Origin of the sequence: Paenibacillus ihbetae (assembly GCF_002741055.1) — a bacterium.
Lineage (GTDB): Bacteria > Bacillota > Bacilli > Paenibacillales > Paenibacillaceae > Paenibacillus_AQ > Paenibacillus_AQ ihbetae.
Genome location: NZ_CP016809.1, coordinates 1,572,501 through 2,033,873, shown reverse-complemented (window position 1 = coordinate 2,033,873; position 461,373 = coordinate 1,572,501). Strand labels below are relative to the sequence as shown.

The following is a 461,373-nucleotide window of genomic DNA, read 5'->3' as shown; positions in this document are numbered from 1 at the left end:
GACCGCTTGGGTGGAATTTTTCGTGAAGGAATCCGGCTACGTGGAAGATTCGGGCTTCATGCCGATTATCAAGACGGCCGAGTCCACCATTCCGCAGCTGGCAGAATTCCAGTCGTTTAATCCGACCCTCATCGAGAGTGAGGCGACCGATCCGAAGTTTAACGAGATTGCGAATAAAGCGCAGATCGGCATCGGCACCGGTGATTACGTGCAGGAATATGTCGTGGCCGAGGATCTGCAGGCAGCGTTCGACAAGCTGAACGCGAAGTGGAAGGAAGCGAAAACCGCGCTCGGTTACTAACGGGTCAAGCATCGAAGCCGAAGCAGTCTCCGTCATAGGGGCTGGCTTCGGTTTTCTTTATATAACATAACCAAGGCTCCAAGCTCCTAAATGGAGTATGTAAATCATGGGAAGGGATAAGTTTTTACAAATTTGTTACTTCTTACTTGCATAAAATGAAATATTATAGAATAATAAAATAGAGCGCGGCTTTCCACGAAGCAACCCGCGTTTTTTTTGCTATTCGCCCCGGCCATTCGTCTCTGAGCGTACAAGAACTGCCCTGTTAGGAGAGGAATCTGGGGAGGATCGGGAAGCCTGCATGAGCATTTTACAGGCAGAGGTGCGCTTTTCGAGCTTTTCCATGTATAATAGAAGAAATCATCTAAATAGGAGCTAGGAAATGAAAAAGCTAGGAAGAAACGATCTATGTCACTGCGGAAGCGGAAATAAGTACAAAAGATGTTGTCTTGAGAAGGATCAACGCACGATCCAAGGTAAGGTCATTCCGTTCCCTGGTACCCGAGCAGCATCCGTACCACAGCAAAAGGCTGACCAGCTGCGCCAGATGATTCACGATAGGCTGGATTGGATGGATTGGAATGCGGACGAGCACCGTGAGCTCGCCGAGTCGTTATTTCCGCAGATTTGCCGGGATTACGAGCTTAAGAGCGAGGAGGAGCTGTTTCAAGTATTCAGCCTGCTGATCGTCTGGAATAACTTCTCCAGGGAAGCCAATCCGAAGTACCGCAAGCCAGGCGGATACGCCAGTGCATTAGAATATATTGCGACTTCACTGCTTAACATCTCCGTGACGAAGTCCGACATTGCGAAGAAGCATGAGGTTGCCGTAGCAACCCTGACCCGCAACAGCGGACAGATTCAAGATTTTATGGATGGGATAGCAGCATCCGGTGACCAGCTGGACTCCGAGGATGCAGAAGAAAGTCATGAGGACAATCAGGATTTGTCCGTAGGGCGTTAATCCAGTCTTACGGAAATTATAGAGAAGCCGTCCCGGTTCGGGGCGGCTTATTCGCGTTGCTTACTCCAATCGCATGCGTGCCCGGCACCCACCAGTAGCCTCCCCAATGCAGCCCCATACAGCAAGTGGCCGGATAGCCACAGCAGGAGGGAGACCGGGTCGGTAAGCTCCGGCGTACGATCAGACAGCGCCGTTGTCGGGTACAACAGAAGGCCCACACCAGTGCAGGCGGCTGCGACAAAGGTGAAGGCCCGGCCATGCGGCCAGGCTTTCTTGCGCAGAATCACGCCCAATACGGCGCTAAGCAGGACAGAGATGGCAAGGTGGAGCAGAAACTCAGCCCCTTCCGACAGCTCCAGATGCTTCAGGCCGGGGATATAATCCACGTTCAGCAGCAGCGTATACACGTTGAATGAAGTGAAATGCTCGATGAGCTTAAGGTATATCCCAAGAAGGCTGCCGGCGGCAAGGCCTGCTCCGAGCATCCGGGCCGGCGTGATGAGAAGCTTCTTCAACCTATACGCCACCTTTGTATATTTTAAAATGGATGATGTGTGATATTTCTATAAAGAAGGGCTGTTTCCCTTCACCTTCACGACTTCGGTGAGGAATACAGCCCCGTGCATTCGGTTGCTATGCGGTTGTCAGCTCTCGGAGCCGTTCCGTCTCCTCTGGAGAGGACGAGGCGGCTTGCGTCCGGCGGAGGCCCTTTCCATGCGGAACGCACATCGGCGTCCCGTACAGCGGGTCTGGAATAATCTCGCACGGCAGCTGGAACACCGTCTGCATCAGCTCGGAGCAGATAATATCCTCCGGTCTTCCCATCGCCTTGATGCTGCCGTCCCGGATGGCGACAATGTGATCGGCGTAACGGCAGGCCAGGTTGATATCATGCAGGACCATGACGATGGTTCGCTGTTCCTGCACGTTCAATTCGTACAACAGATCCAGCACTTCGATCTGGTGCGTCAGGTCCAAATACGTCGTAGGCTCATCCAGCAGAATCAGCGGCGTCTCCTGCGCGAGCGTCATCGCGATCCAGGCCCGCTGACGCTGCCCTCCGGATAGCGAATCCACCGTACGATCGGCAAGGCCGGTTAGCCCGGTCGATTCGAGAGCTGCCATGACGGCCTTCTCGTCTTCAGGCGACCATTGGCGCAGCCAGCTCTGGTAAGGGTAGCGTCCCTGCTTGACAAGCTGCAGGACCGTCAGCCCTTCCGGAGCCGTCGGCCCCTGGGGCAAGATGGCCAGCTTGCGGGCCACATCCTTGGTCGACATGCCAGCGATATCTGCGCCGTCGAGCACAACCGCGCCGCGCTGCGGCTTCAGCAGCCGGGCCATGGAGCGCAGCAGCGTCGATTTGCCGCAGCCGTTGCTGCCGATGAACACGGTGATTTTACCTACCGGCACGGTCAAATCCAAATTTTCAAAGATGTAGTCGCCCCCATAGGAGAGGCTCAATCCCTTCGCTTCGAGTGCACTCATCATGTCAGCTCCTTTTTTTTCGTATTAAAACCGATTCCGATTGCGATACAGCAAATAGAGGAAGAACGGCGCCCCGATGGCGGCGGTGAATACGCCGGCCGGAACGTCGCGCGGCAGAAACGCCGTCCGTGCCACCAGATCGGCTGCAAGCAGCAAGATCGCGCCGATCAAGGCGCTTACGGGCAGCAGGCTGCCGAATGAAGGCCCGACCAGCCTGCGGGCCATATGCGGGGCCATCAAGCCGATGAAGGCGATCGCACCGCCGATGGAGACAGCCGCCCCGGCAAGCGCCACGCTTAAGCCGATCAGCAGCAGGCGCTGCTTCTGGACACGGGCGCCCGCGCTGCTGGCGACATCGTCCCCGAGTGCCTGGATGTTCACATTGCGGGCCTGCAGCCAGGTCACCGGGAGAAGAACCGCTACCCATGGCAGCAGCGTCATGACGTCCTTATCCCAGGACATGCCGTATATGCTGCCTGCCATGAAGGTTAGAGAACGATCGGCCAGCTGAAGCGGGCCGGAGATAATCAACATATATGAGATCGATTTGACCGCTGCGGATACCCCGATGCCGATCAGTACGAGACGGAGCGGCGAGACGCCCCCTTTCCAGGCCAGCACGTACAGCAGCCCGGTAATGAGGAAGGCTCCGAGGATTGCGAAGAGCGGCATCCAGTGAATCGATACGGTTCCGGTGAACAGGAAGATGAACAGCACCGCGCCGAGCGATGCGCCTTCCGTCATGCCGATCACGTCAGGGGAGGCGAGCGGATTGCGGATCACGCCCTGCAGGATGGCGCCGGCTACGGCCAGTGCCGCCCCGATCAGCACGGCAATGATCACCCGCGGCAGCCGGAGCTTCATCACGATGACCTGTTCCATCGGAGGGGCTTTACCCGCCAGTGCTTTGATGACGTTCAGCGGCGATATGGGCTGGCTCCCCATGCCCGTGCTAACCACAATGACGATGAAGCAAACGGCAAGCAGGATGAGGGACACCCAGACCGTTCTTCGCTCCAGCATGAATGAAATGCCGGCCCTTCCTGCGCGGAGGATGCGGTGCTTGCTCATGATGTTCGCCTTCCTTTCCTGGCAATGTACACGAAGAACGGCACGCCGATGATTGCCGTCATGACGCCGACAGGAACTTCCTTCGGCATCGCGATGTACCTGGAGCCCAGATCGGCCGTTACCAGCAGGACGGCGCCGAGTACGGCGCTGTAGGGCAAGATCCATCTGTAGTCATTTCCTATAAAATAGCGCACGATATGCGGAATAATAATGCCCACGAAGGCAATCGGTCCGGCGGCGGCAACGGATCCGCCGGCCAGCAGAATGACCGCGGCCGCAGCAAGCAGCTTGATGAGCGCGGTCTTCTGTCCAAGGCTTTGCGCAATATCATCGCCCATGGAGAGCGCGTTCAGATGCCGCCCGAGCAGGAGGGCGATCAGCATGCCTGCCGCCATGTAAGGCCAGACGGCATTCAATTGGTTCAAGTCCCGCCCGGCAACCGATCCGACGAGCCAGATGAGCACCTGGTCGAACATTTTACCGTCGGAGAGCATCAGTCCTTGAGTCAAGGAATGGAAGAATGCGGCCATAGAGGCCCCAGCCAGCGTAATCTTGACCGGAGTCATGCCGTCCCGGCCGATGCTGCCGAGCATGAATACGATACCCCCGCTGACGGCGGCGCCGATCAGGGCCACCAAGGTAAATGCCTGCAGCCCGTCAACCCCGAGCCAGCCTGCGGCCATAATAATGAAGAAGGCTGCACCGGCATTCACGCCTAGCGTACTGGGCGATGCAATGGGGTTGCGCGTGATGACCTGCATCAACGCGCCTGCCACTGCGAGGCTCGCCCCCACGGCTGCTGCGATGAGGGCCCGGGGAACCCTTGCGGTCAGGATGATGAGATGCTCGTTGCCGCCATTATAGTGAGCGAACGAGTTCCATACTTCCGTTAGCGGAATGTTCGTTACGCCGAACGCGATGCTGCCCATCATCGCGGCGGCAAGCGCCAGCAGCGATATCAATAGTCCGAGTAAGCGCATATATACTCACTTTCTTAATTTCATGGATTATTAAGTTCATATGAATTTTAGGTGAAAGGGAGCCGATCTGTCAATGAACTTGATAATCATTCTCAAAAAATATATTGATATTTTTGCTGGAAACCGTTATAGTTTTGAATCGGTAAGTGATAATGATTTTCAATAAAGCGGAAATGATATGAGGGGGATTACGATAGGAATGGGACAAGGAACAGCTAAGAAACCGGGCCGAGGGCTGAAATGGAGCTTGCTGGCGCTTATTATGGTTGTCATACTCGCAGGCTGCGGATCGAATGGAACGCAGAATAATGCAAGCCAGCCATCGAACGGAGAAAGCGGAACGGCTCCTGCGAATAACGGCTCCGGTGCATCCGGCGATTCGTACGAAGTAGTGCATGCGATGGGAACCGAGACGATCAAGGGCGCGCCGCAAAAAGTGGTCGTCCTCACGAACGAAGGAACGGAAGCCTTGCTCGCGCTGGGCGTGAAGCCGGTAGGCGCCGTTAAGTCCTGGACAGGCGACCCATGGTATCCGCATATTAAAGACCAGATGGAAGGCGTTACCGTGGTCGGCGAGGAGAGCCAGCCTAACATTGAACTGATTGCCGGACTGCAGCCGGACCTGATCATCGGCAACAAAATGCGTCAGGAGAAAGTGTATGAGCAGCTGAAAGCGATCGCGCCGACGGTATTTGCGGAGGATCTTCGCGGAGAATGGCAGAACAACTTCAAGCTCTACGCACAGGCAGTGAACAAGGTAAGCGAAGGGGAAGAGCTTCTCTCAGCGTACGACCAGCGTATTCAGGATTTCAAGGAGAAAGCCGGAAGCAAGCTGGATGAGACCGTCTCTGTGGTGCGTTTCATGGCCGGCAAGACGCGCGTTTACCATACGAACACCTTCTCGGGGGTTATTTTCGATCAGATCGGCATCGCACGTAACGAGATGACGAAGAACGCGAAGGACAATTTCGTGGACGAGATCACGAAGGAGCGGCTTCCTGAGGTGGATGCCGACAGACTGTTCTACTTCACGTACGAAACCGGCGACGGCGGCGCCAACCAGACCGAGCAGGAATGGGTCAACGATCCGTTGTGGAAAAACCTGAACGTCGTTAAGAACGGTCAAGCCCATAAGGTCGATGACGCCATTTGGAACACGGCCGGCGGGATTCTGGCGGCAAATCTGATGATTGACCAGCTGTATGAATTTTACGGCCTGGAGAAATAAAACCGTATCCTGACCCCATTTCAAATAGAGAGTATGATGATGGGATACCAATAAAAGCAGCCTGTTGAGTTGAACTGTGACCCATAAGATGGACACTTTGAAAAAAGTGACTTCTTGTGGGTCATTTGTGTTTTAATCAAGGTATGTGACGAGGAGTGATACGAGAATGGGGAAGTTGAAACGGGTGCTCTTTACCGAGGAGCAAATGAGGAAGCTGGAGGAGAATCCAAACGTACACCATGTGACCGAGGCGGCCATTACATACACACCTGCATTCAAGCTGGAGGCGCTGAAAGCCTACAAGCAGGGGCAGACACCTTCAGAAATCTTTATTCGTGCCGGCTTCGACCTGGACGTTATTGGTCATAAGAAGCCCAAGGACAGCTTAAAACGGTGGCGTGAAACCTTCGAACTGTACGGTGAGGAAGGTTTGGCTACAGAGCGGCGCGGTAAGGGCAGTACAGGGCGCAAGCCAGCTGGTCAGTTGTCAGCCGAAGAAGAATTGAAACGGGCTAAGGCCCAGATCAAACTGCTTGAAGCTCAAGTGGACATGCTAAAAAAGCTCGAAGCGCTCGATCGGCAGAAGAAGAAACGCTGACGCCCTCCGAGCGCTATGAGATCATAAATCGCACCATTCGGGCATATGGCCTGAAACGAATGACACGCTATCTATGCGAGCTCGTGGAAGTAAGTCCAAGCGGCTATTACAGGTGGCTGGGGACGGAAGAAGATCGTCAACTTCGTGCTGCCGCCGACGAGCAGGACATCCTTCTCATCAAGCAGCACTTTGACGCGCTCCGTGGCAAAGCAGGTGCGCTTGTGATTAAGATGCGGCTGGAACAGATAAGCGGCGTTGTCATGAACCACAAGAAGATTCGCCGGCTTATGAAAAAGGCAGGCTTGGTGGCCGTAATCCGTCAGGCGAACCCCTACCGCAAGATGGCTAAGGCAACTCAAGAGCACAAGACGTGTCCGAACCTGCTGGAGCGAAAGTTTAACCAAGGCGAACCTGAGAAAGTGTTTCTCACTGACATCACTTATTTGCGCTATGGAAGCGGACACTGGGCATACCTTTCCTGCGTGAAGGACGGGGCGACCAGGCAGATCCTTGCCGACAGCGTGGCAGCAACACTCGAGCTTCCAATTGTCGAGCGGACGCTACAGCGTCTTTTAGAGCGATTAGATGGAAACATTCATCCAGAAGCGATTCTGCACTCCGACCAAGGGATGCACTACACGCATCCTAAAACCCGTCTTCTCATTGCTAAGGCAGGATTTAAGCAGTCGATGTCGCGCAAAGGCAATTGCTGGGACAACGCCCCGATGGAATCATTCTTCGGTCACTTGAAAGACGACGTTGATTTTAGCGATTGCCAAACTATTGATGAAGTGAGGGTGCGAGTGAAGGAGTACATAAGCTACTACAACTCAGAACGATACCAGTGGACATTAAAAAAGATGACCCCCGATGAATTCAGAGGTCATCTGCTTGCTAGCTAAGCTCTAGGCGGTTTATTTCAAACTGTCCACAAATCGGGTCACAGTTCAAGTCAGCTCAACAGGCTGTTTTCTTGTCCAGTTTTATTGAGTTTATCAATTGAAAGCTGCAATTCGAAGTTCTTTTGTGAAGACAATTTCAAGTTTTCTTCCACGCAATTCGTTTTTCGTTAATCACTTGTGAATCCTTTTGAGCATGCTGCCATTGTTGTCCAAACTATATGCTGCCTCCATTGAGCTTCCAGCTTTGGTTACATACACTAGAATCTGGCCTTGCCGGTATATGGCGCCGAATCGTTGCCTGGAGATTTCAATTTGGTCCTGAAATTGACGAAATGCATGGTTTACTTCCGCGACTGCATAAGACGTAATGCTCAGCGTCAGCTGAATCGCATTATTGCTTGCGCCCGATTGATGGCCAATTCCCGGTAATGACGAGTATTAAGCAAACACGGAAACGTTTGACACCACCGCCAAACCTATGTACAGTAATAGTCAATAGAATAGGAAGTCCACTAGGGGAGCCGTCAGCGGCTGAGACAAGAGCGTATCTTGGACCCTTTGAACCTGATCTAGTTCGTACTAGCGTAGGAAAGTGGAGCCTTCACGGATAGAGTCCTTTTTGCGCCTGCTCCTGCCGGGCAAGAGGACTATTGCTGAAGCCGCTCCGTTTTTCGGGGCGGCTTTGTTTGTCATGCCCCGAAAAACGTAATTTCCTGCATTTTCGTCGCGCAGCACGTTAACGCACGGTACGAGCTCGCAGCATGCAAGAGTTACCGGGTATGCAAATCTAGCCGTGTACATAAAGGGTTGCCGGATATACACATGTAGCCGGGTACAACGGCTGCCGGATCTGCAAAGTTTCCCGGATGGAACCGTTGCTGATATGAAAAGGATGCACGGTGTGCGTAGGTTGGTTTACGGGACATGCAACGGATGCTTGGCTGCCATTGTCAGGATTGCTCGGATTACCGGGATTGCCGGGTCGCTAGGAGGACTTCCTGCTCTTCATTTCAAGATGGAGGTGGGGATAACAATGACGTTTACCCAAGAGCTTCGCCAGCAGGCGGACGGAATTTTCGAGGCGATCGTAAACCATCCCTTCGTGCGGGGAATTGCCGCCGGGAAGCTGGGCAGCGAACAGCTGATTCACTATGTGAAGCAGGACTTCGAGTATTTGAATGCCTACATTCGCATCTATGGCATCGCCATATCCAAGAGCACGAGCCGGGAGGACATGGCGGCGTTCAACGAACAGATTGCGTTTATCCTCAACAGCGAGGTGCATCCGCATCAAAATTTCTGCTCGGTCGCGGGAGTGAACTATGAGCATCTCCAGGGCTACCCTCTTGCTCCGTCTGCGCACCATTATATCCGTCACATGCTGACCGTTGCGCATGAGGGAACCCTCGGCGAAATTATGGCGGTCCTGCTTCCTTGTCCGTGGACGTATTATGAGATCGGCCGCAGATTGCTGGACGAAGTTACGCCGGATCGCACCCATCCGTTCTATGAATGGATTCATTTTTACGGGGATCGCGGTGAGGATGCGGCAGGGAAGTTCCTCAGCCGTGTGGATGCATGGGCGGAAGGAGCGACGATAAAGGAGCGGGAGCGGATGCGCGAGCATTTCATGCTGAGCTGCCAGCTGGAGTATATGTTCTGGGACATGGCTTACAAGCAGGAGGAATGGCCGGTGCCGTTCCAGTCGCTGGTGGATGCCGGATAACGAAATGTCATCTGCTCTGGATGAATCAGTGTACGTGTTGAGATGGGATTCATGCGAATTTATAGGTCATATACGAAGCCAAGAAAAGGAAAGGATGATGGCAATGAGCGGAAATACATGGGATTCGGGGCTTGCGGAGCTTTTAACGAAGGTGCAGCAGCAGAAGCCCCTTGTCCATAACATGACCAATGTGGTGGTTACGAACTTTACGGCCAACGGCCTGTATGCGCTGGGCGCGTCGCCGGTAATGGCATATTCCCCCGACGAGGTGGCGGATATGGCCCAAATTGCCGGAGCGCTCGTGCTCAACATCGGCACGCTGTCCCGCGAACAAGTGGATGCGATGATCATTGCCGGGCAATCCGCCAATACGCATGGCGTCCCGGTTCTCCTCGATCCGGTAGGAGCGGGGGCCACGCCGTTTCGGACCGATTCGGCCCTGCGGATCCTGCGTGAAGTGAAGGTTTCCCTGGTGCGGGGCAATGCGGCCGAGGTTGCCAATCTGATCGGCGAAGTCCGGGTGATCAAGGGGGTCGATGCGGACGACTCTGCGTCCGGCGGGAACTTAGAGCTGGCGCTGCGGGCTGCACAGCGGCTAAATACGGTGGTGGCCATTACGGGAGAGGAGGACGTGATCAGCGATGGTGTTTCGGCGCGAATCATTCGCGGCGGGCATGTGATGCTGACGAAAGTAACCGGGGCGGGCTGCCTGCTCACTTCCGTGCTTGGGGCTTTCGCCGCTGTAGAGCCGGATTTGCTGCTCGCGGGAACGGCTGGCCTTGCCTTCTATGGGGCAGCAGCCGCCCGCGCGGCTGAGCAAACGGCCGGACTCGGGCCGGGCAGCTTCCAGATCGTCTTCCTGGATGAGCTTGCAAAGCTCCACTCCGGTTCGCTCGAAGGGTACGCATCGGTCTGCGAAGCGGATATCCTGGCGGAAGGGAGCGTATCCCGATGACAGACGCACGGATTCCGAGAGCGCTGACGATTGCCGGTTCCGACAGCGGGGGCGGCGCCGGCATTCAGGCGGACCTGAAGACGTTCCAGGAGCTTGGCGTGTACGGCATGTCGGCATTGACTGCGGTAACGGTGCAGAACACGCTTGGCGTCCATGGCGTCTACCCGCTGCCGCCAGAAGCGGCGACGGAGCAGATCGAGGCGGTGGGCGGCGATATCGGCGTGGACGCTTTAAAGACGGGCATGCTATTTAACGCCGAGATCATCCGCCTGGTCGCTGACCGGATCCGGGTGTTTGGCTGGGAGAGAGTCGTTGTCGATCCCGTAATGATCGCCAAGGGTGGTGCCGAGCTGCTGCGTACTGAAGCCGTTGACGCACTAAAGCGGGAGCTGCTTCCCTTGGCGATGGTGGTGACGCCTAATATTCCGGAGGCGGAGGTGCTGGCCGGAATGGGGATCCGCACGAGGCATGACTGCCGGGAAGCGGCTCGCCGCATCGGCGGGCTCGGTCCGCGGATCGTCATCATCAAGGGCGGTCATGGCAGCTTCGAGGAGGATGGAGATCAGGTGGTGGATCTGGTATATGACGGCACCGGCTTTACGGAACTCAGCGCCAAGCGCGTGAATACCGTTCATACACATGGGACCGGCTGCACGTTCTCGGCAGCCATTACGGCAGGTCTGGCCCAGGGCCTGAGCGCCTTCGATGCGATTCAGAGCGGGCGCTTATTCATTCAAGCGGCCATTGAGGACGGATTGAACCTGGGGCAGGGACAGGGCCCGACCAATCATTGGGCATACAATCGCCGCCGTCAGGAGGTGCTGCAATGACGGGCAGAGTGGCACCCGAGATGATGAGGCGGCATCTGCGAATGTACCTCGTGCTCGGCAGCGTGAACTGCAGCGTCGAGCCAAGCTTGGTCGTGCAGGAGGCGTTGGCTGGAGGCGCAACCATGGTCCAATTTCGTGAGAAGGGACAAGGAGCACTCACCGGGGAGCCGATGATCCGGCTGGCTCGCCGGATCCAGGAGCAGTGCCGGCAAGCACGCGTACCCTTCATCGTCAATGACGATGTAGAGCTGGCACTGAAGCTGGACGCCGACGGCGTGCATATCGGCCAGGACGATGAATCCGCGGCTTCGGTACGTGAACGGATCGGCAACCGGATGCTGGGCGTCTCCGCCCATACGGTGGAGGAAGCCCGGCGCGCAATCCTCCATGGTGCCGATTATCTTGGCATCGGACCGATCTACCCGACCCGCTCAAAGGATGATGCCAAGGCTGCGCAAGGCCCGGCAATTCTTCGTGAGCTGCGCGAAGCTGGAATCCGTTTGCCGATCGTTGGGATTGGCGGGATTACCGTGGATCGCGTGGAGGAAGTGATTGGAGCGGGTGCGGATGGCATCGCGGTGATATCCGCCGTGACGGGAGCGGCGTCGGCGCAGGAGGCTGTGGAGACTTTTATGGGAAAGATACGCCGAGGAGCCGAGGGGATTTCTTAAGTTGTAAGAGGATTATAAGCGGATCAAGAACAAGGGTGCCTACTTCTGAGGCACCCTTGTTTGGTTTACCGTATTCTGTCAGAAGCCCTTCAATTGATCCATTCCCGCGTATCGTCCCCGTTCAGATTGCCATAGCGACCCGGATATGATATACGTAGGACGATGTACCTGCTCTACGATGCGTGAGCTCTCCCAATAAGCTGAATAGGAGACCGGAATGAATAACAGGCAAAAAGAGATTTTTCGCAATTTGTTAATGGAACCGAACCGCCAGTGGCTCGTCCAGGATCTTGCGGATCAGACCGAATGCTCGGAGAAGACGATCCGTAACGATCTGAAGGTGATTGAAGAATATATCGATAAGCACTCCAGTGGCCGTTTGGTGAAAAGGCCGGGACTTGGCGTCTATCTGGAGATCGAAGAAGCGGATCGGGCTGATTTGTTCCAACGTTTGTACTCCAACGATCGTACCGCCGAGGATGAATCGGATGAGGAAAGGGTGCTGCACCTGGCATACCGCCTCTTGATGAACGCGAAGCCCGTAACCCTGCAGAACCTGGCTTCACCTTTTTACGTGAACAAGGCGATTATCCGGCGGGATATGGAAAAGATTGAGGGCTGGCTGCGGAGCTTTGATCTGAGCTTAATGACGAAACCGCGCGTAGGCTTCATGATTGAGGGAACGGAGAAGAATAAACGGATGGCGCTGGCGCGGTTAAACCAATTGATCAACCGTCCGGAGTTGACGGGACAAATGATGCGTAACCAGTTTGAACCGCACGAGATTGCAGCCGTGTCCCATGAGTTGAAGGCGCTGCAAAAGCATCATCAGCTCCGCTTCACCGATGAAACCTTCGAAAGCCTGATGCTGCATATTCTGCTCATGGTCAAACGGACCAAGCTGGGTCAGCCGATTTCGCTCTCTGATCAGGACCTGGCCTTTTTGGAGAACAAAACGGAATTTGCATGGGCGACGGACTTTTTGAAGCAGCTGCAAAAACTGTTTGCCGTCCCTTTCTCCAAGGAAGAAACCGCTTATCTAACCCTGCACCTGCTTGGCGGGAAGATCCGATACACGCAGGAGGATGAGAGCGTTGGACGCAGCGAACTGGCAGACAGCCACCCCCTCCTGCCCCGACTGGTTGAGCAGCTGACCCGGCGGATGTCGGAGCTGAATATGATCCCTTTCTCCAAGGACTCCATATTGCTGAACGGGTTAAAATTGCATTTGTACACGACCATGAACCGTCTTCATTATGGTCTGGCGGTGTCCAATCCGATGCTGGCAGAGATCAAAAAGATGTACCCGTATATGTTCGATCGGGTCATTATGGCACTGGAAGAGGTGGGGGAAGCGTTCCAGCTGTATTTTCCTGAAGAGGAGGCCGCGTATTTGACGCTGCATTTTCAGGCATCCGTGGAGCGGATTCACCAGAATGAAAGCCACCCGCAAAAGGTCATTATCGTGTGTCATATGGGGGTAGGGATGTCCCAACTCCTTCTCGCGAAGGTGGAGCGGAGATTCCCGTCCGTTCATGTAGAAACAACGATGTCCAAAGCGGAAGTTGAGGATTATCTGGCCGATCATGAGGTGGATCTTGTCATAACGACCGTTGAACTGCCCAAGCTAAAAATACCTCATATCCTCGTTTCCCCTCTGCTCGAGGCCAGTGACGAGCGGAAGCTGGAGCAAGCGATTCGTCGGCTCGATGAGCCGGACGGCAGGGCGGCTGAGGAATCGGTCTTTTTGAAATATACGACACCTTTTCTCATCTTTCCTCAGCAGGAGCTGGCGCGTCCCGAACAGTTAATCTCCAAGTTTGCGCAGATGCTGGAGGACAAAGGGTATGTCCAGGCCGGGTATACGGAAAGTGTGCTGGATCGTGAGAAAATGTCTGCTACGACGATAGGAGGAGGCATTGCCATCCCTCACGGCGGTTCGGAGTGGGTTACACAGTCCTGCATCGTTGTCGTTACTTTGAAGCAGCCGATTACCTGGGGGACCGAGAAGGTTGAGCTTGTGTTCTTGCTTGCGATCAAGCATGATGAGCGAACAGAGATGCGGCAGCTGTTCAAGGAATTGTCGCGTATCAGTGAGCAGCCGGCACTGGTCAGTGCGTTGTCTAAAGAGACGGACGCGATACGGTTGCTGAATAGGTTAAAGGGGTAACATAAATAGTAAAAACGATGAAGCAGGACGGTATGCGTCCTGCTTTTTACATTTTCAGGATGTTGCAAAGCGTTTGGAATAAGCATCGTGGCATAGGCCCGCTTTGAGGGATATTTTGATTGCGAAATAAATCCGTGTTTTCCGGAAGTTCCGGTAAAAAGTTCATCCGATAACAGCGCTTTCAGCGTGTACACTATAAATGTAAGCGGGAACATGACAGCAAAGGAGAATAACGAGCATGAAAATACTAGCGATTACTTCATGTCCTAACGGAATTGCACATACGTATATGGCCGCTGAGAATCTGCAGAAGGCAGGCGCGAAGCTTGGCGTTGAGTTAAAGGTTGAGACCCAAGGCTCCATTGGTGTAGAGAATCCATTCACGGAGCAGGATATCCGTGAAGCCGACGGTATTATTATCGCGGCGGATAAAACGGTGGTGAAGGACCGGTTTGTGGGTAAAAAACTGCTTGTCGTTGGGGTGCAGGATGGTATCCGCCGTCCGGAAGAGCTGATCCAACGGATGATCAAAGGGGATGTGCCCGTCTATCAGGCACAGTCCAAGTCAGCTGAAGCTATGACAGGAGAAAATAAACCTAAACAAAATCCGATTTACCGTCACTTGATGAACGGCGTATCCTATATGGTGCCGTTTATCGTGATCGGCGGGCTGCTCATCGCCATCGCACTGACAATGGGCGGCGTGAAGACGCCGGGCGGTTTGGTTATACCGGATGATTCGATCTGGAAAACGATTGAAAGTATCGGCTCGGCTGCGTTTACCTTCATGGTTCCGATCCTTGCCGGATTTATCGCCATGAGTATTGCGGACAGGCCGGGGCTTGCGCCAGGTATGGTCGGCGGGTTCATTGCCGCGAACGGCAGCTTTTATGGAAGTGAAGCGGGGGCTGGATTTATCGGGGGAATTATTGCCGGTTTCCTGGCGGGTTATGCTGCACTCGCGATTAAACGGCTCAAGGTTCCTCGGTCGCTGCAGCCGATTATGCCCATTATCGTTATCCCGGTACTGGCTTCATTAGTTGTAGGGTTAATCTTCGTCTTTGTGATCGGCGCTCCGGTTGCGGATCTGTTTGAAGCGTTAACCGCCTGGCTCGCGGGAATGCAGGGAACAAGTTCGATTCTGCTTGCGCTTATTCTGGGCGCGATGATTTCTTTCGACATGGGGGGGCCTGTGAATAAGGTTGCATTCCTGTTCGGCTCGGCCATGATCGGTGAAGGAAACTATGAGATTATGGGCCAAATTGCCGTTGCCATCTGTGTTCCTCCGATTGCAATGGGACTGGCAGCAATGATAAACAAAAGAAAGTTTACACCTTCGGAACGTGAAGCCGGAAAGGCAACATTTACGATGGGACTGTTCGGTATTACCGAAGGAGCGATTCCATTTGCGGCGCAAGATCCTTTACGCGTCATTCCGAGTATCATGGTCGGTTCCATGACGGGTTCGGTGATTGCCATGTTGGGCAATGTCGGTGACAGCGTAGCCCATGGCGGTCCGATTGTAGCCGTGCTCGGTGCCGTTGATCAAGTGCTGATGTTCTTCTTAGCAGTCATAGTCGGCGCAGCCGTGTCGGTGATCATGGTGAGCCTGCTTAAGAAAAATGTTGCGGCTGTGACTCCGGCAGTTGTTGGAGAAGGAGCAGACGCAGTAGCAAAGCCAGCCCGAGCCGAAGCGACCCCAGCTGCAGCCGTGGCCGCGGACGCAACCGAAGCGGCTTCAGCCGAGAACAGTAACGGTACAACGACGGAAGCAACACCTATCCGCGTTGAGAAATTGACGGATATCGTAACACCGGATCTCATTAACTTGAATCTGGCCGGTACGACACAGGATGCTGTTATCGACGAAATGATCGCCGCATTGGAGCGGAATGGGGCGGTCAGAGCTGACGGTGATTTTAAACAGGCCATATTAGCCCGGGAACAAGAAAGCTCCACAGGCATCGGCATGAATATTGCCATTCCTCACGGCAAATCGGATGCTGTCCTGAAACCAAGCGTGGTCTTTGGTATTCAGCGGGATGGTGTCGACTGGAAGAGTCTCGACGGCAGCGAAGCCAAATTGATCTTTATGATTGCCGTGCCGCGCAATAGTAAACAGAACGCGCATTTGAAAGTGCTGCAGATGCTGTCCCGCAAGCTGATGGACGATGATTTCAGAGAAGCGCTTTTGGCGGTGACAACGAAGGAAGAAGCCTATCAATTGCTTGATCAGGTGCAATAATCCAAGAAGCTAAAGTGACGTCACCTGGCCATTGGTTGGGGGGGCAGCAGCAGCCCAAGGAGCTTGATTTAAGCAGAAGGATAATGTCTGTCGTTAGACAGCGAGAGAACGAGCCGGCCGTCTGTGAAAGATGGGCCGGTTTTTCATTGATTAGTTCGTACGGTCGTACTAAAATATAACCATGAGTACTAAAAATAAAGCAAATGATCCCAAGGACTTGTCGTTTACCGAAAAAGCCCGCCGTGCTCAAATCGTCCAATGCGCGATCGAGACGATTGCCGAAGTCGGCTATGCCCAAGCTTCCATCGGCCAAATCGCCAAGCGCGCCAATGTGAGCAAAGGGGTGATTACCTATCATTTTGCCAGTAAGGATGATCTGCTGGAAGAGGTAGTGGCGGCTTACGCGATCGCGGCCGAGGCTTTTATCCGTCCAGTTGTAGCTAACGCAGTCGGACCCAAAGAACGGCTTAGGAAGTATATGGAGGCGAATCTGGCGTTTATTGCGGAGCACCGGAAAATGGTGTTTGCCGTCGTGGAAATCGCGGCAGGCATGCGGACAAAGGAAGGGAAGCTTCGGTTCTCGGCGGATGCGGACGAGAGCATCTATCAGCCTATTGAGGAGATTCTATACGCGGGTGCGGAGGCAGGATGCTTCCGGGCATTTACCCCGTTGTCGGCACGGGTCACGGCGCTAGCCATTCGCCATGCCATTGATGGATTCAGCCTTGAGCTGATGCGTACTCCGGATCTTAGCGTGAAGGAGTACACGGAGGAGCTGATCAGCATCTTTGAGCGGGCCGTAAGTAACGTAGATTACGAATGAGGAGGGGGCGGGGCATGCTGTTCTACGAGGTGGAATGCTTCTGCTGCAAGAAGAAATTCCGGCTTTACGAAGGAAGCGCGGGTTACGCTAATTTTAAGGAAAACAATCAACGCGGGAAGTATACCTGCGAGTCATGCAGCCATACGATCCGACTGGAGGCGATTTTCAACCTGCTGCGAAAATGATGAATACTAACGCAACCAAACATGCGGGATCGCTGAGAAAAGGAAAGGATCCATACTTGCCTCAAACGATCCCTCCCTATACCCCAACAACAAGCCTATAAGGTATAATCATTTTAAAAGGAATTGAAAGCGCTTTATTTAATCCCTGGAACGGCGACTTGAACAGCACGATTCTCTACAGGTTCCGGCATGCAATATACAATATTTCGGACCAAGGGGGATAGGGATGATGCCTCAGCTGAGAACCTGGATCGATTCGATTGGAAGAATAAAAAGGCGTAAGTTCTTCTTAAAGTTAATCGTCACGACCGTGTTGATTACCGTGCTTCCGAGCCTGGTGTCCAATATCTTCGCTTATTACAGAGTATCTGACATTGTCGAGGAAGAGACAGGAAACAATAAGCTGCAGTATTTGAACCAAACGATCAACACGCTTGAGATTCTACTGAACCGGATTAAGGAAAATTCGAATTTGCTTGCGCTTAACCGTTCTTTTATCAGCTTCGAGAATTTCCCGAACGGTGCTTATTACGAGAGCCTTCAAGGGGAGATCCCGAAGGAGGATCTGCCTGCGCTGTATGCTTATTTGGAGGCTAAAAAGAACACCTTCCTCACGATGAACTCATTTAAACTTTCGGATCAATTCGTGGATTCCGTATATTTTTACGACAGCAGCAAAAACCTGGTGATTACCTCGGACAATGACCGCTCGAACCGCCAGTTCCGCCTAGAGGACTTTTATGATCAAGGCTGGTATGAAGCCGTACAAAACATGCAGATGAACCCCGTTTTCCTGGACACCCGAGTCGCCAAGCAATACCCTCAAGGCGAGAAGGAGCTCCTGTCTGTAATCTACAAGTCCAAGAAAGCCAGCAACGCGATTATCGTCAACCTCGATGCATCCATGATTTATGCGGATATTATCAGCAAACTGAACGCGAATGACGACATGTATGTCGTGTCCTCCAGCGGAAATATCGTGTTCCGCAGCCAAGCTTCCGGTAAGGACGGATTTCCGCGGACCGGATTATCCGAAGCGCTCCAACATACAGGCGGGGCCGGATCTTATTCCATTGAGCTGGACGGCGGCAAGAAGCTGGTCAGCTACTCCTCCTCGAAACTGCTGGATTGGACGTTTGTCAACGTCTCCGATATGGGGGTATATACCCAGGGCACGATTGATATCAAACAGACGATAACCTACACAGCCGGCGCCTTAATCCTCCTTTCGCTGCTGCTTTCCTATTTTTCGTCCAGAAGCTTGTATAAGCCCATTTCCCGCTTGAATGCGCTGGCGAAAGGCAGGGAGGACGATGATATCCGCCCGGATCGTGGAAAGGGTAACGATCATCAGGATTTCAGGCACCGTAAAGGGAGTGTTCACGTTCCGGAACATACGCATAAGGGGGCGAATGATGAACTCAGCGTCATCGGCAGCTTTGTCAGCTCGACCATCGATGAGCGCAATTATTATAAAGAACGGCTGGAGGAAAGCCTGCCCTTCCAATTGGAGCGGTTTAAACAGTCATTACTGCAGCGGCATGCGATGAGCCTTGAAGAGATTGAAGCCAAGAAGGATTATCTTGGGCTCGATATCAGCCTTGATGATCTGTCCGTATTCTTGCTGTCTATTGATGAGGAGCTGGCCTCGAATGGCGAGGATATGCTGGCTCAGGATCTGTGCAAGATCAAAATCATGGATGCCCTGCGGGACAGCAGGGTTTTAGGGCAGGAGACCGCATTTTTCGTCGTCAATGTGGAAAAGGACAAGGTCGCTGTTGTTTTTAATTTTCCCGGGAAGGGACGCCAGCCATTATTCCACCTGGCGCAGCAGCTGCTCGATGAAGTCAATGCCCGATTGGGAGCTCAATGCTCCCTCGGCGTTGGAAGCATCTGCAAGGGGATCGGAGAGCTGCCGCTTGCGTATGAAGAAGCGGCGGAGGCGCTGAAATATCGCATTCTGTACGGCAAAGGCTATGTTATATCCATGGACGATATCCGTGCCGACAACGGGCAGACCTTTATTTATCCAAGCCAGCTTGAGGAGAAGCTCAATAACTACATCCGGACCGCCTGCTTGGAGGAAGCACTCTCGACGTTCGGAGCCTTTGTGGCCGAAATCGAAGCCTGTAAGAATAAGCTGCATTACAACCAGATCCAGCCGATCTTCATTCAATTGCTTACATCGATACGGCATTCTTTCAGCTCGTTCGGGACAGATATCGAGATCTTGTTCGGGAACGGAACAGATCCCTATCGGGAGCTGCTCGATCTGGAATCGATGGATCACATTGTCCTCTGGTTTCAATCGCTTATAACTCGAGGAATTGAATGCATCCGTCAAGAAATTCATGCCAGGGGCAATCAGCATATCGCCAAAATCATCGAGATCCTGGAGAACGAGTACGATAAAGATATTTCGCTATCGTGGGTAGCCGAGCAGTTGAACCTGAACCCGGCTTATATCAGCAGATTGTTTAAGCAAAGCACCGGTCAGCCGTTCATTGATTATTTGAAGCAGGTTCGGATCGATAAGAGCAAGCTTCTGCTCGCGGAAGGCAGGCTTAAAATCAATGAGATCGGCAGACAGGTCGGATTCGGCAGCGCCCACTATTTTATTAAAGTGTTCAAGGAAATCACCGGACTCACCCCCGGCGAGTACAAGAAAATATATTCTTAGCATCGATCCCGGCTCCTTACTCCAGTCCAAGGAGTACCGGGATTTTTAGCTTCCATAACAAATATTTGATAAGTAGAAATGTTGTTATAAATGTACGGCGTTTTACATTTAAAGCGTTTACAATCCGTGATAAGGTGTCACCTGACAGAAGGTCCCGGCCATGTTGGAATCGTGGACCCGCAAAGTAGAAGGAGGGATTATGATGAAAAAATTCGCACAGACCACGCTGACGGCCATGCTCGTCCTGGCGATCGCGGCATGTGGAGGAGGAGGAAGCGGGGGCGATGGAGCTTCAACCGGATCAAAGAGTGCTGATGGAGGTTCGGGCAAGGGTTCCGGGGAAATGCCCAAAATTTACATTTACCAGAATACCGGAGCGTTGAATCAGAAGCCGGAAGGCAGCGTACCGGACGCGTTGGAGGAAATAAAACAGATGTATATGGAAGAGCTCGGCATTGAGCCGATCGCCATTGTGCCTCCGAAAGGCTCCGAGGGCGAAAAGCTGAATTTGCTGCTCGGGTCCAAGGATCAAGTGGATGTATTTCAGGGGGATTGGGATCAATATGCTTCGAAGGGGGCCATCATTCCGCTGAACGATTTGCTGGAGGAGCACGGCCAGGACATTTTGAAGGCATGGCCGCAGGAAGCTTGGGATTATATGACCGATAAAGACGGGACGATCTGGGGGATTCCCCGCGGGTTGCCTTCCGTTCATTATCCGGTATGGATCCGCACAGATTGGCTGGAGAAGCTTGGTTTGGAAATGCCGAAAACGATCGATGAGCTCGAGGCGGTGATGAAGGCGTTCCAGGAGGGCGATCCTGACGGCAACGGCAAGGCGGATACCATTCCCATGATGACCGATATCAATGGAATCAATAATGCGCTCATGGGCGGCTTCGTTGAAGGCGGCAACAGCAACTGGCTCGACCCGGCGGATAATAAAATCAAACCGGTCGAGCTGGCGCCGGGCTACCGGGATTTCTTGGCCAAGATGGCGGACTGGTACCAGAAGGGCTACATCTACAAGGAGGCTTTTGCCAAATTTGACCCGCTCGAGCTGCTGAAGACCAACCGGGTGGGCATGTCTTCCATGTGGTATTCAAGAATTACGCTGCTGTTCCCGCAGATCAAGCCAAACCTTCCCGAAGGCGCGGACTATGCGATTGCGAGGGAGCTTACGGGTCCTGCCGGCAAGCTGATGACGGCGTCACGCGGAAATACAACGGGCATGCTGGTTACGAAAAAGGCCAAAAATCCCGAGGCTGTAATCAAGTTTATCAATTATCAATACAAGGACTTGCCGACTAATACCCTGAACGCAGCCTTCGGCAAGAATTGGAAATACTTAGATGACCAGAAGTTCGAGATCGAGCTGCTTAGTCCCGAGCTTCGGTATGCCGGCGAATATATGCTCTCTTTGGGCCTTGCCACGGAGAACAAATACGCCTTCCGCGATCCGGTAAAGAAGATGCACGCCGATTACTTAAATCATGAAATTACGAATATAGGCGCCGCCAAAATGCCGCTGGATGCGACCGTCGTCTACGACAAGGAGCGGCTGAAGCAGAATGTTCCCATGCTGGAGGATCTGGATCGTTTGCGGAGCGAGGAGCTCGTAAAGTTTGTAACCGGCGTAAGACCACTGAGCGAATTCGATCAATACATTGAACAGCTGAATAAGGCGGGGCTGCAGATGTGGATTGATGAATACACGAAGCAATATCACGAGCTGAAAAAATAAAACGGGAGGCGCGCTAATCATGGAGCTTAAAGCTGCGACGATTCCCCCGCCGGTGCCCAAGAACAAAAGCCGATGGACTGCAGTTAAAAAGCATCGGTTCTACTATTACTTAATTCTGCCCGGCCTGCTGTACTTTCTTATTTTTGACTACGTGCCCATGTTTGGCGTCATCATTTCATTCAAAAACATTTCACCGTTTGAAGGAGTACAAGGGATTATGACGGGGGAATGGGTGGGCTTCGATCATTTTGTCCGTTTCTTTCAATCCTATTATTTCTGGAACGTTCTCCGCAATACGTTTCTGATCAGCTTCTACAATCTGTTGTTTGGTTTCCCGGCTGCAATCGTATTGGCACTCTTGATGAATGAACTGAAGAACGGACTATTCAAGCGGTTCGTGCAAACCGTTTCGTATTTACCGCATTTCATCTCGACGGTCGTGGTTGCAGGTCTCATCATGATGATGCTGTCCACGGACAATGGATTGCTTAATGCGATCATCGTGTTTTTCGGCGGAGAGCCGATTCTGTTCCTAGGGGAGCCCAAGTATTTCCGGTCCATCCTCGTTGTATCCCATGTGTGGCAGACCGTCGGATGGGGAACGATCTTGTATTTGGCAGCCATGGCCGGGATTGACCCGGGACTGTACGAAGCCGCAAAAATCGACGGCGCCAACCGGTTTCGTCAAGCATGGCACATCACGCTTCCAGGCATCTCGCATGTCATTGTCATCATGCTCATCCTGTCGATCGGGGGATTGCTGAACGCGGGGTTCGAGAAGGTGCTGCTGCTATATTCGCCTGCGGTATACGAGGTGGCTGACATCATCGACACGTATGTGTATAGAGAGGGTCTGACATCGCTTAACTATTCATTTGCCACGGCTGTCGGTTTATTCAAAAATCTTCTGGCCATGACGCTCATCTTGGGCGCGAATTATTTCGCGAAGCGGATGAACCAAACGGGAATCTGGTAAGGAGGGATACGGTGGGTGGAATAAAGCCGACGAGAAGCGAACGTATTTTTGATGCTGCCAACATTGTTTTCCTGATCTTTTTGTCCCTCATGTTTGTCATCCCGTTTCTGGCGGTGCTGTCAACGTCGTTCATCAGCGCAGAGGAATCCATGCGCCGGGGGGCATTCGTGCTGATTCCGGAAAGGCTCGATTTTACGGCCTATGACGTGCTTCTTAACCGGGGGAAGATCATTTTGAATGCTTATCAGGTTACGCTTTTCAGGGTCATCGTAGGCACGTTCCTCAATTTGCTGTTCACGTCCATGCTGGCATACGGCTTGGCGCGCCGGAGCTTGCCGGGCCGAAACGGGCTGGTGCTGTTCATCTTTCTGACCATGATATTCCAAGGCGGATTGATTCCTAATTATATGCTGATGGATACGCTGGGACTTAAGGATTCGCTGTGGGTGCTTATTTTTCCAAGCCTGGTCAGCGCGTGGAATTTGTTTATTCTCCGGAATTTCTTCATGGGACTGCCGGAGGAGCTGGAGGAATCCGCCGTCATTGACGGAGCCACGCCTCTGCTGATTCTGTTCAAAATCGTCATTCCTCTCTCCATGCCGGCGATGGCCACGATTGGCTTGTTCTATGCGGTGCATCATTGGAATGATTGGTTCGGGGCATCGATCTATATCAATGACATTAACAAGATGCCGATCCAGGTCATCATGCGCAATATTTTGCTGACGGGGATTACGCAAAACGAGGCACAGCTGGAATACGTGCGGAATCCGCCGCCGGCCGCCACTTTGAAGTCAGCGGTTATTATCATCAGCACGCTTCCCATCTTGTTTGTGTATCCGTTTCTGCAGAAGTACTTCGTTAAAGGGGTTATGGTCGGCTCCATTAAAGGTTAGGAGGGTTCGTTTGTGATGAGGCCGCTTCGCAAGGCGTTTATTGGCTGGATGGTGTTTATTGTTATTGCTGCCTGCTTCCCTCATGGCCCCGTTAGCTTGAGTAAAGCTGCCGAAGCTGAGGCCGCGGCCGACGGGGAAGCGCAGTTTCGCAATATCGATTTGTTCGTGGCAGGAACGGAAGGGTATCATACGTTTCGCATTCCGACCGTGTTGACGACCATGGACGGAACCCTGCTGGCGTTCGCCGAGGGGCGGAAAAACAGCGCTTCCGATACGGGAGACATCGACCTTGTGCTAAAGCGCAGTATGGACGGCGGCACGACATGGGGGCCGCTCCAAAAGGTCTGCGATATGGGCACGGATACCTGCGGCAATCCAACAGCGGTACAAGATGAGAGCAATGGCCGCATATGGTTATTTATGAACCATAATTATGGCGACGACACGATCGAGGAGATCAACAATGGAACGAGCAGGGGCGTTCGCACGATTTGGAGCGCATACAGCGACGATGACGGAGCTTCCTGGTCGGAGCCGGTTAATCGGTTTGAGGAGGTGCAGCCGCCTGATATAAGGTGGGATGCAACAGGGCCTGCAAGCGGCATTCAGCTTCGGCATGGACCTAACCAAGGGCGGCTGGTGATTCCGGCGATTGGCCGGAACATCCAGAGCGACGATCATGGCATAACCTGGTATCAGAGCGGCTATATTCAAGCGGATACGAACGAGGCCACCGTGGTGGAATTGACGGACGGCACTTTGATGCGGAACGACCGCTTGTCCGCCAACAAAGAACGGAAACGGAGGGCAATCTCGACAAGCAGAGACCAAGGAGCGACTTGGTCACCTGTGCACTATGCGCCTGAGCTGATTGATCCGGTTGTGCAAGCGAGCATTGTGCGTTATTTGCCGGCCGATAATGATCTTGGCAGCAAGCTGCTGATTTTCGCCAATCCGGCCAGCGAGAACGTCAGGGAAAATATGACGGTCCGCCTAAGCCATGACGACGGAGCCACCTGGCCGGTAGCGAAAACGGTATACAGCGGACATTCCGCCTACTCCTCGCTCACCGTGCTGCCGGACGGAACGATAGGTCTGTTGTTTGAAGGCGGGGGTTATACGCCTTATGACAAAATCATGTTTGCAACCTTCAATCTGGCTTGGTTCGAAACGGAGGATGCGCAGCTGGACGACCTGGTGTTCTCGGAAGGCTCGCTGTCCCCCGTGTTTAGGAGCGATATCGAGCATTACCGCCTTACATTGTATGAAGGAACCGAAGCGGTGACGGTTACGCCGATCGCTTCGAAAGATGGCGTCGAAGTTGAAATAGCGGGCGAGCCGGCAGCGCCAGGAGTGCCAAGAACGATCCGGCTTGGCGAACTTGATAAGCTTCTCGTTACGGCCAGGCTTGGGCACCGCACGCGCACCTATACGATTGAGGTGGATAGGTCCAGACCGCGTCCGGAGCTGCTGCTGCACTGGGACTTCGAGCAGGTAAGCGTTGGAGGCGTGACGGATGTGACAGGCAGAGGACATACCGGCTTGTTGAAGAACGGCGCGGTAATCCAGCCGGGGGCGGTGCGTTCCGATGGACAGGGCCATGTTCTGCATCTGGATGCCACGCAGCGTTCGCACGTCGAGATCACGAACGCCGATGGTCTCCATTTTGGAACCGGCGATTTTACCTTCGCGACCTGGGTCAACCCGGCGACGCTTTCCCGGCAGCGGCATCTGTTGATATGGTACGGAACGGCCGGCCGGGGCGTCCCGCAGTGGTGGATGTCGGTTGAACAGAACGGTGCGGTTCGGATGAATCTGAACGGTCTGCCGCTGAACAGGGAGGTTGGCATCGCAACGCCGTCCGGTCTGGTCAAGCCCGGGGAATGGACGCATGTCGCCGGTGTCCGGCAGGGCGGCAATCTTCTGGTGTACGTTAACGGGGAACTGGCTGCAACGTCGGCCCAATTTGACGGTGCTGCTATGAATGTGACGAACGAAGACGCTCCGCCGCTGGTCGGCTTTGATAAAGGCGCAGTTGCCAATCGGGATTGGAACGGCAGTCTGGACGATGTAAGGATATATCACCATGCTTTGGATCCATCCGACATCAGGAAGCTGTATCAGCTTCCGTTCGACGCAGCCGCACCGGTTACGAAGGCTGTCATTACGCCGAATGAGCCGGACGGAATGAATGGCTGGTATACGTCCGATGTGACGGTGGAGTTTACGGCAGCGGATCAAGACTCCAAGGTGACTGACACGGAATATCGGCTGAACGGCGGGGAATGGACGAATTATACAGGAGCTGTCTCGGTCTCTGCGGAAGGAATCACCACAATGGAGTACCGGAGCCGGGACGGAGCCGGCAATGTGGAAGAGACCCGGTCCTTAGTGATTCCCATCGACAAGACGGAGCCGGAGCTTACGGTCAATCCGAACCTGGACGCCCTCTGGCCGCCAAATCGCAAATGGGTGCCGATCGAGATGACGCTCGACACCAAGGATGAATCATCCGGAATCGCTTCGATTGCATTGGTGTCTGTCACAACCGAAGGCACGCCGGACCGTCTTGAAGGGATTCGGGATGCGGACATCGGAACAGCGGATACGTCCTTTCAGCTGTTGGCCGCAAACCATCGGCGCGGAGCGAAGCGGGCGTACATCATTACCTATGAAGCAAGGGATAAGGCCGGGCATTCAACCACGAAGACAATAACTGTGGAAGTGACGAGAACAGTTAAGGAGGATGAACGTTAATGGCGATTGAAAGGTTTGCGATCAGCAGAGACGAGGAATGGTATGAGGCATGGCCCGATGTCACGCTTACTGCAGCAGGCAAGCTGGTATGCGTATTTTCCCAATGCACGCATCACGGCGACCGGTCGGCTACGCGGCTGATGCTGACTGAAAGTACGGATAAAGGAAGAACCTGGAGTGATAAAAAGCCGTTCACGGCATGGACGAAAGGACTTCCCTATTGGAATTGCGCCCGGATTTCGAGGCTGCGGGATGACCGGCTCGTTATCGTCGCAGATGAGATTAGGGAGAAGAAGGAGAACGGGGGACGGAATTATATATGGATTGGAGATGCCGAAGGGAACCGCTGGTCCGGGCCAATCGAGACGCCGGTTACCGGTATCGTGCCGGATAAGCTGTGCGAGCTTGCATCCGGGCGGTGGCTGCTGTCCGCCCATGAGCGAAATGCGGAGACAGGCGTCAGCGAGCAGCGTCTATGGTACTCGGATAACCAAGGCGAAGATTGGTACGGACCGGTTACTGTGGCCTCGCATCCGGATCTGAAGCTGTGCGAAGGAAGCATACTCCCGCTTCCGGATGGAACCCTGGTCGCCTTCCTGCGGGAGAACTCCGGACAGGGGCTCGATTGTTACAAATCGATTTCCTATGACCAAGGCGAGACCTGGAGCGGACCCTACCGCGTCCCCATCCCCGGTTGTCATCGTCCGGTTGCGGGGATGCTGCAGAGCGGAAACATTATGATCGCATACCGTTTCATGCAAGGCGGCAAAGGCTGGCTCGGCACCTGGACGCAGAACTTCTTTGTCGCACTGACGGATCAGGAATCGGCAAAGGCGGCCGAGCGGCGGGAGCAGTGGACGAGAATCATGCCCATCGATTATGACCGCAGCCCGGCAGCCGATCTCGGTTATTCGGGATGGGTGCAATTTGAAGATGGGGAGATCTATGTTGTCCAATATATTGCCGACGATGCGCCGAAAGCGCAAATCCGCGGGTACAGCTTTTATGAGGATGATTTTCTGTTAAGACCTAATCCATAAGGAGGGAACTCCCCTTGAACCTGGTAACTGGAGAACGAAGCAAGTTTAAAGGCATATTTACCGCATTATTGACCCCTATGCACGAGGACGGATCCATCGATTTCGAGTCGTTATCGCGTTTGGTGGAGCATCAGATCTCGCTGGGAATTACGGGCTTCTATGTTGGAGGAAGCACCGGAGAAGCGTTTATTTTGACGACGGAAGAACGGAAGCAGGTGCTTGAGTCCGTCGTCAAGACGGTGAACGGCCGGGTGATCGTGATCGCGCATATCGGCTGCATCAGCACCATGGAATCGGTTAAGCTTGCCCGCCACGCGGAAGAGCTTGGCGTAGATGCCGTATCGGCCGTCGTCCCGTTCTATTATAAAGTAACGACGAAAGAGATCCGGGAGCATTATGAAACGATCATGTCCGCCGTGCCGCTGCCCATGCTGGTCTATCATTACCCGGGTGCTACCAGCGTGAGTCTGACGATGGATTTTTACACGGACATGAGCAGTCATTCCCAATGTATCGGCGTGAAATTTACGTCCATGAACCTGTTTGAGATGCAGCAAATCCGCGCCTTATGCCATGAGCGGTTCATGATCTTTAACGGGCATGACGAGGTATATTTAAGCGGGGCTTGTGCCGGAGCCGACGGCGCGATCGGGAGCACCTTCAATATGATGCCGGGACCATTCATTCAAATGCACGATCATATCAGCACTGCCCAAAGGCCTGATATGAGCCTCCTACAGTCTTTGCAGACGGAGGCCAATGCGGTGATCTCGCACATGATCCAATACGAAGTTATTGCGTATGAAAAGTATATTTTATACCTCCAAGGGGTACTGCGCTCCCCGAAGATACGCCTGCCTTTGAAGCAGCTGACGGATGGGGAAAGGCGGGGGATTGATGATTTCTATCGGAATTGCGCCCTGCTGCAGGACCACCGTGTCAACGCTTAATAATGCAACGAATGACCCCAATTGCTTAAAATTATCCTAATTGTACCGCCCTTCTGCATACATATGTTGTGTAGAGGAGCGTGAGATGGGATGGATGTGAAGTTGCGAAGATACTATCAGCTCAAGCAAAAGCAAAAAGAGCTGGAGCAGGAATTATCGGAGCTGCGCGGGCAAATCATAGAGCATTGCCAGGAGCAGGGGGTTCAGGAGCTGGAAGCGGGAACGTATCGGGCCAAGCTGGTCCTTCAGGACCGGAAGGAGTTCGATGAGCAAAAGCTTTACGAAGCGCTGCCGGATCCGGATGTATGGCGGCTGCTCTCCAAGCCGGATGCGTCCAAGATTGCCGGACTTATCAAATTGAACGTGATTTCCGAAGACGCCATCAAGGATACCTATGCGGCAAAGCGCATTACGATACTGCAAGTGGAAAAAAAGTAAGCAGCACAAAGCAAGGCACAAGCCCCGCGAGTTGGCGGGGTTTGTGCATTCCTGGCAAGGTGCGTCCAGACAGAGCTTCGGCTTGATCCACTATGATTTTCAATTAGATAACGTATTCTATCGAGCGGATCAGCGCTTGTTCCAAGTTATCGATTTTGACGACTCGATGTATCATTGGTATGCCATGGATATCGCATCTGCGCTGGCGGACACGGATTGCCGGATCCAGCAGGAGGCGTTTCTTGAAGGCTATCGCTCCATCCGGAGCCTGGAGCCGGAGACCGAAGAGGAGCTGCCGAGGTTTCGACGGTTTGGACGCTTGTATAGCTTTGCCAGAATTCTGCGTTCCTTGGGGCATAGCGATCTCGTTCTTGACGATGCGCCCTTTTGGTATAAGGGGCTTCGAGATAAACGGATTGCCTATTGCGACGACGATCGCCGCAGCTTCAGTGAACCATGGTAAATCGAGGCTCTGTTTTGCCCTGCTTCTCCTGTCGTGCGCTGTAATGCTAACTGCTGCACGATGATCAGCGTCAACCTCGAATTGCAATCATGGGGAAGTGAAGAGCCCAATCAGGGTGAAGTGAAGGGCACGACGGGGCGATAATACTGAAGTGGAAAGCCGAGACTTGTTTTTAAAGACAGGTCTTGGCTTTGTTCATTCATAAGGGATAATACATAATAATAACCGTTTGCTTCAAATTTCCGGAATCCAAATAACGTTTGACTCTCCTCTTAGAGGAGGCCTTAGACTGATAGCTGAAAGGAGGTTAACCGCATGCTGTACACGGTAAAGGAGGTGTCGACGCTGTCGGGCGTGACCGTCAAGGCACTGCACCATTACCATAAAATCGGCCTTTTAATGCCCGCCGAAATCAGCGACGCCGGCTACCGATTGTACGGGAAGCGCGAGCTCGAACGATTGCAGGAAATTTTATTCTACCGGGAGCTCGACATTCCGCTGGATAAAATCAAAGAGCTGCTGGAAGGCTCGCAGAACCGCCGAACCATCCTGTCGGAGCAGGAGGAGCTGCTTGCAGCCCGCCTGGACCGGCTAGGTGCGGTATTGGGCACGCTCAGGAAATCCATGAACGAACTGGAGGGAGGACAGCCGATGAGGCCGGAAGAAATGTTCAAAGGCTTTGATAGCGATGAAGCCTGGAAGGAAGCGTTAAAGGAACAAAATGATTACTTGAAGGACGCCTATGACGTCGATTTGCTTCAGGATGGGCAGACACAGGTCAATGCTGCGGATCTGAACGAGCAAGCGGCAGAGGCCTCCGCATTCATGACAGCGATGGCCGAGTCGTTAACATCCGGGATCAAGCATGACGATGAGCGCGTTCAGCGCCTGATCGGCAAGCATTTGGCATTCTTGAACGCCCACGGACATTCAGTAACGCCCGCGGATTTTGCGGCGCAGACGAAATTTTTTCTTCAGGATGACTTCCACCTTCGGATGCTGGAGGAGCAGCAGACCGGTCTTGCTTATTATCTTCATGCAGCGGGAGAGCAATATGCCGCCCTTGCCTAACGAAGCGTATCGCAAAACAGCTGAAGAATCGCGAAAACAAGCGGCAGAAATGCCGTTTGTTTTTCTATTCCGGATGGTTAGGTTGGTGCGGTAAGCGGATCATGAATGAGCGGGGGAATAGGCTGCTCACGAGCTTTCTGCTTTCTTGACCGGGAACAACCTTTTCGCTCCCAAATACATAGAAACAAGCGGCAATACCCAAAATAAATGGGGATTTGTACATTTAACGGCATCGCGGCCGCAACCGATTCCTTTCTCCAGCGTAATAAAAGGAAACCAATACGAAAGAAGGAACATGTAATGATAATTTCAACGACATCTACCCTTGAAGGTTACCCGGTTCAACGTTATGTCGGCGTCGTGACAGGCGAAGTGATTATGGGCGCTAACGTGGTGAGGGATTTTCTCGCCTCGATCACCGACATTGTCGGAGGGCGTTCGGGTGCATATGAGAACAAGCTGCAGGAAGCAAGGGACGCAGCCATGGCCGAAATGAAACAGCAAGCCGACCATATGGGGGCCAATGCGATTTTGGCTGTCGACATCGATTACGAGGTCATTCGTGAAGGCATGCTGATGGTCGCCGTCAGCGGAACAGCCGTGGTTGTCTAACCGTGAGGATCAGGGCCGTGGTTCCATACGGATAATCCGGTTCATTCCGGTCTGTCTGCGGCCAATCATCAACATTTGGTTCGGGGCAGCCCCTGGGACAGGAGTTGCGTCTATAATACAAAAGGGTTAGGCAGAGGGCATAAAGCTCGACTGTCTAACCCTTTTTTTATCGTAAACGATCCTAATCCGACGTTCCCAAGCCCGGAATATGGGGGCTTTTTACATCATTTGTTCTTATTTCTCTAGATTGATGCTTATCTTGAATGGGCAAACGGCACCGTTCAACCGCGAAAGGTCAAAATATTAAACTTGCAGCACCTTAATCAGATTCGTGTTGCCGGATTGGCCGATCGGCACGCCGGCGGACAATACAATAATATCGCCTTTTTCGATGTAGCCTGTCTTAATGGCATTGCGGGTCGCGGATTCGAACATTTCATCCGTTGTCGTGACCTTGTCGCCTTTTACCGGGATGACGCCGGAGAGGAGGCAGATTTTGGCCAGCACTTCTTCATGCTGCGTGACGGCGATGATCGGGGCTTTTGGCCGGTACTTCGATATCATCCGTGCAGTAAATCCGCTCTCCGTCGCCGTAATAATGGCTTTCGCATTCAAGACAAGGGAAGAGCTGACCGCTCCCTGGCTGATGACTTCCGTAATGTTGGCCACTTGCTGCCTGGATTTGAAGGCGAATTGATCTTTGTAATCGATCATCGTCTCGGCGCGGCTGGCGACGGCGGCCATTGTGCGCACGGATTCCACCGGATATTTGCCCGCGGCGGATTCCCCGGACAGCATGACGACGTCTGCGCCTTGAATGACCGCGTTAGCAACGTCACTCACCTCGGAGCGGGTTGGGCGGGGATTGACCTGCATGGATTCAAGCATGTGCGTGGCCACGATAACCGGTTTGCCGGCGAGGTTGCATTTATCGATCATTTCTTTTTGCATCATAGGCACTTCTTCAACCGGCACTTCGACGCCAAGGTCTCCCCGGGCCACCATGATGCCGTCGGATGCTTCAATGATGTCATCCAGGTTCTGCATGCCCTCTTCATTCTCGATCTTGGCGATGATCTGCACATGGTCTGCGCCGCGTTCTTTAAGGATGCGGCGAATCTCGCGAATGTTGTCGCCATGGCGTACGAAAGAGGCGGCAATGATCTCAATGCCGTTCTCCAGACCGAAGCCGATATGCTTCACGTCCCGTTCGGTGACCCCGGGAAGCGTCGTTGTTATGCCCGGCAAATTGACGCCTTTGCGCGGTTTGAGCACGCCGCCGCTAATGATTTTGCAATGGATGTCCTTCCCGTCGATATGGAGAACGTTCAGGTCTACGAGACCATCATCGATGAGAATGCGGTCTCCCGGTTTAACGACTTGGTGAAGCTCTGCATAGTTGACCGAGATGCGGCGGGCATCGCCTAGAATCTCCTCCGTCGTCAAGATGAGCTCCTGACCCGGCTCCAGCAGGCAGGAAGGCTCTTTCAGCTTCCCGATCCGAACTTCCGGTCCTTTAATGTCCATCATGATAGGCACATACTTGTTTAATTCGGACGCGGCCTGACGAACATTCCGGATCCGGGCCACGTGATCTTCCAGCTCCCCGTGGGCCATATTCAAACGGGCAACGGTCATTCCCTCTTGAATCATAGCTTTCAACACCTCGATGGAATCGCACGCAGGTCCCATCGTACAAATGATTTTTGTTTTGAGCATGGTATGGGTTCCTCCTTAGTATTTGTACTATTTTGTACCCTTCAGTCTGTTTCCGTTATACAAGTTCAATTCAAACTTTCTTAATGATGCCATTGTAGCCTGTCTTGTCGAATCGTAATAGGAACTATAGTACAATGATTAGATTATAGTATTGCGAAGAGGTGGATTATGGGCACTCCGATAGATGTAAGGCAAATTCGCGGCGCCGATTGGTATGAGGAAGCGGATCTAACGAAGAGAGCATGGCGGTTAAGCCTTATGACATATGGAACATGCGTTTATTGGATGAATGGAGACAAGCAGATCATGAAGAAGGGGGAGCTTCTGCTTATTCCGGCAGGCGTTCCGTTTTATGCCAAAAGCATCCCGACCGTAACGCATACGCAGCTCGTCGTTGAATGGACGGAAGACGCGCCCCAGACTTTATCCGTGCTCGGACGGGAAGAGGTTCTGAAGCATAAGCCGGGCTGTTACGAACTGCTCTTGGAGCGCATGAATTGGATCCATCAGCAATGGCAGGAGCGCCCATCGTATTATGCCATGATGATAGAAGCATTATTGACAGAAGTATTGATTTATATCAGCCGCGAGCTCGACAAGGGCGTCATTCCGCCTGAAAAGCACTTGCATGCCGAACGGATGAAGTCCTATATCGAGCGGCATTACCGGGAAAAAATAACAAAAGAGGAGCTGGGCGATGTCATTGGCAAAACCCCCAATTACGCGGCGACGCTCTTTAAGCGCGTAACGGGGCAGACGATCAGCCAATACGTGCACGCGCAGCGGATGAAACGGGCAGCGTATTTGTTAACGGAATCGCAGCTGACGGTACAGGAGATTGCCGTATTTCTAGGATATCAGGACCTCTCCTACTTCTATCGAATCCATAAGCGTATCACGGGCAGCGCTCCGTCGGATTTATTGCATGAGCGTCCGCGGACGGTATAATGACATCAATCATACCGGCTAATCATTCAAGACCGCATTTCGCGGTCTATTTTGTTATGTCTAGTATGTAACATTACGAGATGGAATTCCATATGATGACTGGGAAACAGGTAGTGGGAGGTGCTAGGAATGGTAACAATCAGCTTGTGCTTAATTGTAAAAAATGAGGAGCAAGTGCTGGAGCGGTGCTTGCATTCGGTAAAGGAGGTTGTTGACGAAATTATCATCGTCGATACGGGGTCAACGGACCATACGCTCGAAATTGCAGCCAGATATACGGATCGAATCTATCACTTTGATTGGATTGATGATTTTTCAGCTGCAAGAAACTATTCATTTTCTCATGCCACGAAGGAGTATATTTTATGGCTGGATGCTGACGACTGGCTGCAGCCGGCCGATCTGGAAAAGTTCAAGGCACTCAAACAAAATTTGGATCCAACGGTGGACTCCATATGCATGGATTACTATATTTCCTTCGATCCCCTGGGTAAGCCTACGACAGTTGTTAAAAGAAACCGGCTGGTCAAGCGATCCAAACATTTTCAATGGCGTGACCCGGTTCATGAGGTTTTGGAGGTTACGGGAAATATTGTATTATCGGACATTGCCGTCAGCCATGACCGCGTACATGCGGATTCCGGGCGGAACTTGCGTATTTATGAGAACCTTTTTGCCAAAGGAGTTACCCTTTCCAGACGCCAATTACTGCATTATGCAATGGAATTGTCGGCGAACGGCTACTATAAGAAGGCCATCGAAATCTATGAAACGATGATTTGTGATACGACCGGATATTATGAGGAAAAATTGGATGCTTGTGATCGCATGGCGCATTGTTACCACGAGCTCGGGCAAAAAGAACAAGAGCTGCAATCCCTGTTAAGGACGTTACATTTCGACGTTCCGCGGGCCGAATATGTGTGCCGGATCGCGTACTATTTCCAAGAACTCAACGATTTTGAAAAAGCGGTCCATTGGTACGAGCTGGCGCTCAAGCTGGATAAGCCGGGCAATCGATTATACAGCGTTAATCAGGCGGCCTGGACATGGTTTCCCCATCTGCAGCTGACGTTTTGTTATGGAAAACTCGGGCAGCTGGAGAAAGCTTATGAACATAATGAGAGGGCGCTGGCGTACGCTCCGGATGATCCGGACATTTTGTACAATAAACAATTGCTGGAGGAGAAGCTCGGCCGGAAAAAGCAGCGGTAGCACTAGCGCCATCACCTGTCACGTTTAGCAGCGGGCGATTGCCTTTTTTAGGTTATTTGAGGCATATACCGTTTCTACTAACTCTATCAATCATATACTGCTATGAAACCAGAATTGATAGAAAGACAGGAGGGGATTGAATTGACAGTGAACCGTTCATGGTCCAGAAAGCTTGTCTGCAAAAAAACGATCTGTAAGCATACCATATCCAAGAAGACTTCCGGGAAGAAGCGTGTCGGCAAGAAGGTTAGAAAATCCGCGTTTAAAGCGGTTTCGGGTATCGACCAGCTCATCAGCGACGGCGTGTTCAGCAAAGTTCAATATCAGGTTGAAGAATTGGATCTTAACAATGAATACAATTCATCTACCTCGACCTTCACACCCAAGCAAAGAGGCATCTATTCCCTGGTGGCCAGTGTTTCCTTTACAACCATTACGCTTACGCCTGTTCGAATGGACTTGGAGATTCGGGTCAACGGCGTACCGAGAATTTCGGACGAAGAAAATTTCGAGCCGAGAACGGGAAAAATTGATGCTGCCGGTATCATCCAGCTAATGGCCCGCGATCGAGTGGAGGTATTCGCAAGAGCTACCGGTGAAAACGGTACGATTCTCAGCGGATTAGCTACCCGGTTTGAAGGGATCCGTATAAATTGAAACGCATAAGCTTTGCCATTTAGCCGCGAGGTCGCGGCTTTTTATCATTAACATGGTACATAGGAGCTTTTTGAACAACATCATATCGACATCTGTTTAATATCGACGGGTCCGGGTAAGAAATAATCGATCGATCCATATCAATCCAACCCTGAAGGAGGACGACTCGATGTTTATTCACATGAAAGAACTTCAATACCGCGCAAAACCGGAAAGACCGGATCCGGTGTTTGCCCGAAAGCTTCAGGAAGTGCTGGGTGGACAGTATGGCGAGATGTCCGTCATGATGCAGTACCTCTTCCAAGGTTTCAACTGCCGTGCGGAGCAAAAATATCGGGACATGCTGCTTGATATCGGGACGGAGGAGATCGCGCACGTCGAAATGCTGAGCACGATGATCGCTCAGCTGCTGGACGGTGCACCGGCGGATCAAGTCGACGAAGCGGCCAAGGATCCGGCGATCGCTGCCGCGCTCGGCGGTATGAATCCGCAGCATGCGATCGTGTCGGGACTTGGCGCAATGCCGACCGACAGCAACGGCTATCCGTGGAACAGCAAGTATATTATCGCGAGCGGCAACCTGCTGGCGGATTTCCGGGCCAACCTGAATGCGGAATCCCAGGGGCTGCTTCAAGTTGTGCGACTGTACGAACAGACGACGGATCCTGGCGTTCGGGATATGCTGTCGTTCATGATTGCGCGTGATATTATGCACCAGAATCAATGGCTGGCGGCCATCGAGGAGATCGAAGCAATCGACGGACCGATCGCACCGGCGTCATTCCCTCGGGAGCGTACGGTTACGGAGGCGACACGGCAATTCATGAACTTCTCCGTAGGGGAGGAGAGCAGTATGGGGCGCTGGGCGAACGGGCCGCTGCCGGACGGTACGGGCAACTTCGAGTATGTGGCGAACCCGACGGCCTACGGGGAAGCGCCTGTTCTGAAGCCGGCTGCCAAGCATCAGCATTCGACGCTTGGAACCGGGCCATACGTCGTGAACGAAACCGTGAAGAATTAAGCAGGAAAACGAAGGATATCGGATGTTTCACCCCATGGAGAATGGTTAAATATGAGACATAGCAGTAACCAATAAAACGACTAGGAGTGATGAAACATGGCTAACAACGATAACAAAATGAGCAGGGAAGAAGCAGGACGCAAAGGCGGCGAAGCAACAGCCAGAAATCACGACAAGGAGTTTTATCAGGAGATCGGCCGCAAGGGCGGCGAGGCCACGTCTAAATCGCATGACAAGGAATTCTATGAGGAAATCGGCCGTAAGGGCGGAGAATCCCGCGGCAACAATAACGATTAATGATCTCCTGCTCCGCTAAGGAGGCATGGAATCACGAATGATGAAGCGATAGAAGTAGATGATAACAATGCAGTATAAATAATCAGCGACCGTTCCCGATCCGGGGACGGTCGCTGTTTTATGTTCTCTTGCATGTGATTCGTTGAGGCATACTTTGTGCCTTAAGCTGGTTACGCTGAATGCATGGCTCCTAGCCGAGACTTCTCAATCGAGCCGGTATGTCGCAAACGGCTTGCCATGAACGAACCTTTCGCTGATTTCATCCAGACTGCGTGCAAGCGAATCGTCCATCTTAATGTCCAGGCTCTTCAAATTATCATCAAGCTGCTGGGTTTTCGTGGCGCCGACAATGACCGTGGAAACCGCAGGGCGATGGATCAGCCATGCCAGGGACAAAGCGCTCGCGGAGTGCCCATGCTCGGCGGCGAGCTGGGAGACCTGGTTGCCGAGCTTGATATTGTGATCCTCAAGAAAACGCTGGAAATTCGGGTCCGTATCGGCCCGGGAACCGGACGGCACCCGGTTGTCCTGGCTATATTTTCCGGTAAGAATCCCGCCTGCCAGCGGAAAATACGGGATAATGCCGACACCTTGATCCAGGCACAGCGGTACAAGCTCCCGCTCAGGCGTGCGGTCGGCCAGCGAATAGCTTACTTGAGCGGATATATACCGGACATACCCCTTAAGCTCACTGATGCCGAGGGCCTTCATCATCTCCCAAGCCGCGTAATTGGAGGCGCCGATGTAGCGGACCTTGCCTGCAGAAACCATATCGTCCAAGGCGCGCAGCGTTTCGTCCAGCGGCGTGTGCGGATCGAACGTATGGATCTGGTAAAGATCGACATACTCGGTCTGGAGCCGCTTTAAGCTGTTGTCCAGCTCCTGCTGGAGATGATAGCGGGAGGAGCCGCGTTCGTTCGGGCCAGAACCCTTTACCAACCCCGCTTTAGTGGCCAGCACGACATTATGCCGCTTCCCGGCCAGCGCTTGTCCGATCATTCGCTCCGACTCGGTACCCGCGTAGATGTTGGCTGTATCGATAAAGTTAATGCCGTGGTCGAGAGCGTGTTCGATAATGCGGATCGAGGTCTTCTCGTCGGCTCGTTTGCCGAACGCATTCGTTCCCAGGCCAAGCTCCGACACCTTAAGGCCGCTGCTGCCAAGACGACGGTAGTTCATCATGATCGACTCCTTTATGTACGTAATCGTATCGCTTTTCACTAGTATAAACAGTTTCGCCGAACGGGTTCAAATCATCGGGAGGGCCATGGGACTGAGGGGTTACCCAAAAAACATTCTTTTTTAGCGGCATAGGAAAAAATATAGATTAACTTCCATGTCATGAAATGGTAATATAGTCATAGGATAAAAGAAGTGGTTTTGTCTATCGGATTCCTACCTAAGAACTGCACGAGAATATGAGAGACTGCTGCTTTTTTCACTATGAATCATGGGATGTGAAATGGTGAAGATTTATTTAAAGAATGATGCGGGGGTCACCAAACGAGTGAAGCTGGGGTTTAGCTGGACTACCCTATTCTTCGCGTTTCTTCCGGCTTTATTCCGCGGGGATTTGAAATGGGCAGTGATTATGTTTATTATTTCTGCAGTTTTTGGTTCATTTACGCTCGGGCTCGGGGCATGGATTAGCGGAATCGTATTTTCCTTCGTCTACAACAAGATTTATATCAAGGAGCTGTTGGAAAAAGGTTACCGCCCTGCTGATGATTCAGCCCGTACCGCTTTGGAACGCAGCCAAATCATCGCAAGAACGGCGGCGTAGTTATAGTAGAGCAATAAAGCTTGTATTACCCCTCAAGAAAGAAGGGATACAAGCTTTTTATTTTCGATATCGACTGACTGAAATGTATCTCCCCTCACGGGAACACGCCTATTCTTGCGAACTCTATGGAATTTCGATAGGATAGTTACATACGATTAGAAAGGAGATATCAGATGATGAATGAAGCATTGCTGAATCAGCTGGATTTTGCCAGAGCATCGACCCTTGCAGTAGCGAAGGATGTAACGGAGCAGGAGGCCGACATCGTGCCGGAAGGATTCGCGAACAGCATTCGCTGGAATCTTGGGCATATTTACACGGTTCATGAACAGTTTGCTTTCGCAACGGCAGGCGAGCAGCCGCATTTGCCGGAGGGATTCGAGGCTTGGTTTGCGACAGGGACCAAACCGGCCGATTGGACCGCCAAGGCCCCTTCACTCTCCGAACTGATCGAGCTTCTGGAAGGCCAAATCAAGCGGATTCGGGATACCTTCCAAGGCCGCATGGACCAATCCTCGGCGCATCCGGTCACCATTGGTCCGCTCACGCTTCAAACGGTTGGCGAGTTTCTTTCGTTCAGCTTGTTTCATGAAGGAATGCATACCCAGAACATTAAAGCTTACAAGAAGCTGATTCGTAAGTAACCTATTCGAGAGCGATAGTAGGGCTGCCTGACCGCAGTTTCCAACTATCGTTTTTTAATTGTAGCTTAGCCCTTTCGTCTTTATAATTGAGAAACGATAGCAAGAGTTTAACGAATGGAGGCAACAGGAGATATGGCGGTTGAAATCGAACGGAAATACCTGCTGGACGAATATCCTGCAGCTTTCATCGAGAAGGGGACGCTTGTCGTCGAGAAGGAGCAGCAGATCGAGCAGACCTATTTGGCCCTGGACGGCGATCAAGAGCTGCGCGTACGCAGAATCGTCGACATGCAGACCGGAGCGGTGGATTTCACGCATACCTTTAAGAAAGGGTGGGGACTGTCCAGGGAAGAAGTCGAATATTCCATATCGGAAGGACTGTATGAACAGGTTGTGAAGGCGCACGGGGCGATCCCGCTGACCAAGCGGAGAGTCACTGCACGCTGGGGAGAGCGGATCATCGAAATCGATGATTACAACCAAATCGACCTGATGGTGCTCGAAGTGGAGTTTCCTTCGCTGGAAGACGCGGAAGCGTTCGTGCCGCCGGCATGGTTCGGCAAGGACATCAGCACGGAGAAACAGTATAGTAATAAAAAGGTGTGGCGGGATCTCCAGGCACGCTCCCAAGCCTGATACCGGCAAGGACGATGCGGACTGTTGGAGCGGAGAATCGCTGCTCTTTCCGCTTGGTATATCCGGTCAGCATCCGGCAAAGCCTCTTCAACAGGTCAGTAATGACCGGCGGGAAGGGGCTTTCTTTGCGCTTGGCTGATCCAAGGGAGTGGCGTCTCGCAAGCGGGTGCCGTTCATGTGGATCGGTTAGAGTTCATTTCGTATGGCATCACGCCATTTCTTGATGTTGTCGATTGCCATCGCTTCCCCGCCGATATAAACATCATTGATCGTGCGTGTCCAGCTTCTCGGGATACGAGATCTCTCATTGCTTGGAATAGGATTCGCTATTTTGCCAACGGTTTGAATCCGTTCGCGGTTTTCCCGTAATATCGTTGCCGCATCCCAATCGTGGTCATAAGCAACTCGAAATAGGTCGACTAACTGGTCGTAGCCTGCATCGGTATAATTGGAAGGGTGCTGGATCATATAACAGGAGACAAGCCAGAAATGAAGGGCGTATAATTCCGGATTCTGCTGCTCCCAGGCAAGAGGAAAGCCGAACTGCTCGTAGCAAGAATATTGATCAAGCTCCTGTGCCCCGCATTCCATACACCGTCCATTCCTCATTATCGTCGTATGGTCAACCATGTCTTATCTCTCTCCCATAACTGTTTTCATGAATATGTATTAACAGGATAAACGATAACGTAACGTTAATGTCCAGAGCGAAAATGAATTTTCCATCATAAAAAAACGTGTGGGTGATCAAGTCTTGGTTAACTCGCTTCACGGTAACCGCTTAGGTAACCGCTTAGGTAACCGCTTATATAAGCGGACAAACGGCCGGGCACAATGCCTGGCCGTTGTTCGTATGCCCCACCGATTATAAAAGTCTTTCCGCTATTTATATCGGCCGTACTGCTTACCATAAGAAATAACGCGGTAATACAGGCTCTTGTCCTTCAGCGTCAGAAGCGGGTATACCTGCGGTCTCGTGTTAACCTCGAGAATCCATGGCCGCCCGCTGGAGTCCAGCGCAACGTCGAGTCCGAGCTCCTTGAAGCCTTTGTAGTGACGGTCAAAATTATGGCCTGTCGCTACGCCGACCCGTTTCAGCTCGGCCTCCATCTGGGAGATGAAGGCGGCGTTGAAGCCGGCGCCCTCCATCGTATGCCGGAACGTGCCGATCTTCCCTCCCTGATTGTAGTTGGTGGCGACTTTACCGGGACTGCCGACCTTTGTAAACAAGGCGGTGCCGACCCAGCTTCCCTGCTTGGTCTTCTGGACCATCACCCGGATATCGAACGGCTTGCCGTTGCTCTTTGCGAGGCGAATGCCTTTCTGAAGCAAGTAGGAACGATTGCCGGCAAAACGCTGCAGCTCCTGGTACAGCTGATCGATGCCGGAAAAATACGTTTTTTTCGTTTTGAGCTGCTTTTGATAGCCTCCATCCGTTTTGCGGATCCGAATAATGTTCTTGCCGCCGGACCCGTCGGTCGGCTTAAAGAAGACGGTGGTATAGTCGTTCAGCATGGAGGTCAGATTTTTTTTGCTAAAGGGCAAGGTGTGCGGGACGTAACGCCGAAAATAGGCGTCCTCTAACAGCCACTTCGTTTTCTTCCATTTGCTTTTGATGGTGCTGCTCTTATATGGCATATTCTTAGAGGCTCACCCCTCTTTTTTTGTTCAGCATATGCTGAGAAAGATGAGCAAGCCTCCACGTTGGCCTTGAGCCAAGCTATGAGATTGAGAATAATTTTTTATCGGATGATGGCAAGATGATAAATAATGTCATGGGGGATGAGCAGGAATTTCAGCGGGAATGAAGAGCTTAACCATGCGGGAAGCGATCGAACAGGATTGAACAGGGGGAATCCACGAACAAATCATGGACAAGACCGGAAAGGAAAATTATGATGTAAGGTAGTTTCGTGAATCTATCGATTCGCATGATTTGATAATGTGCCTATGAGCCTATTTTAACAGAGGAGAGTGGCGGCTTGAGAGATCCGATTATGGCTTACTGCCTTTCGAAGAAGGGAGCTCTGGAGGATTATCCGTTCGGTCCGCTTCCGGTCGTAATGAAGGTCGGCGGTAAAATGTTCGCTCTGTTATCGATGGAGGACCACAAGGTCAGCCATATTTCCTTGAAATGCGATCCGGTGATTGCTGCGAACTTGCGGGAACAGCATGAAGCGGTCCAGCCCGGATACCATCTGAACAAAAAGCATTGGAATACGGTCACCCTCGACGGTTCCTTGAGCGAAGCCGATCTGCACGACATGATTGATCATTCTTACGACCTGGTGCTCAATACGCTGCCGAAGGCAAAGCGACTGGCGATTACGCAGCGCTTGGTGTCATCGGATGGACAGGCTACGTAAACGGTAATCTGCATAGGCATCGCGCCTGTCGATCGCGCAGCGATTGGATTATAGGACAGCAAGGTAGTTTACGACGGAAGGCTGCATCAGGCACCCTGCCCGTCGATCGTGCAGGGGGTGGCATTATCGGATGCAAGCCTGCGCACGATGGTAATCTGCAACAAGCACCGCCGATCCGAAGATCGAGGTGCTTGTCCGGGTATTATCCCGTCAATGGAGAAGAGGGTTAGAAAGGCTTCATGCCGAGCGTATCCACCTTTTCGCCCGTAATATCGACGCCCATCCGGGCGGTAATATCGCGGTAGTGCCCTGCCCGCCGCTGGACCGGACTTCCTTCGGTTTCACCTAAGTTTGCTTCCAGACCGTTCAAGACGATAATCGTTGTGCCGAAGCCCGGGTCGCCGAGGCCTCTAAATTTATCGAGTGCGGAAGGCTTCCATTTGCCGACCATGACGTCATGGGCCGAAGGCTTCGGATTCTGAGGTGTCATCCAGAATAGAATCGCGGTCATATACCCGATTTTTCCGTCGGCTGCGACAATCTCCGGCTGGTCAAGGAGCACGCTTTTGTCCCCGTAAATGATGGAGCTGAACAGGCCGTAGTTGAAATTCCAGCTGAGCATGATCGGTCCGCGGCCGTAATAACGCTTGCCGGGCGTTCCCGGGTATAGCTCGGCAGACGCAGGATCGACGAAGGCATCCGGATTGGCCCCGGTCCGGCCCGCAATATTCTCATTCCAGAACAGTCCCCAGCGCAGCGGGCCTCCGGGGGCCGTGGCCCAACCGCCGCCCGTCTCATGCGACAGGTTGGCGAGGAAGGCGGCCAGCTCGCGTTTGCGGTCCTTCCGGAAGCCTTCCTTCAGAAACGTACCGCCGTCGATGATAACGGTTTCGATCGGTTTGCTGCGATGCTCCGGAGCGTTGAAGTCCGCCGAACGCAGCACAAGCGACTCGATCCGGGCTTCCTTGTCCAAACGGTGAATTTCCTGGGCTGAAGGGACTCCTTGTCTTGTGCTGATTTTGATCTTCAGATTCGAAACGTCCTCCACCGCAGAAATGAGATTGTCATATGAAAAATAATCCGTTTGGTCAGCCTTATAATATTCTTTCCCTTTGGCGACCTGAAACCACGCTTCCGAGCCGAGTCGGTAAGGAAACAGCTGCTCGAAATCTTCCTCCGAAAGCAATGATTGAACAGCGTCGACGGCCTTCTCCGGTGCATATTCCGGGTCCAGATCATCCCATTCCCGCACGATTTCCTTACGGCTTAGAAAACGGTGTTCACCAACATCCAGCAGGCTGCCTTCATACACTGATTCCTTCCCGGAAGGGGCAACCGTATTGGTATTTTCGGACGGGCTGGACGGCGAAGCTGGGGCATCCGGCACGGAATTGGCAGCGAAAGCTTCAAGCGGAGAGATGAGAAGCGCCGTTCCCAGCACGGCAATCATACTGCGTTGAATCATCTTGGTGGATAACGGATATTTCCACACGGTCATACACATTCTCCTTCGTTCCATAATTTGGATTGATAATCCATTGCCATCATATCTACGGTATGTTGGTTTGTACATAGTCTGTTGCGACTACGAAAGCCAACCGGAGCGCTGCCTCATCCATAGGTAGATTCATATCCTTGCCGATTGCTATGACGTATGGCAGGGAGCATGCTGTGGAATCGGGAGGGATGCCGTCGAAGACGGACAGCTGCCATTCGCAGTCCCCTCCGTCTTCGCGACTAGTTTTTTACCGCAAAAACATTATAATGTTATTATGTCCGCTCCAAATCTATGAATCTATCGCCATGTTTGCGTCACCAGTTTCGATCTCGATTGTTCTTTTCATTTTCCGCAATTCATATATATTTAAGGAATGATAGACATCTTATAGACGAAGAAGGTTAGCTGACATGAGTTTATTTGTGCGCGAGAGCGGGTTTTACCGGCGATTTTTCTGGCTGACGCTTGTGATCGGGATGCAGAACCTGATATCGGTAGGCGTGAATTTATCCGATAATATGATGCTTGGCGGCTACAGTGAAACGGCTTTGTCCGGGGTCGCATTGGCTAACCAGATTCAATTCCTGCTGCATATGCTTGTGATGGGAGCCTGCGAGGGGCTCGTTATTATGTCCTCCCGGTTCTGGGGAGCAAAGCAGATCGATTCGATTAAACAAGCCGCAAGCATCGGCATGCGGATGTCGATCGCACTCGGTCTCATCATGTGGCTGGTGGTATTCTTCTTCCCGCAAGAGGTACTGTCCCTGTTCACGAAGGATGCGAACGTGATCGCCTCCGGTGTCGAGTATTTGGGGATCATGTGCTTCTCCTACATCTTCTTTGCCGTGACCAGCTCGCTGCTTGCCTCGCTGCGGAGCGTGGAGACGGTGAAGATCGGCTTTATCGTGTCGTTATCCACGCTGGTGATTAATATCGTGCTGAATTATATTTTGATCTACGGTCATCTGGGCTTTCCCGAATTGGGCGTTCAGGGGTCGGCCATCGCCACGCTAACGGCGCGAATTCTGGAATGCATCATCGTCTGTTTCTATATCAAGCGGTTTGACCGCAAAATCAGGCTCGCGCTGCGGGATTTCCTGCATATCGACCGGGAGCTGTTCAAGCAGTATATCCGGGTCGGCTCCCCGATTCTGATGTCTAATGCGATCTGGGGGCTGGCCATGGCCGTACAAACCGCAATTCTGGGGCATATGGGGGAATCCGCGATCGCGGCCAATTCCATTGCGAACACGATCTTCCAGATGGTTACGGTCATCATCTACGCTTCAGCCAGCGCGACCGCGGTGCTCATCGGGAAGACGATCGGCGAGGGCATGATGGATAAAATCATTGCTTATGCCAAAACGCTGCAGATTCTGTATGTGTTTCTTGGCCTCGCGACCGGCGTGGTCCTGTTCCTCCTGAAAGGACCCGTCCTTGGCTTCTACTCCATCTCTGAAGAAGCAAAGACGCTTGCCGGACATTTCATGACCGTGCTGTCGATAACGGTCGTCGGCACCGCCTATCAGATGCCGGCCCTGACAGGGATCGTCCGCAGCGGAGGAGACACGCGCTTCGTGCTGTACAACGACTTCATCTTTATGTGGCTCATCGTGCTGCCGTCGTCGGCGCTGTGCGCTTTCGCGTTCGGCATGTCGCCGCTGATTGTATTCATTTGCCTGAAATCGGATCAGATTTTGAAGTGCTTCGTGGCGATCGTGAAGGTCAACCGGTTTAAATGGATACGATCCTTCAGCTCATGATGGATAGAAGGAAACTCTAAGAAAATCAATAAAGCAAAAGGAACCCCGGGTCATAATGGACGACCGACAGAGGTTCCTTTTTTTTAGATGCTGCGTTCACTCCTCCAGCAGGTTTAACGACTGGGCTTTAACCAAGGCCTGCGTTCGGGTCGTCACAACCGAGCTTGCCGTACAGTCTGGATAAATACAAACGGATAATGATCTAATGCTTCACTAAAGACCTTATCTTTTCACTCCGCTCAGCTTCGTCAAGGATTTGGGTTGGTTTTCTATTAAACAATACTTCATCGATGCCCTGCTGGATAATATGGATCGATCCAAAACTCAACATTCACAACACATCGGATTTCTGAGTTTCCAGTGCCTGAGCGTTAAATATCGTTTTTGGTACATCTGGGTCTGAATTTATCTCTGAGGTGTGGTTGAATGCCGGCTATTTAGAAATTAATGCGTTTTCATCCTGCTCCCATGGTAAAAGAGCCTGATCAAATGTTGTCATTTTCCGAACATTATCGACAGTTTTATTGGGCAATGTTCTGTGATATATACAGTTTTCGACCAAAATTTTGCTAAAAAACACATTAAACTACATAAAACGCTAAAATTTTTGCTTTGACATCTGCTTGTCTATACCCTAGGATAATAGTATAAAACGTGCTCACTTAGGAGGATAAGCTCACGACATGAAGAAGACATGGTCCATTCTATTAACACTCATACTCTCCGTTGGACTGCTGGCAGGCTGCGGCAGCAATGATAAGTCAACCGACAAAGGGGCTGCAGCTGGCGGTGCTGAAGGGTCTAAAGATAAGAAACGCATTGCGCTCGTTCTTCCTGAGAAGATCGGCGTGAATCCATTCTTTTCCTTGATGGACGAAGGCTTGAAGAAAGCGGCTGCCGATTTCGACGTGGAAGTGAAGACGATCGAATCGACCGACCCGGCCTCGATCGAGCAAAATCTGCGCACAGCCGTGGCAGAGAAATATGACTTGATCATCACAACCACATTCCAGATGGAGGATGCGCTGAAGAAGGTTGCGCCGGAGAATCCGGACGTACCGTTCGCGATCATTGATACCGTTGTCGACTTACCGAACGTTCGCAGCGTCGGATTCCGCGAGCATGAGGCGGCTTACCTCCTTGGAGCGGCTGCCGGATTGGCAACGAAAACGAACAAGGTCGGCAATGTCGTGGCAGACGATATTCCGATTATGCATAAGTATATCAAGGGGTTTGAGGAAGGCGCGAAATCCGTCAACCCGAATGTCGAAATCTTCGTTAACTTCGTCGGCGGATTTGACGATCCGGCGAAAGCGAAAGAGCTTGCGCTCCTGCAAAATTCCAAAGGCGCGGATTTCGTAGCAGGCATGTCCGCCGTCGGCGACCTGGGTGTATTTGAAGCTGCGAAAGAGAAGGGCTTCTACACGTCCGGCCAAGATACGGACAACACCGGCACCGATCCCGAGCATGTTGTCTTGGCTCAGCTGAAGGGAACGGACGCCGTTGCATACGAGACGGTCAAAGACTTTGTGGAAGGCAAATTTTCCTTTGATGTTCGCGAGTATGGCTTGAAGGAAGGCGGCGTAGGCCTCACTTATGTAACGCATGAGAGCAAAACTCCGCTGAACCCGTTCATTGGACAAGACATTGTAGACCAGCTCAAGGTGATTTCTGACGATATAATCGCTGGGAAAATTAAAGTAACAAACGCATTGGAACAAAACTAGTTCTCACCTGGACCGGCTGCGCATAGGGCAGTCGGTCTTTTATTCAGAAGCGAAAGGAAGGCATAACCGACATGCTACTCCAGATGGACAGTATTACGAAAAAGTATGGCGAGTTTAGCGCAAACCGCGGCATTGATTTTTCGCTGCGCGCAGGTGAAGTTCATGCGATTGTCGGAGAGAATGGTGCAGGTAAAACAACGCTGATGCGGATTTTGTACGGGATGGAGCAGCCGACCTCGGGTACGATTCGTCTGAACGGCAAGGAAGTGTCCTTTGCCAGTCCCCTGGATGCCATACAGAGCGGAATCGGCATGGTGCATCAGCACTTCATGCTGTTTCCTTCCTTTACGATCGCGGAGAACATTGTCATCGGCAACGAACCGGGCGCAGGGGCCGTCTTTGACCGGAAGCAGGCCGTGAAGACGGTGGAAGAGCTATGCGAAACATTCGGGATGAAGGTGGATCCGCAGGCGATCGTAAGCAGCACCGCACCCGGCGTGCAGCAGCGGGTCGAAATTTTAAAGGTACTCTATCAAGGGGCTGACATCATTATCCTGGACGAACCGACGGGGGTTCTCACACCGCTGGAGGTTCAGGAGCTCTTGGAGGCTATCAAACAGCTGTCGAAGCAGGGCAAAAGCTTTATTCTGATCAGTCACAAGCTGAATGAAGTGCTTGATGTCGCCGACCGCATTACCGTCCTTCGGGACGGAGCGGTGACAGGCGTGGTGGATAAGCATGCTACCGACGCGCATGAAATCTCCCGGCTGATGGTCGGACGTGAGCTGCTGGAGCTGGATCGCAAGCCGCTTACGCCTGGCGATAAGGTGCTGGAGGTAACAGACCTTTCGCTGCGCGGCACGAAGGGCAAGCCGGTGCTGGATGCGGTTAGCCTTAGCGTTCGCGCAGGCGAGATCGTAGGAGTAGCGGGCATATCCGGCAACGGACAATCCGAGCTGCTTCAGCTCATCTCGGGTCTGGCCCAGCCGGACGGAGGCCGGATCTCCGTCGCCGGCAAGGACGTTACAGGCAAGGCGCCCAGAGAGATTCGGGAGAGCGGCCTTGCGCACATCCCGGAAGACCGTTACGTGTGGGGGGCCAACCGGACGGCCACGGTGATGGATACCGGACTGATGGGTCACCATCGCCGGCTGCAGAAGAGCGGCTTCCTCAAGCTGAAGGACATCCGTGCCCTCGTTTCGGGATGGGTGCAGAAATTCTCGATTAAGACGGGCTCGCTGGAGACGAGCACGCAGTATTTGTCCGGGGGCAATCTGCAGAAGCTGATTGTCGCCCGCGAGCTGGAGCAGGGCACGCCGTTTCTGATCGCGGCAGAGCCAACGCGCGGCGTCGACATCGGCGCCATGGAGACGATTCACGGCGAGCTGTTGAAACGGCGCGAAGAGGGGACGGGAATTTTGCTCGTGTCCTCCGAGCTGACCGAGATCTTGAAGCTCTCTGACCGGATTCTGGTTATGTATGAAGGCCGAATTGCAGGCGAGCTGTCGGCGAAGGAAGCGACGGAGGAAAAACTGGGACTGCTGATGGCGGGAGGAACATTGCAATGAACAAATGGACAAAATTAACGCTTCCGCTGCTTCAGCCGGTCGCAGCCATTATCGTGGGTCTATTGGCTGGAGCGATTGCAATTATTATTGCCGGAGGCGACATTTTAGAGACGTATGCGGAAATGTGGAAAGGCGCGTTCGGAGGAATGTATTTCTTCACGAATACCCTCTCGCGGGCGACGCCGATCATTCTGATCGGATTAGGCGCGGCGCTTGCCTTCCGCGCGGGCTTCTTTAACCTTGGAGCGGAAGGTCAGATGGTGTTCGGGGCGCTCTGCGCCGCATTGGTCGGATTGTATATGCCTGGACCGGGCTGGCTCGTGTGCATTGCCGCTCTGCTCGCCGGCGTTATCGCAGGCGGATTATGGTCGGTCATGGCCGGATACTTCGATTCGAGATTCGGCGTGAACCTGCTGATCTCAACGCTGCTGCTCAACTATGTGGCCGTATTGTTTGCCGGCTATTTGGTTGCCTACCCGCTGAAGGACCGCTCAGGCTCGGCGGCGATGGCCCAGTCGGAGATGCTTGACAACAGCGTTTGGCTGCCGAAGCTGATCTCGGGCATGCCGCTCCACGTCGGGTTTGTGCTGGCCGTCCTCGCGGCTTTGATCATTTTTGTGGTGCTGAAGCGTACGGTGGTCGGTTATGAAATCCGGATGCTCGGCGGGAACCCGCTGTTCGCCTTGTTCGGCGGGGTGAAGCGCGGGCCGATGATGATCGGCGCCATGTTTGCAAGCGGCGGTCTTGCGGGTCTCGGCGGTGCTGTCGAGATTTTGGGCTCCCAGTATCGTTATATCGACGGCGCATTATCCACGGCGGATTATGCATGGACAGGCATTATGGCAGCGCTGCTGGCCGGATCGAATCCGATCGGCACGCTGATTGCGGCGATCTTTCTGGCCGCGCTGCAGACCGGCGGCATGGGCGTCGAGCGGAATACGGAAGTGCCGCTTGAGGTGGGAGATATCATCCAAGCCGTTCTGATCTTGTTTATTTCCGCCCGATTCACATATAGCTTCCTGAAGCGCAGAAAGGAGAACAAATCCGATGGAACAGCTGTTTGACCTTGCCCTGATTAACTCGGCGCTCCGGGTGCTGACGCCGATTCTGCTCGCAGCCCTCGGCGGCGCCCTCTGCTCGCGCGTCGGATTGTTCAATGTCGGCCTGGAAGGCTTTATGCTGCTGGGTGCGTTCTCCGCAGTGGTTGGGAACTACTACTTCGGCAACGTGTTTTACGCGATATTGTTTGCGATTGCGATTGTATCGATCTTTTCGTTGATATTTGCCTATTTGAGCATAAACCTGCGGGCGAACGTCATCGTCGTCGGGATTGCCATGAATGCGCTGGCGGCCGGGCTTACCACGTTCAGCCTGCGGGCGATTTTCGATGTTAAGGGCGCCTTTTACGACAACACGATGGTCGGGCTGCCGAAATGGAATATCCCCGTCATTGAGGATATTCCCGTGATTGGACCGATTCTGGCGGGATTGACGCCGCTTGTGTACTTGTCATTTTTGATTGCAGGCTTGATGTGGTACTATTTTTATCGCACGAAGAGCGGATTCCGCTTCCTGGCTGCAGGTGAAAATCCGCTGGCGGCCAAGAGCGTTGGGATTCGGGTAGCCCGTTATCAATACGGCGCCGTACTGGCTAGCGGCGTGCTGTGCGCGCTTGCGGGTGCGCAGCTGTCGCTTGGACAAGTGACGATGTTTACGGAAGGCATGACCGCCGGTCGCGGCTTCATCGCCCTGGTTGCCACAATGCTGGGCCAATCCGGTCCGCTTGGCGTAACGGCGGCAAGTCTGCTGTTCGGGTTCATGGATGCGCTCAGCATCCGGTTCCAGGGACTGGCGCTGCCGACGCATTTCACGCAAATGCTGCCGTATGTCGTTACGATCCTGGCGATGTTCTTCTTCAAGGATAAGAGCTTCCAGAAGGATGCGCTGAAGCAGGGCTCGAGCTCGCGATAAGCCCGGTGCCCCGGTAATCTTTCGGAAGTGGACCCGAGACTTTGCATAAGGAGATGAACGAAAAGGTGCACAAGAAAGCGGAACGTTTGAAAAAAATGAAGCCGGTCGCGGCCGGCAACCTGACCGAGGAGCAGCGAGCCAAGCTGCCTCCCGGACAGACGCTGACCGAGAAGTTCCCCATTTTGCATGAAGGGGAGGTACCGGTTTATGACATGTCTGCATGGACGCTGCGGGTATTCGGCGAAGTCGAGGAGGAGCGGACATTTTCGTATGAGGATATTATGGCGATGAAGACGGTAACGCTCCAAACCGATATTCACTGCGTCACGCGCTGGTCGAAATTCGATACGGTGTGGGAAGGGGTGCTGTTTCGGGATTTCCTGAAGGAGCTGAAGGTCAAGCCGGAAGCCAAGTACGTAATGTTCCATGCGGATCCGGACTATGACACGAACGTGCCGATCGAGGATCTGCTCCGGGACGATGTGCTGCTTGCATACCGCTTCAACGGGGAGCCCCTGACGGACAAGCATGGCTGGCCGCTGCGCACGGTCGTGCCGCATCGGTATTTCTGGAAGAGCGCAAAGTGGCTGCGCGGCATTGAGTTTATGGCGGAGGACCGGCCGGGCTTTTGGGAACGCAACGGCTTTCATAATGAAGCCGATCCGTTCAAGGAGCAGCGGTTTAGCGGCGAAGCGCTGGATATACCGGAAGACGAATGGACACGTAAGGAGTTTGATTGATATGTTGATGCCGATATTGCAAGTGAACTCGGAGGATATTCCCGAATTCGTCGTGGTCTGCGGCGATCCGAAGCGCGCGGAAGTCATCTCCCGCAAGCTGGAAGGCGCGCGCGAGCTGGCGTTCAGCCGCGAGTACCGGACCTTCGTAGGGACGTACGAAGGCGTGGAGCTGGCCGTGACGAGCCACGGCGTCGGCTGCCCGGGGGCGGCCGTCTGCTTCGAGGAGCTGATTCGCGCCGGTGCGAAGACGCTGATCCGCGTTGGCACCGCCGGCTCCTACCGGGCGGATACGCCGGCGGGGAGCCTGGTCGTCAGCACTGCGGCGATCCGCACGGACGGGCTGACGAAGCAGCTGGTGCCGGAAGGCTTCCCGGCTGTGGCGGATAGTGCGGTCGCGGAGGCGCTGTACGAATCCGCGCTCTCGTTAGGCGAGGGCGTCGTCCGCAAAGGGATGACGGTGACGCTGGATGTATTCTTTAACGGGGTGGAGGAATTCCCCCATCCGAAATATAAGGCGGCCGGCGCGCTCGGCGTAGAGATGGAAATCTCGGCGCTTTATGTAGTGGCCGCCCTCCGCGGCGTCCGCGCCGGTGCGATCGTGGCGATCGACGGCTTCGCGGACGCGGATCTCGCGGCGGAGTATGATCCGAACACGAATGTCGTGTCGGATGCCGTGGAGCGCGAGATTCACGCGGCCTTGATGGCCGTTGCGAAGCTGGCCAAGCAAGGGTGATGGATAAAAGCCGGTTATTCCCGAGACGTGGGAATAACCGGCTTTTTGGCGGGGCGCGAGAGCGCTTTGCGGCGCCCCCGCGGGGCCTGACAAGTCCCGAAAAGGGACTTGCAGCCCGGAAAAGGGCGCCCGCGAGGCCAACAAAAGGGACTTGCAGCCATCAACCCAGGACACCACCTTGCCAGCCCTGGCCGCTTTTCTAGATTCACACCTTATGCTCTAGGCGGTTGAACAATGAAAAACGGTATCTTTTCAATGCCGACCGATCTGGCGTAAGTAAACAGTTGTCCCTTGTGGTGGATCTCATGATCGACCATGTTGCCAAGCCAGACGGAGCCGGGGGCCACGAAGCCGTTAAAATCCAGCGGCTGCTCCAAGTGGGCTTCCGTCAGCTCGGCAAAGCCTTGTTCCGTAGCCTTGGTTGAGGCTTGAACGATCTTCCGGATATCACCGATCGATTCGAAGGCTGTCGGGAACGTTGGCGGGGAGAAGGCCCCGTGCTTGATCGATTGCAGGAACATATCGGAAGACGCGGCCATGTGGACAATCAATTTTCCTAATGTCATAGCATTCGGCCAAGGCTTATATTCCAGCTGCTCGTCCCGTACTTCTTCAAGCAGCTGTTGCAGCACACCCCGATGACGGAGCCATCGCTTTAACTGTTGTTCGGTTTCCAAGTACATTTCAAAAGTTCCTCCTCATTTGTCATAGTAATGATTCGAGCTGCTACTGTTATCCCACCTTTGTTCCGCAACTGTCTGTCTAAGGAGCATTGGGGTTTAAGCATTGCGTAATAGTAAGTAACATTCGATAGCGCGCATGAATTTCCTTTATTTAGGTGTGGTTACATAGCAAATTTAAAAGTGAAATATTTGAGTAGCGATTCCCCTTGCTTGGATCTCGTTCTCAAGCTGCAACCTTACCCAATGGAAAATCATGAAAAATAACTGTTGCAATTGGAGGTTCATTCGCATATACTGATTTCAGTTAGTAATTGGTCAATTAATAATAATTAACTTCTGAAAGGAGTGATCCGTATGCCGCGCGAAGCCTCCGCGAACCGACGTCAGGATATTGTTGCAGCAGCAATCGAGGTGTTTGCAGAGATCGGCTATTATCGTGCGACAACCGCACAGGTTGCCGAACGTGCAGCCATATCGCAGCCCTACGTGTACCGTTTTTTCACCAAGGAATCGCTGCTGGTCGAAGCGCTGGCCGTATCTTGGAAGCGGATTGTTCAGGCCTTCCGACAGGTCATTGATTCGGCGCCGCCCCAGGAGCTCGAAGAGGGATTGATCCGTGCTTACGAGGAGATCATGCTTGCTCATCGAAGTGAAATCTTACTGCAGATGCAGGCACAAACGATCTCGGATGCGCCTGTTCGAGCAGCGATGCAGCAGGGAATGGGCGAGGTAAAGGAGCTGGTGGAGAATGCCTTCATCCATGCCGGATTTCAGGATGCGGAAGTGAGAGTCTCCAATTTCCTTGCAAGGGGAATGCTCTGCAATGCCGCAATGGCCATGGACATGCCGAGCATCATGCCGAAGCGTTAGGATTGCCGATGGCACCGGGAAAGGGTAAAGGTGAGTGCAGCCCCAGCGCTTTGCACCATGGAGGCATCAAAAGCGTCGAGCCGCAAGGTCTGACATAATTGCGTGAGAGCAAGCTACGTTCACCGCGAATGCGCTCCTGTACAGTGGGAGCACCAAGTTAGGTTCACCCGGAATGCGCGCCCCGTACAGTGAGAGCAAGCTACGTTCACCGCGATGCGCACCCTGCACAGTAGGAGTACCAAACTCATTCGTCGTTAATGCACACCCTGTACAGCGAGAGTCCTAAGCTTGCCTCGCCGCGAATGCCTTCCCCTTATCGGGAGGGGCGCCCCCGGATTGCAGCAACAGCTTTATCGGAGAGCACAGCGAACCGCAGGTCACGTCTGCCCAACTATAGTGTAAGAGCACTGTTTTTTCAGTCATTTGGAGTTCGGCATTATTTTTTTGAACATTAGTAATTGGTCAATCAATAACAACACGACAAAGGAGATGTTTGATTATGAAAAAAGCGATTGTTCTGGGTGCAACGGGCGGAGTAGGAAATCCACTGACAGCCGAATTGGTCAAAAGAGGAATCGAAACGATTGCCTTCGGCAGATCGATGACCAAGTTGAATGCGCTCGCCGAGGAGCTCGGCCGCTCCCCATTATTGAAGCTTCGCACAGGGGATGCCTTTAATTCGGAGGACATCATTCAGGCGGCCGAAGGCGCGGATGTCATTTTTCACAGCGCGAATATTCCGTATCACGAGATGGAATCGAGGCTGCTTCCACTTGGGGAATCCGTGATGAAGGCTGCGCAGCGGATGAATGCAAGAGTGGTGGTCGTGGACGGTATTTATCCCTATGGGCGACGCAGGATGGAAAGAGCGACGGAGGAGCATCCGAAGCGGCCGCATACCCGAAAAGGCAAAACAAGGCTCGCTTATGAGGAGCTTTTGTTTTCGGCACGTTGGAAACCGCGTACCCGCCCTTTGATCGCCCGGTTACCGGATTATTACGGACCCTCCGCGCAAGCTTCTTATCTATCCGTGACGATGGAGGCTATCGCAGCAGGCAAACCTACGGCCTTCATCGGGAATATGACGGTTCCCCGCGAATATGTCTACTTGCCGGATGCGGCCCGGATGATTTTGGATATCGCCGTTCAGGAGGAGGCTTACGGGCAAAACTGGCACATTCCCGGTCCTGGTGTCATTTCAGGCCGCGAACTGGTATGCATCGCTCAGGAGGCGAGCGGAAGCCGCAAAGCCGTCATACCGCTGGGACGCATCGGGTTATCCCTGATCGGCCTGTTCAATCCCGTAATGAAGGAGGTCGTGGAGATGCTGTATCTTACGGAAGAGCCGCTCGTGCTGAGCGGGGAAAAATACGAGCGCTTCATCGGACCTTTATCTTGGACGCCGCATGAAAAAGCGATTAAGGAGACCATTCAGCGGCTGATGCAGAAGCAGGGAGAGTGAACGCATTGTACGAATAATATGCATTGTACGCATTGTACGAATAGCAAGCTTATAGCATACGCGTAATGTATACCCATTTTTATTTTCATTAATAGTAATTGATCAATCAATAATACTAAGGATAATGAACTTATGAACTTATGAACTTTATGCGCTTAGCCTGTTCACCTATTCACTTATTCACCTACTACTTGACTCTAAAAAGGAGGTGATGCGAATGGCCAAACTTCAATTGAAGTTTGTGGACGGCGTACTGGCCGCCATCATTCTGCTGTCAATGCTTAGCTGGTGGGATTAAGACGCTACAAAGGCAGCAGTCTATTACAAATCATTGAAAAGGAGGCTTGGATCTATGAATGAAGATTTACGTTCCGCCTGGGCATCGAAGCATACGCTTTGGCTCGGAATTGCCGCTATCTTGTTGGTACTGTTCTCTATCTGGGATTAGTGTGAAAAAATGCTTGCGCGCTGGCCGAAGGGCTGGCGTGTTTTTTTTTCAAAAAAATATTTAAAATCCATCCATCAGTTGCAGTCGCTCAAACGTTATATTAACAAGAAAGACGAAAACGGAAGATATGAGGTCGGCTATGGACGTAAATGAGCTGTACGAAAATTTGAAGGAGGATGTCCGGCGCTATGCCCGGTCGGTCGCAAAGCACGCGTACGAAGCTGACGATCTGGTGCAGGACGCCTTCATCAAGGCGATGAAGGAGCCGCAGCTGGCACAGTGGCCGCTCCACAAGCAGAAGGCTTGGTTTTTCAGGGTCATCAAGAATCGTCTGATCGACATTACCCGCCGGGAAAAACGGCTGCTTCCCTGGGATGATGATCTGGATGCCACATTGCTGTCCGTGCCGAACCTTGATATGGAGACCACGGAATGGCTGGGCCGCCTGCCGCAGTCCCAAAGCGATATTGTGTTTAAGCGCTACTGGCTCGGCATGTCCAGTCAAGAGATCGGTGACCAGCTTGGGCTGCCAGCCGCCACGGTCCGTTACAAGCTGCAGGCTGCCATCAAGAAATTAAGAACCTATTGGGAGGAAGATATGAAATGAGCAGAATTATTGGCAATGTGGGTATGCTGGATCTTACGGAGGCAACTGAGGAAAGCGTGAAAAACATTGAACGGATCGACAATGTGGGCATGGTGCTGTACCGGGCAGAGACCGCCCATCTGCTGGCACTGCTCACGAACGCCGGCAATATCGGCAAAACGCTGGAGATTCCCAGAGGCTACCGCTTTTTTAAAGGCACTTTGAGACTGAACGCCGAGTATTTTAAGCACAAGCAGCCGGAGAACGTATTTACTTATGGCACGGTGATCATTGATCGGGATGTCAGCCTTGAAGCTTTTGAGCATAGCGGGCTGCATATGGCAGTTAGGGGCGAGGTGTATGTTCCGAAGCATTTGGAGGGAGCCGTCACCGCATCGCTGCTCAAAATGGATGGAGCGGAAGCGAGCATTCAAGCTTATCAATCCGAGCTGCGGTTCGAGTCCGGGAAATTCCGGCTGACCAACGCTTATTTGTCTTCGCTTAAGGAGCCCAGGTATCTGGTCGTAAACGGCGTCCTTGAATTAGAGAAGGATTTGGACATGGAACAATTCGCCGCCCGGCTTGAAACGCTCCATGTGAACGGCATGGCGATGATCCATGAGGAGCAGAGCCCCTATTTCTATGACAAAATGAAGTCGATCAACGGCCAGGTAAAAGTAATTCCTGCAGGGTTCGAGCATGTCACGAAAACGCTGAGACTGAACGCCCGAACGATTCGCCGATTCGCGGACCGTAAATTATATACCAAGCATCCCATCGTGCTTGATGCCGACGTGACAAGGGAGGCGTTCAGCCGCGCGATCGCCGGAATTCAATCGTCCTCGATCGTGATTTGCAGCGAAGATATCGAGGATCTGGTCTGGGAACGCTGTCCGGATGTGAATACGGAAATCGTCAGCTATGAGCAGGCGTTCGTATTCGTAGAAGGAGAGGAAGTCTGGTCGAAGGAGCAATTGCTTGCCTTAAAGGAGCCGGCCAGCTTCATCGTAGAAGGAACGCTGATCCTGGAAGACGACGTTACGGAGGATGTATTGGAGGCTAAGCTTCATTCCCTGGATCTGTTCGGGAAAGTGATGATCGCGGAAAAAAGAATTAAAGGTGTTTTATACCCTTACCTTCGGAGCATGAGTGGCAGTATTATAGTGAAGGGGACGGAGGAGAAGTTTGCAGGTATCGGTAATGTCGGAATGTTGTCGCTATAAAAGAAATGAGGAAGATAAAATGAATATCAATAATGAAGATATTGCCATCCAGCATGTGAACGATCTCCGCCAGGAACTCGAACGATGCAGGTTGGCTCAACAAACGAAAGCCAGCCGTAGTGAAGCTGCAGCGGCTGCCGCAGGCAGCGCGAAGACTGCAGGCAAATGGAAGGCTTTGCTGGATACCATCATGATGATGGGAAGACGATTACTATAATTAAAGTGCGTGTTCAAAAAGTCGGTTTTTCAGCACCGAGAAGGTTGGATGAAGGTAGGGACTGAGGAGCGGAGCGTACGTTTTGGGTACGTGAGCACCGGAAGGCCCGGCTGAATTCAAGATTCGATGCCGAGTTACTTCTTGACGCACTTCGTGATCAAAAGACGATTTTTTGAACAACCTCTTAAAGTCATCCATTGGATGGATCGCCGGTGCCAAGAAAGTGGCACCGGCGATTTTTAATTTGAGCGAGGCTGCCGTGTCAACAGGCAGTGGCAAAGTGACGGCGAGAGCATAGCCGTGTCAACAGGCAGTGGCAAAGTAACGGCACAAGCATTGGCCTTGGACAGCCGGTGCACCTACGATTCAGGCGTTGCGCCCATTCATTCGTTCATAGAGGAAATCAACCACATGCTTGACCTCCATCGTTTCGCTGCAGCCGTGCTGTTCCACGCCCAGCTTCATCTGCAGCAGACACCCCGGATTGCTGGTCAGCAGGTATCTGGCTCCGGTGGCGTTCACGTTCTCCATCTTATGCTCCAGAATTTGGCCCGCCATTTCCGGCTGCGTCACATTGTATATGCCTGCCGAGCCGCAGCAGCGGTCTGCTTCCCTCATCTCTTGGAAGCTGACGTTGGCCACCTGGCTTATGAGCTGTCTTGGTGCCGTCCCGCTGCGCATCACATTCCGTAAATGGCAGGAGTCCTGATAGGTCACAACGACCGGCTCGGTGGATGACGCCGCAGATTCGCTGAATGCAGGCAGTCTGCCATGCTCCACGAGCAGCTTGCTGATGTCCACCACCCGGCTCGCGAACCAGGCGGCTTGTTCCTTCCAAGCCTCATCCTCATGAAGCAGATGGTCATACTCCACCAACAGGGCGCCGCAGCCGCCCGCATTGGATACGATGTAATCCACATCCAGCTCTTTGAACACCCTCACGTTGATTCGTGCCATATCCCTTGCCAGCTCCATTTCTCCGCTGTGGGCATGGAGTGCGCCGCAGCAAACCTGCTCCGGCGGTATAACCACTTCGAAGCCGGCCTCCGACAGCAGCTTAACGGTATTAACGTTGGTGCCGGCGAACATGACATCCATGATGCAGCCCCTGAAAAGGGCGACGCGGGCGATCGGAGTGCCTTTAGCCGGATACACGGTTCCCAGCTGTTCGACGACGCCATCTCCGGTTGCGTCCGGCAAGATCCGCTCCATGTCCCGCAGATGCTTGGGGAAGAGGCGCATGACGCCGGTTCCTCTCGCCACGCGCTGCAAGCCGGATTTTTGGTAAAATTTCAGCGTTCTTCCCAGCGTCTTCAGACGTTTGCGGTGCGGGAAAACGCCCTTGAAGAACAGCTTGCGCACTCCCTTCACAGGAATGGAATGGACCGGATGGTCCTCGATCGCGTCCCGGGCCTGCTCAATCAGTTGACCGTACTTCACGTCTGCCGGACATACCGGCTCACAGGCCCGGCAGCCCAGGCAATGGTCCATCTGATCGCGGAAGCGATCATCCGGCTCCATCAGCCCGTCGGCGACGGCCTTCATTAAGGCAATGCGCCCGCGGGGAGATTCGGGCTCTACGCCCGTTTCCCTGAACGTGGGGCAGGCAGGGAGGCAAAACCCGCAGCGCATGCAGTTGGTCAGTTGATCGTAATCGAGCTTTTCGAACAAGGTACGGGCCAGGGGATTGGTGTGGTTGATCTGGGGCTTCTTCCCGATATTCGCTTGGCTAGTCATGATGAATTACCACCCTTTTTCGTGATTCTTTGGCAAACACCTTGCCTGGATTCAACAAATTATCAGGATCGAATACGTGCTTGATCCCTTTCATGAGCGAAACGCCGGAAGCGCCGATCTTCCACTCAAGGAACGGGGCCTTCACCATGCCCACGCCGTGCTCGCCGGTAATGGTGCCGCCAAGCTCAAGGGCCGCCGCGAAAATCTCCTCGAAGGCCTGCTCCACCCGGTGAATTTCCTCCGCATCCCGGGCATCGGTCGTCGCCGTAGGATGCAGGTTGCCGTCGCCGGCATGGCCGAAGGTAGCGATCGTCACATTGTATTTGGCCGAAATGTCATTGATTCTGCGGACCATATCGGCGATTTTGGACCGGGGAACGGTCGCGTCCTCCAGAATCGTGGTCGGACGAAGCCGTGCCAGCGCCGTAAAGGCGCTTCTCCGCGCTGTCAACAGCCGCTCCGCCTCTTCCCGGGTGGCTGCCACCTGAATGCTGTCGGCTTGCTCGCGCATGCAAATCTGGCGAATCTGCTCAATATCCCTGGTTACGGTCTCGGGATCGCCGTCCTGCTCGATCAACAGGATCGCCTCCATATCCAGCGGAAGACCAAGCTTGGCAAAATCGTCGACGACGCGGATCGTCGGGTTATCCATGAATTCCAGCGTGGCCGGAATGATCTTGGATTCGATAATGGCGGACACCGTGCGTGCCGCTCCATACAGATCGCGGTACATGGCCAGCATCGTCATTTTGCTCTTCGGCGGGGGAATCAGCTTCAAGGTCGCTTCGGTAATAACCGCAAGCGTGCCCTCCGATCCGACCAGCAGCTTGGTCAAATCATATCCGGCCACATCCTTCATCAGCTTTCCGCCGGTACGGATAATTTCGCCGCTGGCGAGCACGGCCTCGAGCCCGATCACATAGTCCTTCGTCGTGCCGTATTTCAAACCGCGCAGACCGCCCGAGCACTCGGCGATATTGCCGCCGATCGTCGAGATGCGCATACTGCTTGGGTCCGGAGGATAGAACAAGCCTAGGGATTCAATATGATGAATGAAGTCGGCCGTAATGATTCCGGGCTGAACGGTGGCCGTCAAATTTTCCAGATCCAGCTCTAGAATCCGGTTCATCCGGTGCATCACCATCACGACGCCGCCTTGGACAGGAACGGTTCCGCCGCATAGATTGGAGCCGGAGCCTCTGGATACGAGCGGGACTTTATAGGCTGATAACGCCTTCATAATGGCGGAGACCTGCTCCGTACTGGCAGGATAGATTACAGCGTCAGGCAAAGCCTGCAGCATCGGAGTGCCGTCATAGGAATGCGCGATAAGCGCCTCTTGGTCATCCCGGAAGTAGGCATCGCCAACGATGGTGCGAAGCTGGGCGGCGAGAGACGGGTGTAACATAATCAAGTTCCCTCCTAATTGATCAGGTCATCTGATGACTTTTGTTTTATTATATGACATGATTATAGTAATGAATAGTACAAAAAATGAGCAGGAGGCAAACGGACCATGCGAACGATCAAAGTGGAGAACCAGAAGGGGCATGAAATTGTGGGAGAGCATCTGCTTCAGCAGATCCGGGAGGGGCATCTCAAGCCGGGCCAGAAGCTCCCCTCCGTCGTTGAATTGGCGGCTGCATATGGCGTTGGAAGATCCACGATCCGCGAGGCGGTCAGCGCCCTCAAGGCCATGGGATGGGTCGATGTGCGTCAGGGGGGCGGAACGTATGTGAAGACGGTTCTTCCGAGCGAGCCCCGAAGCGGCGCCGACTTATTGTTCCAAGGGGCTGAATCTCTTATTGAGCTGCTTGAAGTCCGCAAGGTGCTGGAGTCCGGTACCGCCTCTTTGGCTGCGGAACGAAGAACGGAGCAGGATCTTGACCGAATGCGCGAGGCCCTTTCGCAGATGGAGCATGGGCTGAAGGTGAACGATACGGGGGAAGGCGAGCGCGCGGATGTCGCATTTCATATGGCAATTGCGGCTGCGTCCGGCAACTCGCTGCTGATTCAGCTGATGGAGTCGCTATCCGACCGTTTAACGGATACCATACAGAAGTCCAGGGAGCTGTGGTTCTACAAGGAACAATCAACCGCCGCCCGGTTATTGACGGAGCATCAAATGATATTTGATGCGATTGAACGGCAGGATAATGAGCAGGCCGGTGCGAGAATCGCGGCTCATCTGACCAAGGTGGAGCAGGTGCTTCGATCGGGGCTGGAGTCGGAAAGCGGCAGCCTGCCGGAATAACGCGTACATGGTGCTTTCATATTATGCGATAGGTCAGGCTACTCATCCCGCCCCGATCAATCAAAAGAACCCCTTCCATCTGACAAAAAGACACCCTACACCGCTCTCGCAAACAATTTTCCCTCTTGAGATAAGACATCCGGCGGTCCTCTCCTTCGAAGAGAAGCTTTACAATGAAAGCGATACCTCACTCGAAGGAGATGTCTTATGAATTTTGATCTGAATATCGTGCCTTTCAGCCGCAGAGAGTCCTTCTTGGCGATCTCCCTTCTGCCTGCGGCTAAGGAACGGAGGCAGGGACTTTACCTGCGTACGGTCCGCGGAGGAGATGACAAGTTTGGCGAGGCCTTTCTGATTGAACTGCTGGACCGGAACAACGAGCCGGTTTCATTTGACCCTATGGCCTCCCCCGAAACAATCAGGCTGAATATCGATGGCTCGGAGGGCCGCGCCGATATTTGCATATCCGACTCCCGGACCGTCAGGTTCCGGTCGAAAGGATGCGGCATACGCCTCACCTTTTTTCCCGCCGCATATGATTACGCTTATGAGACGGATCCGGACCGCTGGGAAGTGAACAGCTTCACACATGGCTGCCGCTTTATGCTGACAAGGCTTGCGGGACGCATGAGCATGGAGGTTGCGTGGGACGAGATCAAGAGCTCGCGGGTAACCGCCGTATTTTCAGCGGATGAGGAGACCGACACGGCGGAATTTGCCGTGGAAGAGTTTATGACGGTGTTATCGCCGCGCTCCGAATGGGAGAGCTTCGAGGAGGCGGTTCGGCTCGTTCATGAGGATTACGGCAGCTGGCTAAACCGCACCCTAACGGTCCCGGAGCGTTGGCAGGAAGCCAGAGAGCTCGCCGCCTATATCACCTGGTCCTGCCTGGTTCCCGCCGAAGGCTGCCTGACCCGCCCGGCGATGTATATGTCAAAGAACTGGATGACCAACATTTGGAGCTGGGACAACTGCTTTAATGCAATGGCCTTGGTGCGCCATAATCCGAAGCTGGCTTGGGACCAGTTTATGATCTTTTTCGACCGGCAGGATGAGAGCGGGCTGATTCCGGATTTCGTGAATGATAAATACGAGCTCTGGAACTGCAACAAGCCGCCGATTCACGGCTGGACGCTGTCGTGGATGATGCGGCGCACCGATTTTATACAAGAGGAGCAGCTGCGCGAGGTGTACGGACCGCTCTCCAAATGGACGCAGTGGTGGTTCACGTACCGGGATCATGACGGTGACGGCATTCCCCAGTACAACCACGGCAACGATTCGGGCTGGGATAACAGCACGGCGTTCAATAACGGCATCCCTGTGGAAAGTCCCGACCTCTCCTCCTACCTGATCATTCAGATGGAGGTGCTGGCCGATATTGCCGTCCGTCTGGGGTTGCCGGAGGATGCCGCTGCATGGAGACTGAAAGCGGACGATACCCTTGAGCGCATGCTCCGCCATTTCTGGAAGGACGGAAGATTCACGGCCTGCCGTTCAGGCACGCATGAGGAGTCGGAAGGCGACAGCCTGCTGCTGTTCGTGCCCATCCTGCTCGGCAAGCGGCTGCCGGAGCATATCCGTGCCGCGCTGCTTGCGGGACTTCGGGATGAGACCCGGTTCCTGACCTGGAACGGCTGGGCGACGGAGAGCGTCAGCAGCCGTTATTATAAGCCGGATGGATACTGGCGCGGGCCGATCTGGGCTCCCTCGACGATGCTGCTTGTCGAAGGCGTTGCGGCAGCCGGTGATCAGGAGCTGGCGGCGGAGGTGGCGCAGCGGTTCTGCCGAATGCTGAGCAGCAGCGGCATGGCAGAGAATTTTGACGCCCTGACCGGAGCGGGGCTGAGAGACCGGGCGTTTACCTGGACCTCCAGCGTATTTTTGATACTTGGACATGAATACACGCGTTGACCGACCTTAGAGAAACACTTCTTCCCGGGCATTTTTTGCCTTGGGGGGAGGTGCTTTTTCCGTTTCCCCTGAGTTTTCCAGTTGGCGCCTAATTACAAGCCCTAGGTTGGGGTTTATAATGAAAGCGGTATCAAGGCTGTCAGGGCCGTAAATGGCCTTTAGGCTCGAAGCTTATTTTTGAAAAAACGACGAAAAGACAGCGGGGAGATCATAATGGGCTTTCAACGGACCAAAAAGGTAGCCGGGCGCATGTTCGCCGGCGCCTACCATAGCATACGAGCCAAGCTGCTCTCGTGGTTTTTAATCGTCACCCTGATCCCGTTGTTTTCGCTTGGCGCGTTGTCCTACTACCAGTCGGCCCGGATCATCAACTCCCAATTCGGAAAGTACGGAGATAATGCCGTCGCCCAGCTGGAACAGCAAACCAGCTCAACCTTGAGCCGGATGAAGCAGACGGCGGAAACAATCTACTCCTATCTGCTGGATCCGAGCCGGATGGGGATTGGAAACCAGGCACCTACCACCTACCGCGACATTTTGGAGAAGAATGATTTTGAATCCTTGCTGAAATCCCTTCGGACCCAGCTAACGGCCGGCATCTACATTATTACGACCTCGGGTTATTACTACGGGGAGAACAATCTGGACGTAGCCAAGCTTGACCGTATTCCCTTATGGCGGTCGAAGCCGAAGGCGTATGCCGGAACCTATTGGCTCGGCTTTTATCCGCAGGATCATTTCATCAAGAGCAGCGATAGCGGCAACCGAAGCGTCATCGGACTGGCGGTTCCGATCCATCATCCGGACAAATCCCAGGACGGCAGCATCATTCTCATCGAAGAGTATGCGGAAGAGCTGCTGCAGATGTTCCGCCAATTCGAGAAGGATACCCATGCTCATCTGCAGATCAGCTCGCCGGACGGCACGGTCATCTACGAGACGGATGCCGCCTACTCGCCCAAAGACAGCGACGTAACCTGGTCCCGGACGCTCGCCGTCAATCAATGGACGCTCGAGGCCCGGATTCCGGCGAAAGCCTTCTATCAATCCTCAGGCATCATCCGGGCGAACACGATGAAGGTTGCCATCTTGTCCTGCCTGCTCGCTTTCAGCATCGCGTACCTGTTCTCCTCGCGCTTCACCTCGAGGATCAGGACATTGAAGGATTCGATGCAGAAGGTAAGCTTCGGCAAGCTGGACACCCGGACGCCGATCGATGGCAGAGACGAGCTGGGCAGCCTGGATATGAGCTTCAACCGCATGGTTACGGGGATTCAGGAATTGATCGGCGAAGTGGAAAGAAGCGAGCGGCTGAAAAAGGAGGCCGAGCTGCGGGCATTTCACTATCAGATCAACCCCCATCTGCTGTTCAACACACTCAATTCGATCCAATGGAAAGCCAGGCTCGAAGGCGCCGAGGACATCCGCCTGATGCTGTATCATCTGACGATGGTGCTCGAGGGAAATCTTGATATCTCCCAGGAGCTGGTCACGCTCCGCAGGGAGCTGCGCATGATCGAGCATTTTCTGAAGGTCCAGGAAATCCGGTACGGGGAAGTGTTTCGTTATCGCCTGGACTGTGACGAGTCGCTGCTGCCGTATTTGATTCCGCGGATGACGCTGCAGCCGTTATTCGAAAATATATTCTTCCACGCCTTCACGGACGGCAAAGGGGAGATCGACATGAAGATCAGGGTAGACGGCGATGATCTGGTGCTTACGCTCCGGGATAACGGAGCAGGCATGAAGGAGGAGCAGCTGGCGAGGCTATTCTCGCCTGAGGTGAAACGCAAAGGACGGGGCGGGCTCGGCCTACGCAACGCCGATCAAAAATTCAAGCTGCATTTTGGCCCGCTGTACGGGCTCACGGTGCATTCCGTGAAGGGAGAAGGAACGGCGATCACCATACGCTGGCCGAAAAAGGAGGAGTCTGACGATGTTGGAAACAGACAAAATTAAGGTGCTGATTGCCGATGACGAGAGTATCGTGCGCAAGGGACTCCGCACAACGGTGGCATGGGGCCGCTTCGGGATGGAGGTGGTGGCGGACAGCCCTAACGGTCAGGCAGCCTGGGAAGCTTTCCTGGAGCATCGGCCCCAGGTTGTCGTCACGGATATCGTCATGCCGGAGATGGACGGGATCGAGCTGTCCCGCAAGGTCAAGGAAGCAGCGCCGGAGACCAGAATCATTCTGCTCAGCTGCCATCGGGACTTCGAATATGCCCAAGAGGGGATGCGGCTCGGAGCCTCGGCCTATTTGTTGAAGACCGCCTTCGAGGATGAAGAGCTCGAAGCCCTGCTGGGCAAATTTCAGCGGGAGCTGTCTGAGACGGCAACCTCTTCGCAGGATCAGGACGATCAGCTGTCCACGCATCTGTATGCTTGGCTTAATGGGCATAACGACAAATTCCTGGGGGTGCTGCGGAAGCTTTGGGGCGGCAGCTGGCGCATGAAAGGACAGCCTGCGGCGCTGTATTTGGTCAAGACGGCCGGCTGTGACAGCACATGGGAGAGCCTGCTTCAGGAGCATGAAGCCGATAAGACGGATATGCACGGAGGCAAGCGGATTCCCTACGGTGTGGACAGCTGCTATTGGGTCATGCCGGACGGGCTGAAAGACGCCGCTGAGAGCCTGCTGATCGAGATGAAGAGCCGGTGCGGCAAGCTGACGTGGGATTCGCGGAGAGGCCTTGCAGAGCTGGAGGATGTGCAGGAAGCCTTTCAATCGCTGCATAAGGAAGCCGAATTGGAGCGGGCATACGGACTGAGCGCGGAGCATTGGCCCGAGCCGATTCTGCAAGCCGTTCATCTGCTGCACGCGTTTCCGTCGGCCGAATGGTCGGCGGCGGAGCTGGCCCAGAAGGTGGGATTAAGCCGCAGCCATTTTTCGATTTTGTTCAAAAAAACGGTTGGCGACAGTTTCATCGCGTTCCAATATAAGCGCAAGCTCCGTCTCGCTTACGGATTGCTGCGCGAAACCTCCTTAACCATGCAGGAAATCGCCGAGCGGACAGGTCTTGGGGACAGCAAATATTTTAGCAAATGGTTCAAGCGCTGCACCGGGAAGACGCCAAGCCAATACCGTACCGAACAAAAAGGGGAATCATCGTAAACAAACGAACACCGACAAAGACCATTTCGAACAAAAACACGGTAAACTGCAAATCAGCGCACGTTTTGAACCGCTCTTCATCAGGTTATGATGAAAGCGGTTTAATTCATATTACCTCAACTCTTTCTAGGGGGAATCGACATGATGAGAAGAAGGTCATGGATGGCTATGGTATCCGTGATGGCGTTAATGGCATTCATGCTGGCCGCTTGCGGAGGCGGAGGCACCGGTACGGCGAAGGAGCCGGACAATGGCTCGCAAGCCGGGGTTACAACGCTTCGGTTCGCGACTTGGGATACCGGCGATGCGCTGAAGATTGAACAGGATATCGCCAAAAAATTCGAGGAATCGCATCCCGGAACGAAGGTCCAGGTAGAGGCCTATGCCGACGGGTTCGATCAAAAGCTGGCAGCCGGCTTCGGCGCTGCAAACACGCCGGATGTGATGTATATGTGGGATTTCCCGACGTATCATCAGTCGCTGGAGCCGCTGGACGATTACGCGTCCAAGGACAAGGATTTGAACATTGATGATTTTTACCAGGGCCTGTTCAACTACGGCAAAATCGGGGATAAGCTGTACGGAATCCCGGCCGGATTTACGACGCGGGTCGTGTATTACAACAAGAAGCTGTTCGATGAGGCTGGCATTGCCTATCCGGCCGACGGATGGACCTGGACCGACTTTCAGGACATCGCCAAGAGGCTGACGGACCCGTCCAAGAAGCAGTACGGCTTCGGCGTACGCGCCGAGAACGACACGTACGACCTTCAAGGCCTGGTATGGAGCAACGGAGGCTCATTCATATCGGAGGACGGCACGACGATTGAAGGCTACATGAACAGCAAGGAGACGGCGGAAGCCATTCAGATGCTGGGCGACATGCTGAAGAACGGTACCGCCGTGCTTGCCGGAGGCAAGGGACAGCAGAGCGGGGAGGACATCTTCAAGGCTGGAAAGATCGCGATGTGGGAGAGCGGAATATGGCCGCTCGAATCGTTCAGAGAAGCCGGAATCGATGTGGGCACCGTCGAGATGCCGGCCTTCCCCGGCAAGCCGGTCAAGGGAGTTCTTGCCGAATCGGCGCTGTCGATTGCGAAGGACTCCAAGCATAAGGATCTGGCCTGGGAATTCATCAAGTTCTATGTGTCCGATGAGGCGATCAAAATGCGCGTAGCCGATCTTCCGGTCCGGGCAAGCGTCGTCAATGAGCTGAAGAAGGATCAGGATCCGCTCTATAAGCCGTATTACACGATGCTGGAGCGTTCGGACAATACGCCGGCTTTCCTGCTCAACCCGAAATGGAATGAAGTCAACCGCCAGCTGTCGGCAGCCGTGGAGTCCGTCATGTTCGGCAGCGATGCGCAGGAGGCTCTGAACCAAGCGGTGAAGGACAGCGAACGCTATTTGAAATAAACGAAAGAAAGAAGGTTCGCGACTATGGCCCGGATCAATGTGCTTAACCCGCAGCAACAGACAGCGGCCCCGAAGCGGCTTGGACGAAAACGATGGGGTGGGGCAGCGCCCTACCTCTTCATTTTTCCATGGATATTCGGCTTCCTGGTCTTCACGCTGGGCCCGCTGTTGTTTTCCCTTGTTATATCCTTTTTTGACTGGCCGATCGTCGGTCAAGTCACCTTCGTCGGTTTCGACAATTACGTGGAGATGTTCTCGGATGATCCGCTGTTCTGGAAATCCCTGATGATCACGCTGAAATTTGCCGCTTTATTCGTGCCGCTTAATATTATCGTCGCCTTGGGACTGGCGATGCTGCTGAACCAGAAGGTAAAAGGCAGCGCCTTCTTCCGAACCGCCTTCTACCTGCCGTCGGTCATTTCCGGCGTGGCCCTCGCCATGATCTGGTCATGGGTCTACAGCGGGGATTACGGGATCCTGAATTACTTCTTGTCGGTATTCGGCATTGAAGGCCCCGACTGGCTGAACGATACGAAATGGTCCCTGGTCGCGATGGTGATCGCAAGCCTGTGGGGCCAGGGCTCGATGATGCTTATTTTTCTGGCGGGACTCAAGGGCATCCCGAAGGACCTGTACGAATCGGCTTCCATTGATGGAGCCGGCAAGATCAGGCAGTTTTTCAATGTGACCGTTCCGATGATTACGCCGACGCTGCTGTTCAACCTGATCACGTCCATCATCGCCGCCTTCCAGCAGCTGACGCTGGCGCTCCTGTTAACGGGCGGGGGGCCGCTCAAATCCACCTTTTTCTATGCGATGTACATGTACGAGAATGCGTTCAAATACTTCAAGATGGGCTACTCCGCAGCGAATGCGTGGTTCATGTTCCTGATCGTCCTGACGCTTACGTTCCTTGTGTTCAAGTCCTCGGAGGCTTGGGTGTTCTATGAGGGCGAGATGAAGAAGGCGAAACCGAAGCATGTCAAACGCCGGATACCGGCAGAGAGGGGCGTTGACGCATGAGAAAAATAATCACGTACACGCTGCTCGTATTTTGTTCCCTGCTGTTCATTGCGCCCCTGTTCTGGGCTGTAACGACCGCGCTAAAGTCCCCGCAGGAGCTGTATCTGTTTCCACCGAAATGGCTGCCGTCCGTCTGGCGGTTCAGCAATTTCGCGGAGGCCTGGAGCATCCAGCCGTTTAACCTGTTTTTGAAAAATACGGTGATCGTGACGCTGCTGTCCACGCTCGGGCAGCTCATCTCCTGCACGCTGGTGGCGTACGGGTTCGCCCGGTTCCAATTCAAGGGTCGCGATGCGCTGTTCCTGATCGTGCTTGCCACCATGATGATCCCTTGGGAAGTAACCATGATCCCGCAGTATATGGAGTTCAACTATCTGGGGTGGATCAATACGCTCAAGCCGCTGATCGTCCCGTCCTGGTTCGGCTCCGCGTATTTCATCTTCCTGCTGCGGCAGTTCATCATGACCTTGCCGAGAGAGCTTGACGAGGCGGCCACGATTGACGGTGCGGGAAAAATGACGGTTCTGGCCCGGATCATCGTGCCGCTCATGGGACCGTCGCTCATCCTGGTTGCGGTGTTTCATATGATGAGCTGCTGGAATGATTACCTCGGCCCGCTCATCTTCCTGAATGATCAGACCAAATATACGTTGACGCTGGGCCTGTCCCAGTTCAGGGGCATGCATGGCGTCGACATGCAGTCCATCATGGCCATTACATGCCTGATCTCCATTCCGCCGCTTGCCGTATTTTTCTTCGCCCAGCGGTATATCGTCGGCGGAATCGCGACGACGGGGATCAAGGGCTAGATCGGATGACAGCAGCGATGAAGCAATATGGAAAGGATGGAGAAAATAGCATGAAAGTCAGACCGATTGACCGGGATTGGGATAATCTCGGCGTGCTGGAGCGAAACCGCTCCAAGAGCCGGGCCTATTTCATCCCGTTTACGGATGCCGAGGAAGCGCTCCGCTATGACAGGGGCTGCTCGGCTTGGTACAAGTCGCTGAACGGCATGTGGAAGTTTCATTACGCGAAGGAGCCGGAGGCGGCTCCTGAAGATTTTTATTTAACCGAGTATAACGTTACGGATTGGGACGATATTCCCGTGCCGGGACATTGGCAGCTGCAGGGGTACGGCCATCCGCATTACACGGATCTGTATTATCCGATCCCGGTGGATCCGCCGCATGTGCCGAATGCGAACCCGACCGGCAGTTATGTCCGGGAATTTGAGATCCCCGGCGATTGGGACGGCAGGAGGATCAGCGTCAAGTTCGACGGGGTGGACAGTGCGTTTCATGTATGGCTCAACGGGGCGTTTATCGGTTACAGCCAAGGAAGCCGGCTGACCTCCGAGTTCGATCTGACGCCCTATGTAACGAACGGGGTGAACCGGATGGCCGTCCGCGTATACCAGTGGTCCGACGGAAGCTATCTGGAGGATCAGGATATGTGGTGGATGAGCGGCATTTTCAGGGATGTGTACCTGATCGCGGAGCCTGCAGCTCTTCGCATCGCCGATTTCCGCGTGATCACCGAGCTTGATGCGGAGTCCGGGAATGCCAAGCTGAACGTCCGCCTGGAGCTGGAGGGGTCGGAGAACGGCTCGGTCCAGCTGCGACTGTTGAACGGGAGCGGCGCCGAGGTTGGCGCAATCGGGAAGGAGGTCGTCCACTCCTCCTCGGCGGAGCTTGAACTCGAGGTGACAGGCCCGGCCCTGTGGAGTGCGGAGTCCCCGGTTTTATATCATCTGGTCATGACTTTGAAGGATTCGAAAGGACAGTCTCTGGAGACCATCGCGCAGCGCGTCGGCTTCAGGACCGTTGAAGTCAAGGACGGCCGGCTAATGCTGAATGGCCGACCGATCCTGCTCAAGGGGGTCAACCGCCACGACCATCATCCGGATACCGGCCGGACCGTAACGCTGTCAACGATGCTAGAGGACATTCGGCTGATGAAGCAGCACAACATCAATGCCGTGCGGACGGCGCATTATCCGAATGACCCGCGCTTCTACGATCTGTGCGACGAGTACGGACTGTACGTTATGGAGGAAGCTGATCTGGAGACTCACGGCTTCGAGCTGCTCGGCAATATTTCGCGTCTAAGCGATGATCCGGCTTGGAAGGAGGCGTATGTGGACCGTGTCCGCCGGATGGTGGAGCGGGATAAGAACCATCCTTGCGTGCTGTTCTGGTCCCTCGGCAACGAATCCGGCTTCGGCTGCAATTTCCGGGCGATGGCGGACTGGTGCCGTGAGCATGACGCCACGAGGCTGATCCATTATGAGGAGGACCGGGAGGCCGAGGTATGCGACGTGGTGAGCACGATGTATTCCTCCGTTGAGAAGATGGAGGGATTCGGTCAACTGGCGGATCATCCCAAGCCGCATATTCTGTGCGAATATGCCCACGCCATGGGCAACGGGCCCGGCGGACTGCGCCCTTTTTTTGACACCTTTGAAAGGTATCCCCGTCTTGCGGGAGGGTTCGTCTGGGAGTGGATCGACCATGGGTTGACGAGAACGACGGAAGACGGCAGGAAGGATTATGCGTACGGGGGTGATTACGGCGACGTGCCGAATAACGGCAACTTTGTCATCGACGGATTGATGCGTCCGGACCGAACGCCTTCTCCGGGACTTCTCGAATATAAGAAGGTGATTGAACCGGTGCGAGTTACCATGCCGCAGATTGGCACGCTGGTTGTCATGAACCGGTACGATTTCATTACGCTGGAGCATCTGCAGGCCCATTACCGGATCTTGGCCGATGGCGAGCTTGTCCGCAGCGGGATGCTGGAGCTGCCGCGCATCGAAGCGGGCGGGAGCGCGGAGCTGCGTCTTCCCGTCAGGCTCGAGGAATTGGCAGCCGTGGTGAATCCTTACGCGGAGCTGTGGCTTGAGGTCTCCTTCCATCTAGCTGCGGACTGCCGCTGGGCGGAACGGGGGCATGAGGTGGCTTGGTCCCAGTTCCAGCTGCGGGCAGCAACGGTTCCCGAATTCCAGCCGAAGGACGCGAATGGACGGGGGCAGCTGCGGATCATTGAAGAGAAGCGCGAGCTCAAGGTGGCGATGGATGACATCGAGCTGTCGCTGAGCTTCTCCCAGCCGGGGCTTAATAGCTTGTCCGTGAGCGGCAAGCTGCTTACGCTTGACGGTCCGCGGCTGAATTTCTGGCGGCCGCCGATCGACAACGACATGTACGTGCTGGCGGATTGGCGGAAGGCCCATCTGGACCGGCTCACCGAGCGGGTCGACCATTTCGAATGGAAGCGACCGGACTCTGCTTCGATTCAAGCCCGCTGGATCTCCCGCATCGCGCCGTCGGTGTATGATTGGGGGTTCCGCTGCGAAACCGTCTATACGATCACCTCAGGCGGCCTGATCATCATGAATCTCAAGGGCGAGCCGATCGGTACGCCGCCATCCATGCTGCCGAAAATCGGGCTGCAAATGAAGCTCGCGGCAGATATGGAGCACGTCCGCTGGTATGGCCGGGGTCCGGGCGAAGGCTATCCGGACAGCAAGGAGGCGGGGCGTTTCGGTACGTACCGCAGCACGGTGGAAGGCTTGTTTACGCCGTACATCTATCCGCAAGAGAACGGGAATCGTGCGGACGTCCGCTGGATCTCCGTGGCGGATGGCGCCGGACTTGGCCTGCTTGCCGCTTCCGAGTCTGCTCTGAACTTCAGCGCGAGCCGGTATTCCGACGCTCAAATGGAATCGGCCAAGCATGCCAGCGACCTGGTGCCGAGCGAATATATTACGTTCAACCTGGATTACCGCCAGAACGGCCTCGGAAGCAACAGCTGCGGTCCGGCGCAGGCTCCGGAGCATACGGTTAAGCCGGAACCGTTCGAGTTCCGAATTCTGCTGCAGGCATACGCCTCGGAGGATACCGATCCGGGGACGCTCTCCCGGCGGATGCGTTCGGAAGCAAAGCTTTACAGCTGATCCTGGTTTTTGCTCATATTCATATCGTTTCGGATATTCCGACAGAAGGGGAATCACATGTCCTTTTACATCAAAGACCTGCTGCAGCTGTCTATCGGCGTACGCCGATTCCTTATAAGCGAAGCCTTGTACGGCATAGGCATCGGTCTTTATACGCTGGTTCTGAATTTGCATTTGCTCTTCCGGGGGCTGAGGGAGGATCAGATCGGCGCACTGGTGTCGATGGGCATTCTGATCATGGGGATCCTGGCCATTCCGGTCTCTCTGCTCGCGAATCGGATGGGAAGAAAAAAACTGCTGGTTACCGGCGTGTTCTTTATCGCCGCAGGGAATGTGCTGTTTGCCGTCAGCGATCAATTGCTTTGGTTCTATGCCGCCCAGATTCTCGTGTCGACCGGGCTGACGCTCGTCGAAACCACGGAGATCCAGCTTCTCTTCCACTATTGCCGTTCGCGCAAGGAGGAAGCCCGTGCCTTCTCCCTGATGTTTGCCGTGTTTACCGCCTTTACGGGTCTCGGCACGCTGGTTGCCGGGTATATCGCGGAGGGAGCCGAAGGCAGTCGAGGGTATGAAGCCTCCCTTCTGCTAACCGGGCTGGTTCTCGTGATTCATGGAGCCGTTCGGGCGTTCTGGTTGCCGGCCGAGCGTGTGGGCAGGGAGGAGGAAGCGCCGGGCCGTCCGCTTTCCGAAGGGGCATCCAAGCTAAGGGCACCCATCTTTTCCGGGACCTTATGGCTGTTCGCCGTGTTCATGGCACTCTTGGGAGGGTGTATCGCGATGACGGGCTCCTTCCTGAATGTGATCGTGAAATTCCGGCTGGACTGGATGGATGATCAAGTATCGCTCATCTTGGCCGTCGGTGCCATTCTGCTCTTTATCTGCTCCCTAATGACGCCTTACGTCATGGAACGGTTCGGTTATCATACGGCGATCGTTTCGGTATTTATCGTCAATATTCTATTGTTTACGGCATTGTATACGGTACTTCCCGTATGGCTGTTTGTCGCTCTGTTCCTGCTGCGGGGCGGCGGCGTAACGATGCTGTCCAATCTGCTTGACAGCCTGCTGATGTCCGCGTTTAACGAGCAGGAACGGAATCTATATGCCGGCATGCGGTCGGTATTTCGGAGCTTGGGATCTTCCGGGGCAACCTTTGTCTCGGGATTGATTCTGGCCAGGCAGGATTATCAGCTTCCCTTCCTTGCCACGGCCGGAGCGCTGCTGATATGCGGTCTGTATTATGTGTTGTGGATACGTCCGGTCTTGTCGAGGCGATTGGGCGGCAGCATGGAAACGTAAAATCTAACCCCGGTTGCTGGCTGGATTTCAGCGCGACCGGGGTGAGGTTTTATGCGGAGATTTCCGTTGGAGGCTCCGCAGAGTGTCCGTGGAGCCTAGACAGACTATCCGCAGAGTATCTGCAGAGCATCCACAGAGAATCAGCGATGTATCCGCTGTGCATCCACAGCGGATCCGGAGGGAATCCGCAGTATAACGGCAGAATTACACCAGAATAACGTTAAAGACAGCGCTTTTATTTTGGCCTCGAAAAGTCCTCAAATAGGTTGACATGAAAAATTGGAACATGTTTAAATAGAAGAAGTGTTAGCACTCTATGTGATGGAGTGCTAAAATCCTGATTCATAACGGAAAGGGGACCTCTTCTCATGGCGAAAAAACAGTTTAAAGCGGAATCCAAGCGTCTGCTTGAGATGATGATCAATTCCATCTACACGCAGCGCGAAATATTCCTGCGCGAGCTGATCTCGAATGCAAGCGACGCTATCGATAAAATCTACTACAAGGCGCTGACGGACGATCAGCTGGTGTTTAATAAAGACGATTATTTCATTAAGATTACGCCGAACAAAGCGGACCGTACGCTGACCATTACCGATACGGGGATCGGCATGACGAAGGAAGAGCTGGAGAACAACCTCGGCGTCATCGCGAAGAGCGGATCGCTCGCGTTCAAGAACGAAATTGAAGCGAAGGACGGCCATAACATCATCGGCCAGTTCGGTGTCGGTTTCTATTCGGCATTCATGGTCGCCGACGTCGTAACGGTAACCAGCCGGGCGCTTGGCAGCGACGAGGCCTATCAGTGGGAATCCAAAGGCGCGGACGGCTATACGATTACTCCGGCCGAGAAGGATACGGTAGGTACGGAGATTGTGCTCAAGATTAAACCGAACACCGAAGAAGATCAATATGACGAGTTTCTGGAAGAGTACCGCCTGCGGGCGATCATCAAGAAGTATTCCGACTTCATCCGTTATCCGATCAAGATGGACGTCAAGACGCAGCGTCCGAAGGAAGGCGCCGACAACGAATTCGAAGAGGTTCAGGAAGAGCAGACCCTCAACAGCATGGTGCCGATCTGGCGCAAGAACAAGGGCGAGCTGACCGACGCGGACTACGAGAACTTCTATAACGAGAAGCGCTACGGCTTCGACAAGCCGCTGAAGCATATTCATGTGAAGGCGGACGGTGCGGTCGTGTACAATGCGATTCTGTTCATCCCTGAGCATACGCCGTTTGATTATTACACGAAGGAATATGAGAAAGGGCTGGAGCTGTACTCGAACGGCGTGCTTATTATGGAAAAATGCGGCGATCTGCTGCCGGATTACTTCAGCTTCGTGAAGGGGATGGTCGATTCGGAGGACCTCTCGCTCAACATCTCCCGCGAAATGCTGCAGCATGACCGTCAGCTGACGCTCATTGCGAAGAACATCAAGAATAAGATCAAGAGCGCGCTGCAGAGCATGCTCAAGGATGAGCGCGAGAAGTACGAGAAGTTCTATCAGTCATTCGGGCGCGGCCTGAAATTCGGCGTTTATAACGATTACGGCATGCACAAGGACGATCTGCAAGACCTGCTCCTGTTCACCTCCTCGAAAGAGAAGAAGCTGGTTACCCTGGATGAATATGTGTCCAGGATGCCGGAGGATCAGAAGTATATTTACTATGCCGCAGGCGATTCGATTGACCGCCTCGAGAAGCTGCCGCAGACGGAAATGGTGCTGGATAAAGGCTATGAAATTCTGTACTTTACCGACGATGTCGATGAGTTCGCCATCAAGATACTGATGAAGTACAAGGAGAAGGAATTCAAATCCGTGTCGAGCGGTGACCTCGGAATTGAATCGGATGCGGACAAGAAGGAGAACGAAGCGGAGGAGAACGACAACAAAGAGCTGTTCTCCGCGATGGAAGGCATTTTGGCAGGCAAAGTAAAATCCGTCAAGGCCTCCAAACGTCTGAAATCCCATCCGGTCTGCTTGTCCGCGGAGGGTGAAGTGTCCATCGAGATGGAGAAAATCCTTAAGGCGATGCCGAACGGGCAGGACGTGAAAGCCGATAAGGTCCTTGAGATCAACACGGGCCACGAGGTGTTCCAAGCCTTGAAGGCGCATAAGGACGATCAGGATAAGCTGGCGCTTTACACCAACCTCTTGTACAACCAGGCGCTGCTCATCGAAGGGCTGCCGATTGCCGATCCGGTCGAATTTACGAACGACATCTGCAAAATTATGGTGTAACAGCGGCGATCTCCGTTCATGGGGGAAGCTAACAAAAAAATAACGGAAGACCCGATCAGCTGGCGAAAATCGCCGGGCCGGTCGGGTCTTTTTCTTGTTACGAATAATTTTACTTAGACGAGATGCTAGGGCAAGCGCAGCTTTGCTGATCGCAGGCTCATATTCGCCTCTCCTGCTTATTCCCCATGCTTTGCCGGTGTTCCGGCAGAGCTTATTAAGACCGCATCGGTTCTGAGCAATCTTTTCACAAATAGCGCAAAAATGACGAGCGACACCACGACGGAGACGGAGGCGATCGCGAACAGCAGCGGATAACCGGTTTGCTCCGACACCCAGCCGAGGATAATGGCCCCAAGGCCAATGCCAAGATCGAATGCGGTCATAAAGGAGGCGTTGGCTGCGCCCCGCCGGTCCTCGGGAGCAATTCGCAGGGTTGCCGCTTGCAGTGCGGGCTGCGCCGATCCGAATCCGATCCCGTAGAGGATGGCGGCGGCGATCAGGCCGACGAGCCCATCGGAAAGGCTGAGAAGAAGCAGCGACAGCGCCGTAATAACGAGAGACGGCATGATGACGGCAGCTTCGCCGAAGCGGTCCGACAGCTTGCCGGCAAAGGGACGGATCAAGGTCAGCGCGATGGCATAGACCAGAAAAAAGGTTCCCGGATTGACGCTGATGGAAGCAGCGAACAATGGAAGGAAGGTCGTAATTCCCCCATATGCAACGGCGAGAAAAAAGATAGCGACCGTTACGGGCAGAACCGACGGTTCGATTAGCCGAATCCGCCCTGCAGAGGGCTTGGGTTGAAAGGGAACCTTGGTCATAAACGCGAGCACCCATGCAGCTAGGGAAAGCCCGGCTGCAACTAGGAACAGGGTGCGGAAAGAGTCGCCGGAGGCAAGCGCGGTGCCGAGCATCGGACCGATCGCCATCGCAACCGTCATGGCCATGCCGTACCAGCCCATTCCTTCGCCCCGGCGCGAGGGAGGAATCAAATCCGTGATGGCCGTCCCCACGGACGTCGTGGCAAAAGCCCAGCTTACGCCGTGCACCATCCGGAGGAGGAGCAGCAGCAGAATGCCGCCAACCCAGTCATACAAGACCATGGAAATGACGAACAGTAGCAGTCCCCACACATAAAAGGGACGTCTTCCGTGACGGTCGACGAGAGCTCCCACGAACGGGCGGAAAACGACCGCCGACAAGGTGAACAGCCCTGCAGCAAGGCCTACCTGGGATTCCGTGCCTCCCAAATGCTTAATATACAGGGGCATCGTGGGAAGCAACAGGTAAAAGCCCGTAAACAGAAACAGCATGCCAACCGTCATTTGAATAAACGGCTTGGTCCATAAACGCTCCACTCTCAATTCCTCCTCCATCATCTTGAATAGGTAAGCTTATTCCGGTTCCGATACGAGACGCTCGATTTCAGCGCTTACCCATTCGATATCGGCTGATCCGATCCGCTTTCGGTGATCCAGCACGCGCAGGAGCTGCGTCCGCTGCTGCTCGGGCTCTGGTTTATAGAACATCAGCTCTGATTCAAAATCACCGACATGCTTGAGGTTTGTCTCGAGGTATTTCAAATACTGGTTCAGGCAGTCGAGCCGGACCGATTTCGGGACATAGCGGAAGTACACCATCTTGTAATGGAATAGCTCAGTAGTATCCGCTCCGTATTCCAGCGGCTTCTCCATCAGCTCTAAGAACCGAATTCTCCCCGTTTCGGTGATCTGATAGATTTTGCGAGGCCGCTTGCTTGCGGGGACTTCCTCCATGATCAGGTGAATCCAGCCGTTCTCCACCATTCGGGATAACAGCGGGTACAGCGTGCCGGAGCTGATCTGCCGAAAGGGGCCGCCGGCATTTTTAAGAATCTCCTGAAGCATATAGCCATGCTTCTCTCCGGTCATCAGTTCGCCTAACACAAACAGTTCGTACATGAGCACCTCCTATATATGTCGTATCGATATAAATATATATCGATACGACATATTAATCAAGCCGGAACACACCGTCTCGCATGGCATCTATTTATGGACAGGCCCCTATAACGAATACGGAACATGGCGGCAGGGGGAACCCTCACCGTCATGTTCCGGCAATTTACCTGCATGCCTCATCATTTCGCAGCGCTGAACTTGAGTCATTTAGCAGTATGCCTCATCATTTCGCAGCGCTGAACTTGAGTCATTTAGCAGTATGCCTCATCATTTCGCAGCGCTGAACTTGAGTCATTTAGCAGTATGCCTCATCATTTCGCAGCGCTGAACTTGACTCATTTACCTGCATGCCTCATCATTTTGAAGCGCTGAGCTAAAGTCATTCACCTGCATGTCTCATCATTTCGCAGCGCTGAGCTAGAATCATTTAGCTGTATGCCTCTCCATTTTGAAGCGCTGACTAGAGCCGCTTGCATCTTGCGTCACGAGCTGCCGGTGTTCTTCCTGCCCTGCTCCTCTTCGCGGCTGTCCATGCGCCCGGCGTAGTCCAGATGCTGAAATCCCCAACTGCACATGTCCGTAAGCACCGTTCCCAGCGTCCTGCCATGCTCAGAAATCGAGTATTCCACCTTAGGCGGAATCTCGGGATATACCGTGCGCACAACGAGTCCGTCCTGCTCCAGCTCCCGCAGCTGGTTCGTCAGCATGCCCTGGGTGACACCCGGGAGCAGCCGCCGCAGCTCACCGAAGCGCTTGGTTCCGTCTTGAAGCAGAATAAACAGAATCAGCGGCTTCCACTTTCCGCCGATCAACTGCAGGGTTGTCAAGATCCCGGCCGTTTCAGGCGGTCTATGCTCAAATCTGCTCAAATTCCTTCACTCCCTACATTGGTTAACCCCTTCAAATCCTCCCGCGATCATAAGTTGAACCGCGGAGATATCCGTTTAAGCCAGCCCAGTAGCACGCATGCTGACTGCTTAGATACCTTCCGGCGAGCGTCCCGTTTTTTTGAAATGCTGATGATTGTAATGTAGCACAATATCCGGTTTAGACCCAGTACGATTCTAAAATGTACTTAGTACGGTTTATCGTACCATGAGGGAAAAGAAATTGACGAAAATAAACTCGAACCGCTGATGAGCTTAAGCAGGAATATGGCACGGCTGGTTGAATTATTTAAAGTTGGTGGATATTCGAGATCATGGAGCCCCGATTCTCGGCTGCTGCTGTACCCTTTAACCCCAAGACCACCATGAATCAGCTTTGAGGCGAGAGTGTGACACACTACAGCAGCAGGATGCTAAGATGCGAATTCCTCGCTTCTGCTATAACGGGGCTTCAGACATCATAAAACCAGAAAGCGCTATCATTTATCCGCCGATATATAACTTGCGCCTGGAGAAGCTATGGAATCACGGAAGTCTCACAGGGGCGTCATATAAGACAGAATAATCAGCAAGGGGAGAGTAAAATGTGGAAGTTTGCGATTGAGGACGCCCTCGTCAAAATCAAACAAAATATTCAAAAGCACCCTGGAAAGTTGCCTCACATCATCGAAGGGCAGCGCTACGACTGGGGGGATAACGACGACTGGATCGAAGGCTTTTATACCGGCATGATGTGGCTCGCCTATGAGTTTGGACAGGACCCGTTCTATAAAGAAGCAGCCGAATCCTATTTAGCCAGCTTCAAGCATCGTCTGGATCATCATATCGAGCTGGATCATCATGATATCGGATTTTTATACTCATTGTCCGCGGTTGCGCAGTGGCGTGTAACAAGGAGCCGGGCTGCGCGCGAGCTTGCGCTCCAGGCGGCCGATGCTTTATTAGCACGGTGGAGGCCCAAGATCGGGGTTATCCAGGCATGGGGGAAAGAGGATGATCCCGAAAATGGGGGACGGATCATTATCGATTGTCTGCTGAATCTCCCGCTTCTGTTCTGGGCGCATGAGCAGACAGGCGATGCCAAGTATTATGATGTGGCAATGAAGCATGCTCTCAAGAGCCAAAAGTTTCTGGTACGGGGAGACGGGTCTTCCTATCATACCTTCTACTTCGACACCGGCAATGGAAATGCTCTGCGTGGAGGCACCCACCAGGGCTACCGGGACGGATCGACATGGACCCGCGGCCAGGCATGGGGAATTTACGGTTTTGCACTGGCTTATAAATATACGAAGCAAGCCGATTTCTTGGCAACGTCGAAGCGTATGGCCCGTTATTTTATCGATCGTCTGCCTGAGGATGCGGTGGTTTACTGGGATTTCGATGTTCCGGTTGAGGACGGCACACCGCGCGACAGCTCGGCCTCGGCGATTACGGCCTGCGGCCTGCTTGAGCTGCTGGAGTTGATGGGTGACACCGATCCGGATCGGGCCCTGTTTGAAGATGCGCTGAACCGCAGCATGAAATCACTCGTTGAGCGCTATGCCACGATCGATTTGCCGGACGCAGAAGGGCTGCTCAAGCATGGCTCGTACCATGTAAGGGGGGACCGGGCTCCGAATGATTATATGATCTGGGGCGATTATTATTATCTGGAGGCACTTGTCCGCCTTGAGCGTGGAATCAAGGGGTATTGGTATTAGTAATAAACCAGGGATTTTATTTTGAATTTGCATCCAAACGGCGCTTCCAATCGGGGGCGCCGTTTGTGCGGCTAAGTGGCTAAAGGCCGGGACAGTTTTTTAAACGGATGACTGAAATAAGCCGGTCTAAAACCGTGCCAGGTACATAAAAACGGACCATGTACGAAAAAAGAGCGTACTTTTCAAACGTCCCGGTCGCAACCATAATGAGGGTGTCTACAACATCTAACCGGAATGGAGAGAGAACGCATGAATATATTGGTTATTGCTGCTCACCCGAATTTGGAGAATTCCCGTGCGAACCGGGCGCTCCTTGATGCAATCCAAGGACTAGAAAATGTGCATATCCACGATCTGTATAAAGAATATCCGGATTGGCATATTGATGTAAAGCGGGAGCAGGAGCTCCTGCTCGGGTACGAGCGGATCGTATTCCAGTTTCCGTTTTACTGGTACAGCTGCACACCGCTTTTGAAAAAATGGTTCGATGATGTATTGGTACCAGGATGGGCATTCGGCCCTGACGGCAATCATCTGAAGGATAAGGAGTTTATGGTTGCCACAACGGTAGGCGGCTCGGAGAACGGGTACCGTGCAGGCGGGGATAACTGGTTTACGGTCAGCGAGCTGCTGCGGCCGATTCAGGCCACGATGACCCGCTGCAAGGGGAAATTCCTCCCGCCCTATGCTATGTATGATGCGGACCGACTGACGTCTCAGCAGTTTCGGGAGCAGGCCGCCCGGTATGCGGAGCACATCCAGGCAGGGGTCAAGCAGCTGGTGCACTAACGTCCACTTGCCTGCCATAACGCCAATAAGGCATGATAGGGTAATGGGCACCGGGCAGCTTCCTGAGCTGCCTGTCGCCGACATCGTCCGCTTCGGGTCAGCGCCGCACCGAGCGTAGCGACGACAAGCTTGATCGGAGGAATGACGATGCAGATCGATGAACCGGTTCACCTTGAACCGTATGATGAGAGCTGGAATGAACTATACCGTTCGGAGCGGAAGCGCCTGCTGCTTGCCGTCGGCGGGTTGACGAAGGCCATCGAACATTTCGGAAGCACGTCCGTGCCGGGAATGACCGCCAAGCCGATCATCGATATATTGGTGGGTGTAGAGGACCCGTCCGTTGCAGCGGATGAGATCATCCGGCGTCTGAAGGGCATCGGCTATGAGCATTTGGGCGAAGCCGGTATTCCCGGAAGGCGATATTTTCGCCAAAGAGGCCTCCATGATTACAATGTGCACGTCGTTCAATATCGAGGGGAGCTTTGGAACAACAACCTGCTGCTCCGCGATTATTTGAGTGAGCATCCCGAGGAAGCGCAGCGCTACAGCGACATGAAGAAGCACATCCTTGAACGCGGTGCGCAGACCTTGTTATCCTACTCGGATCAGAAGCATGCATTTGTGAGCGGACTGCTGGAGCGGGCAGCAGCATGGGCCGGAGCTTAGTGAAAAATTTATCCTTGTGAATATAGGCCGTTCAGCCGTGCTGCAGCAAGCTTTCGCCGCTGCTGGCTGACCCGGCCGACTCCTCCTATAGCGTTCCATTCGAATGAGCGGCCCTTGGTTCAAATCCCGGTAACGCTCCATCTGAACGAGTCGCCCTCCGAATTTCCGGCCATCTGTGATTTAATCAAACAGTTCCAATCTAAATGGCACCCTGCTTTATCGGGCCGGGTCCTGCGTCATGGTCTTGCTCTGCTTTCGGAATTCCGACGGGGTAAGGCCATGCACCTTTTTAAACGTTTTGCTGAAGTGGACATAGTCCGAGTATCCGACGCGATATGCGGCCTCCTGCGCCGACAAGCCGCCTTGCGCGAGCAGCTCCTTCGCTTTATCCATCCGTACCTGCGTTACATACTTGACGAAATTCATACTGGTCTCGTTCTTGAAAGTCCTGCTTAAGTAGGTCACCGACATCCCGAGCGAGTCGGCCACCTCCTGCAAGGACAGATCCTCAGCCGCATAATTCTCCTCGATATACTGCTTGGCTTTCACGATATTGTGATGCGATCCGAGATTCCGCATGCCTTTTATCCAACAAATGGTCTCGCTTATGCTCTTAAGAAGACGCTGTCGACAGGCTTCCTTGTCATCGTCCTGCGCGATGTCCGGGGTGTGCATGCCGTTCCTAAGCTCCGCGTCCGGCAGCTTTAATCCCCGTTCCTCCAGCAAAAGCAGCAATTCCTGCATAAGCATTCGAGCATAGTGCGGCAGACTGACATCCGCCGGTCCGCCTGTTTCGAAATGGGCGATCATGTCGCCCGCAAGCGCCAAGGCTTCCCGCTCCTGCGCCGACCAGAGCAGGTCGACGAGCTGTGCCTTCGACCGCTGCTGGGCAAGCGTCCAAGCGGTCTGACGGGAGAATCGCTCCACCCGGCGGTCCAGCTCTTCGCAGGCTTTCACCAGCGCCGCATGAAACTGGGCAGGGTCGACCGGCTTCAGCAGAAAGTCGGACACCCCGCTGCGCATTGCCTGCCGGGCATACTCGAAATTGTCGTGACCTGACAGAATCAGGATAAACGTATGCTTGCGGCTCTCCCTAACCCTGCGGATGAACTCGAGTCCGTCCATTTCGGGCATGCAAATATCCGTCACGATAATATCGGGCGAGGTCTCCTCCATCAATTTCATCGCTTCGGCGCCATCCTCCGCTTCAGCCACCACTTCAATCCCAAGACCCGACGCCTCCGTCAGTTTTCTTAGACTCAAATGAATCGCATATTCGTCATCGATGATCATCAATTTGTACATGCCGAAGCCTCCTCGTCAGCAGTATAGGGAAGACGGATTTCGAAGATGGTACCTTCGTCCGGCGCAGAATGGATCAGCTGCAGCCCATATCCGGAACCGAAGGTAAGCGCAAGCCGCTCATGAACGTTCATGAGGCCGATGCCGCTCGTGGCTTCCCCTTGCGGTTCCTCTGCATGCAGATCTCCTCCCGGATACACCGCCGATTGCAGAGCCCGCCGAATCCGGGTCAGCTTCTCCGGCGGCATGCCGCTGCCTTCATCGCGGATGACGATGACGAAGCAGCTGCTCTCGGCCCGCGCGCTGATGCCGATATACCGGGGCTTTCTGCCGCGATATCCGTGAATGAACACATTCTCGACGATCGGCTGAAGCGTCAGCCTGACGGCCTGGACCCGGGTGACGAAGCGTTCATCGACGTCCAGCTCGACTTCAAGCTTGCGGAAACGGGCTTGCTGAAGTTCCAGATAGGCCTGGATATGCGCAAGTTCCTCTCGGAGCAGGACGATGGATCCGGCGTGGCTAATATTGTAACGGAACATATGGGCAAGCGCGCGCGTCATGCGGCTGATCTCCATATGATTGTCCGCGATAGCGTAAGAGTTGATGATTTCCAAGGAATTGTACAGAAAATGCGGGTTGATGTGGGATTGCATCGACCGCAGCGCCGACTCCTTCTGTTTGATGATCAGCTCGCGCTCTTTGAGCTGCGAGGTATGAACCTCCCGGATCAGACGCTTGAGCTCATCCGTCATTCGGTAAAAGCTATGGAAAACCGCGCGCATTTCATTGTTCCGGAATGAATGCGTCTTGGCAGGCAGAACAAAGTCACCCTTTTCCACTCGGGCCATCAGCTTCTGCAGCATCACAAGCGGCCGTGTCAACGACAGGGAGAACCCCCCCACGAGAGCCAGCGAGATGCCGATAAGCACAGCGGCCGCAGCCAAGGAATAATTCCGCTGCATGATCAGATTGCCGATCAGGCTGTTCAGCGGAAGATCGGCAACGACGGTCCAGCCGGCAATCCGCGATTGCTCATGGATCACCATCTTTTCTGCGGGAGAGACGGGATCCTGGTGGCGAAAGAAGGAGGAGGAGCCGCGGCTCTCCAAGCGTCTCAGCAGACTTTCTTCGACCTTGGTTCCGATGAGGCTGGAATCGGGATGATACATGATTTGCCCCTCGCTTCCCATAATCCAGACGTTGAAGCCGCCCAGGGAATCATTGGTGCAGATCGCAGCGATTTGCTGCAGATTGAGATCAACGACCAGCAGGCCCTTGTACAGAAAGGACGAGTTGTCATAGAGCTTCCGGGCAATGGTCAAGGACGGCGTGGGTCCAACCTTGCTCAGTCCCAGGATCTGAAAGTCGCTCAGCTGATCCATCCGGGAGAGATAGGACAGGTTGCGTTTGCGGATCTCCGCCATATCGAGCAATCCGGGAGCCTGTTCGTAATCGGTGATCTGCCGTTGGTGGCCGGCAACCAGCGAGATGCCGATGATATCGGATCGGCCGTAGATCATCTGGGCGAACAGATCGTCTTCGACTTTCTTGGCGAGCTGGAAATACTGGTAGGGAGTTAAGTGCGCAGCGGACAGAAGCTGTTGAATCTGCGGATTATGGATGAAGGGATACGTAGAATTCTCCAGATTGTTGATATAGGAATCCAGCGACACGTTGGTCTGCTCGATAATGCGCTTGTTCGTGTCGACGGCGAATTTCTCGATGGCTTCGGTGGAGGACTGGTACCAGAAGCTGCCGAGCAGAAAGAATGGAAGAGCGATGAATACAATAATCAGTACGAACAGTCGCTGGTTGATGGTCAGATTGCCAAAGGACATCCGCTGCTTGTTCATCTATGGATCCGCCTTCCTTCAGTTATGGAGTGTGGATTGTAAGGAACATTGTAGCAAAAAAACACAAGTTGTAAATAAAAGAACAGCAGCCCGGAGCAAGAATACACAAGTGAGTCAAGAAAGCACATGGGCCGCCGCCGGGATATTCATTACAATGCTAGTAATCCATAACAATATCAAGACAGGGGGTTAATCGATCGTGAAAAAAAGAAAAGGCTTGTACAGCTGGCTTGCCGCTTTGCTGCTTGTAACCGTGTTTGCAAGCGGTTGCAGCGGAGGCGGGCAAAAGGAGGGCGGAGCGGCCTCTCCTCCCAAGGGGGAAGACGGCGGAAAGCAGGTAGAGATTTTGCTGGGCTACTACTCCAGCGACAGCTCCGACGCGAAGATGAAGGAGCTGATCGACCGGTTCGAGGAGCAGCATCCGAATATTAAGGTGAAGACGCAGAGCGCGCCGTACGGCCAGTTCTACCAGAAGCTGGACACCCAGATTGCGGCCGGTCAGGCACCGGACGTATGGCTCTCCGACGGCGTCTACGTGATGAAATACGCGCAGCGCGGCGCGGCCAAGGATCTGACCGACTGGATCGTCCGCGATCTGAAGGCCGAGGATTATTACGGTCTGGATTTCAACAAGGACGCGGAGGGCCGATATTGGGGCGTGCCCCAAGGCATCCAGGTCGGCGTGCTGTTCTACAACAAGGATCTGTTCGATAAGGCAGGCGTCGATTATCCTACCGAGGATTGGACCTGGGAGGATTTGAAGTCGACGGCAGCCAAGCTGACGGTCGATGCCGCAGGGAAAACGGCCGAGGATGCCGGTTTCGATCCGGCAAGCGTCAATCAGTTCGGCCTGACGTTCTTCAGTATTACCGAGGGCTGGTTCTCGGTAATGAAGTCGTACGGCGGTGGAGTTCTTGACGAGAAGGCCGAGAATTCGATCGTCAACACGCCGGAGAACAAGCAGGCTTTCGAATGGATGGTAGACGGCATGCAGCGCGGGATCATTACCGACCCGGTGGATTTGAAGAGCTTCCAGAGCAATACGGCCGTATTCCCGAGCGGATCGGCAGCGATGCGGATCGGCATTTACGCAAGGGTGCAGGCGGCGAACGAGGCAGGGCTGAACTATGACGTGACGCTGCTGCCGAAGGGTCCTGACGGCAAACGGGTATCCCCGGTGATCGCGAACTCCTGGGTCATCAACCAGAAATCGAGTGACAAGAAAGCGGAAGCCGCCTGGGAATGGATCAAATACTGGGCGACCGAGGACGAGGTGCAGAAGCAGTGGACGGAGCTTGGCGAAGCGGTGCCGGTCAAGAAATCCGTTGCGCAGTCGGATGTGTTCCTGAAAGCGGGCGAGCAGCCGGCGAACCGCAAGGCGTTCCTCGACAGCCTGGAATTCGCGCAGACGCTGGACAATAACGCCGTATGGGAGGAATGGGTCGGCAAATTCAACGAGAACGCGGAGCGGGCATTCCTGGGAGATGCGACGATTGATCAGGCATTGAGCGATGCTGATGCGGCGGTTCAAACGGTGCTGGACGATTTTTATAAAAAATAATGCAAGATCTGCTCAAGAAAGGCGGGAGCGACTATGGGCAACACGCTGATCGATAAGACAAAGCCAAAAGCCGAGCTGTTACCGCCCGGCAAACCCGCCCGAAAACGGACCTGGGACCATGAAGGACGATGGGGGCTGCTGATGGCATCCCCCTACATTCTCCATTTTATCGTGTTTGTGGCGGGGCCGCTCGCGGCATCGCTGTACTTCAGCTTCTCCGATTACGACATGCTGAACCCGCCTGAGTGGACGGGGCTCGATAATTTCCGCCGGATGGCGGACGATCCGATGTTCTGGCGTTCACTGTGGAACACGCTTTATTTCACCGGGCTGTTCGTGCCGCTCCAGACCTTCCTCGCGCTGGTGCTGGCGGTTGCTCTGAATCAGCGCCTGAAGGGGCTGAAGTGGTTCCGCATGGCGCATTTTATACCGGTCATCTCCTCCTGGACCGTCATTCTGTATGTCGCGGACGCGATATTCAATCCGCGCTTCGGTCTGGCGAACATGCTGCTGCAGAAGCTGGGCCTTGCCGGTCAAGGCTGGCTGCAGGACCCGAAGCTGGCAATCCCGCTCCTCGTGATGATCGCGGTGTGGAAGGGGATCGGCTATATTATGGTCATTTATTTGGCCGGCCTGCAGAGCGTGCCAGGCGACTTGTATGAGGCGTCCGAGATTGACGGGGCAGGGGCGCTCCGCAAATTCCGGTACATTACGATTCCTTTGATCTCGCCAACCACCTTCCTGGTTTTGATCATGAGCACGATCTCTACCTTCCAGGCATTTGAGCAGATCTACGTCCTGACGGGAAGAGGGGATATCAGCGCGGCCGGAGGACCGAACCATTCCAGTCTGGTGCTCATGCTGTATCTGTACCGCGAAGGCTTCACGTTTATGCGGATGGGCTATGCTTCCGCGATTGCGTGGGTGCTGTTCATGATCCTGTTCCTGCTGACGCTGATCCAGCTGTGGGGCCAGAAGAAGTGGGTGCATTACGAATGACAAAGCAAATCTTGTGTGTCTGTACGGAAGATGCTTCGGCGATCGGTTTGCGGTGGAAGGGTATATTTTACGGAAGGAAAGAGAAGGGTTATGGGGCTTCGAGCCATGGAGTTCCTTGGTTCAGCTTCTTCGGCGAGGATCGTTATGCAGTCAGCTGGTGCAGAAAGGAGGGGCTCGCATGAAGTATAAGCTGCTGGGGCGAGGCATCGCTTACCTGTTGATCGGCATAAGCTCGCTTATCATGCTGGTGCCGTTCGCGACGGCATTGATGAACTCGCTCAAGACCTATCGGGAATACACGACCGTTCCGCCCCGATGGATCCCCGAAGTATTCCAATGGTCGAACTATGCGGCTGTATTCAAGCTCGGAAATATCGGCGGCTATACGGTGAACAGCGTGATCGTGGCGGGCTTGTCGGTTGCGGGGGCGCTGCTGTCGTGCTCGATGGTAGGGTATGCGTTCGCCCGGCTGCGTTTTCCGCTGAAAAGCGCGCTGTTCGTCATGGTGCTCGGCACGATGATGATTCCCGCGGTCGTGATCATCATTCCGCACTTTATGATTTTTAATGAGCTGAACATGCTGGATACGCTGACTCCCTTGTGGGTGATCGAGTGGCTGGCCCAGCCGTTCGGAATATTTCTCATGCGGCAGGCTTTCATGAATATACCTAAAGAGTACGAGGAAGCGGCAAAGATGGAAGGCTGCAATCCGTTTCAGATTTACTGGCGGATTTTTATCCCGATGGCCAGGCCAACGCTGGCGACGCTGGCGATCTTCACCTTCATGGGCAAGTGGAATGAAATTTTGACGCCGGTCATTTACCTGACATCCAATGAGAAATACACGCTGCCGATCGGGATTCTGTCGCTGTCCGGACAGTGGACGGGAAATGAGCAGCTGATGATTGCCGCGGCGCTGGTCAGTCTGGTGCCGATTCTGCTGGTGTTCCTGTTCGCGGAAAAATATTTCGTGCAGAATCACAATATGGCCGGCATCAAATAACGGTCCCGCCAGAGGCATTGCCTTGGGCGGCGGCCGCCGGAAGGGAAGGATCTACAATGAGGATAGCCGCCTTCAGCGGTTCGCTGATCGATTACGATTTGAAGGAAGCGATGGCGGTCAGTGCTTCGCTTGGTTTTGACGGCATCGAAATTGCCTGCCGGGAGCCGCATCTACATCCGGACATGCCGCTTACGCAGGTCCGGGAAATCAAGAACGCCGCCGAGGATCACGGCCTTGCGATCCCGGCCTTGGCAGGCTATATGGGCCACTTTTCCATAGCAGGAGCGGAAGCTTGCGCAGCGGAATACGGCCGCTTCATGGAGCTGCTTGAGCGGTCCGTGCTGCTGGGGGCGGATATGATCCGGGTGTTCCCCGGAGGGCCGAACGCTTTTCTGGCCGAGCCGGAGCACTATGAGAAGGCAGCCTATTGGATCCGCCGCTGTGCAGACGAAGCGAGGAAGGCCGGGAAGCGGATCGTGCTGGAAATCCACAATCTCTCGCTCGTGGAGACGGTAGACGGTGCGCTTCACCTGTCGGATCTGATCGGACGGGACAATGTCGGATTCATTCACGATGCCGGCAATATGTACATTGCGGATACCGGGTACGGCGAGGAATCGGTCAGGCGGCTCGGAAGCCGGCTGTTCCACGTCCATATTAAGGATGAGAAGCGGGTCGCGAGCGCCGGGGCTCCGGGAACGTTTAAAAATTTAACCCGGCATGGAGAGGAAAGCTTTCTGCAGTGCCGTCTCGGCGAAGGCGGGGTCGACCACGGCGGTTTGCTCCGCGGGCTTAAGGAGAGCGGTTATGAGGGCTGGCTTACGCTGGAATGCGCGGCTCCGTACCCGCCGATCGAGCGGCTGGCCTGGGATATGAAGATGCTGCGAACATGGCTTCGGGCTGTGGAGGTGTAAGGAATGACGGATGGAATCAAATATGGCATTATCGGATGTCAGCACGCCCACATCGGCATGTTTATCGAAGAGATGCAGCGGCTCGGGTATCCATGTGCCGGTGTTTACGAACCGGATAACACGAAACTGGCCCGCGAGATGGCAGAAAGGTTCGGCCTTGCGATCACGTCGGATCGGAGGTCTCTGCTGGAAGATGACGATGTTGGCATCATCGGCTGTGCGGCGGTCAACAACGAGAAGATCGACGTGATCGAGCTGTGCGAGAGCTACGGGAAGCATGTAATGATCGACAAGCCGGCGGTAACGAGTCGCGAGGGTCTCCGCCGTCTGCAGGCGGTGATGGAGCGGGGGAGGATTGAGATCGGCATGATGCTCACCGAGCGCTTTCGCGCTTCGATGCATACGGCACTCAAGCTGGTTATGGCCGGGGAGCTGGGGGAGATTGTCCACATTGCGATGCGGAAGCCGCACCGGCTGAACCCCGCTAACCGTCCGGCATGGCATTTTGACAAGGAGAAATCGGGCGGTATTATCAATGACCTCCTCGTTCACGATTTTGATCTGCTGCGCTGGCTGACCGGCAGGGAAGTGGAGGCGGTATCCGGTTATATGGCCAAAAACATTCTGCCGGAGCACCCAAGCTTCTACGACACCGCAGCCGTGCATGTGGTCATGGAGGGCGGCGTCACCGCAGAGCTGTATGCCGATTGGCACACGCCGGCGGGCAGCTGGACCTGGGGGGACGGCCGGATCTTCATCACCGGCACGACCGGCATGGCGGAGATCCGGCTGGAAGGAGATCCGCTGCTGCAGAGCCGGGAAGCGCTGCTCCTAACGGATGCGGATCAGCTTCGGCCGCTCGAGCTGGAGGCTCCGCCGAAGCTGCTGGCACAGGATTTTCTGGACCGCATACGGGGAGGTTCGGGACAGATCTCCCACCGTGATATTTACAAAGCGTCGGAGGGCACGGTTCAAGCAGACGAGGCCGCCCGTGTCATCGTCCGAAGCGCCCTGGAAACCGGGCATAACCAATATCGATAGAGCGGGGTGTATTCGAATGGAACAAAGACCGATACGATTCGGCATCATTGGCTGTGGAATTATTGCGGATATTCATGCGCAATGCATCGAAAGCACGGAAGAAGCGGAGCTGGCCGCCGTGTTCGATACGAAGCCTGAGTCGGCTGCGGCATTCGTGGAGAAGTACGGAGGGGACGTTTGCGGGAGCTTAGAGGAGCTGCTGGCCCGCCCCGACGTGGAAGCGGTATGTATCTGCACGCCGAGCGGCTTGCACGCGGACCAGACGGTGCTCGCCGCGAAGGCGGGCAAGCATGTGCTGGTGGAGAAGCCGATGGCAATCCGGCTGGAGGATGCGGTGCGCATGATCGAGGCTTGCAATGAGGCCGGGGTGCGGCTTGCGACGGTTTTCCCAAGAAGGATGTCCCCGCAGGCGAATTACGCCCGGCAGCTGATCCAGGAAGGACGTCTTGGCAAACTCAGCCTGTGCTCGGCCTATGTGATGCTGTATCGGGACCAGGCTTATTATGACAGCGCTGGTTGGCGCGGGACCTGGGCGATGGACGGCGGCGGTGCGATGATGAATCAGGGCATTCACACGGTGGATCTGCTGCAGTGGCTTGCCGGTCCGGTGACCTCCCTATCGGCCAAAGCCAAGGCGGTACTGCGCAGCATCGAGGTGGAGGATACGGTGACGGCGGCACTGGAATTTGCCAGCGGAGCCCTGGGCATTCTGGAGATTACGACGACGGCCAGGAACGCCAAGGGGCAGCGGCTGGCGATTCGCGGCGAGCGGGGTGAACTGGTAATCGAAGAAGACGATATCGTGTCTCTGCAGATCGATGGCGAGGATGTGACGCTGCCTGAATTTGAGCCTTTCCGCATCATCCCGGACGGGCACCGCATGCAGATCGAAGATCTGGCGAGAGCGATTCGCGAAGGGCGGCAGCCGATCGTGCCGGGAACGGAGGGCATCCATTCGCTGGAGATCATCCTTGGCACTTATGAGGCAGCGCGGCAGCGTAAAGACATCAGCATCGGGGAGAAGGCACCTGCAATATAGAAGAAACGGACCGGATCAACCGGATTATAGCGGAGGATTCAGCATGTCGGGAAATGCATCGGTCAAAGCGAATTCTTGCATGCAGGGTAATTAGCGATAACAGGAGAAGTTCTCCAAAATAGGGAAGTGTACAGATGAAGGAGGTGGGGATATGCACGATCAACCTTTCGGGCTCGTGAATACGCAGGTGAAGGACCGGCTCAAGGTCCGCGTCTATAACAGCCGCGAAGCGATGGGAATGGCGGCGGCGGCCGATATCCGCACTGCGATGCAGGAACTGCTGGCCGCAAAGGAACGCATTCGGATGGTGTTCGCCGCGGCTCCTTCCCAGAATGAATGTCTGGAGGAGCTGGTCCGTTCCGAGGGGGTGGACTGGAGCCGGGTGACGGCTTTTCATATGGATGAATATATCGGGCTTCCGCAAGCTGCACCGCAGCGGTTCGGCACCTTTTTGTCCGAGAAGCTGTTTGACCGGGTTTCCCCTGGAGCCGTGCATCTGCTCGACGGCTTGAATGATGCGGATACGGAGTGCCACCGGTATGGCCGCCTTCTGGCTGAAGCGCCGATCGATATCGTTGTTCTCGGCATCGGCGAGAATGGGCATATTGCCTTTAATGATCCGCCGGTTGCCGATTTTGACGATCCGGCGCTCGTGAAGCCTGTCACACTAGACGAAGCATGCCGCCTGCAGCAGGTGAATGACGGCTGCTTTGCCAGCCTGAATGATGTCCCGAGGCGGGCGCTTACGCTGACGATACCGGCGCTTATGTCGGGGACGCAGCTGTTTTGCATCGTTCCTGGAGCAAGAAAGCGGCATGCCGTGCGGAGAACGTTAACCGGCGATATTCACGAGGCTTGCCCTGCAAGTATTCTAAGGCGTCATCCGGACTGCACGCTGTATCTTGACCGGGATGCCTATGGGGAAGGTCTCCATGACTAGTAAGGCGCTTGTCCGCGAAGGCCTCCATTATGCAACCGGCGAACGGATTCGAATTACCATAGGTAGCGAAGGTCGCATTACAGAGGTATTTACAGAAGATGCCGACAGCCGCATTGCAGAAGTGTCTACAGATAGCATTGGCAGCAAAATTTCAGGGGCAGCGCCTGCTCAAGGTGGCAGCGATGGCGGCGAAGCTTTGATCGCCGATGGCGAGCATTCGGTTCGCGGCGGCGACGCAGAGGTGTGGATCGCGCCGGGACTGATCGACCTTCAGTTGAATGGCGGGTACGGGATTGACCTTAACTCGCTCCCGCTGACAAGCGAATCCATCATTCGACTGACGCGCCGTTTGTGGGAGACGGGGGTAACGACGTATTACCCGACTGTCATTACGAACGGCGACCGGGAGATCGAAGAGCTTGTAAGCGCCATCGATCAAGCCTGCCGGGAGGATGCGCTGACAGGGAAGAGCATCGGCGGTATTCATCTGGAGGGCCCTTTCCTTTCGCCGGAGGAAGGGCCGCGCGGAGCCCATGATGAGCGGTATATCAGGCCGCCCGATTGGGAACTGCTGCAGCGGTGGCAGGATGCCTCCGGCTCCCGGATTCGCATCCTGACCCTGTCGCCGGAGTGGCCGGAAGCACCGGAGGTGATCCGCCGAAGCGTGCAGAGCGGCATCATCGTTTCCATCGGGCATACGGCGGCTACGCCGGAGCAGATTCGCCAGGCCGCACTGGCCGGTGCGAGCATGTCCACCCACTTTGGCAACGGCGCGCATCTGACACTGCCGCGGCACCCGAATTATCTGTGGGAGCAGCTGGCATTGGATGAGCTGTGGTGCGGCTTTATTGCCGACGGTTATCATGTGCCGGACTCGGTCATTAAGGTGCTTCTCCGGGCCAAAGCGGGGAAAGCGCTGCTGGTCAGCGATGCCGTCTATTTAAGCGGCATGGCACCGGGAAGCTACCGAACACATATCGGCGGCGAGGTGGTGCTGACCCCCGAAGGAAGGCTCCATCTGGCACGAAAGCCCGAGCTGCTCGCAGGTTCGGCGATGATGCTGGCCGATGCCGTGCAGCGGCTTGCTGCATCGGGTCTATGCTCATTCGCCGAAGCCTGGGACATGGCTTCCAGCGCGCCGGCCAGAGCAATCGGACGGGAGAAGCTGTACGGGCTTACTGAAGGAGCGCGGGCAGATTTCGTCATGTTCGAGCGGCATGCAGGAAAGATCCGTATCGTCGAGACCGTGCTTGGAGGCGTGCCGTTGTATCAGACGAGCTCCTGAAAGCCCGCTGGCGGCAGCCGCGGTTCCAAGCATGAATGGCTGATATTCTAATACAGGGGAGCCCTTTCGGGATGGAAGGGCTCCCTGCCGTGATTAACGCTTGGGGTCATTTTCGGCTTGCTTGACTGCCTTGCCGATCTGCTCATATAAATCCTCGGCGTGCAGTCCCGAGATTTCATCAATGGTTACACCCTACCCATACTTCTCCGTAAGCTCTCTCAGAATATCTCTTATGCTGTCCACGAGCTCCTTGGGCTCCAGCACGACAGCCTCGTTACCCAGCCCGAGGAAAAACTTCGCGAAATAGCGCATTTCGCTTGTAGGCACTTCCTGCTCGAGCCGGCCGCTTCCATCGGGGTTCACATCGATCCGGGGGACGGGGCATAATTCGGCCTCACAGCGCTGTACGCCCTCTCTCGTCAGTTCGGCAATCATTCGGACATATACGGCTTTTTCCGCCCCGTGTTCTCTCCAGTTTCCCAGATGGATGTGCCGGTGATCCAGCGGCTCAACTCCGCTCTCGTCGAAGGCGGCGGCCTGCATGCGGTCGCAGCGGAACAAGCGAAAGTCCCTGCGCATAAAGCAGTAAGCGGGACAGTACCAGAAGCCGTTGCTGGCATAAATGCCGACAGGCTGGATGCTTCGCGCCGACAGGCCGTGCTTGGTCTCATATTGGATGCTGACGACCCGCTGCTCCACGGCTGCATCCAGCAATATCCCCAGAAATGCCGCCTTCTGTTTCCGGGTATGGGTTAGAAAATCGACCCGGTTCTTCATCTCGTCAATCCGGTCACGCACATCGCCCGGCATGTAATAGTAAAATTTCTGGAGCGCTGCCGACGACTCGGCTTCGAAGGGCAGGAACAAATAATGGCGAAGGGCGTGGCTGGCAAAAAACATCGCGACCGCTTCTTCCTCGCTAAACGCGATCGGCGGAAGGATGCGTTCTCTGAGCACTTGGTAGCCGCCATGCGGACCAACCTCCGAATATAGCGGGACGCCAAGCTCGCTCAGCTCTTGAAGGTCCCGCAGGATCGTTCGTGGCGAAACGCCGAATTGGTCCGCGAGCTCCTTCACCGTAAACTTTCGCATCCGATTGACGGTCATCATCAGTTCGATCAGCCGCTTGGATTTCGACATGGAATCAGCTCCGTTTTTTTGAATGACTATGACAATAGTTGTCACTATTATAGCCTATACTTGTACCATAGCCCTAGTGAGGGCAGAATGGAAACATAATAGCCAGCTGCGCGCCGGCGCTACCAGGCAACGAAGAGTTAACGGCCTGCGCTTGCCGAAAAAAAGTGATGGCTCGGCTCCGCCTTACTGTCGCTGTATCTTTTCCCTTATCATTCAAACTAAAAATAGGAGTGATCGCCTTGAGTCATCTGGTTGAAATGAAGCAATTGCTGTTTGAGGAGCTGGAGCATATCGTGAAAACCTCCTCCAATCTCATCATGAAAATTTCGGACGAGGATTGGGATTACTGCCCTGCCTCCAATATGCGAACGCTCCTCGAGCTCGTGCATCATCTGGTGTCGGTTCCCGGAACCGATCTGTTGATCATGCAGGAGAAGACCGAAGAGGAGGTGCGCCAGCTTGAAGGGGCCATCGCTGCGGACGGCGGCGACAAGGAAAAACTGATCGCATGGATGAACAAGGGGCTGGCCGACTTGAAATCGTACATGAACGGGCTAACGGATGACGACTTTTTGCATAAAAAGACGAAGCCATTCTACTTGGAGCACGGCTCGGCACAAGCCAAATGGCTGATCGAGGTCGTGACGCATGCCCAGCATCACCGTGCTCAAATGTTCAATTACCTCAAAGCCCAAGGCTATGAAGTGAGCATGTTTGATTTGTATTAATAACAGCTGCACTAGTTGTGAAGAGGATTAAGGGACACCGTCCATAGGTTCGGGCGGTGTTCTTTTTCATTGGTTTCAGGACGGGGAGAGGACAAAAATCCCTCAGAATCCGGGAAGCGGTATATGGCACTCTCTTAACCGGACTCTAAGGGATTTCGTGTTGGAATAAGGATATACAAAAATGCCGATTTCTTTTACTCGTCCTGCGACGAAGCTTTGGATGAAGCGGTCGATCTCAGATATTGGGGCGGGTTCACGTCATCGATCAACAATATGCCGTCGTATTGATCCCGGGCGATCAGGCTCTCGGGAATCATGCCCCAGCTGTACGCGAAGCGGGGTTCGAACATCCAGGAGTTACCCGATTCATGGCTGCGATAGCGAAGATCCATGAAGGTATATGGAGCTCCCGATGCCGCTAGAATCGATTCGACCGATCCCGGCTCCGGCGGCAGCACGTCATGGACGGCACCCGTATTGTCAGCGGTTTTGCCGCTCGCCGGATAAAGTCCGAGCACATAGCTGTATTGTTTCATCTCGTCCGACAGCATCTCGCCCATTAGTTTAACCGGGTATGGGGAGCCCATCACTTCGGTTTGGGCCTTGCGGATGTGATCGTTATGTCCCCAGACGATGAATTTTTCCGTAGGGTATGCCTCGGTGGCGAGCCACATGAGATTATCGTGCATTGCTTGATCCCGCCATTCCATCGTCTCCAGGAACGGCATATAATCCCCTTGTTCCAAGGCAGCGGTGGATTCGATGGACAGCTCCACATATTCCTCCGCTACCCGGATTCGGTCGCTTAAAGCTCTCTCCAGAAGGAGGGAAAGCTTCGGATTGTCAGGGTAGAGCTGCTTGATGGCCTGATTCGCCTCGGTTTTCAATGCTTCCTGAGCTTCCTTGTACACGCTGATCAGATGTTTTTTCTCTTTGCGGTACGCGGCTGCGTCCGTTGCTGCCGAATAGTCGGACAGCTTTTTGTCGGCTTCCGCAAGCCGCTTCGCGAGGGCTTTATCCTTCAGCCATCCTCCGTCAAGGAGGGGGAACTGCAGCTGCATGTCGAACCCGGTAAGAACAAGCGGTTGCTCGCTGTTATGCGACGCCTTGATGTAATCGAACAACGGCAGCGTTTCTTTGGACCACCAGACGCCGAAGATCGAATCTTTCATCGTCTGCTCGGCGCTGCGGCCGCTGACTTTTCCGTATGCGATGGAGGCAGGAGCCAGCCCGCTCTCGAATGCCAATACGTTGTACCCCAGCTCCTGATGGAGGAATTGGATCAAACGCGTCTTGGCGAGGTTGAACTCGGCCACGCCGTGGGAGCTCTCTCCAAGGAACACGAAACGCTTGTCCTGCAGGAGCGGCTTTAACATTTCCAAATCCTGAAACGAGTCTGGCTTGCCGTTCGAGCCAACCGGCTGAATCGAATCAAGCTTATAAGCATGATCGGCAGCCCAGGCCTCCCATTCGGCAATTTTCTCCTCATGGGTTCGGGCTGGCCGGACTTCCGTCACCTTCCCCTGAATGGTATCCGGGGCGGCTGCTTGAGCGCTCCTCGCATAAGAGGCTGTGCCTCCAAGCAGGACAGTCGCCAGCATTAGTGCGGTGAAAGCCTTTCTTGTCTTATGTAGTGTCATTTCGAAAGAGTTCACTCCTTGGTATTTGGTTTATTCAAGTCGTTCATTCGATCGACGGTTCAAAGGGCCGAAGCACGGCAGCGGCAGTTTACGGCTTTAATAGACGCGGCATCCCCTCCTTTCAAAAAAACATGAAGTGTCTTGACGAACGTACGGGTTTCTTGATAACTCACTCATCCCAGAAAAGGTCGTCCAGCGTACGGGACAGCGCCTTGCAAATGGCAATGCAGAGGCTGAGTGAAGGGTTGTATTTGCCGAGCTCGATCAATCCGATCGTTTGTCTCGATACCCCGACGATCCGGGCCAATTCTTCTTGCGAGAGATCCTTTTCCACCCGGGCCATTTTCAGCTTGATATTTTTCATGCAAAATCACCTTGTCTCCCTTCTTATGAGTCCAGTTGGTCATTTTGCGATACTTTTCGGCTCACTCGATTTGCGAAATGGTGAATGGCCGTCATCGTTCCGGCAAATAGCGGGATGTAGAAGATTAGCGAAAACAAGAATACGGAAAGGAAATACTTCCAAGCGGTCTGACTGCTGCCATCCCCATACACGACGGCACTTCGTATCCCTAAGAAGAGGGCGAGGATCAAGCCGATGGCCAGTCCGGAAATCGCCGTGCGCCGGCTAAACGACATTTTGTGGTGCTGGTCATGCACTTCCACCTCATCGGAGTAGATCCCCATCGCCACGCTTCGGATGCTAAAGTACAAGCTGCCTCCCAGAATGACCAGCATTTCGGTCAGAACGGATCCGCGGTCCGGTAAAAACCAGGTTTTGATTACGGCCGAAACGCTGCAGATCAGCATGATCAGCATATAGGCTTCTTTATAAATGTTGTTTTTCAGGTTGACGATGCGTTCATCATCGATTGCTTTCTTTTTAAACCAGTTCATGTGTATTGGGCTCCTTTCTAGTGAAAGAACAAGTTGTTTTTATTTCTTACATATCTGCATTTTACAGGTTTAGATGTCATAATGCAATATATATATGTCATTTTGTTAAAGATAATAATCAAACCTGAGCTTGCCGCGCTATGTTACCGCTCATTGGATCCATAACGATGTCATTAGGATAGCAGGAGCGGAGCCCTCACTTTTGATCTGTTTTGCTAATTTGTTGTATAAGTTCTTTCCGATCTTCAATCGTGTTACTATTGGCAATAGGACTAGAATGCTCTATTCCAATCTAGGGAGGCTTCGTTATGATCTATTACATTCGGTTGCGATAATCAGAGGTGCAGATTTAGAGATAGGCGCGGTCCATTTTTTTGAAATTAATGGGACAAGGGTTTATTTTGCTGCACCTTTATTCATCGACTAATCGAATGGAAAGGGTGGAAACGAAATGTCCCGTTATAATCCAGAGGAGGCATTAACCAAAGCGAGTTTGGTTGCTTCCCAAGAGCAGCTGTTCCGTTGTCCGATCTGCAAAAGTCCGATGCGCGTCAACCGGCTGTCCAGCCTGGACTGCAGCAACGGCCATTGTTTCGATATTTCGAAGCATGGATATGTCAATTTGCTGCCGCGTCCTTCGAAGAGCAAGTATGATAAATCATTGTTTGCTTCGCGCAGCATGATCAGTAACAGCGGCTTCTTCGACCCGCTGATCGAATATATATGTAATCTATTGATCCGCAGGCGGGAATCGCATTCCGAGATTCAGACTTTACTGGATGCCGGGTGCGGCGAAGGCTCCCATCTTCGGTCAATTATTAGCAAATTGGAGGAAAGGCCTGGCTGCAAGCGCTATTTAGGAACCGGGATCGATATTGCCAAAGAAGGGATCCTGCTGGCTTCCAAGGCTTCGCCGGACCTGGTATGGTGCGTAGCCGATCTGGCGAACAGTCCGTTCGGTGACCGCCGGTTTAACGCCATTTTGAATATTTTGTCGCCCTCCAACTATGCCGAATTCGGACGCTTGCTGACAGAGGACGGGGTGCTGATAAAGGTCATCTCGGGGAACTCGTATTTGCAGGAGCTTCGTGAGCTGTTATATGGCAGGAAGAGCAGGGAACGCGATTCGAGCGGCCATACGATCGAGCTGTTCAACCGTTACTTTGAGCTCATCGAAACGAAAGAAATTCAGTATCGCAAGAGGCTGAGCCCCGAGGAGAGCTCTCTTCTGGTACAGATGACGCCATTGTCATGGGGGGCTTCCCCGGAGTTAAAAATGTCGGATAATCTTCCGAGGGAACTGGAAGTCACGATGGATTTCACCGTGCTCTATGGCAAATCGAAGCCAGTTCCCGCCGTTGAAGAGAGCATGTAAGCAGGCAGAATGCAGCTAATGTAAACCAAGCTTCGCCCCGTTTCGGGGGAAGCTTGGTTTTTTTGTTGCGGGTATATTCATTATTACGATCATATGTAGATATGAAATGAAGAAGATTTTTCTGCACCATGATATCTCGATCATGAGGGGAGAAAGTCCCAGACGAACAAAAGGAAAAGGAAGTAAATAACATTCGGTTTTCTTGATGCATGGGTGTGTTTGCTAAAACGGCAAGGATTGGGCGATAATGAAAGTCGATACATACATTGAACAAAGGGCAGGTGGATCCATCATGACACTGCGTTTGAATCCGTACATTATCCTGGATGGAAATGCGAAGGAGGCGATCCGTTTTTATGAGCAGGTGCTGGGAGCCGAGACAGTGATGATTCAGACATTTGGCGAAATGCCGGCAAACCCTGACTTTCCGTTGCCTGAAAGCGCCAAGGACCGGATATCCCATGCACTGCTAAAGGTTGGCGGCAGCGAGCTCATGTTCTCGGACACATTCCCGGGCCAGCCGGTACAATCGAGCAATCAGGTTCAGATTTGCATCATGTCGCCATCGGCAGATCGTTCGAGGCAAATTTACGAAGCTTTGCAGGAAGGCGGCAAGGTTGGGATGCCGCTGCAGGAGACGTTCTGGAGCCCGGCATACGGCATATTGACGGACAAGTACGGGGTGACATGGAATATTTCCACGGAATCCTGATTACCGTAACATAATGCTCAGCGTAACCAAGACCCCTGGCGGTAAGCCAAGGGGTCTTGGTTTTGTATTGCATCTTTATTTTTGTTCGGCCGTATCCACCTTGGCCGGAGGAAATGAACTTTTATCCTACTGATTATTTTCTATGCTGCCAAGCGATTCAGGCTGCTGTTAATTAAAGATATAGTTGTAACTGGCTTGCTTCCCGTTCGTTATTAAAGGACCATAGGACGAAGGGGGGGATGATTGGATCTAAGAAGGAAGGAGGGGGCGTGCGGAAGGAAAGCGCGGAGCTGCGACCTGATGAGGAGAAGAGCCAGCCTGCGAGTCATTGTCCGAGAACGCGGCTTTCAAGCATCCTAGTCTGAAAGTCAGTGGGTCGTCATGCCTATTGGAAGGCAACTTTCGGTTAAGGTACAATAGCCTTTGGTATATATTAGGAGAAGGGGCGATTGGGATGAGATTCATGCGGAAATGGCTGCTTATGGTCTGCGGCCTTTTGTTTGCAGTCTCCAGCATGATGCCGCTAACAACGGCGCATGCGGCGGACCAGAAGTGGATTAATCAGGTATGGAATGATTACAAAGCGTACAATAAGAAAACCGTAAATGCTTATAACAATTACCAGAACCAAATGGATAAGCAATATAAGCAGTTTTATGAGGCCTCTCATGCGTCCTTGGATCAATTGGAGAAAACGCTGCTGGATGATCAGAAGCTATGGAACGAGAAGCTGGAGGCGGATCTCGAGCAGTTGAAGGCGAAGTATGAGGGAAATCGGGATATCCAGGATAAGCTTCGTGAGTATGCCCGGGAGATCAATCCCACCTCTATGAGAAGTTCGATGTGGAAGTATGTCTCGGAGACGAAACGACATTATATGAGCAGCACATTGTGGAAGCTGGATAAGGAAATGAGCGATACTTACCTGAACAGCATGATGTGGACCTACAAAAAAACGATTACTCCGACCTATTTGAACAGCGCAGCGTGGAAAATGGCGAAGAATGTCAATGAACATTATCTAAATAGTCCGATGTGGAAGCTGAAGAACGGCTCCAACGCGCATTATCTGAATAGCCCGATATGGAAGTATAAAAAAGGACAGATCAGCAAGTCAGCCGCCAAGAGCCAGTACAGCAAGCTGTTTAAGACACAGACTGCTGCCCTGTCCAAGAGCAACGCAGCTCTGAAGCAGCAGATTACGGCGATGGCAAGCGGCACGGAGAAGAAGCTCGGCGAGCTGTATGCGGATTCGGTGAAATCCTTGGAAGCTCAGCGGGAAGAGACGTTGAGCCGAATTTCGAAGCTCCGTGCCGAAATTACGGGTGAGGGCTTTACTTGGGAGCCGCTGCTGATTAAAGAATAACAAGCGTCGAAACATGATCACCCTATAGTAAACGTACAGCCGCTTCCGGTGAGACTATTAGACAGTCCACCCGGAGCGGCTTTATTTTATTTTTTATCGATTTATCAAAAAGGTCATGTTATAGGCGAAATCACACGTTCATTCATGGAGCCGGATGCATGCTGGTGATGGCCTTTAGTCCTCCCCCTTATAAGTCCCAGGGTATACTTTTTTATGAAAATGAAAACAAGAAAATGCAGGATATACTTTGACTTGCAAGCATTTCTCGAATAGTATTATGATTGTGACCTAACAAAAACTAACACAAATAACACGCAAAACACACATGGGTTGGTACGGATCTACAAATATGCTTAAGTAGGTTGATATGATGAAATCAAAAGTAACCATTCAAGAAATTGCGGATTTTACGGGCGTGTCCAAATTTGCGGTGTCCCGTGCGCTATCCGGCAAGTCGGGCGTCAGCCCGCAAACCAGGGAAATGATACTGAAGGCTGCCGGGCAGCTGGGTTATTTCAAGGATCAGCCCGGACATACGGGCGGTCGTTCCGAGCTTCAGGACCCGGAAAACCGTAAATGGGCCGGGGCTGTTCTCGTCCTTTTCCCTAACGTGCGGTACCAAAATCGGGAGTCTCTGTACTGGGGGCCTGTCTTCGACGGGATCTCCACCCGTTTAAATCAACGGGGCCTTGACATTCTGACACTGACCGAGCCGTCTAATGACCATATGTTCTCGCTGTTGAACCCGCAGGGCCTGCTCGGGATTGTCACCGTAGGCTCCGTGTCCACGCAAAATTTGATGGATATCAAAAAATTGAATATTCCTGTCGTCATGGTGGATCATATGGACCCGGCATTCCAGTCGGATACGATATTCACCGACAATTTGTACGGCATGCGGCAAATGATGACCAAGCTGGTGAGCAGGGGGTACAAGAAGTACCAGTTCATTGGCAACATAAGCGATGCGCCGAGTTTTTACGAGCGGTATCTTGGGTTTACATCCGTGCTGGCCGATTACAAAATTGAGCATCGTCAGATCCCCGAGCTGATCAGTCCCGAGATCGACCAGGATCTGGCGGCAACATTGAGCAAGGCTTTAGCAGGTCAAGAGCTGCCGGAGGTGTTCGTATGCAATAACGACATCACGGCAATGTTTGCGATGGATATTTTGAAGCAGCGGGGAATCGAGGTTCCGGGCGACGTTCAATTCACCGGATTCGATAATACTTATGATCAGCTGCCCATTCTGGCTACGGTCAATATCGATAAGGAATTGCTCGGTATGAGGGCTGTAGATCAATTGTTGTGGCGGATTACCAACCCGGATTCCGGTTACGAGAGGATCCTGATCCAGGCTGACGTCATCGTCAGGGATCTTCAGCAGCCTTCCCGGGGAGAGACCGATTAGATTATAGCCCCATGGGGTGAATACGCATGGCTCCGATGCGGATTGAAGCATCGGGGCCTTTTTGTATTCATAACAAAAAAATAACATTTTGGATAAAACGGATGCTGGATGGTCATGTAGGTGAAAATGAAGTCGATTCCTTGTATTTAAAGGCTTTTGGTGGGGTATCGACATTTTTCAACATACATAATGAGTTGATTATTAATAACTAGAATAGATTATTATCGAAAAATATTAGGTTTATTGTTATTTATAAAATAATAAATATTGACGACTAGAAAAACTGATGTTATATTTTTTGGCAAACATAGATAACGGAATGGAGGGGGCATACCGAGGATCAAGATGTTCCGTTTATCCAGAACCATCGCATCCGGGAACGACATCAAGTTAAATCGTGCTTTTACAAATAAGGGAGGTTTTTAAAGTGAGAAAAATGAAAGGGCTTTCTTTATTGCTTATCTGCTTGATGTTTGTCATCACTGCCTGCAGCGGCGGAGGCGGCGCCCAGACGGAAGCTCCCAAGACCGAGCCCGCACCGGCTGCGGAACAGGCGGGAAGCGAAACGCCGAAGGAAGAAGAGCCGGCACAGCCGGTTGATCTGGGCGGTCGAGTAATCAAGGTTGCGGCCTGGTGGGATTTGACGCCCGCAGGCAATACGGCCGACGAGAAGGCGCGACTTGAGAAGATTGCCGAAGTCGAGAAGAAGTACAATGTCAAAATCGAATTCGTTAACGTGCCCTTCGAGGAGTATATGAACAAGTTTACGACAAGCGTGCTCGCCGGCGAGCCGTTTGCCGATATCGTGCAGCTGGAGTACAAGTCGGCTTTGCCTGCGATCATGAAAGGGCAGCTCCTGCCGATCAGCGAGTTTACGACCGATCATAACAACATTAACAACGAGGCGAATCTGCAGATGAAATACCCTGCCATCGGCGGCGGCGAATACGGGTTCGACAATCCGATCTCCCTCGGGCTCGGGCTGCATTATAACCGCGACCTGTTCAAGAAGCACGGTCTTCCGGACCTGCAGGAGCTGCATGCCAAGGGCGAATGGAATTGGGATAAGTTCATGGAGATTGCCAAACAAGCAACGAAGGATACGAACAATGACGGGAAGACGGACGTGTGGGGCTTCTCGGGCTGGGCGATCGACGCCGTGAAGCATTTTACCGCAGCCAACGGCGGGAAAATCGTCGACGATGCGAACGGCAAAGAAGGCTTGTCCGACCCGAAAACGCTGGAAGCCGCCGAATTCATTAACCGACTCTACAACGTCGAGAAGGTGGTCAAGGTGAAGAGCGGCAACAAGACGAACTGGGAAGAAACGAACACCTTCAAGGACGGTGACGTAGCGATGTTCCCGGCGGCGGAATGGATGCTGGGCGACGTGACCTTCGAAGTCGGCATCGTGCCGATTCCGAACGGACCGCAAGGCTCGCCGGAGGCAACCTACGCGAACACGGCCGCTTCCGCGAAGTTCATTCCGAAGGGCGTTAAAGATCCGGCCATCGTCTACCAAATCTATGAAGAAACGTTCGATATCCAGTCGACAGAGGAATATCCGGGCCAGGATTACCTGGAGGGGATTTACACAAATCAGGAAGACATCGACATGATCCGCGAGCATATTGCGGGAACCGGCGTAATTACCGTTGACGAAGCGTACACGGATTATCCGACTGGCGCATTCATCGAGGACATTATCGTAAACAACCAATCCGTGACGGCGACGGCTGAAAAATACAAACAGCAGGCACAGGCTGCCGTTGACAAAATGGGCAAATAAGACGGATGGACGGGGGGCGAAGAGCGGCAGCCTCAGCCTCCCTTCTCCTGATAAGGGGGATGAACATTGACACGCCAATTGCAGCTAAACAAATGGATGGGCAGACTCCTGACCCTTTTGCTGATCGTCGCGGCCTTGATGCTCTTCTTCAACCGGGGCAAGGATGATCCCGGCGAAATGAAGATCGGCGCCCCGGCGGAATGGAAGCTTGATCGTCCGGCCTCGCTGATCCAGACCGGCGCTCAGGCCGGCAAAGCGATGCCTTATGCCCAGTATTTGTCGAAATATGAAGGTAGCGGTCGACCGGGACAAGAAATCACCATCCCCGCATCCGAGTACAGCCGTGCTGAGGGGGGAGAATTCCGGAAGCTTGACCAATATGAAGGCAGCCCCGGCACATCGCTCTACACCGGCGAGAAGGGCGAGGTGGAGTGGAAGCTTCGAGTAGAGGAAGAGGGCCTTTATAATCTGTCCGTGCTGTATTACCCCGTAGAGGGAAAGAGCTCCTCGATCGAGCGCTCCCTTCGAATCGACGGGAACATTCCTTTTCAGGAAGCTGCTTATTTACAGTTCGACCGGATTTGGGGCAATGCGAAAGACAGCGTGGACCGGGACAATCAGGGTAACGATCTGAGGCCAAGGCAAATAGAGCGTCCGGCGTGGATCGAAACGGTGCTGAAAGATGCGGACGGCTATGAAACCGAGCCGTTTCTATTCCACTTCACGGAGGGCGAGCATACGATCTCGCTAACCGCTGCTCGGGAGCCGATGGTCATCCGGGAGCTGAAGCTGCTGCAGCAGCCGGATCCGCTTCCTTACACCGAAGTCAAGGCGAAATACGAAGCCGAGGGAACGCCGCAAACCGAGGGAATCCTGCTTGAGATCCAAGCGGAAGCGGCAACGGCCAAATCCTCCCCGACGCTGTATCCGCTGAGCGAGCGCGCAAGTCCGAGCGTGCGCCCGTACAGCGCATCCGAGGTACGGATCAATACAATCGGCGGCTATAACTGGCGACTGCCGGGTCAGTGGATCGAGTGGGAGCTGGACGTGCCGGAAACGGGGCTGTACAAAATCGCCTTCAAATCCCAGCAAAATTTTGTAAGAGGGATATATTCCACGCGGAAGCTGACGATTGACGGGAAAGTGCCATTTGACGAGATGAATCGTATTCCGTTCCGCTTCAAGAACGGGTACCGGATGGATGTGCTTGGCGGCGAGGAGCCGTACCTGTTCCATCTTACACGTGGAAAGCATGTGCTGCGCCTTGAAGCGAGCCTCGGCGAATTCGCTCCGCTGATTCACGAAGTGGAGGACAGTTTGCTGAATCTGAATGCGATGTACCGGAAAATTTTAATGATCACCGGCACCAATCCGGATGAGTTCCGGGATTATCGGGTGGAACAGCGCATTCCGGAGCTGATTGAGACTTTGCAGTTTGAGAGCGACCGACTGAAGGCGATCGCCTCCCGCTTGGTAGAGCTGTCGGGACAGTCCGGCGATCAAGAGGCGCTCCTTAAGATCATGGCGCTCCAGCTCGATGAGATGATCGCCAAGCCCGATACGATTCCGCGCCGGCTGGAGGCCTACAAGACCAACACCGGGGGCCTCGGGACATGGCTGCAGCAGGCCAGGGAGCAGCCGCTTGAGCTCGATGCGTTATATATCGCTTCTCCTGACGCCAAGCTGCCGAAAAGCGGGATGGGGGCAGGAGATAAAGTAAAGCACGAGCTGAATACCTTTGCCAGCTCCTTCTTCATTGATTATAACAACATCGGCAATGTGTCGGACGGGAAGGATCAGCGTTCGATTACCGTATGGATCGGCAGCGGCCGGGACCAGGCGAATACCGTAAAGGCCATGATTGACGAAACCTTTACGCCCGAGACTGGGATCAGCGTCAATCTGAAGCTGGTCAACATGGGAACGCTGCTTCCCGCAACGCTGTCCGGTCAAGGACCGGATGTTGCCATGCAGATCGGCAACGACCTGCCGGTGAACTTTGCGATGCGCAATTCGGCGGCGGATCTGGCGCAGTTTGCCGATTTCGATACCGTGGCTGACCGGTTCCGGGACAGTGCGCTGGTACCGTATCAATACCGCGGCGGCGTATACGCCCTGCCGGAGACGCAGACGTTCAACATGATGTTCTACCGGAAGGATGTGCTCGAGGAGCTCGGGCTGGAGGTCCCGGAAACGTGGGACGATGTGGCAAGCATGCTGGCCGTGCTGAACAAGAACCATATGCAGTTCGGGCTTCCGGTCGTGGCGCAGGCGCCCGACCAGTGGACCACGCTGCCGCCGAACTCCATGTTTGCGGCCCTGCTCATGCAATCGGGGGGACAGTTCTACCGCAACCATGACCGGGAGTCGGATCTGGATTCCAAACCCGCGCTCGAAGCCTTTAAGCGATGGACCGAGTATTACACCGACTACAAGCTTGAGCGGGAATATGATTTTGCGAACCGCTTCCGTACCGGTCAGATGCCGATCGGGATTTCCGATTACACGACGTATAATCAGCTGTCCGTCTTTGCACCGGAGATCCGCGGCGAATGGGGATTTGCCCCGATTCCCGGAACCGTGCAAGAGGATGGAACGGTTGACCGCACCGTCCCGAGCGGAGGCAGCGCAGTCATGATGCTTGAAGATGCGAAGGATAAGGAGGCCGCCTGGGAGTTCCTCAAGTGGTGGACCAGCGATGGAACGCAGACGAATTTCGGGCGGGAAATGGAAGGATTGATGGGAGCCGCCGCGCGTTATCCGACCGCGAATATCAAGGCGCTGGACAGCCTGCCATGGCCCGTGGCCGACTATGAAAATTTAAAAGCCCAGTTCGAATGGGTGCGGGGAATTCCGGAGGTGCCGGGGGGCTACTCCACGGGAAGACATCTGTTCAACGCGTTCTACCGAACGGTGATCAGCGGTGTCGAGCCGCGGGAGGCTCTGATGGATTCCGTTCAGTATATTCATGATGAAATTCGGACCAAACAAGAAGAATTCGGCGTGCCGGAGGGATAGGGGGAATCAAAATGCATAATGCCGGCCTTCAAGACCCTGAGACGGCGGCCCCGGCCGCGGTCCGCTCCGTCAAGCCGCAAACCTGGGGAAGCCGGAAGCTGGCGGAAATCAAGGCCAGCAAGCATTCGTATATTTTGCTTGCACCGTACATGATCCTGTTTACGTTGTTTACCGTGCTTCCGGTCGTCATTTCCATGATCCTCAGCTTCACGTACTTTAACATGCTGGAGTTTCCGCGGTTCGTCGGATGGGATAATTACACCCGGCTGTTTCTCGAAGACGATATTTTTCTGATTGCACTTAAAAATACGCTTTTGTTCGCCGCGATCACCGGACCGATCAGCTACTTGGCCTGCTTCCTGTTCGCTTGGGTCATCAATGAGCTCGGGCCGAGGATGCGGGCGTTCATGACGCTGATCTTCTATGCGCCTTCCATCTCGGGGAACGTCTACTTTATCTGGCTTATGATTTTCTCGGGAGACCGCTACGGCATCATGAACGGGATGCTGATCAAGCTCGGGATCATCCTGGAGCCGATTCAATGGCTGAAGACGGAAGCCTTCATCATGCCGATCATCATTCTCGTGCAGCTGTGGCTAAGCCTCGGAACCGGATTTCTGGCCTTCATTGCCGGCCTGCAGACCGTTGACAAGACCTTGTACGAGGCCGGCGCGGTTGACGGGGTCCGCAACCGGTGGCAGGAGCTGTGGTATATTACGCTGCCGTCGATGCGGCCGCAGCTGATGTTCGGCGCGGTGATTCAGCTTACGACCTCATTCGCCGTCGCCGACGTCTCCATTGCGCTTGCCGGGTTCCCGAGCGTGAACTATGCGGCGGAGACGATCGTGACACATCTGATCGATTTCGGCACGACCCGGTTTGAGATGGGGTTTGCCTCGGCCATTGCCACGGTGCTGTTCATCCTGATGGTCGGCACCAATCTGATCGTCCAAAAACTGCTGCGCAAGGTAGGTGAGTAGAACTCGTGAAAGCTGCATATGAACTGCCGAAGAAACGAAGCGGCCGTCTTCCAAGCCTCTCGCTCAAGCGGCGCGGGAAGCGGGTTAACCGTTCTTTCATGGGCACCTTCTCCCTGTTTGCGCTCTTGGCGGTGTTCGGCGCCTTCATGGCGCTGCCGCTCGTGTACGCGATCAACAATGCGTTCAAGCCGCTGGATGAGATCTTTATGTTCCCGCCCACGCTGTTCGTCCGCAATCCGACATGGAACAACTTCTCCGATCTGATCAACCTGCTCGGACAATCGTGGGTGCCTTTCTCCCGATATATCTTCAACACGGTATTCATCACCGGGATCGGCATCGTCGGCCATGTCATTCTGGCATCGGCGGCAGCTTACCCGCTCGCAAAGCATCGATTCCCGGGGAAGACGTTTCTGTTCCAGGTCGTCGTGCTGTCCCTCATGTTCACGCCGGTGGTGACAGCGACGCCGAACTACATGATCCTGTCGTGGCTCGGCATGATCGATACGTATTGGGCGGTCATTATTCCGGCATTCGCTTATTCGCTCGGCCTGTATCTGATGAAGCAGTTTATGGAGCAGATTCCCGATGCCCTGCTCGAAGCCGCGAAGATTGACGGGGCCAGCGAGTACCGGATATTCTGGTCGATCGTCATGCCGAACGTGAAGCCCGCCTGGCTGACGCTCATTATCCTGCTCTTTCAAATTTTGTGGGGGACCGACGGCAACGGCTTCATTTACAGCGAGCAGCTGAAGACGCTGCATTACGCGTCCAATCAGATCATTCTCGGCGGCATTTCCCGGGCCGGAGCAGGCGCCGCCGTGGCGGTCATCCTGATGAGCGTGCCGATCGTGCTCTTCCTGTTCTCGCAGAGCCGGATTATCGAGACGATGGCGACCTCAGGGATGAAGGATTAGGGGGGATAACATGTCAGCGAAACGATGGCTTATTTCGCTTGCGGCGGTCTCCCTGCTGACCGGCCTGATTCCGGGAACAGCCGCCGCCAGCGCTCCGTACGAGAGCTATAACTACAATTATTGGGAGGAAGCGACACCGGCTCCGGCGCCCTATCTTCCGGTTCGCTCGGTTACGGGAACGGATCTTGGCATCGGGGAATTCGCGGATCCCGGCGATATGCATGTGTCCGGCTCCGGCCATGTTTATGTGCTGGACAGCGGCAACGGTCGGATCGTCTGCCTGGATGGCAGCTGGAAGGTGGTCCGCGTGATCGATTCCTTCATCCGGGATGGGAAGAAGGAGACCTTCGCAAATCCATCCGGCCTATTTACGGACGAGAAGGAGCAGATCTACGTTGCGGATACGGATAACCAGCGGATCGTGGTGCTAAGCGCTGAAGGCGAACTGATCCGGGTCATTGAGCAGCCGCAATCCGACGTTCTGCCGCAAGGCTTTCAATTTATTCCGCTGAAGGTGACCGTAGACCAGGCGAACCGGGTGTTCGTCGTTGCCCGCGGAGTTTACGAAGGCATTATGCAGTTCGAGGAGGACGGGACGTTCCTAGGCTATGTCGGAACGATCAAAGTGAAGCGCGATTACGGGGATTATTTCTGGAGGCTTATTTCGACCGATGCCCAGAAAGCGCAGATGCGGCTGTTTATACCGACGGAATTTTCCAATCTGGATATTGACCACAAAGGATTCGTCTACGCCACGAACATCGATGTCGGATCGAAGGAGCCGATCAAGCGCCTGAATCCTTCAGGGGAAGATGTGCTTAAGCGCTTCGGTTATTTCCCGGTGGCCGGCGATATTTACTACCGGAGAGCCGTCGGCCCGTCGAAATTCGTGGATATCAAGGTGCTGGGCGACGGGATGTACAGCGCGCTGGATTCCACGCAGGGACGGATTTTCACCTACGATGATACGGGCAATTTGCTCTATGTGTATGGCGGCATCGGCAATCAGCTTGGCGTATTCAAGACGCCCGCGGCAGTCGAAATGCTCGGGGAGCATCAGCTGGTGCTCGATCGAGGCAAGGGAAGCATCGTGGTGTTTGAACCGACGGCATTCGGACAGAACGTCAATCAAGCGGTTCGCCATCATTACCGCGGGGACGATGTGGAAGCGCAGGCTTATTGGGAGCGGGTGCTCCAGCTTAACGCCAATTACGACATCGCGTACATCGGCATCGGGAAAGCGAAGCTTATGAAGGGGGAGAACAAGGAAGCCCTTCATTACTTCGAGATGGGGATGGACCGCAAAAATTACTCCGTCGCCTTCAAACGATACCGCCGTGAAGTAATGAAGGAGCATTTCGGCACCTTCTTGTCGGCAGCGACAGGCGCTGTGCTGCTGTATGCCGTATATCGGACGGTTCGACATCGAAACAAGAGGAGGGTGAAGCAGGCATGAGGCAGGAGTATTTCAAGTTTCCTCTGCATTTGATCGTTCATCCCTTCGACGGATACTGGGATCTGAAATATGAGAACCGGGGACGCCTCGGCGTCGCCTTCTCCGTGCTGGCCCTTGTCGTCATCGCGAGTATCGTGCAGCGGGAGTATGCCGGTTTCCTCGTGAACTTCAACGATCCCCGGAGGCTCAACAGCTTTGACGAGCTGCTGTACATCGTGCTCCCGTTCTTTCTATGGTGCGTTTCGAATTGGTCCGTGACCACATTGATGGGCGGGGAGGGGAAGTTCAAGGAAATCGTGCTCGCCAGCGCCTATGCGCTCATTCCGATGGTGCTGATTAACCCGCCAATGACGCTTGCAAGCCGGTTCATGGTTCAGGAGGAGACCGTGTTCTATTATCTCCTCACCATGGTCGCGACGATCTGGTTCATCGGACTGCTCTTCGTCGGCTCCATGACGATCCATCAATACTCGGCGGGCAAGACCGTTCTGACGATGTTCCTCAGCGTCATCGTGATGCTCATCATCGTGTTTCTTGGAACGCTTGTCTTCAGCATGATGCAGCAGATCTACACGTTCGTCGTGAACGTCTACCGCGAGATCATATTTAGACAGTAAAGGAGGCCGCAGCCGTGAAATCAAGAAAATGGCTCTACACGGTGCTTGCATGTGTCGTCATCGCCGGCATTGCAACGGGCTTTCTGATCGGCGCGAACCGGGGCGCGCCGGCGGTGGACGTTGCTGCTTATGCTGCAGGAGCATCGGAGCCGGCGCCGGGGAAGGAGCTTTCCGTTCTGCCGGACCGGACCGAGGGCGTACCAGGGATGAGCCTGGTCGCAGAGACTGCCGCGCTTGGCCTGTACTACCATCCGGAGACGACCGAAATCGCGATTCGGGACAAACGAAGCGGCCGCATATGGTACAGCAATCCGGCGGACCGGGCGGAGGATCCGATCGCATCGCCGTTCGAGAAGGAGGCTCTGTCCTCGCAGCTGACGGTGACGTTCCGCGATTCGATCGGCACGCTCGAAACGTATCCGAGCTACACATGGAGCGTAACGAACGGGAATTTCCAAGCCGAAAGCATCGAGAACGGCATCAGGGTTACATACACGCTGGGCGATGTCTCGCTGGGCATCGATGCCCTGCCGAAATATATTACGCCCGAGCGGCTGCAGGAGAAAGTGCTCAGCAAGCTGGATGCCGCGTTGGCTAAATACGTGCAGGCCCGCTACTACCCGATGAAGGATAACCCCGCCGTGCTGGAGCGCCTGGACGAACAGATCAAGAAAGAGCTGGTTCTGAAAAAAATGCTGGGGGCGTTCGAGCAGGCCGGATACACCGCGGATGATCTGGCCATCGACAATGCGTCAGGCGGAGGGGAGGCGGCAAGCGCTGATTCGAAGCCGCGGTTCACCATTCCGGTCGAATATCGCCTCGACGAGGATTCCCTTATGGTGTCGGTGCCGCTTGAACAGGTAACCGAAAGCGACAGCTACCGTCTTCGCAGCATGGAGCTGCTTCGTTATTTCGGGGCGGCGGGGACGAACGAGCAGGGGTATATGTTCGTTCCGGACGGCAGCGGCAGCCTGATTATGCTGAATAACGGGAAGGTGAAGGAAGAGCAATACGTGCAGCGGATATACGGCACCGACCCGAATCATAACAGCGCGAGCCGGGGACAGGTTGCGGAGCCTGCCCGCATGCCGGTATTCGGGATGAAGAGCGGAGACGGCGCATGGCTTGCCATCATTGAGGAAGGGGATGCGATTGCCAGCGTGTCCGCCGATATCAGCGGCAAGCAAAACTCGTACAATCATGTGTTCAGCAGCTTTGCCGTCAGGGGCGAGGATATGCTGGAGCTGTACACCGGAAGCACGGTCCAGGAAATCCAGCTGCTGAGCGACAAAATGTACGACGGCCATCTCTCCGTCAGGTACAGCTTCCTATCGGGCGGAGATGCGACTTACTCGGGAATGGCCCGTCTATACCAGCAGCGGCTGGTTCAGGAGAAGAAGCTGACGCCGCTGGCGGAAAGCGACCGCATCCCGTTCTATCTCGACATGCTGGGAGGTGTGGACAAACAGCGATCGTTCCTTGGCGTGCCGTATCATGCCGTCGTCTCCATGACGACATTTGACCAGGCAGGGGACATTGCCGGGAAGCTTGTGGAAGACGGGGTATCGAATTTGCGCATGCGTTATCTCGGCTGGTTCGGCAAGGGCGTTCATCATAAGCCGCCGGTCAACGCCAAGACGGACGGGGCCGTCGGCAGCGTCTCGGAGCTGAAGGAGCTGGCGGCTGAGCTGCAGGCCGCCGGCGGCGGACTGTATCCGGATGTTGCGTTCCAGCATGTGTATCGGGACGATGGTTCCTTTACACCGGCATCGGATGCCGCCAGGTTCGTCACCAGGGAAACGGCGGAGCTGCATCCTTACGACCGCAGCATGAACCGGATGGATTCGTATTACGGCACCTACTATCTGATGTCCCCGGCGAAGCTTCCGCATTACGTGAGCCGGTTTGCGGACTCCTACGGCCGTTACGGCATCGCTTCATTATCCTTGCGGGATCTGGGCGATGTTCTGAGCTCCGACTACCGGGTACAGCGGGTCGTATTCCGGGAGACGGCCAAGCTGATCGCCCAAGATCAGCTGGAGCGGCTGCGGGAGGCGAGCCCGGATCTGATGGTATCGGGCGGCAATGCGTACAGCTGGCCGTACGCGAAGCATCTGATCGATGTTCCGGCGGCAAGCAGCAAATTTGGCCTTACCGATGCCGAGGTGCCCTTTTACCAGATGGTCATTCACGGCTACATCGATTATGCGGCCGGCGCGTTCAATATCGGCAACGAGCAGAATCCCCGCAAGCAGCTGCTCCGGTCGCTTGAGATGGGCTCGGCTCCTCGCTATCTGTGGTCCTACGAGCAGAGCTCGGAGCTGAAATACACGCGATTCGACGAGATGTATGCAGCCGATTACCGGGACTGGTACGAGGAGGCCGTTGCCCTGTACAAAGAGCTGAACGAGGTGCTCGCTCCGGTCCGAACCGAGCGGTTGGTCGAGCACACGCAGCATGCGGACGGCGTAGTTGAAGTGAAGTATGAGAGCGGCATGTCGATCCTGATCAATTATACCGACAAGCCGGCCTCGGTTCGCGGCATAACGGTTGAGCCGCAATCTTATGCAGTAGGTGGTGACCGGGCATGAAATTAAGACTGTCCTTAACGCAAAAAAGATCCATGCTCGGCTTGCTGTTCATTGCGCCGTGGCTCATCGGCTTTGTCTTTCTGTTCGCGGGGCCGCTGCTTCAGTCCATTTTGTTCAGCTTCAGCAAGCTGGTCATTTCCCCGGGCGGGTATGAGCTGGAGGCCGTCGGCTGGCAGAATTTCAAGGATGCGCTGTTCGTGGACGCGAACTTCAACCGGATTTTGACGGAATCGATTCTGGGGACGGTCGTGGATGTGCCTTTAATCCTGTTCTTCAGCCTGTTCTCGGCTGTTCTCTTGAATCAGAAATTCAGGGGACGCGCACTGGCAAGGGCGATCTTCTTCCTGCCGGTCATTCTCGCTTCCGGAGCAATTTCAGCCGCCGAAACCTCGGGGCTCATCAACCTGGTCGGAAATGCGTCCGTGGCGGAGGAGCTCGGCACGGCGTCCGGGCAGTTCAACGTGCTCTCCATGGTGCGCATATTGACGGAAGCCGGATTCCCGATCACGATCACCGATTACATCGTCGAGGCCGTCATGCGGATCTATGACATCATCAGCAGCTCCGGCGTTCAGATTCTTATCTTCCTGGCCGCGCTGCAGGCTGTGCCGAGCTCGATGTACGAAGTGGCCAAGATCGAAGGCGCGACCGCTTATGAATCGTTCTGGAAAATTACGTTCCCGATGGTGAGTCCGCTTATCCTGACCAACATGATCTACACCATCATCGACTCGTTTACGGACAGCACGGTAACCCGAACGATCTATGAGACGGCCTTCAAGACGCAAAATTTCGGACTCAGCGCGGCGATGGCCTGGCTGTACACGATCGTGGTGAGCCTGCTTCTGGTCATCATGGGCATCATCGTGTCGAGAAGAACCTTTTACCAAAACTAAGGGCTGTCACACATGCGATCAGAAGAAGGAAGAGGAGGAAGGGAGGAGCAACGCATGGCAATTATTCGAGAGCCTTCGAAAGAATCGGCCCAGGCACGCATGAACCGGATCAGGAACAAGACGCTGCCGATCCTATGGTCGGTATTCCGTTATCTGCTGATCATCGGCATTACCTTTATCATTATTTATCCGATCATCTCCAAATTCTCGGTTGCGTTCAAGGATAAGCAGGACATTTATAATCCGACGATATACATGATTTCGGTACACTTCACGCTGGATAATTTCAAAATCGTGCTGGACCTGCTTGATTATTGGCCGCTGCTGCTCAATACGATGATCTATGTGTTTATTACGATGCTGCTTACGACAATGTCGACGGCGCTTGCGGGCTATGGATTTGCACGGTTCACCTTTCCGGGGAACAATCTGCTGTTCGCGCTGGTCGTCCTGACGATCCTGATACCGATGAGCACGCTGATGGTGCCGATGTATTTGCACTTCCGCAGCTTTGACGTGCTCGGGCTGGTCCGGCTGTTCACCGGCCAGGAAGGAATCAATCTGCTTAACAGCTACTGGCCGTCCATCATTACGTCGGCTACGGCGACCGGGCTGAAAGCCGGGCTGTTCGTGTATATTTTTCGCCAGTTCTTCCGCGGCCTGCCGAAGGAGATCGAGGAAGCGGCGCTGATCGACGGAGCGGGCGGGATCAAGACCTTTTTCGCGATTATGCTGCCGAATGCGATCCCGCCGCTCATTACCGTCACGCTGTTTTCGTTCGTATGGCAGTATAACGACACGTTCTATACCTCGCTCTTCATGAGCGAAGGGGCACTTATGCCGCTGAAGATCGCCTCGCTGCCCGCTGATGCGAATCAGTTCCTGCCGTCCATCATGGGGCTCGGCTCGTCGGCCAAGGCGGATCCGAACTATGTTGCCCTGGTGGTGGATACCGGCATTTTGCTGGCGATTTTACCGCTCATCGCCCTGTATCTGTTCGTGCAGCGCCATTTCGTCGAAAGCGTAGAGCGTACGGGGGTTGTAGGCTAAGCGTGAAAAGATGGAGCATATGCGGGTCGTAGGGTGATAGCATGCGAGTCGTAAGCTAAACGCGGCAAGATGGAGGATACACGAGTAGTAAGCTGCTAAGCGAGGAAAGATGGAGCGTCCGGGAGTAGTAGGCTGCGCATGAAAAACGTGGCGTATGGGCGTTGTGGACTAAGCGTGATGTTGTGCAAACAGTGGCATGAATGTAAGGGTGTGCACGGAAAGCGGATAATTGAGGGCCGGTAGCTACTGGCCAAGAATTATTCCATAACGACAGGTCAGGAGAGAAGCCAATGACGAAAGCTAATACTTCCCGATTCGAGGTTGCGCCCGAGCTGATTAATCCAAGGGCCTCCGAGGGTGCGAAGCGGTTGATGCGTTATTTGTGCAGTATTTACGGAAAGCGGATGCTGACCGGTCAGCAGATCGGCGTCGTATCGACGCCTGAATTCGATATGATTCACAGGGTAACGGGAAAGTACCCTGCGGTTGGCGGCTTCGACTTCATGAATTACTCGCCGTCCAGGGTGGAGCGCGGTGCCGAATGCCGCGACACCGATCTTGCGATCGAGTGGTGGAACCGCGGCGGGATCGTCACCTTCTGCTGGCATTGGAATGCCCCGAAGGATCTGATTGATCTGCCGCCGGACCGTACATGGGGGAGCGGGTTTTATACGAAAGCCACAACCTTCGACGTTCAGCGGGCGATGACGGATCAGGGCTCGGAGGAATACCGTCTGCTCATCCGCGATATCGATGCAATCTCCGATCAGCTGAAACGGCTGCAGGACGAAGGGGTGCCGGTGCTGTGGAGGCCGCTGCATGAGGCGTCGGGCGGATGGTTCTGGTGGGGAGCGAAAGGGCCGGAGCCCTGCATCGCTTTATGGAAGCTGATGTACGAGCGGATGACCCATGTTCACGGGCTGAACAACCTGATCTGGGTATGGAACGGCCAGCATAAGGACTGGTATCCCGGGGATGCGTACGTCGATATCATCGGCGAAGATATTTATCCCCCCGCCCAGGATTACGGCTCCCAAGCGGAGCGGTTCCGCATGGCGGAGTCGTATACGGATGCAAGGAAGATCATCGCATTGACCGAGAACGGGGTCGTCCCCGATCCCGACCGGATGCTTGCGGATGACTGCCCTTGGGCATGGAATTGTACCTGGTACGGAAGTTTTGTTTTTACGGGGGAAGGAGACGAGCGGGTCTATTCCGAAGAATATACGGATGCGGAGCAGCTTGTGAAGACCTATACGCATCCCTTTACGGTTACGCTGGATGAGCTCCCCAATTTGAAAGACTAGTTAGTGAAATTTGGGCGGAGATGATTCGGCGCTGCCCATCGAAGGCTGCAAAAGATTTTGAATCCATGTGTGTTTTGGCGCAGCTAGGTCTTTTCGGAGTGGAGAAAACGATGCTGCATTGAAGCCATGCCGCATGCTAAACGATGAGTTCCATACAAAAATATAACAAATAGGGCAAGGTGACTACCATGAATAAAAACATTCTGACATTAACGAAGTGGAATTTTAAGGCTAGCGACGAGACGGAGTGGCTTCCAGCCCAGGTGCCGGGCTGCGTTCACACAGATCTGCTGAGAAACGGCAAGATCCCGGATCCGTTCTACGGAACGAATGAGCATGATCTGCAATGGATTGACAAGAAGGATTGGGAGTACGAAACGGTGGTTGAAATCGATCCGCAGCTGCAGGCTCAAGCCAAGGTTGAGCTGGTATTCGAGGGTTTGGATACATATGCGGATGTGTACTTCAACGGGGTGAAGGTGCTGGAAGCGGATAATATGTTCCGCTCATGGCGCGTCGATGTAAAATCGCTCGTCAAAGCGGCCGGAAACGTCATCCGCATCCGCTTCCGCTCCCCGATCCAGGAGGATTTGCCGAAGCTGGAGAAGCTGGGATACCCGCTGCCGGCGAGCAACGATCAGTCCGAGCTTGGGGGATTGGGCGACCGGAAGGTCAGCATCTTTACGCGGAAGGCGCCGTACCATTACGGCTGGGATTGGGGTCCGCGGTTCGTCACGAGCGGAATCTGGCGGGAGGCCCGCATCGAAGCCTGGTCGGGGGTGCGTCTGGATGATGTGTTCATCCGCCAGGATGAAATTACGGCCGCATCGGCTAAGCTGACTGCCGTGGCATCCATTGAGGCCGAGCAGGCGTGGCAGGGCAAGCTGCGCGTTTCGGCAGCCGGACAGGTATGGGAGAAGGAGGTCCAATTGGCGGAGGGCAGCAACACCGTCGAGCTGGAATTGGCCATTGCCGAGCCAAAGCTGTGGTGGTGCCAGGGATTGGGCGAAGCGCATCTGTATGATTTTCAAGTGGAGCTCGCCCGGGATCAGCACACGGCAGCGTCGTACCAGGTGAGAACCGGACTGCGCAGCGTCCGGCTCGTGCGGGATAAGGACGAGAGAGGCACATCGTTCTATATTGAGCTGAACGGCACGCCGGTTTTCGCCAAGGGCGCAAACCATATCCCGAACGACAGCTTCCTTACGGAAGTGACCGCTGAGCGTTATCGTCACGAGATTGCGTCCGCTGCGGAGTCCAATATGAATATGCTGCGCATTTGGGGCGGCGGCATTTATGAAGAGAAGGTATTCTATGACCTGTGCGATGAGTACGGCTTGATGGTATGGCAGGATTTCATGTTTGCTTGCAGCATGTATCCCGGGGATGAGGCGTTTTTGGAAAATGTACGGCTGGAAGCGGAGGAGAATATCGTCCGGCTGCGGAATCATCCAAGCATCGTGCTCTGGTGCGGCAATAATGAGATTGACTCTGCCTGGGCCCACTATGACGAGAACGCCGGGTGGGGATGGAAGAAGGATTATACGCATGAGCAGCGCGAGCGGATTTGGGCCGACTATGAGGCCATCTTTCACCGGATTTTGCCGGAGGCGGTCGCAAGCTATGCGCCCGGCGCGGAATATTGGCCGTCATCACCGCTCGTATCGCTGAGCGGTGACAAGGATCAGCATGCCAATCCATCCACCACAAGCGGTGACATTCACTACTGGGGCGTTTGGCATAACACCGAGCCGTTCGATAATTACAACGTGTATGTAGGACGCTTTATGAGCGAGTACGGCTTCCAGTCGTTCCCGGAGCCGAAGACGGTCCGCACCTATGCAGAGGAAAGCGACATGGAGCTGGAATCGAAGGTCATGCTGGCGCACCAGAAGAATGGGGCGGGCAACAGGCTCATCAAGAGCTACATGGAGCAGTATTATAATGAGCCGAAGGATTTTGAAGCATTCCTCCATATGAGCCAGATTCAACAGGGCGAAGCAATGAAAATGGCAATCGAGGCCCATCGCCGCAACAAACCGTACTGCATGGGTACCCTGTATTGGCAGATGAACGACTGCTGGCCGGTCGCTTCCTGGGCAGGCATGGACTACCTCGGCAGATGGAAGGCGCTGCAGTACGTGGCTAAACGCAGCTTCAGGGACGTCAGCCTGTCGGTTGATTCCAGGGAGCAGGAGGTCCGCGTTCATCTCGTCTCCGACGTGAACGAGCCGGTTCGCGGAACGCTGCGCGTCCAGCTGTTCGATTTTGACGGTAAGGAGCTGTACGCTTCCGAACATCCGGTCGATGCGGAGGCGCAGGCATCCTTCGTGGCGTTTCGGGCGGCAGAAGACGAGCTTCTGCAAGGCCATGACCCGTCCCGGGTAGTGCTGCTGGCGCAGCTGCTTCAGGAGGATGACGTACTCGACAGCAAAACCCATTACTTCGTGAATGACAAGGCGCTCCGCCTTCAACGCCCGAACATTCGCGTAAGCGAGGTTGATGGCAGCGGGGGTACTGCGTTCGTGTTGGAGAGTGACGTGCTGGCCCGTCATGTGTGGCTGTCCCAGGAGGAGGAAGGCTTCTACAGCGACAACTTCTTCGACCTGATTCCGGGCATTCCGGTGACGGTGTCCTTTAACCGCAGAAATGCTGCCGGCGAAACGCCGTTCGTCACGGGCCGCCCAGGGCAGGTCGAGGTCCGGTCAATGGCGGACTGCATCGATCCGGCGGCGGTCGTGTCGGTATAGTCAGCTGGTTGCTGGTGTCTGGCAAAACGTTAACATGCGGTTACACGGATTACACAGATTAGTTAGCACCATCATTCGTAGTTCATAAGAGTTGGCAGAGCAAACCTTGTTAGGAACTAGTTAGTGCTCGGTATAACCGCTTCTCAAGCCATAAGGGCGAGAGGAGCGGTTTTGTTTTTTCATGCAGGCATTGTTTATTCATTATCGAGACGGGAAAAACCAATGGGACTAAGCAGGGATGCTCATAGGAGCATCGGGAACAGGCAAATGTATGTGTTCTGAACATCAAAATGAAAACGACCCCGAAAAGGGTCCTGGTCTTAGAGCTCGAATATGATATATGATGTCGCAGGTGATGAAAGGGTTATCCAAGAAATGAGTTATTGAATGTCCTTTAAACTATCGGAGCATGGGCACTGTCCACCTTATAGAACAAAAAAGGAGTGGCGTTCATATGAATAAATTCATAATGAAGCTTGCGGAGTGGATAAGTAATCCTAAACATGGGTTCACCGCTGCTTATGAAGGGGAACATTTCGTTTTTGGAGCGCGCCGCCCTGGATTTCCTTTCGCTCGTGTTTCCTCCGTGCTATTGCAAAGGTGGATTGCATTTATGCGGACACAAGGCATAACACGCGTCATTTGTTTATTACCCCCGCGTCAATTGGCTGCTTATGAGGATCTGCTTCGAAGTTATCACCAAGAGTTTGGTAAAGATAATGTGCTTTGGGTTCCCGTTGAAGATTTCCGCCTGGTAGAAGAGGACCAACTTATTTATCGTATTTTACCATTTTTGGCGGAGTCAGAGCAGCTGCAAGCGAAAACGGTCGTTCATTGCTCAGGTGGAGTAGGCCGGACAGGTCATGTTCTCGCTGCCTGGCTCGTGGGGCGTCGGAGAATGTCCAATGAGGAGGCGATTACGGCAGTAAAAAGACAAGGCAGAAATGCACGTGAATCAAGAGACAAAAGGTTGGATGAGCTGCTTGATCGATGCAGGGATTCCTTTTCTTAACGAGGGTAAACGAAACTTAAAGACATCACCATATAATTGTTGAAAAGATGTAAGGCGACAACCATATTGAGGGAAACGATGATTGTATTCCACAAAAATAATTGTTAATATAAGAACATAATGATGAGAGGACTGATGGATGGACGGTGGTTAACTAATCTATATTTTTATTTGAGTTGAATAACTTCCAAATACAAAATATTGGGTTAGTCTATCCATTTCTATAAATCAGTGTACATGTCATGAATTTAATGGCAACTACAAACTTATTTATGAAAATGAACGGCTAATCCTTCCATATCCATTTGGGAGGATTTTTTATTCTCTCATAGGGTAAGCTGTGATGTTTTTTAAATCTAAATATAAAGGGGAGAGAGAAATATGAGTATTTTAGACACGATCGTTACGCATGTAATACTCCGTATAAGTCGTTAATATCCATCAAACTTATGCGGAGTATGAAAATAGATGGATTTACCGACTTTGTATACAGATAGAAGTGCGATATACAAAGGAGGAATTTTCATGTCGATGATAAAAGTTCAAGACTTAACGTTTTCTTATCCAGGCAGCTTTGACCATATTTTCGAAGGGGTAAACTTTCAAATCGATACCAATTGGAAGCTTGGCTTTATTGGAAGAAATGGGCGGGGCAAAACAACGTTCTTTCAGCTGTTATTAGGGAAGTATGAATATAGCGGGAACATCCTTTCTTCGGTCGAATTTAATTATTTCCCTTACCCCGTTTCGGATCCAAACAAGTTAACTTATGAAGTCCTTGAAGAAATTTGCCCCCAAGCAGAGGATTGGGAGTTTCTTCGTGAAATCTCCTATCTAAAAGTAGATGCCGAGGTCATGTACCGACCGTTCAAAACCTTATCCAATGGAGAACAAACCAAGGTGTTGCTTGCCGGACTATTTTTGAATGAAGGCCAGTTTCTATTGATTGATGAGCCGACTAATCATTTAGACACCGATGGACGAAAGATTGTCTCTGATTATTTAAGGAAGAAAAAAGGGTTTATTCTAATCTCACATGATCGAAGCTTCTTAGACGGATGCGTTGACCACATCTTGTCGATCAATCGAGCGAATATCGAGGTTCAAAGCGGAAACTATTCTTCATGGAAGTTAAATTTTGATAGGCAGCAGGAACACGAAGAGGTAATCAATCAGCGTCTGCAAAAAGACATCGGGCGATTAAAGGAGTCCTCGAAGCGTTCAGCAAATTGGTCTAATCAAGTGGAAGCCTCCAAAAACGGGACAACGAATTCGGGTTCTAAACTCGACAAGGGTTTTGTAGGCCATAAAGCGGCAAAGATGATGAAGAGAGCAAAGAGCATTGAGTCAAGGCAGCAAAAGGCGATTGAGGAAAAGTCCAAGCTTCTAAAAAATGTGGAGAAAACTGAGCCATTAAAATTAGAACCATTGGAATTTCAGTCAAAAGAATTGATCGTTTTGGCTGACTTGTCAGTGATGTACGATGACCAAATCATAAATAAACCCGTTAGCTTCACGGTTGAACAAGGTGATCGCATCATACTTGATGGAAAGAATGGAAGCGGCAAAAGCAGTATCCTCAAACTAATATTGTGGAATGAGATACAGCATACAGGCTCGATTAAACGGGGGTCTGGACTTATCATTTCCTATGTCGAACAGGATACTTCTCATTTGAAGGGACAGTTATCGGACTTTATAGAAGAACATGAGATTGATGAACCCTTATTTAAATCCATCTTACGCAAGATGGATTTTGACCGAATCCAATTTGAGAAGGACATCTCCCATTATTCTGGCGGGCAGAAGAAAAAGCTTCTTATAGCCAAAAGTTTATGTGAACGGGCTCATGTCTACATTTGGGATGAACCGTTAAATTTTATTGATCTGTATTCACGCATGCAGCTTGAAGAACTAATTCAACAATTTAACCCCACCATGATCATGGTGGAGCATGATCAGGCATTTCAACAATCAGTTGCAACCAAAATGATATCTGTGTAGTTGAATACGAAGAATGGAAGGACATTGCATGTTTAGCGACAAATATGTAATGTCCTTTTCGTTTTTCAATGTTCCAAGCGGGATAATCATTCCGCCCGAAACTTTTTCCATCGGCCCCCTAAACAGTATCATTTTTTGATATGATTAAAAGTTATTATAAAGTCAACAAAAGCGATGAGACAATTCAAGCGAATCTAAAGAAAAGGAAGGGATTAAAAATGGCAAACTACAGGATTGAGCAAAAAGACAGCTTTACGGTGTTAGGGATCGGAACCGAGCTTCAAAGCGATTATACGGATTATGCCGGTATCAACAAGGAAAAGGCAGATTTCTGGAAGGAAGTACAGCAGGACGGAAGGCTGGACGCATTAAAGGCGGCAGCCGCGAATGAATACTTGTTTGTCGTGAACGAAGCGGTGAATAACAAGATGATGTATTATGCTGGCGTCATGACCGATGCAGCACTACCCGAAGCAACCCGGGTCATTCAATTTCCTAAAGGGGAATATCTCGTTGTAAAAGGGGAAGGGAAGACGGCAGATGAGTTGAGTCATATGCTTACTGGCATTGCTTTCGGGCAAGTCTTGCCGGAGGCAAAGGATATCGCCTATGTTGGCGGACCGAACGCCACGGTTGAGATGGGGGAGCGAAACGGATTGGTATTTGGTGAAATGTGGATTCCTGTTGTTAGGAAGTAATGCTTCCGATGCGAGTTTTGCTCGAAGTCGATTCAAGAAGTACCTCACACAAAACTAAGTCTACGCTCGATGCGAGTTTTGCTCGAAGTCGATTCAAAGAAGTGCCTCACTCACAAAACTTTTAGGAGAGATGAACATGTCCCATATCGTTGATTTCAAAAATGTGTCCACCGCCGGTTTAGAATCTTCGCCCGTAGCCGAAGCGCTCGCTGGTTTACGAGCCAATGAAGCCCGTTATTTTATGAACAAATATAAGCATGAATTTACGGTTGTACCCGCCAGCGAGAGCCAAGAGGCCCTGGATTACGTGAACCATATTCTGAAAAAGGAACGTGATCTTGAGATTGCGGCCAAACCATTGGAAACATCGCGGTTTCAAGTAGAAAATATCCAATTTACCTATGTTTTTTATGAGGATGGGCTTGCGCTCAATGTCATGTATACGGTTGATGACCCTAAGAAGCGTGCCGTTGGTTTTAAGCTTTCTGAGGGGATGGAGGTACCCGAGGTGCTGGAAGGGAAGTTTAAATTTGCAAGGCAGAAATCAAAATTAGCTGGAACGGTTCGTGGCTCGTTTTTTGTAATCAAGAGAGAATATAGCTATGAGGAGGAATCGAAATGAGTAAGCTGATCAGTGCGGAAACAACAATGAAAGGTAATACCCAGCCCCGTGGAAGGATGGTGGCTTATTGGTCTGTCACCATCCTACTCGCAGCAGCTATTACGTTAAGTGGTATCGGCCAGCTGATGCAATTAGGAGGAAATGTCGAATTAGTGACGAAGCTGGGGTACCCATTATACGTAATGACCATTCTCGGGATTTGGAAAGTGCTTGGGGCGGTTGCGCTCGTCGTGCCAGGTTTACCGCGACTTAAAGAATGGGCTCATGCCGGTATCTTCTTTTTAATGACGGGTGCGGCCTTATCGCATGCGTTCGCTAACGACTACGGGGATTACGGGTTTAATTTTATCCTCCCCCTTGCCTATGCTGCATTAAATATCTGCTCGTGGGCGCTGCAGCCATCGAAGAGCCGCTTATCTTAAAGGATGGTAAATATCACGGACGGCTTCCCCTTCGTATCACCAATAGATTTTTAAATCCAAGGAAATCTATTGGTGAAAGGGGGTATAACAGAACAAAACTACGACAATAAGATATGACAGCAGAGCCGCATAACTGCGGCTTTTATGGTTTTAAGCAGCCAAGTTTTTGATCGAACTCATTAGCCAGCGGGCAGGCCATATTCATTTAATCCGGTAACGGACAGGACATCTCCTAGTCGCAGACTAACTTTCCGTCATGGGTCTTGGACCTGTTCGCTAAGGACGTCATAGGTTAGGCCATCAATGTTCAAGTGGCACTTTCAAGTTATATTCAGTAATAGCCTAAGTGCTAATGGATTGGAGTAAAATCTTTTAAGAAGGTATAACCGTTTTGCTTTCCTGTGCAAAAACAGACCGATATCAAATTTGAATCGGTCTGTTTTTATACCATTACCCGGGAAATTGAGGGAGAAGATCACGATTTTCGAGTCAGACTGCCGGTTCTTGTCGAAAAAGTGAGGGGTTAGTGGAAGGCCAAAAGACTTCTAGTGCTGCATTTTTGTCTGCAACCAACGTTTGTGAAGCTCCATGCTTTAGGGTCAACTCATTTCAGCCAAAAAGTAGCTTGTTATACTCAGCAGGAACAATGCAGCTATGATGCAGATAACGATCAGGGTTGATTTTTTCATAGGGGATTCTCCTTGGCAGGTATTAATAAAAGAGACTGGTCGAGCTCATGCCTCCCACAAGATTGCCTACTCTCGCACTTTTATCGAAAGCTAGGGAAGGAATCAGTGCAGTATTTACAGAGCATTTGAGCAAACTCCAATGGAACAGTCCTCATGGAATGAGCTACCATGGAGCCGGCTATCCCCTGACAGAGTCGTCATCGCTCTAGGCTAACCAGTATTTACACATGGAGAAGGCCCCACAAACATCCTCGCTGAAAAAAAGTGCTTAACTGATATTGAGATGACTAAGCTCTCAACGATTTTATTCCCCTCCCCCTATAGAAGAGGGCGAGACTAGCCTTTGCGTTCTCACGGTCCATTGCTGGAAGTGGGGAAAGGGATTTGCACCTTCTCAGCAGTGCTCTCGGGATCCCTGAATAGCCTCAGCGCAGCAGGCGGAAAGTTGCAGGAGAAGCTTCAGCGGAGCAGGCGGAATGTTCCAGAAGAAGCGTCAGCGTTCGCCTCAAAGCTTTCTGGAAGAAAGCTACTTCGGAAGCATCGGCATTCTCCGGATTTCTACGATGGCTATTACAAGTTCAAAGAAATCTGGAGACAAGAGGGATCGGAGGGAACATCCGCATGCGGAGCGATGCAATACTTGAGAATATCCGCATGGATAGCGATGCAATCTAGCAGAAACATCACAGGAGCGATGCCTGCAAGGAATAAGCGTACGAAGCAATGCTAACAACAATCCCCCTTCTAACCCCCAGCACAAAAAAGACGACACCAGCAACAGCTAGTGTCGTCCTTCCCACTTTAAAATTATTTGCTCGCCTTATAAGCAGCCAAGTATTCCTTCACCTTCGCCGGATCCGCTACGAGCTCGTTGCCGGTTTTGACGATCGGGCTCACGGTAGAGTAGGCTTTGATTTTGTTATTGTTGTAGTACGCGAGAATTTCATCCTGGTTGATCGAGTAGAGCACCGCTCTTCTCAGATCTTCGCTGTTAGCCACATCGCGATTCTTCGTATTGAAGAGCAGGTAAGATACCGCGTTGCTCTCGATGGTTTGCAGCTTCAGCTTGCTATCGCCCTTCACAACGTCGTACTTCGTTTCAGGCACGCCGTAGTAGAGGTGAATCTCGCCGCTGCGCAGCGCGGAGAGCGTGCTGTCAGCGTCCTTGATGAAGCGGACTTTCACTTGCTCGATTTTCGGCTCATGCTCCGTACCCTTCATGTAACCAGGGTTTTTGTAGAAGATGGCCTCGTAATCGTTCTTGTAGGACAAGATGTAAGGACCGCTTGCAAACAGCGTATTGTTGTATTTGTCGCCTTCCGTTACCGTGTTTTGGTCACCGTAAGGAATGTCTTTGTTCACATCGAATTTCTCGACGTCATAGGTGTTGATGGATTCAACTTGTTTCTTCGACACAATCCCTGCGGATTGGTGAGCCAGGTAGTTCAGAACTTGCGGGAACGGCTCCGTAGTCGTCAATTTGATGACCTGGTATTTACCGTCCTTGGTGCTGGCCTGGTTTTTGTCGCTGACCAGGGAAGTGATTTTGGTGTCGAGGCCTTTCTCCAGCGCTTCTTTCACGCTTTCGCCGCCACCGGACACCTTCGTGTTCTCCAATACGCTCAGATCCGTGACCGCTTCAACGGTGTTGATATGCTCGTGAAGGGTGTAGGTACGGTGATCCGGCACGGAGTTTTTGTCCTTCGCACGGTTCATCGAGAAGATGACATCGTCCGCGCCAACGCGCTCGCCGGAGTCGACGGCTTTTTTATCCGTGATTTTGGCGAAGTTGATATCGTCGCGAAGAATGAAATAGTATTCCGAGTTGCCTTCCGCAATGGCATGATTATAAGACAGAGAGCCTTCGGACGTGATTTTGTCGTCATCGGTCAGGTTGATCAGACGGACGTTCATGTTGGTGTTGATGATGTTGATAGAACCGTCGTTTCCTTTGATCGGGTCAAGGGAAGTCAATTCGGAAATCGATTGGGACAAAATAAGCGGCTGCGTTGCGCGCTTCGACTGGTCTTTGAAATCAACAGCTTCCCATGGCAGGGAACGGGATTTCGACAGACGGACGGAATTCTCGTCAAGAACGTCCTTGTTGAACGCCTGGCTCTTCAGAGAGATGTAAAGCGGCGCGATATAGGCTTTTTCCGTCACGAGGCGATCCTCGAGTTTTTTATAAGTGGCAACAGCCTCTTCCGGCGTTTGGGTTGCGGCTTCGTCAATCAGCTTGTCCACTTCTTCATCGGACATAATGCTGTAGTCGCCGCCGGTTTTGAACAAGGAACGAACGGCATAGTCCGGGTTACCGGTAACCGTCGTCCAGCTGGACAGCGCGACATCGTAGTTGCCGGCATCCTGCTGGGCTTTGAAGCTGCCGTAATCAGGCTGAAGATTCAGCTTCACGTTGAAGCCGTTTTTGGTCAGCTGGTCACGGATGATATTGACATCGGATTCGTTAGAGCTCATACCGAGCAGCTCAATCGTCACCGCCGAAGCGTCCGTGGACGAATCCGCTGGTTCTTGTTGGTTTTGCTGCTGTGCGTCCTCTTTGGTTTTTACGTTGCATCCTGCCAGTACGATGACGAGCGAGAGGAACAGCAACAGCAAGGAACTCTTTTTCATGGTGATTCCCTCCTGAGTGATGTATATATAAATTTGTTTGAAACCGTTAATTGGGTACTGCTAAGGCCGTCAGGCTAGTCCAGCTTCGGATCGAGCGCATCCCGCAGTCCGTCCCCCAAGAAGTTGAAGGACAGCACGAGGGCAATGATGGCAAGACCCGGATAAATCGCCAGATAGGAGTTGGTCTCCAGATACGTGCTTCCGATTTTGAGGATATTTCCCCATTCCGGAATATGAGGCTCTACCCCAAGGCCCAGGTAACTCAAACTGCTTGTCGAGATGACCGCTGCACCGATGGTCAACGTCGATTTGACGATCATAGGCGCTAGGGAATTCGGAACGATATGCTTGAAAATAATCGAAAAATTGCTGGAGCCGAAGGCTCTGGCCGCATCCACGTATTCGTATGTGGAAACAAGCATGACATTCGCCCGCATCGTTCGGGCATAGGTCGGGATGGCCCCTACGCTGAGCGCAAGAATAAGGTTGACCGTATTCGCGCCGAATGCCGCGATGATCGCGATGGCGAGCAGGATGCCCGGTATCGCATACAGCACGTCAAGCAGCCGCATGATGATGTTGTCCGTCTGACGGCCGTAATAGCCGGATATGGCTCCAAGGATCCCGCCGATAATCACCGGGATGAGGGTGGATGCGAATCCGACGATCAGCGAGATTCGGGCGCCGAACACGATCCGGGAGAATAAGTCCCGCCCGAAGTTGTCGGTGCCGAACGGATACTCCAGGCTTGGCGGCAGCAGGATCGCGCTGTAATTGTTGTCGATCGCAATGCTGTAATCAAAAGTGAATACACTGCATACCGACAGGCAGAACAGAAAGATGACAAAGAACAAACCGGCCATCGCCGTCGAGTTGGCTGTCAGCTTGATCCATACGTCGCTCCAGCGCGTCATCGCCGGATTGCCGTTCTTGCGGATTTTTACCAGCAGGTTAATCCCGAGCACCAGTGCAAAAATGTTGCCGGTTGCCGCTGTAACAATAATCGGCAGCGCGAGCCACACAAGCTTCGGATGCGCATAGTGGCTCGTAACGAACTTAGCAACCAAAAGCAGTCCGATCAGCTGAAGGATTGCAACCACGACGAGGATGAACATCGCCGGTAGAAAAGTGTTCGATACATAAGGCTTGAACAAATTGAGCGCCGAGATGGCGATAACATAGAGCTGGGTTAGCAGCATGTACACCGCAATGGTGTACTCGGGAGGCTTCTGCTGTTTGACGAGATTAAAACCGAACGTAACGGTAAACAGATTCCCGGTTATGATGCTTAGCAGCTGGATGTATCCGAGCAATCGGGTAGATCGCCTGATGTCCCCGGTCCGAAGAAGGTCCCGCCGGATCAGGAGCGTAATAATCATCTGAACGATCGTAAAAAGGGCATACGCAGCAAAGGCGGTGAATACCCAAGGCTTCAAGGCGCCTCCAGCGAAATCAAAGCTGTTCAGCAGCAGGATCACGGACAAAGTCAATGATATAACCCATGTGAAGCTGGCTTGACGGTACTCGGGTGATGATTTCAGCTGGTGTGCAGTGCCTTGCTTAGATTGTAGCTTCTTGATCATGAGTACACCTGCTTTAGTATTGTTTCATCTTGGATCGGATCCGTGGATCGAAGAACGCGTACAAGATATCGATAATGACGTTGACCAGCGATATGGTGATGGCGGTATAAACGACGCCGCCCATGATGGCCGGTATATCAGGGATGAATTGCTTGTCCACGATGTAGCTCCCAATACCGCTAATGTTGAACACTTTTTCCGTAACGGCCGAGCCGCCCATCATGCCCCCGAACTGGAGACCAATAACGGTGATGATCGGAATAATGGCATTGCGGACCGCATGCTTCATGAGAATCGTCTGTTTTCCGAGCCCCTTCGCTCTGGCCGTGATCATATAATCTTCATGGATGACCTCAAGCGTCGAAGAGCGCGTCATTCTGGCCACGGAAGCGGTAAGTCCCGTACCGAGCACAATGACCGGCATCACGATGGACAGCCAATTCTCCGGGTTGAAGGTTGCCGGCAGCCACTGCAGCTTAATCGAGAAATTCAGGATAAGGATTAATCCTTGCCAAAAGTTCGGGATGGACAATCCGATCAGCGCAACGAACATGAACGCATAATCGAAGAACGAGTTCGGTCTGGTTGCCGAAATAATGCCGATCGGCAGCGCGATCGCAATCGCAATAATGAGCGAGATGACGGTCAGCGTCAGCGTGATCGGGAATTTTCGGGCGATGCTGTTCGTAATATCCTCGTTGCCCGAGAACGATTTGCCAAGATCGAAATAGGCAATGCCCTTGATGTTATTCCACAGCTGCGTCAGATAGCCTTGATCGAGACCGTGCATTTTATTGAAGGCCGCGATCTGCTCCGGCGTTGCCGTCTCTCCTAAAATATTGGCCGCAGGATTGAACGGCGACAAGTACAGGATGGTAAATACGAGAACCGCTACCCCGAAGATGACGAGGATCGTCATCGCAAGCCGTTCCACAATATATTTCAGATAAGGGCTGCGATATAAAAATATAAGAATATACATCAGCAGACCCGGGATCAGTGATATAATGAAAAATAACGGATTGGCGATCAGTCGGTCGAACGTATCGGCCATGGTCAAACGCTTCTTGTTATTTAATAGAAGCTCCTTGGTCGTCCGGTCACGGAGCTCCTCTTTAAACCGGGCCTGTGCGATCCGTTCAACTTCCTGCTGGAGCTGCTGCTCGCTGATCTTCTGGTTGAAGAACTCGTGCTTGCGCTTCTGCTGCTGGGCAATCTCGGCCTGGAGGGCTTCCAAATACCCGGATGACAGCATCGCGCTGCGAATGCGGTTCTCAGCGGCTGTATAGTCGTCCTTCCTTCGCTGGACCAAATAAAAGAGGAAGACCACGAGATTAACGGGTGCTCCCAATAATAATAGTAAGTATTTATAAGAAGGATTCAGAAGGATCTTATGATAAGTGGTGCTTATCGAACCTATGAGTCCGCCTCTTCTAGCTGCTTCCGTCCCCCCCATAAGGTGTCTTTCCTCCTTGTTTCTAAATTGCATTATTCCGAGCGATATAGTATATTTTATTTTGAGATATATTAAAAGTCAATAGATTATTAGCGTCTTACGCGATGACATAATGCATATGGCAGGTGAGGAAGTTGGAACCGATTTTACAGGTTAAAAATTTGAGCGTCGCCTTTCAATCCCGGGATACCGAATTCCATGCGGTGCGCGGCGTCAGCTTCGAGGTGCGTAAAGGAGAGACGCTCGGCATCGTTGGGGAGTCCGGAAGCGGCAAAAGCGTGACCGCTCGCTCGATCATGCGTCTGCTGCCGTCCCCGCCTTCTTATATGAAGGATGGGGAAATTCTGTTTCTCGGCCAAAACCTGGCAGAGAAGACGGAGAAGGAAATGGAGAGTATCCGCGGGCGCGATATCGGCATGATTTTTCAGGATCCGATGACCTCGCTCAATCCGACCATTCGAATCGGCGAGCAAATCTCCGAAGGCCTGGTGAAGCATCTGAAGCTGTCCAAGCAGGAAGCGAAGCAGCAAGCGTTGGAGATGCTGAAGCTCGTCGGCATTCCGAACAGCGAAGCCCGGTATAATCAGTACCCGCACGAATTTTCCGGCGGCATGCGCCAGCGGGTCATGATCGCCATTGCTCTGGCGTGCCATCCGGCACTGCTTATTGCCGATGAGCCGACAACGGCGCTCGATGTAACCATCCAGGCACAGATCCTGAATTTGATGAAAAATATGCAGGAGCGTTTCGGCTCCTCGATTATTTTAATTACACATGATCTCGGCGTCGTTGCCGGCATGTGCGACCGCGTGGTTGTCATGAAGGACGGCGTTATTGTCGAGACGGGAACGACGGAGGAGATTTTCGAGAATCCTAAGCATCCCTACACCCTGAAGCTGCTCAACGCGCTGCCGCGTCTGGACGAGAAGAAGAAGCCGAAACCGGCCCCTCTCATCGTTCCCGGTACGGATTACAAGGGACCGCTGCTTGAGGTGAAGTCGCTGAAGCAGTATTTTGACATGGGAAAAGGCAAGGTTTTAAAAGCCGTGAACGATATCAGCTTCCATATCCAGGCCGGTGAAACGCTTGGCGTTGTCGGGGAGTCCGGCAGCGGCAAATCGACGACGGGACGAGCCATCCTGCGTCTTCATCAGCCGACGGGGGGCGAGGTGCTGTACCAGGGCATGTCGGTGAACCGGCTGTCGGCTTCGGAGATGAAGGCGATGCGGCGCCATATGCAGATGATCTTCCAGGATCCGTATGCGTCGCTGAACCCACGGCTTAAGGTTCTCGATATTATCGGCGAGGCGCTCGATGTCCACAAGCTGAGCGGCAGCAAGCAGGAGCGCAAGAAGCGGGTCGAGGAGCTGCTCGATATGGTTGGTCTGGATCCTGCGTTCGCGACGCGGTATCCGCATGAGTTTTCCGGCGGACAGCGTCAGCGGATCGGCATTGCCCGCGCGCTGGCGGTAGAGCCGAAATTCATCGTCTGCGACGAGCCCTTGTCGGCGCTGGATGTGTCGATTCAATCCCAGATCGTGAAGCTGCTGGAAGAGCTCCAGCATCGATTGGGCCTGACATACCTGTTCATTGCCCATGACCTGTCGATGGTGAAGCATATCAGCGACCGCGTCGCGGTGATGTATATGGGGAAAATCGTGGAGCTTGCTGAGAGCGAGGAGCTGTACTCCAACCCGCAGCATGAGTATACGAAGTCATTGCTTGCGGCGATTCCGGTGCCTGATCCGAAGATCGAATCGAAGAAAAAACGGGTAATGCTCGAGGAGCGGACCGGTGAGGATAAATACAATCTGGAGCATTCGGAGCTGGTGGAGGTTTCGGAAGGCCACTGGGTGGCTATGCCAACCGGGGCTTGACGGCCCGTGGAGTTTCCTGATGCGCTCGAGCGCATTGCTCTTGTGAACAGCTTTTGTGAACAGCATTTTGTGAACATATAAATCGTGAACAGCCTCTTCCGGCGGTTTTTGCTGGGAGAGGCTTTTTTGATATATTCTACGTATCTTTTAATACTAAAAATGAAGTGCTGCAGCTGCTCACTGAGCAGACCTATCCGATGAATTTCTTAAATAAACGGTTAAGTGAATCTCTTAAATAAACGGTTAAGGAGGGCCCCTGCGTGGCCAGTCTGTCCTGCGTTATATTAGAGTTGCTTACGAGGGCTCGGCGTTGCTGTGCGGCTGTCTAGGGCTGGTGGGGAATTTGGTAATCGGGAGAAGCGCCGGTGTGGCATTTTCGCGGCCTTTCCCTCGATTTCTTGTGATGCCTGATTGCATTCTTTAGGATTTGGTGTATTGAGATTGTATCTTTAACGGCGACCGCGGAAGGCCTTCGTCGATCGTTGCTCGGTATCACATGAAGGTGGTCTAGAGCTGCTGGGGATGTGGAAAAAAAACTCCTGAGGAGGGCCATAAAATAGAGGAGTTTGCGGACCGCATGACAAATATATAAAACGTAAAGCGTTCTCACCGGCTGTGACAGCCTGCTAGATTTCCCATTGTACGTACAACAGCTTCGCACTTATGAAGGAGGAACATGAAATGAATCGTTTGCAGCAAGGAGATATTGTACTTTTCCAAGGAGACAGCATTACGGATTGCGGACGTGACCGCAATAATCCGAACAGTCTGGGTAACGGGTATCCGCTGCTCGTCGACTCGTGGTTTGGCATGAACTTTCCTGAAATGAACGTGACTTTTCTGAATAGAGGGATCAGCGGGAACCGCGTGGTCGATTTGAATGCGCGTTGGGAAGAGGACTGCCTGGATTTGAAGCCGAATTGGGTATCGATTTACATAGGCATCAATGATTGCTGGCGCCGTTATGATAGCGGGGATCCGACCAGCACGCAGGACTTCAAGGACGGATATCGGAAGCTGATCGAACGGACGAAGTCGGCCCTGGACGCGAAGCTCATTATGGTCGAGCCGTTCGTGCTTCCGCATCCGGAGGATCGGAGAGCATGGCGCGAGGACCTCGATCCGAAGATCCATGCGGTGCGGGACTTGGCTGCGGAATACGGCGCACTGCTGGTGCCGCTGGACGGGTTGTTTGCTGCCGCCGCGGTGCGGCGCGAAGCTTCCTTCTGGGCGCCGGACGGCGTGCATCCGTCTCCTGCGGGCCATGGCCTGATCGCGAAAGCATGGCTTGAAACGATGGGTGTGCATCTTAGCTGATTTAGGGAATGCGCAAGAACTGCGAGGAGCGGGAGTATGGAGAGACAGCGTTTGAGGGTGGGTTTGAGCCTCGCTTTTGCTTTCGGAGTGTGACAAGGCTGCGGGCGATGGGTTATCGTCCGCAGTTTTTATATTTAGGCCTGTCGGAGCTTTGGTTGGCTTTATGTAAAGGTGACCTTAGTTGAACAAGTCCCGTTTAGGTACCTGTGGCGGGGGAATGGAGGTAAAATGTGCGGAACAAGTCCCTTTAAGGTACCTGTGGCTGGGGAATGGCGGTAGATTGGCGGAACAAGTCCCTTTTAAGTACCTATAGCGAAGAATGAGGTACACTGCTGCCGGGCGAAGTTCGCCAAAGCTAGGCGAGCGTAAGCCGTACCTTTTTACTGCTGCCTCCATTGCCCTCCTTTTTTGCCGTCCCACCATTGTTCCATCCCTTTACTGTTCTATCATTCTAGCGCATCATCTTGATGCCCCCCATTTTACTGTCGCACATCCCACTATCCCACCATCTTACTATCCCCCCACCTATTACTCCACCATTTCTGTTTCTGTTCCTCCGTTGTACTAGACTACCACCTTTCTCGCGCCATCTTTTTACCGCCTATTCCTTGTAAAGCTTTAACGCGAAAAAATAATGGTTGACGCTTCTAATTAAATCCTATAGGATTACTTGTATTAAAGTCTTTTTAAGGGGAAACAGGGGGAGAGAGAACATGAGAGGTAGTAAACATGTACGCAGATTTACGGCGCTCGTGCTCGCATTCGTCATCGTCTTGACAGGCTGTGCCGAATCTGGCAGCGGCGGAGGCAGCAATGCCGGCAAGCTTTCGGACAAGGTGGAGAATCTGCCGGCAGGCATCGCCGAGAAGGATCCGGTCAAGCTGATGGTCGTCCGCAAAATCGGTGGCGATGACCACACGGCGCAATTTTTGGCAGGTGCGAAGCAGGAAGGGGAGGCGCTGGGATTCAAGGTCGATACCTTCTCTGCCAACGGAGACTCCGCGAAGTTTCATGATGCGATTGCTCAGGCGATTGACAGCGATTACGACGGCTTCATCATTTCGCATGGCGACGATCCGGCAACCGTTGAAGACGTGAAGAAAATTACCGCGAAGGGCATTCCGGTCGTTACTTTTGACTCCCTTCCGGAACTTAGCGAAATTGAAGGCGTGACCCAGACCTCGCAGGACGACGAGCAGCTGGCGAAGCTGGCGCTGGACAAGCTGGTGGAAGAGCAGGGGCCGGACGCTAACATTGTGTACCTATGGGTCGACGGTTTTCCGCCGATGGTACGCCGAAATGCGGTTTACCAAGAAACGTTGAAGAACAATCCGGGCATCAAGGAGGTGGAGCGTTTCGGTGTTGCAAGCGACCAAACCTCGCTTGAAACGCAGAATGCCGTATCCGCCATCCTGACGAAATATCCGAAGGGCGAGATCGACGCGATTTTCGCGACCTGGGATGCTTTTGCGATCGGAGCCGCGAGAGCGCTGGAGGAAGCAGGCCGCACAGAGATCAAAATTTACGGCATTGACGTTTCGAACGCGGACCTGGAGCTGATCCAAAAAGAGAACAGCCCATGGGTAGCGACGGCGGCGGTGGATCCGAAAATGATCGGAGCCGTGAACGTCAGACTGCTGGCCAAGAAGATTGCCGGCGAGGAAACGCCGGAAACCCATAACCTCGAGCCTGTGCTGATCGAGCGTTCCAGCCTGGAGGGAGCTTCCGAGGCGGTCAATATGGTGAATCTGGCCAATATTATTCCCAACTGGGGCACCAGCACCGAGTTCGAGGAAGATTGGATGAAGGCCCTTAAAGAAGCAAACGGAAAATAAGCTACGGCATACAGGCGCTCTTATCGGTCATTCGATAAGGGCGCTCTATCCTATTTGAAGGGAAGAGGAGATGTGCGAAGCGGTACAGAGGCAACTAGAACTCGTCCGGCTCCGGAGCCTGGAGCGGCGTCTTTACTTCAAATGAAGCGAATATCGATTTCATTTCCGGGCGTTAAGGCGCTTGACGATGTTGATTTTCAGGCGGCCGCCGGAGCGGCGCACGCATTAATCGGTGCGAACGGCGCAGGGAAATCGACGCTTATGAAGGTCCTATCGGGCGCATACAGCCATTATGAGGGGGAGATCTGGCTCGATGGCCGCCAGGTCAATATCAGGTCCCCGAAGGAAGCGAAGGATCTGGGCATCCAGATTGTATACCAAGAGGTGGATACGGCGCTCATTCCGAACCTGTCGGTCGGCGAGAACATTATGCTCGACCGGATGGTCCATGATATGGGGGGCCGGCAGGTTATTCGCTGGAACGGGCTGCATCAAGAGGCGGAGGCTGTGCTGGCGCGGATGAATATCCGCGTTCCGAGCCGGAAGCTCGTCTCGGAGCTGACTTTGGCGGAGAAGCAGATGGTGCTGATCGCCAGAGCGGTGTCCAAGCGGTGCCGGATCCTGGTGCTGGACGAGCCGACGGCGCCGCTCAGCCACAGCGAAACCGAGCAGCTGTTCAAGCTGGTCCGTAAATTGAAGGAAGACGGGGTAGCCATCATTTTCATATCCCACCAGCTTCCGGAGCTGTATGAAATTTGTGACGAGATCACCATCATGCGGGACGGTCGGCATGTCGCAAGCGAACGGATTTCGGACATCGAGCAGCCGAAGGTGGTGGAATACATGCTCGGCGCCAGAATGGAGCAGCAGTTTCCGAGAATCGAACGGGAGATCGGCCCGGTAGCGTTCGAGGCACGCGGCCTCCATGACCCGGGGAAAATCGATCATGTCGATTTCCATATCCGCAAAGGGGAGATCGTCGGCCTGGCGGGCCTCGTCGGCGCCGGAAAAACCGAGCTGTGCCGCGCGGTGTTCGGCGCTTCCAGCACATCGACGGGAGCGATATCCCTGAACGGCAAGCGGCTGCGCATCTCTTCTCCGCACGACGCCGTGCGTCAGGGCATAGCGCTCGTCCCCGAGGAGCGGCGCCGGGAAGGCGTGTTCGTGGAGGAACCGGTATCCGTCAATTTGACGGCTTCGGTGCTGTCACGATTTTCCAGATGGGGCTCGTGGCTCAGCTTCGGCAGAGAGAAGCAGGCTGCGAGGGAGATGATCGACCGGCTTGGAATCAAGACCCCAAGCGAAAAGGCAAGGGTGAAAAACCTGTCCGGCGGCAACCAGCAGAAGGTAGCGATCGGCAAGTGGCTGCTGGCGGATGCGGATGTGTATATATTTGACGAGCCGACGAAGGGCGTTGATGTCGGCGCGAAGCGGGACATTTTTCAGCTGGTGGCCGAGCTTGCGAAGCGCGGCAAATCCGTGCTGTATGCCTCGAGCGAGCTGTCGGAAATCGTCGGTATTACCGATCGGGTGTACATCATGTATGACGGCGCGATTACGAAAGAGCTGGATACGCGGGCATCCACGGAAGAGGAAATTTTGCTTTATTGCACAGGAGGCGGGTTGACATGAATACAGCAAAACCTTTAAAGGAGAAGCCTGCGGCGAGTTTCGCGTTTGATTTTCTATACAAGTACGGCACGCTGATCACGGTCGCGGTGCTCATTCTCGTGTTCGGTACGGTGGCCGACAGTTTCCTTAGCACCAGCAATATCATTAACATCCTCCGTTCGATTTCGATTGTAACGATCATTGCGGTAGGCTTGACGGTCTCTTTGTCGGTCGGCGGCTTCGATCTCTCCGTCGGCTCGACGGCCACCCTTGCCAATGCACTAGTCATCTCCATGTTCGTCTGGCACGGGCAGCAAATCGGCATCGGCATCGGGCTTACCCTTTTGATCTGCTTAGCAGTTGGGTTAATCAATGCGTTCCTGGTCATTAATTTCAAAATCGACGATATGCTGATGACCCTTGCTACGATGTTTATCTTCCAGGGAGTGGCCATGACCTATACCCGGGGGGCGACGATATCGCAAAACATGATCATGCCGAGCGGCGACTTTGCAACCGGAAAAATCCCGGCGGCATTCGAAAAAATCGGACAGGTGCCATGGATCATCGTCATTATGGTGCTCGTGGTTCTGATCGTCCACCTGTTCCTGACCTACACCAAGCATGGACGATACATGTACATGATCGGCGGCAATCGCGAGGCGGCGGCGTTATCCGGCATACCGGTGAGCCGGTACCGGCTGATCGCATATCTCGTGTCCGCACTGTTCGCGACCATCGGCGGCATTATTCTGGGCGCGCGGGTCATGACCGCTGAGGTGAATTCCGGGGGACCGTACTTAATGGACGCGGTGGCAGCCGCATTTATCGGCTATTCCGTCTTCGGGGCAGGAAAACCGAATGCGCTTGGAACATTCGTCGGTGCGGTGCTGATCGGCATTTTGCAAAACGGCCTCATCATGCTGTCCGTGCCGTACTATGCCATGGACATCGTGAAGGGCTCCGTACTGGCGCTTGCGCTGGCCCTGACCTATTACAGAAAGAGAAAGTGACGTCCGAGGCGGCAGCTCCTTTCCTTGAGCGGCCCGCTGCAGCAGGCGAGAAGATCATCAAGACGAAGTTATATATCAAGGAATTAACGATAGAGGCAGCGCGGTATAACCCGTGCTGCCTCTTTGTTTGTTCTGGAGAGAAGCTTGCCGACCTGGAGAAAAGCCGGTAGATTATCTGCCCTGCCGGCTTTCGCGACCACAAGGCAGTTGACGGGTCCGGCGCGCATTCATTATCCTTGTAGAAGGCTGACAGATCAGATGAACAATAGAATGAGATGCAGGCAAGGGAGTAAACGATCCGTAGAAAAGGCAGAGACCGCCTTTGTCAACGGATTTCTTCCCGAATCATCAGATCAAGATATCAAGGAGCACGGCGATTCAAGCGGCATACATTAGGGTCATGCCCACATCCGGTTCAATTGCACCCGCGGTCTCTTTATTACATAGAAGGGGGACTCATCATGAAAAAACCAACCTTTGTACAACCCGATCCGCAAACTTGGATCGATTCATTCCATTTCGAGATTCCAATCAAAATTCGTTACTGCGAGACGGACATGCTGGGCCATGTCAATAATGTCAGCTACTTCATGTATTTTGAACAGGGACGGATTGAATACTTCGAGCATTTGGGCTTAACCGAGGATTTGTTCAGCGAGAAGCATGTATCGGTTGTGGCTGATCTGGAGTGCCAGTACCTGGCGCAGTTGTATTTGAAGGATCCGCTTAAGCTGCGCGTCAAGGTGGCTGAGATCGGGCGTTCCTCCATGGACGTCCACTACGCCGTAGTCGTACGCGGCGAGCTGAGAGCCGCCGGGCGGGGAACGATCGTGCTCATCGATACGGCCACCGGCAAGAGCACGCCGATCCCGGATGGGGCCAAGGAACGGATTCTCGCTTTTGAAGAAACTAGAACCTAGAGGAAGGGAAGGGATCAAGGGATGACTACCCGATTTGCCGTCATCGGCACAAACTGGATAACAGAGCGTTTTCTTCAAGCTGCACTGGAGACGGAGGAGTTTCTGCTCACAGCTGTCTATTCGCGCACGGAGGAGAAGGGACGGGCGTTCGCGGCCAAATATGCAGACCCTGATGTGTACACCGATCTGGATCAAATGCTGCAAACTGCGGATATAGACGCCGTATATATCGCAAGCCCGAACTCATACCATATGGAGCAGGCGATCCGGTGCATGAATCACGGCAAGCATGTGCTGTGCGAGAAGCCGATGGCTTCGAATGCAAGCGAGGTTCAAGCGATGATCGACACCGCCAAAAGAAATAACGTTCTGCTGATGGAGGCGCTGAAATCCACCTTGATGCCGAATTTCCAAACGGTGAAGGACAATCTGTACAAGCTTGGACCGATCCGGCGCTATTTTGCGAGCTACTGCCAATATTCTTCGAGATACGATGCGTTTAAGCAGGGGACCGTATTGAATGCCTTCAATCCCGAATTCTCCAACGGATCGCTGATGGATCTGGGCATCTACTGTCTTTATCCGATGGTTACCCTGTTCGGCAAGCCGGATACCGTGAAGGCTTCGGGCTACATGCTCTCCTCCGGGGTCGACGGGGAAGGCAGCCTGATTCTCTCCTATCCGGAAATGGAAGCCGTCATTATGCACTCGAAAATCAGTGATTCTTACGCGCCGGCGGAAATCCAGGGCGAGATCGGGACAATGATCATCGATAAGATCAACCAGCCGTATGACGTGAAGATTCATTACCGGGACGGAACCATCGAGAACGTGACCCAATTGCAGACCCATGAATCCATGTATTATGAAGTGCAGGAGTTCATCGATCTCCTGAAATGCGGGGAAAGGGAGAGCGCTGTCAACACCCTGGCGAATTCTCTGATCACCGCAGAAATCATGGAGGAGGCTAGAGGGCAGATCGGGCTCGTGTTCCCGGCGGACATGCGGAGCTAAGCGGGAATCGAACCGTCCCTAACGAAGCTTGTAACCAAGCGATATATGATATTTGTCATCCCCTCGAAATGACGTTTATGACTACGGTGCACACCTCCCACTGTCTATAATTAAAGAAGACAAGTGCGTGACCGATGCATTCCTTACGTCCTTGCGCCTTAAAACGAGGAGGAAGACAACGATGGCTAAGCCTGATAACAGATTGTCCAGCTTGAAAAAAAACATGACTCCTTTCGAAGTAATTGATACCAAGGCGAGCATTCGCCAGCTGTTGAATACGCTCATTCCGCTGATACTGCTCTGGTATGCGGCTTACCTGAGCCTTTCGGTATCATATTGGCTAACGCTTCCAATTACGCTGATCGCTTCCGGCTTTGTAGTCCGGACGTTTATTATATTTCATGACTGCTGTCATCAATCATTCTTTAAGAGCCGCCGCGCCAACCGGATTCTCGGTACGATTACCGGCATTCTGACGCTGTGCCCGTACGAGCAATGGAAGAGCACCCATTCGATCCATCATGCAACGAGCAGCAATCTCGATAAACGGGGAATCGGGGATATGTGGGTGCTGACGGTGGAAGAATACCGCAGTGCATCGCTGTGGCAGCGGCTGTCCTACAGAATTTACCGGAATCCGCTCGTGATGTTCGGTCTCGGGCCGATCTGGGTATTCCTCGTCTCCTACCGCTTCAACCGGAAGGGAGCCGGGCGCAAGGAGAAGCTGAACACGTACATTACGAACGGATCGATTCTGGCGCTATACGCCCTGCTGTGCTGGGCTACCGGATGGCAGGCATTCGTGCTGATCCAGGCACCGATTTTCCTTCTTTCGGGCATGCTGGGCATTTGGCTGTTCTACGTGCAGCATCAATTCGAAGACACCTATTATGAGCATGATGAAGAATGGAGCTTCGTCAATGCGGCGGTGGAGGGAAGCTCGTATTACAAGCTGCCGCGCCCGCTGCAGTGGATCACCGGTAATATCGGGTTTCACCACGTCCATCATCTGAGCCCCAAGGTTCCGAATTACAATCTGGAAAAAGCGCATGAGGCTTCACCGCCTCTTCAGAAGGCAACGACCATTACATTAAAAACAAGCTTCAAATCGATCAGCTTTCGATTATGGGATGAAGAGCGGAAGATATTCGTTACCTTCAAGGAGGCGAAGGCGCTGCTGCGCAAGCCGCAAGAGCCGGCTTCGCTTCCGGAAGTCAGCGCGAGCGCGATCAAAGGAAGAACGGTCGTGCAGAGTAAATCATAGCTTGGATTCAGGGTAAGATAAGGATAGAGGAAGTTGAGAGGGCGCAGCGCCCTCTCGGCAGAGGAAGAGTAAACGGAAGATGGAAAAAGACCTATTCGGCGGTAACCAAAAGGTGGGACTTCATGCAAAAATGGTATCAGATTTTTCATAGAAGCACGGGGCTGAGCCCTTATGTATGGGTCGTCTTTTATATTCTGCCGTTCTATTTCATCTTCCGGTCGACCTCCACCTATCAGATCGTCATGGGCATCCTGATGATCGGCATGTTCTTTCTATTCTATGTGCTGTCCTTCTTGTCGAAGGGCTGGCTCGTATACTTCTGGACAAGTCTGCAGATTCTCATATCGATCACGATGTCCCTACTGTTCGGGTACGTGTATTTCTCGCTGTTTCTCGCATTTTTTATCGGGAATATCAAACATAAAGTCGGGTTTATCACGCTGTATTCCATTCATCTGTTGACAACCCTTCTTACCGTGAATTACGGCCTGCTGACGCGAAACCCGCTCTTCATTACGCAGCTGCCGTTCGTGCTCGTGAGCGTCGTCGGGGTTATCCTGCTTCCCGTCACCAATTACAACCGCAACAAGAACGACCGGCTGCAGGGGCAGCTGGAAGATGCAAACAAACGGATCTCCGAGCTGGTGAAGCTGGAGGAACGGCAGCGGATTGCAAGGGATCTGCATGATACGCTGGGGCAGAAGCTGTCCTTAATCGGCTTGAAGAGCGATCTGGCGGGCAGGCTGATCACACAGGATCCGGACAGGGCCAAAGCCGAAATCGACGATGTGCAGCAGACTGCCCGAACCGCTTTAACGGAGGTCCGCGAGATGGTGACCAGGATGAGAGGCACCCGAATTGCGGATGAAATGTTCCGTATTCAGCAGATATTGAAGGCAGCGCAGATTGAACTGACACTTGAAGGTACAACCACGCCGGACAATATCTCGTTAATGAATGAGAATGTCATCAGCATGTGCTTGAAAGAGGCGGTCAACAATATTGTCAAGCACAGCAATGCAACCAACTGCATCATCTCGATGGAGCAGACCGAAACGGAGCTCGTCGTGAGAGTGAAGGATAATGGTACGGGCATTATGGGGCATGCTGTGCATCCCGGCAACGGGCTTCGAGGAATGAGGGAACGCCTGGAATTCGTCAATGGAAGCCTGGAGATTGCGTCGGGCGGAGGGACAACGCTCATTATTCGGGTCCCGAGCGTGCACAGAATGTCGGAAAGGGGGGCGGGGATATGATCCGAATCGTCATCGCCGAGGATCAACGTCTGCTGCTAGGCGCGCTAGCCTCGCTGCTTGATCTTGAACCGGATATGCAGGTGGTCGGAACGGCTGGAACGGGGAAGGAAGCGGTAGAGCTTGTCCGGATCCATAAGCCGGATATATGCATTATGGATATCGAAATGCCGCTCATGAACGGCCTTGAAGCGGCAGAGGCGATTAAGGATACCGGCTGCAAAATCATGATCCTTACGACTTTTGCCAGACCCGGATATTTCGAACGTGCGTTAAAGGCGGGAGCCAACGCCTACTTGCTGAAGGATACGCCAAGCGGAGAGCTGGCCACGTCGATTCGAAGCATTATGGCCGGAAGGCGGATATATGCTTCGGAGCTTGTGGATGAAGCCTATAGCGGTGAGGAGAATCCGCTCACCGAGCGCGAGAAGGAAGTGCTCGGCCTGATCGCCGACGGCAAGAACACGAAGGAGATTGCAAGCCAGCTGTTTATTACGACGGGCACCGTCCGAAATTATATTTCGGTCATTCTGGATAAGCTCGGCGTGAGCAACCGGATCGAAGCCATTACGCGGTTCAAAGAAAAAGGCTGGTTCAAATAAACAACGTAGCGATATTCAAGCGATGCGCTTCCGGACGCCGGGGGGCATCTTTTTTTTTGCATATGAATCCTAAATGCTTGTCTGGTCACGTTCGATCCATACAGATTCCTGCTGCCCGGTTTGTCTTCCCATGCCATTTTGGATATTGCTTCGTTAGTTGGAAATAATGTAGATGCTAAAGACGCTCTGCCGAAAGCAGCTAGAATGGATGGACGATCCGTTATTATGTTCGGGCAGGAGGAAGGAACTACAGCTATGGATCATATCGTATTTGAAGTCGGAACCGCGCTGCTGCTGGTAGCGATTGCTTCCATCATTGCAGGTAAACTGAGGTTTTCCATCATCCCGTTTCTGATTGTGCTTGGAATGCTGGTCGGGCCGCATGCGCCTAAGCTCGGGATTCTGGACCTCCGGTTTATCGAAAGCCAGGAAATCATCCATTTTCTGGGGCAGATGGGGATATTGTTTTTGCTCTTTTATTTGGGTCTCGAGTTTTCCGTTCAAAAACTAATCAAATCCGGCCGCAATATCGTCGTCGGTGGCTCCATCTATGTGCTGCTGAACTTTGTCCTGGGCCTTGCTTACGGCTTTCTGGTTCAAATGTCTTTGTATGAGACGCTCATTATTGCAGGGATGCTGTCGGTGTCCTCCAGTGCGATCGTCGCCAAGGTGCTGGTGGATTTACGCCGGACCGGGAATGCGGAAACCGAGCTGATTCTCGGCATTATCCTGTTTGATGATATTTTCCTGGCGGTATTCTTATCGATTATGTCCGGGCTGCTGCTTGGCGGGTCCACGACGGTCGGCGGGACGATCCTGTCGGTCCTTATATCCATCGGGTACATGCTGCTGTTCTTTGTCATCGCGAGAAAAGGTCCCCCGGTTCTTAATCGGCTGCTTAATATTACGTCGAGTGAGATATTTATTATCGTCGTGTTCTCGGCGATGTTCTTTATTGCCGGATTTTCCGAAACGCTGCATGTGGCCGAAGCGATCGGCGCTTTGCTGTTCGGACTTGCTTTATCGGAGACGGAGCATAGCGAACGCATTGAGCATCTGGTTATCCCGTTTCGCGATTTTTTTGGAGCGGTGTTCTTCTTCAGCTTTGGCCTCAGCATCGATCCGACCACACTGGGAGATGCAATCTGGCTGGCGCTTGGAGCGGTGATATTAACGATTGTCAGCAATATCGTAGCCGGCATGATTGCCGGGCGGAAGGCGGGGCTGCAGCACAAGTCGTCTCTGAACATCGGCCTGACCATTATGGCCCGCGGGGAGTTTACCATAATCGTGGCCAACCTGGGCCTTGCGGGAGGATTGGCGGCGGTGCTTAAGCCTTTTTCCGCGCTGTATGTCCTGATTCTGGCGATTCTGGGTCCGCTGTTTGCAAAAGAATCGAAGCTTATGTACCATGGAATGAATAAAATATTCAAATGGACCGACCCCGTAAAGAAAGAGAAAAAGAAGAATGTCTAAGAAGCTGAACCAAGCCGATTTACTTTCTGACAAGGAGTCTATATAATCAAGAGATTGAATGAACCCAGAACGGAGGATTTACAGATGAGTATTATTCGCGAATCGGACCTGCCGGGTATCGGGAAGAAGTTTGTGATCCAGGCGAGATCAGGGGACAAATTGGTTGTCGTCATTCATGACGACGGGCGCAGAGAGATGTACCATTTTGAAGACGATAACCCCGATGAGACCATCTCCCAAATCACGCTGGAGGACGATGAGGCCCGCCAGATCGCCGGCATTATCGGCGGCATGACCTACAAGCCGAAGGCGCTGGAGACGATCGAGGTTACGCTTGAGGATCTGATTATCGAATGGGCGCGTATCGAGCCGCATTATAAATGCGTCGATAAGACGATCGCTGAGCTGGAGGTTCGCCAAAGGACCGGCGCCAACGTGCTGGCGATTGTGAAGCGGAATGAGCAGAAGATCAATCCGGGGCCGAGCGATGTTTTGACGGCAGGCTCAACGCTGGTTCTGGCCGGCGAGCGGAAGCAGATCAAGCAGCTGAAGGATCTGCTCGTGAACGGCTAGCTAGAAGCAAATACATGCTGCTATATATGAAAAAGTCTGTCTCAGGGCAATGGACCTTGAGGCAGACTTTTTTTGTTATAAATCGTCTATTAAATAGAGGCGAGAACAAAGCGAGGCGCGATTTTGGCGTAATGCTCAAATTCAAATTTACCGCGTTTCTGTAGTAGACATGCTGCCCAGAGCCGCCTCACTTCCTGGCGATGATCATAAAACGGGCGGCGTTCGTCCGAATGCCGCGCGCATCGCGAAACTCATTGATGAACTGCTCAAGAATGCGGTAATCCTGCTCATCCTCCCCGAAGCCCGGAATGATCGGCGTATGCTTCAGCAGAAAGAGCAGATCCTCATCGCGTTCATAATATTCGGCGGCATCGTACTCGGCATATTGTACATCGCGAAAGCCTGCTTCCCGTAACTCCGCGATATAGCGATCCCTTAAGGCGCCGTCTTCCTGGTCTAAGGCTTGCCCTCTGCCGAAGGCCTTCTTCAGGTTCGACTTATCGGATTCTCTCACCTGCTGGGTGAACAACATACCGTCATCGGTTAATACTCTGGCAGCTTCGGCGGCAGAGAATGGTGCATGCCTGCAGGAGACCAGATTGAACAGCCCTGCCGGAAATTCAAGCCGATCGGCATCCATCGGGATAAATCGCGCGTTCGTCACCGAAGCCCGGCTCTGGTTCCGAAGCGCCGTCTCGATCATGGAACGGGAAAGATCGATCCCGATCAGGAAGGCGAGGGAGGATGCGATAGACAATGCATTCTCCCCGCCCCCGGTTCCGATATCCAACAGACAATCGGTTTTGCGGCACGCTTTTCGCACCGTATCGTAGAAGTCCCATGCCGCGCCTTCGCTTATGCATCGGACTTGGCTGAAGTCCCAGCCGTTTATGGCTCCAATTGCATCATAAAAATGCTCGTAAGATTGTGATTTCATGGTTGGCTCCACCTTTCGCCAGGAGAATTTTTTGGACGCTTGCGCTGGGTCACATTCACCTTAGGAGGAGCGGATACCGGGTCATGGCGTGCCAGGCATGAATCGTCCGGCAGGCGGGTGCATGCTGGAAGACTTCTTTTTTAGCAGCGAATAAGGGCATATCCATCAGTCGGGTCATCCGGCTATATAAGAAATAGGCGATGATATGCATGCAAGGCCGGCATTGCTGTTAGCCTTGATTAGGCAGATGCCCTTGACCAGCCCTTGGCTGCCAAGCCCGGTTCTACTCCTGCCCGTGCCGTCTACTTCGAACGTTTGGGATCGACATTCCATTCACCCCGATTTTTAAAAAAGGTTATATTCATTGTACGCCAAGGAATTTGCTGGGAACAAGCCGAAATACATAAGAGGTGCGAACCCAAAATCTTAAGTAATTGTTAAGAACTTGGAAGCCTCGCGTTAAGAACTGTCATGTATACTGTGTGAATCCGAATCGGCCACAGAGAAAAATCCGGATGAAAATGAGAGGTATAGTTATGAACAAAAGCATTGCAACCCAAAGGGAGCGCCTGCCTGAACTGCAGCTCGTGCGCGCATTCGCGATTATCGGCGTGCTGTCCGTCCACTCGACGTCGTATGCGGTATCGGCCATGAAGGAATCCCAGTACTTTTTCCTCTACAATTTCATGAATATCTTCATGAAATACGGGACACCGACATTCATCTTTTTGAGCAGCCTGGTCCTATTCTACAACTACTACAGCCAGCCGATGACCAGGCAGCGGATCGGCGGGTTTTATAAGAAAAGACTGCTGTATATCATCATCCCGTACACGCTGTTCTCCATCTTCTATTTCGGTCTGCTGCACTTTCTGTACTACCCGGACCGATCGCTGGCGGATACGGTTGAAAGCTTCTTCACCAAGCTGGTGACGGGAAAAGCCTACACGCATCTGTATTTCGTATTCATCAGCATTCAGTTCTATGTGCTGTTTCCGCTTGCTTGGTGGCTGTTTAAAAAAGTGCCGCAGCTTACGAAGTGGGCCATCCCGATCGGCCTTGCGATCCAGTGGGCTTTCGTATTCCTGAACAAGTATTACTGGCAAGTGCCGAATAAGGGAAGCTGGGCGCTGACGTATATCGCATACTTCATGCTGGGGGCCTTCGTCGGCATTTATTATCCGAAGCTGAAGGCTTGGCTGGTAGTTAGCCGCTCGAACGCCACGCCGGTCCGCACCGTTTCATGGATCCTGCTGTGGCTGAGCTGGGCGGCTTGCGGGCTTGGGCATGTGTACATTTATTACACGAACCGTTTATACGGGACGGCGTACAATTCGACGCTGTACGAGCTGATGTGGAATGCGCATACGTATTTGGGGGCGATCGTGCTGCTTCAGCTGGCGTCGATCGTGTACCGCATCTTCAAGCGGGGCTTGACCCCTGCGCTGGAGCGGCTGGGCGCGGTATCCTTCGGCATCTATCTGATTCATCCATTTTTCCTGCTGGTCTATCGGAAATTCCCGCTATCCACGGGCAATTCTGTCCTGACCCATGCTTGGTATGCGGGAGGCTTCCTGGCTGCACTGTTCTGCTCGTGGCTTGTCGTGGAGTTGACGGTCCGATATCTTCCGGCTTCGTGGCTCGTATTCGGCAATGTGCCAAAGACAGAGAAAAGCCGGAGACGGCAAGAGCAGCAGGGAGTGCCTTTATCCAGGTAATGCGTGCTGCACGATGATCATCGTCGGCGGTCCCGTGTGCCGAAGCCGGAAGAGGGACCCCTGGGGAAGCGAGACGGCAAGCGCATTGATGTGATAGCATGGTGGCATATAAACAACACTTAGGGCCTGTGCGGGACTGTCCTGAAAGACACGGGGCATAAGGCTGCAGCATTTTTATAGGAGGGGCCATGTCTGGAGTAACCATACTGATGGTCGACGATGAAGTCGAAATTATTAAACTGATGGAAATCTATGTGAAGAATGAAGGCTATACGCTGCTTACCGCCAACAGCGGAATTGAAGCGCTGGAGATTTTGAAGACGCATAAGGTGGATTTGATTATTCTGGACGTCATGATGCCGAAGATGGACGGCATTCAGGCATGCATGAAAATCCGGGAGGAGAACAACACTCCGATCATCATGCTGTCGGCGAAAAGCCAGGAGATCGATAAAATCGCAGGGCTCAGCATCGGGGCGGACGACTATGTCACCAAGCCTTTCAGCCCGCTGGAGCTGATTGCCCGCATCAAATCCCAGCTTCGGAGGTATAAACAGCTGAACAGCAGCACCGCTCGGAACGAGAACGAAATCCAAATCGACGAGCTGATCATCAACGCCGCTTCCCACCGGGTCACGGTGGCGGGGGAAGAGGTCAAGCTGACGCCAAGGGAATTTAATTTGCTGCATATGCTGGCGATCAATCGGGGGCTCGTGCTCAGCATGGACAAGATCTATACGGAAGTATGGAATGAGCCGTTCATGGAATCGAAGAATACCGTCATGGTACATATCCGAAAGCTGCGCGAGAAGATCGAGAAGGACCCGCAGCATCCGCAATATATTAAAACGGTTTGGGGGATCGGGTACAAAATCGAGTAAACTAAAGCAGAGGTGACTGACTTGAGAAGAATACAGCCGGATAACATCCGCATCAAAATGCTGCTTATGCTGCTTGCAAGCATCGGCATAACGGCAGCCCTGCTGGTTACGCTCTATGCTTTAAGTTCCCTGATCCTGACGGTTCCAACGCTGAACGTTCCTTTGGCCTGGGTGGTCAACAATATTGGATCGGAGCCGGTTATGATCGTGGTTGGCATGATCCTGTTCTTCGTCAGCTATTACATGAGCACGAAGTGGTTCGTCCGCGATCTGGCGAAGATCGAAACCGGCCTGCAGGAGGTCGTCAGCGGCCGCTTCGATTATAAAATCGCCCTCTCTTCCCGAGACGAGCTGGGCCGCGTAGCCGAGGGCATCAACCGAATGGCCGACGAATTGAATGTTTACCTCGAAGAAATTACGCGCGGTCTCCGGGAAATCGCCAAGGGCAATTTCGATACCGAAATCCCGGAGCATCCCGGAAGCCAGCTCGGCGAGGTGGCGGCCAGCATCAATCAGATGAGCAAGCAGCTGTATCAATCGATACTGGAGGAGCGCCGTGCTGAGAAGACCAAGAACGATCTGATCACCGGCGTTTCCCATGACCTGCGGACGCCGCTGACGTCGATCCTGGGGTTTCTGGAAGTGATTGAGGAGGACCGCTACCAGGATGAAGTTGAGCTGCGATATTACGTGAATATCGCCTACGAGAAGGCGCAAAACCTGAAGAAGCTGATAGATGATTTATTCGAATATACGCGGATTAACAACGGATTGCCGCTCGAGGTGCAGGAGATCGATATGGCGCAATTCATCCGGCAGCTGATCGAGGAGTCGGTTCCGGCTTTGGAAAAATCGGGGATGGAATGCCGGCTTGAGGCCGAGGAAGGGCTCACGATTATGGCTGACGGCAGCCAGCTCGTTCGCGCTTACGAGAATCTGATGTCCAACGCGATCCGGTACGGGTCCTCCGGCGGAGCGGTTGATATTGCGGTTTGGGAGGTGGACGGCTTCGTCCTGGTCAGCTTCACGAATTACGGCGATCCGATTCCCGAACGGGACTTGCCGTTCATCTTCGACCGCTTCTACCGTGTGGAGAACTCGCGTTCGAAGCAGACAGGCGGAACCGGCCTAGGTCTCGCAATCACGAAAAGCATCGTCGAGGTTCAGGGCGGCGAAATCTCGGTGCGCAGCGATCGCCGTAGCACCACCTTCGCGACACGGTTTCCCAAAGCGAAAGCCAATCAAGAAACAAAAGGGAGATGACAATGATGAAGAACGTATACGAACCGGGGCGGAAGCGGCTGGCAGCAGTCATGCTGGCCGTTCCGCTCTTGACCGCCTCGTCCTGGGGCGGGGTCGCCGGCGCTGAACCGGTTAGCGGGGCAGCAGTCCAGGAGAAGCAGAGCACAGCTTCTGCAGGGGCTGTTGCTCAAGAGGGACAAGGCTCAGCTTCGGCAGGGGCTGTTGCTCAAGAGGGACAAGGCTCAGCTTCGGCTGGGAAGGCAGCCCAAGAGGGGCAAGGTGCAGATTCTGCCGCGAAGGCAGTCCAAGAGGATCCAAGCGCAGCTTCGGTCGGAAAGGCAGCCCAAGAAGGGCAAGGTTCTGTTTCGGCCGGGACAGATGCCTCGAGTGATGCAGTACAACCGGCAGGATCTTCGGCTGGGGCGGAAGCTTTAGCGCAAAGCTCCGAAACGCAAGGCAACAAGCTGGTAATATCTACGGGATCCGCTTCTTATATATTCAATGGGAAGCCTGTAGCCGCGGCGCAGAAGATGATGGTCCGAAAGGGATACAGCTATGTGCCGGTCAGCACGATGGCTAAGCTGTACGGCTGGGGCTTGTCCTATGACGCCAAGACCAAGGAGGCCATTGTAAAGGGAAGCCAAGGAGAGTGGCGGTTCAAGAACGGAAGCTCGTCGGTGCGGAAGGGTGGATCGTCGGTTCGAATGGATGCGCCTGCCATTACATACCGGGGAAGCATGATGGTGCCCGTCCGGAGCTGGGCCACGCTGACGGGAAGCAGTCTTGCGGTGACAGGCGGCAAAGTTGCGTTAACCTGGGGCAAGCGATCGACGGCAGCTTCGCCTCCCGTTGCGGACTTCACGACGGACAAGATAGAATACCGTCTGGGCGAGCCGGTGGTCTACCGGAATACGAGTCATGATCCGAAATATAAGATCGTGAAGGAAACGTGGAAGGGAAATGAGCCGGCATTCTTCACACCCGGCGAGCATGAAGTCACGCTGGAAGTGATAAACAGCGAAGGCGTATCGGCCTCGGTCCGCAAAACGGTGAGCGTGGTGGATGAATGGCTGTACACGAAGGAGCAGTATGATCGTTTATATACCCCCATGGGTAATAAATTCGATATCGACGGCGCATCTGTACTGATGATGGACGAAATTTCTTATTCAGTCACCCCGGACGAAAGCCAGCAGTTTATACGCAGCAACAGCCCAGAGCATTTAACGGAAGAGGGCATTGCTTATGAGGATACGCTAACCGGTAACGTGCGGATTAATATTCATAATCAGAACCGCTCGAAGAAGGACTTGAACGTCTACCTGATCGCTACCAACCCTGGTAACTCCGCTGCTTCGGTCAAGGTAGGCGCGGCCGGGATCGGCGGCCCGGCCCAGTATGTATCCACGAGCGGAAAGGCGGCGGTGACCCGCTATTTGGAAGCCTTGAGCTCCGGCGGAATAACGGATACGGTACGCATTCCCGCCGGTGGATCGGCCGTGCTGCTGCAGGAAGGGACGAAGCTTCCGTTGAAGCCGAGCCAGGTCCGGACCATCTACGCGGATCTGGAGCTCGAGGGCGACATCAAGCTGTCCGTCGTTGCGGTCGACCCATCACGCGATCCGGTGGCCGCGCTGAAAGAGCTGACGGTGCTTCCGCGGGACGGCAAGCATGTACGCGGAACGTTTACCGGCGCAGACCGGGAGGTCCAGGTCGACGGCGTCGTCGGCGAAAGCCCGCAGCGGCTTGTGCTCGGGGATCCTTCGCTCGACGGGTATTTGGAAGGCGTGGATGCCGTTACCGGCGAAGCCGAGAAGAATGTTGGCAACACCGGCGTGCTCTATTCGATGAGCCTGAAAGTAGCGCCGAATACCCTGGTCGCGCTGAATGCGCGTGGCGGGCATTATGCGGGCGCTCTGCTCGTGAACGACGAAGTGGTGCAGATGACAAGCGGCAGCATTTTGAAAAATTCATCCGAAGCCGGCGTCCTGTACCGGACCGGAGCGCAGGAGGAGACGGTTCGAATCGGCTTCATTCCCGCGTCGGGCAGCAACCTGCCGGTGCATATGCTGTTTATGCCGCTGCCTGAGCAACACGATTGATGAAGCTCGTGAACGCCCCCTTGATAGGGGGCTTTTTTTTCGTCGGTTCGGCAGTAAGATGGTCGGACAGAGAGCCTTGACCATCTTTCCCGGGCCGGTGATGAACTTTCTTGTTTCGGGTCTCATTTCAAATTCTGCCCCCTAATGCCCTCCGCAATCCGGAGTCGACTTCGGGCCGCCGTTGTAGGGGAGACAGCGAAACCCGCAACTGCGGTGTCTGTCGGTAATCCTCCATCCTTAACATGATCTTGCCAAGCGGCTCCATTTATTCAGCAACCTTTAAGCGGTTCTTAAGATCTGCAGGCGGCTTCCGTTAAGATGTCTTCCTTATACTGTGTCTCAGATACAGACAAGGAGGCAGTGGAATGAAGAAATCATGGGGTACATTCACGAACAAATTCAAACTAACGAGGATATTGCCAACATTGGTGCTCGCGGCGACCGTCCTTGTGACGGGATGCGGGACGCCGGTACCGGATGAAGTGACGATATCGCTGGACGGGAAAGAGTTCAAAGAGCCTGCTGCGGAGATTTATGAGGGACAGCTGATGGTTCCCGCATCGTTTATACAGCAAGCGTTAGGCAAGCGGGTGGAATGGGAGAAAGAGACCGATAAGAAGGGTGAGGAAGAGAAAGAAAAGGCCAAGGCCGTACACTATTCCGGCAAGGTTGGCGTCCTGATGTATCATGACATCATGGAGCAGCCGGACCGGGACGACATCTTGTCCACCCAGCAGTTCAAGCAGCAGATGGAGCTGCTTCGCAAGGAAGGGTTTGTGCCGATCAGCATGGAGGAGTACTTGGATTTTATCGGGAAGGGGAAGCCGGTTCCGGACAATGCGGTATTGATTACGTTTGATGACGGGTACGAAAGCTTTTACCAACTTGCCTACCCGATTCTCAAAGAATATAAATATCCGGCTGCAAACTTTATCATCGTATCGACCATCGATAAGCCTGCTGCCAGCGGCAGACCGAAGCTGACCTGGGATCAGATGCGGGAGATGACCCAGCATGACATTGGCTTCTATAACCATACCTATGATATGCATCGATACGGGGATACCGATGGGAAGGGCAGAAAGAAGCCGGTCACGACCCGGCAGCTGTATCTGCAGGACAAGAAACGAATCGAGACGGAGGATGAGTATAAACAGCGGGTGAAGGACGATCTGATTCGCGCCGAAGCCAGACTGAAGGAAGAGCTCGGCAATACGCGGAGCGCGGTAGCTCTGCCGTATGGGGCTTACAACGACAAGCTGCTGGCCGTGCTGAATTCCATCGGCGTAGAGGCTTCGTTTATGGTAAAGGAAGGCCGGAACGGAAGCGGTGACCGTAACGGATTCCGAATCAATGGAGGAAGATCCGATCAAAGTCCGGAGGCGGTCATTGCGAAGCTGAAGGGGCAGGATCCGACCAAGCGTAAGCTGGTGACAGGAGAGGGAGCCAAGCTCAAGATTGACGGGGAGGCCGTCCAGTTTTCCAAAATGCTGACCGGAGTGGCGACGGAGGATATCCTTGTTCCGCTGCGAGAGATCTGCAAGAAGTATGAGATCAAGGTGGATTGGAACCATAAAAAGAAACGGGCGGTCATGACCACATCCCAGGCTGCGGATGCGGGCGGTAAAGAGTAGGAATTGCGTAAGCTCCCTTCGAAGGAAGGGAGCATTTTTCGTTTCCAAATGCGAACGCATTGCCTTATAATAGCGTTTACATGGTAAAGGTTTGTATTCGAAAGGGTGATTCCTGTGCGCTCACGTTTATCGATCAAGAAACGGCTAGGCATAGTTCTAGCAGCAGCGATCTGTCTCTCGCTGGTCCCGCTGCCGGTTCAGCCGGTGAAGGAGGCCGGCCCCACGGTATATGCGGACGGTACGGGGAGCTTGAAGCCCGGAAAGGTCACGCTTCGGCAGAAGGTCGTTTTATATGAAAATGCTCCGTCCCGAACCAGAAGTCTGCGCAATCACAGCGCCGCCTATTACGGCCATCCGGGCGAGACGTTCCGGGTTAGCGATGTCAAGGGAGAAATGGCCTTCATTGAATCGGATGAGCTGGGCGATGTGTGGCTCCCGGCCTGGTATTTGTCCAAGGAAGCCGGGCAGGTCCGGAATATCGATCCGCTCTCGCTAAGGCTTCCGGCCAACAGCAGCATCTACGCGGCTCCTGGCAGCTCGGTCCGCTGGCCAGCCTCTCAAGCCGGCGAGATGCCCCTCATTGCCGTATCGAAGTGGCAGGATTGGTACGGCGTCTTGATTGCCCCGGATCCATGGAAGAAGGAGCACACCCTCTATCGTCCGGCGATCATGTGGGTTAAGGCCAAGGATGTGAAGTCTAAGGAGAAGCTCCCTGCCGGGATGCTGGAGCCTTCATCGGAGCTGCCGATCGAAGCTGTGCGGCATTTGACGGATTACCTGGTGGATGAAGGTGACAGCAAGTCCTATGTTAAGCAGCTGCTTGGCGAGCCGCAGGTAAAGGAGCATTCGCGGAATCAGGAGCAGCGCTCGGGCCGGCCGCCGGTGATCGGCGAGACGTGGAGATATGAGGCACGGGAGGCGTTGTTCACGGCGACCTTCTCCCCGGCCGGGAAGCTGACCGCCTGGGAATGGACCTTCCCGAACGCCGCAGCATTTGAGGGGAACTATTATGCGGGCAGCCATGATCCATTCAGCTATCGGTTCTCGGCCATGCCGCTGCTGCGGACCATTGAAGCTGGGCCAGTCTGGAGAAATCAGGGTAACCTGAATTTCACCTTCCTTCTGGAAGCCAGCCGGGACGCCCTGCTCATCAAGGGGGATGACGGCGGATTCAGCGGGATGCATGACAACTCCTCCCTGTATGCGATTGACCGGAGCACGGGGAAGAAGCTGTGGCAGCAGGATGCCGGGTTTGGCTGGTATACGGCTGTCCCGGATCGAAATCGGGAACATATCACGATGTACTCGGCCTATAATCCGGAGAAGAAGGCGTATGAGTCCAGGGTGCGGCATATCCGGTTAACGGACGGGCGCATATTGTGGGAAAGAAAGCATAAAGCGGAATTCGGGCTTACGATGACCGCCGCCTCGGGCGCGATCCTTCTGTTAGAAGGGCTCGACTTGAATGCCAAGAAAAGCATGCTCAGCGTCGTGGATCAGCAGACCGGCAAGCTTCGTTGGAAGAAGACGCTGTCCGGCGAGTATCGGCTGCTCAATCAGGGCCCGGAAGATCCATATGTGCTTATTGAGCAAAGCGGCAAGCTGACGGCGTACGCGCCGATGACCGGGAAGATCGCCTGGACGTACAAATCTGGCAGGAAAGTGATGGATGATCCGGGCTGGGATCCTTACTTCACCGGCGGGTACCGATATGAGCCGTTGTCGCCTGCCGGCACGACCACCAGATGGATGCTGCTCGGAGACAAATGGACCCTGCTCAATATGAAGAGCGGGAAGCGGGAGGGCAGCTATCCGGCAAATGAGATGGAGCGGATCGAGGTGCTGGATGAGCGCTATCTTTTGGTGCAGCGGGCGCTTGATGGGAATTATTTCACAGGGGCTAAATCATATGAGACCGTGCTGTACGATGCGGTGAATCAGCGGGAGCTGTGGACGGTGAAGGGCAGGGCCGCCCGCGGTATTATGGAGGGGGATGTCATTTATCTGACGCTGAACGGGATCCCGGCGGCCGTCGAGAAAGAGACCGGGGAGACGATCTGGAAGATGGAGACCTCTTTAAAGAGCAATGAAGATGTTACGCAGCTTGTCGGCAGCAGCTTCGGCATCCTGGACCGGTATTTGCTTATTAGCTTTGGCGGTGACCTAATCGTCCTGGACAAAGGGAACGGCAGGATCCTTGGCAGGTTATTCGACATCGCCACCGGCAACGTCGATCTGCGCGAGCAGGCGGCAAGAAGCGGCGCACTGAATATTGCCGATGGCGAAGTCTATATAGGTACGGTCAACGGGGCGTTCGTCCGCTATGATGCGGCGGAGTTGAAGGAACGGCTGGATGAGCGGGGGGCGGAGCTAGACGCTGCTGGGGGGCAAAATTAAGAAGTAAAAGAATCGTCCCCGTGGTCGGGTAGAGGCTGCGGGGATGATTTTTGCATAAAAGGCTAGTGCTTGAAAATTGGATATTGTTTCGAATCTATTAAATGGTATAATATTCCTGGTTCGATTGAACTAGAGTGATAATATATTCCAATAAGAGAAGAGGTTCGTGCATGTTTAAGAAGTGGTTCGTTCTGCTGCTCGCGGTATGCCTGATGATTCCGACCGCGGCCGGCGCTGCGTATGGGGAATCCGCCAAGGACAGCGCCAATATTTCCATGCTGCTGCCAGACGGCACTCCATTGATGAAGGATGGGACGGCGTGGATTACCTATACCCGGCTTCCATTTGATAAAATTCCGGTACCGATGGGAGAAGATTTGGAGCAAATTGCCGGCACAAGCGAATATGGCTTCGGTGTAGCCCGAAGCGGCGAGCTCGCCATGTGGGACCAGAAGGGTTATCGTTCCATAGCAGGCCAGAACAACGTCAAGCAGGTGGGGGAAGGCTACTGGCTGACCAAGGAAGGGACAATCTACCATTTGGTTAATGATGCGCCACAAGCTGTTAAAGGCTTTGAGGGGATCGCTGTGTTCGATGGACAGTCCGGAATCGTGGGCGGTATTACGCAATCGGGAACGGTGTTGTACCATAACCGGAGTTATACTCCAGAGCCGGTTACCCTTGGGCAAGTGCCGGATCCTTCGAATATTCGCAAAATGAAGGTTGCCGGCGATTATACGGCCGTCCTTTATCAAGACGGAAGAATCATTCTGTTCAGCACGCTCCGCATCAACGGCAGTACGACGTATTTGTCCCAGACCCTGTTTCAAGACGGGGCGGATATTTCGTTTGGCAAGGAGCAAAAACTGCTGTTCGCCAAAAAGGACGGAACCGTGTGGAGTGCAAAGCTGGATGTGTTTACCCAAACCTTTGAAACGAGCCCGGTATCCGGAATCAACGGGGTTCGACAGATTGTCGGCATCGGGGGCACCAAGAGCTTTTTTGCCCAAATGTCGGACGGCACCTGGATCGAGTATGAAAACGGACAGAAATATGATGTTCCGGTTCCAAGCATTACGGCCGTGACGTTCAAGGTGGCGAACGCCAAACCGAAGGTGGGCAGCACCATTACGCCATCGGTAGAGTTTCAATATGGCAGCGGGGAGAAACACAAAGTTCCTGCAAACCTCGTGACGTTGTCGATCGATAAGCCTCATCTGCTCAAGGCAACGGGGAACGGCACATATAAAGTGCTGGGTGTAGGCGAAATCAATCTGACGATCGAAGCGGCAGGCAAGATGCAATCGGTGAAGGTCGTGTCAGGACTCGGAAAGCCGCTGCAAAATGCAAAGCAGGAAAAGGGCATCACCTACCTCCCGCTGAAGCCGGTTTTTGAAGCGTTGGGAGGTTCGGTTCAATATCAAGCATCGTCCAAAACCTTCAATATTGTTGTAGGGACGACGGAAATTTCCGTGAAGACTGGCAGCAAGCAGGCTAAGATCAACGGCAAGACCGTCAACATGAAAGGGGCTCCGATCCAGAACAAAGGAGAGACGCTCGTCTCGTCTGATTTGTTGGCGTCCGCCCTGGGTGCCAAGCTGAAGTGGGATTCCAAAAAGCAGCAAATGACCGTCACGCTGGGGTCCGCCCAGTTTATCGTAAAGGGCGAGCAGAAGAAGGGTCAGAGCACCAGTTCAGGAGGAAACTCCTCGGGTAAAAGCAAAATGTCTGCCGTTCCCGCAAGCGGAAGCATGGCGGGCTGGAAGCTGCTTAAGGGGCATGAATACGAAAAGTCTCTGCGTATTTATTTTCAATATAAGAACGGGATATTGAAGACCAAAACCGAGGATATCCGCAAGGTGGATTTGAACAAAAAAGTGACTTGGGTCGACGATTACGGGTACAAGCATACCAACACCGTCCGCGAAATCTATACGCTGCTGTTCTCGCTGAGCAATCAGTATACCTCGGATTGGCTGCATAAGAAGTTCGGCAAGTTGTATGAGGACTGGCTCCTCACCTCACTGGTCGATGCAGGACGCATCGTCGAGCAGTATCTTCAAGAAACCGGCCAGATGCCGAGCTATACGCCAAACGTAACGCTGACGCCGGAAGCCGAATTCGAGTATGAATAAGGCAAGACGTAATGAGAAGATGAGGCATCGTTTATCTATGAATGGTGACTTGGTTTAATATAGCTAGCAGTGGATGGCTCCTGAATTGATCAGGGGTCATCTTTTTTTATTGTTTCGCGGAAGTGTAGTGACCTATGGAATCGAGAACGTGAGCCCTTACTTCTTTTATATGACTTTAATAATAAATAATCCATAAAATGTCCTTTCTTGGGTTGCAGTTCAAGCTTTGAGTACGAGCAGATGGCGGGAGGCGCTGCTTGGAAGAAGCCTACCATGGTCGCCGTTAAAATGAACGATACCCAAACTCAAGTAACGAAGATGGAATACGATGATCAGGGGAGCGTTACGAGTTATGTCGTGTCTGAGGGAGCCGGGGCCTCACCACTCGCACAGTCCGAGTATGCGTATGATTCTTACGGAAACCTGACGCTCACCAAAGTAAGGGATACATCTCGTTTTATTGAGCAGACGTATAAATACGAGTCCCCGTACGGGCTTCATCTGCTAACAAACGAATCCATCGTCGTCCGGGATGCTTCCTCTGGAACGTCCGTCATTGCCAGCGACTATTCGTATTGGCCGACAGGCGAACTGAAAAGCAAGAAGGACGGCGACGGCCACGTGCAGTCCTATTCGTATGATTCGTCCGGCCGAATCACGCAAATCGACTACAGCGATGGTACACGCTCTTCCGTGCGATATGACGATACCCTGAATCGTATTACACGGACAGCCCCGGACGGCGTGATTACGACGGAGCAATATGACCCGTTCGGGTTGCTGGTCCAGGAGCAGACTCATCAGGCTTTATTCGAGTATGAATATGACGAAGAAGGCAATATGACGGTTGTGACGGATGCCGAAGGCAATGCCACGACCCAAGTGTATGATGCTTTTGGCAGAAATACAAAAACGGTATTTCCGGACGGCACCAGCAGCAGTACCGATTATCAACTGGTTGATCGGACGATCACTTACACGGATGCAACTGGGAACAAGCAGCGTGAAGTGTACGACCTTCTTGGCAGAACGACGTCGACGGAAGAGTGGAAGAACGGCGCTTACGTGCCTCTGCAACAAATGGAGTACGACTTGCTTGGACAGATTATTGCAACGGTGGACGGCAATCAGCAGCGTACGGAATATGCCTATGATGTGATGGGACGTTTGACGTCGGTGAAGGATCCAAAAGGAGATGTCACCCGCTACGTCTACAGCATGGCCGGGGACCTAGTGCAGGTGGTGTTCCCAGACCAACAAAAGGTTTTAGAATACTTTGTGGCCGGTATTGAATTTGGAACTAGACTTATAGGTGGTACAGCATCTAAAGGATTTACTCGTTTAGGTATAAAGAATCGAAAAGGTCCTGAAATTAAAATTAGTATCCAAAAAATTGATGATAAATACCTGAAAAAGAAAGGAATAGATGCCCACGAGGTTAAAAGGGAGTTCCTGGGGAAGAAAGCTCCCAATAGCAGAGTATGATCTCTATATTGATAAAGGGACGGGACAAGTGTTTATATACAGGAAGAAAGGTAAAGGCGAGCCTATCCCAACAGGGATTTTTATTAAATGATATGGAGGTGCACAAGTGGATTATACAAAGGTAATGGCGGAGTTTAATATCTTAGGAGATAGTTTTCCAGTTGAAGATATTACGCTAAAGTTGTCGATTATACCTACAGAATCATACAATAAAGGTGATTTATCCAAATATAATAACATCAAGAAAGAAACCTGTTGGTGTATAAGTACGGGATACGAGGAGTCAATGGATATAAACGACCAACTTTCGAAGATTATAGGAGAGATTAGAGACAAAAAGGATATTTTGATTCAATTAAAGAATCAATATAATTTAGAATTTCAGTTAATGATCGTTTTGAACATCATTGATAATGACAAGCCTGCAATATATTTGGATAAAGATATCATCCATTTTGTAAGTGAAATTGATGCATCAATTCAGTTTGATTATTATATTTATTCATAGCTATTTTGTGAGGTTGTCCCAAAAGACATCATAGATGACTGAGGGACAACCTCTTTTTTTCATTTGTTAAATAAAATGAAAACTACTCTTCGGTAAAATGGAAGTACCATCAACCATTACCCTTAAAGAGAGGATTCTTTATAACATTCAATATACATGGATCAACTCTGTTCACCAATGGATTTAGAAGAAGATATTCCAGCAAATCACCTCGTTCGCGTCGTCAACGCCGCTGCCAATCGTTTCGACGACGCCATCTTCGACGCGGCTTACCGTGGAGGCGGACGAGACAGCGGGGCAAGACGAAGGGGCAGGCAATTGTCTGCATCATGAGAATGCTGGTTAATATCGTCTACAAGATGATGAAGAACAAGACGGAGTATGTAATACCTGCTATGACAAAGGGTGCTGTATAATAATGGATAAAAAAGCGGTGTAAATCCGCTTTTTTCGTAGAATTGAGCGGATGGGGAATCCGCTAACCTAAAATTTGTATGCCTATGTAGGGAATAATCCGCTTATATATGTGGACCCCAGCGGAAATGTATGGAAATGGGTCAACGACGGATGGAAATGGATTCAGAAAGGGGCCAAATCCGCGATAGACTTTCTGATAATGGATGATTTGCGCGCATTGGTGGATCCAAAGTCCTCCTTCTATGACCGAGCGATGGCAGCGATTGGATTCATTCCTGTAGGGAAAGCCTATAAGGGCGGAAAGGTAATCATAAAATGGGCGAATAAAGACGGTAAAGTGGTGGAAAAGGCCTTAAAAGGTTGTAACTATTTCACTGCTGGAACAATGATCCAAACAGACGAAGGGGAGAAACCTATCCAGGAAATCGAGGTAGGTGATAAGATTCTTTCCAAGTCCGATGAGACTGGAGAAGTGGAGCACTCTTGGAACACTAAATATAAGACACACGGAGAAGCATTCTTGAGTGATATTGGTAAAATAATTGATGGTGGAGAACAGTATCGTTTGTGGGTAAGGGATCTTTGAAAAAAGATGGTGAAGTGTTTAAATATTTATAGAGGGCAATGGCGTGACAGTTGCCACTAAACCAAATGGAGCGTTTGTTACTCTACTAGAATAAAGAGAACATTAAAAAAGCCATAGATCAATTGGCTAAAGGTGGCGCCTTTTGGCTAATGTTTCTGTTTGTTGCAAGTAAAATAAGGGAGCAATCGATATGGTAGGAATTAAGCTTAGAGCACATTTCGGCTCTGGATTTATCCATATATGATAGGATTGCTGTCGGCAAACTCTATAAAGGAACGATCCAGTGTACAATAATAGATTAGAAGAATATATCTGTAAGGGCATGATTGAAGAGGCAATCATATTAGTTAGGTTTGTAGGGGGAACGAAAGATAAAACATATCGGAGTCTATTGCTTAAGCATCTTAAGGCTACAGATAGTAAAATACTAAGAAATGAAATTGCCCTCGCCCTTTCTGATATGGGAAGTAATGAAGCAGTAGACAGTTTGGTTGAAATGTTGATGCATCCGATAACAAAAGGAAGCAGAGGTACATTATTATATGCGCTTAGAGAACTCGATTATATAGATCTTATTTCCAAAATAACAGATTTTATTGGTGTTTCGAGTCTGGAAGTTAGTATGGAAGCATTCTTATTACTCGAGAATGTGTTTGGTAAGTTGTCTGATGAACAAAAACGAAAATGTAAACATATTGTCGTGCAAAGTTGAAGGTTGATGAGAATGAGCATATTCAAGATGCGCTAGATATGTTCAAATAAATGAGAGTAACCGAAACTACTACGGCGAAGAGACCAAACTGATTGCTTTAGCTGGTGTCTCCGGAGGCAAAGCCGTCATTACGTACGCCTATATCTACGACCTGTACGACCAGGGGCAAGGATTTGACAACTTAAAAATGGTAAATATGGGTCAGCTACATTAGAAAAGGATCGGGCAATAAATTCTGGAGCCGGCACTCATGGAGGTAGTTACTATAAACTAAAAATAAGAGGCGAGAGTGGTTATTGGAGTATTACCAAGGAAGGAAAGATACTTAGACGAAAAAAATAAAAGGATGTATGAATATGACAATAGAAAGCGCGACCTGTGAAGATGTTGCATCAATCGAATGTTACTTTAAACGATTGGACATGGAAGAGGAAACTGATCTAGACGACTATACTGTGGGTGTACTTGATGTCTTCCCGTATATTCTTTCAGAGAAAGAAGCTGAGCATCTCTTATCCTCATTCGAGAATCATAATCTGAAATACGAAGTCAGATTTATTGAAACAATTAGAAAAGTATTCTATAAGAACGGGAAGGAGGTTCTGATCTATTGTCCTAACATTAATGAGTACTTTTTAGAGCACACTGAAGAAGAAAGTCTGTTAACGAAAGATATAGTAAGATTGCAATCAGATGTTTTCAAAGTTACGTCAGAAAAGTATTTAGAAGAGTTTATAAAGCTATCGACACGAGAGTTACAATTTTCGAACTTCTATTTTACTAATATTCCTACCGTAATAATAGGAAATTATGACTTGAGCTTTCCTGTATATTGCTTAACAAAAGTTGATTTTGATTGGATATGCAAGCAAGCGAAGCAAGAAGGTTTATTTATACGACAGTAATATTGACGGCGCATGTGAGTGAAGGCACTCCATGCGTTTTTTCTTAGTTTTTGTTTTATTAAAACTGAAATATTGGGATTCGTTAGAAACATTCCATAATAATACATATTAACTTTTCGTTGTTTAGAAAATGTTATTTAGGCTAATTATGCAGACGTGTGAAGTCATAGACCCTCCATTTTCTTCGGTGATTGTACAGTGTGGTAAAGTATTCCAATAAAAAATATGCTAACTGCTACTTTGAGGTTTTTATTGAGGAGGCCCTCGTTACAGTAGGAACATAATTCCTTCGATATTTCGTTCCGATTAATAACCGTTTGTCTTCTTTCCCGACTCTTCAAACAGCGAATATTATACCTCCCATCAAAATATAGTTGAACTGACAGATGGCCAAGCCAAGTGGCGTATAGATGTGTATTTCGGAAAATTTAGGATGGCACGTACCTGCGAAAAGGGAGCTTACGTAGCGTCGAGCGACTAACAAGTCCCTAAAAGGGACTTATGGCGCGGAACCCGGCCACGCGAGGCACAACAAGTCCTAAAGGGACTTGTTGTGGACAAAACGGCCACGCGAGCCCTCACAAGTCCCCAATAGGGACTTGTTTGACGCGCACCCCGGCCGCACCGGCCCCTTCGCTGACGAGCCAGTGCCCGGCGCCTTGCACGCTTGTGCCCGCACGCACCTCGCACCACTGCCGCCCTGGTCCGCGGCCGCGGCACCCAGCCGTCTAACCCCGCAGGCCCTGCCGCCTGCCATTTCAAACCCAAGGGGGATCCCACATGAAGCCAGCTGCGCACAGTCGATCTCCTGAGCAAGGAGCCGTCCCAAACCCAGCGCGGAGGCGCAACCTGTTTTGGCGCCTGTTCGCCAACTATTTTCTGCTCATCCTCATCCCGGTCATTGCCGCCAGCGTCCTTGCACAGGTGCTGGTCGTGCGGATCATCGAGCAGGATGCGGAGCGCCTGAACGACATCGTGATGAGCCGGTTCGCTGAGCAGACGGACGCTTCGCTCCAGGCGCTGAAGACGAATATGATCCAGATCCTGAGCACCTCCAGGCTGCGAAGCGTGCTGATGGGCTCTGCCGACTCCCCGGGAGGCAGGCTGCAGCCGGAGCTGCTTCATTCGCTGCGGGAGCAGCTGCAGCAGCTGGAGTCGGATGAGCTCGTGGAGCGGGCGTATTACATTTTCGTACACGAGGACCTGATCATCGATGCGGAGACGTATACGAACAAAGCCTACTATTTTACCACGCGTTATCCAATGGAGCCCCGAAGCCGCAAACAGCTGGAAGCCGAATTGACCGGCAAAAAGATGATGAATTTCGCCGACCCCGGCAGTTCCCTGACGGCGGTGATGAGCTATCCCTTCAATACAAATGCCCCCGATGTGTATCTCCTGGTTGATCTGAAGACGAACAAGCTCCAGGAGCAGATTCATATTCCGGAAAGCTGGGTCCGCGGGACGGCGATCATCGACGATCGCGGCCGCATGATCTCCGAGAACGGTTTAAGCGAGCGGGACCGGCAGATCCTGCAGCAGCGGATCCATGCCGAAGGCGTATCCCCGCAATTTACGATTTCGGACAAGACCGGACTCTCGCTCATGAAATCGGCATTCGACGAGAAATGGCATTATATCAGCATGATCGAGCTGGGAACATTGATGAAGCCGGTATACGTCACCCGTTTCATAAGCTGGGCGTTCCTCGCATTTTTTCTGGTCGTCGGGGGATGGGTGTCATATTACTTGAGCCGGCGTTTATACCGGCCGATTGCGGAAATCCGGAATGGACTGAAGTCGCACCGCCGCACCGGAGAAAGTCCTGCGCATGAAGGGAATGAGTTTGACGTCATCAAACGCTATTCCCAGTCCATCATGACCGAGAACCGGGAGCTGTCCCACATGGTCCACGGGATGCTGCCGATCGTGCAGGAGCAGTTCGTGACCAAGCTGCTGCTCGGTCAATACCGCGACGCCCTGTCCATTGAATACTACGCCAAGGAGATCGAGTTTGCGTACAACCCCGTAGCGGCCAGAACGGTGCTGACCATTGCGCTTCACGACAATCTCAATCTAGATGTGCCGGAGCATCCGACGGAAACGGGAAAAACCTTTCTGCTGGCCGAGATGAAGGACAAGATCCGTAAGCTGGCCCCGGGCCGAATATGGCTGTGCCAGACCAAGCCGAATCTGCTGGGCTGCATCGTGCAGCATGACAAGGCGATGAGTGATGGCCCCGAGCATATAGCGGAAATGGCGAAGCTCATTTTGCTGCAATACGGCGACTATTTTAAGGCCACCATCGGCATTGGCAAAACCGTTCAAACGATGGAGGAGCTTCACCTTTCCTACGAGCATGCCGTCATCGTGCTCCAGTATCGGGGGCTCAACTCCACCGTTGAAATTTGCGGGAGTCAGCCCGTCCGCGATTTGCAGGGAGGCGATTCCTTCCTGTCCGTGCAGGAGGTCAACCGGATTCTGAACCAGTGCAAAACCAGGGAATACGACAAGCTGCTCCGGTCCATGTTGGATCTGCTGGAGGAAGGGCAGCGCAGAGATGCGGCCGCCGAGCAGATGAAGTATCTGCTGGCGGATGTGCTGAACACGTGGATCCGGGCAGCCGAATCCGAGCATAACGAGCTGAACGTTCCGTATTACTCCCGGTTATTTGAACGCATGAACCGCTGCATGACATGGGGTGAGCTCAGGGCGTGCTTCGAGGAGATTCACGCGTTCCTCTTTCGGCGGCCGGCACCCGGCACGCGCGCTCAGCAGATCGCCGGCATTGTGGCGTACATTCACGAGCATTACGACCAAGAGCTGTCGATCGAGGCTTTTGCCGGCATGATGAACATGTCCATCGGCCACTTCAGCCGCACCTTCAAGGAAGAAGTCGGGGAGAAATATGTGGAGTATATCGCGAAGTACCGGCTCATGAAAGCGAAGCAGCTGCTGCTCGAAACGGATCTGAAGCTGGACGAGATTGCCGAGAGGGTCGGATATTGGGGCCGAAACTCGCTGATTCGGGCCTTCCGCAAATATGAGGGCATTACGCCGGCGAAATACCGGACGCTGCACCAATAGCGTTACAAAGAGAGAGACTGATTTTTTTCGAAAAGTCTCTTTTTTTGCATGGACGAAGCCGCAAACCCTTGCTCCACAAGGGATGCAAGCTTGGCGCCCGCAGGAAAAGATGCGCGCTTTACGCCCCGGGCTTAGGCTCGTATAGTGGGGACAACAGCCGGAGGTGTAGACTACAGAAACGCCAAACAAGGAGGTGGTGGGGATTGGCGCAGCTATCGCGTATCGGATATGTGCTGAAAAAGCACAAAGCATTGTACCTGCTGATGCTGCCGGGCATTCTGTATTACCTGATTTTTAAATACGCGCCGATGTACGGCATCATCATCGCCTTCAAGGATTACTCGATCGGCCGGGGGATATGGGGCAGCAAGTTTGTCGGCCTGAAGCATTTCATTGAGTTCTTCTACGTGACGCCTGATGCGTGGAAGCTGATCCGCAACACGATCATGCTGAACGTGTACGATCTGCTGTTTCACTTTCCGGCGCCCATCATTCTGGCGGTGCTGTTCCATGAGCTGAAGAGCAAATGGTTCAAGCGATTCGTGCAAAACATCAGTTATATGCCGCATTTTCTGTCCACCGTCGTCATTGCCGGTATTCTGGTCACCTTCCTGTCGCCGACGACCGGGGTAATCAACCACCTGCTGGTGAAGCTGTTCGGGATCGAGCCGATTATGTTTCTCGGCATGCCGGAATGGTTCCGGACGGTATATGTGGGCTCGGAAATATGGCAGAAGGTTGGCTGGGGCACGATCCTGTATCTGGCCGCCATTGCCGGCATCGATCCGATGCTGTATGAAGCGGCGAAGATGGATGGCGCGAACCGGTGGCAGCAAATTCGGCATATCACCTTTGTTGGCATGGTGCCGGTCATGATCATTTTGTTCGTGCTGACCCTCGGCAATTTCATGGAAGCCAGCTTCGAGAAAATATTGCTGATCTACAACACGATGAACTACGAAACGTCCGACGTTATCAACACCTTCGTTTACAGGCGGGGCATTCTCGACGCCGACTTCAGCTTCGCCACCGCGGTCGGCCTGTTCCAATCGGCGATCGGATTCATTCTGGTCGTGGCGGCGAACCGCATCGTGCGCAAATATTCGGAGACCAGCTTGTGGTAAAGGAGATGCGCCATGAAACAAAAGGTGAGCCTCGGCTCGAGGCTGTTTGACTTCTTCAACATCACATTCATGATCGTGCTCATCATCGTGATGGCTTATCCCATGGTATACGTATTCTCGGCATCGATCAGCAATAATGCCCTCGTCGCCAGCGGAGCGGTGCTGCTATGGCCGAAAAAGATAACGCTGATCGCATATGAGCAGCTCATCTATAATCCGGATTTGTGGGTCAGCTATTGGAATACGATCCGGTATACGGCGCTGCATACGGTGCTGACCCTCATCGCGACGTCCGCGATGGCTTATCCGCTGGCGAAGCGCTGGCTGCCGGGACGGAGGGTGATCCTGCTGATGGCCGCCTTCACCCTCCTCTTCAGCGGGGGGATGATTCCGACCTTCCTGATCGTCCAGCGGCTTGGATTGCTCGATACGATCTGGGCCATCGTCCTCCCGTCGCTGATCAGCACCTGGTATTTGTTCATCATGCGGACGTTCTTCGAGGGACTGCCGGAAGAGCTGGAGGACGCAGCAGCCATCGATGGGTGCGGCTCCATGCAGATTTTAGTGCGGATCGTGCTGCCGCTGTCGCTTCCCGTGATGGTGACAATCGGCCTTTTTACCGCCGTGAATCAATGGAATTCGTTCTTCAGCGCTTTGATCTATTTGAACGACCGGGAGATGTATCCGCTGCAGATCATGCTGCGCAACATTTTGATTGCCGGCACGAATGTGCAGGGCGAAGGGGATCTGACCCACCTCGAAACGCTGAAGTACGCGATGATTATCATCGCGACGCTGCCGATACTATGCGTCTACCCGTTCATTCAGAAATATTTCGTCCAAGGGACAATGATCGGCGGAATCAAGGGATAACGGTAACGGTAGCGATGGATGCAGGCTCATCCGTTTCTATAAGGCATGCTGTATTTTTTGAAAAAAGGGAGGTTGTGTGCATGACGCGGAAGGGTTTCAGGAAGGCGCTCCTATTGATGCTGCTGTGCGCCCTGCTTGTTACGGGCTGCGGCGGCGGAGGCGGGAAGGATGACGGGACGCTGAGCCCGGACAATCCCGTTACCTTCTCATGGCTCGTGTATGACCGGGTGGAGGGGAAGGTCAGGGACGACTGGGAGATTTTTAAAGAAATCGAGGCAAAGACGGGGGTCAAGGTGGAATTTCAGGTGGTCAGCCAGGAAGGGCTCGAAGAGAAACGGCAGATCATGATCGCCACGAACACCGCTACCGATTTCATCCAGGTGCCTACGCAGGACGGCAGAGAGCATGGACCGGAGAAGGTATTCCTCAACCTCCAGGATTATCTCGACAAGGCGCCGAATCTGAAGGCGTTCTACGAGAAGTACCCGGAAGCCAAAGCGCTGGCAACCGGCACGGACGGCGGGCTGTACACCGTCCCTGTGCTCGAAGGCGATGCGGAGGGGAAGGGCTTTAACTTCATCTGGTATGCACGCAAGGATATTCTGGATCAGCACGGCATTAAGCCGCCGACGACCGTGGATGAGTTCTACCAATTCCTCAAAACGCTGAAGGAAAAATATCCGGACTCCTATCCGCTCATTTCCAACTCGATCGTCGGCGATACCGGTCTCTTCACGACCTTCGGCCGCATTTTCACCGGCATTCACGGCTTCTACAGCCTGGATCCGACGACGGATCAGTATGCCTTCGCGCCATATCATGACAATTACAAGGCGATGCTGGAGTTTCTGAACAAGTTGTACACGGAGAAGCTGCTTGATCCGGAATTTTCGCTGCTGACGCAGGCGCAGTGGGAAGAGCGGATTCTGACGGGCAAATCGCTCGTCACGTATTTCTGGAAGGCGGATCTGGAATCGCTCGTCGCGAAGGCGCGGGATGCAGGGATTCCGGAATACGATTTGGATGCGATCCCGTCGTTTGCGGCTGACGGCATCAAGAACTATCAGTTCTCCCGTCCCGTCGTCGGCACCGTCGGCCGGGCGATCTCGGCCAAAGTGAAGGATAAGGAGCGGGCCGTGCAGTTCCTCGACTATTTGGTCAGCGAGGAGGGAACGAATTATCTCTCGCTCGGCATTGAAGGTAAAACGTATACGATGGAGGACGGCAAGCCGGTCTACAACAAAGATTTTGGCGCCTCCCCGTTCAATACGCTGCGGAAGGACTGGGGCGTCTGGTATGATCTCATCACCTTGAACAACGCGCTGTCACGCGAGGCTTGGGAGCGCGGTCTAAGCGAGAAGAGCAAGGACATCAACGCGCGCTATGCCGAGTATATCATCCCGGCGCCGAAGCAGATCGTCAAGACGGAGGAAGAGCTGGAGCTGGAGAAGTCGAAGCTGAACAACCTGAACAAATTCCTGGAGCAGAAGGTGACGGAATTCGTGACCGGCAAAACGCCAATTAACGACGAGACGTATCAGCAATTTATCGATCAGGCGAAAAAGCTGGGCGCCGACGAGCTTCTGGCCATGTACAATACGGCCTATACGCGCACCTATGGCGGCAAGTAAGGAAGCAGATAGGGAGGAGAGGAGGAATCCGAACGTGGAGACGAAAGTGGAGACCTATAAGATCATCGACGTCGATGTTCATAACGAGCAGGATGACCGTGCCCTGCTCCCTTATCTCGAGGAGCCATGGCGCTCCCGGGTAGCGGCTTCCGGCATCGGTTATGCAGGCTCCGGGTACTATTCGCCGATCGGCGTGATGAAGAAGGATTCGATTCCCCCTGGCGGAGGGAAAGCCGGGTCTGATCCGGATTTCATGATCAAGCAGCTTATCGAAGGCTACGATGTGGAGTATGCCGTGCTGACCGGCGTCGTCTATAACATTTCATCCACGCATGATCCGGACTACGCGGCAGCCATTTGCTCGGCCTACAACGATTATCTGATCAACGAATGGCTCGGCAAACATAAGGCGTTTAAGGGCGCGATGGTCGTGGCGACCCAGGATCCGCTGCTTGCGGCCCGCGAGATTGACCGGGTCGGCGGGCATCCGGACATCGTCGAGGTGATGATCTCCAGCGCGGCGCGTTCCCCGCTCGGACAGCGCCACTATCATCCGATCTATGAAGCGGCCGAGCGGAACGGCCTCCCGGTGGCGATCCATCCGGGAGCCGAGGGCGGCGGCAGCTCAACGGCTCCAACCGCGGCCGGCTACCCGGCCCGGTACATTGAATGGCATACCTGCCTCTCCCAGATGTTCATGGCACATCTGGTGAGCATGGTATGCGAGGGCATCTTCGTGAAATTTCCGAAGCTGAAGGTCGTGCTCGTGGAGGGCGGGGTGGCCTGGCTTCCGGCATTGATGTGGCGCCTGGACAAAAACTACAAGGCGCTCCGCTCCACCGTGCCTTGGCTGAAGAAGATGCCGAGCCAGTATATCCGGGAGCACTGCTACCTGTCGACCCAGCCGATCGAGGAGCCGGACCATCCGCAGCATCTGATCGATCTGTTCAATATGATCGATGCCGAGAACATCCTGCTCTACTCCAGCGACTACCCGCATTGGGACTTCGATTCCCCCCATCACATTTTGCGGGGGCTGAAGCCGGAGGCAAGGCGGAAGATTTTCTACGAAAACGCGAAGCAGCTGTACCGGCTGGATTAATCCGGGGAGGAAGCAGGCGGTACGGCCTGCGAGCATTGCCGGACTCAAGTGACGCGGCAGTCTGGTCACCCGTCATCCTAGCATTCCCGGACCGTGCATCATGCGAAGGTCGCAGTGCGTTACGGTGCACACAACAAGGAGTGGATGTACGAACCAAGACCGCCGCCTCACAGATTAGGTTGCGAGGTGCAATAAATCGTATGCTTTGCGAGTAAAGGAGGGGGATTATGGCTGTACATTACGTACTGACGGAAGATGCGATCCCGGAGGGCGGCCGCGCCGTCGTCGAAATTGACGGCCGCGAGATCGGCATCTACCGCGTGAACGGTGAATATCATGCCATCCTGAACTACTGTCCGCATCAGGGAGCTCCGATCTGCGCCGGACCCGTCTCCGGAACGACGCTTCCTTCGGAAGTGTACAGCTACGAGTACGGCCGTGAGGGAGAGGTCGTCCGGTGCCCTTGGCACGGTTGGGAGTTCGACCTGCGTACAGGCGAATCGCTGTTCAGCGAACGGATTCGGGTGAAGAAGTACAAGGTGGAGGTGCATGAAGGGAAGATCGGGATCGTCTTGCGGAGATAGGTGAGTAGAACAAATAGTAGAAGAAGTAGAATAGAACAAACAGAAGTAGAACAGAAGCAGAAGCAGAAGTAGAAGTAGAAGTAGAAGTAGAAGTAGAAGTAGAAGCGGAAGCAGGCGAAAAATAGAAACGGGGAAAAACGAAATCAGGGAATGAAAGTTATAGAGACCATATGATGCAGGACTTGGGGATGACTCCGGAATGATCGGGAGTCGTCCTTTTTTAGAATTAAGTTATGAAATCATGTATCATGTAGGGAGGGGACAAGCCCTGCCTTACAAGATTGCATAAAGGAATGAGCACTGTGAACAAAAACACGCGAAGAATTGGAATTGCTGCCATGGCTATTATTTTGATCGGCCTGGGGATCTTTTTTGCTTATGATTATTTCAAGGCAGAAAAGCAATGGACGATGCCGGAGCCTAATATTGAGGTTCAAACGAAAACGATTGACGGCATGACCATTGTATTACGAAACGCGGACTACCTTGATGATGAGGTTACGATCGGCTTCGAACTCCAAGGCGGCGGACCAGAGGAAAATGATCTGGGCTACAGGTTTTACAGCAATGGGCAGCTGCTCGCAGATACAGAAAGCGGAGAGCAGCATAAATTGGGGGAGAATCATTATTACTTAACGGCTAAGGCTAAAGGTGTCTCAGCCCAACCCGATCCTTTAAATTTGAGGGTCCATATTTTGGCGACATCCAATATAGAAGCTCAGGATATTTTATTTAACTTTGATTTGACAGTGCAGAGCGATTCTTAGGGAAAGTACAGTGAGGCCCTTCTCGAGTAGATTACCTTTTGCTCCGTATAGAACAGAACTCGTTGCCAATCAACCTAACATTTAGAAAAAGGAAAAGGCATCCCTGTGAAGGAATGCCTTTTCCAGTTGTTCATTTAAACCACCTGCGACAGCACCAGTCCGCCGTAAGCGAACGCCGCTACGATGACGATCGCCGGGTGAATCTTGCGGATATTCATCGCCCAGAAGGCGGCAGCCGCGATGCCTAGGGATTGCAGCAGCCCGATGGAGATGACCGAGCTTTTGCCCATCTGCCAGGTCAAGGTCAGCATCATGATCGCGATGACCGGCTGGACGAGAAGCGTCATGCCTTTGACGACCGGGGACGTGCGGTATTTCTGAAGCAGGTTCAGCAGCCAGATTAAAGCGGCGGCGGACGGGATGACGGTAGCTGCGAGAGCGATCGCCATGCCTATCCAGCCGGAGACGCCATAGCCGACGAAAGCGGCGATTTTGGTGGCAATCGGTCCCGGCAGCGCGTTGCCGAGCGCCAGCATATTCGAGAAATCGGGATCGCTCAGCCACCCGTGATGTGTCACGATTTCCTTATACATGAGCGGGATGGAGGCGGGGCCGCCGCCGTATCCAAGCACGTTGGAGATGAAGAAGCTGATCAATAGCTGAAGCCAGTCTTCCATCAGGCCGATCCCTCCTTATCCCGGCGCTGCTTTTTAAGCTTAGCCACGACTTTGAAATGCACGGTTCCGTAAGCCAGGAACAGGACGATCACGATGGCGGGGTGAAGCTGGACCGTCTCCAGCAGCAGAAACGAGATCACAAACAGGCCAATGCCGACATAAATGCCAAGTCCCTTGACGGCCTTCTCCCCGAATTCGTAAGCCATCGTGCCCAGCATGACGGCAATGACCGGCGTCACGCCGGCAATCATCCCGGCAACAATTTTGGAGCTGCTGAGAAAGGTTACGGCAGAGAGCAGCGCCACCATCGCGACGCAGGTCGGGAGAATATGGGCGAGCACAGCGATAATGGCGCCGAGCACGCCCTTTTCCCGGTAGCCGAGATAGGCTGCCATCTTCGTGGCGATGGGACCGGGGAGCGCGTTGGCAAGGGCCAGCACCTCGCCGAACTCGTCATCGTTCACCCAGTGATACCGGACGACCGCCTCGTGGCGGATGAGCGGGATGACCGAAGGCCCGCCGCCATAACCAAGGATGCCGGTTCGGAACATGCCGAGCGTCAATTCGATGTAGGGATTGCGGTTGTTAGAGCTCACAATATAAGTCCTTTCTTTCGTAAAGATAAACGCACGGCATCAGAGTCTGATGCCCATCCGGCTTTTATAACGCTTGATGAGGATCTGGGTATCTACGCTCGTAATGCCCGGCAGCGGATACAGCTTCTCATTTAAAAACATTTCCATTTGTTTATGGTCCGTAAACAGCCCGTGCATATGCAGCTTGCTCGGTCCAGTCATGTGGTACAGGCTTGTGACATGCGGCTCGTTCTCCAATGCGTCCGCCACCTGCTGCAGATGCTTCGGCTCAACCTCCACATTAAAAAAGGCGGATACCATGATTCCGACCTTCTCCGGATTGATCACCGCCGCAAACCGCTCGATGACGCCGCTGTCCATAAGCGCGCTGACTCTCGCCTGCACCGCGACGCGGGACAGGCCGACCTCCTTGCCCAGATCCGTATAAGAGATTCGGCCGTGCTTTCCCAGGATGGAGATGATTTTGCGGTCCGTTTCGTCGATCGGGAGCGAAGCGTAGGTCCCGTCGGTATGAACATCCATAACCGATCCAGCTCCTTCGTTTTTAATGATTATGTAATGAATGATAGCCATCATGACAACAAAACGAAATCGAATAGATCGTTTTGATTACGACATGTTTAAATATATGAGAAATTGATTTCACTTTCAATATTTCTCTTCTGAATTGAAACTTTTTGCCCGCAAATTCAGTCTAAATCTATGAAATATCATGAACGAATGGCATTCATTGGAGGATTATCGTTCTATTAATTGGATGAATTAATAGAATTACCCTTTTCTATCAATTTATGATAGAATACTCCGGTGAAGAAAATGTTTCATAGGATTTCATAGAAAGGCGGCAGCATAGATGAAGAAATTAATTGCCCTCATTCTGGTATGTGCAATGCTACTCCCTGTTTCCATCGTATCAGCCGCGTCGGCTGGCGGGACCGGGACGGCCACGAGCAAGACGAGTGCAGCAACCAAGACGAATGCTTCCAAGAACGAGCCGATCGATCTCGTTTTTGTCGGGGATATTTTGCTGGACGGATATGTGGGGAACCAGATCGAACGCTTCGGGAATCTGTATCCGTTCAAGAAGGTTGCTCCTATATTGAAAAAAGCGGACATGGCCTTCGCCAATCTTGAAACGCCGGTGTCCGTCCGCGGCAAGGCCGCGAACAAAACCTTTGCTTTCCGCTCCAAGCCGGATACGCTGAAAGGCCTCGTATACGCAGGGATCGATGGTGTAACACTGGCCAATAACCACATTCTGGACTATGGCCAGCAGGCGATGCTGGACACCATCACCCATCTCAAACGTCAGAAGATCGGATATACCGGTGCAGGCCGCAACATTGACGAAGCGTTCAAGCCGTATGTGCAAACGGTCAAAGGGAAAAAGATCGCCGTATTAGGCGTCAGCCGCGTGCTGTCGGACAATTCCTGGATCGCAGGGAAGAACCATCCGGGGGCCGCATCCGCCTATACGATGGAGCCGATGCTCAGCCAGATCAAGAAGTCGGCGAAGGCGAATGACTTTACGATCGTTTATATTCATTGGAACCAGGAATTCGCCGATTACCCTGATGATTACGCACGGAGCATGGCGAAGAAAATGATTGACGCGGGAGCGGACATCATCGTCGGTTCGCACAGCCACACGCTCATGGGGATTGAGTATTACAAGAACAAGCCGATTTACTATTCGCTCGGCAATTTTGTCTTCAACCGCTCCACGCGCGGCGGAGACAAGACGCTCCTGTCCATGATGGTCCATTTTGAAATTCAGGGCTCCAAGATTACGAGCCGGATCACTCCGGTGAAGATTCTCCAGGGCCAGCCGAACCTGATGGACAAGAAGTACAACAAGGAGATCATCGCGAAGCTGAACAAGCTTTCCTATAATGCGAAGATCGATGCCAACGGCAACGTGACGAAGAAGTAACAAGCACTGGGCAACTTTAAGACAACCGCAGCCTCTCGTGGCAGCGGTTGTTTTTTTGTCCGGCTCGGATCGTGTAGAGGAAGGGAGAGGAGGAGCAAAAAGCGTCGAATGACGGCAAACCGCCCCAATCTAATCCTCTCCTGCCATTCTACAATTTACGCGCTTACGGCATGATGGCAGAAATTCCTGCACAAACAATAAAATAATATTTTACAAAATCTATTGTATTTTGAAATTAAATTTCAATATGATTAGAGAAAGAGGATTCCGCTAGCTTGGCGCAAACGCCTCTTTCAAGTTTTTAAGAGAGTTAACTTCAGATTTACAGAGAAAGGAGGTGGACTTAACAAGTCACCGTTATACTTCCGTAAGCAAGCCCGTTATTCGGGCGGTCTTCAAGCATGAGGAAGCACCCCCACAAGAACGAAGGAGGAATTGATGATATGTTTCGAAGCAAGAAAAGAATATCTTCACTGCTGAGCGGTGTGATGTTTCTTTCCCTGCTGTTCCCCGCCGGTACGCTTCAAGCGGCGGGCCCGGCAGCAGCAGCTGCCCCATCCGGCCTTATTGATATGCGGCAAATGGAGATTGGACCGGGGGCTACATATACTTGGTTGAACATGCACAAGGGGAGCGGGGAACAGAAGGTCCATATGGTGGAATTCGATCCGGCGCAAGGGCAGCTTGAGCTCCAGCCCGGACTGACCGACGGCAAGGTCTACGGCATGCAGGGCGTGAGCAAAATGGCAGCCGATGCCGACAAGGAAGGCAACCGGGTGATTGCCGCCGTCAACGGGGATTTCTACGATATGTCGACAGGCATCCCGCTGGGGCTGTTCATGGGAGACGGAGAGCTTCTGACCGACCCGCCGAACGGCAGGAACGCTTTCGGCATCCGGCAGGACGGGACAACCTTGTACGGAAGTCCAAAACTAACGAAGACAGTCCGGATCGGCGGGACCGATACCGGCATAACGTCCATCAACCGTCTGAGAGGGACGGACGCACTTGTGCTGTATACAGAGAAATTCAACAAGACGACGATGACGAACAGCCTGGGCGATGAGGTTGTTCTGGATATCGTCAGCGGACGGGCGGCAAGCGGTGAAACCCTGGTCATGAAGGTCGCATCCGTTCACAAGGACCGGGGAAATTCCCCAATCGGCCCGAATCAGGCCGTTCTGTCGGCTTCGGGCCAGCAGCGGGCCAAACTCGCGAATCTTCAGCCCGGCGATGAAGTGACCGCCCGGTTCGAGTTGGAGGACGCCTGGAAGGACGTGAAGATGGCCATCGGCGGCACGGTGATGCTGGTTAAGGATGGCGTCGTGCAGCAGCATTCGGATCCGGCCATTCACCCGAGAACGGTAGTTGGCACGAAGGCGGACGGCTCGGTCGTTCTGTTCGAGGTGGACGGCCGGCAGCCGGGCTTCAGCGAAGGCGTCAATTACATCCAGCTCGGCGAGATGCTGCAGGAGCTTGGCGTTGTGAACGCGCTCAATCTGGATGGCGGCGGCTCGGCAACCTTCGTCGCCCGCTTGCCGGGAGAGACCGAACGCAAGGTGCTGAATTCCCCTTCGGACGGCGGAGAACGCAAAACCGCGAACGGCATTCTGCTCGTGAACAAGGCGCCGGAAGGACAAGCGGAGAAGCTTGTCGTGTCGCCGAACCTTGCGCGGGTGCTGACGGGATCGTCCGCGGTATTTACGGCAGCCGCTGTTGACGCGAACCTCCATCCCGCCGCGATGCCGGGAACGCCAGTATGGCAGACCGATCCTGCATTCGGGAGTTTCGACGCCAGCGGCAGGTTCACAGCGGGCAGCCAGCCGGGAGAGACGGAAATAGCCGTTCAATCGGGAACGCTCAGGGGGAGTGCGAAGCTGGAAATCGTCGATCAAATAACGGAGCTATCCTTCCGGGATGAGGTAATGACCTTTCCGTCCGGCTCCACGAATACATTAACCGTCACGGCCCTCCGTAACGGTCAGGTCATTCAGGCCGACAACAGCCGCTTTGAGTGGCGCGTCGAAGGGGATATCGGGACCATTGACGGCACCGGCACATTTACGGCTGCCGATAAGCAGAATGTGAGCGGCAAGATCTATGTTAAATACGGCAGTGTGGAGACCTCGATCGATGTGAACGTCGGGCTCCCGCCGGTTATGCTGGAGGATTTCGAGAATGGCCTTGGCCGGTATAAGGAAAGCGCGGGCGCGCAGTTTAAGTCGACCCGGGTATCGGTCGAGACGGATGATACCTATGTCCGATCCGGCAGCGGCGCGTTGAAGCTGGAGTATGATTTTACCGGTATGACGGGGACTTCCGGTGCATATCTGCAGACGAACAGCGCGGCAGACAATATCGAAATTCCGGGCTATCCCGAGAAGATCAGCATGTGGGTGTACGGCGACGGCAACGGGCATTGGCTCCGGGCTCAGCTTCGGGACGCTAAGGGAAATATCCCGTTGAATTTTACCGATGAGAGCGACGGGGTGAATTTTGTCGGCTGGAAGTACCTTGAGGCTGACGTGCCGAAGGGAAGAACGCTTCCGCTCGTCATGGACATGCCGGTCCGTTATATGGAGACCAAGGCGGACAAGAAGAACGCCGGAGCGATCTATGTGGACGAAATCCGGGCATTGTACGGCCCGGCTAACGACGATATTGAACCGCCGATTCTCAAGGGCTTCTCGCCTGCCGACGGCGAAGAGATCACGAAGAACACGCCAACGATCACGGTATATGCCGAGGATGCGGGCTATGATCCTTCGAAGCATCCGGGAACGACGCTGATCGATCCGGACCGGATTCGCTTCTATGTAGACGGCGTGCTTGTGCAGCATACGCTGTATCCGCCGGAAGGAAGAATCCACTATACGCCAAGCGTTCCGCTTGCCGACGGCATCCATCAAGCGAAGGTGACCGTCCGCGACCTCTCCGGGAATCAGACGACCAAGGAGTGGCATTTCACGATCCATACAGGCGCAGACGCAGCAAAGATCGTGTATGATACGCCGGACACCGTCTACTTGGGGAACAGCTATACGCTGGATATCGGCGGCGTCAACACGTCCCGAATCCGCAGCGGACATATTGAGTTCCAGTTTGATCCGATGAAGCTTGAGAATGTGCGGCTCATTCGAGGCGACAAACTGGATTCTTCCCAGGTATGGGCGGATATCGATCAAGCGAAAGGAACGGTTAAGGTGACCTGGAAGGACATCCATACCGCATCTTTAAGCGATGATGAAGTGATTGGACGAATTGGATATGACGTGAAGAAGGATACGGAAGGCACCAGCGTGATCTCGCTGAAATCCGGCGCGCTAATTTTGACGGACACAGGGGATACGGAGTTTACGTTCTTCGGCCTCCCGATCACTTCCAAGATTGCTGCACATTTGGCGCTGAACTGGAATGAAGAGGGAGCCGTCGAAGGTTATGAGACGGTATTCCACGTAACCGACGCCCAAGGTGCCGCGGTTCAAGACGTGCAGATTACGGCGGACGGCGCGCAGATCGGCACGACGGACACGGCGGGCGAGCTGAGGACAAGCGCGTTAACATCGCAGATCAAGACCTATACCGTTCAAGCGGTGAAGGACAATCAGTACAGCCCGGCTTTGGCGTTTAAAGTATCTCCTCTGTTTGGAACCGAGACGCCAACAAACATCAGCGTTGGCATGGGCGCAGATCCGGCGACCTCGCGGATGTTCAACTGGCATACGCACCCGGCGATCGAGCATACGGTGGTCGAGCTGGTGAAGCAATCCGAATTTACCGGGTTTGATGCGCCGAACGTACAGAAAGTCAGCGGGACAAACGAGCTGTACCACACGCTCGATCTGGGGACGGTTCGTGTCCATAAGGCCGAAGCCGGCGGCCTAGAGCCTGGAACGGCGTACGTATATCGCGTAGGGGACGGCCAGGGCCATTACAGTGAACAAGGCTCGTTTGAAACAGTGTCCCTGACGGAGGAATCGACCAAATTCTTGTACTTTGCGGATTCCCAGGCATCCACCGCGAAGGAATTCGAGCTCTGGGGCCAGACGATTGACAAGGCTGCAGGCGAGCATCCCGATGCGGAATTTATGGTGCATGCCGGGGATATGGTCGATAAAGGCTTCTTGGAAGCGCAGTGGAATGACTGGTTCCGGGAAGCGCAGCCGCATTTCCTGAATACGACGCTTGTATCGGTGATCGGGAACCATGAAGTGATGGGATCGAAGGAGAACGGCGATTTTCTAGCCCATTTCAACCAGCCGGGCAATGGCTTGGACAGTCTGAAGGGTACGAACTTCTCGTTCGATTACAAAAACATTCATTTCATCATGCTGAATAGTGAATATGAGCTGGAGGAGCAGAAGAAATGGCTTGAGCAGGACCTTGCGGGCAACAAGAAGGAGTGGACGATCGCGATCTTCCACCGCGGCCCTTACGGAAGCATTTATGATTCCGCTGAGGTGCGCAATCAATGGGCGCCGGTTCTGGAGAAGTATGAAGTGGATCTTGTATTGAACGGTCATGACCACATCTATGTCCGCTCCTATCCGATGAAGAATCTTGCGATTGCTCCGGACGGCAGCGGAACGACATACGTTGTGGCCGGCTCGACCGGGCCGAAGTTTTATTCCCATACCGAACGGGGCTGGCACCAGGTTGTGGATGAAGAGAAAACCCAGATGTACGCCTCCGTGGAAGTGAATGGAGATGAATTGCGGTTTGTTACGAAAACGGTCGGCGGCCGCCTCGTCGATGAATTTACGCTCACCAAATCCGGAACACCGAAGCCGAAGCCGGAGAGCATCGTCGTATCGCCGAAGCAGCTCAAGCTTGCCGTTGGCGACAGCCGCCAGCTGACAGCGGAAGTGAAGCCGGACGGCGCGGAAGCTTCGGTTACGTGGTCAGTGTACAGTGCCGAGCCGCAGCAAGCCGTCAGCGTGTCGGCCGACGGCATCGTGACCGCCAACGAGCTTGGCGAGGCCATCGTTCGGGCGACAAGCACCGTATCGCCGGAAGTCTTTGCGGATGTGCGGATTATGGTCGGTAAGGAATCGGATATCTCCCTCGAATCCATCCGTTTCAAAGGTAAGCCGGTGCTGAAGGTGGGCGACACCGACCAGACCGTGACGGAGGCCGTATATTCGGACGGCAGCCGAATCCCTGTCATTGAGGGCGTGACGTATGAGAGCAGCAAGCCGGAAGTGGCCACCATCGATGAGCGCGGGACCGTCCGGGCGCTGGCTGAAGGAAGCACGGTGATTTCGGCAACCTACGGAGGCTTCAAGTCGGAGTACGGCTTGAAGGTCATCCGGACCGGCGGAAATCCGAATCCGGATCCTTCGCCTCCGGTGGACCCTCCGGGTAAGCCTCCGGTGTTCCCACCGGTAAAGCCGCCGGTGATACCGCCAAAACCGCCGGTTACGCAGCCTCCGGGCAGGATTACCGTAACGGCTGAGGAATTGGCCGACAAACTGGCAAATGGGAAGGCTGTGTTGACGGTGAACGGCGAATTCGAGGAGCTGATCCTGCCGGGCAACGCGGCTGAGCTGGTCAAGGAGGGGTCGATCCGGATTGTGGCTGATCATATGACAATCACGATCCCGGGCGAAGTTCTAGCTCAGCTGCGCAGGCTTGAACAAGGGGATGAACCGGACAAGGGCTCTATCAAGCTCAGCAGCGTGAAGCTGGAGGAGTCGGCTGCTAATCGTCGGATTGCCGATGCTGCGCGTAAAGAAGGGGCGCAGCTGAAACGGATAGGAGCTTTGTACGAGCTCGGCCTGGAATGGGTGTCCGCCAGCGGTGCGGCCAACAGCTTGAAGGAATTCGGCAAGGCCATTACTCTAGAGCTGCCGCTGCCATCAGGCACCGGTGGAAGCAGAGTCTCCATCTACTATGTATCCGACTCTGGAGAACTGGAGTATATTCCGGGGATCTTGAAGGACGGCCGCATGTCGGCACCGATCCAGCACTTCAGCGCATATGGGCTCCTGCAATACGAGAAGACGTTTGCCGATGTGCCGTCCACGTTCTGGGCCGAGGAAGCGATTGGAGACTTAGCGGCCAAACAGCTGGTCAAGGGCGTTTCCGCGGAACGCTTCGCCCCGGCCCAGAAGGTAACCCGGGCTGAATTCGCGGCGATGCTGGTCCGGATCCTGGGCATCCAGGCTGAGGGGCCGGTGCCGTATAGCGACGTCGCCTCCGGCGAGTGGTATGCAGACACGGTTGCTGCCGCAGCCGATGCAGGCATCGTCTATGGGTTGAGTGGCGACCGCTTTGCTCCCGAAGCGCCGATCAAGCGGCAGGAAATGGCGGCCATGCTTGTTCGTGCCTACGGTTACGCGATGAAGCAGCCGAATGGGGCGGACGTGACCCGCAGCGGATTTGCGGATATCGCCGGAGCTCCGGACTGGGTGCAGGAGGCGGTCAATTCGGCATATGCTCTCGGCTTCGTCAAGGGGCATACGCCAAGCCGCTTCGAACCGGAAGGATACGCGACTCGCGCGGAAAGCGCGCAGGTTATGTTCAATTTGTTGAATAAGCTGCAATAATCTCTGATGTTCCGCCCTCCCGACCTGCAACGATGCAAGGATGGGAGGGCGTTCCTTTTGTATGATGTGTACCGTACCTCCTGTAAGGTCCGGTGATCCGTGACCTTGGCGCGGAGGACGCAGCACTGTCGCCGCGAAACGAACCGTAGCCGGCGAACATCATATAACTCCGTAAACAAAGCCTCCCGAGGGCGCGTCAGGCTTTCGAAATCAAGATGCCGGAAAATTTTAGTTATTTTCATACGCCAAACTCCTTTATAATGAAATTCAAGGCGAAGAAGGGCAGCTCAAGAAACTTACTTTGAGTATGCAAGCTGGAAAGGGATCATTTTTTTGACCACAGCAAACATGAGGAGGAGTTAAGATGCAGGAATCGAAGATCAAATGGGGGATTATGGGGACCGGCTGGATCGCCCAGCAATTTGCCTCCGACCTGGCGCTTGTCAGCAACGGAGAGGCGCTGGCGGTCGGGTCGCGTACGGCGGGAAGCGCCGCCGAATTTGCTTCCAAATATGATATTCCGCGGTCATACGGAAGCTACGAGGAGCTTGTTCAGGACCCAGACATCGATGTTATCTACATAGCCACCCCGCATCCGCTTCATCATGAGAACGTCCGTTTATGCCTTGATGCGGGCAAAGCCGTATTATGCGAAAAGCCGTTCACCATCAACAGCCGCGAGCTGGAGGATCTGGTTGCCGCGGCGCGCGAACGCAAGCTGTTCCTCATGGAAGCGATGTGGACGCGGTTCCTGCCGCCGATCGTGAAGGTTCGCGAGTGGCTGAAGGAAGGACGGATCGGCGAAGTCCGTCTGCTGAAAGCCGATTTCGGATTTCGGAGCGGCTGGAACCCCGAAGGACGACTTCTCAATCTTCAGCTTGGCGGGGGTGCGCTCCTGGACGCAGGCATTTATCCGGTATCCTTCGCATCCATGATTTTCGGAGCCGAGCCTGATGGAATATGGAGCACGGCACATATCGGGGAGACGGGCGTAGACGAGCAGTTCTCGGTGATCTTGTCCTATGATTCCGGCAAAACCGCCTCGTTAAACGGGGCCATCCGGCTGGGCCTGAACAATGAAGCCTACATCTACGGCACGAATGGACATATTCATATTCCTTCCTTCTTGAATGCCAAATCGGCAACGCTTCACGTCGACGGTGAAGACACCGTGCATTTTAACGATGACCGCAAGGAGATCGGATATGCTTTCGAGGCTTATGAAGTGGGCCGTTGCCTGGCCGAAGGGCGGCTTGAGAGCGATGTCATCCCCCTGAATGAATCGGTTGCGATTATGAAGCTGCTGGATCAAATCCGGGGCCAATGGGGCTTGAAGTACCCTTCGGAAGGCTGAGCCAGATCAGCTTAGATGGAGCGGAAGGGACAAGGCATTCAATTGGCCGATGGATAGCAGTAAAAAAAGCAGTGCGGAGCAGCCCGCGCTGCTTTTTTTAGCCATTGAGTCCCTCAGTGGCTCAGTAATGTAATTATTTACATAAGTTTTAAAAGGGGATAACAAGGGGACAAACTCCTCTTGCTGTGCTGGCATGGATAGATTGACACTGCGGCATCGACTATTGCCTCCCCTTATATGTCCCAGTATTCTTGTGTGATGCTGTATAGATTATGATGTTCCCAAACACCATTTATTTTAAGATAGTATTCCGAAAAACCGTCATATCGAAATCCGGCTTTCTCTAAAACACGGATAGAGGCCTTGTTTCGAGGCATGGCCCCAGCTTGTACCCTATGTAACCCTCCAGGCCCAAAAGCGAATTGTAGCGCCAAGCGAACAGCTTCCGTGGTAAATCCTTGTCCGTTATATTGCTCATCCAAGAAATAGCCCAGGGTGCAGCTTTCCCACGCCCCACGGACTACATTGCTTAAATTGACTCGTCCAATGAGACTATTATTGTTTTTCAAGAATATCCCAAACCCGTACCCAGAACCGTTACGCCAATTCTGTTGTACTTTCTCCAAAATGCTTCGCTGCCCCTCTACCGTGTAGTGAGAAGCGGGAGTGGATGGTTCAAATGGTTTAAAGAATTCCCTGTTTCGAATTCGTAAATCGAGTAACGAATTCAGGTCATTCCATTCCAATCGACGAATATAAATACGGTCAGTATCTAGTCTCAATCTCTCACCTCAAAATTCACTTCTTAGTCAATTTGCCAAATAGCGTACACCATGCCTTAACATAGCCTTATTTTAAGAGCGTTACACATGATTTACAACGTTCCCTGCGAGCGACTACGACGTCTACGCCATCACGCTTCCAAATTCCTGCTGGTTGTCTAAAATTTTATTTTATAAAAACTATTGAATTTTGAAACAAAATTTCAATATGATAGAGGCAGGATAATCGTTGGTTTTATTTCCCTTCGGTTTTCCATATCACGCGCAGGAGGTGGGCGGCAGCTCTCGATGTAATCGGAAGGTTGTCATTACCAATATTCCACGAGTTTAGTGGCAAGGAGTGAATTAGTGAATATGATCACCTCAAGGAGCGTTCAACGAAGCAAATCCTTTATGTCTTTGGCTTTGGCACTGGCTGTCATGATCAGTTCGGTATCCGTGTGGGGCAGTTCGGGAGCCGCTTACGCAGACGATGTTCCGAAATCGTTTGTAGTCGAGGAGTTTGAAACTGCCGGAAACATAACTGCCTCCGCCGTCAGGGGGAAAGCCCAACTGGGGATGATCAGCCATCCCGATCCGGTATATTACGGGTATCATGCTGCGAGTTTGAGCTATGATTTTGTCGGCAGCGAGTCGGGCACGTCGGCAGCGTATCTCAATTTTAAAGACCTCGACGGCTCGGCGGGCAGAAGCGTTCCGGGCAATCCGAAAGCGCTCGGCTTATGGGTATACGGGGACGGCGGGAATCACTGGCTTCGGGCGCAGCTGCAGGATGCGGCAGGCGGCAAATATGCTGTTGATTTAACCACCACCTCGGGATTCAGCTGGAAAGGCTGGAAATACGTCAAGTTTTCCGTTCCATCCACCATCAAGGCTCCTCTCAAAATCAATCAAATTTATATCACCGAGTTAAAAGATACAAATAAAAACAGCGGCACGGTGTACTTCGACCGATTGACCGCATTCTACACCGATTCCCAGATCTACGGGCTCGATATCGGCGGATTGACGCCGATGGGCGTCGGGGAAGCCATCAAGCCTCAGATCTATGCGACGTATGCCGGCGAGTCCGAACCGGTGCCATTAACCTCAGGCGTGAAGCTGACGAGCAGCGACGAGACGATCGCTACGGTTACAGGAGCTACATACGACACGATTGAAGCGCTTTCACCGGGCGTGGTTACAATTACGGCGGAATACGCCGACGCGCCGAAGGCTCAGCTGGAGCTGCATGTCATGGCAGATGCGCCTTCCCCTGGCCAATTGCTTGTATCCGGTCCGGTTCATCTGGAAACCTCGGTTACCGGCGCCTTGAGAACAAGCGTGGTTTATTCCGTTTACGGTACGGCCATGGAGCCGGTTCTGCTGGCGGAGGGGGTTGCTTATGCCAGTGACCGTCCGGACGTCGTCACCGTGGATAGCAGCGGAAGCCTGCAGGCTGTCGGGAAAGGCACTGCGGTGATTACCGTTTCTTATAAAGGAGCAGCCGCCCAGCACGCGATTACGGTCACCGATCCGGTGCCCGTGCTGCAGAGCATTGCACTGCAAGGATTAACCTCGGTTACGGTTGGGGATTCGTTCGAAACGTCTGTCTCGGCGACCTATTCGTGGATGGAGGAGCCGGTAACGATTACGGAAGGCGTTGCGTTTACCAGCAGCAATCCGGCAGTGGCATCCGTCGATGAGAAGGGAGTTGTTAAAGGCTTGAGCATCGGTTCATCACGCATTACGGCGACTTATGAGGGGAAGACCAGCTCGCTCTATATCATCGTGAACAAGCAGGCTGAGCATCCGAAAGCCGAGATGAGAGCCGCCTGGATCGCCACGGTGGACAATATCGATTGGCCGGCCAAAGGAGTTACCGATCCCGAGCAGCAGAAGCAGCAGTTCATCCGGCTGCTTGACGAGCTGGAGGCCGCCGGGATGAACGCGGTCATCATGCAGATCAAGCCGACGGCGGATGCCTTCTATCCGTCCGAGTACGGTCCATGGTCCGAGTGGCTGACCGGCGTCCAAGGCAAAGACCCGGGCTACGATCCGCTCGCTTTCCTGCTGGAGGAAGTGCATAAACGCAACATGGAGTTCCATGCCTGGTTTAACCCGTATCGGATCAGCCTTCAGGGAGATATCAACAAGCTTGTAGCGGATCATCCCGCTAGGCAGCATCCGGAGTGGGTGGAGGCTTACGGGGGCAAGCTGTACTTCAATCCGGGCATACCGGAGGCCCAGCAGTTTATTCTGGACGGCATTATGGAGGTAGTAAGAAACTACGATATCGATGCCGTGCATTTTGACGACTATTTCTATCCGTATCCCGTTACGGGCGTTGATTTCCCGGACGAGGATACGTATGCCCAGTATAAAGGGTCCTTCACGAACAAGGCGGACTGGAGAAGAAACAATGTGAACCAATTCGTTCAGAAGATCAGCCATGCGATTAAACAGGAGAAGAGCTATGTGAAGTTCGGCATCAGTCCGTTCGGCATTTGGAAGAACAAGTCCAGTGATCCAAGCGGGTCGGAAACGAATGGACTGGAAAGCTACAATGCCATTTACGCCGATTCGAAAAAATGGGTTGAAGAGGAATGGATCGACTATATCACGCCGCAAATCTACTGGAATATCGGCTACTCGGCTGCCGCCTACGACAAGCTGATCGAATGGTGGAGCGATGTGGTCGCCGGTCATAACGTGCATCTGTATAGCGGGCAAGCCGTATATAAAATCGGGACAACGGCCGAGTGGTCCAATCCGGAGGAAATGCCGAATCAGGTGAAGTATAACCGCGGCTTCGAGGAAGTCCGCGGCAGCATGTACTTCAGCTCGAAGTGGTTCGCCGAGAATGCGCTTGGCTTTACGGACCGGTTGAAGACAGATCTGTACCGGTATCCGGCACTGGTGCCGGCCATGCCGTGGCTCGATATGGAGGCTCCGTCCGCGCCGCGGAAGCTTAAGGCCAATAAGGCTCATGGCGTAAACCTGAGCTGGGAGCCAGCCGGGGACGAGACCTACTATGCGATCTACCGGTTCGACGGGGGCAATGCCGGCAGCATAGACGATCCGGCAAACCTGCTGGGCACGTTCAGAAGAACCGGTAACGGGACGCAGCATTTCTCGGACGACACGGTGATCAAGCATCAGACCTATACGTATGTGGTGACTGCCATTGACCGTCTTCATAACGAAAGCGCGGCGACCGCCGTCCTAACGGTGAAAGCCGGGGGAACCGGCAAGCCGCCCGGAAAATCGAAGTAACCGGGAAGCACGGTACCTAAAAGCATGGAGCGACCTGAGTAACTGAGAAAAGAAGTGCCTGAATGAAAAGAGAGAGATCAGCTTTGTCACGAAGCTGATCTCTCTCCTTTTTTGTTTTGGAACCAAGCCCAGACGGCCATGATCTCCCGTTCGTCCATCCCGACCAGGCTCTCGTTAATGTCGCTTAATATCATCTTCACTTGAAGGGACAGCAGCCCCCGTCTTCGCTGTCTTCGTGTGCCGGTAACCTCGATCGCAATGATCTGCGGCCGCCGGATATATTTCGTGGAAAGGGCCAGGAACCTGCTGCGAATCGTAAGCTGCTTGCCGGTAATGTTCAGGCCGGAATCGCGGTGGGCCGCCAATCCCCACCCTATGGCAAACGGGAACAGGAGCAACGAGAGCATGCCGAGCCAGCCGAAGTACCAGATGCATCCGATGCTGACCGCAGCGGCAAAGGCCAGCTTCCACCGAAGATACATCCATTTCGCATGGGGCGGCGGCGAAGCCGTAATGGCCTGAACGTCCAGCTGGGGCGTGACCCGCGCGAGCAGCTCCGGAATGTCCGCGGTTTTTATCAGCGGGTGAAGCATGAAATGCTTCTCCGATTCGGACGTAAGCACGTGCACCTTCACTTCGGCATAACCGAACCAGCGGCGGAAGATGCCTTCTTTTACCGTGGCAGCCAGCACCCGTTCGGGGGAAAACAGCAGCCTCTTTTTCTCGAGCAGACCGTAGCTTACGGAGATTTGCTTGCCGATCCTTTCAACGGTAAACCCAGCGTATTTAATCATATACAGAATGACGGACAGCAGCCAGGCCAGCACGACGGCAAGTATGGCAATGCCTGCCCAGTGTCCCGGGAGAATCCGCCCTGCCGATTGAAACAGGCTTTGGTATATTTGATCCGGAAGCAGGTCATCCGCAAACGATAGGATACCGCCGACGAAGGCCAAAGCCAGGGACAAGTTCGGGGAAGACAGGGCAGCCGTAAGCAGGCGGCGAGACGGCAGCTGAAGCAAAATGCTCCGTTCTTCCGGAGAGACCGATGCAGGCGGGGCAACGTTACCGCGGTCGTTAGGGTAGCCGCCGTCGCTGCCTGCCCCCTGCGTATTTCCGGATGCTTCAGCCGTATCCCGTTCCCATGACACCATGCGTTCATGTGGGGAAGTGCCTTCGATCATCGGCTCCGCACCATCTGCATTGACGATGCCGCCGTCCGCATAGGCTGCCGCATCGTGCGTTTGCGCTGCAGGCCGATCCGGCTGCAAGGCCCGTGTCCGGTCCCGGAGCCAAAGCTGGAGCCGTTCCGCTTCGTGGTCCGTTACGGCGGGGAGCACACCGCCATCCTCCGATTTGCCAGGCGTCTCGATGCGGATCTGCGTCAGCCCGAGCAGCCGCTGCAGCAGCGGCTGCTCGGTATTCATCGTATGAATTCGTCCGGCATAAATGGACAGCTCCTCCCGGAATAACACGCCGCGCTGGATCAGAATTTTGTCTTCTTCCAACGTATAGGCAAACCGTTTCCAGCGCAAGTATCCATACAGGAGCAGAAGGGCTGCAAGGATGACAATGCCGGCAGATAACCAGTACCATGGGACATCGTTAAGGGATTTTCCGTTAAAAAACTTGATCGATACAAAGGCAGCGAGGGGAACAAGCGATTTGACGCTGTTCACAAGCGGAAACAGAATATAAAGGCGGTGGAGCCTGCTAGCTTCATTCATCATGATCCACCACTTTGGCCAGATCGCCGATCTGCTTCTTCAAAGCCTCCGCCTCTTCCAGTTCGAGCGCCTGGATGACGTGCGTCGTTGCGGCGGTAACCACCTTGACTTTGGCAAGTCCGTATTTGCGGAGCAGGGGGCCCCGTTCCAATTCAACGTGCTGCACGCGGGTCATCGGGACGAGCGTATCGCTCAGCCAAATCCAGCCGGATCTAAGCTCCAGCTCCTCTTCACTGACCCGGAAGCCAAACTGCTTATAGGTGAAGGCCGGCACCGACCAGGTAAACCAGGCTCCTGCCGCCAACAACCCAATAGCAATCCAGCCAGGCAGCTGGGTCCAGCCGAAGATGCCCGCCATAACCAGATATGCGACAGCCGCTAATAAAATGACCCCATCCATAATAAAGCCCGTCAGGCGTGAAATGGTGACAGAGTCGGGGTGACACCGGCGCATGGTGTCCATTCGATGATCCATTGTTGGTTCCTCCTCGATGTTTCGGGATCAGGCAGTTCTAACATGAGCTTCTATGTATGTTTTTACGCTTGTGGGGAGTCATCCGTTTCATCCTGCGCCTTAATCCCGTTTATGACCGTACTTCTTGTAATGGTTCATGGTTGTTATTATAGCATCCCGACTTGAATGGCTTGTGAACCTGACTTAACGATTGCATTAACAGACCGCAGTTCCGTTAAGCTCGAATTAAGATTAGACAGCGGCTTGAACGTTTTTTTGTATAATGGAAGGAATCGGACAAGGAAGGACATGAATTAATGAAAATCGATCGTCTATTAGCGATAACCGTGCTGCTCTTGAATCGGGGAAGATGGAGCGCCAGCGAGCTGGCCGAACGCTTTGAAGTATCCGCGAAAACGATATACCGCGATATGGATGCACTATGCCGGGCAGGGCTGCCGATCGTTGCCCATCAGGGCATCGCCGGCGGATTTGAGATGATGGAGCAGTATACCATTGACCGGTATTGGTTGACGGCAGAGGAGATGGGATCCCTCGTGACCGCCGTTAAAGGAATGAGCCGTGCGCTGGATGACCGCGAGCTGGATATGCTGCTTGAGAAAGTGAAGGCGCTGCTTCACAAGGTGAAGCAGGGCTACGGGAAAGGGTATGCATATGAACATGGCGACGTGAAAATCGGACCGGGAAGTGATCGGAGCAGGCCCCCTGTCGTTATGGATTTTCAGCCTTGGGGGCAGCGGGAAGGGCTGAAAGCAACAGTCAGCCTTCTGAAAAAGGCGATCCAGGAAAAACGGGTCGTATCGATGCGTTACATCGATTCATCCGGCACAGCCGAGTGCCGAACGATGGAGCCGATGTCCCTCATTCTGAAGGGGAATGTATGGTATGTGCAAGCCTACTGCTTGGAGCGTGAGGATGCCCGGGTATTCCGGTTGTCGCGGATGCAGGATGTAACGCTAACGAACCGCAATTTCGAGCCGAGGCCGATGCCCTTGATGGAACGGATGGATTGGGAGGATGCCTGGTCGGACGCGCCGGAGCAGGAGGTTGTATTATGGTTTGGGCCGAAGGCTCGCCGGCGGGCAGCGGACGTGTTCCCGGCAGAGCAAATGGAGCTCTTGGAGGACGGCTCCTTCCGCGTGCGGTTAATTCATAAGGTGGACGAATGGTTTTACGGCATGGTTCTCAGCTTTGGCGACCAGGTTATTGTCGAGCATCCCGAGGAAGCTGCACAGGAAGTCAGGAGAAGGGCGGAAAATATGTTGAAGCGCTACAGCAACTTGGACAGGCAGCTGTCCAAGTTCCCCCTTTAGAATAGACCATAGATTCAATTCTTAAAGGAGGGCGTCATCATGAACACAAACATCGGCCGCCAGAAGAAGCCGCGGATCGAATCCAGACCGGCTATGTCCGTACGGGGCGTGGGTGCACGGACGACAAACGAAGCGGAGGCAGGGGCAGACGGCGTGATCCCCCGGTTATGGGAGCACTATTTCCGGAGCGGGATTCAGGGGGCTGCCGCCGGTGATCAAGCCGTCTATGCGGTATATACCGATTATGAAAGCGACGCTTCAGGTGCGTATACACTCGTCATTGGCCATGAAACGGAAGGAACCTTCGGAGATGGGCCAGACAGAGAAGAGGTTGAGCACGTTAGGCGTACGGAAAGCCAGAACGCAGAGAGCATAGGGAGCATAGAGAGCACTGAGAGTGTAGAGAACTTGTATCGTGCAGGGAGCCCAGGCGGCGCTAAGCGCGAAGAGGAAGGGACTATTGTAGAGCGCAGCGTCTTTATACCGGAATCCAGATATTTGGTATTCCCGGCGAAGCCGGGTCCGTTCCAGGAAACGGTGCCGCAGGCCTGGCAGGAAATCTGGAGTTATTTCCAGGATGCCGAGGAAGTACGAGCCTATTCGGGAGACTTTGAACATTATCGTTTCCAGGCGGCTGATCCTGCCCATCCCGTCGTCGAGATCTATATTGCGATTAAATAGTGGGAGAACGTGCCGGCATTGTTTAAAGGCTTTGCTTCCGGGAACACGACACAATCGGGGAATACGCCGTATTAACCTGATGCTGGACTAACTATTAACGGGAAAAGCTCCTAAGCGTCTGCCATGACGCGAAGGAGCTTTTCTGTGCCGGAAACGGCGTTCCCGAAGATTATTTAAACCCGGTTAAGGCGGATCCGGATTTCATGAAGTACTTCTGGCCGAAGAAATAGATCAGAATCATCGGAACCGCCATGATGGTGGAAGCCGCCATCAGCTTTTCCCACTGGGCCCCGTGATCCTGCTGGAAGCTCTGCAGGCCGACGGTGATCGTCCACTTGGCCGAATCGTTCAGATAGATCAGCGGCCCCATGAAATCGACGTAGGACCACACGAAGGAAAACAAAGCGACGGTGGCTAGAGCCGGCTTCAGGATCGGCAGGATAATCCGGGCGTATATCCGCAGCTCCGAGGCGCCGTCGATCTTGGCCGCCTCCGACAGCTCCATCGGCACGCCGAGCAGAAACTGGCGCAGCAGAAAGATGAAGAAGGGAGCTCCGAAGAAAGCGCCGATCGTCAGCGGTACGATGGTATTGACCCAGCCCAGGTTCGTAAAGATGATATACTGCGGGATCATCTGGACCTGAGCCGGCAAAATCATGGTTGCCACCACGATGGTGAAGATGATCTTTCTTCCTTTCCACGGGATCCGCGAGATCGAGTAGGCTACGAGCGGTGCGGACAACAGCTGCCCGATTATGTTCAAGATGCAGATCAGGAACGTGTTCATCATATATTTCGTGAAGGGGATCGCCTCGACCGCCGCTTGGTAGTTCGACCATTGGACCTTCTCTGGGAAGATCGTCGGCGGAAACTTCAGAATCTCCTCCGGCGTCTTGAGCGAGGTCATGACGAGCCATAGGAACGGGAACAGAAATACGTTTGATAGCAGGATAAGCAAGGCGTACGGCAATACGGCTTTTAACCTGGCGGCCACGTTACTCACCTCCATAATAGACCCAACGGCCCGACGTTTTGAGCAGCAGCAGCGTCATCAGCAGCACGATGATAAACAGAATCCAGGCTAGGGCCGATGCGTAGCCCATCTTCAGAAAAACAAAGGCTTCCTGGTACAGATTGACGGCATAGAACAGAAGCGACTGTTCCGGTCCGCCCAAGGAGCCGCCATCCGCTTTGCCGCCAGCCAGAATATACGATTCGGTAAAGATCTGGAATGCACCGATGAGTCCCATGATGAGCTGGAACAGAATGATCGGCGACAGGGCAGGGAGCGTAATCTTCCAGAAACGATGCCATGCGCCCGCCCCATCCACCTGCGCAGCTTCATAGTACTGCTTCGGAACGCCCTGCAGGGCGGCCAGGAAGATCAAGGCTCCGGCCCCTGAGCCCCACAGACTCATCAGAATCAGCGAAGGCTTCGTATAGCGCGGATCCAGCAGCCAGGCAGGATCGGGCAGGCCGAGAGCCCGCAGCGCCATATTGACCAAGCCGAAATCCGGGTTAAGCATCCAGGTCCACAGCAAGGCGCTGGCGACGATCGGAATGACGGAGGGAAGGTAGAAGATCGTCCGGTAATAATTGATCCCCCTTGCCTTGAAGTTCAAGACGACGGCGATCAGCAGCGATGCCACCAGCGTAATCGGTACAGATACGAAAGCCATAAAGAACGTGTTCCCGAGCGAGGTGTAGAAGCGGTCATCCTGCAGGATATGCTCGTAATTTTGCAGTCCCACCCACCTTGGCGTGCTGAACAGATCGTATTCCGTCAGGCTCAAATAGAGCGAACCGAAGAACGGGTACACGGTAAAAGCCAGAAAGCCGACGATCCAAGGCGAGGCGAATGCCAGGCCGAGCCAAAAGTACCGGCGTTCCTTCCTCGACCAGCGGGCTTTAGGTCTTGGTGAATGTACGGGTGCGGAGGCATTCATCTTCGCGTACTCCTTTCATTTCGAAGTCGTGATCCGTGCTTGGGATTATTTGACGAGCGGTTGGATTTTTTCCTTCACGTTCGCAAGCCCATCCTCGATGCTGACCGTGCCGCGGAGAATCGCGTCCACTTGGGCGCTGAATTCCGTCATGTACTCGTTCGTGAAGGAAGTGGCCGGGAAGGATTTCAGATTCTCGCTTGCCGAGTAATCGAGAAATTCCTTAAAGCCGGGCACATTCTCGTAGAGCGGGCTCGCGAACGCCGAGGTCCGGGTCGGCAGGTTGCCGATGGCCGCCGTGAACTCGGCCATTTGCTCCGGCTCCGTCATCCACTTGATGAAGGCCCATGAGGCGTCCGGATGCTTCGCCCCTTTCGGAATGTAGAATACGCTGGTCGTGACATTGCCCGGATTTTTGCGCTCGGGATGATTCTCGTCATATGGAATCGGAGCAATGCCGTAATTCAGATCGGGTGCGAACTGCTTGATGAAGGTCGGCAGCCATTCGCCGTCGACCGTCATGGCGTACTTGCCCGAGAAGAACGGATTCTGCGCCGACATGTATTGTCCGAGTCCCGATGAAAACCGGTCCAGGTTATCCGAGCCGTATTGGTCCCAGATCTCCTTCGACAGCTTGATGGCCGATTGAATGCCTTCATGGTCAGGCGTGACCTGCTTGGCCGCTTCGTCATAGAACGAGCCGCCGTAGGCATAGGAGAACGTGTAGGCGTCCATTCCCGGCCACAAGCCGAGCCGCGACAGTCGGCCGCCGTCTTCGACGATACTGAGCGCCTTAATGTATTCCTTCAGCTCGCCGAGCGTTTCCGGGGGACCGTCATAACCGGCTTCCTTCAGGATATCCTTGTTGTAGAACAGCATGGACACATGCATGGCCGTCGGAATCGCATAGGTGGCGCCTTCATGCTGCGACGTGCTCAGCGCCGCCGGCACGAAGTCGTCTAGATCGACCCCGTCCTTGGCGATATAATCGTCCAGCGGCATCATCGCTCCGCGCAGGCCCCATGGGACGACGTTCTGTCCGAATTGGGAGGCGACGTCCGGCGGATTGCCCCCCGTAATGGCGGTTAGCTGCTTCTGGTAGTCGCTCTGCGAAAGGCCCTTGACCTGGATTTCCGGATGGGCCTCGTTCCATTTGGCGATGAGCTTCTCCAGCGCTTCGGCTTCCGGACCGGTCCAGCCGTACCAGAAGCTCAGCTCCACGGCATCCGCGGCAGCAGGCTGGTCCGGTTCTTCGCCGCTTGTCTTGCCGGGCTCTGCGGTGCCCCCGCTTCCTCCCGAGCAACCGGCGATCATGATCGATAACAGCAAATACCATAAACCAAACCATGTTTTCTTCTTCATCCTTCTTCCTCCCCTTTTTTCGAAGTCCGTTTAAAGATTGTCTGCTTAAAAAATAGATCATTTCCCTCCCAACCCATCAACAAATCCTGGTGCTCCAATAACCGGCCCTGATCCCGTTATTTGTAGGATATCGTAGCATTTCATTTCGCCATTTCATTTCACTATCGTGCGTAAAAATAGGATTATCGTATGATTTGCCAAGCTACTTGATCGCCTGTTTGCGGAACTCCGTCGGGGAGATGCCGGTGTATTTTTTAAAGATCCGGCAGAAGTAGGAGAGCTCGTTGAATCCGGTGGAATAGCATACGTCCGTGACGGACAGGTCGGCCTGCTTGAGCATGACCATAGCCTGGAGAATCCGGAGGTCGGTCAAATAGCGGTTGAACGTTTTGCCTGTCCAATCCTTGAATACTTGGCAGAAGGTGGACCTGGACAGGTTCGAGAGATCGCACAGCGCGTGAAGCTTCAAATCCTCCTGGTAGTGGCGGTGAATGTAATCCACCACCTTGGTCATGATCTCCCGGTACTTCTCGGATTTCTCGAATCCTTCCCGGACGAGCTCACCGTTGACCTGCCGAACCAGAATGGAGAGCAGTACGAGCAGCTGGGCCTTGAGCGTCAATTGAAAGAAGGGGGCGCGCCGCTCATATTCCATCAGCATCTCCTTCATCACGTTACGCACCGCGGTTTCGGTTCCGCCGTCCAGTGAAATCCGGGCCTGGGCATCTGTATCCTCGCGGAGAAACGATCCCAGAAAGGCCATATCGAAGAAGACCTCCTCCTCCGGAAACTCCTCGAACCGCTCATTCACAAACGACGGCATGAACTCGCAGCCGTAGATTTCATAATCCCCGTCCTTGGGGATCGTGACGCTGTGCAGCGTGAACGGCGGGATGACGAAGATGTCGCCCTTGGTCAGCTGATACGTCCGGTTGTTAACGGTGTGCGACAACGCGCCTTTGGCCACGTACCATATTTGAAAATAGTCATGGCAGTGCGTCCACAAGCTCTGCTGATGGATCAATCGATACATTTTGCAAGGAAGTCCTTCCAACATCTCCATCTTTGAGTTAAAATAAACGACACCTGATCCCGTTAGCTTCTCAAGATCAACCAGGCTCCAATAAATACCCATTGCCATTCCCTCCCTGATCATATCCCTGATTTTTAGGAAAACGCTTTCAAAACATAATTCGTCAAGGCTGTTTTCTTCCCCCCGACGATCTCTAAGAAATTTGCAGCGCCCTTCTTCCTCCCCTTTGGAACCATAAGTCGCCGGTTTCGTGTAAGCCGGGTTTCAAAGGGAGCTAAAGACCATGAAAAAAATCGTGTATTTGGATGGCTTGCGGGGGCTTGCGGCCTTTGTAGTCGTGATCGCCCACTTCGTTCAGGTGTTTATGCCTTCCGTGATTGAAGGGCGGGAGGAGATCCGGCATTTCGCATTCGAGGAGGTGCTGGCGGAAACGCCGCTGAACCTGCTGTTTAACGGCAATTTTTCGGTGTGCCTTTTCTTTGCGCTGAGCGGCTATGTGCTGAGCTGGCGCTATTTTCGCAGCGGGGACCGCACGATTCTGTATTCCGCGGCAATAAGAAGGTATTTTCGGCTGGCGGGACCTGCTTTTGCGTCAGTTGTGATCGCCTATGCCTGCATGATCGCCGGCTGGGGCATGTTCGACGATGTCAGGGGATTGACCGGCTCGTCGATGCCGGATCCGTTTGCGGCGGATGCGAGCGTGCTTACGATGGTGAAGGAGGGGCTGTTCCATACGTTTTTCACCTATGGCGCGCAGTATAATCCGGTGCTGTGGACGATGACGTACGAGCTGTTCGGTTCGCTGTTCATTTTTGCGTTTTTGCTTCTTTGCGGCAAGCGCCGTATCCGCTTTGTCCTATACGCCGCCCTTGTCTGCTGGCTGCTCGATTCATATTACCTCGCGTTTGTGATCGGCGTGCTGCTGAGTGACCTTCAGCACAGCGGAAAGGACCGGCTAGCACGGGTCCGGCGCCCCTGGATCAATGCCGTCCTGCTCGTCGCCGGCCTGTTCTTCGGCTCGTATCCGTACATTCATCCAGCCGGCACCCTTTATGCCGTGCTCTTATGGAAGACAAGCAACTTTGACTTCTTTGTCTTCTATCACGTGATCGGGGCAGGGCTGGTGTTGACGGCTGTGCTGAATTCGAGCCGGCTGCAGGCCCTCCTGGGCAGCAAGTGGTGCGCATATTTGGGAAAAATCTCGTTCTCGCTCTATCTCGTTCATTTCACGATCCTATGCACCTTCGGATGCTTCCTGTTCTTGCAGCTGAGCGCCGTTCTGCCTTACGGCATCAATCTTCTGATCACGATCGCGGTAACGCTGGCGTTCATCATGGCAATCGCACACGGGTTCTATCGGCTCGTTGACGCCGTGATCCTTGATGTGTTGTCCCGCTGGAACAAACGGATGTTCATCGGAGCGAAACGGGCGGAGAAGAAAAGGGGGACAAAGCCGGTAGCAGCCGGCGATCAAGCGATGGATTAACCTCCAAATCCGGCCGGTGAGGCACGGAATCGGCGAGTACCGCGAGGCACCGAACATGAGGCACGGCACCGACGGCACGAGAAAGCGCCCGGCCTGATTTCACCATGCCGGGCGGCGGAGCATATACAAAAACAAACCTTCTCTTGGCGGCAGGGCATTCAGCCCCGCCTTGCATAAGAGAAGGTTTGTTTTGTTGTATTCCGTCGATCATCGATCCGATCATCCGCTGCTGGCATGGGTCTGCACGACTTGCTGCCTGCGATAGGCCCCCGGCGTCATGCCGACCGCCTTCTTGAAGGTCCGGTTGAAGGAGGTGATGTTGAGGTAGCCGACGCGCTGGCTGATTTCATTAACGGTCAGGTCGGTACGAGTCAGCAGCTCCTTCGCTTTATCCATGCGGATCCCGAGCAGATGATCGCTGAAGTTGAGGCCGGTTTTCTCTTTGATGTACACCGAGAGATAGGCGCTCGACAGGTTCAGCTTGGCGGAGAGGTAGTCGAGGGACAGGTCCTCCGCATATTGGTTATGAATGATGCTCAGGAACATGGCGATCAGCGGTTCCTCGCCGCTATCCTTCTTCTTCCGTATCAGGGCGCAGGACGCTTCGATCAGCTGGCGGAAGACGTTTTGGTATTCGCGCAGGCAGTGGCATTCCGCCAGCCACGATCCCCACTGCCTCAAGGATTGAAGCTGAGCCCTGTCGATCTGGGCCATTTCCGTATAGCCGATAATTTTGGAGGCGGCGGCATCGGCGAAGAAACGGAACTGGGCAATGCCGGCCTCTTTGCGCTGCAATGCCACAAGCGCCTGCTCAATGATCTGAAGCGCTCGGCTGTCGCTGCCTTCCTGCAGGGCATCCAGCAATCCCTTCTCCTGGGACGGGCTGAGATGGACCGTCGTCGGAAGCGTCCGCGGCTTCGTCACCAGCTGCGATTCCTCCACAAGAGGAGCTTGCTCGGTCAGTGCCTTGACCTGACGGTAGGCTTCATTGAAGCCGGAGGAATCGTGAACCTGCGAGCTCACAGCGATGGTAACGAGGAACAGCTCGGTCTCGTTGTTCAGCATATCTTTCATTTCCTTCAGCAGTTTTTCCAGCTGACCGGCTTCCTCGCGCTTGAAGATCGAGATGATCTCGTTCTTCTCGATCTGGAACGTATGCGAATCCGGGTAGCGCTCCGCCGTAAACAGATGGATATGCTCCAGCATATGGCGGACCGCTTGATCCGTCTGCAGCGGCGGCTCGCCGCTCGGATTCAGGCGGAACCGGATATGGTACAGCACGACGATAAAGCTGCCGTCATCCGACAGGAAATCCTCCCATTCGCTAATATCCGTATTGATGCTTTTCAACTGGCTGATATAGGAGTAGCTGGTCAGCACCGATTTTTGCTTGTTCAGGCGGTCCCGGATCTCCTCCTTCTCCCGCAGCAGGTCCTGGATGCGGCTCTTGATGAGATCGTATTCATTGATGCTGCCTTGATACGGCTGCGGCGCGTGAGTCTTGCGATTGAGCACCGTCGTCAATATCTGCTTCACCGGCTTGTGCAATCTGCGGCTGAAGAAATAGGAGGCCGCCAGAGCTACCCCGAGCGATAGCGAGAAGATGAGGAGCAGCGCCCCGGTCAGCCTGCTCAGCTGAGCAGACACATGACTGTATGGGACGGCCGAGATGTAGGTCAATCCGTCGTCTCCGGCTTCCGCAAAATAGTAAGTTCCGTCCTTGAGCACCGCTTGCTGCCCAGAGGCAAACGTCGGCAGCTCATTGGCGCGAAGGTCTCCCCATGTGTACAGCACATCCCCGTCCGCGTTCAATATCGCAAGCGAGCGGTCGCTTGGCTCCCCGAAGAAGGATTGGGCGGCCTTGTCGATATCGATCAGCGCGATAATCTGGTAACGGCTGTCCAGCTGCTGATAGACGAATGGCATCAGTTTTTTCTCGGACAGATCATTATGGATACGGTAGACGGCAGCCGGAAGCAGGCTGAAGGATTCCCCGCTGCTCTTGTAGCTGTTCCAGAAGGCGTAGGGGTACTGCTTGCTAGTATAAGACCGGTCGAGCATATAAGGAGCATTCCCGCTTCCGGATTTGCTGAGCACAAAATCATGCTCCTTCAGATAGATCAGCGTATCCTCCAGGAAGAAGAGCGGGTTATAGATATCGCCCCGCATCTGGAGCATGACATCACGGGCCTTCAAATAATTGACCTCGTTGCCCGTCTGCTGGCGGAGCTGATTATTGAACCCGATTAAATCGGCATGATTATATATGTCAAATAACAGCACCTGCAGCCGGCTGAACTGGTAGGAGAACCGTTCCGCCGTGTCGTGAACCGCCTGCTGGCTCGTATCGATGATTTCTTTTTGAAGGCTGGATTTAAATAGATGGAAGATCACGGCATAGAATAGGCCGAACAAAACGATGATGGCCAAAAAGCTGAGGAAAATTTTGAAGAACAGGCTTCTGCTCTTGCTTTTGATCCAGTTCATAAACGATCCCCCTTTTGTATGTATTCGCGTTTATGGTCCTCCCCACAGTATAAAGGACAAGTATTAAGGATCGTGCCGCGTGGTGTTAACCCACCGTAAAAAAGGAATAGTCATTATTTTAGATTTTAAGCTTTAATTTAGGAAAAACGCCCGGCAGCCCGGCAATCCAATGAAAGGCGAGACATCGAAAAAATGGTCAATACCCATCCCGGCAATCGGTCGTATATGATGCAGATGTGAACCGAGAAGCAGGAGAAAGGTTCAGAAACGAAAGTGAGGGGATGTCCGATTTTAGAGCGTCAGGTTCGTAACATGGAAGCGCATTCAACAAAACCCGGCAGCACACGTGGCAGCAGCGTCTGGCGAGGTACGGTGAAGCAGGTGCGCAAAAACTGGCAGCTGTATCTATTATTTTTGCCGGTTCTGCTCTACTTCATCGTGTTTCACTACGTGCCGATGTACGGGGTACAGATCGCCTTCAAGGATTTTATCGCCAATAAAGGCATTCTGGAAAGTCCTTGGGTTGGCTTCAAGCATTTCGAGCGCTTCTTCAACAGCTTCTACTTCTGGAGAATCATTAAAAATACCCTTGGCATCGGGCTGTATGAGCTGATTGTCGGGTTCCCGATTCCGATCATACTTGCCTTGATGATCAACGAAGCGCGGTCGGGCCGGTTTCGCCGGTTCATTCAAACGGTAACTTATGCACCTCATTTCTTGTCAACGGTCGTGGTCGTCGGCATGATCATGATGTTCCTGTCTCCGGTCAGCGGTCTTGTCAACTTCATTATCACCTCCTTTGGCGGGGAACCGATAGCCTTTATGACGGAGCCGTCCTGGTTTAAGAGCATCTATGTGTGGTCCGGCGTTTGGCAGAGCATGGGGTGGAGCTCCATCATTTATTTGGCGGCGCTCGCGGGCATCGACCCGCAGCTGCATGAGGCCGCCAAGGTGGACGGTGCAGGCTGGTTCCGGCGTATCTGGCATATCAATCTGCCGGGGATCGCCCCGACGATGATCATTCTGCTGATTCTGAACATCGGATCGATTCTGGGCGTCGGCTTCGAGAAGGTCTTCTTGATGCAAAATTCGCTCAACATGGAAGCCTCGGACGTCATTGCCACGAACGTATACCGAAGCGGGATCCTGGGCGCCCAGTACAGTTACTCGGCGGCAGTCGGATTATTCAACTCCGTCGTCAACTTTATCATGCTGATTACCGTCAACCGGATCGCCCGCAGAGTCAGCGAGACCAGCCTATGGTAAGGAGGAAGCAGCTATGCCCCAAAGCCGGAGCGAACGCATTGCCGGAATCTGTATTTACATTATATTATCATTAATTTCGCTTATTGTATTGTATCCGTTATATTTTGTGCTTATCGCTTCGATCAGCGCGCCGGAGACGGTGATGCGCGGAGAAGTATGGCTGTGGCCCAAGGAATTGTCGTTTGTCGGATATGAGCGGCTGTTCGCCAACAAGGAGATCATTCAAGGATTTCTGAACACCGTGCTCTATACGGTAACGGGGACGGCGCTGAACCTCGTGATGACGATCGCGGCGGCGTATCCGTTGTCGAGGGCGGACTTTAAGGGACGCAACGGGTTCATGCTCATCATCGTTTTCACCATGTTCTTCAGCGGCGGCATGATTCCGAGCTACCTGCTGGTTAAAGAGCTTGGCATGCTCGATACGATCTGGGCTATGATTATTCCGTCCGCGGTGTCGGTATGGAACATCATCATTATGCGCACGTTCTTCCAAAACTCCATTCCGAAGGAGATGCAGGAAGCGGCATTCATCGACGGCTGCTCGAACATGCGGGTGCTGTTTCGCATCGTGCTTCCGCTCTCCGGCCCGATCCTGGCCGTTATGGTGCTGTTCTATGCGGTCGGCCACTGGAATTCCTACTTCACGGCCCTGATCTATCTGTCCGACCGGTCGAATTATCCGCTGCAGCTGTTCCTGCGGGAAATTCTCGTCCAAGGGCAGATGCAGGAAATGGTCGACATCAGCGACGATTCGCTGGCCCGAAGCTTGATGGATGCGGAAGCAATCAAATACGCGGCGGTCATTGTGACCAATCTGCCGATGCTGCTCTTGTATCCGTTCTTGCAGAAGTATTTTGTCAAGGGAGTCATGATTGGAGCCATTAAAGGCTGACATATTCAAATGATGAGACTATAGGAGGCAGTGACAATTATGGTGAAAAAATGGGTTTCGCTCACATTGACAGCGGTGCTGGCAGCGGGGCTGCTGGCTGGCTGCGGGAGCAAAAGCGGGGATGGCGCAACGAAGGAGGGGGAGACGGCCAAGTCCAATTTCAACGAGACCGGCATGCCGATCGTAAATGAACCGCTCAACCTGACCTTCTTCACGGGCAAATCGCCGACAAACGGAAGCAAGTTCGAGGATACGCTCGTATGGAAGACGTATAAGGACATGACCAATATGAACATCACGTTCAACCTTGTCCCGTTCGAGACGCTGACGGAGAAGCGGAATCTGGCGCTTGCCGGCGGGGATTATCCGGACGTGTTCTACTCCGCCCGGGTAGGATCGGCTGAGCTGACGCGCTACGGCGAGCAAGGCGTCTTCATTCCGCTGAATGACCTGATCGATAAATATGCGCCGAACTTCAAGAAGCTGATGGAGCAGTACCCGGATATCCGCAAGGGCTTGACGATGCCGGACGGCAACATTTATTCCCTGCCCTCCTTCTACGATCCGGAGCTGCTCTCGATGCTGATCGGAACGCCGCTGTGGATCAATCAGGAATGGCTGGATAAGCTCGGGATGGAGGAGCCGAAGACTACCGAGGAGTTCTACGCCTATCTGAAGGCGGTTAAGGAAACCGACCTCAACGGTAACGGCAAGCATGACGAGATTCCATACTCTGCAACGGGCATCACCGGTCTCGTCGACCATTTGAAGGGCTCCTGGGGACTCGGAACGAGCGGGCTTGGCCATAAGTTCGTCGATGTCGATCCGGAAACAGGCAAGCTGCGGTTTACGAAGGCGGAGCCGAAATACAAGGAAATGCTGGAGTTCATGAACAAGCTGTATAAGGAAGGGCTGCTGGATAAAGAGATCTTCACGATTGAGGGCGGCGCATTGAACGCGAAAGGGCAGGAAGGCTTGCTCGGAGCTACCGTCGTGCCGAATCCGGAAACTGTCATGGGACGCAAGGAATATATCGGTCTCGGCGCGCTCAAAGGACCTCACGGCGATCAGCTGTACTCCCACGTGAAGGTGCCGATGGTCCACGTAGGGGCATTTGCGATCACGGACAAGAACCCGAATCCGGAGGCGACGATTCGCTGGATGGATTACTTCTATGGCGATGAGGGAGCGCAGTTCTACTTCATGGGTAAAGAAGGCGAGACCTACACGAAGAACGCCGACGGTCAGCTTGAATATGTAAAGGAAATTACCGAAAATCCAGACGGCTTGACACAGGACCAGGCGCTGGCGAAGTACTTTACATGGCTTGGCGGCAGCTATCCGGGCCTGGTACGGGAGAGCTGGTTCAAGGGCTCCGAGACGCTTCCGAGCGCGATGGCGGCAGCCGAGAAGGCGGAGCCTTATGCAGTGAAGGAAATTCTGTATAACTTCAACTTTACGCTGGAAGAGACGGATATCATGTCCTCGATCGGCAAGGATATTCAGGATTATGTTACCGAGATGGAGGCGAAGTTCGTCAATGGCTCCGCATCCTTCGACCAGTGGGACGAGTATGTGAACACGCTGAACAAGATGGGCCTGGAGGAATACATGCGAGTGTATCAGGCGGCATACGACCGCTATCAGGCGGAGTAACAAGCAGTTGGTTTAGGTTATAAGCTATTCTATTGTGCAAGCATGAGCAGCCCGCTCAAGGGAATATCCCTTATGAGCGGGCTGTTCTGTTATCCCTGTAAAGAGACGCCGCGCCGTGATTTTTGCTGGTGATTTTCTCCATATGGAATGGTAATATTTATGAAAAGATGTTGACCCGCAAGTCGTTGCGCGCAGCACATGTCATCATTGGCGGGAGTTATGATGATGGTTTAAGAGGGGGCTGTTTAGCGATGGAGCGGAAGGTATCCATGAAGAAGATTCCAAGAGGGGTAGCGGAATGGATATTCAGGCCGAGGCGCAGGTACGGACGCTTTCCAAGGATCGAGCGGATGGTGGAATTGCTGTTCACAGCGATACTCATTTTTTGGGCTTTTACAGTGATTCGCTGGTTTATCCTGATCACGGTCGCGACGATGAGACATTTCGGCGTGTTTGATTAGGGGGTCATCGGGAAAGAGCTGTCCATTAATAAAGGATGGAGTTGGAATATGGTAAAAAAATATTGTGGTAACTATTCCACACTTGCTGTATAATTGTTAGCGAACAAAAATAAATCTGTTTAATTTGAAAGAAAAATGTGTTTTCATGAAAACATTCATGGTATAATTTCCATACCATACAACTTCACTAGGATTACCTTGGTTTAATCTCGTTGCAGTATTATCAAAAAATAAAACATGAATATGGATCTTCGGGGTAAGGTGAAATTCCTGACCGGCGGTGATGCTTCGATTCGAAGCTTAGCCCGCGACTCGCGATAACATGGCCTTCGAGGCATGTAATCGCGACTGACTTGGTGCAATTCCAAGGCCGACGGTATAGTCCGGATGGGAGAAGATCAAAGCTTGGTTTGCTATGGATTTTTTGTCGAAAAAAATCTCGCGATAGCAGGCTTATTTGATCAGCCCCCGTTTACGCCGACCTGCTCGGCAAGCGGGGGCTTTCTGCTGGTAAGACCTCCGTATTCAGGATGAGGAGAGAGCTAGAGATGGATAACGTAAATACCGGTGTCAAGGTCAAGCCTTACGAATCCGGCGTGCAAGCAAGGGGCCGAATGCGGGGAGGATTTTGGCTTGTCGTATTGGGAGCGGCCCTGTGGGGCGTGGACCCCTTGTTCAGAGTCATTCTTCTGAAAAACCTGACGTCGGCGCAGATTGTTTTGCTCGAGCACATCACTATTTCCTTGATTGCCATCCCGGTCTTGTGGAGAAACCGCGTTGAATTGCGAGGCATCGGCTGGCGCCATGTCGGAGCGCTGCTGTTTATTTCCTGGGGCGGCTCCGCATTAGCCACCATCCTGTTCACAATGAGCCTGTCAAACGGCAACCTGAACGCCGTCCTGCTGCTGCAGAAGCTTCAGCCGCTGTTTGCGATCATGCTCGCCAGCCTGCTTCTGAAGGAGAAGCTGCCCCGCCACTTCGGCATTTTGCTTATTATTGCCCTGGCGGGCACCTATCTGCTTACCTTTGGCATGACGCTGCCTATTGGTCACTGGAATGAGTTCGTGCAGATCGGAAGCCTCTTATCGTTGGGCGCAGCCGCATTATGGGGCGGCTCGACGGTGATGGGACGGCTGATGGTCGGCAAGCTGAAGTATGAGACGGTGACCTCGCTGCGCTTCGTGCTGGCGCTGCCACTGCTGGCCTTCATGACGTGGAACGAAGGAGCCGCATGGAATATGCCGGCATTCGGTACCGGCGCTTTTGCAGCGGTATCCTTGAATCTGATCGGCCAGGCGCTGCTGCCGGGACTCTTGAGCCTGCTGGTGTATTATAAAGGGCTGACTACTACGAAGGCCTCCGTCGCAACGCTGGCCGAGCTGAGCTTCCCGATGGTCGGCGTGCTCATTAACTGGATCGTATTCCAGGAGGTTGTGACAAGCGCCCAGCTGCTGGGCTTCCTGCTGATCTGGGTCGTTCTGTTCGTCATATCGAGACAGTCGGAATCGTCGGAGCGGACGCTATCGTAATGAATGACTTCATATTGAATAATTCATAGTCTAAAGCTTCACCGCGTGAAACTTCCATGCCGCATGATTTCATAACCGTCGTTAACAGCCTTTTTCCCTTGGTAACGGAGCTATCTTCGCTTCTAGCCTGCGGGGAGAAGGCTTTTTTCATACATCCGGCCAAAAAACTGTTGAAATCGGAGCAAGTCTCGATTACAGTGGTAACCAACTGCCATACTAGTATGAAAAGGTGGAAGGTATGCCAATGACTATAAAGGTCCAAGATGTCATGAATAGATTGATGGGGCAGGCCGGATCGCCGGCTGCTTCGGTCGATGGAATCGTGGCAGGGGATGGCGACGCGGCCGTGCGCGGAATTGCCGTTGCTTTCATCGCTTCCCATGATGTAATCGTACGGGCGGCGGAACTGGGCGCGAATCTGTTAATTACGCATGAGGGCGTCTTTTACAGCCATCATGAAGCTGGGCCGGGTCCGTTGGGGGACAGCCTGGTCGTGCAAGGCAAGCTGGAGCGCATTCACTCCGTAGGGATGAATATATACCGGCTGCATGATGCTCCGCATCGGACCGAGCCCGATGTGATAACCGATGGGCTGGTTAAAGCCTTAGACTGGAATGACCTGCTCGAGAAGCACTTGCCGACAGCGGCCGTTGTGGTTCTGCCGGAGGGGATGACCGTTCGAGGGATGGCGGATTATATCAAGGACCGGCTTCATGTGCCGTACGTGCGCGCTGCGGGGAGCCTGGACACGGTATGCAAACGGATCGGAATCGCAGTGGGCTATCGGGGAGGCGGGCAGCATGTCATTCCGCTTTTTGAACACGAAGGGCTCGATATGCTGATTGCAGGCGAAGGACCGGAGTGGGAGACGCCCGAATACGTCGCCGATGCGGCTGCGCAAGGACGGGACCAGACGCTGATGCTGCTCGGGCATGGGGCTAGCGAGGAGCCGGGCATGCGTCTGATTGCCGATCGGCTTCGGGATTATTTTCAGGAGATTCCCGTTCACTATCTGCCCGCACGTCCGTTGATTCATATCGTCTAGTCTTACGTCTTTTCGGGGGGATGTACCCTTTATCTGAAAAGTTATCGAGAGAGAGAATGTCAAGAAAGAGTATGGATAGAAAGAGGTAACCGTATGTCAACAGGGCCAAGGATCAAAGGATCGACCCGGGATTATTCGTATCATCTATTAAAAGACCGTATTATGCGCCTCGATCTGGAGCCGGGCACCAAAATATCGGAGAAGGAAATTGCCGACGAGCTGCAGGTCAGCCGAACGCCGGTCCGCGAAGCCTTCATGAAGCTTGCCGAGGAGGAGCTGCTGGATATCATTCCGCAGAGCGGGACGCTTGTGTCCAGAATCAACCTTGCGCATGTGGAGGAGGGCCGGTTTATCAGGGAGAAGATTGAGAAGGAGATCGTTGCGCTGGCTTGCGAGCATTTCCCGGAGGAGTATCGTTTTCGCTTGGAGACCAATCTTGCGCTGCAGGATGTGAGCGCGGACAACCGCAACCGGTATAAGCTGTTCGAGCTGGATGAAGAGTTCCACCAAATTTTGTTCGCAGGCACGGGGAAGGAGCGGACCTGGAAAATGCTCCAGCAGCTCAATATCCACTTCAATCGGCTGCGTCTGCTGCGGCTCTCGATGGACTCCAACTGGGAGACGATCATTGCCCAGCATAAGGAGATTTATCGGCTGATCGTGAGCGGGGAGACGGAGCAGGCCGTGAAGACTATGGAAGGCCATTTGCGCCTGGTCGTTGTGGAGCAGGACATGCTCCGCCAGAAGTACCCTCAATATTTCGTATAACAGCTGAAAAAAAGATGGCCCCTCTATCGGCAGAGGCCATCTTTGTTTGCTTGAGCCTGATGAGCAGGCTTATCGTATCGATCGTTGAATGACTTGATCGAGAAGATCCGCAACGCGCGACGGTCCTTCTTGAAGATCCGCGCTGCTCAGCGTCAACCAGCTGTGGCGCTCATCCATATCAAGCGAGCGCTCGAGCCAGCCTGAAACACCGCTTCCCTTACGGTCGACTTCGACCAGAACCGATATCCCGTCCCGCTGCGGATACAGGATCAGCTCCAGCTCCCGCATCCGGCTTGCATATTCGCGGCCCGGGTAGAATTCAATTTCCTGCACGAACGGAACCCCGCGTCCCAGTCGGGAATGATATTCGCAGGAGGCCGTTTTAAACTGGAACCCGAGCTCGGAAGCGGCGTCGAATATAACAGCTGCCTCCGGCCCCGGCGTAACCTCAATATAGTCGTAATCTTTCGGATCGATTGCATTTTCGATGTCAAGTCCGGTGTGAACCCATACCCGCTGTCTGGAAAGCGTGAGCGGCGTTTCCAGCGGAAGCGGGAAGGAGAACGGGATTTCCAGTTCATCGCCTGCCTTCACAAGCAGGGAGTCGGTAATGCTAACCTTAGCCAGCACGCAGGTTTCCGTGAATTTGCTGTCATCCCGCTCGCGGATATACTCGGTCATTACCTTGAGGTAGATGCGGTCCACCTTCTGTTCCACATTACCGCCCCGAATATAGACGATCCCGCTTACTTCCTCCCCCGGATAGTATGAGGATTTCTCCAGGCGGGTATCAATCTGCGCTGCGCCGATCCCGACGCTGGCCAAAATTTTGTTAAAAAACGACATGAACGTTGTCCTCCTTAAAGTAGGATGTATAATACTGGCTTATACGGACAAATACGGCCGGAAGTTTCTTGTATCGGAGCATTTTCAAAAAAATATTTTTTGGTGGATCTAAAATGGTGCTCTCACAGATTCGCCGTTCCGACCCGATCGCTTCGCGGGGGGCCCATCATGCGATCGCCGCGACGACATGTATCCTCAACAGGGCTTGCTATCCCTCTCATCTCCATAGATGCAGCGGCTTGCCGCCAGGAGTTAGCTTTCGCGGAGGGCGCATGGTATAGTGAAGTCGATACCTTTAAGGATGGAGTATGTAAGATGAGCAAACAACAGCGTTCTGCGCATAATAACAAGAATAGCAAGCACAAGCACAGCAAGGGAGAAGGAGCCAAGCCGAACGGAGCAGCGGCGTCCAGCCGTCCCAAGCCTTCCGGGAAGCCCGCCTATTCGCGTGAGGAGTCTAAGCCGATGACAGGTCAAAAGGCCGCTTCTTCCAAGAGAAGGCCGAATCCGGGAGCGGGGAAGGCTCCTCATTCATATAACCAGCAACGGCGCTCGCCTTCCAATACCATGACCGCGGAGGAGCTGAAGTCCGGCGATATCATCATTGTGACGATCAAGCGGCTCGGCATCAACGGTGAAGGCGTCGGCTACTATCGCCGCAAGGCGGTCTTTATTGACGGCGCCCTCACGGATGAAGTCGTCAAGGCGGAGGTTCAAGAGGTTCAGCCGAAATTCATCAAGGCCCAGCTGCTGGAGGTGGAGAAGCGTTCTCCTCACCGGATCGAGCCGCCCTGCCCGGTATTCGGGATATGCGGAGGCTGCCAAATCCAGCACATATCCTATGAAGGCCAGCTTGCGGCGAAGACCGATATCGTCCGGGAGGCGTTCAACCGGTACGCCGGATTGGACAATCTGCGGTTCAAGCCGATCCTCGGGATGGAGCATCCGTGGAATTATCGGAATAAAGCCCAGCTGCAGCTAAAGCGGCAGGGCCGCGAGGTCATAGCGGGACTGTATGAAGCCGACAGCCATTCCATCGTCGATATCAGTGGCTGCCCGATCCAGCATCCGAAGGTGAACGAAGCGGTGGAAAAGGTGAAGTCGGTGTTGGAGGAATTGCGCATTCCTCTATATAAGGAGAACGGGAGCAAGGATGGGGTGCGAACCATCGTGGTCCGCCACGGCTTCCAGTCCGGCGAGCTGCAGGTGACGCTCGTAACGGCAGGCAGCCGTCTGCCGCGGCAGGACGACTTTGTTCGAATGCTGCGCCTGACGATGCCGGAGGTCAGCGGCATTGCCATGAACATCAACCCGAAGAAGACCTCCCTCATATTCGGAGAACGGACGATAACCCTGTGGGGAGCCGAGAACATGCAGGAATCGCTGAGCGACCTGCAGTTTGCGCTGTCGCCGCGGGCATTCTTCCAGCTGAATCCGCAGCAGACGGTGAAGCTGTATGAATCGGTGCGTGCTGCGGCCGGACTGACCGGCCAAGAGACGGTCATTGACGCCTACTGCGGGACAGGCACGATTGGGCTGTGGCTGGCTCCGTATGCGAAGGAGATCCGCGGGATCGAGACGATTCCCGAAGCGGTGGAAGACGCACGTATCAATGCGCAGCGCAACGGCCGCACCAATGCGAGCTTCCATGTCGGACAGGCAGAGGAGCTGTTGCCGCGCTGGGTCAAGGACGGATTGCGCCCCGACGTCATTATCGCGGATCCGCCGCGGACCGGACTGGACCCGCGCTTTCTGGAGACGATTCTCCGCACCAAGCCGAAGCGGTTCGTGTACGTCTCCTGCAATCCGTCGACGTTGGCGAAGGATTGCAAGGTGCTGCTGGACGGAGGCTATGAGATCGATTGGGTGCAGCCTGTGGATATGTTTCCGCAGACGAGTCATGTGGAGTGCGTAATATTAATGAAATGGAGGGGCGAGCCTAAATAGGCTACGTCTCTTTGTTTTAATGGGTTTTGAAAGTTATACCTGAGTTTCGATTGAACTGTCTTCGTGAATGTCCGCACGGTCAATCATTTTGTGGAATCATGTCCGTCAGGCTTTCCACTGCTAACGTCAAGCGCTGCTAACTTCATTAACTCAGCCATGAACGCTAATAAAGATGATTCCGTATCCAGTTCATAGTTGATTTCGGTTTGAAGTCCTGCCGCTCGTTCCTCTAATGCCTGTGTTCGTCCTTGACCGTTACAGAACAAGCTTTGAACATCTCTTTATCAATGTCGCTGCATGACCATTTCCTCGTAAGCTGTTCAAGTACTCTTTCCAATTTGCTAAATTCATGCGAAACTTTCAAGTCCCTTCCTTCCCAGCGTTGTTCTTCTTGATTCTTGCTCCGTTAGTCCGCACAGAATGCACCCCTAGCAAATAAAGCTTTGAGCCTTCCCCCTGAACTCTCGTACAGCCTTCTTCCTGAACTTGTGCTGCGAGGGCAGCAACGGAATATATGGTTGATCGAATCGAAGGAGAAGAGCTTCAGATCGCTCGGCATTGCCGTAAACTCCATGCGAGAGATATTTCCGGCTACGAAGCGATTCTTGAATTATGTTAAGAGTTACCCCAAGTTGTAGCTACTATAGCGACGGTAGATGAGACTCATACCCGGCATCCTGACACGATTACTAGGCAGGAGCCTCGTTCATCATATTACACGACATAAAATAATGCGTGTCACATAATCGCTTGTTGGGATTGTTATATAGGTAAACAGAGAAGGAGGTGAGCTCGCTTGCAGCCAACCATCCCCGGGGAAGCGGAAGGAAGAAGAGAAGCCATTGAAGAGGTTGTAGAACAAGTTAAATCAGGAGATAAACACGCATACCAAGCGATCATCCTCCAGTTTGAGCGGCAGATGTACACGTACTGCTACTATATTCTGAAAAATCATGCGGAGACCGAAGATGCGGTACAAGAAATTTTCATTCGTGCCTATGAACATATTCATCAGTACAAGAGACAAGTGTCTTTCTCTGCCTGGTTGTATAAAATGGCCTATCATCATTTGATCAATATCAAAAAAAAGCAGAGTCGTTTTCTTAACCTGATCGAGCATTACAAGGAACAGCAGCCGGTTATGCAAATTTCTCAGCACGAGCCGGTTGTATACGAGCTGTTAACATACCTTACAGCAGAAGAGCGACACATATTGCTGCTAAAGGCGGTTGAACAGTATACCTTTGAGGAAATCAGCGACATTATGGGACTCAAATCGGCAACGATACGAAAGAAGTATGAACGGTTACGACGTAAACTGATGGACCGAATAAGCACAAAAGGAGAGGTGGCACGTGGGACAATCGCCGAAACAAACGGACTTCGCTGAAATGAAAGAACTAGAAGAAATGATTCGAGAATCGTCTTTACCGAAAAATAGTTTGAGCTATCAAATAATGCACAGGATTGGAGAACGTGAAATGACAATGACAAGAACATCATCCAAAAGACCGAATGGTTTAAAAAGAACAATACTTGTTGCGTCCGCAGCAGCTGTGCTGGGAGGAACCGTAATCGGTTCAGGATTTGTATCGCCGGTCATGGCAGCAACCCTGAAGCAAATCCCAGTGCTCGGCGTACTATTCGAAGGAACCAGCGAAGATGCAGTTAAAGCCGCTATAGAGCAAGGGATCCTATCCGAGCCTAACTTGAGCGTAACTCACGATGGCGTGACTTTAAAGGTAGCTGACCTTCTATATGATGGAACCCGGCTGTCCTTTATACTGGAGCGCGAGGGAGTGGATTTGCCGAGTACAGCTTCTCCGTATATAGGCGAAGATGAGACGATAGTTGGTAATCCCGACAACGAATATATCAAGTCGAGGAAAGTAGCCAAGGAAGACCAGGTGAAAGGATATATCGAAAGACCGCGAATCCTGGTAGATGGACGAGATGTGGAGTTTGGAGAAGGGGGCTTCGGAGATTACCCTCCACAGAACAACGCCTATATGGTTGAGCTTACTAAGGACTTGAAATTGCCTGATCAATTCGAGCTGACCATTCAGGCTAACGTAACTCAAGTGAATGAAACCTTCGAATTCAAGATTCCTGTAAATATCGCAAATAAATCGATTGTCGTGAAGCTGGACCAGGCTACGAAATCGGATGGACAATTCAGTTATACCGTCAAGCAGCTCTATATTTCACCGGTATCGACCCGTCTAGTACTGGACAGTGAAGGCGAGGTGCCGGCTTCAGCAGAGCAAACAGGCAATTACAGCGCTAGTATGGTATATTACGAGCTGGTGGATGATCAAGGAAATGTGCTGACTCCGCAGAAGTTTGATTACTTTCACAGCAAGCCCAAGACCGAATATCATATCGATCAACTGTTCAGCCCTGTAAACGGAACGCCGAAATCCATAACGATTAAGCCGTTTACCCTGACCGTAAACAACAAGGATTGGAGCGTTGTCGGTCATGGAAAGAACAGCCACGGGGATAAAACATATCTGACGGATCTGGAGATGACCATTCCGGTTAAGCCGTAATAACGAGCATGAACAGGAGAGACCCGCGTTGATTGCGGGCCTCTTTTTCATGAACCTGGAATGTTATGTTTCGGCTCGAAAGGTTTTGCCTAAAGATTGGCCGAGACCATAATAATGCCGGAAATTGTATATTAGCCTTACTCCATTTTGCGGGGGCAATATGTTGTTCATTCAGAATGCTGTCGTGATGGGCGTGCACGTGTACAGCCTGTGTATCTACAATGGCAACATGGGAGAATAGTCGGGAACCCGATTGTGATTGACCTTGGCTTCAATCTGTATCAGACACTCCATGATAAGAGCGAAATCGCGAGAACCTTGTTGTACAAGTTGCAAGAATCGGTGATTTTAAGGATCGAATACGTGATGCAGGGACACTCCCTAACCCATAACCGATGTTTATAAGTTGAAACGAAATTGAATCAGCGCCTGTTTCTACGGAAGGAAACAGGCGCTGACTGCGTGTATATTGGGAAAGAGCGACACCAGGTGCATTTTATAATATTCCCGGTCTTGATGATTATAGGAAGTATAAGGGTAATTCATATTCACTTATAGTATAATTGTTACTTCAATATGAGAGGGATAACTGGAAAAGAGGAAACGGATGCCTATTATACTGGTTGCTGACGACGATGCGAACATTCGCGAGCTCGTCTGTTTATTTCTAAAAAACGAAGGTTATACAACGGTCGAAGCCACGGACGGCAAGGAAGCACTAACTGTCTACGCCTCAACCCATGTCGATCTTGTCGTGCTTGATATTATGATGCCGTTTATGGATGGTTGGACATTATGCAAAGAGCTCCGAAGGGCCAATCCTGATCTTCCCTTACTTATGCTGACTGCGAGAAGCGAAACATGGGAGAAGGTGAAAGGGTTTGAACTTGGGACGGATGATTATTTGACGAAACCATTCGATCCGTTGGAGTTGACGGTTCGCGTTAAAGCATTATTGAAACGATACCGGATTGGCTCCACGCAGATGATTCAGTTCGGAAACGTCATTCTTGACAGGCAGACCTATAAGGTCATGAGAGGGACGGAGTCGCTCACGTTGCCGCTCAAGGAGTTTGAATTGCTGTATAAGCTCGCTGGAACACCCGGGCAAGTCTATACTCGCGAGCAGTTGATTGATCAGATATGGGGGATCGATTACGCAGGTGATGATCGAACCGTAGATGTACATATTAAACGGCTGCGTGAACGGTTCGCGACTACATCCGATTTTCGGATCGAAACGGTTCGCGGGCTTGGGTATCGGCTTGAGGTTTATGAATGATCAGATCCTTATATATTCGTGTGGTCCTGACATTTCTGGTCTCCGTCATCGGAGGAACGATCATTGCTTTTTTTATGTCCTCTTGGATATTCGAAGAAAAATTGAACCAGAACGCTCAAATCAACTTACATAACTTTGGCGAAGACATCGTCCAAATTTACAAGACCATTCCGCTACGTGAAGCGGACTTGTTCGTAAGTAGGATGAAGCAGCTCGAACTCTACCATATTCGAATTTACGAAACAGCGGGTCAATTCCAGTCTTACGGAAAGCTTAACGGACACAAACCTGCCACTGTGAGGATGGAGCAAGTCAAGAAAGTTTTAAATGGAGGCGTTGTACAAGACACTTCAAATGGTATTGCCTCAATTCTCTTAGGGTTGCCTTTAAATACGGAAGCGGGAACGAAGGCGATGTTTTTGGAAATGCTCTCCCCTCCTTCTGCCTCATTTGTCATCAAGTGGGCATTGATATTTGCAACCTATTCGTTGATTACAGGAAGCTTATTGATTCTGCTTGCTTCTGTGTTCCTGGTAAGACCGATCAAAAAGCTGACAAAAGCAACCAAACGTATAGCGACTGGAGATTTTAACGTCAAGCTGAATATTAAGCAAACGAGTGAGCTGGGTATATTGGCTCGCAGCTTCGAAGAAATGACACATGATCTGCAGCAGTTGGAGCAGATGCGCAGGGAATTTGTAACGAACGTGTCACACGAGGTTCAGTCCCCGCTCACCTCAATATCCGGTTATGCTCAAGCGCTCAAGCAAGTGGAACTCACAGATCAAGAACGAAGCCGGTATCTTGATATAATTATCGCTGAAGCGAAGCGGATGTCCAAAATGAGTGATAGCCTGCTCAAGCTGAGTATGCTTGAATCGCAGTCACATCAACTGCGGCTCGTCACACTCAGCCTTGATGAACAGATCCGGCGAGTCATCGTGGCGCTGCAGCCGCAATGGTCTGCTCACAATATCCATTTTGAGCTTGATCTGCAGACCGTTAAAGTAAGGGCTGATCATGATCAGTTAAATCAGGTATGGACGAACATCCTTGGCAATAGCATCAAATTTTCCAAGGACGGCGGCGTGATTAGCGTCAGCGTCACACATGATATCATATGCGTGTCTGTTCGAATATCCGATACCGGCATTGGTATTCCCCTCGGAGACCAGAAGCGAATATTCGAACGTTTTTTCAAGGCCGATCGTTCCCACAGTCGCAAGTATGACGGTAGCGGCATGGGACTTGCCATCGTTAAACAAATCGTATCCCTGCATCAAGGCGACGTCCGAGTGGAAAGTGAACCTGGTCAAGGAGCTACCTTCATTGTTACCTTGCCAATCACTCCCCCAATAGATTAGTAAATTCCTGAAGTATCCATCAAATCGGCTTGACTAGACCTCGTTCTTCCTGCTGCTGCTCACATGTAAACTTCCTTGTATGTGAGCTGCGGCTTTTTTGTCTGTTCATACTCCGTTCATATTGCCGTCATGATGAGTACATCTTGATTGGTTACACTTTTATATAGTCGCCGATGTATGGCTTCTTAACAAACAGATCAGGACAGGAGAAGATAAGAGTGACACAACTAGTGGAAAAGAGAACGGGGAATGGCACAAAAATAAAGAAAGTGCGAAACCTTGTACTTAAAATCATAGGAGCAATCGTGATAGCCATTGTTCTTTTTCTAGGTATTGTTTATATCACGAATGTGATAAGTAGTCATTCGGAGGCGAAACGAATAGAGCCTTACGGCCAGCTCGTATCTGTAGACGGGAAGAATATGAATGTGTTCATTCAGGGAGAAGGCGAAGAAACGGTCGTTCTCCTGCCTGGTTATGGAACAGCAGCGCCAGCTCTTGATTTTAAGTTACTCATCGATGAATTATCTCCATTTTACAAAGTTGTCGCGGTTGAGCCTTTCGGTTATGGATTAAGTGATGCAACTGAAAAAGAGCGAACCACGGAGAATATCGTAAGTGAAGTTCATGAAGCGCTGCAGCAGCTTAATATTGACCGATACACACTCATGGGCCACTCGATTGCAGGCATTTATGGTATTGATTATGTGAACAAATACTCGGACGAGGTAACTGCATTTGTCGGAATCGATAGCAGTGTTCCAACGCAACCAGGTATGGATGCCAAATTACCTATAAATACGTTTGCATTTCTCAAAAAATCAGGTCTCTTAAGATTGATCACGAAACTAAGTGGTGACTCTTATGCTGGACTCGCATTTGATGATCAAACGGTAGAGCAAATGAAAATGATTTCGAATAAAAACATGTATACTCCCACAACCTTGAATGAAATGGGACATATTTCCTCTAATTTTAAAGAGGCTCAAGCATTAACCTTTCCTAAAGACCTTCCACTTCTTCTTTTTGTACAAGCGAATAATGAAGGTGTAGAAGGTTGGATCCCTCTGCATGAAGGGCAGATCAAAGACTCGGTACATGGAAAAGTAATAACCATGGATGGATCACATTATTTACACCATACCCACTTCAAAGAAATCGCTGAAAACTTTAGAGCATTTATGAAAAAAGTAAACGGAGTACCATCAATAAATTAACGGAAATATACGATTAGAGCTGATTAATAGTGAAAAAGCCGGGGCTTCCTACTTTAAGGTTATTTTTGCTTTTGAGGTCTCGCGAACTCGTTATTTCTTCGATGGCGTTGCCGTTTTGTATTCAATATCTTGTAATACTTTTGGTTTAATAGTAGATAGGTGGCATCATGCATCGCACGAAACGCCTGTTGATCACTGTCTTTCATTTGTTTGAGTAATTGAAACATGTATTCACTTTGCATTCAGAGGGCCCTCCTGGGTAAGCGGCTTACACACTATATTGTCTCTCTATTTAAAAAAGGTTCGGTTTCTTTATTTATTTTTTTCGAGAATGAGCATTGCGTTCACTATGATTTTTTAAAAAAGTCACATCCCTTAGAGTAGGACAACCCGGCTCCTTAACTATTATACAGTCCGTCTGCGTATGCGATTGAATGTCGGTGAACTAGTTGTGGCTCATTCCTTTCTTCCCTACATGTCACAAATGCCTTGGTTGGTATTGTTATATAAATGGAAAACATAAAACAACCACAAGGAGACATGACCTATGAACAAAAGTATGAAAATAACGGTTGCTGCGCTAAGCGGTTTATTGATGCTGGGTTCCATGAATGTTGCTTCGGAGGCAGCGCCGGATATCTCTGGAAGTACGGCAGCCGCTGTGAGCAAAGTGGAACAACTGGAAAAGGAGGAAACAGCCAGAATTAATAAACTGCTTGAAGACAATCCGGATGACTCTTATATGGTATACGTAAGCAATGAACTGACAAAAGGAAAACGTCTAGAGACTTTCGCTATGGGGAACACTCATCCAGAGTACAATACATATGAAGATTATTGGAAGAAAGCCTCTACTTTAAAAGAACCGGTACTGAAGCAACCGAAAAATCTGCCGGAGAATTATCGCTTTGTGTCAGGGAAAATTGTCGGTCCATACAGCAGTGAATATCATAATGAAATGGAGGCTGAAGCAAAAAAGCTAAAAAAACAGGTGCATTCCAAAAAAGTCAACTGGACAAAATCAAACATGATTTTATTACATTATAAGAATGGAACCCATTATATTAAATTCCAGAGTGCGCGACTTGATCCGAAGGACAAGAAGCAGAAAGGCTATACCTATATAACCGCTGAGGAATTGAAAAAGAAGTATCCCAAGCTGGGTAAGAAATTTATAACCAATACCCTTTCCTGGATTGAAAATGGCAAGTCATTTAGCATCTCGACCAATCCGGGTAATCCTTTGAAAGAAGAAGATCTGATTAAAATGGCTAAAACAGTGGTCAAAAAATAAGAGGATATATCCTTAGAATTCATAAATTATTGAGTGAATTAGGGTACATTTAGGTGGGTAACACTTCCCACATGCGAGAAGCGGGCCAACGTCTTCGGCAACTCGGTCTTTGAGTTTGAGGGTGTATTCACCGGGCCACATCCCTGATTATAAAGAGCTGATTTCCAAGATGGAGTTCCTTCTTGCGAAGATAAATGAGAACTCAAAGCGGCATCAACTCTGCTTCATGTATTGAATCGCTATCCATGTGATGCGAACCGCCCGATCGATCCAATGAAGACATAGATTCAGCAGATTGAGGAAATGTTGTCAATGGATCGAGGGAAGCAACCGGCTCGTCCGGCAGTATGACCTTGGCTTCCTGCGCTAGCACTCGGGCCATCGCGACTCGCTGCTGCTGTCCGCCAGACAACTCGTCTAACTTATACAAGAAGTTGTATTATCTCCCAGACTGTATAGAATAAGTGTATTGGAACTTCTGCAGTTTTTTAGAACCAGCGGGAATAGACTTAATTAAATCAGAGTATATAATAGGGGTATTTAGGAAGTACCAGCAGGTCATAATACTTCCACATCAGTACTTGTACATTTTACGCTACCCACAAATGTGGAGTCCTGTACACTGCTCGTGCGGAAGGACAATTAAATCGAAGATGTATTGGCCGAAATAGCAAAGAGGGGCGGAGCCCCTCTTTTTTTTGTTGTCGTAATATCGTACGGCAGCTTTAGCCTGGCGAGGTTATCTTTTGTGCAATCATTTTTGTCATGGCATGTTGGTGAGGAATACCTGATGAATTGCAGTCGAATACGATTTCCGAGCTGTCCTTCATGAGCCAGTCGCGGTAATGCGTGAGTAATTCCCCGGAGTGCCACTTATAGGCATTTGGTTCTTTTTCAGGTGGCGGAGCAATAAACGGTTTATTTACAAACACATTAAAGACATGAATGCCGTTTTCGTTTGTAAACTGCTTATAATTATCAAATATCTCTTTGCGATACTCCGGCTTTATGTAGTGTAGCACACCACTTGAAAAAATAATGTCATAATGAGTATCTAAGCGAAAATCCAAAATGTCTGCCTTAAAGACATGGACGTGAACTCCTGTTTTTTCAGCGAGGCTTCTTGTCTTCTCAATCCCCGCGTCCGAAACGTCAAATGCGCTAACCTCATATCCATTTCTTGCAAAAAATACGGCGTCTTTCCCTTCCCCGCAACCAATATCCAGTAATTTCAGGCGTTTGGTCGGAGGCATAAGTTGCAAGACCTGATAGCATGCATCATTAGGCTCAGTCCCCCAGTAATAATCTTGTGTTTTATATTCTTCCTCATAAATCGTAATCCGTTTGTCCTGCGCTGTATACCCAAGAAGTTTGTCGATGCTTACTTCTAACGTTCTCGATAACTCAGGGAGTAACGCAATATCCGGCATTGACTGAGCATTCTCCCATTTGGAGACTGCCTGGAAAGAAAGCCCAAGGATTTGTGCAAGCTCTTCTTGGGTAAGTCCCTTCTCTTTGCGGTATATGGCTATGTTCCTTGCTAATGTTTCCTTCATGATCTCTCACGCTCCTTCTAGTAAACCAATTGTATTGGAGCTTGCCTGCAATGAACAATAACTTCATATTTGAGCTTTTATAATATTCAACCACCAGTTGAATCAAGAATTAATTCATAGAACCGGTTCCTGGGTGGGCATAAGTTGAAGCCGATAGCGTCTATCATTGCTGGGAATAAGCAAACCAAAAGAAATAAACGCTGTTCATTTGATATAAAATTGGGCTAAATCGCGAGTTTCATCGGTGTATAATATGGAAAGGAATGATAGTAATGCTTGGGAGATCCAATAGAAAGGACATCGCATCAAGAATCGTCAAAGCGCCGCCGCACGCAGTCTATGAAGCATTCATGGATCCCGAAGCCCTCGTTGCCTGGCTTCCGCCGCAAGGGATGCAGGCCGGATTGACGCACTCGATGCCCGGGAAGGCAGCATTGAATGCAACATATATGCCCGATAATAGTGTGGCAGATCAAGCGAAGGAGAAATGAACATGACAAAGAGGGAGTTATCGCCAGAACAACGCGAAGAGCTACTCCAAACATTGAAAGCCCGTTTCGAGAAGAACATGAGCCGCCATCCAGGACTTGAATGGGCTGACGTACAAGCAAAGCTTGAAGCAAATCCTGAAAAGCTGTGGTCGCTCCATGAAATGGAGGAAACCGGGGGAGAGCCGGATGTCGTTGGTCACGACGGCAAGACAGGCGAGTACCTATTTTATGATTGCTCGGCTGAAAGTCCAAAAGGCCGCAGAAGCGTTTGCTATGACCGCGAAGCGCTGGAGTCAAGGAAAGAACACAAACCGAAAAACAGTGCCGTCGAAATGGCTGCTGCCATGGGCATTGAGCTGTTGACGGAAGAGCAGTACCGGGAGCTGCAGCAGCTTGGCAATTTCGATATGAAAACATCGAGCTGGGTGATCACACCGGAAAGGATTCGAAAGCTCGGCGGGGCGCTCTTTTGCGATCGCCGCTACGACACGGTTTTTGTATACCATAATGGAGCAGAATCCTACTATGCAGCCAGGGGGTTCCGCGGCTGGCTAAGAGTCTAAAAAGCAGGGAGTCGGCGCTGCTGCGAGGCGCTTTTGATGTATCCCGCCTATAGAAGCAATTTAAAGGCCCTCACCAAGCGGACGGTGAGGGTCTGTTCCAGATCCGCTGTACCTCCGCAAGGTCTTGATCGCTGAAGCTTAGCTTGTAAATGTCGGGCATATCCAGCTGTCTCCAGAAGCTGAAATCAAACCTTGGATCGAAATGGTTCATGATGAGCACCATGATATTTCCATGAGTCCCGATGGCGATATTGTTTCCCCTGTACTGTTCCAATACCCTCTTAAGTGCTTGGACCCCTCTGAATTGGGCAGCCTGATTGGACTCTCCACCCTCCCAGGCGAACGAAGCGTCCTCCCACACTTTGGTGACGGCTTGCTCGAAGTCGTCGACGGGCTGCTCCGATAATAACCGTTCTCTAAAGTCTTCTTCAATGATGATTCCGGACCCGATTCGGTCCGCTAGCCCCTCGATCGTTTGAATGGCTCTCTTATACGGGCTCGATACGAGAACATGAATATGTTCAGGCTCCAGCAGCTCCGTAACCCTTGCAGCATCCTGATGTCCGCGTTCCGATAAGGGTCTGTTTCGCTCATCGGGGGAGTATACTGAGTGCGCATGCCGGACGAAATAGAGGTTTGTCATCATGTGCGCCACCAACCTTCTTCTCGATTATGCACCATATTTTAACATGTCCATCGATGCAATATAAGCTTCATGCTTGAACGGGATTAGAAAGAAGCAGCGCAGAAGCCCCTATGGCTGCACCGCGCGCTCCCGAATTGTTGGGCAGGAAGTATCTGTTGACAGGGATTATTTGGAAGGGGTATACTGTGTGAAATTTCATTAAGGGAAAACGCAATGAATGGGAACAGTAAGGAGCTGCATTGTTCAGAGAGCTGTCGGTATCGGTGGGAGACAGTCAATCGCGCCCTGAAGCTCACCCATGAGCGGTAAGGCTGAAGATCAGTAAGTCTTAACGGATAACCTCCGTCAGAAGGTTTCAAGATCGTTCGCGGATTCGTCAGGCGTCCAGCGAATTGAAAAAGAGTGGTACCGCGAAGGAGAACCTATCGCCTCTTTATAGGCATAGGTTTTTTTTATTTTTAACAACAATTACATGAATAAAGGCAGGGGATCGGCATGGAGCATGTGATCGAATACTATTCCCGGTTTGATGAGTGGGGAAGGCTGGATCGGGAGCCGCTGGAATTTATCATTAATTGGCATTATATGAAGCATTATTTGCCTCCAAGCGGGAGTGTACTGGATAACGGCGCAGGGCCCGGAAAATATGCGATGGCATTAGCGGAGCAGGGCTATCAGGTTACCCTTTCCGATCTAACGCCCCGGCTTGTTGAAACGGCGAAGGAGAAGGCGGCCGAACAGGGGCTTATGGAACGCTTCACCGGCTTTCATGTGCGGAATGCGACGAATTTAAACGGATTGGCCGATGAGTCATTCCATGCCTCGCTCATGTTAGGACCGCTCTATCATTTGCAGCAGGAAGAAGAACGGGCTCGTGCCGTTCGAGAGCTGTTCCGTGTGACGAAGCAGGAAGGGACCGTGTTTGTTGCTTTCCAGAGCCGAATGCGGATGGCATTGACATCGTTACAATTCCCGGAGCGCTGGAAGCCGAACAACACGATGGATGCAATCGATCGGTTCCGCAGGACCGGCATATTTAATCACGCCGATCCCGGGCGCTTTACGGGCACGTATTATTTCAACGTCGATGCGATTAAGCCCTTCATGGAAAGCCATGGATTCGAAACGATCGATTTGATCGGCTCTTCAAGCATCGGCGGCTTGCTGTCGCAGGAACAGATGCAGGCATGGGAGAACAAGGGCGAGTCTGGACAGCTGCTGAACATGCTGATTGATATGGCAAGAGATCCTTCCATTTTGGGGATTTCCTCTCATTTGCTGTACATCGGCAAAAGGAAATAGCGTCAGAACCTTGAAATTATACGTGAGCTAAACAAAAATACATCGATATTAAAAAAGGATAGGGGAGGAGCACGGTTGGAACGTATCATCAGCATCCCGAAAGGTGGGCATCAAGGGTTGTCGGCCGCCGCGATCAACTCGTTCTTTACGCGGCTTGAGCAGCAGGCCCTGGAAGTGAACCATTTTATTCTGCTGGAGGATGGGAGGACGGCGGCCGAATTTTACCGACCACCCTACCGGAAGGATTGCCCGCAGCTGCTGTATTCCCTGAGTAAAAGCTTTACCTCGATCGCAACCGGGATCGCCTGGGATCAAGGATATTTGGAGCTTCACGATCCGGTCATCTCGTTCTTTCCGGATGAACTTCCGGAGCGGGTGTCGCCAAATCTTGCAAAGATGACCGTCCATCATCTGTTGTCCATGAGCACCGGCCATCTCGACAACATCTATCCCGCAATCGCGGGGGAGGAGAACTGGGTCAGGGCGTTCCTGGCCCAGGAAGTCGAGGTTGAACCGGGAGAGCGCTACTGCTACACCACGCACGCTACCTACATGCTGGCCGCCATAATCGAGAAGGTAACCGGCCAAGGTCTGGTTGACTTTCTGATGCCCCGGTTGTTTGAACCGCTGGGGATTCCGAGGCCAGCCTGGGAGACGTGCCCGATGGGCATCGCGGCGGGAGGAATGGGGCTCAGTCTTACCACCGAGAACGTGGCCAGGTTCGGCCAGATGCTGTTAAACCGGGGCATATTTGACGGTCAGCGAATCGTATCGGAACGGTATATTGAGCTTGCTGCATCCGAGCAGAGCGATAACCGTCCAGGCGTTGACCGGGTCGATTGGGCTCAAGGGTACGGGTATCAGTTTCACCTATGCCGCCGCGGCTGTTACCGGGGGGACGGCTCCTTTGGGCAGATGTGCTTCGTGGCCCCTCACGCAAACATCGTCATTGCAGTGAACGCCAGCTTTAAGAGCATGGCGCGCCTTCAGGTTTTGCTTGATTTGATCTACGAAGAGCTGCTGGACTACAAGGAGATTCAGCAGCCCGGGGATGCTGACGGTCCCCGGCTGCCGCTGATCACGGCTCCCGTCAGCTCCAAGGAGCCGGAAATACGGCCGATACCGGCCGGCGTACCGGATCTGCATCTTCGCAGCTACTTATTGAGCGATACTGACAATCCGCAAGGGCTGAACCGAATCGCTTTTTGCCTCCAGGATTCCTCAAAGCTTGCTCTTCTTCTCGGTTATGGACGTGAAGAGGACTGCGAGCAGCTCCTGGAGTTCGACTTTACACAACCCGTTCAAACGCGGCAAAGATTCCATAAGGATCTGTCCATGCCTTTGCAAGAGGTGGTGGCCTATGCTGCTTGGCTGGATAAACGGACGTTACGGCTGACGCTTTATTATATCGAAACGCCATATGTAGTGACCTACACGATGATGTTCGAGGGAGAGAGCATCGAACTCCACTTTCATATTAACGTGTCCTTCCATTTGTCCGATTTTCGGGCTTCCGGAAGGCTAATGGATCCGTAGCTTTAAAGTTGTACGTTATCATTCGAAAAAATGGAAGGGAGAATGTCAGGGATGAGTGATTGGAAGGAACTTACCGGGGAATCGCAGGTGCGTTGGAATGAGATTGCGGGCTTTTGGGACGATTACATGGGGGAGCACAGCAACCGATTTCATCGCGAGATCATCCGCCCGGGCACGGAGCATTTACTGGAAGTGGCGGAGGGCCACGAGGTACTGGACATCGGCTGCGGCAACGGCAATTTTGCCCGAAGATTAGCTGAGCTTGGAGCCCATGTGACTGCGGTGGACTACAGCTCCGAGATGATCCGGCGTGCGAAGGCAAGGTCAGCCGGTGTTATGGAACGCATCGATTACCGGGTCGTCGACGCAACCGATCACGATGCGCTGCTCAGCCTCGGTGAGGAGAGATTTGACCGCGCTGTCTCCAATATGGCGCTCATGGATATTTCGGATATTACGGTGCTGGCGCAAGCGCTCCATAAGCTGCTGCGTAAGCACGGGACCTTCGTGTTCTCGATCATGCATCCCTGCTTCCAGCCGCCGGGTCTGCGCAAAATTCACGATAAGGTGGATAAGGACGGACACATCGTCTCCGAGCACCGTATTCAAATTTATAAGTACCTGGAGCCGGAACCGATGGAATCGATCGGCATTCAAGGTCAGCCGGTTCCTCACCTGGTATTTCACCGGCCGCTGTCGTATTACATGAACGTTTTCTTTGCATCCGGTTTTGTTCTTACTGGGCTGGAAGAGCCGAGCTTTCATAAAGACGGTCTGGAGCAGGACAAATTCGACTGGTTCGAAATTCCGCCTGCCGTTATCTTTCGGTTCCAGAAGGTTTGAGGACGGAAGATGGTGCAGCTTAGGAATATTTATGTCGTGAGGCATTGCCAAGCCGAAGGACAGGCGCCGGACGCCGGATTAACCATCACCGGTATGCTGCAGGCGGCAAGGCTTGCCGAATTTCTCTCGGATCAGGCGATCGATCGCGTGGTTTCAAGTCCGTATGTGAGGGCGCGGCAAAGTATTGCCCCGCTTGCCGAACGGTTAGGCCTGGAGGTAACGCTGGATGAAAGGCTGACGGAGAGGATCTTATCCGCATCGCCTTCACCCGATTGGCGGGAGAAACTCCTGCTCACTTATGAAGATATGGACTTATGTTATGAGGGCGGGGAGTCCAGCAGCGCGGCGATGGAGCGGGCGTTCCAGGCGGTTGAGGACATTTTGCACCAAGACTGCCGCAATGCCGTCCTCGTTTCGCACGGCAATCTGATATCGTTGCTGCTGAAATATTATGATCACCGGATCGGATTTAAAGAGTGGGAAGCGCTAACCAACCCGGATGTGTACCGGCTTTCCTTTCCGAGCGATGGCGGAAGTCCAAGCTTGCTTCGGGTCTGGCCCGGATGACCTTTTAAGCTGATCGCATGATTTTTGGGAAAATACAGATTCTCATCGACTCCACAAAATTTATGGCCGCAATGATCCATCTGCCTCTTGACCCTGACACTAATGTCAGGGTTTATGATAGGTTCAAGATCATGAAGGAGGTGGCGTTAACGGTATGAAAATCGGAGAGCTTTCAGCCCGGACCGGCGTGAGCATCCGTTCGCTCCGTTACTATGACAAGCAAGGCTTGCTCACGCCGACTCGGCTTGAGAACGGCTATCGGGAGTACTCGCCGTTTGCGGAACAGCAGGTTCGGACGATCCAGCTGTATCTTAATCTCGGGCTATCGACAGAGCAGATCGCCAGCTTTCTCCACTGCGTCATGAAGAATAAAGAAGCGTTCTGCAAGGAGGTCGTCCCGGTGTACCGTCAAAAGCTGGCCGAGATCGAGGAACAAATCGCCCTGTTGACGGCGGTGAAGTCCAACCTGGAGGAACGCATCCGTTCCATTGTGGAAGAAGATTCGCCAAATCAACGGCTGGGAGGAGAATGAGCAATGAGCCTGCAAACCGTCAGCACATCAGCATTTCGAAGCGCGGTTCGACAGAAGGATGTAGTTTTGGTCAGTTTTAGTACGAAATGGTGCCCGCCCTGCAAAGTGCTTCGCCCGATTCTAGAAGAGCTGGGGAATGAAAAGGGGAGCAGCCTGTCGGTGCTGCAAGTCGACTGCGACGCGTCGCCGGAGCTTGCTGCGCGTTATGGAATCATGTCCACGCCGACCGTCATCGTGTTCCATCAAGGCGAGCCGGTCAATAAACTCGTCGGGCTGAGACCGAAGAAGGCCTATGAGGCGGCGCTTGCGCGTTATGCCTAACGCCGGTTAAAAGACGGGGATAAAGCGCGTATGCCGGAACGTACTAATGGATTTTGCGTATTAGGGATAACGATGAAGGGGAGCTGAGGGAGCTGAATGCTCCTCTTTTTTTATCCACCGACGGGAGCTTTAAGGTGATCTAGCTGCTTTGGTAAAGAATGATTTACACTGAACATCCCCTGGGGGCACCCGGACGTTTATGCTATACTAGAGGTGTTTTTGATTTCGTTAAAGGAGGCTTGTCCTTAGCATGTTTTGCATCGCATACATTCGGATTTGGTAATGAGGGTACAGAGCATTTAGATCCTGCCGTTTTTTGATCAATGACGGCAAGGTTTATTTGAGCTGTGCCTTTTTCATTACTAAACGAATGAATGAGGTGCATATTTGTGTCTAAAAACAATCGTCATTATCATCATAAATCGAAGAATAACCCTGACAATTTCCCCGCCCAGCACCTGTTGATCAACAAACGGCTCGTGCTCGATCTGTTGGATCTCGCACGCATCCAACGCCACGAAACCGTTCTGGATCTCGGTGCCGGGAAAGGAGCGATCACCTTTCCGCTGGCGGAAAGAGCGGCTAACGTCATCGCCGTCGAGACCGATCCGGAGTACGTCAGCAAGCTAAAGAGCCGCGCAGAGGCAGGGCATATGCAGAACGTCCGCGTGGTGCCTTCGGATATATTACAGATTCAGCTTCCGCGCCGGGAGTTTGTCGTGGTGGCGAATATTCCGTACTCGATCACGACACCGATTCTGGGAAAGCTGCTGGATCATCCGGCCGTCCCCCTTCAAAGAGCCGTGCTGCTGGTGGAGCTTGGGGCGGCCAAACGTTTTACCGGACGGCTCGTCCGGAATCCGCGAATGTTAGGCTGGAGAATGAGCTATGAATTTCAGCTTGTCCGATCGGTCGCGCCCTCGAATTTTTCCCCGCCGCCGAAGGTGGATTCAGCCATCCTTGTCATTCGCAGAAGGAAAGATCCTCTGGTTCCTCCAAAGCATCATGCCAGGTTTATGGCGCTGGCAGCCCATGCCTTCCGCTATCCGGAGCTCCCACTTCCAGAGGCATTGTCCGGGGTATTCACCCCGCCGCAAACGACTCGGTTGCTCCGGCAGCTTGGAGTCGATCGGGGATTTCCGGTCAGCCGGTTGGACGAAGCGGGGTGGGGACAGCTATTCTCCGCGATGCTGAAGCATGTTCCGCCGGAGCGGTGGCCGAGGACGCCGCAGCCCGGATCCGGTAAACCGAAAAAGCGGAGATAGACAGGAGCCGAGTGGTAATCGATCAAGCCGGCAAATATCCAAGAGGGGCGATACGCCTCTCTTTTTTTGCTTGTGGTTACGTTTCCCCAATAATAACGGCCCGGCGAATTTCGCCTCAACTCCTGCGGCCGGTATGTTATGATAGAAGCTGCTTGAACCTTTTATTGGAAATTATGCTAAAGGAGCTTCATCTCTATGAAATCCAGAACGAAAGCCTGGTCCTTAATCGCGATCATCCTCGTAAGCTGTATTGTGATGGCTTATGTGGATGCTGTCATCCGACCGAATTATGCGGTCAAATCGGTTATCAAAATACTGCTGTTCCTGGCGCTGCCGATCGGCTATGCGCTGATGGGCGGAGGGGTGCCGTTTCGGAAGCTGTTCACCTTCGGGAAAAAAGGACTGCTGGCCTCGATCCTGCTGGGGGCCGGCGTATTTGCATTCATCCTTGGCTGCTATGCTCTGATCGGACCGTTCTTTGATTTTTCACGGGTGACCGGAGCCCTTCAGCAGCATATCGGGGTCAACGCCGGCAACTTCGTGTTCGTCGCGATTTACATATCCTTTGTGAACTCGCTGCTAGAGGAATTCTTCTTCCGGGGCTTTGCCTTCTTCACCCTGAAGGATCAAGTTGGCCGTACATTCGCCTATCTGTTCAGCGCAGGGGCATTTGCCGTCTATCATATTGCAATGATGACCAGCTGGTTTACCCTGCCGCTGTTCCTGCTCCTGATCGCCGGGCTGTTCATCGGGGGCCTGCTGTTTAACTGGTTGAACGAACGAAACGGCAACATTTACCCTTCATGGATGGTTCATCTGTGTGCGAATCTCGCTATTAATACGATTGGATTTATATTGTTTGAAATCATATAGGGACAGGTCTAGAGACAGGTCGAAACAGCTGATCAAGATTGCGCTTGATCGGCTTTTTTCGGCATTGACCTTCACATGATGTGATGGTTTACAATGCGAATACATCGAACGTAGAAAAGGAGCTGCTGCTTGTGCACATCAGCGAATTATCGGATAAAACCGGAGTGAGCCTCCGTTCGCTTCGTTATTACGAGGAGAAGGAGCTGCTGCGTCCGGCTCGGTCCTCCAATGCCTACCGTCAATATGCGGAGTCCGATATCGAACGGGTCCGCCTGATCCAAATGTATTTCGGTTTAGGCTTAACGGTAAAGGAGATTTTGAGCTTTTTCGAATGTGCCTTTGACGACAGCCCCAAAAGGGATTGCCTCCCGAACGCAATCGAAGTGGGCAGAAAGAAGCTGGATGAAATTACGCGCCAGATGGAGCAGCTGCAGCAGGCAAAGGGCCATCTGGAGCAGAGCATTGCGAGATGGGAACGCATTTTACGAGAAGGAGATGGAGGAGCATGAGCAGAGGTTTGGATGCGTCTATGGATCGGGTAGCCGTTGTCACCGGAGGGAATCGGGGCATTGGCAAGGAAATCGCCCGCCAGCTTGGGGCCCAAGGAATCGTTGTCATCCTTACATCCCGGGATGAGGAGAAAGGAGAGCGGGCGGTGCAAGAGCTGCTTGCCGAAGGGCACCGGGCAGCTCTGCATGTGCTGGATATCGATCAGGCGGATGAGGCGGAGCGGCTGATGGATTTTATAAGGTCGGAATATGGGCGGCTGGATGTGCTTGTGAACAATGCGGGGGTCATTTTGGACCAAGGAATCTCGATCCTGGAAGTCGAAGAACGCTTGATACGGGCTACCCTCGAAACGAATTTCTTCGGCGCGCTGCGGATGACCCAGGCTGCGATTCCTGTGATGAAGCTGCATGACTATGGGCGAATCGTCAACATATCTTCAGGCCTCGGTGCATTCGAAGTCATGGACGGCAGCCTGGATCCGGGCTTCAAGCTAGGAGGGGTCTCGTCTGCCTACCGGATGTCCAAGACGATGCTGAATGCGATGACCTGCCTGGTTTCCCAAGAGGTGGCAGGCACCGGCATCAAGGTCAATGCGGTGTGCCCGGGCAGGGTTCGGACCGATATGGGAGGAGCGGATGCTCCGCTCTCCGTCGCGGAGGGTGCGGATACGGCCGTATGGCTCGCTACCCTTGATGATGCCGGCCCAAGCGGAGGATATTTTCGTGAGCGGAGGAGAATTGCCTGGTGAACCACGATTAAGGTTTTGGAGGGGATCGTATTGAATTACGGGAAGTATGCCGTTCCGGAGACGATTAAGGAGCTGCTGAAGTTTGAGCAGGAATTGAAAGAGAGCGGCTTGTCACTGGACTTTCATTTGGGGCTGATTTTGCAAGACGAGCGTTTCAGATATATCTCTACGCCGCCGGATGTCATTCCATTTGCCTCCGCGGGCGTGGACGGCATTCACTACGGGTTTCTAACGGACTTCGGAACGGTATCCGATTTGGAGCAGGCCTACATCGTTTGCGTTTCCCCGATGAGCTTCGGAGACGAAATATGGCTGGCAGCCCCAAGCATCCATGAATTTTTACGTGTGGTTTATACGGACAACATCATCCTGTACAATCATTTTCGGGATGCGGATGATTTACGCGAATATATACAGCAGCGCGAAGCCGAATACGACAGTGAGGAGAGCCGCCAGGCCAAGCGGATGCTGCAGGAGCGATTTGCGATTGAGCCGATTCCCGACATGCCAGCGTATATCGAGGAGCTGGGTCGGAAACGGGCGGAAGAGATTGGGTTAACGACCAAGTCCCCCTTAGGCGTTGTACGATGGTCTCCGGATGATTCCGTGGATGGAGTCCGGCTGATTCCAGATGCGTCTACCGATTTGGAATCGGTTCGCCATTTTTTGATGAAAGCACCCAGGCTATCGAAGCTGGCGTTTATCCGGGATGCCCAAACCCCTCAGCTGTTGTACGATGACCCGGAGGTACGGAAGCTCGTAACGGATGAGCTAGTCCATATGGGGCTGGAAGAGGAGGCTGTTCAGCTCAACATTCCCTTTGAGGAAGTGGAGTCATATAGTCAACAGATGGCGCCGCAGTACGGGGAGAGTACCCTTTCGATCTTAACCTGGAGTGATGAAGAGTCTCTTGAATAAAGAATCATAGAAAAAAACCTCCAAATTAAAAGACTTATTCTTTGTCTACTGATGTATAATATTCGGTATTAGGAGGTGCCGACTATGAGTGAGGCTAACATTTTTGGTCATCAAGCGTTGTTTGAACATGTATACAAGAGTGCTCCGATTGGCATTGCCCTAGTCACGATCGAAGGAAATTGGATCAGTGTTAATCCGGCAGCATGCAAAATGTTCGGTTTTACCGAGAAAGAGCTGCTGCAGCAGCCGGCTACGGACTATATATATTCCGATAACGTCGATAGTCCGGAGAAGCTGGTTCAGTCCTTAAGCGAGAAGGTCCCGACGGTCGCATTGGAAAAACAATTTATGCATAAAGACGGCAGACGGATCTGGGCTTCTGTTCACGTATCCCTCGTGCGCGATGAGAAGGACAAGACTCCGCTGTTTTTTATTTCGCAAATGGTCGATATTACCGACAGCAAGGTGGCTGAACAGAAGCTTCAGGAAAGTATCGAACGATATACCTCATTAAAAAAATATAATCACGACGCCATCATTTCCTTTAATCTCCAAGGGGAAATCATGAACGGCAATCAGATGGCCGAGCAGCTTACGGGATATACGATTCCCGAATTGGCCGGAAAGCGTATCTCTCTTCTGATGGGAGAACACAACTTGAGACGGGTTCTCTCTGATTCAGCCCACTATGCCTCCGTCGAGAAATCGATCAACGGGATCAGGCACAAGGACGGGCATATGGTCGAGGTGCTCGCCACCTTGGCGCCGATCGTTATTCATAATAAGAATGTCGGATTCTACATTATCGCGAAGGATATGACCGAGCAGAAGAAGCTTATCATCGAGAAGGAAGCCGCCGAGAAAACCAACAAGGCCAAGAGTGAGTTCCTGGCCATGATGAGCCATGAAATCAGAACCCCGATGAACGGCGTAATCGGCATGACGGATTTGATATTGGATACCGATCTTGATGAGGAGCAGCGGGAATATGTCCAGATCATCAAGAAGAGCGGCACTACACTGCTGAATATTATTAACGATATTCTGGACTTCTCCAAGATCGAGTCCGGCCGAACCGAGCTGTCCGAAGAAACCTTCAGTCTTCGAAACACGCTGTCGGAAACCATGAACCTGATGCTCCCGAAGGCGCTTGAAAAAAATATTGAGGTAACCACCTCGGTGGCTCCCGATGTCCAGGACCAAGTGTACGGCGACATGACGAAGCTGCGGCAGGTGCTGATGAATCTGCTTAGCAATGCCGTCAAATTTACGCCGAACGGCTCTGTCTCCGTCTCGGTGACATGTATTCAGACCCTTCAAGGCTCGGGGCTGATCCAATTCTCCGTAACCGATACGGGGATTGGGGTACCCAGCGAGAAGGTCGCCCAATTGTTCGAGCCGTTCTATCAGGTAGATCATTACATGACCCGCCAAGTTGAGGGCACCGGTCTCGGTCTGGCGATCTGCAAGAAGCTTGTGGAACTGATGGGCGGCGAAATCTGGTATGAACCGAATCCGAAGCAGACCGGATCCGTCTTTACGTTTACCGTTCAATTGAAATATCCTTTGGTGGCGGTGAATGAAGGAGAGGAGAATCCGGTACAGGAGCTCGATGATGCTGAGGGCAATGCCTTCAAAATTTTGATTGTGGAAGACAATGAAGTGAATCAGCTGGTGCTAAAGAGAATCATTGAGAAGCTCGGTTATTCATCGGAGACTGTCCCCAATGGGCTGGAAGCGGTCGAGGCTTACAAGCGATATCCGTATGATCTGATATTTATGGATATCCAGATGCCGTTCATGGACGGGATGGAAGCCGCTAGAATCATTAAGCAAAGTGCTCCTGCGGATAAGCGCCCTTATGTTGTCGCTGTCACGGCTCACGCGATCAAGGGCGATCGCGAGAAGTATTTGGCGATGGGCATGGATGAATATGTGAGCAAGCCTGTCAGTATGCAGGCGGTATCGGAGGTTATCGACATTTTCCGTAATACCCGAATGAACAGTTCCACGGACGGCTCGACGGCTTAACCGATGTAACGAGCCTTTTGGCCATGCGGATAAAACGTCCGGGATTTGGCGAGCTTGTACATTATTAAAGGAGCTGTCTCCTGCGGTTTTTCAACCGCGGGGGACAGCTCCTTTTCGCTTACGATATTAATCGCATAAGCCTATGCCGATGCTTAAGATGTTGTAGTTGTTTTCTTGATAACCAAGGCTTTGGACGGCGCCGACAATGCCGGAGCCTGGGTAGCCGTCGTCGAGAGCGGCTTCTTCGTGTCCTTTGCTGCGGACAGAACGAATACAACGTATTCGGTGTCCGGTTTGATGGCTTCACCCTTGGCATCTTTGAGATCATCGATCTTGGTTGCCAATTCTTCAGCGATGTCTTTGCCGGTTACGGCAATGCTTCCGGAGACGTGATTCTTCGCATCGTCAGCTTTGAATTTATTCACTTCGCTTTTGGCTACGATGAAGACGCGGTACTCACCAATATTGCGCTCATCCGCTGCCTTCTTAAAGCTCACCTTCACTTTATCTCCCGTGCCGTTCAGCTCGGCCTTTACATCGGTCACCTGAGTCGGGGAGGGAATCGTAAAGGGCTGTGAAGATGACGACAGCTTATTCTTGGTCGAGACGGTTCCGTCAGCCACAACAAGGATGAAGACTCTGTAAGTGCTGCCGGCTTTGATTGGGTTGCCGTCGACATCCTTCGTTTCAACAGGCAAAAGGCTGTCGTACTGTCCTTGCGGCGGCGCGACTGGTGTGTAGTTTCCTTGTTTAACCAGGCTGGCCTCAGCTTCCCCGAATGCTTTCGCATCAGGTACGACCATGATGCGGTATTCCCTTACAGTGCCCGCATTATTTGCTGGGGTAAATCTCACTTTGATATCGCCAGCGTTGCCGTTGTTGCCTTCAATTCCTGCATACACGTCGGCAGGAACCGCGACTTCGGTTCCCTCAAGCTCAATCGGACCGTATGGCTGGGACAGTGCATTGGTGCTTCCGCCGTCGTAACTAACGGACAAAACGAACACATGGTAAGGCACCTTGTTGCGGATGTCTTTGCCGTTTACATCCTTCGTTCCTGGTCTGAGCGTAGAATCAAAGGAGCTGCCGGCAGGACTGTAATGGTACCGATCGGATTTATCTACCGCATTGGCTTGATCTAATTTGAAATTTTTCGCATCACTGGCCTCAACGACCATGATGCGGTATTCGCGAATATTGGTTTCGTCGGCTGCTTTGTTGAACGTCACCTTTAAGTCGCTGGCGTCTCCACTATTTCCGGCATCTGATACAGACGTAATGGTTGCAGTGCCGACCTGCGTTTTGCCCTGGAGCTTGATCTCGTTCGATCTCGGGGAAATGGCGTTGACGCCATAGGTGCCGACCGACAGCACGTATACGCGGTATCCCGTGCCGTTTTTAATCAAGTCTCCATCCGTATCCCGAGCGTTCGATTCCAACCGGACGGAGTAACCCGAATTTTTGTTCACTCTTGTAAAGTATCCATTGTTCGTAGCATCGTTTACTGACAGTGACTTGGAAGACTTCACGACAAATACTTTGTAATAGTCGATGTAATACTCGTCGGAAGGACGACTGAACGAAACTCTCAGGTCGCTGCCGTTGCCATTATCGCCGATGTCTTCCACTACAGGCGTCGAAACCGGGCTGACATTTTGATTGTTGCCGCTCAGCGTAATCGCCGATGAAGCAGAGGACAGAGCATGATTGCTGCCCGAATATGCGTAGGACATAACGTAGACGCGGTAGCTTACGCCGTTGCGAATCAATGCGCCGTCAACATCGCGGCTGTCGGATGACAGATTGAGCCTGTAGCTGTTGTAGCCGGTTTTGTTTACTTGCGTGTAATAATAGCTATTTAATGACTCAGCTCTGCTTAAATCAAAATAGTTATAGTCCGAGGATTTTACGACAAACACCCGGTAATGGCTAATATTGCTTTCGTCCGAAGCCCGGTTAAATGACACTTCCAGATCCCGGCCGTTTCCGTAATTGCCCACATCACTGACGTACAGGCTGGAGATCGTTCCTACACGATAGCTGTTGTTCGTCAAGATGATGGAACTCGAAGCGGAGGAAAGCACATTGTTGCTCTGGCTATGATTATCGAGGGCCATTACGAACACCCGGTAATATACGCCGTTACGAATCAAGGCGCCGTCTACGTCCCGGGCTCCCGAACCGAGCGTGAGAGTATTATTGCTTGATTTGCTGACATTCGTGTAGTAGGAGCTCGAATTGATGGCATTCGCCCGGCTCACGCTGAAGTTGTGATAGTCGCTCTCCTTGACCACGAAGATCCGGTAGCCGCTGATGGAAGACTCATTGGATACCCGGTTGAAGCTGACGCGAAGGTCGCGCCCGTCGCCGTAATCGCTCACGTCGGTCACCTGCGAGATGCTTGGAACCGTCGTCGTGCCTGTGCTGAGCGTAATCGAAGTCGAGCCGGAAGACAGCTTGCTTGGGATTGCGCTCTCGTTGCTGCTGACGGACAGAACAAATACCGTATAAGCGACGCCGCTGCGGATGTATTCGCCCGACGTGTCTCTTGACGTGGAGCTGAAGCCCGTTGTCAGGGTCGTGTTGCTTGAACTGGACTTATTGACGGTCGTGTAGTTCGTGCTAGCTACCGCCTTCGCTGCTGCCAGGTCGAATTTTGCTGCGTCTTTGGATTTTACGACAAACACCCGGTAATTCGAAATGTTGCCTTCACTCTGAGCCCGCGTAAAGCTAACCGACAGATCCCGGCCATCGCCGTAATTGCTCACGTCGCTGGCCTTCACATTCGTCGGCGCAGCGACTGCATTCGAATTCGTCAGCGTCAGTGACGGGGAGGCAGGGGACAACGCATAGTTGCCGCTTGTATTCCCTACGGTCAGCACATACGCCTTATACGGCTGATTATTTTGGATCAGGTCTCCGTTCGTATCTCTCGTGCTCGAGGAAAGGGTTTGAGAGAGATCCGAGCCGGTTGGAAGCACGGACGTGTAGGCCGTTGAAGGCAGGCGCTGTGCTTCGGCCAGGCTGAGTGACTGGGATTGCTTCACGATAAACACGCGATAATGCGATACCTGCGACTCCGTAGAGGATTTGGAGAAGCTGACCGACAGATCGCGTCCGTCTCCGGCGTTGCCGATATCCCGGAGGGTTACGTGGTTAACTCCCGTAAATCCGATATCCGGTTCCGAAGACGTGGTAATGGTAACCGTTTTGGTTCTGGAGCTCCAGCCGATCTTCTCGCCGAGCGATTCACTGACGAAGCGGACCGGAACCATCGTGTTGCCCTTCAGGTTTTTCGCAGGAACGTCTAAAGATACGGTTTTGCCATTAATCGTTGCCGTTTTGGAGTTGATCTTCAGCACGATGGTGGTGCCGTCTTTCACGGCCGTGACCGTTTTCGTCTTCTGATTCCATTTCACGGATGCATCCAGCGCTTCGAAAATCACCCGCATCGGCAGCATGACCCGCCCTTGAATCATGACAGGCGCTTGCGGCGTTTTCAAGCGGACGCCGTCGATCACGACGCTGATATTAACTGCCGCCTGTGCCTGTGACTGGAATAGGAATGGAACAATGAGTAGAGCTGCTAGCAAGGCAGTCCATATTCTTTTCACACACTCAACCTCCTGAATTCAATCTTGTTATTATTTTCCTCTACAATATGACGCATTCGCCCGGAATAAAGTTTCATGGTTAACATCGGCAGCGTAAATATTTTTTTGAGCCTGGCTGCGCCCAAAGGGGGAAACCCTTGTACCGTAAGGCATCTCCCTTCCTGAAGCATGGCCAGCAGCATGGTCAGCAGGCGTTACTTGCTTAGTCCACCCTGTATCATTTTCGTCCGCGGCTCGTCCGGACCGTTTATGGACTCCCGGAATAACCGGATCCGAATGACCGTGCCTTCCGCGTCCGGATCCAGCCATATCCTTCCGCCATGCCGCTCAACCACGCTCTTCGCGATGGATAGTCCGAGTCCGCTGCCTCCGTCGCTTTTACGGGCACGATCGCCGCGAACGAAGGGCTCGAACACCGAGTGCCTCACGCTCTCGGAAATTCCCGGGCCATTGTCGCCTACGGTCAGCAGCGCGCCGTCAGGCAATGCCTCGAGCTCCAGCCAGACGCTGGCGCCTGGCAGGTTGTATTTCAGAGCATTCGCCAATATATTCGTGAGCGCCCGGCGCATGAGATCATCCTGATAGGACAGTTTGACTGGCTGATCGGCAATGCGGATGTCGAAGCCGATTCCCTTCCGCTCGAACGAATCGTACAGATCGGCGGCCGCCGTCCGGCACAGCTCGGCAAAATCCCCTGGCTGAGGCTCGAAAGGCATATCCGCGCTCTCCAGCTTCGTCAGCTCAAACAGGTCGTTCACGAGGGAGGCGATCAGTTTCGACTTGGCATGGATCCGGCCGGCATATTTCCGGCGCTGCTCCGGATCCTCTTCCATGCCGAGCTGCAGCACTTCTGCATATCCCTGGATCGTGGAGATCGGCGTTTTCAAGTCATGTGAGATGTCCATCATCAGCCGCATCCGTTCCTGTTCAAGCTTTCGCTTATCCGACTCCGCCTGCTCAAGCCTGTCCGCCATCCGGTTGAAATGATGCCGAAGCTGCATCAGCTCCTTGCTGGCGTTATACCGGAGCCGCTCCCCGCCCCCTCCTTCGGCGATCCGTTCAAGACCCCGGGATACGTCCGCTAACGGATTCGTAAACTTCCGCGCGGTCAGCCGCCCGTACAGCCATAAACTAAACAGAAATGCGGCGGCGAACCACAGCAGGCCGCGCAGCAAAATTCCCGTAAACGCATCGGTGATGTCCGCGGTCGTCTTCACCAGGCGGCTTTCCTTCTTGACCGCTCCGTCCGGTATCGTTACAAGCAGGCGATATTCTTCGCCCGATGATTGGAAAGGGGCGAGGGAATGGTAGTCCGACCGGTTTCCTTCGTAGAACAAGGCATAAAGTTCTTCCTCCGAATAAGAGGTCTGGGCTTCCCCGGCCCCTTTGCCCCTTGCAAAAACGACATTCAAGTGCGGATCCAGCACCTGGATGTACCCTCCGAAAGACTCGACGGTCTCGTAAGGGATGCTCTCCCAATCCTCCCGGACCAGACGGTCCGCTTCCACCATGGGCAGCGTGCGGTTTACATAGGCGTCGCGGGCATCATACATGCCGTCATATACCAGAAATCCAATGATCCCGAGGATGACGGAGAACAGCGCATAATTGATCATCAAGCTCGCATGTACACTTCGGCGCTTCGTCATCATAGGGCATCCTCTGCGCTCAGCTTATAGCCGAGCCCCTTAACCGTGATCAGAAACTGCGGCTCCCGCGGATCGTCCTCCAGCTTATCCCTCAGCCTGCTGATCTGGACCATGACCGTATTGCTGTCTTCCAGATACGGCTCGTTCCATACGCTCTCATATATTTGACGCTTCGTGAATATCCGGCCCGGCGCTTCCATCAGCAGCTTGAGCAGCTTGTACTCCAGCGGTCCGAGCGTAATCGTCAAGCCCCGTTTGTACAACACGCAGGCTTCATGGTCCAGAACCAGCGGTCCGTTCACGGTCCGAAGCGGTTCCGCCGCCCGAAGCGGCTCCGCCCCCTTAAAATCGTAAAACCGCCTTAGCTGCGCCTTGATTCTGGCCACGACTTCGATCGGGCTGAACGGCTTGGAGATGAAATCGTCCGCCCCAAGCCCGAGCCCGGTAACTTTATCAACGTCTCCGCTCCTGGCCGACAAAATAATGACGGGCAGCCTGAGCTTCTCGCGGATGCGCGCGATCAACTGATAGCCGTCCAGCTCCGGCATCATGATGTCGATCACCGCGAGGTCGATCCGCTCCTGCTGCAGCAGGTTCCACGCTTCCCGGCCGCTGGACGCTTCCAGCACGCGATAGTGCTCGCGCTCAAGGAACAGCCGCAGCAGCTCGGTGATGTCCGCTTCATCGTCGGCGATTAAGATTGTACGTTCTTCGCTTGGTTTCGCATAAGGTTCCACTTGGTTTCTTCCTTTCAATCATCGACGGCCTGGCCGCTTGCTCTATATAGAACTATACACCGTAACGATCGGTTCAGGCATCGACTCGGAGGAAATGTAAGGATAATGTAAGGTTCCCGACAGTTGGGCTACAGGCCGGAATGATACGCTGGAGCACAAGACAACGATTGGAGGATGTTTATGCGTACACTCGAAACGGCACTATGGATCACCAATCTAGCGATCGTCATCGGATGCGTCATGCTATCGCGAAAACGCCGCCGCCCGGTCAGCTTCTGCACATCAGCCACGGCCTTGACCGCAGCATTAAGCATCGCGCAAATATTCGCGGAAGGATACCGCTGGCAGATGCTTCCGGTGTATGCCGCCAGCCTGGCAGCAGGGGGAATGGCGCTGTATCATGCCGGGACTTCGCGCAAGAAGGCAAGGAAAGCCGCCTCGGACATGAGCGGTAATCCGCGCCCGCGGCTTCGAGGATTCAAGCGTTTGATGATCGCTTTGGTATTATGCTTGTACGTCATTCTGTCGGCAGCCCTTCCGTCGCTTCTGCCGGTATTTACGTTTGCCGAGCCGCAAGGACCGTACAAGGTCGGAACAACGACAATGATGCTCGAGGATGAACGAAGGGAAGAGGCGGCTACGGAGGATCGGACGGATCGGCGCAGGCTTATGATCCAAATCTGGTATCCTGCCGAGGCCGGGACAGGCAGCGGCAGGGCGCCATACATCGAGCATCTGCCGACCGTTCTGGAAGGCCTGCGCCAGTCGATTTCAATGCCTCCGTTCCTGCTGAGCCAGCTAAAGTATGTGCAGCCTCATGCCATGCAGGATGCGGAAATATCCCGGGACCAGGAGCGATACCCCGTGCTTCTCTTCTCTCACGGACTTTCCGGCTTTCGGAATCAGAATACGTTTCAGGTAACGGAGCTCGCCAGCCGGGGATATATCGTGGTTGGCATCGACCATGCCTATGACGCCGCCGCCGTCGTCTTCCCGGACCGCACCGCCATGCTCAAGCTGGGCAATTTGTCGGGCTTCGATGCCTACGAGGACAAAAGCAGGCTTTGGGTCGAGGATGCGAAATTTGTCCTGGACGAGCTGGAGCGGATGAGCGGGCCTGCCGCTTCAGGGTTCTTGTCCGGGCGGCTCGACTTGGGTAAGATCGGCATGTTCGGCCACTCGTTCGGCGGGGCGACCGCGGCGCAAATGCTGCTGGCGGACAGCCGGGTGAAGGCTGCACTGAATATGGACGGAACCCTTTACGGACAGCCGGTGCCGGAGGACGGCTTTGGCAAGCCGTATATGCAGATGAATGCTGAGCTAAGCATCGACCGTGCCGTATTTGAACAATCGCTTGACCGGGCGATGGCGTCCTCCGGTCGCAGCCGGGAGGATTACGAGCAGTTCTGGGCCGAGTCGGTCGAACGCCGAAGCCGCGCGGAGTCGGGCGAAGCGCATACGATCGTGTTTGCCCATGCGAATCATATGAGCTTTACCGATTTTTACCTCTTCTCTCCGCTGCTTCCGCCCAAGGGGGCGGAGCCAAGGCAGATGCACAGCTCGATCAACGCGCTGTCCGCGGCTTTTTTCGATCATTATGTGAAAGGCGATCCCGGCGCCTCGGTCGAAAAGGCTGCTCACAGCTTGCCGGGACTGATCCAGCCATGAATTCCTCAGCTCCAGCCAAGCATGCGTGACATGCCGGGCTGGAGTTTTTGATAGTAAGAATGAACCCCATTCATCTATAATGGGATCAGGCTTTTATTTCCAAATGGAACATGACATGGGGGGATTGGAATGTCGGAGTATCATGTCCGCATCTTGCAGCTTCGGGAGGATGCCCGTGCCAACGGATACAGCTTGGGCCGCAGTTTGCAAGGACATTCGATTGTGCAAGCGTTCGAAGCGATGACCAAGCCGGAGATTGATACAGACCGGATGCGCGGCATTTACCGCACGTTTGCTCCGGTGCTGCTGGAAGAGCTTGAGGGGCTGGCGGAGGGTCTGGACCTTCCGTTCGGCAGGGCAGCCGCGTTATTCAGCGGATACGATGTGCCGAAGATGGCGGCGATGGGCTGCTCTGCCCTGATGACCCGCGGGTTTTACGCCAGAAATTATGATTTTGCCCCTGAGTTCTATGACGGACTGTTTACGCTGTCCCAGACAGGGCAAAGCTATGCGACGGCCGGCTACAATTTGCAAGGAATCGGCAGGCATGACGGCGTCAATGAGAAGGGACTGGCCGCCGGTTTGCATTTCGTCAGCTTCGAAGGATACCGGACAGGCGTTTCCCCCTGGATTAGCGTGCGGATGGTGCTGGAGTCCTGCGCCACCGTGGAGGAGGCCGCCGACATGCTGCGGAGCATTCCGCATGCAGCATGCTACAACTTTTCGATCGGCGATGCGCACGGCAGCATGGCGGTTGCTGAAGCAAGCCCTGATCAGGTGCTCATTCGCACCGGGGAGGAAGCGATGGCTTGCGTGAACCATTATGAGAGGCTTACGGGGCATAACCGTCCATCCATTGAGCATTCCCTTCACCGGAAACGCTATATCGAAAGCCTGGATTCCGAGCGATTAACTGCCGCAGAAGGCTTCGACATTTTTAAGAGCCGGCAATCCCCGCTATTCTTCACGGATTACGACCAGCTCTTCGGAACGCTTCACACCTTCGCGTATTCGTATGAGGACGGCGTCGTATTAACTTCCCTGGCGCAAGGCCGTCCGCTCGAGTTTTCCTTCCGGGAATGGGTTCAGGGTAAAGATATCGAGGCTCGGGAGCTGACGGGGCATATCGACGGTCAAGAGGCATAAAGAGATGCGAGAAGCTCGTTTAGGCATATGGGGGCTCGGAATTTGTGCATTCATGTTACTCGTATCTCTTCCCGGCACCTCGGAAGCGGATGAGGGAATGCCGCTGCAAAATCAGATCAATATCTCCTACTTGTTCCGCATACTGCGATCCTATGCTCCAGACCGGCAAACGACAGAACGGCAATACGGCAAGCCTGACATCGTCCGGGAGAATAGGGAGCATCCTTACGAGATACGCAGCATGCCCGATGGCAGCCGGCTCGTTACGATGTACCGGTCTATGGGCGGACTCGTCGAAGATGAATGGCGGCTTCGCCGGTTGCCCGATCGAAGGGAGTTTGATGCTCTGGCTCCGGGAACAACCGCCGAAGAGGTCAAGCTCATCGACCCCTACTTTACGGTATTGTCAGGCAGTGACCCGGATAAGGGGACCAGTGAGCATCGTCTCCGGGATCAAGGCCTGGCTACGGTCGCATACGCGATGGTGGAGGGACGGTGGATCGTTCGATCGGTCAGCTATACGGAACGGGACCCGTCGGGATTTGTCTCGAAACTGACGCCGGAGGATAGAGCGGCTTTCATGGAACCATGAACGGAAGCGGGACCCACGCGGTAACCGGCGGTTATTATAGTGAAATTAAAGCGCTTCTTTTCTATAAGAGAAGAGCGCCTTTTTTCGTTGTTGGTCTCATGATTAGCTAGGGACTCCTGCTGTCTTAGAAAATGAATGCTATATTTTTTCGTTCAGCCGGCTAGTTCCAGGTGAAATTATATTATAATGTACATATTCGAGCTCTGATACGAAACAATATTGCGACTACAGGAAGACCTTGGTGGGAACATCATGAATCAAACATCCCGGTCTTCGGCTTCGGAGGAATTGCTTATGGGTATGGTCTTCTCGATTTTGAAAAAATACCGCGTTGCCGCGATTGCCGCACTCGTCATGATGCTGATCGAGCTAACCGTCGAGCTGATCCAGCCGCTGCTCATCTCCAAAATTATCGACGACGGCATTCAGAAAGGGGATCTCCCGGTCGTATGGATGTGGGGAGGCGTTCTGCTGGGCAGTGCTGGCATCGCTTTCATTGCCGGCATAGCGAGCTCCTTCTTTGCCGCGCATACGAGCCAGGGGCTGGGCTATGATCTTCGGGACAAGCTGTATGACAAAGTTCAATCCTTCTCCTATTCGTTGTTTAACCGGTTCGCCACCTCCTCGCTCATAACAAGGCTGACGGGAGATGTGACTCAAATCCAGGAAACGGTGTTCATGGCTCTGCGATTCATGACCCGCGTGCCGCTTCTGGTGACGGGAAGCATCATCATGGCGCTGGTCGTCAATGTAAAGCTGGGCGTGCTGCTGGTGCTGACCGTCCCGGCATTGTTCATCTTTATCGCCTGGATGATGAGACGGGCAGCCGATGCGTTCCGCAGCGTGCAGCAGAAGCTGGACGCCGTCAACGGCGTCATCCAGGAGAATCTGACCGGCATCCGCCTGATTCGCGTGTTTGTTCGCATGGGGCACGAGATTCATCGCTTTGCCCGGACGTCGGGCGAGCTGATGAGCACCACCGTGTCGACGCTGCGGCTTACGGAGATCACGATGCCCTTCATCCTGCTCGTGATGAACGCCGGAATTATGGCCGTGCTGTGGTTCGGACGCAGCGATATCGCGGCCGGGAGCGCCAGCGTCGGCGAAGTGGTTGCCGTCATCAACTACTCTCTTCGCTGCATCGGAGCGATGTCGGCGCTGTCTTGGATCGTGGTCGCGTTCTCCCGCGGACGCGCCTCCGCGCAGCGGGCGCAGGAGGTTCTGCAGACGGAAGACCGGGAAGCCGATCAGAAGAACGGCCAACGATCCGTACAGAAGCGGATCGAAGGGGGCGTAGAGTTTGAGCAAGTCAGCTTCAGCTATCCCGGGAGCGACATCGATGTGTTGACGGATATTTCATTCCGGGCCCGGGCAGGTGAGCGCATTGCGATTATGGGGGCGACCGGCTCCGGTAAATCATCTCTCGTTCAGCTCATTCCGAGGCTGTATGAGCCGGATAAGGGCACGGTTAAGGTGGACGGCATGGATGTCGGCTCGATCTGGGCCGATGATCTTCGCGGCAGCATCGGTTATGTTCCGCAGGAGGTCCTGCTGTTCTCAGGTACGGTGCGGGAGAATATTGCCTGGGGCCGTGAAGGCGCCACGCTGGAGGAGATTCAGGAGGCGGCCCGGCGCGCGCAAATTCACGATACGATCGAACGGCTGCCGAGCGGATATGACACGATGCTCGGTCAGCGCGGGGTCAATCTGTCGGGCGGCCAGAAACAGCGGCTGTCGATTGCCAGGGCGCTTGTCCGCAAGCCGGCAATTCTCATCCTGGACGATAGCACGAGCGCGCTGGATGTGCGTACCGAAGCGGCGCTGCTGGATGCGCTGAAGGATCTATCCTGCACGACGTTTATCATTACGCAGAAGATCAGCTCCACGACTTCGGCCGATCTCATTCTGCTGCTCGACGATGGGCGTCTCATCGGAAAAGGGAACCACGAAGCCCTGATGGAAAGCTCTCCGCTGTATCGCCGCATCTATGAATCCCAATATGGAGAGGAGGCCGGGAAGTATGCTCAAGGCATTCATTGAACCGTTCCGCCATCCGAGACCCGAGCTGGATTTAGGGAAGGGGCAGGACGGTGCGTCAGGCCGCAAACCGAAGGCAAAGGCCAAAAACATGTCGGGCACGCTGGCCAGAATATGGTCCTATCTTGCCCGGCGCAAGGGCAAGCTGACTTTGGTGCTGCTGATGGTCATGCTGAGCTCGGGACTGTCCCTCCTAGGTCCTTATCTGCTAGGAGTCGGCGTGGATGAGTTCTTGGTCAGTCTGAAAGGGCCGGAGGGGGCACCCTACGATTCCGGCTGGATTTACTTCCTGGTCGGCTTGGCTGCCGTCTATATTCTGCAGGCCTTGACGACCTGGCTTCATAACGTCTGGATGATCGGAATCGCCCAAGAGACCGTATACCGGATGCGCATGGAATTGTTCACGCATCTGCACCGGCTGCCGATTCCGTTCTACGGCAAACGGCAGCAGGGCGAAATTATGAGCCGTCTGACCAATGATATCGAGAATGTCAGCTCGACGCTGAACAGCTCGGCCATTCAAATCTTCTCGAGCGTACTGACGCTGATCGGAACGCTGACCGTCATGCTGTGGCTCAGTCCGCTGCTGACGCTGCTGACATTCCTGGTCGTTCCGCTCATGGTGCTGGGGATGCGGTGGATCACCCGGCGGACAGGCCCGCTTTTCAAAGAGCGCCAGCGCAATCTCGGCGATCTGAACGGCTATATCGAGGAAACGCTGTCCGGCCAGCGGGTGATCAAGGCGTTCTCCCAGGAAGAGCGGGTGATCCGGGAGTTTAATGAGCGGAACAAGCGGATTCGTTTATCCGGCTTCTGGGCGCAGAGCATTTCCGGCTTCATTCCGAAGCTGATGAACGGATTGAACAACCTCAGCTTTGCGATCGTAGCGGGGATCGGAGGCATTATGGCCATCAAGGGCTATATTTCGATCGGCACGATCATTATCTTCGAAAGCTATGCCAGACAGTTCACAAGGCCGCTGAACGATTTGGCGAACCAGTGGAATACGCTGCTGTCGGCGATTGCAGGCGCAGAACGGGTATTCGAGGTGCTGGACGAGGAGGTCGAGGCGAAGGATGAAGGGGCGGCCGTTACGTTAACACGTGTCGACGGGGCCGTCGCCTTTGAGAATGTCTCGTTCTCTTATGAAAAAGGGGGGGACACGCTGGAAGGCATCAGCTTCGAGGCTAAGCCCGGCGAGATGATCGCGCTTGTCGGCCCGACAGGCGCCGGCAAGACGACCCTGATCCAGCTGCTGTCCCGCTTCTATGACCCGGACAGCGGCCGGATCACGCTGGACGGCAGGGACCTATCCTCCATACGCCGGGAGAGTCTGCGTTCGCAAATGGCCTTCGTGCTCCAGGATTCATTCCTATTCCAGGGAACCATCCGGGAGAATATCCGCTTCGGACGACTGGATGCGACCGACGAAGAGGTCGAAGAGGCGGCCAAGCTGGCGAATGCGCATTCCTTTATTATGCGGATGAAGGACGGCTACGACAAAATGCTTAAGCCGGACGGAAGCGGAATCAGCCAGGGGCAGAAGCAGTTGCTTGCGATTGCGCGTGCGATCTTGGCCAATCCCTCGATGCTGGTGCTGGATGAAGCGACGAGCAGCATCGATACCGTCACGGAGATCAAAATCCAGGAGGGCTTGCAGCGCTTGATGAAGGGGAGAACAAGCTTTGTCATCGCGCACCGTCTTAATACGATCCGCTCGGCAGACCGGATTCTCGTGCTGAAGGACGGGCGCCTGCTGGAGCAGGGCTCCCATGACGAGCTGCTGAAGCAGGGCGGCTTCTACAGCGAGCTGTATCACAGCCAATTGAAGCGAGCGGCAATGTAAAGGCTCTGAGTGTGAGTGCAGTCTTCGAACGGTGCGAATACAGCTTCAAAAAGCACACAGCAACAGCAAAAGCAATACCACCGGACGTTAAGCGGCGAAGTATTATATTCGCTCTAAGCATCCGGTGGTATTTTTAATGCTTTTTGACGGTTGCATTAGTCCTGTCCTGCGCTGTTCGTTTACAGTTGAAGGAACGTCCGCGCAGCGTATTTGGCGTGGCTGACTGGCTGCCCCGGAGCTTCATCTTTAGCCCTTGGATCCGGTTGCCTGAAGCTCCGGATTACGCCGGGCGGTCCGTCCGAACTGAACGGCGTACAGCAGCAGAATGACGAGCTGCACAACCGCCAGAATGACATAGATATTACTATAGGTAGCAGCGCCTTGGTCTGTACTGAGCGGATTCCAGGCGTGCGTGGCTCCTACATCCACCGCTTTCCCGTAGATCCCCGTGGCAATCGCTCCTGATAGAAAGTTCAGCAGGGAGAACAGTCCCATGCCGACCCCGGTCTGCTCTTTCGGCAAGGACAGTGAAATCGTCTTCGACAGGGAGATTTGCATGAACATCTGTCCGACATTGCCTAGAATCAGAATGATCGCGATCCCAATCGGGGAGCTCCAAGCGAAGGATGACAGCAGCGCAAACCCGGCGATCAGCAGCGATGAAGCGGCATAGAACAGGTAAGAGGTTCCTCTCGTATCTGCCAGCTTGCCCCCGGTCCGCCCGAGAATTGCCGTAACGACGGCGCCGGGTACCATGATGAACCCGATCCAGCCGGGCTCAAGCCGATGAACGTCGGCGAGCAGCTGAGGCGTCAGAAACGGAAGGGCGTAGCCGATGCTCACAATGAACACGCCGAGCGTTAAGCCGACCGTGTAGTTGGCGTTGCGGAATAGGCGGGGCTGGACGAAAGGCGACTTAGCCGCTTTGATGCGGATCATGAACAGGATGAAGAAGATGAGGCTGCCTGCAGCATAAATCCAGCCGCCTTGGGTAACGGCCAGCAGCAGCAGGGCAACTGTTCCGGCAAGCAAACCGCCGCCAAGCCAGTCAATCTCGCCGCCCTGCCCCTGCTCATCGCCTAAATATTTTCGGTACAGCGGGAGCGTAAACAAGATGACCAGCGGGATGAAGAACAGCCAACGCCAATGGAACACGCTTACCATGAGCGCCGATACGATCGGGCCGATGGCACTGCCGATTGCGAGTCCCGTAGCCGTAATCCCGAGCGCCCGCCCGCGGTTCTCCGCCGGAAAGTAACGGACCGGAATAATCATCGCGGTGGCGGGGATGACCGCAGCGCCGGAGGCTTGCAGAATGCGGCCGAGCAGCACCATCCAGTAAGCCTGCGATGCCAAACCAACCATGGAGCCGACGAAGAACAGCAGTAAGCCGAACGTAAGCAGATTTTTCAATTTATACGTATCGGCAAGCTTGCCGTATATGACGGAGCCGATGGCGTAGATGAGCATATAAATCGAAGACACCCAGCTGACCTGCGCAAAGGATAACTGAAAGTCCTTGCTCATTTCAGGCAGGACGATGTTAAACATCGTTGCGCTCATGGATGAGAGAATCATCGTAAACGCCAAAATGCGTATCAATTGATCACCATGGGGTCTTACGGGATCGACGTGCATATCGATTCCCCCTTTCCTTTGATTACAATTTATTTTACAATCGATAGTTAATAAATAAAAATATATGTTAAGTTATGCATTCATATACTAAAGGTTATGGAAAGAGAGGTTGATTCATGATGGAACTGCTTCAGCTTCAATATTTTCGAACCGTGGCCCGGATGGAGCATATGACCAACGCTGCGAAGGAGCTGCGAATCGCCCAGCCTGCGCTGAGTAAGACGATTGCCCGCCTGGAAGAGGATCTGGGCGTTCCGCTCTTCGACCGGCAGAATCGGCAGATTAAGCTTAATTCGTTCGGTAAAGTTTTTCTGAAAAGCGTGGAAACCGCCTTGTCGGCGCTGGAGGAGGGACGGCGCGAGGTGACGGACCTTGCGGGAATGGAGCGCGGGAGCATTCGCTTGGCGACAACGGCCTTAAACCGGCTTTCGAAGGCGCTGGGCGCGTTCCGTACCGCTTATCCGGAGGTGAACTTTCGAGTCGTCCAAATTCCCCCGAATGCCATGTTGGATATGGCCCTGATGCTGGAGAACGGCGAGGTGGATTTATGCTTTATAGCAGCATCGCTGGAGGCAGCTAATATCCGGGAAATGCCTGTGCTGCAAGCCGAGGTGTATCTGGCTGTACCGGAAGGACACCGGCTGGAAGGACGCGAGTGCATCTCGCTCCAGGAGCTCTCGGGTGAAGCCTTCATCGAGTACAAGGAGGGACATCCGTTCCGTAAAATGAATGATGAGTTTTGCGAGTCGGCGGGGATCCGCCGAGAGGTCGTCTGCGAAGTGGATGAACCGGCAGCCCTGAACAGCCTGGTGTCGGCCGGCCTGGGGCTCGCATTTGTGCCCGGATGCAAAGGGGATGACAAGCCGCCGTATTCCATGCTGCGCATCGAATCTCCCTCCTGTCACCGAATATTCTCCATAGCCTGGCTGGAACAGCGGTATTTGTCCAAGGCCGCGCTACGGTTTCGGCAATTTCTCGTCGATTATTTTAATGAGCTGCAAGAGCCGATGGAGCAAGACGCGATATAACGCTGACGGGTTTAGCGCACGCTATGCTCGGTGCAGTCCTGGGCTTTTTGGAGGCAGGATCTGAAGGCTTCACATATGCCAAGCTTCCCCCGCATACGGATAGGTATTGAGTTAGAGCACAATCTGTCAAGGGGGGATATCTATGCTGGATCCGGTGCTGACGTCTCCGAATGTGAAGCTGTTTGCCGATTCGAACGACACGGTTACCTATAAACGGGACGCAGGGAATTATATAACGCAAGTATTCGGAGAACAAATGCCTGCAATTGCAACAGGATTCTTCAATGTGCATATGACCAAAGGCATCATCATCCAGCCCCACTGGCATACGAACGCGAATGAATTGGTGTTTGTCATCAGCGGCGAGGTTTTGACTTCCATATTCAATCCATTTACGCAGAGGCTGATGACCTACAAACTGAAGCCGGGACAGGTGGCGATGCTTCCTAAGGGGTGGTTTCACTGGATTTTAACGCTGAGCGACCGGGCCCACATCCTGACGATCTTCGACCAACCGACGCCGGATATCGTGTACGGGGCGGACTTCCTTCGGCATATTCCTAGGGAGATTCTGAATATCGCCTACTGCATCAACGAAGAGGAGTATGCCGAGGCTGTGGCTCCGTTGAAAGAGACGGTCATCCTGGGTCCGCCGCCCGGCTGCAGCAAGCGTGATGAGCAGGGATCGGCGCTGGAATCCATTCAGGAGCAAGCTTTTGGCCAAGCACCGTTTAACCACTTCCCTCCCCCGCCTTCATTTTACGGATATCCGCCGCCTGCTGCCTTCCCGTTCTACACCCAGCAGACCCGGCCGCCGCAGTATAGCCCGATTGCGTCAAGCGCTGCGTATCCGCCATCATATCCGCCGCCGTATACGCCGGTATATCCGCAGCCATATCCGGCTCCATATTCAGCCTCCCATCCGCAGCAGAACGCATACCAGCCGTTCTCCGCGCCGATTCGCCAGCCGCCGCATATCCCACCGTTTTCGCCATCATCGTTCCAACCATCATTCACGCCACAGTTCACCACACAGCTCGCAGGGGCGTTTGCGCCGCCGTTGTCTCAACCAGAGCCGTTACGGCAGCTGCAATATTTGTTTAATCCCAATAATATAAGCAGCGGGACAGATGTGGGAGTTGGTCCTGGCCCCGAAAAAACGAAGATGCAATCGGAACACAGTGTGAAAGAAGGTTAGACCTCAGAGGAGGCGGATGTAATTCCCGGGTGCATCGCAGCAGTTGTGCGATGAACTTATACTATGCACCGCTGGCTAAAACGAAGAACCCCCTATCCCTTGTTCCGATGCAAACCGGTAAGAGGGACGGGGGGCTTTTTTGTCGTGTTGACGTTGTTTGTGAAATGGAAGATTCATAGAGGGAGGCGGCAGCCGGAAGCTGTCATAGGACCCGGCTTAAAGCCGAGAAGCCGTTAAACAAAGAGATGCTGTGCGCTTAGAACCATGGTAAGAACGCTGATTCCGATCATGGTGATGCCGGCAAGCTTCATGAGCCAGATTCTGGGCTCGATATCTTCACGATCTTCCCGGTGTCGTTTGAACCATCGGGATTCGGGGCGAAGCAGCGCATACAGGCCGCTTGCAATACCCGCACCGCCGAGAACAAGGGAAGCGATGAATGCTTGGAGAGGTGATTGGTCTGAGTAATAGGACAGCCCGGATAAGATCATCATTACGCCCAAAAAGATAGCGATTATACCGCCGATTTGCGCTTTAAATAAATCGACATCGTCTTGTTCCACGTCCTCCGGAATGCGGGCGAGCATCCTGATCCAATCGGAATCCGGATTGCGGAAAACATACCATCCGAATACGATTTGTATGACACCGAACAGCATCAAAAACATATGATTAGCCCCCTTCACTTACTTATTAATTACGCATCCCCTCCTAACTTGTTCCAATAAATGTATGGCTAAATCCACTTTCTCTGCAGCGCTTACATCCTTTATGCTCTAACCCAAAATAACGGTTGCCCTCTATGGAATGATCTGGTATGATGGTGTCCTTCTCTCATTTTCGCCTTGTCTGAAGTGGACGGGTCCGCCGTCTAATATGCTTATCGGAGGTGCTGCATGCTTTATTTCACTTTGGCTTCCAAAGCCTATGCCCGCAATTTGCAATACCGCGGGGCCCACATGGTGCACAATATCGCGAGCGCGATGTTCGGCTTCATGTACGCGTGTATCTGGATCGGTCTCGGTGCGGATCATGCGCTTGGAGAGTACGGAACGCAAGGGATGGTCGGCTATATCGCCTTTACCCAAGCCGCACTCTGGATCTCCAGCTTCATCACCAATGGCCTCGGCATTCCCCAAGCCGTTAGAACCGGCCATATTTCCCTGGATTTAATGCGTCCCGTCCATTTGTTCAGCCATCTGATGGCCAAGGAATGGGGCCAAATCGCTTACCAATTCATTTACAAATCGATCCCGATCTATCTGGTGTACTATTTCGCATTTTCCTTGGAACTTCCCGGAAAAGCATCGGACCTTCTATTTGTAGCCCTTGCGCTGGCTGGCGCAGCTTATTTATCGATCTGCATCAATTATCTTATCGGCGCATCCGCGTTGTGGACGACGGAATCCTCTTGGTTGTATTGGGGCAACCATGCGATGATCAACCTCCTCGCAGGCTTCTTCATTCCTATCGAATGGCTGCCGGGCTGGCTGCAAACGGCAGCCTGGTGGTCACCGTACCCTTATCTGCTGTATGTTCCGACTCGATTGTATTTGGGTTTTGGCGACGTCTCTTATTTATGGGGAACGTTATTTTGGTGTCTGCTGCTTACGCTGGCTTGCTTGCTGGCGACCGGCTTCTTGAGGCGCAAGGTGGAGGTGCAGGGAGGATGACCGCAAAATCCTGGCTGTCGCTGTATGCGCTGCTGATACGAACAAGCATCAAAAGCCGCATGCAATACAAATTCAATTTTGTCCTGGCTTCCATCCTGGCCGCCCTGATTCAGATCTCCGAATTTCTGATGGTCGCGATCGTGCTCTATAAATTCGGCGCCATTCAGGGGTGGTCGATGCACGAAATCGGCTATCTGTTCGCGGTGATGACCTTATCGAAGACGCTATACCGGACGTTCGCCGATGAAGTCCATCATCTGGAGAAGTATTTGGTGAACGGGGAGCTGGACCAGCTGCTTACGCGGCCGATGCCGGTGCTGCTTGCGCTGATGCCGCAAAAATTCCGCATCATGCTTGGCGAAGTGCTGCAGGGCGGCTTTCTGCTCTGGTGGTCGTTGAGCGGTATGATGGGGAGCGGCCAGGTGGGATGGAGCGCTGTACCGCAGTCGGTATACATTATCCTGACCGGGGCAGTCATCCTGTTCTCGATCGGACTTGCTACCGCAACCTTCGGCTTCTGGACGACCCGAATCACCGAGCTGCAGAATCTGACGGAGGATGCCGCAAGGACCGCAGCCCAATACCCGCTGACGCTGTATCCGAAATGGATGTCGTCCATTCTTCTGGTCCTCGTTCCGGTCGGACTCGTGAATTATGTCCCGTCCTTATACATACTTCGAGGCGAGCTGGGATGGTGGGTGCTGCCGGCCTTGGCGGGAGCCGCACTGCTCTGTCTCGCGCTCAGCTTGAAATTCTGGCAGTTCGGCTTGACCAAATACCAAAGCACGGGCAGTTAAGGAAGGAGGCAAACAGCATGATCGAAGTTCAAGACATTCGCAAGTCATTCAAAACCCCTGTAGTCAAGGAAGGACGCTTCTCGGGAATCCGGACCCTGTTCTCGAGGGAATACCGGATCAAAGAGGCGGTTCGGGGGATCAGCTTCAAGGTGGACCGCGGCGAGTTCGTCGGATACATCGGACCGAACGGAGCCGGCAAATCGACGACCATCAAGATGCTGAGCGGCATTCTGCATCCCAGCTCCGGAGAGGTGATCATCGGGGGGATGAATCCGCATCGGGAGCGGCGCGCCGTCGTCAAGCGGCTGGGCGTCGTGTTCGGCCAGCGAAGTCAGCTGTGGTGGGATCTGCCGGTTCGGGACTCATTTGATATTCTGGCCAAAATGTATGCCGTCGATGAGGCGGACAAACTGCAAAGACTCGGACAGTTTACGGAACTGCTTGATCTGCAGGCGTTCTGGGAAACGCCTGTACGCAAGCTGTCGCTCGGACAGCGCATGCGCGCCGATCTTGCCGCCGCCATGCTGCACGATCCGGATGTGCTGTTCCTCGACGAGCCGACCATCGGTCTCGACGTCAATGCCAAGCGCAACATTCGCCATTTTCTGAAGCTGATCAACGAGGAATTCGGGAAGACGATTCTGCTTACGACCCATGACATGGATGATATCGAGCAGCTGTGCAGCCGGGTGATGGTGATTAACGAAGGACGGCTGTCTTATGACGGAACGGTTCGCTCGCTTCGCGATTCCATCGGATTGCCTACCCTTATTACGGTCACCTTCCGGGGACCGTTCCAAATCCCGGCGCCCTACTTGGCGGCTGACGAGGACTCGGCCCAGGCCCGAATCCGGGTGACCCGCGTTCTGGACCAGAGCGTGACGATCGAGGCGAACCGACGAGAAATGAATACGCTGGAAATTGTCAAGGAGCTGGGGAAATGGGGGGAGCTGGATGACATCGAGATGCAGGATCCGGATTTCGAGGATGTCATTCACAAGGTTTACTAGCCGGTCTATCAGGTGGCTTTTTATGCTTTCGCTATGATCATGGCTCTATTTTTCGGCCAAGGGCTCTGTTGGATAAAAAACTCTGTTGAATAAAGAACTCTGTTGAATAAAGAATTTAACCCAACCTTAAACTTGAGGTCGCTTTATTTTCCATAACGGCAAGTAGACTGGTACTTGAACGAAAGGCTAAACTGCGATTGCCGGGATGTAAAGTATAATTTTACCGCCGGTCACCGGACGCCTGTTCAAACATAATTAGGGGTGATGGAGATCATGGAGAAGGATCGTTCACGAGCAAAAGCTGCCGGTTACATCGCCGGTATGGCTGCGCTCATGTACGCACTGCCCCATTTTTGGTGGGGATTAGGGATTGGGCTGGCTTTCCCAGGCGACTTCGAGGAGGCGCCGGGTGAATTTTGGAGCGTTCTGATCGGCTATTGGGGGATGGGAGGGTTCGCGGTTCTTGGTGCTTTGTTCGCGCTTGCCTTTGCCATGCGATGGGGAGAGCGGCTGCCGAGGCTGCTACTGCTCATCCCGGCCTGGATCGCTTCAGCAGGCTTCACGTTATGGGGCTTCTCCTACTTTGTCCTGCAATTTCAGCTGGCGATTGGACGCGTGCAATCGGCTCCTGCCTTTGCGGTCCAGGATGCGAGCCCGATGGCGGTGTGGGGATACTTCTGGTATGGTCTCTTTCTCGTATGGGGAATATCGCTGGGGGCGGCCGCATTGTACACCGCAAAGGACCGCAAGAAGAAATCTGCCCTGCCGGCGGTCACCGGCTGAGCGCGATCCAGATCCAGCCGGCCGGAAGGGCCGGGAATCGAATTTTCAATATCCATATGGATGAAAGAGTGGACATTTCCGGAAACTTTGTACAATATAATAGATATCATATCGGGGAACCTCCGGGTTCCTCTTTGCATTTTATTGCAAACCGTCTTACAGTAGGAGTAAGATCAGAGATTTGAACTTGTTATTTACATATATAGAGGGTGAACCGGCATGAAGTTAATGAAGCGGATCTGGTTTCGCATCGGAGACTATTACCGCAAGAAACAGGATTTTGAACAGGCATTGAAATATATGAGAAAAGGCGAGGGCGGGATTACGAGCTTCAATGACAAGCTCCTCTATGCCGAGCTGCTGCATAACGGGGGATACTCGGATGAGGCGGTCGACTATTTGGGCCGCGTGATCGAGACAACCGGCAGTCATCGCGCTTATGAACGGCGGGCTCATATTTTGCGAGAGATGGACCGGGAACTGGAGGCCATCGCCGACCTGGACCAGGCGATTGCATTAAATGCGGACAACTATATGAATTGGTATACCCGCGGGATCGCCTATAAAGACCTTAACCGGTATGAGGAGGCCATCCGCGATCTCAAGGAATCGATCAAGCGGGAAGATCCGAGCACGGTCATTTCTACTTATTACGAGCTTGGCATGACGTATTATGAAAGCCGGAATCCGGCGGAGGCGGCGAACTGCTTCCGTATCAGCATCAAGGAGCCTTCCCGGGCCATTCCGATGTATTATTATATGCTGTCGGTTTGCCTCGACCTGATGGATGAACTGGAGGAAGCGGTCAGCGTCCTGCAGGAAGGAATCCGGCTGGCGGACCGGTACGAGGCGGAAGCCGACCAGGGGTATGCGCTGTTTGCTTCCAGCACGAATTACAGCTACGGCGCGTTTCAGTCGTTCCAGCGGCAGATGAGGGAGGCCTATTCGTTCCGAAAGCATATGGCGGATTTACACCTGCAGCTCGGGGCCTTTGATAAGGCGCTGACGTATATAACGGAAGCGATCGAGCGTTACCCGGAAGCCTATGAGCTGTACTTGAAGCGGGCGGATGTCCACAAAAAATCCGGCAGCATGCAGTCCGCCAAGGCTGATCTGGAGCGCGCGATCGAAGCGGCACCCGATGATTACCGCGGGTACTTCGAGCTGGCCCGGCTCTACCGCGAGGACGGGCTGGAGGATCCGGCCTTCGAGCTGATATCGAAGCTGTACGCCAGAATGCCGGAGTCGCCGCTCGTCTGCTATTGGATGGCGGACAGCTATTACCGGCTCGGCCGCAACGAGGAGGCGCTGAAGCTGAACGATAAGCTGCTTCGTCTGGAGCCGGACGATGCGCCGAATTTCGTCCAGCGCGCCGATATTCATATGGAGATGCATGATTTGCCGGCTGCCGAGAAGGCGCTGAAGAGCGCGATCGAAATTCAGGATGCCTCCGAAATTCGAAACAAGCTCAGTTATGCGTTTTACCTGCAGGGACGCAATGAGGAAGCGCTGCTGGAGCTGCAGGAGGCGGTCAAATTGGACGAGGACTTTTCCACGCACCCGACCTATCTGGCGGCCAGCGGGCATATCTACAAGGAGATGGGCTTGTGGGATCTTGCGATCGATGCTTATTCCAAAGCGATTCAGGCGGTTCCGGGCAATCCGCGATTCTATGAATTCCGGGCAATCTGCTTCGTGGAGACCGGCCAGCTGGAGCGGGGGCTTGCCGATTGCTCGCAGGGCCTGGAGCTCGATCCGGAGTACGGCAATCTGTACAGTTTGAGAAGCGGCATTTATTATTCCATGCTGGATTACAGCCGCGCGAAGGAAGATACGATGAAATTTCTGGAGCTTGTGCCGGGGCATCCGGGCGCATACTTCCGTCTGGGCCAGATTCACTACAAGGACCATGACGAGGATGCCGCCTTGTACGCATTTGACCGGGTGCTTGAAGCCGTTCCGAATCATGCGGACAGCTACCTGTATAAAGCGCATATTTATTACGGCCAATTCGAGACGGAGGAAGCTGTCAACGCCATCGTAAATTGGAGCCTTCACCTGGATAAGGAGATGTCTCCGGGAGACAAGATCCAGGCGATTCAGGGCCTGGAGGGCTTCGAGGAGGATGTCCTGGAGCGGGCAGTCGAACGCTTGACGGGGATGTACGGACACCAGCTGTATCTGTCTTAGCCTCCAGGTAAAAAATGCTTGGGCCAAAAGCACCGCAAGATGGCTCACACTTTATCCGAACTTATGGTATGATTCTAAATGTTATTGTTGCAGCACGTTGCTCGCAGGCTGATCCAGCCGCGCGGGCTTTCTTCATGTGAGGAAGCAAGGCAGGCAAGGGGGGATATATTCTGATTTCGCTGCAGAAGGTGAACAAGAGCTTCGTTGACGGCAACGAACAGTATCAAGTGATAGACAATGTTTCCCTCGACATTGCGGAGGGAACGATTCATGGAATCATCGGTCCAAGCGGAGCCGGGAAGTCGACGCTGCTGCGCATGATGAATGTGCTGGAGAGCCCCGATTCGGGAAGCGTACAGGTGAACGGCCTCGAGCTTACCTCGCTCGGAAGCCGGGCTCTCAGGGAAGCGAGAAGATCGATCGGCATGATCTTTCAGCATTTTCAACTGGTCGGCAACCGGACCGCTTATGGGAATGTAGCTTTGCCGCTCGAGTTGGCGAAGGTTCCGAGGGCAGACAGGGAGCAGCGCGTCCTGGAGGTCATGAGATACGTCGGGCTGGAGGACAAAATGAGACAGTATCCGGCGCAGCTCAGCGGGGGGCAGAAGCAGCGGGTCGCCATTGCGCGGGCGTTGGCGAATTCTCCTTCCGTTCTGCTATGTGATGAGCCGACTTCATCGCTTGACCCGAAGACGACATCCGGCATCCTGGATGTGCTGCGGAAGATCAACCGGGAGCTTGGCGTTACCATCGTCATCGTGTCGCATGAAATGGATGCGGTGCACGCCATCTGCGACCGGGTGTCCGTCATGGAGAAGGGGCGATTGACGAGTACCTACGACGTAAATTCATCGTCCGGGCTCTCTCGGACCGGGCTCGCGGCAGAAGCATCAGAAGCATCAAGGGAAGCGGAGGAAGCAGATAATGGACGCGCCTAGCATCATTCAATATTTGAACGATTATTTCACATACGTTCAGCAGTATGACACGGAAATCTGGCGCGCCATCGGGGAAACCTTCGTGATGGTCGGCATTTCGATTGCTGCGGCTGTATTTCTGGGTCTTCCGGTCGGAACAGTGTTATTTTTATGCCGGAAGGGGCAGCTGTACGAAAACCGCCCGTTGTTCTCCGTCATGAACGGCTTGGTCAATATCATCCGTTCCTTCCCTTTCCTGCTGCTGGTGGTCATCATGATCCCGCTTACCCGCTTTATTGTCGGGACATCCATCGGTACGCTGGCGGCTGCCGTTCCGCTGTCGGTTGTCGCCATCGCATCCTACTCGAGGCTGGTTGAGCAGTCGCTGCTGGAGGTGCCTAAGGAAGTGATCGAAGCGGCTTCTTCAATGGGAGCGTCCACGCTGCAAATCGTCTTCAAGTTTCTGTATGTCGAAGCGAGATCGGGATTGGTGCTCGGTCTTACGACATCGACCATCAGCTTCATTTCTTACTCGACGGTCATGGGAATCGTCGGTGGCGGCGGGGTCGGCGATTTTGCCATCCGTTACGGGTATCAGCGCTTTGAGACCGAAATCATGGTGTTCACGATCATCATTATGGTGATCTTGGTGCAATCGATTCAATTTGCGGGGAGCCTTGCGGCGAGATTGCTCGACAAGCGGAAAGCCTGAGCATCCATCGGCACTTGCAATACACATGCACATTTTACACAAATCACTTATTTTACATGGGGGTAACAAAACAATGAACAAAAAAATAGGATTAATGATGCTGGCTTTGATCCTTCTGCTTGCCGGCTGTGGACAGAAGCAGGACGGTAAGGAGGGGCAAGAAAGCGGCCAAACCGGGGCTGGCGAGGAGGTTACCCTGAAGGTGGCTGCGCTCATCCCGCCGATGACGGATGTGCTTGAAATGGCGAAGCCCAAGTTGAAGGAGGAAGGCATCAACCTGGAAATCGTCATCCTGTCCGATAATGTGCAGCCGAACAATGCGCTTGCGAATAAGGAAGTGGATGCAAATTTCTTTCAGCACGTGCCGTACATGGAAGAATACAATGCCAATAACGGCTCGGAGCTCGTACCGGTAGTGCCGATCTATAATGCGGTGTTTGGGGCGTACTCCAAGCGTTACGACAAGATCGAGGACCTTCCTGAAGGTGCAACGATTGCGATTCCGAACGACCCTTCCAATATCGGGCGTTCCCTGGTCATGTTCGAGAAGCACGGCCTGATTAAACTGAAGGAAGGCGTCGGCATTAAAGCGACGCAGGCGGACATCATCGACAATCCGAAGAACTACAAGTTCAAGGAAGTCGATCTGCTCATGCTGGCGCGCACGCTGGACGATGTGGACATGGTTGCGATGACTCCGGCTTATGCCAAGCCGCTGGGCTTGACGCCAAAGAACGACGCGCTGATTACGGAAGGCAAGGATTCCGAATTCACCATTACGCTGATTGCGCGCAAAGACAACGTCGATTCGGAGCCGATCCAGAAGCTGGCGAAGGCGATGACGAGCCCGGAAGTGAAGAAGTTTTTCGAGGATAACTATTCCGAGATTGCACTGCCTGCATTTTAAACGAAGTTATAGACATAGCCAAAATGAATAATCATGCTCGAATGCTCGTTTTTTGAGGCCGCTCCGACAGGGGCGGTTTTTTTTCGCGAATAGGAAGCCGTTCTCACGCTGTGTTATGCTGGCAATGGCTCACAATGGCTCACAGTGGCTCACAATGGCCCACAGTAGCTAACAATGGCTCATGCCCCTGAGAATTCAGAGCCTGATGATAAGCGGCGGGGATTGTCTTACCCGGCTTTGGACTGAATATGATCGTTTTCATCCAGAGATCCGGAAGAGCGGGGTGGGGCAGTAAATCACCAAGAGGATGGGGGGCCTAAGCCTGTTTTTTTGATTTGTTGCAGGGAGACGGACAGCCGATTCGGGCTCCATGTTATCCCAGTATTAAATTTGGCCCCAAATAATACGCAAAAAATTTACGATCAATTAACAAAAAACTCTTTGACACCAACCGAAAACGGCTGTTATCATGACGATAGCAGCACTTCTTGTTTGGGCCAAACCAATCGGTGTTTTGGGTACATATAATTCTGAATTTGCCCTTTTTGATTGCGGATTGAGAGAAAGGAGAGTCACATTATTGCTACTTTAAAGGATATCGCTAACCATGTTGGAGTATCGATCTCCACCGTATCGCGTGTCATCAATAACGATACGAGCCGGCACATCAGTCAGGCCACCCGCGCCAAAATCGTCGAAGCGGCCAAAGAGCTTGGCTATGCCCTCAACGATACCGGACGGCCGGCTCCCAAAAAGAGCCCTCCTCCGCAGACGACGGGGTATCGCCAGATTGGCTGCATCGTATCCGTTACGCAGAACAAGTATAACCATCCTTATTTCTCGCCGATTTTACAGGGGATTGAGACAAAGCTGTCCGAGCTGAACAGCGTGCTTACCTACGTGCTCACGATGGATGAAATCAAGGGCGCAGGGGCGATGAACAAGCTTGCGCAGGATGCCCAGCTCGACGGCATGATTATCATCGAGGGAATTGACCCGAATGTGTATGAGTTTATCAAACAAGCGGTTCCTGCGGTTGTAGGCATCGATATATCCGATTCGACCGTGCCGGTGATTCTCTATGACCGCGTGGCTGCGGCGAAATCGGCCGTACAGCATTTGATCGAACGGGGGCATCGCCGGATCGGCTTTATCGGCGGGGCGGGATTGACCGGGGATCTTGAACGGGAGAAGCGGTATCGCGGTTACCGTTATGCGATGGAGGAGGCGGGACTCGATGTGGATCCGAGGCTCGTGGTGAATACGGGCTGGGATGTGAATAACAGCTATACCCTTGTGTACGAGCTCTTAAGCCTCCCGGACCATGAACGTCCGACCGCCATGTTCGCTGCGAGCGATATGATGGCGATATCCGCGATGCGGGCGGCGGCGGAGCATGGGCTTCAGGTTCCTCAGGATGTCGCCTTCGTGGGCCTGGATAATATCGAGGTATCGCAGTATACTTCTCCTCCGCTATCCACCGTTCATATTCCCAAAGAGGAAATCGGCATGATGGCCGCCAAGGTGCTGATCGATCAAATCGAAGGCAGGAATCCTTTACCATTCAAGCTGTTCGTGCCCTATCAGTTGATGCTGCGGCAATCTTCGGATTATTTTCGGAAGTAGAAAGAGTGTACATATAAAAAACATTGAGGTGCTAAGCCATGGTGCCTCCTCTCTTTCTATACCCTTATTGGAAAATCGGGTAGGAGTTTGGGGCCAAATATAATTGGCGGAGGAAGAAGGAAATGAATCAAATTCGATTAGGAATCATTGGACTGGGTTGGAGATCAGGGTTTACGAAGTATTGGCATCAGCCAAACGGGAGATCCCTCGTCGTTGCAGGTGCGGATACCGATCCTCTCAGACTAACCAAATTTCAACAAAATATTAACCCCGAGGCGGAGGTTACTCTGGATTACAGGGAGCTGCTGCAGCGGAAGGATATCGATGCGATCGTGATTACAACCCCTGATGACAGCCATGATGAAATTGCGGTTGCAGCGCTGCAGGCCAGAAAGCATGTGTACTGCGAGAAGCCGTTATCCATTACGGTTGAAGGCTGTGACCGGATATTGACTGCTTGGGCCCAATCAGGGAAACATTTCATGATCGGTTTTAATATGCGCTATATGAATATGTACCGCACGATGAAGGAGATTATCGACAGCGGGGAGATCGGGGAAGTCAAGTCGGTATGGGTCCGGCATTTCGTAGGCTTGGGCAGCGATTACTACTATCACAGCTGGCACGGCAGCTCGAGGAACACAACCTCGCTTCTGCTCCAGAAGGCTTCCCACGATATCGACCTGATTCACTGGCTGACCGGGCGATATACGAAGAAAGTAGCCGCTTTCGGCGGGGTGGATTATTTCGGCGGAACGAAGCCGAATGAGCTTACTTGCCCGGAATGCGGCGAGAAAGCGACTTGTCCCGAATACCGTTCGGGCCCGCTTGTGCAATGCGCTTTTCGCGAGGAAATCGATGTGGAGGACAACAGCATGGTGTTAATGGAGCTGGATGAGGGGATCAAAGCCTCGTATATGCAGTGTCATTTCACGCCTGACTATCAGCGGAACTACACCATTATCGGCACCGAGGGCCGCATCGAGAATGATGAGATCGCACAGCGGGTTTACGTCAAAACGCGCAAGTCCCAAACCTGGCGTGATCTATCGGATAAGATTTACGAGATTAAGAAAGCCGAGGGTTCGCATAACGGAGCCGATCCGATCATTTGCGAGGATTTTCTGGATATGATTCTGCAAAATAAGGAGCCCATCGCCGAACCGATCGCAGGCCGCATGAGCGTAGCGGTTGGCGTAGCCGCAACGGAATCGATGAGAAAGGGGGGCCAGTTAGTTTATGTAAAGGAGCCGGAGCCGTGGATGCTTGGACAAAAGAGCAGCCTATCCGGGACTTGATCGACATGCCGATAGAACCACAAGCTCCAACGATGCTAAGGAGGGGGATTCTTAGTGAACACAGCACCAGCCAGGCGAACGGAGGCACCAGCAGCCGTGCCCGCGAAGTGGAGGGCGTTTCGCCGAACATTCCGTAAAAATTGGGAATTATATTTGCTCATTACTCCCGTCGTTCTTTATTTCTTTATCTTTGATTACTTGCCGATGTACGGCATACAGATCGCATTCAAGAACTTTGTAGCCGCCAAGGGAATATGGGCCAGCGATTGGATCGGGTTTGATCATTTCGAGCGTTTTTTTAACAGCTTTTATTTCGACCGGTTGATTCTGAATACACTCGGGATCAGCCTGTATCAGCTGGCCATCGGATTTCCGATTCCGCTCATCCTGGCACTCTTGCTCAACGAAGTAGGCAACCGGCATTTCAAGCGTTTTGTCCAAACGGTTACCTACGCTCCCCATTTCCTATCAACGGTCGTCATGGTAGGACTCATCATCATCTTTCTCTCACCTCAGAACGGCATCATTAACCACCTTATCGCCTTTTTCGGCGGTGAACGCATCTCATTTATGACGGAACCTGAATGGTTCAAATCGATTTATGTATTTTCGGGTGTATGGCAGGGCATGGGATGGAGCTCCATCATTTATCTTGCGGCGCTCGCCGGAATCGATCCGACGCTGCACGAGGCGGCCAAAGTGGACGGAGCGAGCAGGCTCCAGCGGATTTGGAAGATCAACCTGCCGGGCATTATGCCAACCGTCGTCATTCTGCTTATTTTAAATGTCGGGCAGATCATGGGCATCGGCTTTGAAAAAATTTATCTGATGCAGAACGATCTGAATATCGAGAGCTCCGAAGTCATCTCCACCTACGTCTATACGCAGGGAATACTGGGAGCACAGTACAGCTTCTCCGCCGCGGTCGGCTTGTTTAACTCCTTGGTAAACCTGGTGCTGCTCGTGCTCGTGAACCGAATCGCCAAAAAAGTCAATGAAACCAGCCTATGGTAAGGAGGGGATCAGGGTGAAAGAATCCGTCCAGGATCGTATGACACTCGTCGTAATTTATATCTTGCTGTCCATTATCCTGCTGCTTGTCCTGTATCCGCTGATTTTTGTCGTGAGCGCGTCGATCAGCGATCCGCTCACCGTATCGAGAGGAGAAATGTGGCTGTTTCCGAAGGATTTATCCTTCATCGGCTATGAGCTGGTATTTGCGAACAAGGAAATATGGACCGGCTATGCGAACACGCTTCTGTACACATTGGTGGGCACCGCGATCAATCTGGTTATGACCATATTTGCAGCCTACCCGTTATCACGCAAAGATTTTGCGGGCCGGAATGTCATCACGGCTTATATCGTATTCACGATGTTTTTCAGCGGGGGCCTCGTCCCAACCTACCTGCTCGTAAAAAACCTGGGGATGATCAACACGATGTGGGCGCTGATCATTCCGGGCGCGGTATCGGTGTGGAACATCATCATCATGCGCACCTTCTTCCAGACCTCCATTCCGAATGAAATTCAGGAATCGGCTTCGATCGACGGCTGCTCCAATATGCAGACGCTGTGGAGAATCGTGCTCCCGCTCTCCATGCCGATCATCGCGGTTATGATTTTGTTTTACAGCGTGGGGCACTGGAATTCCTATTTCAACGCACTCATCTATCTGAATGATCGGGATAAATACCCGCTGCAGCTGTTCTTGAGGGAAATCCTGATTAAATCCCAGGTCGATCAGATGGCCGGAAGCATGGATTTATCGGTGCAGAAGCATCTGATGGAGGCGGAGGCGATTAAATATGCCATCGTCATTGTGGCCAATTTACCTGTACTGCTGCTGTACCCGTTCCTTCAGAAGTATTTTGTCAAAGGTATGATGATCGGCGCTCTCAAGGGTTAGATAACGGCTCTTGTTTCGCAATATATTCGAAAAGTGGAGGTCTGAGAAATGATGGGGAATAATTTCAAGCGGTTCACTAAAGTCCTGCTCACAGGCGTGTTGACCGCAAGTCTGGCAACCGCCTGCGGCAGCGGAGGAAAGCCGGCGGCGGAGGAGCAGTCTAAGCAGCAAACGGCTGTTAATCCTACAGGATTTCCGATCGTGGAGGAGCCCATCAAGCTTACGTTCTTCGCAGGGAAAGCCGCTTCGGCTCCAGCGGACTGGAACTCGCTCCCGGTATGGAAGGAATATGCCAAGCAGACGAACATCGAAGTCGATTTTCAATTGACGCCTGCAGAGAGCCTGGCGGAGAAACGGAATCTGGTGCTGTCCGGCGGCGATTATCCGGATGCCTTCCACACGGCGCGGCTGTCTGCGAATGATTTGATGAATTATGGAGGCCAGGGCATTTTTATTCCGCTTAATGATTTGATCGAGCAGTATGCGCCGAATTTCAAGAAGCTCCTGGAGGAGCATCCGGAGGTCAAGAAAGGATTGACGATGCCTGACGGCAACATCTATTCCTTCCCGACATTTTATGACCCGAACTTTAAATCGGTGCTTATTGGAACAAAGCTGTGGTACAACCAAGCGTTTCTGGACGCGCTGGGCATGAAGGAGCCCGAAACGACGGACGAATATTACGAATACTTGAAGGCGGTCAAGACCCAGGACCCGAACAAGAACGGCAAAGCGGACGAAATTCCGTATGCCGGCAGCGGCATTGGATCCTTGCTTGATGAGTTGAAGGGAGCATGGGGGCTCGGCAACCGGGGGAACATCCATGGACGGGTGGATATGGATCCGCAGTCCGGCAAGCTCCGGTTTATTCCGGCTGACCCGAGATACAAAGAAGTGCTGGAATATTTGAATAAATTGTACAAGGAAGGTCTCATGGTTCCGGATATCATGACCATCGAAGGTCCTCAGGTGAACGCGCTGATGGATGAAGGGCTGGTCGGTTCCGCGGAGACGAACAGTCCGCATGCCATTGGCGGCGTAACGATCGAGCATTTTGTAGGGGCTCCGACGCTTAAGGGACCTTATGGCGACCAGATTTTCTCAAGGGCGCGTTCTCCGCTGATCGATGTCGGGGCTTTTGTCATCACCGATAAAAACCAGCATCCGGAAGCGACAGTCCGCTGGATCGATCACTTCTACAGCGAGGAGGGCAGCAAGCTGTTCTTCATGGGCGTGAAGGATGTCAGTTATAAAGAGAACCCTGACGGTTCGATTGAATATACCGAGGAAGCGCTGAAGGAGCAGTCGAAATTCGTGTCGTGGGCAGGCGGGTTCTACCCGGCAATGCTGACGGACAAAACCTTCAAGGGCGGCGAAGCGACAGAGCAAAGCATCGCAGCCGCGGCGAAAGTTGAAGGCCAGTGGCCGGAGGAGGTATGGCCTCAGTTTACGTATACCCAGGAGGAGCTTACCCAGTTCACGCCGCTTCATACGGACATCAATAAGTATGTCGATGAAATGACGGCCAAATTTGTTGTAGGCGACGTGCCGTTCAGCGAATGGGATCAATATGTAAGCACCATCGAGAAAATGGGATTGTCGCAATATCTCGAAATCTATACGGCCGCGTATGATCGGTACAAAGCCGAATAGGAGGGCATGATGATGTGGAAAAAGGCTTGCTTGCCTCTGCTGTCGGTGATGCTGCTGTTGACGTCTGTCCTGCCCGGTTCGGCCGCGGCCAGCCAGGGCGCGCTGTTCGATGTTTGGGTACCGACCAATACGGAGAAGGTGATGCGGGATCAGGCTTTTCCGGGCGAGCCGAATTCCATCATTCGGATCGGGGCCGCACGCAATGAATATGAGAGCGGCCAGGTCATCGTGAAAGCCAATCAATCCTTACGCAAGCTGCAGGCAGCCATGAGCGATCTGAAGCTTGCGGACGGGAGCGCCAAAATCGGCAAAGAGCATATTCAATTGTTCAAACAGCATTATATCGAAGTGAAAACCTCTACAACGCCTGCCTATCCGAAAGGCTGGTATCCGGATGCCTTGATCCCTTTGAATGAGCAATTGGAAGTAGCGGAAGGACATAATCAAGGGATCTGGTTCAAAATCCATGTACCGAAAGGTCAGCATCCCGGTACGTATACCGGAGAAATGACGCTGCACGAGACAGGAAATCCGGTCCGAATCCCGATCGAGCTCACCGTGTGGGATTTCGAGCTTACGGATGATAGCCACGCCAAAACCAACTTCGGGGTCTGGGGCGGACCGATTCAGGAAGCGCACGGCAATGTCGTGGGCGAGGAGGCATGGAAGTACATCGAGAAGTACTACTACGCATCCGTTGAGCACCGCCTGACGCCGGGATACTTGCCGATCCCGGACTCCGACATCGACAGCTACGTTGAACGGGCGCCAAAGTATGTCAACGATCCGAGAATATCGGCTTACCGCTTGCCGTATTATCGGACGGCTGACGGGCAGCCGGATATACAGCGGAACAAGCAGCTGGTGGATCGTTTAAGGGAGGCAGGCCTGCTGTCCAAAGCGTATTATTATGTGTCCGAGATCGATGAACCGACTCGAGATAAATATGATCGGGTGAAGCAGATCAACGATGCTCTCGAACAGGCGGCTCCCGATGTTCCGCATCTGGTTACGATTCAGCCGGTCGATGAATTAGTCGGAGATGTGGACATTTGGGTAGCGGATATTGAAAAGTTCGATGAGGCTTTCGCCAAGGAACGGCAGGCAGCCGGCGATGCGGTCTGGTGGTACACCTATGTGAAGCCGAAGCATCCGTTCCCTTCCTATCATCTGGATGATGACTTGGTCGGAACGCGTCTGTTAACCTGGATGCAGCGCGATCACGGCGTGGAGGGCACGTTATATTGGGCAACGACCCAGTTCCAGAAGTATGATGCCGCACAGAAGAAATACGTGAGCCGCGATGTATGGACCGATCCGCTGGCATTCCCGGGGGCGAACGGCGATGGATATTTATTTTATCCCGGAACGGAAGTAGGCGTTGACGGCCCGATTGGCACGATCCGTCTTGAAGTGCTCCGCGAGAGCATGGAGGATTACGAGTATCTGTGGCTGTATGAGCAGAAGCTGCGTGACGCGGCCACGAAGCTGGGCATAGCGGACGCCTTCCCGTATCGGGATGCGATGCGCCCATTCTATGACCGATTGTATGAGAACATCAAAACCTTCGAAGAGAATCCCGAGAAGGTGATGCAGGTACGAAGCGAGCTTGCACAGGCGATCGTTACTGCTTCGGAGGGTGCGCCGGTACTGGTTACGGTCGGCAGCCCAGCGGACGGAAGCCGCGAGGTTTCGATCTATGCGGAGCAAGGCTCGGAGGTTACGGTGAACGGACAGCAGGCGCCGAAAACCGCTGAGGGAGCAGAGCACGATCAATTTTCGCTAGTGCTAAGCCTGGATCCTGGTGCCCACGAGCTGGATATTGTCGTAAGCAAGGACGGATCGTCCAAAACCGTGAAACGGACCCTTGTCGTTTATGAAACCAATGCTCCGTCTACGGTCGCTTTAAACGATGCCGAAACCGAAGAAGCGATCAACCGCTTTACATCCCAGACGGTGGATACCGATCTCGCTAATGTGAATGTCACCGAGGGGACCTACTCCATGAAGGCCGTGTTCCCGGCAAACGTGAATTTTCCGAATTTGCGGTTGTTTGATGCAGGGAAAGGATTCCGCAGCAGCGACTGGTCGGCATTCGAGACGCTGGAGTTCGACGTGTTCAATCCCGGAGAGACCGCGCAATTCTATGTCAAATTCCATCAGCTGGACGGGAAAAGCGATGATACCTTCATGCAGTACGTTCGTGCCGGCAGCGGCGAAACCGTCCGCATTCCGCTTCGGCAGGTGAATTTGGACCTCAGCCGGATCAAAGGCATTGAGATCTGGATGTGGCGCCAGTCGGCTCCGCAGACCCTGTATTTCGACAACTTCAGGTTTACTTCCGCCGCTCCTCAGGATCCGATGACCCCGTGAGGCAGGTGTGGCGAGCAGGATATCAATCGGATACCTAGCAACTCCATTTTGATTAAAAGAGGGGAACGCATGAAGCTGACTTTTCTGGGAACGGGGGCTGTGGAAGGCATTCCTTCCCCGTTCTGTGACTGCCTGACGTGCGAGCATGCCAGGGAAAACGGCGGACATAACAACCGGCGGCGGCAGAGCGTCTTAATCAATGACCATCTGCTCATCGATTTGGGGCCGGATATTTTCGCCTCCTGTGCCGGTTTGGGCCTTTCACTGCGCGATCTGGACTGCTTATTGATCACCCACAGTCACCTGGACCATTTTGATTCCGTTAATCTGATGCTGCGGGGCAGGGCATTTCGTTTGGCAACCGAGCTGCCGGAGCTGACGATGCTTGCGGGACCTTCCGTTTGGACGAAATGGGAGGACGCCGGCGGAAATGACCAGGGGGCCGGAATTCTAAGGCGTATCCTTCATCCGGGGCAAACGGTTCGGCTGAAGGAATATACGATTACGGCCATTGCGGCCTGCCATCATTTGCGGATCGGCGATGCGATGAATTACCTGATCGACGATGGGAAGGCTTCGCTCCTATATGCATCGGATAGCGGGTATTACGAGGAAGACGTATGGGAATCGCTGAAGGGGCGCCGATTTGACGCCGTTGTGCTGGAGGGGACGATTTGGAACCGCCCTCCCGGAAAAGAGCACCTCAATCGATCGGACTTTGGCCGGATGGTGGAACGGCTGAAGCGCATCGGGGCCATTACCGATCAGACGCAGCTCATTGCGACTCATTTCTCCCACCAATCCGTCGGTCCGCATCATGAACTGGCGGAAGAGGTCAGTCAATTCGGCGCCCAGTGCGCCTTCGATGGACTGACGGTTCATATCCTCCCTGAATCATAGGGGGCAGGAGTTCTAACCAATACGCAATACTCATATAATAAGGGGCCGTCCTGAAAGATCGATCTTAGATCTTCGGGAGGCCCTTTTGTTACTGTTGGGATACGCTCTGAGCAAATACGTCATGGATCAAGCGGATTAAGACGGAACTGCTTGGAGTCCCTTCCGAACGTGAGCCTGAAATAGCTTGGGTGGCTTTCGCTCGTCTCCTTCCTTTCGCAAATGTGAGCCTGAAGGTCGGATGACATTTGCCCATCTCCTTTCCTTTCTCAAAATTGACCTGAGCGGCGGCCACTGGATATAATGATGGATGATTAAGGAAGGATGGCCGGCTATCCGGACACTTTATAGTGAAGAATATCGGTATAGACGGACGCAATGAGCCGTGTATCCGATTTTGCAGCAAGTCCAATGGCTATGATATGACAGTACAAAATTGCAAAACGCATGACGGGAGTTGAGAATGATGAAAAAAGAAGTGATCGACAGACTGATTCGATATGCGCAAATCGATACCCAGTCGGATGAAACCAGCAACACCTGCCCCTCGACACCCGGCCAGCTGACACTGGGCCGTCTGCTTGTGGACGAGCTGAAGGAGATCGGCATGGAGGACGTGACCATGGATGAGAACGGTTATGTCATGGCTACCCTGCCGGCGAATAGTGACAAGGATATCCCGACGATTGGCTTTCTGGCGCATGTCGATACGGCAACGGACTTCACGGGCGCAGGGGTAAAGCCGCAGATCGTTGAAGACTATGACGGAGGAGATATCGTACTTAACTCGAATCAGAACGTGGTGCTCTCTCCGCGGGATTTTCCGGAGTTGGCTAATTACAAGGGCCACACGCTCATTACGACGGATGGAACAACGCTGCTTGGCGCCGACGATAAAGCCGGCATTGCCGAAATTATGACCGCAATGTCGTATCTGATTCAGCATCCCGAGCTGAAGCACGGGAAAATCCGGGTTGCGTTCACGCCGGATGAGGAGATCGGCCGAGGACCGCATAAATTCGATGTCGAGGCTTTCGGTGCGAAGTATGCGTATACGATGGATGGCGGGCCGGTCGGAGAGCTTCAATACGAGAGCTTTAATGCGGCGGCGGCGCTGGTGACATGCAAGGGCAAGAACGTACATCCCGGAACGGCCAAAGACAAAATGGTGAATGCGGCCAAAATTGCAATGGAAGTGCACGGCATGCTGCCGGCGGAGGAAGCGCCGGAGTTTACGGAGGGCTACGAGGGCTTCTTCCATCTCACCTCCATTGAAGGCGATGTCGAGCTGACCGAGCTTCGATATATCATTCGCGATCATGACCGGGAGCGCTTCGAGGAAAGGAAAGCGAAGCTAGCTTCGATTGTGGAGCAGCTTCAGCAGAAGTACGGAGCCGAACGGATCGTGCTGCAAATGCGGGATCAATATTACAATATGCGCGAGAAAATCGAGCCGGTGATCGAAGTGGTGGAGATTGCGAAGGCTGCGATGGAGAACCTGGGCATTCGGCCGATCATCGAGCCGATCCGTGGCGGTACCGACGGCTCCCAGCTGTCCTATATGGGACTGCCGACGCCGAATATATTTACGGGCGGGGAGAACTACCACGGGCGGTACGAATACGTGTCCGCAGACACGATGGTGCAGGCGGTCCAAACGATCGTCGAGATTGTGCAGCTCTATGAGGCAAGAGCATAGGACAGGCTTGCTATCACAGGCTGAAATGGCAACAAAGCCGGAAGCTGCAATGCTGACAATGACAACACGTTGGAAGTTTCAGTGCTGACAATGACAACAAAGCGGCAAAGCTGAAAATGAGGACAATGCTGAGTATGTAAAAGCTAAGTATGTCAAAGCTGAGTATGTCAAAGCTAAAAATGACGAAGCTATTAAAGGCAAAAGCTGCCGGGACACGCCCCGGCGGCTTTTTTTGCGTTAGCCGGGGTTCCGGGGCCTGTCGGGACGCCGTTGCCGGACCTCCTGCCCCACCTGCCCCGCTTATTCCTCCCTATCCTTTAGCCGGGCCGCTGCGGTATTCGCTCGGGGTCATGCCGGTCCATTTGCGGAACAGCTTGGAGAAGTAGAGGGCATCATTGAAGCCGACCGAAGAGGCGATCTCTTGAATCGAAAAGGATGTCCTCATTAAAGATTTCGCCTTCTCCATTCGCACCTTCATCAGATACTGCATCGGGGATAACCCGGTATGCTGCTTGAAAGCTTTCGAGAGATGGGCGCGGTGGTATCCGAGCGTGCTCGCCAGCTGCCCGATCGACAGCTGCTGATGATATTGCGTCGAGATGAGCCGCTCTGCCTGCCTTACGCCGCGCTCAATATCAGCCACTTCCCCTTCCCTGGAAGGCAGATGCTGCTGATTCAGCATGGCAAGCTTGTGCAGCAGCAATCGGAGCCAGGCCGAGCCCTGCAGATCCTCAAGGCGCGGATAATCCGACTGATTGAAGCCAAGACGAAGACGGTTATACATGGATTTAAGCTCCTTCAGCTCCTCGGGGTCCTCGCATCGGATGACCGGTCTTGCGGCGGTAATCCCCATATCCGCCAGCAGCAAGGGAGCCCCTTTCTCCTGGAAGGCGACCCAATGGTAGTGCCATGGGTTCCGGTCGCCCGCCTGATAACTGAACAGAACGCCCGGAAGAATGATGAACGTATCGCCGGCCTTGCAGGGATATACCCTGCCGGCGCATTCGAATACGCCTTCGCCGTCGGTCACGGTATGAATTAAGCAGTAGTCATGGATGGCCGGTCCGATTTTGTGCCTGGGCACCGGAATGCCTTCTCCGCTGAACAGAATGGTTAGGTCATGCGCGCCGGGGGAAGGGTTCATGCCGATCGCGTACAAGGAGTGGTCAGGCAGGATGGACATCGTAAATCAGCCTCCTTTGGAGGATTCCAGTTCAATCTATCTCAAGACCTGAATGCGTCTTCAAGCGTCACCCCTAGATTACTGGATGAAACGACAATTGTCCATATTGCCCTTGTTTTGCTCCATATTCAAGGATGCGGGAATCACATATAGTTATTCATGTGAAAACGCATTAATACATTGGGTTTAAGGAGGGCGTTATTGATGTCTAAGATTACATTTATCGGAGCGGGAAGCAGTGTTTTTGCCAAAAACGTACTGGGAGATTGCATGCAGACTCCGGCGCTGCAGGGGTTCGAGCTTGCCTTGTTTGACATTGATCCCGTAAGACTGAAAGACTCCGAGAACATGCTGAATAATATAAAGAAGACGAGCGGCAGCACCTGCGTCATCAAATCCTACAGCGACCGCAAGGAAGCGCTTCGGGGCGCGAAGTACGTGATCAACGCGATACAGGTCGGCGGTTACGATCCATGCACGATTACCGATTTTGAGGTTCCGAAGAAATACGGGCTGAGACAGACGATTGCCGACACTGTCGGGATCGGGGGGATATTCCGCAACCTGCGCACGATACCGGTCATGCTGGATTTTGCGGCCGACATCCGGGAGGTATGTCCGAATGCCCTGTTCCTGAACTATACGAACCCGATGGCGGTATTGACCAACGCAATGAACACGCTGGGGGGCGTTCAGACGGTAGGTCTGTGCCACAGCGTGCAAGCATGCATTCCGCATCTGTTCGATAATCTCGGGATGGACAAGGAAGGCGTGCAGGCCAAGATTGCAGGCATCAACCATATGGCTTGGCTGCTCGAGGTTACGAAGGACGGCGTTGACCTCTATCCGGAAATCAAGCGGCGCGCTGCCGAGAAGCAGAAGGAGAAGCACCACGATATGGTCCGCCTGGAGATGATGCTGAACTTCGGCTACTATATTACCGAGTCCTCCGAGCATAACGCCGAGTATCATCCGTATTTCATTAAGCGCAATTATCCGGAGCTGATCGAGCGCTTCAACATTCCGCTGGACGAGTACCCGCGCCGCTGCGTGAATCAGATCGAGGGCTGGAAGCAGATGCGCGAAGAGCTGGTGAACAATAAGGATCTGACGCACAAGCGCTCCCACGAATATGCGTCTTATATTTTGGAAGCGATGGAGACGAACGTTCCTTTCAAAATCGGGGGGAATGTGATGAACACCGGCCTGATCACGAATCTGCCGAAGGAAGCGTGCGTCGAGGTGCCGTGCCTGGTGGATGCGAGCGGCGTGACGCCGACCTACGTGGGCGATCTTCCACCGCAGTGCGCTGCGCTGAATCGCACGAATATCAATACCCAGCTGCTAACGCTGGAAGCGGCTGCGACCGGCAAGAAGGAGCATATCTATCACGCGGCGATGCTGGATCCGCATACGGCGGCGGAGCTGTCCATGGACGACATCAAGAGCCTGTGTGACGATCTGATCGAAGCGCACGGCGATTGGCTGCCTAAATTCCACTAAGCGAGATAACAGGCTGCAACAACCGAAATAACAAGCTGCAATAATCGAAATAACAAGCGAGGCGGGAGCATTCCCGCCTTTTTTGCGTGGGGAGACGGGAGTATGGCTGCTCATTCTGTTTTGCCGGGCGCGTCGGGCTTAGGATTTGGCGTCTATTCTCTGTTAAGCGAGTGTTCAGCACCAGGAGGGGAGCACCGACCGGCCCCCTATGTTCCTTCATCCTCCCGCAATCGGCAGCCGGATTACAAATGTCGTGCCGGACAGCGGCTCGCTGCTGACGGATACGCTGCCGTTCATCGCGCGGATGGCTTGGTAGGAGAAGGTCAGCCCGAGCCCGGTTCCGTTCATTTTGGTGGAATAGTATATCGAGCCCAGCCGGTTTAACTGCTCCTCGGTCATGCCGATTCCGTTGTCCTCGATTTGGATGACGACATGAGGCGGCTCCTCCCGGATCGAAATCTCCACCGTGCCTTTCGTGACATCCTTGCTGGCCTCGATGGCATTTTTAATGAAATTGACCAGCAGCTGCTTCAGCTCCGCCGTGCTGCCGGATATGAAGATCGGCGTCTGGGGGCAGCGGATGCGGAGCGCCACGTTATTCATATTCGCATAAGAGGTCATGACCTCAACGACGGCCTGCATCTGGGAAATGAGCTCAAGTCGCTGCCGGATCGAAGCGGCCGGCTTGCTGATGGACAAATAATCGGACAGAATCTGCTCGGTTCGCCGGATTTCCTCCATGCTGATTTCGAGAAACCGGTTCGTTTTTTCGGGAGAGAAGGTACCGCTCTTCATTAATTGGAGGAAGCCCAGGACAGTGGTTAACGGGTTGCGGACTTCATGGGCGAGCGAGGCGGCGACATGATTGACGGCCTCCGCTTTCTCGTTCTGGACATATCTCAAGGAAAGCTCTTTGTCGGTTACCGATTTGTTGAACAGGGTGATAAGCAGCCAGATGCCGAGCGAATTCTGAACAGGTATGGCCAGAATGTTAAATAATAATTGGTTCATAATGTAATCGGGCTTCGTAATGTAGAGCACGGTAAGCGGGATGACGGAGAAGCTGATTCCGGCCGTAAAAACGATCCATAGCCGATGCCGCGTTCTCTGGTACACCGATGCGAGCATGACCGATAGCGGAAACGTAATCACAAGGATAATGATGGCGTCGATCACGCCCGAGCCGCCGATGTATAACCGGTAGATCAAAAATTCGACGAGCAATATCCAGCCCGTGGTCAGCCCCCCGAACAGGATGCCGAAGAACATGATGACATAGCGGATATCGAAGATCAGGCCAGCCTGCGCCGATGAAGCGAAGGTCATGGACAGGACCAGGCACAGCGAGCAGATCACGATGATGAAGCTGCGGGAATAGTTGACGGTCAGATTCCTGTAATAGATGCTGTAGACAACGGAAGGCATTAACGCAAATAAGAGCTGCAGCAGAGTATCCTTAATCACAGTCAGCAGACAACACTCCTTTACTTGCTTCGCTTGGATCAATCAGATTGATTCCTCCACGTTTGCTCATGATCAACGCCCTCCAAAAATTCGACGCGCACCTTTCAAAATCCTTGGGGCTGATATTTCGGATTCAAAATTTATCTGTACTAAAGAGGAAATGAAGGGACATATAAATTCATCGAGAAAACGCTTCCAGCTGGGCGCAGCATGAATTCGGCGTTTTTGCCGGAGGAGCAAGCACGATGAGCACATTATTTGTGAATGGAGGGTTTGCGAGTGAAGCTGAAAATCGTTATGAGACCCGTCTTCATTCTGTTGTTAGCCATTTCCTTCTTTATCGCCGGTTGTCAGAGCGTCACGCCGCCATCGGCAACCGATCCGCCGCCATCCGGAGGGGAAACGCCGCCATCCGGTACAGAAACGCCGCCGGGGGGCAAGGAGGAACCGGCACCGCAAGGAGATCCGAAAGCGACGCCTAGAAACGAAACGCTGTATGTGAACGGCTTGCAGTGGGGCGCCCCGACGAATTTCAACCTGCTCAGCGGGAACGCCGCGTTTCCGATCAACTACGGGAACTCCCGGGAATTGGTCTACGAAACGCTGTTCATGGTCAACCAGCTGACAGGGGAGCTGGAGCCGCTGCTCGGCACCAAATACGAATGGACGGACGATCTGAACATGAAGGTCGAGCTTCATCCGGAGGCCAAGTGGAGCGACGGAAAGCCGTTCACTTCGGAGGACGTCGTTTATACGTATCAGCTCGGCAAAAAATACGACATTAACTGGAGCAGCTTCTGGACGTATATCGCGGACGTGAAGGCCGATGGCCCCCATGCCGTCATCATTACGTTGAACAAAGAGAATCCCAACAAGCTGACCGTGCTGGACAGCATTGAACTGATACCGATGCTGCCGAAGCATATCTGGGAGGAAATCGAGAAGAAGGCGGGCAATGATCTTGCGACGATCCGCAAGGAAGTGAATGCCGACCCGATCGGAACGGGACCGTATAAGATGTATTTTTACAATGACCAGAAGATCACGATCGTCCGGGACGACAACTATTGGGGGCAGGCGCTATTCGGCAAGCTTCCGGCACCGAAATACATCACCCATGTCATCTACAAGGATAACGCCGCGGGCGACTTGGCGTTCAAGAGCGGCCAGGTCGACGTGTCCCAGCAGTTCATTCCGCAGGTATGGAAAATGTGGGAGGACGGCGCCCCTGTCCGAACGTACCTGAAGGATGCGCCGTACTATTTGCCGGGCTCCATGCCGTCCATCTTCTTCAATATGTCGAAGCCGGGGCTCGATAACCCGGATGTCCGGAGAGCGATCGCCATGGCGATCGATTACGGCAAAATCTCGGAGCTTGCCATCAGCGGCTACTCGGCGCCAATGGAGCCTTCCTTAACGCTGAACACCGATGCCGAGTCGAAGTATGTGGATCAGGAGGCCATCAAGCCGCTGCAATGGACCACCGACGTGGAAGCCGCAAACGCCTTGCTCGACTCGATCGGAGCCAAGAAGGGCAAGGACGGCATCCGCGTTCTGAACGGCACGCGGCTGGGTCCGTTTGAAATCGAATGCCCGTACGGTTGGTCGGATTGGAACGCAGCGCTGGAGATCGTTGCCCAGAACGCCAAGGCCATCGGCATCGAGATCCGCACGAAATTCCCGGAAGCCCCGGTATGGACCAATGATCTGCAGACCGGCAAATTCGACATTATCATGAACACGCCGGCAGGCGGCGTCAACCCAAGCCAGCCTTGGGACCGCGCCAGAACGATCATGTATTCCAAGGGCGTCGCTCCGATCGGCGAAATGGCGTTCTGGAACTGGGGCCGCTATAAGAATGACCAGGCGGATGCCATCATCGAGAAAATTCCGGCGACGACGGACGAAGCCGAATTGAAAGCGCTCTATACCGAGCTCACCCAAATCTGGCTAAAGGACATTCCGTCGATTCCGCTTATGTACCGCCCTTGGGTGTTCGATACCGTCAATGAATCGGTCTGGAAGGGCTTCCCGAGAGAAGGCGACGGCAGCAATATCCCGCCTCAAATCTCGATGGACGGCGCAGGCATCAAGGCATTGTATCAGATTCACAACTGATTGCTGAATCAAACGCGCGCACAAAGACCTATATTAGCGGACGATTGAGGCCCTGATATAGGTCTCTTTTCCAGCGAGACATGTCGCGACAATTTACAGGTCATGGGGGTGAGCTGCTTGAGCGTTTACGGAAAATACATCGTCAAGAAGTTCTTCTGGTATTTCCTTACGCTGGTCATTGCGGTCGGGCTTAATTTCCTGCTGCCGCGCATGATCGAAGGCAATCCGGTGAGCATGATCGTCTCGGAGATGACGCAGGGCATGACGGACAGCGACACCATTAAGCGGGTGTACGAGACGTTCCTGATCGAGTTTGGCATCGACAAGCCCTTGGGCGAACAGTTTTTGATCTATGTGAAAAACCTGCTCAGCGGCAATCTGGGCACGTCCTTCGGACTGTATCCGAAGCCCGTCACGGAGATTCTGGCCTCGGCCGTTCCGTGGACGATCGGCCTTCAGCTGCCGGCCATCCTGGTCGGATGGCTGCTTGGCAATATCCTCGGCGCCGTTGCCGCATACCGCAAGGGCGTGTTCGATAAAGTGATTTTTCCGGTCGCCTTGTTCGTGAACTCTATCCCGTTCTTTACGCTGGCGATCATTATGCTGTACGTATTCGCGCTGTCCCTCAATTGGTTCCCGCTGCACGGGGGCTATGACTATCAGCTGGTGCCTTCCTTAAGCTGGGAGTTTTTCGCTTCGGTCATCCGCCATCACACCCTGCCGTTTCTGTCGATCGTGCTCGTAACGATCGGAGGCCAAGCGATCGGCATGCGGGAAATGTCCATTTACGAGCTGAACTCGGATTATGTGCTTTACAGCAAGCTGCTCGGCATCCGGGATTCCCGGATCGCAAGATACGTATTCCGCAACGCCATGCTGCCGCAAATCACGGGACTTGCGCTGTCCATCGGCACCATGGTCGGCGGCTCCCTGATCTGCGAGATCGTCTTCAGCTATCCGGGCATCGGCACCTGGATGTTCACCGCCATCCGGCAGCTGGATTATCCGCTGATCTCGGGCTGCACGCTGCTCATCGCGATTGCCGTGCTGCTCGCCAACTTCACGATCGATATTATATACGGCTGGATCGATCCAAGAATCAAGGCCGCGCAGATGGAGGATCAGTGATATGAACAGTTCATTCCGTATCTTGATCAAGTCGCCGAAGTTCATGTTCGGAGCGTGCATGCTGCTGGCCATGATCGGTCTTGTCCTGATCTATCCGCTGTTTAACCGCAGCGACCCGCTGGAGATGATCGCGCTTGCGTACCAGCCGCCCGATGCCAAGCTGCTGCTGGGCTCCGACAACTTCGGCAGGGATTTGTTTCTGGAATTGATCTACGGTATCCGCACATCGCTCCAGGTAGGGCTCATTGCCGGCGTGTTCGCTACCGCGATCGGGCTCGTGATCGGACTGACCTCCGGATATATCGGCGGCATGATCGATAACCTACTGACCGCGGTCACGAATATTTTCATCGTCATTCCGTCCTTTGTCATTCTCATTCTGATCTCGGTCAGCATCGATTCGCGGAGCTCCTTCGTGACCGCGGTTATCATCGGGGTGACCAGCTGGCCGTGGACGGCGCGGGCTGTCCGGGCCCAGACCTCTTCGCTTCGGAACCGGGACCACGTGAACATCGCCAAAATATCCGGATACAGCACGCCGCGGATCATCGTGTCTGAGATTCTTCCGTATATTGCTTCCTATGTCGTCATGGCCTTCGTGCTGCAGACGGCGTCGGGAATCCTGTCGGAAGCTTCGATCTCGATGCTGGGACTCGGCCCGTACAATACGATTTCGCTCGGCATCATCATGAACTGGGCGCTCGTGTTCGAAGCCCCGGTAGCCGGCGCATGGTGGGCCTTCATTCCGGCGGCGATTTCGATCGCCATGATCACGTTCTCCTTGTACATGATGAATACGGGCATGGACGAAATTTTCAATCCGAAGATTAGGAGCTGATGGATGACGTGAGTACGCATATTCTGGAAGTCAACGAATTGAAGACGTATTACCGGACCCGGCTCAAGGAGCACGTCTATGCGGTGGATGGCGTCACGTTCGCGCTGGAGGAGGGAAAGACGCTCGGCATCGCCGGCGAATCGGGCTGCGGCAAATCGACGCTGGCCTTAAGCCTGATGGGATTTTACTTTCCCCCGCTTTATTTCGGAGGCGGCTCCATTATCGTCGGCGGAAGGGATATCATGAAGCTCGGGAAGGAGCAGCTGCGCTCCCAAGTGTCGGGCAGGGAGATCTCCTACATTCCGCAGGCGGCGATGAATGCGTTGAATCCGACGCTGCGGATCATCCGTTTCATCGAGGACATCATGAAGGAGCATCGGCCCGAGCTGACCAAGAAGCAGGTATGGGATATGGCCGCCGAGCGGTTCGAGACGCTGAACCTGTCGCCGAGGGTGCTGAACTCGTATCCGAATGAGCTGTCAGGCGGCATGAAGCAGCGGACCGTCATTGCGATCTCCACGATTTTGAACCCGAAAGTGCTGATCGCGGACGAACCGACCTCCGCGCTGGACGTCACGTCGCAAAAGGCGGTGATCAAGCTGCTGAAGAGCTTGCTGGACAAAGGCTTTATCCAGTCGCTCGTCTTCATTACGCACGAGCTGCCGCTCTTGTACCATGTCACGGACGACATTATGGTCATGTACGCGGGCGAGATCGTGGAGCGGGGAACCGCCGAGCAGATGATCTTTGATCCGATCCATCCGTATACGAAGAAGCTGATGGGCTCTATCATCGTGCCGGAGGAAGGCATGAAGGGCCATAAGCTGGCGGCCATTCCGGGAACGCCGCCGAACCTGAAGAACGTGCCGGAGGGCTGCCGGTTCGCGGATCGCTGCACGTATGTCCAGGAGGCGTGCCGCAAGGGAAAGATTGCGAACAAAACCTTGGGGGACCGGACGTACCGATGCATTGTCGAGCCTGAAACGCTTAGGGAGTGGTATGCGAATGAAGGGGAGTAACGTGCTGATCGAAGGAAAGAACCTGACGAAGGTATTCGGCTTCGGCGGCAACAAGACGACCGCGGTTGACAACGTCAGCTTTGCTTTTCATGAAGGCGAAATTATATCGATCGCCGGAGAGAGCGGAAGCGGCAAAACGACGCTGGCCAAACTGATTATGGGACTGCTCAAGGAGAGCGCCGGAACGATCGAATACATGGGCAAGCCGAGACGGCTGAAGCGGCATTCGGACCGGAGAAAGTATTGGAAGCATATTCAGGCGATTTTTCAGGACCCGTTCTCTTCCTTCAACCAGTTCTACAGAGTCGAGAAGCTTCTTCTCGATTGCATCAAGCTGCAGGGGGAGAAGCTGACGAAGGAGGAGCAGCTGCGCCGCATGAAGGAGGCCTGCTCCTTCGTCAATCTGAAATACGAGGAGCTGCATAATAAGTACCCGTTCGAGCTGTCCGGCGGACAGATGCAGCGGCTTATGATCGCGAGAATTTTTATCCTCCATCCGAAGCTGCTTATCGCCGATGAGCCGACCTCCATGGTCGACGCCTGCTCCAGATCGACCATCCTGGATATGCTCCTTAAGCTGCGGGAGGAGAACAATATGACGATTATTTTCATTACCCATGACGTCGGCTTGGCCTACTATGTGAGCGATACGCTTTACATCATGGAGCAGGGGAAAGTGGTTGAGAAGGGGCCGGCAGAGGAAGTCATCCTGAATCCGAAGCATCCGTACACCCGCCAGCTGATCTCCGACGTTCCGAAAATCCATTCGGAGTGGGATCTCGCCTGATTGTTCAGTTCATTACGATGGCTGCTGCATTCGCCACGAAGCCGCCCGTAAACGGTAAAGAAGCCGTTTACGGGCATTTTTTTGTCCGGAGATGAGTCAGGACGCAACATATCTTTGTCAAGGATGTTCTGCTTGTTCTAATGGGACTGAAGCAATGCTGCCGGATGTCCGAAAAAGATTTTTTTCGTTCGATATTCGCATTTGTGCAAAATATGCCGATATATCATTTGGCTGCTCTTTGATGCATTCCATGAAGGCAGAGAGACAGCAATCTAGCATGACATCGACTGAATGGACGGCGAAGAGAGGATGGACAGCTTATTGAGACATGAAAACTTCTGGACGGCACTCGCTATCCTCGTCATATACGTAGTGATGATCGGCATGATCATCGTGAGGAGGCGCAGGCAGCGCAATTTGCTAAAAGACAACCAAACAAGACTTCTGGAGGCGGAGAGCAGGTTTCGAATGCTGGACGATCTGCTGCATACGCTTGATGTCGGCATCTGGTCCTATGATTGCGGATCGGGGCGGATTGTAAGCGCCTCCCTGGCCTTTCATGAAATGACCGGCTATTCGGCGGAGTATTTCGGAAACGGCGTGCCTTGGAGAGCGCTGATTCACCCGGAGGACCTGCCATTGTTCGAATCCTGCGTTCTGAAGCTGCGGCAGGGTGAAGCTGTCCACACGCACTACCGGATTATCCATGCCGCGGGCGAAGTGCGCTGGGTCCAGGTGAAGATGATCCCGACCATGGATCAGGCGAAACGGATGGTCCGGGTGGATGGCATCGCGATCGACGTTACTTCCCGCCATAAGATGGAAGAGGCGCTTCAAGACATTACCGAGCGCAAAAAGATGGAGCAGGCGCTGAAAGAGAGCGTGGAGCGATACCGCAGGCTCGTAGAATCTTCACCGGTCGCCATCGCCGTATGCAGGGAGCACAAGCTGGTCTATGTCAATCCAGCCGGACTGCGGATTGTAGGCGCCAGCGGCTCGGAGGATTTTCTTGGGACCGATCCTTGGGACTGGCTGTACGAGCCCTGTGAACAGAGTAAGCGCGATAGGGTCATTGAGCGAATTCGCCAAGGAAATGTCGTCTCCGAGGAGCTGTCGATCCGGAGGATGGACGGAGCCAAGGCGGAGGTCATCGTGACGGCATTGCCCGACGACGATACGGATGCGATCAAAATTTTCTTCGAGGACGTGACGGCACGCAAAGCTGCGGAACAGGCATTGATCGAGAGCGAACGGATCAACCGCCACATTTTGGATATCGCTCCGGTCGCGATGGTGCTTCATTCGAATTTTGAATGCATTTATATGAATCCGGCAGGCATGCGCCTGCTTGGCGTTACGGATCTCGGTCAGCTTGTAGAGAGAGGGTATGAGCATTTCGTTCCCCCGGATCAGATTGACTTGGTTCAAAGAGAGGTCAAGGGAGTATATGAGCGGGGGGCCACCGCAACGCTGGTGGAGAGCCAGATCATCCAGCTCGACGGCACGGTCATTGACATCGAGGTCGTTACTGCCCCGATCCCATATATCGGAGACCATACAGCCTTGACGATTATCCGGGATATTACGGAGGAGAAGAGGGCGGAGCGGGAGCGGAAAGCGGCGGAGAAGCTGATCCGGGAGAGCGAGGAGCGGTATTTCAAGCTGCAGATGAGCCTCGACCGGTTCTCCTCGGACCTGTTCGGGATGGTGAAGATCAGTGAGCTGAACGCAAGGATCGTCGAGGAAATCCAAAAAGTGCTTAAAACCGGGAAGGTCAGCCTCGTCACCATGAATTGCGGCAGCTCGGAGTTCTGCATCGTGGGAGGGGCAGAAGACTTCTCCAAGGACGTGCTTTATGCGATTTGCGAGCGCCATCCCGAGCGGCTTCCGCTCTGCAAGCTGCACGAGACGCCGGACGGATATTTCGTGAAGATCGGAGAGATCAACGGGGAGCACAGCATGATCTACATCGGCGAGAAAGCATCGCTGCTCAAGTACGAAGCGAAAAAGATATGGCTGGAGACGATCTCTCGCTATGTGAGCGTGCTGTATGATAATTTCCGCGTGATCGAGGATTTGACTTCAGAGCTGGAGAAGCTGGGATCCTCCCAGCAGCCCATATGGCTGCTGCGCGTAATGCTTCATCTTTCGGAGAACGAGCGGAAGCGCCTCTCCCAGGATCTCCATGATGCAGCACTTCAAGAGCAGATTATATGGTACAGGAAGCTGAACCAGATCGTCACGGATACGGAGCTGCCTCCAAAGCTTAGAGGCCAGCTCGAGGAGATTGAGCAGGGACTGCTTGACGTCATCTATCAAATCCGTATTACGTGCAATGAGCTGCGGCCGCCGCTCCTGAAGGAGGAAGGGCTTGAACGGTCACTGGAGGCGCTGTTTGAATTCACGCAGCTGCGCACCAATTATGCCATTTCGTTCGAGGGCTCGGGATTCGAGGAGGATCTCAGCGACGACAGACTTATCGGACTTTACCGGATCGTGCAAGAGCTTCTTTCGAACGCGACCAAGCATTCCAATGCAACGGAGGTAAAGCTGAGCTTGTCCACCCGGTCGGGCAAGGTCATTCTGAATTACGAGGACAACGGCATCGGCATGGGCCCGGAGGAGCTGGAGAAGCTGGAGAAGCAGAGGGATCACTTCAGCAGCATGGGCATACGCGGGATGAAGGAGCGCGTGCGCTGCATGAACGGGACCATTGCGTTCGGATCAGCCGCAAGCGGCGGGCTGTCCATATCGATTTCGGTAACGGCAAGATAAGTAAGCCTGGCCTAGGGCGGCAGGCTGCAGATAGAGGGGGTTAAGCGATGATTGAAATTTTATTGGTAGACGACCATCCTTCCGTAATGGAGGGAACGAAAATGCTGCTTGAGCAGGAGCAGGACATGAGGGTCACGCTCGCATGCACGCCGGAGCAGGCAATCCAGCTCGTAACATCGCAGCACTTCGACGTGATGCTGATCGATATGCATATGCCGGGCATGAACGGCATTGATTTGGCGAAGAGGATCCTTGAGCTGATGCCGGATGCCATCATGCTCATCTATACCGGCTTTGAGGTGGGCTATCATTTTAATCTGATCATGGATGCCGGATTATCGGGCTTTGTGCTGAAGACGGCGGGAAAGGAGCAGCTTGTCACGGCGGTCCGGTGCGCGCTTCGGGGGGAGGTCGTTCTTCCGCTCGGGCTGGTCAAGCAGCTGCGCCGGACGACCGGCACCGTGCTGGAACGTGCCCCGGGCAGCCAAGCCCAGTCGATCACGAACAAGGAATACGACATTCTAAAGGAAATAGCGCGGGGCAAGAGCAATAAGGAAATTGCAGGAACGATCATGATGAGCCAGCGATCGCTCGAGTACTGTCTAACGAGCCTGTTCCAGAAGCTGAGCGTCAAGTCCCGCATCGAGGCCGCCATGAAGGCGAAGCAGCTCGGAATTCTGTCGGATGTCGATTTTGTGCAAATGCAATAACGGTGGCTTCCCCCTGACTGGGTTCTAAAGGCTCATACCAAGACAGGATACGATAAAGCAGCAGCGTTGGCGGATGCATCTTCCCCGCAAAAAAAATGCGTGATCACGCAATAAAATTTCGGTTACGAACCGTAAACGAGTGTATATGCTTAAGTTACTAGATGAATATAGTCTTAACGTAGGAAGGGTGGGGGCTTGCGGTATGACAAAAGACCTAGAATTTGCTGCGGACGATCTCTTGTCGCCCGAAGAGATTGATGTCATCCTAGCTCAGCTAGAAGAGGAAATCATGAAGGCTGCAACCAGAAGAGGCGGGGGGAACGATTGATGGGATTACGGAAGAGGTTGAGATCATTATTTGCAATGAAGCTTCGGACGCGAATGATGTGGGTCATTCTGGGGTCGATTACGATTTTACTGGGGGGAATGATTACATATATCAGCTTCACGACGAAGGATGAAGCGCTGGATTCCGCCAGGACTCTGGCCTTCACGCAAAGCGAGAAGATCGGAGCCCTTGTGCAGCGGGAGCTTGACGATGTGATGAATAGTGCAAGAACGTTGTCCGCCAGCTTTGTCGGAATGAAACAGAGCGGCGCCGCTAACCGTGAAGCGGTAAGCGAAATGCTGCGGATGAATTTAGAGGGCAATCCCTCCTGGACAGGGATCTGGACGATTTGGGAGCCGAATGCCTTCGACAGCAAGGATGCGGAATTCCGGAACAAGCCGGGAAGCGATCCTTCCGGTCGGATGACCGCTTATTGGGCCAGAACCAAATCCGGCCTTGAGAATACGCTGATAACCGATGATTACACCGCGGAGGGTGAGGGAGACTTTTACCTGCTTGCGAAGAACAGCGGAAAAGAAGTTATTATGGATCCCTACCTCTTCAAGGTCGGCGGCGAAGAGATCATGATGACATCGCTTGTCGTGCCGATTATCGAGAATGGGAAGACCATCGGAGTCGTTGGCGTGGATGTTTCGCTGGAGGCTCTGCAGAACGTGATGGAGCAATTCAAATTGTTCGAAACCGGCTACGCTCATATCTATTCCAATACCGGGGTGATCGTAACTTCTCCGGAGGATGGAAGGATGGGACAGCGGCTTGAAGAAGCCTATCCGGGCGAGACGACCGGCGTTATTTTGAATGCCATTGCCAAGGGCGAGGTATACTCCGAACAGGATGACGAGCTGTTCAAGCTCTATACTCCGGTCCGGACAGGCCTATCGGAAACGCCGTGGTCTGTCGCAATCATTGTCCCGACCGACGAGATTACGGCCCAGTCGGACAAGCTGCTGCAAATGATTATTATCGCTGGCGTTGTGACCCTGCTTGAAATGGCGATTGTCGTTACGCTTCTGACCCGTTCCATCGTGAAGCCGCTTGGTCAAGCGGTTGCGATCGGCGAATCCATGTCGCGCGGTGACTTTACGCAGGAAATCCCCGAAGCCTACTTGGCCAAGGCCGATGAGATCGGAACGCTGTCCCGGGTGTTTAAGCAGCTGGGCGAGAGCATGCGGATGATGATCGGGCGGGTGAACAGCAATGCCCTTTCGGTTGCGGAGGCTTCCCAGCAGCTGTCTGCAGGGGCAGAGGAGCTCGCGGTCGGCAGCAGCAATCAAGCCGAGTCCGTACAGACGATGAGCGAGCTGTTCCAGGAATGGTCCACGGCCATTACGTCGGTGGCTAGCAGCGCTTCGTCGGCATCCGAGCTCGTCAACCAGACGGCCGAGGTGGCGTCCGAAGGCGGAGAGGTTGTCCATCAATCGGTTGAAGGGATGAATCGCGTTCGCGAGCATGTGGCAAGATTGGAGCAGGATTCGCAGCGGATCGGGGAGATTACGCTGGTGATCGATGACATTGCAAGACAGACGAATCTGCTTGCGCTGAACGCAGCGATCGAAGCCGCACGCGCCGGAGATCACGGCAGAGGGTTCGCCGTCGTGGCCCATGAAGTTCGCCAGCTGGCGGTGCGAAGCGGAGAAGCGACGAAACAGATCGCCGATATTATAAAAGGCATGCAGCAAAATACGACCGACAGCGTGGAGGCGGTGCATGAAGGCGTCAGGTTCACGGAGCAGGCAGGTGAAGCCTTTGAGCGCATTGTCAGCATGGTGAACGAGTCTGCTGCGAAAGTGATGGACATCGCTGCTGCGAGTGAAGAGCAGGCGGCTCAGGCTGTATCCGTGGGATCCGCGATTGAGAATATCTCATCCTCCACGCAGGAAACCGCTGCGACGAGCGAAGAGACTGCGGCAACCGCGCAATCTCTCGCCGAGCTGGCCGATGAGCTGAACCATACCGTTTCGGCGTTCAAAATCTGATGGCAAGACCATGAAATTGGTGATAAGCTTGGCCCTAAGGCCAGGCTTTTTTGCTTGGGGAGAGATTGGAGGATAGCGGCATGTTTGGCAGTCTGTTTCAGCGGCAGTTGTTGAGCGGGAATTTATTTCCCCGGTTTTATGCGTATTACTACAAACAGTGGACGGATTATACGATGCCGTTTCATCACCATGATTCAACGGAAATCATGTATATGATTTCGGGAACCTGCAGCATCGAAGCGAAAGACGGAAATGAGGAGAAGGGGATCAAGCTGAGAAAAGGGGAGTTCATTATTCTGGATGCCAAGGTTCCCCATCGGCTGATCGTGGACAAATCGGCTTCATGCCGCATGCTCAACGTGGAATTCGGTTTTGCGGAGCGGGAGAGCAGCTCGCCCTCCCTGCGCCATATCGCGGATGAGGAAGCGGCAGTCTATTCCTTGATCGGGCAGCCCTTTCCGTTTGTGGTGCTAGCTGATCGTGAAGAGGTATACCCGGTGCTGAAGAGCCTGGTGCTGGAGCTTGATCAGCGCGGCACGGAAGGAACGCTCATGACGCATCTGATGTTTATTCAGCTGCTCGTATGCATTGCCCGGCTCTATAAGGAGCGGGAGAGCAGCGACATTCCGTCCAGCGAATCCTACATCAAACGATGTGTTGATTTCCTGCATCATAATTATGACCGGAACATTCAGGTGAAGGACGTCGCGGCAGAGGTCAATCTGCATCCGGGATATCTTCACCGCGTATTCAAGAAGGGGACCGGCCGGACGATCACGGATTATTTGACGATGATCCGAATGGAAAAAGCCAAGCTGCTGCTGGAGCAGACCGACATCCCCATCCATGAAATATCCGATTACGTCGGCGTTTCCAGCAGGCAGTATTTCCACCTGCTGTTTAAGAAATATACGGGGAGCACGCCGGTGGAATACCGGCATTCGAAGGACCGGAATTCCTGGAAGCAGGACGAGATGGGGAAGCGCTCCTAGAGAGCAGGTTAGAATATTTGACTCGGATGAACGCAAAGAAGTCATGATATTGATAACGCTTACTGCGGGTTCGTTGCTACAATAGCTTCAATCATATTTGAAGCTGGGAGTGAGGAACGAATGTCGTTTAAGATAGCGTTTATCGGAGCAGGCAGCATCGGCTTTACCCGCGGGCTGCTGCGGGACCTCTTGATTGTACCGGAATTTAAGAATATTCAGATTGCCTTCACGGATATTAGCGAGCGGAACCTCTCGATGGTAACCGAGCTCTGCCAGAGGGACATCAACGAGAACGGGCTGCCGATCACCATCCAATCGACGACGGACCGGCGGGAGGCGCTGGCGGGTGCCAAGTACGTTTTTTGCACGATTCGCGTTGGAGGGCTGGAAGCCTTTCAGACGGATGTGGATATACCGCTTAAATACGGCATCGACCAATGCGTGGGCGATACGCTGTGTGCGGGCGGCATTATGTACGGTCAGCGCGGAATCCCCGAAATGCTTCGCATATGCGAGGATATCCGGGAGGTTTGCCTGCCGGATGCGCTGCTTCTCAACTATTCCAACCCAATGGCGATGCTGACATGGGCTTGCAATAAGTACGGCGGCGTTCGTACGATCGGCTTATGCCACGGCGTTCAACACGGCCATCATCAAATCGCCGAGGTTTACGGGCTGGACAAGAAGGACGTGGACATCGTCTGCGCGGGGATCAACCATCAGACCTGGTATATTAAAGCTTCTTACAAGGGAAGAGATTTGACCGGGGGGCTGCTTGAGGCGTTCGAGCGCCATCCGGAATACAGCCGTACCGAGAAGGTGCGGATCGATATGCTGCGGCGTTTCGGCTATTACAGCACGGAGTCCAACGGTCATTTGAGCGAATATGTGCCGTGGTACCGCAAGCGCCCGGAGGAGATACCGGAGTGGATCGACCTGGGCAGCTGGATCAACGGAGAAACCGGCGGCTACCTTCGTGTCTGCACGGAGGGAAGGAATTGGTTTGAGACGGATTTCCCGAACTGGATGAAGGATCCGGCTGTCCGCTACACGCAAGAGAACCGCGGGGAAGAGCACGGCTCTTACATCATTGAAGGCTTGGAGACCGGGCGTGTCTATCGCGGGCACTTCAACGTCGTCAACCAGGGGGTAATCTCCAATCTGCCGGACGATGCCGTCATCGAAGCGCCGGGGTATGTCGATCGGAACGGGATCTCCATGCCGCTCGTAGGCGAGCTGCCGCTTGGCCCCGCAGCCGTATGCAATGCGAGCATTTCGGTACAGCGGTTAGCGGTGGAAGCGGCCGTGCACGGCGACGATCAGCTGCTCCGGCAAGCATTCATGATGGATCCGCTCGTCGGGGCGGTGTGCAATCCGAAGGAAATCTGGCAGCTGGTTGACGAGATGCTTGTCGCCGGGGAAGCTTGGCTGCCCCAGTACAAGGACGCCATTGCCGAAGCGAAGCAGCGGCTGGACGCGGGCAATCTTCTTCCAACCCGAAGCTATGAAGGCGCCGCCCGGCTGAAGGTGAAGACGATCGAGGAGATGCGTCAGGACCGGGATCAGGCGAACCGGAATGCCGGTGAATCCGACAAGGGGAAAGACCGGGAGAAAATATCGAACGGCTTGGAATAGCACCATGAATCCATAGGATGCCAAGATCACCGGCAACAACGGCTTGGACCTTCGGCCGCTTTATGCGGACGGGGGTCTTTTTTTGGTCAGACGCGTCAAGCAAAGCGCGGATCTGCTGGCGGCCACCGGGACACCGAAGGCAGCCGCGGTCCGGCCGTCGTTTGGGTGTGCCGGGAGAGGCCGGTAAGTGCCCAACCACGGAAAGTTGTACAATAAACCGCTGGGCAAAAGGGACAGCATTTGCGTTGAGGCTGGGAAAGTTGTACGATAAGCCGCCGTACACAAGGCGCCCGGGAAAGCGCCGATCCGCGGAAGCTGTACGAAAAGTCGTAATAAATGCAGCTTCGGAAGTGCCAACGTTTAGAAAATTGTACGAAAGTCGTAGAAAAGCGACTTCGCAAGCGTCCATCCTCAGAAATTTTGTACGAAAAGTCGCGCAAAAGCGATTGCGAAAGCGCCAACCCTCATGCATTTATGCGAAAAATCGTACCCATTCGAACACGGAAGTTCCCTCAGCGGATGTCTCCTTTTCCAATATTATGAATGGATAAACTTGACTTTAAAACGGGTAAGAGTGCACAATGGAAATGGTTTACAATGCAAGTGGAGAGTCAAGTTTAAGTAAGAAGGAGGCCGCAGGATGATCATTGGGGTTCCTAAGGAAATTAAAAATAATGAGAATCGTGTCGGCATGACGCCGGGCACTGTCCTCAGCTATACAAAGGCCGGGCACGAAGTGCTGGTGCAGTCCGGTGCCGGTCTCGGCGTCGGCTTCACCGACGAGGATTACATCGCGGCAGGGGCGAAAGTGGTAGGAACTGCCGCAGATGCATGGAAAGCCGAAATGGTCGTTAAAGTAAAGGAACCCCTGCAGGAGGAATACGATTACTTCCAAGAAGATATGATTCTCTACACCTACCTGCATTTGGCTCCCGAGCCGGAGCTGACAAAAGCACTGGTAGACCGCAAGGTATGCGCGGTGGCATATGAGACGATTCAGCTTCCGGATGGCAGTTTGCCGCTCTTGACGCCGATGAGCGAAGTGGCCGGCAGAATGTCCATTCAGATCGGCGCCCATTTCCTGGAGAAGGCGCACGGCGGCAAAGGAGTGCTGCTCAGCGGCGTTCCGGGCGTGGCTCCAGGCAAGGTAGCTGTCATCGGAGGAGGCATCGTCGGTACGAATGCCGCCAGGGTTGCCCTCGGTCTTGGCGCGGATGTCAGCATTCTGGATATCAATCCGGTCCGACTTCGTCAGCTGGACGATATGTTCCAGGGGAGAGTAAAAACCATTATGTCGGACCCGTATCATATTGCGGAAACGGTGAAAACGGCAGACCTCGTCGTTGGAGCCGTCCTTATCCCGGGTGCCCGAGCCCCTCGGCTCGTGACCGAGGAGATGGTCAAGGAGATGAGCCCCGGATCCGTCATCGTAGATGTGGCGATTGATCAAGGCGGCTCTATTGAGACGATCGACCGGATTACGACCCATGATCATCCGACCTACGAGAAACACGGCGTCATCCATTATGCCGTCGCCAACATGCCTGGTGCCGTAGCGCGCACCTCGACGCTGGCATTGACGAACGTTACGGCTCCGTATGGACTGAAGATCGCGAACAAAGGAATACGATCCGCCGCCCGGCAGGATCCGGCCCTGGCCAAGGGCATCAACGTGATCGGCGGCAAAGTAACGTATGAAGCGGTCGCAGCCGCACACGGATATGCTTATACAAGCATAGACGATTACTTGCTGGCATAAGGCTGCAGCAGATGTGTTTTACATATAGAAAAAGCTCTTTTTCGAAATTACGAAAAAAAGCTCTTTTCCAAACGGTCATCGCCTTAGCACAAGCTTCGAATCAGAAGTCCCGGTTCATGCTCTCTTCATCGGCAACCGATTGAATCTCTTCCGAGCCGATGCTGAGGACCTGATACCCGTCCTTTGCCTGCTTGTTTAATGCGCGTTCCTTTATGAATTTCGGGCTCGCTTCGCCTGCGTCTTCATCATAAACGAGGAGGATGCCGTCGGTTTTGCGAAGGAGGAGATCATCCCTGGCCGTGAATTGCCATGGGCCGCGATAGGGCTCCTTGCTGACAGCGGCATAAAAGTCGACCCCCTTCATGAGCTGCTGGAAATAGGACTTTTTGTCATCGTTCCACTGCTCCTCAGGATTCAAGTAGGCGGTAAGAATGGAGCACTTCAGCTGGGGATACGATGCCTTCAGCTCGATGGCGGCCTCGATCGCCCATAGATCGACTCCGTATTGTCCGGGGGTGATTACCCATTGCAATCCTTCCTCAAGCAGCGGAATGAGCCGGTTCGCTATCGCTTTGCGGATATAGGGGATGCCTTGATGCTTATTGCTGTAGATACCGAGCTCATGGGCCCGATATCCGGTGACCAGAATGTTTTCCATCTGCGTACACTCCTTGATGGGATGTAGGATCAGTGTATAGTTTTCAGAAACATCTAGCAACAGCTGTTTAACAAAGTTTCGGTTTGGGTAAGTAAGCGAGAATACATATTTTAGGAGGACATTCTTTTGAAGAAATGGACAGCGGTACTACTTGGAACAATTTTGGTTATGGGATTGGCAGCATGCGGCAACAACAAAGAGGCTAAGGAAGAACCGGTAACCCCGGCTGCCGGACAGGAAGCGACGACGCCGGAAACGCCGCCGGCTGAGGACGCCAAAGAGGAGCCGAAGAAAGAAGCAACACCGACGGCTGACGAGCTTCTGGAGAAATCGGTGGAAGCTTCCCAAAGCATGAAGAGCTTTGCCATGCAGGCCGATATTAAACAAAATATCGTAGTGGAAGGCACGGAGAATGCCGAGCAGAACATCGATATGGTGCTGGATTCGGAAGTGACGCTCGAGCCGACGGAAATGATGCAGAACATGACGATGGAATCGCCGGAAGGTAAAGTCGAAATGAAGCAATATATTACGGAGAACGGCATCTATATGTTGATGGATGGACAATGGATGAAGATTCCTGAAGAATCGGAGCAGGAAATCCGCAGCAGCCTGGATACGACCGCATCCGGCCCTAAGCAGCAGATCGAGCAGTTCAAGTCGATCGCCAAGGATATGAAGGTTGCCGATGAAGGTGACAAGTACGTCTTGACGGCGGAAGTTTCCGGCGATAATTTGAAAGAGCTCGCGACGTCCATGATGGGTCAGGCGGGCGGTGACCCGCAGACGGCTGCCATGATGGAGCAGATGAACATCAAGAGCATCAATATCGAGTACGGCATCCAGAAGGATACTTATTTGCCGACCGCGACCAATTTGGACATGGTGATGGAAATGGAAGCCGAAGGTCAAAAGGTGACGCTCGACATGAAGATGAAGAGCACATATTCCAAGCATAATGAAGTAGGCAAGATCGAAGTTCCGAAGGAAGCGTTGAGTGCGGAATAATCGGGCATTATATATTCATTAAGGAAACAGCTGTCCCGCCGGTTGCGGGACAGCTGTTTTTTTAGATGTGCGAGCTCGTCAGGCCTTATATCAGCGGGGATCGCCGGCATCAAGGATCGGCTCGGGCAGGCCTATCGAACCTCTACGACCACACTGCCGAACAGCTGCCCGTCAATCGAGGCCATAATCCGCCATAATCCTGGCGAAGGCAGCATCATCATAGACGGGAGCATCGCATCTGCGCCGTACATCGGGGAGGGGCGGATATCGGTCTGAAACACATCGATGATCTCATGAGAATGCTGTTTAACCGCGGTAAACGTCAAGTCGCCGGTCAGCTCCTCATCCGGTCCCCAGAAATGCCACATATACTTATTGGGTTTGCCTGCGGCAAAATCCATGCCGAGGAAAGCGAGCCGACCTTCCACCCCCGTTACGCTTCTCGGATGGGCGCCCTTGGAAGCGGCGGTCTTCGCTTCTTCTTCTGAAAGATCGGTAACGAAGGAGGGGCTCGGCTCCCAGCTTCCGTCAGGCACATCGAAGACGATATCGCCGTATTTTTCTCCGTCGATCAGCAGATCGAACTTCCATAGCCCTGCGAGCGGCAGTCCAAAGCGGGAAACAATACGCGTCGCGTCCTTGAAGGACGAATCCGTCCCGCCTTCGTATGCCATGTCCGCCGTAATCTCTGTTTCGGCCAGCTCCTCCAGGATCGTGCCGGAATCCCGATGAACGGCCGTAATGCGGACATGCTTGCCCTCTAGCTCCTCGATCGGCGACATAAGGAACCATGCCGCTCCCGCAGGAGCGCCAGCAGCGTAGTCTCCACCGGCAAATGCTTGAAGCTTCGGCACCCCGTTCTCTTTATACAGCGTGCGGGGTGTCCATTCGTAGGCATGGCCGGGGTCCGTAAGAGGCACAAGCTGTCGAAGCGCGGGTAATGCTTGCCATCCCCATACTGCGGTTAGCAGAAGGAGCGCACATAATCCGGCCGCCAGGACAGGGATGCGGCGTCTCCATGAAGACCCCAAGTCTCGCGTATGCTGCAGGTCAGCAAATTTTCCGCGATTCAGAATACCGGCCTTCATCTCCTCCGTGAACATGGGCTCCCGGAACGGGGACTTGGCAAGCTCCTGGGCCCATGCCGGCTGACCATCCGGCTTTGGTTCCTTGTTCATTGGGCATCCTCTCCTTTCAGCAAGCTTTCCATCCGTTCGCGGGCACGGTGGAGTCTGGATTTGATCGTTCCCTCCGGGATGCCAAGCAGCTCGGCCATTTCCTTGCGGGTCAGCTGAAAATGAAATTCCAGCAGGAGCACCTCCCGGTATGCCTGCGGCAGCTGCATGACATGCTTCCAGATCTGCGATACCGCTTCGGCGTCCATAAACTCCATTTCGGCGGAAGGGCCGGCCTGTCTGGTGGTGAGCCATCCCACAAGCGAGACTTTGGATATGAAGGAGGATTTGAGATAATTCAGGGACAGATTGCGGGTGATGGTCAGAAGCCAGGTTTTGACGGAGCTGCGGCCTTGGAAATCCTTCAAGTGCCGGAAGGCTCTCAGGAATACGTCCTGGCTGATATCATCGGCAGCATCGCGGCGCTTGGTAAGGAAGTAGGCATAATTCCATACATCCTGGCCATAAGACTCCATGAGCTCTTTCAGGACAGAGCCGGCACCGTCCGCGGCTACCATCGTCTTTAGGTACTCCAATATGCGTCACCTCATGAATTAGACAAATGAATGCATCAACGGTTCCCGGCCCGATCTTATTTTAGGCGAAACGAAATCAGGCGGTTCATCGTTATATAAATAGCGGCATCCGAATCAGAAGCGAGGGAGGAAAGGATATGGATCTGTATTTTAAGGATAACTTTTTCAGCGCAGGCTGGACAGATATTATGAATGTAAACGGGGAATGCATCGGCAATCTGGATTTGAAAAGCGCCTTCAGCTCTTCACTGGATGTATACGATGCATCAAGGACCAAGGTATGCAGCGGCTCCTTCCGTTTCTTCTCGAACAAATGGAATGTCGTTGACGCGGAGGACAGGGAGCTTGGCGTGCTGCGCATGCGAATGAGCTTCGTCACCAAGAAATTCGAATATGATGCGGGAGATCGGGGCATTTATGAAATTGTATCTCCGGCTTTTTCCAATGAATATGAAATAACCGATGACGGGGGCAGCCTTGTCGCACAATTTTCGAAGATTAGCGGATGGCTGGAGCCCGGCGCTTACCAGCTGCACAACGGCAGCGGGGTTCTCGGCGATTATGAGCTGATTGCCGTGGTGATGGGCATTCATCAAATTCGCAAGCGCAACAACAGTGCGGCGGCAAGCGCATCCCATTAGCGCCGTCTTGCGGGCAGGAGGGACTAGGGCAGCATGAATACAGTCAGCGATCATTTGGATTATGGGTTGACGATTATTTTTATCGGATTTAATCCGAGCTTGCGATCCGGGGAGGTTGGCCATCATTATGCGAACCCCCGCAACAATTTTTGGCGGATCTTGCATCAATCGGGCTTGACGCCTAGGCTCTATGAGGCTGCGGAGGACGGGGAGCTGCTTAAATTGGGCTACGGCTTCACCAATATCGTGGCAAGGCCGACCAGGGGGGCGGAGGATATTACGCGCGAGGAATACCGGGCCGGACGGGAGACGCTTAGGGAAAAGCTGCAGAAATACAGACCTCAAGTCGCCTGCTATGTCGGCAAAGGCGTCTACACCGAATTCAGCGGCAGGACGAAGGCGCAGTGGGGCTTGCAGCCCGATTCCGTCGTTGACGGGGTCCGCGATTTTGTGGCTCCCTCTTCCAGCGGACTGGTTCGCATGCCCATGGGGGAGATTGTGTCGATATACCGGGAGCTGTACGGGCTGATCTCTGCGAACCCGGAATGACGTAAGCCCGCATTACGCTTTCGATGTTCTTTCAAGCCAATCATATTTTCCCTTAAAAAAAGAGGAACGCTTCTACGGACACCGATATCCGGTACCTGAGCGTTCCTCTTGTGCTGCATTCTTCGTCTGCTCTGCCGGCCTACAGCCGCAGCAGCGAAGGGTCGATCCGCGGAACGAGGCCTTCGTCAGCCGCGCGATCGAGCAGCGACGTAATCGCATGATAACCGTCCGATCCAAGATCGGCCGTGAACGGATTGACGTACAGGTTAATGTGGGCATCCGCTACCTTCGGATCCATCTCCTGCGCATGCTCCGTAACATAGGAACGGGATTCCTCTGGATGCTTCCACGCATACTCGACCGAGGCGCGGGTCCATTCGGCGATGCGGCCAAGGTCAAGCGAACGGCGGGCGACGATGGCACCAAGCGGGATCGGCAGACCCGTATCTTCTTCCCACCAGCTCCCGAGATCCGTCATCAGCTTGAGGCCGTAGGAAGGATAGGTGAACCGCGCCTCATGAATGACCAGCCCGGCATCGATTTCGCCGTTCCGTACGGAAGGCATGATCCGGTCGAACGGCATGACGACGATTTCGCCAAGCCCTCCGGGCACATGCTTGGCAGCCCATAAGCGGAACAGCAGGTAGGCCGTGGACCGATCGCTAGGAACGGCCACGCGGCGACCGGACAGCGACGCAGGGCTGGCCGGGGCTTGGCCGTCCGTGAGCTTGTCCGCCGTCAGCACGAGCGGGCCGCAGCCGCGGCCAAGCGCGCCGCCGCATGGAAGCAGGGCGTACTCATCCAGTACCCACGGCAGGGCTGCATACGATATTTTCAGAATGTCATGCGTCCGGTCCTCCGCCGCCCAGCGGTTCGTAATATCGATATCGGCATAGGATACATCTAGCTTAGGGGCACCCGGTATCCGTCCGTGCACCCAGGCGTGAAAGACAAAGGTATCATTCGGACAAGGGGAAAACGCAATTTTCATGATAGCACCTCCGGAAGTAGTGAACTGGCGGTCTCAAGCTGCCGCAGCGCTTCGGGAATCCGCCATGCGCTGCGGTCCCTCGGACCGACCTTATTGGATATGGCCCGGATTTCCATGACCGGTACTTGGGCCAGAGCGGCTGCCGTTGCCACGCCGAAGCCCTCCATCCCTTCGGCGGCAGCACCGGGCACCTGGGCTGCAAGCGCTGCTGCGCGCTCCGCGCTGCCCGTTGTTGTGGAGACGGTCAGGATCGGGCCAAGGCTTGCAGGCAATCCGGCGCGCTTCAGCGCTTCGGCAAGCTGGTTGGATGCGGCATTCTCGGTCTCTAACCGGTCGGTTCCGAAACCGAGCTCCCGGACGCTGGCAAAGCCGTCTGCCGTTTCCGATCCCAAATCCGCGGCGATGATCGAATCGGCGATAACTACGCCGCCCACTTCCGCTCTCCCGTCGAAACCGCCGGCGATGCCGGCGCTGATGACAAGGCGATAAGCCGAACGGGCCAGACGGGATGCGGTGACAGCGGCGGCGGCAGCGGGACCTACGCCCGCCGCAATGACCTCGAAGCCGTCCGCATTTGTTAATCCACGCATAACGGCATCCCGTTCCGCTTCTACCGCGGTGACGATCAGCACGCGCCGGGCGGACGGGTCCTGCGTGTTATGATTCCCGGATCTTGCCGGGTCTGATTGAGAATGATCTTGCATGTTCTGCTCTCCTTCATGGCTGAATTCCAGCGACCTACCCTTTAACGTTATCTCGTTACGGCTCCTGTGTAAAGTCTTTGGGCCTTTCGTCTTGTCGCAGTTTTTGTAGCAGGAGCTTCCTTGCATAGAGTATAATGGACAAAAACTATGTACATCGGGATAGATTCGGAGGTTGGATATCTTTGCGCAAGAAGGGTGCGAACGGACAAGAGAGCAGGGCGAAACTGCTGATGATCGCTGCTAATGAATTCGCGAAATCAGGGTATCATCATACGAAGATCAGCACCATCGTATCCCGGGCAGGGTTAACCCAGCCGTCGTTTTACCTGTATTTTGAGAGTAAAGAAGCAATCTTCCGGGAGCTGGTCGGGAATTTCCGGTCCGGGCTGAAGGAGCTGATCGAAGGCAGCAGGCTGGAGGGCGGCCTAAGCGAGGACGACGTGCCCGCTCGGCTCCTGGCTGTCTTAACACGCTTATTTGAGTTTTTGGGCAAGGATCCGGATTTAACCCAGATCGGATTTTACATCGGCGAGGAAGCTGCGGACATCAAGATGGAAATGGCCGCAATGATCGCGAATAATTTAAAGGCCGAGCAGCAGGAGGGGTATTTCCGGGCCGAAGCGGATATGGCGGTCATCTCGGAAAGTCTGGTAGGGGTGATCGAGAGGCTGACGCTGCAGCAGCTTCTTAACGGGAAGCGGCCTTCCGGTGATTTGGCAGTTCATGTCGTGAATCTCTTCATGCACGGCATTTGCGAACATCCTTACAGCCGAGTGTCGGGCGACAAGTTCCAGGGAGTATGACAACGATAATCAGCATGATGAATACCAATACGATAGCCAATACGACGATAGCCAATACGACTGCATCCTTCGCTTCATGCGCCGATTGCAGTCTGTTTTTGCTGTTGTTCGTCGCAGCATTTGTTTGAATTATGGCGGGAAAGTGGAGTATATTCGTATTACACACATATGTAACCGATTCCATAAAGGGAGTCGCGGGAGAATGATCGGAGGATCCGCTATGAAGAAGATGATGCTGGTTTACGGTGCGCTGATTGTCGCATTTCTCCTTTACGTGTTCATGTACCGTCTTGAGGACAAGCGGGCGTCCAGCTGGGAGGAAGGCGGGCTTCACGGGAGCATCGGCGAGAATTACGTTATGGTCACTTTTCAATCAGGCATGGAATATTGGAAAAATATTTTGAAGGGCTTCGAGGACGGTGGGGATGCGCTTGGCGTTACCGTCGATTACCGCGGCGCCACGCAATATGACGTCAAGGAGCAGATTACCGTCCTGGAGCAGGTCATCGCCAAGCGGCCGGCAGGGATTGCTTTATCGGCCATCGATTCGAAGGCGCTGACGCCAACGATCAATAAGGCCGTTGATGCGGGGATTCCGGTCGTGCTGTTCGATGCGGACGCTCCCGACAGCAAAGCCTACTCCTTCCTGGCAACCAACAATTACAACGCCGGGGCGGCAGCTGCGGACAAGATGGCCGAGCTGCTTGGACGGGAAGGGGAGGTCGGCATCATTACCCAAACCGGCCAGCAGAACCATGATGACCGGACGGCGGGCTTCCGGGAAACGTTAGAGAAGAGCTATCCGGCCATGTCGGTGGTGGAGATTAGGGAAGGCAAAGGGGATATTATCGCTTCCAAGGAAGCCGCTGCCCGCATGTTGGCGAAGTTTCCGGAACTGAAGGGCATCTTTGCAACGGAGGCGAACGGGGGAGCCGGCGCCGCCGATGCTGCCATTGCCGCGGGCAGGGCCGAAGACGTCCGAATCATCGGGTTCGATACGAATAAGGTGACGCTCGACCGGATATCGGACGGAACGATTTCGGCCACGATCGCGCAGGGGACCTGGAATATGGGGTATTGGTCGCTGCAATATTTGTTCCATCTCCATCACGGCCTTACCGTCCCGGCGCCGACGCTCGGCAATGACGTCGCCCCGCTGCCGCCCCGGGTCGATACCGGCATTACGATCGTGACCCAGGAGAATGTGAAGGATTACTATGCGAAATAGCGGGCTTAGCGGATGGCGGCAGGGGCTGAAGCGGTGGCTGCATTTTGGGGATCTGCCGCTCCGATACAAGCTGGTCGTTTTATTCTTAATGATCGGCATTCTCCCTTCGATCGGGCTGGGAGTGCTGGTGAACTGGACGGTAAACCGGATCGTGGATCAGCAGGTGACAAGCCATACGATCCAATTGATCGGGAAGGTTAATCAGACGCTCGATAACGAGATGGAGAATCTTCAGAACATCACCTATCTCATCGGCTTCGATCCCCGCACGGAGCGGTTTATGAAAGGACATATCCAGGGGGATATGCCTCCGGCTCAGGCGGGGAACAGCATACAGGCCAACGACGGATACGCGGGGGACCGCCGACCGATGCAGCAGGATGATGCGGATAACTACGAGATTCACCAGTATCTTCAAGGCTTTACGACGCTGTACCCGGAGATTGCCGCTATTTTGGTGGTCAATCGTGAAGGGGCTTATATCAGCAACGAAATGTATGCCCGCGGCAGCGGGAAGCTGACGGATGAGGCGTGGTACCGGGAAGCGGCTGAAAATGAAGGAATCTTTACCGTCCTCGGACATCCGTCCGACCGCAATGTGACAACGCACGTGCATTACGCCGATGAGGAGCTGGTTTCGGTGGTCCGTTCCTTTGTCGATCCGGATACCCGTGAGGTCACGGGAGCGGTCCTTATTGATTTGAAGCTTCGGACCGTGGCGCGCGCGGCCAGGGATGTGACACTGGGCAAGAACGGGTACCTGATGGTGACCGAGGCGGGAGGATCCAGCATTTATAATCCGGACGACTCCCTCTTTCCAAGCATACCGCCGTCGTGGTTTCCGGAGCAGGACAGCGGCACGTTCATGCGCGAGGTGAACGGAGAGCGGGTGCAGCTGATTTACGGGACGTCCTCCTTCACGGGATGGCGCACCATCGGCGTGTTCCCAACGGACGAATCGGTTTACGAAGTGAAGGAAATCCGATTTTATTTAATCTGCTTCCTGTTTATGGTGTGCCTCTTCGGCGTTACTGCCTCGTATACACTGTCGCAATCGATTTCGCGGCCGATCTGGCAGCTGATGTCGTTCATGCAAAAGGCGGAGTCCGGCGATCTCGCGATCCGCTACTGGGGGAACCGGCAGGACGAAGTCGGCATGCTGGGCCGCAGCTTTAACCGCATGCTGCTTCAGATTCGCAAGCTGATGAAGCTGAGCGAGCTGCGCGAGCGGCAGAAGCGGGAAGCGGAGCTGCGCAGCCTTCAGGCGCATATCAAGCCGCATTTTCTGTACAATACACTGGATACGATTCATTGGATGGCCCGCAAAAAAGGGGCGGATGAGGTGTCCGAGCTGGTGGAATCCCTATCGACCCTGTTCAGGATCGGCCTCAGCAAGGGGGATGACATCATTCCGATCCAGGATGAATGGACGCACATCAGCAGCTATTTGCAAATTCAGAAGACCCGGTACCGGGACAGGCTGCAGACCCGGCTGGAGCTTGCGCCCGAGGCCGAAAAGCTGTACGTCCTAAAGCTGCTCCTGCAGCCGATTGTGGAAAATGCGATTTATCACGGCATCAAGGCGCGCCGGGGACCCGGGCGAATAACGATCAGGGCGTATACCGAGAATCATGCCCTGGTTCTGAACGTTCAAGACAACGGTGCGGGCATGACGCAGGACAGGCTCGAGGAGCTTCGACGGAAGCTTCGGGACCCGATCGCCGCCATGGATGAGGACGCGGGCGGGATATCTGCGGGAAGCCGCAGCTACGGCATGCTGAATGTTCAAGCCCGGATACAGCTGACGTTCGGCGAGGCTTACGGAATAACCATAGAAAGTACGGAAGGCGAAGGAACCTCGGTGACGATCCGTCATCCGCTGCTCGTTACGGTTCCTCCGCCGCCGGATAACGATAGGGGAGATAGGCTATGATCAAGGCTAACCCGATATTTTACCAAGTGCTCATCGCCGACGATGAGCCGATCATCCGCGAGGGGATACGGGATGCGGTGGATTGGGCTTCGCTCGGCATGGAGGTGGCTGCCGAGGCGGAAGACGGCGAGGAGGCGCTTGAGCTTGCACTCGGCCGCGCCATCGATATCGCGCTTGTGGATATGAATATGCCGTTCATGGACGGCATCTCGTTGATGAAGAGACTGAAGGAGGAACGTCCCGAATGCCGTTTCGTGATCATCACGGGGCATGACGAATTCGCATATGCACAGGAAGCGATCCGGCTTGGCGTGAAGGATTATATTTTGAAGCCGGTGAATGCCGATCATCTTGTATCAGTCCTGCGCGGCGTTAAGGAAGAGCTGGACGAGCGCCATATTCAGGACAACTACCTGAAGAAGGCATCGGAACAGATCGAGAAGAACATCCCGCTCCTTCGCGAGCGTTTCTGTCAGGAGTGGATTGACGGGCAGCTTGAAGAGTCGGAAGCCGTGGAGCAGCTGGAATTCCTCGGCCTGCCGCCAAAGCTGCCCGTTCAGGCAGGCATCGCAAGATGGCCCGAGCTGACCGTACCGCAGCCGCTAATGAAGGAGAGCGACCGGCAGCTGTATCTGTTCGCCATGGAGAACATTATCGGCGAGCTGCTGCAGCCGGCTGCCCATGTACTGTTCCGCGACCGAACAGGCCATATCGGTATGCTGCTGTGGGATGAAGTTCCCGCGAAGACGTGTGCGGACGCCGAGCAGGCGGTTCAGAAATATTTGAAGCTTTCGATCCAAATGCATCTCGAGCAGGTTCGGGAAGACAGCGGAGGAATAACGTCCGCGTATGAGGCATGCCGGGAAGCGGTGCTCCGGGACGCCCAGCTGTCTCCGCTGGTTCGCCGGGCCAGGCAGCTGATCCAGGAGCAGTACGCCGATCCGGAGCTGACGCTGGAGTCTTTGGCCGCGGCGCTGCAGGTGTCGCCGGTTTATCTTAGCCGTACCCTTAAGAAGGAGCTGGGCACGTCGTTCGTCGTCTTCATCACCCAGACCCGCATCCGGAAGGCGATCCAGCTCCTGAATGGCACCGATCTGTCCATTCTTGAAATCGCGGAGCGGACCGGCTATGACAGCCAGCACTATTTCAGCACAGCTTTCAAGAAGGTGATGGGCGTGTCGCCGAACGGCTATCGCAAGGGCCTCGCTTTTCAGGAAGAGAAGGGCAGTTAAGGAAGCGGGGATACCGTGAGGATTCTATCGTTTGCCGAGCAGCCGCCACAGGCAGCGATTGCTAATTCCCAATTCCTACTGAGTTTACCGCATAATAACAGAAGTCCCTGTTTCGTTGGAGCTCCCATCGAAGCAGGGACATTTTTTTCTTTTCGGGATACTTTGCACAGAGAAACCCCGGCGTAGTGAATGGATTATGGATAACGGATTAAGGATTAAGGTTTACGGTTACGGGATTTCCCTTTCCACCTTCCTCCATTCATAAATGCACGCATCCGGCCACAAAAGTATGAAAATTATAAAAAAGGTTGCATCTGTCGAAAGACCCTTTCCATCCTCGGGTGTATGCTGATTCATACAGAGAGGCTTTTACGGATGGTAAGGATGTAAGCGCTCTCGATCCAACTTTTCGAAAGGGGAACAACCGATGAAGAGAGGAATGCTGGGTGTTCTTATTGCGGTCATGCTGGTTGCCCTGACGGCCTGTAACCTGGCCGAAACGGATGCCGGCGATGCGAATAAAGGCTATGTCGGGCTTGCGATGCCAACCAAGTCATCGGAGCGCTGGGTGGCCGACGGTAAAAACATGGAGCGGCTGTTTCAGGAAAAAGGCTATAAGACCGATCTTCAGTTTGCGGAGGATGTGATTGAGAACCAGATCGCCCAGATTGAGAACATGATCACCAAGGGCGTGGATGTCATCGTGATTGCGTCGATCGACGGCAATACGCTGACGGATGTCATCAAGAAGGCCCATGATCAGGGGATCAAGGTCATCGCTTATGACCGTCTGATCCGCAATACCGAGCACTTGAGCTACTATGCGACCTTCGACAACTTCAAGGTCGGGGTGCTGCAGGCTTCATATATCGAAGAAAAGCTCGGCTTGAAGGAAGGCAAGGGACCGTTCAATATCGAGCTGTTCGGCGGCTCGCCGGACGATAACAATGCGTACTTCTTCTATGACGGGGCGATGTCGGTGCTGAAGCCGTATATCGATTCCGGCAAGCTTGTGGTGCGCAGCAAGCAGACGACCATGGCGCAGATCGCGACACTCCGTTGGGACGGCGCGCTGGCTCAGTCCCGGATGGATAATTTGATCAGTGCGAATTATTCGAACGCTAATCTGGATGCGGTCTTATCCCCCTATGACGGCATCAGCATCGGAATCATCTCCTCGCTCAAGGGTGTAGGGTACGGTACGCCGAATAAGCCGCTGCCGATCATTACGGGGCAGGATGCAGAGCTTGCTTCGATCAAATCGATCGTGGCCGGCGAGCAGACGCAGACGGTCTTCAAGGATACGCGCCAGCTGGCGGAACAGGCGGTAAAGATGGCCGAAAGCGTGATAAAAGGCGAAGAGGCCGAGGTGAACGATACCGAGTCCTATGATAACGGAGTCAAGGTCGTGCCGGCATATCTCCTTCCACCGGTGTCGGTGGACGCTAGCAATGTCGAGAAGGAGCTTGTGGATACGGGCTATTACACGAAGGAAGAGATCGGTTTGAAGTAAAGCGGCCTTATGGGTACGAAACGAAAAAGGAAGGTGCAGCCCGAATGTCGGAATACATTCTTGAAATGCGGAACATAACGAAAGCGTTCCCAGGCGTGAAGGCGCTGGATAACGTGAATCTGAAGATTCGCGAAGGCGAAATCCATTCCTTGTGCGGGGAGAACGGCGCCGGCAAATCCACGCTGATGAAGGTGCTGAGCGGCGTGTATCCGCACGGTACTTATGATGGTGATATTTTGTTCAAGGGCAAGGTATGCGAATTCAAAAGCATTAAGGACAGCGAGGACCTCGGCATCGTCATTATCCACCAGGAACTGGCGCTGATTCCTTACCTGTCGATCGCGGAAAATATTTATCTCGGCAATGAGCGGGCCCGCAAAGGCATCATGGACTGGAACGAGACGATCCGCGGAGCGAAGGAGCTGCTGGGCAAGGTCGGGCTTACGGAAAATCCGAACACGCCGGTGGGCACCATCGGGGTCGGCAAGCAGCAGCTGGTCGAAATTGCGAAAGCGCTCTCGAAGAAAGTAAAGCTGTTGATTTTGGATGAACCGACGGCAGCCTTGAACGAGGATGACAGCGAAAACCTGCTGCAGCTGATGCTGGAATTCAAGAAACAGGGCATCTCATGCATCCTGATCTCCCATAAGCTGAACGAGGTTTCCAAGGTGTCGGATTCCATTACGATTTTGCGGGACGGCAAAACCATCGAAACGCTGGATATGCACGGCGGAGAGGTCAATGAGGACCGCATCATCCGCGGGATGGTCGGACGGGATTTGACGAGCCGTTACCCGGAGCGTACTCCGAGGATCGGTGAAGTCATCCTGGAGATCAAGGATTGGACGGTATATCACGAGCTGCAGGCGGACCGCAAAGTGATTGATGGCGCGAACCTCCATATTCGGCGCGGGGAAATCGTCGGCATTGCCGGACTGATGGGATCGGGCCGGACCGAGCTTGCGATGAGCGTGTTCGGCAGGGCATACGGCCGGAATATCAGCGGTGAGCTGTATAAGAACGGGCAGGCCATTCAGAACCGGACCGTGACCGAGGCAATTGCGAACGGCTTTGCCTATGTGACGGAGGACCGGAAGGACTACGGCCTGATACTGATCGATGACATTAAGCGGAATATCTCCCTTACGGGGCTGCCGAAGCTGGCGAGGAACATGGTGATCGATGAAAGGGAGGAAATCCTCGTTGCGGAGGAGATGCGCAGGAAGCTGAAGATCAAAACGCCGAACATATTGCAAAAAACCGGCAATTTGAGCGGAGGCAACCAGCAGAAAGTGGTTTTGAGCAAATGGATCTATTCCGAGCCGGACATCCTCATTCTCGATGAGCCGACCCGAGGCATCGATGTGGGTGCCAAGTTCGAGATTTACTCGATTATCAATCAGCTTGCGGACGAAGGCAAAGGCGTGCTGGTCATTTCCTCCGAGCTGCCGGAAATCCTCGGCATTTGCGACCGGATCTATGTGATGAACGCCGGCCGGATCACCGGGGAAGTGAGCAAGGAAGAGGCTTCGCAGGAAACGCTGATGAGATATATGACCAAGAACGGAGGGGCTTAAGCATGGAAACGCTCATGAAATTATTCAAAAACAATATTCGGCAGTACGGGATGATCATCGCCTTGGTCCTGATTATGATCTTCTTTCAGATCATTACGGGCGGGCTGCTGCTTGAGCCGATCAATATTACGAACCTGATCCTGCAAAACAGCTACATTCTCATCCTGGCCATCGGCATGGTACTGGTTATCATTACGGGACATATCGACCTGTCGGTGGGTTCGGTGGCGGCCTTCGTTGGCGCCGTTGCCGCGGTGATGATGGTTGATATGCAGCTGCACCCGGTTATCGCCGTCATCGCCTCCTTGATCGTCGGGGGATTGATCGGCGCCTGGCAGGGCTTCTGGGTGGCGTATGTCAGAATCCCGGCCTTTATCGTCACCCTAGCCGGCATGCTGCTGTTCCGGGGGCTGACGATGATCGTCCTGGAAGGGCAATCGATCTCGCCGTTTCCGGGCGGGTTTCAGAAGCTCAGCTCGGGCTTCGTTCCGGATTTCGGCAACACCGGCACCAATCTGGTTGCGATTCTCGTCGGCATCGCGTTTACGGTGATTTATGTCATCAATGAGCTGAGAGACCGTAAATCCCAGAAAAAGTATAACTTCGACGTGCTTCCAGGCGGCCTGTTCCTGCTTAAACTCGTCCTGATGGCAGCCGTTATTAATGCCTTTACGTTTATGCTGGCAAGCTACGCCGGCCTGCCGAATATTCTGATTCTGCTGCTTGTGCTCATCATCATCTATTCCTTCGTGATGAACAAAACCGTGATGGGACGCCATATTTATGCGCTTGGCGGCAATGAGAAGGCCGCTGCGCTGTCCGGCGTGAAGACGAAGAAGGTAACATTCTGGGTGTTCGTCAACATGGGTGTCATGGCGGCTATTTCCGGCCTGATGTTTGCCGCCCGTCTCAACGCGGCAACGCCTCGTGCAGGTACGAACTTTGAGCTGGACGCCATTGCGGCAAGCTTTATCGGAGGCGCATCCGCGACAGGCGGTATCGGTACGGTCTTCGGCGCAATCATCGGCGGCCTCGTCATGGGTGTCCTGAATAACGGCATGTCCCTCGTCGGACTCGGCATCGACTGGCAGCAGGGCATCAAGGGCCTGGTCCTTCTTGCCGCCGTCGCCTTCGATATTTATAACAAGAAGAAGAGCAGCGCCTCGTAATTGTATTTTGGTACGGTGAATATAGACTTAGCACGGCCGGCTCCGCGCAGATATGTAAAAAATCTGCGGGAGCCGGCCGTGCTTTTTTGCGATGAATGGTCCACCCGAAGAGAGACGGCTTATTTATCGATTTTTTTTATAGCTTAATCGTCACTTTGCGTGTCAACAAGCGGATCAACACCAGCCCGAGAACCATGATGACAGCCGACCCGGCAAGCGAAGCGTACAGCGGCATGTTAAGGGTGAAGGCAGGCATCCAGCGTTCCCATAGCGAGGCGAGTTCGAATTGCCACAGCGCATCCATGAAGCCGACAAGAACGATCGCTATGGCGATGAAGCCTAAACCTCGAATCCAGTCGTGACGGTAGAAGCCGGAGCCGATCATCCATCCCATCAGGTAGTATACGTAGATTTGGATGCCAAATGACGCCAGGGCAAGGAACCAGTTGTGCTCGAATACCTGCAGAACCGGAGAGTTCCCGATGTCCGAAACGTTCATCGCCGAGAGCAGCAGGCTGACGGGGCCGACGACGAGCGGAAAGGCAATGGACAGCAGCAGGGCGGCCAAGGCGGCTCCTTTAAAGAAGTCCCTTCTGGTGAAGCCGTGGCGCACATAGAAGCTTAGGAAGCCGAAGGAAGATATAATGCCGATGACCAGCATGAAGCCTTTGGTCGAGCGGTAGATGATGGAGAAGAAATCGTCCTGGCCGATGTTGCTGCTGCTGCCGGCAATCCCAAGCACGAGGTTAAGCAGAAGCACGATAACCAGATATCCTATGGCCCATGAGCCTTGGTGCCAAAACATCTCCATCATTATTCTCGAAGCGGCTGACGTTGGTTGTTTCATGTTCCCTGCTCCTCCCCTGTGATATGGATAAACAAGTCCTGCAGCGAGATCGGACCCAGCTCAAGCCCCGCGCGTCCCGCCGCATGCTTGGATTCCTCGCTCATCTCTCCGTAGACGACGGCCGATTTGGTGGAGCCCAGCTGTTGAACATTCAGCACGTTGAGTCCCGACGTGAATTCGTCCACCTTCTGCGCCGGTCCCGTAATCGAAACGCCGCGGGAGGTTAACGATTCGTAATCGTCTTGGAGGATGAACCGGCCTTTATGGATGATAATGACTTCCTCGAACAAATAATCCATCTCCGACACGAGATGCGTGGACAGAATGAACGTCCGCGGGTGCCGCTCCTGATCCTCGAGCAGCTCCCGGTAGAAAATTTCCCGGGTGGGTGCATCCATGCCCAGGTACACCTCGTCCAGAATCGTTACCGGCGAGCGGCTGGCAAGCCCGATCGTCACGTTGAAAGCCGACTGCATGCCTTTCGAGAGCTCCTTAAGCGGTTTATCCAGCGGCAGATTGAATTTGCGTGCCAGCCCGAGGGCGTATTCCGTATCAAATCGGGGCCGATATCCGGCCACCGTCTCGATCGCCGCTTTCACTTTGTCCGACTCGTCCTTGTAGTCGATGTCATAGAGGAAGGAGACCTCCCGCATAATTTTTGCATTTTCAAACGGCTGCTCGCCGCCTACCTTCACCGTGCCTGATGATGGCTCGCGAAACGAAGCCAGCGCGGACAGCAGCGAGGTTTTGCCTGCGCCGTTCCGTCCGAGCAGGCCGTAAATCTTCCCGCCGTCCAATCGGAAGGACACATCCTTTACGGCCTCAACGTCCCCGTAGCGAATGGAGACCCGATCGAATTCGACATCAAGATTCATGGGCGTCACGCTCCTTTACTTGGGTGATGATCTCAAACAACTCTTCCGTGGACAGACCGAGCTTATCGGCCTCCTGTACCATAGGCATTACGTAATCATCTGCAAATGCATTTTTCCGGGTCCGAAGCAGCTGCTCCTTCGCCCCTTCCGCAACAAACATGCCGACACCCCGCTTTTTAAAAATGAGCCCGGATTCAACGAGCAGATTGATCCCCTTCAAGACCGTAATGTGATTGATTTTGTAAAAGCTCGACAGCTGCGTCGTGGAAGGGATCTGCTCTCCTTCAAGCAGCTGATCGTTCACGATCTGGTCTTCGATCTTTTCCTTGATCTGGAGGAACAAGGGCTTGTTATCCGGATATATCGAGCCGCTAATGCGAATCACCGCCTTGCCAATGATGTTTCTGTAAAGGTTATATGCTTATATATATGACTATATAACCAAAACGTGCAGGGCATGTCAAGTCTATTTTGGAAAAATTTGCACAAAGGCTGCTCATCGAATAATCTTAAGCCATAGCCTGTACGTCGATTCGCGCCTAAATCCGTTTATCAATTCTTTCATAGATCATCAAAAGGGGGGTAAATTGGAGGGCGGTGCTGCGGAGATCTATCGCTATCAGCCCCGGGAAGAAGACGTTCAGGCGGCTGTCCTTGATCATGAGGAAATGGGGGTCATTCATTATTTACAGCAGCAATTACTGCTTTCCGATGAAAGCTTTACGTTTGTATGTTTGGGCTGGGACGAAGAGGACGTTGCCGAGGGCACGACGCTCATAAAGCTAGCGAAGTATTTCCAGAGAATATATGTGGTCTCAACGCAGAATAGATTCCGTTCCCAGCTTCTTGCCATTTATAAATAAAAAAAGTTGATTTTCCTCTATCAGGACGGATTTTCCGAATCCCATACTTCCTAAAACAGCAAAAAGTCACATACGTACATCAGCGCATGTGACTTGTCTTAATTGATACCTTCCGAACCTGACCAGCCCTGCTATGCACGGCACTGTTATTTCGATTTCGTCCCTTCCGAATACTCATGGATATCCGGATCGGGAAGCTTGCCGCGCTGAAGTTCGCGGATCGTCAGTCCGAAATCCATCTGCAAATGCGGATAGTCAGGGAATTTGTCCCAATCGCCGCCCCATTCGAACCCGAGCTCTTTGGCGATGGTCACCACTTCCATCCAGTCGGATTTGCCATTGCCATTACCGTCGTATTCCATATCCCAGATGACGCTGCCATCCTCGAGCTTCAAGGCAAAATCAATGGCGAGCCCGTAGTTGTGGAGGGATTGGCCGGCTTTGGCGTTCGTAACGATATCGCCCTCGGTTGTCCGTCCCTGATTGTAAATCCGGGTCTGTTCTTCATGGCTCCGGTATCCGTCGGTGATGATGATCGTGATGCCCCGCTGCTTGGTGAGGCGGACAAGCTCGTTTTTTTGCTTCAGCACATAAGGGTGGAGACCGGTGATTGCCGGCTTTTCTTTGTTATCCAGATCAAAATCCATATCGTTGATGATGCCGGGTATTGCGGTTTGCATCTGCATATAAAATATGGCGAGGAGCAAGGCGGCCAGGAGGACCACGGTCTTTCTTCTACGCTTAATCATGGGAGTTTCGTTTCTACCTACTTTCACAGGAATCACTTACGATTGATTTCTCTCAATCTATTATATCGGTAACCGGGCCCAGGTTCCAACAGCACCGGACTACTGACCATAAGCAGGCATGAATAGCAATCCCTGGTTCTTCGCATGCTAAGTAACTAGATGGAAAATGTTTGCCCGAAAACGATCACGGCGCCATCGTCGCCGGGAAGCCGGGGCAGGAAAGGAGTATCGTAATGAGCAGCATTCAACAGTTGCAAGGAACATTGAATCAGCTGTCCGGCCAATTGGCGGCAGCGGAGCAGAGCGGGAGCATGGAGGATGCCATGTTAATTGCGGGCCAGCTCGGACAGCTTCAGACTGAGCTTCAAAACGCCCAATCCGGCCTCGGTGCGGAGGCCTCCGATTCAGCCAGGCAGGAGCTCGTAAATTGCCGCATCCTTCTGCATGGCATGATGAACGCCGTGGAGGCCATTCGAGCCCGGGCAGCCGAGCAATACCGTCAGGTCCTTGGGGAGAACAAGGCCGCTTTTGAACAGATGGCTGATGCTGCCAAGCAAAGCGTTTACCCGGAAGCCTATCAGTACAGGCAGGTGTTCCAGCAAATGGCGGAGGTCAGTCAGCAGCTGCGACAATGGGACGGCTCCATGCTGGATATGGGTTATCAGATGGAGCGGGGGGCTCAGACCGGCGGCAGCTTGAACGGAGCGGTCCCGATCGAAGAGACGACCATGGATACACATGACGGATGGACGATATAACCTGATGCATGGCTTGTAAAATGGATGAGGCTTGGTATCCGGCAAAGCCTGTCCGTTGTTGAAAGAGCGGCAAAACGGCGGCGGTAAGCGGACATAAGGATACAGAGAGGGGAACCCTAGGGGATTCAGATGTCCATGGGTTCCCTTTTTCATGGAATAGAACGGATAAGAAAAAACAGATGGATTCAGCGGTGAACCGGCGAACCGCCGGGGTCCAAACTTAATCCTGAAGCAGGCTCGTGTTCAGCAGCTCGAGATTTTGTTGCATGCAAAAAAGGAGCCATGCATAAGTGCACGGCTCCTTAAGCTATGGAGCGATCTCCCGCTTATTTCGGCATTTCCCGCCATTGTCGTATCGCTTTATGCAGACGTGACATGGCTTCCTCAACCGTAGCGCGGGTGCAGGCTACGTTCATCCGCATGAAGCCCTCGCCGTCCTTGCCGAAAGTCGCCCCGCTGTTTAATCCCAGCTTCGCCTCTTCGACGAGGAAGCGGTTCAGCTTGTCATGCTCCATCCCGAGCGAACGGAAATCGATCCACAGGAGGTAGGTGGCTTCGGGCAGGGCCACGCTCAGCTCTGGCAGATGCTCCCGGATATAATTTGCTACGTGCTCCATGTTCCCGCGAATATAAACCAGCAGCTCGTCCAGCCATGGTCCTCCTTCACGGTATGCTGCCTCCGTGGCAACGGCTCCGAGCGGCGTAATGGAGCCGATGTGATACCGGTTCAGCACTTTCCGGAAGGTCCGGCGAAGCTGCTCATTGGGAATGATCATGTTGGCTGTGTTCATCCCTGCAATATTGAAGGTTTTGCTCGGCGCGGTACAAATGATCGAACGCGATGCCGCATCGTCGGACAAAGCGGCGAACGGCGTATGGCTGCCCTGCTCAAAGATGAGGTCGGCGTGAATTTCGTCGGATACGACAAGTACGTCGTACTGGCGGCACAGATCGGCCAGACGCTCAAGCTCTTCGCGTCTCCACACCCGGCCGACCGGGTTGTGCGGACTGCACAGAATCAGCATTTTTACACGGCCGCCGGCAAGGCTCTTCTCCAGATCCTCGAAATCCATTGCATAGTCCCCGTCTTCCCCGCGAATAAGCGGGTTAAGCACGAGCTCCCGCTCTTGGTCCTTGACCACGCTATGAAACGGAGGATATACCGGCGTCTGAATGACCACCTGATCTCCCGGCTCCGTAAATGCGTCCACGATCAGGCTCAGCGCCGGCACTACGCCGGGGCAGAACTGGATCCAATCCTTTTGAATGCTCCAGCCGTGACGGCTTTGCATCCATTCCGCAATGGCTTCCTGGTACGAATCCGTCGGGAAGGTGTAACCGAACACCCCATGCTCTACCCGGCGGTGAAGAGCCTCCAGAACGGCAGGCGGGGCTGTAAAATCCATATCCGCAACCCACATCGGCAGCGCGTCAGGCACGCCGAATACGGCGGGAACATTATCCCACTTGTGACAAGCGGTGCAGCTTCGGTCAATAGTCAGATCAAAATTCATATGTCATTTCCTCCTAAGCAAAAATGGAATTAGGCTATCGTTTTGGCCAAAGTTATCAAACCAGTAATGGTAATTACATTCAGTATGGTCGAGATGAGCACCGTTTGTGCAGCAAAATCCGGCTCGTTCTGATATTCTTCCGCGAGAATGGACGAATTGACCCCGACCGGCATCCCTGAGGCGATAATCAACGCCTGTGCCGGAATTCCCTTAAGTCCGAGCAGGAGGACAAGCGCAATCCCGATGGCGGGAGCAACGAGCAGGCGAAGCAGAACGCTCAAATAGACGTCGAGCCGGCGCAGCCGAAGCGGGTATTTGATAATTTGCGCACCGAGCGTCAGCAGGGCGATGGCGACCATCGATTGGTCGGCATAGATCAGCGGCTGCGAGATAAATACGGGCAGCGGCAGGTTCAGGGCATGCAGCGCAATCCCGAGAACGAGCGCGTAAGGGACGGGCATTTTCAGAAATCCGATAATGGCTTGCTTATAGAGACCGTTCGTCTTGGCGCCCTGAATGGAAATGACGCCGTAGGTGAACGTCAGCAGACTCTGAAAGGACATGATCAGCGCCTGAACCGAGGTTGCCATCGGATCGCCCTTGAAGGCCAAATTGTTGATCGGAAGGCCATAGTTGCCGGAGTTGTCGAGAATAAGGCTGTTGGTGAACGCGGCCTTCATGCCGCGGTTGAACTTCCGCTGCCGAGCAACCAGCATGCTGATCCCATACAGGACGGCGATATAGAGGGCGTAGAACAAGGCCACCGTCCCCAGCAGCTGGGGCGACATCTCGGACTCGTACATGCTCATGAACACGGCGGCGGGCGTGATGTAATAAAAATTGATTTTGGCGAGTGTGTACAAATCCAGCTTGAATGCATACTGCATCGTTACGCCGAAGCCGATCAGCACGAAGATCGGGAGTACCACTTCCAATAAAATGTCGGCGATCATGCTGTTGTCATCTTCTTTCCCCGTAAATGTAGCTGAAGGTGAATGCCCTCATCGAATAATAAATGCCTTGTCATTATATCATGGCATAGCGAGGTTGACACGAGAGAAACCTTGAAGATGACGGCATAACCGGGCGTGCTTATCGTAAAGTCGCGTCCTGATATGCATTGAGGGAGCCTTCAATCAGGGCTATAATCTGGATGCTTCATTGCCTATCGTCGCTGTGTCGCGGTAGAACACGCATAACGGATGGTACCGTTGCCATGCGCAGGCATGGTCCGACAAAAAATGCCTCGGTGTGGATCACAGGCAGCTGCGTTTGAGCGCACACAAAGGTACCGCTGGTTAGTGCATTCGCGCTCCGGTTAAAGCACAAACAAAACGGGCGCCCCGCTGCGGCGGGCACCCGTTTGGATGAGCTTCGTGAGAGAAGCGTGCTTTTACTGCGGATTCGTTGTCCAGATGCCGGCGGTTTTGACAAACACGCGCTGCGGCAGCTTCAATGCGGCCAGTACAAGCTCGGCCACATCCTCCGGCTGCAGCATACGGTCCTCATCGCCGATCTTCAGCCCGGCATTGACCGCAAGCTCCGTGTTGACGGTGCTTGGCGTCAGGGCGGTGACGCGGATGTTATGCTTTCGTACCTCCTGCAGTACCGCCTCCGTCAGGCCCATGACGGCGAATTTGGAGGCGTTATAGGCCGAGCCGGTCGCAAAGCCCCGCTCTCCGGCTGTGGAAGAGATGTTGATGACGTCTCCCTGACTGCGCTCGATCATGCCTGGAAGCGCGGCGCGGAGCATATGATAGGTTCCCATCAGATTGACGTCCACGATCCGTTTCCATGCCTCCGGCTCCATCTCCAGCAGATTGCCGAACTGGGCAATGCCTGCGTTGTTAATCAGAATGTCGACGGAGCCGAGCTCCATGCTTACCGCTGCAAACGCCGCTTCGGCTTCCTCTTGTACTGAAATGTCGGCGACGGCAGCGACAGCTTTTACGCCATACTGCTCTGTGACCAGCGCGCTCAGGGATTCCAGATCCGAGGCGGTACGGGCTACGAGTCCGACATGAACGCCTTCCTTCGCGAGGGCGATAGCCAGGGCGCGGCCGATGCCTTTGCCTGCGCCGGTAATCAGGGCTGTTTTATTTTTCAGGGTCATTGAAACGCTCACTCCTTTATTTTGAATCACTTTATATGGTTTCGTGATCAGTATACCTTGTCCGGGCCCCCGGCGCCAAATGCCGGCAGTTCCATTTCACCTGCACAAGTCCTTTTCTGGGACTTGCTCGGCCCCCGGAGCTCGATTTGGCCGGCACAAGTCCCTTTTGGGGACGTGCACGGCAGCCCGGAGCTCCTTGCTTCGATCGCTGTGGAGCAGGATCTGCTATAATCATAACCAGACTACGGGAGGGATAAATCCATCCTGTCCATAACCTTGGAAAGCGGAGGATGAACTTATGCTGAAAGCGCTGGAGATGATCAAGGCCTTTCGCGGCGGGGACGAGTCGGTATGCAGGACGCATCCCTGGCTGCTCATGCTCGTTTCGGCTGAAGAGCGAATCGTGAACCTGGAGCGAATCTCGTCCATCGGGGAATTGGCCCATGCCAATCCTGTGCTGGATTATGTAGAAAGGACGCTAACGATCCTCGACAGCTTGCCGCTGTCCTATTGGATCAAGGAGCTGCTGGAGGAGGTGCTGGCATGGGCCGAAACCGCGAAAGGCGGTACGGTACGGGAGCGGCTCCATTGGACCCGATCCGGTGTCAATCTGTTCCTCCACCATATCGGGTCCGCCCAGCTTTACGAACGGCATGTCCTGGAGCGCCGGGGGAGCATGACGCCGCATGAACAAATGGTGCATACGCTGATCCGGACCCACGGGCTCATCGGCCAGCATATTCGGGGCGAGGTCGCCTTGGAGGAGAACGCCCCGCTGTCCGAACTGGTTCAGGGCGGGCAGCTGACGGCAGAGGAGCTGAGCCGGCTGCTGGTTCCGCTAAACCAATGCATCATCGGCGCGGTGTCCGAGCCGTTATGGCAAGCCGTAAAAGAGGAGACCGCCCAGCTGGTCGTCCGCATAGCCGAAGGCGCCTTCGAAGAGGGATGGAGCCTGCATGACCGGCTGCGCCGTCTCCGCGCGGGCTCGATCCAAAGCGGTGAAGATTTCGAGTCCGAGCTTCAGCGGATTGGGGAGCAGGTCGACCTGCCGTCCGCCTTAAGCGATTTGCGGAACATGACGCTATGGTATGTGGAAGCCGCGCTGCAGGATTTTTCTCTAGAGGAATTCGTGAAGGTGATGCTTCTGTCTCTTCGGGCCGAGGGCGAAGGTTCAGCGGAAGGCAGGAAGGGGACGGAGGAGACGGGCGGGCTTGCCATACATCCGGAGATGCAGCAGCCGATCCGTCATTTAAGCTTCGAGACGCTGATGAATGACATGTATTATGACTATAAAGGGTCGAAAAAGCTGAATGTCTATAAAAAGCGCATGATCGAGCAGTATTTGCGCCAAGCGGACTGGGAAGCCTGCCTAGAAGGAGCCGTCAGCGTGAACCCGCATCTCCGTCACCGCATCGTACGAAAGCCGGGGCTTCCGGACACCGTGTTCTTCACGTTCGAATTTTCCAAGGCGGCTGAAAAATTGATCGAATTCTGCATCGAAGCCGAGAAGTCTCCGCTATATGAGAAAGCCGTCCTGCTGCTGTTCGATCTGTTCGGCCTCCGCCGGGACGCCTACGACCGGTTTCATAACGAGGAGAGCTATCTGGAGGATATGAACAGCACGGGGGACTACAAGCAGGTCATCCTTGATTACGTCACGGGAACGGTGGTGCTGGACATCGGGCCTGGCGGCGGCGTGCTGCTTGATCTCATGGAGGAGCGGATGCCGCAGGTTCGCCCCATCGGCATCGACATTTCATCGAACGTGATCGAAGCGCTGGAGAAACGAAAGCGGCTTGAGCAAAGGTCATGGGAGGTGATGAAGGGGGATGCGCTGCGGCTCAAGCAGTACGTCGAGCCGGGCAAGGTCGATACGGTCATCTTCTCATCCATATTGCATGAGCTGTTCTCTTACATCGAAACAGACGGAAAACGATTCAATACCGCGACCGTCGAAGCGGCCCTCAGGAGCGCGTACGAGGTGCTGTCGCCGGGCGGACGCATCATTATCCGTGACGGCATTATGACCGAAGGGGACGCATGGCGGCGCATCCGTTTTCTCGAGGAGGACGGGATGGCATGGCTGGCCCGTTATGTGGCGGATTTTCAGGGAAGAACGATCCGGTATGAACCGTTGGCTGCGAATGAGGTGCGCATGCCGGTCAATGATGCGATGGAATTTTTGTATACCTATACCTGGGGGGCGGAAGCGTACGTACACGAAGTCCAGGAGCAGTTCGGCGTGTTCACGCCTTCCCAGTATGCCGCGTGCATCCGGAAGACGCTGGGCCCCGAGGCCCGTATTCTTGTGCAGCGGCATTATTTGCAGGAGGGGTATGCCGAAGCGCTGGCAGGCCGGATCGAGCTGACCGATGATGCAGGCCGGGTGACGGCCCTGCCGGACAGTACATGCCTGTTCGTTATCGAAAAGCCGGCCGAGCCGGTCAAATAGAATACAAAAGGCGGTGCAGGATTCATCTCTGCACCGCCTTTTGTTGTAGATATCAGTATGCAGAAGCTTCGAAGAATCTGCTTCCTGATATCGCAAGTAAACTTCCCGCTAAACACAATCTGTCTTCTGTGAGAGTACGTCGATAGACGTTTTTTTAAAGACGTATTCCGTCTATGATTGCTTCTCAGGCTCCGGATAATCCTTGCCGAGGGTGTCGACCGTCACTTTTTTCATGATTGGCATTTTGACCGGCGTTTCGCCATCCGTTTCTACATTCACGATGCCCGTCGCCACGTCTATGCCTTCAATCACCTTGCCGAACGACGCATACAGCTGATCCAGATGAGGCGCATCCGCCACCATAATGAAGAATTGAGAGCCGGCGCTGTTCGGATCCTCCGCCCGGGCCATGGATAAAACGCCCGTCGTATGCTTCAGGTCGTTCTGGAACCCGTTGGCGGTAAATTCGCCGGGGATGCTGTAACCGGGTCCGCCGGTACCGTTCCCGTCCGGATCGCCGCCCTGGATCATGAAGCCGGGAATTACGCGATGAAAGCCGGTTCCGTCATAGAAGCCCTGCTTAATCAGGGAAATGAAATTGTTGACGGTATTCGGCGCCACCTCCGGATACAGCTCTGCCTTGATCACGCCTCCGTCTTCCATTTCGATCGTCACGATCGGATGGCTGGCATCCGGATCGGGTACATTAGCAGCTGTTTCGGATGTTTCAGGGTTTTTCTCCTCAGCTGCGGACCCGTTCGCGGAATCGCCTGTCGAGCCCGTAGAACCGCTTGCGGATTCGCTGGCAGTCCCGCTGCCGTTTGCGCTGCCGGTTTCTTTGTCATTGTTGCCGCATGCGGAGAGGACCAGCAGCACGGCAAAAACGATACCGAGAACAGGCATCCAGCGCATTCTCTGTTTCAGCATTTCATTCTCCTCCTGTAACTAGCTATTCAGGTTAGATCGTATACCGTAACCCATTTTAACACAGGTAGGACAAGTACTGAAAACAACATTCGCAGCGTAAACATAAATAAAAGCCCCCGGAGCTTGACGGCAAGTCCGGAGGCTGCAGGCTGCAGGATGCAGGATGTACGTTTGATTCAAAGGAAGCTTCGAGTCTTTATTTCACTTGATAGATGCCCTCCACTTTGTTCAGCGGGAGCAGGATCCTTGAGCGGTTCTTATCCTTGGCGAGCAGCTCAATGAAATCCGTGCCGATCCGGACAAGCCGGATCCGGTTAAAGGCGCTGCCTGTGGAAAAGGTAGTGCGCACGCCGACCCGGATCGTCCGTTTCGGCGGCTTAACGTCAAATACCCGGATGGACTCGAGGCTTGCGGGCACGAACAGCTCACCCTTCACAACGATTAACGGGTTCTTCAGCACCCGCTGCAGCCGGCCGGGTTCGAGCCCCATATTCGGGCCGTTAATTTCTGCAAGATGCCCGACTAAAGAGGCCAGCCGCTGCTGCAGGGATATATTTTGCATCAAGCGGGTCAATCGAGGTCCGCTCATCTTCACATCATCCTTCCGAATTCATATGGTGTAGTGTATGTGGGAAGGCATCCTATGGGTGAAAGATGAGAAGGACTCCGCACCAGCTTTTGCGCCCATAATATCGCAGCGGGGGCAGGGGTTCAGCCGCTCGAAGTCTCGTTTCCACGATGGCTGGTATCGCTGCCATCCGGCTTCTCTCGCTTGACGCTGTCGGGAATAGGAACACTGTCGGGATAGGACCCTTCAACGAAAAGACCAAATTTCTCGTCGATGTCACGCTCGGTCACAAGTGGGATGTCACGCTGGGAAGGCTGCTTCATGTGCTTCATGGCGATTCCTCCTGCTCCTAGGTTATGGTACATCGTAGATTAAAAGATAAAGAGCTTGGCCGGTATAAATAATAGTGGCTTGACCCATACTGAATTACTATAAAAAGACAGAATATGGGAGGCTCGGTATGGAACGAAAGGGCAATATACTAACAGCACTCATATGGGGAACCCTGATCGGTATCCTGCTATGGATGTCATTGCTTGGCTGGCTGGACATATTGTTCGGAAAATAGATTCATAGAACAGGACCCGCTTTCACTGTGATGAAGAGAAGGCGGGTCTTGATTTTTCATAGGTCAGGCATCCCCGGGTCCGGATTAATCCTCGTCGCCGTTGCTCCCGTTGAGAAGATCCGTTCCGTGCATCAGATCGGTCTGCGGGGCAGCGGGGTCAACCGGGCTGTCCGCTGAAATCGCGTCGGCATCCGGGACGTCCGGAAGCGGCGTGTAATCCTCATCGTCACCGGCTGAACCGGTGATGAATAGATCCTGTCCCTGTCCCAGAAAAGCCGTGCCGCTTCCGGAAAAGGCGGCATCCGCTGTTACGCGGCGCTCTGCATCGCCGGTGTATTCCGCGATCACCTCATCCCCCGGACGGGTCGGCGGCTCACCTTCAATGGACATCCATTCCCGCGCTTCGCGGTCATTCCCTTGGACGAAGGCTGCATTTGCCGATGCCTGGTCCAGAGGAAGCCGGCCCTCCGCTTTGAGCTCCTGCCCATCGATGGCATCTGCCGAGGACCCGGAGGTCGGCTCCCCGGCGATCGTCCGGTTATCAGGCTCCGCACCTGCTGCTTCCCATGCGTCAAGCGCGCTGTGGTCCGGATTCATCGCCTCCGGCGGCTTCGCGTCCGCGGGGGCAGGTACATTTTGGTCATATCCGCTGTGGTCGGCCTCCTCGCTGCTAAGGCTCTGGGTCGTGTAAGTGTTCACGTCCCGCATGTCATCCTCCGGAATCAGATTCGTCTCGTCGGTCTTCCGCTTGGTCTCATATTCCAGATATATCAAATCAGGCAGCGTATTCCGATTGTTTTCGTCGCGCATCGTTGTTAACTCCTTTCCAACCATCCACTTCGGGATGTTTACTTTTATACTCCGACTTTACCCGCTGGGTCAGGAATGAATCGCTTTTCGAAGGCCGGTAGGCAGGTCGCAAGCCTATTGCTAGCATTCCCGGCCGCAAGAATCATTATGAAATTTCTGAAACTGGGATATAGATGCGCTATCATTCGAATTTAAGAGAATTTCCAAGATAAATCGAATTGAATGCGCTTTATTGATATCTGAAAACAGTGGCCGCCTTGATATATAATCGGAAAAGTGATTATCGGACCCGGCAATCCTGAGAGTGGGGCGCCAACAATATGATACGAACAGGATGTGATTTTCTCTTTGTTTGCATGGATTAAACAAGGCTTCTTTGGCAATACGCGTAAAGATATTTTATCAGGACTTACCGTAGCATTTGCACTTATCCCCGAGGCGATCGCCTTCTCGATCATGGCCGGCGTCGACCCGATGGTCGGCTTATATGCCTCCTTCGTCATCGCGGTCAGCATTTCGTTCTTCGGCGGCCGGCCGGGCATGATATCGGCTGCAACCGGGGCGATGGCTTCCCTGATGGGACCGCTCGTAGCCAAGCATGGGATTGAATATTTGTACGCCGCTACGGTTCTTACGGGACTTCTGCAATGGCTGATGGGGGCATTGAAATTCGGACGGTTTATTACTTTCGTTCCGCAGCCGGTCATTACCGGCTTTGTGAACTCGCTGGCCATCATTATCTTCCTGGCCCAGCTTCCGAACTTTGTCGGGGAATCCTGGCCGATGTATCTGATGGTGGCCGGGACGCTTCTGATCATCTACGTCCTGCCGCTGCTTACGAAGGCTGTTCCTTCAGCCCTTGTGGCGATCATCGTCATGACGATCGTTGCGGTATGGACCGGGGCTCCGGTGCGCACGGTCGGAGATATGGGCAACATTACGCAGACGCTTCCGTTTTTCCATATCCCCGATGTGTATATCAGCCTTGAGATGATCATGACCATACTGCCTATCTCCTTGGCGCTCGCAGTCGTGGGAATGACCGAATCGCTGCTGACGGCTTCGCTTGTGGATGAATTGACCGAGACCGACAGTGACAAGAACCGGGAGATTCGGGGACAGGGCATCTCGAATGTCATTACCGGATTTTTCGGCGGGATGGCTGGATGCGCGATGATCGGACAGACGGTCATCAACGTCAAATCCGGCGGCCGCACGCGGCTCTCAACGTTCGTTGCAGGTGTGTTCCTGCTGTTTCTGATCATCGTCCTCGGTGATGTCGTCAAGCAGATTCCGATGGCTGCCCTTGTCGGCGTGATGTTCATGGTGTCCATCGGCACCTTTGAATGGAATGCGCTCCGGACGCTGCACCGGATTCCGCTCGGGGATACGGTGGTTATGCTCGCGACGGTCATCATCGTTGTTGCAACCCATAACCTGGCCATCGGCGTCATGATCGGCATCGTGCTCAGCGCGCTGAATTTCGGCTGGAAGATGGCGAGAATTTATGCTAACCCGCATATCGAGGCCAATGGGGTCAAGGTGTATGAAATTCGGGGACAGCTGTTTTTCGGGACGGCGATGTATTTCATCAAATTGTTCGATGCTCACAACGATCCGGACCATGTGACGATCGACTTTTCCAAATCGCATGTGTGGGATCAGTCCGGAACGGACGCAATTTCCAAAATATTTAATAAGTACAAGGAAGCGGGCAAGCATGTTACCATCGTCGGCTTGAATGAGGAAAGCAAGCGGATGGTTGAAAGAATAGGGCTTGCTTCCAGTTCTTCACATTAACCTCTAGGGATTGCTGTTTGCCATTATAATGGCGGACCGGCAGTCCCTTTTCATTTTCATAATAACTAAAATTTTTCTGACAACTGATGTTGTTTTTCATGGTATATTGATTGTAAATGAAGACGAAGTTTGTCGAATGGACATGACGCGTAAACGCAGTTAGACCTTACATTATGAAACGAAGGACGGTTAGAGGTGCGCACAAAATGAAGGATGTACCTAAATACATACTCCTGCTGCTGCTGATACTGCCGCTCATGTCATTATGGGGGGCTCCCGCTCATGCGCAAGCAGCTCCCGCCGTAATCCCCGACTGGCAGGTGCTGTGGGAGTTCGAGAATCGGGAAGGGGACGTGAATCCAGCAAGCGTCAGGAACCGAAGACAATGGATTGATGCGCATAAGGATGCGGCACCCCCATCCCGGCCGGACGGGGTTGTTTCGTCATGGAACCGGTTCACGCTGCCGAAGCTGCCGCCGGGACAATCGGCTGTGCTGATCGAGCGGGTGAAAGGGCAGGATGTGTCGGCGTTCCTGGAAGATCTGCCGTTATACGAAGTGAAGCGGAATTTTGTATATATGAACCATACGCTGCTGCTGCCCGTTAACGGGGAGGATGCCGGCAAAACCGTCTATATCTGGTCAAAGGGGACGGATACCGCATTAGGAATCCAGGGCGATATCGAGCTCGGAGAATATGAACATATGCGGGGAGTATTCATCAAGAAGGATCTGGAGGATTTCATTCTTGGCGGCTCCTTATTGTTCATCGCGGCGGTTATGACCGTATGCTGCCTGTTTCTCCCAAGGCATACGGTAGCCAGCTGGCTTGCCTTGTGCGTCGTTATTTTTGCGTTCGGCGCGCTGCTCATTGCCTATTCGCCATTCCTCTACACGTTTTATGGCGATCTGGGAAGCGTATGGGTAACCCTGTTTGATACGGCATTGTTCGCTATTATGCCTGCGATGTTTTTTTACTTTGAAAAAATCTACGGTCCGGGTCCCTACCGGGTCATCCGCTATGGCCGAAGATTCCAAATGGGTTATTCCGGGCTGTGCCTGATGCTGCTTATCATTCAGCTGGTCGGCCCCCATCCGTTTCATGATCTCTATTATTTGTTTACCGTGAAGATCCTCGGCATTCTGATTATTCTGGAGCTGTCGCTGCTTATCGGAATTACGATCCTGTATGCCTCCAAACGTAATAAAGACGCTTATATTTTCTCGTTCGGATTCGGCATGATGGCCCTGCTGACGCTGGGGGACCTGATAAGCTTTTATTTGAAAGGCCGCAACTATGAATTCTATCTATGGAAATGGGGCGTTATTGCGCTCGTCGTATCGCTGATCGTCATGCTGGGGCGAAAATTCGTCAGGAGTCATCAGCAGGTGCTCGAATACTCCCGGGAGCTGGAGCTGTTCAACAATGAGCTGCAGCGCTCCGAGAAGATGGAGATTATTAGCGAATTGGCCGCGTCGGTGGCGCATGAGGTCCGTAATCCGCTGCAGGTAACGCGCGGCTTTATGCAGCTGCTCTCCCAGAGCGCCAAGCCGGATGAGAAGGAATATTTCGCTTTGGCCTTGAAGGAGATGGACCGGGCGTCTGGGATTATTACGGATTTTCTGACGTTTGCCAAGCCGCAGGTCGAACAGATCGTGCCGCTGAACGTATACGAGGAGCTAAAGCATGTTACCGGCATTCTGCTTCCGCTTGCCAACCTTGCAGGCGGTACGATCGAGCTGGAAGAAGCGGAGGACTTGTATATCACCGGTAATTCCTCCAAGCTGAAGCAGGCGATGATAAATATCGTGAAGAACGGGATTGAAGCACTCGACGGGGAAGGAACAGTCCGCATCTGGGCATATGCCCAATCGAATGAGGTCATCATCCATATCCAGGACAATGGGGTCGGGATGGATCCCCTTGAGCTGACCAGACTCGGAGAGCCGTATTTCTCCAATAAATCCAAGGGAACAGGTCTTGGTCTGATGGTTACCTTCCGGATCATCAAGTCGATGAATGGCTCCATCCACTTCAACAGCAGAAAAGGAGCCGGCACCGAAGCGATTATCCGCTTCCCCGCTTGTGCCCCGGATCAAGGAAGCTCAACATGAACGCTACAGGAGATGCCGCATCGGTATCTCCTGTTATTTTATAGAAAATTTTTTCATAATTACGAATTTTAGAAGGGGGAATGTTTAAACGCATCGAATACTCTTTAGAAGGTATTCATTATAATGTTTGAGGTGCGTGCATGAGACCTGGATGGAGAATCGGTATGTTCCTGATCATCGCAATTGGTATTACCCTCGGTATTCCGGGGTTAGCCTCCGGCGCTTCCGGTGCGCCAGCATCGGCTGTGATTAAGGAGTGGCGGATTCTATGGTCGGATGCAGGGGAAGTGCCGGATCGTGCGCCGCCTGAGAAGGAGGTCTGGGCGGAGGGCTCCGCGCGCATTGCCGAACACCCGAAGCCACAGAGCAAGACGTCGGCTTGGATTCATATGAAACTTCCGGATGACGCTTCCTCCTCGCAAGGCATACTGATAGACAAGCTTCACGGACAGCAGGTTGCGGTGTTTGCCGGCGAACGGAAAATCTATGAATCCGCAAGAACCTACAACTATGAGCTGAACCATGTTTTGCTCCCGCTGCATGAGGATTTGTCCGGCCAGGACCTGTATATATGGCTGGAAACGGCGAGAGATCATATTACGGTCGATGGAAAAATCCTGATCGGCCCCTACCACGAGCTTCTGAATCGGTTCGTCCGATCGAATCTGGGCGATATCATTTTAGGCAGCGCCTTCTTATTCATTGCCTTCGTGATGCTCATCTGTGCTGTTTTTCTGAACAATAAATACCTGGCCGCCGTCCTGTCTTTGGCCTTAACCATCTTATCCGTCGGCATCCTGGTGTTTACTTACTCCCCTTTTCTTTATACCGTGTTTGAACAATACGGCAGCATCTTTACTCACATGTATGACATTTCATTATTTGTCCTTCTGCCTTCGTTCAGCCTGTTTTTCGAAAAAATATTCGGTCATGGCTGGAAGGGGATGCTTCACAAGCTGCGCCAATTCCAAGTGTTTTACTCCCTGTTTTGTTTTCTGTTCCTGATCGCCAATCAACTGGCCGAAAACCGTTGGTTTGGGCTGTACTACTTCTTTTCCGTTCAGGTGCTCGGCGTTGTCATGATCCTGCAATTCATGCTGCTGATCGGAAGCTCAATGTATTTTTCCCTTAAAGGAAACAAGGATGCCGTCATTTTCAATGCAGGCTTTGCCGCGTTTGCCGTCGTCGGATTGGGCGAGCTGCTTCAATTTTTCCTCAGCCGTGGCAGCTATAATCTGTTTTTATGGAAATGGGGCGCTGTCGTCTTTATCGTGTCGCTCATCGTTATTCTGGGGCGCCATTTTGCCAAAAACCATGAACAGATTCTCGAATACTCCAAGGAGCTGGAGATGTTCAACAATGAGCTGCAGCGGTCTGAAAAGATGGAGATCATCAGCGAGCTTGCGGCCTCGGTAGCCCATGAAGTCCGCAACCCGCTTCAAGTAACTCGAGGATTTCTACAGCTGCTCATGGGAAAAGCCAAGGCGGCTGAACGCGAATATCTGGATCTGGCTCTGGTGGAGCTGGATCGGGCGTCGGGCATTATTACGGATTTCCTGACTTTTGCCAAGCCGGAGTTCGGCAAGGACACCGTCCTTCAGATCTCCGACGAATTCAAGCATATCGAGGGGATCCTTGCGCCCCTTGCGCATCTGCACGGCGGGAAGATCACCGTGGACATTCCCGAGGAGCTTGCGGTACGCGGCAATTCCTCCAAGTTCAAGCAGGCGTTCATAAATATTATTAAGAACAGCATTGAAGCCTTGCAGGAGGAGGGGCTGATCCAGATCCGCTGCTATCAGAAGCAGGGACGGGTTTACATACACGTCGTGGATAACGGCGAAGGAATGGGGGAGGATGTGCTGGCCCGGCTGGGGGAGCCGTATTTCTCCAACAAGACCAAGGGCACCGGACTCGGGCTTATGGTCACGTTTCGAATTATCGAGGCGATGGATGGCAGCATCCATTTTACAAGTAAAAAAGGAGTGGGGACGGATGCAGTGATCACGCTGCCTGCAGCTTACGAATAAAATCGTAAGCTGCGGGCTTGGCGGAAGGCTTCCAGTCCCCACTCTTTGCTTCGTGTTCTTCTATTTATGAGTAAATCCCGGGCTGTTATGTAGTCTTTACCAGATGGCTCTTTCCTTGGCTTCGGACTTGATCACGCCTGCCGGATTCGGAGGAATGACCAGGTACAGCTCATTGGGCTGCTCTTCGAGCGTTCTTACTTCAATGTGGTCGGGGATTCGCACGCCAAGAACTTCCTTGATCGCTGATTTGGGATCGCTGACCAGCTTTGCTTTAAAGCTAGGATCCTCCCATGCTTTTTGAATCAGTTGCGTTTGAAAGATGGCTTCTGTTGTCATTAGAATCACCCTTTCAAATAAATGGTTATTATTTACTCTTTAAGGATACCATGGAATAAATTTAAAATCTATTATTTTTTGGTTGATAAAGAGAGGTAATAGTTTAACCCTCCGAAAGTTAAGGTTTGCTTGCTGTTTTCGATATGATTCGCATCCCGAATGAGCTCCTCTACCAACGTATAATGGAAGGATATCAGATTCGGGGCGTCAATCGCCGTCTCTGTCAGGCGGGTATGCGTCTCAGCCGCAACCGCTGCATAAGGCTTCAATAGGTTGTGGACATAAATCGCCTCCTGGGCTTCCGTTTCGGTTAGCGTCGCATTCCATGGACGCCCTAATCTTGCTTTAATCATGGCGAGCAAGCAGTTGTAGCTGCCGTCTGCCAGATCCTGCCTCCAGTCCATCCAATCGTCCATCATCTGCAAGGTCAGCAGCACGTGGTTCATCATTTCGTTCGCGGATGGTATCAGCTCTGGACGATCAGCCAGCAGAAGGACGGCGGTGCTGCCGAGTTTAACCGGAGCGGCTTTCTTGGCGACCTCCATCGGTTTGGTCACGAAATAATCAGCGCTGTTCTCGTGTATGACGCCATCCGACCACTCTTGATTGTAATCTTTGAGAAACTGCCAGAATACGGAGTCAGGCGGGAAGTAGGCTTGGTACATCGTAAGGAATTCCGAGTATAGAAGCGTTGCGAGTGCGAGATGCTGTTTCACATGGAGCGGGGATGGGCTCTCCTGAACGGAGTCCATGATGTCATCTTGAATGAAATAGTAGAGCATGCCGATGATGTTGGCTGCTGCCAGGTGGCGGTAATGTTCTGCAGGGAGCGTGGTAAGTTCCTTCATCCAGAAGGGAAGCAGATAACATATGTAGTTTTTGGAGCTGTCTTGCTCGAAGACATCGAAAGCGCGCAGATACGAAATTCCGATTTCGTCCAAGGGCGGGGGCAGGTCCGATAATCGGGCTTCGCATTGGGCGAATACGGCCGCAAGATCATCCTCGAATGGCTTGAACCAATTCATCGAATCACCAGCCTATTTCTATTGTATTGGGAATAACTTACTTTTAATTCTAGCATGAACGGCCTAATAGTTAAATATTACCATTCATAATTATTGGCAGCCTCTTCCTGTTGAGTCGGTATGGGAATTGGTGGAATGATGCCTATTGACCGGAATCTGTTGTTTGATCTCGTCCGCAGACGTTTAAGAATGGAGTGAACACCGATAACTGAAATGACCATAAGGAGGTAACTCATATGACTCAGAAGATTGTTGGTGCTTTTCGTTCGGAAGAGGAAGCAACTCGCGCTATAGAGGATTTGAAGGCGCAGGGATTCAGAACAGATGAAATCTCGGTCATTGCGAAGGATCGCGGTGAAAGCTCGGCGATTGAGGAAGAGACAGGGACGAAGGCGCCGGAAGGTCTGGCCTCCGGGGCGGCGACAGGCGGCGTCCTGGGCGGCGTAACCGGACTGCTCGCCGGGCTTGGCGCGCTTGCTATTCCGGGCATCGGCCCGATTGTCGCTGCAGGCCCCATCGCAGCCACCCTTACAGGTGCTGCCGTCGGAGCAGGTGCCGGCGGGCTGGTTGGCGGATTGATCGGACTTGGCATACCGGAGGATCAGGCGAAAGAATACGGAAGCTACGTCGATGATGGGCATATTCTCGTCATGGTGGATGCGGATGAGAGCCGCGGCGGCAAGGTATATGATATCTTCCGCAGCAATAGCGCGCTCAATGAGCATCATTACCGCCAAGGAACAACGTATAATGGTACCGGCTCCCCAATCGATTCCCGAATGGAATCAGCTGCGGCTACCGAGGATGCCGTTCCGGATCCGAATTTGTATCACGGCTATGGCGACGGGGACGGAGGCGCGGTGAGACCTGATGGTGTGAGCACGAATCGCGATGGGTCATCCAAGCGACTTTAAGATTTGAATCTCTACTATAAATGAGGGGCTGTCCCACAAGATCATCGATCTGGGGCAGCCCCTCTTCCTGCTGTCAAGCCACTGGGTAACCATAATGGTGCCCTTTCCCGTGACGGTATGCCAGCAACGCTTTGTACCTTTTAAATGCGGAAGGCGTCTCTTCTCTAGGAGAAAATCTATCTCGGTGCCATCTTGACGGATACACAGGATCCTGATTTAGCGTAATTATATATACTGCAGCCCGGAGGTATAAGGCAGCGGAACCGGGTCGAACGCAGCTGTCCCTTGAACCCGGTACGGTGACAGCGGATCGAACAGGAGCGAGAGCAATCCCTCGTCGTCCAGGACGACGGTCTCCCCCGAGATGGTGGTGCGATAAGGTCCATGCTCCCCATCGGCTTGGATGGCTCCTTCCGGCAGCAGCGGAGCCAGCTGATCCAGAAGCCGGATTCCGTTTACCAGGTAGACCGTCCCGTCATTCTGAATCGATTCCGCCACAGCACCGGCGGATTGTAGCAGCGCTGCGAGCTCTTGGTCCTGCCAGGCCAGCGGAATGATCAGCTCCGGCAGGTTAAAGCCGGCGATCGCTTCCGCAATGACCAGCGCGGCGGCTTCCGGGCTGCCGCCCCATTCCACAAGCGTGGATGCACGGGAAGGCGTCATCACGGTGCCGGGTACAGCAATGATTGCAAATGCCGTCAACTTCCCGTTCTCCTCGGCGACAAGCACTTGCTGCTCAAGCCGGATCACGTTGGAATAGGCGCTGGCGTCAAGCAGCTTGCCAAGCTCCGTAGGTGTCGAGGCATATCCGGCTTCCCGATCTTCCATAAGAGCGTGAACTTGTAACAGATCCTCCGGCTTCATGGCGCGGATCTGAACCTGCTTTCCGGTCGAAGCCCGAAGAGGCTCGACCAAGGATGGGGTCATCTGAAAGCGTTGGGCCCTGCCGAACAGCCGGCTGCCGGCACGGGTGTACAGCGATCTCCCGCCGGAGATGAAGATCAGGGAAGCGCCCGAAGCTTCGCCATGCTCGATGCATGCTTGAAGGAGCGAACCGGCCAGCCGCTGCCCCCGATAGTCAGGGTCCGTACATACGGATCCGATCGAGAATACGTTCAGCCTTGCTCCGCGAATCTTCATCATAAACGGGACAAATCCCATGAACGAGACAAGCTTCTCTTGATCCCATGCGCCGTATGAATGGCTGATTCCCGGTGAGAAGATAAGCGGGAAGGATATGCCCATGGAGGGCTGTTCGGGCTGCTTCAGAAAAATACGATCGGATAATTCAATGGCCTGGGTCAATTGATCGGAATTCATGATAGAAATATGCACTTGGTTATTTCGCCTCCCTAGGGTTGTCGATATCATTACACATAACACCAGTATAAGGTGACAGACCGCGGCATTTCCAGTAAACGTTTGCAGATTAACAGAATTTTATGGATACATCGCTGTCAGCCTTGATACTGAAGAACAAACTTGATACAGATCACAGCCGGCTCTGTAAGGAGTACTTATAATAGGTATAAAAACAGGAAAAAATCTTCATCCTATCTTCATCTGAGAATGGATGAAATGCTTTGCAAATAAGATGAAAATCTGATATTATAAAGACAAGGATTTAGAATAAGTCTAAATACAATATCAACTAAAGGAGACGATATAGATGATGAACACAAATACGAACGCGAATGTTTCTGGGACCCAAAACCTGCAGGACGGCAACGAGCTCTATAGCATCCTTAATATCCAAGTTGCGAACTGGAGCCTGCTGGGCGTGAAGCTGCACCACTACCACTGGTATGTGAAAGGGCCCCAGTTTTACGTACTGCATGAGAAGTTCGAAGAGCTTTATAACGCGGCAGCCGATTACGTGGACGAGCTGGCTGAGCGTCTGTTGGCCATCGGCGGCAGACCGGCAGCAAGCATGGCCCAGTATCTGCAGCTGACGACGCTCCAAGAGGCTTCCGGCGAGAGCAGCGCCGAAGAAATGGTGCGTCAGCTTGTTGCCGATTATGAAACGATTGCAGCCGAGCTCAAGCAGGGGATTTCGGCAGCCGATGCAGAAGGCGACGATGCCACCGCCGATTTGTTCACGGGCATGATTGCCGATATTCAGAAGCATGCCTGGATGCTGAACGCATTTTTGGGCAAATAATGATCGGATTACAGACAGCTAGATTTTCATGAATTGGAAAATAACGCGGATGGCCATCCCAGGGTGGGATGGCTTTTTTGCATGATTGGCGGGTTGAATGCCGGCCGCTCGATTTGGACGATATCGTCCGAAAGCATTAGTTTTGAAAAATACTGCGCCGTTTTTACGTTTGTTGCGTATATACTCCATAGTTAATGCTGAATGGAAGAGGAGATTGTGAACATGACAGAAATGGAATCACGGCAAGTGTTGGAGTCCCAGCTTCAAGAGATCTTGGTGTGGGAGAAAGAACAGAAGGACGTGATGTTCTGGGAAAAGCTCGGCAGAATCCCCTTCATGCTTCTGGATCGGCTGACACCGAAGGCCGTGCGGAATAAAATCGGCGAGGCGCTTAACGATGTCGGCAGCTTTATCCAGACCGGCGGCCAATATCTGGTGCGCGAGCAGTCTGTAATGAATCTGTTAGCCAAAACGGCGGGAGCTGAGGGTACTGCTTCTAACGAAGCCGAAGCCTGGGAGATCGAAGAAGAAAGCGATCCCTCCCGCACTCGTCGTGAGGAGGCGGCGGATCGCCCAGGCGATCAGAAGCTGACCTTAACCGAGGCCTCGCGCTTGCCGCTGCAGGTCATGGATACTGCGGCGGATATATTGACGGCTAAACGTGTCAAATTTGCCGCAGCCCAAGGGGCAGCCACCGGGATCGGCGGCGTGTTTACGATTGCGGTCGATATTCCGATGGTGCTCGGACAGTCGTTAAAGGTCCTTCAGGAAATGGCGCTGTGCTACGGCTATGATCCGAATGATACCAGGGAGCGGGTGTTTATCGTGAAATGCCTGCAGTTCGCTTCTGCCGATATCGTCGGCAAGAAGGCGGTGCTCGAGGAGCTCGCCAGCTTTGATGACGAGAAGGGGACGGATCAGGTATTCTCCCAGCTCCAGGGCTGGAGGGAAGTGGTCCAGTCGTACACGGACAGCTTCGGAATGAAGAAGCTGTTTCAGCTCATTCCGATTGCCGGAATTATATTCGGCTCGATCAACAATAAGGGCACGATCGGGGATGTGGCTGAAGCCGGGAAGATGCTCTACAAAAAACGCCGCGTGAACCATCGGCTGCGCAGTATGCAATAGCCGCTGTAAGCTTTTCAGCTCCGTCAGAAGTAATTGAGGCACTAAAAGGCCGCTCCATTCATGGAGCGGCCCTTATTTTTATGTTTGCCTGAAAGGCAAGCATCGTATTACAAGTAATGGGTTATCTGTACCTTGTAAGCGTACCTGAAAGTTGAAACATGCAACTTGTAGCTTATAGCTTATAGCTTATAGCTTATAGCTTATAGCTTGTAACTTGTAACTTGTAACTTGTAACTTGTAACTTGTAGCTTGGATCTCGGACCTCAAAATTCAAAGCTTAGGGCTCAAAGCTCAAAGCTCAAATAAAACCTTAAGCTAAAACCCATAGCTAAAGCCCATAGCTAAAGCCCCTAGCTAAAGCCCCTAGCTAAAGCCCCTAGCTAAAGCCCCTAGCTAAAGCCCCTAGCTAAAGCCCCTAGCTAAAGCCCATAGCCTAACTTTTATTGCTTTAAAGCTTGCAGCTTGTCATTAACGGTTATCCACTTTTTCAGGATACAAATCATGATTCATGAGACGCTGTGCAGCCATTTCCTCGTATTTGGTTCCGGGACGGCCGTAGTTGCAGTATGGATCGATGGATATCCCGCCGCGCGGAGTGAATTTGCCCCACACCTCAATATATCTCGGATCCATCAGCTTGATCAGATCGTTCATGATGATGTTGACGCAGTCCTCATGGAAATCGCCATGATTGCGGAAGCTGAACAGATACAGCTTCAGGGACTTGCTCTCTACCATTTTAATATCCGGAATGTAGCTGATATAAATGGTGGCAAAATCCGGTTGACCCGTAATCGGGCACAGGCTTGTAAACTCGGGGCAATTGAATTTGACAAAGTAATCCCGATACGGATGCTTGTTATCGAAGCTCTCCAGAATGCCGGGATCATATTCGAAGGTATATTTCGTGCCTTGGTTGCCCAGCAGGGTCACATCTTGCATTTCCTCTCTTTGTCTTCCAGCCATGAATGCATAACTCCCTTATCTTATGATCATTTATTGTTATGGTTCATTAGGTCCTTCCAGCGTATACCGGGCTGCTGTCTAGACGCCACGCTTGTTGCCCCACACGAGCGTATGCAGCTGGGGCAGGACGCGCACATCGTTGAGACGATCCGACTGCATGACCGCATTGACCAGCCACTCGTACCGCTCCAGCAGGTAGCCGACATGGGAAGCGGTATCGCTCGTGCTGACATCCGGATTGCCGGTTTGTAGGTAAAACGGGACGTTCGGATACCGTTCATGCACCGTTTCGGCGTAAGCAAGGTCAGCATCGTCGAATACGACCACCTTCAAGCTGAAGGAGCGGCCGGGCTGGCGCGCGGATAAGCGGGAGATCATGATGTCAAGCTTCTCCCAATCCGTATCCATACCGGAGCTCGGCGGCTTCGGTGAAATGGTGACTTCATCAATGTCGTTCAGCCAATCCTGCCAGCGGGAGCCTTGCGTCTCTACCGCAACGGTAATGCCGTGCCGGTGCAGCTCATCCACAAGGGAGCCTAATTGGGACAGCAGGGCGGGGTTGCCGCCCGAAAGGGTGACGTGGTCGAACCGTTCTCCCCCAAGACGATACAGCTCCTGCCATATTTCATCAGTGCTCATCTTGCGGATCGAATCTGCCGCCGATCCGTCCCATGTAAACGCGGAATCGCACCACGAGCAGCGGTAATCGCACCCTGCCGTGCGGACAAACATCGTTTTACGGCCGACAACCATCCCTTCGCCTTGGACCGTAGGACCGAAGATTTCCATCACTGGAATGGGACGGTCAACGGTTGCCGCAGCAAAGGCGCCTCCGCTTGCGCCGGTCTCTGCCTTCCTATGCTGATTATTCACCTAGCATCCACTCCCGTCTGACCTCGGCATAACTGGTCGGTGTTTCGAACAGACGCACGAATTCGGTGCGTGTTCCCTGCTGCTCATGGGACGGCTTGGCGCTGAGGGCGGCTTCCATTTTCTCAAACAGCCATACGACCATATTTTCCGCCGTGGTATTCATTGGAGGTAGCGTTTCGTTCAGATACCGGTGGTCGAGATAAGGCTCGATCTCCGATTTCCATATTTCCTTAATATCGCCGAAATCAACGGTAATCCCGACTTCATCCGGAATGCCGCTGATGCCGAATACGACTTTGTACGTATGCCCATGGAGATTCTTGCATTTCCCTTCATAAGCATGCAGATGATGCGCCGCATCGAATGTAAATTCCTTGGAGACGAGCACGCGCTTCCGGTGGTAGCGCAGGCTGCCGGCATCGATATCCTCGCCGAGCTTCTGCAGCCGTTCAACGATCCTGAATGCTCCTGGTTCTCGGCTCATACGGATCGTCCCCCTTCAACGCTTGCATTCCTGCGGCTCAAATATTTATCCAAGCCGGCTTTTCTCAGCTTGCAGGCAGGGCATTCCCCGCAGCCGTCGCCCTTAATGCCGTTATAGCAGGTCAGCGTATGATCACGGATATATTCGAGTGCGTTCATCTGGTCAGCGAGCTCCCAGGTTTCCGCTTTATCCAGCCACATGAGTGGGGTATGAATGACAAAAGGATAATCCATAGCCAGATTCAATGTCACATTGAGCGACTTGATGAAGCTGTCGCGGCAATCGGGATAGCCGCTGAAATCCGTCTCGCATACGCCGGTTACGAGATGCTTGGCTCCGATCCCTTTCGCAAGCACGGCAGCAAAGCTCAGGAACAGCAGGTTCCGTCCTTCCACGAACGTGGTCGGCAAGCCTTGGTCGCCTTCCTTGATTTCAATATCGGTGCGTGTCAACGCATTGGGAGCCAGCTGGTTCAACAGGCTCATATCGAGTACGGTTTGCTTCACGCCTTGCTCTTTGGCAATCTGGGATGCGCATTCGATTTCAAGCTTATGACGCTGACCGTAATCGAAGGTGACCGTCTCCACATCGGCAAAGCGTTCCTTCGCCCAGAACAGACAGGTGGTGCTGTCTTGGCCGCCGCTGAACACGACGACCGCTTTTTCATGTTTAAGCATAAAAAAAACCTCTCATTCTTCATGGTTTTAGGGGAGCCCGAAGGCCGATCCCGTAGAAGAATAGAGAAGCTCTTGAACTGAATCCGCAAAAAAACAAGCCTTATTTCACGGCAGCATAAAAAAGTTAACTCGCTGCCGAATAAGACAATGTAGTTTTTTATAGAGGGAGTTCGCGAACCTCTCCCACACGCCCTGCAGCGTATGGACTTGTCTTCTGTTGTCACTGGCGGCCGCTTGCGGCTCTCGCGCTGCAGCCGGGTACTTATGCCCTCCATTATAACACGGGGGCATTATTTGATAAACACTCCGCCGAAGGGAATTGCTTCCCGTAAGAAGCGTTTGATAATCCCTTCATCGTTGAACTCGTTGGCCAGCCGCTGATTCTGCCGCCCGGCCTGGAATAGGACGTATCCTTCTCCGGTGAGCTTCCAATGGTAATTCATATGCTGGCTTGCCAGGTGATTACCGTATACCGTCAAATCCAGCTTGGCGCCTTCCGGATAGGCAATGATGCTGCCTGCATCGACATACAGCGGCTCCGAAGGGTGGAGCTTCACCTTGCAGACCGGACCTTGGGTCAGGATGCCGATGCTGCCGCTCCCGGAAAACTTCATTTTTATGGCGTCCCGCGTAACGAGCATATTTTTGAATTTCAAAATACGCGTCTGCATCGTCACATCGCTGGTGTAGAAGAACACATGCCGGAAATCGTAGAGCATGTTCTCCCCGCCCTCCAGCCGGATCTCATGCATGCTGAAGCCCGGTGGGAGCGCCGCCGTAAACTGGCTGGGACCGCTGATGTCCGCACGGATCAGCTTCTTCTTGCGGTACATCCCTTTTACGTTCATCAACCGGTCACTTCGACCGGTCGAGGGGCCCCGGTACGCTACAATCTGATCGGGATGCAGCACATGGACAAGGTCGCCGTCGGTCAAGGAAAAGGTAACTGCTTGTCCGGCCCCGCCGCCGGACGTATCTTCCATTCGGATAATCACCCGCCCACCTCCTTCATGAGTCTGACCGGCTGTCATATTTAAAAGCGGTTCGTTCGGCGCATGCCGAATCGCAGGGCGCGTATAAGTATAAAATATCCTGCCGCTAGCGCGGCCGCCGCAATTGCCACATTTTTCAGTCGTTCCGCTCCCCGCTTTCGGGCGGCTTCCGCTTCCTGGAGCTGGTTCACCATTTGCGTCAATTGTCGATTTTGCTCCGCCAGCTCCGCATTTTGCTGCTGGAGCTTTTCCGTGTTCATCCGGGCCCTGTCGAGCTCCTGCAAGGTTTGATTATAGCTGTCCTTGAGCTCCGTAACCTCTTGCGGCAATTCACGAAATTGCTGTATATTGTCGTACAAACTGCTGATATAGCCGGCGCTGGCCGTTCGGCCTCCGAGGGGAATCGCGATCCCTGTCGCCAGTAGTATCAAAGAAAGCAGGATCAGCTTAGATCGTGCAGGCTTGTCCATAAGGGATCACCATCCTTTGATATATAATAGTATATACGAATGGAAAGAGGAACAAGTTCCCATAGTATCATTTACCCAGGGGAGAAGCGGCTGTTCATCTTGAGGTTGAAGAATGTTTAATATGCGGTTGAATCGGGTAAATAGATGTTGGCAAGCAGCCGCCAAGCATGCTCAGGCATTACGGAATCCGACAAGAAATAGTGGATGCGCTTTTGATTGAACAACAAATATACCGATTTTTCGAAAATAAGGAGATTATGCATATGAATAACAATAACGTGAAGAAAATCATGATTACCGTAAACGGCAAACCGGTTGGTAACGGTCTGGTTATCGATAAAGTCACCTATGCGCCCGTGGGGCGTACAGAGGAGTCCCGAAGTGAGGCGAGCCGGGCAGCAACTACGGTGATGGGTTAAGCTGGTTATATAGCGACTAGGAATACATGCTTCAGAATCATATGGAAGACTGCAGCGAAACAAGCTGCGGTCTTTTTTTGTCGAAAACATATGTCGAACATATGTTCCGTGACAGTAAGATGTCCATCTCTATTGGTACATTATTAGAAGAAGAGGAAAGAGGTGGATGTATTGCAGTCAGGGTTGTATTCAGATTTTGCATGGAGCCATAACCAGGTATCAGCTAACGGCTGTAATCAAGTCTTTCTGCTGATCGAATGGAGGTGTGGAGTCCTAGGGCCGAAATTGCCGGCAAAGGCTTCCAGGCAGGTGCTCGCGGATCAAGTTCAGCTGCATCTTCAATTGGGTGAGCGCGTGCGGCTTGGCCGTATGTACGGATGCGAAGGCGATATGCTGAATGACCGGAATCTTTCATTATCGCTGGGCACATTGTCCGAAGGAAAGGTAAGGAGGCTGGTGCTCGACCTGTCGGTTGGTCCCCGGCCGTCAGGTGTGTACCCGATTGTCACGATGCTGTGGACCTATCTGGATGTGATCAAACAAAAGATGGTGCTGCAGCCGTCTCGGACCATACCGCTCCAGTTTAGCAACAGTACGGCATTAATCAAGCGGAACGCCGATCCCCGTGTGGAAAAGGCCCTCAAATTGCTGCAGAATCCGATGATCGTGGAGCAAGCAAGGCAGGAAATGCAGCGTGGAAAGCTGGCCGAAGGGGAAGCGATCATTACTAGACGGGCCGATGAAATGCTGCTGTACGCGGCACGTTTGGAGGATGCCGATTATTTGAAAGAAGCGGAGGCTTTATATAGGTTAAGCAATTTGTATTTGGATACATATCGTAAGTTCCGTTCCCGCATTGCGAAACGACAAGGACTTAAGACTTATTCCGACGCTAGTCATTAAGAATCTTTGCTCAAAAAAGGAAAAATGATATCAGGGTCGAATGTACTATTTTATAGTCATAAAATATACGTCTAATTTACTAGAGAGATAGGGAGAATGCATATGACAGACAGACTGATCCGACTAATGAGAATCATTACCCTTGTACAGGCAAGACCCGGAATTTTGGCGAGAGAGCTTGCGGAACGCTGCGGAACGAGTGAAAGAACGATCTACCGTGATATGGATGCGCTCAGCGCGATGCATATTCCCATCACCCACCAGGGACGTGGGCGCGGATATACGTTTATTGGCCATTTTGCCATGTATCCGCTTGGGTTGACGGAAGAAGAGGTGCAGGCATTGTTCAAGCTGATGCCCGTGATGGACAAAATCAAACCGCTGCTGCCTATAGAATTTGAAAGCGCTTATGAAAAAGTGTTGGCTGCCGTATACAAACAGAGTGCGGAAAAGGCTGAAATCCAGGCGGGGGACCGTGATGACTCCACCGTCCAAGCTTAATTTCCTCAGACGAAATCGCATATCGTAAATATGAAGCCCCGGATGAAGCACATGGGATTGGCATGTGACGGTCATTCGGGGCTTCTGTGTATTAGGACTACAAACTCATTTTTCTTCAATGTGAAGAGTGTCTGAAAGACTATAAAACAATATAGGGATAATATACCAAATTATATGAATATATGATAAAATGACTACAATTTATCTCTCCAAATCAGAATATGTAAATTACTGGTTCGGATAGAGATATTGCGGCATGACGTCCCTAAGCAAGGGCGTAGAAAGGAGATTCTGCAAATGATGCACATCAACTAGTTTTTGAGAAATGGTAGAAGGGAGCAAGAAGATCGATGAAAAAAACCTTTCTGACGATGTTGTTGAGTATGCTGGCATTATCCGTACTGGGTACTGATGGAGCAGAGGCCGCGAGTCCAAAACAGGTGGAAGTCCTGTTGAACGCCAACAAGCTGAGCTTTCCGGACGCCAAGCCGTTCCAAGATCACCAGGGGAGCGTCATGGTGCCGATCCGGTTCGTTTCCGAAGCGCTCGGAGGGAAGATCAGCTACAGCAAGTCTGGCGGCAAGACGATCGTTGAAATTCGTAAGGGCGATGACCTTGTTAAATTGACAGTAGGCCAAACGAGCGCCCTGGTAAACGGGAAATCGAAAGACTACGGGACGAAGGTGATTGTGAAACAAAACCGCACCTTTGTGCCGCTGCGGCTCGTAAGTGAAGGGCTGGGCGAGAAGGTGGAGTGGGATAAGGTTGGCCGGTGGGTCTGGATCGGGGAGAAGACCTTCCGGAATACGGATGATGCGGAATTTAAGCTGCGGCCGTTGAGTGATTTTAAGGCGTATATGAAAAATCCGTATTTATTTGAAAAGACTACGGATGTTGGTCAATTATTCAAAGGGATAAAGGTTATTACGACGAAACAGTTGCCAATCAAGCTAGGTAATGGTGAGATTATTTATGACATCAAGTTAGTGAAAAGAAAAGGTTATGAATACATTGCCATTCGCAGTTCAGAGAGGGGAACACCAATTTTCTTTATGGTTAAAAATGATTATGCAAAATATCGTACCGGGGTAGATAATGCATTCGAGAACAACAGGGATGGTACTGCAACAAATTATTATCCGGTCGTAAACGGTACGGATAAATTTCAAACAGGAAAATACATCCAGGCCCATGACTACACCAAATTTAAAATAAATAAAGCTGATTACATTGCCTTCAGCACGTACAAAGTTGATGACTATATCGTGGCACTCATTAATCCATTTAAATAAGGAGTCACGGTATGTTGAGTGCGAAATTAAAAAAGTTTGCTCAGATTACGTTTTCCTTCCTAGTGCTAGTCACTACTGTACTTATTATAAATCCCGGTAAAGCAGAAGCGATCGGAGTCAATCGGATGTTTCAAGATCCCAACAACCACGATAAATTTTATTTTGTTGGAATGGTGTACTATGAAACTTGGAGCAATGCTGCTGGGCAATGGGTTAATTCACCACCTGGCGGTAAGACAGATGTAGACGGCTTTGATTACATGTTTGAGTTTAACTCCTCTCGTAAAATAAAGGATATTCGGGTAAGCAAATTTGATTATAACAGGCTGTATGGGGATAAAATCTTTGAAGCTTCACGTTCCGTTGAAATGGCTCAGAATCCTAGAGATTATTACATACGAGCTACGTCACCTTCATATTTTTTTTCTGGAAGACAATGGACAGGAAAAGGTACTAACATAGCCAACGTTCCTGTGTATGTTACTGATGCTCTGCTAGTAGCTCCAATGGCTATTGACCGGAGACAAGAGGAGATGGATAAAAACGGAAAACACTTTGAACCACTCGTCGAAGGCTGGCGCTACTACTTCCCCACCTTATTCGAAATCGAGCTCGAGCCGGCAGAAGGAAATGCAATTATCAAACACTACACCACGACAGGGAAACCGCTCAATGGCGTCCCCGGCTTCTCCGACCGGGAGGAAAAGCTGGAGAAGGATAAACCCTATGCGTTTACGCACACACCGGGCAATGCGGATTATACATACAAAGGGCATAAGAAGAGTACAGTAGCGGCTCCGAGCGGCGGTTCGTTTACGCCGGGGGATCCGTATCCTTTTACCTATGACGGTTCATTCCCCACCTATTATCTGTACTTTTACTATGAACCGGCCAGGGACACACCGCCCCCGCCGGACCCGTCAACCGCAGCCTGCACGGAGCCTGCTCCAGGGCAGACGATCAACGGACGGTATATGGACCCGGTGGTGACGGCGAAGATCCTGGCCGATCAGCGTGGCAGCGAACGCTTTGACGTGCTGCAGGGGATTCCTACCTCCGAGAGCTTATACGGGAACATTTTGGCTCGCAGCTATCTTGTCCAGAACACGTTTGTCAAAATGACCGGGGTATGCACATTTGAAGTGAATGTGGAGAAGAGCTGGACACTGCACTGGGATCCCGGCAGGCCCGGACCAAATGGACCGGACGGTAAGCCGACCACGGTACCGGATCCCCAGCAGGCGGAGGAGAAAGTAACGGAGCGGTATACGGTAAAGCGACCCTACTCCTATTGGGTGATCGACAATCTGGAAGTATACAAAATCCATCATGGCCTGCTCCGAAATTATGCCCTCCCCGGCAATGAAATCCGTCTTGATCCGCAAGGCTATCAGCCGCCGCAGTATTCGATCAGCCAAACGGGGGCCTTCTATCCGCCGTCACCGCCGGACCCGATCGTAGCACCGTCCGGCTCCTACGGAGGCAGCTCGCACAAGAGCAAGCCATCCCCGCCTAGCGAAAATCTGCAAAGCATCGCAGAGGCCGGCGTGGACAAAGTGGAGGTCACCAATGACGCCCTCATTTTTAACGGAACAACGGTTATGGACAGCCGCCGAACCATGGAAAACGGTCCCGCGCCGGGAAGTATTCCCGAGCCGCCTCCGATCCACGAAAACGTGCTGTACAGTCCCGGCAACGTGATTGGCAGCGATAAGGCCAACCGGGCGAACACAACTAGCGCCGGTACGATCGCTTATGACCTCCTCCCCGGTAGCGTAAATGGCGGCAGCGACAAGGAGTTCCCGATTTACGGGATCAATCCGGTCACCGTTCATACTCCCGTAGTCAATTATTCCTCCGTGACGGATGATCGGGCTCATAATCAGAAGACGGTGCCGAATCCGAACCGGTCCGCCTTTATTTTGGACAGGCCGTTTACGGTGCGTTTCCCGACGTCCGGACCGCATCGCAATATTCCGGGTTACGGAAACCGGGACTATGCAAAGTATGTAAGGTCGAAGCAGGTATACTTTCCGTTTGATGTGTACAGCGGGGATAAACGGACGTTCTACCCGAAGAATACGTGGATCACGATCCCGACGAACCAGCTCGATACGGCGTTTTTCCTCCCGGTTTGGGTTGATGAAGGGGATTATCAGGTGTATTTTCGTACGATTGCCGAGAATGCGCCAACCGATTATACGACGCAGCCGGACGCGAATCTGGATCTGGCCCACCATGTTGCTACAGATATCGAGCCGGTAGAGGTGATCGGACGGCTGTATGATTTTCGTATAACCGATATCGCGGATTATAACTGGGAGGGGGTCTTCCGCAAGCAGAAGGGAAGCGCTGCTCCAAGCGGCGTCTCCTATTGGACGGGGCTTCGGGATATCGATGGCGGGATCCGGGGAAATACCGCTCCTTACACGCTTCCGATCGCCCCCGGGAAGCATCCCGCCCAAGGGTATAACAATGTTGCCGTGAAGACAGGCTATCACTTCAAATTCGATTTGAAGACGAAGGGCAATATGTTCGGCGCCGCAGACGGAATCGCGATCACGCCAAGCTTTTATTTTGTGGGCAAGGACGGTTCGGGACGGCAGGAGGTGGATCTGTACTATCACAGCGGAGATCGAAAGTTTATACGAATCGGCTCCCCTGAGGACACAGAGAAGCGTTATGTCGTTCTGAACGAACGGCTTCGAAACGTTCCAGCAGCAGAGCTTCGGGATACAGCCGACTATCTGTACCGTCGCGGAGGGGTATCAACCGGCATGCCCGCTGAAGCGTTCACCAAGCAGTATATCGAGAAGCTTAGCAAATCCAAGACCTGGGTCGGCCGGTATGACTGGCTTCTGCTTCCGTCAGGAGTGCGTACGATGATCGGTCCGAAAGCCGGGCTGCCGGCAACGGTGGATGCCGGGCGGGCCAACGCCGCAATCCAGCGGTGGTATGGGGAATACAGCCTACCCTCCGACGTGTATGTCGTCAAGAAAGGAACGAATCTTGCAGAGTACGGGCGAACCCGGCGATTGGATGAAAAGTCCGATATTTTCCTCAAAAAGGGGTATGTCATCGTTCGGTTTAACCTCGAATCGATCCGAGATGGCAACACGGCAAGGCCGCATCTGCAGTATATCCATGCTCCGTTGATGAACCAATGGAGGCTGGAGGGGTTCACAAGCTCTTATATGGATCCCTACGGGCACCGATTCAGCCTGCTTGATGGCGATGTCGTATTCTATCATGGCGACAAATCCAGTAAGGGGGACTTCCATTCCAGGGTTCCGCATTAATACCTCTATGGTTGGTTTGTAGTATTAGAGCTTAAAGCGTCAAAACAAAGACGGTCCAATCGAGCTGCACAAATGCTTGATTAGCCCGTCTTTTGCCTCTGTGCCTGACGCCCTTATAATTTCGCAACGGACCTCAGATTAATGAAGTTCGGCTAGTAATCGGGCCATGCCTGGTGATCATATAGATAACGGGCGAAGGCCATCGGATTGCGGTAAGCGGTTCTCCACGCTCCTTCCATCCCCGCTTCCAAAAATCCGTAACGCTGATCACATCCGTTGCATTCGATGAAATATAGCTTTCCATCCGCCGTAATTCCGATGTCGAGACCGAAGTCCGCTGCATACGGTATAAACAAGGACAGTACGCGGGCGATATGCAGCGAAAATTCCGTGATCCGTTCCATCGTGAGCGGAACCGGCAGCTGCGGCAAGCTGCTCTGCAGGATATACGGGACCTGGTAAGCCGATCCGCCTTGGGCGATGTTCGAGACGAATGTGCGCGGCGGCGAGGTTTTGGCGAACATGCCTGCCACCTCCCAGGCTCCGCTGCCACCACGCTGAACCGTTACGCGAATGTCGAAAGGGCGTCCCTTATACTCGGCCAACGGAATGCGTTCCTGGGCAAGAAAGGGAGCACGCCGGATCCGCTGGTAGATCAGCGGATGCAGACTTCCGGCTGCAAGCTTCACGGTTCGCCAGCCCTTCGCGGATGGAGAGGACCGGGAGTAAGTGAGCAAGCTGCCCGGTGGACTGCTTCGCAAACGCATGATCCCCACGCCTACGCTGCCGCTGCAGGGCTTCAGGACCAGGTCGCCATGTTCGTGAAGCATGGTTCGAATGGAGGCAGCGGTAGCTTTTACCGTTTGCGGAAGGGCAGGTGTGACCTCAGGGTCCTGCTCCAGCATACGATGTATAGCGTCCTTGCCGTAGCGGGTGCGGCCGTTGTAAACGAAGAACCCGCGCTTGATAAGCTCTTCAATCTGGGAGCGTTCCCGCCGATGGGAGTAAATGGCCCGCATATGAATCGCCCGGGGAATCGGAATGCGCACGCGTGTGTATCCGAACGGACGCTTCGGCATAAATCCGGTGACCTCCCCGGTTTCAAGCGAAATATGGCGGAGGGTAAAAAAACAAGGAACCAGTCCGTACAGGGCAGCTGCTTCTTCATAGTTGCTCAGTGATTCGGTACCGATTCTCCCGCTGGAAATTCTGCGATACGTGCTGTTATTAAGCAGAATGCCGACAAATTCCGGATGCATGGTCATCCTCCTTGCTGCCACAAATCTTGTAGTTTTTTCGTATATCATCGTATGCACGGGAAAGTTTGTCCCGGATGGACGGGTGTCGTGCATGGTTGGCCTATTCTTTCGGGCGAGCATGCTCGCTCCCCAATGGGACGGAGTTAGCGGCACATAGGGACGGTCATTATCCGCACCGGAGGAGAGCATCGCAATATGTGTGGAACATATCCATTCATTACGCCAAACAGGTTGCCGCGAATTTATAAAATGCGGGAGTCCCAAGGGGTGATAAGGAAATTTTAGAATAGATATGCTTCGAGAAGGATGTGAAGATATGAGTTTACGGAAGGTGGCGGTCGTGACGCCGGGGTCTTTTGTCATTCCATCAGGAAGGAGCAGCTCCGTAGAGCGGGTCGTCGAGCAGATCATTCCTTTAGCTCAAGAGGCGATGGATGTCCGAATCTATGGCGTGGTGGGCAAAGGACTGCCTGTCAAAGACACGATTGGGGGAGTACCGTGCTACCGCCTGCCGGCCGGTGCCAGCTACTACCCCTCCCTGCTGCGAAGACTTCAGAAGTGGAGGCCCGACATCATCGAAGTGCACAACCGCCCGCTGCTGGCCCAGCGTCTGAAGCTGCATCTTCCGGATATTAAAATCGTGCTGAATCTTCATTCGAATACCTTTATCTCCCCGCCTTATATAAGCCGGCAGCGATTTGGGAGCATCGCCCGCTGGATGGACGGAATTGTCGTTAACAGCCGGTTTTTGCTGGAGGAAATAACCTCGACTTACCCATGGCTCGAAGAGAAAATGACGATCAATCATCTCGGTGTCCGCCTCGAGCATTTCACACCGCCGTTCAGTCCGGCGGCCAAAGCGCTCAAAGAGGGAAAGCTGGCGCACTATGGCTGGAGCGGACGCCGTATTGTTATGTTTGCCGGGCGGCTCATTCCGGATAAAGGCGTCCACCATCTCATCGCAGCATTGCCTCAATTGGTCGAAAGACATCCGGATATCCTCCTTCTTATTGTCGGAAGCGCGGCATACGGATCCGACCGGGAAACCGCTTATGTCCGTCAGCTGAAGCAAGCGGCAAGGCCTTATCAGAATTGGGTGCATTTTCGCCCCTTTGTTCCGTATCCGGCTATCGCGGACTGGTACTCGCTGGCGGATGTCGTTGTCGTCCCGTCGGCTCCAAGGGAGGCGTTCGGACTCGTGAACGTAGAGGCGATGGCAGCCGGAGTGCCGGTTATTGCCGCAAGTGCAGGAGGAATACCGGAGATCGTTGAAAACGGCGTTACGGGATATTTGGTCAAAGGAGATGAGCTGCAGACCGGTCTCGTTGAACAGATTGACCGTCTGCTGAACAACGAGGAGCTGCGCATTCGGCTTGGGATGGCTGGCCGTGAAGCGGTCCGCCAGCGCTTCAGATGGGATCATACCGCGGAACGCTGGGTACAGCTGATGCGGACGATCTAGCCCGACGATTTGCTGCAAGCTGCATACAGCAAAAATCCGCATTCTTAACGGTGTACATCAATAGAATCTAGCAATCGGTCCTTAGCGGCGCCTTTTTTTACAAGAATCTTCAAGAACGGGTCGGCCCGGAATGAATTTAGTATACCGGCTGCAAGTAACCCCGGGAGCCCACCAGCTTATAGCCCGGGAAATAACATGTCCGTGCGCAAAATCCGGGCGCAGTGGCAGGAGCCCTCCTTCCCGAATAGGATGAATGTAACGATTAGAGCAGAGGAGAGAGCCGACAGTGAACAAAGCCAGAAGGATTACGAGAGGAAGAGGGATACGCCCTTGCCGGCGATATTCCGGACGTCTCCGGACATCCGCCTTCAGGGGAAATTTAACGGCCGGTGCCGATCGGGCAAACGGCGGCTCGGATTATGCTTTGGCCGAGGATACGATCAGCGCTTCCCATCTTAAGCATCGGAGTGTGCGAAGCGAAGCCATCGAAGATTATTCCGTGTACAGCATTCATCTGTCTCCTGAATCGATTACATCCTCCAAGATTGCGTTGAATTCCGTGGAATTGGAGCATCTGAATTTTAATCCTGTTCAGGGAGTTGCGGAGCGGCCGGTGATGCAGCAGTTCGGCCAACTTCCGTTTGTATTCCCTGAAGGCGCAACGGAAATGGATGTATCCGTAACACTGCAGGCCCATTACCCGAACGGAAATTACGTGATGGTCGTTTCATGCAATGACCCGGCATTCCAGGCGGGGGTTCGCGCCAAAAACGAGCTGCAGGCCGTTGTAGGAATTACAAGACCCCAAGATTGCCAAACGGCTGAAGGGTGGCTGTCCTGGATTGCGATCGGCTCGAAGTAGGCAGAGCATACCCGTCAGCAGGGCTGGAGAAGACTCCAGCCCTTTTTATGCATGAAGGATTCGCGGGGGCAAGTCGAGTAGAGATGGCAGTACATATGCCGTTACGGTGCCGGATGTCTAACATACAATAGCATAGATTGCCGAGGAGAAAAGCGACCCCTATGCGGAGGAGGAATACGATCATGCGTAAGGTGCAGCGGTTAAGATCAAGAAGATCAAGGGCCCGGCGCCCTTCCGCGCCGCTGATCCCGGAGACGGCACCGGTAAACCGGCTGAGCTACCGTTCCTTTGAACCGCCGATTCCGAGGCAGAATCATCCGGACCCGTTGGTATCGGTCATTATCCCCGCCATGAATGAAGTCGGCAAGATTGCCGCCGTGATCGCCGAAGCAAGGGCAGTCCATCCGGCGACGGAGGTTATCGTTGTAGCAAATGGCTGCAGGGACCATACAGAAATGGCGGCGGAGCGTATGGGGGCGAAGGTTCTGTCTTTTGCCGACCCGCTTGGCAATGATGTGGGAAGAAGCGTAGGCGCACAGGCGGCTATGGGCCAGATCTTATTGTTTACGGATAGCGATATGGTGATACCTTCCGGCGAATTGAAGCCGTTTGTGCATGCGGTACAATCCGGAGTCGATGTGGCATTAAACGATTATACGGGTCCAACTGACCGATCGCCAGTGCATCGGGTCATTCTTGCGAAATATACATTGAACTCTATGCTTGGCCGGCCAGATCTGCGGGGAGCTTCCATGACCGCTGTTCCGCATGCCATAAGCCGTCGTGCTCTGCAGACGATCGGATCCGAGATCCTGTCCGTGCCGCCGAAGGCTCAGGCTGCGGCGGTGTGCAGGGGGTTGCGCGTCGAGGCTGTGCATCGGGTGGAGGTCGGACGGTTGAACCCGGGCCGGGCTGCCGGAGGAGATCCGCTCGAGAGGCTTGTGCTGGGCGATCATCTGGAGGCGCTGGCTGCATTGGCGGGCGAGCGCGGTTGCCGCGGAGGATTTCATGATGGCGAACGAAGACGGAGCATGGTGAGGTGACGAGTGTGAAAAGGCATGGCCCCAAAGCATCAGCCCTATTCCGCCGGCGCAGCCGGAGGCGGCCGCGAAGAAGCGCAGTTCGGCATGCGGGCTTACGTTTCCTGCGGAGCGGCAGGTGGGGAAGGGCGGCAGCGATGGCAGGCCGCTTGGCAGGAAGAAGAGGAGGCGCCGCAGCGACCGCGTTCGGGCAGTGGCTGGCGTCGGCCGCATTGCCGGCCGGACAGCTGTTTCGCCTGCTGCCCGGTCTTGCGGAATCCTTCCGCGGCGGCTTCGCCCGAAGCTCCGGCCGCCAGATTCCCGCCCCGCTGATGCCGCCGCTGACAGGCCGTCCTTCGGTGGTTGTATCTGCCTGCAACGAGGCGGGTTCGCTGCCGGCCGTACTGAGAGAGCTCAAGCAGCTTCCCTTCCATGAAATTATTGTGGTGGTGAACGGAAGCCAGGACGGCAGTTTTGCGGCAGCACGCTCCTTCGACGGCGTGATCGTCGTTCATATCGCCGAGCGGCTTGGGCATGATGTGGCGCGCGGAATCGGAGCCAAGATGAGTACGGGAGATTTCGTTTTGTTTATTGACGGTGATATGCCGGTGTCCGCTCATTTGCTGTCCGCCTTTCTGGTGGCGGCAGACCGGGGCGTGGATGTGGCGCTCAATGATATTATGCCTCTCTTGCCTGCGTTTGACCGGCAGGATGAGGTCACCCGCTGCAAGACCTTTCTTAACCGGATGCTTGGACGTGATGACCTGGAGGCGAATTCGATGACCGCTGTCCCTCACGCCCTGACAAGAAGGGCGATCGAGATCATCGGATACGACAACCTTGCCGTTCCGCCGAAAGCGCAGACGCTTGCCATCCGGGCAGGACTTCGAATCCAGGCGGTTCATACGGTAGATGTGCTCAGCGTTAACCGTAGACGAACGATGAACCGGGGCAAGGATAACCCGGTAGCCCGGATGATCATCGGAGATCATATCGAGGCCCTGGTGGAAGCCATGAAGAATGCCGGCACCCGGCTGCAATGGGGACAGGTGTCCCGGGACGAATTCGCAATACGGAGGAACGGTATATGAGCGGACTGACGAGCATTATTATTCCAACGTTTAACGGGCTTCATCTTCTTCGGACCTGTGTCGAGCATATCCGGGCCCACACCAGCGTGCCCTATGAAATAATCGTGGTGGATAACGGTTCCCGTGACGGTACAGCTGCATATTGTATTCGTGAGAAGCTGACGCTTGTATCCCTTCCGGACAACGCCGGGTTTCCCGTTGCCTGCAATCGCGGCCTGCGGATCGCTTCCGGCGACAATCTGCTCTTGTTGAATAACGATTGCTTTGCCTCGCCCCGCTGGCTGTCCTATATGCTGGATGCGCTGTACAGCAGGGAAGACATCGGGATTGTCGGACCTGTAACGAATTACGCCAGCGGCATCCAGCAGGTGAAGGTCGGATACAGCGATTTAGCGGGCTTTATTCGCGAGGCCGAGTCCTGGAATGTGCCAGACCCCGCAAAGTGGAGGGAAGTCCACCGCATCGTCGGGTTATGCTACCTGTTTAAACGTACGGTCATGGAGCGTATCGGCCTGCTGGATGAGATGTATTCCCCGGGACATTATGAGGATGATGATTACTGCTATCGTGCCCGCCTGGCCGGATTCAAGCTGCTGGTAGCCGGTAATGTGCTGGTACACCATGAGGGAAGCGCGAGCTTCCGAAACCGGTATCCCGGAGGGTTCCAAGAGTTGGTGGAGCGGAACCGCAGGCGGTTTGTAGATAAATGGAAGGTGGATCCGTTACAGTTCATCGAGGAGAGAGGTGACGCATCATGAAGGGGGTATTGCTGGCGGGAGGAAACGGAACCCGTCTTCTTCCGCTAACGAAATATATGAATAAGCACCTGCTTCCAGTAGGCAGGCATCCGATGATCGCATACGGCATTCACAAGCTCCGTCAAGCCGGTATCGAGGATATCATGCTGATTACCGGCTCCAAGTCCGTTGGATTATATGCAGAGTATTTGGAGAACGGCCGGGATTTCGGCGTGAACCTGACCTACAGAGTCCAGGAACAGGCCGGCGGGATTGCTGAAGCGCTGGAGCTGGCGCAAGGTTATATCCGGCCCGGGGAAAAGTTTGTCGTTCTGCTTGGCGATAATCTGTTTCAGGATGAATTGAAGCCATTCATTCAGAAATATATGGGGCAGCCTCCGGGAACCGCGATGGTACTGCTTAGCCCGACCGATCGCCCGCATAGATATGGCGTGCCCGTATTTGCCGAGGACGGGAGCGGAAAGCTCCTTTTCATCGAGGAGAAACCGATTAATCCCCGCAGCCGTCAAGCAGTGACCGGAATCTATATGTATGATGATGCGGTGTTCGACATCATCAGCCGGATCCATCCTTCGGAGAGAGGCGAGCTGGAGATTACGGATGTCAACAATCTGTACGCTGCCGACGGCAGGCTGATGTATGACATTCTGCAGCAGTGGTGGTGTGACGCCGGCACCTTTGAGTCCTTACAGGAGGCGGCTGCTCATATGAAGGATGTTCTGCCATGAACAGACGCCGCACTGCACGCATAGCATTCCATCCTATAGAGGAAAAAGGGACGGCTTCCGGCCATTACCGCGCCGGTTACCAAGCGGGATATGCATTGGGGTATCAGCTCGGGCGGGAAGACAGAGGATCGGTATTCGAAGGACCGAGCATCATTATTCCCGCCCGTCCTCACGATGATGGGGTGATCGGCGTTATCCAGCAATTAGAGGCGGCAACGCGCCATCCTTACGAGGTGCTTATTGCGGATGCCGGTGCGACGGTTGCCAGCAGGCGGTATTTTCACGACCGAAGCGGAGCGCTCCGGCATATTAGAGGCGACCAGGGGGAAACCCTGGTTCAAGTCGTCAACCGGGCCATGAAGGTTTCGCTTGGCGAGTACATTGCCGTGTTGGCCGGCTCCGCTCCTGTACGCGATAACTGGCTTGGCGAAATGCTTTACGAGCTTGAGCATCATCCGGAAGCCAAGGTCGTATATGCTGCGTCCGGAGCTTGGGGCGGCCTGCCTGAACCAATTCCGGAGCAGTTTGCACTTCCCGAGCAGCAGACGGTAAAGGGCAGGATCGGCTGCGTGATGTTCCGGCGGAAAGTGCCGGCCGAAACCGGATGGGAGGACGAGGGCGCAGCAACGGTGGAGGAGCATCTGCAGAAGTGGCTTGAACGGCTGGAGAAGCCGCAGTGCATCCTCCGATCGGATCTATTCGAAGAGAACGAAACGGCCGCTACGTGATTCCGGCGGCTTTTTTGTGTTCTTGGCAAGCTTCCGCTTGTGATCGAAAAAGCATGAAGATGAAGGGTTTGGCACAGGGAATCCCTTCTCCGCATATGCTGGAGGGTAGATGAGAGTGAAGGAGTGTACTGACATGGAAAGCCGGATCGATGATATGCTTGCGCATCTCTCGCATTCTCAGCAGCAGTTGGCTCGGATTCTGGAGGCGCAGCGCCATTCTGCTGTTCGCATGGCGCAAATTATACATGCATTGCCTGAATATGAGTTCCGAGTGGCCGATGGAGCGCGGTCTTCCGGCGGTCAGGCGGAGCAAATCAACCGCAGCATCGTAGCCTACCTGAACGCGATGGCCGATTTGCAGCAGACTGCGGCGGATAACCTGGAGATCGTGCTGAAAGAGCTTCGGGAGCATGAGGAAGAATAACCGGTCCTACACCGGATGACAAGGGCGGGAATATAAAGTGAGCAAAGAAGAGTCTTTGATGCGTATGCTGGATGCAGCTGTCGCTATTCAGCGGGAGACCTCTTTGATACTGGAGGGGAAGGCCGTTGAAGCGGAAAAAGTCCGTGAATGGGTCGTTTCGCAGGAGCCCTCTGCCATGAATGGCTTGAAGGATACCCTGACCATTCACGAGCAAATCGTGGAGCAGATTGAGGGGCTGACACGGATCGGATCCGGACTATGCCGGAATTTGCGGATCGCAATCGGTACGGAGGAGCGGAGCGCTAGCGGAGGGTTTGATGAATTTGACTTTGGAGATTCCGATTAATGATGACGCGCACTCACCGTGAACATGCGGCGAGAGTTGCGATCGTCTCGTCGATTGCGAGAAGCCAGGAGGCCCTTGCCGGTATATTGGAGAGCATCGCCGACATTTCAGCCCACTCCGATGTGACTGCGCGTACGCTTGCGGAGAATATCAGGCTTCTGACCGCTTACCAGTCGGTGATGACTGAGATGCTGACCGGCATATCGCTGAACCGGACGAAGACGGGAAATCCGACATCGCCCTGGCTAGCGGACGGATGCTCGGCAAGCCCGAATGAGAACATCGCAAGAATGAATTGATGCGGGACAGGAGGCTTTTTGACATGAAAATAAAGGTTTCTGCCGTACGAAAGAGAGGAAGAATTCGGCCGGCCGGCAGCAGAAGAGTATTTCCCGGCATGCATCGTCTGAAGGTGGTTCAAGGCCCGAGACGCCGGCGCCGGGCCAAATCCGGATTGTCCAGGCGCCGGGGAGCACGGGGACGCTACCGATTGAGAAGGGTCGGACGCGCATTTCCGGTATCTTCCCAGGCCTATAATCAAGGCTTCAGCCAAGCTTATGACGAAGGCTTCAAAGCCGGATTCGCGAAAGGCTATGAAGACGGTCTGGCGGCCCCTCCCCCTCCAATCTCATGAAGGAGCTGCTTCAAGCGGTTCTCATGGAACAGACCATCCATGAGAACCGCTTTTTGGATGGGACAAGCCTTCATGCATAACGGGCATGCGCCAATTTCTTGGCTTTAGTGGACAGTCGTCCATGATGCATCCGTCCTCCCGGCATATAGTTATATGAACCTGAGCAAATCTCACAAAAGACAGGGTGAAAAGCCGTGAGTTTAGCGATGCGTAAAGGTCAGAAGGAAGGCTATCAGGCCGGCTATAACGAGGGCTACCGCGTAGGAGGATATCGCGCTCTTGTGGAGCGCATACCGCCTGCAGCGCCGCCATTTTTCGATGCAAAAATTTTGTACATTCCCCAAGGGTTTGAATCGATTGACGAAGGGGTCACGAAGGCGCTGGGCGGCATGGTCCGCAAATGCATCGTCGGGCAGCCCGAAGCCTTGCTGGAGACGACGCTGTCGGTACAACCGGACCTGGTTCTGGTCATGAACGGTCTGCATGTATTTCCGGACTCCTTCCGTCAATCGTTGGACCAAGTGCGTGAGCAGGGCTTCCGGACGGCGATCTGGTTCGTGGATGACCCCTATTTCACGGATGAAACGCCCGAGCTGTCCCGGCACTTTGACTTCGTGTTCACGCATGAGCTCAGCTGTGTTCCGCTGTATCAAAGCGTGGGAGCGCGGGAGGTGCATTATATGCCGCTCGCGGTTCATCCGGAGCTGTTTACACCGACCATGGCAGGGCCTGCCTATCAGTCGGATATTTGCTTTATCGGCAACGCCTTCCGAAACCGAGCCGCCTTGTTCGATGAGCTGGCTCCGTTTTTGGCCGGTAAGCGCGTGCGCATTATCGGCGGATTTTGGGAGAGGCTGGCCCGCTTCAAGGAGTTGTCGCCTTTCGTGTACAGCGGATTCATCCCGGCAGCCGAAACCGTGAAGTTCTATAACGGGGCGAAGATCGTGATCAATCTGCACCGCCCAAGCGAAAGAGGGAGCGACAATCGCAACATTATGAATCTGCAAGGACGCTCGATCAACCCGCGGACCTTTGAGATCAATGCTTGCGGAACACTGCAGCTCACGGACATCCGCGAGGATTTAACCATGTACTATACACCCGGCGTCGACATCGAAACGTTCGGTTCGGTCGAGGAGCTGAAGCAGAAGATTTCCTACTATCTTGCGAACGAGGATCACCGCCGGAGCATAGCCATGCGTGCGGTTGCCTCTACGATGTCTAAGCACACCTATGCGCACAGGCTTCCCGAGCTGCTGGGAAAAATTCCGTTATGAACGAATGCTTGTGTCGGAAAACTCAAAAACGTTAGGAGTGAAGCGGATGCCCAGAATGTTTGCCGCAGGCCCGAAGCGTGCTGCTGCCGATGCCTACCAGCAAGGGCGCAGCTCCGGCCTGCACCAGGGTTATATGGAAGGTTATTTCCGTGGAAAGTCGCAAGGAATCGTGAACCGGGTGGTGTACGCACCTCCGCTGCGGAATCTGCACGTATTATTTGTCAGCTCGGGTAAAGGCTTTCCGTACTCTCCGATCGATGAGGCGATTATAGCTACCCTGCATACGATGGTTACGCAAGTGACCGTGTCCGATGCGAAGCAGGATGTGGCCGCAGAGGCTAGCCGAACCCGACCGGATCTTGTATTGGTGCTGGACGGCATGTATATGCCTGTGGATCAGATGGACGCCATTCGGTCAATGGGACTGCGAACCGCCGTTTGGATGACGGATGATCCGTACTACACGGATATATCGGTGGGCTGGATTCATCACTATGATTATATATTTACGCTGGAGCTCAACTGCGTAGCGCATTATCAGAATTTGGGGTGCGCACAGGTTCACTATTTGCCGTTCGGCGCATTCCCGATCCATTACCGCCCCATCGCCATGCCGGCTGCAGCGAGCCGGGACATCGGATTCGTCGGCACGGCTTACCCGAAACGGATCCGTTTTTTCGAGCCCATTATGGATCATCTGATGCGGCATCGCACGTTCATCAGCGGCAACTGGTGGGAACGGCTTCCGGGGTACGCCAGATTTAACAACCGGATCGAAGTCAATAAGTGGATGGGTCCTGCGGATACTGCAGACGTCTACAACAGCGCCAAAATCATCATTAACCTGCACCGGGCTGTCGATGACGATGATATCAATCAGAACAGCGGCCGAATTCCTGCGGCATCGCCGAATCCGCGGACGTTCGAGATCAATGCTTGCGGAACGCTGCAGCTTGTTGATGAGCGTGAGGATATGGCGCGTTTTTATACGCCGGGCATCGAGATTGAAACGTATCGCTCGCAAAGCGAGCTGCTGGAGAAAATCGAATATTATCTTGCGAATGATCAGCATCGGAAAGACATTGCGCACCGCGCGCTTGAGAGAACGTATCAGGAGCATACCTATGCGCACCGCCTGAATACGCTGCTCTCGGTCATCTTTCCTTAAGGGCATGAAGCCATAAATAGTTGAATGCTGGAGGAACAAGTGTCGTTACGGTATCTTTGTCTCTCTAATATATTGTACCAACTGGGTGAAAAGGAGGTGGATCGCATCCGGTACTGCGTTCAAACCACGGTTACTGGAGATGCGGACAATGCCGATGGTCCTTAAACCGAAGATGTTGATATTCTCGCACGTTTGTAATCCGACAAGCATTACGGGAGCGGAAAAGCTGCTCCTGTTCTTCTGCCAGCAAATCTCTCCTTATTTCGAATGCGTTCTGGTTGCTCCGAATGAAGGCAGACTGACAACCCTTGCCAGAGCGTCGGGGCATGATGTCAGAATCTACAAGGTTCCTCTGCTGCACGGGATATACACTCCCGGTCCGGGCCTGCTTGCCGAGGCTGACAGGCTCGTATCCACTTCGGTATTCCGCTCCTTCGTCCAGTGGATCGCTGGCGAGTCGCCGAGCGTCATCGTTACCAACACCTGCGTGCATTTGCTTCCGGCTGTAGCGGGAAAGAAGCTGGGTATCCCGGTTCTGTGGCAGCTGACCGAGATGATTACGAATAACGGGTACGCCCACCTGTCGGCCAGTCTGATCAACCAATACAGCAGCTGGATCATCAGTATCTCCGAATCCGTGGCTCAGCATTTTCCTGTGGATGTCAGGCAGTCCAAGATGACGATTCTTCCTCCGTCCTGGAACGATTTCGACATTCAACCCGAAACGTGGCCCGAACATCGGGCATCCTTTCGGAGCAGGCTCGGCATCGGCCCGGACATTCCGGTTATCGGCATGATCTCCTCGTTTCTCATCGAAACGAAGGGCGTGCATCATTTTATTGACATGGCACTCTCCCTTAAGGACGCGTACCCCAAAGCGCTGTTTCTAATCGTAGGCAGCGTGATGGATCCAGGCTATGAGAAGCAGTGCAGGGAACGCATCGAAGCTGCCGGCGCGAAAAGCCGGTTCATATTTGCAGGCGCCCAGGAGGATATGGGGCAAGTGTACCCTGCGCTGGATATCGTGGTGGTGCCGAGTCTGGTTCCGGAAGGGTTTGGGCTAACGGCCCTTGAGGGACTGCTCTATGGCAAACCGGTCGTTGCCTACGCTGCCGGCGGGTTAGCGGAAATGCTTACGGCTGTAGGATGTCCGCAGATGCTGGCAGAGCCCTCAAGCCCGGCCTCTTTAGCGGATAAGGTAGCGGTTGTTCTGGAGCAATCCGATCAAGGGGAGGCATTGGGCCAGCAAAACCGGGCGCAGGTGGTGTCCGTCTACGGTCCTGAACTCTACAGGGCACGCGTCAACGGCATGGTTACGCGCTGGATGACGGAGCAGCCTTCGTGGTTCCAAATCAACAAGTCGATCCAGTTCCGGCATTTGCTGCCGGGATCACGCCATAAAGGCCGGGGACGGAAGCGGAAGAAGCGAGGCCTTTCGTTTCCGCGTCAGCGCACTGCCCGCAGAAGCAGAGGATTAGAGCTTAGGAAAGCTAGGCGCCGGGCAATAAAGAGTCGATTACGCAGAACGTCCGTGAGGCGAAGAAGGGCATAGCACAACGAACTAGCAGAGCAAAGGACCAGACTGCTGTCTCCGCTTAAAGCAGAAGAATGATCGTGCTGCTTCAATGATCGCCCTCGGATCTGTGATTACGTTGGCAAGGGAGAATCCAATATGAAAGTCATGACGATCTTGGGTACAAGGCCTGAAATTATTCGGCTAAGCTTGATCATTCCTCTTCTGGATCGGTATGCGAAGCGGCATGTGCTTGTTCATACGGGGCAAAATTTCACGGAAACGCTGAGCGGAATATTTTTTTCGGAGATGGGTCTCCGTGCCCCGGATTATGTGCTCCAGGATCGGCAGGCCACTTTGGGTGGACAGCTATCGATCATGTTCAGCCGCATCGAGGAGATTTTGGAGAAGGAGCAGCCGGACACTGTACTGCTCCTTGGCGATACGAACAGCGCGTTATGCGCCATATTGGCGGAGCGCCTGGGATATCCTGTCGTGCACATGGAGGCCGGGAACCGCTGTTTTGATTTGGATGTGCCGGAAGAGAAAAACCGCCGAATCATCGACGCGGTTTCCACCATCAATATGCCGTATACGAGCTACAGCAAAAATCATCTGCTCCGGGAGGGGATTCCCAGTCAGCGCATTGTCCTTACCGGTAATCCGATCTATGAGGTCCTGAAGCATTATGATGCCAAGGTCAGCGAAAGCACGATTATGGAGAAGCTGGCCTTAACCAGCAGGAAGTACTTTCTGGTAACGATTCACCGGTCGGAGAACGTCGATCGGCCTGAGCATTTAAGAGAAATATTCAGAGGCCTGAATGCCGTCGCGGAAAGCTTCGGTCACCGTTTGATCACCAGCCTGCATCCTCGGACGGCTTCGCGTTTGCAAGAGGTAGCGGACGTTCCGCTTCATCCGCTGATCGAATTTCATGAGCCGTTCGGCTTTTTTGATTTTGTCCGGCTGGAGAAAGAGGCATTATGCGCTATTACGGACAGCGGTACCGTACAAGAAGAATGCTGCATCATGCATGTGCCCACGGTGACGGTTCGACGGACGACGGAGCGGCCCGAAACAGTGGACTGCGGCAGCAATATCGTTTCCGGCCTTGATGCCGATCGGATTCACGGAGCGGTAAAGCTCATGACGCAGCTAAGCCGCGACTGGAAATGCCCGGAGGGATATTTGGCGGACAATGTGTCGCATACCGTCGTAAAATTTGTGCTTGGGGGGAAAATGAATGTTCACTAATCAACGGATTTTGGTGACCGGCGGCACAGGCTCTTGGGGCCACGAACTGATCAGCCAGCTGCTGCCGATGAATCCGAAGCAGGTTATCGTCTATTCCAGAAGCGAAGCGACGCAGGTAGCGATGGACCGTGAATTCGAGGATCCGCGATTGACGTTCCGGATCGGGGATATTCGCGATAAGGAGGCCCTTACCGCGGCTTGTCAAGGCGTCGATTATGTATTTCATCTGGCGGCGCTGAAGCATGTTCCCGTGTGTGAGGAGCATCCCTATGAGGCGCTGAAGACCAATGTGGTCGGCACGCAGCACGTGATCGAGGCAGCCATTGAAAACAATGTGAAGAAGGTCATTTATATATCGACCGACAAGGCGGCCAACCCGTCCAATTTCTACGGCATGACCAAAGCGATCGGCGAGAAGCTGATCGTCTATGCGAACCTGCTGAGTCAGTCGACCAAGTTCGTCTGCGTGCGCGGCGGTAACGTCCTAGGTACGAATGGAAGCGTCGTGCATGTATTCAACAGCCAGATTAGGCAGAAGGGCCAGATCAGTATCACGGATAAAAATATGACGCGCTTTTTCCTGACGCTGAAGGATGCTATCTCCCTGCTGTTTAAAGCCTCCGTCGAAAGCGTTGGCGGCGAGATTTTCGTGATGATGATGCCGACCTGCCGGATCGTCGATTTGGCGGACGTGCTGATTGAGGCATCCGGCCGAAGCGAAGTCAGCCTGGTTGAAACCGGCACACGGCCAGGTGAGAAAATCCATGAGATTCTGATGAGTGATTTCGAAAGCTTGACGACGGTTGTCTATGACGACGAATATCTGGTTATTCTTCCGACCCTCGACATTCCGAATCTGAAAGAGCGGTATCAAGGCTTGCCGAAGGTATCGTTCAACAGCTTCAGCTCCGAGCACAACTTGATGAACAAAGATGAAATACGCGATATCCTGCGGCGCGGAGGCTTCTTGTCATGAAGATGCTCATTCTCGGGGGAAATGGAATGGCAGGGCATATGCTTGTTCAATACTTTCAGCAATCAGGCAAGCACCATGTCTTTTACACCACCCGGGACAGCTGCGATTCCAAAAGCTTGGTGCTGGATGTTACCGATATGAGCGCAGTGGAGCATGTCGTTCGGGCGGTAAGGCCGGATATCATCATTAATGCGGTCGGGGTCTTGAATCAACGGGCAGAGGATGACAAAATAAATGCATATCATATCAACGGCTTCCTCCCGCATCGTTTGCGTTATTTGGCGGATTCCATCTCGGCACGTCTAATCCACATCAGCACGGACTGTGTGTTTCTTGGGGACAAAGGAGGCTATCGGGAAGATGATCTTCCCGATGGAATCTCCGCCTACGCGCTCACGAAGGCGCTGGGTGAGGTCAGGGAACCTGACCATTTGACGATCCGGACTTCCATCATCGGTCCGGAGATCCGCCAGAGCGGAATCGGCTTGTTTAACTGGTTCATGAAACAGCGTGGGGAAGTTACGGGATACCGTGCCGTCAAATGGAACGGAGTCACGACCCTGGAGCTGGCAAAAGCCATCGACTTCTTCATGAACAAGGATGTCGGAGGCTTGATCCATCTGGGGCATCCCAATCCGGTTAGCAAATACGATTTGCTGCTGTTGTTCAAGGACATATGGGGAAAGCAAGACGTCCATGTTGTACCGTCCGATGCGTTCGTTCAGGACCGTACCCTCCGGAATACCCGGCTCGATGCCGTTTATCCGTTCCCCGATTATGTTCAAATGTTAAAGGAGATGTATGAATGGCAGCAGGCACATTAAACAAGAAAAAGCTTCTCATTACAGGAGCCTCCGGGTTTACCGGCCTTCATGCCTGTGCGTATTTTGTCCGCCAGGGCTGCACGGTTATCGCCGCAGGGCGGGATATGGCACGTCTTAAGGCCATCCCGGATGTGCTTCCGCAGGAATGCCATTTGGAGGATCGGGAGCAAACCGATCGATTGGTGAAGGACAGCCTTCCGGATTATGTTCTGCATTTGGCCGGAAAAAATTCAGCCTCCGAGTCCTGGGAGCACCCCGATCAATATATGGAGAGCAATGCGATGGCTCCCGTTTACTTGCTCGAGGCGCTGCGCCGCCATCGTCCGGATTGCGTCATCCTCATGGTGGGCTCCCGTCTCAGCATCGATCCGGCTAAAGGGCCGGCTGCTGTGCCGCATCCGTACAGTCTCAGCAAAACCTTTGGCACGTGGGCCGCGGCCGCCTGGCACAGTCTGTATAACCAGCCGATTATTTTAGCGGAGCCATCCAATTTAATCGGACCGGGCGAGTCCAGGGGCTTTTGCACGCTGCTGGCTCGGTATATCGCAGAATGTGAAGCGGGAAAGCCGCATCCGGTATTCAAAATTAGCTCCCGCCACGAATCCAGGGATTTCCTGGACGTGCGGGATGCGGTTTGTGCGTACGGATATTTACTAAGCCATGGTTCGCCCGGCGTAACCTACCCGATCGAATCAGGGGAAAATCATACGCTCGAAGAGCTGACCCGAGCGCTGCTTGGTTTGACGCAGGAGGCGGTGCCTATCGATTGGGGCCCAGAATCGAGTCCTATATCAGCCGATTCGCTTAATAAAGGAAGCGCCTATGGGCAAGGTGCCTCACTTCTGAAATCGCTAGGCTGGAAGCCAAGGTATAGGCTGGCGGAATCGATCGCCGATATTATGGACTATGCGCGAAGCCGAGCCCGTTAAGTACGTAAACCGATCCATATCCAATGCCGATGGAACTCCATCGGCATTTTTTATGTGGCAAATGGGGAGTTTCGCATCAAGGAGAGCTGCTAAATCGGGGATACACTTATATTCCATGTTAAAACCTTTCAGCATACCGCTACTGCCGCAAAGCCATCCTAACGGTGTTACTACACTTATTATAGAGATGGAGGATGAACATGATTAAATCGAAAGCCCTCAACCTGACCGTCTCCGCGGCCCTGCTTCTCAGCATGACCGCAGTTGCAGGATGCGGCGATGCGAACAACGGCAATGCGAACAACGGCAATACGACGCGCACGAATAATGTCGACGGCGGCCGCGTCGGGTTAAATTCCGTTCGGAATAACCAAACGCAAACAGGTTCACAGCACGATCTCACCAACCTGAAATACAGCCGGGAGCTTTCCGCCAAAGTATCCCGCGTCAGCGGAGTAGGCTCCGCGCATGTATTTGTGACGAACCGTAACGCTTATGTCTCGCTCGCTCTGGACAACCAAAATACGGGAGCGCAAACCGACAGCATTAACGGACGTACGACAGGAATTAGTCCCGGTACCGGCAGAACGATGACAAACGGTACCCGGGCCAATGCGTTGAACGGTACTAACACAAGCACCGGCAGTGTCGGACTTCTTCGGGATATGACAGATAACACAAGAGGTGCCACAGATAACAATACCGGCTTTGGTACAGGGCTTGGCGGCAATGCGGATACGCGCGGTTTCGGGGTTCGCGGAACGACGCGGAACAACGGCTTCGCCGACGGCGGCTTCAATACGATGAACACCCCGCGTACCAACACGATGACGGGTACGAGAGGCACCGATGGCAACATCAACGACACTCGAATCGGAACAGGCATTAACGGCGTGCCTTATGGAACTTATAACGGTAACAATATGGGAATGATGAACACGAATAACAACGGCAATGACGTACCGCAGCATATCCGCCAGGAAATCAGCAGTAAAATTCGCAAAACGGCTCCGCATATCCAGCAGGTTTATGTTTCCTCGGATCAGGATTTTTATCAGCAGGCGAACGGATTTGCGACCAACGGCAATGCCGGCAACACGTTCGGCACGCTTGCCCGCGATTTCGGTTCATGGATCAACCGCATCTTCCCGCTTAACCTTGGCGGACGTGACGGCATGAATGATACCCGGGGCAATCTGATTAACAACGATACGGACGATGGATGGTTCGGCGGGAACCGGAACAGCCGGTAAAACCGCAACATTCGTTACAGCCAAAGGAGCTGCCCGTTAGGATGAGTACATCCCTAACAAGGCAGCTCCTTTGCATGTTTCTTTATATTCGATCGCTGTTACTGGTTAATGTTTGCGCGTTCCCTGAATCCATACGCCTTGCAGCTCAAGCTTATGATCGAGCAGCAGTACATCAGCAAGCTTCCCGGCTTCAAGCGAACCGGTGCGGTCGTGGATACCGATCTTCTTGGCCGGATTCGTGCTGGCGGCAAGGGAGGCCTGCTCCAGGCTTAACCCTACCTCGCGAACGAGGAGCTGGAAGCCCTTGATCATGGTCAAGGTGCTGCCTGCCAGACTATTACGGTTGCTCTTGAGCGTAGCGATGCCATCCTCTACGACGACAGGCAAATCGCCTATGGTGTATTCGCCGTCAGGCATGCCTGTGGCGGACATCGCATCCGTAATCAGGATGAGCTTGTCTTGAGGCTTCATCCGAGCCAGAATGCGCATCGCTGCCGGATGAACATGGATGCCGTCGGCAATGATCTCGCAGCTCAGACGGTCATCGCTCAGCATGGCGCCGACAACGCCGGGCTTGCGGTGATGCAGTCCCGTCATGGCATTGAATGTGTGCACGCCATGGCTCAGACCGGCCTCTACGGCGGCTTCGACTTCTTCATAGGTCGCATCGGTATGACCCAACGCAGCGACAATACCATGGCTGTTAAGCCATTTTACGGCTTCCAGAGCCCCTTCCCGTTCAGGGGCAAGGGTCACCTGCCGAACAAGTCCCGGATACTTGGACACCCATTCCTCAAGCCACTCGATGTTCGCCAGGACGATATGCTCGGGGTTTTGGGCTCCCGGCCATTTAGGACTGATGAACGGCCCTTCGAGATGTACGCCTTCAAGCCGGGTATAAGGCATCTCTTGATTACGGTAGTTCTGTACTTCCTGCAGCACGCGATCGATATCCGCCTTAGGCGCGGTCATCGTCGTCGCCAGCATCGCCGTCGTGCCTTGGGAGCTGTGGAATGATGTGATTTTATCCAGCACTTCCTTGCTCGAATCCATGAAGTCTTCGCTGTTGCCGCCATGGACATGGATATCGATGAAGCCGGGAATGATGTAACCATCCGGGTGCTTGAGCACTTGAGGATCATTTTGCTGAAGCTCGGCCGGCAATCCGGCGGCCTCACCAGCGTAAACAATCTTCTCACCAGCGATGGCGAGCACGCCATCCTGGATGAGCCCTGCTGGTGTCAGCACGTTTCCGTACAGCAGCTGTATTTGAGCTAAATTCCCGTTACTCATACGAACAGTCTCCCTGCGCCTTGGTCGAGAAGCACGACCACATTGGAGTGGCACTGAAGCAGGGATGCAGGACATTCCGTCGTAATCGGCCCCTTCAGTGCGCGATGCACGATTTCGGCTTTATCCTCGCCCCGAACGAGAAGAAGAATCTGACGGGCCTTCAGAATGCTGGCCACTCCCATCGTGATGGCATGGGTCGGGACATCGTCCAAGGAAGGGAAGAATCTGGCATTCGCTGTGCGGGTTTTCTCCTGAAGCTCCACCAAATGGGTTCCTCCGGTTAGGGATTCTCCTGGCTCGTTGAAGCCGATGTGACCGTTATGGCCGATGCCGAGAAGCTGCAGGTCGACCGGGCCGTGCTCTTCGAGCATCCGGTCGTAATTCAGGCACTCCTCTTCAAGATTCGCTGCATTGCCGTTCGGCACATGCGTCCGCTCGATCTGAATATCGATATGGTTGAAGAACTTTTCGTTCATGAAGGTCCGGTAGCTTTCCGGATGATTCTCAGGCAGACCGACATATTCGTCCAGATTGTATGTCGTCGCCTGCGCGAAGCTGACCAGCCCTTGCTTGTTCATCTCGATCAGCTTGGTATACAGGCCGATCGGCGTGCTGCCTGTAGCCAGACCCAGGGTTGCCCGTGGATTCGTATGCAGCAGTCCCGAGATCAGGCTGGCGCCTGTTTGTACAAATTGCTCTTCGTCACGCAGGATGAAAATATTCATGTCTTCAATGTCCTCCTCGGCTTTTGCGGTAGTTTTTAACATTCAGATAGGACTGTTCCAGCCTTGGTACATACGTGGAAAAGTCACGGCTGGCCATTCCCATGAACAGGATGTCGATAATATGAAGCTGCGCGATCCGGGAAGCCATATCTCCCCGGCGCATGCCTTCCTCCAGCGAGGAAGAATACAATGTGATATCCGCCAAGGCAGATATAGCGCTGCTTCGATAAGAGGTGATGCTGATCGTGAAAGCGCCGGCATCCTTTGCGCAAGCAAGGGCATCGATCGTTTCGGGCGTTTCGCCCGAGTAGGAGACCGCTACGGCCACATCGCTTGACGTCAGGGTGGAAGCCGACGTGATCTGCATGTGGGAGTCTGCGAAGGCCGTGCAATTCTTGCCGATCCGGATCAGCTTCTGGTAGAAGTCCTGGGCCACGATCGATGAAGTGGCAACGCCGTACAGATCGATTCGCTTGGCGCGGCACAGGGCATCCACCGCCCGTTCCAGCTGCCCGAGATCAAGGAGCTCCGTGGTGTCCCGAATCGAGGTCAGATGATTGGATTCGATCGCCTCGACAATGCCTGCGAGCGGATTTCCGGCCACGATGTCCTGATAGCGGGTGTTGCCGGTCCGCGCTGCCATCTCGGCATGGGCAATCTCGGAAGCAAGCTTGAGCTTAAAATCAGGATACCCCTTGCATTGAAAATTTTTGCAGAAGCGGGTCACCGTTGCGGCGCTGACTTCGCACCGGTCGGCAAGATCCTTAATGCCCATATGCACGATCTCGGACGGGGCCGCCAAAATAAACTCCGCGAGCCGTTTCTCCTGCCGGGGCAGGCGGTCCTTTTCAACGGAGATAATATGCAGGATCGGTGTCATCGCAAGCCTCCTTTTCACTGATTCCCGGTAAGCTTATCGTGCGGCATCAGGTGCGAAAAATCATGAAAAAAATTTTATTGAGAATGAAAATTAAAAGAAAATAATTTTTAACACCATCATCATAGAACAACGAGTGCGGATAAGCAAGGATAAAAATCACCAACGCCCGCTAAAACGCCCAAATGGCGGCAGCATGCGCACCATCCCCCCATTTTCAACATAATATGAGTTGACTGTATCCCTAAACCTTGTTAGACCACACATACCCGGGCAAGGAGGGGTGACACCATTGAAGGGGACCGACCATAACAGCAAGTTCTTGTTAACCCACCGTGAACGCGAAGTGTTTGAATTGCTCGTTCAAGACAAAACGACTCGCGACATCGCCGGGCAGTTGTTTATTAGCGAAAAGACGGTGCGTAACCACATTTCCAACGTCATGCAGAAGCTAAACGTCAAGGGCCGTTCGCAAGCTGTCGTTGAGTTGATAAAACTCGGTGAGTTAAAGATCTGACATCATGCCGGTTGTATGAACGAGAGCACAGCGAAAGCCTTCTTCCCCTGTAAGGGGAGCAAGAAGGCTTTTTTGTGTTGCTGGGAGGTGGCTTCTCCTAAATATCCTTGCTGCTTTGTTAGCGAAACAATACAAATCGAAGGCAGACAAGAAAACATAGCATATGATGAAGTAACGACCGGCGAGGTCCAAACCAGTCCAAAAGGAGCGAACCATGTATGAGCAGTGCGTATGATGCTGCACCATTGCTTAACAAGCAATACAACAACGCCGGTGAAGCGATCAACCTGGCCTACAGCGATGACGGAGGTATGAAGGTGACGATCAAAGCAGAATCGGCTGATGATTCGCTGCGGTATGAGACAGCGTTTGCTCCTGTTGACGGCAATGACGCAATGGCCATCAAAGAGAAGGCGGTGGCATCCGATGGACAAGCAAATGCGTGATCAGCTTTTCGATTTTGGAGTGAGCATTTCTCAATTTGGTGCCGTTGGTGACGGCTCCGATGATACTCAAGCTTTTTTGGATGCGATCGAGAAGCTGGGGGGCAAGGCTGGGACCATCGTTCTAAATGGGACTGAAACTTACGGCATTAAGAATACAGTCATGATCCCACATAACGTGAGCATTGAAGGCAATTTGGCAAAGATAATCCCTTTGAGCGGCGGGACGCTGACAGGTGGATTTTTGTTTTACGTGAACTCCACCCTCCAAAACTCGACCATCGTGAAATGGGGGGGAGAACAGGTTCCCACGATCCAGAACCTAAAATTCGAAAATCCTCATCAAGTGGCGGACGCTAAGGCGTTCTACACGAGAGGGAAAACAAATTTCCGCAACATCACATTCAGAGGGATGTACAAAGGGATTTTAAAAGAGGGGTTCAGTGACGGCGATTACTCCGATATGATGCATCTTGAGAGTCTGTATTTTGTAAATTGCGCGGGCACCGGCCCGCTGATCGACATTAAGTATAACGGCGACGGACTCTTTATTGACCGGTGCCATACAGCAGGTGCCGCGGACAGCAATTTTAACCTGTTGAACCTGGAATACTGCAACGGCGGAAAAATCGCCGGGTGCATAAACGGGGATATTCGGATCAATAAATCCACGGGCGTTTCGATCGAGAATTTTCATTGCGAACACGGCAAGATTCATATCATTTCCAGCCAGGTAACGCTGCGGGATATATATCACTGGTACCACAAGGACTATCAGCCGATCCCATTAACGATCACGGGTGCAGCCAACGACAAGCTGTCCATGCCGTGTATCATCGAAAATTATGCAGTTATACACTTAAGGGGCAGAACCAATCAGTCGAAGAATTACACGGATCCCGATTACTTTGATGCTTACTTCAAGAATACGAATGTCAAAATCACAAACTTCTTCCGGCGTCCGCAGTTCGCATTGGATCCTTCATTCGGAATGGCTACGGCGGCCAAAATAACCTTTGATGGTACTAATATTTCAGAACAGTGGGAGAACGCCAGCCAGCTTTATTCGAAAGACAGTTACATTTCGGATAATCGAATATTCACGAGTATCAACGAGGCAGAGTTCACAAGGAATTTCGTGCTGTTCGGAGTGCCCGTCACAAACCATACGAGCTTTGATGAAGCTGCCGGGACGTATCATTATCAGGCAGTGTACTACTTCGGTCCTGTAGATCGGCAGGTTGGAAGATGGGGCGGAGGGGAACAAAGTGCTAACGTGACCCATCCGGCAGCTCAAGCTCCATATCTCAATGTGTCGTATCGGCCTGAAATGCAACTATCAATAATCAGACTCTTCCGAGGCAAAGTGGCAGGACAGTATACGCATTGGGTTGATATCCCTGTAGGCAATGGCGTGCACGTCTATGATCTTGGATATTTCCTCTCGACGGGCGAGCGTTGGAAGGCGCGATCAGCAGGCCCTGCGGGTTCATTTAATTCAACGTATACCAAGATTAGAATGGAAGGAGACAATGTTGCTGTTACGGGGCCGGCCATCCCGACACAGGGTCACTGGAAAAAGGGGGATCGTGTTGTGAACCAAAATAAAACGGAGTTGGGCCCGGCAGGAACAAAATATATTGTTGATGGCTGGGAGTGTATAACGGCTGGGGCACCGGGAGTTTGGGTCGAGAGGCGTTTTTTAACAGGAAATTAAAATTAGCCGTTCGCAAAGTCGTTGAGTTGGTAAAACTCGGTGAGCTAAAGATCTGACATCATGCCGGTTGTAAGAACGAGAGCACAGTGAAAGCCTTCTTCCCCTGTAAGGGGAGCAAGAAGGCCTTTTTTGTGTCGTAGGGTGCACGCCGTGCCGGAACAACCCCGCTTTATAAAACGCTGTAGTTTACATCCTTACATCCCAATGGGAATGAAGCAGCGCCAAAAGGCGAACACTACGCCTGTTTCAATCCTTAGGAAGGAGGAATGGATGTGCGGCAACCAGAGCTGGCCATGCATGAATCCATGGAGCTGCATGAGCTGCTGAATTTTAAAACCGTCTGCCTCGCCAAATCCAAAATGATGCAGGGCCTGGTGTTCGACCAGGATCTTCGAGCCTTGATGCAAAAGGATGTGGAGCAGTCGCTGCAGGATATCGGCGAGCTGCAAAGTCTCTATTCCCAAGCACCCATTCAATAAAGGGAGGAAAGCCTCATGAACCAGGATTACCTGGATCCGATCAATTCGGAAGGAATGCCGGATATGGCAAATTCCTTTCTGGCCCTGGATTTTCTGTTATCTGTCAAAACGGGTGTCCGCAACTATGCGTTTGCGCTGTCCGAGACGGCGACGCCAGAAGTGCGGAGCGTCCTGCGTGCGCAGCTGGACCGGGCGATCTCGTTACATGAGGAGCTTAGCCAGCTCATGATCGATAAAGGCTGGCTCCATCCAGTCGATACGGGCAAGCAGTATCAGCTTGACGTGAAATCGGCCGAGACGACGGCCCAAATCGCACGGATGAAATTGTTCCCGGACGATACGTCCCGTTTAGGCACGTTCGCGACACCGGATTACTGATGGGAGGATACCGAACATGAAAGCGGTCACGTATCAAGGCATTAAAAACATCCAGGTCAAAGAGGTCCCGGCACCTAAAATCCAAAAGGACGACGACATCATCGTCAAATTGACCCTAACCGCGATTTGCGGTTCGGATCTGCATCTCATTCACGGGATGATCCCGAATTTAGCCCAGGACTACGTGATCGGGCATGAGCCGATGGGCATCGTTGAAGAAGTGGGTCCGGCCGTAACGAAGGTGAAGAAGGGCGACCGGGTAATCGTGCCGTTCACGGTAAGCTGCGGGGAGTGCTTCTTCTGCAAGAACCAGCTGGAGAGCCAGTGCGATAATTCCAATCCAAACGGCGAGATGGGCGCATATTTCGGATACTCCGATACGACCGGCGGATATCCGGGGGGCCAGGCCGAGTATATGCGGGTGCCGTATGGAAACTTTACGCCGTTCCGGATTCCGGACGATTGCGAAGTGGAAGACGAGAAGCTGTTAATGCTGTCTGACGCCGCGTCGACCGCATACTGGAGCGTGGATAACGCCGGCGTGAAGGACGGAGATACAGTTATTATCCTCGGGTGCGGCCCCGTCGGGCTGCTCGCCCAGAAATTTGCATGGCTAAAGGGCGCCAAACGGGTCATCGCCGTGGATTACGTGAATTATCGGCTGGAGCATGCGAAACGCACCAACAAGGTGGAGACGGTCAACTTCGAACAGCATGAGCATGTCGGCGAATATTTGAGGGAGATCACGAAAGGCGGCGCCGACGTCGTAATTGATGCTGTCGGCATGGACGGGAAGATGACGCCGCTGGAGTTTTTGGCATCCGGTCTGAAGCTTCACGGAGGCGCTATGGGCGCGCTGGTCATCGCTTCGCAGGCGGTTCGCAAGGGCGGCATGATTCAGATTACGGGCGTATACGGGATGCGGTATAACGCCTTTCCGCTCGGCGATATTTTTCAGCGCAACGTCAACATCCGGACCGGACAAGCTCCCGTCATCCACTACATGCCGTACCTGTATGACTTGATTGCCAAGGGCAAAGTCGACCCGGCTGACATCATCACGCACAAGCTGCCGCTGGATCAGGCGAAGCATGGCTACGAAATTTTCGATACGAAGACCGACAACTGTATCAAGGTCGTTATGAAGCCCTAACGGCTCCGTCCGGCCTTTAACTAACCGAGGAAGATGGAGGGATATTCATTGTCGCACACGTTTGGTGTTCACGAGAAGCTTGATTTGCATGAAATTGCCGTCTTCAAGACCAACTGCCTGATAAAGGCGAAAACGATGCAGCTCCTGGTGTCCGACCCCGAGCTTAAGGCGCTGCTCAAGCAGGATATCGATTTGTCTACCCGTCAAGTCGGCCAGTTGAGCGATTTGATGACCCTGGCGGCTGCAGACGGAGGTCTTACGTCATGAATACGATCATTGAGTACTTAACGGGAATGAATGCCATGAGCGATCAGGCCGTGGCAACGGACTTCCTCATATCGGCGAAGAGCGGCATCCACAATTACGCTGTCGCCCTTACCGAAACAGCATCCCCCGAAATTAAGGCCGTCCTTCGCCAGCATTTGCAGGAAGCCATCGATACGCATGAGCAGATCATCCATTACATGATCCGAAAAGGATACTATCATCCGTATCACATTCAAGAGCAGCTCAGCTTGGATCTCCAAACGGCCCAAACCGCGCTTAACCTCCCGCTGCGATAGGCTTTGGTCTTTGGTCCAAGAAGCCACCCAACAGGGTGGTTTGCTATAATCCTAAATCTTAAGTAATAAGCTAGGTGTATATTCCGAATCTTCCATCTGTATTGCGGTCTATTAGGAGCATTTAAGCCGAAACGGGAATAGGCCTTATTAGGCCTGCTTTCGAAACACCCCCTCATTTGTTAGACTGTAAGAGACAGAACGAAATCCGGGAGAGGGACACAAAAGGCCGAATCCGGACACGGCCCAAAAGCGGATTTCGGCGTCCTAAGGATGAGGAGGTGGGGCGGCGTGGAGATCGCGGCCGGAATCGTAATCATCATCATCGCTATTTTCGGTTTCGTATTTTACGCTCGATTCAGACGTACACGGCAAGCTGTGAAGGGCGGTAATGTGATCGAGCTGAAATCAAGAAGCCGAAGAAGCGGGGCCGAGGGTAAAGATCAGGCCTGCAGCCGCTGCAAGCAGCGGCGCAAGCTGATGTTTTATGCCGATGCGTCGGGTGCGGTCAGAGGATTGTGCAAGACGTGCCGAAGAGAGCTGGAGCAGCATCAGGAGCTGTATCCCGTTTAGAGCGGGATAAGCGGGTGCCGAATGGGGAAGGGCGAAGCGGTCTCTTATACGCCCTTCCTCTTTTTTACTGTATAGGGGGAGAAAAAAGAATTCCGAAGAAGTCGAAAGCTTCCATGAGGCAAGGCTGCATTGAAAGCTTATGCATACGGTTGCCTTGGCTCCAGATTTCTACCGCAAGCGGCTCTGCCGCAATGAAGAAATCGGAGACCAGCGGCGATGGCGGGACATTTTACATGCACGCCCTGGCTACATTCATTTGTTCAACTTACATAGGATTTCCTTACGAGTATAAACATAGCCATAGACTTAAGCCGATATCGTTTGTTATAACTTTCTCATAAGGCGAAGCTCTCACTATCGCTTATGATGTATACAGCGAATAACAGTCTGTTCATCCACGGGAAGGGGTGTGCATGGAACATGAACCGATTCGGCAGGCTGAATACGCTGCGAAATCAAATATTTCTAGGGTTCATGCTGGTGATGGTGATCGTGCTTGCGCTGGTTGGCGGGTTTGTATACGAGCAGGTATCCGTGCTGCTCCGGAACAATGCGGAAAAGCATATTCAGCAGACGGCCGTTCAAGCCACGGGCAAGCTGGACGCGCTGCTTAAGCAGGTCGATACGCTGACCGCCCAAGTGTCCACGAATGCCACGGTCCAGCGTTTCCTGACCCAGGAAACCGAAGGCAGGCCGATTACGTTCGGGGAGCGGCAGTCGCTGCAGCAGGAAGTTCGTAAATATGAAGCCTACGCGACAGGCATACGGTCGCTGGAGCTGTATACCACCGATTACCGGCGATTGTTTCCGCTGGATGAGGGAAGTCTAGCGAGCCGGGTGCGGGGCGATTGGATCGCGATGGCGGACGAGAGAATGGGCAAGCTTGTCTGGTTCGGGCAGGATCCCCGGGATCAGGATGTGGTCGTAGCCATGCGGAGAATCCGGCTGGTTGATCGATCCTTCGCCCACGGCGGCTACTTGCTCGTCCGGCTGGAGAAGAGCTACTTCGAGCTCGCCGACACGGCGGGCGATACGGGGCAAACCCGGGAAGCGATGGGGCTGTTCGATCAAGCCGGCCACGAGATTTCCTCCGATTTCGACGTGGCGGTGGATTTCAGGGAGGTTTTGCATCGCGAAGGCGAGACGGTCACCATAGGTAACGAGGATTATATCGCGGTGCAGAAGCAGTCGGAAGCCACGGGCTGGACGCTCGTGATTCTGACGCCGGTGGATTATACGACGGAAGGCATTGCGGTGCTGAGGACGGCGGTCATCGTATCCGGCGCGGTCGGCGCGCTGTTGTTCCTGATCCTTAGCTTTATCTTGACGACGATGATTATCCGGCCGATTCTCAAGATGATCAAGTCGATGCGCGGGGCCCGCTTCGGCACGCTGAAGCCGATCTCGGTCACCTCGAAGACGATGGAGATTAACGAGCTTACGAATACGTATAACCAGATGGTCGATTCGCTGAACGAATTGATCGAGGTTGTGTATCAGAAGGAGCTTATCCAGAGCCGGACCGAGCTAAAAGCGCTGCAGGCGCAGATTAACCCGCATTTTCTGTTCAACACCTTGGAAGCGTTTTATTGGGCGCTTGATGATCAGGGCGAAGAAGAGCTGGCTCAGATCGTAGTGGCGATGTCGGGCTTGTTCCGTTACGTGATCAACCGGAAGGATGAGGATGAGTGGGTGATGATCGGCGATGAGCTGGATCATGCCGAGCGCTATTTGATCATTATGAAGATGCGGATGCTGGACCGTCTCTCTTGGAGGATTGAAGCGGACGAGGCGAGCAGGGCGGTGCCGATCCCGAAGCTGCTCATCCAGCCGATCGTGGAAAATGCGATTCTCCATGGCGTGGAGCAGCGGCTCGGACCGGGTACGGTCATCGTACGGGCACAGCCATCCGAACGGCCGGGGCATACGGTGGTGTCCGTATCCGACGACGGGCCCGGCATGGACGAAGCTACCCTTGCGTCCTTGTATGCTTCCATGGAAAAAGGGCATGCGCCCTCCTCCAAAAACAGCGGCGTCGGCCTGTCCAACGTCGAGCAGCGCCTGCGGCTGTACTATGCTGCCGGACAAGCGGGCTTGCGCATTCAGAGCGAGACAGGTGCAGGAACCACCGTTTCATTTGAGATTCCGAACGTTTACCGTAGAGATTCCGGGGAGGAAGAGATGCATGAAAACGATATTGATCGTGGACGATGAACCGAGAACTAGAGAGGGCATTCGAAAGACGCTGGAAGCATGGTCCTCCGGACGCAGCCGGATCGAGACCGCAGCCAGCGGCGTCGAAGCGCTGGAATGGCTGCAGGAGCACGAGGCACAGCTCGTTGTGACCGACATCCGCATGCCGGAAATCGGCGGGCTGGAGCTGATCGAGCGATTACAGGATCTGAGGCACCCTCCGGTGATCATCGTGATTTCCGGTTATTCGGAATTCGATTATGCCAGGAAGGCGCTTCAATTCGGCGTAGTGGACTATTTGCTCAAGCCGATCGATAAGCGGAAGCTCGTGGAAGCGGTGGAGACGGCGCTTCAGCGCGGCGACCAGAAGGAGCGCGTAGCGCGGATGGAGAAGCTCGTGGATCCGAAGCTGCTGGAGGCAGCAGGGCAGGAGAAGGTGTACAGCGTCCAGGTGCAGGAGGCGATGCGGTATGTGGATGAGCATCTCCAGGAGCAGGTATCCCTGAAGGAGGTGGCTGAAGGGCTTCACTTGAATGCGAGCTATTTCAGCGTATTGTTCAAGGAACAGACCGGGCTGACCTTCAGCGAATATTTGACAAGACGGCGCGTGCAGCGGGCGAAGGAGCTGCTGGCGGCCACGCCTCTGTCCGTGGCGGAAATCGCGGAGCAGGTCGGCTACCAGACATCCAAATATTTTGTCAAAGTGTTCCGGGACATGGAGCAGGTAAGCCCGAGCCAATATCGGCAGAGCGTGACGGATGCAGGAGAGAAGATCCAATAATAGTGGAATTAGACCCAATCGTTATGACCTTATCCATTCATCCCCTCATTGCTACAATTGGATTAAAGCGGTTTCATTACGCGAAAGACATACTGGAAAAGGGGTTGGAAACGTGTTCAACAAAAAATGGACAGTTCTTCTTCTGACATTGTGCCTGGCTGTATTTGCGGCAGGCTGCGGAGCGGGCGGCGGTACCGAAGGGGCCGGCGGCAGCGATAAAAGCAGCGGCAGCGGCGGCGAGGGAGAGAAAGTAACCGTAAACTTCATGCATCTATGGCCTGCCGGCGTATCCGCGGGTCAGAACAAGATCGTTAACCAGATCATCGAGGATTACCAGAATGAAAATCCGAACGTGACGATCAAGCAGGAGGTGCTGGATAACGAGCAGTACAAGAACAAATTGAAAGTGCTTTCCGCATCGAATGAGCTGCCGGACGTCGGTGTAACCTGGGCAGCCGGATTTTTAAAGCCTTATGTGGAGGGCAATCTGTTCGCACCGGTCGATGATCTGCTCAGCGGCGAGCTGAACGGAAAATTCGTCTCGGGCACGACGGAGGCTTACGCGATCGACGGCAAAACTTATGCGCTGCCGCTGGAGTTCAACATTGCTCCGGTGTACTACAATAAAGCGATTTTTGAGCAGTATAACCTGCAAGTGCCGCAGAGCTATGAGGAATTCAAGCAGATCGTGAAAACGCTCTCCGATAACGGGATCGCACCGGTTGCGCTGGGCAACAAGGACCGCTGGACCGGCTCTCTCTGGTATATGTACCTCGCAGACCGGATCGGCGGACAGGAAGCACTGGCGAGCGCGATTAGCGGCGACGGTTCGTTTAAAGACGAATCCCTGGTGCAGGCAGCCGCGGAAATTCAGGCGCTGGTCGACGGCAATGCATTTGTCAAAGGGTTCAACGGCTTGTCCAACGAGGAAGCTAAATCCGAATTCCTGAACGGCAATGCCGCCATGTACATGATGGGAACCTGGGAGCTGCCGAATTTTACGACCAATGAAGAGATTCCGAAGGAATTCCGCGACAGCGTCGGATTTTTCAAGTTCCCGACGGTGGACGGCGGCAAAGGCGACATTAACAGCTGGGTCGGCGGTCCGGGCGTAGGACTGTTCATCTCCCAGGACTCCAAAGTGAAGGAAGAAGCCAAGAAATTCGTGGAGTACTTCGTCACGAAATGGGGCGAGCAATCGGTGACCGGCGCGGGCGTCATTCCGGCGACGAAGGTCGATACCGCATCGCTTGAGCTTCCGCAGCTGTATATCGACCTGTTTAACGAAATGAATCAGGCCAGCAGCATTACCTTGTTTGCGGACGTTCAGATGGAAGCGAATGCCGCCGAGACGCATTTGAATATGATTCAAGCCCTCTTCGGCAAAGCGGTCACGCCGGAGAGCTTCTCGGATGAGCACGACAAGGCCGTATCCAAAGGGAAATAAGACGATCAGACAACCAAGAGAAGGGAAGCATTTATCCGGCAGCGATGCCGGATAAATGCTTCCTGGAGGACCGATTCAGGAAAGGAGTCGATAACTTTGGATAAAGTAATGTCCAATAAAAAAGTCATTGCCTTGTACGTGCTGCCGGCTTTGCTTGTGATCATGGCGATCGTGTATATTCCAATCGTGCTTACGGCGTATTACGGCCTGAATGAGTGGAACGGCATCGGCGCGATGACGTTTATCGGGCTGGACAATTACCAGGCGCTGTTGTCCGACGGCAAGTTCTGGGACAGCGCATGGCACTCGCTGCTGCTTGCGGTATTTTCGGCGCTCAGCCTGATCGTCTACCTGGCAGTGGCGATGGTGTTGTCCTCAAAGATTAAAGGGGCAGGGCTGTTCCGCAAAATCTACCTGATTCCGATGCTGCTGTCTTCCGTAGCCATAGCGCAGCTGTGGCTTCGCATGTACCACCCCACGAACGGGATCGTGAACAGCTTCCTGGAGTCGATCGGGATCACGAACCCGCCGGCCTGGCTTGCCGAGCCCTCCCTGGTGCTGTACGCGCTGTTCATCCCGATTTTGTGGCAGTATGCGGGCTTTTACATTCTGATCTATTACGCCGCCCTCAAGAACATCCCGGCATCGCTGGTGGAAGCGGCGAAGATCGACGGGGCGACCTCGCTGCAAATTGCATTCCGGATCAAGCTGCCGCTCATCATGGAAGTCATCAAGGTAACGATTGTACTCGCCGTCGTCGGCTCCTTGAAATATTTCGACTTGATCTTTGTTATGACCGACGGAGGACCGAACGGCGCGAGCGAGGTTATGGCGTCCTATATGTACCATACGGCCTTCCGTGCTTATGATTTCGGTTACGGGAGCGCCATCGGCTTCTTCCTGCTGGTCATCTGTCTGCTGGTGACTTGGGTCATTCGGAAATTAACGGCAACCAAAGATACGATCCAATATTCATAAGGAGGGATGTTTCATGATTCAAGGAGCCGCAGGACAGCTCCGGAGCGGGCCATCCCGATCCGGCGGCCGGAGTGCGAGTAAGCTGGGGTACACCCTGCTGTATGTCGTGCTGATCGGAGTGGCCGTATTCCAGCTGTTTCCGCTCGTATGGCTGCTGCTGTTCTCGCTGAAAAACAACCAGGAAGTATTCGATCTGCCGCCATTATCCTTGCCGATGAATCCGCGCTGGGAAAACTACGAGAAGGTATGGAGCGCGGGCAACATCAGCGTGTATTTTCTGAACAGCGTCTGGATTACCGTCGTCGCAACCGTACTGACGATTATGCTGGGCAGCCTCGTGACGTTTGCCATAACGAGAATGAAATGGAAGGGCAGCTCCTTCGTTCTTGGCTTATTCATGGTGGCGATGATGATTCCGGTTCACTCTACGCTGATTCCGCTGTTCAGCCTGTTCAACAAGGCCGGGCTGACCGACCATCCGGTGTCGCTCATTCTTTCGTACGTGGCGTTCAATATGCCGATCACGATCATGATTCTGCTCGGATTTTACTATACGCTGCCGAGGGAAGTGGAGGAGGCCGCAGTCATGGATGGCTGCTCGGTTCACCGCGTATTCTTCCGGATCGTGCTTCCGATGACAGGCTCGGTATTGGCCACGACGGCAATCATCAACATGATCTATAACTGGAACGAGTTTATTTTCGTAAACACGTTCATCAGCTCGGATATGTTCAAGACGCTGACCGTGGGGGTCCAGAACTTTATCGGGCAGTATACGACCGATTGGGGAGCGATCGGTGCGACGCTGATGATCAGCATTTTGCCGATTCTGCTGATGTTCCTCTTCCTGAGCGACCGGATTGTGGAAGGCATTGCAGCCGGTTCGGTGAAGGGATAATGGCATACGTTTGGATCAAGGGTGACAAATTGAGTCACATATTTAAGCAGCCCGGTCTCAGAATGAGAGACCGGGCTGCGGTTGTTTGATATAGCTGATCATGACTCATATGTTTTGCCGGATCAGACCCATCCAAGCGCTCGAGCGGCTTGGGCGACGATGAAGGTGACTAGAATCGCGATGGCCGTCGGAATGGCAAAGGACAAGAACGTCCACTTGAAGCTTTTCGTCTCCTTCCAAATATTGAACAAGGTCGTGCCGCACGGATAGTGAAGCAGGGAGAACAGCATCATGTTCAGCGCCGTCAGCCAGGTCCAGCCTTGATCCATGAAAATCTGCTTCAACGCAAACATGTTCTCCACCTCGGTCAGCGACCCGGTTGCCAAGTACCCCATCAGGAGGATCGGCAGCACGATTTCGTTCGCAGGCAGTCCGATGATAAACGCCATCAGTATGAAGCCGTCCAATCCGAGCGCCTTGGCGAACGGATCCAGGAATTGGACGAAGTGCAGCAGGATGCTCGTATCCCCGATATAAATATTCGCCAGAATCCAGGTGAGCACGCCTGCCGGCGCGGCAACGATGACGGCCCGGCGCAGAACGTAGATCGTCTTGTCGAGCGTTGCCCGCAGAATCGTGTTCAGGATTTTCGGCTTCCGGTAGGGCGGCAGCTCCAGGGTGTAGTGGGAAGGAACGCCTTTCAGCGCGGTTTTGGACAACATCCACGACACGGTCAGCGTAACAACGATTCCCAGGAGCACCATGCCCATGACAACCGATGCGGTTACGAGCGTTTGCACGCCCCCTGAGAATCCTGCAGCCATAACCAGAGAAGCCAGCAGAATAAGCGTCGGCCAGCGTCCGTTGCAAGGCACGAAGTTATTGGTCAGGATGGCCAGCATCCGCTCGCGCGGCGATTCGATAATCCGGGTCGACATGATGGCTGCGGCATTGCAGCCGAACCCCATGGCCATGGTAAGAGACTGCTTGCCGTGAGCGCCGGATTTTTTGAACAGGCGGTCAAGGTTGAACGCGACTCTCGGCAAATAGCCGTAGTTCTCGAGCAAGGCAAACACCGGAAAGAAGATCGCCATCGGCGGCAGCATGACACTGATAACCCAGGCGGTGCCGCGGAACAATCCAAGGATCAATATCCCATGCAGCCAATCCGGAGCATGAACCGCTTCAAATGCCGCCGTCAGATATCCCTCAATCCAGCCGAAGAAGCTCGACAGCATGGAGGAGGGGACATTGGCTCCGGCAATTGTCAGGTAAAATATAACACCGAGCATGGCCAGCATGATCGGGAACCCCCACAGCTTGGAGGTGAATATCCGGTCCAGGCGCTCCGAACGGTACAGCTGATCGCGATTCGTAACGGTGACCGCTTCCCCGCACAGCTCTCTGGACTTTTTGAACAATTCCCCGACGATCGATTCCCGAACGTCATCAACCTGATCGGCAGGGATGCTATCGGTTAGAGCTTCCAAGCGCTTTAGCTGCTCCATAAATCATTCCCCCTCTATCCGAAGCGGCAAGTTTCTGTTTCAATGTGTCGATCAGCTTCCGGTCCCCGTCAAGAAGACGGATCGCCAGCCATCTTGCCGGATATTCATCGCCAACGATCAGCTTCAGCTCCGTCTCAAGCTTGGCGATCTCCTCCTCCAGCCGTTCGTTATATTTCATGCGGTAAGGAGTCGTCCGAATGCTTCCGGTGCACATGAGAAGCAGCTGCTCGGACAGCGTATCCAGGCCTTCATTGTTTCTGGCGGAGATCGGGATAACCGGAACGCCGAGTCTTTGCGCAAGCTTGCCTGCATCAACCTTAATGCCTTTCTTCTTCGCCTCATCCATCAGATTGAGGCAGACGATCACCCGGTCCGTCATTTCAAGCACTTGAAGCGCCAAATTAAGGCTGCGTTCCAGCGCCGTCGAGTCCAGCACCAGCAGCGTCACGTCCGGTTTCTCAAAGACGATGTAATCGCGGGCTACCTCTTCGTCCGCAGAGTTGGAGAAGAGGGAATACGTCCCCGGCAGATCGATGAACCGGAAACGGGAATTGTTGTATTCGTAATAGCCGCTGGCCAAGCTTACCGTCTTGCCCGACCAGTTGCCGGTATGCTGCTTGAGGCCGGTGAGAGCGTTGAACAGCGTGCTCTTTCCCGTATTCGGATTCCCGGCCAGCGCAATCGTATAAGTTCTCATGATGGCATCACCTTGCCCCAGATTAACTGACTCTCCTCTTGTCTCAATGCGATGACCGTACCAGCTACTCTATAAGAGATGGGATCTCCCAGCGGACTTGCCTTCAGCACTTCAATGACGCCCCCCGGAACAAAGCCCAGGTCCAGAAGCCTGCGCTTCAGCTCACCCTGTATATCGACTCGCTCAATCAGGAAACGTTCCCCGAAAGACGCCTGATGCAAATGCTGCAAAATATTAGTCTCGTCCATAAAGTTTAACCTCTCCCTATTATATTGGTCCGAGCATATATTGTTTCCTTAAAGCAACTTTACGCCTATAGTATGACCGATTGGCTCCATTGTCAACTGGAGGAAGAAAATTTTTCTATTCAAATCCCGAATCGGATATTGCCGGATCATCTAATCTCGGCTATGAATTGAAACAAGCAGTGAAGTGCGGTAAAGTGGTGTTAAAAACGAGAGCCGTTAATGCCGGAGATGCCGGCATTCAATTCGCGGACGGCTCCCGGCTGACGGTCCGGAACATCGTTTGGGCGACGGGCTACGTCGCATCCTACGGCTGGCTTCAAGTGGACGGGGCGCTGATCCAAACCGGAAGGCTGTCCATACGCGGGGCGTCAGTCCGATTGAGGGGTTATATTACGTCGGCTTGCCCTGGCAAACGCACCGCGGCTCATCGCTGCTAGCCGGTGTCGGCCGGGACGCCCGCGAGATTGTGCGAGCGATGATGATTCGGAAAGAGGGGATAATGAATGGAAAAGGAACACCATGAGCTTCTACATGAGGAGCAGGCGATGGAAGCGTCCCGGCTGCTTAAAGCGATATCGGATCCGACGCGGATCCGGATTCTGCATTTGCTGTCCCAAGAGGAATGCCCCGTGGGTCATATCGCCGAGGTGCTCGGCATGAGCCAGTCTGCGGTATCCCACCAGCTCAGCTATCTTCGAAGCTTGCGGCTGGTCAAATACCGGAGGGAAGGCAACACGTATTTCTATACATATGAGGATGAGCATGTCATCGGTATTCTGCGCCAGGTGCTGGATCATCTTGCTCATTAAGGAAGGTTGAACTGCAAGCTTAACCTGCTTGACATGACAGGCGGCTTGGCTGTAATGTATTGGAAAATAAATGTTCGCGAAAATAACGATGACCAAGGACATAAGTCCGCAGGATCCGGCGAGACAGAGAAGAGGCCCCAGGCTGAGAGGCTTCGCTCGCAAGGCTGCGCGCTTCCTACCTTGCAGTTGCCTGGCCTTATGCAAGAAAGCCGGTGCCGGCACGGCCCGTTACAGCCGAGGATAAGGATCTTTCCGAAACCGCTCTTTGGCTATTTCGGAAGGTTGAATTAGGGTGGTACCACGAGCACATTCGTCCCTTTGGGATGAATGTGCTCTTTATATTTACCCGATCGATTCAGCCCTGGCTGCCGCTGTTGGCCGGGCCCTATCAGGTATTCGTTCACGAACGCTACTAATAAAGGAGGATGATGAACATGCGGCAAAGCCGATTGCTCATGAACACGAAGCGCGACGTGCCGTCCGAGGCGGAGGCGCTGAGTCACCAATGGATGCTGCGCGGGGGTTATATCCGCCAAAGCGCGGCCGGGATGTATTCCTATCTGCCGCTTGGGCGGCGCGTGCTGCGCAACATTGAAGAGATCGTGCGCCAGGAGATGGATGCCTCCGGCGCGCAGGAGCTGTTGATGCCCGCGATGCAGCCGGCCGAGCTGTGGCGGGAATCGGGAAGATACGATGTGTACGGGCCGGAGCTGATCCGGCTGCATGATCGCCATGAGCGCGAGTTTGTACTCGGACCGACGCATGAGGAGATCATCACCTCGATCGTGCGCCAGGAAATCGCTTCGTACCGCTCGCTTCCGGTAAATTTGTACCAGATCCAGACGAAATACCGCGACGAGCGCCGGCCGCGATTCGGCCTGCTTCGGGGACGGGAATTTTTGATGAAGGATGCGTATTCCTTCGACAAGGACTGGGAAGGCCTCGATCGATCGTACCGGATCATGTACGAAACGTATGAGCGCATCTTCAAGCGCTGCGGCCTGACGTTCCGGGCGGTTGAAGCCGATACGGGGGCGATGGGCGGACAAGGGGAGACCCATGAATTTATGGCGCTAGCCGATATCGGGGAGGATACCATCGTCTCCTGCAGCGTATGCAGCTATGCAGCCAATTTGGAGCGGGCCGAGATGGCGTATCCTGCGAACGCCCCTGATGCGGAGATTGAGGGCCGGAACGCTTTGAACCCGGTGCTGGTTCGGACGCGGAATGTTCGGACGATCGGGGAACTCACCGCTTTTATGGGGATCGCCCCCGAACAGGTGATCAAGACGTTGATCTACCGAGCCGACGATGAACTGGTCGGGGTGCTCGTTCGAGGCGACAGGGAAGTGAATGAGCTAAAGGTGAAGGGATATTTAAAGGCCGAGAGCGTTGAGCTGGCAGGCGCAGAAGAGGTTGCGGAGGCTACGGGAGCTCCGATCGGATATGCCGGCCCTGCCGGGCTATCGATGAAGCTGTTGGTCGACCGTGAAGTTGCCGCAATTTCCGAGGGAGTCACGGGTGCCAATCAAGCGGATGCCCATCTTACGGGCGTCCGTCCCGGCCGGGATTTTCCGCTTGCGCATACCGGCGATTTCCGCAATGCGGCCGAGGGGGATGCGTGTCCCCGCTGTGGCGGACGGCTGCAGTTTCATCGCGGCATTGAGCTCGGGCATGTCTTCAAGCTTGGCACCAAATACAGCGAGTCCATGAACGCGATGTTCCTGGACGCGGACGGGAGACAGAAGCCGCTGATTATGGGCTGCTACGGAATCGGCGTGTCCCGCGTCATGGCAGCGGTCGCCGAGCAGCGCATTTCCGGCGGACGGCTCGTCTGGCCGATGGCGATCGCTCCGTTCAAGGTGCACATTATCCCGATAGCGGTCAAGGATGAAGCCCAGATGCGTCTCGCTGAACAGCTGTACCATGAGCTGGCTGGCGCCGGACTTGAGCCGCTGCTAGATGACCGCGATGAACGGGCTGGCGTCAAGTTCAAGGATGCCGATCTGGCTGGCGCGCCGCTGCGGTTGATCGTCGGCCGCGGCGCCGCCTCCGGCGAGGTCGAGTGGATGGGCGAGGACGGGAGCAAGCTTCCATTGACGGTGGAAGAGGCTGTTCGCCGGGCCAGGGAGGCTGCTGCATCCAGCAAGTGAGGCTGATTTCAATTCACGATGCAGTAATTTTGTACAACAAATGGTTCCAAATTGCGGGGCTATACATCGGCCCGTATCCTTCTGCCCGCTGAGACGATCAAGGGAGGCTGTAATTTTCAAAAAATTGCTCAAGGTTCATGCATTGCGAGCGAGCGTAACTGAACCCAGGCTTGTGTCCATGTTGGAAGCCGGCTTATGATGATAGGTGAGATGAGTCGAAGCGACAGACCGATGGAGGTTTTATATCTATATGAATAAGAATCACAAAGGAGAGCATCCGGATATTTGCCGATTGGATGAGCATGAGCTGATCCAGGTCAAAATTACGCTGGCCAATCCGCTCCGCTGGGTGAACAGCTACGTGCTGCAGGGGGAAGAAGGCATTACCATCCTGGACCCGGGTCCGCGTACGGCTGACTCGGAGCAGGAGTGGCTGAAGGCCCTCTCCAGTCTGAGCATCGGCTTCGGGGACATCGCCAGCGTGGTGCTGACTCATCATCACCCCGACCATTACGGATTGGCCGGCTGGTTCCAAGAACGGTCCGGGGCCGACGTGTGGATGTCGCAGCGGGCGTACGAGGAGGCCGGGCTGATGTGGGGGACGAACTCCAGCATGGATCGGGCGCTGCCCGCGTATTTCCGCCGTCACGGCATGCCGGAGGCGAGGCTTGCGGAGCTGCCGGGGCATTTGAACAGCTTCTTTCCCCAGGTGAACCCGCAGCCCAAGGTGTCCTTGCTTCGCGAAGGGGTGCCGCTGCGCATGGGAGGCCGCTTATGGCTGCCGATCGAGACGGCCGGTCATGCACCGGGCCACCTCTCATTCTTCCATGAAGGCAGCGGGGCCCTGTTATGCGGCGATGCCGTGCTCCCGCAAATATCGCCTAACGTGAGCCTGCTGCCGGGAAGCGATCCCCAGCCGCTGGCCTCCTTCCTTGCAGGGCTGCGCCGCCTGCGGGAACTGCATGTCCGGACGGCGTATCCCGGACACCGTCACCCGTTCACGCATTTCCGTGAACGGATCGATGCGCTCCTCCTTCACCATGAGGAGCGGCTGACCGACATCGCCGGCAAGCTTGGCGCTGCCGGGCGACTCACCGCCTTCGAGGCATGCACCGCCCTCTTCGGCGACAAGCTCGGCATCCATCAGCTGCGCTTCGCCATGTGCGAAGCGCTTGCCCATCTCGCCGAGCTCGTAACCCGCGGACACGCGGAGCAGCTGGATGCAGGGGATGGCACAAGCTATTTTGCTGTGCGTAAGCGCCCCTGATCCCGAGCGGTAACGTGTCCGTTTACCAAGAACCGCCCGTTTACGACTGCTGCTCAAGCTGTCGTAGACAGGGCGGTTATTCATGTTCCGGCAGCAAATCTTCCAAGGCTCCTAAATTTCCGAAACTTCCGAAATTCCCGGAATTTCCGAAAATCCCTAAATTTCCTAAGATTCCTAAATTTCCGCTCCTCGCGCGTTTATCAGTCAGAGTTAGGCTTATTTCGCATATATATATGTACAGTCGCCGCAATTGCAAGCAGAATACACCGGGAAGAGAAATGCGGGCTGCATCCCGTAATCATGGCCTGAACATCAGAGTCGGCAGCGGTATTAGCCAACGGGTTATTGAATCGAGCGAACCATATAACGCCGCTCGGGGCCGTAATAAACCGCAGCGATTGCCGAAGGCTAAGCGGTATTGGCGGTCTTTCATACTGTATTTTTGCCGGATTAAAATTTAAGCCATCCGCATTCTATTGATACTACGGATCCGTCAGGAGGATTTCATTTGTTTAACAACAAGGAAGCGTTCAAACAGGTCTTTACAGAGCTATTGGTCAGCCGCTTGGGAAAAGGTCTTGAGGAAGCAACAGCCGAGGATGCCTACAAAATTCTCGGCGGCATGATCCGGGAATTCGTCGGAAACCAGTGGGCGGCATCAAACCGGACGTACCGGGATACGCAGCAGAAGCAGGTATATTATTTTTCGATGGAATTTCTGATCGGCCGTTTGCTGGGTGCCAATCTGCTGAATCTCGGACTGCTCGACATCGTCCGCAGCGGACTGAAGGAGCTTGGCTGGGAGCTTGAGGAGCTTGAGGAACAGGAGCCGGATGCCGGTCTCGGCAACGGGGGGCTCGGGAGGCTGGCGGCATGCTTCCTCGACTCGCTGGCCTCGTTAAGCTATGCGGGCCACGGCTGCGGCATCCGGTACCGATACGGATTGTTCGAGCAGCGCATTATGGACGGCGAGCAGGTGGAGCTGCCCGATAATTGGCTTCGGGATGGAAACGTGTGGGAGGAGCGGCGGGCGGACAAAGCGGTGGAGATTTCTTTTTGGGGGCGTGTGGAGATTTCGGAGCGTGATGGCAAAACGGTGTTTAACACGGTGGAGGACGAACGAATACTGGCTGTGCCTTACGATATGCCGGTAATCGGTTACGGCGAGTCGCAGGTGAACACGTTGCGGCTGTGGAGCGCCGAAGCGACCGTCGATTCCGCAGCCATTCGCCTGAGCCGTCAGAGCGGGTATTATCGGTATCTGGAATACGCCCGGCAGGTGGAGTCGATATCGGAGTTTCTGTACCCGGACGATAAGTCTTACGAGGGCAAGCTGCTGCGTTTGAAACAGCAGTATTTTCTGTGCAGCGCAGGTGTTCAGAGCATCCTTCGAACATTTGATAAGCTGGGGCTTCCGTATCGAGAACTGCCGGAGCATGCCGCGATTCATATTAACGATACCCACCCTACGCTCGTGATCCCCGAGCTGATCCGAATTCTCATTGATGACAAGGGACTTGGCTGGGATGAAGCCTGGGAAGTGGCCCATCGAACGGTATCGTACACCAACCATACGCTGATGAGCGAAGCTCTGGAGAAATGGCCGGCGGGCATGGTCCGGGAATTGCTGCCCCGCGTTTATATGATCATTGAGGAGTTGAACAAGCGGTTCTGCGGCATGCTCCTGGACCGGTATCCCGGGCAGATGGAACGGATTTCGGAGCTGGCGATCATCGAAGGGGATCAGATCCGGATGGCGAATTTGGCAGCTTGGGGCAGCTATCACATTAACGGCGTCGCCGGGCTGCACACCGAGCTGCTGAAGACGGATGTGATGAAGCCTCACTATGAGCTGTACCCCGAGCGTTTCAGCAATAAGACGAACGGCATTACCCATAGACGCTGGTTGATCCACAGCAATCCGGGTCTTACGCGGCTCATCAGCTCTGCGATCGGCACGGAGTGGATCACCGATCCCTTCGCACTGCGGGAGCTCGAAGCCTATAAGCGGGATGCCTCCTTTCAGGAACGGCTGATGCGGATCAAGCAGGACAATAAGCGGCGGCTCGCGGATTTTATCGCAGCGAGACAAGGCGTCCGGGTGGATCCGGATTCCTTGTTCGATGTTCATGTCAAGCGGCTTCACGGTTACAAGAGGCAGCTGTTAAACATTTTGAGGGTCATGCATGATTACAATGAGATGAAGGAGCGGCCGACGGTGGCCCGGGTTCCGCGCACGGTCATATTCGGGGCGAAGGCTGCGCCGGGGTACGATTTGGCGAAAAGCATTATCCAGCTGATCCATGCGGTCGCCGATGTCATCAATCGGGATCCCGAGGTGAACGATAAGCTGCGGGTGCTCTTTCTTGAGAATTATTCCGTTTCCCTTGCCGAGAAGATCATTCCGGCTGCCGATCTCAGTGAACAAATATCGACCGCAGGGAAAGAGGCCTCGGGTACGGGGAACATGAAGTTCATGATGAACGGGGCGTTGACGATCGGAACGCTGGACGGGGCCAATGTGGAGATGTACCGAATGATCGGGGAGGAGCATATGTTTCTGTTCGGGTTGCGAGCCGAGGAGGTGCTGGAGCTGTCCCGGTCCGGCGGGTACTTTGCCAGAGGCTGTTATGATCAGGATGTCCGCATCGCCCGCGTGCTGGATCAGCTGGCTTATCCGAGTCCCTTCAGCCGTCACGGCCGTCCGTTTGGTCGCATTCTTCAGGCGCTGCTCGATCATAATGACGAATATTTCGTGCTGAAGGATTTTCATGCCTATGTCGCCGCACAGGCAGCTGTTGAAAAAGCCTACGTCAATCCAAGAAGATGGGCTGAGAGCGCCGTTGTCAATATCGCCCATTCCGGGCGTTTCTCCAGTGACTGCACGATTGCCCGGTATGCCTCCGAGATATGGCGGGTACGGCCCGTGAAGAAGGGATAGGACGTCCGGCTTCGAAGGAATGAGCCGGGATCGCATGGGGGTAATAATCTATAATCCTACGAAAAAAAGCCCCGTTATAACATAACGGGGAGCAGCAACAGGTGCTCTATTGAATCGTTCTCATCATAGGATATGTTCGAGGTTTGAAGAATGACTAGATAGATTTACCGGTTAGAAGAAAATAAAAGCCCGATTATTTCGGAATATGCAGGACCCTATATTATAGAAGAAACCCGGCTTCAGAAGATGCGGCCTCGTTTCTATGACGGCTTACATTCGTCTATAATTCTTTGAAATCAGGGAAGCATTCGGCATCTCTTTTTCTGTAAAGATTTGATTCTTGTAACATATATCCATGTTAAAAGCAGCAGGCAGGCCCGCTTCCAGAAGCGAGCCTGCCTGCTTTGCTCCTATGTGAAACGAAATGTTTGCCATAGGAGGTGAAATGCCCTAATCCTTAGGGAGCTCTTCGGTCGTTCCATACAATTCAAGCTCCCGCTCCGCCTGCTTGCGGTGGGCGATCCGGCTGCTGGCCGCTGCGGCAACAGCCCCGACGATATCGTCCAGGAAGGTATGGACGTCTCCGTCCGTTTTGTCGTTAAGCCGCTCAAGGACGCCGGGCTTCAGCTTGTCGATGTATCCGTAGTTCGTAAAGCCGATGCTGCCATACACGTTAACAATGGAGAAGGCAAGAACCTCGTCTACGCCATACAGCCCTTCATCATTGGCCAGCATTTCCTGAAGGGGAGAAATAAGCTTCCCTTCCTCCGCGAGCTTGTCGAGCTGGATTCCGGTCAGCACCGCATTCTGGACTTCGCGCTTGCTCAGCACCGCGTCCACATTCTGAATGCATTCCTCCATCGTCAAATTCGGATAGTATTTCTTCTGAAGGATCATCACCAGCTCGGCGATCTCCTCCACCTTGACTCCTCGCTCTTTAAGCAGGCTTCGGGTGGCTTCCGCTACCTTTTTGCTGTTGAGACTATACGGGATTTTTGCATCCATTTCAGCCATGATGGATATCACCTCATTTTTCGTAGGTTGGTAAAAGCTGCGTATAAAGGTTGTTCAAAAAGTCGCGTCTTGATCACAAAAGTGAAACAGAAGTCTTCGGTGCTGAAAATCCGACTTTTTGATCTCGCACTTAAAGACGATTGTACTTTTTAGGGACCCCTTTGTCCAGAAAGGGAAACTGGAGGGTATTTTTTTGGAAAGGGCTCGTATACATAGGAGTACAACCTGTACTAAAAATGTTAGGGGAGGAACAATACATGACTAGTAAACGTAATCTTCGCAGGCTTTCGGCCGCCGGGCTGCTTGCTGTTCCCATTATCATGTCCGGCTGCGGCCCGTTTGCGGGTAAACAGTCCGAAGCGATTGACCCGCCGCCTGCTCAAGTGGAGAAGCAGATGTTGGATCATGTGAATTCCTCGGCAGCCCAGGGCGAGATCGGCATGCAGACGACGGTATATCTTGCCGATGCCAGGGGAATGCTTGCGCCTGTGACGCTGGGCATACCGAAGGCGGAGGCCGGGAGTGAGCTGAAGGAGTCCTTGGAAGTGCTCGTTAGCGGGGGACGCTATACCGGATATATTCCGCAGGGCTTCCAAGGCGTGCTGCCGGCCGGGACGGTGATCAACAATGTGACCGTCGATACGGAGAACAAAATGGCCGTTGTGGAATTTAATAAGGCATTTACCGAATACAAGCCTTCGGATGAACGGAAAATTCTCGAGGCGCTGACCTGGACGCTGACCGGACATGAAGGTGTTGAACAGATGCAGGTATGGGTAGAGGGCACCCGCCTGACCGAAATGCCGGTGAATAAAACGCCGCTGGATCGCCCGCTCTCCCGCTCGATGGGCATCAATCTGCAGAAGGCCGATGATGCGGTGTATTCCGCTTCTTCCCCGGTTACCGTATATTTCTCCTCGGTTACTCCGACCGGAATCCAGTATTATGTTCCGGTTACAAGGCTCGTGCCGAGCGGACAAGATGCGGTTACAGCCGCGCTAAATGAGCTGATCCGCGGCCCGCAGTACGGTGACGGTCTCGCAGAGGTCATTCCGGACAATACCAAGGTGAAGTCCATCGAGAAAGGGGAGGACGGCTCGGTGACCGTATCGCTTGAAGACGGCATGTTTGTCGAAGGGGATGCGGTTCCGGTCGAGCTGCTTCAAGCCGTCGTGCTGACGGTATCCGAAAACGCGGACGACGCGAAGGTCAAAATCCATATGAATGATCTGGCCGAGGTCATCGGGGAAGACAGCCGCAACTACAGCGAGCCAGTAAGCGCGCCGGAATTCATTAACGAAATCTCAATTTAAGAGCAGGGCATTTGACGATCATGCGAAGGAGTGCCTCTCGTCCAAAAAGGTGCTTTTATGCCAACACTTTGGTAGAATAGGGGATGCTAATCAGTGATTGCGATATGAAGTAGGAGGCAAAAAAATGAGATCTAACGGACGTAAGAGCGATGAGCTTCGCCCGATGAATTTATCAACCCATGTGAATAAATATGCGGAAGGCTCTGTGTACATCGAGATGGGGGACACCAAGGTGCTGATCACCGCTACCGTGGACGAGAAGGTTCCCCCGTTCCTGAAGGGGCAGGGAAAAGGCTGGGTGACGGCCGAATATTCGATGCTGCCGCGCGCAACGCAGTCCCGTAATCAGCGGGAGGCGAACCGCGGCAAGCTGAGCGGCCGGACGATGGAAATTCAGCGGCTGATCGGCCGTGCGCTCCGGTCCGTTGTAAATCTGAATGCGCTTGGCGAGCGGACGATTACCCTGGATTGCGATGTTATCCAGGCGGACGGCGGAACGCGGACGACCTCCATCACGGGTGCATTCGTTGCGCTGGCCATCGCGGTCAATAAAATTGCCGAGCAGCATAAGCTTGCGGTATTCCCGATTACCGATTACCTGGCATCCGTCAGCGTCGGTATTGCGGGCGGACAGGCGCTGCTTGACCTGAACTATGAGGAAGACTCCAAGGCGAAGGTGGATATGAACCTGGTCATGACGGGGAGCGGAGCATTCGTCGAGGTTCAGGGAACCGGGGAAGAGAGCCCGTTCTCCCGCGAGGAGCTGGATCAGATTTTGGAGCTTGGGCAAAAAGGAATCAGCGAGCTGATCGCTAGACAGCAGGAAGCGCTTGGACCGATCGCGGCAAAGATTGGATCGGTGAACGCGGGAAGCGGAGTGTAAGGCGATGGCATTCGTACTAGGAGATACACTTATCGTAGCGACGCGCAATGCGGGGAAAGTGAAGGAATTCGCCCATGCATTCGCAGCTTTCGGCACGGAAGTCAAAAGCATGTATGACTTTCCCGACCTGCCGGATGTCGTAGAGGATGGAGCAACGTTTGAAGAGAATGCCTTCAAGAAAGCCAAGGAGGTCGCCGAAGCGCTGGGGCTGCCGGTGCTTGCGGATGATTCCGGCTTGTGCGTCGATGCGCTCGGGGGAGCGCCCGGCGTGTACTCTGCCAGGTATGCCGGAACGCACGGCGCCGACGAGGATAACAACGCTAAGCTGCTTGCCGAGCTGGAGAAGCTGAAACTCGGTGAGGACACGGAGCAGCCGCTGCTTAGTCCTGCCCGGTTCGTCTGCGTTCTGGTATTGTATGATCCGCAGTCGGGAAGCAAGCTGACGGCTGAGGGAACGGTGGACGGCTGGATTACATCCGAACCGGCCGGAGGAGGCGGGTTCGGCTATGATCCGCTCTTCTACCTGCCGAGCCATGAGAAAACGATGGCGGAGCTGACCATGGAAGAGAAGCAGGCTGTCAGCCATCGCGGCGAGGCGCTGTCGAAGCTTGTGGCCCAGCTGAAATCGGAAATGTAGGGAACGAAGGAAACCATGCCCGGATAAGACGGCATGGTTTCTTTTTCATTATGCTGAAAGGTCCATCGTTAGCGGATCGAGACGTTGTACTCCTTAAGCCAGAAGTGAACCTGTGCCAGGTAGGCAAACAATTGCGGGCCTGACATCAGCTGCCCGAACCAAGGAAGGTTGGACGAGGCATCCGGAGAGGATGCCAGCTCGCGGATGCGCGCCTTATCGATGAGCGGCAGCAGCGGCGAGGAGGCATCGTCCAAAATGCGGATCACCTGGGCCTTGACCGCCGCGAGATAATTCGGATTATGGGTTTTCGGATACGGGCTCTTTTTGCGATAGAGCACATCGTCCGGGAGAACGCCTTCGAGCGCTTTTCGGAGGATCCCCTTTTCCCGGTTTCCCGTCGTTTTAATGCTCCAAGGAATATTCCATACATACTCAATGAGCCGGTGATCCGTATAAGGGACGCGGACTTCCAGTCCTACGCCCATGCTCATCCGGTCCTTCCGATCGAGCAGCGTCGGCATGAAACGGGTGATGTTAAGGTATGACATGACCCGCATCTTCGCCTGCTCTCCGGTTTCGCCGTCCAGCTTCGGGACTTCGGCCACCGCATCCGAATAACGATCGCCGAGGTATTCCAGCGGCCGGATCCAATCCCGGATTTCGGGGGACAAGAGACTTGCCCGCATCTCCGGTGCAACCGACCACGGAAAGGTGCCGGAGTTGAGCATTTCTTCCCGATGAAACCATGGATAGCCGCCGAAGATTTCATCGGCAGCTTCGCCGGATATGGCGACCGTTGCGCCTTTTTTGATTTCGCGGCAGAAGAGGAGCAGGGAGGCATCGACATCCGCCATTCCCGGCAAATCCCGTTTCCTTGTCGAATCGTCCAGCGCATCGACCAGCTCGGGCGTATCGAACTCGATCCAATGATGATAGGTCCCTAGCTCCTCATGCATGCGCTTGATCCACGGCCCATCGGCGCCAGGCTGGAAGGAGTGGGACTGGAAATGCTTGCTGTTGTCGACATAATCGACGGAGTAGGTATGCACTTGCCCTTGGCCTGTTCGCTGGTAATAGTCTACGGCCAGCGAGGAGAGCGCGCTGGAATCCAGACCTCCGGAGAGCAAGGAACAGACCGGAACATCGGATACGAGCTGGCGTTCCACCGTATCGCGGAGAAGGCCCTGCAGGTAGCTCGCCGTATGCAGGACATCGTCCTCATGAGGCTGGCTTTCCAGCTTCCAGTACGTATACTTTCGCAGCCCTTCCCGGCTAAAGATCATGGCCATGCCGGGGCGAAGCTCGGAAATATCCTTGTAAACGCCATGTCCGGGCGTTCTTGCAGGCCCGATAATGAACACTTCGGCAAGCCCTTCCGCCCCGACCACCGGCTCGACCTTGGGATGCTGCAGCAGTGCCTTCGGCTCGGAGCCGAAGATTAGCGTCCCATCAATATAACTGTAGAACAAAGGTTTTACCCCTACCCGGTCACGCGCCAGAAATACTTGTTCACGAGCGCTGTCCCAAATGGCAAACGCAAAAATGCCGTTAAGGCGCTCCAGGCAGTCGGGGCCCCATTCGATATAGGAGACCAGGAGAACTTCGGTATCGCATTTGGTGCTGAAACGGTGCCCGCGTCGTATGAGATCCTCTCTTAGCTCGACTGCATTATATAATTCCCCATTGTATACAATAGCGTAGACTTCCTCTTCCTGATGAATAATCATCGGCTGTGCTCCGTTTTCGGGGTCGATCACGCTGAGTCGACGATGACCGAATGCGCACGGGTTTGAAATCCAGGTGCCGGATCCGTCAGGTCCGCGGTGAGCCAAACTCTCTGTCATTTTTACCAGCAGCTGCGAATCCTGCGTCAAATCGCCGTTCCATTGTATAAAACCGGTTATTCCGCACATGACGGTTCATCCTCTCCTTGTCTTTATCATACGCTGTGTCATCTTTCTGCTCCCTTAGCCGCCAAAGTGATAACAGATATATGCCGAAGGAAGGCATAAAATGTCTGTCCTTTTACGAAAACTAAGGAACGACGGCGAATTCAAAGCGAAGGAGAGAAGCGTCCATGGACAAGTCAACCTACTATGTGTCCGTGCAAAGCCGTTCGGTTCTGACCGAACAAGGGGCAAGTCCGTATGAATGGGAGATCGAGGCCACGCCTGAAGAGGCGGACCAGGTCCGTATTGAGCTGGACATGCTGCAGGAGAAGGAAGAGGAGGCGTTCCCGGGATATGTCTTCCCATGGCCGGATACTCCGGAGCAAAGCACCAATTCCTTGTTTCAGACCTCGCTCGACAGCGTCTACCGGACCATCTACCGTCTAGGGACGCCCGAAACGCGTCAACAGATGGAGGAGCTGCGCCTGCTGTCCGATTGACTTGAAAATATGCAGGATGCTTGCAGGGAAGCTTGCATCCGGGTAAGGAGAATGAAACCATGTATGCAATTCGAGATGCTAAAATACGGCGAATTACCGAAGTGAACGGAGCGCCTTGCGCCGAGGTCGAGGTTTATCCGCAAGAGGAGGGAGAAAGCGCATTGCTGGCCTATTTGACCCCATCGTCTCCCTTGGGAGGCTATGATTTGGTCAAGATCGTGCGCAGCAATGCCAGCCTGGAGGTGGACTGGTATGATAACAGCATGCATGATGCTTTTGTGGATGCGACGGATGTGGCGTTTGAGAACAGCGCGGCATCTACGGCTGAAGAAGACCGGGATGCCTTCAAGCAGCAGCTGCTCTCCACCGGACAGCTGTACGAACAGCTGAATCAACGGCTGAGCGAAGGCCCGCACTATTTTTAGGCTCGCCCCATGAAACGATGAAGCGCGCTTTCCACCATCCTGTAAAAAAGCCTGGTCCCAACGTACCAGGCTTTTTTCGTGTCACATGGCCCAAGTAAAAGAAAAAGCTTCCGCCCTAAGCACAACATTCCTCGGATGTCTTTTGCATTTATTACGCAGTTCTGCAAGGGATAGGTCATCTGAAAACAGGAAGCTAGCGGATGGGCTTATCGCTCTGGGGAATAGGTACCAATGACAGCAGTTGATTACGCAAAATTAAGAAATAGGACTTATCCTCTATTTGATGGGAGGGGAATCTTGCCTATAATGTTAGATTAGTGTAAGCACGATTCTAGCATATTAGACAAGGGGAGATTGGATTTGCGCAAAACAAACAGAAATTTGACGAAGCTGCTGGGCGCGGGAGTGCTCGCTTTTTCGCTCGTCTTCGGACCCGTCCAGGGAGCTGTGAAGGCAGATGGCACGGAAGGCATCAGCATACTGGAATCATCCCATGAGCTTATCAATGGCAAAATGCGCGTCACTGCGGATGTTCGCAATGGCGGTTCCGGCAAAGAGGGCGGCTTTTATGTCGTAGGTTATGACGAGAACGGCAATGCGCTGGAGGTTGCCGGCAACTCGGAATATTTCATGAGCGATGAAATCAATACATATGAAGTGGATCTTGACGGCGGAAGCAGCATCAAGCGGGTAGAAGTGCTTCCAGCCGGTCCGGCAGGAAGTGAAGCCAAGCTGCTGGCATCCGGATCGAGGACAGACAACGGAGTGGTCAAGGTAACCGGTGTCGTTCAGAATGGAACCGAAGGCCGCAATGTGGGCATGCTGGCTGTGGGATACGACGCTTCCGGCAAAGCGGTTGAGGTTACGTCGGCAGACGGCTACTTCACCGGCAGCGAGGTGTCGGCATTCGAAGTTGAATTGAAAGCAGCCAAGCTCATTAAGACGGTAAAAGTATCCGCGATTGATCCGGTGGAAGATGCTGTGAAGCTGCTTCAAACCGGCAGCCGTCTCGAGAACGGGAAGCTGATCGTAACCGGCTCGATCCAAAACCGTAAAGAAGGCGGCCGGGTTGGCGTCATCGTCGTCGGCAGCAATGGCAGCGGCAAGGTGCTGGAAGTGAATACGACAACCGGTTACCTGAGCGGCAGCGAAATCGCGAATTTTGCGGCTGAGCTCGAAGCGGGCAAAGCGGCCAGCAACATTAAAGTGTTCCTGACTGGAAGCAGCCAGACGCCGAAAATCATCGCTGAAGGCCGGATGACCGTTAACAACAAGCTGGTCGTTACCATCGGGATCGAGAACGGGGATGCGTCCCAGCGCATTACCGTCAAATCGACGGCATACGATGCGAAAGGCCGCTCCTTGGGAACGGAGTCCAACTCTACGTTCATGTCGGCCCATGAGACGACAACGCTGCGAATCGACTATGATTCCCGCGTGAAGAGCGTGAAGCTGAAATATTATGATCAATCCGGCAGAGAAATCGGGCAAATGCCGATCCGCATCAAGCTGAACGGACAGCTGCAATCCTATGCCCAGGCGCCTGTCATGTCCGGCGGCAGCGTGTTGGTGCCGATGCGCGCGATTTTCGAATCGCTTGACGCTTCCGTGAAATGGGATCAGAAGACCCAAACGATAACCTCTGTCAAGGGCTCCTCCCAAATCAAACTGAAGATGGGATCGAAGCAGGCGGTGGTGAACGGAAAGAACGTTACGCTGGATTCCGCTCCGCGCATGGTAAAGGGCACAACGATGGTACCGCTTCGATTCGTCGCAACGGCTCTTGGCGCTGACGTCAAGTGGGACAGCAGCGAGAAGATGGTGCATATCACAACGAAATAATAAATAACAAGAACCATGCCGGACATGACGGCATGGTTCTTTATTTAGGCCACGATTGTGCGAACTCTTCGGTAAGAGCATTAGTAGCTCGGTTCGCGAAGAACCTGGATGCCCAGGACGATATTATATACGAAGCTGCCGAAATAAATGATGCCGAACAGAATCAGGTACCCGACCACGGAAGCGAATGAGCCCGAGGTTACCGCCATATAGATGAGCGGGATGGCTGCAAGAAGCGGAAAGAGATGAGAGAAGAGCGCTCGGCGCGCGTGCTTCGCCACATAAGCATCTTGGGATAGAAGCCATACCAGGATCGGGAGAATGAACGGCGCAAAGAAAATGCTGAAGTACGACAATGAGGATAGCAGCTGTCTCACGGGTACCACCTCCTGAAATGTTGTATTGATATTACAATACCCTGCGAGCGAGGGGCTGATTCCCTGAATGATGCTTTTGCAAAAAAAAATCTTTGAAAAATGGCGAAGATGCGATATAATATATTTCGTTACTGTTTGAAAAAGATGTATACATATGTCCCAGTAGCTCAGCTGGATAGAGCAACGGCCTTCTAAGCCGTCGGTCAGGGGTTCGAATCCCTTCTGGGACGTAAAATAACACCGCCATAATGGCGGTGTTTTTGCGTTCCATAAGGATGAGAACCCCAGTTAGGGGGGCGTCGGAGCATCCGCTTCGGGAGGTTGACTTCGCAGTCGGCCTGAAAGGCCGCATCCCTTCTGGGACGTAAAATAACACCGCCTTAAGGGCGGTGTTTTTGCGTTGCACGACAGCCGAAAGGCTGTATCCCTTCCAAGCCCTTAAGATGGTAAGATAGTATATACACAGGCAAAAGGCATTCTGAAAACTGATCAACCACGAAACTTATAAGTATGAAGCGATACGTATGAGAGGAGAGGAAATCCAGTGATCCAATACCCGTTCTTGCAGGAAGGGGCGACCATCGGCATACCCGCTCCGTCATCCGGCGTAGAGACCGAATTGCATGGGTTATTGACGCAAGCGATCAACCGGATGGAGGCAAGGGGATTCCGTACGATTGCCGGAGATACCGTCTGGATGCAGGACAAGGCTAAATCCGCTCCTGCACGTATCCGGGCACAAGAGTTGAATGCGATGCTGCAGAATGAGAAGATCGATCTGATCATTCCTCCATGGGGCGGAGAGTTATTGATCGAAATCCTGGAGCATATCGAGCTTGACCAAGCAAGACCCAAGTGGATTCTCGGCTACTCGGACACGAGTGTGCTCCTTTTGGCGCTCACGTTAGTAAAAGGCATCGCCACAGCGCATGGCACCAATCTCATTGATCTGCGCGGGGAGCAAACCGATCCGATGACTTCGCTTTGGCAAACCGTGCTGTCAACGTCCAAGGGCGGGTCTGTCGTTCAGCAATCTTCCGAAACCTATCAGAAGGAATGGCAGCATGACAACCCGACTCCCTGGGTCTACCATTTGACGGAGCCGACGGAATGGAAATCCGTCACGGGCGCTCCTGCCCAAATGAAGGGACGGCTGCTCGGGGGCTGCATCGATGTCATCCGCCACCTGATCGGCACTCCCTACGGAGATGTGACGAGGTTCCGACAGCAATTCATCGGAGATGAGCCCATCCTGTGGTACTTCGAAAACTGCGAGCTATCTACGACCGATCTACGCCGCTCTCTTGTCCAGATGAAGCTTGCCGGCTGGTTCGCGGGCTGCTCCGGCATTCTGTTCGGCAGAAGCGCTGCAAATCGTCCCGTCGAGAATTACGAGGCGGAGGACGTATACCAAGACCTTGCCCGGGAGCTTGGCGTTCCCGTCGTGTATGATATCGACTGCGGGCATGTCCCGCCGCAGATGACATTGATCAATGGAGCATATGCCGAGGTGAATGTAAGGGACGGCAAAGGAATTGTCGTGCAGACGTTTCGATGAGGTCGTAGACAGCTTATAACCGCTTCGTTCAGTCTGTGCTGGGGGATCGGAGAAAGGCCGAAGCTTTTTGCGGGAGGAATCGGTTCATTTTTACGGAAAGCTGGGGTATTATGAAATAATCCTACAGCAAGTACATCAGCGGCCGGCGTAGCGTTTATATCTTACACAGCTTCCCGTCTCACATCCGTGCGAGTCTTATAATAGTAGGAACTTATTTTTGATCATCCTTGAGGAGGCCTTTATCAATATGCAGCTTACGAAAATATCGCAAAATTCCGCCATTCTATTGGAGCATGCCAAAAACTCAGGAATGTCATCCGCAGAGCTGTTGGATGCCGTCCGTTCACGGGAGGTGGAACGGTTCGGGAAGGCCCAAACCGGCCATTTCCATTACGATGAGTTGTTCTCCTATGCCCGGGAGCACGGGGAGGATCTGGAGAAGGCTGTACAGGAAGGCTACAGAATTACATTTAATACGCGGAACGGCTTGAAGATCTGGCTGGAGGAGGCGTTTGGCATCAGCTCGGAATCCGACTTTCGCGTAGGCGAAGGGATCATTGATCAGCTGCAGCTGACGGAGGAACAGCTGGACCGTTTGAAGGATGCGCTCGCCGTCAATTGGACCGTTCAAGAAGAACCCCTGACTGGTGGGAAGATCCAGGTCAAACTTACGGTTAGAGGGCTGCAATAGAAACAGGAAAAAAGCCGTCATCCATCGGGATGGCGGCTTTTTTGGGACTACTCCCCGGTCCTTTAGAGGCGAAAAGCCTAAGCGTTCATCAGGCAATATTCCTTGAATAAGGAGCGGCCCGGATGCCCTGGCATACGATTTTTACATCCGGCTTGGTGTAGGCAGCCCCAGGACGTCAAGCGCATCGCCCAGCGTCTCTTGAAACACCGAGGTCAGCCATACGCGGAATTGGAGGACCTCATCCTCCGCCTTCAGGATCGGGCACGCCGAGTAAAAATTGTTAAACCATGAGCACAGCTCGTAGGCGAAGTTACAGATCGCGCTCGGAGTCAGCTCGCGTCCGGCCGTGACGAGGGTGTCCTGCCAAGTACTGATGTGTCTCAGCAAGGCGTGCTCGGCTTTTTCCATCGCTGGAAAATGCGCAGGCCTAACTGGCTGTATACCGGATGCCTTCGCTTTATTCAGGACGCTCAAGGCGCGTGCATAGGAATAGAGCAGGTATACCCCCGTATTGCCGGATATTTCGGTTGCCTGCTTCAGATCAAATACGACCTCGGTCTGAAGTGCAAAGCGAAGCAGATAGTAACGGATGGAGGCGATCGCGATTTCGCGGCTGGACAGTCCGTTCTTATCCGAGCGGGTCTCCTCGATTACCTTTTCCACTTGCCCGATAAGCTCCGTAATTTTAATGCCGATCCCTTGACGCCCGGACATCGCGTAGGAGGCCTTCCCGTCACTTGTATCAATTCCGAGATCCGCCGCAGCCGACGGACTGAGGGAAACGACCCCGTAACTGACATGACGAAGCTTCTCCGCTTCCTTGACGAATCCCAGGCTTTCAAGCGCCTGCTTGACCATCGCCTGCGGATATTGCTGCCTGTAGTCGATAACGTTAATGACCATGGAGGCTTTGCCGAAGGGCTGCTGCTCGCCGTCAGCGCTTGTTGTCCATACATGCTCCGTAAATTTTTTGTAGGCAAAATCCTTGGCCAACACCCCGTATTTCCACAAGTGATACGCGATGTCCTTGGCCGTGTAGGTCAAAATGCCGTTGGAGCGGACCAGCACCTTATCCATGCTGTGCTCGGCCTCCGGATTTCCCGCAGCTTCTTCGCCGCCGGATTGCTTCAGCACCCAGCATCCCGCCAGCCTGCCCTCGGTTTCCTGCTGGAACAACGCCGTATTCTTCAGCAGCTCAAATGCATAATCCCAGAAGCCCTCTCTCACGATGCTACTCTCCCACACCAGCAGATCATACTCGATGCCGAACTGCTTCATTTCCTCCAGATGCTCTTTAACGATTCGCTCCGCCACGAGAAGTCCGATCCATGACAGGTTTTGGTGTCCTTCCTCCAGGGCGTGAAGCACTTCGGTTCGATGCTGCACGAGCGATGGATCCTGCATATACGCCCGATTGGTGGCAGAGTAAACATCCCAGCAATAATCCCCGAACCGGGCATGCGCTTGAGAGAGCGGAGTGTGAAGGAGGCCGACGACCGTATCAGCAAGCTGATTCCCCAAATCGTCGATGTAGTTATGGACTTCGACTTGATAACCGAGCCTTCTCATCAATCTGACCAGGGTGTCGCCGATACAAGAATTTCGCAGATGGCCGATGTGCGCCGATTTATTCGGGTTGATGGACGTGTGTTCAATGACGATTTTCTCATCCGGGGCCGTAGGCAGCTCGAAATGCTGTCCCGCCCACGCCTCCCAGCGGATGCGCAGATTCAAAAAGCCAGGTGCCGCGACCTCAACGGAAGCTATGAGTTCGAGAAATGAGGCGTTCTGCTGAAGCTCCTGCTGAATCAGCCCGGCAATTTCAATGGGTGCCTTGCGCAAAACTTTGGCAAGCTGCATGGCGACGTTGGTCGCATAATCTCCATGCTCCATGCTGGCTGGCTGCTCGATGCGGACCTGTATGGAATCCGGCAGCTTCGTGCCGAAGCTTTGGCACACCTTGTTTACGGCTTGTTCCAGGCTTGCAATGATAAAGTGACTTAACATAATGGTGAAATCCCCCTTTTAACAGTGACAACGATGTCTGAAAAAATAAAAAAAGCCCGCGTCTCCTAAGAGACGAGGACTTTTGCTCGCGGTACCACTCTTGTTGTCAAACCCTCAAATGAAGGTCGGACCCCTTTGCTACGATAACGGTGTAAACCGGGTCACCCTACTGTATGCTTTCGGATAACCGTCTCATGGGTCCGTTTCACCGACGGCTTCGTACCGGTTCCCACCTGTCCCGGCTCGCTTGGACTGAAGCGCGTGCAGCTACTCTCCCAATCACAGAACTTAAGTAATAATCGAGTTTTTCATATTATAACCAATCTGCTTCGAAAATCAAGACGATAATTTTATTTCACCGCTACCAGGAGCGCACCGACCGCAATCAGGGCAACGCCGGCCGCGTTAATCCATGATATTTTCTCGCCCAGAAAAACAAAGGCAAGAATGACCGCAATTACGACGCTCAATTTATCGATCGGTCCAACCTGCGAAACTTTGCCGTACTTCAGCGCCAGGAAGTAAAACAGCCAGGATAAGGCACCGGCAATCCCGCTGAGCACAATGAAGCTAAGCGCCTTTTTCTGCGTTAGAATATCGCCGAGCTGCGAGAATTTCCCCTGAACGGCTATAACCCCGAGCAAGAACAAAGCCATGATGACCGATCGAATCGCCGTTGCGGAATTCGCGTCGATGTTCTGCAGGCCGATCTTGCCGAAGATGGCCACGAGCGCAGCGGCTACGGCTGACAGCAGCGCGTATATGAGCCATAAAGGCATACGTATCCTCCTTTTTTATGTATATAGCTTGGCAAAACATTCGAATCCGACAGGATTCTTTTTTATATTATAGGGTAATCGGAAAAAAGCCATTATTTTTTCGCGAAAACCAGGAACATGAAATTCGGACATCCGAATACTGTGGTAGGAAATTCCTTCCTAAGTGGAGAAATGGTAATGCATCAAATGTGCTTGGAGGGATGATGCTTGAATCGTGATCAAGACATGAATCGTTGGGGTTGGACAGGGGATAAGGTTATTCGGAGGCTCGTGATCAGCGTCTTGATCCTAAGCCTGCTCGCCGTACCTGTATCAAGCGTTCTGGCAGATACATCCGGTCAACAATCGGATGCTCTCGCTTCGGATGCTGCGAGCCGGTCAGCCGTTTTTGATCAACGGATGCAGCAGGCATTGGAGAAGGCGGAAGCCGTGATACTGAACGAAACGGACTTTCCAATTGAAGGAGCCGTTGGTTTTGCCAAAAATCGTACGCCGCTTCCAAAAGGCTTTCGTGAAAAATTAGCCGACCGGATCATGGATGCTGGCGGTAAATTCAACTCACTCAGCGATCATGTTCGTATATCACTCGGCTATATGGCCGCTGGCGGCGATATAAACCGCATCGGAAGCATTGATCTGCATGCGCTTCTGATGAACCATGCGGGTCTTGAACGGGCCGGCGTTCCGGAACTGGCCGAAGCTTACCTGATGTCATGGTATTACCATCCGACGGCTCTTAACCGGCTGGAGTGGTACCCGGATCTGATCGTTTATCGTCTGCGGGAACGGCAAACGAAGGAAGGCGGGTGGTCGGCCCGCGATTCTGGTCCCGGCGATATTCGAACTACGGCGAAGGTGCTTACAGCGATAGGGAGTCCCGATGAGCCTTCATCCAAGCCTGCACTGGATTGGCTTCAAACCAAGCTTGAGGGCAGCCGGACATCCGACCTTGAGACGACCGCTGTTTCCGACGTGGTGATTGCACTATCCAGCATTGGACTTGATGCGGCGGCTTTTTCAGAGACCGGCGTGCAGCTGATGGATACGCTCCTTGGGAGACAGCTCCCTGGAGGGGCTTTCGCCGAGGTGGAGGACGGCAGTGCCAGCATGGAAGCGACCGTTCAAGCTTATTTGGCATTGACTGCTTACAAGCTGTATGCCGAGGCCGGAGATCGATTGTATGCAAGCTTGAACCATCCGATTCCCAATAAGACGCGTGTACATGTGGAAGGACCTGAAGGAACGATCGCGGAAGGGTGGATGGAGTTAGGGAGCAACGAAAATTTGGTGGAGGCAGCAGCTGCCTTTTTGAAGAAATCGGGTGTTGCATATACAACGCGCGTGAGTGAGCACGGTGCATTATTCACCTCGATCGGAGGCGTAACGAACGGCCGCTATGGCGGCTTGGACAAATGGGAAATCGCTGTACGCAGCATCGGGAACTGGTACATTTTGAAAGATGACCTGATCTATTATTCTGACCCGGAGGAGGTGCTCCTCTATTACTCGGATCAAACTGCGCTCGTCGATCATATCCAAATCGAATGGAAGTATGAGAATGGGCAGATTATAGGTGGAACACCTAGAGCCGATACTCCGTTCACATTGACATTGAAAAAGGCAACACGACAGTTCGGGCACATGGCCGTGTCGTCAGGCATCCAGGTTTCGCTTGGCGGCAAAACGGCCGTAACCGACAAGAACGGAAGGGTATCCTTTCCTGGACTGAAGCCCGGAGTCTATGAGCTTACCGTCTCTTCCTATCGACAGGGCCGAGCGCCGTTACTTGCGAAGCGGACGGTTCCTTTTCCCGTGTCATCCCCTGAACTGTCGAGTTTTACAGACGCCGGAAAGGTATCGAAGTGGGCCGCCTATGACGTGGCATCGGCACTATCGGAAGGCTGGATGCAGGGCGTCAGCCCGGGATCGCGTCCGCAGCTAGCACCGAAGCGAGCCATGACGCGGGCAGAGTTTGTCGTTATGCTGCTTCGTGTCCTGCGTGAGCCGGCGAACCCTCGTTCATCGCGTTCGTTCGCGGATGTTCCGGGCGGAAGATGGTATAGCGGCGAAATTTCCAGAGCGGTGAAGCTTGGTATTATCGGTGACAAGCTTCGGTACTTTGGACCCGGTGAGCTTGTAACCCGCGAAGAAGCGGCTGTAATGATGGCTAACGCCCTGGGGCTTCAACCGCTTGGAAGTCCGGAACGCGTGCCGTTCAAGGATACAGCGGGGTTACCGGAATCAAGCAAGAAGGCTATTCAGATTTTATATGAGCAGGAGATCATGAAGGGAGAGGGACGTTTGTTCCATCCCGAACAAACCCTGGTCCGGGAAGAAGCGGCCGCGGTGTTGAATCGTTTGGCGCAGCTGATGCCGTATCGAGAGATATAGCTTTACCTGGAGTTCTCATCCTCAAGGAACGCAAAAACACCGCCATTATGGCGGTGTTTTTTTACGTCCCAGAAGGGATTCGAACCCCTGACCGACGGCTTAGAAGGCCGTTGCTCTATCCAGCTGAGCTACTGGGACACATTTTTTTCAAGCAAAAAATATATTATCATATGGTCTGGAATAATTCAACTATATATTTTTGAAAATAGAAGATTTTTGATGGGGCCCGATTATGACTAGGCAATCCGGGGTTATATTGATAAAATACGGTTGCTCTTTCCTTGATCGGTTATCCCGATCTCTCTAAGAATAGAAAGAATCCACGGAATCCGCGCTTTTTTTAATCTTGGTGGTACATATGCTATAATCAACGAATATTAAAAACAGGACTAGAAAGGAGGTGTCCTTATCAAGGACTCTTACTCCCCCGAACAAGAGGATAAGAACATCATCCTGTTTCCGAAGACGCTGGATTACTATCAGATTCAGCTAACGGTTATGCTCGAGAATGAACGGTATGGCGAAGCGATGGAGGTGCTGCGGTTTCTGTTGCAATGCAGCGGACAGAATGAGCGAAACTATGAGGAATGGCGGGCCCTTCTGGAATGGCTGGAGGCTGCCTTCCCCGAGGCAGCTGTACCCCGCGAGGATCATGCCGATACCGAGGAGAACGACGATCCGGACGAAGCGGAAATGACCCGTCAGATGGTCAACGATAAGGCAGCTCAGGATGCAGGATATGCGGATAAGCTTCTCGCTTCGGTCATGAACGGACCTTTGACCGAGCAGACGATCCTTGCGCTTGAGCAGCTGGCCTATCTGGACCGTCCGGAAATCGATGCGGCTCTGGCGGACTGGCTCAGCGAGGCTCCGCTTCATCCGCTCCTTCAATTCCGCGTGCTGCAGACGCTGCGCAGACGGGGCATGGAAGGGAGCATAACCCTAAAGAGGGGACAGGAAGCTGTCGAAATCGAGATTGACTCGGTACCGCTTGACCCTTCGGAGTTCCCGCCTGCGATCACGAGAATATTGGAGCGCGTTGCCGATCAGACAGAGGTTCATGAGCCGACGTTGTTTTATTTCGCACAGGAATTATGGTCGCAGTTCATTATGGCCATTTACGGAACCATGGATTACGAGTCCATGCTCGACGAGGATGAGTCTACGCTCGATATTTGGGCGGCAGCATTGCACGACATCGTGTCGGAGAGTTTAAAAGGGTTCCGGAATGAGGACGAAATCCGGCCGTTGTACGGAATTACAGACACCATGCGTTTTCGCTATGAGGGAGCATACCGTTCTTTAAAGCAGTTTGTAGCTGCCGGAGCGGAGGAATAGGCAGAGATGGAAAACGTTTACGGTATCGCTCCATAAGGGTACGCCCTTGAAAAAGCATGTAATGTTGTTTATACTATAGTGGTTATTCGGTACGTGATAGATTATTGCGCCGACCACGTGAACTATTTTGGAGGGGAAAGCATAAATGAAAGCAACTTGGGAAAAAATAGAGAAGAACCTTGGCGTTCTTGACGTTGAGGTTGATGCGGATCGCGTTGCGGCCGCCCTCGACAAAGCTTTTAATAAAGTAGCGAAAAAAGTAAATGTACCTGGATTCCGTAAAGGTAAAGTGCCGCGCCCGATCTTTGAAGCTCGTTACGGCGTAGAGAGCTTGTATCAGGATGCAATTGACATTCTGCTCCCTGAAGTATACAGCGAAGCTGTTGAACAAGCGGATATTTTCCCTGTAGATCGTCCAGAAGTAGAAATCGAGCAGTTCGCTAAAGGCGAAACCTTCAAATTCAAAGCGAAAGTAACCGTGAAGCCGGAAGTTAAGCTTGGCGATTACAAAGGACTTGAAGTTGCTGCTGTAACGGCTGAGGTTTCGGATGAAGAGCTGAACCAAGAGCTTGAGCGCCTGCAACAGCGTCATGCTGAGCTGGCTGTCATCGATGAAGGTTCGGCTGAATCCGGCGACGTCGTCGTGATCGATTTCGACGGTTCCGTGGACGGCGTTCCTTTCGAAGGCGGACAAGCTGAGCGTTATTCCCTCGAGCTTGGAAGCAACACCTTCATCCCAGGCTTTGAAGATCAAGTGATCGGCATGGCTACGGGTGACTTCAAAGACGTGGAAGTGACATTCCCTGAAACTTACCACGCGGAAGAGCTGGCCGGCAAGCAAGCGGTCTTCAAAGTAAAAGTGCATGAAATCAAGCGCAAGCAGCTTCCTGAGCTGGACGACGAGTTCGCTAAAGACGTAAGCGAGTTCGATACGCTTGACGAGTATAAGGAAGATCTGAAGAAGCAGCTTTTGGCTCGCAAAGAGCAGGAAGCTCAAGGCGTCCGCGAGAACGAAGTTGTTGAAAAAGCGGCGGCTAACGCTGAAATCGAAATTCCGGAAGCGATGATTCAATCCGAAGTTCAGAACATGATGCGCGATTTCGACAACCGTCTTCGCCAGCAAGGCATGAACCTCGAAATGTTCCTCAGCTTCTCCGGCCAAACCAATGCGGATTTGGAAGGTCAGATGAAGGACGATGCCGAGAAGCGCGTTCGCAACAACCTTGTGCTTGAAGCGATTGCGAAAGAAGAGAAGCTTGAGGTTTCCGAAGAAGAAATCAACAAGGAACTGGATAACATGGCTGAAACGTACAAGCGTTCCGCCGAAGAAATCCGCAGCATCCTTGCTGCCAACGGTTCCCTTGACAGCCTTAGCGAAGAGCTGCTCCTCCGCAAGACGATTGACTTCTTGCTGGAGAACAGCGTAGAAGGCGCTCCGGTGGAGAATAAGGAAGAAACTGCAGAAACTGCGACTGAAGAATAATAACAACAGGCGGCTGCCGAAGCTGCCGTTACATGAGATAGGGCACGTACTTTATGCGTGCCTTATTTTTACCTAAGAATAGCCAATTTTCAACTAAATGTGACATGAATTGGTTATTTTTTCGACATACATAATGAGACAAGTTGGCTGGATATATTCCTAGCGAAGTTCATAGAATGTAATCAGGGTTAAAAAATGACATTGCGCTTTGAACATGTTAGAATAACTTTTGTAACGCATAAGTAAATTTTCAAGGAAATGAGGTTGGTCGCATGAGTCTTGTACCTATGGTGGTGGAGCAAACCAGTCGAGGCGAAAGATCCTACGATATCTACTCAAGATTACTGAAGGATCGCATTATATTCCTCAGCAATGCGATCGATGACGATGTAGCCAATCTCGTCATTGCCCAGCTGCTCTTCTTGGCTGCGGAAGATCCGGAGAAAGACATCTCTCTGTACATCAATTCTCCTGGCGGTTCGGTGACAGCCGGGATGGGTATATATGATACGATGCAGTTGATTAAGCCTGATGTGTCCACTATTTGCGTCGGCATGGCCGCCAGCATGGGCTCGCTGCTGCTCACCGCCGGAGCGCCCGGCAAACGGTATGCGCTTGAGAACAGCGAAGTGATGATCCATCAACCGCTTGGCGGAATTCAAGGTCAGGCATCCGATATTCAAATCCATGCAGATTGGATCATCAAGACCAGACAGAAACTTAACCAAATCTATGTGGAGCGCACGGGTCAGCCACTTGAAAAAATCGAACGCGATACAGACCGCGACTTTTTTATGAGCGCGGAGGAAGCGAAGGCGTACGGTATTATTGACGAAGTTCTGTCTTCACCGACCAAATCATAAGGGGTGGTTATAGCATGTTTAAATTTAACGACGACAAAGGGCAGCTGAAATGCTCCTTCTGCGGCAAATCGCAGGAGCAGGTTCGCAAGCTGGTTGCGGGGCCCGGTGTTTATATATGTGACGAGTGCATTGACTTGTGCTCGGAAATCGTAGAGGAAGAACTCGGTCATGAGGAAGAAGTGGATTTGAAGGATATTCCGAAGCCGCGCGAAATTCGGGATATTCTTGACCAGTACGTCATCGGTCAGGACCAAGCGAAGAAGTCCTTATCGGTTGCCGTATATAACCACTACAAACGAATTAATACGCAGAACAAGATTGATGACGTTGAATTGCAGAAGAGTAACATTTTGCTGCTGGGACCTACAGGTTCAGGTAAAACACTGCTTGCGCAAACGATGGCTAAAATCTTGAACGTTCCGTTTGCCATTGCCGACGCCACTTCGTTGACGGAAGCCGGTTACGTGGGTGAAGATGTCGAGAACATCCTGCTCAAGCTGATCCAGGCCGCCGACTATGACGTGGAGAAAGCGGAACGCGGCATTATCTATATTGATGAAATTGACAAGGTGGCCCGCAAATCCGAGAATCCGTCCATCACTCGTGACGTATCCGGCGAAGGGGTTCAGCAGGCGCTTCTGAAAATTCTGGAGGGAACGGTCGCTTCCGTTCCGCCGCAAGGTGGACGCAAGCACCCTCACCAGGAGTTTATTCAGATCGATACAACCAACATTCTGTTCATTTGCGGCGGCGCATTTGACGGGTTGGAGCAGTACATCAAACGCCGGATCGGCAAGAAGGTCATCGGCTTCAACGCTTCCGCTGAAGGCCAGAAAGATCTGAAGCCGGGCGAATATTTGACAATGGTGCTGCCTGAGGACCTGCTTAAGTTCGGTCTCATTCCGGAATTTGTCGGCCGTCTGCCGGTTGTTTCCACATTGGAACCGCTGGATGAAGCGACGCTGGTACGGATTCTGTCCGAGCCGAAGAATGCGCTCACCAAACAGTATCAGAAGCTGCTTGAGCTTGATAATGTCAATCTCAAGTTCGAGCGCGGCGCTCTCGAAGCCATTGCCCAAGAGGCAATCAAGCGCAATACCGGCGCGCGCGGACTGCGCTCCATCATTGAAGGCATCATGCTGGATGTTATGTATGAAGTGCCGTCCAGAGACGATATCAAGGATTGCGTCATCACCGAACAGGTCGTTCGTGACAGAGTGATCCCTGAGCTGATGCAAGGCAAGGGAACGGAAGATGACAAGAAACAGGAAGAAAGCGCCTGAGGCGTTCTAACGCAGCAGACGTGATATAAATTTACGCTGATCCTCTCCACTTCCAGTTATGGCCAAGAGCCTAGGCTGGAGTGGAGCTTTGGCGTTATACGGGAGAGATCGTACCATGTTTTTGAGACAAGACACACGGCCCGTTAAGGTGGGGAACCTCACCATAGGGGGAAATAACCAAGTCATTATTCAAAGCATGTGCACCACCAAAACAGCGGATGTCGAGGCGACCGTCGCGGAAATTTTGCGTCTGGAGGAAGCCGGATGCCAAATCGTCCGGGTAACGGTCAACAATGAGGAAGCCGCCGCTGCCATTAAGGAAATCAAGAAACGCATTCATATCCCGCTTGTTGCGGATATTCATTTCAACTATAAGCTTGCCCTTCTCGCTATAGAGAATGGCATCGATAAAGTCCGGATTAACCCGGGCAATATCGGAAAACGCGAAAAGGTCGAAGCGGTCGTAAAAGCGTGCAAGGAGAAAGGCATTCCGATCCGGATCGGCGTTAACGCCGGTTCGCTGGAGAACCATCTTCTTGAAAAATACGGCTATCCGACGCCGGAAGCGATGGTAGAGAGCGCCCTGTACCATATTGGCATTCTGGAGGAGCTCGATTTCCATGATATCATCGTATCCTTGAAGGCATCGGATGTTCCGATGGCTATTGCGGCATACACGAAAGCGGCCGAGGTGATTCCTTACCCGCTCCACCTGGGCATTACGGAAGCCGGTACGCTGTTCTCCGGAACGGTGAAAAGCGCGGCCGGGCTCGGTGCGCTTCTGTCGATGGGCATCGGCAACACGATGCGGATTTCGCTTAGCGCCGATCCGGTAGAGGAGATTAAGGTCGGACGCGAGCTTCTCAAAACGTTCGGATTGATTTCCGATATGGCCACGCTCGTATCCTGCCCGACCTGCGGACGTCTCGATATCGATTTGTTCTCCATTGCCAATGAGGTCGAGGAATATATCTCGAAACTGAGAGTGCCGATCAAGGTATCCGTTCTTGGCTGTGCCGTGAACGGTCCGGGTGAAGCGCGAGAGGCTGACATCGGAATTGCCGGCGCCCGCGGAGAGGGACTGCTGTTCCGTTACGGCGAAATGATTCGCAAGGTTCCGGAGGCCACGATGGTGGAGGAACTGAAGAAAGAGATCGACAACATTGTGAAGGTGTACGAGGAGACGGGTGAAATCCCTGGCCGCAAGCATAAGTCTACGGTGTGAGCATGATGGAGCCAATCATGCACGCATGGCCTTTGGCTGTCGGTAGCTTGCGATAGCTAGAAGCCATATACGGTAACTCTAAGCTTGTGCCGAAATTACGAGCACCAGGCATGCCTTGCCATCCGAGCGTCGACGCTGATCATCGTGCAGCAGTGATCATTACACCGCGCGCCGGGGGAGGCACGCGGTATGCCGGAACTCCATGTGCATCTTTGCTTGGTAAGTTAATAGCGTTTGCCCTAAGCGGCAGCCTCTGATTCAAGAGGCTGCCGCTTTTTGTTATTCTTCATCGGGATCGTTCTCGGATTCAGCCGAATTGCGTTGCGTGAACTCAGGCAGGCGTTGGCGTCCCCCCCTTCTGGTGCGTCACGAAGTCAATGCAAGTACTGGAAGAGCCTGAGAGCGTGCAAAGTGACCCAATTGCAGAAAACGAGCAAGCAAGTCCTCCAAAGGGACTTGAAGAGGGAAAGCGGGCTCGGAAGGAGCAAGCAAGTCCCCAAAAGGGAATTGCCCGCCAGGAAAGCTTCAACGGAGCAGGCGGAATTGTTCTGAAGAAGCGAAGCGTTCTCCTTTGTCCGCGGATTTCATCAATAGGAACATAGAATTCAAAGAAATCCGAGGACAACAGAGATCGTAAGGACAATCCGCATGCGGAGTGCTGATAAACTGACAACGGTCCTACTGGCTGTGAAGATGTCCCCAAAAGGGGCTTGTAGAGGAAAAATGGGCTCCAAAGCAGCAAGCAAGTCCCCAAAAGGGACTTGCCCGCCAGGAAAGCCCCAACGGAGAAGGCGGAATTGTTCAGAAGAAGCAAGCGTTCTCCTTTACCCTCGGATTTCCTGATAGGAATCCAGAAATTCAAAAAAATCCGAGGGCACACAGAGATCGTAAGAACCACCCGCATGCGAAGTGCTGATAAACTGACAACGGTCCTACTGCCTGTGAAGATATCCCTTTATGGAACTTGTCAAGCAGGCTGCCGCTTTACAAATTGTTCCCGCATTGGCGTTTTACCTGCAAACGAATCGGCAATACTACCAAGTATTAACGTTGGATCTTGACATAATGGAGAAACAGGAGGAATGACTTGTGAATCTGAGTATCGTGATTATGCTGGTGCAGCTGTTTTTTGCAGTCATCATCGGCATTTATTTTTGGAACTTATTGCGTGGGCAAAAGACCAGCAAGACCGCGGTGGACCGGGAATCGCGCAAGGAGCTCGATAAGCTGCGCAAGCTCCGGTCGGTATCGTTGACAAAGCCGCTCGCGGAGAAGACGAGACCTCAGACCATGGATGATATCGTCGGGCAAAAGGACGGACTGCGCGCCTTGAAAGCTGCGCTGTGCAGCGCCAATCCGCAGCACGTCATCATCTATGGCCCGCCGGGGGTGGGCAAGACGGCTGCAGCGCGCGTGGTGATGGAGGAAGCGAAGAAGAATCCGCAATCGCCGTTTAAATATGATGCAAAGTTTACGGAGATCGATGCGACCACCGCCCGCTTCGACGAGCGCGGAATCGCCGATCCGCTCATCGGGTCGGTGCATGATCCGATCTATCAGGGGGCCGGTGCCATGGGGGTAGCCGGCATTCCGCAGCCGAAGCCGGGGGCAGTGACGAAGGCGCACGGCGGCATTCTGTTCATCGATGAAATCGGCGAATTGCACCCGATTCAGATGAATAAGCTGTTAAAAGTGCTGGAGGACCGCAAGGTCCTGCTGGAAAGTGCATATTATAATTCAGAGGACGCCAATACGCCAGCCTATATTCACGATATTTTCCAAAACGGACTTCCTGCCGATTTCCGCCTGGTTGGCGCGACTACACGTTCGCCGGAAGAAGTGGCGCCGGCTCTTCGTTCACGCTGCATGGAGATCTTCTTCCGTCCGCTGCTGCCCGAGGAGATCGGAAAAATTGCGGAGGATGCGATTCAGAAGATCGGTCTCGGTGCAGCGCCGGAAGCGGTGGACGTCGTGAAGCAGTACTGCTCCAATGGACGCGAGGCCGTCAATATGATTCAACTCGCCGCAGGGCTGGCCTTAACGGAAAAAAGAGACTCGATCCGCGCCTCGGATGTAGAGTGGGTAGCGAGCAGCAGTCAGCTGCAGCCCCGCCCGGACCGCAAGGTGCCGGAGAAGCCGCAGATCGGCGTTGTCAACGGGCTGGCCGTATACGGTCCGAATATGGGGGCGCTGCTCGAGATAGAAGTGTCCGCGGTGCCGGTCGAGAAAGGACAGGGCACCTATAATATTACCGGTGTCGTCGATGAAGAAGAGCTTGGCGGGGGATCGCGCAAGCTGCGGCGCAAGAGCATGGCCAAGGGATCGATTGAGAACGTCCTGACCGTGCTGGAAGCGATGGGCTTCTCGCCGAAGGATTATAATCTCCATATCAATTTCCCGGGGGGAACCCCGATTGACGGCCCGTCCGCCGGGATTGCGATGGCAACGGCGATCGTATCGGCGATGAAGGGAATTGAGGTCGATAATAAAATTGCGATGACCGGTGAGATGAGCATTCACGGCAAAGTGAAGCCAATCGGCGGGGTGATTGCCAAAGTGGAGGCAGCGTTCCAGGCCGGGGCCACCCGTGTCATCATCCCGAAAGATAACTGGCAATCGTTATTCCAGGATCTGAGCGGAGGCCTGCGGGTCATTCCGGTCGAATCGGTCGATGAAGTATTCCGCCAAGTGTTCGGCGGCTCGCTGGCGGCGGAAATCGTGGAGCTTCCGAACACCGACATGTATCCGGCCTCCTCGGCATCGCTTCTTCAGGCCACGCCACCGCGCAATGGCAAAATGACCGATGCCGGAGGCGTGTAAGTTTCCCGTTGTTGGTTTTTTATACGCAGATTTGATAAAATAGGAATAGTGTCAACATTGAGAGCCATTGGAGGTGCGAAAGCGATGGGACCAAGTAAAACCAAAGGTCGTCGTTTTCCTTTATTGCCTTTAAGAGGACTCCTTGTCTACCCGAGTATGGTGCTCCATTTGGATGTAGGCCGGGAGAAATCCGTAAAGGCTTTAGAAAAGGCGATGGTTGAAGACAATTTGATTCTCCTGTGTTCTCAATCGGAAGTGAACATTGAAGAACCGACGCAAGAGGATATTTTTCGAATTGGAACCGTTGCGAATGTACGCCAGATGCTTAAGCTTCCAAACGGTACCATACGCGTGCTTGTGGAAGGTATGGAACGGGCGGAAATTATTCAATATACGGATCAAGCGGATTACTACGAGGTCATCGCGCGCGAGCTTCCGGAGGAAGAGAACAATGACCCTGAAGTATCCGCTTTGATGCGGACGGTGCTGTCACAGTTTGAGAATTATATCAATTTGTCCAAAAAAGTTACGCCCGAGACGCTCGCGGCCGTCTCCGATATCGATGAGCCGGGCCGTCTGGCGGATGTCATTACAAGCCACTTATCGTTGAAGATCAAGGATAAACAGGAGATTCTTGAGACGATCGACGTCCGCAAACGGCTGGAAAAGCTGCTGGATATTTTAAACAACGAGCGCGAAGTGCTGGAGCTGGAGCGAAAGATCAACCAGCGGGTTAAGAAGCAGATGGAGAAGACCCAGAAGGAATACTATCTGCGCGAGCAGATGAAGGCCATCCAGAAAGAGCTTGGCGATAAGGAAGGCCGTGCCGGCGAAGTCGAGGAGCTGCGCAGTCAGCTCCAGGAGCTTCAGCTTCCGGAACGCGTCCACGAGAAAGTCGAGAAGGAAATCGACCGCCTCGAGAAGATGCCGGCCAGCTCGGCAGAAGGCGGCGTCATCCGGAATTACGTCGATTGGCTGCTTGCATTGCCGTGGACGAACAAGACCGAAGACGATCTCGATATCGCAAAGGCCGAGCAGGTCTTGGATGAGGACCATTACGGGCTCGAGAAGCCGAAAGAACGCGTGCTGGAGTATTTGGCCGTGCAGAAGCTCGTGAAAAAGATGAAGGGACCGATTCTGTGCTTGGTCGGCCCGCCGGGGGTCGGCAAAACGTCGCTGGCCCGTTCCATCGCCCGCTCCCTGGAGCGCAAATTTGTCCGCATCTCCCTCGGCGGCGTGCGGGATGAAGCCGAAATTCGGGGACATCGCCGGACGTACGTGGGGGCTATGCCGGGACGAATCATTCAAGGCATGAAGACCGCAGGTTCTTTGAACCCGGTATTCTTGCTGGACGAAATCGATAAAATGGCTTCGGATTTCCGCGGCGACCCGTCATCGGCGCTGCTGGAGGTACTGGATCCGGAACAGAACAATACGTTCAGCGATCACTTTATCGAAATTCCGTTTGACTTATCCCAGGTCATGTTCGTGACGACAGCCAACGCTTTGCACAACATTCCTAGGCCGCTGCTGGATCGGATGGAGGTTCTCTATATTCCGGGCTATACGGAGATCGAGAAGCTTCAGATTGCGAACCGCTATTTGCTGCCGAAGCAGAAGAGCGAGCACGGACTCGAGCCGGAGCAGCTTCAGGTAGATGAAGCCGCGCTCCTGAAGGTGATCCGAGAATATACGCGGGAGTCCGGCGTTCGGAATCTGGAGCAGCAGGTGGCCGCGCTGTGCCGGAAGGCCGCGAAGCGGATCGTTACGAACGAATCCGACTCCATCGTGATCGTTGCGGACGATATTAAGGATTATCTTGGCATTCCGAAGTTCCGCTACGGGATGGCCGAGCTGGAGGACCAGGTCGGAACCGTCACTGGTCTTGCGTGGACCGAGGTTGGCGGCGAGACGCTGACCATTGAAGTTACCGTCGTTCCGGGCACCGGGAAGCTGACGCTAACGGGCAAGCTGGGCGACGTAATGAAGGAGTCGGCTCAGGCTGCGTTCAGCTTTACCCGATCGAAGGCGGCAGAGCTCGGCATCGATCCGGATTTCCACGAGAAGCTGGATGTCCATATCCATATTCCCGAAGGAGCCATTCCGAAGGATGGACCGTCTGCAGGCATCACGATTGCTACGGCCCTTATTTCTTCCTTAACGAAGCGCCATGTCGCCCGTGACGTGGCGATGACCGGCGAGATTACACTCCGCGGACGCGTCCTGCCGATCGGGGGGCTTAAGGAGAAGTCCTTGGCCGCACATCGGGCCGGCTACAAAAAAATACTGCTCCCGAAAGATAACGAGAGGGATTTGCGCGACATTCCGGATAGTGTGAAGAATGACGTCGAATTCGTGCCGGTATCCCACATGGACCAAGTTCTCGAGCATGCGCTCGTAGAGCAAGCGGGAGTGCATTAGAGAGGAAGCTTTAAAATCATGAAAGTAACAAAAGCCGAATTCGTCATCAGTGCGGTCGGTCCTGCTCAATATCCTGAAGACGCCTTGCCGGAAATTGCTCTGGCAGGGCGTTCCAATGTGGGCAAGTCCTCACTGATCAACCGTATGATATCAAGAAAGAACTTAGCCCGTACAAGCGCAACGCCGGGCAAAACGCAGCAGCTCAACTATTACCGGGTCAACGAGGATTTGTATTTGGTCGACTTTCCGGGATACGGTTACGCCAAGGTATCCAAAAGCCAGCGCGCGGCGTTCGGCGAGATGGTCGAGAAATATTTGCTCAGCCGGGATGAGCTGAAGCTCGTTCTGCTGGTGGTCGATATGCGCCACCCGCCTACAAAGGACGACGTCAGCATGTACGAGTGGCTGCAGCATTACGACAGACCGGTGTGCGTCGTCGCGACCAAAGCGGACAAAATTCCGAAGACGCGCAGACAGAAGCATGTCAAGATTGTCAAGGAAACGCTTGGGTTTCAGCCTTATCATTCATTCGTCATGTTCTCTTCGGAGCTCGGTCTTGGCAAAGAGGAGCTATGGGAAATTATCGAATCACATATTGGATACCGTGAAGAAAATAGCGAAGAGGACAACCGTGATGTCCGGGATGCAGCCGCGGAAGACGGCGGAGCGAACTACAGCGATTTCCGGAATGCAGCCAAGGAAGACGGCGAATAAGCCTCATCGAGTGGAAATACCCGATTTTTTGAGGGTAATAAAGGGAATCGGTGTATTCTTCACAGGAAAGTGAGCATGTTGAGGGAAATCTCAGTCTGAATCCGGCTAAAACCGTTTTTTTATGAAATATGATGAATAATCTCGTTCGGACGACAGGAAAGACCGCTGGGATGTGCAGTATAATGGGAGTAAGTTAAAAGAATTGAGGGATTTTTATGGCTCAGCGGTTAGCCACAGAATATGTTAATGCCACAATGCAAATGACGGATGTTCAAATGGATCGATTTCTGCAGGGGACCCACGCTTTCCGGGTTAGCAGCCGGGTGAAAGTGATGGACGGCGGAGAGCATGAGTTCGTGCTTGAAGATGAAAGCGGGGAAGAAGTTCATTTGCCCTTTGAACGCAAGAATGGCCTGTACGTCTGTGAGCTGTCGTGCCGATTGGTAACTCCCCATTTGGCCGATGCCGTGCGCAAGCTGTTTACGGCTTTTAAGGGATCGGGGAAGGTCAATCGGATCTATCGCGGCTTTACAATGAGCTATGATTACCATGTCGGAACGGTTCACCGAATCACCCAGATGACCGGGAACGAGAGTATCGTCATATACGAGTACAAGAATACGGCCGGAGAGCTGCAGCGCTTATTTAACAGCAAGGAAGCGGAGAAAGAGATCGAATCCATTCAGCAGAACATTAACCTTCTTCTGGACCAGCGGATCGCGGCAGGCAATGACATGTTGAGGATCCAATCGATCGATGAACAGCTCCGGAGCTACAATCAGCGGCTATTCGTTCTCGAAGCATAAGGACTACGTAAGGCTGCCCTTAAATGGGCGGCTTTTTTATATGCTAAGGGGAGTAATCTTAGTCACAGCTTCGGAATTTGGCACATATATTGAGCTGTAAAATTATTTATGGAGTTATTTTTGAAAAAGGTGTTGCATTTCGCTGTCATAGATGTTATTTTTAATCTCGTTGAAAAGAATATAGGAACCAGGATTCACTCAGGACATGTAATGTTGCGAGAGATTATTCCCTCGGGAAGTGAATGACGTAGGTCCTAGCGGATGAAATTTTCAAACATTTTATTCCTAGGAAGGGGGAAACCGGAAGATGGAATACTCAACTTTCGGAAGACACGTTGCTGTTGATACTTGGGGAGTCGATTTTGAACTATTGAACAGTGCAGAATTTTTACAAGCTCAGATGGTCGAAGCCGCTGAAGCATGTGGAGCAACGGTATTGTCCGTCCAATCCAAGCAGTTCGAGCCACAAGGTGCCACGGTGCTTGTATTGCTGTCGGAAAGCCATCTCTCGATTCACACATACCCTGAGAGAGGTTTTGCTGCGATTGACTGTTACACCTGCGGGGAGACGGTAGATCCGCAATTGGCTATTGACTACCTGGTATCCGTACTGAAACCTGAAAAATGCTATGCTAAGAAACTCGTGCGCGGACTAGGAGAAATGAAGGTCGAGACGCCCGAGATGAAACTGGCCGAACTGGTTTAACAGGCCAACTACAAATTGTGAATACCTATAACCATGGAGTCCTCCATGGTTATTTATTTTGAGACGACCTTTTCAAGGAAAATCATACGTATATCTCCAGTGCTCAATATCCACAATAGTAAGGTGTCGGTAATTAGGAAATGATGGAGCTCCATGAACAGAATATAACGAAACATGGGGATTTCATAAACATTTCATAAAATAGACAAGGGGATTTGGCTGACTGTGATATAATGAACAAGGTCAGGGCAGACCGCTTGATCGCGGTCATACTATCGGAGAAATAGGCAGGTGAACATGCAATGCACATCGTCGTTGTTGGGTTGAATTATCGCACGGCGCCCGTGGAGGTCAGGGAACGCTTTACGTTTTCGGAAGCTGAATTGCCGGAGGCGCTGCGGGAGCTGAAATCAACCAAGAGCGTATTGGAGGGCGTCATTGTCGCTACCTGCAACCGTACTGAGATTTATGTTGTGGTAGATCGCCTTCATATGTGCGGCTACTTTATCCGCAGTTTTATGGAGCAGTGGTTCGGCATTAACCGAGAGGAATTTACACAGCATCTCTATATATATGAAGATGAACAGGCTATTTCCCATCTGTTCAAGGTAACCTGCGGCCTGGATTCCATGGTGATCGGAGAGACGCAGATCCTGGGACAGGTTCGCAATGCCTTTTTAACATCCCAGCAGCATCATGCTACTGGAACCTGGTTTAATATGCTGTTCAAGCAGGCCGTAACGCTCGGAAAACGCGCGCACTCGGAAACCTCGATCGGCGAGAGCGCCGTGTCGGTCAGCTATGCAGCGGTAGAGCTTGGCAAACGGATTTTCGGCACGTTCAACGACAAGAAGGTTATGATTCTCGGGGCAGGCAAGATGAGCGAGCTTACCGTCAAGCATCTTTATGCCAACGGCGCCGCCGAGGTAATCGTGGCTAACCGGACGCTGGGCCGCGCCCAGGAGCTTGCGAGCAAGTTCAAGGGCACGCCTTGCACGATGGAGGAAGGCATGGGGCTTCTTTATGACGTAGACATCATTATCAGCTCCACGGGTTCGAACGAATACGTGCTGAATGCCGACCGGGTAAGGGAGAGCATGAAGAAGCGCCAGTCCCGCCCGCTGTTCATGATTGATATCGCCGTTCCGCGGGATATCGATCCGGCTGTCGGCGAGCTGTCGAATGTATTTTTGTACGACATCGATGATCTGGAAGGTATCGTTGAGACGAATATGGAAATGCGCCGAGTCGAGGCGGCCAAGATCGAGGTAATGATTCAGGCGGAGATGGAAGCCTTTCACACTTGGCTGAAGACGCTTGGGGTCAGACCGGCGATTCGCGCTCTGCAGGAGAAATCCAATACCATCCATGAAGAAACGCTTGAAAGCTTATTCAATAAGCTTCCGGAATTGGACGAACGTCAGCGTAAGGTTATTCGCCGATTGACGAAGAGCATCGTGAACCAGATGATGCATGACCCGATCAATCGGATTAAAGAAATGACCGGCGGTAAGCACGGCGGTGAAGCGCTCGACTATTTCACTCAAATTTTCGCGCTGGAAAGCCTGATTCATGAAAAAGAGCAGGGGACCCGCAGCCACACCAAGGACCAAGCAGCTACCAAAGCTGAAGCGATATCGAGCGCTGCCGAACGGCAGGCAGAGGAGAAGCCCATAAAGGTATCTCTTGCCCCAGCCACCCTATGAGGCGGGTGAATTCATTCCATGCTGCTAAACCTTATTTATAATACCGGCATTTGTATCTATGCCCTGAGCCTTCTGTTTTTTATCTCGGATTGCGTATCGCGCAATTCGGTGGCGAAGCGGATAGGCACAGGGCTTCTTGGCATAACGGCGCTGTTTCAGCTGGGGGGCATCGGGATCAGGGCAATGGAGGGCGGGCATTTTCATCTCCCCGTGTTTACGTTGTTCGATTTCTTGCTTCTCCTCGCATTCTGTATCACGATTACATCGATGGCACTGACGTATTTGAAGCGTTCCGAGTATGCGGTGCTGCTGATCAACCTGGTCGGCTTCTGCGTCATGCTGGTCAACCAGCTTTGGTTCAAGGCCGGGGATAACGCCCTGTACAGCTGGGAGACCGAGCATCGGCTCCTGCTGATCCACATCGCGCTGGCGAGCGTAAGCTTTGCCGCACTGACGGTAGGGGCTGTTTTTGCCGCAATCTATATGTTTCTGCACCGAAAGCTTAAGCACAAACACTGGAATGATACGGTACGAAGATTGCCCAGCTTGGAGAAGCTGGATATTTACGCTTATAAGGCATTGATGACGGGAACGGCGATTTTGGTCCTGTCCTTGATCGTGGCGATTATGTCGGTTGCCATGGCAGGGCGATGGCAGCTGCTCCTGGATATCAAAGTGCTGTCTACGCTCATTGCGCTCAGCATGTATATTGTTTATTTCCTGAAACGCAGCCTGCTGAAACGCTCCGGGATGGAGGCAGCGGTTTGGGCGCTGATCGGGTACGGATTCATTATATTGAACTTTTATCTGAATACGTGGTCCGGATTTCACAGCTGGTCAGGAGTGTGACGGATGATGAGTGATTCGATGTACGTGCCCGTAATGCTGAAATGCAACGGGCGTTTATGCTTGCTGGTCGGCGGAGGCGCCGTGGCCGAACGGAAGGCTGCGGCGCTGCTGGATGCCGGAGCAAGCGTACATATCGTAAGCCCCCAATTAAAGAGCGGACAGCTTCGCAGGCTGGCTGATGAAGGGGCAGTCCGATGGACAAGCCGGGCCTATGAGCCGGGAGACTTGCAAGGGGCTTTCCTGGTGTACGCCGCAACGGACGATGATGCGCTGAATAAAACGATCGCGCTGGAGGCCGACCGGCTTGGAATATGGGTGAACGTCGCCAGCGACGGAAAAGCGGGCTCCTTTATCAGCCCGGCGGTCATGCGACGGGGAAGATTGACCTTGGCGGTAGCTACATCAGGGGCAGGGCCTGCTGCGGCTGTGCGGATTCGTCAGCAGCTCGAAGAGCAGTTCGGCCGGGAATACGAGGAATATCTCGATATTTTATACAGCATGCGTTCGGCGATTAAGGCACAAGCGGCATCCGCTGAGACGCGCAAACGGCTGTTGGACCGGTTATACCGATTGGATATTCTCGGCGATATTCGCCGCGGAGGTTACGAGTCCTGGAATACGGAAAAAATCAAGCTATGGATTGAGAACAATCAGGAGGAATGAATATGCGCACGATCGTGGTTGGCAGCAGGCAGAGTGCTCTTGCACTTACACAAACAGGACAAGTTATCGATGATTTGAAGCGGCTAGCAAAGGAGCATGGCTTAGAGTACGAGTTTACCGTCAAGAAAATCGTCACGAAAGGCGATCGCATTGTCGACGTTACCCTGTCCAAAGTAGGCGGGAAAGGGCTGTTCGTGAAGGAAATCGAGCAGGCCATGCTGGACGGAGAAATCGATATGGCTGTGCACAGCATGAAGGATATGCCGTCCGTTCTTCCCGAAGGCCTCGTATCCGGTGCCGTTCCTAAGCGGAAGGATCCCCGCGACTGCCTCATTTCCATGGAGGGCTCGACATTGGATGATCTTCCGCAGGGGGCGAAGGTGGGAACCAGCAGTCTGCGCCGCTCCAGCCAGCTGAAGGCGTACCGGCCGGATCTCAAGATTGACTGGATCCGCGGCAATATCGACTCCCGGATCCGGAAGCTGGAGAGCGGAGAATTCCAGGCTATCATCCTGGCAACGGCAGGCCTTCAGCGCATGGGCTGGGAGGATCGGATTACGTCCTATCTGCCGGTCGACATCAGCTTGCCGGCCGTGGGACAAGGCGCGCTCGGAATCGAATGCCGCGAGAACGATCCGGAGCTTCTGCATTTGCTGTCCCTTTACAATGATGAGGTGACCGCCCGGACCGTATCGGCAGAACGCAAGTTCCTGAGCGAGCTGAACGGGGGCTGCCAAGTGCCGATCGGAGCGTATGCTGTCATCAAGGAGGATTCGGGAGATTCCCGCGGAGCCCAAAACATTATACAATTAACAGGTATGGTAGGTTCTCCGGACGGGGAAATCATCCTGAAAGAAACCGCGGAGGGAACCGATCCTGAATCGCTCGGAATCGAAGTGGCCGAGAAGCTGAAAGCTAAGGGAGCAGAGAAGATTCTGGCACAAGTTAGGGGATGAGGGGATGGCTGGGAAGGTTTATCTCGTAGGAGCGGGTCCAGGCGACGCGCGCCTGATTACAATTAAAGGCAAGGAATGCATAGAGAAGGCCGATGCCATTGTTTACGACCGGCTTGCAAGTCCAAGGCTGTTAAAGTGGGCAAAGCCGGGCGTTGAGAAGGTGTATGTCGGCAAGCTGCCCGACCGGCATACGATGAAGCAGGAGGAGATCAACCAGCTGCTCGTTGATCTGGCGCTGGAGGGCAAGGTTGTCGTTCGATTGAAAGGCGGCGATCCGACGATATTCGGCAGAGTCGGGGAGGAAGCGGAGCTGCTGAGGCAAAACGGCATTTCATATGAAATCGTGCCGGGAATCACGTCGGCCATCAGTGTGCCGGCCTATGCGGGCATACCGGTCACGCATCGCGAGCATGCCTCTTCCTTGTCCATCGTGACAGGCCATGAGAGCCCGGAGAAGCTGGATCGGATGATTCAGTGGGATAAAGTGACCCATGCAACCGGGACCTTGATCTTCATGATGGGCGTAGCCAAGATCGGTTACATCAGCCGTCAATTGATCAAGCATGGCCGGCCTCCGGCAACCCCGGTAGCTCTTGTAAGATGGGGAACCCGCGCCGAGCAGGATACGCTGACCGGCACGCTCGCGGACATTGAGGAGAAGGTCATGGCGGCCGACTTCCAGCCGCCAGCCGTTATTGTCGTCGGGGATGTTGTCCTGCAGCGGGAGCGGCTGAAGTGGGCCGAGAAGCTCCCCTTGTTCGGCAAGCGAATTCTCGTTACGAGAACCCGGAGCCAGGCCAGCTCGCTCGTATCGAAAATCGAGGACCTTGGCGGGGAGCCTTATGAATTTCCGGTCATCGAAACGGTTGCTCCGACATCGGAAGAGGCTGTTGCCGGCCTGCGGTCGGCACTGGACAAGCTTTCGACCTTCGATTGGGTCTTCTTCACGAGCACCAACGGGGTTGAATTCTTCTTCCGTCATCTGAAAGAACACGGGCGGGACATCCGCTCGCTAGCCGGTGCCCGGATCGTTGCAGTCGGCCCGGCAACGGCCGAAGCGCTTCGACAATACGGCATAGTGCCGGAGGTGCTGAAGGAGCGGTTTCAGGCCGAAGGCTTGATCGACGCTTATGGTCCCGAGCTGGCCGCCGGGCAGAATGTGCTGCTTCCCCGGGGGAATCTGGGCCGTTCGTGGCTGCCGGAGAAGCTGACCGAAATGGGGCTGTCCGTTACGGAAGCAACGCTGTATGAGAACGTATTGTGCGGGGAGGATGACGAGGAGCTGATGAAGCTGCTTGCCGAGGGCGGAATTCATGCCGTTACGTTTACGAGCTCCTCAACCGTAACGAATCTGCTGAAGGTGCTGGAGCGGATGGGGGCCGACAACCCTGCTGAGCTGCTGAAAGGCTCCGCCATCGCTTGCATCGGTCCGCTCACGGCCCAAACGGCGGCCGAGGCCGGATTGGACGTTACGATCATGGCGGAGGAGGCAACCATCGACAGCCTGGTGGAGGCCCTCTGCAGCTGGAATCAGCAGGAAGACGATCCCCGCAGACGATAGGGCTATCATTATTCGTATAATTTCTATATATTGCTTGTCATCCCGCTTGTAGTCTCCTAAAATTGCGAGTTCAAAAAGTCGGGTTTTCAGCACCGAGAAGGTTGGATGAAACTAGGGAGTGAGGAGCGGAGCATACGTTATCGGTACGTGAGCACCGGAAGGACCGGTTGAATTCAAGATTCGATGTCGAGTTACTTCTTGATTCACTTCGTGATCAAAAGACGACTTTTTGAACAACCTCTAAAAAAGAAAGGTTGTCACAGCTATGAGTTTTCCAATTGTACGCCATCGCCGGCTGCGTCAAAATGCCGGCATCCGCAGCATGGTCCGCGAGACGGTGCTGCATCCCGAGGATCTGGTGCAGCCGATCTTCGTTACCTACGGCAGCGGCGTGAAATCCGAAATTTCATCGATGCCGGGCGTCTTTCAGTTTTCGCTCGATACATTGAAGGACGAAGTGGATGAGATTGTGCAGCTGGGCATTCCGGCTGTGCTGCTGTTCGGGATCCCGGAGACGAAGGACAGCATCGGGACCTCGGGGTTTGCCGACGACGGAATCGTTCAGGAAGCGACCCGTCTTATTAAATCCTGGTACCCGGAGCTTCTAGTCATTGCCGATACTTGTCTGTGCGAATTTACGGATCACGGGCACTGCGGCATGGTTCATACGTATGAGCGAGACGGCCATGTATGCGGAGACGTCCTGAACGACGAATCCCTGGAGCTGCTCGTCCGTACCGCCGTATCCCAAGCCAAGGCGGGCGCGGATATTATCGCGCCGTCCAACATGATGGACGGCTTCGTACAGGCCATCCGTTCAGGCCTTGACGAAGCCGGTTTCCAGAACGTGCCGATCATGTCGTATTCGGTTAAATATGCTTCGGCGTTCTACGGCCCGTTTCGGGAGGCGGCTGACTCCGCACCCCAATTCGGCGACCGTAAAACATATCAAATGGACCCGGCGAACGTGAGGGAAGCGCTGCGCGAGGCGGAATCCGACGTGCTGGAGGGTGCGGACATGCTGATGGTCAAGCCGGCGATGGCTTATCTTGACGTTGTAAGATTGCTTCGAGATCAATTCGACTTGCCGATCGTCGCTTACAATGTCAGCGGGGAATACTCAATGATCAAAGCCGCCGCGCAGCAAGGCTGGATCAGTGAGAAGGCGATCGTTATGGAGCTGCTGACCGGAATGAAACGCGCCGGCGCCGATATTATCATTACGTATTTCTCCAAGGATGCGGCACGCTGGATGCGCTAATCCGTAACGATACGATTATACAGTTAGGAGTTGCTAATATGAGCCAAGGTTTGAGAAAAGAAGAATTGTCGCGCTCTGCCTTTGAGGAAGCCAAGAAGTATATTCCCGGCGGTGTCAACAGCCCTGTTCGCGCGTTCAAATCGGTGGGACTGACGCCGATCTATATCGAGCGCGGGGAAGGAAGCCGCGTCTATGATATCGACGGCAACAGCTTTATCGATTATGTCGGCTCCTGGGGCCCGCTGATTATGGGACATGCGCATCCGGAAGTGGTGGAGGCTCTCCAAGAGACCGCGAAGAAAGGCACCAGCTTCGGTGCGCCGACGCTCCTGGAGACGGAGATGGCGAAGCTCGTCTGCGAGCGCGTGCCGTCCATCGAGATCGTGCGCATGGTTAACTCCGGCACGGAAGCGACGATGAGCGCGATCCGCCTTGCCAGAGGCGTTACCGGCCGCAGCAAAATCATCAAATTCGAAGGCTCCTACCACGGCCATGCCGACAGCCTTCTTATCAAAGCCGGTTCAGGGATCGCGACGCTCGGCCTGCCTGACAGCCCGGGCGTTCCGGAAAGCGTAGCCTCCAATACCATAGCGGTGCCGTATAATGATTTGGTATCCGTTCAGCTTGCCTTCGAACGGTTCGGCGAAGAGATTGCAGCCGTCATTGTAGAGCCGGTTGCCGGCAATATGGGCGTCGTGCCGCCGCAGGAAGGATTCCTTGAAGGACTCCGTAAGGTGACCTCCGAATATGGCAGCCTGCTTATTTTTGACGAAGTCATGACCGGATTCCGGGTCGGCCTGAACTGTGCACAGGGCCGGTATGGCGTCACGCCGGATTTGACCTGCCTTGGCAAAGTGATCGGCGGCGGACTGCCGGTGGGCGCTTATGGCGGCAAGCGGGAGCTGATGGAGCAAATCGCACCGGCGGGTCCGATCTATCAGGCGGGAACGCTTAGCGGAAATCCGCTGGCCATGGCAGCAGGCTATACGACGCTGAAGCTGCTCACGCCTGCGGTGTATGATCAGCTGGAGGAGCGCGGGGCGCGCTTGCAGGCCGGCTTTGAACGCAATGCGAAGGAATTCGGCATTCCGCTCACGATTAACCGAATCGGCTCGATGGTCTGCCCGTTCTTTACCGATGTGCCGGTCGTTAACTTTGACACCGCCAAAACAAGCGATTTGGCGCGGTTCAACCGTTATTTTGCCGCGATGGTGCAAGAGGGCGTTAGCGTGCCGCCGTCCCAATTCGAGGGCATGTTCATATCCGCGGCGCACACGACGGAGGATATCGACGCAACGATCGAGGCGAACTACAACGCCTTCAAGAGCTTATGAGCTATCAGGGAAGCTGGGTCCGGCGGGGCGAATGGCTTGAAATGACGCCGGGTAAAGCACTGACCGGACAAGCGGACCGGGAGGAAGCCGCCGGCCGGTGGCTGCTGGATACCGTGGGGATGCCCGAGAAGCTGTATCGCAAGCTCCGTCAGGAACAGGGAATACGATGGAGAGGGGACCGGCTGTCGCTGGTCCTTTTTCCTTACCGGGAATATGGGATCGAGCCGAGGTGGCATGAGCTTGAGGTGCTGTACGAGGATGAATTTTGCCTCGTCGTGAACAAGCCCGCGGGGATGTCCGTTCATCCCGCAGACCCTGCCGGCCGGGAGATTACGCTCAATCACACGGTTGCCGCTTATTATGAAACGGCTGGAATCCGCGCGGCGGTCCGGCATATCCACCGGCTGGATAAGGATACGACGGGCCCGGTATTGTACGCCAAAAATGAATACGCCCAGCTCAAGCTGGATGAAGCGATGCGGAACAAGGAGATCGTCCGCATCTATGCCGCCATCGTTCAAGGCCGCGTAGGGGCCGATTTGAAAACCATCGATCTGCCGATCGGGAAGGATCGCCACCATTCGGGCCGCCGCAGGGTCTCGCTGACCGGGCAGCCGGCCATTACCCATATAATTTCCTCGGAGATCTATTCGAGCGCGAGCTTGGTGCGCGTAAAGCTTGAAACCGGACGGACGCATCAAATCCGGGTTCACTTGAGCCACATGGGGCATCCGCTGCTCGGGGATACGCTATACGGAGGCAGGGCATCCCGCCTGGACAGACAGGCGCTTCACGGGGAAAGTTTGCATTTTTCGCATCCCTTCACCGGCGAACCGCTGGAGATCCATGCGCCATGGCCGGAGGATTTGACGGCGCTCCGGAAGCAGTTCGCGCACGAGTAAACCGAGCGAGTATGTATACCAGCGTTATTCTGGCAGCCCTACAATCCTGCCGGCTGCCTTTCAACTTCTGCAGATAAGGCTGCCAGCCGGCTGGATCCAGCATCAAGATTCAGACCCGATCCGTAAAAAAGTCATGCACTCCTTTTTCCAGCATATAAATAAGTTGAGTGGCAAAAAAAGGCTCATGCCGTGAGCGATAGATCACGGATAGTATATGCCGAAAGGAGGACATTCCCGTGTTTGACCAGTCCTACGGATTGCGGTTTGATATTTACGAGCGTATTAATTTGGCGGAAGATCTGCCGGGAATCGAAGAATTAGAGGAAGCGGAACTGATCCCGCATATTCAAGTCATCAGCCAGCAGGATCAGGCTACGCTCCGGGGGCATCTGCTTCTGGCGGGCGTGTATAAAGGCGATACCGAAACCGGGGAATCGGAGCCGCTGGAGCACTGGATTCCAGTCGAAATTACCGTCCCGATGAACCGGGTATCATCGCTGGATGACATTGCAGTCGAGATCGAAAACTTTGATATCGATCTGTTATCGAGACGCAGTCTTAACATCACGGGCGTTCTGTCGTTAAGAGGCATTCAGGCAGCAGCTCCGGGAGTCCGGGATCAGGCTTGGGCGAATGAGGAATTCACAGTGGTACATGCTCCCGAGGCTTCCGGCACGCAGCCTTCCGGCGAACCGGCGGCAGAAGAGGGGCGGTACGAGCCGTTCCAAGCCAGCGACAGTGAGGAGCTGACCGGAAGCAATGACGACGCCGCCTCGCAAGCAGGCGAAGCCGCGCCTTATGTAAACTTCCGGGCCAGCATCCAGGAGCAGGAGGAGCGGACCCAGCAGTATCTGGCCTCATGGGCCCAATACGAGAATCAGGTCAGCCGCGAAGAAGTGCCGGCCCCGGAAACCCGCAGCCCGGCGGCTGACGATGCCGATGCCCGCGATACGGTGGAATACGCCTTACATAATGATCCGGAGCCAGCCGCCCAGGAAGCGGAGCCTTCGGTTCCAAGTGTATGGCAATTTGAACGCAAGGCGGAGCCGGAGCCTGCTGCCGAGACGCAAGCAGAGGAAGCGGCATCGGCGTTTCCGGGCGTAGTCGACCGCAAGGGTGACGACGTGGAGGCTGTGCCTGACCTGCAAGCTGTTGAAACGGTGGCCCAGGAAACGTACGAAGCGCCGGAGCTTGCCCACAACGCAGCTGAGGAGCCTAAAGTTGCCCTGAAGGCCGAGGAGCCGTCCGAACCCGGCAAACCGGAGCTGAAGGTTGCATTTTCGACGAAGGGCAGCGACGCTTCCGCTTCTTCCGGCGTAGGATTCTCTTCCCTGCTGCATTCCAGCCGGCTTGTGCAGGACCAGGACATTGCCGCTCTGGATGAGGAAGAGAAGGACGAGGCATTGCCGGAGCCGGCATCATCCGAGGATGTCGAATGGAAAAGCTTGTTCCTGGGCAACCGGAGAGAGGAAACGCCGTTCCGTAAGGTGCGGATGTGCATCGTTCAGCGGGAAGAGACGCTGGATATTATTGCGGAGAGATATCAGCTTTCGCCGCGCGAGCTCTTGCTGTACAATCGGATGTCCGAGCAGAATGTGGAGGAAGGGCAAGTCCTTTACATTCCTCAGTAATCTGCTAGCAATAGGAAGCGCAGACTAAGCCTCCAGCTGCATTCAAAGCTGTCCCTTGCAAACGCCATGCAAGGGACAGCTTTTTTATTTGACCGTTTCTGACCTCAAGCAGGTATGCGGCAGCAAAATGCCGGAAATACTCGATATATTGACTATATTGCACAACCGCGTTATATTTGAATAGAATATGTACAGGTATTTCTAAAGTGAACAACGTTGAACGGGAAGAGTAGGAAGATATGGCCTTCAGAGAGCGGAATTGCTGTAATAGGCGCTGTGAAATTCCGCAGGAACCAGCTTGCCCAATGTCGCCCGGGAGTTGCGTGCTTGAACCGGAGCATCCACGATGCCCGCCGGTCAGAGCCCGCCGGCTGCAGCCGTTATCTGCGTAAAGTGTCGCGCTTCAAGTTCTTCATTGATACAGCACGGTAAGGAACGGAGTTCCTGACGGCTGCTAAGCGCGAAACAAAGGTGGTACCGCGAGAGAACAGTCTTTCGTCCTTTGAGGACGAAGGGCTTTTTTTGTTTTCACGCCGCCGATGTGATCTTAACGCCCTGTTTAGGGCGGCTAAAACATTTTGGGATGGCAAAACTGATTAACAGTAACGGAGGTACGAAAATATGGAAGAAAAGCAAACGCAATCTCAGACGCAAATGCCGACGACGTATGACCCGAAGGCTGCGGAGCAAAAATGGTACCCTTATTGGAAGGAAGGCGGCTATTTCGAAGCGGGCAAGCGTCCGGACGCGAAGCCCTATACGATCGTAATTCCGCCTCCGAACGTGACGGGAATGCTCCATATCGGCCATGCCCTTGATTTCACGCTGCAAGATATCCTGATTCGCTTCAAGCGCATGCAGGGCTATGATGCGTTGTGGCTCCCAGGCTCCGACCATGCGGGCATCGCTACGCAGGCGAAGGTAGAGCAGAAGCTCCGCGAGGAAGGCGTTACCCGCTATGATCTTGGCCGCGAGAAATTCCTCGAGAAGGTATGGGAGTGGAAGGAGCTGTATGCCGGCACCATTCGCGATCAATGGTCGAAGATCGGTCTGTCCCTTGATTACTCCAGGGAACGCTTTACGATGGACGAAGGGCTGTCGGATGCGGTTCGCCAGGTGTTCGTCAAGCTTTATGAAAAAGGGCTGATTTACCGCGGCAAGCGGATCATCAATTGGGACCCGGCAGCCCGGACCGCATTGTCCGATATTGAAGTAGAATATAAAGAAGTGAACGGACATCTGTATCATCTGGAATATCCGCTCAAAGACGGCAGCGGCTCCATTACCGTTGCCACGACCCGTCCGGAGACGATGCTCGGCGATACGGCTGTAGCCGTTCATCCGGAGGATGAGCGCTATAAGGATATGATTGGCAAAACGCTGGTTCTGCCGATCGTGGGCCGTGAAATTCCGGTCATTGCCGATGAGTATGTTGAGAAGGAATTCGGCAGCGGTGCCGTGAAAATTACGCCGGCGCACGATCCGAACGATTTTGAGATGGGATTGCGGCATAACCTGCCTCAAATTACGGTGATGGACGAGTCGGGAACGATGAACGAGTTTGCCGGCCGGTATGAAGGTTTGGACCGCAGTGAATGCCGCAAGCAAATCGTCAACGACCTCAAGGAGTCCGGCGTACTGGTCCGGATCGAGGACCATGTTCACCAGGTTGGACACAGCGAGCGAAGCGGTGCGGTGGTAGAGCCTTATTTGTCAACGCAATGGTTTGTTAAAATGCAGCCGCTTGCCGAAGCGGCAGTCGAGGCCCAGAAGTCCGGCAAGGGGGTAAACTTCGTACCTGAACGGTTCGAGCGCACCTATCTGCACTGGATGGAGAACGTCCGCGACTGGTGCATCTCCCGGCAATTGTGGTGGGGGCACCGGATTCCGGCGTGGTACTCCGAATCGACCGGCGAAGTCGTCGTGGCGATGAACGAGGAAGAAGCGCGCGCGAAGCTCGGCAAGGACGATCTGAGACAGGATGAGGACGTGCTGGATACGTGGTTCAGCTCCGCATTATGGCCGTTCTCGACCATGGGCTGGCCGAACGAGGACAGCGAGGATCTGAAGCGCTACTATCCGACCAGCGTCCTCGTGACGGGATACGACATCATTCCGTTCTGGGTATCGCGGATGATTTTCCAAGGGCTTGAATTTACAGGCCAAATGCCGTTTAAGGATACATTGATCCACGGCTTGGTTCGCGATAGCGAAGGTCGCAAAATGTCGAAATCGCTAGGCAACGGCATCGACCCGCTTGAGGTCATCGAGAAGTACGGCGCAGACGCGATGCGCTACATGATTTCGACAGGCAGCACACCGGGGCAGGATCTGCGGTTCCGCTGGGAACGCGTCGAGCAGGCGCGGAACTTCGCGAACAAGATTTGGAACGCCTCCCGCTTTGCGCTCATGAATCTCGAGGGCTTCACCGCCGCCGATATCGATATTTCCGGGGAGCTCGGCACCGCCGATCGCTGGATTCTGCATCGACTGAACGAAACTTCCCGCGATATTACGCGTCTAATTGATGCCTACGAATTTGGCGAAACCGGTCGACTGCTCTACAATTTCATCTGGGATGACCTGTGCGATTGGTATATTGAATTTGCGAAGCTGTCCCTCTATGGCGAGGATCAGGCAGCCAAGAAAAAAACGCAATCCGTGCTTGCTTATGTGCTCGATCGCACGATGCGCCTGATTCACCCGTTCATGCCGTTCATCTCGGAGGAAATCTGGCAGCATCTGCCGCATGAGGGCGAGACGATTATGCTGGCTTCCTGGCCGGCGTATGATCCGGCGTTCGAGAATCCGGAGTCGGTTGCGGAAATGAATCTGCTCATGGATGTCATTCGTGCGGTCCGCAACATCCGGGCTGAAGTGAACGTGCCGATGAGCAAAAAGGTCGAGCTCCTGCTCAAGCCGGTGAACGAGCAGATCGCGGGCATTATCGACCGCAACGCCGATTATATCCGCCGATTCTGCAATACGTCGGAATACCAGTCCTCGCTTGAGCTGGCAACGCCGGAGAAGGCCATGACTGCGGTTGTTACCGGTGTTGAATTATACCTGCCGCTGGCCGGACTGATCGATATTGCGCAGGAAATCGCCCGCCTGGAGAAGGAGATTCAGCATCTGAACAGCGAGGTCGAACGGGTGGAGAAGAAACTGAACAACCCCGGCTTCGTTTCCAAGGCGCCTGAAAAAGTTATTGAAGAAGAGCGTGCGAAGCTGGCAGATTATTCGGATAAACGCAGCAAGGTCATCGCGCGTATTGAAGAATTGAGAGGCTAAACAGCTTATGAATCTGGACCAGAAGGTGAAATCAATGGGGGATCATTCGGGAGCTGCCGCTGCAGCTCCATTCCAAACCTATGAGGAAGCGGTAGATTGGATCAACGGCTTAGTGGCATTCGGGATTCGTCCGGGCATGGAGCGGATCCAGCAGCTGATGGAACGGCTTGGTCATCCCGAGCGCCGCTTGAAATTTATCCATGTGGCCGGGACGAACGGCAAGGGGTCGACCTGCGCGTTTCTGACGAAGACGCTGCTCCAAGGCGGATTCTCCGTCGGAACGTATACCTCCCCTTATATCACGAAGTTTACAAACCGGTTCCAATATAACGGCGAAGACATTCCCGAGGAGACGCTGCTTGCGCTTGCCAACCGTTTGCAGCCGCTCGTTGAGGAAATCGCGCAATCAGGACTTGGCTCACCGACCATGTTCGAGGTGTCAACGGCGCTGGCCATCCTGTATTATGCCGAGGTGTGCTATCCCGACGTTGTGGTGTGGGAGACCGGGCTCGGCGGCCGGCTCGATGTGACCAACATCGTGCATCCGGTCATATCGGTGATCACGAATATCGGGATGGATCATACCGACGTTCTGGGGGACACCATTGAGGAGATCGCAAGGGAAAAGGCCGGCATCATCAAGCCCGGCGTACCGGTGGTAAGCACCGTCACGCAGCCGGAGGCCATAGCGATTCTGAAGGAGACGGTGGAGCGAAACCGGACGACGCTGTATCTGGCCGGCGAGCAATTCACCTACGAGCGTCTTCGCAGCGATGAAGAGGGCCAGACATTCCATTTCCAAGGACCGTTCCGGAGCATGGATATCGACATTTCGATGCAGGGAGAGCATCAATGCTCGAATGCCGCGCTGTCGATGATGACTTTGGAGGTCCTTCGGCAGTACATGGCTTTTATCGTGGAGGATGATGATCTGCGTCAAGGCTTTAAGCAAACGTTCTGGGCGGGAAGGCTGGAGCTCGTGCAGCGCTCGCCGCGGATCGTTCTCGACGGCGCGCACAATCCGGAAGGGGCGGAGGCGCTGGCGAAAAGCCTGCCGCAGATCTATAAATACCGGAAGCTGAACTTGATGATGGGAATGCTCGCGAATAAGCATCATGATTCGTATTTGCAGCATATACTGCCTATAGTGGATACGCTTATCCTGACTGAACCGGATTTCCGGAAGAAATTGGACGCCAAGGCGTTAGGGGACATCGTAGAGCAGGTGAGGGAGCAATATGCGAAACGTACACTGCAAATCATCATAGAACCAAATTGGAAAAACGCACTTGAAGAGTTGAAGTCACGGACGGAAGCGGAGGATCTTGGGGTGGTGTCGGGCACGTTGTACCTGATTGCCGACGTGCGTTCCAGCCTCCTGGGCCTTTCCGATTCTGAAAAAGGTTGGTGATATCTGTTGAATACATCAGAACATGTACATTTCATCGGAATTGGCGGCTACGGGATGAGCGCCATTGCACGAGTTATGCTGGAGATGGGTTACAAAGTCACGGGTTCTGACGTGGCATCTCAGGAATTGACAGAAAAGCTGGCGGCCAAAGGCGCCAAAATATATATCGGACATACGGCGGAGCAGGTGAAGGGAGCGGATCTCGTTGTCTACTCGACCGCGTTGTCGAAGGATAATGTGGAGCGCGTCGAGGCGGAGAAGCTCAATATTCCTGTTCTTCACCGCGCCCAGATGCTGGCCCGCTTGCTGAATGAGCGCAAGGGTGTGGCTGTTGCGGGGGCGCACGGCAAAACGACTACTTCATCGATGATCGCCCTCGTCATGGAAGAGTGCGGAGCGGATCCGACTTTCATCATCGGCGGCGAAATCATGAACGTCGGCACGAATGCCAAAGCCGGAGAGGGCGAGCATGTCGTAGCGGAAGCGGACGAGAGCGACGGCTCATTCCTGCAATATCATCCATGGCTTGGGGTCGTGCTCAATATCGAAGCCGATCATCTTGAAAATTATGACGGCGACTTCAATCGTCTGAAAGCGGCCTATGTGCAGTTCCTCAGCCAGATCAAAGAGGACGGCACGGCGGTCGTATGTGCGGATGACGCGAACATCCAGGCGATCCTTCCGGAGCTGCGCTGCAATGTGACGACGTACGGCATTCATTCGGATGCCGATTATACGGCAACCCAGCTTGTGCTGGGCGATCGTCATGTCAGCTTCATGATGCTTCACCGTGGACAGGAGCTTGGTACGATCGAGTTGTCCGTGCCCGGCAAGCATAATGTTTATAATGCGATGGCTACGGTCATCAGCTGCCTGAAAGCCGGCATTTCCTTCGAAGCGATCGCAAGAGCGATCGTGAAGTTCAACGGAGCGAAGCGCCGGTTCCAGGTGCTCGGGGAATCGAACGGCATCCTGGTGATCGACGATTATGCGCATCATCCGACGGAGATTGAAGCTACCATCAGCGCCGCGAAAGCGACGGGCAAGCGAATTATTGCCGTCTTCCAGCCGCAGCGGTATTCAAGAACCTTCTTCCTCCTGGACGCGTTCAGCCGTGCCTTCGGAGACGCGGATGAGGTGATCATTACGGACATTTATTCCCCGGCCGGCGAGAAGCAAATTGAGGGCATCAGCTCGGCAAAGCTGGTTGAATTGATCGTGCAGAACAGCAATCCGGGAGCCCGCTATTTGCCGACGAAGGAAGATGTGCTGGGCGACTTGAAGGATCGGGTCAAGGACGGAGACCTTGTCCTGACGATGGGGGCCGGCGACATATGGAAGGTCGGCGCGGCACTCGCGGAATCCATTAAAAGCAAGTAGCATTACAATTACACCATGCCGTCAGGCGCGGGCTTAAGCTGCTTTAAGAGCATAAGCTCGCCGGTCTTGACGCGTCAGGGCCCGTTTCCCGTTGTTCGGACGAACTCGGTGAAACGGGCCCTGATTTGTTCTTTTCGCCGCTGCACATAACTTGCCAAGCCCTATCATATAGCTAGGTATAGAGAGGACAAGTGAGGTGTGTGAATATGAACAAAGCGCGGATGACCATCCGTTTCGATCATGACCCTCCCAAACCGAATCATCGGAACGGCAGCGTTGTGCAGGAAGAGCCGGGCGCGAATGAACATGGGCCTTCCAATTGGAACAGGCAAGACGATTGGAATTTCAATAGGCCGGGAATGGATGATGACGATACGCCCGGAAACCGGGATTCGTACGGCTTCACCAGCCATTCGGCTTTCTCGGCCGATCCCAAACCGGAGCCTCTGCGGGTGGTTCATCCCGAGGCCGAGACGGATCAACCGGATGCGCAGGATGATTGGAGGCTGCGCAGCAGCCGGAACTCCTCGCGAAGAGGGCGGCTGGCCGAGGAGCGAAGGCGGCTTCAGTCTGCCAACGAGCAGCTTGCCGGCAATTCAGAGCGCACGGATCCGTATGAGGATCTTCCTGAGGTATGGGATGGCGGCGCGATTGACTCCCGCACGGGGAACTTCTCATACGACACCCCGCTGCAAGACCCGTGGGACAGCGGACAGCAGGACGACGTTTTTTATGAGGGATCTCAGGGAGAGGATTACAGCTATTACCGGACGAAGCGGCCGACGTCCTTCTGGAAGATGTCGGCTGCCGTCAGTGCCGCGGTCATCACCGGATTGATGTTTGGGTATATGGTCCTGACGATGTTTAACGGCGGTGCCGGCGGCACTAGCAATGGGAACATGCCTGCGCCAGGGACGGGCAGTGAGACGGTGATAGAAAACGAAACGGGGACGGGGGACCGCACGGGGACACCGGCACCTTCCGGGCAACAGCCTGCCACGGTCGTGCAAATTCCGGGCTCGACCTTCTATATGCTGCAATACGGTGTATTCAGCACGCCTGAGCGCGTGGAGCAGGCGAAGAGCGAGCTGCTTGCGGCAGGGATCGCGGCCGGCGCGGATCCGAATGAGGAAAACCGGGTCTATGCGGGCATATCCCCGGATCGGGAGCAGGCGAAGCTGCTGAGCAATCAGCTCAAGGCCGAAGGGGTCGAGCTGTACGTGCGGGAAATTTCCTTGCCGCAGACCGAGCCCCGGGTGTATTCCGGTGAAGCGAAGACGCTTAAGGACTATTTTACAGTCAGCGGTCAACTGGTCTCCGAGCTGAGTGCGCTGTCCGCTACTCTATTGAGCGAGCAGGAGGGAGGAGGTCCCGTAGCCGCGGAAGCGATGAAGAGCGTGACAAACCTCCATCAGCAGTGGATCCAATCCGTCAAACAGCTGTCCGAAGGACTGGGACCGGAGTCTCTGGCTGTGCTTCCGATGATGGAGCAATCCATGAACGGATCGGTCATGGCGCTCTCCGAATATATCAAAAATCAATCCAAGGGGCATTTGTGGGAGATTCAAACAGGCATGATGAACTATATCATGGGCCAGAAGAAGCTCCTGGACGGCCTATAATTTCAAATGATCGTCAAATCCGGCAAGGAATTGGAAATAGTTCCCCCTGCCGGATTTGTGTTTGTATTGCTTATCGATTCACCGTATAATAATTAGGGTGTCAAAAAATGGCGAGGGAAGAGGATGCATGAAGAAAAATAAAGGAATGCTCATCTTATTTTTGCTGTTAGGGTGGCTTGCCGGCACATGGATCGCGAAGGCGCTTGAGCCGGTAAAGGCGGTGTCGTTTCTAACGGCGTCTACGCCCATCAAGTGGTCCCCTTCAGCCGACCTTGACATCATCATTTACGACATTAACCTTGAACTTCATTTCAGCCTGCTTAGTCTGCTGGGCATCATTGCAGCGATCTGGCTATACCGCAGGCTCTAAGACATGACAAAGGAGACTATCCCCTTGAAAGAGAAGAGAAATCGCCGTATAATACTGGCTTCGACCTCTCCTCGGCGCCGGGAGCTGATCGCCTCCCTTCGAATTCCATTCGAGATCGTGCCGAGTGAAGCGAATGAGGATACGCCTGCAAAATGGTCCCCGGACCGGATTGTAGAATCGCTGGCTCTGCGTAAGGCGGAGGCGGTTCACCGCAAGCTGAATACGGACCAGGGCGGCGGGATTATCGTCGGAAGCGACACGGTTGTTGTACTGGAGGATCTCGTGCTGGGGAAACCGGTGGATCATGACGATGCGGTGCGAATGCTGACCATGCTGCAGGGACGCGCCCACCGGGTATTTACGGGAGTTGCTTGCATCGATCTGGCATCGGGCGCGATCAAGGTGTCTCACCGGGAAACCAAAGTGAGCATGAAACGCTTGAGTCCGGATGCGGTTGAAGCTTATGTAAGGAGCGGCGAGCCGATGGACAAGGCCGGTGCGTATGCGATTCAGGGCCTTGGCGCGACGCTTGTCGAAGGAATTGAAGGCGACTATTTTAATGTCGTCGGCCTTCCGCTTTCTCTGCTGTCGGACATGCTGTCTGAGATGGGGATGGATGTACTAACCGAATCGTAGATATAAAGGCTGATCGGTTCGTTGTCTTCGGGAGCACCCCGGGCAAGCTGTAACCGATTGATTTTATTCTTAGAAAGTAGGGGAATCTATGGAGTCGCCAACATTATTGCTGCGCGACATCCCCCATGACGAACGACCAAGAGAACGCATGATGCATTATGGGGCGAGCGCACTGAGCCATGCGGAGCTGCTGGCGATATTGCTTCGAACAGGAACCCGCCAGGAATCTGCCGTACATATAGCCCAGCGGCTGCTTAAGGAAGCCGGAGGAATCCGGCAGCTCGTGGACCTCAGCATCGAAGAACTTACGCAAATTAAAGGAATTGGAACCGCCAAGGCCGTTCAGCTGAAGGCTGGCATAGAGCTTGGACGGCGGTTGGCGGCATCCAGGCATGTGGAGCCTGTCATTATACGCAATCCGCATGATGCGGCGGAGCTGCTCAGTGAACAGATGCGTTATTTGCAGAAGGAGCATTTCGTCTGCTTGTTTCTAAATACGAAGAATCATGTCATTGCCCAGGAAACGTTATCGATGGGGAGCCTCAACGCTTCCATCGTCCATCCCCGCGAGGTGTTCAGAGCGGCTATCAAATGCAGCAGTGCGTCGCTGGTGTGCGCGCACAACCATCCAAGCGGAGATCCGACGCCCAGCCCGGAAGACATCTCCCTTACCTCCCGTCTTGTGGAGGCGGGACAGATTGTCGGGATCGACGTGCTGGATCATCTGATTATCGGGGACGGATCGTTCGTAAGTTTGAAGGAACGGGGCTTGATGTAATATAATAGTTCAGATTGAGGAAGAAAGGGAGATACATCATGTTGGGTGGTTTTACAAAAGATTTGGGAATCGATTTGGGGACGGCGAATACGCTGGTCTATGTCCGCGGTAAAGGAATTGTCGTCAGGGAGCCGTCCGTGGTTGCACTGCGTACAGATACAAAGACGATTGAGGCGGTCGGCGAGTCCGCGAAGAAGATGATCGGACGCACGCCGGGCAACATCCGTGCCATCCGTCCGATGAAGGACGGCGTCATCGCTGATTTTGATACGACGGCAACGATGATTAAGTATTTTATTCGCCAAGCGCAGAAGCAGCGCTCCATTTTCCCGCGCCATCCGAATGTGATGGTCTGTGTTCCTTCGGGCATTACGGCGGTTGAACAGCGTGCGGTAGAGGATGCGACCAAGCAAGCCGGTGCACGCGAGGCGTATATCATTGAGGAGCCGTTCGCGGCCGCGATCGGTGCGGACCTGCCTGTATGGGAGCCGACCGGCAGCATGGTAGTCGATATCGGCGGCGGTACCACCGAGGTTGCGGTTATCTCGCTGGGCGGCATCGTAACGAGCCGTTCGGTTCGCGTTGCCGGCGATGAGATGGATGATTCTATTATTTCCTATATCAAACGACAGTATAATCTGATGATCGGTGAGCGCACTGCCGAGCTGTTGAAGATGGAAGTCGGCTCCGCCATGCCGCTTGAAACGGTGGAAACGATGGAAATCCGCGGGCGCGACCTGGTAACCGGTCTGCCGAAGACCATTACGATTACGTCCGATGAGATTAGCGAGGCACTGGCTGACACGATCAACGCCATTGTGGATGCGGTGAAGGTTACGCTGGAGAAATGTCCTCCGGAGCTTGCAGCGGACATTATGGACCGCGGTATCGTCCTGACCGGCGGCGGCGCGCTGCTGCGCAACCTGGACAAGCTGCTTGCCGAAGAGACCGGCATGCCGGTGATCGTTGCCGAGAATCCGCTGGACTGCGTGGCGATCGGTACGGGCAAGGCGCTCGAAAACATCCACCTGTTCAAATCCCGGAGCAGCTCTGCCGTCCGTTCCAAACGGTAGACCCAAGATGCGTGTAAACCCCTAATGTTGGGAGAGAAAACAGTAAGGTTAGAGGGTGTTGCAACTGTTTAAGCTGCTAGGCAACAAGCGCTTGTTCATCATGCTCATCGGACTCGTGGCGTTTATCGCGATCATGGGATTTACGCTCGGTCCGAGAGCTTCTTTATCTTGGCCTGAGAAATTCGTCAAAGATACGGTCGGTTTTGTGCAAAGTGTGTTTTACAAGCCCGCTGCCTATATAGCGGGTTTCTTTGAAGACGTGCGGAATATGAAGGCAATCTATGAGGAGAACGAAGAGCTTCGCCGGGCGGTTGCGCAATATTCGCGAGAGAGCGCTAACTACAATACGATGAAAGCCAAGTACGAGAGGCTTCGGGATAATCTCCGATTTACGCAAAACCAGAAAAACCGGGATAAATACGATTACCGTACGGCAGAGGTGATCAGCGTCAATTCGGATCCGAACAACCGGACGCTTGTCGTCAATTTGGGCGAGCGCGACGGCATCCGGCCGAACATGTCGGTCACCACGGTTGACGGCATGGTCGGCATCGTAAGCAACGTGAGCAATTTCACCTCCACGGTGAAGCTGCTGACAACGATGGATGCCCAGGATCCGAATCCGCAGCCGATCTCGGTTACGGCGATCGGCAAGGAGGACAAAACCTTCGGCATTGTGGAGACCTATGACGAGAAGACCAATACGCTCCTGATGACGCGGATAGCGGAGGATGACCCGATTAAAGAGGGAGACAAGATCATATCGTCCGGCGCGGGCGGAGTTATTCCGCCTGGCCTGATCATCGGAACCGTGGATAGCGTCCAGATAAGCCAATTCGGGCAGAGCAAAACCGCGACGATCACCCCTGCCGCCAAATTCGAGGACTGGAGATACGTCATTATCGTGGTTACCCCTGAGGAGCCGAAATGATGGCGCGCAAGCAGATTCTCATCCTCCTGTTGTTCGTTTTGTTCATCCTGCAAGGCACGGTGTTCTTCTGGTTAACGCCGAGCTCGCTGCAGCTGCAGATCTATCCTAATTTTGTTCTGGTCGCCATATTTTTCGTCTCAATCTATTATCACCGCCATACCGGCCTTGTGCTCGGACTTATATTCGGTATGCTTCATGACATCGTATACTACGGCGAAATGATCGGCACTTATTCTTTTGCTATGGGCGTATCCGCATATTTGCTGGGACTTGTGTTCAAGGCGCCGCGGGCTCCGCTGCCGATGATGATGACGATCGTCATCTTGGGAAGCCTGCTGTTCGATAGCACGCTGTTTGGTATCTATAAGGTATTCCGGCTTAATCCGACCTCTTACAATTGGTCGCTGCTGCATCATATGCTGCCGAATCTCCTTGTTCACTTTGCCTTTGCTTTGGCGATCTATGTCCCGGTCCGCAAGCAGCTGGAGCTGATCGCGAAATATCAGCGGAGAAAGACTGCTTCCTAAGCCCACGCCAAGACATTTTACGAAGACTAGCAGGAACTTGAAGGTTTGAGCGCGAAATGTACTAGGATGGGAGGGACAGGTCTTATGGCTGTAAAATCCAATCATGTGACGATTAAGGGCATTAAGGATGGCCTGGTATTCCTGCTTGACGATCAGTGTGAGCTTGACGAGCTGCTCCAGGAGCTTAGGTATAAGCTGGAGCACAGTCACCAGAATATATTGACCGGACCGATCATTCATGTGGATGTAAAGCTGGGATCCCGTAAAGTATCCGAAGAAGAAAAACAGATGATTCTCGATATATTGAAGCAAAAAGGAAATCTTCTCATCCGCAATGTAGAATCCCCGCCGATCGAGCCGGAGACCCCTCCCGGCAGCCGGCTGGAGCTGATGACGGGAATCGTGCGATCAGGGCAGGTGCTGCACCATGATGGAGATCTCTTATTCCTGGGAGACGTCAATCCCGGCGGCGTCATTACGTGCACCGGCGATATATACATACTGGGCGCGCTGCGCGGAACCGCGCATGCCGGTGTGGACGGCAACGAAGAAGCGATTATAGCCGCTTCGTATTTTGCTCCTACCCAGCTCCGGATTTCTCAGATGATCAGCCGGCCGCCGGACGAATGGGAGACGCGCGAGACGGTCATGGAATTTGCTTATTTGAAGAACGGAAGCATGGAGATCGACAAGATCAGCAACATCTCACGTTTGGGTCGGGATTTTAATGTGTTTAAAGGGGTGTAGTACATGGGAGAGGCAATCGTCGTAACTTCTGGTAAGGGCGGAGTCGGTAAAACGACGACATCGGCGAACATCGGCACAGCTTTGGCACTTTTGGGAAAAAAAGTGTGTTTGGTGGATACGGATATCGGTCTGCGCAATCTGGATGTCGTCATGGGCCTTGAGAACCGGATTATTTATGATTTATGCGACGTTGCAGAAGGGCGATGCCGGCTCAATCAGGCGCTGATCAAGGACAAGCGCTTTGACGATCTGTATATGCTGCCTGCAGCCCAGACGAAGGATAAGAACGCGGTTTCTCCGGATCAAGTGAAGGATATCGTTCTCGAACTCAAGAAAGAATTCGAATACGTTATCATCGATTGCCCTGCAGGGATTGAACAGGGCTTCAAGAATGCAATTGCCGGCGCCGATAAAGCCATTGTCGTTACGACGCCGGAGAACGCAGCGGTTCGGGACGCAGACCGGGTTATCGGGCTTCTGGAGAGCTCCCATGTGGAATCGCCGAAGCTGATCGTGAACCGGATCCGTCCGAACATGGTCAAGTCCGGCGACATGCTGGAGATCGAGGATGTGCTGCAGGTGCTGAACATCGATTTGATCGGTATCGTGCCTGATGACGAGAAGGTAATCAAGGCAGCCAATATTGGGGAGCCGACCGTCATGAATCCGGATTCCCAGGCAGCGATCGCCTATCGGAACATCGCACGCCGAATTCTTGGCGATACCGTGCCTCTGATGCAGATTCATCAGAAACAGGGCATGTTCACCAAGTTCAAGAAGTTTTTCGGAATGGGTTAAGCGAAGTTTCAGTTTCATATAGAGCAGCAAAAGGGGTATCCCATCAGATTCCGGATCTGGCGGGGTACCTTTTTTCTGTTGGAGGTCCCCCCAATAGCAACGGTTCACCACAACCGGGGAGGCTCTCGCGAGCGGAACGTGCAATTCCCTCCTGCTATGGCTTGTGAAGTTGAACAGGGCTTGTTCTAAACGGCTTTCCCTCCCTCATATGATAGGACAAGAAGAGATCTGCCGGATGTTCTTTAGGCAGACAGACCAACAAGCCCCAAGGGGGAGAGCTTATGGACGTTAAATCCTCAGTGAAACATCGCAGGGAAGCCCGGATCCGGGAGCTGCTCGAGGGCGGGCAGCATTCGCTCCCGCCGGACAAGTCATGGCCGGCGCTGCCTGGACAAGTTGAGACGGTCAAGCCGGAAGCCAAAGAGCCCGAATGGACGCAGAACGCCAGACCCGCATTGCCTGATCGGCCTTCCGCCGATACGGAGCCGGATCCCGAGCGGCTCTGGAAGCAGCAGGGATATCGCGGCTGGTACGATTCTCTAGACCCCGGCGACGCTCCGAATCCGCCGCGAAGGGGCTCCTTTCTGTCCGGCTTTGTACGCCGGATCGTCGTGAGCGCGCTGCTGTTCGGCATCGTGTGGGGGATATTTTCCATGCAGCAGCCATGGGCTCTGCGAACGCAGGCCTTTATTATCGAAGGGCTAAGCCGTGAGATGGATTTCCGCGCGGCCCAGGTATGGTACGAAGAGCATTTTGGGGAAGCGCCGTCCTTTATTCCGATTTTCGGGCAAACCGATGAGCACTCAACCAAAGTAAATGCATCCACGTCGCTCATTTCTCCGCTGGAAGGTCGGCTGGTGCAATCCTTTGCCGTTGATCTGAAGGGAATCGTGCTGGAAGCCAAAGGAGGATCTTTATCCCAGCGAGCGGTTAGAAGCATTGAGACCGGCCGGGTACTGGAGGTGACAGAGCATCCAGAGAACGGGATCTCGGTCTTAATTCAGCATACGGGAGACCGGAGGGCGATTTACAGCCGACTGGCGGAGACCGGGCTGAAGGTCAATGACTGGGTGCAGGGCGGAGATACGATCGGTACCCTTCAGCCGACGGATTCGGGCCGTCCCCCGACGCTTTATTTTGTTCTCAAAGAGGGCAACCGGGACGTGGACCCTGCGGAAGTGATGCCGCTTGATTAATTTTAAGGGCACAGCGCTGTCGCTGCATCCGCTTTTTGTCATCGTCATGCTGGCTTCAGTCGTAACGGGACGTTTTCTCGAGCTGCTTACATTATTCATCATCGTATTTATCCATGAATTAGGTCATGCCGCCGCCGCGGCAGCGATGGGGTTCAAGGTGAGAGCCATTCAGATGCTGCCGTTCGGCGGCGTTGCTGTTATTGAGGACGATGGGCGGATGACGGCATGGAAGGAAATCGTCATCGCTCTTTCAGGGCCGCTCCAAAATGCCATCATGATCGGACTTGCCCTGTGCTGCCGCTGGGCAGGCTGGGGAGACGAGGCGATGCTGGGCTATGTGATCCAGGGGAATGCGATGATCGCTTTATTCAATCTCCTGCCGATTCTTCCTCTCGACGGAGGGAAGGTGCTCCAGGCGCTGATCAGCTTAGCCGCGCCTTACCACGCTACGCTGGTATGGACTTCCCGGGCCGGCATTTGCGGCGGTCTGCTGATGATCGCTTACGGGCTTGCTCCCCTATTATCGGGAGGAGGCATCCGCCTCAATCTGCTGATGATCGGCGTGTTTCTGGCCTACTCCAACTTCGAGGATCACCGGAATGTTCCTTATCGTTTTCTCCGATTTCTTGTGAACCGCAGCGAGATTTACGAACGAAATCTGGATCGGCTCGGACCTGCACAGCCGATCGTAGCCGATTCTGCGAAACCTTTGGGTGAAATCATGCGTCTATTTAAAAGAGAGAAGTATCATTTGATATATGTGATGGGCGGACCGGGCCGTTTGCTCGCGGTTGTGCCTGAACAGCATGTCATATCTTCGTACTTCGCATCGAATGGACCGCCCTGATATGCGTAAAATCGTAAACAACATGAGGGAGACGCAGGGTGGGCCGGATTCTGTCTGCTTCATTCATCCAAATTGTGGTAGGATAGAATCATAGAGTTCGTCTTCCGTTTGTGAGGTGAAGCCATGAGGCAAATGATAGTTCATTGTGAACATGAGACCATTGAGATGGCTCTCATCGAGGATGGGAGATTAGCGGAGTTCGCAGTCGAGCGAAATTCCGAGCAGAGCGTCGTCGGAAGCATTTATAAGGGAAAGGTTGTCAATGTGCTGCCCGGGATGCAGGCAGCCTTTGTCGATATCGGGCTGAAGAAGAACGCATTTTTATATGTCGATGATGTGCTTCATCCGCATCTTGAGAAACAGCCGAAGCAGAAACCCTCGATTTCGCAGCTGCTGACCGTCGGCCAAGAGCTGATCGTTCAGGTGATGAAGGAGCCGAGGGGAGGCAAGGGGGCGAGGGTGACAACGCATTTCTCGCTGCCGGGCAGATGCATGGTCTACATGCCGACGGCCGATTATGTCGCCGTCTCGAAGAAGATCGAGCGCGATGCAGAGCGAAGCCGGCTGAAGGGGATTGGAGAGCAGCTGCGAACCGGGGAAGAGGGCATCATTATTCGGACCGTTTCGGAGGATGAGCCCATCGATTTTATCCGCAGTGATCTTGAGTTTTTAAGGGAAGAATGGTCGAGAATAACGGATAAGGCACGGAAGCTTCAAGCTCCCGCTTTGCTGCATCGGGATCTTGGCCTTCTGCAGCGCCTGATCAGGGATTCATTTGACCCTTATGAGGATGAGCTCGTGATTGACAGCCTGCCCAAAGCCGAGGAGACGATTAGCTACCTGAAGGACAGCGTCCCGGGCATCGAGCCCAAGGTTATCCATTATTCGGAGAGCGTCCCGCTCTTCCAGGCTTACGGGATAGATGATCAGCTGAAGACCGGCTTCGCAAGAAAGATTGCGCTGCCGGAAGGGGTTACGATCGTCATTGACCAGACTGAAGCGATGACCATTATTGATGTCAATACCGCCAAATATATCGGCGGGGATAATCTGGGCGAGACGATTCTCCAGACCAACCTGCTGGCCGCTCGCGAGATTGCCCGCATATTGCGGCTGTGGGACATCGGAGGGATCATTATCGTCGACTTCATCGATATGGAGCGCGAGGAGCATCGGCATCAGGTAGCTGCCGCAATGGAGGAGGCGATCCGGAAGGATCGGAGCAAGACATTTGTCGTAGGCTGGACCAAGCTGGATTTGCTGGAAATGACCCGTAAGAAAGCGAGAGAGAGCATGCCGCTTCCCTTTGCCAAGCCTTGCGGTGCCTGCGGAGGCAGAGGCTTTGTTCTTCCTTCTTGAGGTTGACGCTGATTAAGGATTATGATATTATCATTGGGTATGTGTGAAGTAATCTATTGCTGCACATGCTGTAACCGCTCCGGTTGGGTTGATAAGCGCTGTTCAGCATGAACGGACACCTTTTCCAGGCGAGTCTGAGACATAGGGAGGTGCAAGCAAATGTACGCTATTATCGAGACAGGCGGTAAGCAATACAAAGTTCAAGAGGGCGATGTATTGTTCATCGAGAAGCTGAATGCAGGTGACGGAGAGAGCGTGACTTTCGACCGTGTACTGGCCGTTTCCAAAGAGGACGGACTGGTAGCAGGTACCCCGGTTGTAGCCGGTGCAACTGTGACTGCGAAAGTGGAGAAGCACGGTAAAGGCCGCAAGGTCGTTGTATACAAGTACAAGCCGAAGAAGAACTACCACAAGAAGCAAGGTCATCGTCAGCCTTATACGAAAGTAACCATCGAGAAGATCCAAGCGTAAGAGGGTGCGGTAAGTGATTACGGTACAGATCCTGCGCGGGGAAGATGGACGAATCCGTAGCTTTAAGGTTGAGGGACATGCGGGCTATGCCGATCCCGGACAAGATATCGTGTGTGCCGGAGTATCCAGCATCACGGTGGGAACGGTCAATTCCGTCGAGGCTCTTACCGGAACCGTTATGGAGACCCGGATGAAGGGCGGCTTTCTCAGCGCGAATCTTCCGAAGAGTGCAGACGAATCTGCATCGGGTCAAGTTCAGCTGCTTCTCGAGTCGATGGTTGTCATGTTGCAGGGAATTGCCGATTCATACGGCAAATATATACGAATACAAGAACTGACTACTTAAAGAAGGAGGTAGACAACATGTTGAAATTGGATCTTCAGTTATTCGCATCGAAAAAAGGTGTAGGTTCCACGAAGAACGGCCGTGACAGTGAAGCGAAGCGCCTTGGCGTGAAGCGTGCGGACGGTCAAGTTGTGACCGGCGGCAGCATCTTGGTTCGTCAACGCGGTACGAAAATTCACCCAGGCACGAACGTGGGAATCGGTAAAGACGATACTTTGTTTGCGAAAGTGGACGGCGTTGTGAAATTCGAACGTTGGGGCCGTGATCGTAAGAAAGTGAGCGTCTACCCGGTTGAAGTCGCTCCTGTAGCGGCTGCAGTGGAAGCTTAATCGTTTCTTATACTGCTTACAGAAGAAGCCTTTCGGCATCGTTGCCGGGGCTTCTTTTTTAATTATAAGAAGGGGCTTGCTTGGCTCCGCGGGCGAGTATCCGGTCGTCGAGATGGTTGGCATCTTCGAATCCAAGGTGGAGCAGTCGTTAGCCTGCAGCGCCTTCGATCGCTGGTCCTCCACCGTAATTCGTATTGAAATTTGCCAAGTTCATCATCCAGGGGATGAACCGTGCGGAAAGACTGTGATATACTGAGATCTGGTGAATGTAACCAATTGCTGTTGAAAGACGAGGAGAAGCGATGAAATCCTGGATATGGATAACGGCTGGGGCCGGTTTAACCTCAGTCTTGCCGGTAGCATGGATGGTATGGAAGCCTAGTCTCGCAGCGGGTGCCGTAACGGCAATCTGGGCTGCGGCTGCTTCGGTTGGCGCTGCATGGCTTGTGCTGCGGTCGGAGAAGCGCAGGCAGCAGGCGATCGTTCGGAATATGGAGCACGCGTCGATTCGGATGTTGAATCATCACCGACATGATTGGATGAATGAACTTCAAATTTTATACGGCTATATTCAATTAGGTAAGCTTGATAAATCCGTGGCTTGTGTGGAAAGAATAAAAGAGCGGATGGCGCTGGAGAGCAAAATATCCAAGCTGGGCATCCCTTCTCTGGTTTTTTATTTACATTCATACCGGACCTCCGGCAACAATCTGCAGCTGGAAGTTGACATTGTGGATCAAGTCCAGTTGGAAGGCAAGGTCTCGCCAGGAACGGCCGATCGGGTGGCCGAAACGATTATTCGGACGGTCAAGGCTTTCCAGATGAGCGGGAAAGCGTCATGGGGAGAAACCCGGGAGTTAGCGTTAACATTTATGCAGCAGGAGCATGAGCTGATTGTATGGGCACAGGGTGAGGGAGACTTCGGAGAACCCGACAGCTTAAGGCTTCAGATCGAACAAGCCGTACAGGACGAAGGCGTTCGGGTGGAACAGACGGAGCCGGGGGAACCCACGTACCGCTTATACCTGCCGTTAGTGACTTGAGGAAGGTGATATCATGTTTGTAGATAAAGCGAAAGTTTACGTAAAAGGCGGAGACGGAGGAGATGGCCTTATTGCATTCCGCCGTGAGAAGTATGTGCCTGAGGGCGGCCCTGCCGGCGGTGACGGCGGCAAAGGCGGCGATGTCATATTTCGCGTGGATGAAGGACTTCGTACGCTGATGGATTTCCGTTACCAGAAGCATTTCAAGGCCAAGCGCGGAGAAAAGGGACGGAATAAAAGCCAGCATGGCGCCAACGCTGAAAATTTGATTGTGCGCATACCGCCCGGCACGATCCTGATGGATGACGATACGGGCGAAGTAATCGGGGATCTGACCCGTCATGGGCAGCAGGTCGTCGTAGCTAGAGGCGGACGCGGCGGACGGGGAAATATCCGTTTCGCAACGCCGAACAATCCCGCGCCGGAGCTCGCTGAGAACGGCGAAGAGGGCGAAGAGCGATATGTCGTTATGGAGCTTAAGGTGATGGCCGATGTCGGTCTGGTCGGCTTCCCGAGCGTCGGCAAGTCTACGCTGCTATCGGTCGTTTCCGCCGCACAGCCTAAGATTGGAGCCTATCATTTTACGACCATCACGCCGAATCTCGGTATGGTGGAAGTGGGCGATGGCCGAAACTTCGTTATGGCCGATCTGCCCGGACTGATCGAGGGCGCCCATGAAGGCGTCGGACTCGGACATGAGTTCCTCCGGCATGTAGAGCGGACGCGCGTCATTATTCATGTGGTGGATATGGCCGGTACGGAGGGAAGGGACCCGTTCGAGGATTGGGAGAAGATCAATGATGAGATCAGGCTCTACAATGCGGCTCTGATGGACCGCCCGCAAATTGTGGCTGCCAATAAGATGGATATGCCTGAAGCCGAAGAGAATCTGGCCGTCTTCACCGAGAAGGTAAAGGCGATCCGCCCGGACATTGAAGTTATGCCCATTTCTTCACTGACCCGTCAAGGGATCCAGGAGCTTCTGTATCGGACGATGGATATCCTTGAGAGCATGCCGGAAGAGCCGACGGTGGAAGAGGTGACCGAGGTTGCCGAGCGGAAGGTCTACAAGTTCAAAGCCCAGAATGACAACACGTTCACGATTACCCGCGACAATGAAATGTACGTCGTGCACAGCGAGCGAATCGAGCGGATGCTGAAGCGTATGCAGATGAATTCGCATGATGCAATTCTGAAGCTTGCCCGGACCATGCGCCATATGGGCGTGGACGAGGAGCTTCGCAAGCGCGGTGCAACGGATGGAACGATTGTACGCATCGGGGATTTTGAATTCGAGTTTGTAGAAGGAAGCAGCTATTATTAAAAGCAGGGCTAGAAGGAGGCAGCTTCCCGGAAACGGGGCCTTCAATGCCGCTCGTTTGGATAGATAAAGAGTTACCGCTAAGTCTGTGTATAAGCAGGCTTGGCGGTTTTTTTGTGTGCAAAAGCGACGACGAATGGTCCGATTCCCAAATTTTTCATCCATTTACCGGCCAAATCGTATACAATAGTAGTACATTTGTACCTATTTTTATCGATCATCCGATCGGACGAACCATGCAAAAGGAGAGCAGAACTATGGCTATCATTGATGTTGTTAAATTTGAAGGCCCGCCGGATGTGTTTGCTTGGCGTTATCCCAACCAGGAGCTGGGCACCTGGACCCAACTAATCGTTCACGAATCGCAGGAGGCGATTTTATATAAGGGCGGCCAAGCCTTGGATTCCTTCTCTGCAGGCAGGCACACGCTAAGCACCGCAAACATTCCGATTTTATCGAATATCACCAATCTCCCGTTCGGAGGCAAATCTCCGTTTACGGCAGAGGTTTGGTTTATCAACAAAATGCGCTCTTTGGATGTGAAGTGGGGAACGAGCGCACCGATTCAGCTGCAGGATCCCAAATATCATATTATCGTCTCCGTGCGGGCATTTGGACAGTTCGGGGTCCAGATCAGCGATCCGAGAAAGTTTTTGGGAGAAATGGTCGGCACGCTGCCAACCTTTGATCAAAGCACCTTGGTCAAATATTATCGCGGAGTGCTTATGTCCAATATTAAGGATATTATCTCCTCGTACATCATTTTCAAAAAGATCAGCGTCGTCGAAATCAGCGCCTATATGACGGAAATATCAAAGCATATTATGGAAGCGATTGCTCCATCGTTCGATGAGATGGGGATTACGCTGCTCAATTTCTTTGTCGATTCCATCAATATTCCGGAAGATGACCCCGCTGCTCTTCGAATTAAGGAAGCATTGGCGAAGAAAGCGGAAATGGACATTATCGGCTATACCTATCATCAGGAGCGGACCTTCGATACGCTGGAAGGAGCCGCGAAGAATCCCGGGAGCCCTGCTGGGGCGATCGGCAGCGGACTGGGCATAGGGATCGGCATGGCTGGTCCGGTATACGAAACGATGACACGGCTGTTAAGAGACACCGAGGTTCAGACAGCAGACGGACCCGGACTGAAGCCAAGAGCCTGTACCGAGTGCGGGACGTTAATGGATGAGCATTCCCGGTTTTGCTCAGGCTGTGGCCAGCCTGCTCATGTGCAGAAGCCGGATAAGCCGGCCCGCGATATTTTGTGCACCGATTGCGGTCATGTGATCCCACGCCATGCGAAGTTTTGCCTGAACTGCGGTGACCCGTACAGAGCCTGCCCATCCTGCGGCTATGATTATCCGGCGGATGCCAAGGTATGCGCGGAGTGCGGTGCCCAGCTGCCGATCCCTTGCCGGGAATGCAGCCACTTGCTGGACCCGGGTGCAAAATTCTGTCCGAACTGTGGAGCAAGTCATAAGCTTCAATGCACCAACTGCAATCATGAGGTAAAGCCGGGGCAGAAGTTCTGCATGGAATGCGGGCACCGGATAATGGAAAGTGAAAGCGGTGATCCATCATGACGTCAAGAGTCGCGGCTCGATACGGTTTCTGGTTGGCTGCCTTGATTGTCCCGGTTGCCACGATTCTCCTATTCGGCATTATTGGCGGGCTGACCGATATCAACGCGTGGGTATCCGGCATTGCCGTTGGCTTCGCTGAAGCGTCTGTGCTTATTTTTATCGGATCCTGCATCCATCAATGCAGACGCAAAGCTGCTTCCTCCAGTGCCCCCTTTACGATTGCCATGGGCTTCATTATCGGGGTGTATGCCTTATCCGTCATCCTTGAGGTCATTTTGCTGGGGAGCTTGTTTAAGCTCTCGGGACCGGCGTATCTCAAAATCCATGCGATGACGTTATTGGGATTCGCCGTTGTTTTGGTTTTAGTCTCTCTGCTCGGCAGGTATGTCGCCGGTCATGAGGAGAAGGAGGGAGAGCTTACGGCAAGGAAGCGTGAAACGGTCGCTTGGATTGGCGCAATCCGGGGTAAGCTGAACCAGCTATCCGGCGAGGAAATCCACTCGCTGGACCGGGACATGGCTGAACTGGAGGAGACGCTCCGCTACAGCGATCCCATTCCGCATGCATCCCTCCATGAAGTGGAAAATCTGATCCGGGAGAAAATCGCTGTATTGGAGGACCAGGTGACATTGATCGGTGAAGTCAGCGCCGAAGCCCGGCAAGGGGTGACCGAGGAAACGGCACGGATGATCCGGGATATCCTCAGGACGGTACAGGACCGTAACATGCAGCTTTTGCACGCCAAAGCGGGTTCTACATAAAAGCAGATCAAGGAGATAACGTATGGGTGCGCCTTTTAAACCTTATAAATTGAAGTTTTCTACAACCGATGCCCTTATCCTTGGGGCTGCCGTTTTGTTCTTTCCGCTCGCGATGGTGCTGGCCGCCATCCGAATGATGGCCAGCCATCGGCGAAACAGCTGCAAGGGAAGAAATTACAGGCTCTTGGGCTGGGTATTGCTAATTACGTTTATGGTTCTTGAGTTTTTGATGATCATCGGCAGCACGGACACCGGAGAGACCGGGAGTCTTATGGAAGTCACAATCTTCTTGGGAATCGTATTTTTGGTTCCGGTAGTCATTTTGTTCGTGATCGGAAATAGGCGGGACCAGAGCTTCGGAATGCTGATCGAGGTTTACACGGATACCATCGTGCGAAGGAGGCTGTTCCATGTCCCGTATATCGCCCAGGCGGTCAGACAGGGGCCCGAGCAGGTGATTCGGGACTTGAACGATTTGTTTCGTTTGCATTTGCTCCCCTATGGACGGATCGAGAACGGTGTCGTGAAAATCCCGTCCTTGCGGAGCCGGGAAGACTTCAGCGAAACCAGCGGTGCACAGAGCCTTGATGAGCAGCTGAACTCGGTCCTCAACCAAGCCGCTGTAATTATGAAGGCAGAGAAGACGGAAACGCAGGAAGAGGACGGCCCATATTGGGTAGAATGCTCCGGATGCGGTGCGAAATCGTCCGTGGCCCGCGGAGAGCACAAGGAGTGCGACTATTGCGGCACGCTGCTGAGGCACAGCAGGATCGGGTAGACGATTTATTAAGAAATTGACAAGAAAGGTGATACTATTGGTTGAAAGCAAAACAACGACAGAATATAAATACGAGCCCAAGCCCGAGCCTGTTGATCTTGCGCTGTTTACGGCCAGCTTGCTTCTTCCTTATGTCCTGATTCCTTTGTCGGTATGGAGGGCTAGGGCAAACAAGCACCTTAATTATCGACAAGGATATCATTACAAAATGATATCATTTCAGTTATTTACAAGCTTTATATCGTATCTGGTCTATGGATTTTTCTTTAATTCGATTCTCTCTTATATTTTTGCGGTCCTCATTGTTTCCTTGCTGCTGTTTTTTATATTAACCGGAATCTATATGAGACGAAGCGAGTGGTACATAAAACTTGTTGAACAATATAAGCAAATTATTTTCGATCACGGGATTCGCCGCATTAGCGAAATCGCGGAGCAGGTGCGACAACCCCAGCTTAACGTAGAGCAAGATATGGAGTATTTAATGTCCATAGGTCACTTCCCGGAAGGAGCCTTAGTTGAGGGGGTGTTGACATTCAAACAAGATTATGCAAATAAATCCGATGAAGTTTTCGGCCATTCTGTCACGAATCAAGAAGAGACAACTCCGTCAACACAACAATCTCACGTTGTGGAGTGCAGGGGATGTGGTTCCAAATTGATTCTGAGATCAGAGGAATCAAAAGAGTGCGAATACTGCGGGCTATTGGTACAATCCGTGTCATGAGAACAAGTCAGGAGAGGAGAGATGGTACATGGAAGAAAGTAAACGTATCATAGAGGAGCAGAAGTTTGAAGCGGAACCAACCTCCTTTGATAAAGCTTTGGTCATAGGCAACCTTTTGTTTTTTCCGGTTTTTTTGCCTCTAGGTTTGTGGAGGTTCTTTCGCCAATACTCCCTTAACTATGCGAGAGGTTTTCAATATGGTCAGCTGGGTCGACAGCTTGGTGGGATGTATTTGGGTATGGTATTATATGCATTTTTTGTACTGTACAGCGATATGGAACCATCTCAAAGGGCTGATCAAGGTATCACGATTGCATGGCAATTGGGCATCGTGTTTTTGATATTTATTGCCGTTCTAAGCATGTTGAGGGTCCATCATAATAAACAGTTTTATCAACTGGCGAAACAGTACGAGGATCAGATCAGACGGGGCGTCCTTTCGGTTGAAGAGATTGCGGCGGAAGTGAAGCAGCCGGGTTCAAGAGTTATAGAAGATTTAAAGTATTTGTTGAATCACAAGCATTTCATGAGAGGGATTATAAAAGACGGATTTATCCGCCTGGATGCAAATGCGCCTAAGAATGCGTCGGTTCAACCAATAAACAAGGCAAATAACAACCGAGCTTCTAGTTCTACGGGAGTCGTAACGTGCTCCGGATGCGGCTCAGAAGTAGTGATCCGGAAAAATCAACCAGTCGAATGTGCATACTGCGGTTCTGTCATGAATCATACGGGCTGAACAGACCCTATCAGCAGCTCCCGAAAGGCCGGGAGCTGCTTTATTATTTGGGCACATTTTTACGAAATGAATACAATCAACGATGAGTTCCTATAAAATTTGCGATATAGTATAGGTTATAGCATGGACATGAAGATGCTGCCAATGCGAAAAAAGGGACATTTATGTATTGCCCTTGCCCGATATATCCAGTATAATGTCCACTATACGAAAACAGTAGTCTTTGAGGAGAGGACGTTTTGTGAAGGAACGCTATTATTTGGTCCGGGAAGACATCCTTCCCGAAGCTGTGGTCAAAACCATGCAGGTGAAGAAGCTGCTGGCCTCCGGCGACGTCAAGACGGTCCACGAAGCTGTTGAGCAGGTAGGGCTTAGCCGCAGCGCCTTTTATAAGTATAAGGACGGCATCCATCCGATCAATCAGCTGGAGCGGGATGAAATTGTCACCATATCGATTGATATGGAGCACCGTTCGGGCATGCTGTCAGAGGTGCTTGGATTGGTTGCCGGTGAAGGCGGCAATGTGCTGACCATCCATCAGAGCATTCCTTTGCAAGGGATCGCGAACGTGGTGATCTCCGTTGAGGTTTCCCGCTTGATTGAAGAGCTCGACGATTTGTTGGACGGTCTGCGCCGCATCACCGGCGTACGAAAAGTACAGATGATCGGGCAAGGATAATTTGTTTCATAGTTAAGTAAATCGCTTATTGTGATGGGATACGGGAGGTAATCGTAGGAATGAAGCCGGTGAAGATAGGACTTTTAGGATTGGGAACAGTAGGAACTGGGGTTGTAAGAATTGTGGAAGGTCATCAGGAGGATCTGAGCAGCCAGGTCGGATCGCCGATCGTGATCGAACGGATCGCGGTAAAGCATATGGAGAAATACCGCAGCGTTAGTGTGGATCAAAGCAAGCTGACGGAGGATCCATGGGAAGTGATCCGGGATCCGGAAATCGATGTTATTGTGGAAGTTATGGGCGGCATCGAACAGACGAAGACGTACATTTTGGAAGCGCTGGACCGGGGCAAGCATATCGTGACGGCGAACAAGGATTTGATGGCTCTGCACGGCGCTGAGATTTTGGCAAAAGCGCAAGAGAAGCAGTGCGATGTATTCTATGAGGCAAGCGTAGCCGGCGGTATTCCGATTATCCGGACGCTGATCGAGGGCTTCTCATCGGACCGCATTATGAAGATTATGGGGATCGTGAACGGCACGACCAATTATATTTTGACGAAAATGAGCCAGGAGGGCGCATCCTTCGAGGACGTGCTGGCTGAAGCGCAGGCGCTCGGCTATGCGGAGGCGGACCCGACCTCTGACGTGGAGGGCCTGGACGCTGCGCGCAAGATGGCGATTCTCGGAACGCTCGGTTTCCGGACGAATGTCGAGCTGCAGGATGTATCGGTCAAGGGAATCTCTCAAGTAACCAAAGAAGACATTTCGTACGCCAAACGTCTGGGCTATGAGATGAAGCTGCTCGGCATCGCCGAGCGTCAGGACGACGAGGTCAGCATCAGCGTGCAGCCGACCATGGTACGCACGGGACATCCCATCGCAGCCGTTAACGGTGTATTCAACGCCGTCTACGTGTATGGGGAAGCTGTAGGGGAGACAATGTTCTATGGTGCCGGTGCCGGCGAGATGCCGACGGCGACCTCCGTTGTCGCGGATCTGGTAGCCATAATCAAAAACTTGAAGCTCGGCGTGAACGGTCTGAAAGCGATCGTCCCGTATAAACCGAAGAAGCTCAAGACGGACGAGCAGATTTCGTATAAAAACTTTATCCTGCTGCATGTCGATGATAAAGCGGGGGTTCTCGCCCAAATCACGCAAGTGTTCGCGCAGCATGACGTGAGCCTGGAATCAGTTGTTCAGCAGCCGAATGACCAGAATCCGGATGCAGAGATCATCATCGTTACGCACCATGCAAGCAAGGCCAATATGGATAAGGTGCTGAATCATTTCGAAGGCCTGGAGGTTATCCGGCGGATCAAGAGCGTATACCGGGTTGAAGGCTAGGCCATATGGCCACGAAGTGTACATCAGAGCCGAAACTATATTTTTTCATAGAAAAGGAGATCATGAGAGATGCCGTACGAAGGATTACTTCAAACTTATAAAGAATATTTACCCGTCAATGACCAGACCCCGCTGCTAACCCTTAAGGAGGGGAATACGCCGCTGATCCGTGCCGAGAACCTGTCGGAGGAGCTTGGAATCGACCTGCATTTTAAATTTGAAGGACTGAATCCTACAGGCTCCTTTAAAGACCGAGGGATGGTCATGGCGGTAGCCAAGGCGATGGAGGAAGGAAGCCGCACCATTATGTGCGCCTCGACCGGCAACACCTCCGCTGCAGCTGCTGCTTATGCGGCACGCGGCGGATTGAACTGCATCGTCATTATCCCGAACAACAATATTGCCTTGGGCAAGCTTGCACAAGCGATGATCTATGGCGCTAAAGTCATTGCCATCGACGGCAACTTTGACCGTGCACTGGAAATCGTGCGGGAGATCACGGCCAAGCATCCGATTACGCTCGTCAACTCCGTGAACCCGTACCGGATCGAGGGACAGAAGACGGCTGCTTTCGAAGTGGTCGATCAGCTGGGGAAAGCGCCGGACGTGCTGGCGATCCCGGTGGGCAATGCGGGCAATATCTCCGCGTATTGGAAGGGATTCAAAGAATACCATGCAGCCGGCAAGGCGGCTTCGCTGCCTAAGATGCTCGGGTTTGAGGCCGAAGGGGCCATGGCCATCGTGAAAGGCGAGCCGATTCCTAATCCGGAAACGGTCGCAACGGCAATCCGAATCGGCAATCCGGCCAGCTGGAAAACGGCGGTAGCCGCAGCCGAGGAGTCCCGCGGGCAGATTAACTACGTTACCGACGGGGAAATATTGGAAGCCTACCGCAAAATCGCGTCACGTGAAGGAATCTTTGCCGAGCCGGGTTCCGCGGCTTCGATTGCAGGCGTATATAAAATGAAACGGGAAGGATATTTTAAAGGCGGGGAATCCGTCGTCTGCGTTTTGACCGGACATGGATTGAAGGATCCGAACATCGCGATTTCGACGGTCCAATCGGAACCGCTGGTCGTATCCGATACGGAGTCCGCGGTTATGGAAGCCATCGCGAAGCTTGAAGGGGCTGCGCAGGTATGAGTTTGTCCCAAGGCTTGAGGGTTAAGGTTCCGGCCAGCACGGCCAACCTTGGTCCAGGTTTTGATACGCTCGGCATGGCATTGTCACTTTACTCCTGGATCGAGCTGAAACCTGCTGATCGTACCGAAATTCATCTCCACGGAGATGAGATGAAGGGCTTGCCGGTCGACAAAAGCAACATGATCTATAAAGTGGCGCAAATGGTGTTCGATGAAGCAGGAGAATCGGTTCCCGAGCTTGAAGTATCGATGTATTCCGATATTCCGCTGGCGCGGGGACTCGGCAGCAGCGCTTCCGCCATCGTTGGCGCTTTATATGCGGCGAATGCGTTGATCGGCTCTCCGTTATCGGAGTCCAAGCTGTTCGATATGGCGACTGCCCTTGAGAAGCATCCGGACAACGTGGGCGCATCGTTGTTTGGCGGCATTATTACAGCGGCATGGGATGGCAAGCATGCGGATTATATCCGGATCGAACCGCCAGCCCGCCTCGGGACCGTGGTCGTCATTCCTGATTTCCACTTGGCCACCTCCAAGGCGAGGGAGGCGCTGCCTGCCCAGGTCAATTTGGCGGATGCCGTATATAATATTAGTCGATCGTCCTTAATGACGGCTGCTCTGTCGGCTGGCCGCTTGGATCTTGTCCGGGCAGCGATGCAGGACCGCATTCACCAGCCTTACCGGGCACCGCTCGTGCCCGGGATGCCGAGAATCCTGGCGGAAGCGCCTGATCAAGGCGCACTGGGGGTCGCGCTCAGCGGAGCTGGCCCGACGATTATCGCGTTCGTGGATCGTGATGATCGGCGTGTGGATGATCTCAAGGCTTACTTGGTGAGAGCGATGGAGGCCGAAGGCATCCCGTCCTCGTGCTTCAGTCTGGACCCGGCAGCCGAGGGCGTCCAGATTATGGACGACATCAACAACAGATCCTTTTTGGATATGATTAGAGGGGAAGTAACCGCATGAAAAAAATAGCCTTGTTGCCCTCAGGATCGGTATCTCATGAAGCGATACGATATCTTCTTGGCGATCAGCCTGTCGAGCTCGTCCACTACAAACTGATCTCTGATGTGTTCATGTCTACGGTCGAAGGCAAGAGTGATTATAGCGTAATTCCGATTGAGAATACGATTGAGGGCTCCGTAAGCCTCCATATGGATTGGCTTGTCAACGAGGTGGATATGCCGATGCAGGTGGAGTGGGTGTATCCGTCGATTCAAAATTTAATCGGCAATGCGTCGGAATTCCGCGGATCGGAGGGGGCGATGGATTTCAGTAAAATTACGAAAATCTGGTCCCATCAGGTTGCGACCGCCCAGTGCCGCCAATTCCTGGCCAAAGCCGCCCCTCAGGCGGAGCTTGAACAGGTAGGCAGCACGTCCGAAGGCGTTAAAATCGTAAAAGAAAATCCGGGCAAAGGGTGGGCGGCCATCGGAACATCCCTCGGTGCAGAGAAGCATGGATTGGATCTGCTTGCAGAGCGGATTACGGATCACGACAACAATTACACCCGGTTCGTGCTGATCGGCCGTGAGCCGATCGCGATTGACCGTTCACCGGAGCATGTCAAGACGAGCATTCTGGTTACGTTGCCGGAGGATGTGCCGGGTGCGCTGCATCAGGTGCTTTCGGCATTTGCGTGGAGACGGCTGAACCTGACCCGAATCGAATCCCGGCCGACCAAGAAAAAGCTCGGCAACTATTATTTCTATATAGATGTAATGGCTGCTGCCGATTCCGTTCTGCTGACGGCTGCCATGGGAGAAATCGAAGCACTCGGATGCCAAGTCCGCACGCTTGGATCGTATCCGAGTTACGCCTACGAAAGCGAGAAAATGGGGGTAAAGTAAATGTCTGAGCAATGGATCTATTTAGACGGAGAATTTGTCACGAAAGAGAATGCGAAAGTTTCGGTATTTGATCACGGCTTCCTGTACGGGGACGGCATTTTCGAAGGCATCCGGATTTATAACGGCAACATCTTCAAATGCAAAGAGCATTTGGACCGTTTATACGATTCGGCCAAGTCTATCGATCTTGTGATTCCATTGGCCTATGATGAGCTGCTGGAGGCAATGGCGGAGACGATTCGCCGCAACGATATGAGAGACGGGTACATCCGCCTCGTCGTGTCGCGCGGTGCGGGCAACTTGGGTCTTGACCCTCGTCGCTGCCCGAAACCGACGGTACTGATTATTGTCGAACAGCTGGCGATCTATTCAGAAGAAGCGTATTTGAACGGTTTGCGAGCGGTTTCCGTGGCGCAGCGGAGAAACATTCCGGATGCGCTCAATCCGAAGATCAAGTCGCTGAACTATTTGAACAACATCCTCGTTAAGATCCAGTCCAACTTCGCCGGGGCTGATGAAGCCATTATGATGAACGCCCAAGGATATGTTACGGAGGGTTCGGGAGATAATATTTTCATCGTGAAAAATGGTGTCGTCACAACGCCGCCATGTTACCTGGGCGCACTAGAAGGCATTACGCGCCAGGCGATCATCGAGCTGTGCGGCAAGCTTGGCATTCCGCTCAAGGAAGAGCCTTTCAGCATGCATGATGTGTATATCGCCGACGAGGTATTTTTCACAGGTACGGCTGCCGAGGTGATCGCCGCACGCGAGATTGACGGGCGTACCATCGGCAAGGGGCAAGCGGGGCCGATTACGCTTCAATTGCTTGAAGAGTTCCGGAAAATCGTTGAGATTGACGGGTATAAAGTTTGGGAATCCTAAGTATTACGGACAAGAAGTTCAAGCGTATTAAAAAATCCTTTCATGTCGATGAAAGGATTTTTTTTGCATCGAGGGATGTCAATCGCCCATTTCCTGCATAGGATGTAGTAACGAACACGGGCGAATAACCATAGCGCCTAGAAGAGTGTAGGAGGTTTTAGCGGCGTGAAGATACACATCGTCAAGGTAGGCGACACCCTATATGAGCTGTCCAAAAAATTTGACGTACCGTTAACGAAAATCATCGATGCCAACCCGCAGCTGGTCGATCCGAATAAGCTTGATGTCGGGGCTAAAATTAAAATTCCGACAGAGCCCGTTCCGGTACCTGGCGGCAGCCAGCCAATTATCCATAAGCATACGGTAAAACAAGGGGACTCCTTGTGGAAGCTGTCCAAAGCCTGGGGAGTAACCCTGAAAGAAATTATCGATGCCAACCCGCAGCTTAAAAATCCGAATGCCCTTTTAGTGGGAGAGATTGTCAATATTCCTTCGTCGGGCATTTATACGGAGACGGGAGATAGCGATGGCATTACGATGAGTGCTGAAGTCGCTCCGGGTAAAAAGAAGCCGGGAAGCAAGGATTATACGGGCGTGAAAGAAGAAATTACCCAGCCCGTACCGCAGCCGCCGGTGGCCCCGCCACAGCCAATGCCAGAGCCGCCTGTGTTACCGAAGCTTCCGGAGATTGCGCCTTTGCCGGAGGAGCCTAAAAAGGTAGAGCCGGAGTACAAACCGGAGATTAAGCCCGAGATTAAACCGGAGATTAAACTCGAGTATAAACCGGAGATTAAACCCGAATTTAAACTAGAATACAAACCGGAGTATAAGCCAGAGTTCAAGCCAGAATTTAAACCGGAGTATAAACCGGAATACAAGCCTTTTGAGCCGGAGCAAATGTATCCGTTAAAGACAATGCCGATGCCGCATCCGGTTCTTCCAGCCGATGATCCATGCCCGAAGGTTGCTGACTTCCCGGTCCAACCTTTCATGCATCCATGTCCGGAGTTTCCGATTCATCATGTTCCGGATCATCCATGTCTTGGTCCGTACCAACATCACCACCATCATGGATATCATGAGCCTCAGTTTACGATGCCGCAATACGTCTATCCGGAATCTCCATGCGGGTGCCACGAGCCGGTAAAATGGCATGGAGAGAGTGTTCATCCATACTATCATATGCCGCAGCCAGCCGTTCCGGCATCCTATGGAGACGCCTGGGGAATTCCGGCGGAAGGCTATCCTGGAGTGTCCGGAGATCCGGTCGGAATGGAGTATTCCCAGATTTCCGTTTCCGAGTCCTATACCGCAGGAGCAACTTCTAACTATATGCCGTATCCAGAACATCAAGGGATTTCGCCGCTTGGGTATGCCTCATCTCCTTGCGGCTGCCAGGGCGGAGAAGTGAGTCCTTTTTACGGGATGCCTCAAAACAGTTATCCATATGCTCACCAGGGGGGAGCGGAGCATGCCATGCCTTATAATTGGCAGCATGGTGCCATGAATTCGTCGGGTGCCTACAGCGTTCCTTCGGAACCGCTTGGAGCTTTCGGCGCAAATCCATCATTCGTGAACCCTTATGAACAGATGTGGATAGACCGTCAAAATGAAGAACAAGGAGTCGGAATTGCTTCAAGCTTTACGGAAGATGCTTCTCCAGCGAATCATTCCGTTGAAGAGAGCGATCAGGAAGCTGAAATTCGTGACGCTGTGATTGAAGAGAACAGTAAGGCGCCCAAGGCAAAGGTTCATCGTCAGACGGGGGGGAAAGCCTCCAGAACTGCAGCCAAGAAAACACGGAAGCCGCAGTCGGCAAAGAACAAACAGCAAAACCCATGGATAAAAGGATAAGGTAAGCGAAAAAGACAAGAGGTAACCGATTCATGGTAAGTTCTAAGTGGGTTAGAGCGTGCTAAGGTTTATTAGAAGAAGACGGCCGGTCACCGGCCGTCTTGTCACGTTTGTGGAATCAAGTGGCGGTAGAATATAGAGCTAAACCAGTTCAAATGTTTCGGAAGCAACATATATCCCTAGTACAAGTTATAATATTAGAATTGGAAAAAATTATGCATTGTTTATTGATGTTGATTCATGATATATTATAAATCCAGTCGCGAAACGAAAGCTTTTGCGGCAGGGAAGAGATCAAGGAATGCTTTTGGTTTCGAATTTAAGAGATCAAAAAAACTTCAAAAAACCTCTTGCATTAACGAAAAAGATATGATATATTATAAGAGTTGCTGATGCGAACGAGATTCGCCGGTAACGAAAAGGTTGATCTTTGAAAACTGAACAACGAGTGAGTAAAAACGAACCGCTTCGGCGGGGAGTTACAATAGAGAATTGAACAAATTCTCGTCAGTTTTTCTAAATGAGCTTAATCGCTTTTTCAATCAATCATCCGAAAGGATGATCTTTATTGGAGAGTTTGATCCTGGCTCAGGACGAACGCTGGCGGCGTGCCTAATACATGCAAGTCGAGCGGACTTGATGGAGTGCTTGCACTCCTGATGGTTAGCGGCGGACGGGTGAGTAACACGTAGGCAACCTGCCCTCAAGACTGGGATAACTACCGGAAACGGTAGCTAATACCGGATAATTAAACCTGCTGCATGGCGGGGTTATGAAAGGCGGAGCAATCTGTCACTTGAGGATGGGCCTGCGGCGCATTAGCTAGTTGGTGGGGTAATGGCTCACCAAGGCGACGATGCGTAGCCGACCTGAGAGGGTGAACGGCCACACTGGGACTGAGACACGGCCCAGACTCCTACGGGAGGCAGCAGTAGGGAATCTTCCGCAATGGGCGAAAGCCTGACGGAGCAACGCCGCGTGAGTGATGAAGGTTTTCGGATCGTAAAGCTCTGTTGCCAGGGAAGAACGTCTCATAGAGTAACTGCTATGAGAGTGACGGTACCTGAGAAGAAAGCCCCGGCTAACTACGTGCCAGCAGCCGCGGTAATACGTAGGGGGCAAGCGTTGTCCGGAATTATTGGGCGTAAAGCGCGCGCAGGCGGTTCTTTAAGTCTGGTGTTTAAACCCGAGGCTCAACTTCGGGACGCACTGGAAACTGGGGAACTTGAGTGCAGAAGAGGAGAGTGGAATTCCACGTGTAGCGGTGAAATGCGTAGATATGTGGAGGAACACCAGTGGCGAAGGCGACTCTCTGGGCTGTAACTGACGCTGAGGCGCGAAAGCGTGGGGAGCGAACAGGATT

394 protein-coding genes, 2 tRNA genes, 1 rRNA gene, 3 pseudogenes, 2 riboswitches and 2 other annotated features (2 of these 404 running past the window's edge) are annotated in these 461,373 nt (G+C 53.4%); of the genes and pseudogenes, 314 read left to right on the top strand and 86 right to left on the bottom strand.

Annotated elements, in window-relative coordinates; genetic code table 11:
- Together BBD41_RS09225 and BBD41_RS09220 are read left to right on the top strand one after the other, a co-directional pair.
- Positions 1-301 carry the end of an ABC transporter substrate-binding protein gene (locus BBD41_RS09225; RefSeq protein WP_099477366.1) on the top strand. It extends 1,010 nt beyond the left edge of the window, so only the last 301 of its 1,311 coding nucleotides appear in the window; its start codon lies beyond the left edge, outside the window; the stop codon is at positions 299-301.
- Positions 302-683: 382 nt separating this feature from the next.
- Positions 684-1,265 (top strand): YecA family protein, encoded by a 582-nt coding sequence (locus BBD41_RS09220; protein WP_099477365.1) that lies wholly within the window; start codon positions 684-686, stop codon positions 1,263-1,265.
- A 47-nt stretch (positions 1,266-1,312) separates the two neighbouring features.
- Here BBD41_RS09220 and BBD41_RS09215 read toward each other — a convergent pair whose 3' ends face one another.
- From BBD41_RS09215 to BBD41_RS09200, 4 genes are all read right to left on the bottom strand, one after another.
- Positions 1,313-1,780 (bottom strand): hypothetical protein, encoded by a 468-nt coding sequence (locus BBD41_RS09215; protein WP_237087040.1) that lies wholly within the window; start codon positions 1,778-1,780, stop codon positions 1,313-1,315.
- A gap of 118 nt (positions 1,781-1,898) precedes the next feature.
- A complete protein-coding gene (locus BBD41_RS09210) occupies positions 1,899-2,750 on the bottom strand; it encodes an ABC transporter ATP-binding protein (protein WP_099477364.1) in 852 nt (283 codons plus the stop codon).
- Positions 2,751-2,774: 24 nt separating this feature from the next.
- Positions 2,775-3,821 carry a FecCD family ABC transporter permease gene (locus BBD41_RS09205; protein WP_099477363.1) on the bottom strand — a complete coding sequence of 349 codons (1,047 nt, stop codon included), beginning with the start codon at positions 3,819-3,821 and terminating at the stop codon, positions 2,775-2,777.
- Positions 3,818-4,801, bottom strand: a complete 984-nt coding sequence (locus BBD41_RS09200; protein ID WP_099477362.1) for a FecCD family ABC transporter permease — start codon at positions 4,799-4,801, stop codon at positions 3,818-3,820. The genes BBD41_RS09205 and BBD41_RS09200 overlap by 4 nt, the downstream gene beginning before the upstream one ends.
- 199 nt (positions 4,802-5,000) lie before the next feature.
- Between BBD41_RS09200 and BBD41_RS09195 the strand changes: the two genes are divergently transcribed.
- The 22 genes from BBD41_RS09195 (at position 5,001) to BBD41_RS09100 (ending at position 30,761) form a co-directional block, all read left to right on the top strand.
- Positions 5,001-6,029 (top strand): ABC transporter substrate-binding protein, encoded by a 1,029-nt coding sequence (locus BBD41_RS09195; RefSeq protein ID WP_077569535.1) that lies wholly within the window; start codon positions 5,001-5,003, stop codon positions 6,027-6,029.
- 166 nt (positions 6,030-6,195) lie between these two features.
- On the top strand, positions 6,196-6,627 hold the full coding sequence (locus BBD41_RS30240; protein ID WP_237086953.1) for an HTH domain-containing protein: 432 nt from the start codon (positions 6,196-6,198) through the stop codon (positions 6,625-6,627).
- Complete coding sequence (locus BBD41_RS30235) at positions 6,624-7,529, top strand: IS3 family transposase (RefSeq protein WP_335582737.1); 906 nt, start codon at positions 6,624-6,626, stop codon at positions 7,527-7,529. The genes BBD41_RS30240 and BBD41_RS30235 overlap by 4 nt, the downstream gene beginning before the upstream one ends.
- A 504-nt stretch (positions 7,530-8,033) precedes the next feature.
- A riboswitch (TPP riboswitch) is annotated at positions 8,034-8,137 on the top strand.
- Positions 8,138-8,562: 425 nt separating this feature from the next.
- Positions 8,563-9,255, top strand: a complete 693-nt coding sequence (gene tenA / locus BBD41_RS09185) for a thiaminase II (protein WP_099477361.1) — start codon at positions 8,563-8,565, stop codon at positions 9,253-9,255.
- Between the two features lie 103 nt (positions 9,256-9,358).
- Positions 9,359-10,210, top strand: a complete 852-nt coding sequence (gene thiM / locus BBD41_RS09180) for a hydroxyethylthiazole kinase (protein WP_189636151.1) — start codon at positions 9,359-9,361, stop codon at positions 10,208-10,210.
- Positions 10,207-11,040: a bifunctional hydroxymethylpyrimidine kinase/phosphomethylpyrimidine kinase gene (gene thiD, locus BBD41_RS09175; RefSeq protein ID WP_099477360.1), complete on the top strand. Its 834-nt coding sequence runs from the start codon at positions 10,207-10,209 to the stop codon at positions 11,038-11,040. Before thiM ends, thiD begins: the two co-directional genes overlap by 4 nt.
- The gene (thiE, locus tag BBD41_RS09170) at positions 11,037-11,711 is read left to right on the top strand and encodes a thiamine phosphate synthase (RefSeq protein WP_077569532.1); all 675 of its coding nucleotides are present in this window, start codon (positions 11,037-11,039) and stop codon (positions 11,709-11,711) included. The genes thiD and thiE overlap by 4 nt, the downstream gene beginning before the upstream one ends.
- Before the next feature lie 217 nt (positions 11,712-11,928).
- Positions 11,929-13,881 carry a BglG family transcription antiterminator gene (locus BBD41_RS09165; RefSeq protein ID WP_099477359.1) on the top strand — a complete coding sequence of 651 codons (1,953 nt, stop codon included), beginning with the start codon at positions 11,929-11,931 and terminating at the stop codon, positions 13,879-13,881.
- A gap of 238 nt (positions 13,882-14,119) precedes the next feature.
- Positions 14,120-16,126 carry a fructose-specific PTS transporter subunit EIIC gene (locus BBD41_RS09160; RefSeq protein WP_099477358.1) on the top strand — a complete coding sequence of 669 codons (2,007 nt, stop codon included), beginning with the start codon at positions 14,120-14,122 and terminating at the stop codon, positions 16,124-16,126.
- A gap of 181 nt (positions 16,127-16,307) precedes the next feature.
- A complete protein-coding gene (locus tag BBD41_RS09155) occupies positions 16,308-16,949 on the top strand; it encodes a TetR/AcrR family transcriptional regulator (RefSeq protein WP_099477357.1) in 642 nt (213 codons plus the stop codon).
- A 14-nt stretch (positions 16,950-16,963) separates the two neighbouring features.
- Positions 16,964-17,134, top strand: a complete 171-nt coding sequence (locus BBD41_RS29975) for a hypothetical protein (protein WP_167392965.1) — start codon at positions 16,964-16,966, stop codon at positions 17,132-17,134.
- 226 nt (positions 17,135-17,360) lie between these two features.
- A complete protein-coding gene (locus tag BBD41_RS09150; RefSeq protein WP_099477356.1) occupies positions 17,361-19,814 on the top strand; it encodes a helix-turn-helix domain-containing protein in 2,454 nt (817 codons plus the stop codon).
- 160 nt (positions 19,815-19,974) lie between these two features.
- Positions 19,975-21,558: an extracellular solute-binding protein gene (locus tag BBD41_RS09145; RefSeq protein ID WP_099477355.1), complete on the top strand. Its 1,584-nt coding sequence runs from the start codon at positions 19,975-19,977 to the stop codon at positions 21,556-21,558.
- Positions 21,559-21,577: 19 nt separating this feature from the next.
- Positions 21,578-22,534: an ABC transporter permease gene (locus tag BBD41_RS09140; protein WP_099477354.1), complete on the top strand. Its 957-nt coding sequence runs from the start codon at positions 21,578-21,580 to the stop codon at positions 22,532-22,534.
- Positions 22,535-22,545: 11 nt separating this feature from the next.
- Positions 22,546-23,430 (top strand): carbohydrate ABC transporter permease, encoded by an 885-nt coding sequence (locus tag BBD41_RS09135; RefSeq protein WP_099477353.1) that lies wholly within the window; start codon positions 22,546-22,548, stop codon positions 23,428-23,430.
- A gap of 15 nt (positions 23,431-23,445) precedes the next feature.
- Positions 23,446-26,187: an exo-alpha-sialidase gene (locus BBD41_RS09130; protein WP_099477352.1), complete on the top strand. Its 2,742-nt coding sequence runs from the start codon at positions 23,446-23,448 to the stop codon at positions 26,185-26,187.
- On the top strand, positions 26,187-27,227 hold the full coding sequence (locus BBD41_RS09125) for a sialidase family protein (protein WP_099477351.1): 1,041 nt from the start codon (positions 26,187-26,189) through the stop codon (positions 27,225-27,227). Before BBD41_RS09130 ends, BBD41_RS09125 begins: the two co-directional genes overlap by 1 nt.
- Positions 27,228-27,241: 14 nt before the next feature.
- Positions 27,242-28,177, top strand: a complete 936-nt coding sequence (locus BBD41_RS09120; RefSeq protein WP_099477350.1) for an N-acetylneuraminate lyase — start codon at positions 27,242-27,244, stop codon at positions 28,175-28,177.
- 90 nt (positions 28,178-28,267) lie between these two features.
- Complete coding sequence (locus tag BBD41_RS09115; protein ID WP_099477349.1) at positions 28,268-28,615, top strand: hypothetical protein; 348 nt, start codon at positions 28,268-28,270, stop codon at positions 28,613-28,615.
- 43 nt (positions 28,616-28,658) lie between these two features.
- Positions 28,659-29,078 carry a phosphotransferase enzyme family protein gene (locus tag BBD41_RS09110; protein ID WP_237087039.1) on the top strand — a complete coding sequence of 140 codons (420 nt, stop codon included), beginning with the start codon at positions 28,659-28,661 and terminating at the stop codon, positions 29,076-29,078.
- Positions 29,079-29,393: 315 nt separating this feature from the next.
- Positions 29,394-30,149: a MerR family transcriptional regulator gene (locus BBD41_RS09105; RefSeq protein ID WP_077569519.1), complete on the top strand. Its 756-nt coding sequence runs from the start codon at positions 29,394-29,396 to the stop codon at positions 30,147-30,149.
- A gap of 300 nt (positions 30,150-30,449) precedes the next feature.
- Complete coding sequence (locus BBD41_RS09100) at positions 30,450-30,761, top strand: YbjQ family protein (protein WP_077569518.1); 312 nt, start codon at positions 30,450-30,452, stop codon at positions 30,759-30,761.
- Between the two features lie 303 nt (positions 30,762-31,064).
- Here BBD41_RS09100 and pyk read toward each other — a convergent pair whose 3' ends face one another.
- The gene (gene pyk, locus BBD41_RS09095) at positions 31,065-32,480 is read right to left on the bottom strand and encodes a pyruvate kinase (protein WP_099477348.1); all 1,416 of its coding nucleotides are present in this window, start codon (positions 32,478-32,480) and stop codon (positions 31,065-31,067) included.
- A gap of 168 nt (positions 32,481-32,648) precedes the next feature.
- Between pyk and BBD41_RS09090 the strand changes: the two genes are divergently transcribed.
- From BBD41_RS09090 to BBD41_RS09070, 5 genes and pseudogenes are all read left to right on the top strand, one after another.
- A complete protein-coding gene (locus BBD41_RS09090) occupies positions 32,649-33,428 on the top strand; it encodes an AraC family transcriptional regulator (protein ID WP_099477347.1) in 780 nt (259 codons plus the stop codon).
- 129 nt (positions 33,429-33,557) lie between these two features.
- Positions 33,558-34,643 carry a glycosyltransferase gene (locus BBD41_RS09085; protein ID WP_099477346.1) on the top strand — a complete coding sequence of 362 codons (1,086 nt, stop codon included), beginning with the start codon at positions 33,558-33,560 and terminating at the stop codon, positions 34,641-34,643.
- A gap of 141 nt (positions 34,644-34,784) precedes the next feature.
- Positions 34,785-35,300: a hypothetical protein gene (locus BBD41_RS09080; protein ID WP_077569514.1), complete on the top strand. Its 516-nt coding sequence runs from the start codon at positions 34,785-34,787 to the stop codon at positions 35,298-35,300.
- A gap of 169 nt (positions 35,301-35,469) precedes the next feature.
- Positions 35,470-36,321 (top strand): manganese catalase, encoded by an 852-nt coding sequence (locus BBD41_RS09075; RefSeq protein ID WP_077569513.1) that lies wholly within the window; start codon positions 35,470-35,472, stop codon positions 36,319-36,321.
- A gap of 96 nt (positions 36,322-36,417) precedes the next feature.
- A pseudogene (locus BBD41_RS09070) lies at positions 36,418-36,615 on the top strand (KGG domain-containing protein); the annotation flags it as partial.
- Between the two features lie 207 nt (positions 36,616-36,822).
- Here the strand turns inward: BBD41_RS09070 and BBD41_RS09065 are convergent.
- A complete protein-coding gene (locus BBD41_RS09065; protein ID WP_099477345.1) occupies positions 36,823-37,797 on the bottom strand; it encodes an aldo/keto reductase in 975 nt (324 codons plus the stop codon).
- Between the two features lie 286 nt (positions 37,798-38,083).
- Here BBD41_RS09065 and BBD41_RS09060 point away from each other — a divergent pair, with 286 nt between their 5' ends.
- From BBD41_RS09060 to BBD41_RS09050, 3 genes are all read left to right on the top strand, one after another.
- Positions 38,084-38,401, top strand: a complete 318-nt coding sequence (locus BBD41_RS09060) for a hypothetical protein (protein WP_028405404.1) — start codon at positions 38,084-38,086, stop codon at positions 38,399-38,401.
- A 173-nt stretch (positions 38,402-38,574) separates the two neighbouring features.
- Positions 38,575-39,045: a DinB family protein gene (locus BBD41_RS09055; RefSeq protein WP_223260628.1), complete on the top strand. Its 471-nt coding sequence runs from the start codon at positions 38,575-38,577 to the stop codon at positions 39,043-39,045.
- A 132-nt stretch (positions 39,046-39,177) separates the two neighbouring features.
- Positions 39,178-39,681, top strand: coding sequence for a CYTH domain-containing protein (locus BBD41_RS09050; protein WP_077569511.1), 504 nt, complete (start codon positions 39,178-39,180; stop codon positions 39,679-39,681).
- A gap of 186 nt (positions 39,682-39,867) precedes the next feature.
- On the opposite strand, the gene BBD41_RS09045 is transcribed toward BBD41_RS09050, so the two are convergent.
- Positions 39,868-40,272, bottom strand: coding sequence for a DUF5946 family protein (locus tag BBD41_RS09045; RefSeq protein WP_237087038.1), 405 nt, complete (start codon positions 40,270-40,272; stop codon positions 39,868-39,870).
- A 291-nt stretch (positions 40,273-40,563) separates the two neighbouring features.
- Positions 40,564-41,319 carry a YheC/YheD family protein gene (locus tag BBD41_RS09040; protein ID WP_099477343.1) on the bottom strand — a complete coding sequence of 252 codons (756 nt, stop codon included), beginning with the start codon at positions 41,317-41,319 and terminating at the stop codon, positions 40,564-40,566.
- 344 nt (positions 41,320-41,663) lie between these two features.
- Between BBD41_RS09040 and BBD41_RS09035 the strand changes: the two genes are divergently transcribed.
- Positions 41,664-42,047 carry an MmcQ/YjbR family DNA-binding protein gene (locus BBD41_RS09035; protein ID WP_099477342.1) on the top strand — a complete coding sequence of 128 codons (384 nt, stop codon included), beginning with the start codon at positions 41,664-41,666 and terminating at the stop codon, positions 42,045-42,047.
- Positions 42,048-42,273: 226 nt separating this feature from the next.
- Here BBD41_RS09035 and BBD41_RS09030 read toward each other — a convergent pair whose 3' ends face one another.
- Positions 42,274-43,545 (bottom strand): chitinase, encoded by a 1,272-nt coding sequence (locus BBD41_RS09030; protein WP_099477341.1) that lies wholly within the window; start codon positions 43,543-43,545, stop codon positions 42,274-42,276.
- Between the two features lie 410 nt (positions 43,546-43,955).
- Here BBD41_RS09030 and BBD41_RS09025 point away from each other — a divergent pair, with 410 nt between their 5' ends.
- The 7 genes from BBD41_RS09025 (at position 43,956) to BBD41_RS08995 (ending at position 52,047) form a co-directional block, all read left to right on the top strand.
- On the top strand, positions 43,956-45,308 hold the full coding sequence (locus tag BBD41_RS09025) for an MATE family efflux transporter (RefSeq protein WP_099477340.1): 1,353 nt from the start codon (positions 43,956-43,958) through the stop codon (positions 45,306-45,308).
- A 683-nt stretch (positions 45,309-45,991) separates the two neighbouring features.
- Positions 45,992-47,035, top strand: coding sequence for a BMP family protein (locus tag BBD41_RS09020; RefSeq protein WP_099477339.1), 1,044 nt, complete (start codon positions 45,992-45,994; stop codon positions 47,033-47,035).
- Between the two features lie 71 nt (positions 47,036-47,106).
- Complete coding sequence (locus BBD41_RS09015) at positions 47,107-48,603, top strand: ABC transporter ATP-binding protein (protein ID WP_099477338.1); 1,497 nt, start codon at positions 47,107-47,109, stop codon at positions 48,601-48,603.
- Positions 48,600-49,667, top strand: coding sequence for an ABC transporter permease (locus tag BBD41_RS09010; RefSeq protein ID WP_077569504.1), 1,068 nt, complete (start codon positions 48,600-48,602; stop codon positions 49,665-49,667). The genes BBD41_RS09015 and BBD41_RS09010 overlap by 4 nt, the downstream gene beginning before the upstream one ends.
- Positions 49,651-50,574: an ABC transporter permease gene (locus tag BBD41_RS09005; protein ID WP_007131269.1), complete on the top strand. Its 924-nt coding sequence runs from the start codon at positions 49,651-49,653 to the stop codon at positions 50,572-50,574. Before BBD41_RS09010 ends, BBD41_RS09005 begins: the two co-directional genes overlap by 17 nt.
- A gap of 65 nt (positions 50,575-50,639) precedes the next feature.
- Entirely contained in the window at positions 50,640-51,314 is a 675-nt protein-coding gene (locus tag BBD41_RS09000) for a sulfite oxidase-like oxidoreductase (RefSeq protein ID WP_077570636.1), read from the top strand.
- Position 51,315: 1 nt separating this feature from the next.
- A complete protein-coding gene (locus BBD41_RS08995) occupies positions 51,316-52,047 on the top strand; it encodes a nucleoside phosphorylase (protein ID WP_007131271.1) in 732 nt (243 codons plus the stop codon).
- Between the two features lie 212 nt (positions 52,048-52,259).
- On the opposite strand, the gene BBD41_RS08990 is transcribed toward BBD41_RS08995, so the two are convergent.
- Positions 52,260-52,730 carry a DinB family protein gene (locus BBD41_RS08990; protein WP_099477337.1) on the bottom strand — a complete coding sequence of 157 codons (471 nt, stop codon included), beginning with the start codon at positions 52,728-52,730 and terminating at the stop codon, positions 52,260-52,262.
- Positions 52,731-53,084: 354 nt separating this feature from the next.
- On the opposite strand from BBD41_RS08990, the gene BBD41_RS08985 reads away from it, so the two are divergent.
- The 5 genes from BBD41_RS08985 to BBD41_RS08965 all read left to right on the top strand — a co-directional run bounded on the left by BBD41_RS08985 (position 53,085) and on the right by BBD41_RS08965 (position 57,536).
- Positions 53,085-53,600 carry a TetR/AcrR family transcriptional regulator gene (locus BBD41_RS08985; RefSeq protein WP_077569502.1) on the top strand — a complete coding sequence of 172 codons (516 nt, stop codon included), beginning with the start codon at positions 53,085-53,087 and terminating at the stop codon, positions 53,598-53,600.
- Between the two features lie 499 nt (positions 53,601-54,099).
- Positions 54,100-55,062 (top strand): NAD-dependent epimerase/dehydratase family protein, encoded by a 963-nt coding sequence (locus BBD41_RS08980; RefSeq protein ID WP_099477336.1) that lies wholly within the window; start codon positions 54,100-54,102, stop codon positions 55,060-55,062.
- 587 nt (positions 55,063-55,649) lie between these two features.
- The gene (locus BBD41_RS08975) at positions 55,650-56,117 is read left to right on the top strand and encodes an RNA polymerase sigma factor (RefSeq protein ID WP_099477335.1); all 468 of its coding nucleotides are present in this window, start codon (positions 55,650-55,652) and stop codon (positions 56,115-56,117) included.
- On the top strand, positions 56,114-57,319 hold the full coding sequence (locus BBD41_RS08970; RefSeq protein WP_077569499.1) for a hypothetical protein: 1,206 nt from the start codon (positions 56,114-56,116) through the stop codon (positions 57,317-57,319). The genes BBD41_RS08975 and BBD41_RS08970 overlap by 4 nt, the downstream gene beginning before the upstream one ends.
- 19 nt (positions 57,320-57,338) lie before the next feature.
- Entirely contained in the window at positions 57,339-57,536 is a 198-nt protein-coding gene (locus BBD41_RS08965) for a hypothetical protein (RefSeq protein ID WP_077569498.1), read from the top strand.
- A gap of 366 nt (positions 57,537-57,902) precedes the next feature.
- Here BBD41_RS08965 and BBD41_RS08960 read toward each other — a convergent pair whose 3' ends face one another.
- Both BBD41_RS08960 and BBD41_RS08955 read right to left on the bottom strand, forming a co-directional pair.
- The gene (locus BBD41_RS08960) at positions 57,903-59,273 is read right to left on the bottom strand and encodes a (Fe-S)-binding protein (protein ID WP_206098295.1); all 1,371 of its coding nucleotides are present in this window, start codon (positions 59,271-59,273) and stop codon (positions 57,903-57,905) included.
- Positions 59,266-60,681 (bottom strand): FAD-binding oxidoreductase, encoded by a 1,416-nt coding sequence (locus BBD41_RS08955; protein ID WP_099477334.1) that lies wholly within the window; start codon positions 60,679-60,681, stop codon positions 59,266-59,268. Before BBD41_RS08955 ends, BBD41_RS08960 begins: the two co-directional genes overlap by 8 nt.
- A 108-nt stretch (positions 60,682-60,789) precedes the next feature.
- On the opposite strand from BBD41_RS08955, the gene BBD41_RS08950 reads away from it, so the two are divergent.
- The 10 genes from BBD41_RS08950 to htpG all read left to right on the top strand — a co-directional run bounded on the left by BBD41_RS08950 (position 60,790) and on the right by htpG (position 76,495).
- A complete protein-coding gene (locus BBD41_RS08950; protein ID WP_099477333.1) occupies positions 60,790-61,527 on the top strand; it encodes a FadR/GntR family transcriptional regulator in 738 nt (245 codons plus the stop codon).
- 207 nt (positions 61,528-61,734) lie between these two features.
- A complete protein-coding gene (locus BBD41_RS08945) occupies positions 61,735-63,441 on the top strand; it encodes an amylo-alpha-1,6-glucosidase (RefSeq protein WP_077569494.1) in 1,707 nt (568 codons plus the stop codon).
- Between the two features lie 213 nt (positions 63,442-63,654).
- Entirely contained in the window at positions 63,655-65,400 is a 1,746-nt protein-coding gene (locus tag BBD41_RS08940; RefSeq protein WP_099477332.1) for a cache domain-containing sensor histidine kinase, read from the top strand.
- Positions 65,378-66,553 carry a response regulator transcription factor gene (locus tag BBD41_RS08935; protein ID WP_099477331.1) on the top strand — a complete coding sequence of 392 codons (1,176 nt, stop codon included), beginning with the start codon at positions 65,378-65,380 and terminating at the stop codon, positions 66,551-66,553. The genes BBD41_RS08940 and BBD41_RS08935 overlap by 23 nt, the downstream gene beginning before the upstream one ends.
- A gap of 141 nt (positions 66,554-66,694) precedes the next feature.
- The gene (locus tag BBD41_RS08930; protein WP_099477330.1) at positions 66,695-67,969 is read left to right on the top strand and encodes an ABC transporter substrate-binding protein; all 1,275 of its coding nucleotides are present in this window, start codon (positions 66,695-66,697) and stop codon (positions 67,967-67,969) included.
- Positions 67,970-67,993: 24 nt separating this feature from the next.
- On the top strand, positions 67,994-68,992 hold the full coding sequence (locus tag BBD41_RS08925) for a carbohydrate ABC transporter permease (protein ID WP_099477329.1): 999 nt from the start codon (positions 67,994-67,996) through the stop codon (positions 68,990-68,992).
- The gene (locus tag BBD41_RS08920; RefSeq protein WP_099477328.1) at positions 68,989-69,801 is read left to right on the top strand and encodes a carbohydrate ABC transporter permease; all 813 of its coding nucleotides are present in this window, start codon (positions 68,989-68,991) and stop codon (positions 69,799-69,801) included. Before BBD41_RS08925 ends, BBD41_RS08920 begins: the two co-directional genes overlap by 4 nt.
- A 50-nt stretch (positions 69,802-69,851) precedes the next feature.
- The gene (locus BBD41_RS08915; protein WP_099477327.1) at positions 69,852-72,950 is read left to right on the top strand and encodes a glycoside hydrolase family 2 TIM barrel-domain containing protein; all 3,099 of its coding nucleotides are present in this window, start codon (positions 69,852-69,854) and stop codon (positions 72,948-72,950) included.
- Between the two features lie 57 nt (positions 72,951-73,007).
- Positions 73,008-74,249, top strand: coding sequence for an MFS transporter (locus tag BBD41_RS08910; RefSeq protein ID WP_099477326.1), 1,242 nt, complete (start codon positions 73,008-73,010; stop codon positions 74,247-74,249).
- A 368-nt stretch (positions 74,250-74,617) separates the two neighbouring features.
- Positions 74,618-76,495 carry a molecular chaperone HtpG gene (gene htpG / locus BBD41_RS08905; RefSeq protein WP_099477325.1) on the top strand — a complete coding sequence of 626 codons (1,878 nt, stop codon included), beginning with the start codon at positions 74,618-74,620 and terminating at the stop codon, positions 76,493-76,495.
- Positions 76,496-76,671: 176 nt separating this feature from the next.
- Here the strand turns inward: htpG and BBD41_RS08900 are convergent, their stop codons facing one another.
- From BBD41_RS08900 to BBD41_RS08890, 3 genes are all read right to left on the bottom strand, one after another.
- Positions 76,672-77,853, bottom strand: coding sequence for an MFS transporter (locus BBD41_RS08900; RefSeq protein WP_099477324.1), 1,182 nt, complete (start codon positions 77,851-77,853; stop codon positions 76,672-76,674).
- Between the two features lie 36 nt (positions 77,854-77,889).
- Positions 77,890-78,435 (bottom strand): PadR family transcriptional regulator, encoded by a 546-nt coding sequence (locus BBD41_RS08895; RefSeq protein WP_077569486.1) that lies wholly within the window; start codon positions 78,433-78,435, stop codon positions 77,890-77,892.
- Between the two features lie 482 nt (positions 78,436-78,917).
- Positions 78,918-79,304 (bottom strand): winged helix-turn-helix transcriptional regulator, encoded by a 387-nt coding sequence (locus tag BBD41_RS08890; protein ID WP_099477323.1) that lies wholly within the window; start codon positions 79,302-79,304, stop codon positions 78,918-78,920.
- A 602-nt stretch (positions 79,305-79,906) separates the two neighbouring features.
- Between BBD41_RS08890 and BBD41_RS08885 the strand changes: the two genes are divergently transcribed.
- The 3 genes from BBD41_RS08885 to BBD41_RS08875 all read left to right on the top strand — a co-directional run bounded on the left by BBD41_RS08885 (position 79,907) and on the right by BBD41_RS08875 (position 82,483).
- Positions 79,907-81,025: a glycoside hydrolase family 88 protein gene (locus tag BBD41_RS08885; RefSeq protein WP_099477322.1), complete on the top strand. Its 1,119-nt coding sequence runs from the start codon at positions 79,907-79,909 to the stop codon at positions 81,023-81,025.
- Positions 81,026-81,274: 249 nt separating this feature from the next.
- Positions 81,275-81,814 carry an NAD(P)H-dependent oxidoreductase gene (locus BBD41_RS08880; protein WP_099477321.1) on the top strand — a complete coding sequence of 180 codons (540 nt, stop codon included), beginning with the start codon at positions 81,275-81,277 and terminating at the stop codon, positions 81,812-81,814.
- Between the two features lie 147 nt (positions 81,815-81,961).
- Positions 81,962-82,483: a GrpB family protein gene (locus BBD41_RS08875; RefSeq protein WP_099477320.1), complete on the top strand. Its 522-nt coding sequence runs from the start codon at positions 81,962-81,964 to the stop codon at positions 82,481-82,483.
- Positions 82,484-82,699: 216 nt separating this feature from the next.
- Here BBD41_RS08875 and BBD41_RS08870 read toward each other — a convergent pair whose 3' ends face one another.
- Both BBD41_RS08870 and BBD41_RS08865 read right to left on the bottom strand, forming a co-directional pair.
- Complete coding sequence (locus BBD41_RS08870; protein ID WP_099477319.1) at positions 82,700-83,788, bottom strand: response regulator transcription factor; 1,089 nt, start codon at positions 83,786-83,788, stop codon at positions 82,700-82,702.
- Positions 83,776-85,641, bottom strand: a complete 1,866-nt coding sequence (locus BBD41_RS08865; RefSeq protein ID WP_099477318.1) for a sensor histidine kinase — start codon at positions 85,639-85,641, stop codon at positions 83,776-83,778. The genes BBD41_RS08870 and BBD41_RS08865 overlap by 13 nt, the downstream gene beginning before the upstream one ends.
- Before the next feature lie 199 nt (positions 85,642-85,840).
- On the opposite strand from BBD41_RS08865, the gene BBD41_RS08860 reads away from it, so the two are divergent.
- From BBD41_RS08860 to BBD41_RS08820, 8 genes are all read left to right on the top strand, one after another.
- Positions 85,841-87,202 (top strand): ABC transporter substrate-binding protein, encoded by a 1,362-nt coding sequence (locus BBD41_RS08860; RefSeq protein WP_099477317.1) that lies wholly within the window; start codon positions 85,841-85,843, stop codon positions 87,200-87,202.
- A gap of 33 nt (positions 87,203-87,235) precedes the next feature.
- Positions 87,236-88,201, top strand: coding sequence for a carbohydrate ABC transporter permease (locus BBD41_RS08855; RefSeq protein WP_099477316.1), 966 nt, complete (start codon positions 87,236-87,238; stop codon positions 88,199-88,201).
- A gap of 178 nt (positions 88,202-88,379) precedes the next feature.
- Positions 88,380-89,204 (top strand): carbohydrate ABC transporter permease, encoded by an 825-nt coding sequence (locus BBD41_RS08845; protein ID WP_099477314.1) that lies wholly within the window; start codon positions 88,380-88,382, stop codon positions 89,202-89,204.
- A gap of 56 nt (positions 89,205-89,260) precedes the next feature.
- The gene (locus BBD41_RS08840; RefSeq protein ID WP_099477313.1) at positions 89,261-90,118 is read left to right on the top strand and encodes a sugar phosphate isomerase/epimerase family protein; all 858 of its coding nucleotides are present in this window, start codon (positions 89,261-89,263) and stop codon (positions 90,116-90,118) included.
- A 3-nt stretch (positions 90,119-90,121) separates the two neighbouring features.
- On the top strand, positions 90,122-91,159 hold the full coding sequence (locus BBD41_RS08835; RefSeq protein WP_099477312.1) for a Gfo/Idh/MocA family protein: 1,038 nt from the start codon (positions 90,122-90,124) through the stop codon (positions 91,157-91,159).
- 16 nt (positions 91,160-91,175) lie between these two features.
- Positions 91,176-92,198 carry a Gfo/Idh/MocA family protein gene (locus tag BBD41_RS08830; protein ID WP_099477311.1) on the top strand — a complete coding sequence of 341 codons (1,023 nt, stop codon included), beginning with the start codon at positions 91,176-91,178 and terminating at the stop codon, positions 92,196-92,198.
- Positions 92,199-92,349: 151 nt separating this feature from the next.
- On the top strand, positions 92,350-93,138 hold the full coding sequence (locus BBD41_RS08825; RefSeq protein WP_099477310.1) for a glucosamine-6-phosphate deaminase: 789 nt from the start codon (positions 92,350-92,352) through the stop codon (positions 93,136-93,138).
- A complete protein-coding gene (locus tag BBD41_RS08820; RefSeq protein ID WP_237087037.1) occupies positions 93,131-94,423 on the top strand; it encodes an N-acetylglucosamine-6-phosphate deacetylase in 1,293 nt (430 codons plus the stop codon). Before BBD41_RS08825 ends, BBD41_RS08820 begins: the two co-directional genes overlap by 8 nt.
- A gap of 192 nt (positions 94,424-94,615) precedes the next feature.
- Here the strand turns inward: BBD41_RS08820 and BBD41_RS08815 are convergent, their stop codons facing one another.
- The gene (locus BBD41_RS08815) at positions 94,616-95,563 is read right to left on the bottom strand and encodes a helix-turn-helix transcriptional regulator (RefSeq protein ID WP_099477308.1); all 948 of its coding nucleotides are present in this window, start codon (positions 95,561-95,563) and stop codon (positions 94,616-94,618) included.
- Between the two features lie 239 nt (positions 95,564-95,802).
- Between BBD41_RS08815 and BBD41_RS08810 the strand changes: the two genes are divergently transcribed.
- The gene (locus tag BBD41_RS08810) at positions 95,803-96,291 is read left to right on the top strand and encodes a DinB family protein (protein WP_099477307.1); all 489 of its coding nucleotides are present in this window, start codon (positions 95,803-95,805) and stop codon (positions 96,289-96,291) included.
- 194 nt (positions 96,292-96,485) lie between these two features.
- Here BBD41_RS08810 and BBD41_RS08805 read toward each other — a convergent pair whose 3' ends face one another.
- From BBD41_RS08805 to BBD41_RS08795, 3 genes are all read right to left on the bottom strand, one after another.
- Positions 96,486-97,931, bottom strand: a complete 1,446-nt coding sequence (locus BBD41_RS08805; protein WP_099477306.1) for an erythromycin esterase family protein — start codon at positions 97,929-97,931, stop codon at positions 96,486-96,488.
- A 169-nt stretch (positions 97,932-98,100) separates the two neighbouring features.
- Positions 98,101-98,295 carry a helix-turn-helix transcriptional regulator gene (locus BBD41_RS08800; RefSeq protein WP_007131544.1) on the bottom strand — a complete coding sequence of 65 codons (195 nt, stop codon included), beginning with the start codon at positions 98,293-98,295 and terminating at the stop codon, positions 98,101-98,103.
- Between the two features lie 23 nt (positions 98,296-98,318).
- Positions 98,319-98,828: a DUF6773 family protein gene (locus BBD41_RS08795; RefSeq protein ID WP_189636149.1), complete on the bottom strand. Its 510-nt coding sequence runs from the start codon at positions 98,826-98,828 to the stop codon at positions 98,319-98,321.
- Positions 98,829-99,279: 451 nt separating this feature from the next.
- Between BBD41_RS08795 and BBD41_RS08790 the strand changes: the two genes are divergently transcribed.
- From BBD41_RS08790 to BBD41_RS08690, 20 genes are all read left to right on the top strand, one after another.
- Positions 99,280-100,203 carry a putative RNA methyltransferase gene (locus BBD41_RS08790; RefSeq protein WP_099477305.1) on the top strand — a complete coding sequence of 308 codons (924 nt, stop codon included), beginning with the start codon at positions 99,280-99,282 and terminating at the stop codon, positions 100,201-100,203.
- A 292-nt stretch (positions 100,204-100,495) separates the two neighbouring features.
- A complete protein-coding gene (locus BBD41_RS08785; RefSeq protein ID WP_099477304.1) occupies positions 100,496-100,915 on the top strand; it encodes a VOC family protein in 420 nt (139 codons plus the stop codon).
- Between the two features lie 454 nt (positions 100,916-101,369).
- Entirely contained in the window at positions 101,370-102,281 is a 912-nt protein-coding gene (locus tag BBD41_RS08780) for a hypothetical protein (protein WP_099477303.1), read from the top strand.
- A gap of 370 nt (positions 102,282-102,651) precedes the next feature.
- Positions 102,652-103,692, top strand: a complete 1,041-nt coding sequence (locus tag BBD41_RS08775) for a LacI family DNA-binding transcriptional regulator (protein WP_099477302.1) — start codon at positions 102,652-102,654, stop codon at positions 103,690-103,692.
- 427 nt (positions 103,693-104,119) lie between these two features.
- Positions 104,120-105,481: an ABC transporter substrate-binding protein gene (locus BBD41_RS08765; protein ID WP_099477301.1), complete on the top strand. Its 1,362-nt coding sequence runs from the start codon at positions 104,120-104,122 to the stop codon at positions 105,479-105,481.
- Between the two features lie 66 nt (positions 105,482-105,547).
- Positions 105,548-108,499, top strand: coding sequence for an extracellular solute-binding protein (locus BBD41_RS08760; RefSeq protein WP_099477300.1), 2,952 nt, complete (start codon positions 105,548-105,550; stop codon positions 108,497-108,499).
- Positions 108,500-108,510: 11 nt separating this feature from the next.
- Positions 108,511-109,479, top strand: a complete 969-nt coding sequence (locus BBD41_RS08755; protein WP_077569459.1) for a carbohydrate ABC transporter permease — start codon at positions 108,511-108,513, stop codon at positions 109,477-109,479.
- A gap of 5 nt (positions 109,480-109,484) precedes the next feature.
- On the top strand, positions 109,485-110,396 hold the full coding sequence (locus BBD41_RS08750) for a carbohydrate ABC transporter permease (protein WP_099477299.1): 912 nt from the start codon (positions 109,485-109,487) through the stop codon (positions 110,394-110,396).
- A 10-nt stretch (positions 110,397-110,406) separates the two neighbouring features.
- The gene (locus tag BBD41_RS08745) at positions 110,407-111,852 is read left to right on the top strand and encodes an NHL repeat-containing protein (protein ID WP_099477298.1); all 1,446 of its coding nucleotides are present in this window, start codon (positions 110,407-110,409) and stop codon (positions 111,850-111,852) included.
- A complete protein-coding gene (locus BBD41_RS08740) occupies positions 111,849-112,469 on the top strand; it encodes a Yip1 family protein (protein ID WP_077569456.1) in 621 nt (206 codons plus the stop codon). The genes BBD41_RS08745 and BBD41_RS08740 overlap by 4 nt, the downstream gene beginning before the upstream one ends.
- Positions 112,470-112,483: 14 nt before the next feature.
- Positions 112,484-115,060 (top strand): DUF5696 domain-containing protein, encoded by a 2,577-nt coding sequence (locus BBD41_RS08735; RefSeq protein WP_099477297.1) that lies wholly within the window; start codon positions 112,484-112,486, stop codon positions 115,058-115,060.
- Positions 115,057-115,956, top strand: a complete 900-nt coding sequence (locus tag BBD41_RS08730) for a carbohydrate ABC transporter permease (RefSeq protein WP_007131558.1) — start codon at positions 115,057-115,059, stop codon at positions 115,954-115,956. The genes BBD41_RS08735 and BBD41_RS08730 overlap by 4 nt, the downstream gene beginning before the upstream one ends.
- Positions 115,957-116,010: 54 nt before the next feature.
- Positions 116,011-117,006 carry a carbohydrate ABC transporter permease gene (locus BBD41_RS08725; RefSeq protein ID WP_099477296.1) on the top strand — a complete coding sequence of 332 codons (996 nt, stop codon included), beginning with the start codon at positions 116,011-116,013 and terminating at the stop codon, positions 117,004-117,006.
- A 290-nt stretch (positions 117,007-117,296) separates the two neighbouring features.
- Complete coding sequence (locus tag BBD41_RS08720) at positions 117,297-118,313, top strand: glycosyl hydrolase (protein ID WP_099477295.1); 1,017 nt, start codon at positions 117,297-117,299, stop codon at positions 118,311-118,313.
- Between the two features lie 188 nt (positions 118,314-118,501).
- The gene (locus BBD41_RS08715; protein WP_099477294.1) at positions 118,502-121,063 is read left to right on the top strand and encodes a beta-mannosidase; all 2,562 of its coding nucleotides are present in this window, start codon (positions 118,502-118,504) and stop codon (positions 121,061-121,063) included.
- A 454-nt stretch (positions 121,064-121,517) separates the two neighbouring features.
- The gene (locus BBD41_RS08710) at positions 121,518-122,075 is read left to right on the top strand and encodes a protein-tyrosine phosphatase family protein (protein WP_099477293.1); all 558 of its coding nucleotides are present in this window, start codon (positions 121,518-121,520) and stop codon (positions 122,073-122,075) included.
- Between the two features lie 525 nt (positions 122,076-122,600).
- On the top strand, positions 122,601-124,079 hold the full coding sequence (locus BBD41_RS08705; protein ID WP_099477292.1) for an Lsa family ABC-F type ribosomal protection protein: 1,479 nt from the start codon (positions 122,601-122,603) through the stop codon (positions 124,077-124,079).
- A 218-nt stretch (positions 124,080-124,297) separates the two neighbouring features.
- Positions 124,298-124,777 carry a GyrI-like domain-containing protein gene (locus BBD41_RS08700; RefSeq protein ID WP_099477291.1) on the top strand — a complete coding sequence of 160 codons (480 nt, stop codon included), beginning with the start codon at positions 124,298-124,300 and terminating at the stop codon, positions 124,775-124,777.
- Between the two features lie 136 nt (positions 124,778-124,913).
- Positions 124,914-125,399, top strand: coding sequence for a phage tail protein (locus BBD41_RS08695; protein WP_099477290.1), 486 nt, complete (start codon positions 124,914-124,916; stop codon positions 125,397-125,399).
- The gene (locus BBD41_RS08690; protein WP_099477289.1) at positions 125,396-125,821 is read left to right on the top strand and encodes a DoxX family protein; all 426 of its coding nucleotides are present in this window, start codon (positions 125,396-125,398) and stop codon (positions 125,819-125,821) included. The genes BBD41_RS08695 and BBD41_RS08690 overlap by 4 nt, the downstream gene beginning before the upstream one ends.
- Before the next feature lie 1,496 nt (positions 125,822-127,317).
- On the opposite strand, the gene BBD41_RS08680 is transcribed toward BBD41_RS08690, so the two are convergent.
- From BBD41_RS08680 to BBD41_RS08670, 3 genes are all read right to left on the bottom strand, one after another.
- Positions 127,318-129,141 (bottom strand): ABC transporter substrate-binding protein, encoded by a 1,824-nt coding sequence (locus BBD41_RS08680; RefSeq protein WP_077569449.1) that lies wholly within the window; start codon positions 129,139-129,141, stop codon positions 127,318-127,320.
- A gap of 74 nt (positions 129,142-129,215) precedes the next feature.
- Positions 129,216-130,724 carry an ABC transporter permease gene (locus BBD41_RS08675; RefSeq protein ID WP_099477287.1) on the bottom strand — a complete coding sequence of 503 codons (1,509 nt, stop codon included), beginning with the start codon at positions 130,722-130,724 and terminating at the stop codon, positions 129,216-129,218.
- 13 nt (positions 130,725-130,737) lie between these two features.
- Positions 130,738-132,180, bottom strand: coding sequence for an ABC transporter permease (locus BBD41_RS08670; protein WP_099477286.1), 1,443 nt, complete (start codon positions 132,178-132,180; stop codon positions 130,738-130,740).
- A 134-nt stretch (positions 132,181-132,314) separates the two neighbouring features.
- Between BBD41_RS08670 and BBD41_RS08665 the strand changes: the two genes are divergently transcribed.
- From BBD41_RS08665 to BBD41_RS08610, 12 genes are all read left to right on the top strand, one after another.
- Complete coding sequence (locus BBD41_RS08665) at positions 132,315-134,057, top strand: ABC transporter ATP-binding protein (protein ID WP_077569446.1); 1,743 nt, start codon at positions 132,315-132,317, stop codon at positions 134,055-134,057.
- A gap of 681 nt (positions 134,058-134,738) precedes the next feature.
- Complete coding sequence (locus BBD41_RS08660; RefSeq protein WP_099477285.1) at positions 134,739-135,374, top strand: SGNH/GDSL hydrolase family protein; 636 nt, start codon at positions 134,739-134,741, stop codon at positions 135,372-135,374.
- 713 nt (positions 135,375-136,087) lie between these two features.
- A complete protein-coding gene (locus BBD41_RS08655; protein WP_099477284.1) occupies positions 136,088-137,209 on the top strand; it encodes a sugar ABC transporter substrate-binding protein in 1,122 nt (373 codons plus the stop codon).
- Positions 137,210-137,350: 141 nt separating this feature from the next.
- Positions 137,351-138,841: a sugar ABC transporter ATP-binding protein gene (locus BBD41_RS08650; protein ID WP_167393013.1), complete on the top strand. Its 1,491-nt coding sequence runs from the start codon at positions 137,351-137,353 to the stop codon at positions 138,839-138,841.
- Positions 138,838-139,833: an ABC transporter permease gene (locus BBD41_RS08645; RefSeq protein ID WP_099477282.1), complete on the top strand. Its 996-nt coding sequence runs from the start codon at positions 138,838-138,840 to the stop codon at positions 139,831-139,833. The genes BBD41_RS08650 and BBD41_RS08645 overlap by 4 nt, the downstream gene beginning before the upstream one ends.
- A 461-nt stretch (positions 139,834-140,294) precedes the next feature.
- Positions 140,295-140,753: an acyl-CoA thioesterase gene (locus BBD41_RS08640; protein WP_099477281.1), complete on the top strand. Its 459-nt coding sequence runs from the start codon at positions 140,295-140,297 to the stop codon at positions 140,751-140,753.
- A 21-nt stretch (positions 140,754-140,774) separates the two neighbouring features.
- Positions 140,775-141,767 (top strand): Gfo/Idh/MocA family protein, encoded by a 993-nt coding sequence (locus BBD41_RS08635; RefSeq protein ID WP_099477280.1) that lies wholly within the window; start codon positions 140,775-140,777, stop codon positions 141,765-141,767.
- 181 nt (positions 141,768-141,948) lie between these two features.
- Entirely contained in the window at positions 141,949-143,031 is a 1,083-nt protein-coding gene (desA, locus tag BBD41_RS08630) for a Delta(5) desaturase DesA (protein WP_099477279.1), read from the top strand.
- A gap of 122 nt (positions 143,032-143,153) precedes the next feature.
- Complete coding sequence (locus BBD41_RS08625) at positions 143,154-144,287, top strand: sensor histidine kinase (protein ID WP_099477278.1); 1,134 nt, start codon at positions 143,154-143,156, stop codon at positions 144,285-144,287.
- Positions 144,284-144,886 (top strand): response regulator transcription factor, encoded by a 603-nt coding sequence (locus BBD41_RS08620; protein ID WP_077569437.1) that lies wholly within the window; start codon positions 144,284-144,286, stop codon positions 144,884-144,886. Before BBD41_RS08625 ends, BBD41_RS08620 begins: the two co-directional genes overlap by 4 nt.
- Positions 144,887-145,141: 255 nt before the next feature.
- Positions 145,142-146,362, top strand: coding sequence for a cation:proton antiporter (locus tag BBD41_RS08615; protein WP_077569436.1), 1,221 nt, complete (start codon positions 145,142-145,144; stop codon positions 146,360-146,362).
- An 84-nt stretch (positions 146,363-146,446) separates the two neighbouring features.
- Positions 146,447-146,935 carry a cation:proton antiporter regulatory subunit gene (locus tag BBD41_RS08610; protein WP_077569435.1) on the top strand — a complete coding sequence of 163 codons (489 nt, stop codon included), beginning with the start codon at positions 146,447-146,449 and terminating at the stop codon, positions 146,933-146,935.
- A gap of 187 nt (positions 146,936-147,122) precedes the next feature.
- On the opposite strand, the gene BBD41_RS08605 is transcribed toward BBD41_RS08610, so the two are convergent.
- Positions 147,123-147,872, bottom strand: coding sequence for a class I SAM-dependent methyltransferase (locus BBD41_RS08605; RefSeq protein WP_099477277.1), 750 nt, complete (start codon positions 147,870-147,872; stop codon positions 147,123-147,125).
- 536 nt (positions 147,873-148,408) lie between these two features.
- Here BBD41_RS08605 and BBD41_RS08600 point away from each other — a divergent pair.
- The 20 genes from BBD41_RS08600 to BBD41_RS08500 all read left to right on the top strand — a co-directional run bounded on the left by BBD41_RS08600 (position 148,409) and on the right by BBD41_RS08500 (position 173,762).
- Positions 148,409-149,590, top strand: a complete 1,182-nt coding sequence (locus tag BBD41_RS08600; RefSeq protein ID WP_099477276.1) for an acyltransferase — start codon at positions 148,409-148,411, stop codon at positions 149,588-149,590.
- Positions 149,591-149,778: 188 nt separating this feature from the next.
- On the top strand, positions 149,779-150,471 hold the full coding sequence (locus tag BBD41_RS08595) for a response regulator transcription factor (RefSeq protein WP_099477275.1): 693 nt from the start codon (positions 149,779-149,781) through the stop codon (positions 150,469-150,471).
- A gap of 57 nt (positions 150,472-150,528) precedes the next feature.
- On the top strand, positions 150,529-151,734 hold the full coding sequence (locus BBD41_RS08590) for a sensor histidine kinase (RefSeq protein WP_418304250.1): 1,206 nt from the start codon (positions 150,529-150,531) through the stop codon (positions 151,732-151,734).
- Positions 151,735-151,736: 2 nt separating this feature from the next.
- Positions 151,737-153,815, top strand: a complete 2,079-nt coding sequence (locus BBD41_RS08585; RefSeq protein WP_157929280.1) for a stalk domain-containing protein — start codon at positions 151,737-151,739, stop codon at positions 153,813-153,815.
- Positions 153,816-154,180: 365 nt separating this feature from the next.
- On the top strand, positions 154,181-155,449 hold the full coding sequence (locus BBD41_RS08580; protein ID WP_099477272.1) for a polysaccharide deacetylase family protein: 1,269 nt from the start codon (positions 154,181-154,183) through the stop codon (positions 155,447-155,449).
- Between the two features lie 114 nt (positions 155,450-155,563).
- A complete protein-coding gene (locus BBD41_RS08575) occupies positions 155,564-157,846 on the top strand; it encodes an outer membrane protein assembly factor BamB family protein (RefSeq protein WP_099477271.1) in 2,283 nt (760 codons plus the stop codon).
- A gap of 170 nt (positions 157,847-158,016) precedes the next feature.
- On the top strand, positions 158,017-159,981 hold the full coding sequence (locus BBD41_RS08570; protein ID WP_099477270.1) for a copper amine oxidase N-terminal domain-containing protein: 1,965 nt from the start codon (positions 158,017-158,019) through the stop codon (positions 159,979-159,981).
- 273 nt (positions 159,982-160,254) lie between these two features.
- On the top strand, positions 160,255-161,466 hold the full coding sequence (locus tag BBD41_RS30230) for an RHS repeat domain-containing protein (RefSeq protein WP_237087036.1): 1,212 nt from the start codon (positions 160,255-160,257) through the stop codon (positions 161,464-161,466).
- A complete protein-coding gene (locus BBD41_RS30225) occupies positions 161,408-161,557 on the top strand; it encodes a polymorphic toxin type 33 domain-containing protein (RefSeq protein WP_237087035.1) in 150 nt (49 codons plus the stop codon). The genes BBD41_RS30230 and BBD41_RS30225 overlap by 59 nt, the downstream gene beginning before the upstream one ends.
- A 33-nt stretch (positions 161,558-161,590) precedes the next feature.
- The gene (locus tag BBD41_RS08550; RefSeq protein WP_099480533.1) at positions 161,591-161,974 is read left to right on the top strand and encodes a DUF4279 domain-containing protein; all 384 of its coding nucleotides are present in this window, start codon (positions 161,591-161,593) and stop codon (positions 161,972-161,974) included.
- A gap of 637 nt (positions 161,975-162,611) precedes the next feature.
- A complete protein-coding gene (locus tag BBD41_RS08545) occupies positions 162,612-162,977 on the top strand; it encodes a Hint domain-containing protein (RefSeq protein ID WP_237087092.1) in 366 nt (121 codons plus the stop codon).
- Positions 162,978-163,260: 283 nt separating this feature from the next.
- Positions 163,261-163,689 carry a HEAT repeat domain-containing protein gene (locus tag BBD41_RS08540; RefSeq protein WP_099477268.1) on the top strand — a complete coding sequence of 143 codons (429 nt, stop codon included), beginning with the start codon at positions 163,261-163,263 and terminating at the stop codon, positions 163,687-163,689.
- 356 nt (positions 163,690-164,045) lie between these two features.
- Entirely contained in the window at positions 164,046-164,594 is a 549-nt protein-coding gene (locus tag BBD41_RS08535; RefSeq protein WP_099477267.1) for a hypothetical protein, read from the top strand.
- 780 nt (positions 164,595-165,374) lie between these two features.
- Positions 165,375-167,681 carry a helix-turn-helix domain-containing protein gene (locus BBD41_RS08530; RefSeq protein ID WP_099477266.1) on the top strand — a complete coding sequence of 769 codons (2,307 nt, stop codon included), beginning with the start codon at positions 165,375-165,377 and terminating at the stop codon, positions 167,679-167,681.
- A 203-nt stretch (positions 167,682-167,884) separates the two neighbouring features.
- Positions 167,885-168,805 carry an ABC transporter permease gene (locus BBD41_RS08525; RefSeq protein WP_099477265.1) on the top strand — a complete coding sequence of 307 codons (921 nt, stop codon included), beginning with the start codon at positions 167,885-167,887 and terminating at the stop codon, positions 168,803-168,805.
- A 12-nt stretch (positions 168,806-168,817) separates the two neighbouring features.
- Positions 168,818-169,678, top strand: coding sequence for a carbohydrate ABC transporter permease (locus tag BBD41_RS08520; RefSeq protein ID WP_007131601.1), 861 nt, complete (start codon positions 168,818-168,820; stop codon positions 169,676-169,678).
- An 80-nt stretch (positions 169,679-169,758) separates the two neighbouring features.
- The gene (locus BBD41_RS08515; RefSeq protein WP_077569420.1) at positions 169,759-171,309 is read left to right on the top strand and encodes an extracellular solute-binding protein; all 1,551 of its coding nucleotides are present in this window, start codon (positions 169,759-169,761) and stop codon (positions 171,307-171,309) included.
- A gap of 46 nt (positions 171,310-171,355) precedes the next feature.
- A complete protein-coding gene (locus BBD41_RS08510; protein ID WP_034272725.1) occupies positions 171,356-172,411 on the top strand; it encodes an amidohydrolase family protein in 1,056 nt (351 codons plus the stop codon).
- A gap of 227 nt (positions 172,412-172,638) precedes the next feature.
- The gene (locus BBD41_RS08505) at positions 172,639-172,995 is read left to right on the top strand and encodes a Rieske (2Fe-2S) protein (protein WP_099477264.1); all 357 of its coding nucleotides are present in this window, start codon (positions 172,639-172,641) and stop codon (positions 172,993-172,995) included.
- Positions 172,996-173,297: 302 nt separating this feature from the next.
- Positions 173,298-173,762: a hypothetical protein gene (locus BBD41_RS08500; protein WP_157929278.1), complete on the top strand. Its 465-nt coding sequence runs from the start codon at positions 173,298-173,300 to the stop codon at positions 173,760-173,762.
- Positions 173,763-173,896: 134 nt separating this feature from the next.
- Here the strand turns inward: BBD41_RS08500 and BBD41_RS08495 are convergent, their stop codons facing one another.
- Genes BBD41_RS08495 through BBD41_RS08485 form a run of 3 tightly spaced genes read right to left on the bottom strand, consistent with a single transcriptional unit; the run spans position 173,897 to position 175,557 of the window.
- Positions 173,897-174,439: a chromate efflux transporter ChrA gene (locus BBD41_RS08495; RefSeq protein ID WP_099477262.1), complete on the bottom strand. Its 543-nt coding sequence runs from the start codon at positions 174,437-174,439 to the stop codon at positions 173,897-173,899.
- Entirely contained in the window at positions 174,439-175,035 is a 597-nt protein-coding gene (locus BBD41_RS08490; RefSeq protein WP_269467204.1) for a chromate efflux transporter ChrB, read from the bottom strand. The genes BBD41_RS08495 and BBD41_RS08490 overlap by 1 nt, the downstream gene beginning before the upstream one ends.
- A gap of 39 nt (positions 175,036-175,074) precedes the next feature.
- A complete protein-coding gene (locus BBD41_RS08485; RefSeq protein ID WP_099477261.1) occupies positions 175,075-175,557 on the bottom strand; it encodes a chromate efflux transcriptional regulator ChrS in 483 nt (160 codons plus the stop codon).
- Positions 175,558-175,888: 331 nt separating this feature from the next.
- On the opposite strand from BBD41_RS08485, the gene BBD41_RS08480 reads away from it, so the two are divergent.
- The 3 genes from BBD41_RS08480 (at position 175,889) to BBD41_RS08470 (ending at position 184,870) form a co-directional block, all read left to right on the top strand.
- Positions 175,889-176,968 (top strand): CapA family protein, encoded by a 1,080-nt coding sequence (locus tag BBD41_RS08480; RefSeq protein ID WP_099477260.1) that lies wholly within the window; start codon positions 175,889-175,891, stop codon positions 176,966-176,968.
- A 443-nt stretch (positions 176,969-177,411) separates the two neighbouring features.
- A complete protein-coding gene (locus tag BBD41_RS08475; protein ID WP_099477259.1) occupies positions 177,412-183,516 on the top strand; it encodes a phosphodiester glycosidase family protein in 6,105 nt (2,034 codons plus the stop codon).
- Between the two features lie 364 nt (positions 183,517-183,880).
- A complete protein-coding gene (locus tag BBD41_RS08470) occupies positions 183,881-184,870 on the top strand; it encodes a Gfo/Idh/MocA family protein (RefSeq protein WP_099477258.1) in 990 nt (329 codons plus the stop codon).
- 233 nt (positions 184,871-185,103) lie between these two features.
- Here the strand turns inward: BBD41_RS08470 and BBD41_RS08465 are convergent, their stop codons facing one another.
- Positions 185,104-185,652 carry a GNAT family N-acetyltransferase gene (locus tag BBD41_RS08465; protein ID WP_099477257.1) on the bottom strand — a complete coding sequence of 183 codons (549 nt, stop codon included), beginning with the start codon at positions 185,650-185,652 and terminating at the stop codon, positions 185,104-185,106.
- A 354-nt stretch (positions 185,653-186,006) separates the two neighbouring features.
- Between BBD41_RS08465 and BBD41_RS08460 the strand changes: the two genes are divergently transcribed.
- Complete coding sequence (locus BBD41_RS08460; RefSeq protein ID WP_099477256.1) at positions 186,007-188,907, top strand: family 10 glycosylhydrolase; 2,901 nt, start codon at positions 186,007-186,009, stop codon at positions 188,905-188,907.
- An 86-nt stretch (positions 188,908-188,993) separates the two neighbouring features.
- Here the strand turns inward: BBD41_RS08460 and BBD41_RS08455 are convergent, their stop codons facing one another.
- Positions 188,994-190,634 (bottom strand): PH domain-containing protein, encoded by a 1,641-nt coding sequence (locus BBD41_RS08455; protein WP_099477255.1) that lies wholly within the window; start codon positions 190,632-190,634, stop codon positions 188,994-188,996.
- Entirely contained in the window at positions 190,627-191,109 is a 483-nt protein-coding gene (locus BBD41_RS08450; RefSeq protein WP_077569410.1) for a PH domain-containing protein, read from the bottom strand. Before BBD41_RS08450 ends, BBD41_RS08455 begins: the two co-directional genes overlap by 8 nt.
- A gap of 296 nt (positions 191,110-191,405) precedes the next feature.
- Here BBD41_RS08450 and BBD41_RS08445 point away from each other — a divergent pair, with 296 nt between their 5' ends.
- Together BBD41_RS08445 and BBD41_RS08440 are read left to right on the top strand one after the other, a co-directional pair.
- Positions 191,406-192,422, top strand: coding sequence for a helix-turn-helix transcriptional regulator (locus BBD41_RS08445; RefSeq protein ID WP_077569409.1), 1,017 nt, complete (start codon positions 191,406-191,408; stop codon positions 192,420-192,422).
- 39 nt (positions 192,423-192,461) lie between these two features.
- The gene (locus BBD41_RS08440) at positions 192,462-193,103 is read left to right on the top strand and encodes a GyrI-like domain-containing protein (protein WP_099477254.1); all 642 of its coding nucleotides are present in this window, start codon (positions 192,462-192,464) and stop codon (positions 193,101-193,103) included.
- A gap of 169 nt (positions 193,104-193,272) precedes the next feature.
- On the opposite strand, the gene BBD41_RS08435 is transcribed toward BBD41_RS08440, so the two are convergent.
- The 4 genes from BBD41_RS08435 to BBD41_RS08420 form a co-directional block, all read right to left on the bottom strand.
- Positions 193,273-194,097 (bottom strand): carbohydrate ABC transporter permease, encoded by an 825-nt coding sequence (locus BBD41_RS08435; RefSeq protein ID WP_099477253.1) that lies wholly within the window; start codon positions 194,095-194,097, stop codon positions 193,273-193,275.
- Position 194,098: 1 nt separating this feature from the next.
- Complete coding sequence (locus BBD41_RS08430; RefSeq protein ID WP_099477252.1) at positions 194,099-195,049, bottom strand: carbohydrate ABC transporter permease; 951 nt, start codon at positions 195,047-195,049, stop codon at positions 194,099-194,101.
- Between the two features lie 45 nt (positions 195,050-195,094).
- Complete coding sequence (locus tag BBD41_RS08425; protein WP_099477251.1) at positions 195,095-196,408, bottom strand: ABC transporter substrate-binding protein; 1,314 nt, start codon at positions 196,406-196,408, stop codon at positions 195,095-195,097.
- A 202-nt stretch (positions 196,409-196,610) separates the two neighbouring features.
- The gene (locus BBD41_RS08420; protein WP_099477250.1) at positions 196,611-197,543 is read right to left on the bottom strand and encodes an AraC family transcriptional regulator; all 933 of its coding nucleotides are present in this window, start codon (positions 197,541-197,543) and stop codon (positions 196,611-196,613) included.
- Positions 197,544-197,724: 181 nt separating this feature from the next.
- On the opposite strand from BBD41_RS08420, the gene BBD41_RS08415 reads away from it, so the two are divergent.
- Positions 197,725-198,927: an acyltransferase family protein gene (locus BBD41_RS08415; protein ID WP_099477249.1), complete on the top strand. Its 1,203-nt coding sequence runs from the start codon at positions 197,725-197,727 to the stop codon at positions 198,925-198,927.
- Positions 198,928-199,146: 219 nt separating this feature from the next.
- On the opposite strand, the gene BBD41_RS08410 is transcribed toward BBD41_RS08415, so the two are convergent.
- Positions 199,147-201,414 (bottom strand): helix-turn-helix domain-containing protein, encoded by a 2,268-nt coding sequence (locus BBD41_RS08410; RefSeq protein ID WP_099477248.1) that lies wholly within the window; start codon positions 201,412-201,414, stop codon positions 199,147-199,149.
- Positions 201,415-201,726: 312 nt separating this feature from the next.
- On the opposite strand from BBD41_RS08410, the gene BBD41_RS08405 reads away from it, so the two are divergent.
- The 7 genes from BBD41_RS08405 (at position 201,727) to BBD41_RS08375 (ending at position 209,034) form a co-directional block, all read left to right on the top strand.
- Positions 201,727-202,680: an ABC transporter permease gene (locus BBD41_RS08405; RefSeq protein WP_007131626.1), complete on the top strand. Its 954-nt coding sequence runs from the start codon at positions 201,727-201,729 to the stop codon at positions 202,678-202,680.
- Between the two features lie 13 nt (positions 202,681-202,693).
- Entirely contained in the window at positions 202,694-203,575 is an 882-nt protein-coding gene (locus tag BBD41_RS08400) for a carbohydrate ABC transporter permease (RefSeq protein WP_099477247.1), read from the top strand.
- A gap of 39 nt (positions 203,576-203,614) precedes the next feature.
- The gene (locus BBD41_RS08395; RefSeq protein ID WP_007131628.1) at positions 203,615-205,231 is read left to right on the top strand and encodes an extracellular solute-binding protein; all 1,617 of its coding nucleotides are present in this window, start codon (positions 203,615-203,617) and stop codon (positions 205,229-205,231) included.
- Between the two features lie 251 nt (positions 205,232-205,482).
- Positions 205,483-205,692 (top strand): hypothetical protein, encoded by a 210-nt coding sequence (locus tag BBD41_RS08390; protein ID WP_099477246.1) that lies wholly within the window; start codon positions 205,483-205,485, stop codon positions 205,690-205,692.
- Between the two features lie 243 nt (positions 205,693-205,935).
- Positions 205,936-206,095: riboswitch (FMN riboswitch) on the top strand.
- Between the two features lie 145 nt (positions 206,096-206,240).
- The gene (locus tag BBD41_RS08385; RefSeq protein ID WP_099477245.1) at positions 206,241-207,221 is read left to right on the top strand and encodes a DMT family transporter; all 981 of its coding nucleotides are present in this window, start codon (positions 206,241-206,243) and stop codon (positions 207,219-207,221) included.
- Positions 207,222-207,465: 244 nt separating this feature from the next.
- On the top strand, positions 207,466-208,266 hold the full coding sequence (locus BBD41_RS08380) for a Nif3-like dinuclear metal center hexameric protein (protein WP_099477244.1): 801 nt from the start codon (positions 207,466-207,468) through the stop codon (positions 208,264-208,266).
- Between the two features lie 93 nt (positions 208,267-208,359).
- Positions 208,360-209,034 (top strand): GntR family transcriptional regulator, encoded by a 675-nt coding sequence (locus BBD41_RS08375; RefSeq protein ID WP_099477243.1) that lies wholly within the window; start codon positions 208,360-208,362, stop codon positions 209,032-209,034.
- Between the two features lie 69 nt (positions 209,035-209,103).
- Here BBD41_RS08375 and BBD41_RS08370 read toward each other — a convergent pair whose 3' ends face one another.
- The gene (locus BBD41_RS08370) at positions 209,104-209,880 is read right to left on the bottom strand and encodes a sporulation protein (protein WP_077569396.1); all 777 of its coding nucleotides are present in this window, start codon (positions 209,878-209,880) and stop codon (positions 209,104-209,106) included.
- 315 nt (positions 209,881-210,195) lie between these two features.
- Here BBD41_RS08370 and rlmD point away from each other — a divergent pair, with 315 nt between their 5' ends.
- The 3 genes from rlmD (at position 210,196) to BBD41_RS08350 (ending at position 214,379) form a co-directional block, all read left to right on the top strand.
- On the top strand, positions 210,196-211,827 hold the full coding sequence (gene rlmD, locus BBD41_RS08365; RefSeq protein ID WP_099477242.1) for a 23S rRNA (uracil(1939)-C(5))-methyltransferase RlmD: 1,632 nt from the start codon (positions 210,196-210,198) through the stop codon (positions 211,825-211,827).
- A gap of 796 nt (positions 211,828-212,623) precedes the next feature.
- Positions 212,624-213,217 carry an RNA polymerase sigma factor gene (locus BBD41_RS08355; protein WP_077569394.1) on the top strand — a complete coding sequence of 198 codons (594 nt, stop codon included), beginning with the start codon at positions 212,624-212,626 and terminating at the stop codon, positions 213,215-213,217.
- Positions 213,183-214,379 carry a DUF4179 domain-containing protein gene (locus BBD41_RS08350; protein ID WP_099477241.1) on the top strand — a complete coding sequence of 399 codons (1,197 nt, stop codon included), beginning with the start codon at positions 213,183-213,185 and terminating at the stop codon, positions 214,377-214,379. Before BBD41_RS08355 ends, BBD41_RS08350 begins: the two co-directional genes overlap by 35 nt.
- Positions 214,380-214,442: 63 nt before the next feature.
- Here BBD41_RS08350 and BBD41_RS30215 read toward each other — a convergent pair.
- A pseudogene (locus tag BBD41_RS30215) lies at positions 214,443-214,676 on the bottom strand (flavin reductase family protein); the annotation flags it as partial.
- A gap of 310 nt (positions 214,677-214,986) precedes the next feature.
- On the opposite strand from BBD41_RS30215, the gene BBD41_RS08340 reads away from it, so the two are divergent.
- The 4 genes from BBD41_RS08340 (at position 214,987) to BBD41_RS08320 (ending at position 219,536) form a co-directional block, all read left to right on the top strand.
- Complete coding sequence (locus tag BBD41_RS08340; protein ID WP_099477240.1) at positions 214,987-215,661, top strand: response regulator transcription factor; 675 nt, start codon at positions 214,987-214,989, stop codon at positions 215,659-215,661.
- Positions 215,658-217,025, top strand: a complete 1,368-nt coding sequence (locus BBD41_RS08335; protein ID WP_099477239.1) for a sensor histidine kinase — start codon at positions 215,658-215,660, stop codon at positions 217,023-217,025. Before BBD41_RS08340 ends, BBD41_RS08335 begins: the two co-directional genes overlap by 4 nt.
- Positions 217,026-217,243: 218 nt before the next feature.
- On the top strand, positions 217,244-218,242 hold the full coding sequence (locus tag BBD41_RS08330; RefSeq protein WP_099477238.1) for an alpha/beta hydrolase: 999 nt from the start codon (positions 217,244-217,246) through the stop codon (positions 218,240-218,242).
- A 547-nt stretch (positions 218,243-218,789) separates the two neighbouring features.
- A complete protein-coding gene (locus BBD41_RS08320; protein WP_099477237.1) occupies positions 218,790-219,536 on the top strand; it encodes a hypothetical protein in 747 nt (248 codons plus the stop codon).
- Between the two features lie 304 nt (positions 219,537-219,840).
- On the opposite strand, the pseudogene BBD41_RS30210 reads toward BBD41_RS08320, so the two are convergent.
- Positions 219,841-219,960: pseudogene (locus tag BBD41_RS30210) on the bottom strand (ATP-binding cassette domain-containing protein); the annotation flags it as partial.
- A 301-nt stretch (positions 219,961-220,261) separates the two neighbouring features.
- On the bottom strand, positions 220,262-221,092 hold the full coding sequence (locus tag BBD41_RS08310) for a methyltransferase domain-containing protein (RefSeq protein ID WP_099477236.1): 831 nt from the start codon (positions 221,090-221,092) through the stop codon (positions 220,262-220,264).
- Between the two features lie 272 nt (positions 221,093-221,364).
- Here BBD41_RS08310 and BBD41_RS08305 point away from each other — a divergent pair, with 272 nt between their 5' ends.
- A complete protein-coding gene (locus tag BBD41_RS08305; RefSeq protein ID WP_099477235.1) occupies positions 221,365-221,583 on the top strand; it encodes an SRPBCC family protein in 219 nt (72 codons plus the stop codon).
- 2 nt (positions 221,584-221,585) lie between these two features.
- Positions 221,586-222,146: a DUF4256 domain-containing protein gene (locus BBD41_RS08300; RefSeq protein ID WP_099477234.1), complete on the top strand. Its 561-nt coding sequence runs from the start codon at positions 221,586-221,588 to the stop codon at positions 222,144-222,146.
- Between the two features lie 70 nt (positions 222,147-222,216).
- Here BBD41_RS08300 and BBD41_RS08295 read toward each other — a convergent pair whose 3' ends face one another.
- Positions 222,217-222,792, bottom strand: coding sequence for a histidine phosphatase family protein (locus BBD41_RS08295; RefSeq protein WP_099477233.1), 576 nt, complete (start codon positions 222,790-222,792; stop codon positions 222,217-222,219).
- A gap of 204 nt (positions 222,793-222,996) precedes the next feature.
- Positions 222,997-223,228: a binding site (T-box leader), on the top strand.
- A 59-nt stretch (positions 223,229-223,287) separates the two neighbouring features.
- Here BBD41_RS08295 and BBD41_RS08290 point away from each other — a divergent pair.
- The 12 genes from BBD41_RS08290 (at position 223,288) to BBD41_RS08235 (ending at position 234,238) form a co-directional block, all read left to right on the top strand.
- A complete protein-coding gene (locus tag BBD41_RS08290) occupies positions 223,288-224,094 on the top strand; it encodes a class I SAM-dependent methyltransferase (protein WP_099477232.1) in 807 nt (268 codons plus the stop codon).
- A 75-nt stretch (positions 224,095-224,169) separates the two neighbouring features.
- Positions 224,170-225,630, top strand: a complete 1,461-nt coding sequence (locus tag BBD41_RS08285; protein ID WP_099477231.1) for a serine hydrolase domain-containing protein — start codon at positions 224,170-224,172, stop codon at positions 225,628-225,630.
- Between the two features lie 51 nt (positions 225,631-225,681).
- Positions 225,682-226,473: a class I SAM-dependent methyltransferase gene (locus BBD41_RS08280; protein ID WP_157929277.1), complete on the top strand. Its 792-nt coding sequence runs from the start codon at positions 225,682-225,684 to the stop codon at positions 226,471-226,473.
- Positions 226,474-226,482: 9 nt separating this feature from the next.
- The gene (locus BBD41_RS08275) at positions 226,483-227,040 is read left to right on the top strand and encodes a histidine phosphatase family protein (protein WP_077569381.1); all 558 of its coding nucleotides are present in this window, start codon (positions 226,483-226,485) and stop codon (positions 227,038-227,040) included.
- A gap of 154 nt (positions 227,041-227,194) precedes the next feature.
- A complete protein-coding gene (locus tag BBD41_RS08270) occupies positions 227,195-227,572 on the top strand; it encodes a MerR family transcriptional regulator (RefSeq protein WP_077569380.1) in 378 nt (125 codons plus the stop codon).
- 3 nt (positions 227,573-227,575) lie between these two features.
- A complete protein-coding gene (locus BBD41_RS08265) occupies positions 227,576-227,893 on the top strand; it encodes a thioredoxin family protein (RefSeq protein ID WP_077569379.1) in 318 nt (105 codons plus the stop codon).
- A 389-nt stretch (positions 227,894-228,282) separates the two neighbouring features.
- Positions 228,283-229,158: a 23S ribosomal RNA methyltransferase Erm gene (erm, locus tag BBD41_RS08260; protein ID WP_077569378.1), complete on the top strand. Its 876-nt coding sequence runs from the start codon at positions 228,283-228,285 to the stop codon at positions 229,156-229,158.
- A gap of 195 nt (positions 229,159-229,353) precedes the next feature.
- On the top strand, positions 229,354-230,031 hold the full coding sequence (locus tag BBD41_RS08255; protein WP_077569377.1) for a CPBP family intramembrane glutamic endopeptidase: 678 nt from the start codon (positions 229,354-229,356) through the stop codon (positions 230,029-230,031).
- A gap of 131 nt (positions 230,032-230,162) precedes the next feature.
- Positions 230,163-230,540, top strand: a complete 378-nt coding sequence (locus BBD41_RS08250; protein ID WP_099480528.1) for a MerR family transcriptional regulator — start codon at positions 230,163-230,165, stop codon at positions 230,538-230,540.
- Complete coding sequence (locus BBD41_RS08245; RefSeq protein WP_099477230.1) at positions 230,537-231,289, top strand: SDR family oxidoreductase; 753 nt, start codon at positions 230,537-230,539, stop codon at positions 231,287-231,289. Before BBD41_RS08250 ends, BBD41_RS08245 begins: the two co-directional genes overlap by 4 nt.
- Before the next feature lie 30 nt (positions 231,290-231,319).
- Positions 231,320-232,207 carry a hypothetical protein gene (locus BBD41_RS08240; protein WP_099477229.1) on the top strand — a complete coding sequence of 296 codons (888 nt, stop codon included), beginning with the start codon at positions 231,320-231,322 and terminating at the stop codon, positions 232,205-232,207.
- An 84-nt stretch (positions 232,208-232,291) separates the two neighbouring features.
- Positions 232,292-234,238 (top strand): PAS domain S-box protein, encoded by a 1,947-nt coding sequence (locus tag BBD41_RS08235; protein ID WP_099477228.1) that lies wholly within the window; start codon positions 232,292-232,294, stop codon positions 234,236-234,238.
- A 152-nt stretch (positions 234,239-234,390) separates the two neighbouring features.
- Here the strand turns inward: BBD41_RS08235 and BBD41_RS08230 are convergent, their stop codons facing one another.
- The 3 genes from BBD41_RS08230 to BBD41_RS08215 form a co-directional block, all read right to left on the bottom strand.
- On the bottom strand, positions 234,391-237,852 hold the full coding sequence (locus BBD41_RS08230; protein ID WP_099477227.1) for a copper amine oxidase N-terminal domain-containing protein: 3,462 nt from the start codon (positions 237,850-237,852) through the stop codon (positions 234,391-234,393).
- 194 nt (positions 237,853-238,046) lie between these two features.
- Positions 238,047-239,504, bottom strand: a complete 1,458-nt coding sequence (locus BBD41_RS08220) for a HAMP domain-containing sensor histidine kinase (protein WP_099477225.1) — start codon at positions 239,502-239,504, stop codon at positions 238,047-238,049.
- A complete protein-coding gene (locus tag BBD41_RS08215; RefSeq protein ID WP_099477224.1) occupies positions 239,501-240,238 on the bottom strand; it encodes a response regulator transcription factor in 738 nt (245 codons plus the stop codon). The genes BBD41_RS08220 and BBD41_RS08215 overlap by 4 nt, the downstream gene beginning before the upstream one ends.
- A 180-nt stretch (positions 240,239-240,418) precedes the next feature.
- Between BBD41_RS08215 and BBD41_RS08210 the strand changes: the two genes are divergently transcribed.
- The 5 genes from BBD41_RS08210 (at position 240,419) to BBD41_RS08190 (ending at position 247,527) form a co-directional block, all read left to right on the top strand.
- Entirely contained in the window at positions 240,419-241,906 is a 1,488-nt protein-coding gene (locus BBD41_RS08210) for an alpha/beta hydrolase family protein (RefSeq protein WP_099477223.1), read from the top strand.
- A 129-nt stretch (positions 241,907-242,035) separates the two neighbouring features.
- Positions 242,036-243,052: a C45 family autoproteolytic acyltransferase/hydrolase gene (locus BBD41_RS08205; protein WP_099477222.1), complete on the top strand. Its 1,017-nt coding sequence runs from the start codon at positions 242,036-242,038 to the stop codon at positions 243,050-243,052.
- A gap of 52 nt (positions 243,053-243,104) precedes the next feature.
- Positions 243,105-243,644 carry a hypothetical protein gene (locus tag BBD41_RS08200; protein ID WP_237087033.1) on the top strand — a complete coding sequence of 180 codons (540 nt, stop codon included), beginning with the start codon at positions 243,105-243,107 and terminating at the stop codon, positions 243,642-243,644.
- Between the two features lie 294 nt (positions 243,645-243,938).
- Positions 243,939-245,684 carry an ABC transporter ATP-binding protein gene (locus tag BBD41_RS08195; RefSeq protein ID WP_099480526.1) on the top strand — a complete coding sequence of 582 codons (1,746 nt, stop codon included), beginning with the start codon at positions 243,939-243,941 and terminating at the stop codon, positions 245,682-245,684.
- Positions 245,665-247,527: an ABC transporter ATP-binding protein gene (locus BBD41_RS08190; protein ID WP_099477220.1), complete on the top strand. Its 1,863-nt coding sequence runs from the start codon at positions 245,665-245,667 to the stop codon at positions 247,525-247,527. The genes BBD41_RS08195 and BBD41_RS08190 overlap by 20 nt, the downstream gene beginning before the upstream one ends.
- 246 nt (positions 247,528-247,773) lie before the next feature.
- On the opposite strand, the gene BBD41_RS08185 is transcribed toward BBD41_RS08190, so the two are convergent.
- Positions 247,774-249,165 (bottom strand): MFS transporter, encoded by a 1,392-nt coding sequence (locus BBD41_RS08185; RefSeq protein ID WP_206098294.1) that lies wholly within the window; start codon positions 249,163-249,165, stop codon positions 247,774-247,776.
- Between the two features lie 119 nt (positions 249,166-249,284).
- Between BBD41_RS08185 and BBD41_RS08180 the strand changes: the two genes are divergently transcribed.
- Both BBD41_RS08180 and BBD41_RS30205 read left to right on the top strand, forming a co-directional pair.
- Positions 249,285-250,193 (top strand): LysR family transcriptional regulator, encoded by a 909-nt coding sequence (locus tag BBD41_RS08180; protein WP_099480524.1) that lies wholly within the window; start codon positions 249,285-249,287, stop codon positions 250,191-250,193.
- Positions 250,194-250,335: 142 nt separating this feature from the next.
- On the top strand, positions 250,336-251,391 hold the full coding sequence (locus BBD41_RS30205) for a cupin domain-containing protein (protein ID WP_237087032.1): 1,056 nt from the start codon (positions 250,336-250,338) through the stop codon (positions 251,389-251,391).
- A 233-nt stretch (positions 251,392-251,624) separates the two neighbouring features.
- Here BBD41_RS30205 and BBD41_RS08165 read toward each other — a convergent pair whose 3' ends face one another.
- Positions 251,625-252,059, bottom strand: a complete 435-nt coding sequence (locus BBD41_RS08165) for a hypothetical protein (protein WP_099477218.1) — start codon at positions 252,057-252,059, stop codon at positions 251,625-251,627.
- Positions 252,060-252,287: 228 nt separating this feature from the next.
- On the opposite strand from BBD41_RS08165, the gene BBD41_RS08160 reads away from it, so the two are divergent.
- From BBD41_RS08160 to pepT, 16 genes are all read left to right on the top strand, one after another.
- Positions 252,288-253,064, top strand: a complete 777-nt coding sequence (locus tag BBD41_RS08160; protein WP_077569366.1) for an ABC transporter permease — start codon at positions 252,288-252,290, stop codon at positions 253,062-253,064.
- The gene (locus BBD41_RS08155; protein WP_077569365.1) at positions 253,061-253,861 is read left to right on the top strand and encodes an ABC transporter permease; all 801 of its coding nucleotides are present in this window, start codon (positions 253,061-253,063) and stop codon (positions 253,859-253,861) included. Before BBD41_RS08160 ends, BBD41_RS08155 begins: the two co-directional genes overlap by 4 nt.
- A 17-nt stretch (positions 253,862-253,878) precedes the next feature.
- Positions 253,879-254,871, top strand: a complete 993-nt coding sequence (locus BBD41_RS08150; protein ID WP_077569364.1) for an ABC transporter ATP-binding protein — start codon at positions 253,879-253,881, stop codon at positions 254,869-254,871.
- Between the two features lie 273 nt (positions 254,872-255,144).
- Positions 255,145-255,654, top strand: coding sequence for a DUF3995 domain-containing protein (locus tag BBD41_RS08145; RefSeq protein ID WP_223260617.1), 510 nt, complete (start codon positions 255,145-255,147; stop codon positions 255,652-255,654).
- A gap of 219 nt (positions 255,655-255,873) precedes the next feature.
- Positions 255,874-257,844: a tetratricopeptide repeat protein gene (locus tag BBD41_RS08140; RefSeq protein WP_099477217.1), complete on the top strand. Its 1,971-nt coding sequence runs from the start codon at positions 255,874-255,876 to the stop codon at positions 257,842-257,844.
- A 170-nt stretch (positions 257,845-258,014) separates the two neighbouring features.
- Complete coding sequence (locus tag BBD41_RS08135; protein WP_077569362.1) at positions 258,015-258,782, top strand: methionine ABC transporter ATP-binding protein; 768 nt, start codon at positions 258,015-258,017, stop codon at positions 258,780-258,782.
- Positions 258,769-259,473: a methionine ABC transporter permease gene (locus BBD41_RS08130; RefSeq protein WP_077569361.1), complete on the top strand. Its 705-nt coding sequence runs from the start codon at positions 258,769-258,771 to the stop codon at positions 259,471-259,473. Before BBD41_RS08135 ends, BBD41_RS08130 begins: the two co-directional genes overlap by 14 nt.
- A 73-nt stretch (positions 259,474-259,546) precedes the next feature.
- On the top strand, positions 259,547-260,380 hold the full coding sequence (locus BBD41_RS08125; protein ID WP_077569360.1) for a MetQ/NlpA family ABC transporter substrate-binding protein: 834 nt from the start codon (positions 259,547-259,549) through the stop codon (positions 260,378-260,380).
- Between the two features lie 549 nt (positions 260,381-260,929).
- Positions 260,930-262,006, top strand: coding sequence for a LacI family DNA-binding transcriptional regulator (locus BBD41_RS08120; protein WP_237087031.1), 1,077 nt, complete (start codon positions 260,930-260,932; stop codon positions 262,004-262,006).
- A 122-nt stretch (positions 262,007-262,128) separates the two neighbouring features.
- Positions 262,129-263,304, top strand: coding sequence for a Gfo/Idh/MocA family protein (locus BBD41_RS08115; protein WP_099477215.1), 1,176 nt, complete (start codon positions 262,129-262,131; stop codon positions 263,302-263,304).
- Between the two features lie 96 nt (positions 263,305-263,400).
- Positions 263,401-264,318: an ABC transporter permease gene (locus BBD41_RS08110; RefSeq protein WP_237087091.1), complete on the top strand. Its 918-nt coding sequence runs from the start codon at positions 263,401-263,403 to the stop codon at positions 264,316-264,318.
- 37 nt (positions 264,319-264,355) lie between these two features.
- Positions 264,356-265,213, top strand: coding sequence for a carbohydrate ABC transporter permease (locus BBD41_RS08105; protein WP_099480518.1), 858 nt, complete (start codon positions 264,356-264,358; stop codon positions 265,211-265,213).
- A gap of 51 nt (positions 265,214-265,264) precedes the next feature.
- The gene (locus BBD41_RS08100) at positions 265,265-266,866 is read left to right on the top strand and encodes an extracellular solute-binding protein (protein ID WP_099480516.1); all 1,602 of its coding nucleotides are present in this window, start codon (positions 265,265-265,267) and stop codon (positions 266,864-266,866) included.
- A 6-nt stretch (positions 266,867-266,872) separates the two neighbouring features.
- A complete protein-coding gene (locus BBD41_RS08095; RefSeq protein ID WP_237087030.1) occupies positions 266,873-269,239 on the top strand; it encodes a glycoside hydrolase domain-containing protein in 2,367 nt (788 codons plus the stop codon).
- A 69-nt stretch (positions 269,240-269,308) separates the two neighbouring features.
- The gene (locus BBD41_RS08090; RefSeq protein ID WP_099477212.1) at positions 269,309-270,139 is read left to right on the top strand and encodes an MBL fold metallo-hydrolase; all 831 of its coding nucleotides are present in this window, start codon (positions 269,309-269,311) and stop codon (positions 270,137-270,139) included.
- A 463-nt stretch (positions 270,140-270,602) separates the two neighbouring features.
- Entirely contained in the window at positions 270,603-271,835 is a 1,233-nt protein-coding gene (gene pepT, locus BBD41_RS08085) for a peptidase T (protein WP_077569355.1), read from the top strand.
- A 310-nt stretch (positions 271,836-272,145) separates the two neighbouring features.
- Here pepT and BBD41_RS08080 read toward each other — a convergent pair whose 3' ends face one another.
- A complete protein-coding gene (locus BBD41_RS08080) occupies positions 272,146-273,018 on the bottom strand; it encodes a helix-turn-helix transcriptional regulator (protein WP_077569354.1) in 873 nt (290 codons plus the stop codon).
- Between the two features lie 204 nt (positions 273,019-273,222).
- Here BBD41_RS08080 and melA (BBD41_RS08075) point away from each other — a divergent pair, with 204 nt between their 5' ends.
- Positions 273,223-274,521 carry an alpha-glucosidase/alpha-galactosidase gene (melA, locus tag BBD41_RS08075; protein WP_007130879.1) on the top strand — a complete coding sequence of 433 codons (1,299 nt, stop codon included), beginning with the start codon at positions 273,223-273,225 and terminating at the stop codon, positions 274,519-274,521.
- A 216-nt stretch (positions 274,522-274,737) separates the two neighbouring features.
- Here melA (BBD41_RS08075) and BBD41_RS08070 read toward each other — a convergent pair whose 3' ends face one another.
- Complete coding sequence (locus BBD41_RS08070) at positions 274,738-275,991, bottom strand: sensor histidine kinase (protein ID WP_099480514.1); 1,254 nt, start codon at positions 275,989-275,991, stop codon at positions 274,738-274,740.
- A 273-nt stretch (positions 275,992-276,264) separates the two neighbouring features.
- Here BBD41_RS08070 and BBD41_RS08065 point away from each other — a divergent pair, with 273 nt between their 5' ends.
- The 12 genes from BBD41_RS08065 (at position 276,265) to ald (ending at position 292,071) form a co-directional block, all read left to right on the top strand.
- On the top strand, positions 276,265-278,103 hold the full coding sequence (locus tag BBD41_RS08065; protein WP_099477211.1) for an ABC transporter substrate-binding protein: 1,839 nt from the start codon (positions 276,265-276,267) through the stop codon (positions 278,101-278,103).
- A gap of 117 nt (positions 278,104-278,220) precedes the next feature.
- Positions 278,221-279,231: an ABC transporter permease gene (locus BBD41_RS08060; protein ID WP_007130875.1), complete on the top strand. Its 1,011-nt coding sequence runs from the start codon at positions 278,221-278,223 to the stop codon at positions 279,229-279,231.
- A 1-nt stretch (position 279,232) separates the two neighbouring features.
- Complete coding sequence (locus BBD41_RS08055) at positions 279,233-280,069, top strand: ABC transporter permease (RefSeq protein ID WP_099477210.1); 837 nt, start codon at positions 279,233-279,235, stop codon at positions 280,067-280,069.
- 8 nt (positions 280,070-280,077) lie between these two features.
- Positions 280,078-281,088 carry an ABC transporter ATP-binding protein gene (locus tag BBD41_RS08050; protein ID WP_077570607.1) on the top strand — a complete coding sequence of 337 codons (1,011 nt, stop codon included), beginning with the start codon at positions 280,078-280,080 and terminating at the stop codon, positions 281,086-281,088.
- Positions 281,075-281,875: an ABC transporter ATP-binding protein gene (locus BBD41_RS08045; protein ID WP_099477209.1), complete on the top strand. Its 801-nt coding sequence runs from the start codon at positions 281,075-281,077 to the stop codon at positions 281,873-281,875. The genes BBD41_RS08050 and BBD41_RS08045 overlap by 14 nt, the downstream gene beginning before the upstream one ends.
- Before the next feature lie 321 nt (positions 281,876-282,196).
- Entirely contained in the window at positions 282,197-284,650 is a 2,454-nt protein-coding gene (locus BBD41_RS08040; protein ID WP_237087028.1) for a sensor histidine kinase, read from the top strand.
- Positions 284,651-284,697: 47 nt separating this feature from the next.
- Entirely contained in the window at positions 284,698-285,360 is a 663-nt protein-coding gene (locus BBD41_RS08035; protein WP_099477208.1) for a response regulator transcription factor, read from the top strand.
- A gap of 202 nt (positions 285,361-285,562) precedes the next feature.
- The gene (locus BBD41_RS30470) at positions 285,563-285,688 is read left to right on the top strand and encodes a hypothetical protein (RefSeq protein ID WP_257790699.1); all 126 of its coding nucleotides are present in this window, start codon (positions 285,563-285,565) and stop codon (positions 285,686-285,688) included.
- On the top strand, positions 285,688-287,685 hold the full coding sequence (locus BBD41_RS08030; protein WP_077569349.1) for a methyl-accepting chemotaxis protein: 1,998 nt from the start codon (positions 285,688-285,690) through the stop codon (positions 287,683-287,685). Before BBD41_RS30470 ends, BBD41_RS08030 begins: the two co-directional genes overlap by 1 nt.
- A gap of 80 nt (positions 287,686-287,765) precedes the next feature.
- Positions 287,766-288,677: an AraC family transcriptional regulator gene (locus BBD41_RS08025; protein ID WP_099477207.1), complete on the top strand. Its 912-nt coding sequence runs from the start codon at positions 287,766-287,768 to the stop codon at positions 288,675-288,677.
- Between the two features lie 120 nt (positions 288,678-288,797).
- Entirely contained in the window at positions 288,798-290,312 is a 1,515-nt protein-coding gene (melA, locus tag BBD41_RS08020; protein WP_077569347.1) for an alpha-glucosidase/alpha-galactosidase, read from the top strand.
- 640 nt (positions 290,313-290,952) lie between these two features.
- Positions 290,953-292,071 carry an alanine dehydrogenase gene (ald, locus tag BBD41_RS08015; RefSeq protein WP_077569346.1) on the top strand — a complete coding sequence of 373 codons (1,119 nt, stop codon included), beginning with the start codon at positions 290,953-290,955 and terminating at the stop codon, positions 292,069-292,071.
- 100 nt (positions 292,072-292,171) lie between these two features.
- Here ald and BBD41_RS08010 read toward each other — a convergent pair whose 3' ends face one another.
- Complete coding sequence (locus tag BBD41_RS08010; protein WP_077569345.1) at positions 292,172-292,729, bottom strand: SLOG family protein; 558 nt, start codon at positions 292,727-292,729, stop codon at positions 292,172-292,174.
- A gap of 126 nt (positions 292,730-292,855) precedes the next feature.
- Between BBD41_RS08010 and BBD41_RS08005 the strand changes: the two genes are divergently transcribed.
- The gene (locus BBD41_RS08005) at positions 292,856-293,737 is read left to right on the top strand and encodes a DUF6612 family protein (RefSeq protein ID WP_099477206.1); all 882 of its coding nucleotides are present in this window, start codon (positions 292,856-292,858) and stop codon (positions 293,735-293,737) included.
- A gap of 131 nt (positions 293,738-293,868) precedes the next feature.
- Here the strand turns inward: BBD41_RS08005 and BBD41_RS08000 are convergent, their stop codons facing one another.
- The gene (locus tag BBD41_RS08000; protein ID WP_099477205.1) at positions 293,869-294,915 is read right to left on the bottom strand and encodes a DUF4871 domain-containing protein; all 1,047 of its coding nucleotides are present in this window, start codon (positions 294,913-294,915) and stop codon (positions 293,869-293,871) included.
- Positions 294,912-295,448, bottom strand: a complete 537-nt coding sequence (locus BBD41_RS07995; protein ID WP_223260611.1) for an RNA polymerase sigma factor — start codon at positions 295,446-295,448, stop codon at positions 294,912-294,914. Before BBD41_RS07995 ends, BBD41_RS08000 begins: the two co-directional genes overlap by 4 nt.
- A gap of 137 nt (positions 295,449-295,585) precedes the next feature.
- Between BBD41_RS07995 and BBD41_RS07990 the strand changes: the two genes are divergently transcribed.
- Together BBD41_RS07990 and BBD41_RS07985 are read left to right on the top strand one after the other, a co-directional pair.
- Complete coding sequence (locus tag BBD41_RS07990) at positions 295,586-296,089, top strand: LURP-one-related family protein (RefSeq protein ID WP_077569341.1); 504 nt, start codon at positions 295,586-295,588, stop codon at positions 296,087-296,089.
- A gap of 33 nt (positions 296,090-296,122) precedes the next feature.
- On the top strand, positions 296,123-296,638 hold the full coding sequence (locus BBD41_RS07985; RefSeq protein ID WP_099477204.1) for a mismatch-specific DNA-glycosylase: 516 nt from the start codon (positions 296,123-296,125) through the stop codon (positions 296,636-296,638).
- Positions 296,639-296,777: 139 nt separating this feature from the next.
- Here the strand turns inward: BBD41_RS07985 and BBD41_RS07980 are convergent, their stop codons facing one another.
- The gene (locus tag BBD41_RS07980; RefSeq protein WP_099477203.1) at positions 296,778-297,629 is read right to left on the bottom strand and encodes a 1,4-dihydroxy-6-naphtoate synthase; all 852 of its coding nucleotides are present in this window, start codon (positions 297,627-297,629) and stop codon (positions 296,778-296,780) included.
- On the bottom strand, positions 297,626-298,333 hold the full coding sequence (locus BBD41_RS07975) for a futalosine hydrolase (protein ID WP_099477202.1): 708 nt from the start codon (positions 298,331-298,333) through the stop codon (positions 297,626-297,628). Before BBD41_RS07975 ends, BBD41_RS07980 begins: the two co-directional genes overlap by 4 nt.
- Positions 298,334-298,515: 182 nt before the next feature.
- Here BBD41_RS07975 and BBD41_RS07970 point away from each other — a divergent pair, with 182 nt between their 5' ends.
- The 7 genes from BBD41_RS07970 to mmsB all read left to right on the top strand — a co-directional run bounded on the left by BBD41_RS07970 (position 298,516) and on the right by mmsB (position 307,788).
- Positions 298,516-299,136, top strand: coding sequence for a TetR/AcrR family transcriptional regulator (locus BBD41_RS07970; RefSeq protein ID WP_099477201.1), 621 nt, complete (start codon positions 298,516-298,518; stop codon positions 299,134-299,136).
- 220 nt (positions 299,137-299,356) lie between these two features.
- Complete coding sequence (locus tag BBD41_RS07965; protein ID WP_099480510.1) at positions 299,357-300,364, top strand: substrate-binding domain-containing protein; 1,008 nt, start codon at positions 299,357-299,359, stop codon at positions 300,362-300,364.
- Positions 300,354-302,297, top strand: coding sequence for a cache domain-containing sensor histidine kinase (locus BBD41_RS07960; RefSeq protein WP_077569337.1), 1,944 nt, complete (start codon positions 300,354-300,356; stop codon positions 302,295-302,297). Before BBD41_RS07965 ends, BBD41_RS07960 begins: the two co-directional genes overlap by 11 nt.
- Complete coding sequence (locus BBD41_RS07955) at positions 302,294-303,529, top strand: response regulator transcription factor (RefSeq protein ID WP_077569336.1); 1,236 nt, start codon at positions 302,294-302,296, stop codon at positions 303,527-303,529. The genes BBD41_RS07960 and BBD41_RS07955 overlap by 4 nt, the downstream gene beginning before the upstream one ends.
- 427 nt (positions 303,530-303,956) lie before the next feature.
- Positions 303,957-305,042: a multiple monosaccharide ABC transporter substrate-binding protein gene (gene chvE, locus BBD41_RS07950; RefSeq protein ID WP_077569335.1), complete on the top strand. Its 1,086-nt coding sequence runs from the start codon at positions 303,957-303,959 to the stop codon at positions 305,040-305,042.
- A gap of 44 nt (positions 305,043-305,086) precedes the next feature.
- A complete protein-coding gene (gene mmsA / locus BBD41_RS07945) occupies positions 305,087-306,619 on the top strand; it encodes a multiple monosaccharide ABC transporter ATP-binding protein (protein WP_099477200.1) in 1,533 nt (510 codons plus the stop codon).
- Between the two features lie 2 nt (positions 306,620-306,621).
- Positions 306,622-307,788 (top strand): multiple monosaccharide ABC transporter permease, encoded by a 1,167-nt coding sequence (gene mmsB / locus BBD41_RS07940; protein ID WP_077569333.1) that lies wholly within the window; start codon positions 306,622-306,624, stop codon positions 307,786-307,788.
- Positions 307,789-307,924: 136 nt separating this feature from the next.
- Here mmsB and BBD41_RS07935 read toward each other — a convergent pair whose 3' ends face one another.
- The 3 genes from BBD41_RS07935 to BBD41_RS07925 are packed head-to-tail and all read right to left on the bottom strand — an operon-like array spanning position 307,925 to position 309,886.
- Positions 307,925-308,635 (bottom strand): Tat pathway signal protein, encoded by a 711-nt coding sequence (locus tag BBD41_RS07935; RefSeq protein ID WP_099477199.1) that lies wholly within the window; start codon positions 308,633-308,635, stop codon positions 307,925-307,927.
- Complete coding sequence (locus tag BBD41_RS07930; RefSeq protein ID WP_099477198.1) at positions 308,632-309,510, bottom strand: ATP-binding cassette domain-containing protein; 879 nt, start codon at positions 309,508-309,510, stop codon at positions 308,632-308,634. Before BBD41_RS07930 ends, BBD41_RS07935 begins: the two co-directional genes overlap by 4 nt.
- A complete protein-coding gene (locus tag BBD41_RS07925) occupies positions 309,500-309,886 on the bottom strand; it encodes a GntR family transcriptional regulator (RefSeq protein WP_099480508.1) in 387 nt (128 codons plus the stop codon). The genes BBD41_RS07930 and BBD41_RS07925 overlap by 11 nt, the downstream gene beginning before the upstream one ends.
- Positions 309,887-310,097: 211 nt before the next feature.
- Here BBD41_RS07925 and BBD41_RS07920 point away from each other — a divergent pair, with 211 nt between their 5' ends.
- Positions 310,098-310,373, top strand: a complete 276-nt coding sequence (locus BBD41_RS07920; protein ID WP_099477197.1) for a hypothetical protein — start codon at positions 310,098-310,100, stop codon at positions 310,371-310,373.
- A gap of 146 nt (positions 310,374-310,519) precedes the next feature.
- Here BBD41_RS07920 and BBD41_RS07915 read toward each other — a convergent pair whose 3' ends face one another.
- On the bottom strand, positions 310,520-311,122 hold the full coding sequence (locus BBD41_RS07915; protein WP_099477196.1) for a M15 family metallopeptidase: 603 nt from the start codon (positions 311,120-311,122) through the stop codon (positions 310,520-310,522).
- Between the two features lie 233 nt (positions 311,123-311,355).
- On the opposite strand from BBD41_RS07915, the gene BBD41_RS07910 reads away from it, so the two are divergent.
- A complete protein-coding gene (locus tag BBD41_RS07910; RefSeq protein WP_099477195.1) occupies positions 311,356-311,880 on the top strand; it encodes a hypothetical protein in 525 nt (174 codons plus the stop codon).
- Positions 311,881-312,206: 326 nt separating this feature from the next.
- On the opposite strand, the gene BBD41_RS07905 is transcribed toward BBD41_RS07910, so the two are convergent.
- The 3 genes from BBD41_RS07905 to BBD41_RS07895 form a co-directional block, all read right to left on the bottom strand.
- The gene (locus BBD41_RS07905) at positions 312,207-313,394 is read right to left on the bottom strand and encodes a MalY/PatB family protein (RefSeq protein WP_099477194.1); all 1,188 of its coding nucleotides are present in this window, start codon (positions 313,392-313,394) and stop codon (positions 312,207-312,209) included.
- Between the two features lie 29 nt (positions 313,395-313,423).
- The gene (locus BBD41_RS07900; RefSeq protein WP_077569326.1) at positions 313,424-314,347 is read right to left on the bottom strand and encodes an AEC family transporter; all 924 of its coding nucleotides are present in this window, start codon (positions 314,345-314,347) and stop codon (positions 313,424-313,426) included.
- A gap of 440 nt (positions 314,348-314,787) precedes the next feature.
- Complete coding sequence (locus BBD41_RS07895; protein ID WP_077569325.1) at positions 314,788-315,507, bottom strand: 3-ketoacyl-ACP reductase; 720 nt, start codon at positions 315,505-315,507, stop codon at positions 314,788-314,790.
- 298 nt (positions 315,508-315,805) lie between these two features.
- Between BBD41_RS07895 and BBD41_RS07890 the strand changes: the two genes are divergently transcribed.
- Complete coding sequence (locus BBD41_RS07890; RefSeq protein ID WP_099477193.1) at positions 315,806-317,959, top strand: class I SAM-dependent methyltransferase; 2,154 nt, start codon at positions 315,806-315,808, stop codon at positions 317,957-317,959.
- Positions 317,960-318,130: 171 nt separating this feature from the next.
- Here BBD41_RS07890 and BBD41_RS07885 read toward each other — a convergent pair whose 3' ends face one another.
- The 4 genes from BBD41_RS07885 to BBD41_RS07870 all read right to left on the bottom strand — a co-directional run bounded on the left by BBD41_RS07885 (position 318,131) and on the right by BBD41_RS07870 (position 320,832).
- Positions 318,131-318,886, bottom strand: a complete 756-nt coding sequence (locus tag BBD41_RS07885) for a peptidylprolyl isomerase (protein ID WP_099477192.1) — start codon at positions 318,884-318,886, stop codon at positions 318,131-318,133.
- 196 nt (positions 318,887-319,082) lie between these two features.
- A complete protein-coding gene (locus BBD41_RS07880; protein ID WP_099477191.1) occupies positions 319,083-319,475 on the bottom strand; it encodes a hypothetical protein in 393 nt (130 codons plus the stop codon).
- 122 nt (positions 319,476-319,597) lie between these two features.
- Positions 319,598-319,786, bottom strand: coding sequence for a hypothetical protein (locus BBD41_RS07875; RefSeq protein ID WP_099477190.1), 189 nt, complete (start codon positions 319,784-319,786; stop codon positions 319,598-319,600).
- 320 nt (positions 319,787-320,106) lie between these two features.
- On the bottom strand, positions 320,107-320,832 hold the full coding sequence (locus BBD41_RS07870; protein WP_099477189.1) for a hypothetical protein: 726 nt from the start codon (positions 320,830-320,832) through the stop codon (positions 320,107-320,109).
- A 348-nt stretch (positions 320,833-321,180) separates the two neighbouring features.
- Here BBD41_RS07870 and BBD41_RS07865 point away from each other — a divergent pair, with 348 nt between their 5' ends.
- The 3 genes from BBD41_RS07865 to BBD41_RS07855 all read left to right on the top strand — a co-directional run bounded on the left by BBD41_RS07865 (position 321,181) and on the right by BBD41_RS07855 (position 326,776).
- Positions 321,181-322,632, top strand: a complete 1,452-nt coding sequence (locus BBD41_RS07865) for a SulP family inorganic anion transporter (RefSeq protein ID WP_099477188.1) — start codon at positions 321,181-321,183, stop codon at positions 322,630-322,632.
- Between the two features lie 206 nt (positions 322,633-322,838).
- Positions 322,839-324,746, top strand: coding sequence for a sensor histidine kinase (locus BBD41_RS07860; protein ID WP_099477187.1), 1,908 nt, complete (start codon positions 322,839-322,841; stop codon positions 324,744-324,746).
- A 140-nt stretch (positions 324,747-324,886) separates the two neighbouring features.
- Positions 324,887-326,776 carry a sensor histidine kinase gene (locus BBD41_RS07855; protein WP_237087027.1) on the top strand — a complete coding sequence of 630 codons (1,890 nt, stop codon included), beginning with the start codon at positions 324,887-324,889 and terminating at the stop codon, positions 326,774-326,776.
- Positions 326,777-326,872: 96 nt separating this feature from the next.
- Here BBD41_RS07855 and BBD41_RS07850 read toward each other — a convergent pair whose 3' ends face one another.
- Positions 326,873-327,112 (bottom strand): NHLP leader peptide family RiPP precursor, encoded by a 240-nt coding sequence (locus BBD41_RS07850; RefSeq protein ID WP_007130823.1) that lies wholly within the window; start codon positions 327,110-327,112, stop codon positions 326,873-326,875.
- Between the two features lie 71 nt (positions 327,113-327,183).
- Complete coding sequence (locus BBD41_RS07845) at positions 327,184-328,137, bottom strand: hypothetical protein (RefSeq protein ID WP_099477185.1); 954 nt, start codon at positions 328,135-328,137, stop codon at positions 327,184-327,186.
- A 236-nt stretch (positions 328,138-328,373) separates the two neighbouring features.
- Between BBD41_RS07845 and BBD41_RS07840 the strand changes: the two genes are divergently transcribed.
- Positions 328,374-329,051, top strand: coding sequence for a general stress protein (locus BBD41_RS07840; protein ID WP_099477184.1), 678 nt, complete (start codon positions 328,374-328,376; stop codon positions 329,049-329,051).
- Positions 329,052-329,276: 225 nt separating this feature from the next.
- Here BBD41_RS07840 and BBD41_RS07835 read toward each other — a convergent pair whose 3' ends face one another.
- On the bottom strand, positions 329,277-330,386 hold the full coding sequence (locus BBD41_RS07835) for a GNAT family N-acetyltransferase (RefSeq protein WP_099477183.1): 1,110 nt from the start codon (positions 330,384-330,386) through the stop codon (positions 329,277-329,279).
- 337 nt (positions 330,387-330,723) lie between these two features.
- Between BBD41_RS07835 and BBD41_RS07830 the strand changes: the two genes are divergently transcribed.
- Together BBD41_RS07830 and BBD41_RS07825 are read left to right on the top strand one after the other, a co-directional pair.
- On the top strand, positions 330,724-331,212 hold the full coding sequence (locus tag BBD41_RS07830; RefSeq protein WP_237087090.1) for a Dps family protein: 489 nt from the start codon (positions 330,724-330,726) through the stop codon (positions 331,210-331,212).
- 222 nt (positions 331,213-331,434) lie between these two features.
- On the top strand, positions 331,435-332,340 hold the full coding sequence (locus tag BBD41_RS07825) for an EcsC family protein (RefSeq protein ID WP_099477181.1): 906 nt from the start codon (positions 331,435-331,437) through the stop codon (positions 332,338-332,340).
- 468 nt (positions 332,341-332,808) lie between these two features.
- On the opposite strand, the gene queF is transcribed toward BBD41_RS07825, so the two are convergent.
- From queF to BBD41_RS07795, 6 genes are all read right to left on the bottom strand, one after another.
- Complete coding sequence (gene queF, locus BBD41_RS07820; protein ID WP_077569313.1) at positions 332,809-333,306, bottom strand: preQ(1) synthase; 498 nt, start codon at positions 333,304-333,306, stop codon at positions 332,809-332,811.
- Between the two features lie 78 nt (positions 333,307-333,384).
- A complete protein-coding gene (queE, locus tag BBD41_RS07815; protein ID WP_237087088.1) occupies positions 333,385-334,095 on the bottom strand; it encodes a 7-carboxy-7-deazaguanine synthase QueE in 711 nt (236 codons plus the stop codon).
- A 76-nt stretch (positions 334,096-334,171) separates the two neighbouring features.
- Positions 334,172-334,663, bottom strand: coding sequence for a 6-carboxytetrahydropterin synthase QueD (queD, locus tag BBD41_RS07810; RefSeq protein ID WP_077569311.1), 492 nt, complete (start codon positions 334,661-334,663; stop codon positions 334,172-334,174).
- Entirely contained in the window at positions 334,660-335,340 is a 681-nt protein-coding gene (queC, locus tag BBD41_RS07805) for a 7-cyano-7-deazaguanine synthase QueC (RefSeq protein WP_099477179.1), read from the bottom strand. Before queC ends, queD begins: the two co-directional genes overlap by 4 nt.
- A 290-nt stretch (positions 335,341-335,630) precedes the next feature.
- Positions 335,631-336,335 (bottom strand): AIM24 family protein, encoded by a 705-nt coding sequence (locus tag BBD41_RS07800; RefSeq protein ID WP_099477178.1) that lies wholly within the window; start codon positions 336,333-336,335, stop codon positions 335,631-335,633.
- Positions 336,336-336,373: 38 nt separating this feature from the next.
- Positions 336,374-336,802: a hypothetical protein gene (locus BBD41_RS07795; RefSeq protein ID WP_099477177.1), complete on the bottom strand. Its 429-nt coding sequence runs from the start codon at positions 336,800-336,802 to the stop codon at positions 336,374-336,376.
- 263 nt (positions 336,803-337,065) lie between these two features.
- Here BBD41_RS07795 and BBD41_RS29970 point away from each other — a divergent pair, with 263 nt between their 5' ends.
- The 5 genes from BBD41_RS29970 to BBD41_RS07775 all read left to right on the top strand — a co-directional run bounded on the left by BBD41_RS29970 (position 337,066) and on the right by BBD41_RS07775 (position 343,216).
- Positions 337,066-337,221, top strand: coding sequence for a hypothetical protein (locus BBD41_RS29970; RefSeq protein ID WP_167392964.1), 156 nt, complete (start codon positions 337,066-337,068; stop codon positions 337,219-337,221).
- A 285-nt stretch (positions 337,222-337,506) separates the two neighbouring features.
- On the top strand, positions 337,507-338,124 hold the full coding sequence (locus tag BBD41_RS07790) for a hypothetical protein (RefSeq protein ID WP_223260608.1): 618 nt from the start codon (positions 337,507-337,509) through the stop codon (positions 338,122-338,124).
- Between the two features lie 102 nt (positions 338,125-338,226).
- A complete protein-coding gene (locus BBD41_RS07785; protein ID WP_077569306.1) occupies positions 338,227-338,625 on the top strand; it encodes a helix-turn-helix transcriptional regulator in 399 nt (132 codons plus the stop codon).
- 350 nt (positions 338,626-338,975) lie between these two features.
- Positions 338,976-339,917, top strand: a complete 942-nt coding sequence (locus BBD41_RS07780) for a copper amine oxidase N-terminal domain-containing protein (RefSeq protein ID WP_099477176.1) — start codon at positions 338,976-338,978, stop codon at positions 339,915-339,917.
- Positions 339,918-340,450: 533 nt separating this feature from the next.
- On the top strand, positions 340,451-343,216 hold the full coding sequence (locus BBD41_RS07775) for a DUF5704 domain-containing protein (RefSeq protein WP_237087026.1): 2,766 nt from the start codon (positions 340,451-340,453) through the stop codon (positions 343,214-343,216).
- A 152-nt stretch (positions 343,217-343,368) separates the two neighbouring features.
- Here the strand turns inward: BBD41_RS07775 and BBD41_RS07770 are convergent, their stop codons facing one another.
- Positions 343,369-344,475, bottom strand: coding sequence for a YheC/YheD family endospore coat-associated protein (locus BBD41_RS07770; RefSeq protein ID WP_099477174.1), 1,107 nt, complete (start codon positions 344,473-344,475; stop codon positions 343,369-343,371).
- A gap of 316 nt (positions 344,476-344,791) precedes the next feature.
- Here BBD41_RS07770 and BBD41_RS07765 point away from each other — a divergent pair, with 316 nt between their 5' ends.
- The 19 genes from BBD41_RS07765 to BBD41_RS07675 all read left to right on the top strand — a co-directional run bounded on the left by BBD41_RS07765 (position 344,792) and on the right by BBD41_RS07675 (position 361,721).
- On the top strand, positions 344,792-345,937 hold the full coding sequence (locus BBD41_RS07765; protein WP_077569302.1) for a glycosyltransferase family 4 protein: 1,146 nt from the start codon (positions 344,792-344,794) through the stop codon (positions 345,935-345,937).
- 286 nt (positions 345,938-346,223) lie between these two features.
- On the top strand, positions 346,224-346,799 hold the full coding sequence (locus BBD41_RS07760) for a WIAG-tail domain (protein WP_077569301.1): 576 nt from the start codon (positions 346,224-346,226) through the stop codon (positions 346,797-346,799).
- A 182-nt stretch (positions 346,800-346,981) separates the two neighbouring features.
- A complete protein-coding gene (locus BBD41_RS07755; protein ID WP_077569300.1) occupies positions 346,982-347,842 on the top strand; it encodes a glycosyltransferase family 2 protein in 861 nt (286 codons plus the stop codon).
- Positions 347,843-347,976: 134 nt separating this feature from the next.
- Positions 347,977-348,909, top strand: coding sequence for a glycosyltransferase family 2 protein (locus BBD41_RS07750; protein WP_099477173.1), 933 nt, complete (start codon positions 347,977-347,979; stop codon positions 348,907-348,909).
- Positions 348,906-349,667, top strand: a complete 762-nt coding sequence (locus tag BBD41_RS07745; RefSeq protein WP_077569298.1) for a glycosyltransferase family 2 protein — start codon at positions 348,906-348,908, stop codon at positions 349,665-349,667. Before BBD41_RS07750 ends, BBD41_RS07745 begins: the two co-directional genes overlap by 4 nt.
- Complete coding sequence (locus tag BBD41_RS07740) at positions 349,664-350,395, top strand: sugar phosphate nucleotidyltransferase (RefSeq protein ID WP_077569297.1); 732 nt, start codon at positions 349,664-349,666, stop codon at positions 350,393-350,395. The genes BBD41_RS07745 and BBD41_RS07740 overlap by 4 nt, the downstream gene beginning before the upstream one ends.
- Positions 350,392-351,123, top strand: coding sequence for a glycosyltransferase family A protein (locus BBD41_RS07735; RefSeq protein ID WP_099477172.1), 732 nt, complete (start codon positions 350,392-350,394; stop codon positions 351,121-351,123). Before BBD41_RS07740 ends, BBD41_RS07735 begins: the two co-directional genes overlap by 4 nt.
- A 133-nt stretch (positions 351,124-351,256) precedes the next feature.
- On the top strand, positions 351,257-351,547 hold the full coding sequence (locus tag BBD41_RS07730) for a nucleoside-diphosphate sugar epimerase (RefSeq protein ID WP_077569295.1): 291 nt from the start codon (positions 351,257-351,259) through the stop codon (positions 351,545-351,547).
- A gap of 37 nt (positions 351,548-351,584) precedes the next feature.
- A complete protein-coding gene (locus BBD41_RS07725) occupies positions 351,585-351,893 on the top strand; it encodes an alpha-helical endospore appendage domain-containing protein (protein WP_099477171.1) in 309 nt (102 codons plus the stop codon).
- Positions 351,893-352,192 carry a hypothetical protein gene (locus BBD41_RS07720; protein ID WP_077569293.1) on the top strand — a complete coding sequence of 100 codons (300 nt, stop codon included), beginning with the start codon at positions 351,893-351,895 and terminating at the stop codon, positions 352,190-352,192. Before BBD41_RS07725 ends, BBD41_RS07720 begins: the two co-directional genes overlap by 1 nt.
- Positions 352,193-352,215: 23 nt before the next feature.
- The gene (locus BBD41_RS07715) at positions 352,216-352,527 is read left to right on the top strand and encodes a hypothetical protein (protein WP_099477170.1); all 312 of its coding nucleotides are present in this window, start codon (positions 352,216-352,218) and stop codon (positions 352,525-352,527) included.
- Positions 352,528-352,733: 206 nt separating this feature from the next.
- Positions 352,734-353,804, top strand: a complete 1,071-nt coding sequence (locus BBD41_RS07710) for a CgeB family protein (RefSeq protein ID WP_099477169.1) — start codon at positions 352,734-352,736, stop codon at positions 353,802-353,804.
- Positions 353,805-353,850: 46 nt separating this feature from the next.
- A complete protein-coding gene (locus BBD41_RS07705; protein ID WP_099477168.1) occupies positions 353,851-354,972 on the top strand; it encodes a CgeB family protein in 1,122 nt (373 codons plus the stop codon).
- 148 nt (positions 354,973-355,120) lie between these two features.
- Positions 355,121-356,524 carry a glycosyltransferase family 4 protein gene (locus BBD41_RS07700; protein WP_099477167.1) on the top strand — a complete coding sequence of 468 codons (1,404 nt, stop codon included), beginning with the start codon at positions 355,121-355,123 and terminating at the stop codon, positions 356,522-356,524.
- Between the two features lie 120 nt (positions 356,525-356,644).
- On the top strand, positions 356,645-357,739 hold the full coding sequence (gene wecB, locus BBD41_RS07695) for a non-hydrolyzing UDP-N-acetylglucosamine 2-epimerase (RefSeq protein WP_077569288.1): 1,095 nt from the start codon (positions 356,645-356,647) through the stop codon (positions 357,737-357,739).
- Entirely contained in the window at positions 357,729-358,715 is a 987-nt protein-coding gene (locus BBD41_RS07690; protein ID WP_077569287.1) for a polysaccharide biosynthesis protein, read from the top strand. Before wecB ends, BBD41_RS07690 begins: the two co-directional genes overlap by 11 nt.
- Positions 358,712-359,539 (top strand): dTDP-4-dehydrorhamnose reductase family protein, encoded by an 828-nt coding sequence (locus BBD41_RS07685; RefSeq protein WP_077569286.1) that lies wholly within the window; start codon positions 358,712-358,714, stop codon positions 359,537-359,539. Before BBD41_RS07690 ends, BBD41_RS07685 begins: the two co-directional genes overlap by 4 nt.
- Positions 359,521-360,468: an NAD-dependent epimerase/dehydratase family protein gene (locus tag BBD41_RS07680; RefSeq protein ID WP_099477166.1), complete on the top strand. Its 948-nt coding sequence runs from the start codon at positions 359,521-359,523 to the stop codon at positions 360,466-360,468. The genes BBD41_RS07685 and BBD41_RS07680 overlap by 19 nt, the downstream gene beginning before the upstream one ends.
- Positions 360,469-360,668: 200 nt before the next feature.
- Entirely contained in the window at positions 360,669-361,721 is a 1,053-nt protein-coding gene (locus tag BBD41_RS07675) for a YhcN/YlaJ family sporulation lipoprotein (RefSeq protein ID WP_099477165.1), read from the top strand.
- A gap of 105 nt (positions 361,722-361,826) precedes the next feature.
- On the opposite strand, the gene nagA is transcribed toward BBD41_RS07675, so the two are convergent.
- Genes nagA through BBD41_RS07660 form a run of 3 tightly spaced genes read right to left on the bottom strand, consistent with a single transcriptional unit; the run spans position 361,827 to position 364,619 of the window.
- Positions 361,827-363,014: an N-acetylglucosamine-6-phosphate deacetylase gene (gene nagA, locus BBD41_RS07670; RefSeq protein WP_099477164.1), complete on the bottom strand. Its 1,188-nt coding sequence runs from the start codon at positions 363,012-363,014 to the stop codon at positions 361,827-361,829.
- Positions 363,011-363,739 carry a glucosamine-6-phosphate deaminase gene (nagB, locus tag BBD41_RS07665; protein WP_099477163.1) on the bottom strand — a complete coding sequence of 243 codons (729 nt, stop codon included), beginning with the start codon at positions 363,737-363,739 and terminating at the stop codon, positions 363,011-363,013. Before nagB ends, nagA begins: the two co-directional genes overlap by 4 nt.
- A gap of 4 nt (positions 363,740-363,743) precedes the next feature.
- Positions 363,744-364,619, bottom strand: coding sequence for a MurR/RpiR family transcriptional regulator (locus BBD41_RS07660; RefSeq protein WP_077569281.1), 876 nt, complete (start codon positions 364,617-364,619; stop codon positions 363,744-363,746).
- 289 nt (positions 364,620-364,908) lie between these two features.
- On the opposite strand from BBD41_RS07660, the gene BBD41_RS07655 reads away from it, so the two are divergent.
- The 14 genes from BBD41_RS07655 to BBD41_RS07590 all read left to right on the top strand — a co-directional run bounded on the left by BBD41_RS07655 (position 364,909) and on the right by BBD41_RS07590 (position 376,733).
- Complete coding sequence (locus tag BBD41_RS07655) at positions 364,909-365,133, top strand: helix-turn-helix domain-containing protein (protein WP_006208732.1); 225 nt, start codon at positions 364,909-364,911, stop codon at positions 365,131-365,133.
- Between the two features lie 218 nt (positions 365,134-365,351).
- Positions 365,352-365,579, top strand: a complete 228-nt coding sequence (locus BBD41_RS07650) for a hypothetical protein (protein WP_099477162.1) — start codon at positions 365,352-365,354, stop codon at positions 365,577-365,579.
- The gene (locus BBD41_RS07645; protein ID WP_099477161.1) at positions 365,560-367,293 is read left to right on the top strand and encodes a hypothetical protein; all 1,734 of its coding nucleotides are present in this window, start codon (positions 365,560-365,562) and stop codon (positions 367,291-367,293) included. Before BBD41_RS07650 ends, BBD41_RS07645 begins: the two co-directional genes overlap by 20 nt.
- A gap of 266 nt (positions 367,294-367,559) precedes the next feature.
- On the top strand, positions 367,560-367,772 hold the full coding sequence (locus BBD41_RS07640; protein ID WP_077569278.1) for a spore coat protein: 213 nt from the start codon (positions 367,560-367,562) through the stop codon (positions 367,770-367,772).
- A gap of 15 nt (positions 367,773-367,787) precedes the next feature.
- Positions 367,788-368,150 carry a spore coat protein gene (locus tag BBD41_RS07635; protein WP_077569277.1) on the top strand — a complete coding sequence of 121 codons (363 nt, stop codon included), beginning with the start codon at positions 367,788-367,790 and terminating at the stop codon, positions 368,148-368,150.
- Between the two features lie 16 nt (positions 368,151-368,166).
- Positions 368,167-369,303, top strand: a complete 1,137-nt coding sequence (locus BBD41_RS07630) for a zinc-dependent alcohol dehydrogenase (protein ID WP_099477160.1) — start codon at positions 368,167-368,169, stop codon at positions 369,301-369,303.
- A 48-nt stretch (positions 369,304-369,351) separates the two neighbouring features.
- Complete coding sequence (locus BBD41_RS07625; RefSeq protein WP_237087025.1) at positions 369,352-369,570, top strand: hypothetical protein; 219 nt, start codon at positions 369,352-369,354, stop codon at positions 369,568-369,570.
- Positions 369,567-369,866 (top strand): spore coat protein, encoded by a 300-nt coding sequence (locus tag BBD41_RS07620; protein ID WP_077569274.1) that lies wholly within the window; start codon positions 369,567-369,569, stop codon positions 369,864-369,866. The genes BBD41_RS07625 and BBD41_RS07620 overlap by 4 nt, the downstream gene beginning before the upstream one ends.
- 288 nt (positions 369,867-370,154) lie before the next feature.
- Entirely contained in the window at positions 370,155-370,436 is a 282-nt protein-coding gene (locus BBD41_RS07615) for a hypothetical protein (protein WP_206098292.1), read from the top strand.
- Between the two features lie 420 nt (positions 370,437-370,856).
- Positions 370,857-372,650, top strand: a complete 1,794-nt coding sequence (locus BBD41_RS07610) for a cache domain-containing sensor histidine kinase (RefSeq protein ID WP_099477157.1) — start codon at positions 370,857-370,859, stop codon at positions 372,648-372,650.
- Complete coding sequence (locus BBD41_RS07605; RefSeq protein WP_099477156.1) at positions 372,622-373,410, top strand: response regulator transcription factor; 789 nt, start codon at positions 372,622-372,624, stop codon at positions 373,408-373,410. The genes BBD41_RS07610 and BBD41_RS07605 overlap by 29 nt, the downstream gene beginning before the upstream one ends.
- A gap of 112 nt (positions 373,411-373,522) precedes the next feature.
- Entirely contained in the window at positions 373,523-374,857 is a 1,335-nt protein-coding gene (locus tag BBD41_RS07600; RefSeq protein ID WP_099477155.1) for an extracellular solute-binding protein, read from the top strand.
- 96 nt (positions 374,858-374,953) lie between these two features.
- Entirely contained in the window at positions 374,954-375,835 is an 882-nt protein-coding gene (locus BBD41_RS07595) for a carbohydrate ABC transporter permease (protein ID WP_077569269.1), read from the top strand.
- A 13-nt stretch (positions 375,836-375,848) separates the two neighbouring features.
- Positions 375,849-376,733, top strand: a complete 885-nt coding sequence (locus tag BBD41_RS07590) for a carbohydrate ABC transporter permease (protein ID WP_077569268.1) — start codon at positions 375,849-375,851, stop codon at positions 376,731-376,733.
- Between the two features lie 122 nt (positions 376,734-376,855).
- Here BBD41_RS07590 and BBD41_RS07585 read toward each other — a convergent pair whose 3' ends face one another.
- From BBD41_RS07585 to BBD41_RS07575, 3 genes are read right to left on the bottom strand one after another with little or no spacing between them, the layout of a single operon-like run.
- The gene (locus tag BBD41_RS07585; protein ID WP_099477154.1) at positions 376,856-378,241 is read right to left on the bottom strand and encodes a nucleoside recognition domain-containing protein; all 1,386 of its coding nucleotides are present in this window, start codon (positions 378,239-378,241) and stop codon (positions 376,856-376,858) included.
- Complete coding sequence (locus BBD41_RS07580; protein WP_077569266.1) at positions 378,204-378,938, bottom strand: FeoB small GTPase domain-containing protein; 735 nt, start codon at positions 378,936-378,938, stop codon at positions 378,204-378,206. The genes BBD41_RS07585 and BBD41_RS07580 overlap by 38 nt, the downstream gene beginning before the upstream one ends.
- Positions 378,935-379,186, bottom strand: coding sequence for a FeoA family protein (locus BBD41_RS07575; protein WP_099477153.1), 252 nt, complete (start codon positions 379,184-379,186; stop codon positions 378,935-378,937). The genes BBD41_RS07580 and BBD41_RS07575 overlap by 4 nt, the downstream gene beginning before the upstream one ends.
- Before the next feature lie 197 nt (positions 379,187-379,383).
- Here BBD41_RS07575 and BBD41_RS07570 point away from each other — a divergent pair, with 197 nt between their 5' ends.
- The 5 genes from BBD41_RS07570 (at position 379,384) to BBD41_RS07545 (ending at position 386,356) form a co-directional block, all read left to right on the top strand.
- A complete protein-coding gene (locus BBD41_RS07570; protein WP_237087024.1) occupies positions 379,384-379,623 on the top strand; it encodes a hypothetical protein in 240 nt (79 codons plus the stop codon).
- A 66-nt stretch (positions 379,624-379,689) separates the two neighbouring features.
- Complete coding sequence (locus BBD41_RS07565; RefSeq protein ID WP_077569264.1) at positions 379,690-379,995, top strand: ArsR/SmtB family transcription factor; 306 nt, start codon at positions 379,690-379,692, stop codon at positions 379,993-379,995.
- A gap of 434 nt (positions 379,996-380,429) precedes the next feature.
- The gene (locus tag BBD41_RS07555) at positions 380,430-382,148 is read left to right on the top strand and encodes a proline--tRNA ligase (protein ID WP_099477152.1); all 1,719 of its coding nucleotides are present in this window, start codon (positions 380,430-380,432) and stop codon (positions 382,146-382,148) included.
- Positions 382,149-382,398: 250 nt separating this feature from the next.
- Positions 382,399-383,415: an MBL fold metallo-hydrolase gene (locus BBD41_RS07550; protein ID WP_099477151.1), complete on the top strand. Its 1,017-nt coding sequence runs from the start codon at positions 382,399-382,401 to the stop codon at positions 383,413-383,415.
- A 508-nt stretch (positions 383,416-383,923) separates the two neighbouring features.
- Positions 383,924-386,356, top strand: a complete 2,433-nt coding sequence (locus BBD41_RS07545) for a glycogen/starch/alpha-glucan phosphorylase (RefSeq protein ID WP_099477150.1) — start codon at positions 383,924-383,926, stop codon at positions 386,354-386,356.
- A gap of 450 nt (positions 386,357-386,806) precedes the next feature.
- Here BBD41_RS07545 and BBD41_RS07540 read toward each other — a convergent pair whose 3' ends face one another.
- A complete protein-coding gene (locus tag BBD41_RS07540; protein ID WP_077569259.1) occupies positions 386,807-387,370 on the bottom strand; it encodes a phosphatidylglycerophosphatase A family protein in 564 nt (187 codons plus the stop codon).
- A gap of 257 nt (positions 387,371-387,627) precedes the next feature.
- On the opposite strand from BBD41_RS07540, the gene BBD41_RS07535 reads away from it, so the two are divergent.
- The 3 genes from BBD41_RS07535 to BBD41_RS07525 all read left to right on the top strand — a co-directional run bounded on the left by BBD41_RS07535 (position 387,628) and on the right by BBD41_RS07525 (position 390,203).
- Positions 387,628-388,683, top strand: coding sequence for a GerMN domain-containing protein (locus BBD41_RS07535; protein WP_077569258.1), 1,056 nt, complete (start codon positions 387,628-387,630; stop codon positions 388,681-388,683).
- A 124-nt stretch (positions 388,684-388,807) separates the two neighbouring features.
- On the top strand, positions 388,808-389,566 hold the full coding sequence (rph, locus tag BBD41_RS07530) for a ribonuclease PH (RefSeq protein ID WP_077569257.1): 759 nt from the start codon (positions 388,808-388,810) through the stop codon (positions 389,564-389,566).
- Between the two features lie 4 nt (positions 389,567-389,570).
- On the top strand, positions 389,571-390,203 hold the full coding sequence (locus tag BBD41_RS07525; protein ID WP_099477149.1) for an XTP/dITP diphosphatase: 633 nt from the start codon (positions 389,571-389,573) through the stop codon (positions 390,201-390,203).
- A gap of 68 nt (positions 390,204-390,271) precedes the next feature.
- Here the strand turns inward: BBD41_RS07525 and asnB are convergent, their stop codons facing one another.
- Positions 390,272-392,116 carry an asparagine synthase (glutamine-hydrolyzing) gene (gene asnB, locus BBD41_RS07520; protein WP_099477148.1) on the bottom strand — a complete coding sequence of 615 codons (1,845 nt, stop codon included), beginning with the start codon at positions 392,114-392,116 and terminating at the stop codon, positions 390,272-390,274.
- Positions 392,117-392,280: 164 nt separating this feature from the next.
- On the opposite strand from asnB, the gene BBD41_RS07515 reads away from it, so the two are divergent.
- The 3 genes from BBD41_RS07515 to BBD41_RS07505 all read left to right on the top strand — a co-directional run bounded on the left by BBD41_RS07515 (position 392,281) and on the right by BBD41_RS07505 (position 394,859).
- Entirely contained in the window at positions 392,281-392,592 is a 312-nt protein-coding gene (locus BBD41_RS07515; RefSeq protein WP_077569254.1) for a death domain-containing protein, read from the top strand.
- 59 nt (positions 392,593-392,651) lie between these two features.
- The gene (locus tag BBD41_RS07510; RefSeq protein WP_028406789.1) at positions 392,652-393,017 is read left to right on the top strand and encodes a hypothetical protein; all 366 of its coding nucleotides are present in this window, start codon (positions 392,652-392,654) and stop codon (positions 393,015-393,017) included.
- Positions 393,018-393,377: 360 nt separating this feature from the next.
- On the top strand, positions 393,378-394,859 hold the full coding sequence (locus tag BBD41_RS07505) for a stalk domain-containing protein (protein ID WP_099477147.1): 1,482 nt from the start codon (positions 393,378-393,380) through the stop codon (positions 394,857-394,859).
- 80 nt (positions 394,860-394,939) lie between these two features.
- On the opposite strand, the gene BBD41_RS07500 is transcribed toward BBD41_RS07505, so the two are convergent.
- Positions 394,940-395,236 (bottom strand): magnetosome magnetite crystal formation protein family, encoded by a 297-nt coding sequence (locus tag BBD41_RS07500; RefSeq protein ID WP_077569251.1) that lies wholly within the window; start codon positions 395,234-395,236, stop codon positions 394,940-394,942.
- A 156-nt stretch (positions 395,237-395,392) separates the two neighbouring features.
- Here BBD41_RS07500 and BBD41_RS07495 point away from each other — a divergent pair.
- From BBD41_RS07495 to BBD41_RS07485, 3 genes are all read left to right on the top strand, one after another.
- Positions 395,393-395,466: transfer RNA gene (locus tag BBD41_RS07495), tRNA-Arg, on the top strand.
- A gap of 314 nt (positions 395,467-395,780) precedes the next feature.
- On the top strand, positions 395,781-396,794 hold the full coding sequence (locus tag BBD41_RS07490; RefSeq protein ID WP_099477146.1) for a S66 family peptidase: 1,014 nt from the start codon (positions 395,781-395,783) through the stop codon (positions 396,792-396,794).
- Positions 396,795-397,041: 247 nt separating this feature from the next.
- Complete coding sequence (locus BBD41_RS07485) at positions 397,042-397,485, top strand: hypothetical protein (protein WP_099477145.1); 444 nt, start codon at positions 397,042-397,044, stop codon at positions 397,483-397,485.
- Between the two features lie 141 nt (positions 397,486-397,626).
- On the opposite strand, the gene BBD41_RS07480 is transcribed toward BBD41_RS07485, so the two are convergent.
- On the bottom strand, positions 397,627-399,492 hold the full coding sequence (locus BBD41_RS07480) for an arginine--tRNA ligase (protein ID WP_099477144.1): 1,866 nt from the start codon (positions 399,490-399,492) through the stop codon (positions 397,627-397,629).
- Positions 399,493-399,557: 65 nt separating this feature from the next.
- Positions 399,558-399,784: a binding site (T-box leader), on the bottom strand.
- Between the two features lie 58 nt (positions 399,785-399,842).
- On the bottom strand, positions 399,843-400,271 hold the full coding sequence (locus BBD41_RS07475; RefSeq protein ID WP_028407007.1) for an EamA family transporter: 429 nt from the start codon (positions 400,269-400,271) through the stop codon (positions 399,843-399,845).
- 207 nt (positions 400,272-400,478) lie between these two features.
- On the opposite strand from BBD41_RS07475, the gene BBD41_RS07470 reads away from it, so the two are divergent.
- A complete protein-coding gene (locus BBD41_RS07470) occupies positions 400,479-402,662 on the top strand; it encodes an S-layer homology domain-containing protein (protein WP_099477143.1) in 2,184 nt (727 codons plus the stop codon).
- A gap of 64 nt (positions 402,663-402,726) precedes the next feature.
- Here the strand turns inward: BBD41_RS07470 and BBD41_RS07465 are convergent.
- Positions 402,727-402,800 (bottom strand) — tRNA-Arg (locus BBD41_RS07465).
- 360 nt (positions 402,801-403,160) lie between these two features.
- Here BBD41_RS07465 and BBD41_RS07460 point away from each other — a divergent pair.
- The 52 genes from BBD41_RS07460 to BBD41_RS07200 all read left to right on the top strand — a co-directional run.
- A complete protein-coding gene (locus tag BBD41_RS07460) occupies positions 403,161-404,000 on the top strand; it encodes a hypothetical protein (RefSeq protein ID WP_077569246.1) in 840 nt (279 codons plus the stop codon).
- A gap of 145 nt (positions 404,001-404,145) precedes the next feature.
- A complete protein-coding gene (gene tig, locus BBD41_RS07455) occupies positions 404,146-405,483 on the top strand; it encodes a trigger factor (protein WP_077569245.1) in 1,338 nt (445 codons plus the stop codon).
- A 272-nt stretch (positions 405,484-405,755) separates the two neighbouring features.
- Positions 405,756-406,346: an ATP-dependent Clp endopeptidase proteolytic subunit ClpP gene (gene clpP / locus BBD41_RS07450; RefSeq protein ID WP_007130751.1), complete on the top strand. Its 591-nt coding sequence runs from the start codon at positions 405,756-405,758 to the stop codon at positions 406,344-406,346.
- A 14-nt stretch (positions 406,347-406,360) separates the two neighbouring features.
- Positions 406,361-407,629, top strand: coding sequence for an ATP-dependent protease ATP-binding subunit ClpX (clpX, locus tag BBD41_RS07445; RefSeq protein ID WP_007130750.1), 1,269 nt, complete (start codon positions 406,361-406,363; stop codon positions 407,627-407,629).
- Positions 407,630-407,744: 115 nt separating this feature from the next.
- Positions 407,745-408,854, top strand: coding sequence for a flavodoxin-dependent (E)-4-hydroxy-3-methylbut-2-enyl-diphosphate synthase (gene ispG / locus BBD41_RS07440; protein WP_007130749.1), 1,110 nt, complete (start codon positions 407,745-407,747; stop codon positions 408,852-408,854).
- 1,110 nt (positions 408,855-409,964) lie between these two features.
- Positions 409,965-411,674, top strand: a complete 1,710-nt coding sequence (gene lonB, locus BBD41_RS07430; protein ID WP_418304249.1) for an ATP-dependent protease LonB — start codon at positions 409,965-409,967, stop codon at positions 411,672-411,674.
- 84 nt (positions 411,675-411,758) lie between these two features.
- Complete coding sequence (gene lon, locus BBD41_RS07425; RefSeq protein ID WP_099477140.1) at positions 411,759-414,095, top strand: endopeptidase La; 2,337 nt, start codon at positions 411,759-411,761, stop codon at positions 414,093-414,095.
- A gap of 18 nt (positions 414,096-414,113) precedes the next feature.
- Entirely contained in the window at positions 414,114-414,809 is a 696-nt protein-coding gene (gene yihA / locus BBD41_RS07420) for a ribosome biogenesis GTP-binding protein YihA/YsxC (protein ID WP_099477139.1), read from the top strand.
- 215 nt (positions 414,810-415,024) lie between these two features.
- Entirely contained in the window at positions 415,025-415,615 is a 591-nt protein-coding gene (locus tag BBD41_RS07415; protein WP_099477138.1) for a non-ribosomal peptide synthetase module, read from the top strand.
- A gap of 307 nt (positions 415,616-415,922) precedes the next feature.
- Positions 415,923-416,321, top strand: coding sequence for an adenosylmethionine decarboxylase (speD, locus tag BBD41_RS07410; protein ID WP_007130744.1), 399 nt, complete (start codon positions 415,923-415,925; stop codon positions 416,319-416,321).
- A 302-nt stretch (positions 416,322-416,623) separates the two neighbouring features.
- The gene (gene hemA, locus BBD41_RS07405; RefSeq protein WP_099477137.1) at positions 416,624-418,027 is read left to right on the top strand and encodes a glutamyl-tRNA reductase; all 1,404 of its coding nucleotides are present in this window, start codon (positions 416,624-416,626) and stop codon (positions 418,025-418,027) included.
- A gap of 18 nt (positions 418,028-418,045) precedes the next feature.
- Positions 418,046-418,876, top strand: coding sequence for a cytochrome c biogenesis protein CcsA (ccsA, locus tag BBD41_RS07400; RefSeq protein WP_077569238.1), 831 nt, complete (start codon positions 418,046-418,048; stop codon positions 418,874-418,876).
- Positions 418,877-418,879: 3 nt separating this feature from the next.
- Entirely contained in the window at positions 418,880-419,539 is a 660-nt protein-coding gene (locus BBD41_RS07395) for a precorrin-2 dehydrogenase/sirohydrochlorin ferrochelatase family protein (protein WP_237087023.1), read from the top strand.
- Between the two features lie 2 nt (positions 419,540-419,541).
- A complete protein-coding gene (gene hemC, locus BBD41_RS07390; protein ID WP_099477136.1) occupies positions 419,542-420,495 on the top strand; it encodes a hydroxymethylbilane synthase in 954 nt (317 codons plus the stop codon).
- Between the two features lie 4 nt (positions 420,496-420,499).
- Entirely contained in the window at positions 420,500-422,056 is a 1,557-nt protein-coding gene (gene cobA, locus BBD41_RS07385) for a uroporphyrinogen-III C-methyltransferase (protein ID WP_077569236.1), read from the top strand.
- A 265-nt stretch (positions 422,057-422,321) separates the two neighbouring features.
- Positions 422,322-423,317 (top strand): porphobilinogen synthase, encoded by a 996-nt coding sequence (hemB, locus tag BBD41_RS07380; RefSeq protein WP_077569235.1) that lies wholly within the window; start codon positions 422,322-422,324, stop codon positions 423,315-423,317.
- Positions 423,318-423,355: 38 nt separating this feature from the next.
- Positions 423,356-424,651, top strand: coding sequence for a glutamate-1-semialdehyde 2,1-aminomutase (hemL, locus tag BBD41_RS07375; RefSeq protein WP_099477135.1), 1,296 nt, complete (start codon positions 423,356-423,358; stop codon positions 424,649-424,651).
- Positions 424,648-425,553: an RluA family pseudouridine synthase gene (locus BBD41_RS07370; protein ID WP_099477134.1), complete on the top strand. Its 906-nt coding sequence runs from the start codon at positions 424,648-424,650 to the stop codon at positions 425,551-425,553. Before hemL ends, BBD41_RS07370 begins: the two co-directional genes overlap by 4 nt.
- A 236-nt stretch (positions 425,554-425,789) precedes the next feature.
- Positions 425,790-427,184: a LysM peptidoglycan-binding domain-containing protein gene (locus BBD41_RS07365; RefSeq protein WP_099477133.1), complete on the top strand. Its 1,395-nt coding sequence runs from the start codon at positions 425,790-425,792 to the stop codon at positions 427,182-427,184.
- A gap of 621 nt (positions 427,185-427,805) precedes the next feature.
- Complete coding sequence (locus BBD41_RS07360) at positions 427,806-430,475, top strand: valine--tRNA ligase (protein ID WP_099477132.1); 2,670 nt, start codon at positions 427,806-427,808, stop codon at positions 430,473-430,475.
- Between the two features lie 7 nt (positions 430,476-430,482).
- On the top strand, positions 430,483-431,886 hold the full coding sequence (locus tag BBD41_RS07355) for a bifunctional folylpolyglutamate synthase/dihydrofolate synthase (protein WP_077569230.1): 1,404 nt from the start codon (positions 430,483-430,485) through the stop codon (positions 431,884-431,886).
- Positions 431,887-431,892: 6 nt separating this feature from the next.
- A complete protein-coding gene (murC, locus tag BBD41_RS07350) occupies positions 431,893-433,266 on the top strand; it encodes a UDP-N-acetylmuramate--L-alanine ligase (RefSeq protein WP_077569229.1) in 1,374 nt (457 codons plus the stop codon).
- A 206-nt stretch (positions 433,267-433,472) separates the two neighbouring features.
- Positions 433,473-434,888 carry an SPOR domain-containing protein gene (locus BBD41_RS07345; RefSeq protein WP_099477131.1) on the top strand — a complete coding sequence of 472 codons (1,416 nt, stop codon included), beginning with the start codon at positions 433,473-433,475 and terminating at the stop codon, positions 434,886-434,888.
- A gap of 127 nt (positions 434,889-435,015) precedes the next feature.
- Entirely contained in the window at positions 435,016-435,258 is a 243-nt protein-coding gene (locus tag BBD41_RS07340; RefSeq protein WP_007130730.1) for a DUF4321 domain-containing protein, read from the top strand.
- Positions 435,259-435,282: 24 nt separating this feature from the next.
- Positions 435,283-435,894 (top strand): Maf family protein, encoded by a 612-nt coding sequence (locus tag BBD41_RS07335; protein WP_077569227.1) that lies wholly within the window; start codon positions 435,283-435,285, stop codon positions 435,892-435,894.
- A gap of 88 nt (positions 435,895-435,982) precedes the next feature.
- Positions 435,983-436,672, top strand: coding sequence for a RadC family protein (gene radC / locus BBD41_RS07330; RefSeq protein WP_007130728.1), 690 nt, complete (start codon positions 435,983-435,985; stop codon positions 436,670-436,672).
- A gap of 38 nt (positions 436,673-436,710) precedes the next feature.
- Positions 436,711-437,745, top strand: a complete 1,035-nt coding sequence (locus BBD41_RS07325; RefSeq protein WP_077569226.1) for a rod shape-determining protein — start codon at positions 436,711-436,713, stop codon at positions 437,743-437,745.
- 55 nt (positions 437,746-437,800) lie between these two features.
- Positions 437,801-438,676: a rod shape-determining protein MreC gene (mreC, locus tag BBD41_RS07320; RefSeq protein ID WP_077569225.1), complete on the top strand. Its 876-nt coding sequence runs from the start codon at positions 437,801-437,803 to the stop codon at positions 438,674-438,676.
- On the top strand, positions 438,673-439,203 hold the full coding sequence (gene mreD / locus BBD41_RS07315; RefSeq protein ID WP_099477130.1) for a rod shape-determining protein MreD: 531 nt from the start codon (positions 438,673-438,675) through the stop codon (positions 439,201-439,203). The genes mreC and mreD overlap by 4 nt, the downstream gene beginning before the upstream one ends.
- A gap of 84 nt (positions 439,204-439,287) precedes the next feature.
- Positions 439,288-439,950, top strand: a complete 663-nt coding sequence (gene minC, locus BBD41_RS07310) for a septum site-determining protein MinC (protein WP_077569223.1) — start codon at positions 439,288-439,290, stop codon at positions 439,948-439,950.
- A gap of 3 nt (positions 439,951-439,953) precedes the next feature.
- Positions 439,954-440,748 carry a septum site-determining protein MinD gene (gene minD / locus BBD41_RS07305; RefSeq protein ID WP_077569222.1) on the top strand — a complete coding sequence of 265 codons (795 nt, stop codon included), beginning with the start codon at positions 439,954-439,956 and terminating at the stop codon, positions 440,746-440,748.
- A gap of 281 nt (positions 440,749-441,029) precedes the next feature.
- Entirely contained in the window at positions 441,030-441,944 is a 915-nt protein-coding gene (locus BBD41_RS07300) for a M23 family metallopeptidase (protein WP_099477129.1), read from the top strand.
- Positions 441,937-442,791, top strand: coding sequence for a M50 family metallopeptidase (locus BBD41_RS07295; RefSeq protein WP_099477128.1), 855 nt, complete (start codon positions 441,937-441,939; stop codon positions 442,789-442,791). Before BBD41_RS07300 ends, BBD41_RS07295 begins: the two co-directional genes overlap by 8 nt.
- A gap of 123 nt (positions 442,792-442,914) precedes the next feature.
- Positions 442,915-444,150, top strand: coding sequence for an Rne/Rng family ribonuclease (locus BBD41_RS07290; RefSeq protein ID WP_099477127.1), 1,236 nt, complete (start codon positions 442,915-442,917; stop codon positions 444,148-444,150).
- A gap of 159 nt (positions 444,151-444,309) precedes the next feature.
- The gene (rplU, locus tag BBD41_RS07285; protein WP_007130719.1) at positions 444,310-444,621 is read left to right on the top strand and encodes a 50S ribosomal protein L21; all 312 of its coding nucleotides are present in this window, start codon (positions 444,310-444,312) and stop codon (positions 444,619-444,621) included.
- Between the two features lie 13 nt (positions 444,622-444,634).
- On the top strand, positions 444,635-444,967 hold the full coding sequence (locus BBD41_RS07280; protein ID WP_077569218.1) for a ribosomal-processing cysteine protease Prp: 333 nt from the start codon (positions 444,635-444,637) through the stop codon (positions 444,965-444,967).
- Between the two features lie 17 nt (positions 444,968-444,984).
- Complete coding sequence (gene rpmA, locus BBD41_RS07275; protein WP_007130717.1) at positions 444,985-445,296, top strand: 50S ribosomal protein L27; 312 nt, start codon at positions 444,985-444,987, stop codon at positions 445,294-445,296.
- 302 nt (positions 445,297-445,598) lie between these two features.
- On the top strand, positions 445,599-446,339 hold the full coding sequence (locus BBD41_RS07270; protein WP_007130716.1) for a Spo0B domain-containing protein: 741 nt from the start codon (positions 445,599-445,601) through the stop codon (positions 446,337-446,339).
- Between the two features lie 13 nt (positions 446,340-446,352).
- Entirely contained in the window at positions 446,353-447,663 is a 1,311-nt protein-coding gene (gene obgE, locus BBD41_RS07265) for a GTPase ObgE (protein ID WP_077569216.1), read from the top strand.
- 254 nt (positions 447,664-447,917) lie between these two features.
- Positions 447,918-449,249: an SPFH domain-containing protein gene (locus tag BBD41_RS07260; protein ID WP_099477126.1), complete on the top strand. Its 1,332-nt coding sequence runs from the start codon at positions 447,918-447,920 to the stop codon at positions 449,247-449,249.
- Positions 449,246-450,010 (top strand): hypothetical protein, encoded by a 765-nt coding sequence (locus BBD41_RS07255; protein ID WP_099477125.1) that lies wholly within the window; start codon positions 449,246-449,248, stop codon positions 450,008-450,010. Before BBD41_RS07260 ends, BBD41_RS07255 begins: the two co-directional genes overlap by 4 nt.
- A 22-nt stretch (positions 450,011-450,032) precedes the next feature.
- Positions 450,033-450,788 (top strand): hypothetical protein, encoded by a 756-nt coding sequence (locus BBD41_RS07250; RefSeq protein WP_099477124.1) that lies wholly within the window; start codon positions 450,033-450,035, stop codon positions 450,786-450,788.
- Positions 450,789-450,825: 37 nt separating this feature from the next.
- A complete protein-coding gene (locus BBD41_RS07245) occupies positions 450,826-451,515 on the top strand; it encodes a hypothetical protein (protein WP_099477123.1) in 690 nt (229 codons plus the stop codon).
- A gap of 28 nt (positions 451,516-451,543) precedes the next feature.
- A complete protein-coding gene (locus BBD41_RS07240; protein WP_077569211.1) occupies positions 451,544-452,254 on the top strand; it encodes a hypothetical protein in 711 nt (236 codons plus the stop codon).
- 241 nt (positions 452,255-452,495) lie between these two features.
- Positions 452,496-452,933 carry an ACT domain-containing protein gene (locus tag BBD41_RS07235; protein ID WP_077569210.1) on the top strand — a complete coding sequence of 146 codons (438 nt, stop codon included), beginning with the start codon at positions 452,496-452,498 and terminating at the stop codon, positions 452,931-452,933.
- Between the two features lie 59 nt (positions 452,934-452,992).
- Positions 452,993-454,279 carry a homoserine dehydrogenase gene (locus BBD41_RS07230; RefSeq protein ID WP_099477122.1) on the top strand — a complete coding sequence of 429 codons (1,287 nt, stop codon included), beginning with the start codon at positions 452,993-452,995 and terminating at the stop codon, positions 454,277-454,279.
- Between the two features lie 69 nt (positions 454,280-454,348).
- On the top strand, positions 454,349-455,422 hold the full coding sequence (gene thrC, locus BBD41_RS07225; RefSeq protein ID WP_077569208.1) for a threonine synthase: 1,074 nt from the start codon (positions 454,349-454,351) through the stop codon (positions 455,420-455,422).
- Positions 455,419-456,387 carry a homoserine kinase gene (gene thrB / locus BBD41_RS07220; protein WP_099477121.1) on the top strand — a complete coding sequence of 323 codons (969 nt, stop codon included), beginning with the start codon at positions 455,419-455,421 and terminating at the stop codon, positions 456,385-456,387. The genes thrC and thrB overlap by 4 nt, the downstream gene beginning before the upstream one ends.
- Positions 456,384-457,271 carry a prephenate dehydratase gene (gene pheA / locus BBD41_RS07215; RefSeq protein WP_099477120.1) on the top strand — a complete coding sequence of 296 codons (888 nt, stop codon included), beginning with the start codon at positions 456,384-456,386 and terminating at the stop codon, positions 457,269-457,271. The genes thrB and pheA overlap by 4 nt, the downstream gene beginning before the upstream one ends.
- Positions 457,272-458,156: a branched-chain-amino-acid transaminase gene (gene ilvE / locus BBD41_RS07210; protein WP_077569205.1), complete on the top strand. Its 885-nt coding sequence runs from the start codon at positions 457,272-457,274 to the stop codon at positions 458,154-458,156.
- Positions 458,157-458,321: 165 nt separating this feature from the next.
- Positions 458,322-460,010, top strand: a complete 1,689-nt coding sequence (locus tag BBD41_RS07205) for a LysM peptidoglycan-binding domain-containing protein (RefSeq protein ID WP_099477119.1) — start codon at positions 458,322-458,324, stop codon at positions 460,008-460,010.
- Between the two features lie 565 nt (positions 460,011-460,575).
- Positions 460,576-461,373: ribosomal RNA gene (locus tag BBD41_RS07200) — 16S ribosomal RNA — on the top strand; it runs 756 nt beyond the window's last position.

Excerpts from the sequence above, each read along its gene's own strand:
- BBD41_RS07830 (WP_237087090.1), top strand. The coding sequence starts at position 330,724 with ATGAACACAAATACGAACGCGAATGTTTCTGGGACCCAAAACCTGCAG.
- BBD41_RS09040 (WP_099477343.1), bottom strand. The coding sequence starts at position 41,319 with ATGCCATATAAGAGCAGCACCATCAAAAGCAAATGGAAGAAAACGAAG.
- BBD41_RS07635 (WP_077569277.1), top strand. The coding sequence starts at position 367,788 with ATGAACCAGGATTACCTGGATCCGATCAATTCGGAAGGAATGCCGGAT.
- ald (WP_077569346.1), top strand. The coding sequence starts at position 290,953 with ATGATCATTGGGGTTCCTAAGGAAATTAAAAATAATGAGAATCGTGTC.
- mreD (WP_099477130.1), top strand. The coding sequence starts at position 438,673 with ATGATGGCGCGCAAGCAGATTCTCATCCTCCTGTTGTTCGTTTTGTTC.
- BBD41_RS08720 (WP_099477295.1), top strand. The coding sequence starts at position 117,297 with ATGACGAAAGCTAATACTTCCCGATTCGAGGTTGCGCCCGAGCTGATT.
- mmsA (WP_099477200.1), top strand. The coding sequence starts at position 305,087 with ATGTCGGAATACATTCTTGAAATGCGGAACATAACGAAAGCGTTCCCA.
- BBD41_RS09160 (WP_099477358.1), top strand. The coding sequence starts at position 14,120 with ATGAAAATACTAGCGATTACTTCATGTCCTAACGGAATTGCACATACG.
- BBD41_RS08270 (WP_077569380.1), top strand. The coding sequence starts at position 227,195 with ATGAAAATCGGAGAGCTTTCAGCCCGGACCGGCGTGAGCATCCGTTCG.
- BBD41_RS07645 (WP_099477161.1), top strand. The coding sequence starts at position 365,560 with ATGGACAAGCAAATGCGTGATCAGCTTTTCGATTTTGGAGTGAGCATT.
- thiD (WP_099477360.1), top strand. The coding sequence starts at position 10,207 with ATGACAGACGCACGGATTCCGAGAGCGCTGACGATTGCCGGTTCCGAC.
- BBD41_RS29970 (WP_167392964.1), top strand. The coding sequence starts at position 337,066 with ATGAATAACAATAACGTGAAGAAAATCATGATTACCGTAAACGGCAAA.
- BBD41_RS07845 (WP_099477185.1), bottom strand. The coding sequence starts at position 328,137 with ATGAATTGGTTCAAGCCATTCGAGGATGATCTTGCGGCCGTATTCGCC.
- BBD41_RS07795 (WP_099477177.1), bottom strand. The coding sequence starts at position 336,802 with ATGGACAAGCCTGCACGATCTAAGCTGATCCTGCTTTCTTTGATACTA.
- BBD41_RS08745 (WP_099477298.1), top strand. The coding sequence starts at position 110,407 with ATGTCAGCGAAACGATGGCTTATTTCGCTTGCGGCGGTCTCCCTGCTG.
- BBD41_RS08535 (WP_099477267.1), top strand. The coding sequence starts at position 164,046 with ATGACAATAGAAAGCGCGACCTGTGAAGATGTTGCATCAATCGAATGT.
- BBD41_RS08305 (WP_099477235.1), top strand. The coding sequence starts at position 221,365 with ATGCTTGGGAGATCCAATAGAAAGGACATCGCATCAAGAATCGTCAAA.
- BBD41_RS09200 (WP_099477362.1), bottom strand. The coding sequence starts at position 4,801 with ATGCGCTTACTCGGACTATTGATATCGCTGCTGGCGCTTGCCGCCGCG.
- minC (WP_077569223.1), top strand. The coding sequence starts at position 439,288 with ATGGCTGTAAAATCCAATCATGTGACGATTAAGGGCATTAAGGATGGC.
- BBD41_RS07525 (WP_099477149.1), top strand. The coding sequence starts at position 389,571 with ATGGCATTCGTACTAGGAGATACACTTATCGTAGCGACGCGCAATGCG.
- BBD41_RS08805 (WP_099477306.1), bottom strand. The coding sequence starts at position 97,931 with ATGACACTACATAAGACAAGAAAGGCTTTCACCGCACTAATGCTGGCG.
- BBD41_RS07965 (WP_099480510.1), top strand. The coding sequence starts at position 299,357 with ATGAAGAAGATGATGCTGGTTTACGGTGCGCTGATTGTCGCATTTCTC.
- BBD41_RS07785 (WP_077569306.1), top strand. The coding sequence starts at position 338,227 with ATGACAGACAGACTGATCCGACTAATGAGAATCATTACCCTTGTACAG.
- pheA (WP_099477120.1), top strand. The coding sequence starts at position 456,384 with ATGAAAAAAATAGCCTTGTTGCCCTCAGGATCGGTATCTCATGAAGCG.
- chvE (WP_077569335.1), top strand. The coding sequence starts at position 303,957 with ATGAAGAGAGGAATGCTGGGTGTTCTTATTGCGGTCATGCTGGTTGCC.
- BBD41_RS08105 (WP_099480518.1), top strand. The coding sequence starts at position 264,356 with ATGACACTCGTCGTAATTTATATCTTGCTGTCCATTATCCTGCTGCTT.
- BBD41_RS08895 (WP_077569486.1), bottom strand. The coding sequence starts at position 78,435 with ATGTACGAACTGTTTGTGTTAGGCGAACTGATGACCGGAGAGAAGCAT.
- BBD41_RS07700 (WP_099477167.1), top strand. The coding sequence starts at position 355,121 with ATGCCGATGGTCCTTAAACCGAAGATGTTGATATTCTCGCACGTTTGT.
- BBD41_RS08505 (WP_099477264.1), top strand. The coding sequence starts at position 172,639 with ATGGCTGTACATTACGTACTGACGGAAGATGCGATCCCGGAGGGCGGC.
- BBD41_RS07900 (WP_077569326.1), bottom strand. The coding sequence starts at position 314,347 with ATGATCGCCGACATTTTATTGGAAGTGGTACTCCCGATCTTCGTGCTG.
- BBD41_RS08930 (WP_099477330.1), top strand. The coding sequence starts at position 66,695 with ATGATGAGAAGAAGGTCATGGATGGCTATGGTATCCGTGATGGCGTTA.
- BBD41_RS08710 (WP_099477293.1), top strand. The coding sequence starts at position 121,518 with ATGAATAAATTCATAATGAAGCTTGCGGAGTGGATAAGTAATCCTAAA.
- thrC (WP_077569208.1), top strand. The coding sequence starts at position 454,349 with ATGCCGTACGAAGGATTACTTCAAACTTATAAAGAATATTTACCCGTC.
- BBD41_RS07910 (WP_099477195.1), top strand. The coding sequence starts at position 311,356 with ATGAGCAGCATTCAACAGTTGCAAGGAACATTGAATCAGCTGTCCGGC.
- BBD41_RS08705 (WP_099477292.1), top strand. The coding sequence starts at position 122,601 with ATGTCGATGATAAAAGTTCAAGACTTAACGTTTTCTTATCCAGGCAGC.
- BBD41_RS08775 (WP_099477302.1), top strand. The coding sequence starts at position 102,652 with ATGAAATCAAAAGTAACCATTCAAGAAATTGCGGATTTTACGGGCGTG.
- BBD41_RS07780 (WP_099477176.1), top strand. The coding sequence starts at position 338,976 with ATGAAAAAAACCTTTCTGACGATGTTGTTGAGTATGCTGGCATTATCC.
- BBD41_RS07680 (WP_099477166.1), top strand. The coding sequence starts at position 359,521 with ATGGCAGCAGGCACATTAAACAAGAAAAAGCTTCTCATTACAGGAGCC.
- BBD41_RS07975 (WP_099477202.1), bottom strand. The coding sequence starts at position 298,333 with ATGCAAGATCATTCTCAATCAGACCCGGCAAGATCCGGGAATCATAAC.
- BBD41_RS07590 (WP_077569268.1), top strand. The coding sequence starts at position 375,849 with ATGATTCAAGGAGCCGCAGGACAGCTCCGGAGCGGGCCATCCCGATCC.
- BBD41_RS07765 (WP_077569302.1), top strand. The coding sequence starts at position 344,792 with ATGAGTTTACGGAAGGTGGCGGTCGTGACGCCGGGGTCTTTTGTCATT.
- BBD41_RS09155 (WP_099477357.1), top strand. The coding sequence starts at position 16,308 with ATGAGTACTAAAAATAAAGCAAATGATCCCAAGGACTTGTCGTTTACC.
- BBD41_RS08695 (WP_099477290.1), top strand. The coding sequence starts at position 124,914 with ATGTCCCATATCGTTGATTTCAAAAATGTGTCCACCGCCGGTTTAGAA.
- BBD41_RS08985 (WP_077569502.1), top strand. The coding sequence starts at position 53,085 with ATGCCGCGCGAAGCCTCCGCGAACCGACGTCAGGATATTGTTGCAGCA.
- BBD41_RS07930 (WP_099477198.1), bottom strand. The coding sequence starts at position 309,510 with ATGAATCTTGATGTCGAATTCGATCGGGTCTCCATTCGCTACGGGGAC.
- BBD41_RS09050 (WP_077569511.1), top strand. The coding sequence starts at position 39,178 with ATGGCGGTTGAAATCGAACGGAAATACCTGCTGGACGAATATCCTGCA.
- BBD41_RS08965 (WP_077569498.1), top strand. The coding sequence starts at position 57,339 with ATGAATATCAATAATGAAGATATTGCCATCCAGCATGTGAACGATCTC.
- BBD41_RS08495 (WP_099477262.1), bottom strand. The coding sequence starts at position 174,439 with ATGGAAGACTGGCTTCAGCTATTGATCAGCTTCTTCATCTCCAACGTG.
- BBD41_RS08675 (WP_099477287.1), bottom strand. The coding sequence starts at position 130,724 with ATGATCAAGAAGCTACAATCTAAGCAAGGCACTGCACACCAGCTGAAA.
- BBD41_RS08205 (WP_099477222.1), top strand. The coding sequence starts at position 242,036 with ATGTCGGAGTATCATGTCCGCATCTTGCAGCTTCGGGAGGATGCCCGT.
- BBD41_RS08430 (WP_099477252.1), bottom strand. The coding sequence starts at position 195,049 with ATGAATGCCTCCGCACCCGTACATTCACCAAGACCTAAAGCCCGCTGG.
- BBD41_RS08025 (WP_099477207.1), top strand. The coding sequence starts at position 287,766 with ATGTTTGGCAGTCTGTTTCAGCGGCAGTTGTTGAGCGGGAATTTATTT.
- BBD41_RS08100 (WP_099480516.1), top strand. The coding sequence starts at position 265,265 with ATGGGGAATAATTTCAAGCGGTTCACTAAAGTCCTGCTCACAGGCGTG.
- queE (WP_237087088.1), bottom strand. The coding sequence starts at position 334,095 with ATGGAAATCTTCGGTCCTACGGTCCAAGGCGAAGGGATGGTTGTCGGC.
- BBD41_RS07675 (WP_099477165.1), top strand. The coding sequence starts at position 360,669 with ATGATTAAATCGAAAGCCCTCAACCTGACCGTCTCCGCGGCCCTGCTT.
- BBD41_RS08785 (WP_099477304.1), top strand. The coding sequence starts at position 100,496 with ATGACACTGCGTTTGAATCCGTACATTATCCTGGATGGAAATGCGAAG.
- BBD41_RS08585 (WP_157929280.1), top strand. The coding sequence starts at position 151,737 with ATGATGAAGAACGTATACGAACCGGGGCGGAAGCGGCTGGCAGCAGTC.
- BBD41_RS08865 (WP_099477318.1), bottom strand. The coding sequence starts at position 85,641 with ATGAACAAGCAGCGGATGTCCTTTGGCAATCTGACCATCAACCAGCGA.
- BBD41_RS08520 (WP_007131601.1), top strand. The coding sequence starts at position 168,818 with ATGAAACAAAAGGTGAGCCTCGGCTCGAGGCTGTTTGACTTCTTCAAC.
- BBD41_RS08200 (WP_237087033.1), top strand. The coding sequence starts at position 243,105 with ATGTTACTCGTATCTCTTCCCGGCACCTCGGAAGCGGATGAGGGAATG.
- BBD41_RS07605 (WP_099477156.1), top strand. The coding sequence starts at position 372,622 with ATGAAAACGATATTGATCGTGGACGATGAACCGAGAACTAGAGAGGGC.
- BBD41_RS07485 (WP_099477145.1), top strand. The coding sequence starts at position 397,042 with ATGCAGCTTACGAAAATATCGCAAAATTCCGCCATTCTATTGGAGCAT.
- BBD41_RS07345 (WP_099477131.1), top strand. The coding sequence starts at position 433,473 with ATGAACAAAGCGCGGATGACCATCCGTTTCGATCATGACCCTCCCAAA.
- BBD41_RS09165 (WP_099477359.1), top strand. The coding sequence starts at position 11,929 with ATGAATAACAGGCAAAAAGAGATTTTTCGCAATTTGTTAATGGAACCG.
- cobA (WP_077569236.1), top strand. The coding sequence starts at position 420,500 with ATGGCTGGGAAGGTTTATCTCGTAGGAGCGGGTCCAGGCGACGCGCGC.
- BBD41_RS08530 (WP_099477266.1), top strand. The coding sequence starts at position 165,375 with ATGAAGCCAGCTGCGCACAGTCGATCTCCTGAGCAAGGAGCCGTCCCA.
- BBD41_RS07370 (WP_099477134.1), top strand. The coding sequence starts at position 424,648 with ATGAGCTATCAGGGAAGCTGGGTCCGGCGGGGCGAATGGCTTGAAATG.
- BBD41_RS08790 (WP_099477305.1), top strand. The coding sequence starts at position 99,280 with ATGTCCCGTTATAATCCAGAGGAGGCATTAACCAAAGCGAGTTTGGTT.
- BBD41_RS07620 (WP_077569274.1), top strand. The coding sequence starts at position 369,567 with ATGAATACGATCATTGAGTACTTAACGGGAATGAATGCCATGAGCGAT.
- BBD41_RS07890 (WP_099477193.1), top strand. The coding sequence starts at position 315,806 with ATGCTGAAAGCGCTGGAGATGATCAAGGCCTTTCGCGGCGGGGACGAG.
- BBD41_RS08150 (WP_077569364.1), top strand. The coding sequence starts at position 253,879 with ATGATCGAAGTTCAAGACATTCGCAAGTCATTCAAAACCCCTGTAGTC.
- BBD41_RS07915 (WP_099477196.1), bottom strand. The coding sequence starts at position 311,122 with ATGATTAAGCGTAGAAGAAAGACCGTGGTCCTCCTGGCCGCCTTGCTC.
- BBD41_RS08515 (WP_077569420.1), top strand. The coding sequence starts at position 169,759 with ATGACGCGGAAGGGTTTCAGGAAGGCGCTCCTATTGATGCTGCTGTGC.
- BBD41_RS08160 (WP_077569366.1), top strand. The coding sequence starts at position 252,288 with ATGCTTTATTTCACTTTGGCTTCCAAAGCCTATGCCCGCAATTTGCAA.
- BBD41_RS08320 (WP_099477237.1), top strand. The coding sequence starts at position 218,790 with ATGAACAAAAGTATGAAAATAACGGTTGCTGCGCTAAGCGGTTTATTG.
- BBD41_RS08295 (WP_099477233.1), bottom strand. The coding sequence starts at position 222,792 with ATGATGACAAACCTCTATTTCGTCCGGCATGCGCACTCAGTATACTCC.
- BBD41_RS08445 (WP_077569409.1), top strand. The coding sequence starts at position 191,406 with ATGAAAATCGATCGTCTATTAGCGATAACCGTGCTGCTCTTGAATCGG.
- BBD41_RS09005 (WP_007131269.1), top strand. The coding sequence starts at position 49,651 with ATGGAACAGCTGTTTGACCTTGCCCTGATTAACTCGGCGCTCCGGGTG.
- BBD41_RS30205 (WP_237087032.1), top strand. The coding sequence starts at position 250,336 with ATGCTGGATCCGGTGCTGACGTCTCCGAATGTGAAGCTGTTTGCCGAT.
- pepT (WP_077569355.1), top strand. The coding sequence starts at position 270,603 with ATGAAAAAAGAAGTGATCGACAGACTGATTCGATATGCGCAAATCGAT.
- minD (WP_077569222.1), top strand. The coding sequence starts at position 439,954 with ATGGGAGAGGCAATCGTCGTAACTTCTGGTAAGGGCGGAGTCGGTAAA.
- BBD41_RS08995 (WP_007131271.1), top strand. The coding sequence starts at position 51,316 with ATGTTGATGCCGATATTGCAAGTGAACTCGGAGGATATTCCCGAATTC.
- BBD41_RS07575 (WP_099477153.1), bottom strand. The coding sequence starts at position 379,186 with ATGGACGAGACTAATATTTTGCAGCATTTGCATCAGGCGTCTTTCGGG.
- BBD41_RS07550 (WP_099477151.1), top strand. The coding sequence starts at position 382,399 with ATGAATAAGAATCACAAAGGAGAGCATCCGGATATTTGCCGATTGGAT.
- BBD41_RS08185 (WP_206098294.1), bottom strand. The coding sequence starts at position 249,165 with ATGCACGTCGATCCCGTAAGACCCCATGGTGATCAATTGATACGCATT.
- BBD41_RS07735 (WP_099477172.1), top strand. The coding sequence starts at position 350,392 with ATGAACAGACGCCGCACTGCACGCATAGCATTCCATCCTATAGAGGAA.
- BBD41_RS08660 (WP_099477285.1), top strand. The coding sequence starts at position 134,739 with ATGAATCGTTTGCAGCAAGGAGATATTGTACTTTTCCAAGGAGACAGC.
- nagA (WP_099477164.1), bottom strand. The coding sequence starts at position 363,014 with ATGAGTAACGGGAATTTAGCTCAAATACAGCTGCTGTACGGAAACGTG.
- BBD41_RS07230 (WP_099477122.1), top strand. The coding sequence starts at position 452,993 with ATGAAGCCGGTGAAGATAGGACTTTTAGGATTGGGAACAGTAGGAACT.
- thiM (WP_189636151.1), top strand. The coding sequence starts at position 9,359 with ATGAGCGGAAATACATGGGATTCGGGGCTTGCGGAGCTTTTAACGAAG.
- BBD41_RS29975 (WP_167392965.1), top strand. The coding sequence starts at position 16,964 with ATGCTGTTCTACGAGGTGGAATGCTTCTGCTGCAAGAAGAAATTCCGG.
- BBD41_RS08830 (WP_099477311.1), top strand. The coding sequence starts at position 91,176 with ATGGAACAAAGACCGATACGATTCGGCATCATTGGCTGTGGAATTATT.
- BBD41_RS08780 (WP_099477303.1), top strand. The coding sequence starts at position 101,370 with ATGAGATTCATGCGGAAATGGCTGCTTATGGTCTGCGGCCTTTTGTTT.
- BBD41_RS08690 (WP_099477289.1), top strand. The coding sequence starts at position 125,396 with ATGAGTAAGCTGATCAGTGCGGAAACAACAATGAAAGGTAATACCCAG.
- BBD41_RS08140 (WP_099477217.1), top strand. The coding sequence starts at position 255,874 with ATGAAGTTAATGAAGCGGATCTGGTTTCGCATCGGAGACTATTACCGC.
- BBD41_RS07270 (WP_007130716.1), top strand. The coding sequence starts at position 445,599 with ATGAAATCCTGGATATGGATAACGGCTGGGGCCGGTTTAACCTCAGTC.
- BBD41_RS08580 (WP_099477272.1), top strand. The coding sequence starts at position 154,181 with ATGAAGAAATCATGGGGTACATTCACGAACAAATTCAAACTAACGAGG.
- melA (WP_007130879.1), top strand. The coding sequence starts at position 273,223 with ATGTCTAAGATTACATTTATCGGAGCGGGAAGCAGTGTTTTTGCCAAA.
- BBD41_RS30470 (WP_257790699.1), top strand. The coding sequence starts at position 285,563 with ATGACAAAAGACCTAGAATTTGCTGCGGACGATCTCTTGTCGCCCGAA.
- BBD41_RS07255 (WP_099477125.1), top strand. The coding sequence starts at position 449,246 with ATGACGTCAAGAGTCGCGGCTCGATACGGTTTCTGGTTGGCTGCCTTG.
- BBD41_RS07990 (WP_077569341.1), top strand. The coding sequence starts at position 295,586 with ATGGATCTGTATTTTAAGGATAACTTTTTCAGCGCAGGCTGGACAGAT.
- lonB (WP_418304249.1), top strand. The coding sequence starts at position 409,965 with ATGCTGGTGCAGCTGTTTTTTGCAGTCATCATCGGCATTTATTTTTGG.
- BBD41_RS09085 (WP_099477346.1), top strand. The coding sequence starts at position 33,558 with ATGGTAACAATCAGCTTGTGCTTAATTGTAAAAAATGAGGAGCAAGTG.
- BBD41_RS07955 (WP_077569336.1), top strand. The coding sequence starts at position 302,294 with ATGATCAAGGCTAACCCGATATTTTACCAAGTGCTCATCGCCGACGAT.
- lon (WP_099477140.1), top strand. The coding sequence starts at position 411,759 with ATGGGACCAAGTAAAACCAAAGGTCGTCGTTTTCCTTTATTGCCTTTA.
- BBD41_RS09015 (WP_099477338.1), top strand. The coding sequence starts at position 47,107 with ATGCTACTCCAGATGGACAGTATTACGAAAAAGTATGGCGAGTTTAGC.
- BBD41_RS08180 (WP_099480524.1), top strand. The coding sequence starts at position 249,285 with ATGGAACTGCTTCAGCTTCAATATTTTCGAACCGTGGCCCGGATGGAG.
- BBD41_RS07580 (WP_077569266.1), bottom strand. The coding sequence starts at position 378,938 with ATGAGAACTTATACGATTGCGCTGGCCGGGAATCCGAATACGGGAAAG.
- BBD41_RS07340 (WP_007130730.1), top strand. The coding sequence starts at position 435,016 with ATGAAGAAAAATAAAGGAATGCTCATCTTATTTTTGCTGTTAGGGTGG.
- BBD41_RS07720 (WP_077569293.1), top strand. The coding sequence starts at position 351,893 with ATGATGACGCGCACTCACCGTGAACATGCGGCGAGAGTTGCGATCGTC.
- BBD41_RS08455 (WP_099477255.1), bottom strand. The coding sequence starts at position 190,634 with ATGAATGAAGCTAGCAGGCTCCACCGCCTTTATATTCTGTTTCCGCTT.
- BBD41_RS08870 (WP_099477319.1), bottom strand. The coding sequence starts at position 83,788 with ATGTACAAATTGATGATCATCGATGACGAATATGCGATTCATTTGAGT.
- BBD41_RS08615 (WP_077569436.1), top strand. The coding sequence starts at position 145,142 with ATGGATCATATCGTATTTGAAGTCGGAACCGCGCTGCTGCTGGTAGCG.
- mmsB (WP_077569333.1), top strand. The coding sequence starts at position 306,622 with ATGGAAACGCTCATGAAATTATTCAAAAACAATATTCGGCAGTACGGG.
- BBD41_RS08935 (WP_099477331.1), top strand. The coding sequence starts at position 65,378 with ATGTTGGAAACAGACAAAATTAAGGTGCTGATTGCCGATGACGAGAGT.
- BBD41_RS08395 (WP_007131628.1), top strand. The coding sequence starts at position 203,615 with ATGGTGAAAAAATGGGTTTCGCTCACATTGACAGCGGTGCTGGCAGCG.
- BBD41_RS09025 (WP_099477340.1), top strand. The coding sequence starts at position 43,956 with ATGAGTTTATTTGTGCGCGAGAGCGGGTTTTACCGGCGATTTTTCTGG.
- yihA (WP_099477139.1), top strand. The coding sequence starts at position 414,114 with ATGAAAGTAACAAAAGCCGAATTCGTCATCAGTGCGGTCGGTCCTGCT.
- BBD41_RS08755 (WP_077569459.1), top strand. The coding sequence starts at position 108,511 with ATGCATAATGCCGGCCTTCAAGACCCTGAGACGGCGGCCCCGGCCGCG.
- BBD41_RS07985 (WP_099477204.1), top strand. The coding sequence starts at position 296,123 with ATGAATACAGTCAGCGATCATTTGGATTATGGGTTGACGATTATTTTT.
- BBD41_RS08940 (WP_099477332.1), top strand. The coding sequence starts at position 63,655 with ATGGGCTTTCAACGGACCAAAAAGGTAGCCGGGCGCATGTTCGCCGGC.
- BBD41_RS07290 (WP_099477127.1), top strand. The coding sequence starts at position 442,915 with ATGAGGCAAATGATAGTTCATTGTGAACATGAGACCATTGAGATGGCT.
- BBD41_RS08680 (WP_077569449.1), bottom strand. The coding sequence starts at position 129,141 with ATGAAAAAGAGTTCCTTGCTGTTGCTGTTCCTCTCGCTCGTCATCGTA.
- BBD41_RS08725 (WP_099477296.1), top strand. The coding sequence starts at position 116,011 with ATGGCAATTATTCGAGAGCCTTCGAAAGAATCGGCCCAGGCACGCATG.
- hemC (WP_099477136.1), top strand. The coding sequence starts at position 419,542 with ATGCGCACGATCGTGGTTGGCAGCAGGCAGAGTGCTCTTGCACTTACA.
- BBD41_RS07770 (WP_099477174.1), bottom strand. The coding sequence starts at position 344,475 with ATGCATCCGGAATTTGTCGGCATTCTGCTTAATAACAGCACGTATCGC.
- BBD41_RS07260 (WP_099477126.1), top strand. The coding sequence starts at position 447,918 with ATGGCTATCATTGATGTTGTTAAATTTGAAGGCCCGCCGGATGTGTTT.
- BBD41_RS08845 (WP_099477314.1), top strand. The coding sequence starts at position 88,380 with ATGAAGTATAAGCTGCTGGGGCGAGGCATCGCTTACCTGTTGATCGGC.
- BBD41_RS08415 (WP_099477249.1), top strand. The coding sequence starts at position 197,725 with ATGAAAAAAATCGTGTATTTGGATGGCTTGCGGGGGCTTGCGGCCTTT.
- BBD41_RS09115 (WP_099477349.1), top strand. The coding sequence starts at position 28,268 with ATGGATGTGAAGTTGCGAAGATACTATCAGCTCAAGCAAAAGCAAAAA.
- BBD41_RS08045 (WP_099477209.1), top strand. The coding sequence starts at position 281,075 with ATGAAGGGGAGTAACGTGCTGATCGAAGGAAAGAACCTGACGAAGGTA.
- clpX (WP_007130750.1), top strand. The coding sequence starts at position 406,361 with ATGTTTAAATTTAACGACGACAAAGGGCAGCTGAAATGCTCCTTCTGC.
- BBD41_RS08570 (WP_099477270.1), top strand. The coding sequence starts at position 158,017 with ATGTTTAAGAAGTGGTTCGTTCTGCTGCTCGCGGTATGCCTGATGATT.
- BBD41_RS08835 (WP_099477312.1), top strand. The coding sequence starts at position 90,122 with ATGACGGATGGAATCAAATATGGCATTATCGGATGTCAGCACGCCCAC.
- BBD41_RS08275 (WP_077569381.1), top strand. The coding sequence starts at position 226,483 with ATGGTGCAGCTTAGGAATATTTATGTCGTGAGGCATTGCCAAGCCGAA.
- BBD41_RS07325 (WP_077569226.1), top strand. The coding sequence starts at position 436,711 with ATGTTGGGTGGTTTTACAAAAGATTTGGGAATCGATTTGGGGACGGCG.
- BBD41_RS08000 (WP_099477205.1), bottom strand. The coding sequence starts at position 294,915 with ATGAACAAGGAACCAAAGCCGGATGGTCAGCCGGCATGGGCCCAGGAG.
- BBD41_RS08440 (WP_099477254.1), top strand. The coding sequence starts at position 192,462 with ATGAACACAAACATCGGCCGCCAGAAGAAGCCGCGGATCGAATCCAGA.
- BBD41_RS08825 (WP_099477310.1), top strand. The coding sequence starts at position 92,350 with ATGCACGATCAACCTTTCGGGCTCGTGAATACGCAGGTGAAGGACCGG.
- BBD41_RS07905 (WP_099477194.1), bottom strand. The coding sequence starts at position 313,394 with ATGAATTTTGATCTGACTATTGACCGAAGCTGCACCGCTTGTCACAAG.
- asnB (WP_099477148.1), bottom strand. The coding sequence starts at position 392,116 with ATGTGCGGAATAACCGGTTTTATACAATGGAACGGCGATTTGACGCAG.
- BBD41_RS07740 (WP_077569297.1), top strand. The coding sequence starts at position 349,664 with ATGAAGGGGGTATTGCTGGCGGGAGGAAACGGAACCCGTCTTCTTCCG.
- BBD41_RS07460 (WP_077569246.1), top strand. The coding sequence starts at position 403,161 with ATGCTCGAGAATGAACGGTATGGCGAAGCGATGGAGGTGCTGCGGTTT.
- thiE (WP_077569532.1), top strand. The coding sequence starts at position 11,037 with ATGACGGGCAGAGTGGCACCCGAGATGATGAGGCGGCATCTGCGAATG.
- BBD41_RS07895 (WP_077569325.1), bottom strand. The coding sequence starts at position 315,507 with ATGACCCTGAAAAATAAAACAGCCCTGATTACCGGCGCAGGCAAAGGC.
- BBD41_RS08145 (WP_223260617.1), top strand. The coding sequence starts at position 255,145 with ATGGAGAAGGATCGTTCACGAGCAAAAGCTGCCGGTTACATCGCCGGT.
- BBD41_RS30225 (WP_237087035.1), top strand. The coding sequence starts at position 161,408 with ATGCCCACGAGGTTAAAAGGGAGTTCCTGGGGAAGAAAGCTCCCAATA.
- BBD41_RS09010 (WP_077569504.1), top strand. The coding sequence starts at position 48,600 with ATGAACAAATGGACAAAATTAACGCTTCCGCTGCTTCAGCCGGTCGCA.
- BBD41_RS08670 (WP_099477286.1), bottom strand. The coding sequence starts at position 132,180 with ATGGGGGGGACGGAAGCAGCTAGAAGAGGCGGACTCATAGGTTCGATA.
- BBD41_RS07535 (WP_077569258.1), top strand. The coding sequence starts at position 387,628 with ATGACTAGTAAACGTAATCTTCGCAGGCTTTCGGCCGCCGGGCTGCTT.
- BBD41_RS07860 (WP_099477187.1), top strand. The coding sequence starts at position 322,839 with ATGAAGGATGTACCTAAATACATACTCCTGCTGCTGCTGATACTGCCG.
- BBD41_RS08335 (WP_099477239.1), top strand. The coding sequence starts at position 215,658 with ATGATCAGATCCTTATATATTCGTGTGGTCCTGACATTTCTGGTCTCC.
- BBD41_RS07690 (WP_077569287.1), top strand. The coding sequence starts at position 357,729 with ATGTTCACTAATCAACGGATTTTGGTGACCGGCGGCACAGGCTCTTGG.
- BBD41_RS07475 (WP_028407007.1), bottom strand. The coding sequence starts at position 400,271 with ATGCCTTTATGGCTCATATACGCGCTGCTGTCAGCCGTAGCCGCTGCG.
- BBD41_RS08955 (WP_099477334.1), bottom strand. The coding sequence starts at position 60,681 with ATGTTACACCCGTCTCTCGCCGCCCAGCTTCGCACCATCGTTGGCGAT.
- BBD41_RS09090 (WP_099477347.1), top strand. The coding sequence starts at position 32,649 with ATGGGCACTCCGATAGATGTAAGGCAAATTCGCGGCGCCGATTGGTAT.
- BBD41_RS08480 (WP_099477260.1), top strand. The coding sequence starts at position 175,889 with ATGAAGAAATTAATTGCCCTCATTCTGGTATGTGCAATGCTACTCCCT.
- BBD41_RS08885 (WP_099477322.1), top strand. The coding sequence starts at position 79,907 with ATGTGGAAGTTTGCGATTGAGGACGCCCTCGTCAAAATCAAACAAAAT.
- BBD41_RS08820 (WP_237087037.1), top strand. The coding sequence starts at position 93,131 with ATGACTAGTAAGGCGCTTGTCCGCGAAGGCCTCCATTATGCAACCGGC.
- ilvE (WP_077569205.1), top strand. The coding sequence starts at position 457,272 with ATGTCTGAGCAATGGATCTATTTAGACGGAGAATTTGTCACGAAAGAG.
- BBD41_RS07240 (WP_077569211.1), top strand. The coding sequence starts at position 451,544 with ATGGAAGAAAGTAAACGTATCATAGAGGAGCAGAAGTTTGAAGCGGAA.
- obgE (WP_077569216.1), top strand. The coding sequence starts at position 446,353 with ATGTTTGTAGATAAAGCGAAAGTTTACGTAAAAGGCGGAGACGGAGGA.
- hemB (WP_077569235.1), top strand. The coding sequence starts at position 422,322 with ATGAGTTTTCCAATTGTACGCCATCGCCGGCTGCGTCAAAATGCCGGC.
- BBD41_RS07755 (WP_077569300.1), top strand. The coding sequence starts at position 346,982 with ATGCGTAAGGTGCAGCGGTTAAGATCAAGAAGATCAAGGGCCCGGCGC.
- BBD41_RS08310 (WP_099477236.1), bottom strand. The coding sequence starts at position 221,092 with ATGAAGGAAACATTAGCAAGGAACATAGCCATATACCGCAAAGAGAAG.
- BBD41_RS07250 (WP_099477124.1), top strand. The coding sequence starts at position 450,033 with ATGGGTGCGCCTTTTAAACCTTATAAATTGAAGTTTTCTACAACCGAT.
- speD (WP_007130744.1), top strand. The coding sequence starts at position 415,923 with ATGGAATACTCAACTTTCGGAAGACACGTTGCTGTTGATACTTGGGGA.
- rpmA (WP_007130717.1), top strand. The coding sequence starts at position 444,985 with ATGTTGAAATTGGATCTTCAGTTATTCGCATCGAAAAAAGGTGTAGGT.
- BBD41_RS08600 (WP_099477276.1), top strand. The coding sequence starts at position 148,409 with ATGAACAAAAGCATTGCAACCCAAAGGGAGCGCCTGCCTGAACTGCAG.
- BBD41_RS08605 (WP_099477277.1), bottom strand. The coding sequence starts at position 147,872 with ATGAAATCACAATCTTACGAGCATTTTTATGATGCAATTGGAGCCATA.
- rlmD (WP_099477242.1), top strand. The coding sequence starts at position 210,196 with ATGAGCAAACAACAGCGTTCTGCGCATAATAACAAGAATAGCAAGCAC.
- BBD41_RS08235 (WP_099477228.1), top strand. The coding sequence starts at position 232,292 with ATGAGTGAGGCTAACATTTTTGGTCATCAAGCGTTGTTTGAACATGTA.
- BBD41_RS09205 (WP_099477363.1), bottom strand. The coding sequence starts at position 3,821 with ATGAGCAAGCACCGCATCCTCCGCGCAGGAAGGGCCGGCATTTCATTC.
- BBD41_RS08030 (WP_077569349.1), top strand. The coding sequence starts at position 285,688 with ATGGGATTACGGAAGAGGTTGAGATCATTATTTGCAATGAAGCTTCGG.
- BBD41_RS08380 (WP_099477244.1), top strand. The coding sequence starts at position 207,466 with ATGACTATAAAGGTCCAAGATGTCATGAATAGATTGATGGGGCAGGCC.
- BBD41_RS08990 (WP_099477337.1), bottom strand. The coding sequence starts at position 52,730 with ATGTACTTGGAAACCGAACAACAGTTAAAGCGATGGCTCCGTCATCGG.
- queD (WP_077569311.1), bottom strand. The coding sequence starts at position 334,663 with ATGAGCCGAGAACCAGGAGCATTCAGGATCGTTGAACGGCTGCAGAAG.
- BBD41_RS08115 (WP_099477215.1), top strand. The coding sequence starts at position 262,129 with ATGAATCAAATTCGATTAGGAATCATTGGACTGGGTTGGAGATCAGGG.
- BBD41_RS08620 (WP_077569437.1), top strand. The coding sequence starts at position 144,284 with ATGATCCGAATCGTCATCGCCGAGGATCAACGTCTGCTGCTAGGCGCG.
- BBD41_RS08420 (WP_099477250.1), bottom strand. The coding sequence starts at position 197,543 with ATGGGTATTTATTGGAGCCTGGTTGATCTTGAGAAGCTAACGGGATCA.
- ispG (WP_007130749.1), top strand. The coding sequence starts at position 407,745 with ATGTTTTTGAGACAAGACACACGGCCCGTTAAGGTGGGGAACCTCACC.
- BBD41_RS08800 (WP_007131544.1), bottom strand. The coding sequence starts at position 98,295 with ATGAAAAATATCAAGCTGAAAATGGCCCGGGTGGAAAAGGATCTCTCG.
- BBD41_RS08280 (WP_157929277.1), top strand. The coding sequence starts at position 225,682 with ATGAGTGATTGGAAGGAACTTACCGGGGAATCGCAGGTGCGTTGGAAT.
- BBD41_RS07515 (WP_077569254.1), top strand. The coding sequence starts at position 392,281 with ATGGACAAGTCAACCTACTATGTGTCCGTGCAAAGCCGTTCGGTTCTG.
- BBD41_RS08195 (WP_099480526.1), top strand. The coding sequence starts at position 243,939 with ATGGGTATGGTCTTCTCGATTTTGAAAAAATACCGCGTTGCCGCGATT.
- BBD41_RS08910 (WP_099477326.1), top strand. The coding sequence starts at position 73,008 with ATGTCCTTTTACATCAAAGACCTGCTGCAGCTGTCTATCGGCGTACGC.
- desA (WP_099477279.1), top strand. The coding sequence starts at position 141,949 with ATGGCTAAGCCTGATAACAGATTGTCCAGCTTGAAAAAAAACATGACT.
- BBD41_RS07705 (WP_099477168.1), top strand. The coding sequence starts at position 353,851 with ATGCCCAGAATGTTTGCCGCAGGCCCGAAGCGTGCTGCTGCCGATGCC.
- BBD41_RS08375 (WP_099477243.1), top strand. The coding sequence starts at position 208,360 with ATGTCAACAGGGCCAAGGATCAAAGGATCGACCCGGGATTATTCGTAT.
- BBD41_RS07640 (WP_077569278.1), top strand. The coding sequence starts at position 367,560 with ATGGATGTGCGGCAACCAGAGCTGGCCATGCATGAATCCATGGAGCTG.
- clpP (WP_007130751.1), top strand. The coding sequence starts at position 405,756 with ATGAGTCTTGTACCTATGGTGGTGGAGCAAACCAGTCGAGGCGAAAGA.
- BBD41_RS07880 (WP_099477191.1), bottom strand. The coding sequence starts at position 319,475 with ATGAGCGGACCTCGATTGACCCGCTTGATGCAAAATATATCCCTGCAG.
- radC (WP_007130728.1), top strand. The coding sequence starts at position 435,983 with ATGGAGTCGCCAACATTATTGCTGCGCGACATCCCCCATGACGAACGA.
- BBD41_RS08450 (WP_077569410.1), bottom strand. The coding sequence starts at position 191,109 with ATGGATCATCGAATGGACACCATGCGCCGGTGTCACCCCGACTCTGTC.
- BBD41_RS08590 (WP_418304250.1), top strand. The coding sequence starts at position 150,529 with ATGCTGCTTATGCTGCTTGCAAGCATCGGCATAACGGCAGCCCTGCTG.
- BBD41_RS08635 (WP_099477280.1), top strand. The coding sequence starts at position 140,775 with ATGACTACCCGATTTGCCGTCATCGGCACAAACTGGATAACAGAGCGT.
- BBD41_RS08055 (WP_099477210.1), top strand. The coding sequence starts at position 279,233 with ATGAACAGTTCATTCCGTATCTTGATCAAGTCGCCGAAGTTCATGTTC.
- BBD41_RS07540 (WP_077569259.1), bottom strand. The coding sequence starts at position 387,370 with ATGGCTGAAATGGATGCAAAAATCCCGTATAGTCTCAACAGCAAAAAG.
- BBD41_RS07840 (WP_099477184.1), top strand. The coding sequence starts at position 328,374 with ATGACTCAGAAGATTGTTGGTGCTTTTCGTTCGGAAGAGGAAGCAACT.
- BBD41_RS09220 (WP_099477365.1), top strand. The coding sequence starts at position 684 with ATGAAAAAGCTAGGAAGAAACGATCTATGTCACTGCGGAAGCGGAAAT.
- BBD41_RS07480 (WP_099477144.1), bottom strand. The coding sequence starts at position 399,492 with ATGTTAAGTCACTTTATCATTGCAAGCCTGGAACAAGCCGTAAACAAG.
- BBD41_RS08640 (WP_099477281.1), top strand. The coding sequence starts at position 140,295 with ATGAAAAAACCAACCTTTGTACAACCCGATCCGCAAACTTGGATCGAT.
- BBD41_RS08925 (WP_099477329.1), top strand. The coding sequence starts at position 67,994 with ATGGCCCGGATCAATGTGCTTAACCCGCAGCAACAGACAGCGGCCCCG.
- hemA (WP_099477137.1), top strand. The coding sequence starts at position 416,624 with ATGCACATCGTCGTTGTTGGGTTGAATTATCGCACGGCGCCCGTGGAG.
- BBD41_RS07355 (WP_077569230.1), top strand. The coding sequence starts at position 430,483 with ATGAATCTGGACCAGAAGGTGAAATCAATGGGGGATCATTCGGGAGCT.
- BBD41_RS07775 (WP_237087026.1), top strand. The coding sequence starts at position 340,451 with ATGGATAAAAACGGAAAACACTTTGAACCACTCGTCGAAGGCTGGCGC.
- BBD41_RS09045 (WP_237087038.1), bottom strand. The coding sequence starts at position 40,272 with ATGGAATGCGGGGCACAGGAGCTTGATCAATATTCTTGCTACGAGCAG.
- BBD41_RS08255 (WP_077569377.1), top strand. The coding sequence starts at position 229,354 with ATGAAATCCAGAACGAAAGCCTGGTCCTTAATCGCGATCATCCTCGTA.
- BBD41_RS07750 (WP_099477173.1), top strand. The coding sequence starts at position 347,977 with ATGGCAGGCCGCTTGGCAGGAAGAAGAGGAGGCGCCGCAGCGACCGCG.
- BBD41_RS07745 (WP_077569298.1), top strand. The coding sequence starts at position 348,906 with ATGAGCGGACTGACGAGCATTATTATTCCAACGTTTAACGGGCTTCAT.
- BBD41_RS08130 (WP_077569361.1), top strand. The coding sequence starts at position 258,769 with ATGGACGCGCCTAGCATCATTCAATATTTGAACGATTATTTCACATAC.
- BBD41_RS07710 (WP_099477169.1), top strand. The coding sequence starts at position 352,734 with ATGCGTAAAGGTCAGAAGGAAGGCTATCAGGCCGGCTATAACGAGGGC.
- BBD41_RS08700 (WP_099477291.1), top strand. The coding sequence starts at position 124,298 with ATGGCAAACTACAGGATTGAGCAAAAAGACAGCTTTACGGTGTTAGGG.
- BBD41_RS08715 (WP_099477294.1), top strand. The coding sequence starts at position 118,502 with ATGAATAAAAACATTCTGACATTAACGAAGTGGAATTTTAAGGCTAGC.
- BBD41_RS07415 (WP_099477138.1), top strand. The coding sequence starts at position 415,025 with ATGGCTCAGCGGTTAGCCACAGAATATGTTAATGCCACAATGCAAATG.
- BBD41_RS07650 (WP_099477162.1), top strand. The coding sequence starts at position 365,352 with ATGAGCAGTGCGTATGATGCTGCACCATTGCTTAACAAGCAATACAAC.
- BBD41_RS08880 (WP_099477321.1), top strand. The coding sequence starts at position 81,275 with ATGAATATATTGGTTATTGCTGCTCACCCGAATTTGGAGAATTCCCGT.
- BBD41_RS08475 (WP_099477259.1), top strand. The coding sequence starts at position 177,412 with ATGTTTCGAAGCAAGAAAAGAATATCTTCACTGCTGAGCGGTGTGATG.
- BBD41_RS07980 (WP_099477203.1), bottom strand. The coding sequence starts at position 297,629 with ATGAAAATTGCGTTTTCCCCTTGTCCGAATGATACCTTTGTCTTTCAC.
- BBD41_RS08245 (WP_099477230.1), top strand. The coding sequence starts at position 230,537 with ATGAGCAGAGGTTTGGATGCGTCTATGGATCGGGTAGCCGTTGTCACC.
- wecB (WP_077569288.1), top strand. The coding sequence starts at position 356,645 with ATGAAAGTCATGACGATCTTGGGTACAAGGCCTGAAATTATTCGGCTA.
- BBD41_RS08840 (WP_099477313.1), top strand. The coding sequence starts at position 89,261 with ATGAGGATAGCCGCCTTCAGCGGTTCGCTGATCGATTACGATTTGAAG.
- BBD41_RS08035 (WP_099477208.1), top strand. The coding sequence starts at position 284,698 with ATGATTGAAATTTTATTGGTAGACGACCATCCTTCCGTAATGGAGGGA.
- BBD41_RS09055 (WP_223260628.1), top strand. The coding sequence starts at position 38,575 with ATGATGAATGAAGCATTGCTGAATCAGCTGGATTTTGCCAGAGCATCG.
- BBD41_RS07555 (WP_099477152.1), top strand. The coding sequence starts at position 380,430 with ATGCGGCAAAGCCGATTGCTCATGAACACGAAGCGCGACGTGCCGTCC.
- BBD41_RS08655 (WP_099477284.1), top strand. The coding sequence starts at position 136,088 with ATGAGAGGTAGTAAACATGTACGCAGATTTACGGCGCTCGTGCTCGCA.
- BBD41_RS08095 (WP_237087030.1), top strand. The coding sequence starts at position 266,873 with ATGATGATGTGGAAAAAGGCTTGCTTGCCTCTGCTGTCGGTGATGCTG.
- BBD41_RS08425 (WP_099477251.1), bottom strand. The coding sequence starts at position 196,408 with ATGAAGAAGAAAACATGGTTTGGTTTATGGTATTTGCTGTTATCGATC.
- BBD41_RS09020 (WP_099477339.1), top strand. The coding sequence starts at position 45,992 with ATGAAGAAGACATGGTCCATTCTATTAACACTCATACTCTCCGTTGGA.
- BBD41_RS09065 (WP_099477345.1), bottom strand. The coding sequence starts at position 37,797 with ATGAACTACCGTCGTCTTGGCAGCAGCGGCCTTAAGGTGTCGGAGCTT.
- BBD41_RS09125 (WP_099477351.1), top strand. The coding sequence starts at position 26,187 with ATGGCGATTGAAAGGTTTGCGATCAGCAGAGACGAGGAATGGTATGAG.
- BBD41_RS09150 (WP_099477356.1), top strand. The coding sequence starts at position 17,361 with ATGATGCCTCAGCTGAGAACCTGGATCGATTCGATTGGAAGAATAAAA.
- BBD41_RS07610 (WP_099477157.1), top strand. The coding sequence starts at position 370,857 with ATGAACCGATTCGGCAGGCTGAATACGCTGCGAAATCAAATATTTCTA.
- queC (WP_099477179.1), bottom strand. The coding sequence starts at position 335,340 with ATGCTTAAACATGAAAAAGCGGTCGTCGTGTTCAGCGGCGGCCAAGAC.
- rph (WP_077569257.1), top strand. The coding sequence starts at position 388,808 with ATGAGATCTAACGGACGTAAGAGCGATGAGCTTCGCCCGATGAATTTA.
- BBD41_RS09100 (WP_077569518.1), top strand. The coding sequence starts at position 30,450 with ATGATAATTTCAACGACATCTACCCTTGAAGGTTACCCGGTTCAACGT.
- BBD41_RS08265 (WP_077569379.1), top strand. The coding sequence starts at position 227,576 with ATGAGCCTGCAAACCGTCAGCACATCAGCATTTCGAAGCGCGGTTCGA.
- BBD41_RS08815 (WP_099477308.1), bottom strand. The coding sequence starts at position 95,563 with ATGTCGAAATCCAAGCGGCTGATCGAACTGATGATGACCGTCAATCGG.
- BBD41_RS08460 (WP_099477256.1), top strand. The coding sequence starts at position 186,007 with ATGATCACCTCAAGGAGCGTTCAACGAAGCAAATCCTTTATGTCTTTG.
- BBD41_RS07510 (WP_028406789.1), top strand. The coding sequence starts at position 392,652 with ATGTATGCAATTCGAGATGCTAAAATACGGCGAATTACCGAAGTGAAC.
- BBD41_RS30230 (WP_237087036.1), top strand. The coding sequence starts at position 160,255 with ATGGTCGCCGTTAAAATGAACGATACCCAAACTCAAGTAACGAAGATG.
- BBD41_RS08165 (WP_099477218.1), bottom strand. The coding sequence starts at position 252,059 with ATGTTTTTGATGCTGTTCGGTGTCATACAAATCGTATTCGGATGGTAT.
- BBD41_RS07870 (WP_099477189.1), bottom strand. The coding sequence starts at position 320,832 with ATGCGCGACGAAAACAATCGGAATACGCTGCCTGATTTGATATATCTG.
- BBD41_RS07730 (WP_077569295.1), top strand. The coding sequence starts at position 351,257 with ATGGAAAGCCGGATCGATGATATGCTTGCGCATCTCTCGCATTCTCAG.
- BBD41_RS08300 (WP_099477234.1), top strand. The coding sequence starts at position 221,586 with ATGACAAAGAGGGAGTTATCGCCAGAACAACGCGAAGAGCTACTCCAA.
- BBD41_RS08980 (WP_099477336.1), top strand. The coding sequence starts at position 54,100 with ATGAAAAAAGCGATTGTTCTGGGTGCAACGGGCGGAGTAGGAAATCCA.
- BBD41_RS09030 (WP_099477341.1), bottom strand. The coding sequence starts at position 43,545 with ATGACCGTGTGGAAATATCCGTTATCCACCAAGATGATTCAACGCAGT.
- BBD41_RS08960 (WP_206098295.1), bottom strand. The coding sequence starts at position 59,273 with ATGACTAGCCAAGCGAATATCGGGAAGAAGCCCCAGATCAACCACACC.
- BBD41_RS08795 (WP_189636149.1), bottom strand. The coding sequence starts at position 98,828 with ATGAACTGGTTTAAAAAGAAAGCAATCGATGATGAACGCATCGTCAAC.
- BBD41_RS08975 (WP_099477335.1), top strand. The coding sequence starts at position 55,650 with ATGGACGTAAATGAGCTGTACGAAAATTTGAAGGAGGATGTCCGGCGC.
- BBD41_RS07585 (WP_099477154.1), bottom strand. The coding sequence starts at position 378,241 with ATGGAGCAGCTAAAGCGCTTGGAAGCTCTAACCGATAGCATCCCTGCC.
- BBD41_RS09195 (WP_077569535.1), top strand. The coding sequence starts at position 5,001 with ATGGGACAAGGAACAGCTAAGAAACCGGGCCGAGGGCTGAAATGGAGC.
- BBD41_RS08855 (WP_099477316.1), top strand. The coding sequence starts at position 87,236 with ATGGGCAACACGCTGATCGATAAGACAAAGCCAAAAGCCGAGCTGTTA.
- BBD41_RS08390 (WP_099477246.1), top strand. The coding sequence starts at position 205,483 with ATGGAGCGGAAGGTATCCATGAAGAAGATTCCAAGAGGGGTAGCGGAA.
- BBD41_RS09075 (WP_077569513.1), top strand. The coding sequence starts at position 35,470 with ATGTTTATTCACATGAAAGAACTTCAATACCGCGCAAAACCGGAAAGA.
- melA (WP_077569347.1), top strand. The coding sequence starts at position 288,798 with ATGTCGTTTAAGATAGCGTTTATCGGAGCAGGCAGCATCGGCTTTACC.
- BBD41_RS08645 (WP_099477282.1), top strand. The coding sequence starts at position 138,838 with ATGAATACAGCAAAACCTTTAAAGGAGAAGCCTGCGGCGAGTTTCGCG.
- BBD41_RS08340 (WP_099477240.1), top strand. The coding sequence starts at position 214,987 with ATGCCTATTATACTGGTTGCTGACGACGATGCGAACATTCGCGAGCTC.
- BBD41_RS08915 (WP_099477327.1), top strand. The coding sequence starts at position 69,852 with ATGAAAGTCAGACCGATTGACCGGGATTGGGATAATCTCGGCGTGCTG.
- BBD41_RS08010 (WP_077569345.1), bottom strand. The coding sequence starts at position 292,729 with ATGGAAAACATTCTGGTCACCGGATATCGGGCCCATGAGCTCGGTATC.
- BBD41_RS08470 (WP_099477258.1), top strand. The coding sequence starts at position 183,881 with ATGCAGGAATCGAAGATCAAATGGGGGATTATGGGGACCGGCTGGATC.
- BBD41_RS08155 (WP_077569365.1), top strand. The coding sequence starts at position 253,061 with ATGACCGCAAAATCCTGGCTGTCGCTGTATGCGCTGCTGATACGAACA.
- ccsA (WP_077569238.1), top strand. The coding sequence starts at position 418,046 with ATGCTGCTAAACCTTATTTATAATACCGGCATTTGTATCTATGCCCTG.
- BBD41_RS07885 (WP_099477192.1), bottom strand. The coding sequence starts at position 318,886 with ATGCTGAAACAGAGAATGCGCTGGATGCCTGTTCTCGGTATCGTTTTT.
- BBD41_RS08920 (WP_099477328.1), top strand. The coding sequence starts at position 68,989 with ATGAGAAAAATAATCACGTACACGCTGCTCGTATTTTGTTCCCTGCTG.
- BBD41_RS08090 (WP_099477212.1), top strand. The coding sequence starts at position 269,309 with ATGAAGCTGACTTTTCTGGGAACGGGGGCTGTGGAAGGCATTCCTTCC.
- BBD41_RS08290 (WP_099477232.1), top strand. The coding sequence starts at position 223,288 with ATGGAGCATGTGATCGAATACTATTCCCGGTTTGATGAGTGGGGAAGG.
- BBD41_RS07875 (WP_099477190.1), bottom strand. The coding sequence starts at position 319,786 with ATGAAGCACATGAAGCAGCCTTCCCAGCGTGACATCCCACTTGTGACC.
- BBD41_RS08190 (WP_099477220.1), top strand. The coding sequence starts at position 245,665 with ATGCTCAAGGCATTCATTGAACCGTTCCGCCATCCGAGACCCGAGCTG.
- BBD41_RS08740 (WP_077569456.1), top strand. The coding sequence starts at position 111,849 with ATGAGGCAGGAGTATTTCAAGTTTCCTCTGCATTTGATCGTTCATCCC.
- BBD41_RS09145 (WP_099477355.1), top strand. The coding sequence starts at position 19,975 with ATGTTGGAATCGTGGACCCGCAAAGTAGAAGGAGGGATTATGATGAAA.
- nagB (WP_099477163.1), bottom strand. The coding sequence starts at position 363,739 with ATGAATATTTTCATCCTGCGTGACGAAGAGCAATTTGTACAAACAGGC.
- BBD41_RS09130 (WP_099477352.1), top strand. The coding sequence starts at position 23,446 with ATGAGGCCGCTTCGCAAGGCGTTTATTGGCTGGATGGTGTTTATTGTT.
- BBD41_RS08385 (WP_099477245.1), top strand. The coding sequence starts at position 206,241 with ATGGATAACGTAAATACCGGTGTCAAGGTCAAGCCTTACGAATCCGGC.
- BBD41_RS08410 (WP_099477248.1), bottom strand. The coding sequence starts at position 201,414 with ATGAACTGGATCAAAAGCAAGAGCAGAAGCCTGTTCTTCAAAATTTTC.
- BBD41_RS07685 (WP_077569286.1), top strand. The coding sequence starts at position 358,712 with ATGAAGATGCTCATTCTCGGGGGAAATGGAATGGCAGGGCATATGCTT.
- BBD41_RS07935 (WP_099477199.1), bottom strand. The coding sequence starts at position 308,635 with ATGAAACAACCAACGTCAGCCGCTTCGAGAATAATGATGGAGATGTTT.
- BBD41_RS08625 (WP_099477278.1), top strand. The coding sequence starts at position 143,154 with ATGCAAAAATGGTATCAGATTTTTCATAGAAGCACGGGGCTGAGCCCT.
- BBD41_RS08595 (WP_099477275.1), top strand. The coding sequence starts at position 149,779 with ATGTCTGGAGTAACCATACTGATGGTCGACGATGAAGTCGAAATTATT.
- queF (WP_077569313.1), bottom strand. The coding sequence starts at position 333,306 with ATGGCTGGAAGACAAAGAGAGGAAATGCAAGATGTGACCCTGCTGGGC.
- BBD41_RS09140 (WP_099477354.1), top strand. The coding sequence starts at position 21,578 with ATGGAGCTTAAAGCTGCGACGATTCCCCCGCCGGTGCCCAAGAACAAA.
- BBD41_RS08550 (WP_099480533.1), top strand. The coding sequence starts at position 161,591 with ATGGCGGAGTTTAATATCTTAGGAGATAGTTTTCCAGTTGAAGATATT.
- BBD41_RS08370 (WP_077569396.1), bottom strand. The coding sequence starts at position 209,880 with ATGTCGTTTTTTAACAAAATTTTGGCCAGCGTCGGGATCGGCGCAGCG.
- hemL (WP_099477135.1), top strand. The coding sequence starts at position 423,356 with ATGAGCCAAGGTTTGAGAAAAGAAGAATTGTCGCGCTCTGCCTTTGAG.
- htpG (WP_099477325.1), top strand. The coding sequence starts at position 74,618 with ATGGCGAAAAAACAGTTTAAAGCGGAATCCAAGCGTCTGCTTGAGATG.
- BBD41_RS08125 (WP_077569360.1), top strand. The coding sequence starts at position 259,547 with ATGAACAAAAAAATAGGATTAATGATGCTGGCTTTGATCCTTCTGCTT.
- BBD41_RS07855 (WP_237087027.1), top strand. The coding sequence starts at position 324,887 with ATGAGACCTGGATGGAGAATCGGTATGTTCCTGATCATCGCAATTGGT.
- BBD41_RS09210 (WP_099477364.1), bottom strand. The coding sequence starts at position 2,750 with ATGAGTGCACTCGAAGCGAAGGGATTGAGCCTCTCCTATGGGGGCGAC.
- BBD41_RS07715 (WP_099477170.1), top strand. The coding sequence starts at position 352,216 with ATGAAAATAAAGGTTTCTGCCGTACGAAAGAGAGGAAGAATTCGGCCG.
- BBD41_RS07850 (WP_007130823.1), bottom strand. The coding sequence starts at position 327,112 with ATGACAACAGAAGCCATCTTTCAAACGCAACTGATTCAAAAAGCATGG.
- BBD41_RS07565 (WP_077569264.1), top strand. The coding sequence starts at position 379,690 with ATGGAAAAGGAACACCATGAGCTTCTACATGAGGAGCAGGCGATGGAA.
- BBD41_RS08400 (WP_099477247.1), top strand. The coding sequence starts at position 202,694 with ATGCCCCAAAGCCGGAGCGAACGCATTGCCGGAATCTGTATTTACATT.
- tig (WP_077569245.1), top strand. The coding sequence starts at position 404,146 with ATGAAAGCAACTTGGGAAAAAATAGAGAAGAACCTTGGCGTTCTTGAC.
- BBD41_RS07960 (WP_077569337.1), top strand. The coding sequence starts at position 300,354 with ATGCGAAATAGCGGGCTTAGCGGATGGCGGCAGGGGCTGAAGCGGTGG.
- thrB (WP_099477121.1), top strand. The coding sequence starts at position 455,419 with ATGAGTTTGTCCCAAGGCTTGAGGGTTAAGGTTCCGGCCAGCACGGCC.
- BBD41_RS08080 (WP_077569354.1), bottom strand. The coding sequence starts at position 273,018 with ATGTCCATCCTGCCTGACCACTCCTTGTACGCGATCGGCATGAACCCT.
- BBD41_RS07660 (WP_077569281.1), bottom strand. The coding sequence starts at position 364,619 with ATGACACCGATCCTGCATATTATCTCCGTTGAAAAGGACCGCCTGCCC.
- BBD41_RS08970 (WP_077569499.1), top strand. The coding sequence starts at position 56,114 with ATGAGCAGAATTATTGGCAATGTGGGTATGCTGGATCTTACGGAGGCA.
- BBD41_RS30240 (WP_237086953.1), top strand. The coding sequence starts at position 6,196 with ATGGGGAAGTTGAAACGGGTGCTCTTTACCGAGGAGCAAATGAGGAAG.
- pyk (WP_099477348.1), bottom strand. The coding sequence starts at position 32,480 with ATGCTCAAAACAAAAATCATTTGTACGATGGGACCTGCGTGCGATTCC.
- BBD41_RS09105 (WP_077569519.1), top strand. The coding sequence starts at position 29,394 with ATGCTGTACACGGTAAAGGAGGTGTCGACGCTGTCGGGCGTGACCGTC.
- BBD41_RS08210 (WP_099477223.1), top strand. The coding sequence starts at position 240,419 with ATGCGTACACTCGAAACGGCACTATGGATCACCAATCTAGCGATCGTC.
- BBD41_RS07300 (WP_099477129.1), top strand. The coding sequence starts at position 441,030 with ATGGACGTTAAATCCTCAGTGAAACATCGCAGGGAAGCCCGGATCCGG.
- BBD41_RS08610 (WP_077569435.1), top strand. The coding sequence starts at position 146,447 with ATGAGTATTATTCGCGAATCGGACCTGCCGGGTATCGGGAAGAAGTTT.
- BBD41_RS08405 (WP_007131626.1), top strand. The coding sequence starts at position 201,727 with ATGGAAGCGCATTCAACAAAACCCGGCAGCACACGTGGCAGCAGCGTC.
- BBD41_RS07395 (WP_237087023.1), top strand. The coding sequence starts at position 418,880 with ATGATGAGTGATTCGATGTACGTGCCCGTAATGCTGAAATGCAACGGG.
- BBD41_RS08950 (WP_099477333.1), top strand. The coding sequence starts at position 60,790 with ATGCGAACGATCAAAGTGGAGAACCAGAAGGGGCATGAAATTGTGGGA.
- BBD41_RS08875 (WP_099477320.1), top strand. The coding sequence starts at position 81,962 with ATGCAGATCGATGAACCGGTTCACCTTGAACCGTATGATGAGAGCTGG.
- BBD41_RS08485 (WP_099477261.1), bottom strand. The coding sequence starts at position 175,557 with ATGGATGTTCATACCGACGGGACCTACGCTTCGCTCCCGATCGACGAA.
- BBD41_RS08730 (WP_007131558.1), top strand. The coding sequence starts at position 115,057 with ATGAAATTAAGACTGTCCTTAACGCAAAAAAGATCCATGCTCGGCTTG.
- rplU (WP_007130719.1), top strand. The coding sequence starts at position 444,310 with ATGTACGCTATTATCGAGACAGGCGGTAAGCAATACAAAGTTCAAGAG.
- BBD41_RS08220 (WP_099477225.1), bottom strand. The coding sequence starts at position 239,504 with ATGATGACGAAGCGCCGAAGTGTACATGCGAGCTTGATGATCAATTAT.
- BBD41_RS08650 (WP_167393013.1), top strand. The coding sequence starts at position 137,351 with ATGAAGCGAATATCGATTTCATTTCCGGGCGTTAAGGCGCTTGACGAT.
- BBD41_RS08945 (WP_077569494.1), top strand. The coding sequence starts at position 61,735 with ATGAATTTTGATCTGAATATCGTGCCTTTCAGCCGCAGAGAGTCCTTC.
- BBD41_RS07630 (WP_099477160.1), top strand. The coding sequence starts at position 368,167 with ATGAAAGCGGTCACGTATCAAGGCATTAAAAACATCCAGGTCAAAGAG.
- BBD41_RS07825 (WP_099477181.1), top strand. The coding sequence starts at position 331,435 with ATGACAGAAATGGAATCACGGCAAGTGTTGGAGTCCCAGCTTCAAGAG.
- BBD41_RS07360 (WP_099477132.1), top strand. The coding sequence starts at position 427,806 with ATGGAAGAAAAGCAAACGCAATCTCAGACGCAAATGCCGACGACGTAT.
- tenA (WP_099477361.1), top strand. The coding sequence starts at position 8,563 with ATGACGTTTACCCAAGAGCTTCGCCAGCAGGCGGACGGAATTTTCGAG.